We start from the raw sequence: 447258 nt of genomic DNA, 5'->3' as shown, positions 1-447258 counted from the left end.
CGCCGAGGGCAAGGACGTCACCTTCGTCTACGAGAGCGCCCAGGGCCAGGCCCCGACGGCGGTGCAGATCGCGCGCCAGTTCGTGGGCGACAAGGCCTCCGTCATCGTCGCCATCTCGACCCCGTCGGCCCAGGCCGTGGCGTCGGCGACGAAGTCGATCCCGGTGATCTTCAGCGCCGTCACGGATCCAGTGGGCGCGCAGCTCGTGAAATCCGCCGAGAAGCCGGGCGGCAACGTCACCGGCGTGTCGGACATGGCGCCGTTTGCCGACCAGCTCGCCCTCGTCAAGGAGATCACGCCGAACGTGAAGACCATTGGCGTGCTCTTCAATCCGGGTGAAGCCAATTCCGTCACCTCCCTCGCCATGATCAAGGCCGCCGCCGAGAAGCTCGGCCTTGCCGTCGTCGAGGGGCCGGCGACGAAATCGGCCGAGGTGCAGGCCGCGGCGCGCGGGCTCATCGGCAAGGCCGATGCCCTCTTCGTGCCGACCGACAACACCATCGTTTCGGCCTTCGAGGCGGCGGTGGGGGCTGCCCAGCAGGGCAAGATCCCGGTCTATGCCGCCGATACCGACAGCGTGGCCCGCGGGGCGCTCGCCTCCGTCGGCTTCAACTACAAGCAGATCGGCCTCGAGACGGCCGAACTCGTCGCGAAGGTGTTGAAGGGTGAGAACCCTGGCGACCTGCCGGTGGTCTTCGCGCAGGGCACCGACCTCTACCTGAACAAGGGGATGGCGGCCAAGCTCGGCATCACGCTGCCGGAGGCGCTCGTCGCCCGGGCCACCAAGGTCGTCGACTGACGAAGCGGACCGTCGGCCAATTTCACGGGGGCGCACGCCGCGGCTGTGGCGTGCGCCCCGATTTGCGAGAAAGCGTTGCGGGGCGGCGCCCGGCACGCCACAGTCAGGAGCCCTGCAGCGGGCGAGAGGCCGGGGGCGGTCCCGGCGCGCCGGTGCAGGTTGAACAGGTCATCGCATGAGTCAAATCGCCCTCGTGGGTGCCGTCGAGCTGGGGCTCGTCTATGCGCTTGTCGCCCTCGGCGTCTATCTCTCCTTCCGCGTGCTCGATTTTCCCGATCTGACGGTCGACGGTTCGTTCCCGCTCGGCGCGGCCGTGGCGGCGACGATGATCGTGTCCGGCTTCGATCCCTGGCTCGCGACCTTCGTCGCCATCATCGCCGGGGGGCTCGCGGGCTTTGCCACCGCCTTCGTCAGCGTGCGCTTCGGCGTGCTGCACCTCCTCGCCTCGATCCTCACCATGATCGCGCTGTTCTCGGTGAACCTGCGCATCATGGGCCGGCCGAACGTGGCGCTCCTGACGCAGGAGACGGTGCTGACGCCCTTCCTCGACCTCGGGCTCGACGACCTGTGGGTGCGACCGTTGTTCCTCGCCGTCATCGTTCTCGTCGCGCTCATCGGCCTTGCCTGGTTCCTGCGCAGCGAGACGGGTCTCGCCATGCGCGCCACCGGCGCCAATCCGCGCATGGCGCGGGCGCAGGGCGTGCGCGTCGGCGCGCAGGTCATCGCCGGCGTCATGCTGTCGAACGCGCTCGTCAGCCTCGCCGGGGCGCTCTTCGCGCAGACCAACGGCTTTGCCGACGTCACGTCCGGCGTCGGCACCATCGTCGTCGGCCTCGCCGCGGTCATCGTCGGCGAGACGGTGATGCCGTCGCGGCGCCTGTGGGTGGCGCTCGTCTCCTGCATCGCCGGCGCGGTCATCTATCGCCTTGCGGTGCAGCTTGCGCTCAGCGCCGATTTCCTCGGCCTGCAGGCTTCCGACCTCAACCTCGCGACCGCCCTCCTGGTGCTCGTCGCGCTGGTGCTGCCGAAGCTGCGCGGCCGCGCGCTTGGCCGGAGGGCCCGGGCATGATCGCCGTCGAGAATCTCTCCGTCGTCTTCAACGCAGGCACGCCGCTGGAGCGGCGGGCCTTGCGCGGCGTGTCGCTCGCCCTCGCCGATGGCGAGTTCGTCTGCGTCATCGGCTCCAACGGCGCCGGCAAGTCGACGCTCCTCGGCGCCATCGCCGGCGACGTGTCGGCGGCGTCCGGCCGCATCCTCGTCGCCGGCCAGGACGTGACGCGCCAGCCGGCGGAGGCGCGGGCGCAGCACGTCGCCCGCGTGTTCCAGGATCCGCTGGCCGGCAGCTGCGGCAATCTCTCGATCGCGGAGAACCTCGCCCTCGCCGCGGGCCGCGGCAGCCGGCGGGGTTTCGGCAACGCCCTGCGCCGCGAACGGGCCGAGATGCTGCACGCGCGCATCAAGGAGCTGGCGCTCGGCCTCGAGGACAGGCTCGACCAGCCGATGGGCTCGCTCTCGGGCGGGCAGCGGCAGGCATTGTCGCTCGTCATGGCGACGCTCGCTCCCTCGAGCGTGCTGCTGCTCGACGAGCACACGGCCGCGCTCGACCCGCGCAACGCCGATTTCGTGCTCGACCTCACGCGCACGCTCGCCGCGCGCTTCGGGCTCACCGTGCTCATGGTGACCCATTCCATGCGCCAGGCGCTCGACCTCGGCACGCGCACCATCATGCTGCACGAGGGCCAGATCCTGCTCGACGTCTCCGGCGAGCACCGCAGCAAGCTGACCGTGGAGGACCTCATCGACGCCTTCCGCAAGGCGCGCGGCGAGGAGCTGGCCGAGGACCGGCTGCTGACGAGCTGAGCGGGAAAAGACATCTCGTGGGACTGCGAGCGGGCTTGATCCTCCCCCGTATGGGGGAGGTGGCGCTGCGAAGCAGCGACGGAGGGGGCCATCGGCTGAAAACTCGCGCGTCGTTCCCAGCCTTGACCCCACCCGTCTCGCGCCTTCGGCGCGATCCACCCTCCCCTGAAGGGGAGGGATCAACGGCGCTTGTCTTCGTTGTGACTGTCCAGCGGCACGCCGCTTGAGCGGCGCTGCTCCACCGCTGCGGCGAGACAAGCCGGTCGCAAAATGCTAGCCAGCAGCGATTCATTCGCACTCAAACGGAGGCGTCATGAGACTGAACGGCAAGGCGGCGCTGGTGACGGGCGCCGCGTCGGGTTTCGGCAAGGGCATTGCGGCCACCTTCGCGCGTGAGGGCGCGCGCGTCGCCGTGCTCGACCTCAACCTGGCGGCGGCCGAGGCGACGGCGGCCGAGATCGGCGGCGGGGCCATCGCCGTCGCGGCCGACGTGGCGCGGTGGGACGAGGTCGAGGCCGCGGCAAAGACGGTTCTCGCCGCCTTCGGCCGGCTCGACATCCTCGTCAACAACGCCGGCGTCAGCCACCGCAATCAGCCGATGCTCGATGTGAGCGAGGCGGAGTTCGACAAGGTCTTCGCCGTCAACGTCAAGTCCATCTATCTGATGGCGAAGGCCTTCGTGCCGCAGTTCCGCGCCCAGGGCGGCGGCGCTATCCTCAACATCGGCTCGACGGCGGGCATCCGGCCGCGGCCGGGCCTTGCCTGGTACAACGCCTCCAAGGGCGCCGTGAACCTCCTGTCGAAGTCGATGGCCGTCGAGCTCGCGCCCGAGGGCATCCGCGTCAATGCGCTCGCGCCCGTCGCCGGCGAGACGCCGCTGCTCGCCACCTTCATGGGCGAGGACACGCCCGAGAAGCGGGCCGCTTTCCGCGCCTCGATCCCGCTCGGGCGGCTGTCGACGCCGCAGGACATCGCCAATGCGGCGCTGTTCCTGTGCTCGGACGAGGCGTCGATGATCACCGGCTCGGTGCTCGAGGTTGACGGCGGGCGCTGCGTCTGAGGATCAGGCGACCGTGATGGCCGTGGCGCCGGTCGCTTCGGCGAGGCGCCGCGGATCGACGGGGAAGACGGTCGTCGGCGTGCCGGCGGCCGCCCAGACGATGTCATGGGCGAGGAGATCCGCGTCGATGAAGGTCTGCAGCGTCTCGACATGGCCAAACGGCGGGATGCCGCCGATGGCGTAGCCCGTCAGGGCCCGCACCTTGCCGGCATCCGGCCGGCGCAGCGCCTCGCCGAGGGTCGCGGCCGCCTTCTTCTCGTCGACACGGTTGTTGCCGGCGACGAGAAGGAGATAGGGCCGGCCGCTGTCGGCGCCCTCGAAGACCAGCGACTTGATGATGCGCTCGACGCCTGTGCCGCAGGCCTCCGCCGCCTCTTCCGCCGTGCGGGTCGGCCGGTCGTGCACGGCGATGGTGATGGCGAGGCCGAGCCTGCGCGCCGCCTCGGCCACGCGCGCCGAGCTTGCCGGCAGTTCCTGTGTCGTCTCGCTCATTCCCTTCGTCTCCTTTGCCTCGTCCCGGCTTTCTGCCGCATTCGCAGCGAGCGGCCGATGGTCTACCATGGCCGCCGGGCGGCCGACGCCGCGCATGGAAGAGAGATGAACGAGCATCCTCCGTCAACGCAAGGGGAGAAGGGCGACCTCAGGGAGGCCGTGCGCCGGGCACGTCTCGAAGATGCCGAGCGCTCCGACGTGGTGGCTGAGTTGAGAAGCGGGGCGCTGGCACGCCTCGAACTCGTCGCGGCGGCGCTGGCGCCCGTCCTGGCTGAACTGCCCGAGGGCATCGACCTCTTCGACCACGGCCTCGTCGCGGGCGAGCAGCCGCGCTTCTATGTCGACGTGCTCGCCTTCGTCGAGGTCGACCGCGACCGGCGCACCTACCGCTTCCTCGTCGATACGCGCCATGGCCGCCGGGTGCTGGCCGCCAGCGAGGATGTCGACACCATCCGGCGGGCGGTGACGGATTATGTGGCGCGGCGGCTCGTCGAGCGCGAGAAGGCGCTGGCCGCCGACGGCGGCCTCGCGGCAACACCGCTGCCGCCGCCGGCCAACGGCCATGGCGGCGACCTCCTCTTCGCCTTCGTCATGGGGGCGATCGTCGGGGCGACGCTGTTCTATCTGGCGCTGTGGTGGAAGGTTCTGGGATAGGCGCCCGGGATGAAGCCGGATCAGGGTGAGTTCAGGGTTCTTGGCGGATGACGCCGTGCCAGCCGAGGCCGGCATAGGTCTCGTAGCCGGGTGTCTTGTGGAAGGCGACAGTGGCGCCGCCGGCTTCCGTGTAGAAGCCGGATTCGCGATCACTGGTGACGAGGTTGAAGCGCTCGCTCAGCACGCCCTTGCCGTCGCTTGCCGCGATCACCCTGTTGTGCGCGTCGAGAAGCAGGACGCGCGAGCGCTGGCGCTCCTCCGGGCGCAGGCGCACGCCCTCGACGATGGTGCGCGCCTGGGGTTCCCAGTCGAAATGGATGGCGAGGAGGCCGAGCGGCCGGCCGTTTGCCGTGCCGCCCTCGCGCACGCTCGCGGCATAGGTCGCGGTGCGGGCGCCGCCGAGCAGAGGCTCTAAGGCGATGTCGCCGGCGTAATAGTCGTCGCCGCTGGCGAGCGCCTTGCCGCGGACGAACCAGTCGCGGTCGCGCACCTCACGGCCGGCGACGGCGAAGCGGTCCGGCCGGCCGGAGGCGAGGATGCGCCCGTCGAGGTCGCAGAGCCACAGGTCGAGATAGACGGTGTAGGCCGAGAGGATCACGCCCATGCGCTTGCCGGCGTGGCGGCAGCCCGCATCGGTCGGCTGCCCGGCGGCATCGACGATGGCGGAATCGGTCGCCCACCAGCGCACGTCGCAGGTGCGCTCATAGAGATTGCGGTCGATGATCTCGATGGCGTTGAGGGCGAGATCGACGAGGCGCTGGCCCTGGGCCTCGCCCGCCATCAGCCGCGTCAGCTGCTCCAGGGCCGCGATCTCGCCGGCGAGTTCCCGTTCGAGCGAGCTGGCGATGCCTTCGACCTGCGAGGAGGTGCCGCGCACCTCCTGCGCCACCACGGAGAAGCCGCGCCCGGCATCACCCGCCCGGGCGCTCTCGACGAGCGCGTTGAGGGCGAGGATGCGCAGGCGCTGCGTCACGGAGCGGATCTGCCCCACCTTGGCATTGGTGAGGTCACGCGCCGTCGCCGTGCGCGCCGCGATGTCGCTGAGACGGATGGAGCTGTCGCCGTTGACTTCCGCCATGACGTGTTCCCGTTGAGCGCCCGGCCCGCCGGATGACCGGCTGGACAGCCGGAGGCGTGACGGCCGGTAAAACGGACGGAATCTAGGTTGCCGCGCTTGTGCAGGGCTGTCGGCGCGGGGTGGCGATCGTCAGGGGGCCGGCGTGAAGTCGAGCCTGCCGATTTCCTCGATGGCGCCTTCGCGCGTCAGGCCGCGGGTGAGGCCGGTGATGCGCGAGCGTGCTCCGTCCGGCTCGATGGTGAGGAGATGATAGCCGGCCCGGTGCGTCCACGTGCCCTTGATGGCCGAGCAGGACGGTACGCCGAGGATCGGCACCGGCCCGTGCTTGCCCTTGATATGGGTGAGGGAGGTGCGGTGATTGTGGCCGTGCAGCACCAGCTCCGCGCCGACGCGGGCGATGACCTTCTCGAAGGCGGCGGCGTCGGTGAGGCTGCGCCCCACGGCGGTGCCACCGCGCAGGGGCGGGTGGTGCAGCATGACGATCCGGCACAGGCCCTCGCGGTCGAGGTCGTCCATCATCGCCTCGAAGGCGGCGAGCTGCGGCTTGCCCAGCGTGCCGCTGGCGACGAAGGGCATGGTCGGCACGGCGGAGGACAGGCCGACGAAGGCGATGCCGTCGCGGCGGCGCAGATAGGGGAAGGCGCTGGAGGAGGCGCCGTCGCTCGCCATCCACGGCCACAGGGCATTGGCCAGCGGCTTCAGCGAGCCGCGCACATAGGCATCGTGGTTGCCGGGGACGAAGGAGACGAAATCCGGCGCGCCGAGACGTTCGAGGAAAGCGCGCGCGATGGGGAATTCCGAGGCGAGGCCGATGTTGGCGATGTCGCCGGTGAAGGCGATATGGTCCGGCCGATGCTCCCGCATGTCCTCGATCAGCCGCTCCAGCACCGTCATGTCGTGCGCGACCTTGCGGCCACGGCGCCAGTTGACGTACCCCGTCATGCGCTTGCCGACGAGCTCGCGCAGCCTGGGCTGTGGAATGGGGCCGATATGCGGATCGGAAAGGTGGGCGATGAGATACATTGGCATTCCAGGTGGACTGCCAAGGCATCGCCGCTCAGAGCCCGCGCGTCAAGCCGCAGGCGCTGACAAAGCGTGGTTGTGACGCGCAGTCAGTGCTGCGCGTCGGGAATGAGGGTCGAAATGAGCTGCGGATCGTCGAGCTGGACCGCAGGCTGCCACGCATAGCTGCGGAGCCGCGAGAGCCGCGAGAGAATGAAGGTGAGAAGCATTGGTCCTGTCCTTGCCGTATGGCTTCCCGTCTCATATGGCGATTCTCTTTCGTGTCTGCACGTCATATCGTCGGGCAAAGAGGCAATGGAGATATGCGCTGGACGCATGAGGACAGCGGGCGGCGTTAACGACTTGTTCAGGAGATCTTCCCGATGGGCGGCATCGCGCTTCCGCACCGGATGAACGGGCTGGAACCCGTGACCCGACGCATGATGCATACCTGGTGGCGCTTCTCGCGGCCGATGACGCTTGGCGTGCGCGCTGCCGTGATCGACGAGGACGAGCGCGTCTTCCTCGTGCGCCACAGCTACACGCCCGGCTGGCATCTGCCCGGCGGCGGGGTGGAAGCCGGCGAGAGCATGCTCGAGGCGCTCCATCGCGAGCTTGCGGAGGAGGGCAACATCGTGCCCAGCGGGGAAATCGCGCTGCACGGCATCTTCTTCAACCGCAAGGTGTCGCGGCGTGACCACGTCGCCATCTATGTCGTGCGCGACTTCGCGGCGGGGCCGCGCCCGCCCGACAAGGAGATCGTCGAGACGGGCTTCTTCCCCGTGACGGCGCTGCCCGAGGGCATCACGCCCGGCACGCGCGCCCGCATCGTCGAGATCATCGAGGAGCGGCCGCCGTCCTCCGACTGGTGAGGCTCAGCCGGCCGCGAGCCGCTCGCGCCCGTGCGGCGCGTCGAGGTCGAGCGCCGGGCCGCGCGGCACGATGCCGGTCGGGTTGATGGTCTTGTGGCTCTCGTAATAGTGCCGCTTGATGTGCTCCATGTTCACCGTCCCGGCGACGCTCGGCACCTGGTAGAGGTCGCGCAGGTAGGGGCCGAGGTTGGGATAGTCGGCGATGCGGCGCAGGTTGCACTTGAAATGGCCGACATAGACGGCATCGAAGCGCACCAGCGTCGTGAACAGCCGCCAGTCCGCCTCCGTGAGACGGTCGCCGAGGAGATAGCGGCTCCTCGCCAGCCGGGTGTCGAGCTCGTCGAGCGCGCCGAAGAGGGCGTCGAAGGCCTCTTCATAGGGGGCCTGCGTGGTGGCGAAGCCGGCCTTGTACACGCCGTTGTTGACGGCGTGGTAGACGCGCTCGTTGACGCGGTCGATCTCCTTCCGCAGCGGCTCGGGATAATAGTCGTCCGCAACGTCGGTGAAGGCGGCGAAGGCCGCGTTGAACATGCGGATGATCTCGCTCGATTCGTTGTTGACGATCGTTCCGCGCTGCTTGTCCCACAGCACCGGCACGGTGACGCGGCCGCTGTAGTGCGGGTCGGCCTTCAGATAGACCTCGTAGAGGCGCCTTGCGCCATTGACGGTGTCCGGCACCGTGCCCGGGCTGTCGCCGAAGACCCAGCCTTCCGAACCCATGTAGGGATCGACGACCGAGACGGAGATGACGTCCTCGAGCTTCTTCAGCTTGCGGAAGATGAGCGTGCGGTGCGCCCACGGGCAGGCGAGCGAGACATAGAGGTGGTAGCGCCCGGCCTCGGCCCTGAAGCCGCCTTCGCCGCTCGGCCCCGGCGCGCCGTCCGGCGTCACCCAGTTGCGGAAGGCCGAATCCTTGCGCACGAAGCGCCCGCCGGTGCTCTTCGTGTCGTACCATTCGTCGTGCCACACCCCATCGACGAGCAGACCCATGACGTCTTCCTTTCGCGTGTCCTTCGCTTCCACCATGACATAGGCGGCACCGGGCGGGAGGGGCAGGCGTGCAAGACCGGTCTTGCACGGATGGGAAGAAGCAGGGCGGCCCTACCAAGGCCATGGACGGTGCGGCGAGGTGTGTGGTAGAGCGGCAATCCTCACGAGAGCGGATGGCGACGTGCGCATCTTTGCTGCCCAGCGACGACGATAACGACACGGCCGCGCGAGCGGCCGCAGCATCATGCGCGCCGCCGCTCCCTTGGGAGCGGCATCGATGGAAACGTCCTTCCCGCAAGACCCCTCATGACCGATCTCAAGCTCACCATCCGGCGTGAGTTGCCCGCCGATGCCGAGGCCGTGGAAAAGCTGCACGAACGCGCCTTCGGGCCCGGGCGCTTCTCCCGCACCGCCTTCCGCCTGCGCGAGGGCGTGCCGCCGCTCGCGGAGCTCTCCTTCACGGCCCTCGTCGGCACGCTCATCGTCGGCTCCGTGCGCGTCTCGCCGGTGATGGCGGGCGAGGAGCCGGCGCTCGTGCTCGGCCCGCTCACGGTCGATCCCGCTTTCGAGAACCGCGGCATCGGCGCGGCGCTGATGAACGCCTCGCTCGACGCGGCCCGCAAGGCCGGCCACAGCCTCGTCCTCCTCGTCGGGGATGCGCCCTATTATGCGCGCTTCGGCTTCGCGCCCGTGCCGCCGGGCCAGTTCACGCTGCCGGGGCCGGTCGATCCGCGCCGTTTCCTCGCCTGCCCCTTGCAGGAGGGAGTGATGGAGCGGGCGCGGGGACCTGTCAGCGCACTGCGTCGGGATCGTTGAGGCCGCGGCGCCGGCCCTCGACGAGCCAGACGACGAGCACGGCGCCGAGCAGCAGCGCAAGGCCGAGGAAGCCGTAGCCGAGCGGCATCACCGAGACGCCGCGCACCACGGCGCTGCCGCTGGCCCGAAGGCCGATCCAGTCGCCGCCGGCAAAGCGCGAGCCGCTCGAGACCAGCGTCAGGCGCGGCAGGTCGACGGCGCCCGTCGTGCCGGACGCGATGCGGCGCACGGAGCCGCGCGTCGCCTCCGCCAGCGGGCGCAGGCGCTCGGTGTCGCTGAAGACGTCGGTGAGCTCGCGCGGGTTCTCGGGCCCCACATTGACGAAGGCCGCGAGGTCGCCGCTCGCGAGCCGGTAGAGCCCGAGCTGTTCGGCGGGGGCGACGGCGTTGAACAGGCCCGGCTCGCCGCCGGTGAGCGTGACCTCGCGCGTTGTGCCGTCCGGGCTCGTCACGACGACCGGGCCGGGCGCGTCCGACATGGTCTGGCGCTCGATGAGGATCTCGCCGCCGCGGGCGTTGGCCCTGAGCGCCTCCTCCTCGAGAGCAGGCTCCTTCATCAGCCAGTGGGCGAGGCGGCGCAGCAGGTCGAGATGCGGGCCGCCGTTGCGGTAGCCGCGCGCCCACAGCCAGGCGTGGTCCGACAGCAGCATGCCGACCCGGCCCTCGCCCTCGCGCAACAGCACGAGGAGGGGACGCTCCTCCGAGCCGGACATCAGCACCGAGCCCGTGTCGACATGGGCGCCGACGAGGCGCAGCCATTCGCCCCAGGTTGGCGGCGTGGTCTCGCTGCCCGGCAGGGCGCGCGTGACGGGGTGGCGGTTGCCCGTGTCCGTCACCTCGGCCTTGTAGGGCGCCTCCAGCACCCGCCCGTCCGGCGCCGCGGGCAGGACCGGGCCGAGCGCGGTGCGGGCGATGCTGCCGGCCGTGGCGAACTCGGGGCCCGCGGCAACGAGCAGCGCGCCGCCCTCGCGCACATAGCGGGCGATATTGTCGTAATAGATGTTCGGCAGGATGCTCTGATTGGCGTAGCGGTCGAAGATGATCAGGTCGAACTCGCTGATCTTCTGCTGGAAGAGTTCGCGCGTCGGGAAGGCGATGAGCGACAGTTCGTTGATCGGCGTGCCGTCCTGCTTCTCCGGCGGGCGCAGGATGGTGAAGTGGACGAGATCGACATTGGCGTCCGACTTCAGGAGGTTCCGCCAGGTGCGTTCGCCCGCGTGCGGCTCGCCCGAGATCAGCAGCACGCGCAGCTTCTCGCGGATGCCCTCGATGGTGAGGACGGCGCGGTTGTTGGCGCTCGTCAACTCGCCGTCGAGGCCGTCGACCTCGAGCTCGACGACGTTCGGCCCGCCGTGGTCGATGGTGATCGGCAAGGCGAAGGGGCGGCCGGTCGCGACGGTGAGCGTGCGCAGCAGCTGGCCGTCGCGGCGCACGGTGAGCGTCGCATTGCCGGTGCCGCCGCGCTCCTCCACCATCAGGCGGATGGTCTGGTCCTTGCCGACGAGGCCGAAGCGCGGCGCCTCCAATAGGGCGATGCGGCGGTCGCGCTCGCCCTCGTGGCCGGTGACGAGGGCGTGCAGCGGCGCATTGAAGCCGAGGAGGGCGGTCGAGCCCGGAATGTCGTGCACCACGCCGTCGGTGACGAGCAGGGCGCCGGCGATGCGCTCGCTCGGCACGTCGGCCAGCAGGTCGGAGAGGGCGGAGAAAAGACGGGTCCCGTCGCCGCCGCCGGCATTGTCGGTCACCGTCGCGAAGCGCGCCTCGATCTCCCGGTCCATCGCGCCGAGGCGGCTCTGCAGCTCCTCCACCGCCGCGCTCGTCTGGGCGGCGCGCGGCCCCAGCGTCTGCGAGGTGGAGCGGTCGACGACGACGGCGACGATGTCCTTCACCGGCTCGCGCTCCTCGCGCACGAGCGAGGGATTGGCGAGGGCGATGACGAGGCAGGCGAGCGCCAGGGCGCGCACGATGCCGGTGAGGCCGCGGGTCAGGACGGAGACGAGGGCCGCCACCGCCGCGAGCACGGCGACGGCCGCGAGCACGAGGGTCGGAACGAGCGGGGTGAAGGAGAGGCTCAGCATGCCGTGACCCTATTGCCCCAGCCGCTCGAGCAGCGCCGGGACATGCACCTGGTCGGCCTTGTAGTTGCCGGTCAGCGCATACATCGTGATGTTGATGCCGACGCGATAGGCGATCTCGCGCTGGCGCGGATCGGGGCCGACGACGGGAAACAGCGGCTCGCCCCGGCCGCCGACGGCCCAGGCCGCGGCCAGGTCGTTGCTGGTGATGATGAGCGGGCTCACGCCGTCGCCGGCGCGTGCCGGGCGGCGGCTCGCCTCGTCCTCCGGCGGCAGCGCCTCCACCCAGGTCTCGCCCGTGGCGTAGCGGCCCGGGAAATAGTCGAGGATGTAGAAAGCCCGGCTCAGCACATGGTCGCGCGGCACCGGCTCGAGCTCGGGAATGTCGAGCGTCGCGAGCATGCGGCGCAGCTGCTGCCCCTCCGGCGTCACCGCGCCGTCGAAGCGCAGCGCCATGGCGTCGCGGGTGTCGAAGATGACGGTGCCGCCGCCCTTCATGTAGGCGTCGAGCCGGCGCAGCGCCGCCGGCGAAGGCAGCGCATTGCCCGCCACCACCGGCCAGTAGAGCAGGGGATAGAAGGCGAGCTCGTCGCGCTCCACGTCGACGCCCACGGGCTCGCCCGGCTCCAGCGCGGTGCGCATGACGAGGGCGCGCGTCAGGCCGTCGAGCCCGGCGCGGCTCGTGCCGTCGATGTCGGCATTGCCGGTGACGACGTAGGCGAGGCGGGTGATCGCCGCGCGCTCCACCTCTTCGGCCGAGATCGGCGGCAGCTCGCGTGCGGTCTCCTGCGGCGCTTCTCCCGTCGCCCCCTGGGCGCGCACCTGTCCGGCCGGCAGGGCAATGGCGGCGAGGGTGGCGAGGGCAAGGATCGCCGCGGTGGCGCCGCGCGGCCTCGGGCGCCGGCGCAAGCCGCCGAGTCCCCCGAGATGCCCCCCAAGGAGGAGCGAGGCGATGGTGTCGGCGATGAGGAGGAGCGCCGCGATAAGGAGAAGAGACGGCCTCAGGTCGACGGTCGCGGCCCGCTCGATGGGAACGAGGCTGCTGGCGAGCGGCCCGTAGTCGAGCGCCGTCGGTCGGTCGTCGGGCAGGAGCGTGTTGAGCGCGATGCTCGCCTCGCTCGGCCCGTAGAAGCCGGGCGGGTGGTCGAGCGTGGCGCGGCCGGTGTGGTTGCGGGGGATGGGCTTGGCCGTCGCCGGCGGCGAGCGCCAGATGCCGAAGCCGTCGAGCGTGCGCTGGGGCGCTGCCATGTCGGCGCCGTTGTTCCCTTCGCCGGCGTTGGCCGCGACGCTCCGGCCGGCGAGCGCGATCGTGCGCCGCATCATGTCGACGAAGACGCCGGAGAGCGGCAGGCTCGACCAGCCCGGATCGGCGGTGACGTGGAAGAGCACGATCAATCCCTCGCCCCGCTCGGCGGCGGTGACGACCGGCGTGCCATCGGCCAGCGCCGCCCAGGTGCGGCGCGAGAGCTCGCCGTCCGGCTCGGCCAGGATCTGGCGCGAGACGGTGATCTCGTCGGGCACCGGCAGGCCGGCGAAGGGGCTCGCCTCCGGGAAGGGGGCGAAGGTCTTCGGCGCATCCCAGGAGAGGGAGCCGCCGAGGCTGCGCCCGCCGCGCCTGAGGCGCACGGGCACCAGCTCATCGTTGCCCGCGGCGAGGCGCGTGCCGGCGAAGCGGATGAGCAGGCCGCCCTCCTCGACGAAGCGGGCGAGCCTCGCCTCCGTCTCGCTGTCGAGCGAGCCGACATCCGCGAGCACGAGGACGTTGACGCCCTGGTCGACGAGGTCGCCGACGGGATCGGGGATGCCGCGCCGCGCCTCGCGCAGCTCGGCATAGGGGGCGAGGGCGCGCGAGACGTAATAGGTCGGCGCCAGGAGCGGCTGGGCCGTGTCGACCGTGCCGCCGGAGACGAGGCCGACCCGCCGGCGCTTGCCGCTCTCGTCGATGAGGCCGACGGCGCCGGCGGAAGTCTCGCCCGCGATCTCGAGCCGCGCCGCGGCATTGTTGAGCTCGACCGGCAGGTCGAAGCGCGCCGTCGTCTCGCTGGCGCCGGCAGGGAAGCTGAAGGGCATCTCGGCGAGGAGCAGGCCCTTGGTGTCGAGGGCGCGCAATGTGCCGGTGTCGCGGCCGTTCGGCCCCGCGCGCACCAGCCGCACCTCGATGCCGCTCGGGCCGTTGTGGGCGCCGGCGATCATCAGCGGCTCGGCCACGCGGTTGCGATAGATGGTGACGGCGCCCGTACGTCCGGCGAGCGCCTCGCCGAGGCCGGCCGCAAAGCCGTCCGCGCCGAAGGCGATGCCGTCGCTGATCCAGGCGATCTCGGCGTCACCATGCTGCGAGAGGAAGGCGCCGAGCGTGGCGAGATGGCTCGCGCGGTCGGGCACGTGCGGCTGGGGCGCGAGCGCGCGCAGCCGGTCCATGGCGGCGCCGGGGGCGAGCGCCTCGACGGTGTCCGGCCGCTCGGCGAGGCCGACGACGGCCACGGGCCGGTTCTGGCGCTCGGCCGACATGATGCGTTCTTCGGCGAGCGCCGTGCGCTCGTCCCAGTCCCGCGCGGCGGCGAAGCCGTTATCGATGGCGAGCACGAGCGGGCCCGAGGCGGGCACGCCGCCGGAGATCGGGTTCCACACGGGCCCGGCGACGGCGAGGATGAGGGCCGCGGCGAGCGCCAGGCGCAGGGCGAGCAGCCACCAGGGCGTGCGCGCCGGCGTTTCGCGCCGGGGCATCAGGTCGGCGATGACGCGCAGCGGCGGGAAGGGAATGCGGCGCGGCTGCGGCGGCGTGATGCGCAGGATGAGCCAGATCGCCGGCAGGGCGGCGAGGGCGATGAGGACGAGGGGGGCTCCGAAGCCGAGGCCGGCGAACATGTCAGCCTCCCCGTGCCGCGATGAGGCCGCTGCGGCCGCCGCGCGCGGCCGAGAGCTGGGTGAGCACCCGCAGCGCCGCTTCGCTCGCCGGGCGATCGGTGTGGTGGAGGGTCAGCGTCCAGCCGCGCCGCTTGAGCGCCGCGCCGATGGCGTCGCGGTGGATGGCGATGCGGCGGCGGTAGTCCTCCCCCCACAGGGCGGCATCGCCGATGCGCAGGCGCAGGCCCGCCTCAGGATCCTCCAGCTCCGCCTGGCCCGTGAACGGGAAGGTCTCCTCGACGGGATCGATGATCATGATCGCATGGCCCCGGGCGCCGCGAGCGGCAAGTTGACCCACAACGGCATCGAAGGCGGGCGGTTCCACGAGAAAGTCGCTGACGAGCACGGCTTCGCTCAGCGGCGGCAGCGCCTCGGCGGCCGGCAGGTCGGCGCCGTGCCCGGTGGTGTCCTTGGCCATGAGCTCGGCAAAGCGCTCGACGATGTTGCGGCTGGCGCGCGGCGGCACGAGGCCCATGAGGCCCACGCGCTCGCCGGCATCGACGAGGGTCTCGGACAAGGCGAGGGTGAGGACGAGCGCGCGCTCCACCTTCGACTGCGCGGCGAGCGAGGAGATAAAGCCCATGGAGGCCGAGCGGTCGGCCCACAGATAGATGCTGTGCGCCGCCTCCCATTCGCGCTCGCGCACGTAGAGCCGCCCGTCGCGCGCCGAGCGCCGCCAGTCGACCCGCGACGCCGATTCACCCGACATGAAAGGGCGGAACTGCCAGAAGCTCTCGCCGGGGCCGGCACGCCGGCGGCCGTGGATGCCGTGGCTGACGGAGGCGGCGACGCGCCTTGCCTCCAGCACGAGATGCGGCAGCCGGGCCGTCAGCTCGTGGGCCGCCAGGGCATGCGGAACACCGGGGGAGCGCTCGGCCTCGGAGAGGGTGTGGACGCGGGCCATGGACGCTCCTAGCCGAGCCGCTCCACGAGGCGGGCGATGACCTCGGGCATGGTGCGGCCGTCCGCGCGCGCCGTGAAGGTCAGCGCCATGCGGTGCTTCAGCACCGGCTCGGCGAGGGCCGCCACGTCGTCGAGCGAGGGTGCGAGGCGCCCCTCGATGAGGGCCCGGGCGCGCACGGCGAGCGCCAGCGCCTGGCTGGCGCGCGGGCCGGGGCCCCAGGACAGGTCCCGCGTCAGCTCGTCCGGCCCCTCGCCGGGGCGGCCCGAGCGCACGAGCGAGACGATGGCCTCGAGGACGCTCTCGCCCATCGGCAGGCGGCGCACGAGGCGCTGGATGCCCATGAGCGCCTCGGCGTTCATCGCCGCCGTCGGGCGATGCTCCTCGAGGCCCGTCGTCTCGAGGACGATGCGGCGCTCCGCGTCGCGGTCGGGATAGCCGATGTCGATCTCGAGGAGGAAGCGGTCGAGCTGCGCCTCGGGCAGCGGATAGGTGCCCTCCTGCTCGATGGGGTTCTGGGTCGCGAGCACATGGAAGGGGCGCGGCAGGTCGTAGCGCACGCCGGCCACCGTCACGTGATATTCCTGCATCGCCTGCAGGAGGGCAGACTGGGTGCGCGGGCTCGCGCGGTTGATCTCGTCCGCCATCAGCAGCTGGGCGAAGATCGGCCCCTTGATGAAGCGGAAGCTGCGCTGCCGGTCGGCGCTCTCGTCGAGGATCTCGGTGCCGAGAATGTCCGAGGGCATCAGGTCGGGCGTGAACTGGATGCGCTGGCCGTCGAGGCCGAGCACCGTGCCCATCGCCTCGACGAGCTTGGTCTTGGCGAGGCCCGGCACGCCCACGAGCAGGCCGTGCCCGCCGGCGAGCACCGTGACGAGGGCGAGCTCGACGACGTGCTCCTGGCCGAAGATGACGGAGCCGATGGCACTGCGCGCCTTGGCCACATGGTCGAGGGCCGCCTCGGCCGCCTGGATGACGGCATCGTCGATGGTCGTCGGCGTCTGGGCCACAGCGGTACGGTCGGTGCCGCTCGTCATCGGCAACTCTCCTTCTGTGCCCCCGTCGGAGCAGTCTGCATCGGTGATCATGTCTTATTCAAGCCGCTTTGAAGGGCGGACGCCTTCGGTTCCCTGGCGCGCCCATTCTTGCGATAGTAGTGCCGCGAACCAGATTACAAGCGGTGCGCGCCGAAATCGGCTGCCAAGGTTGCGAGGACACAAACACGTGAGCGGTGAGCGGGGCAAAACGGGCAGAAGGGCCGGCGTCGGGGCCCAGGCTGCGCCCGAGGGCCTGCCGTCCGGCCTCGCCGGGCTCTTCGCCTCCGCCGGCCCGGCGGCGAAGGCGCGGCCGGTGGAGAAGTGGAACCCGCCGCATTGCGGCATGATCGACATGCGAATCACGGCCGACGGCACCTGGCACTACCGCAGCTCGCCCATCGGCCGGCCGGCCCTCGTGAAGCTGTTCGCCTCCATCCTGCGGCGCGACCCGGAGGGCTACGTGCTGGTGACGCCGGTGGAGCGTGTCGGCATCACGGTCGAGGACGTGCCCTTTCTCGCCGTCGAGATGGCGGCGAGCGAGGCGGCGGGCGGGCGCGTGCTCACCTTCCGCACCAACGTCGACGACGTCGTGCAGGCGGGGCCGGACCATCCCCTGCGGTTCGAGACGGATGCGAAAGGCGGGATGAAGCCTTATGTCCATATACGCGGCGGCCTGTGGGCGCGGCTGACGCGCGCCCTGGCGCTCGACCTCGCCGATCTCGTCGAGGTGCGCCCGGATGCCGCGGGCGGAGAGATCATGGGCGTCGCCTCGGCCGGTGCCTTCTTCGCCATCGCGGCCGCAGACGATGGAGAGGACGGCGGGACGTGACGGCGACGATCGACGAGGCTCGCGTGGACCGAGAGACATTGGTGGATCAAGAGACATTCGTGGACGAAGAGACGTTTCTCGACCGGGCGCGCCGGCGCCTCTATCCGCAGCCGCACGGGGCCGTCGGGGCGGTGCGGCTGCGTGGCGACCACGACCTTGCCGGCGTCCGTCCTGACGTTGCCGCGGATGTCGCGCGCCCGGCGGCGGTGCTGGTGCCCATCGTCACCCGCTCCACGGGCGTCAACCTGCTCCTCACCCAGCGGGCGGCGCACCTGCGCCAGCATTCGGCGCAGATCGCCTTTCCCGGCGGCAAGATGGACCCGGAGGACGCGACGCCGCTGACGACGGCGCTGCGCGAGGCGCAGGAGGAGATCGGCCTCGACCGGGGCCACGTGCGCCCGCTCGGCTACCTCGACGAATATCTGTCCGCGACCGGCTATCGCATCGTGCCGGTGGTCGGGCAGGTGACGGCCGGCTTCACCCTCACCGTGAACCGGGAGGAGGTGGACGAGGCCTTCGAGGTGCCGCTCGACTTCCTCATGGATGCCGCCAACCATCAGCGTCATTCGCGGGAGTGGCGCGGCACGCTGCGCCACTATTACGCCATGCCCTTCGGCGAGCGCTACATCTGGGGCGTGACGGCCGGCATCATCCGCAACCTCTACGAGAGGCTCTACGGTCCATGACGCGGGCGATCCTCCAGCAACTGGTCCTCTTCTTCGTTCCCTTCCTCCTGTTCGGGGTCTATCTGCTGCTGCGCAGGCGCAATCCCTTCACCCGGCACGAGTGGGACGGGCATGTGCCGTGGCTCGTCATCGCCGGGCTGCTGCTGGCGATCGGTGCCTTCGTCTATCTCGGCATCACGGCCGAGCGGCACTCGGGCGCCTATGTGCCGACGCACCTGGAAGACGGGCGCCTGGTGCCGGGACAATTCCAATGACCATCGACCGGGCGGCCGTTGCCGCGCTCGTCGCGCGGCCCGCGCTGCAGCGGCTGCTCGCCGTGCTCGACGGCGATGGCGAGACGACCTGGATCGTCGGCGGGGCCGTGCGCGACGTGCTCATCGGCCGGCAGGTCAGCGACGTCGACTGCGCGACGACCGCGACCCCCGAGGAGACCATGCGGCGGGCGGGGGAGGCGGGGTTCCGCGTGGTGCCGACGGGCATCGACCACGGCACCGTGACCGTCATCGTCGAGGGCACGCCCTTCGAGGTGACGAGCCTGCGCGAGGACGTGGAGACGGACGGGCGGCGGGCGAAGGTCGCCTTCGGCCGCGACTTCGCGGCCGATGCGCGCCGGCGCGACTTCACGATGAACGCGCTCTATGCGGACCGCACGGGGCAGGTGCACGACTTCGTCGGCGGGCTCACGGACCTTGCGGCGCGGCACGTGCGCTTCATCGGCGATCCCGGCCAGCGCATCGCCGAGGACTACCTGCGCATCCTGCGCTTCTTCCGCTTCCATGCGGCCTACGGGTCGGGCGATATCGACGCGGCCGGCTTCACCGCCGCGGTCAGGGCGCGGTCCGGGCTCGACCTTCTGTCGCACGAACGGCTGCGGACGGAGATCGCCAAGCTGCTCGGCGCCGCCCGGGCGCTCGAGACCTGCCGCATCATGATCGATGCCGGCCTCCTGCAGCGCATCTTCGCCGGCGTGACGCACGATATTCGCCTCGCGCGGCTCGTCGCCTGGGAGGCCGCCTTCGGCCGCAGGCCGGACCCGGTGCTGCGGCTCGCGGCGCTCGGCACCGACATCCCGGAGGATGCGGCCCGCCTGCGCGACCGGCTGCGGCTGTCCAATGTCGAGACGCGGCGCATCCACGCCTTCGCGGCGCTTGTCGAACGCCTCAACGGCACCGCCGGCCCCTGGAGCCTGCGCGATCTGAGGGCGCTCGCCCTGTTCTTCGCGCCCGAGATCGTCGCCGCCGCCTTCGCGGCGGCCGCGCTGCAGGCGGATATCGACACTCGCGGTCGCGACTTCCTCGCTGCCGTGGCGCGCGGCGAGGCAATCGTGCCGGTCTTCCCCCTGTCGGGCGAGGAAGTCGTCGCCGCCGGCGTGCCGAAGGGTCCGCGGGTCGGCGCCGTCCTTGCGGCCGCGCGGGAGCGCTGGCTCGACGAGGACTGCCCGGCAGACGCCGCAGCGCTGGAGCGCATCCTGCAACAGGCGGTTGCCGCCGGGCGAGCCGGCTGACCGTTCCCTCGCCCGCCTTCCTGCTCTAGCATCGACCCGCTGGCATCACTTGCCGGCATCGCTTGCCGACGCTCTCTGAGAGGGATCGCGATGGCACGGGCAGGGCGGGGACCGGCGGATGTGGCCGAGCGCCTGGCGCAACGGCGCGACAAGGCGCAGTCAGGCCGCGCGGGCGACGACACCGGCGCCACCTGGCGGCGCGAGACCTTCGTGCTGGAACGCGAGGCCGCCCGGGCCAAGGCGCGCGAATGGTTCCGCCGCTTCCCGAAGGCGGCCTACATGACCGAGGTCGAGAGCTGGCGCGACCTCGGCGACGGCCGCATCGAATTTACGATGCGCAGGCTGCCGAGCGCGGATTGAGGGGGGCGGGGGGACGGTCGATCGGAGATGCGGGGTGATGTCTTTTTTGAATTCGGCATGGCCCGAAGGTGGCCTATGTGGGCCAAGGTATGGATGACCGCTTTGTGCCGCATCTTCGCCGTCCAACTTACCGCAGCACCGTTCCGAAACCGGCCATCTGATCTTCGTTCGAACTATAAACTAGACGGCCGCCGGCTTGCGATTCCCCAAATTAAGGCATATCGATAGATGACTGCTGTGGCGAAAGACAAGCCTCGAGCAAAACACGCAAATCTGCAGCGACTTCATGGTTGTTTGAGATGCGGTAGGCGTCAAGGAGCTTGTCATCGTGCCCGTCGGCCTTGATGATCCCCTTGAGCGCCGCGAGCAATTTCTTGCCTTTTACGGTGTTCGGGCCTGCTCCGCCAGCAGCATTCCATAGGATCTCCGAGTTTGGCGATCCGCCGTCCGGATACAATTCGCGGTTCACCAATTTACGCTTCGAGAAGAAGGTGTCCTTCGCTTGCCCGACCTTAGCCGCTGCGGCAGTCCTCCAGCCTTCGGCGACATCCAGCGTCACCCCGTAGAGTGCCGCAAGGTGTGACGCGGTACAGAAATATGCCTCCACGTCGCAACCGGATGTCACCCAAGGGAACGTACCTTCGGTCTTGAAGCGCTCAGACCACATCTGCGCTTCATCGGCATTCATAAAGTCACCGTCGCGGTGGATGACGGCCTTTATCTTGAGCTGCCCGTCGACGAGCAGTCCGCTCAGGAGCTTGTCCTTGGGAAGATTATCAATACCGAAGCAACGACAAACGGCCAGTTGCCTCGACAGCTCCGGCCACTGACGGAGGATCGCGCGAAGCGCCGTATCGTCCTGATCTTCAACAAAAAACAACGCGGACTTGTCGAGACCGCCCCAGCCTAGTAGACGGCGGATTGCCTCCCCGTCGTCGGTTTCGACCTTCCCTTCATTCATCCATACCAGCTTGGCGGACGGACTCGCCCCACGGGCAATATGGGGGCTATGGGTAGTCAGGATAATCTGAGTCTCGGTCTCCGCCGCCGCTAGTTCCAAGGTTTCGATCAACCGCTCCTGCTTGTCGGGATGCAGATGGGCATCAGGCTCGTCGATCAGCATAATCTTCGGCTCGAAGAGGATCAGGTATGCGAAGATCTGGATTACCTGCAGCAACCCAGTGGCCGCGGTTTCCAAAGGCCGATCCTGATTGCCAAGGCCGGGCGATGAGTAAGTTGCGGAGATGTGATAATCTTCACGTTCATCGAATGACACGTTCACGCTGATCCCAGGATGGACCGTGCCGACATACTCGTTGAGCCGCTTGAGGCGGGCTATGCCACCGAGTTCGTCGGTCTCGTTCACGCGACGGCTGCGAAGGTTCAGTAGGATGTTCCGCATAACGCCGCCGGCGTCTCCGCTTGCTGCCTGTCTGCGAAGAGACGGCTGGGCGAGGATGCTCTCTCGTTCGGAGAGGCCCGCAAGCCCCGGAATGTAGGCGGTGATGAACTGGAAGCGCTGTTTGTAGGGCGTGACTGCATTCCCGCCCTCCATGTACGCCGTGATGCCCCCGCGATTTCGCGCCGCGCGGATTTTGACTGTGGCATGGGCTCGTTCCTCCCCCACCGGAACGTGCGCGAACACGACCTCAACTGGCGTAGAAGTCGAATCCGTCTTTAGTTCGCTCTTGTGCGCCGTACGCAGCGGTTCGCTGGAAGGAACGTAGTCGAGGCGCTCGAAGGAGATCATCTCCTTCGTGTTCTTGGGCGCAACGTAGCTCGCTGCACGCGCGGCCCAGTGCACAGCCTGAAGAACCGAGGATTTACCCGAGCCATTGGGACCGACCAAGATCGTCACTTGGCCGAGCGGGATTACGGCCTCCTGTGTGGCCTTGAAGTTGCGGACCGTAATCGAGTCGAGTCGGGTCCAACGACGGGCACGGTTAGAGCGGGTATCGGTGAGGCCTAGCGCAGGCTGTCCATCACGGATCGCCGCCTCATCGTCTGCCTCAGGAATATCGCTGACGAACCCAACAGCGCTAGTAAGGTCACCCGCGTCCTTAAGTACTTGTACGTCGCTCGATGCCGGCTGTGGCGTGCCAGCCTCAAGGCTTTCAACCGCTATTTCCGTGACCGGACTAGCGATGGCGTCGCGTTCGGATTCTGTATCGCTCAAGCAGACGTCCCCCCAATGACTATGACATAAACCGAACTTGGCATGTCGCCAATGGGGCCAACGCTTCAGTCGCGCTCAATGGCAGCTTTTGCCCACGTGTTCCCAAAAGCAGCTGGACTGCCCCGGCGCGCCTCGGCAAAGGGGGCTTCCGGTGCATTGCCTTCATTCCATGCGTCCGCGTTTGGCTTCGCGCTTCCATCGAGGCCGAGATTCCAACCAAACCGCTACTCCACACCGCCAAAACCTTCCCCATCACCCCCATCCTCCTCATCCACCTCATGCGCGGTCGTGACGAGGCAGTCGGCTGGCAGGATGGCGGAGTGGAAGGTTTCCTCGGTGTCGGCGTACCAGGTGAGGGCGATGCCCTCCTCGGTGGCGGCGACGACGGTGAGCGGCACGCTGCCGGACTTGAGCATCACGACATCGCCGGGCGAGAACTTCATGGCAGGCTCCTTTGATAGGGGATCCTGCGAGGCTAGCCCCCGTGCGTGACAGGCGTGATGATTGCCGGCTCCGGATGTCGGGCAGGCAGGCCGTTTTACCGGCTCAGGGCCAGCGCACCGTCGGCGGCATGGAGGAGAGGATGGAGGCGACGTTGCCGCCGGTCTTCAGGCCGAAGATGGTGCCGCGGTCGTAGAGCAGGTTGAACTCGACATAGCGGCCGCGGCGCACCTGCTGCTCGTGCCGGTCCTCGTCGGTCCAGGGCGTCGTCCAGTTGTCGCGCACGATGCGGCCGTAGACCTCGCGAAACGCTTCGCCAACGGCGCGGGTGAAGGCGAGGTCCGCTGCCGGGTCTCCCGACCAGTGATAGTCGTAGAAGATGCCGCCGATGCCGCGCGGCTCGTTGCGGTGCTTGAGGAAGAAGTACTCGTCGCACCAGGCCTTGTATCTGTCGTAGGGCGCGACGGCGGCATGGGCCTCGCAGGCGCCGCGCATGGCGGCGTGGAAGGCCACGGCGTCCGTGTCCTCCTGGCCGCGCCGGCGCTCCAGCACCGGCGTCAGGTCCGCCCCGCCGCCGAACCACGGCTTCGTGGTGACGACGAAGCGCGTGTTCATGTGCACCGTCGGCACGTTCGGGTTCCAGGGATGGGCGATGAGCGAGATGCCGGTGGCGAAGAAGCGCGGGTCCTCGGCCGAGCCGGGGATCTGGCCGCGGAACTCGGGCGCGAATTCGCCGAAGACCGTCGAGACGTGCACGCCGACCTTCTCGAAGACGCGGCCGCGCATCATCGCCATGGTGCCGCCGCCGCCCGGCGCGCCGCTGTGGTCGGTGCGCTGCCAGGGCGTGCGCTCGAAGCGGCCCGGCCCGCCGGCCTCGGGGAAGAACGGGCCCGGCGCCTCGTCCTCGATCGCCTCGAAATCAGCGCAGATGGCGTCGCGCAGCGCCGCGAACCAGGTGCCGGCCTCGTCCTTGAGGCGCGCGATCAGGGCGGGATCGATGGGCGGGGCGTCGGTCATGGCTTGTCCTTCCTCGGCTCCTGGTGCGTGGTGCGGCATGCGGCTGGGGAGCGTTCAGCTGCCCGCCGGTGTAGAAGCCTCCCAGCCGCCGGGAAAGGCGTCCAACTGGCGCAGGGCCTCGCCGAGGATCATCGCGGCCGTGACGGCGACATTGAGCGAGCGCAGGCCGGGCCGCATGGGCACGAGGATGCGCACATCGGCGGCTTCGTGCACCTCCTCCGGCACGCCGGCCGATTCCCGCCCCATCAGGACGACGTCGCCGGGCGCGAAGGAGAAGGCGTGATAGGGCAAAGCCGAGCGCGTCGTCGCGAGCACGAGGCGGCGGCCCGAGGCGGCGCGATCGGCCGCGAAGGCGCGCCAGCTCGCGTGCCGGACGATCTCGACCGCATCGAGATAATCCATGCCCGCCCGGCGGAACGCCCTGTCGGACACGGGAAAGCCCGCCGGCTCGATGATGTCGACGGCGACGCCGAGGCAGGCCGAGAGCCGGACCATGGTGCCGGTGTTCTGCGGAATGTCGGGCTGGTAGAGGGCAAGGCGCAGCGGGGGCATGGAGGCGTCAGGTTCGAGGGCATGAGGCCGGATGGCCGGGCAATGCACGTAGCGCACGGCTTTGTCTGCCGAAAGTATGGACATGGTTCTGGAACCATGCCAAACAGCCGCCGCGCGGCGACTCCCGGTCGCATTGCGGGGCTGTCGCGTCCGTGCTTTGAAGTCGGCGCGCCGCCATGATCGACGGTTTTCGCTGGATCCTGCCTCGTGCGGGGGGCGGCGGGGACCATCGCGGCGGCGAAACGTCGAGCCAGGATTGTGAGACTGGGGAGCCAACGTGGCTGAGACCGCTACCGCCGAACCGACCCGGCGAGACTTTCTCTTCATCGCGACCGGCGCCGTGGGCGCCGTGGGTGTTGCCGCGGTGGCATGGCCCTTCATCGCGCAGATGAACCCGGATGCGGCGACCGTCGCCGCCGGCGCGCCGGTCGAGGTCGACCTCACGCCGATCGCCGAGGGGCAGATCGTCAAGCTCTTCTGGCGCGGCAAGCTCATCTTCGTCCGCCACCGGACGGCCGAGGAGATCAAGGAGGCGGAGGACGTCAACGTCGCTTCGCTGCCGGATCCGGAAGCCGATTCGGCCCGCGTCAAGGAAGGCCACGCCCAGTGGCTCGTGGTCTACGGCAACTGCACCCACCTCGGCTGCGTCCCGCTCGGCAATGCGGGCGCCTATGACGGCTGGCTGTGCCCGTGCCACGGCTCGGTGTTCGACACCTCCGGGCGTATCCGGCAGGGGCCGGCGCCGACCAATCTGCCGATCCCGCCCTATGCCTTCGTGGACGACACGAAGATCCAGATCGGCTGACGCGCCCACCAGCATCACGCCCGCGATACCGAGCAACATCAGGCGACCCAAGACCATGAGCGGACATTCCACCTACGTTCCGAAGAGCGCAGTGGCGAAATGGTTCGAGAGCCGGCTTCCCCTCGTCGGCCTCGTCCATTCGTCCTTCGTCGCCTACCCGACGCCGCGCAACCTGAACTACTTCTGGACGTTCGGGGCGATCCTGTCCTTCATGCTCGTGGCGCAGATCGTGACGGGCATCGTGCTCGTCATGCACTACACGCCGCATGCGACGCTGGCCTTCTCGTCCATCGAGCACATCATGCGCGATGTGAACTACGGCTGGCTGCTGCGCTACCTGCACGCCAACGGCGCCTCGATGTTCTTCATCGCGGTGTACATCCACATCTTCCGCGGCCTCTACTACGGCTCCTACAAGGCCCCGCGCGAGATCCTGTGGATCCTCGGCGTCATCATCTTCCTCCTGATGATGGCCACCGCCTTCATGGGCTACGTGCTGCCGTGGGGGCAGATGAGCTTCTGGGGCGCCACCGTCATCACGAACCTCTTCTCGGCGCTGCCCATCGTCGGCGAGCCGATCGTGACCTGGCTGTGGGGCGGCTACTCGGTCGACAACCCGACGCTGAACCGCTTCTTCTCGCTGCACTACCTGCTGCCCTTCATGATCGTCGGCGTCGTGGCGCTGCACATCTGGGCCCTGCACGTCGTGGGGCAGAACAACCCGGCCGGCCTCGACGTCAAGAACCTGAAGAAGGATACGGTGCCCTTCACGCCGTATGCGACGATCAAGGACTTCTTCGCCGTCATCTGCTTCTTCGTCTTCTTCGCCTGGTTCGTGTTCTACATCCCGAACTATCTCGGCCATGCGGACAACTACATCGAGGCGAACCCGGCGGTGACGCCCGCGCATATCGTGCCGGAGTGGTACTTCCTGCCGTTCTACGCGATCCTGCGCGCCATCCCGGACAAGCTCGCCGGCGTCATCGCCATGTTCGCGGCGATCGCGGTGCTCGCCTTCCTGCCGTGGCTCGACACCTCGCGGGTGCGCTCGGCGACCTACCGGCCGCTCTACAAGCAGCTGTTCTGGGTCTTCGTGCTGTGCTGCATCGGCCTCGGCTATCTCGGCGCCAAGCCGCCGGAGGGGGGCTATGTCATCGCCTCGCGCGTGCTGACCGCCTACTACTTCCTGCACTTCATCGTGATCCTGCCCATCCTCGGCCTCATCGAGAAGCCGCGTGCCATGCCGGGCAGCATCGCCGAGGACGTGCTGCGCAAGCACGGCGGTGCGCCGGTCGGCCTCGCCTCGGGCGCCAGTGCCGAGCCGAATTCCAAGGGCTGAGATTGGGGCTGATCGCGCCTTGCGGCGCGGGGGAAATGACGACATGAAAAAGACGACCCTTCTCATCGCCGGCTTCCTCGCAGCCGCCGTCGTTGCGGCGGTGCCGGCCTCCGCGGCCGAGCAGGTGAAGCCGCCGCGCGAGAGCTGGAGCTTCGCCGGTCCCTTCGGCACCTTCGACCGGGCGCAGCTGCAGCGCGGCTTCAAGGTCTATCGCGAGGTCTGCGCCAGCTGCCACGGCCTCAGCCGCGTCGCCTTCCGCAACCTTTCCGAGCCGGGCGGGCCCGAGTTCACCGAGGGCCAGGTCAAGGCGCTCGCCGCCGAGTACCAGATCCAGGACGGGCCGAACGACTCGGGCGACATGTTCGAGCGTCCCGGCCGTCCGGCCGACCATTTCCCGTCGCCGTTCCCGAACGAGAATGCGGCGCGCGCGGCCAACGGCGGCGCCTATCCGCCGGATTTCTCGCTGCTCGCCAAGGCGCGCACCTATGAGCGCGGCTTCCCGCTGTTCATCGTCGATGCCATCCCGTTCTTCGAATATGCCGAGCACGGCGTGGACTACATCCACGCGCTGCTGACCGGCTATCGCGAGGCGCCGGCGGGCACCAACCTGCAGCCGGGGCAGTACTGGAACGAGTACATGCCGGGCCATGCCATCGCCATGCCGCCGCCGCTCAGCGACGGGCAGGTGGAATACCCGAAGGACGAGGCCGGCAACCCGGTGGTGCCGGAGACGATCGACCAGTACTCGCGTGACGTCTCGGCCTTCATGATGTGGGCGGCCGAGCCGCATCTCGAGGCCCGCAAGGCCATGGGCTTCAAGGTCATCATCTTCCTCATCGTCTTCGCGGCGCTGCTCTATTTTACCAAGAAGAAGATCTGGGCCCGCGCCCATGCCGAGGAAGCGCACGGCTGATCTGCCGGCTTCCCGCACGGAAAGGCGCCTTCGGGCGCCTTTTTCATTGGCCGGTGGGCCCTGGCGCTGCTTGACGCGCGGGGCGGCCGGGTTGATGACTTGACCGAACCGGACGGTGGAACAGCGACATGGACGAGCGCAGCGATCTCAGGGCGGCGGTGCGGACGATCCCGGACTATCCAAGGCCCGGCATCCTCTTTCGCGACATCACGACCCTGCTCGGCGATGCGCGCGCCTTCCGGCGCGCCGTGGACGAGCTGGTGCAGCCGTGGCCCGGCTCCAAGATCGACAAGGTCGCGGGCATCGAGGCGCGTGGCTTCATCCTCGGCGGGGCGGTGGCGCACCAGCTCGCGTCCGGCTTCGTGCCCATCCGCAAGAAGGGCAAGCTGCCGCACGAGACGGTGACGATCGCCTATTCGCTCGAATACGGCATCGACGAGATGGAGATGCACCGCGACGCGATCGCGCCCGGCGAGCGTGTCATCCTCGTCGACGACCTCATCGCCACCGGCGGCACGGCGACCGCGGCCGTGGAGCTGCTGCGCAAGATGGGGGCGGAGGTGGTCGCGGCCGTCTTCGTCATCGACCTGCCGGATCTCGGCGGCGCCAAGCGCCTGCGCGACATGGGCGTCACCGTGCGCACGCTCATGTCCTTCGAGGGCCACTGAGCCTCACAGCCTGCCGGTATCGTCTCCATTGCCGGATGCCGGCATGTCCGGCCCGTACGGGAGCCGTTCGGGGCGGCGGCGGGCCGGTCTCGGCCGCCGCGGCTTCTTCGCCCGGGCTGCGGCCGTGTCCGTGCCGGCGGCCTCGTCGCGCGGCCCGTCGTTCACGAGGTGCAGGGGCGGGGCGTTGCCCTTCTTGTCGCGTCCCATGTAGACGGTGATGTGCGGGTAGGGGATCTCGATGTCCCGCTCGTCGAAGACGGCCTTGAGGATTTCGTTGTAGGCCCGGCCGACGTTCCACTGCTGGCCGGCGAGGGTACGGATGCGGGCCCGCACCTTCACGGCCGAATCATCGAAGCCCGTGACGCCCTGCATGTCGAGCGGCCCGATGATGGCGTTGCCGTGCTCGGTCTTGGCCAGCCTGTCGAAGGCCTCCTGCATCGCTTCCTTCACCTGCGGGATGTTCTCGCGGTAGGCGACGCCGATCTCGGCGACGTGGAAGGCGAAGCCGCGCATGAAGTTCGATACCGTGGTCACGGCGCTGAACGGCACGAGGTGGTAGATGCCGTCGAGGTCGCGGATGCCGACGGAGCGAATGGTGAGCTTCTCCACCACGCCCGAGACCGAGCCCAGATTGACCACGTCGCCCTCGTTCATGGCGTTTTCGATCTGGATGAAGGCGCCGGTGATGATGTCCTGCACCAGCTTCTGCGAGCCGAAGCTGACGGCGAGGCCGATGACGCCGGCGCCGGCGAGCAGGGGCCCGATGTTCACCCCGAGCTCCGACAGGGCGAGGAGGCCGACGAGCACGAGGAGCACGATGGTGAAGGCGTTGCGGAAGAGGGAGAGCAGGGTGCGCTCGCGCGCGCTCGGCACGCGGCCGAAGTCGTTCGACAGCCTGTATTCCACCCAGCTCGACACGGCGACGTAGACGAGCCAGCCGATGACGAGAACCAGCGAGGTGGAGATCAGGGCGCCCACGAGGTTGCGGCCCGTCTCGCTCGCGAGCCATGCACCGAGGTCGAGGACGGCCCAGGCATCGGCGATCGCCAGCAGCACGACGACGAGCACCACCGTCCGGGCAACGCGCAGCACCGAGGGAATGAAGGCGTTGAGCCTTGCCTCGAGCAGGGGCAGGCGCGCCTTCACGTCGTCCGGCAGGGACATGCCGCCCCGCAGGGCACGCGTGATGAAGGCCGTGACGAGGCTGCCCACGAGCACCGCGATGCCCGTCTCCACCGTCGCCTTGAGCATGAAGGGCAGGACGGTGAAGGGGTTCGACAGCCAGGCCGCGAAGAGGGCGGTGAGATAGACGATGGCGAGGACGTGCCAGATGCGGCTGAGGACGATGAGGACCTGCCGCGTCGCGTGGCCCCATTCACGGCCGGTCGTCGACAGGCGGGCACGCACGGCGTCGCGGTTCTGCAGGATGATGGCGATGCCGATGAAGAGTGCCGCCAAAAGCACGATGACGCGCACGGACCGGGCGGCGGCGAAGGTGGTGGTCGCCGCGACGAGCGGCGCGATGAACAGGAAGGTGTAGCCGATGAGGCTGACGAGGCGGCTCAGCCAGAAGTACCAGTAGTTGGCGTCGGTGTCGTCGAGCGGCAGCGGGCGCAGGGCCGGATGGCGGGGCGCCAGGAGAAAGCGCAGGCCGACCTTGCCGAGCTCGAGCACGATGAGCGCATTGAGGAACAGCGTCTCGCCGAAGCTGAGCGCCGCCTCGCTGCCGAGCTGGAGCGCGATGAGATAGCCGGCGCCCCAGGCGACGACGACGGCGAGCGCATCGATCAGCGCCGCGACGACCGCGAGGGCGAGGCGCGTCACGAGCGGGGCGCCCTCGGCCCGCAGCGCCGTCCTGTCGAGGAAGCGGTTGGTGATCAGCCGCGCGGCGAAGAGCAGCAGGAAGGCGACGAGCATCACGGAGCCGAGGCTCGCGATGACGTCCCACAGCCGGGGCAGGTCGAGCGAGGCCGTCCCCGCCAGCACCTCGCCGAGGCGCTCGGTGAAGGCCCAGGCGGAGGCGAGCGCCTCCTTGAGGGCGGTCGTCGCCTGGGTCGTGTGCTCGGCCAGCCAGCGGGCGAAGGTCGGCGCCTCGGCCGGCGGCGCGGGTTCCGCGGCTGCGCTCCGCAGCCGGTCGATCAGCGCTTGGCGGGCGGCATCGTCCTCCAGGATCTTGATGAGCGCATCGACGCTCGTGTTCGCCGGAGCCTCGCCCGTGCTTGCCGCCGGCGCGGGGGTCGTCTGGGCGGACGACGGGCCGGCTGCAGTGAGGAAGGACGCGAGGCAGAGACAGACGAGCGCGATGAAATGTTTCATGAATCCCGGAGAAGGTCCCCTGTTGAAAGGCTGATGCGCAGCCGGCTGCGCCGCCTTAAGGGGACCACATCGGGGGCTGGCTTTCAACGCCGGCCATGGCGATCAGCGTCAGGCGGCAGGCGCTCGCTGCCACATCACGGTGCCGGTGAAGGCGAAAACCGGCTCGCCGTGCTGGTTCACGGCCGTGCTGTGCTGGGTCACGAGGCCCCAGCCGGGGCGGGATGCGGAAGGCCGCGCCTCCACGATGCGCACCGCATAGGTCAGCGCGTCGCTGGCGAAGACCGGCTTCAGCCATTTGAGGTCGCGAAAGCCGGGGGAGGGGCCGAGGCTGGGGACGGGCAAGCGCAGGGAGAGGGCGGCCTGCCGCTGCCGCTCCCAGTGCGCCACCATCAGTTTCATCCACACGGCGGCCGTGTGCCAGCCCGAGGCGCACAGCCCGCCGAACAGGGAGCGCCGGGCCGCCTCCGCATCGACATGGAACGGCTGCGGGTCGTAAGCGCGCGCGAAGGTGACGATCTCCTCGGGGGTGAACCGATAGGTGCCGAGCGAAGCCGTCTCGCCGGGCACGAGATCGTCCAGGAAACGCGCATGGTCCGGGGAGGGGCGGGCTTCGGGCAGATCCGGCGTCGCGCCCTGGTGGCCCCGCGCGGCGGTCGAAGCAGGGACCTCGGCCTCCCGGCCGGGATCGCGGCGCCGGAACATGACCCAGTTGGTCTGCTGCAGCAGGTCCTCGCCCGCCCCGTTGGCAAGCACCATGCGGAAGCGGACCATGCCGATCTCCGGCCTGCTGCGCAGGGGCCGGCGCTCCAGCACCTCGACGGTGAGCGTGAGATCGTCGCCCGGCCGCACCGGCCGCAGCCAGCGCACTTCCTCGATGCCCGGCGCGCCCTGGCCCGTGGAGGCGAGGATGAAGCCGTCGGCGATCATGCGCATGACGATGCCGCAGCTGTGCCAGCCCGAGGCGATCAGCCCGCCGGCGAGGCTCTCCTTCGCCGCCTCGGGGTCCGTGTGCATCGGCTGCGGGTCGTATTGCCGCGCGAAGGCGACGATCTCGTCCATGGTGATGCGGCGGGGGCCGAGGGACAGGCGGATGCCGGGTTCGAAATCCTCGTAATGGGTGAGCGCCATGAACACCTCGCCGATCGTAAAGCCCGGCGGACGAGGTCGCGCCGGGCAGCGGGCCCCGACTTGGGCTATAGCGGAAAGGCCGCGCCTCGACGACGGGCGCCGGAGCAATTCTGCCCTTGGCCAAATGCACGCGCCCGCGCTAGCTCACAGCGTGCCGGCGGCGGCATGGGCGAGGCGGATCGGCTCAGGCAGCCGGAAGCGTGTCGTCGCGGCGAGCGTCACGGCGACGGCGCTCGCAAGGTCGATGCGGTGGCCCGGGGAGATGAAGACGGGGCTGACGCGCCCGCGCGTGCGCAGGGCGACGCCGATCGTCTCCCCCTTGTCGACGAGCGGTGCGGCGGCGCCCTTCTCCGGCCCGAGCGCCTCGAAGCGGCCGACGAGCAGCGTCTTGCCGCAGCCGATGGTCGGCTTCTCGAGCCACAGGCCCATGTGGCTGGCGATGCCGATGCGCCGCGGATGGGCGATGCCCATGCCGTCGAAGATGAAGACGTCCGGCTCGGTGCCGAGCTTGCCGAAGGCTTCTTCCAGCACCGGCCCCTCGCGGAAGCTGAGGAGGCCGGGCACATAGGGGAAGGGTGTCGGCCGCGTGGCGAGCACCGTCTCGACGACGGCGAAGTCCGGCAGGCGGGTGACGACGACGGCGGCGCGCGAGAGGCCGTTCTTGACGCTGACGTCGACACCAGCGACGAGCCGGACATCGGGCAGGGCGAGCGGGCGGCCGGTGTCGATCTCACCCTTGAGGTCCTGCTGCAGGGCAATCGCCTCGCGCGGCGTCACGGCCCAGGCATGGCGGGGATGGAGTTGCATGGCCCCTTCATGGCAGGCGGGGACGTGCGCTGCAACGGGGGCGGGACGAGCCGGCCATGCCCTCCCCGATGGACCTCGTGCCCCGGATGCACTGCAGCATGAAACGCTGCGGTGCTGATCCGGGGCTTATTCACCTTGGGTGATAGGTGCCTTCGGCCGATTCATGGGCTGGTTCCCGGCGCGTATTCCGCTTCGCTGCATGCGTCCGGGAAACGAGGTTGTGCCTGGCGGCGGCGGTCTGCAATTCCGCCGACTGCCGACTGCCTCAGTTCGCGAAGCGGAAGTGCAGGACGTCGCCATCGGCGACCTGGTAGTCCTTGCCTTCGAGGCGCAGCTTGCCGGCGTCGCGGGCGCCGGCCTCGCCCTTCAGCGTCACATAGTCGCCATAGGCGATGGTCTCGGCCCGGATGAAGCCCTTCTCGAAGTCGGTATGGATGACGCCGGCGGCCTGCGGCGCCCTGGTGCCGCGGGTAATGGTCCAGGCGCGCGCCTCCTTGGGGCCCACCGTGAAATAGGTGATGAGGCCGAGCAATTCATAGCCGGCGCGGATCACGCGGTTGAGGCCGGGCTCCTCGAGCTCGATGGCGGCGAGATATTCCGCCTGTTCCTCGGCCGGCAGAACCGCGATCTCGCTCTCGATCTTGGCCGAGACGACGACGGCCTTGGCCCCTTCCTCCGCGGCGCGGGCGAACACGCGGGCGGAGAACTCGTTGCCTTCGTGGGCCGAGCCCTCGTCGACGTTGCACACGTAGAGGACGGGCTTCGAGGTCAGGAGGCCGAGCATGTCGAAGGCGCGCTCCTCCTCCGGCTTGCGCTCGACGAGCCGGGCCGGCTTGCCGTCGCGCAGCAGGGTGAGGGCGCGCGCGACGAGGTCGAGCGCCTCCTTCGATTCCTTGTCGCCGCCGCGGGCCTTCTTCTCGAGGGCGGTGACGCGCTTCTCGAGGCTGTCGAGATCGGCGAGCATCAGCTCGGTCTCGATCGTCTCGATGTCGGCGATGGGGTCGACCTTGCCCTCGACATGGGTGACGTCACCGTCCTCGAAGCAGCGCACCACATGGGCGATGGCGTCGACCTCACGGATGTTGGCGAGGAACTGGTTGCCGAGGCCTTCGCCCTTGGAGGCGCCGCGCACCAGGCCGGCGATGTCGACGAAGGTGAGCCGCGTCGGGATGATCTGCGCCGAGCCGGCGATCCCGGCAAGGGCCGTAAGGCGCGGGTCGGGAACCGCCACCTCGCCGACGTTCGGCTCGATGGTGCAGAAGGGATAGTTGGCCGCCTGGGCCGCCGCCGTCTGCGTGAGCGCGTTGAAGAGCGTCGACTTGCCCACGTTCGGCAGGCCGACGATGCCGCATTTGAAACCCATCACCTATCCTCCGGCGCGTTCGCCCGGGCGCTTCACGTCGCCCCAACCCCGCGCATCCATGGCCAGATGCACCTTGTTCTGGAAACTGGCGTCCTCGCCCCTGGCAAGGAGCGTCGCGAATTCAGCCACCGCGCCCGTGAGATCCTCGACCCAAGGCTCCTCCGCCTTGGCGAAGTCGTTGAGCACATAGCTGTGCACGAGCGCCTTGTCGCCGGGGTGGCCGATGCCGAGGCGCACCCGGCGGTAGTCGTTGCCGACGTGGGCGGAGATCGACCGCAGGCCGTTGTGGCCGGCGATGCCGCCGCCCGTCTTGATGCGCAGCTTGGCCGGCGCGAGGTCGAGCTCGTCGTGGAACACGACGATGTCCGCGAGGGCGACCTTGAAGAAGCGCTGCGCCTCGCCGACCGCGCGGCCCGATTCGTTCATGTAGGTCTGGGGCTTCATGAGCAGGAGGCGCTCGCCGCCGACGACGGCCTCGGCCACCTCGCTCTGAAAGCGACGGCGCCACGGGCCGGCATTGTGCCGGCGGGCGATCTCGTCGACGGCCATGAAGCCGATGTTGTGGCGGTTGCGCGCATAGCGCGCGCCCGGATTGCCGAGCCCGACGAACAGCAGCATGGCGAAGCCCCGTGAGCGAAGGGAGCACATGATGCTCCCGGAACCCGGCGCGGCCGGCAAGGCGCGGCCGTCATGCGCCGGATTCGAACCCCGGGCCGCGGCGCGGGGAAAGGCAGCCGGGGCGGACGAACAGGCCCGCCCCCGCGTGGGAGAATTACTTCTCCTCGGCCTCGCCGGCGGCCGCTTCCTCGGCCGCCTCGGCGGCGAGCTTCGACGGCGCGACCAGGGTCGCGATGGTGAAGTCGCGGTCCTGGATGACGGGCGAAGCGCCGGCCGGCAGCTTGACGGCCGAGATGTGGATGGAATCGCCGATCTCACGGCCGGTGAGGTCGATGTCGATCGCATCCGGGATGGCATCGACCGGCACGACGAGCTCGACCGTGTGGCGCACGACGTTCAGCGTGCCGCCGCGCTTCAGGCCGGGCGAAGCTTCCTGGTTGAGGAAGTGCACCGGCACCTCGACGTTGACGGTGGCGTCGCGCGTCACGCGCAGGAAGTCGACGTGGAGGGGCGTGTCCTTCACCGGGTCGAGCTGGAAGTCGCGCGGGATGGCGCGGGTCTTGCTGCCGTCGACGTCGATCTCGAACAGGGTCGTGAGGAAACCGCCGGAGAAGATCAGGCGCTTCGTCTCGTTGAAGTCGAGCGCGATCGGCTGCGGCGCTTCGCCGAGACCGTAGATGACTGCGGGAACACGGCCTTCACGGCGAACGGCACGGGCGGCCCCCTTGCCGACCCGCTCGCGAGCCGAGGCCTTGAGCTGCTTGACAGCGGACATGGCTTCGATCCTTTGTGGTCACGGAACAGAAACGGCCGTGCTCGCGCACGGCCATTCACGTTCATCCGAACATGTGTGGCGCACCCGTGCCTCCAGGGGTGTCTGGCGGGCGCGCGTTGCCTTTAGCAGCAAGTCCTCGATTTTGCAACGCTGCGTGGCCGGGCCTCAGCCCTGCGCCTGTGCCCGTTCCTCGGCGAGATGGCGCGACAGGTCGGCCGCCGCGGCGGCGGAGGTGTCGCCCCGGCCGTCACCGCCCTGCACGACGACCGCATTGGAGGCGAAGCGGATGCCGGCGTCGGTGAAGCCCTTGAACAGGCGCTTGACGGCCTCGCGCTGGATGAGGGCCTGCCGGCCGGGCTTGACGGTGAACTTGAAGCGGCAGACGAGGGCGTTCTCCTGCACGTCGGCGACGCCCTGCATCTTCACGGGTCCGATGAAGTCCTTGCCGTATTCCTCGTGGGCCAGGAGGTCCTGGCCGATCTTCTTGGCGATCTTGCGCGCCTGCTCGACGTCGGCATCACGGGCGAGGCGCAGGTTGAACTTCACCGTCGCCCAGTCGCGGCTGAAGTTGGTGACGGCGCCGAGCTGGCCATAGGGAATGGTGTGGAACTGCCCGTTCTGGTGGCGGATGCGCAGCGAGCGTACGGAGATGCGCTCGACCATGCCCTTGTGGCTGCCGGCCTGGATGTATTCGCCGACGCGGAAGGCGTCGTCCGCGAGATAGAAGATGCCGGAGACGATGTCGCGCACCAGGGCCTGCGAGCCGAAGCTGAAGGCGAGGCCGAAGATGCCGGCGCCGGCGAGGATCGGGCCGATGTTGACGCCGAGATGCGACAAGGCGACGAGGATGGCGGTGGCGACGATGAGCGCGCCGACGAAGCCCTCGAGCAGCGGCAGGACCGAGGCGAGCCGCCCCGCCGGCCGCGGCAGGCCGGCGGCATCATGATCGTCCGCCGATCCGTGCGTCCGCGGGGCGAACTTGAGGCGTGCCCAGCCGCGCAGCAGCTCGAACAGGATGTAGCCGACGACGAGGATGCCGACCGCCGTCAGGAGCGCCTCGCGCCAGGCGTACCAGAGCTCCTGGCTGACGAGCGCGAGGATCTCGACCACCCAGAGCCGGACGAAAAAGGTCGCGAATACGGTGATGGTGACGGCGAGCACGATACGCCGCGCCGTGACCAGGATCTGCATGAGATGCGGCGAACCGGGATCGGGCACGGCGGCCTCCGCCTCGGCTGCATCCGCCGCCTCCGCATCCGCCACGAGGGCGAGTTCGGCCGAGGGCTCCTCGGCCGCGGCCGTCTGCGGAGCTTCCCGTGGGCGGCAGCAGGCGATGGCATAGGCGAGGAAGCGGTCGAGCGCCGCCACGACAAGGGCGAGCAGCGCCGAGAAGGCAGCGGCGTGATAGAGGTCGAAGTCGAGCGCGACGATGCCGTAGATCCACGCCACCCAGACGAGGACGACGATCGCATCGGTGCCGAGGACGACGGGACGCGGCACCTCGGCGGCGTGGGCGAAGAAACGGGCGAGCGTCGCGCCGGCGGCCGCGGCGGCAAGCGTGCCGACGAGCACGCCGAGGGCCTGTGCCGGCGGAGGGGCCATCCCGGCGCGGACGAAGACCGGCATGAGCGTGTAGAAGGCGAGCAGGATGGCGAGCGTCGCGCCGGCGCCGACGAGCACGGCGCGCACCCGCTCCTCTCCGACGGCCACGAGGCGCAGCTGCGGCTCCCGAGGGCGCAGGAGGATGAGCGGCAGCAGCATCGCCAGCCGCCAGCGAGCGGCCGTGCCGACAATGGCGACGGCAAGTGCATGCACCGGTGTGTCGCCACGCAGGAACAGCCGGGCGAGCAAGGCGGCGGCCGCGACCATGGCGACGAGGCCGGCGGCGTCGACGACGAGCCGGCGCACGGCCTTCTTCAGCCGCGCCCGCCCGTCGTCATCCGCATGAACCTCCACCCCTCCGGCGAGGCGCCACACCAGGGTGGGAACGAAGAGCACCGCGGCACCGATGAGGACGGCGAGAGCGAGGAGCGTGCCGGCGTCGGGGACGCCGGCCGCCATGGCGCGCCAGACGTCGGCAAAGGCGGAAGGGATCTGCGGCGTCGCAACGAGCACGTCCCACAGGGCGCGCCCCGCCTGGCCGATGTGCATGGCAAGTGCGTCGATGAAGCCTTCGCCGCCACCGGCAAGGGGGCCGGCATGCGCATCGGCGGTGTTGCCGGCGATCAACCCCGATCCGAGCCCTGCCGCTGCACGCATTCCCGTCCCCGAAACATCAGTTGCCACAGGATGATGCCTGTAGCGTGCAGAAGACAAGGAATTCTTACTGCTGAAAGCGCCATGCGGCCTCGACGGGGCGGGGCCGAAGCTGGCATTGATGAGTGGATCGCATCCGCCCGGTCCACCCCGCGAGGAACCCGTATGGCCCTGCATTTCTCGCCAGCCGAATTCGCCCGCCGCAAGGAGAGCCTGCTTGCCGCGATGGAACGGGAGAAGCTCGACGCGCTCCTCCTGTTCCAGCAGGAATCGATGTACTGGCTGACCGGCTACGACACCTTCGGCTTCTGCTTCTTCCAGAGCCTTCTCGTCACGGCCGGCGGCGACATCGTCCTCCTCACGCGTTCCGCCGACCTGCGGCAGGCGGAGCTGACCTCGAATATCGAGGACATCCGCATCTGGAAGGACGGCCGGGATGCCGACCCGGCGGGCGAGCTCAGCGCCATCGCGGCCGAGAAGGGCCTCGCCGGCAAGCGCATCGGCGTCGAGTACGAATCCTACGGCCTCGTCGCCGCCAACGGCCGCAGGCTCGACGCCGCCTTCGATGGCCTTGCGCAGCTCACGGATGCCTCGCTCGTCGTCACGCGCCTGAGGGCGGTGAAGTCGGAGGAGGAGCTCGCCTATGTACGCCGGGCGGCGGTGCTCGCGGATGAGGCCGACCGGGCGGCCATCGCCCTGACGCGGGCCGGGGCCGACGAGGGCGAGATCCTCGCCGCGCAGCACGCGGCGATCTTCCGCGGCGGCGGCGACTATCCCGCCAACGAATTCATCATCGGCTCCGGGCGCGAGGCCCTGCTGTGCCGCTACAAGAGCGGCCGCCGCGTGCTCGATGCGCGCGACCAGCTGACGCTCGAATTCGCCGGCGTCTACCGGCACTACCATGTCGCCGCCATGCGCACGCTCGTCATCGGCGACCCGCGGCCCGAGCATCTCACCTATCACCGGGCAGCGCAGGAGGCGCTGCTCGCCTGCGAGGCGGCCATGCGGCTGGGCAAGACGGCCGGGGACGTCTTCACAGCCCATGCCGAGGCGCTGGACGCGGCGGGGCTCACGCGCCACCGCCTCAACGCCTGCGGCTATTCGCTGGGCGCCAAGTTCACCCCGTCGTGGATGGACTGGCCGATGTTCTACGAGGACAACGACTGGCCGCTGGTGCCGGGCATGGTGATGTTCGTGCACATGATCCTGATGGATTCGCAAGGCGGCACCGCCATGTGCCTCGGCCGCACCTATCTCGTGACGGAGGGCGCGCCCGAGGCGCTGAACCTGGCCTCGCTCGACCTCGTCCTGCGCTGAGAGCGGGTGTCGCTCCATCTGCTGGAGCGACCGCGTATGACGCGAGCGGCGGTGATCCCTCCCCTTCGCAAGTCGGGTGTTCCCGACTTGCGCATACAAGTGCGGAACTCGGGCAAGCCCGAGTCCCGGCGGAGGGTGGATCGGTCCGAAGGACCAAGACGGGCGGGGTCAAGGACGGGAACGACGCGCACAATGCGGTTGCGTGTCTCCCTCCGTCGCTGCTTCGCAGCGCCACCTCCCCCTCGAGGGCGAGGATCACCGCAGCTCTCCTGCCTAACGTGGGCGCCTCCCGCACGCGGGGAGAGTAACGTGCTGTGGTCCATGTCCCGCCGGCCTTGCCATCCACGGATAGCCCCGCGCGTGCCGAGCATGGCCGCCATCCAGATGCCGCGCCGCAGCACAAGTGCTATTGTTCACCCGCGCCATCGCTGATAAGAGCCGCGCAGACCAATATGTCCGGGTTGTGACAGCGCGACCCGTGGCAGACGGCCAGGCTCTAGTTCCACAGCTCCGCTCAAACTACGGGAACGCGCTGGATGAAACCCTCGATCAAGCTCGTCGCGGGCAACTCGAACCGTCCGCTCGCCGAGTCCATCTCGAACTATCTCGAGGTGCCGCTCGCGACCTGCCAGGTCAAGCGCTTCGCCGACATGGAGGTGTTCGTCGAGATCCAGGAGAACGTGCGCGGCGAGGATGTCTTCGTCATCCAGTCGACCTCGTTCCCGGCCAACGACCACCTGATGGAGTTGCTCATCATCATCGATGCGCTGCGCCGCTCCTCCGCCCGCCGCATCACGGCGGTGCTGCCCTATTTCGGCTACGCCCGGCAGGACCGCAAGCCCGGCCCGCGCACGCCGATCTCGGCCAAGCTCGTCGCCAACCTCATCACCCGCGCCGGCGCCGACCGCGTGCTGACGCTCGACCTGCATGCCGGGCAGATCCAGGGCTTCTTCGACATCCCGACCGACAACCTCTACGGTGCGCCGGTGATGGTGCGCGACATCCGCGAGCACATGGACCTCGCCAATGTCATGGTGGTCTCGCCGGACGTTGGCGGCGTGGTGCGCGCCCGTGCGCTCGCCAAGCGCATCGACGCGCCGCTCGCCATCGTCGACAAGCGCCGCGAGCGGCCGGGCGAGTCGGAGGTGATGAACATCATCGGTAATGTCGAGGGCCGCTCCTGCATCCTCGTCGACGACATCATCGATTCCGGCGGCACGCTGTGCAACGCCGCCGATGCGCTGCTCGCCAAGGGCGCGCGCGAGGTCTACGCCTATTGCACGCACGGCGTGCTCTCCGGCGGCGCCGTGTCGCGCATCTCCTCCTCGCGCCTCAAGCAGCTCGTCATCACCGATTCCATCCAGCCGACCGAGGCCGTGAAGGTGGCGCCGAACATCCGCGTCATCACCATCGCCCCGCTCATCGGCGAGGCCATCGGCCGCACGGCGACGGAATCGAGCGTCTCCAGCCTGTTCGACTGATCGTTCGATGCCGGGGCTCGCCGACGACAAGGCCCTCGTCCTCTTTTCCGGCGGGCAGGATTCCACCGTCTGCCTCGGCTGGGCGCTTCAGCGCTTCGCCCATGTGGAAACGATCGGCTTCGACTACGGCCAGCGCCATGCGGTGGAGCTGACCTGTCGCGGGGTGATCCGCGAGCGCCTCGCCCGGCCGGGCGCGATGGGGGAGGGGCGGCTCGGCCCCGACCATCTCGTGCCGCTTGCGGCGCTCGGCGCCATCTCCGACACGGCGATGACGCGCGAGGTCGCGATCGCGACGGGCGAGAACGGCCTGCCGACGACCTTCGTCCCCGGCCGCAACCTCATCTTCCTCACTTTTGCCGCGGCGCTCGCCTATCGGCGCGGGACGCGCCATATCGTGCTCGGCGTGTGCGAGACGGATTATTCCGGCTATCCCGACTGCCGCGACGATACGATCAAGGCCATGCAGGTCGCCATCAATCTCGGCACCGACAGCCGTTTCGTGCTGCACACGCCGCTGATGTGGCGCGACAAGGCGGAGACCTTCGCGCTCGCCGAGAGGCTCGGCGGCGCGGACTTCCTCGACCTCGTCGTCGAGGAGACGCACACGTGCTACCTTGGCGAGCGCTCGCGCCGCCACGACTGGGGCTATGGCTGCGGCACCTGCCCGGCCTGCGAATTGCGCGCCGCCGGCTGGGCGAAATGGCGCGCCGGGCGCAACGCGGAAGACAACGACGGACCATGAACCCGACGACCGACAGGATCCGGCAGAAGCATTTCGAGGGCATCATCGCCCTCCTCCTCTTCGGCCTCACCATCCCCGCCGCCAACTGGCTCATCGGCAATGCCGGCACGGTCTGCGTGCCGGAGGGGCCGTGCCTCATCCCGGTCGCGCCGGGCATCATGGCGCCGAGCGGCGTGCTGATGATCGGCCTCGCGCTCGTCGCGCGCGACATCGTGCAGCGGCGCCTCGGCGCCAAGGCGGCGCTCGGGGCGATCGTCGTCGGCACGGCGCTCTCGGCGCTGCTCGCGCCGCAGGCCATCGTCATGGCCTCGGCCGCGGCCTTCCTCCTGTCGGAACTGGCCGATTTCGCCGTCTACACGCCGCTGCAGCGCAAGCGCTTCGTCACGGCGGTGGTGCTGTCGAGCGTCGTCGGCCTCGTCGTCGACAGTGCCGTCTTCCTGCAGCTCGCCTTCGGCAGCCTCGACTTCTTCGCCGGCCAGGTCATCGGCAAGGCGTGGATGGTGCTTCTCGCCGTACCCTTCATCCACTGGCTGCGCCAGCGCGACGCCCGCATCGGCCTCGCGCCGGCGTGATGCCGCATTCCCCGGCGGCCTCTTGACCTTCCGTCCGCGCGGCGTCACCTCATCGCTATGACGGCGGACGACTCGAAGAGTGGAAGGGGGCCCGCGCCGCAGGACGAGGCTGTCCTGGTGGAGGTGGGCGAGAACGGGGGCGAACTGCGCGAGATCGAGCATCTCGTCGCCGATGCGCCCGCCTCCGTGCGCGCCGGCGCCGAGGTCATCCGCGATTTCTGGAAGACATTGCCCAACAGCCCCGGCGTCTATCGCATGATCGACGCCGCCGGCGACGTGCTCTATGTCGGCAAGGCGCGCAGCCTCAAGAAGCGCGTCGCCAACTACATGCGCGGCATCGGCCACGGCGGCCACCGCACCATGCGGATGATCGCCGAGACGGCGGCCATGGAATTCGTCACCACGCAGACGGAGACCGAGGCGCTGCTGCTCGAGGCCAACCTCATCAAGCAGTTGCGGCCGCGCTACAACGTGCTGCTGCGCGACGACAAGTCCTTCCCCTATATCCTCATCACCGGCGACCACGCGGCGCCGCAGCTCGTCAAGCACCGGGGCGCACGCACGCGCAAGGGCAACTACTACGGCCCCTTCGCCAATGCCGGGGCCGTGACGCGCACCGTCAACGCCCTGCAGCGCGCCTTCCTCCTGCGCACCTGCACCGACAGCTATTACGAGAACCGCACGCGCCCCTGCCTGCTGTTCCAGATCAAGCGCTGTGCGGCGCCGTGCACCGGGGAGATATCGCTCGCGGATTACGGCCATCTCGTCGAGGAGGCGCGCGGCTTCCTCTCCGGCCGCTCCAGCGCGGTGAAGGAGATGCTGGCGGGCGAGATGCAGGCGGCCTCCGAGGCGCTCGAATTCGAGCGCGCGGCCCGCTACCGCGACCGTCTCGCGGCGCTGTCGGCCGTGCAGACGAGCCAGGACATCAACCCCCAGGGCGTCGAGGAGGCGGACGTCTTCGCGCTCGACGAGCAGGCCGGGCAGTTCTGCGTGCAGGTATTCTTCTTCCGCAATCACCAGAACTGGGGCAACCGCGCCTATTTCCCGAAAGCCGACAAGAGCCTGCCGCCGGAGGAGGTGCTGACCTCCTTCATCGCCCAGTTCTACGACGACAAGCCGTGCCCGCGGCTCGTGCTCGTCTCGCACGAGCCGGCCGAGCGCGACCTGCTCGTGGACGCCCTGTCGGCCCGCGCTGGCCAGCGCGTCGAGATCGCGGCGCCGAAGCGCGGCGAGAAGCGCGACCTTGTGGCGCATGCGGCGCAGAACGCACGCGAGGCCCTCGGCCGGCGCCTGGCCGACACGAGCTCGCAGCGCAAGCTGCTCGCCGCGGTGGGCGAGGCGCTCGGCCTTGCCGAGGCGCCGCGGCGCATCGAGGTCTACGACAACTCGCACATCTCCGGCACAAACGCCGTCGGCGCCATGATCGTCGCGGGCGCGGACGGGTTCATGAAGAGCCACTACCGCACCTTCAACATCCGCTCGCAGGACCTCACGCCCGGCGACGACTACGGCATGATGCGCGAGGTGATGCAGCGGCGGTTCGCGCGGTTGCTGAAGGAAGCGCCGCGGGGGGAGGCGGACGAGCCGGGCATTTTCGAGCAGACAGGTGCCGATCCCTCCCCTTCGCAAGTCGGGTATTCCCGACTTGCGCATACAAGTGCGGAACTCGGGCAAGCCCGAGTTCCGGCGGAGGGTGGATCGGTCCGAAGGACCGAGACGGGTGGGGTGCTCTCTGCGGCGCCCGCGCAGGCCCCCTCCGTCGGCCTGCGGCCGCCACCTCCCCCTGTGGGGGAGGATCAGGTCGCGCCCGGCCTTCCGGACCTCCCGCCGGAAACGGACAGGGATGAGGACGAAGCCTTTCCCGCCTGGCCGGACCTCGTGCTCATCGACGGCGGCAAGGGCCAGCTCGAGGCCGCGCGCCAGGTGCTCGCCGAGCTCCGCATCACGGACGTGCCGCTCGTCGGCGTCGCCAAGGGAGCGGATCGTGATGCCGGGCGCGAGACCTTCGTCATCCCCGGGCGCGAGCCCTTCCGCCTGCCGCCGCGCGATCCGGCGCTCTATTTCATCCAGCGCCTGCGCGACGAGGCGCACCGCTTCGCCATCGGCACCCACCGGGCCAAGCGCAAGCGCGACATCGGCCGCAATCCGCTCGACGAGATCGCCGGCGTCGGCCCTGCGCGCAAGCGGGCGCTGCTGCACCACTTCGGCACGGCGAAGGCCGTCTCGCGCGCCTCGCTCGACGACCTGCAGCGCGTGCCCGGGATCAATGCCGCCACCGCGCGACTCGTCTATGATTTCTTCCACGAGACGGACGGGCGATAAGCTGCCCGAGGTTGACGCACCGCAACAGAAAAGGTTTGCTCGCCCCCGATGAGTGAGACCACCACCACGCGCCGGAATGGCGCGCTGAGCCTGCCGAATCTCCTGACCTATGGCCGCATCGCGGCCGTGCCGGCGGTGGTCGTCTGCCTTTTCTGGCCGGAGGACGTGTGGACGCGGTGGATCGCCCTCGGCCTCTATATCGCAGCGGCGGTGACGGATTATCTCGACGGCTGGCTGGCGCGTGCCTGGTCGCAGCAATCGGCGCTCGGGCGCATGCTCGACCCCATCGCCGACAAGCTCCTCGTGGCGGCGTGCCTCCTCATGCTCGCCTCCGACGGGACCATCCGCGGCTGGAGCATGTGGGCGGCCATCATCATCCTGTGCCGCGAGATCCTCGTCTCGGGCCTGCGCGAATTCCTGGCCGAGCTGCGCGTCAGCGTGCCGGTGACGCGCGTCGCCAAGTGGAAAACGGCCTTCCAGCTCCTCGCCATCGGCTTTCTCGTCGCCGGCCCGGCCGGCGAGCGGGTGCTGCCCGGCACGGTCACGGTGGGCATCGTGCTCCTGTGGCTCGCCGCGATGCTGACGCTCTACACCGGGTGGGACTATATGAAGGCCGGGATCAAGCATCTCCTCGAGGAGGACGCGCGGCGGTCATGAAAATCGTCTATTTCGCCTGGGTGCGCGAGCGGGTCGGCAAGACCGAGGAAATCGTGACGCCGCCCGACGACGTGCGCACGGTGGCCGAGCTTGCCGGCTGGCTCAAGGGCAGGGGCGAGGAATATGCCCATGCCTTCGCCGAGCCGGATATCGTGCGCGCGGCCATCGACCGGCGCCACGTCAAGCCCGATGCGCCGATCGCGGGGGCGGGCGAGATCGCCTTCTTCCCGCCGATGACGGGCGGCTGACGCCATGGCCGATATCCGCGTCCAGTCGGCCGATTTCGATGTCGCGGCGGAAGTGGCGGCGGTGCAGGCCGGCGGGGATGCTGGTGCCCGGGAGACCGGCCCTCATGACATTGGCGCCATCGTCACCTTCACCGGCGTGTGCCGGAACGACGGCGGGCGCCTCGTGGCGCTCGAGCTCGAGCATTATCCCGGCATGGCGGAGGAGGAGATCGCGCGCGTGGCCGCGGAGGCGGAGCGGCGCTGGCCGCTGAAGGGCCTTTGCGTCATCCACCGCTACGGTCTCATCCGCCCCGGCGAGAACATCGTGCTCGTCGTCACCGCCTCGGCTCACCGGCAGGCGGCCTTCGAGGCGGCGTCGTTCCTGATGGACTACCTGAAGACCCGCGCGCCCTTCTGGAAGAAGGAGCATCTCGCCGACGGCACCAGCGGCGGCTGGGTGGCGCCACGGCAGGAGGACGACGAGGCGACGACGCGCTGGGATTGAGGGAACGGCGTAACCCGCTCGTCATGCCCCGCGCTCGTCGCGGGCATTCGCGTCTTCAACAGGCCGTGCCGGGTTAAAAAACGTGGATGGCCGGGACAAGCCCGGCCATGACGCTGGATATATCGTTCATCGCAGAGGCGGGCGGGCGTCCGGAGGCGCCCGCTGCAATTTCTTACGCCGCCTTGGCCTTCGGCTGCACCTCGGCCATGTAGTCCTCGAGCAGGGCCTTGGTGATGGCGCCGGGCACGAAGGTGTAAGGGCCGATCTCGGCGACCGGCGTCACCTCGGCGGCGGTGCCGGTGATGAAGCACTCCGAGAAGCCCTCGAGCTCGCCCGGCAGGATGGCGCGCTCGACGACCTCGAAGCCGCGGCGCTTGGCGAGCTCGATGACCGTGCGGCGGGTGATGCCGTCGAGGAAGCAGTCCGGCGTCGGCGTGTGCAGCGCGCCGTCCTTCACGAAGAAGACGTTGGCGCCCGTGCACTCGGCGACCTGGCCGCGCCAGTCGAGCATCAGGGCGTCGGCATAGCCCTTGCGCTCGGCCTTGTGCTTGGAGATCGTGCAGATCATGTACAGGCCGGCGGCCTTGGACTTGCACGGGATCGTCGCCGGATCCGGGCGGCGGAACTCGGCCATGTCGAGCCGGATGCCCTTGAGGCGCTGGGCCGGGTCGAAATAGCTCGGCCATTCCCAGGTGGCGATGGCGAGGTGGATCTTGTTGTGCTGGGCCGAGACGCCCATCATCTCCGAGCCGCGCCAGGCGACCGGGCGCACATAGGCGTCGACCTGGCCGTTCTTCTCCAGCACCAGGCGCTTGGCGGCGTCGATCTCCTCGACCGAGAACGGGATCTCGAAATCGAGGTATTCCGCCGACTTCTTCAGGCGCTGCGAGTGCTCGGTGGATTTGAAGATGGCGCCGCCGTAGGCGCGCTCGCCCTCGAACACGCAGGAGGCATAGTGCAGGCCGTGGGAGAGTACGTGCAGCGTCGCGTCCTGCCAGGGGACGAGCTTGCCATCGAACCAGATGACACCTTCACGCTGATCGAACGGAATGACTGACATTGGGAGATTCTCCTCACGACCTCGTCCGCTTTCAGTGCCGGAGGGTCAGAATGCTACCCAAAAAAGCCCGGCAAAGTTCATTCGTTTCGCGGATCGCGCTTGACGAGTAACAATCAGCTTGAGATATGTCAATAAGGCTGACGTAACGGAGTGACGCATTGTCTGGAGCCCTTGCCGAGGCGCCGCCCGCGGCTGCGACCGACCCCGCCGAGACGCAGTCGTGTTTCGACGTCATCGAGCTTCTGTTCTTCGCCTATCGCGACTTCGTCAGCGATCCCGACCGCATTCTGACGGACTACGGCTTCGGGCGGGCCCATCACCGGGTGCTGCATTTCGTCAACCGCCAGCCGGGCCTGACCATCGCCGAGCTGCTCGACATCCTGCGCATCACCAAGCAGAGCCTCAACCGCGTGCTCAAGGAGCTGGTCGAGAAGGGCTTCGTCGAGCAGCGCACCGGCGTGCAGGACCGGCGCCAGCGCCTCCTGTTCCCCACCGTCAAGGGCCGCGACCTGGCGCTCGCGCTCTCCCGGATGCAGGGCGAGCGCATCCGCCGGGCGATCGACCGGTGCGGCGAGGATGACAGGCAGGCGGCGCTGCGCTTTCTTTTCGCCATGATCGACGAAAACGATCGCGACCACGTGGCGCGCCTCGTGTACGGTGCGGGCGAACGGAAGGGGCAGTGACGGGCGGGTGCCGCCTGTCGGGGATTGACGGATGCGAAGGGCGATTTCGCTGGCGGACGATGCGCCGCACATTCTCGTGGTCGATGACGACAGGCGCCTGCGCGATCTCCTCACACGCTTCCTCAGCGAGAACGGCTACCGCGTGACGCCGGCCGCCAATGCGGCCGAGGCCGAGACGCGGCTCGGCCACATGGTGTTCGACCTGATGGTGCTCGACATCATGATGCCCGGCGAGAACGGCTTCGACTTCGCCAAGCGCCTGCGGCTGCTGTCGGGCATGCCGATCCTGATGCTGACGGCGCGGGCGGATGCGGGCGACCGGGTGAAGGGGCTCGAGATCGGGGCGGACGACTATCTGTCGAAGCCCTTCGAGCCGCGCGAGCTCCTGCTGCGCGTCGGCAACATCCTCAGGCGGGCGGGCAACGGCGAAGGCGCCCAGGCGCCGGCCGATGCCATCCGCTTCGGCGAGTTCACCTTCCGCCTCGACCGCGGCGAGCTGCGCCGCGGCGACGAGATCATCCGCATCACGGACCGGGAGCGGGAGATCCTGAGCATCCTCGGCTCGCGCCCCGGCCAGCAGGTGCCGCGCGAGGCGCTCGCCGGGCTCGGGGCCGGTGCCAGCGAGCGCACCGTGGACGTGCAGATCAACCGGCTGCGCCGCAAGATCGAGCGTGACCCGGCCAACCCGGTGCATCTGCAGACCGTCCGCGGCATAGGCTACCGGCTGCTCGTGGACGAATGACGTGACCTCATGAGCCTGATCAGTGCGATGGGTCGACCGTCGGCCTTCTTCCACCGGGCCTTGCGCTGGGTCGGCTCGATGATGCCGAAGGGCCTCTATGCCCGCTCGCTCATCATCATCATCGCGCCGGTCGTCATCCTGCAGTCGGTCGTCGCCTATGTCTTCATGGAGCGGCACTGGCAGCTCGTCACGCGGCGGCTGTCGTCCGCCGTGTCGGGCGACGTCGCGGCGCTCATCCACGTCTACGAGAGCTATCCGCAGGATGCGGAGGCGACGATCCTCACGCGCATCGCGGCCCAGGACCTCGGGCTCGACGTCGACATCCTGCCGGGCGAGGAGCTGCCGCCGCCGGGGCCGAAGCCCTTCTTCTCCATCCTCGACAGCGTGCTCTCCGACGAGATCCGCAAGCAGGTGGCGCGCCCGTTCTGGATCGACACCGTCGGGCGCTCCAACCTCATCGAGATCCGCATCAAGCTCGACAAGGTGGTGATGCGCATCATCGCACGGCGCAGCCTCGCCTATGCGTCGAACTCCCACATCTTCCTCGTGTGGATGGTGACGGCATCGCTCGTGCTGCTCGCCGTCGCCATCCTCTTCCTGCGCAACCAGATCAAGCCCATCCTGCGCCTCGCCGACGCCTCCGAGGCCTTCGGCAAGGGCCGCGAGGTCGAGTTCCACCCGCGCGGGGCGCGCGAGGTGCGCCGGGCCGGCCAGGCCTTCCTCGAGATGAAGCAGCGCGTCGAGCGGGCCATCGACCAGCGCACGACCATGCTGAACGGCGTCAGCCACGACCTGCGCACCATCCTGACGCGGTTCAAGCTGTCGCTCGCCATGCTGGAGGACACGCCCGACGTCGAGGCCCTGCGCAAGGACGTCGACGAGATGACGCGCATGCTCGAGGCCTATCTCGCCTTCGCGCGCGGCGATGCCGGCGAGCAGCCGGCGCCGACCGACATGCGGGACCTGCTCGAGGACCTGCAGGCCGATCTCGAGCGCCAGGGCCATGCGACGAGCGTGACCGTGGCCGACGACCTCGTCGTCACCGTACGGCCGGACGCCTTCCGGCGCCTCCTCGTCAACCTGGTCGCCAATGCGGCGCGACACGGCGAGAACATCGCCATCAATGCCCTGCGCGACCTGCGCTGGCTCATCATCACGGTGGACGACGACGGCCCCGGCGTGCCGAAGGAGCTGCGCGAGGAGGTGTTCAAGCCCTTCGTGCGCCTCGACGAGGCGCGCAACGTCGACGACGGCGGCACCGGCCTCGGCCTTGCCATCGCCCGCGACATCGCCCGCTCGCACGGCGGCGACGTGACGCTGATGGACAGCCCGCTGGGCGGCCTCCGGGCGATGGTGCGCATACCCGTCTAGCAGGCCTCAGTACAGCCGCCCGCCGTTCGGCACAGCGCGGTCCGGGCCGATGAGCATGACGTTGCCGGCCGCGTCCGGCACGCCGAGCGTCAGCACCTCGGACATGAAGGGGCCGATCTGGCGCGGCGGGAAGTTGACGACCGCCAGCACCTGCCGGCCGACGAGATCCTCGGGCCCGTGGTTCTGGGTGATCTGGGCCGACGACTTCCTGCGCCCGATGTCACCGCCGAAATCGATCACGAGCTTGAATGCCGGCTTGCGGGCCTCCGGGAAGGGGGCGACCTCGACGATGGTGCCGACGCGGATGTCGATCTTGAGGAAATCGTCGAAGGTGATGCGTTCGCTTGCGAGGGCAGTCGACATCGGCAGGAATTCTCCATCGGTTGCGGGCGTCGCCGCATGTGCCGCCGGCGACGCTCCAATGCAAGAGCATCGCGCAACGCATCCCAACGTCGGCGTGGAGAAACGGCCGATGGTGACAGAAGATGCCGCATCCGGGCCCGCCGCAGCAGATCCTGCGGCGGGCCCGAATGATGCGGGTCAGATGGCCGGGGCGAAGGATTCGTTGTCGTCGCCGTCGATGTCGCGGCGGCTGCGCGCCCGCTCGCGCCAATAGCGGCGATTGCGGGCGCGGCCCTCGCAGAAAACGCGTGCGGCGGCCCGGAACGGGGCGGCGAGACGGTAGGCATCCTCGGCGCAGCGCAGCATGCGCTCCCCGCGCGTCAGCTCCCGGTCGAGGCGCGCCATGGTCGCGGCGAGCGCCGGATCGTCGTCGTCGTACCAGGTGTCGAGCACGCGCGCGTAGACGAGGACGGCGCCCTGCAGGCGCACCTGCCCCATAGAGCCTTCCGTGTCGATGCCCGCAGCCTCCAGCATGAAGCGCTGGGAATTGAGCGTCAGCCGCGCCAGCTCCGGCAGGGCCGTCAGTTCGCGCCGGAGACTGCGGGACAGGCGCTTGAGGGCGGCCCGGTAGGGGGTCAGCGCATCGAGCCGGCGCATCATGACGTCGAAGACGCGCTCGCGGGCCGGCTGGTCCGCCATGCTGTCGGGCGCATCGGGCGCCGGCATGGCCTCAAGCACCGCCTTGTCGATGCGGCGGCTGAACTCGGCGAGGACGGCGCCCTTGGAGCCGAAGGCGCCGCGGAACTCGGCGAGCGTCACGCCCGCCTCGGCGGCGATGTCGGAGAGGCGGATCGCGTCCCAGTCCCGCTCGGCGGCGAGGCGCATGAGGGCCTCGACGATGTCACCGCGGATGTCGCGCGCCTTTTCGGTGGCCTTGGCTGCCATGTCGTCCTCCTCGATGCACGGTCTATCTTCAAGATAGGCATTGCTGCCGGCATCGGAAGGGGAATCGTGCCTGCAGGGCGCGATTGCGCGCCCCGACAGCCCGTCGACTGCCGGCGATGGCGGCCGGCAGCGTTCTCATATCTCTGTCAGCCGGACAGTTCGCCGGCGCGTTTCCTGGCTGCCGCGACGGCCTTCGTCAGCAGCGGCTGCAGCCCGTCCTTGGCCATCAGCACGTCGAGGGCGGCGGCCGTGGTGCCGCCGGGGGAGGTGACGTTCTGGCGCAGCTTGGCCGGGGCGAGCTCCGTCTGGCGCAGCATCTCGCCGGCGCCGACCACCGTGGCGCGGGCGAGCCGGGCGGCGAGGTCCGGCGGCAGGCCGGCGGCCGCTCCCGCCTCGGCGAGGCATTCGGCGAGATGGAAGACATAGGCCGGGCCGGAGCCGGACACGGCCGTGACCGCGTCGATCAGGCTCTCGTCGTCGAGCCATTCCACGGTGCCGACGCCCTTGAGCAGGCTGTCGGCAATGATGCGCCGCTCGCGGCTGGTCTCGCGGCCGGTGACGGCGGCGGTGACGCCGCGGCGCACGGCGGCCGGCAGGTTCGGCATGGCGCGCACGATGGCGCCGGCCGCGGGCAGGCGCGCGCGCAGGTTGGCGATGGTCTTGCCGGCGAGAATGGAGACGACGAGCGTCCCGGCGCCGGCGAGCCGCGCGATGGTGTCGGCGCTCGCATCGAGCGACTGCGGCTTGATGGCGAGGACGAGGGCGGCCGGTGGATCAACCTCGGCGAGCGGCGGGTTGAGCCTGAGGCCCTTCTCGCGCGCGAGCGCCGTCATCTCCGGCGCGGGGTGCGGGTCGAGAATGGTCACGGCCTCCGGCGCAAGGCCGTTGGCGAGCCAGCCGTCGAGCATGGCGCCGCCCATCTTGCCGGCGCCGACGAGAACCAGGGTTTCGGGAAATACGAGAGACATCGGGCCCCTATCCGAAGAAGATCGACCTGCGCCGAGGGCGCGGCCTGATGCCCGCTGTTGTAGGCCGCGGCGGCGCAACTTGCCACCGCGACCTGTCCGGCTGCGGCGTCAGGCCTCGCCTTCGGTTTCGAACAGGACGCTCTCCAGCGCCTCGCGGGCGCTCTTGCCGGCCCAGAGCACGAACTGGAAGGCCTGGTAGTGGCGCTCGCAGGCCTCGAGGGCGGTGCGCAGCATGCTCTCGCACTGGCTGCGTGTCGGCTCCGCACCGCCGCTCAAGAGCAGGGCGTGACGGAACATGACGACGTTCTGCGCGCTCCACAGGTCGAAATGGCCGACCCAGAGCTGCTCGTTGATGAGCGAGACGAGCTGCAGCAGTTCCGCCTTGCGCCGCTCGGGCACCTTGAGGTCGAAGGCGCAGGCGACATGCACCGCCTCGACGTCCTCGATCCAGGTGAAGGCGATATGATACTCGGCCCAGACGCCGGCCACCGAGATCGACATTTCGTCGTCCTCGGCCCGGTCGAAGGCCCAGTCGTTGATGAAGGCGAGCCGCTCGACGACATCGAGCGGGTGTTCGCTGCGTTCGTAATCAAACTCGACGTGGGTCATTGCCGATACCTCGGCTCGCTCGGACGGTTCGGGCAACCGGCCATGAGCCCGGCTGCCGTGAAGCAACGCAGTACACGGGCGACGCGACCACGCCGTTGCCGCTATATTTCGAAGAGATATCGCGCCAACGACGTATTCGTTACAGGCACTGATCCGAATAGACCGAACGCCTGCGACGAATCACCTTTCTCTTCGACTATAGCGCGCCGGAGTCCCGACGCACAGAACACGTTTGAACGCTCGGAGATTCGGGCCCGGGCCACAACCGGTGCCGCCGGCCTGTCCACAACGGATGAAGGGGGCGGCCGGGCGGCGGTATGCACGCGCTCGGCGATTGGTGGCAGTGCAGCGTAAATGCTGCAGCGCAAGGCGGGGCGCCGGCGTGTGCAGTCCGCCTTCACTCTGCGCTGGGGGCCGGTTCACGTTCCGCTCGCCTTGCGCAGGCCGGAAAGCGGAACCGCGACCTGCGACAGCTGGCGAAACCGTCAAGCCCGGACGTCAGGCCTGGCCTGCTTCCGGGACCTTGAGGATGACGGCTTCGTCCGGGCCGATCGGGCGCCCATCCTCGGTGCGGATGTCGAGCCGCACCGCCTGGCCGGTGGCGCGTTCGACGAGCTGCGAATGCTTTTCGCCCGGCGCGAAGAGGTGCCGCTCGCCGAACTGCCGCAAGGCGACCATGACGGGGAAGAGATCGCGCCCCCTCTCGGTCAGCCGATATTCCTGGCGGGCGCCCTCGGCGGCGGGCACGGTCTCGAGAATGCCTCGCTCCGTGAGGGCGCGCAGGCGGGTCGCCAGGATATTCCTGGCGATGCCGAGGCTCCTCTGGAATTCGCTGAAGCGTGTCAGCCCGTCGAAGGCATCACGGACGATCAGCAGCGACCACCAGTCGCCGATCACGTCGAGCGAGCGGGCGCTCGGACAATAATCGCCCTTGTGACTCTTGCGCTTGACCATGGCGCTCTGCGGGCTCCCGTGACTGCCGTCGTCATGACGGTTGCATAATAAAACCGATATTGCTATCGATCAATCGGTTTCATATTGAAACTCATCCCGCACGGAGCTCGACATGCAACCGGATCACACGGCTGCGCCCGCCGGCGCCGCCGGCGCCTGTGCGCGCCTCGATGGAACCGCAACAGGTGCGGCTGCCGGCGCGCCGCTCTCCCGCGCCCTCGCCCTGCTCTTTGCGACGGCGAGTGGGCTCGCCGTCGCCAATGCCTATTTTGCCCATCCGCTTCTCGACGTGATGGCTGACGACCTCGACCTGCCGCGCGCGACCGTCGGCCTCATCGTGGGTGCGACGCAGGTCGGTTACGGGCTTGGACTGATCCTCCTCGTGCCGGTCGGCGATCTCGTCGATCGCCGCAAGCTGGTGATCATCCAGTCCCTCCTGATGGTCCTCGCGCTTCTTTCGGTCGGCTTCGCCCCGACCGGAGCCGCGCTGCTCGCCGCGATGGCGGCCATGGGCTTCTTCGCCGTGATCACGCAGGCTTTCGTCGCCTATGCGGCGAGCCTCGCCCGGCCCGACGAGCGCGGCGCGGTTGTCGGCACGGTGACGAGCGGCATCGTCATCGGCATCCTGCTTGCCCGCACCGTCGCAGGCGCTCTTGCCGACGTCTCCGGATGGCGCACCGTCTATCTCCTGTCGGCGGCCCTTACGCTCGTCATCACCGCAATCCTCGTTCGCGTCCTCCCGGCACAGCCGAAGCAGGGCGCCCACGTCCCGTATCCGCGGCTCATCGCCTCGCTCGCCACGCTCTTCCGCGAGGAACCGGTACTGCGCGTCCGCGCTATTCTCGCCATGTTGATCTTTGCGGATATCACGACGCTGCTGACGCCCTTGGTTCTGCCGCTGAGCGCGCCACCCTATTCGCTCTCCCACACGATGATCGGCCTCTTCGGGCTCGCCGGGGTCGCGGGCGCGCTCGGCGCCGCGCGGGCCGGGCACTGGACGGACCGGGGGCTCGGACAGCGCGTCACCGGGATCGCGCTCGCGCTCATGCTCGTCTCGTGGCTGCCGATCGCGCTTCTCCCTTACTCCATCCTGTGGCTGGTCCTCGGCGTCATCGTCCTCGACTTCGGCCTGCAGGCGGTGCACGTGACCAACCAGGGCCTCATCTATCGTGTGCGGCCGGAGGCGCAGAGCCGGCTCACCGCCGCCTACATGGTCTTCTATTCGATCGGCAGCGCACTGGGCTCCTCGTCCTCGACGGCCATATATGCCTATGCGGGCTGGACCGGCGTCTGCCTGCTAGGAACCGGCATCGCGGCGGTGGCCCTCCTCTTCTGGGCCTTCACGCTGCAGCGGTGACGGAAGCGGCTGTGTCTCGCCCGTTCCTTGCCTGCTTGCCGCGCCCCTTGCCAGGGCGGGCCCCGCCGGCTCAAGCGGGACTGGCCAGAGCGCGTGGCCCGCCTTTACCTCCAGGCACGCGCTCGTTCCCCGGATGCACCGCGGCATGAAATGCTGCGGTGCATCCGGGCCCATCCTAAGGTGCCTTCGGCAGATTCTTGTGCTGGGTCCCGGGTCGCATTCCGCTTGCGCTGCATGCGCCCGGGACACGAGGTTGCTCTTGGAAGCGACGGCGTGCGATCGGCTCGACTGCCGACTGCCGCTTGCCTATTCCCGCTCCGCCGCGTCCTGCTCGTCGCGGGCGAGGCGCGCCTCGAGCTCGGCGATCCGGGCGGCGAGGCGGTCGTTCTCGTCGCGGGCGGCGGCGGCCATGTCGCGCACGGCGTCGAACTCCTCGCGGCTGACCACGTCCATGCTGCGGAGCATGCGCTCCATCTGGGCGCGGACGATGGTTTCCAGCTCGCGGCGGGCGCCCTCGGCCATGCCGGCGGCATCGGTGACGAGGCGGGCGATGTCGTCGAAAATCCGGCCGGTGGTCTGGGTCATGGCTGCCTCCTCGCGCAGTTTGGCTTGGCTATAGCACAAGTGCGGCGGTGCGAGCGGCCCCTTCCCACGAAAAGATTGTCGCACTCAGGCCCCGTTTCCCGTGCTATGGCCGGTGATGTCGTCGCGGGCCGCCGCGGCGGGGTTGACGCCGCGTCCCTGGTCGGGAAAGTCGCGCGAAGACCGCCCGGACGATCCGCTGACGAGATCGAGATGCCCACCTTCGCAATCGCCTTCCCCATGATCGATCCGGTGGCCATCAGCATCGGTCCGCTCGCCATCCGCTGGTATGCGCTCGCCTATATCGCCGGGCTCCTCGGTGGCTGGTGGTATGCGCGCGCCCTCGTGCGCAAGCCGGGCCTGTGGGGCGGGATGGACCGGCGGCCGACGCAGACCGACCTCGACGATCTGCTCGTCTATGCGGCGATCGGCGTCGTCGTCGGCGGGCGCCTCGGCTACGTCCTCTTCTACAACCTGCCGCACTATCTCGCGCAGCCGGCGGAGATCCTCGCGGTGTGGAAGGGGGGCATGTCCTTCCACGGCGGCCTTCTCGGGGCGGCGCTCGGCGTCGTCGTGCTGGCGCGCCGGCGCGGGCTTCCGGTCCTGACCATGTTCGACCTTGCCGCGACGGTGGCGCCCATCGGCCTCTTCTTCGGCCGCATCGCCAATTTCATCAATGCGGAGCTGTGGGGGCGGCCGGCACCAGACTTTCCCTATGCCGTCATCTTCCCGGGCGGCGGGCCCGTGCCGCGCCACCCGAGCCAGCTCTATGAGGCCTTTTCGGAGGGGCTCCTCCTGTTCGCGCTGCTGGCCCTCGTCGTGCGCCTCGCCGGCTTTCGTCGGCCCGGCCTCGTCGCCGGCGTCTTCGCCGCCGGCTATGCGGTGGCGCGCAGCGTCTGCGAGTTCTTCCGCGAGCCGGATCCGCAGCTCGGCTTCCTCTTCGGCCGCGAGGTCTCGGCGCTCGAGGGCGGGGTGACGATGGGCATGCTGCTCAGTCTGCCGCTGCTCGCCGCCGGGCTCTTCCTCATCTGGCGGGCCCTGCGGCGCGAGCCGCTGCCGGCCGGCGGAACGGGAGCAGCGGCATGAGCCAGCTCAAGAGCGAGATCGCTGCCATCATCGCCGCCGAGGGGCCGATCTCGGTCGAGCGCTTCATGGCGCTCGCCCTCGGCCACCCGCGCCACGGCTATTACATGACGCGCGACCCCTTCGGCCGAGCGGGGGATTTCATCACGGCGCCGGAAGTCTCGCAGATGTTCGGCGAGCTCATCGGCCTGTGGGCGGCGTCCGTCTGGCAGACGATGGGCGCCCCCGACAAGCTCCGCCTCGTCGAGCTCGGCCCCGGCCGGGGCACGCTGATGGCGGATCTCCTGCGCGCCGGCCGCGTGCTGCCCGGCTTCTCCGAAGCGGTCGACGTCCATCTCGTCGAGACGAGCCCGGTGCTGCGCGCCGCGCAGAAGGCCTCGCTCGCCGGGCGCGTCGCGGCGCTCCACTGGCACGACCGGGTCGAGGACCTGCCGCCGGGGCCTGCCGTCATCGTCGCCAATGAGTTCTTCGACGCCCTGCCGGTGCGCCAGTTCGTGCGCCAGGGCGGCGTCTGGCGCGAGCGGCTCGTGGGCCTCGATGGGGAGGGGCGCCTCGTCTTCGGTCTTGCGGCGGAATCGGAGCCGCGCCTCACGCAGCAGGCGGGGGAGGGGGCGGTGCTGGAGGTGCCGCTCGTCGGTCACGGCATCATGCGCGCCCTCGCCCAGCGGCTCGCGGCCGACGGCGGGGCGCTGCTCGCCATCGACTACGGCCATCTCGCGACGGCGCCGGGCGACACGCTGCAGGCGATGAAGAATCACAAGCCGGTCGATCCGCTGGCCGAGCCGGGCGAGGCGGACCTGACGGCGCATGTGGATTTCGCCGCCCTCGGGCGGGCGGCGCTCGCCGCCGGCGCCGTGCTGCAGGGACCCGTCACGCAGCGGGTGTTCCTCGAGGCGCTCGGCCTCGGCACGCGGGCGGAGCGGCTGCAGCGCTCGGGGAGCCCCGATCAGGCCCGGGCCATTGCCGGCCAGCATCAGCGGCTGGTGGAGGGCGGGCGCACCGGGATGGGCGAATTGTTCAAGGTGATGGCGGTGACGCATCCGGACCTGCCGATGCTGCCGGGCTTCGACCGCCTGACGACACCGGCCGAGGCAAGCGGGGAAGAACCATGAACGCACCGGACAGGGCCTTTGCGGACAGTGCGACGGCGGAGGCGATCGAGGCGGAGGCGCTCGCCGCGCTCGGCGGCATCCGCCACGCCTTCTTCACGCGCCGTGGTGGCGTCTCGGGCGGCATCTACGGCTCGCTCAACGGCGGCACCGGCTCGCGCGACGACGCGGCAGCCGTGCGCGAGAACCGCCGCCGCATGGCGGCCCGGCTCGGGCTGCCGGCCGAGAGCCTCCTCGGCCTCCACCAGGTCCATTCGCCGGACGTGGTGACCGTCGAGGCGCCATGGCCGGCGGATGCGCGGCCGAAGGCCGACGGCTGCGTGACCCGGGTGGCGGGCATCGGCCTCGGCATCTCCACGGCCGATTGCGGGCCGCTGCTCTTCGCCGATCCCGAGGCGCGCGTCATCGGCGCCGCCCATTCCGGCTGGCGCGGTGCCTTTTCCGGCATCGTCGAGGCGGTGGTCGTGGCGATGGAGGCGCTCGGCGCGGAGCGCGGGCGCATCACCGCCGTGCTCGGGCCGACGATCAGCGCATCAGCCTATGAGGTCGGGCCGGAATTCGTCGCCCAGTTCCACGCGGCCGACCCGGCCTATGAGCGCTTCTTCACGCCTGCGCAGCGGGCGGACCATGCCATGTTCGACCTGCCGGGCTTCATCGGTGCGCGCATGGCGTCGGCCGGCGTCGGCCGTTTCGTCGACCTCGGCCTGTGCACCTATGCCGATGAGGACCGTTTCTACAGCTACCGCCGCGGGACCCACCGGGGCGAGCCGGACTACGGCCGGCTGATCGCGGCGATCACGCTCACTTCGTGAGCCGACCCTTCGCGGCGGCCTCGGCGAGCAGGCGTCGCTCGATGTGCTTGGCGACGCGCAGGTAGCGGTAGAAGGCGAAGTTCATCGCCGTCATGAAGCCGTAGACCCCGCGCACGAAGTGCCGGCGGCCGAAATAGGCCTTGATGAAGGCTGCCGGAAATTCGAGGTAGAGCCGCAGCATCGAGACCCGCTCGCCACGCTCTTCGAGATTGTCCGCCTGGGCGTCGGTGTAGCTGTTGAGCTTGGCGAGCTGGTCGCCGAGCGAGCGCACCGAGAAGTGGTGAATGGTGCCCTTGAGCCGGCGCACGCGCGCGCCGGGGGCGAGCACGACCCGGTCGTGCACCGTCGAATCGGAATAGCGACCCATGCTGCGCCGGTAGAGCCGGACCGGCGCCAGGGCGTAGGCGAGGCGATGCGGCGCCGCCTCGCCCGGGAAGATCTCGGCGATCCGCGTCTCATAGGCATCGGCGGCGGGATCGCCGGCGGCGAACAAAGCCGCGATCTCGGCAGCGAGATCCGGCGGCACGACCTCGTCCGCATCGATGTTGAACAGCCAGGGATGGCGGCACTGGTCCTCCGCGAAGCGCTTCTGCGGGCCGTAGCCGGGCCACGGATTGAAGACGACGCGGGCCCCGTGCGCCTCGGCAACGGCGACGGTCGCGTCCGTCGAGCCCGAATCGACGACGACGAGATCATCCGTCAGGTGCCGCACCGCCTCGAGCGTTCGGCCGATGCGGTCCGCTTCATTATGCGCGATGACGAAGATGGAGAGAGGCAGGCTCACGTGTCACACCCTGAGTTCCAGCCTGCCTTTGGCACGCGGGTGCGCGCGCGGCAAGACTCCCGCGCCGTCCAAGGCCGCCCTGCGAGTCGCTTTTCAGCGCAACGCGAGCCTGCGAAGCGGCGGCCCGCCGGCAGCGGGGTTGGGGCTGGCGATGCCGGTGCGAGCGATCGCGCTTCCACCTCGCTTCGCGCGCCGGCATTTCCGGCGACAAGTGTCGCGCGGCGGCCTCTTAAGTGTTCGTTAGGCATAGCTGCAATGCAGCAACCGGGCAGGCATGCCGCGAAGGCTGCGCCATAACGTCCGGAATGGGGTCGAGAAGGGCATGATGAACGGTTGGTTAACACCGCCGTCCGGCTACGAAAATGAAATAAACACAATAGGTTGATGCGTTCGCGCGGAAGGTGCCAGCCGCCCTTGCGCCGCCTGCCTTAAGGTGGTCCCACATTTCTCCCGGCTTCCGTCACTTTTCAGCCATAGTCGCCGAAGGGGCCTGTGGCGGCGCAGCAACAGACAGCCGGGAGAGGTTCGGTTAGAAGGATGCAACTTCCGGGCGGGCCGCGGTCCGTGGGAAGCATTAAGGAGTTAAATGATGAAAAAGATTCTTCTCGCGGGTGTTGCTGCTGCCGGCCTCATCGCTTCCGGCGCCGCGGCGTTCGCTGCCGACCTTCCGAGCCGCAACGTCGCCCCCGTCGCTCCGGCTCCGGTCGTTCCGATCTTCACCTGGACCGGCTTCTACGTCGGTGTGAACGCCGGCTACGGCTGGGGTGAGTTCTCGAAGGCTCCGGGCTTCGATGATCCGGACGGCTTCGTCGGTGGTGGCCAGATCGGCTACAACTACCAGATCGGCCAGTTCGTCGTCGGTCTCGAGACGGACATCCAGTACGCCGACCTCAAGGGCAGCACCTCCGCCACGACGTTCGCCAACGGCAACATCGGCACCGGCCGCGGCGAGGTCGAGTACTTCGGTACCGTCCGTGCCCGCGTCGGCGCTGCCTTCGACCGCGCCCTCATCTACGTGACGGGTGGTCTTGCCTACGGCGAGACGAAGTTCTCGGGCATCGACGCCACGGCTGGCCTGTCGTTCTCGAAGTCGGAGACGAGCGTCGGCTGGACGCTCGGCGCCGGTCTCGAGTACGCCTTCACCAACAACATCACTGCCAAGGCCGAATACCTCTACGTCGACCTCGGCGACAACCGTTACTACGGTGCCAACAAGGCGGAGACCCAGTTCTCGGTCGTCCGCGCCGGCCTGAACTACAAGTTCTAGTCGGCTTCCGGTTCACACCGGTTCCTCACGACCCGGCGACTTCGGTCGCCGGGTTTTTTATTGGCCGGGGCGGCAGCGCACCCACAGCGTGAAACGCCCGGCCCCGGAGCGTCTAGGCCGGGCCGTGGCGTGCGTTACGCCGAAACCTTCGTCTTCTCGAAGGCGGGGACGCGCTCCGCGAAGTCGTCGAGCCAGGCGACGAGTGCCGGATGCTCGTTGCGCCAGGCGCCGCCGAAGCGCAGGTCGAGATAGCCGAGGGCACAGGCCAGCGCGACATGGCCGATGTCGAGGCCGGCGGCGAGGCTCGGCGGGGCGGCGGCAACCGAGGCGAGGGCGCGCGCGACCTTGCCGGCCTGGTGTTCCACCCACTTCGGCTCGTGCTTGTCCGGGCCGCGGAAGCGGCTCTCGTAGACCTGCAGGATGGCGGCATCCATGATGCCATCGGCGAGCGCCTGGCGGACAAGCGCATCGAAGCGCTTCTCACCCGCGGGATAGAGGCCGCCGCCGGCGAGGTGGTCGAGATATTCCGCGATGACGCGCGAATCATAGAGGACGCGTCCATCCTCGAGGACGAGGGCCGGGATCTTGCCGAGCGGGTTCTGCCGGCGCAGCGAATCGCCCGGGTCGGTCGTGTCGGCCGGCACGATCTCGATACGGTCGGAGAGGCCCAGAACGGCGGCGGCGATCTTGACCTTGCGGCCGAAGGGGGAGGCGGGGGACGAGCGCAGGACGAGCATGGGCTAAGCTTCTCCTCGGGCGGTCTGAAGGCGAATCGGCAGCGGCTGACGTGTCGGCAGCCGTGGCAAGCTTTGTGACGGGCCGGCCTTGTGCGGGCAAGCGCCCGCGGCGCATGGCTGCGGGGTGAGGCCGGCGGTGCGGGCCGTCACTCGCCGGCGATCCATTCGGCGCGGAAGCCGGCGCGGGCGCCTTGCGCCAGGCGCTCGGCGAGGGCCGGCAGCAGGATTTCGGCCTCCTCCTTGAGCGTCCACGGCGGGTTGACGACGACGAGGCCGGAGCCGTTGAGGCGAGCCGCATCGCGCCCGTCGGTCACCATCAGTTCGAGGCGCAGCACCTTGCGCGTGCCGCTTGCGGCGAGGCGCGCGGCGAAGGCGTCGATGGCGCGCACGTCCTTGATCGGGTACCAGCCGGCGAAGAGGCCGGTCGGCCACTTCTTCCAGGCGCGGGCGATCTCGTCCGCCAGCCGCTCGAGTTCTCCCGGCTCCTCGAAGGGCGGGTCGATGAGCACGAGGCCGCGCCGCTCGGGCGGCGGGATCATGGCGTTGAGCGCGGTCCAGCCGTCGAGCGCGATCGCCTTGATGCGCTGGTCGTAGGTCAGGATGCGGGTGAGCGTTTCGGCGTCCTTCGGGTGCTTCTCGATGGCGATGGCGCGGTCCTGCCGGCGCAGCATGGCCGAGACGAGCATCGGCGAGCCGGGATAGGTGTTTTCCCCGTGGCGGGCACGCACGGCTGCGATGGCGGCCCGGTAGGGAGCGATCAGCGCCTCGGCCTCCTCGGGCAGCGGCGCCTCTAGCCGGCCGATGCCGTTGCGCCATTCCGCGGTCTTCTCGGCCTCCTCGCCGGCAAGATCGTACAGCCCGATGCCGGCATGGGTGTCGATGACGCGGAACGGCGCGTCCTTCTTCAGAAGATGGACGAGGATGCGCGCGAGCAGCGCGTGCTTCATCACGTCGGCGAAATTGCCGGCGTGATAGGCGTGGCGGTAGTTCATGTCGGCAAGATCCTCACCGCGGCGCCTCGACCTTGAGATCGCCGAAGCGGCAGCCGCTGCGGTCGACCTCGGGACAGGTGCGGAAGCCGCGCAGGTCCTTCGTCAGGCAGATGCGCACCTCCTGCAGCACGCCGCGCCGGCAGACGATCGACATCATGTCGGTCCTGAGGCCCTTGTTAACGGCGACGAAGGCGCGTTCGAGGTCGATGGGCGTGAAGGCCTGGTCCCCGGCCGGGCTCTGCAGCTGCGGCGGGATCGTCACCATGTCGCGCGCGCGCTTCACGTCGGCGAAATAGTCGCTCGGGCTCCTGCCGGAGCAGGTGCCATGCTTGCGCCACTGATAGCGCACGAGGCCCTCGTCCGGATAGAGCCCCGCGGCTTCGGCGACGGCGGCGCGCGAGGGATTGCGTGGCACGTTGGCGCAGTCGGTCGGATAGCCCCGCTCATGCTGCGGCCACAGGCCGTGCACGACGAAGCCGAGGCCAGCCCCGTCACGGCACTGCTCGCGCTCGTCGGCCTTGTCGGACAGCGCGCAGAAGCCCGGCGACCAGGAGAGGGCAAGCACGTAGAAGTCGAATGCGCCGGGGCGGCCACCCCGCTCGGGCCCGGCGGCATCGGCACCGCCCGCGAGCAGAAGGGCGCTCAGGCTCGCGCAGATGGCCAGCCCCGCTCTGCGGCCGGTGAGGCGGGGCCGCCCGTTCGATCTCGGCATCGGCGCTCTTTCAGGGGCGGGCGGCGCGGCAGTGGCCGCCATAGGCATAGGAGCGGTCGAGCCCGCTGACGCACCATTCGACGTTCCAGCCCCAACCGGCAAGCCCGAGATCTTCGCGCACCGAATAATAGACCGTGCGCTTGCGCCCGTCGGACGTCCAGGAGCGGGCCGCGCAGAAGCGGCGTGGAATGTAGCTCGCGCCCCACGGGCGATAACCGAGGGAGCGGATGTGCTCGAAACTGGTGATGCTGAGCGAGGAGGCCCAGTAGCGCGCCTCGGTGGTGGCGAAGCGCTCCCGGATGTCGGAGAGCACGGCCGGATCGTCGCAGGCCGGCACGCGGCCCGTCCAGGGCACCTCCCGACGCTCGGCCGGGACCGTGTCGGAAAGATAGGCCGGGCCGGCGCGATAGGCGACGGTCCGGTCGTAGTCGGCGGCAAGGGCCATGGAGCTCATGGTAACGGCTGCGACTGACAAGGCGAACAAGGCGCGCATCGCTCTCCCCACACGCAATGAGTGAAGGTCGTGTGGCGGACGATGCGCGGCGCGACGGCGAAGGTCAAGCGGCGCGGCGCCGTCTCAGAGCGAAGCGGCCGAGCGGGCGGCCTGGTCGTAATGGCCGGACAGGGCCCGCATGTTGCTCGCGATCTGCGACAGGGCGCCCTCGTCGAGGCCGAGGCCGCGCACCGCGCGCACGAGCAGCTGCTCGCGGATGGCGCGATAGCGCAGGCAGGCGGCCTCGCCCTCGGGCGTGACGGCGACCGTCTTCTCCTTGCCCGTGCGGCCGCTCTTCACGAGCTTGAGGCGCTCGAGCTTCTTGACGGCGTAGGTCACGAGGTGGGTGTCCTCGACATTGAGGACGAGGCAGATGTCGGCGAGCTTCTTGCCCTTGCCGCGGTGGTTGACGGAGTGCAGCACGAGCACGTCGAGCGGCGACAGGTCCGGCACCCCCGCGGCGGCCATGCCGCGCACCATCCAGCGATGGAAGGCATGGCTGACGAGGATGAGGCCGAACTCGAACTCCGAGAGCGCGGGCAGGGCGCCGGAGGCGAGATGGGCCGAGGAGACGATGGGGCCGAGCACGGGCAGGTCCCGTGCCTCCGCCGGGGCGCTGTCGGTGCTGTTCTTCGTCATGGCGACCTCCGCAAGCCCTCAGCCCGCCTCGAGCATGGTGCGCGGCAGCCACAGCGCGAGATCGGGAAAGATCGCGAGCAGGGCCACCACGACGGCGAGGATGAGGAAGAAGGGCAGGGCATAGAGGCCGATGCGGAAGATGCTCCGCCCGGTCATGCCCTGCAGCACGTAGAGATTGAAGCCGACGGGCGGCGTGATCTGCGCCATCTCGACGACGATGACGATGTAGATGCCGAACCAGATGAGGTCGAAGCCCGCGGCCTGGACGAGCGGCATGATCACCGCCGTCGTCAGCACCACCATCGAGATGCCGTCGAGGAAGCAGCCGAGCACCATGTAGAACAGCGTCAGCGCCAGCAGCAGCTGCCACGGGCTGAGGTTCATGGCGCCGATCCATTCGGCGAGCGCCCGCGGGATACCGGTGAAGCCCATCGCCGTCGTCAGGAAGGCCGCGCCGGCGAGGATGAAGGCGATCATGCACGAGGTGCGCGTGGCGCCGAGGAGCCCGTCGCGGAAGCTCGCCCAGTCGAGCGTGCCCATGGCGCGCGACATGACGAGCGACAGCGCGACGCCGACGACCGCGGCCTCCGTCGCCGAGGCGAAGCCGCCGTAGATCGAGCCGATGACGCCGAGGATGAGGAGGATGACCGGGATGAGCCGCCAGCCTGCGACGAGGCGCTCGCGCAGCAGCATCTTCGGCTCGCGCTCGGGCATGCGACCGGGGTTGAGGAGCGCCCAGCCGCCCACATAGGCCATGAAGAGGCCGGCGACGATGATGCCGGGCACGACGCCGGCGATGAACAGGCGCGCGATCGACTGCTCCGTCGCCGCGCCGTAGACGATCATGATCAGCGACGGCGGGATGAGCAGCCCGAGCGTGCCGCCGCCGGCGAGCGTGCCGATGGCGAGGCGCTCGTCATAGCCGCGCTTCTTCAGCTCCGGCAGCGAGATGCGGCCGATGGTGGCGCAGGTTGCGGCGGAGGAGCCGGAGACGGCGGCGAAGATCGTGCAGCCGACGACGTTGACGTGGAGCAGCCGGCCCGGCAGGGCGCGCATCCACGGCGCGAGGCCGGAGAACATGTCCTGCGACAGGCGCGTGCGGTAGAGGATCTCGCCCATCCAGATGAACATCGGCAGGGCGGTGAGGTCCCACGACGTCGCCGCGCCCCAGACGGAGGTGGCGAGCACCTGGCCCGGCGGCGCCGAGACGGCGATGACCATGCCCGAATAGGCGACGATGCCGAGGGCCAGCGCGATCCAGGTGCCGGTGCCGAGGACAAGGAAGAGGACGACGATGAGCAGGCTCGCGAGCGTGACGGCGTCCATCGCTCAGGCCTCCTTGCCGACGGCGATGGCGTCTTCCGACGAGCGGAAGGACGGGCGTCCGCGCACCGCGGTCTCGTGCAATTCGTCGAGGATGGCGATGGTCAGGATGGCGAGGCCGATGGCGAGGCTCGCCTGCGGGATGACGAGCGGCACGGGCACGATGCCGTAGGATTTCTCGTTGAAGGCCCACGAATCGAGGGCGAGCTTGGCCGTGTACCAGGTGCCGTAGCCGCTCGCGAGGGCGGAGAGGCCGAGCGCGAACAGCTCCATCGGCCTGCGCAGCCGTTCCCCGACGAGGGACAGCAGCATGGTGACGCGGATATGGCTGCCGGCCTTGAGGCTGGCGCCGAGCGCGAGGAAGCTGCCCGCCGCAAGAAGGAACCCGCCGATCTCGGCGAGCGAGGGCACGATGAATCCGGTCTGCTCGAGCCCGACCGTGCGCAGGGCGCTGTCGAGCAGGCGGGCACCGACCTGCAGGCCGACGAGCACGGCGATGGCGACGAGGCAGAGGCCAGCGAGCCAGAGCGACAATGAATAGAGACGGTCGAGGGCCGCGCGCATGAGGCCTCCTCCTGCCGGCAGGATGATGAAAGGCGGGCGTCACCGCCGCCGGGGCGGTGCGGATCATTGCATCGAGGGCGCCGGGTCGTGCGGCGGTGAGATGCAAGCCGGTGGTGCTGTTCCCCTCTCCCCCGCTTGCGGTGGGGAGGGGCTAGGGATGGGGGGCGATGCACCGTCCCAACCCCTGCCACCGTCAGCCTGCGGCACCGCTCCCCACCCCGAGCCTCCCCACCACTGCGTGGGGGGAGGGGGAATGGCTCCCGGAGCCCTTGGAGCGATCTATCCGCGATCGGCTCCGATGCGGGACAGCCCTGTCCTCAATTGCGGTAGGCGTCGAGGATGGCCTTGCCGTCCTCGCCCGCGGCCTTCTCCCACTCGGCGGTCATCGTGGCGCCGATCTCGGCGAAGCCCTTCTTCATGTCCTCGGAGGGGGCGGTGACCTTGATGCCGTTCTTGGCGAGCAGGTCCGTCTTCTCCTTGGTCTCGACGGCGCTCATCTCCCAGCCGCGCTCCTCGGCCTTCTTGGCCGCCTCGAGCACCGCCTGCTTCTCGGCGTCGCTGAGCTTGTCGAAGGCGGCCTTGTTGACGATGACCATGTTGCGCGGCAGCCAGGCCTGGGTGTCGTAGTAGTGGCTGAGGAAGTCCCACACCTTGGAATCGGTGCCGGTGGAAGGCGAGGTGATCATCGCGCCGACGCGGCCGGTGGCGAAGGCGGTGGCGATGTCCGAGGCCTCGATCTGCACCGGGACCATGCCGGCGAGCTGGGCGACGCGCTCCGTCGACTTCGAATAGGCGCGGAACTTGACGCCCTTGAGGTCGGCGAGCGTGTCGAGCTCCTGCTTGGCGAAGATGCCCTGCGGCGGCCAGGCCACTGAGAACAGCAGCATCAGGCCCTGCTCGCCGAGCTTCTTCTCGAGGATGGGCTTCTGGGCCGCATAGAGCTTCTTCGAGGCGTCGTAGCTCGAGGCGAGGAAGGGAACCGAATCGACCTCGAAGATCGGGCTCTCGTTGGCGAGGCGCGAGACGAGCAGCTCACCGGCCGGCACCGTGCCGCTGCGCACGGCATTCTTGATGTCGGGGTGCTTGATCAGCGACTGGTTGGCGTGGACCGTGATCTGCAGCGAGCCGCCGGTCGCCGCCTTCACGTCCTCGGCGAACTGGACGATGTTCTTGGTGTGGAAGTTGCCGTCCGGATAAGGCGTCGGCAGGTCCCACTTGTTCTGCGCCACGGCCGGCGAGGCAAGAAGCGCCGCAAGGCCGAGGCCCGCGGCAGCGCGCGTCAAAACGTTCATGACAATCTCTCCCGTGCGGCGCGCGCCCCTTCGCGCGCCGATATTCGCATGCTAGCGGGGCCGGATTTCATGTCAACAAATTGTTGACGTTTTATCATCGTCCTGCTTCTCTCATCCCATGCGCTGCGGCCCGGGAGGGCCCGACGGCGCCGGCAGGAGCGCCTTGGCAGCGGCCGACGCGCCGCGAGGCCGGCACGAAGCCCAGCGTGATTTCGGACATCGGGAGAGCATGATGGCAGGTCGGTGGGATTTCTGGATCGATCGCGGCGGCACGTTCACGGACGTCATCGCGCGTGACCCGCAGGGCAGGCTGCATGCGCGCAAGCTCCTCTCCGAGAACCCGGAAGCCTACCGCGATGCCGCCGTTCAGGGCATCCGCGACCATCTCGGCCTCGCCAGGGGCGAGGCGATCCCCGCCGGCCTCATCGGCGACGTGCGCATGGGCACGACCGTGGCCACCAACGCGCTGCTCGAGCGCAAGGGCGACCGGGTCGCGCTCATCACCACGAAGGGCTTTCGTGATGCCCTGCGCATCGGCTACCAGGCGCGGCCGAAGATCTTCGCCCGCAACATCATCAAGCCCGAGGAGCTCTACGAGAGCGTCGTCGAGATCGAGGAGCGCGTGCTGGCCGACGGCACCGTCGAGGCGGCGCCCGACCTGATGCAGGTCGAGGTGCAGCTCGCCGGCATCCGGGCCAAGGGCATCGATGCGCTCGCCATCGCCTTCATGCATGCCTACCGCTATCCCGCCCACGAGCAGGCGGTGGCGGAGCTCGCCCGCCGCATGGGCTTCACGCAGGTCTCGGTCAGCCACGAGGTCTCGCCGCTCGTCAAGCTCGTCGGACGCGGCGACACCACGGTGGTCGACGCCTATCTCTCGCCGATCCTGCGGCGCTACGTGGCGCAGGTGTCGGAGGAACTCGACATCGCCCGCACCGGGGCGCGCCTCATGTTCATGATGTCCTCGGGCGGCCTCACCGCCGCCGAGCTGTTCCAGGGCAAGGACGCCATCCTCTCGGGCCCGGCCGGCGGCGTCGTCGGCATGGCCGAGACGGGCAAGTCCGCAGGCTTCGACCGCGTCATCGGCTTCGACATGGGCGGCACCTCGACGGACGTCGCCCATTTCGACGGCGAATACGAACGCGCCTTTGAGACCGAGGTGGCTGGCGTGCGCATGCGTGCGCCGATGATGCTCATCCACACCGTCGCCGCGGGCGGCGGCTCGATCCTGCATTTCGACGGCTCGCGCTTCCGCGTCGGGCCCGATTCGGCCGGCGCCAATCCGGGCCCCAAGTGCTACCGCCGCGGCGGCCCGCTCGCGGTGACCGACGCCAATGTCATGCTCGGCAAGCTGATGCCGGAGTTCTTCCCGAAGATCTTCGGCCCGGCGCAGGACGAGGCGCTCGACGCCGAGGCCGTGCGCGCGGCTTTTGCCGCCATGGCGGCGGAGGTCGGGGACGGGCGCAGCCCCGAGGAGGTGGCCGACGGCTTCATCCAGATCGCCGTCGCCAACATGGCCGAGGCCATCAAGAAGATCTCGGTGCAGCGCGGCTACGACATCACGGCCTATGCGCTCAACTCCTTCGGCGGGGCCGGCGGCCAGCACGCCTGCCTCGTGGCCGATGCGCTGGGCATGACGAAGGTGCTGATGCATCCGTTCTCGGGCCTGCTCTCGGCCTATGGCATGGGCCTCGCCGACGTGCGCGCCACACGCCAGAAGGCGCTCGACGTGCCGCTTGATGCCGCGGCCCCGGCCGCCGTCGCGGCGCTCGGAGATGGGCTCGCCGCCGAATGCCTTGCCGAACTCGAGGGCCAGGGCATCGCGCGCTCCGACATCGAGACCTTCGTGCGCGCCCATGTGCGCTATGCCGGCACCGACACGGCGCTCGCCGTGCCGGCGGGGGACGTTGCCGCCATGCAGGCGGCCTTCGAGGACGCGCATCGCCGCCGCTTCGGCTTCATCGACGACACCAAGGGGCTCGTCGTCGAGGCCGTCGAGGTGGAGACCGTCGGCGGCGGCGCCCGCTTCGCGGAGGAGGCGGCGGGCGACGAGCAGGCCGCCCCGGCCGAGCCGCACCGCACGACGCGCTTCTTCAGCCAGGGCCGCTGGCACGAGGCCGGGGTCTTCCTGCGACAGGAGATGAAGGCGGGCGCCCGCGTGCCGGGGCCGGCCGTCGTCATCGAGCCCAACCAGACGGTGGTCGTCGAAGACGGCTGGGAGGCGCTCTTGACCGGCAAGGACCACCTCGTGCTCGAGCGGGTGAAGGCGCTGCCCAAGCGCACCGCCATCGGCACCGAGGCCGACCCGGTGATGCTGGAGATCTTCAACAACCTCTTCATGTCCATCGCCGAGCAGATGGGCGTGACGCTGCAGAACACCGCCTATTCGGTGAACATCAAGGAGCGGCTCGACTTCTCCTGCGCCGTCTTCGACCGCGAGGGGCGGCTCGTCGCCAATGCGCCGCACATGCCGGTGCACCTCGGCTCGATGGACCGCTCGGTGGAGACGGTCATCCGCCAGAACCCGGTCATCCGCCCCGGCGACGTCTATGTGCTCAACGCGCCCTACAACGGCGGCACGCACCTGCCGGACATCACGGTGTGCACGCCCGTCTTCGACGAGAAGGGCGAGAACATCCTCTTCTGGGTGGCGAGCCGCGGGCATCACGCCGATGTGGGCGGCACGGCGCCGGGCTCCATGTCGCCGCGCGCCCGCACCATCGAGGAGGAGGGCGTCTATATCGACAACTTCAAGCTCGTCGATGAGGGCCGCTTCCGCGAGAAGGAGCTGATCGACCTCTTCCTCGGCGCCAGATACCCGGCCCGCAACGTCGTGCAGAACGTCAACGACCTCAAGGCGCAGATCGCCGCCAACGAGAAGGGCGTGGCCGAGCTCAGGAAGATGATCGGCCACTTCGGGCTCGACGTGGTCGAGGCCTACATGGGCCACGTACAGGACAATGCCGCCGAGAGCGTGCGCCGCGTGCTCGACCGGCTGCACGATTCATCCTTCGAATACGAGATGGACCAGGGCTGCTTCATCCGCGTGAAGATCACGGTCGACAAGGAGAAGCGCGAGGCGACCGTCGACTTCACCGGCACCTCGCCGCAGCGCGACGACAACTTCAACGCGCCCGCGCCGGTGACGCGCGCCGCCGTGCTCTATGTCTTCCGCGTCATGGTGGATGACGAGATCCCGATGAATGCCGGCTGCCTCAGGCCCATCAACGTGGTCGTGCCGGAGGGCTCCATGCTGTCGCCGCGCTACCCCGCGGCGGTGGTCGCGGGCAATGTCGAGGTGAGCCAGGCCGTGACGAACTGCCTGTTCGGTGCGCTCGGTGCGCTCGCCGCCGCCCAGGGCACCATGAACAACCTCACCTTCGGCAACGACCAGTACCAGTACTACGAGACCATCTGCTCGGGCGCGCCGGCCGGCGAGGGCTTCAGCGGAGCCGACGGCGTGCACACGCACATGACCAACTCGCGCCTGACGGATCCGGAAATCCTCGAGACGCGCTTCCCCGTCGTGCTGGAGGACTTCCACATCCGGCCGAACTCGGGCGGAAAGGGGCGCTGGCGGGCCGGCAACGGCACGAGCCGCACCATCCGCTTCCGCGAGGCGATGGATTGCGCCATCCTCTCCGGCCACCGCCGCGTGCGGCCCTTCGGGCTCGCGGGCGGCGAGCCGGGCCAGGCGGGCCGCAACCTCGTGCGCCGCAAGGACGGGCGCATCGAGGAACTCGGCGGCTGCGACCAGACGCTGATCGAGGCGGGCGAGGCCATCACCATCGTCACGCCGACCGGCGGCGGCTACGGCAAGGCCTGATCGGCCGTGCGGTGATGCCTGGCCGATGCGAATCGGCCAGGAGGAAGAGCCGGGCAGGCGCAGTGGGCGCCTGCCCCAGAAGGAGGAGCCGGAGCACATGATCAGGGTCATCATCGCCGGGGCGACCGGCTGGGTCGGCAAGGCGCTCGTCGCCGCCGTGCACGAGGCGCCGGATCTCGCGCTGGTCGCGGCGGTCGCGCGTTCGGCGGCCGGGCGCGATGCGGGCGAGGTGGCCGGCATCGGGCCGATCGGCGTCGAGATCCTGCCGGATGTCGACGCCGCGCTCGCGGCGCAGGCCGACGTGCTCGTGGACTATACCAAGCCGGGCGCCGTGAAGGCGCATGCGCTCAAGGCGATCGCCGCCGGCTGCCACGTGGTCGTCGGCACGTCGGGCCTCGGGGCGGAGGATTATGCCGAGATCGACGATGCCGCGGAGGAACGGGGCATCGGCGTGATCGCCGCCGGCAATTTCTCGATCACGGCCACGCTCATGAAGCGCTTCGCGCTCGAGGCGGCCAAATATGTCCCCGACGTCGAGATCATCGACTATGCGGCGGCGCAGAAGCCGGACGTGCCGTCGGGCACGGCGCGGGAACTCGCCGAGACGCTCTCCTTCGAGCGCCTGCATCCGACCTCGCGTCCGGTCGACGATCTCAGCGGCATCCGCGAGACGCGCGGCGGCGCCGTCGGCCTGTCGACGCCGGTGCAGGTGCATTCGGTGCGCATGCCGGGCTACCGCCTGTCCTGCGAGGTGCTGTTCGGCCTCGATGACGAGCGCCTGGCGCTGCGGCACGACGCCGGGTCCTCGGCCGCCCCTTACGTCGGCGGCACGCTGCTCGCCGTGCGGAAGGTGGCGGAGAAGCCGGGGCTCAGGCGCGGCCTCGACAGCATCATGGACTGATCAGGAGCCGCCGACGAGGCCCGGCGGCCGCAGCACGCCGAGCGTGCCGTCGGTCCGCGGGCGCGGAGGCGGGGCGGCATAGCTCTGCGTCGGATAGGCGGGCGGAGCCTGATAGGTGGCCGGCCGGTCCTGCTGTCCGTAGACCGGCGCGGCGTGGCTCGTCGCCATCGGCGGCGCGCTGGCCGGCGCCGGCCCGACCTGCCATCCCGGCGGCGTCCTGGTGGACGACATGCCGAGATATTCCTCATCGATGACGGCGCCGCCCTCGTCCTCTCCCTCGCCGAGCGGCTGGTCGTGGATGGTCATGGGGCTGCCACCGGGGCGGTCGTAGCCCTTGTAGACCGGGCCGGCCGGCCGGGGCGTGTAGGCCGGCTCGCCGCCATAGGGAGCGGCCTGCCGGGGCCTCGCGTCATACTGTCCGGGCACGAGGCGCGGCGTGAACTTGATGACCGGCTTGCAGATCGTCCGGCCCTTGGCATGCCGGGCGAGATCGAGATGGAAATGGTCGTAGTGGAATGCGTCCGAGCCCGGGCCGAGCACCGTCGAGAAATAGCGGCAGGAGCCCACGAAGACCTCGCGCAGGAATTCCTGCTCCACCGGATCGCCCTTCCACCCTTTGGCGACCGTGATCTTGCGTCCGTCCGACAGGTGGAAGGCCATGACGTCGACGGCGTTGCCGTAGGAGTGCTCCGACTTGCGCGCGCCCGCCTGGTTGTTCATCGAGCGGCACGAATAGGACCCGGCCCGCAGCTCGGTCACCGGCGCGCCGAAATAGAGCGAGGCGGCGGGCTGGACGACCTCGATCAGCCAGGTGTCGAAGGTGGAGATCGCGGGGCAGGCGAGCACCGCCTTGGACGTCAGGCCGATCTCGCCGCCGGCGAAAGCCTTGACGCGGAACGGATAATCCATGCCGCAGGCGCCGGGTCCGGAGATCGACTTCATCGGTTCGACATAGGCCGACGGCTGCACGAGCTTCTGCGCGAGGCAGGCCGATTCCGCCTCGCTGCGCCAGGCTTCGCGTTTCTCGAATGTCATCAGCCCGCAACCGGCGACGCCGGCACAGGCCAGTATCGCCGCGGCGAATGTCGCAAATCTGCGCGCCATTAACGCAACTCTCCGCGCGCCCCCTTATGCGGCGGAGGATGCAGGGATTGTCCTAACGTTTCTTCAACGTTGACAGAACCTTGGCGGAAATGGGCAACGTTTCGTATGACGGGTTTGCGAAGCAATATTGCTGCCTCTGCTCGAAGTGCTTTTCAGAAGTACTGGAATCGAGCTGATGGAGTGCCTCCGCCGGGTATCGTAATCCCCAGCCTGTAGCTGGCGAAAAGCGAAAGGGAATGAACCATTTAACGAACGATAAAGGATGTTGTACGGAGGCCATGCCGCGTTGCACAACATTTGGCGCTTCGCAAGGCCGCCCGTTGCTGCTAGATTCCGTCCCCTAGGTCAAACCCATGGAGGTCACCTATGGGCCTGACGCTGCTGTCACGTTTGAACATCGTGGCGATGAGTGCCGCCTTCCTGTTTGTCGGCGCCATCATCATCGGGGCTTTCTGACCGGCGGCTTCGCCGCCTTTGTCGATAGTGTTCCCGTTGCATAGCGTTCAAAACAAGCCATCGAGAACGGAGATCCAGGTGCGAGGGATCTTCCTTCTTCGAAAAGCCTCGTGACCGTTCCCTTTCGGGCGGTGCGTGCAATCAAGCCCCAACCAAGCCCAAGGGTCGCCGTCTCCCGACGGCGACCCTTTCAATGGGCGATCCGGTCGCCGTCTCCCGACGGCGTCCCTTTCCGGTTCACGATCCGGTCGCCGCCAGCGAGACGCGGTCCCTGCCATTTCGGCTGTTCGGCCGTTTCAGCTGTCGGGACAGGGCTCGCTCGTCACGTGCCAGGAGGTGTTGTTCAGCTCCATGCCGCAGGTGGCAAGGCGCGGGCCGGCGCTGGTGGGCAGGCAGACGACCTCGCCGAGTTCGTAGTCGCGCCCCTTGGCCCGGCAGGTGCAGGGGATGGTCATGGGGGCCGCCGCTCCAGGGGCGGCCGAATGGCCGGCGGCACGGTGCGCGGGCGGTCTCGACATGACCTGCGCCCCGGCGGTGGGCACCGGAAGCGCGGTACAGCCGAGGATCAGGCTGCAGGCAAAGAGGCGAGCGAGGCGGCACAGGCCCGCCCTTGATGGGCCTCCCATGCCGGATGCCTGTCCCGGCTTGCCGACGGAGCACAGAGCCATGGCGTTCTCTCGCCTTGCAGCCCGGCGTCGAGCGTCGCGCCGACCCGCCCCCGGGTCAAGATGTCCACTGCTCCCGCGCGCCGAAATAATACCGCCGGACCTGTTGGCCCCGGCGGGCCATGCCTATATTGCAGGCACCATCATGAACGGGAGGCCATGCTGACGATGCTTTCTTCTTTCGCGCGTTTTGCCCGCGTTGCCGCCATTGCAGTGGCGGCCGTTTTTGCGACGGCCGAGCTGGTCGAGGCCAGGGCGGGGCGGGGAGGCAGCTTCGGCAGCCGTGGCGTACGCACCTTCAGCGCCCCGCCGCCGACCAACACGGCGCCGCGCCCGACCCAGCCCATCGAGCGGTCGATGACCCAGCCCGGCCAGACGACGCCCGGCGTCGCCGCGCAGCGCCCCGGCGCCGCCCAGGCCGCGCCACAGCGGCGTTTCGGCGCGGGGTTCTTCGCCGGCCTCGTGGGCGCGGGTCTTCTCGGCGCGCTCTTCGGTGCGGGCTTCTTCGGCGGCCTCGGCGGTCTCGGCTCGATCCTCGGCATGCTGCTGCAGATCGCGCTCATCGGCGGCCTCGTCTGGCTTGCCCTGTCATTCTTCCGCCGCCGCCAGCAGCCGGCCTTCGCAGGCGCAGGCGCCGGTCCCGCGAACGGTGCCGCACGCTCGTCGCTGCCCGGCCTCGCCGGCCTTGGCGGTGGGCAGGCGGGCGGCATGACCGGCGGCAGCATGGCCGCCGGTGCGGGGGACGGCTCGCTCGCCCTCGGTGCGGAGGACTTCGACGCCTTCGAGCAGGCCCTGCAGGATGTCCAGAAGGCCTTTTCGGACGAGGACCTGGCGGCGCTCCGGCGCCTGACCACGCCGGAAATGGTCTCCTTCCTCGCCGAGGACCTGGCGGACAATGCCAAGGAGGGCGTCGTCAACCGCCTCGCCGATCCCAAGCTCCTGCAGGGGGACCTCGCGGAAGCCTGGCGCGAGGGGGCGGAGGACTACGCGACCGTCGCCATGCGCTTCTCGCTGATCGACTACAAGGCGGACCGCACGAGCGGCGCCGTCGTCGAGGGCAGCACGAGCGAGCCCGTGGAGGCGACGGAGCTGTGGACCTTCCGGCGCAGCCGCGGCGGTCCGTGGCTGCTGTCCGCCATTCAGCAGGCATGATCCGCCCCGCCGTGGGCTGAGCGGCGCCTTGGCGCCAGCCGCGTGAGGCCGTAGCATCGCTTCCGCCGAGAAGGAGGGGAGCGATGCCACAGGCATTCCGGGGTGTCTCGCGACAGGTGCAGGCGGCGGCCATCGCCGCCGTTTCGGTGTTTGGCCTCGCGCTGGCCGGTGCCGCGCCAGCGCAGGCGCAGAGCTGCGGGCGGGACGGCAGCGGCTTTTCCGCCTGGCTCGCCGCATTCCGCCAGCAGGCGGTGGCCCAGGGCATTCCGGCCGAGGTGGTGGCGGCCGGCCTCGACGATGTCTCCTACGACCGGGCGATCATCTCGCGCGATCGGGGCCAGGGCGTCTTCCAGCAGAGCTTCCTGCAGTTCGCCGGGCGCATGGTGGCCGATTACCGCCTGAAGACGGGCGCCAACCGCATCCGCCAGCAGGCCGGCCTGTTCTCCGCCATCGAGCGCCAGTACGGCGTGCCGGCGGAGCCGATCGTCGCCTTCTGGGGGCTGGAGACCGATTTCGGCGCCAACACGGGCAAGGATCCGACGCTGAAGGCGCTGGCGACGCTCGCCTATGACTGTCGGCGGCCCGAACTCTTCCGCGGCGAACTGATGGATGCGCTGCGCATCGTGGCGCGGGGCGATCTCCGGCCGTCGGAGATGCGCGGCGCCTGGGCCGGCGAGCTCGGCCAGATGCAGTTCATGCCGTCCTTCTACTACAAGTACGGCGTCGATGCGGATGGCGACGGGCGCGTGGACCTGCTGCGCTCGACCCCGGACGCGCTCGCCTCGGCCGCCAATTTCATGAGCAGCCTCGGCTGGCGGCGCGGCGAACCGTGGCTCGTCGAGGTGCGGGTGCCGGCGAGCCTGCCCTGGCATGAGGCGGATCTCGAGATCCGCCATTCGGCCTCGCAATGGGCGAGCTGGGGCGTGACGCCGCGGGCGGGCGCCCTGCCGCCGGGCAACGCCTCGCTGCTGCTGCCCATGGGCCGCAACGGCCCGGCCTTTCTCGCCTATGACAATTTCCGCGTCTTCCTGCGCTGGAACCAGTCCTTCGTCTACGCGACGACGGCGGCCTATTTCGCGGCGCGGCTCGCCGGCGCGCCGGCGGTCGCGCGCGGCAACGGCGAGGTGGCCATGCTCGGCGCCAAGGAGATCGCGCGGCTGCAGCGCCTGCTGGCGCAGCGCGGCTACGATCCGGGGCCGATCGACGGCAAGCTCGGTGCGGCGACGCGCGCGGCGGTGAAGAAGGCCCAGATGGAGTTTGGACTACCGGCCGATTCCTTCCCCACCGCCGAGCTTATCGCCCGCCTCGGCGGCGGCTGACGGTCAGCGGCAGCTGTAGCCGACGAAGCACTGGGCGGTGTCTCGGGTCGCCAGATATTCCGGCACGGGGAAGTCGCGCGCGGAGCAGTTGTTGACGTAGGTGCTGAACAGGTGGGGGCCGCGTGAGATCATGACGCGTCCCTGCCGCTGCACCATCTCCTGCAGCTCGGCGCAGCTGTGCGCCTGGGCGGGGACCGGGGTCTGCTGGGCAAGGGCGGGCGTCGCGGCGCCCGCGAGAAGGACCGAAGCAATCAATACGTTACGCAAGTTCATTGCGCCGTCTCCTTGGCGTTTCTCAGGTGCCTCGGTGCCCCGCCTCACATGGGGTGTCGCGGCTGCGACGTCACGAGCGCAAGCCATGCCCGCCCCGCATGGCGGGCTGCGCCGGTCGAATGCTTCTGAAGCTGCAGGTGGATGCGGGGGAGCCCGCGACGCTATTTGCTGAGGCAGCTGTAGCCGATCAGGCATTGGGGATTGTCGCGCGCCGGCACGTAGGCGGGGCTCGGGATGTCGCGGGGCGCGCAATTATTGGCGTAGGTGCCGAACATGTAGGGCGCGGTCGAGATCACGACGCGGCCCTGACGCTGCACCAGCGCCTGCAGCTCGGCGCAGGTGAGGCTACGGGAAGGAACGGGGCTCTGCTGGGCGAAGGCGGGAACGGCCGTGATCAGGACGAGCGCGGAAGCGGCGAGCAGGTTTCGCAGCGGCATCGGGATCTCCCTGGGGGCGCTGTTCCGTCCCCCCGCGGGAAGATGGGTTGCGTTCTCAACGGCGTCATCCGGCAACCATGCCGTGCGTGCCATCGTCGCGGCATTCCGGCCGTCTCCTCACGCAGATGTGACGGCATGCGCCGGCGACATTGACAAGCCGCGGATCTTGTCGCCTCATCTGCGCATGGGGGTTCTGCGATCCCCTCACGAGGCGACAGGCCGAAGCATCGCGTTCCGCTCCTCTTGATTGAGAAGGGACGCTGTCATGCCGTCGTTCAATGCCATTTCTCCGGACAAGCTCTTCCGTCTCATCGGCACGCCGAAGTGCCCGGTTCTCGTCGACGTGCGCACCGACGAGGATTTCGCCGCCGAACCGCGCCTCGTGCCGGGGGCGATACGCCGGCCGGGAACGGAGGCGGCCCGATGGGCGCAGGAGTTCATCGGCCGCCAGGTCGTCGTCATCTGCCAGAAGGGGCTGAAGCTCAGCCACGGCGCGGCAGCCTGGCTGCGCCAGGCCGGCATCGCCGCCGAGGTGCTGGAGGGGGGCACGCAGGCCTGGAGCACGGCGGGCCTGCCGATGGTGCCAGTCGAGAAGCTGCCGGCGCCGGACGCGCAGGGCCGCACGCTGTGGGTGACGCGCTCGCGGCCGAAGATCGACCGAATCGCCTGCCCCTGGCTCGTCCGCCGCTTCGTCGATCCCGCCGCCGTCTTCCTTTTCGTCCCGCCCTCCGAGGTGCTCGCCGTCGCCGACCGTTTCGGCGCCACGCCCTTCGACGTGGAGGAGGTGTTCTGGAGCCACCGCGGGCCCTTGTGCACCTTCGACGTCATGGTCGAGGAATTCGGCCTCACCGTCGGGCCGCTGTCACATCTGGCCGCCATCGTGCGCGGCGCCGACACGGCCCGCCTCGACCTCGCGCCGGAGGCGGCGGGGCTGTTGGCGGTTTCCCTCGGCCTGTCGCGCATGTATGCGGACGACAACGAACAGCTCGAGGCGGGCCTCGTTCTCTATGACGCGCTCTACCGCTGGTGCCGCGACGCAACGGACGAGACGCACAACTGGCCGACGAACAAGATGAAGGGCACGTCATGACCGAGACATTGCGGACCGCGCGGGACGAGGACGCGGCGCCCGCCGGCCGCTTTCCAAGCTTCTCGGAAGGCGTGCGCACCTGGGCGCGAATCGCGGCGCTCAGCTTCGGTGGCCCGGCGGGGCAGATCGCCGTCATGCACCGCATCCTCGTCGAGGAGAAGCGCTGGCTCGGCGAGAAGCGCTTTCTGCACGCGCTCAACTTCTGCATGCTGCTGCCGGGGCCGGAGGCGCAGCAGCTCGCCGTCTACATCGGCTGGCTGATGCACCGCACCGCCGGCGGCATCGTCGCCGGCGTGCTCTTCGTACTGCCGGGGCTCGTCGCCATCATGGCGCTGAGCGTGATCTACGCGCTCTACGGCAACGTGGGCTTCGTGCAGGGGTTGTTCTTCGGCCTCAAGGCGGCGGTGCTCGCCATCGTCTTCGAGGCGGTGCTGCGCATCGGCCGGCGGGCCCTGCGCAACGCCACGATGGTGTCGCTGGCCGCGGCGTCCTTCATCGCCATCTTCGTCTTCGCCGTGCCGTTCCCGCTCATCATCGCCGCGGCCGGCCTCATCGGCTACATCGGCGGCCTGAGGCGGCTGGCGGCCTTCTCCGGCGGCGGGCACGGCCCGGCCGCCAAGGCGGGCGTGGACGACGCGCGGACGGTGCTCGGCGAGACCATTCCCGCCCATGCCCGGCCCGGCGGCACGCGGGCGCTGACGGTCGCGGCCGTGCTGCTCGTGCTGTGGCTCGCCCCCACCGCAGCGCTTCTCGCTGCCTTCGGGACGGGCAACGTCTTTGCCGATATCGCGGTCTTCTTCAGCCAGATGGCCGTGGTGACCTTCGGCGGGGCCTATGCGGTGCTCGCCTATGTGGCGCAGGAGGCGGTCGGCACCTACGGCTGGCTTGCGCCCGGCGAGATGCTGGACGGGCTCGGCATGGCCGAGACGACGCCGGGGCCGCTGATCATGGTCACCCAGTTCGTGGGCTTCATGGGGGCCTTCCGCGATCCCGGCACCCTCTCGCCGCTCACGGCGGGCATCCTCGGCGGGCTGTTGACGACCTGGGTCACCTTCACGCCGTGCTTCCTGTGGATCTTCCTCGGCGCGCCCTATGTGGAGCGGCTGCGCGACAACCGCGGGCTCGCGGCGGCGCTGTCCGCGATCACGGCCGCCGTGGTGGGCGTCATTCTCAACCTCGCCGTATGGTTCGCCTTGCACGTCGTCTTCGGCGAGGTCGGCACGTTCGAGGGCTTCGGCATGAAGCTCGCGGTGCCGGAGCTCGAGAGCATCCGGCCGGTCGCGGCGGCCCTGTCGGTCCTCGCCGTCCTCGCCGTCTTCCGCCTGCGGTGGGGCATGATGACGGTGCTCGGCCTCAGCGCCGCCGCCGGCGTCGCCCTGCAGCTCGCCGGCCTCGGGGCGTAGCTCAGCCGCGCAGCGGCTTCAGCGCCTCGGCCCAGCGCTTCAGCTCGACGAGGAGCGCCTCGGCGCTCTTGATGTGCAGTTCGTTGGGCTGGAAAACGCCGTCCTTGACGTGCTGGGCGACCATCGGGACCGTGACGGCCTCGACGATGGGTACGAGGCGCATGGCGGACAAGGTCTGCTTCGTCATCTGCACCGCCCTGAGGCCGCCGGAGACGCCGCCGTAGCTGGCGAAGGCGCAGGGCTTGTAGCCCCATTCGTTGTAGACGTAGTTGAGCGCGTTGAGGAGCGCGGGCGTCGGGCCGTAGTTGTACTCCGGCGTGACGAAGACGAAGGCATCGGCGGCTTTGACGCTCTCGCTCCAGCGCTTCGTGTGCTCGTGCTCGTACTTGCCCAGGCGCGGATGGTGCGGCTCGTCGTAGATGGGCAGGTGGAAGTCGGCGAGATCGACGAGGTGGGTGTCGAACGTGCCCTGCTTGACGGCGAGCTCATGAAACCACTTGGCGACGGACGGGCCGACGCGGCCGGGGCGGGTGCTGGCAATGATGACGTTGAGACGCAGCATGAGGTCTCCCATGGCGAGAATCGGTGGGGTTCGACCGTGAAGACGGCTGCGGACAGGATTAAGCCCGCCCTGTGACTCGGGCAAGGCAGGGGCGGGGGGAGCCGGGTGGCCTGGGCGCTACTTCACCGGTTCGTGTCCGTCTCAGGCCGCGCGATGATTGGCGGCATGGGCAGCGAGCCAGAACAGGTCGTTGGGCAGCGTGCCTGCCTCGTCGGCGGAGAACTCCGGCCGGATCCGCCGCAGGTAGTGCATCGGCAGCGGGCCCTTGTTCTTCACCGCGACGGAACCGCGCGGCTCCGTCTCGAACAGGGCGGCGACATAGAGGCAGGTGCGGTCGGAGATGTTGATCTCGTCCGGCGGGCAGGCTGCTTCCATGCGCTCGGCGAGATTTACGGTATCGCCCCAGATGTCGAAGGTGAACTTGTGCCGGCCGACGACGCCGGCGATGAGGGGCCCCGTGTGAATGCCGATGCGCAGCGGCCAGGGGCGCATGTGCAGCTTGGCGCGTGCGCGATTGGCCCGGGCCGTCGCTGCCCGAATCTGCAAGGCGGCGAGGCAGGCATCGATCGGGTGAGAGCGGTTGGCGACAGGCACCCCGCCGACGCACAGGTAGGCATCGCCGATGGTCTTGAGCTTCTCGACACGATTGCGGGCGGCGATCTCGTCGAAGCAGCTGAAGACACGGTCGAGCTCACCGATGAGACCGGCAGGCTCGGTCTGCTCCGTCAGATGCGTGAAGTTCTCGAAGTCTGTGAAGATGACCGATGCGGATTCGTAATAGCGGGGCTCGACGCGGTGATCGCGCTTCAGTTCCTCGGCAATCGCCGCCGGCAGGATGTCGAGCAGCAGGCTGTCCGCCTTGTCCTTTTCCGCGATCAGCGCTGTGCGCGCCTCCTCGAGCGCGCGCAGCATCTCGTTGCGCTCGATGAGCTGCCGGCGCAGCTCCAGCTGCGCCACGGCCTGGCGGGCGAGCTGGCGGATGGCCTCCTGCTGGCCGGCGCTGATCTCGTGGGCCGTGAAGTCGATGACGCAGAGGGTGCCGAGGGCGTAGCCTTCCGAATTGATCAGGGGCATGCCGCAATAGAAGCGCACATGCGGTTCGCCGGCGACGGTGCCGAGGTTGCGGCAGCGCTCGTCCGCCATCGTATCGGGGATGTAGAGCAGGTCGTTGCGGGACAGCGTCTGCGAGCAGATGGTGATGTCGCGCGGGCATTCCGTCAGCTCCGGCGGCAGGCCGTATTTCGCCTTCAGGAATTCGCGCCGCTCGTCGATGAGGCCAATGAGGGCGGCAGGGCAGTCGCAGATCTGGGCCGCAAGCTCGGTCAGGGCGTCGAAGGGAAACTCGGGCGGCGTGTCGAGGACCGCGTAGCGGGCAAGGGCAGCAAGGCGTGCCTCCTCGCCGGGCTGGGCGGAGATGGCCATGGCTGTTCTCCTGTGCTGGTCTCGACCGGCAGGAGACATTTATACACCATCTCGTCCCGGGGCTGGGGCGCTCTTGGGGCGCCCGCGCGGAATTGGCCCGGCGCCCGTCAGCCCTTGCGGCGGCGCCCGCCCTTCTTGACCTTGGTCGAGCCGGCCCAGTCGTCGTCGAGGTGCGGGGCGGGGCCCGCCGCGCGGGGCAGGGTCTCGCGGCCGGGGCCCATCTCGTCGAGCGTCGGCTTGCGGGCGCGGGACCCGCTCTCCGGCGGCGGCAGGTTGGCCTTGGCGCCATACTTGCGCTGGCCGGCGTAGCTGCCGGCCTTGTCGGCCACCTCCTCCTGCCGCGCCAGTGGATCGTTGGCGATGGCGAGCTCGGTCGCCTGCAGGCGCTTCAACTCGTCGCGCAGGCGGGCCGCCTCCTCGAACTCGAGGTTGGCGGCGGCCTCGCGCATGCGTTTCTCGAGGTCGGCCATGACGGCCTTGAGGTTGTGGCCGACGGCCCCCTTCTCGGCGAGGCCGGTATCGACGCGCACGTGATCGCGCTCGTAGACCGAGTCGAGGATGTCGGCGATGTTCTTCTTCACCGACTGGGGCGTGATGCCGTGCTCGGCGTTGTAGGCGAGCTGCTTCTCGCGGCGCCGGCTGGTCTCGGCCATGGCCCGCTCCAGGCTGCCGGTCATGGCATCGGCATAGCAGATGACGCGGCCGTCGACGTTGCGCGCGGCGCGGCCGATGGTCTGGATGAGCGAGGTCTCCGAGCGCAGAAAGCCTTCCTTGTCGGCATCGAGGATGGCGACGAGGGCGCATTCGGGAATGTCGAGGCCCTCGCGCAGCAGGTTGATGCCGACGAGCACGTCGAAGGTGCCGAGGCGCAGGTCGCGGATGATCTCGATGCGCTCCAGCGTGTCGATGTCGGAATGCATGTAGCGCACGCGCACGCCGTGCTCGTGCAGGTATTCCGTCAGATCCTCGGCCATGCGCTTGGTCAGCACCGTGACGAGGGCGCGGTAGCCCTGGGCGGCCACCGCCTTCACCTCGCCGAGGAGGTCGTCCACCTGGCTGCGCGCCGGGCGGATCTCGACCGGCGGATCGACGAGGCCGGTCGGGCGGATGACCTGCTCGACGAAGACGCCGCCGGTACGCTCCATCTCCCAGTTGGCCGGCGTCGCCGAGACGTAGACCGACTGCGGCCGCATGGCGTCCCATTCCTCGAAGCGCAGCGGCCGGTTGTCCATGCACGAGGGCAGGCGGAAGCCGTATTCGGCGAGCGTCGCCTTGCGGCGGAAGTCGCCGCGGTACATGGCGCCGATCTGCGGCACGGTGACGTGGCTCTCGTCGACGAAGATGAGGGCGTTGTCGGGCAGGTATTCGAACAGCGTCGGCGGCGGCTCGCCCGGCTTGCGGCCGGTGAGATAGCGCGAATAATTCTCGATGCCGGCGCAGGAGCCGGTCGCCTCCATCATCTCGAGGTCGAAGGTGGTGCGCTGCTCGAGCCGCTGGGCCTCGAGCAGGCGGCCCATGCGGTTGAGCTCCTCAAGGCGCCATTTCAGCTCTTCCTTGATGCCCTTGATGGACTGGATGAGCGTCGGGCGCGGCGTCACGTAGTGCGAATTGGCGTAGACCTTGACGAAGGAGAGGTCGGCCGTCTTCTCGCCGGTGAGCGGATCGAACTCGACGATCGATTCCACCTCGTCGCCGAAGAGGCTGATGCGCCAGGCCCGGTCCTCGTAGTGGGCCGGGAAGAGCTCGATGACGTCGCCGCGCACGCGGAAGGTGCCGCGCGCGAAGTCGAGCTGCGTGCGCTTGTAGTGCAGGGCAACGAGGTCGGCGATGAGCTGGCGCTGCTCGATGGTCTCGCCCACCTTCACCGAGAAGGTCATGGCGGTGTAGGTCTCGACCGAGCCGATACCGTAGATGCACGAGACCGAGGCGACGATGATGACGTCGTCGCGCTCCAGCAACGCGCGCGTCGCCGAGTGGCGCATGCGGTCGATCTGCTCGTTGATCGAGGACTCCTTCTCGATATAGGTGTCCGAGCGCGGGACGTAGGCCTCCGGCTGGTAATAGTCGTAGTAGGAGACGAAGTACTCGACGGCGTTGTCCGGGAAGAAGGACTTGAACTCGCCGTAGAGCTGGGCCGCCAGGGTCTTGTTGTGGGCGAGGATGAGCGCCGGGCGCTGCGTCTCCTCGATGACCTTGGCCATGGTGAAGGTCTTGCCCGAGCCGGTGACGCCGAGCAGCACCTGGTCGCGCTCGGCGGCCTCGACGCCGCCCACCAGTTCCTTGATCGCCTGCGGCTGGTCGCCGGCGGGCTCGAAGTCCGACTTCATGCGGAAGCTGATGCCGCCTTCGGACTTCTCCGGCCGGGGCGGGCGATGCGGCGTCCACAGCTTGCCGTCCTTGAAGAGCGGATTGCCGCTTTCGAGCAGGGCCGACAGCGCCGCGACCGTCGCCGAGACACCGCCCGGCGCAGCCTCGGCATCCGCTGGCCTATCCGTCCGCTTGCCGGCGCGCCGCGACGGCGCGTCGCCGGCCTCGGGAACGAAGCGTGCCTGGGGCGCCTCGCCGAAGCCGGCGGCTCCGCCCGGCCCGGCGGTGCCCTTGTTGAGGGCCGGGTTGAGCAGATCCGCGAGAAACGGGTCGAGCGGTTTCAGCTCCGGCTTTGCGGCCTTGGAGCGGGGGGAAGACGACTTGCGGGCCATGAGAACGAATATGGTACGAGTCTGCGCGTGACGGAAGGGGGTCGTGCGGCGGGCGGAGCCAGGCGACTCGTAGGGAGCCTTCGGCGCGTTGCCGGCGCTGGTTCCCGGGCCGCATTCCGCTTCGCTGCATGTGCCCGGAAAACGAAGCTGCTCCTGAAGAAGGCGATGTGCGATCCGCCCGCTGCCGGCCTTCCCGTTGCCCCTGCGACAGGACCGGTGCACAAAGGCGCGGCCGTGGGGCAGGGAGATTGATGATCGATGCGTTGCAACATCTGCGGCGGCACCGCCTTCGAGGACATGCCGAAGCGCCCGTTGGCGCGCTGCACCACCTGCCGCTCGCTGGAGCGCACACGGGTCGCGGCTCTGAAGATCACGGCACAGGTGCGGCCGCAGCCGGGCGCGCACGTGCTGCATTTCGCGCCCGAGCAAGGGCTGTCGCAGCTCCTGCGCGGCATCGCCGGAGAGAACTACCGCGCCGTCGACATCGACCCGCCGCGCTATGCCCATCTCGGCCTCGACGTCGAGCCGTTCGACCTGTGCCGCGACGTGTTCACCCTGCCGCGCAGCCGCTACGATCTCATCGTGCACAACCATGTGCTCGAGCATATCGAGTGCAATTATTCGGTCGTGCTCATCCGTCTCGCCCAGTCGTTGAGCGAGAACGGCGCGATGCTGTTCAGCGTACCGATCGTCGGGGACGATTTCACCGATGCCATCGTCGATGCGAGCGACGAGGAGAAGGCCGCGCGCTTCGGGGCCTTCCGCCACTACCGCCATTTCGGCCGCAGGTTCATCGCCGAGACCCTCGGCATGATCTTCGACATGGCCCCGGACTATGACCTGACAAGGGATTTTCCGCCCGAGGTGCTGCGCGAGGCCAATATTCCCGAGCATCACTGGCGTGACTTCACCGGCACCAGCATCTTCGTCGTGCGGCGGCGCGACCTGCGCGTGTGACGGCTCAACCGTCCGACAGCTCGAAGTCGAGCACGAGGATGCCGTCGATGCCGCCTTCGCACAGGGCGACCAGGGCGGCACCCGCGACCTTGTGATCGGGATGGGCGAGATAGGCGTCGCGCGCCGCGGCGTCGGCGAAATCGACCACGAAGCCGTGCGTGTAGCCGCGCGCCAGCCCTTCCGGGCTGGCGTCGTGCCCGCCCTCGAAGCCGAGCATGCCAGGGACGACCGCCCGGAGGTTGGCGAGCGCGTCGAAGACGGCCTCGATCTCGCCCTGTTCCGTCCCGGTCGCGAACCTGACGAGGACGACGTGCCGCACCCGCGGTCCGCCCGCCGTGGCCGCTGCAGGCATGGCAAAGGCGCCAGCTGCCGCCGCGCCGATCGCCGGCAGCATCAGCGCGCGTGTCAGCGAACGTCTGGAGATCGGTTGTGTCGTCATCAGCGCGGCCTCGATCTGTTTGGGCGACCTTAGCCGCGGCGGCGGCCTCGCGACTTCGCGCCGACGGCGCACGGCTATGCGAAATCGGCGTCCCGTCATGCGTGGCGCGCCGTTGACTGGACGGGGCTGCACGGGCATGCCGAAGATCGGGCTGGCAGTATCAGAACAGTCTCTCCGAAAGCGCCGCAGCGATGGCCGACGGTCTCCTTTCCGTTTTCTCGATCGAAGCCGTCGGCGCCGTTGCCGCCGTGCTCACGACGCTGTGCTGGATCCCGCAGGCGGCCCGCGTCATCCGCACGCGCGAGACGCGGGCGATCTCGCTGACGACGCAGGTGGCGCTGACCTGCGGCGTCGTGCTGTGGCTCGTCTACGGCCTGTTCATCGGCAGCTGGCCGCTGATCGGCTCCAATGCCGTCACCCTCGTCCTGCTCGGCGTCATCCTGACGATGAAGCTGCGTTACGGGTGACGGCGCGCCCCGCAGGCGTTAAGATTTCGTTCATCACGACGCGTAACGGTTCGGGACCGTTCCGCTCCGCCCGACAGGCGAGACCGCCGGTCCCCGGACGGGGCTGGCGACGTGCTGCCAACGAGATGACCGGATATGACACGGCGAACCCGAAGCTGCGGACAAGGTCGCTTTGCGCGCATGCGTTCGGCATGCGCGCGGCGCCGGCTGCGCCTGCTTTCGGCCGCTGCCGTCGTCGTTGCCGCCGCCAGCGCGCCCGCCTCCGCATCCGAGGCGATGCCTGCCACCGCGCCGCTGCCTCCGGTGCGGCCCCCGCCCGAGGGCCAGGCCATGCCGCTCGAGGAATGGCAGGCATTCGACCAGTCGTTCTCCTTCAATGCCGAGATGTGGACCGACAGCCCGCAGGAGCCGATCTGGGCCGAGATGTCCGCGATCGCCGCGCAGTTGCTGAGGCGCGGCAACCGGCGCGCCATCGCGCCGATCCTGACGCTGGCGCCGGTGGCGAGAGGCATCAAGGAGACCGACGCGGGCCTCAGCGGCCCGTTGGCCGTGCGGCAGGAGAAGGCCTTCGGCCTGCGGCTGAGGACCGGGCAGGGTGTGTCGTTCGCCACCGAATTCAAGAGCGGTGAGGGCACCTGGCAACCCGTCGATACGCGCCTTGCCTGGCGCGTCGCCCGGCAGATGCCGGCGGACGAGGGCTGGGTGTGGTCGGCGGGCTTCGGCGGCGGCCTGCCGGTCGGCCACGCGCCATACTCGCAGACGCTCGATGTGGCGCTCGGGCGGCGTTTCCGCGGCGGGGAGGGCGCCTGGTCCGTGATGCCGGAGCTCGCCGTCAACACGGTCTACACCAGCCACGGGGCCGAGCGCTGGCAGACCACCTTGAGGCCGCAGGTCAAGGCCAAGGTGGACGTGCTCAAGTCGGCCGACGACCGGCTCAAGCTCTATCTGGAATCGTCCGTCGGCTATGCGCTGCCGGTCGGCGCGGACGCGGCCGGGCTGTCGGCGGGGACGCGGCTCAACCTCATCTTCCGGCCCGGCGGCTGAGGCCTATCGAATATCCTTGCCTGGAGGGCGCGGATGGAGCATGAGGGCGCGCTCCAACCACCTCGGTCCCGTTCATGCTGCCTGCCGTCTCAACTCCCCACGTCGCGCCGGTCGCGCTCCTCGTCCTCTCCAACGTGTTCATGACCTTCGCCTGGTACGGGCACCTGAAGTTCAAGACCTCGCCCCTGTGGATCGCGGTCTCGGCGAGCTGGGCCATCGCCTTCATCGAATACTGGTTCGCCGTGCCGGCCAACCGCATCGGCCACGAGGTCTATTCGGCGGCCGAGCTCAAGACGATGCAGGAGGTGATCACCCTCGTCGTCTTCGCGCTGTTCTCGGTGGTCTATCTCAAGGAAGCGCTGACGCTGAACCACCTCGTCGGCTTCGCGCTCATCGCCGCCGGGGCCTTCTTCATCTTCCGCGGGCCGCTCGGCTGATCAGCCCGCCGGGCGCAGCCTGAGCACCCGGCCATCGGAGGAATCCGTCAGGAGGTAGAGGAAGCCGTCCGGCCCCTGCCGCACGTCGCGGATGCGTTCGCCGAGGTCGCGCAGCATCCGCTCCTCGCCCAGGATGCGGTCCCCGTTGCGCTCGATGCGCACGAGCACGCGGCCGACGAGCGCGCCGGTGAACAGGCTGCCGCGCCATTGCGGGAAGGCGTCGCCGGTGTAGAAGGCCATGCCCGACGGCGCGATCGACGGATCCCAGTAGTAGAGCGGCTGCTCCATGCCTTCTTTCGCCGTGCCCTCGCCGATCTTGGCGCCGGAATAGTCGACGCCGTAGCTGATCACCGGCCAGCCGTAGTTGCGGCCCTTGCGGGTGATGTTGATCTCGTCGCCGCCGCGGGCGCCGTGCTCGATGGTCCACAATTCGCCGGTATCGGGATTGATCGCGGCGCTCTGCGCATTGCGGTGGCCGTAGGACCAGATCTCCGGTCGCGCATCCTGCCGGCCGACGAAGGGATTGTCCCCGGGCACGGAGCCGTCGGTCCCGATCCGCACCACCTTGCCGAGATGGGTCGTGAGATCCTGGGCCTTGTCGCGCAGGTTGAAGCGCTCGCCGAGCGTGACGAAGAGCGTGCCGTCCGGCGCGAAGGCGAGGCGCGAGCCGTAGTGGTTGGCGCCGGAATAGGATGGCTCCTGCCGGAAGATGACCGTGACGTCGCCGAGCGCGCTGGCGTCGTTGTTCAGCCGGGCGCGCGCGACGGCCGTGCCCGCGCCGCCGCCCCGGCGTGGCTCGGCATAGGTGAGGTAGAGCGTGCGGTTGCTGGCGAAGCCGGGATCGAGCGCGATATCGAGGAGGCCGCCCTGGCCCCGGGCGGCGACGTCGGGCGTGCCGGCAAGCGGGTTCGAGACCGTCCCGTCGGCGGAGATCCGGCGGATGTTGCCGGGCCGCTCGGTGACGAGCATGGCGCCGTCGGGCAGGAAGGCGAGGCCCCAGGGATGGGCGAGGCCCGACGCGACCGTCTCGACCACGATTTCGCCCTGGCGAGTCTTCGCGCGCAGAGGCTCGGCATTCTGAGCCGCCGCGTCGAAGGCAGGCAGGAGGATCAGCGCGGCTGCCGCCGAGAGCCGGCCGCACAAGCCGATGGACATGGTCGTCTCCGTGATCGCGCAGGCCCGTCGGGCCGGAAAGGCTGCCCGTCAGGCTAAGAAGCGGTCACGGACGGTCAATGGCTGCAAGGTCACGTTGCTGCGAGGCGGCGCCCGCAGCGGTCCATCGATCAGGGTGATTGCCGTCAGGAAACGGGATGCACGATGACGGCCGGCTCGCGGGCGACGGTCTGGCCCGTGCCGATGCCGGTGCCGATGGCCACGGCCGCGGTGCCGAGCGTCAGGATGACGAGAAGCGCGAGGGAGAACTTGAACTGGCGTTCCGCTTCGACGCGCGTGACGGAAGCCGCCACGGCGCGGGGCCGGCGGATGTCCGAGAGGCGGATCGGATCGTTGACGTTCATGGCTCTTACTCCATGTCCACGACTTGTGGACGAGTGAGATTTTGCTGCCGTATACACGGGGCCGCGGTGCGTTGGCGCACACGGGTTCAGCAATTCAGTCTTCCCCGCGGGAGCCGGGCGGCGTGATTGTCCAATGCCGCCCCGGCCGCATTTGTTCCCGCCGGCCGCTTCTCCGGCGCCGACCCATTCGGCCAATTCATCGATGCCATGAGCACGTTTGGCTTGCTCTCGGCGGCCGGCGGCACTACACGAACGGCGCCCGTGCGCGCGGGCTCGACACCAGTTCAATCCGGAGACGTTCCATGGCCTTCCTCGCCGACGCTTTGTCCCGCATCAAGCCGTCCGCGACCATCACGCTCACGCAGAAGGCGAGGGATCTCAAAGCCGAGGGGCGGGACGTGATCTCGCTGTCCGTCGGCGAGCCGGATTTCGACACGCCCGAGAACATCAAGCGGGCGGCCATCGCGGCCATCGAGCGCGGCGAGACGAAGTACACGCCCGTCTCGGGCATCCCGCAGCTGCGCGAGGCCATCGCCGCCAAGTTCAAGCGCGAGAACGGGCTCGACTACAAGCCCTCGCAGACCATCGTCGGCACCGGCGGCAAGCAGGTCATCTACAACGCCCTGCTCGCCACGCTGAACCCCGGCGACGAGGTCGTCATCCCGGCGCCCTACTGGGTGAGCTATCCGGAGATGGTGGCGCTCAACGGCGGCACGCCCGTCTTCGCCGAGGCCAAGCTCGAGGACAACTTCAAGCTCCGGCCGGAGGCGCTGGAGCGCGCCATCACGAAGAAGACGAAGTGGGTCATCCTCAACTCGCCGTCGAACCCCTCCGGCGCGGCCTACAGCTTCGCCGAGATGAAGGCGCTGACGGACGTGCTCGTCCGCCATCCGCACGTGTGGGTGCTGACCGACGACATGTACGAGCACCTCGTCTACGGCGACTTCACCTTCGTCACCCCGGCGCAGGTGGAGCCGGCGCTCTACGAGCGCACGCTGACCATGAACGGCGTCTCCAAGGCCTATGCCATGACCGGCTGGCGCATCGGCTACGCGGCCGGTCCGGAGCAGCTCATCAAGGCCATGGACCTCGTGCAGGGCCAGCAGACCTCGGGCGCCTGCTCGATCGCGCAATGGGCGGCGGTCGAGGCGCTCGCCGGCCCGCAGGACCACCTGCCGCGCTTCCGCAAGGCTTTCGAGGAGCGTCGCGACCTCGTCGTGTCCATGCTCAACCAGGCCAAGGGCCTCTCCTGCCCGACGCCGGAGGGCGCGTTCTACGTCTATCCCTCCTGCGCCGAGCTCATCGGCCGGACCGCGCCCTCGGGCAAGAAGATCGAGACGGACGAGGACTTCGTGCTCGAGCTGCTGGCGACGGAGGGCGTCGCGGCCGTGCACGGCTCGTCCTTCGGCCTCGGCCCGAACCTCAGGATCAGCTACGCCACCTCGAACGAGAAGCTCGAGGAGGCCTGCCATCGCGTCCAGCGCTTCTGCGCCAGCCTGCGCTGAACGCGGCTCGTCCTGCTGGAATGCGACGGGGCCTTCGGGCCCCGTTGTCGTTCCGGCCGGTGATCGGCTCCACACGTGCGGCAGGTGAGGGAACCGTCGGTCGGGCCGCGCGTTGTTGTCCCATCCTGTCCTCAGACAATGGGAGCCAAGCCGTGAGCAAGCGACCCACAGCGGCCACAACCCTGGCCGCCATCGCGATCGTCGGCATAGGGGGCATCGGCGCGCATCATGCCTTCGCACAATCGAGCCCCGTACGAGCATCGCCCAAAACCGAGGTGGGCCGCCTCGCCTGCAACGTCTCCGGCGGGGTCGGTTTCATCATCACCTCCCAGCGCGCTCTGAACTGCCGCTTCACGGACAACCGCGGCCGCACGGAGCAGTATGTCGGCACGATCCGCAAGTTCGGGCTCGACATCGGCGCAACGACGGGCGGCGTGCTTGTCTGGGCTGTCGCGGCCTCGACGAGCCGGCTCGGCCGCGGCGCCCTGCAGGGCGAATATGCCGGCGCGAGTGGTGAGGCGACGGTGGGCGCAGGTGTCGGCGCCAATGTCCTCGTCGGCGGCTCCAACCGTGCCGTCAGCCTCCAGCCGCTCTCCGTGCAGGGCCAGACCGGCCTCAACCTCGCGCTCGGCGTCGCCGACATGCGGCTCGAACTCGCCCGCTGAGGACCCGCGTCCACAACCGGAGCAAACCCCGGCACGAGCCGGGGTTTTCCTTGTTTACGGCAGCCGGCCGGCCCCGTATTGGTGTGCCCAACGCATCAGCGCCGAAGGCGCATCAAACGGGGGATGCTCAATGACAGGGGTTGCTTCTCGGCCGTCGGCGCGCTGGCGTCTGGCATCGATCGGGCGCAAGGCCGCGGTGGCGGCTTTCGTCGTCGCGGGCCTTGCAGGATCCGTGCTGCCGGCCGCGGCGCAGGAGAAGGTGACGGTCGGCGTGCTGCGCTTCGTCTCCTCGGGCGGGCTCTTCCTCGCCGTGGAGAAGGGCTATTTCAAGGACGAGGGGCTCGATGTCGAGCTGAAGTTCTTCGAGGCCGCGCAGCCCATCGCGCTCGCCGTCGTCTCCGGCGACACCGAGTTCGGCGTCACGGCCTTCACGGCCGGCTTCTACAATCTCGCTGGCAAGGGCGCGCTCAAGGTCATCGCCGCCCAGGCGCGTGAGAAGAAGGGCTACGAGGGCAACCTCGTGCTCGCCTCCAACGCCGCCTACGAGAAGGGCCTGACGAGCCTCGACAAGCTCTCCGGCAAGTCGGTCGGCATCACGCAGGTGGGCTCGTCCTTCCACTACCAGATGGGGCAGATCGCCGCCGCCAACGGCTTCGCGCTCAAGAGCGTCGAACTCAAGCCGCTGCAGTCGCTGCCCAACATGGTGGCGAGCATCAAGAGCGGGCAGGTCGACGCCATCATCATCGCGCCGCATCTTGCCAAGCCGCTCGCCGCCTCGGGCGAGGCCAAGCTCATCGGGCGCGTCTCCGACGTCACCGAGTACCAGTTCGGCGGACTGTTCACGAGCACCAAGATGACCACGGATAAGCGCGCCACGGTCGAGAAATTCGTGCGCGCCTACCAGAAGGGCGCCGAGGACTACGCCAAGGCGTTCCTCGCCAAGGATGCCTCGGGCAACATCGCCCATGCGCCCGACAGCGACGCCACGGCCGCGCTCGTCGCCAAGCACGTCTACCCGTCGGAGGAGCCGGCCCAGGCAGCAGCCAAGGTGAAGGGCGCGGCCTTCTTCGTCGACGAGAAGGCCCGGCTCGACGTCGCCGACATCCTGACCCAGGTGCAATGGCTGAAGGACGAGGGCCTCGTCGATGCGTCGGTGGACGCCAAGGCGATCCTCGACCTCAGCTTCATCGACGGGCACATCAACGCCAACTGAAAGCGGCCGCTCCCACCTCACAACCGTCATGCCCGCTCTTGTCGCGGGCATCCACGCCGCGACACTCGAGCAAGACCGAAAGGCATGGATGGCAATAGCAACGCGCTTGCGCGTTGCGTCTCGTCAAGATGGCGCAAATCGGGCTTGTCCGACTTGCGCGGACGAGCCCGGCCAGGACGTGGGAGAAATGTCGAGCGCCGCCCGTCTGAGGCGCCTTTTTCGGGTGTGATTACCTGCGGCGGCGCTCCCGCCGCAGCAATTGTTTGAAAGACCGGACATGCAGCTCATCGCCGACCATATCGCCCATGCCTACGGCCCCCTGCCGGTGCTGGACGACATCTCCTTCACCGTCGGGCCGGGCGAGGTCGTCGCCATCGTCGGCCCGTCGGGCTGCGGAAAGTCGACGCTGCTGCGCATCCTCGGCGGGCTCGAGAAGCCGCAGGCGGGGCGGGCGCTCGTCGCCGGCGCGCCGCCCGCTGCCTCGCTCAACCCGCTGACCTTCGTCTTCCAGGACTTCGCCCTGCTGCCCTGGCGTACCGTGGAAGGCAACGTGCGTCTGGTGCTGGAGGGGCACGGCCTGTCGCAGGCCGTCGTGGCGGAGACGATCCGCGACGTCCTCGCCCGCACAGGCCTCACCGATTTCGCCAGGGCCTATCCCAAGCAGCTCTCCGGCGGCATGCGCCAGCGCGTCGGCATCGCCCGCGCGCTCGCGGCGCGGCCGGCGGTGCTGCTGATGGACGAACCTCTGTCGGCGCTCGATGCGCAGACACGCGAACTGCTGATGGACGACCTCGTGGAACTCGTCTCGGGGGAGGGCAGCGCCGAGGCGCTCGGCATGGTCTATGTCACGCACAATCTCGACGAGGCGGTGCGGCTCGCCGACCGCATCCTCGTCCTGTCGCGCCGCCCCGGGCGCGTGCGCGAGACGGTCACCGTCGCCGGCGACCGGCGGGCGCGCCGCTCGGACGACCCGGAGCTGGTGCGCCGCGCCCGCGAGCTGTGGGAGCTGATCCGGGCCGATGCCGCCGAGGCGGACCGGGAACTCGCCGATGTGGAGACGATCAATGGCTGATGTGGCTCATGACCTGCGCCCGGCGGCCACGGCCGACAACCGTCCCGTCACCTTCCGCGGCGGGCTTTTCCTGCCGCGCACCCATCGGCTCGTCGGCTTCGCCGCCCTCGTCGCGCTCATCCTCCTGTGGCAGGCCGCCTCCAGCTTCGGCTGGATGAGCCCGGTCCTCGCCCCGAGCCCGGGCGAGGTGATTGACGCCCTCAAGCGCATGGCCCTCAGCGGCGAGCTCGCCACCCATCTCTCCGCCTCGCTCGTGCGGCTTGCGGGCGGCTTCGCCATCGGCGGCACGGCGGGCATCGCCTTCGGCATGGCCATCGGCCTGTCGAGCCTGGTGCGCTCGCCGGGAGCGACGCTGGTCGCGGCGCTCTTCCCCATCCCGAAGATCGCGCTCCTGCCGCTCTTCATCCTGTGGTTCGGCATCGGCGAAAGCTCGAAGGTGGCGACCATCGCCTTCGGCACCTTCTTCCCGATGGTGATCGCGACCTACGGGGCCGTGGACAATGTCGACCGCTCGCTCGTGCGCATGGGCCGCAGCTTCGGGCTGTCCTCCTTCGCCATCATCTCGAAGATCATCCTGCCGGGGGCCCTGCCGGGCATCCTGTCGGGCATGCGCATCGCCTCCTCCATCGGCATCGTCCTGCTCATCGCCGCCGAGATGATCGGCGCCAACGAGGGCGTCGGCGCCATGGTGCTGGCCGCCGGCAACCTCATGCAGTCGGACCGCCTGCTCGCCGGGGTCGTCGTGCTCTCGCTGCTCGGCCTCACCGTCGCGGGCGTCATCGGGGCCGTCGAAAAGCGCCTGCTCGCCTGGCGTTGAGCCGCGTCGCCCGCGCCGTTGCGGGCGCCGCCTCACCTCGACCCTTGATTCGCACGCTCGACGGCGTGACGATCACATGACGGCCCGAGCAGCCGTCATGTCAGGGAGAGGCGGCCATGGATGCCAACGGTAGAGAACGAGCGGGGCCCCGGTGCATCGCCATCGTCGGCCCCTACCAGAGTGGCAAGACCAGCCTGATGGAGGCCTGTCTCGCCCGCATGGGGGCGATCGACCGGCAGGGGAAGGTTGCGGACCGGAACACGACCGGCGATGCCTCGCCCGAGGCGCGGGCGCAGGGCATGAGCATCGAGCCCAACGTCGCGAGCGGCGATTTCCTCGGCGAGCGCTTCACCTTCGTGGATTGCCCGGGGTCCGTCGAGTTCCTGCACGACATGCGCACCGTCCTGCCGGCCTGCGATGCGGCCGTCGTCGTCTGCGAGGCGGACGACCGCAAGGTGCCGGCGCTCGAGCTCGTGATGCGCGAGCTCGAGGAGGCGGACGTGCCGCGCTTCCTGTTCCTCAACAAGATCGACGCGGCGAGCCGGCGCGTGCGCGAGACGCTCGCCAGCCTGCAGCGGGCGTCGCGCACGCCGCTCCTGCTGCGCCAGATCCCCATCTGGAAGGACGGCATCGCCATCGGCTTCATCGACCTCGCCCTGGAGCGGGCCTTCGTCTACCGCGAATATGCCGCGAGTGAGGTGATCGACCTGCCCGTCACCGAGGTCGGCCGCGAGAAGGAGGCGCGCTTCTCGATGCTCGAGCGGCTCGCCGACTACGACGACGAGCTCATGGAGGATCTCGTCGAGGAGATCGAGCCGCCACGCGACAGGGTGTTCGACGACCTCTCGCGCGAGGTGCGCGACATGCATGTCGTGCCGGTCCTGTTCGGCTCGGCCGAGCGCGGCAACGGTGTCACGCGCCTGCTCAAGGCGCTGCGCCACGAGGCGCCGCGGCTCGCCCAGACGCGGGTCCGCCTCGGCGTGCCGGAGGAGGGACCGCCGCTCGCCTTCGCCATGAAGACGATCCACAACGGCCAGGGCGGCAAGCTGACGCTGGCGCGCGTGCTGCGCGGCGCCATTTCCGAGGGCGACACGGTCGTGTCCTCGCGCGGGGGAGAGGCGCGCGTTGCCGGTATCGTCGACCTGAAGGGCCAGGGCCAGAGCCGCCGCGCCACGGCGGAGGAAGGTGAGACGGCGGCTTTCGCACGGCTCGACAATGTCGCGACGTCCGACGCCTTTGCCGCCGGCAAGGAGCGTCCGACGGCGATCGTCTCCGTCGCTCCGCCCGACCCCGTCTTCTCGCTCGCGCTCGTCGTGCGCGACCGCAAGGACGACGTGCGGCTGACGACGGCGCTCGCCAAGATCGTCGAGGAGGATCCCTCGCTCGTGCTCGAGCAGCGGCCCGACCTCGGCGAGATGCGCCTGTGCGGGCAGGGCGAGATGCACCTGCGCGTCGCCATGGCGCGGCTCGCCTCGCGCTTCGGCGTCACGGTCGACGTGCGCAAGCCGCAGATCGCCTATCGCGAGACCATCCGCCACGCGGCCCATGCCCGCGGTCGCCACAAGAAGCAGTCGGGCGGGCACGGCCAGTTCGGCGACGTCGTGCTGCATGTCGAGCCGCTGCCGCGCGGCGAGGGCATCGTCTTCACCGACACCATCGCTGGTGGCGTCGTGCCCAAGCAGTACATTCCCTCGGTGGAGATCGGCGTGCGCGAGGCGGCGGAGCGGGGACCGCTCGGCTTTCCCGTCGTCGACATGAAGGTGACGCTGACGGACGGCTCGTACCACACGGTCGATTCCTCCGACATGGCCTTCCGCGCCGCGGCAAGGCTCGCCATGGCCGAGATGCTGCCCAATGCCAAGCCGGTGCTGCTCGAGCCGATGCTGGCGGTGGAGATCGCCGTGCCGACGGAGGCGATGTCGAAGGCGACCGCGATCATCTCGGCGCGGCGGGGGCAGATCCTCGGCTACGACGGGCGGCCGGGCTGGCTCGGCTGGGACCTGGTGAGCGCCATGATCCCGGAGGCGGAGATGGACGACCTCATCGTCGAACTGCGCTCGGCCACCGCCGGTGTCGGCAGCTTCTCGGCGCGGTTCGACCATCTCGCCGAACTCAGTGGCAAGTCGGCCGATCAGGTCGTCACGGCCCGCGCCACGGCGGTCAGCGGCTGAGGGGCTGAGCGGACCAGACCATCTTCCCCCCTCTCCGTCCGCGAGGAGGGGGAAGATGATTCTCCTGCGCTTTTGCGCCGTTCTCGCGGGCCGTCGATGCGCCGAAGCGGCCGGGCCGCGGCTGCAGGCGCTTTCATGCGGTCATTTCGGCGCCGAATCCCGCGTCTATCGACAGTCTTTCCCGCCTGAATGAGAATGGGCGAAGAGCCGGCGCAACCGGCCGGGACAGGAGAGGGAGAACGTCATGGTGGAGGCGACCGAGGCGCGGCACGGGACCAACGAGCAACTGATGGCGAGGCGGCCGTGGCTGCGGTCCTATCCGCCGACGGTTGCCGCGGAGATCGATACGGACGATCTCGGCACGCTCGCCGACCTCTTCTACGATGCGACGCGCGACTTCGCCGACCGGCCGGCCTTCGAGAGCTTCGGCAAGGCGCTCTCCTACGCTGAACTGCGCGTCGCCGCCGAAGCGGTAGCCTCCTGGCTGCAGGCCCGCGGCATCAACAAGAGCGATCGCGTGGCGCTCATGATGCCGAACGTGCTCGCCTATCCGGCGGCGATGTTCGGCGCGCTCATCGGCGGCTGCACGGTGGTCAACGTCAACCCGCTCTATACGCCGCGCGAACTCGCGCACCAGGTGAACGACGCCGGGGCGCGCGTGCTCGTGGTGCTGGAGAACTTCGCCCATACGGTGGCCGAGGCGCTGCCGCAGATGAAGCTCGACCACGTCGTCATCGCCACGCCGGGCGACCTGATGGGCCTCAAGGGCACGATCGTCAATCTCGTGTCCCGGCACGTGAAGAAGGCGGTCAAGCCCTACAGCATTCCGGGCGCCGTGCGCTTCGCGGCGATCCTTGCCGAGGGCCGGCGCCGCGCGCCCGATCCGGTCGCCCTGACGCCGCAGGACGTCGCCTTCCTGCAATATACGGGCGGAACGACCGGTGTCGCGAAGGGCGCGGTGCTCACGCACGGCAACATCACCGCCAATGTCGCCCAGATGAAGGCCTGGCTCGGGGGCTGGGTGAAGACGGACGGGAGCCGCCACGTCATGGTGACGGCCCTGCCGCTCTATCACATCTTCTCCCTCACCGTATGCTGCATGATGATGATGCGCATCGGTGCCTGCGGCCTGCTCATCGCCAATCCGCGCGACATCCCCGGCTTCGTGAAGACGCTGAAATCGCGACCCTTCACCATGATCAGCGGCGTCAACACGCTCTACAACGCGCTTGCGCACAACCCGCAGATCGGGGACGTCGACTTCTCGCCCGTGCAATTGTGCATCTCGGGCGGCATGGCGACCCAGGCGGCGGTGGCCAAGCGCTGGAAGGACATTACCGGCAAGCCGATCATCGAGGGCTACGGCCTGTCCGAGACATCGCCGGTCGTCTCCGCCAACCGGCTCGACATCGAGGAATTCACCGGCACCATCGGCTTTCCCCTGCCGTCGACGGATGTCGCCATCCGCAGCCTCGACAACACCGACGCTCCCTTCGGCGAGGTCGGGGAATTGTGCGTGCGCGGCCCGCAGGTCATGGCGGGCTACTGGCAGCGCCCGGACGAGACGGCGAAGGTGATGACCGCCGACGGCTATTTCCGCACCGGCGACCTCGCCGTCGAGGACGAGGAGGGGTCCTTCCGCATTGTCGACCGCATGAAGGACATGGTGCTGGTCTCCGGCTTCAACGTCTATCCCAATGAGGTCGAGGATGTCCTCGTCCGGCATCCGAAAGTGCTGGAGGCGGCGGTCGTCGGCCAGCCGGACGAGCATTCGGGCGAGATGGTGCTGGCCTATATCGTCAAGCGGGACGAGAGCCTGACGGAGGAGGAACTGCGCGCCTTCGCGCGCGAGAACCTCACCTCCTACAAGGTGCCGCGCCGCGTCGTGTTCCGCGACAGCCTGCCCAAGACCAATGTGGGCAAGGTGCTGCGCCGGGCGCTCAGGGACGAGGCGCAGGCCGACGGGCAGCCGTGAGCCGACGAGCGCTCCCGAAGGCGTGAGTTGTCGCCGGCCGCGCGTGGCTCTACCCCTGTGCACGGAGGGCGGATCTGCCTCGGGAGCGCATCCATGCTGATCAGGACACCACCCGGCTGGCGCATGCCGGAAGCGGCCGCCACACCGGAGGCGATTTTCTTCAACCGCCGTGCCTTCCTGGCGGGCGCCGCCGGTCTTGCCCTCCTCGGAGCCGGCCGCACGGCGCGGGCCCAAGATGCGCCCGCCGGGCCTTATCCCGCGCCGCGCAACGAGCGTTTCGTGCTCGACCGGGGCGTGACCCCGGAGGAGATCAACACCTCCTTCAACAATTTCTACGAATTCGGCTCCCACAAGCGCGTCGCCGCCGGGGCCGAGGCGCTCGCGACCGATCCGTGGACCATCAAGGTCGACGGGCTCGTCGAGCAGCCCTTCGAGATCGGCTTCGACGAGCTCCTCAAGACCATGCCGCTGGAGGAGCGGCTCTATCGGCACCGCTGCGTCGAGGCCTGGGCCATGGCCGTGCCGTGGACCGGCTTTGCCCTCAGCGCCCTCGTGGAGCGCGCGCGCCCGCTCGGCTCGGCGAAATACGTCGTCATGCAGACCTTCCACGACCCGAAGATCGCCTCCGGTCAGCGACAGACGTGGTATCCGTGGCCCTACACCGAGGGCCTGACCATGGCCGAGGCGACGAACGAGCTCGCCTTCCTCGTCACCGGCGCCTACGGCAAGCCGCTGCCGAAGGTGATGGGGGCGCCGCTGCGCCTCGCCGTGCCGTGGAAATACGGCTTCAAGTCCATCAAGTCGATCAACCGCATTTCCTTTTCCGAAACGCGGCCGACGAGCTTCTGGGAGGCGCTGCAGCCCGCCGAGTACGGCTTCTGGGCGAATGTGAACCCTGAGGTGCCGCACCCGCGCTGGAGCCAGGCCGCGGAGGAGATGATCGGCACGGGCGAGATGTTCCCCACGCAGATCTACAACGGCTACGGCGAGTTCGTGGCCGGGCTCTACAGCGGCCTCGAGGGCGAGAAGCTCTTCCTCTAGGCGGAGCGCCACACTCATGCATCTCGTGCAGAAACTGCGAGCGCCCCCGCGCGCGGTCCATGGTGCACGTGCGCATTCTGCCGTTTAAGGTGCGCACGGCTCATGCAGCGGGGAAGCCATGCCGTCCGGTTCACAGACATTGACCGCCACCTTGCGGCGCCCGCGGAAGCAGTTCTGGCGGGATGTCCTCATCTTCGCACTGCTCGGCCCGGTCTTCGGGCTGGTCGCCGCCCTATGGGGCATTCCGCTGGCGTTCATTGCCACAGGGAGCCGCATTTTCCACGCTCCCGCGCCCGTCGATCTTGGCGTCCTCAAGTTCCTGCCGCTGGGCTATTATATCGGCCTTCTGCCGGCGCTGGTTGCGGGGTTCGTCCATGCGGGGCTCAGCAGGCGAGGGATCCTGCCCCCGCTTCGCCTGGCCATCGTCGTCGTCGGTGTCGGGGCTGTCGCAGGCTATGTCGGCGTCGCCTTGGCGATCGGCGGCATCCGCGGTTTCAACGACTGGCTGGCGTTGAGTGCGGCGGCCGGTGCGGTCGCCGCCACCCTCTGCTTCGCCCTTTGCGAGTTCCTCGACCTGAAGCGGTTGCGGCGGGCAAGGTCACTATAGCCGGCGCGCAAGAAAAAAGGCCGGGTTCCTGAGGGAACCCGGCCTGAAGTCATGTCCGACCGAAGCCGGAACACTTCCAGAGGGGAACGGCCGAAATGGGCTCTACGCCGGGAGGAGGTGCGGAGCCCATCGCCTTCAGCCACGAGTGATATGGGCCTTCGCCAGCGCTTCCGCAACGCAGCCGGGGACATGTCAGCCATGCATCCAGCGTCGGCATCGCGCAGCGGCGTGGCGCGCGAGGCGCCGGCCGCAAGTGCCAAGAAAAAAGGCCGGGTTCCTGAGGGAACCCGGCCTAAGTCATGTCCGACCGAAGTCGGAACACTTCCAGAGGGGAACGGCCGAAATGAGCTCTACGCCGGGAGGAGGTGCGGAGCCCATCGCCTTCAGCCACGATTGATATCGGCCTTTTCCTGCCTTTTTGCAATGCAACATGGGGCATGTCAGCTATGCAGGTGCCGCATGTTTATGCAGGTCATATGTCATAATTCCGCTTTAAAAAGCTGAATATATCCCGCACCGATTCAGCAGCTCAGTAGGTCCAGCGCTGGGCCTTGCTGATCAGGAAGTCGCGGAAGACCTGCACCCGCGCAACGTTCTTCATCTCTTCCGGATAGACGAGATAGCTCTCCAGCGAGGGCATTTCCACATCGGTCAGGATCTGCACCAGACCGAGCCCCGGCTCGACGATGTAATCGGGCAGCACCGCGATGCCCGCGCCGCGCTCGACGGCCTTCTTCAACGCCGTGATATTGTTGACGACGAGATGGTAGGGGCGCGGATCCTTGGGATCGCGGCCCGCCGTCGCAAGCCAGTGCACCGCCAACAGGTAATGCGGCATCGAGCCGCCGAAGGACAAGATGCGGTGGTTGTCCAGGTCCACCAGCTTCTCCGGCTGTCCGAAGCGCTTGAGATATTCGGTGGACGCATAGACGTGGAAGTGCACCGTGAACAGGCGGCGCTGGATGAGGTCGCCTTGCACCGGCTGGCGCAGGCGGATGGCGACGTCGGCCTGACGCATGGACAGGTCGAGCTCCTCGTCCGACAGGATGAGTTCCACCCGCACCTCGGGGTAATGGTCGAGGAACTCGCCGATGCGCGGCGTCAGCCAGTTGGTGCCGAGGCCGAGCGTCGTCGTCACGCGCAGGGTGCCCGACGGGCGCTCGCGCGACTCGGCGAGGCGCGCGCGCGTCGCGTCGAGCCGCATGGTCATGTCGCGCGCGGCGCGGAAGAGCAGCTCGCCCTGCTCGGTCAGGATGAGGCCCCGGGCATGGCGGTGGAAGAGCGGGGCCTTCAACTCGCGCTCGAGCGCGCTCACCTGCCGGCTGACGGCCGACTGGCTGAGTCCGAGATCATCGCCGGCACGCGTGAAGCTGCCTGCCTCGGCGACAGTGTAGAAAATCCTGATCTTGTCCCAATCCACGGCCGCCCCCGCTGGCCTTCCGCCTGTTGTGCCGGCAGCGCCCGGGGGGGCCACCGTCGCGTTTCCTCGTTGATTTATTCGGCCGCTTCGCGCGTGGCCTCGCGGACCGTCAGCCAGCGCTCGGCGTCGAGTGCGGCCATGCAGCCGAGGCCGGCGGCCGTGACCGCCTGCCGGTAGACATCGTCGGTGACGTCGCCTGCGGCGAAGACACCCTCGATGTTCGTGCGCGTCGTGCCCGGCTCGGTCCTGATGTAGCCGCTCGGGCTCATGTCGAGCTGGCCGACGAACAGCTCGCTCGCCGGCTTGTGGCCGATGGCGATGAAGACGCCGTCGGTCCGGCGCTCGCTGACGGCGCCGGTCTTGACGTTCTTCAGGCGCACGTGGGTCACCGAGGCGGGCGTTCCCTCGCCGCAGATCTCTTCGAGCGCCGTGTCCCATACCAGCTCGATCCTGGGATGCTGGAACAGGCGATCCTGCAGGATGCGCTCGGCGCGCAGCTCGTCGCGGCGGTGAACCAGCGTGACCTTGGCCGCGATGTTGGCGAGGTAGAGCGCCTCCTCCACGGCCGTGTTGCCGCCGCCGATGACCACGACCTCCTTGCCGCGGAAGAAGAAGCCGTCGCAGGTGGCACAGGCCGAGACGCCGAAGCCCTGGAAGGCCTCCTCCGACGGCAGGCCGAGCCACTTGGCCTGGGCGCCGGTGGCGATGATCAGCGCGTCGCAGCTGTAGGTGTCGCCGCCGTCGCCGGTGAGGCGGAAAGGCCGCTGCGACAGGTCGACGGCGCCGATGTAGTCGCTGACGATGCGCGTGCCGACGTGTTCGGCCTGCAGACGCATCTGCTCCATCAGCCAGGGGCCCTGGATGACATCGGCAAAGCCCGGGTAGTTCTCGACGTCGGTCGTGATGGTGAGCTGCCCGCCCTGCTGCAGGCCCGTGACGAGAACGGGCTCCAGCATGGCGCGGGCAGCATAGATGGCAGCGGTATAGCCGGCCGGGCCGGAGCCCAGGATGAGGACCTTAGCATGCGTGTGCGTCATGGCGGACCGATCGACTGTTCGCCCTTTCAGGCGTCTGCGACAGGAGCGTCGCGGGGTGAAGAGAGGAAGCGCCTGCGATGGGCCTCGTAGGCCCGGGCGACAGCCTCTGCAATGCTCGGGGTTGAATCTAAGGGTTGGTATGCGCTTCCTTCAAGTCTCCCCCGAAAGGCGTGCACAATTCCTGCGCGCCTGAGACCTTCCAGCAACGCTTTGAGGCGCGGATGGCCGCCGCTCGGCTCGAAGACGAGCACCGGGCGGCCCGTGACCGCCGCCTCCCCGGCCATGTTGGTCGAATCGGCCGTGACGACGACGGCCTCCGCGAGGGCGAGCATGGCGACATAGGGATTGTCGCCGCAGCCGTCCCACAGATAGACGTTCTCCTCCTCGGCGAGCTCGGCGAGCGCCGTGCGCAGCGCCGGCGGCGTGCGCCGCGAGGCCGTGATCATCAGCGAGACGCCGCTGGCCCGCAGCGACTTCAGCCCCGTGACGAAACCGGCGATGTCGGCGGGCGTGAAGGTGTGATGCCGGCTGTCGCCGCCGACGAGGACGGCCGCGCGCGGCAAGGGAAGGGCGGCGAGGCTTGCAGGCGGCGCGGCCCGCGCGGCGGTGATCCGCGCGGCCGAGATGCGGTGCGGCGGCGTCAGCGTCGCCATGACGTTCTCGCCGCGCAGCCTGTCGTGCTCGCCGACCCAGATGAAATCGGCGGCGGAGGCCCCCGTGCGGGGATCCTTCAGGAAGACGGTGAAGGTGCGTCCGCCCGAAGCGTGCTTGACGTGGCGCAGATAGGGCACGGCGCGGCGGCCGGAGGCGATGACAAGGTCGGGAAAGGGCGGTGCGATAGGGCTCGCGGGCTGCCCGGACGCCTCGCGCGGATCGATGGGGCCCCACGGCATCAGCCAGGACCAGGGCGCGCGGGGGGCGATGCGGCGCAGCTGCGGCTCGATGCCGAGCGCGGCCGCGAGGCCGAGGCACTGGGTCTCGTCGCCCGCCTTGCCGTCGGTGAGGATCCAGGCGCTGTCAGCGTGCAACATCGTGAGACTCTCTTGCGAACTCGGCGCCCGAATCATACTAAATCAGGCGACCACCGTGCCCGTGCCTCGTCGCATGACGCAATCGTCCGGCACCTGCGAGAAGGATAATCGCGCTTGCGCGTGGAACTCGACGCGACGGACTGGAAGATCCTGAAGGAACTCCAGGCAGACGGCCGCATCACCAATGTGGAGCTGGCGCGCCGCGCCGGACTTTCCGCGCCTCCCTGCCTGCGCCGCGTGCGGGCGCTCGAGGAAGCCGGCATCATCCGGGGCTACCGGGCGATCCTCGACCAGCGGCGCCTGGGCTATGATGTCACCTGCTTCGCCATGGTCAATCTCGCGAGCCAGGCCGAGGCGGACCTCGAGGCCTTCGCCGCGCGCATCCGCCAGATGCCGCTGGTGCGCGAATGCTGGACCCTGTCGGGCGAGACGGACTTCCTCCTCAAATGCGTGGCGCCGGACCTGCGCTCCTTCCAGTCCTTCGTGCTGGAGCTGACGGCGATGCCGAACGTGCGCAACGTGCGCACGGCGCTGACGCTCGACCTCGTCAAGGACGAGCCGATCGTGCCGATGGCGGACGGATCGGGAGCGGGGTAGGGGCGGACCGGCTGGCCGGGCGTTTGGGTTATCAGCCGGTCGCGTCGGGACCGCTGGCCCGATTCTCACCGCCGCCGTGCCCACGCTTGTCGCGGGCATTGACGGCCGAGAACGGCGTGCAGGCGTCATGGCCGGGCTTGTCTCGGCCATCCACGCTCTTCGACCTCGCGCCAGCATCACGGCGTGGATGCCCTCGACAAGCGCGGGCATGACGGCTGAGGGGGCTGGATGGTCTTGTCACGCCATGCATTCGGTCAATGTCCAGACCGCTCACGGCAACCGTTTCCCACGTTCAATCAATGTCTTGAAGCCAGGCGAGGACGTCGATCGGACAGCCGGGACAAGCCCGGCCAAGACGGCGGGGGATGTCGGACCGGCGCTGTGGGCGCCGTCTGATCGGCTCGACCGATGCGATGTCGTTGCGTAGGCCAAACAGGTGCGCGGGGCTACCGTCCGACGATCTTGCGCTTGACCCAGTCGGCATAGAGCTGGGCGATGGTGGCGGCGCGGCGCTGTTCGTTGTCGGCGAGATACCACGGGCCGGAATAGCTCGACGGCAGGGCGAAGAGGATCGGGTAGCGCGCCTCGATCTCGCCGCGGCGGCCGACGATGAGCGCCTCGCCGTCGAGATAGTCGCTGTCGGAGCCGCCCTCCGCGAAATCCGTGCCGTTGATGCGGATGGAGGTGCCGCCCGACCAGGCCGACAAGGTGAGGCTCTTGAGGCGCACGACGAGACGCGGCGCCGTGCGGTCGCGCGGAGCGAGCCGGCCGGCGAAGGCGCTCGCGAGCGCCTCCGACAGGCTGTCGCCGACGAGCGTCGCGAAGGGGCCCTGGCCTTGCGCGACGAGGGCCGAGATGTCGACCGAGATGGCCGAGAGGCGCAGCGCCTCGGCCTCGCCCGCCGGCAGCGGCGTCGTCCCCGGCGTGACGCAGGCGCCGAGCGCCAGCGTGCCGGCGAGCGCGGCCATGCCGAGGAGGTGACGACGCGACACCGTTGCCATGGAAGGCCTCCGAATCCGGATCAGCCGAAGCGGACGTTGATGATCTCGTATGACTTGCCGCCGCCGGGGGTCACCACCTCGACGCTGTCGCCGATGGACTTGCCGATGAGGGCGCGGGCAACCGGGGAGGTGACGGAGACGCGGCCGGAATGGACGTCCGCCTCGGGCTCGCCGACGATCTGGTAGACCTTCTCCTCCTCCGTGTCCTCGTCGACGAGGGTCACGGTGGCGCCGAACTTTACGGTGTGGCCATTGAGCTTGCTGAGGTCGATGACGTCGGCGCGCGACAGGAGGCTCTCGAGCTCCTGGATGCGGCCCTCGTTGAGGCTCTGCGCTTCCTTGGCGGCGTGATATTCCGCGTTCTCCGAGAGGTCGCCGAGCGCACGCGCCTCGGCGATCGCCTGGATGATGCGCGGACGCTCCTCCTGCTGGCGGCGCTTGAGCTCCGCTTCGAGGGCCGCATAGCCTGAGGCGGTCATCGGGATCTTTTCCATCGCGTACGTTCTCTCACAACAAAGATGCCGTCCGGGGCCGCAATCGTACCCCGTGACGCGTGATGAAACTCGACGTGTTGCGGCCTGCGTCTCGCCTAGGCGCTCTTCGAGCCGGCCGGCCAGTACTCCTGCAACGCTCGCACCTCGAGGTCGCCGGCGAGATAGGCCTTGATACCTTCGGCGGCGGCGGCCGCACCGGCAAGAGTGGTGTAATAGGGCACCTTATGCAAGAGGGCCGCGCGGCGCAGCTCGCGCGAGTCGTGCAGGGCCTGCGCGCCCTCCGTCGTGTTGAAGACGAGGTGGATCGAGCCGTTCTTGATGGCATCGACGACGTTCGGCCGGCCTTCCAGAACCTTGTTGATACGCTCGGCCGCCACGCCCTTCTCGGCGAGGAAGCGCTGGGTGCCGCTCGTCGCCACCACGGTAAAGCCGAGGTCGGCGAGCGTCTGCACCACGGGCAGGATCCGGTCCTTGTCGGCGTCGCGGACGGAGACGAAGACCGTGCCGTCCTTCGGCACCTTGGTGCCGCCGCCGAGCTGGCTCTTGGCGAAGGCGACCCCGAAGGAGCGGTCGAGGCCGATGACCTCGCCGGTGGAGCGCATCTCCGGACCAAGCAGCACGTCGACGCCGGGGAAGCGGGCGAAGGGGAACACGGCCTCCTTCACGCCGATATGCGCCAGCTCCTTGGGCCTCAAGCCGAAATCGGCCAGCTTCTCGCCGGCCATGATGCGGGCCGCGATCTTGGCGATGGGCTCGCCGATGACCTTGGCGACGAAAGGCACCGTGCGCGAGGCGCGCGGATTGACCTCGAGCACGTAGATGTCGCCGTTCTTGATGGCGTACTGCACGTTCATGAGGCCGCCGACGTCGAGCGCGAGCGCGAGCGCCTTCGTCTGGCGCTCCAGCTCCTCCAGCGTCTCGGGCGAGAGCGAGCGCGGCGGCAGCGAGCAGGCCGAGTCGCCGGAGTGGATGCCGGCTTCCTCGATGTGCTCCATGATGCCGGCGATGAAGACGTCCTTGCCGTCGCAGAGGCAGTCGACGTCCACCTCGATGGCGTCCGAGAGGTAGCGGTCGAAGAGCAGCGGGTTCTTGCCGAGCAGGGTGTTGATCTGGCCGGTCTTGTCGTTGGGATAGCGCGCCTTGATGTCGTGCGGCACCAAGGCCGGCAGCGTGCCGAGCAGGTAGTCGCCGAAGGTGTCCTCGTCGCGGATGATGGCCATGGCGCGGCCGCCGAGCACGTAGGACGGGCGCACGACGAGCGGCAGGCCGACCTCGGCGGCGACGAGCCGGGCCTGCTCGACGGAATAGGCGATGCCGTTCTTCGGCTGCTTGAGGCCGAGCCGGTCGAGCAGGCGCTTGAAGCGGTCGCGGTCCTCGGCAAGGTCGATGGCATCGGGCGAGGTGCCGAGGATCGGCACCTTGTGCTCCTCCAGCGCGCGGGCGAGCTTCAGGGGCGTCTGCCCGCCGAACTGCACGATGACGCCGTGCAGGGTGCCGTTCTGCCGCTCGGTGTCGATGATCTCGATGACGTCCTCCGCCGTCAGCGGCTCGAAATAGAGCCGGTCGGAGGTGTCGTAGTCGGTCGAGACCGTCTCCGGGTTGCAGTTGACCATGATGGTCTCGTAGCCCGCATCGTCGAGGGCGAAGCAGGCATGGCAGCAGCAATAGTCGAACTCGATGCCCTGGCCGATGCGGTTCGGCCCGCCGCCGAGGATGACGACCTTCTTGGCGTCCGAGGGCTGCGCCTCGTCCGCCGGGGAGCCGGCGAAGGGCGCCGCATAGGTCGAGTACATATAGGCGGTGGGGGAGGCGAATTCGGCCGCGCAGGTGTCGATGCGCTTGAAGACCGGGCGCACGCCGAGCGAACGGCGTAGGGCCTTGACCTCCTCCTCGCTCTTGCCGGCGAGGACGGCGAGGCGCGCATCCGAGAAGCCCATGGCCTTCAGCTGCCGGAAGGCGCCAGGCGTCGTCGGCAGGCCGTACTTGCGGACCTTCGCCTCCGTCTCCACGATCCCCTGCATCTGCGCGATGAACCAGGGATCGATCTTGCAGGTCTCGTGGATCTGCTCGGCATCGACGCCGAGCCGCAAGGCCTGGGCGACGTTGAGGAGGCGCTCCGGCGTCGGCGTGCCGAGGGCTGCCTTGATGGCGTTCTTGTCGTCGCCCTGGCCGAGGCCGGGAATCTCGATCTCGTCGAGGCCGGTGAGGCCCGTCTCCAGCGAGCGCAGCGCCTTTTGCAGGCTCTCCTGGAAGGTGCGGCCGATGGCCATCGCCTCGCCGACCGACTTCATGGCCGTCGTCAGCACCGGCGCGGCGCCGGGGAACTTCTCGAAGGCGAAGCGCGGGATCTTGGTGACGACGTAGTCGATCGTCGGCTCGAAGGAGGCGGGCGTCGCCCCGCCGGTGATGTCGTTGGCGATCTCGTCGAGCGTGTAGCCGACCGCGAGCTTGGCCGCCACCTTGGCGATTGGGAAGCCGGTGGCCTTCGACGCCAGGGCCGACGAACGCGAGACGCGCGGGTTCATCTCGATGACGATCATGCGCCCGTTCGCCGGATTGACGGCGAACTGGACGTTGGAGCCGCCGGTCTCGACGCCGATCTCGCGCAGCACGGCGAGCGAGGCGTCGCGCATGATCTGGTATTCCTTGTCCGTCAGCGTCAGCGCCGGCGCCACCGTGATGGAATCGCCCGTGTGCACGCCCATCGGGTCGATGTTCTCGATGGAGCAGACAATGATGCAGTTGTCCGCTTTGTCGCGGACGACCTCCATCTCGTACTCCTTCCAGCCGAGCACGCTCTCCTCGATCAGCACCTCGTTCGTCGGGGAGGCGTCGATGCCGCGCTCGACGATGTCGATGAACTCTTCCTTGTTGTAGGCGATGCCGCCGCCGGTGCCGCCGAGCGTGAAGGAGGGGCGGATGATGGCCGGCAGGCCGATGTCGTCGAGGGCCTTCAAGGCATCGGCGAGATTGTCGATGTGGTGCGATTTCGGCGTGTCGAGGCCGATCTTGGTCATGGCCTCGCGGAAGAGCTCGCGGTCCTCGGCCTTGTCGATCGCCTCGGCGGTGGCGCCGATCATCTCGACGCCGAATTTCTCGAGCACGCCCATCTTCTTGAGCGACAGGGCGCAGTTGAGCGCCGTCTGGCCGCCCATGGTCGGCAGCAGGGCGTCGGGGCGCTCCTTCTCGATGATCTTCGCCACGATCTCGGGCGTGATCGGCTCGACATAGGTCGCGTCGGCGAGATCGGGATCGGTCATGATCGTCGCCGGGTTCGAATTGACGAGGATGATGCGGTAGCCTTCCGCCTTCAGCGCCTTGCAGGCCTGGGTGCCCGAATAGTCGAACTCGCACGCCTGTCCGATGACGATCGGCCCGGCGCCGATGATGAGGATCGAGGCGATGTCGGTGCGTTTGGGCATGCGTGTCGCTCGCGTCTTCGTCGTGACCTGGGGCGCCCGGCAGGACCGGCCGGGCACATAAAAAAAGGCCGCGCCATCGGCCTTCCATGAGAGCCGGAGCGCGTCCCCGTGTGTGCGTGGCGGGGAGCTTGCTCCGTCCACGTTCCGGCCCTCTTAGACGAGAATCGTCGACGTGGAAAGGGTTGTGCGCCCTGCGCATGGGTGCGCCCGTGCCGCGCGCTCACATGGCCGGCGCAGCGGGCGTTGCCGCAGGCGCCGCGGGCCCCTGATCGCGACCGGGACTAGCCGGCGCGCAGGGTGTGCGGCCGACGAGGCTCCCGGATCGCAGCGGGTGCGGCAATAATCCGTTCGCCGGGGGCGCGCCGGGCGCCGGGGCCCTCAGGCCCGCTCGGTGCCGGGCTTGTGCCTGTCCATCATCTCGACGAAGCGGTCGAAGAGGTAATGGCTGTCCTGCGGGCCGGGGGAGGCTTCCGGGTGGTGCTGCACCGAGAAGGCGGGGCGGTCCTTCAGCGCGATGCCGCAATTGGAGCCGTCGAAGAGCGAGACATGCGTCTCCTCGGCGTTCTCCGGCAGGCTGTCGCGGTCGATGGCGAAGCCATGGTTCATGGACACGATCTCGACCTTGCCGGTCGTGTAGTCCTTGACCGGATGGTTCGCGCCGTGGTGGCCCTGGTGCATCTTGGCCGTCTTCGCACCCACGGCGAGGCCGAGCATCTGGTGGCCGAGGCAGATGCCGAAGGTCGGCACCTTCCGGTCGAGCAGCGAGCGGATCAGCGGCACGGCATATTCACCGGTGGCGGCGGGGTCGCCCGGGCCGTTGGAGAGGAAGACGCCGTCGGGAGAGAGGGCGAGGACGTCCTCGGCGGTCGCCGTCGCCGGCACCACGGTGACCTTGCAGCCGCGGGCGGCGAGGAGGCGCAGGATGTTGCGCTTGACGCCGTAGTCCACCGCGACGACGTGGTGCCTGGCCTCTCCTTCGCGCCGGCCATAGCCCTCGCCGAGCACCCAGGTCGTCTCGTCCCATTCGTAGCGCTGGGTGGTGCCGACGAGAGGCACGAGGTCGAGCCCGTCCATCGACGGCACCTCGGCGGCGAGCTTCTTCAGGCGCTCGATGTCGAAATTGCCGGCGGGATCATGCGCGATGACGGCATTGGGCATGCCCTTCTCGCGGATGAGGGCGGTGAGCGCACGGGTGTCGATGCCGGAGAGGCCGACGATGCCGCGGGCCTTGAGCCAGGCGTCGAGATGGCGCGTCGCGCGCCAGTTCGAGGGCTCCGTCACGTCGGCGTGGACGATGATGCCGCGCACCTCGGCCGAGGCGGCCATGTTGACCGTCTCGATGTCCTCGTCGTTGACGCCGACATTGCCGATGTGGGGAAAGGTGAAGGTGATGATCTGCCCGGCGTAGGAGGGGTCCGTGAGGATTTCCTCGTAGCCCGTCATCGCCGTGTTGAAGCAGACCTCGCCGGTCGATTCGCCGGTTGCGCCGAGGCCGAAGCCTTCGAGCACGGTGCCGTCCGCCAGGACGAGGACAGCGGTTGCGCGCGGCTCTTGCCAACCGCCCGCCATTGCGTCGTCTTGCAGCATCGCCATGATCAGTTTAAGCCCTCGGCCGACGCCATCACGTCCGGCCATGAAAAACCGGGCCGGCCGCTTGCGGCCGTCCGCGCCACTGGCGGCGGAACCTAAGAAGCGCGGGCGCCGGCGTCAATGTACTTGTCGTGATGGAAGCCATAACAACGAGAGGATCGTCATGCGCGCACGCTTCACAGAGGCCATGAAGGAAGCCATGCGGGCGGGCGACAAGCCGCGGCTCGCGACCGTGCGGCTCATCCAGGCCGCCCTCAAGGACAAGGACATCGAGGCCCGCGGCGCCGGCCGCGGCGAGGCGAGCGAGGAGGAGATCCTCGCCATGCTGCAGAAGATGATCAAGCAGCGCCAGGAATCGGCCGAGATCTACGAGAAGGGCGGCCGGCCGGAACTCGCCGAGCAGGAGCGGGGCGAGATCGCCGTCATCACCTCCTTCCTGCCCCAGCAGATGGACGAGGCCGAGGTCGGCGCGGCGATCGACGCGGCCATCGCCGAGACCGGGGCCGCCGGCATCAAGGACATGGGCAAGGTGATCGGCGCCCTGAAGGCGAAATATGCCGGGCGCATGGATTTCGCCAAGGCGAGCGCGATGGTGAAGGCCAAGCTCGCGGGGTGAGCCGTCAGACCTCGACGAGATCGAGCCTCTTCTCGATACGGTCGAGGCGGGCCTCGATACGGTCGATGCGGGATGACAACGAGGCGTATTGCTGCTCGAGCAGCCCGTATCGTTGCTCGAGAAGGCCGAGGCGCTGCTTGATCTCGCGATTGTCCTCGCGTAGCGCATCGACCTTCTCGTCGATGCGCCTCAGGTAGCGCAGGATGATGTTGTCCGGTTCCTCGGCCATGCCAAATTGTCGAGTGGTTGACGGGGCATGTCAATCGATCCCCGCCCGGGCGGGCGCCGCTGCGTGATACTCTGGCGAGCCGGTTGAACCCGGGCCCGGATTCGGAGAAGCCTGTGGATTGCGTTGATAAGCTCGTCCGCCAACTGCTTTGCGCCGGGGCGACACGCACGCAGTGCGCTTTCGGCTAGGATGCGTTAGAGCAAAGGCAGGACGATGCGTTTTCCGCCTTCCATCCTCGAGGAGATCAGGGCGCGGCTGCCGGTGACGGCGGTGGTGGGCAAGCGCGTGCGCCTTATCAAGGCGGGGCGCGAGTGGAAGGGCCTGTCGCCCTTCAACGCCGAGAAGACGCCGTCCTTCTACGTCAACGACCAGAAGGGCTTCTATCACTGCTTCTCCTCCGGCAAGCACGGCGACATCTTCACCTTTCTCATGGAGGTCGACGGGCTCTCCTTCCCCGAGGCGGTGGAGCGGCTCGCGGCCGAGGCGGGCGTGACGCTGCCGAAGGTCTCGCGCGAGGCGGCTGCCGAGGAGGAGAAGCGCAAGAGCCTGCACGACGTGCTCGAGCTCGCCGCGTCTTTCTTCGAGGCGACGCTCGCCGCGCGCGAGGGGGCGAAGGCGCGGGACTATCTCGCCGGCCGCGGCCTCGGCCCCGACATCCAGCGGCGCTTCCGCATCGGCTATGCGCCGGCCGACCGCTTCGCGCTGCGCGACCACCTCGCGGCCAAGGGCGTGCCGTCGGAGATGATGGTCGAGGCCGGGCTGCTCGTGACGGGCGAGGACGTCGCCGTCCCCTACGACCGCTTCCGCGACCGGGTGATGTTTCCCATCGCGGACGTGCGCGGGCGGGTGATCGCCTTCGGCGGGCGGGCGATGAGCGCCGACATGCCGGCGAAATACCTCAACTCGCCCGAGACCCCGCTCTTCCACAAGGGGCGGCTCCTCTACAACCACCACCACGCCCGCAAGGCGGCGCACGACAGGGGCGCGGTCATCGCCGTCGAGGGCTATGTCGACGTCATCGCCTTGAGCGCAGCGGGCATCCATCACGCCGTCGCGCCGCTCGGCACGGCGCTGACGGAGGAGCAGCTCGCCCTCCTGTGGCGCATGGCCGACGAGCCGATCCTGTGCTTCGACGGCGACAAGGCCGGCCAGCGCGCCGCCTTCCGCGCCATCGACGTGGCGCTGCCGGCCCTGCAGCCGGGCAAGTCGCTGCGCTTCGCCCTCCTGCCGGAGGGGCAGGATCCGGACGACCTCGTGCGCAGCCGCGGGCCGGCGGCGATGGAGGCGGTGCTGGCGCAGGCGCGGCCCCTGTCGGACATGCTGTGGGCGCGCGAACTGGAGGCCGGGCCGCTCGACACGCCGGAGCGGCGGGCCGCGCTGGAGCGGCGCATCGGCGAGGTGCTCGGGCAGGTTCGGGACGAGGTGCTGCGGCGACATTATCGCGCAGATTTGATGGCGCGGCTCGGCGAGATGGCGCCCGCCGGCGCGATGCCGGCAGCGGCAGGCGGCCGTGGCGGTACCTGGCGCGGTCGCGACGGCGGGGGGCAGCGCGGCTACGGCCGCGCGCCCGGCAACTGGCGCGGCGGGGCGGGCCAGCGTGCCGCCGCCGCCTCCGTGCCTAAGGCGAGCCCATTGCTCGCCCGTCATCCGCTGTTCGCCGCCAGCGCACCCGCGGTTTCGCCGCGCGAGGCCTTGATCCTCATGACGCTGCTCGTGCATCCGCGCCTGCTCGAGGAGCATTGCGAGGCCATTGCGACGCTCGACTTTTCCGACGCGCAGGCGGCGCGTCTCAGGGCTGCGCTCGTCGATGCGGCGGCCGAGGGCACGAGCGACGGCGCTGCCATTTCCGCGCGGTTGGAGCGGGCGGGGCTCGGTCCCGTCATCGAGCAGTTCCGCCGTGCGGTGCGGCCCGGTGACGCCTGGGTACTTGAATCCGGCGCCGATTTGTCGGATGTGGAGAATGCCCTGCGTCAGGCCATCATCTTGCAAAGGCGCCGCCGCTCGCTACATAGCGAGTTGAAGGCGGCCGAGCGCGCATTGGCGCAGGACGACAGCGAGGCCAACCTCGTGCTGTTGTGCGATCTGCAGGCGCAGATAACATCGCTCGACGGTGCCGAGGCGGAGGTGGAGGCGGTCCGGACGCAGGCGGGAAACCTCGTACCGGGACGTAGCTCATGATGCGGGCCGCAGGCAAGATGCACCGGCCACGAAAGTTGTGGTCGACAGGTGAAGCCGGGAGATGGTTAACGGTTAGGCAAACGATCTTTGGCTTGATCGGCAGATGAGTGATTTGGGTGGCCCGGCCCGTGCCGGCGCTGCCTTTTCGTCTGTTGCAGCCGGAGAGCCTGCCGGGCGCGATGGACCGGGGCGAGTGGAGCAGTCAAATATGGCGACGAAAACGACGGAACGGGACGAGACGCAGGAAACGGCGGAAACGCAAACCGACAGCCCGCTGCTCGACCTGACCGACGCCGCTGTCAAGCGGATGATCAAGCTCGCCAAGAAGCGCGGCTACGTCACCTATGACGAGTTGAACGAGGTCCTGCCCTCGGAGGAGTTCTCCTCCGAGCAGATCGAGGACGTGCTCGCCCAGCTCAACGAGATGGGCATCAACGTCATCGAGTCGGAAGAGGCGGACGACGCCAACGCCGAGGGCGGCGAGACCGAGGAAGAGGAAGTCGACGGCGGCGACCTCGTCGAGGCGACGCGCTCGGCCCTGCCGGCCAAGGTCGAGACGAAGAGCGAGCCCGCCGAGCGCACCGACGATCCCGTGCGCATGTATCTGCGCGAGATGGGCTCCGTCGAGCTTCTCTCGCGCGAGGGCGAGATCGCCATCGCCAAGCGCATCGAGGCCGGCCGCGAGGCCATGATCGCCGGCCTGTGCGAAAGCCCGCTCACCTTCCAGGCCATCATCATCTGGCGCGACGAGCTCGTCGAGGGCCGCGTCCTGCTGCGCGACATCATCGACCTCGAGGCGACCTATGCCGACCCCGAGGGCAAGGGCACCCCGCGCGTCGCGGAGGACGGCGAGGACAGCGAGGAAACGGCCAGCGAGGACGAGAGCGCCATCGCCGAGGCCGAAGGCGACATGGACGAGGACGACATGGAGAACAACGTCTCCCTGTCGGCCATGGAGGCGGAGCTGAAGCCCCGCGTCCTCGAGACCTTCGACAGCATCGCCGAGAACTACAAGAAGCTGCGCCGCCTGCAGGACCAGGACATCGAGAACCGCCTGCAGAACCTCAAGCTGTCGCCGTCCCAGGAGCGCAAGTACAAGAAGCTCAAGGACGACATCATCGTCGACGTGAAGTCGCTGTCGCTCAACCAGAACCGCATCGATGCGCTGGTTGAGCAGCTCTACGACATCAACAAGCGGCTGATCGGCCTCGAGGGCCGGCTGATGCGCCTTGCCGAAAGCTATGGCGTGGCGCGCGAGGACTTCCTGCGCCAGCACCAGGGCGCCGAGCTCGACCCCAAGTGGGTGCTGCGCGTCTCCAAGCTCGGCACGCGCGGCTGGCGCGACTTCGTCGCCAACGAGAAGGACCGCATCAAGGACCTGCGCCAGGAGATCCAGACGCTCGCCTCCGAGACGGGGCTCGAGATCCTCGAGTTCCGCAAGATCGTCGCCATGGTGCAGAAGGGCGAGCGCGAGGCGCGCCAGGCGAAGAAGGAGATGATCGAGGCGAACCTGAGGCTCGTCATCTCCATCGCCAAGAAGTACACGAACCGCGGCCTGCAGTTCCTGGACCTCATCCAGGAGGGCAACATCGGCCTCATGAAGGCGGTCGACAAGTTCGAGTACCGGCGCGGCTACAAGTTCTCGACCTACGCCACCTGGTGGATCCGCCAGGCCATCACGCGCTCCATCGCGGACCAGGCGCGCACCATCCGCATCCCGGTGCACATGATCGAGACGATCAACAAGATCGTCCGCACCAGCCGGCAGATGCTGCACGAGATCGGCCGCGAGCCGACGCCGGAGGAGCTGGCCGAGAAGCTCGCCATGCCGCTCGAGAAGGTGCGCAAGGTGCTGAAGATCGCCAAGGAGCCGGTGTCGCTCGAGACGCCCATCGGCGACGAGGAGGACAGCCACCTCGGCGACTTCATCGAGGACAAGAACGCCGTCCTGCCCATCGACGCGGCGATCCAGTCCAACCTGCGCGAGACGACGACGCGCGTGCTCGCCTCGCTCACGCCGCGCGAGGAGCGCGTGCTCCGGATGCGCTTCGGCATCGGCATGAACACCGACCACACCCTCGAGGAGGTCGGCCAGCAGTTCTCGGTGACGCGCGAGCGCATCCGCCAGATCGAGGCCAAGGCGCTGCGCAAGCTCAAGCACCCGAGCCGCTCGCGCAAGCTGCGCAGCTTCCTCGACAACTGATCGTCCCGGACGGGAAGACAAGGGCGGCCGAAAGGCCGCCCTTCTTTTTTGAGCTTTTTTGAGCTTTCCGGCACGGCTGCTGTCGTGCCGAAAGATGCGCGCGGACATGGGGCGCGAGATTTTTCAGCTGCCCGCCTCTTGGCGCGGCCTGCGCACAATCACAATATAGGCGGAATGACCACCGAAGAGATCGCTTCAGCGGCGGCGTTGTCGCCCGCGCTCACCGATGCCGGCGTTCGTGTTCCGGGCAGCGCCGAGAGGATCCTGCCCGGTGCCGACGGCCGTGGCGTCGACGGCGCAGTCGCCCCCGTTCCGCAGCGGCGGGACGGCGATGGGAAGGACGGCGCCGCCGGGCCGTTCGACTGCCCGCAGTGCGACAGCACCTACATGCTCGCCGGCCAATTGTCGCCCGACGGCCTGAGGGCGAGCATCGCGCTGCGTGACTGGCTCTTGAGCGAGGCGCGGCAGATGCGCGATTCCGTCGCCATCGTCGCCGGCATGTGCGAGCGCATGCTGGCCGCCGGCCTGCCGATCGACCGGGTGTCGCTCACCATCAAGACCCTGCACTCGCTGCATGCCGCCATTTCGCGCACCTGGATCAAGGGGGCGGGCGTCACCCTGCAGGCGTTCCCCTACCGGGTTGAATCGCACGACGGCTATCTGCGCAGCCCCTTCTATGCCGTGCACCAGGCGCGCCGGCCGTTGCAATTGTGGCTGCCGAAGACCGCGGAGGACTGCTACGGCATCGTGCCGGAGCTGAAGGAGGCCGGCTACACGCACTATCTGTGCTTCCCGGTGTTCTTCGCCAACGGCGATGCGAACGGCATCGCCTTCGCCACCAAGTCCCCCGAAGGCTTCTCGCCTGAGCACCAGGCGCTGATCGAGGCCGTCATGCCGGCCATCGGCGCGGTGATGGAGATCACCGCCGGCTACATCACGCTCGGCCATGTGCTGCGCACCTATATCGGCGACGAGCCGCAGAAGCGCGTGCTGTCGGGAGACGTGCGGCGCGGGGAGGTGACGCGCATCCGTTCGGCCATCCTCTTCGCCGACATGCGCGGCTATACGCGCTTGACCTCGAATCTCGCGCCGGAGGAGACGGTCGACCTGCTCAACGGTTATTTCGACTGCCTCGTGCCGCCCATCGAGAGCGAGGGCGGGGAGGTGCTGAAATACATGGGCGACGGCCTGCTCGCCATCTTCCGCGACCGGGGGGACGACACGGGCGCGGCCGCCCAGTCGGCGCTCGATGCCGCCCAGGCGGGCCTTGCGCGTCTTGCGTCCGCCAATGATGCGGGCGAGCTGCGCGTCCGGCTCGCCGCCGGCATCGCCCTTCACCATGGCGAGGCGGCCTATGGCAACGTCGGCTCTGGCGACCGGCTGGATTTCACGGTCGTGGGACGGGACGTCAACGTGACGAGCCGCGTCGCCAAGCTCAACCGCCAGCTCGGCGAGCCCCTGCTGATGACGCGCGCCTTCGTCGAGCACCTGTGGGCCGATCCGCACCGGCTCGGCCATTACGAGCTCGACGGCCTGAGCGACGCGGTCGAGGTCTACCGGCCCTAAAAGATCAGAGCGGCAGCGCCCGCAGCAGGGCGGCGCAGGCGACGCCGGCCAGCATGGCGCCGACGGCGCTGCGCGTCAGCACCATCACCAGCCCCGCCGTCGCCACCGCCAGCATCGCTGTCGGCCCACCCTTCACGGCCGCCGGCACCACCAGCGCCACGATGACCGACATGGCGAGATGGCGCAGGAAGGCCTCGATGCGCGGCGTGATCGGCACGAAGCTCATGATGACGACGCCGCCGATGCGGGTGAGGAGGGTGACCGCCGCCATGAGCGCGATGGCGAGGAGGGCGGTGGTCTCGTCAACCATGCCGGAGCGCCCCCGTGATGCCGCCGGCGAGCGCCCCTGCGACGACGTGCCAGCCGAAGGGCAGCACCCAGGCCCCGACGAGGGCGACGGCCGCCGCGACAATCCACGGCACGAGGTCGGGCAGGCCGCGCCACTGGCCGACGACGGCCGCCGTGAAGAACGAGATCATCAGGACGTCGAAGCCGAAACGGGTGAGGTCGCCGAGGTTGGCGCCGAGCACGGCACCGACCGCGGTGGCGAGGATCCAGGCGACCCACATGAGGAGCCCGCTGCCGAGAATGAGGCCGGCATCGGTCTCGCCGCGCTGCAGGGCGCGGGTGGCCTGGGCCCAGTTGGGGTCGCTCAGCACGCTGAGGACCGCATAGCGCTTCGCCACCGGCAGGTGGAGCAACCAGGGAGCGAGCGCCGCGCCGAGCAGGATGTGGCGGGCGTTCACCGCAAAGACCGTCAGCGCCAGCATCAGATAGGGCATGGGCGAGGCCCACAGGTCGAGCGCGGCGAACTGCGAGGCGCCCGCGAAGACGAGCGCGCTCATGAGGACGGAGAGGGTGGCCGGCAGCCCCTTCTCGATGGCTGCGGCGCCGAAGGCGATGCCGAACGGGATGACGAAGATGGCGACCGGCGCGATCTCACGCGCGCCGTCGACGACCCCGCGCAGGGTCAGTGTCGCTGTTCGGGCCGTCCTTGCGGGCGCGCCGTGCGCGTTCATGACAGGTCCTTCCTGGTGCCGACCGCGAGAAGCCGGCATGGCTCGCCTCCTGTCAACCGGCCCGGGCGCTCGGCAGCTGCGCATCCGCCGCAGGGCCGAGGGGCGCCAACATCGCTAGCGCCGGGTTAAGCCGCTCGGCGAAACACGCGGGTCGGGCGAAACCAGCACTTTACGGCTCTGTGGCATCGTCATCCCGTTGCCATCGAGGTCCGCGGATGACGCCCGACAAGTCCAACCCGCTGCCGCTCCGGTTCTCGGCCGATCAGGGCGGCAACATCGCCATCTGGTTCGCGCTCGCCCTGCTGCCGCTCGTCTTTTCCGTGGGCGTCGCGGTCGATTATTCCCGGGCCGCCACCCTGCGCACCAAGCTGCAGCGCGCGACGGACGCGACGATCGTGGCGATCGCCCCGCTCGCCTCGCAGAAATCGAAAGCGGAACTGCTCACGATCGCGCAGACCTATTTCGACGCCATGATGGGGCCGGACCTGTCCAAGATGGGCGGTTCGGCGGCGCATATCGACGACATCTGGATCAGCAACGCCCAGACGGAGATGAAGCTCTACACCTCGGCGGCCTATCCGCCGATCATCATGAACATCGGGCGGCTCAGCAAGGAGGCGATCCCGATCAGCGCCTATACGCGCACCGTCATCTCCAACGACACCTTCGAGATCGCGCTCGTCATGGACAACTCGGGCTCGATGGGCGCCACCGTGGGCGGGCGCACCAAGATGGCGGCGACGAAGGACGCGGCGAAGAAGCTGGTCGATACGATGTACGCCAGCCCCGCCGTCGCCGAGCGCACCAAGATGTCGGTCGTGCCGTTCACGCTGTCGGTCAAGGTCGGCGCGCAATACTACAACAAGACCAATCCGTCTGCCTCGGCCCCATGGCTGGATCTCGGAGCGAAGTCGTCGATCCATTGGGAGAACATCAAGCTCGATACGAGGTCGGGCGCCTGGAACCCGGCATCGCGCTTCGCGCTCTTCAAGGAGCTTGGCGTCGATTGGGCCGGATGTGTCGAAACGCGGCCCGGCGAGCACGGGGTCAAGGACACCCCCGTCAGCCAGAGCGACGGCAACAGCTATTTCGTGCCGCAGTTCGCGCCGGACGAGCCTGGGACGAAGGACCAAACCACCACGATCTACAGCGGCCGCTTCACCAACAGCTATATCGACGACAATGGAGGCGGCTGCAGCTCGTCGCCGAGCTCCGAAACCGACGCGCAACAGCGGGTGTGCAAGTACAAGATCGGTGGCGTTTCATCAAAGCGCAGCAACTCCCGCGGCCCCAACGCGAGCTGCGACGCGCGCGAGCTGACCCGCCTGACCGGCACCGCGCAGACGATCCGCAGCGCCATCGACCAGATGAACGCCTCGGGCAACACCAATCTGTTCGAGGGCTTCATGTGGGGCTGGCGCACCATCTCGCCCAACACGCCCTTCGCCGAAGGTCGCCCCTATGGCACGGAGAACAACCGCAAGATCATCATCCTGATGACGGACGGCGACAATGTGTGGAACTCGGCGAGCAACACCCTGAACAGGTCGATCTACTCGCCCTTTGGCTATTATACGAACAACCGGCTGGCGACCAACGTGACGACCTCCGCCAAAGCCACCACCGTGATGGACGGCAAGACGCTGGAGGCCTGCACCAACGCCAAGGAGAAGGGCGTCATCGTCTATACGGTGGCCTTTTCCACGCCCAACGACCCCATCAGCAATGCCGGCCTGACGCTCTTGACCAACTGCGCATCCATCGACCCGACCGATTCGAGCCACCGGCTCGCCTATATCGCGGCGACGCCCGACGAGATCATCGCGGTCTTCGAAGAGATCGCCCGCAACATCGGGGCGCTGCGCATCGCCGAGTGAGGACAGGCGGGCGATGACAACCAGCCGGCGGCGGGCGGTATTGTCAGCGCCCGTCGCCTATGCCATGGAAACCCGGCGCCGCGGGAACGTTTCTGTGCGATAGCTGTGCCATGAGACGCGTCGGCGGCGCCAAGTCCTTGATGGGCCAGTAGCTCAATGGTTAGAGCCGGCCGCTCATAACGGTCTGGTTGCAGGTTCGAGTCCTGCCTGGCCCACCATGTATTTCAAGTGCTTAGGTGCTGGGCCTGCGCCGCCAGCGAAATCTCCAACGAAACTCAATGCTCGTCCGCAGCCGGACCGCCTATCGTCGCAGGAATGCGGGCGATGACCTTGATTTCGAAGTCGAAGCCCGCGAGCCAGTTGACGCCGACTGCCGTCCAGTTCGGATAGGGCGGTGCGCCGATCTCCTCCGCCCGCACGGCCAGCACGGTCTCGATCTGTTCGTCCGGCCTCGTGTGGAAGGTGGTGACGTCGACGACGTCGTCGAAGCTGCATCCGGCCGCGGCGAGGACCGCGCGCAGATTGACGAAGGCGAGCCGGACCTGGTCCTCGAACACGGGTTCCGGCGAGCCGTCCTCACGGCTTCCGACCTGGCCCGAGACGAAGAGAAGATCGCCGGAGCGAATGGCCGCCGAATAGCGGTGAACGTCATACAACGCATGGCGGTTGGCCGGGAAAATGGCGTCACGTCGAGGCATCTTGTGTTCCTTTCTGTCTTGGCAAGAGGGGCGGCCGGAGCCGGTTGACGTTTGTTTGCAGAACTGCACGGGGCGGGTCACAGCCGCGCCAGCTCCTCTTCCGTGAAATCCGCTGTTTCCGCGATGTGCTTCTGCCGGTCGAGTTCGTCGATGCGTCCCGCGAGAGCCTTGCGGACGCCGGCATAGGCCTCGGCGCCGAGCACCAGCCGCTTCGGCAGGGGAGGGTCCTGATCGGCAAGGCGGATCATCGCGTCCGTCATTCGGTCGGGGTCGCCCTTGATCACCCAGGACCCGTGCAGCGCCTCGCGGATGCGGTCGGCGGGCGTCCCCTCATAGGCCGCGAGCGGCCGCGTGCGGGCGAGATTGTCGCCGAAGCTGGTTCGCGCCGGCCCCGGTTCGACGAGGGTGAAGGCGATCCCGAAGGGGGCGACCTCCTGCGCCACCGAGTCCACGAAGCCCTCGATGCCCCACTTGGTCGCGTGATAGAGGCTGAAGGCGGGGTAGGCGATCTGGCCGCCTTCGCTCGACACCTGCAGGATACGGCCGCCGCCCTGGCTGCGCAGGTGCGGCAGGGCCGCCTGGATGAGCGTGATCGAGCCGATGAGATTGGTGTCGATGATGTCCCGGACCTGCGCGTCGCTCGCCTCTTCCGCCGCGCCGAGCAGGCCATAGCCCGCGTTGCTGACGACGAGGTCGATGCGAGGGACCGTGCCGAAGGCGCGGTCGACCGCAGCGCGTACCGAGGCGGGATCCTTGAGATCCATTGCGACGATGCGAAGTGTTTCACGATGGCGGGCCCGCAGGTCGGCAAGCGCATCCTCGCTGCGGCTCGTGCCGATGACGCGGTCGCCCCTTGTCAGGGCCTTCTCGGCCAAGAGCCGACCGAGACCGGACGACACACCCGTTATGAGCCAGGTCTTCTGCATTTCTCACACCTCCTGATTGACAGAGGAGGAGATAGGGGGGCTGCATTGCGCGCATTAGCCGTTGAAATCGGCATGGGGTGATGCAAAATCCCCATCAATGCCCCGCCCGTCGCTCAATGATCTCACCGCCTTCGTGGCCGTTGCCACGCACCGCAGCTTCCGCCGCGCGGCGGACGAGATCGGGACGGCGCCTTCCACATTGAGCCATGCGATGCGGGCGCTCGAGGAGCGCATGGGCGTGCGCCTTCTGAACCGCACGACGCGCAGTGTCTCGCCGACGGAGGCCGGCTTCCAGCTGCTCGCCCGGCTTCGGCCGGCGCTCGCCTCGCTCGACGAGGCGCTCGACAGCGTGGCGGACTTCCGGGGCAATGTCGCCGGAACCGTCCGCATCAACGCGCCGCGGCTCGCGGCAGGGCTGCTCGTGCGCGAGGTTCTCCCTCGGGTGGCGGAGCGCCACCCGGATGTGACCGTGGACGTCGTCGTCGAGGGGCGGCTCATCGATATCGTGTCGAGCGGCTTCGATGCCGGCGTGCGCTTGATCGGCTCCGTCCCCAGGGACATGGTCGCCGTGCCGTTTGCCCGTGCGCTGACATTCGTTTGCGTCGCGTCGCCCGCCTATCTCGACCGCTTCGGCGAGCCGGGAACCCCCGAGGACCTGCAACGCCACCATTGCATCGGCCACCGCATGCCCAGCGGCAAGCTCTACCGATGGGAGTTCGAACGCGCCGGCCAGGAACTCGTGATCGACGCGAACGGCCCCGTCGTCCTCGATGACGAGGAGCTGATGGTCGAAGCCGCCATCGAGGGGCTCGGCATCGCCTATGTGGCGGACTGGGCCGCCGAGACGGCGCTGTTGGACGGCCGGCTGCGCAAGGTCCTCACCGCATGGATGCCCGGTCCGGAAGAGATCGCGGTCTACTATCCCGGGCATCGCGCGGTGCCGCCGGCCCTGCGCGCCTTTCTCGACGTCGTCAAGAACCTGCGGAAGACAGAGCCCTAGCCGGTCAGCGAAGCAGCCGGCTAGGCATGCAACGCGTGGCCGAGCGCCTTGAGGGCCGCTTCCTGGAAGGCTTCGCCCTGCGTCGGGTGGGCGTGGATCGTGGCGGCCACGTCCTCGAGCCGCGCCCCCATCTCGATGGCGAGGCCGAAGGCCGTCGCGAGTTCGGACACGCCCTGGCCGACCGCCTGGATGCCGAGCACCAGGTGGTTGTCGGCGCGCGCGACGATGCGCACGAAGCCGTCCTCGGCGAGGCGCGTCATGGCGCGCCCGTTGGCGCTGAAGGGGAACTGGCCGATCTTGATCTCCCGGCCGCCGGCGCGCGCCTCTTCCGGCGACTGCCCGACCGCAACAATCTCGGGATCGGTGAAGCAGATGGCGGGGATGGCCCGGACATCCCAGCTGCGGCGCCTGCCGGCGACGACCTCGGCGACCATCTCGCCCTGGGTCATGGCGCGATGCGCGAGCATGGGCTCACCGGTCACGTCGCCGATCGCGTAGATGCCGCGCATCGAGGTGCGGCATTGGTCGTCGATGCGCAGGAAGCGGCCGGCCATGTCGAGGTCGATCTCCTCGAGGCCCCAGCCGTCGGTGACCGGGCGGCGGCCGACCGCCACCAGCACCTTCTCGGCCGGGATGCGCTTCTCGCCGCTCGCGGTCTCGACGATGAGCGCATCCCCCTTGCCCGACAGGCCGCGCGCTTTGGTGCCGGTCAGCACCGAGACGCCGATCTCCTTCAGCCGCTTCACGACCGGCCGCGTCAGCTCGGCGTCGTAAAGCGGCAGGATCCGGGATTCGGCCTCCACCACGGTGACGGCGGTGCCGAGCTTGGCGAAGGCCATGCCCAGTTCGAGGCCGATATAGCCGCCGCCGATGACGACAAGCGTCCTGGGCAGCTTCGTCAGGGCCAGCGCTTCGGTGGACGAGATCACCGGTCCGCCGAAGGGCAGGTCCGGCAGCGCGACCGGCTCTGAGCCGGTGGCGATGACGATCGCCTGCGCGCGGATGACCTGCACCCCCGTCTCCGTCTCCACGGCGACGGTCTTGCCGTCCCGGAAACGGGCCCGGCCGTGGACAGACTTCACGCCGGCCTTCTTGAGGAGGTTCGCGACGCCGTTGTTGAGGCGGCCGACGATATGGTCCTTCCAGGCGATCGTCTTCCTGAGGTCGAGGGCCGGCGCGGAGACGGAGATGCCGAGCGGGGCCGAGGCGCTCGACCAATGAACGGCCTTCTCGAACTCCTCGGCCGCGTGGATCAGCGCCTTGGACGGGATGCAGCCGACATTGAGGCAGGTGCCGCCGAGCCTGCCGCTCTCGACGATCACCGTATCGATGCCGAGCTGGCCGGCGCGGATCGCACAGACATAGCCGCCGGGGCCGGCGCCGATCACGAGCAGCGAGCAAACGATCTCGTTCATCGTCTTCCTCAGCCTTCCACGAAGATCAGGGCGGGCGTCTCCAGGAGCGCCTTGATGCGCTGCACGAAGACGGCCGCGTTCCAGCCATCGATGATGCGGTGGTCGAACGAGGACGACAGGTTCATGACCTTGCGCGGAACGAATTCCTTGCCGTCCCAGAGCGGCCGCACCGCCATCCTGTTGACGCCGACGATGGCGACCTCCGGCCGGTTGATGACCGGCGTCGTGGCGATGCCGCCGAGCGCGCCGAGGGAGGTGATGGTGATCGTCGAGCCGGCAAGCTCCTCGCGTGTCGCCGTACCCTTGCGTGCTGCTTCCGCGAGGCGGTTCAGCGCGGCTGCGCAGTCCCAGATGTCGCAGGCTTCCACATGCCGGACGACGGGGACCAGCAGGCCGGCCTCGGTCTGCGTCGCGATGCCGATATGGATCCCGCCGAAGCGGCGGACGAGCCCGGCCTCGTCCTCATAGTGGGCGTTGATCATCGGCTGCTCGCGAATGGCCGTGACCATGGCGCGCATGAGGAAGGGCAGGAGCGTCAGGCGCGGACGGTCGGCGCGCTTCTCGGCGTTGAGCTTGGTCCGCAGCTCTTCGAGCGCGGTGACGTCGACCTCTTCCACATAGGTGATCGGCACGATGCGGGCATGCGCGAGCTCCATGCGCTCCGCGATGCGCCGGCGCAGGCCGATGACCTTGATCTCCTCGACCGTGTTGTCCGGCGCGAGCCTCGGCCGCGCGGTTCCGGCAGGCCCCTCGCGCAGGAAGGCGTCGATGTCCTCGTGCGTGATGCGGCCGGCGGGCCCCGTCCCCGGCACCTGGCGCAAGTCGATGCCGGCCTCCCGCGCACGGCCGCGCACCGCCGGCGAGGCGACCGGCTTCTCGCCCGAGGGCCTCGGGGCCGCCCCCATGGCGGGCGTGGCGCGCGCCGCGGGTGCCGGGGCTGGCTTCGGCTCTACCTCTTCCGCCACCGTCCCGGTCGCGGGCGGCCGGGACGGCTCCGGCTCAGCCGCTCGCACACCCGGGTCGGTCGATGCCGTTGCCGGCGCGTCGGTGTCGCCCTCACCCGGGGTCCTGAGCCGCACGAGCGGCGCGCCGACGGCCACCTTCTCGCCGATCTCCGCGCCGATCCAGGCGACTTCGCCCTCGACGGGCGAGGGAATCTCGACCGTCGCCTTGTCGGTCATCACGGCGGCGAGCACCGCGTCCTCGCGCACCAGATCACCGACCTTCACGTGCCATTCGACGAGTTCCGCCTCCGCGATCCCCTCGCCGACGTCGGGCAGCTTGACGGTGCGTTCGCCCATTCAGGCCTCCATCGCTCGCACCAGCGCCTCGCCGACGCGGGCGGGGCCGGGGAAATAGTCCCATTCCTGGGCGTGGGGGTAGGGCGTGTCCCAGCCGGTGACGCGGCCGACCGGCGCCTCGAGGTGATAGAAGCAATGTTCCTGCACGAGGGCGGCGAGCTCCGCGCCGAAGCCGGAGGTCAGCGTCGCCTCGTGCACGATCACGCAACGCCCCGTCTTACGGACCGACTCGACGATGCAATCGAGATCGAGCGGCAGCAGCGTCCGCAGGTCGATGATCTCGGCGTCGATGCCGGTCTCCTGCGCGGCGGCCTCCGCCACATAGACCATCGTGCCATAGGCGAGGACCGTGACGCTGCTGCCCTGCCGGCGCACCTCGGCCTTGCCGAGCGGGACGGTGAAATGGCCGGCGTCCACATCGCCGAGCGGATGCCTCGACCATGGCGTCACCGGCCGTTCGTGATGGCCGTCGAACGGGCCATTATAGAGCCGCTTCGGCTCCAGGAAGATGACCGGGTCGGGGTCCTCGATCGCGGCGATCAGCAGCCCCTTGGCGTCGCGCGGGTTCGACGGCACCACCACCTTCAGGCCGCAGACATGCGTGAAGAGCGCTTCGGGGCTCTGGCTGTGGGTCTGGCCGCCGAAGATGCCACCACCGGACGGCATGCGCACGACGATGGGACAGGTGAACTCGCCGTTCGAGCGGTAGCGGATGCGGGCCGCCTCCGAGACGATCTGGTCATAGGCCGGATAGACATAATCGGCGAACTGCACCTCGACGCATGGCCGGAGCCCGTAGGCCGCCATGCCGATGGCGGTGCCGACGATGCCGAGCTCGCTGATGGGCGTGTCGAAGCAGCGGGTCTTGCCGTATTTCTGCTGGAGGCCCGCCGTGCAGCGGAAGACGCCGCCGAAATAGCCGACATCCTCGCCGAAGACGACGACCTTGCCGTCCCGCTCCATGGATATGTCGATGGCCGAGCGGATGGCCTCGATCATGGTCATGCGCGGCATGGCTCAGACTCCGGCCTGATGGCGCTGGCGCCTCAGATGCGGCGGCATCTCGGCATAGACGCCCTCGAACATGTCGCGCACGGACGGCTTGCCGCCCGAATGCAGCGTGCCGTGCTTCTCGGCCTCCTTCTGCGCCACGATGACGCTGTCCATCACCTCGGCCTCCGCCTGCCTGTGCCGCTCCTCGCTCCAGGCGCCGCGCCGGACGAGGTGGTTCTTGAGCCGGATGACGGGATCGCCGAGCGGCCATGCCTCCGATTCGTCCTTGGGCCGGTAGGCCGACGGATCGTCCGAGGTGGAGTGAGCGCCGACGCGGTAGGTGACGTATTCGACGAGCGTCGGGCCGAGATTGCGCCGGGCCCGTTCGGCCGCCCATCTGGCGACGGCGTAGACGGCGAGATAGTCGTTGCCGTCGACCCGCAGCGCCGGGATGCCGAAGCCGAGGCCGCGCGCGGCGAATGTGCCGGCCCCGCCGCGCGCGATGCCCTGAAAGGTCGAGATCGCCCACTGGTTGTTGACGATGTTGAGCACGACCGGCGCCCGGTAGGTCGAGGCGAAGACGAGGGCGGCGTGGAAATCGCTCTCGGCGGTCGACCCGTCGCCGATCCAGCCCGCCGCGATCCGGGTGTCGTTACTGATCGCCGACGCCATCGCCCAGCCGACGGCCTGCACGAACTGCGTCCCCAGATTGCCGGAGATCGAGAAGAAGCCGTGCTCTTTCGAGGAGTACATGATGGGGAGCTGCCGGCCCTTCAACGGATCGGCCTCGTTGGAGAAGATCTGGTTCATCATGTCGACCATCGGGTAGCCGCCCGCAATCAGGAGGCCGGCCTGCCGATAGGTCGGGAAATTCATGTCACCGGGCTCGAGCGCCTTGCGGAAGGCACAGCTCACGGCCTCCTCGCCCATGTGCTGCATGTAGAAGGAGGTCTTGCCCTGGCGCTGCGCCATCAGCATCCGGGCGTCGAAGGCACGCAGCGTCATCATGTGGCGCAGGCCCTCGAGCAGGGCTTCGTCGGAGAGCAGGCCGCTCCAGGGGCCGACCGCCTCGCCCTCCCGGTTCAGGACGCGGATGATCGAGAAGGCGAGATCGCGAATGTCGCGCGGGTCGACGTCCACCGGCGGTCGCGGCACCGAGCCGGCCTTCGGGATCGGCACGTTGGAAAAGTCCGGCGTGCCGCCCGGCCGCACTTCCGGTTCGGGGACGTGCAGGCTGAGAGGGGGAAAGTCGTCCATCATGAAAGCCTATGTGCTTGCCGGGACTACCAGAACACGACCGTCGCGGACGCGATGCGCATGGCCGGGCCGCCCGGCCCGACCGAGGGATCGGCGGTGCCGCCCATGCGGGCCACGCAACTGCACGAGCGCCGCCCGCGCCGATCATCGGCCGGATCGGGCGCAATTTCCACTGTTGCGTGCATCGGAGAGGAGCGGCTGCGGACTGCGCAGACCCTGCGCCGTCAGTCGCAGACCGGCGTCGGCACGATATCGGGCGGAGGCGTCCGTTTCGATTCTGCGAGCGTCATCTGCCCGTCGTCACCGGCCAGCCATTTGAAGACGCGGTCGTTGTAGGTGCGCAGTTCCTCGCGCGACAGCTTGCCGTCGCCGTCGGCATCGATGCCCCTGAAGAAGCATCTGGCCACGGAGAGGGCGACGGGGGCCGGGAAGTCCTGGTCTGCGACCAGCCACGCGGCATATTCCTTCACCGTCAGCGTGCCGTTGCCGTCGGCATCGATCGCCCGGAGCTCCGCTTCGTCCGCGGCGGCGTGCTCTTCATAGGTGATCACGCCGTCGCCATTCCGGTCGATCTCGGCAAAGCGTTCGTCCTGCGTCTGTGCCAGGGCACCGGACGAGAATGCGAGCACGAGCAGGATGGCGCAGGATGGACGGATCACGGCAAACCTCCGGGCAGGCGGATATCCGTCGTCCAGTAGGCAACAATGGCGGCGGCGTCCAGCCTGCGGGTCAGCTAAGGCCTGTTCGGCTTCCACACTGTGCGTGCGGGTTCGCGGCCCCGGCGGCCGCGCCCTCCGGGGGGCTGACATCGTACCGTCGCTGGAAGGCCACTCGCGTGAAAGGTTGATATCAACAGATATAGGTTGATATCAATCATTCTTTTTCAACAGGATGCCGACCCCATGTCTTCCTATCGCTGGGTGCTCGTCGGGGCAGGGGCCCTGATGTCCTGCGTCGCCGTCGGGGCGATGTTCTCGCTCGCCATCTTTCTCGACCCGATGGCGACGGAGACCGGCTGGTCGCGGTCCGGCCTGTCGAGCGCGATGACGCTCAACTTCCTCGTCATGGGTGTCGGCGGCTTCGCCTGGGGCGCGGCGAGCGACCGTTTCGGCACGCGCATCGTGGTGCTCATCGGGGCCGTGGTGCTCGGGCTGGGGCTCGTGCTGGCGAGCCGGGCGACATCGCTCGTCGGCTTCCAGCTCACCTACGGGCTTCTCGTCGGCGTCGCGGCCAGCGCCTTCTTTGCGCCGATGATCGCGGCCGTCTCCGGCTGGTTCGACGAGAACCGGAGCCTTGCCGTCTCGCTCGTCTCGGCCGGCATGGGCGTTGCGCCGATGACCATTTCGCCGCTCGCGCGCTGGCTGATCACGGCCTATGACTGGCGCACGGCGATGCTGCTCATCGGGCTGCTGGCCTGGGCGCTCCTGCTGCCTGCAGCGCTCCTCGTGCGCCGGCCGGCGGCGGACGCCGGTTCCGCAGGAGCCGCCGCATCTGCCGCGGGCGGGGGCGGCCCCTCGGTCGGCGCCGCATTCCGCTCGCCGCAGTTCCTCGTCCTCGGCCTCACGTTCTTCGCCTGCTGCGCCGCCCATTCCGGGCCCATCTTCCACATGGTGAGCTATGCCATCGTCTGCGGCATCGCCCCGCTGGCGGCGGTGAGCATCTACAGCGTCGAAGGGCTGGCGGGGCTCGGCGGGCGTGTCCTGCTCGGCCTGCTCGGCGACCGCTACGGCGCCAAGCCCGTGCTCGTCGCGGGCCTCATGGTGCAGGCGCTCGCCATCGGCAGCTATACCTTCGTCAGTTCGCTCGGGGAGTTCTATGCGCTCGCCGTGATCTTCGGCACGGCCTATGGCGGGGTGATGCCGCTCTATGCGGTGCTGGCGCGGGATTATTTCGGCCAGCGCATCCTCGGCACCGTCTTCGGCGCCGCGACCATGCTGTCGAGCATCGGCATGGCCATCGGCCCGCTGTTCGGCGGCTGGGTGTTCGACACGTTCGGCAATTACGCCTGGCTGTTCATCGCCTCGAGCGGCCTCGGGCTGGCGGCCGTGGCGATCGCGCTCGCCTTCCCGTCGCCGCGCCGGGAGCGGCTGCAACTGGCCTGAGGTCGCTGGTGGGCGCTGCGGAGCGCCACCGCCCGGGGCAGGGTGGTGGCGCCTGTCGGGCTGCAAGAGTGTCCGTCAACGCGCCTGATGGTGCTGCGCGTACCAGTCGGCGATCTCGCTGCCGGTGGCGAGCCACACCTCCTGTCGCGAGGTGATGTGGGCGAGGGCCCTGTCGAAAGCGCGCATGCGGTGCGGATGGCCGATCAGGAACGGGTGCAGCGCGATGGCCATCACCCGGCCGGTCACGGCGCCATCCTCATAGAGCCCGTCGAACTGGTCGCGGATGGTCTGCGCGAAGTCCTCGCCCGTCTGGGCGCGCTCGATGAAGGCGGCGTAGTCGTTGATCTCGGCGGAGTAGGGCAGCGACAGCATGCTGCCGCTCCTGACGCGCATGGGATAGGGCTGCTCGTCGTTGACCCAGTTGGCGACGTAGCCGACCCCCGCCTCGGCGAGGAGGTCGAGCGTGCGGTGGGTTTCGCTCAGGCCCGGGCTCAGCCAGCCGCGTGGCCGCGTGCCCGTGGCCTCGGTGATGGCGTCGAGCACCGTCGTGACGAGGTGCCGCTCCTCCTCCTCGGACTGGGCGTTGATCATGGTGGAGTTGTTGGTGCCGTGCCCCATCCACTCCCAGCCGAGCGTCTTGCCGGCTTCCAGGATGCGCGGATAGTGGCGCACGACATCGGCGTTGAGGGCGGCCGTGCCGCGGATGCCGTGCCGCTCCATGACCTCCATCAGCCGCCAGATGCCGACGCGCACGCCGTAGTCGCGCCAGGAATAGTTGAGGACGTCGGGCACGAAGGCGGTCGTGGCCGGCACGATCGCCGCGCCCGGCCGATCGAACAGGAAGTGTTCGATGTTCGGGATGACCCAGACGGCGACGCGCGCGCCGTGCGGCCAGCGCAGGGGCGGGCGGTCGACGATGGCCGAATAGGGGAAGCGGCCGTGTTCCTGCGGGATCGCTGCAGCCTGTGACATGGATGGTCTCCTTGCTCGTCTCGACCGATGCCGCGCATCGGCCGGTCGCAAGGGAGATAGCGGCGCTCGTGGAGGAGAAGAATTGGGCTTCAGTGATGAAGACATCGGACTAGAATGTCCGAAATCGAGGATCGTCCATGGACAGCCTGCACGCCTTCAACGCCTTCGTTCGCGCCGCCGAGGCGCGCAGCTTCACGGTCGCCGGCCGGCAGCTCGGCGTGTCCTCGTCCGCCATCGGCAAGGCGATCGCGCGGCTCGAGGAGAAGGTTGGCGTGCGCCTGCTGCATCGCTCGACGCGCGCGGTCACGCTGACGGCGGAGGGGGCGCTCTTCCTGGAGCGTTGCCGCCGCATCTTCAGCGAGATCGAGGCGGCGGAGCTGGAGCTGGCGCAGACGCAGGGCGCGCCGCGCGGGAAGCTGCGCGTCAGCCTGCCCATCGTCGGCATGCTGATGATGCCGACGCTCACGGCCTTCATGCAGGCCTATCCGGACATCGAACTCGACCTCGACTTCACGGACCGGCTGGTCGACGTCGTGGAGGAGGGCTTCGACGTGGTGGTACGGGCCGGTGCGGTGAGCGATTCCCGCCTGATGATGCGCGTCCTGGGCGGCTTCCGGCTCGGGCTCGTTGCCTCGCCCGGCTATCTTGCGCAAAGGGGCACGCCGCGCACGCCCGCGGATCTCGCCGGCCATGCCTGCCTGCACCATCGCTATGCGACGAGCGGCAAGCTCGAGCCCTGGCCGCTGCGGCGCGGCGCAGGGGATCCGGAAATTCCGGTAGCGGCCGTCGCCAACACCATCGAGCCGCTGATCGCGATGGTGGAGGCCGGACTCGGCATTGCCTGCCTGCCGGATTTCGCCATTCGCCGGCAGCTCGCCGAAGGGCGGCTCTGCGCGGTGCTCGCCGAGCACACGGAGCACGAAGGCACCTTCCGGCTGCTTTGGCCGTCGAGCCGATACATGTCGCCCAAATTGCGCGTCTTCGTCGACTTCATGGCGCGACACCTCTTCGCGCAATGAGGTCGCCTATTCGGACAATTGCGCCGTCGAACGCTCGTAGCGGGTTTCGCCCGTCGCGGCATCGACGCCCGCGAGGCTGACGTCGTAGCCCCACAGCCGGCGCACGTGGCGCAGCGTGGCATCGCGCTTCTCCTCCTCGAGGAGGACGCCGTTCTTGATGTAATGGGCGAGCCGCAGGTGCCGGTTACCGAGCAGGTCGACGTCGACCACCTGGATGTCGGGCAGATTGGCGCCGGTCTCGTAATTGCGGGCGAGGGCGGTGCGCACGGCTTCATAGCCGCGCTCATTGTGGATGGACGTCACCTCGCAGAAATTGTCGCCCGCCCTGTCGGACAGCAGGAACAGCCGGAACTTCCGGATCAGCGCCGGGCTCAGATATTGCAGGATGAAGGATTCGTCCCGGTGGTTGGCCCAGGCGTCGATCAGCGTGGCGCGCCAGTCGCCGCTGCCGGCGAGATCGGGAAACCAGTCCCTGTCCTCCGCGGTCGGCTCCGTCGCGATGCGCTCGATGTCCTGCATCAGGGCAAAGCCCAAGGCATAGGGGTTGATGCCGGAAAAGCGCGGGTCGTCGAAATCGGGTTGGAAGACGACGTTGGAGTGGCTTTGCAAAACCTCCAGCATCGTGCCCTCGTTGATCTTCCCCTGATCATAGAGGCGGTTCATGATGAAGTAGTGGACGAAGGTGGCGCAGCCCTCGTTCATCACCTTCGTCTGGCGTTGTGGATAGAAATACTGGGCGATGACGCGCACGATGCGCAGGATCTCGCGTTGCCACGGCTCCAGGATGAGGCTGTTCTTCTCGAGGAAATAGAGAAGGTTTTCCTCCGGCAGGTTGAGGGCCTTCTTGCGCTCTGCCGCGTCGCGCTCGGCCTTGGAGGCGCCGTCCTCGTCGCTGGCATCGGTCGAGGAGGGGAGTGTCCGCCACAGGTCGTTGTAGGTCTGCTCCTCGTATTCCAGCCGCTCGCGGGCGCGCTCGCGCTCCTTCTCCGAGGAGAGGCGCGGCGGGCGGCGGTAGCGGAAGACGCCCTGATCCATGATGGCGTGGGCGGAATCGAGGATCTCCTCGACGGCGGCGGTGCCGTGGCGCTCCTCGCACTTCGTCACGTATTTCTTGGCGAATTCCATGTAGCCGAGGATGGCGTTGGCGTCGGTCCACTGCCGGAAGAGATAGTTGTTCTTGAAGAAGTGGTTGTGCCCAAAGGCGGCATGCGCCGTCACCAGGGCCTGGATGGCCATGGTGTTCTCCTCCATCAGGTAGCTGATGCAGGGATTGGAGTTGATGACGAGCTCGTAGGCGAGGCCGCGCAGCCCCTTGCGATAGAGATGGTCCTCGAAGACGAAGCGCTTGCCGAAGGACCAGTGCTGGTACATCAGCGGCATACCCACCGAAGAATAGGCGTCGAGCATCTGCTCGGAGGAGATGATCTCGATCTGGTTGGGGTAGACGTCGAGCTGGAGCTCCTCGAGAGCGATGGTCTCGATGGCTTCGTAGGTGCGCGAGAGGGTGGCGAAGTTCCAGTCGGAGCCGGAAAAGAGGAGCGGTGAGGCTGGCCGTTTCGTCATCCCGATCCCCGTTCACTTGCGCTGCTGCGTCGTGGGCTGGCGGGCGAAGAGCTTGCGGAAGACCGGGTAGATATCGGCCGGCCGGGCGATCCGCGTCATCTGGAAGTTCGGCCATGCCTCGTTCACCGTGCGGTAGGCCCGCCAGAGCGAGGTGCCGTTGTCGGTCGCGCCGAAGATCTCGGTCTCGCGCTCGTCGATGATCTCGACATAGGCGTAGTACTGGCAGAGGCGCATCAGCGGCCCATTGAGCAGGGACGAGCAGCGCTCGGAATCGCCGGCGATGTTGTCGCCGTCCGAGGCCTGGGCGGCGTAGATGTTCCAGTCCCGGGCCGGGTAGCGCTCCTCGATGATGCGCTGCATCTCCTCGAGGGCGGTCGAGACCACGGTGCCGCCGCTCTGGGTGGAATAGAAGAAGGTGTCCTCGTCGACCTCCCGCGCCTCGTCCGTGTGGCGGATGAAGACGATGTCGATGCGGTCGTAGCGGCGCTTGAGGAAGAGGTGCAGCAGCACGAAGAAGCGCTTGGCGAGGTCCTTCTCCCGCTCGCCCATGGAGCTCGACACGTCCATGAGGCAGAACATTACCGCATTGGCGTTCGGCAGCGGCTGCGGCTCGAAGCGGTTGTAGCGGATGTCGACGGGATCGACATAAGGGATGCGCCGGCGCCGGCGTTCCAGCCGCTCCAGCTCTCCGTGCAGCTCCTCGAGCCGCTGGCCGCTGCCCGGCGCGGGAGGCGTGGCCTCGAGCGTCGCGATCTCCTTAGCGAGGGCTTCGATATCCCCGCGGCGCGGCCGGTGCAGGGCGATGCGGCGGCCGTAGCTGTTGCGCATGGTGCGCCCGACATTGATGTTCGTCGGCGCGCCGCTCGTCGCGAAGCCCGCCCGGCGCGGCTTGTAGGACACGGTTTCCTTCAGGGAGAGCTTGATCATGTCGGGCAGCTCGAGGTCCTCGAAGAACAGGTCGAGCACCTCCTCGCGCGAGAGCACGAACTGGAAGTCGTCCTCCGCCTGGCCGCGGCCAGCGCGGGAGCCGGCACCGCCTGCTCCTCCGCCGGGCTTCGGAATCCGATCGCCCGGCGTGAACTCCTTGTTTCCCGGCAGGATATATTGCCGCTGCCCGCTGGTGCGGGCGGGCTGGAAGGTCGGTTCATCCGTGCCGCGCGCGGGCATTGGCACGCCCTGCTCGGCATCGACATCCGCGATCTTGCCCGCCCTGATCCGCTCCTTGACGACCCGCTTCAGCTCTTCGTGGGCACGCCGCAGGAAGCGCCGCCTGTTCCCGAGGCTCTTGTCCTTCGGGTTGAGGCGGCGATCGATGAAGTTCGGCATCCGCTGACCTCGCCCATTGGCGCCTCATCCCGCCTTGTTGACACGCATGTACCAGTCGACGAGGCGCCGGACCTGCCGCCTGGTATAGCCACGGTCGACCATGCGATGCACGAACTCGTCGTGCTGCTTCTCCGTGGCACTGTCCTTCTTGGAGCCGAAGCTGATCACCGGCAGCAGGTCCTCCACCTGGGCGAACATGCGCTTCTCGATGACCTCGCGCAGCTTCTCGTAGCTCGTCCACGCGGGATTGCGGCCGTGGTTCCTGGCCCGGGCGCGCAGCGTGAACTTGACCACCTCGTTGCGGAAGTCCTTCGGGTTGGCGATGCCTGCCGGTTTCTCGATCTGCGACAGCTCGCTGTCGAGGATCTCGCGGTTGAGGATCTGCCCCGTGTCGGGGTCCTTGAAGTCCTGGTTCTCCAGCCAGGCGTCGGCATAGGCGATATAGCGGTCGAACAGGTTCTGGCCGTATTCGCTGTAGGATTCGAGATAGGCCTTCTGGATCTCGTGGCCGATGAACTCGGCATAGCGCGAGGCGAGCTCGGATTTGATGAAGTCGAGATAGGCGGTCTCGGTCTCCTTCGGGAACTGCTCGCGCTTGATGGCCTGCTCGAGGATGTACATGAGATGGACGGGGTCGGCCGCGACCTCCTTGGTGTCGTAGTTGAAGGTCTCGGACAGGACCTTGAAGGCAAAGCGCGTGCTCACCCCGGTCATGCCCTCGTCGACGCCGGCGGCGTCGCGGTATTCCTGCACGGGCTTCGCCTTGGGGTCGATGTCCTTCAGGTTCTCGCCGTCATAGACCCGCATCTTGGTATAGAGCGGCGAGTTCTCGTGCTCCGCGAGCCGGGTCGAGACGGTGAAGCGGCTCAGGATCTCCAGAACCTCCGGTGCGCAGGGTGCCTTGGCAAGCGCGCTCTCGCGCAGCAGCTTGTCATAGATCTGCCGCTCCTCGGTCACGCGCAGGCAATAGGGCACCTTGACCACCAGGATGCGGTCGAGGAAGGCCTCGTTGTTCTTGTTGTTCTTGAACTGCAGCCATTCCGATTCGTTGGAATGGGCGAGGACGATGCCCTGGTAGGGGAAGGCCCCGAAGTTCTCCGTGCCGTTGTAGTTGCCCTCCTGGGTCGCCGTCAGCAGCGGATGCAGCACCTTGATGGGGGCCTTGAACATCTCGACGAACTCGAGCAGCCCCTGCGTCGTGCGGTTGAGGCCGCCGCTGTAGGAATAGGCGTCAGGATCCGACTGGCTGTAGTTCTCGAGCTGGCGGATGTCGACCTTGCCGACGAGCGAGGATACGTCCTGGTTGTTCTCGTCGCCGGGCTCGGTCTTGGCGATGGCGATCTGTCGCAGGCGCGAGGGCATCAGCCTGACGACACTGAACTTCGAGATGTCGCCCCCGACCTCGTCGAGGCGCTTCGCCGCCCAGGGCGAGATGAGGCCGGTCAGGCGCCTTCGGGCGATGCCGTACTTGTCCTCCAGAAGGTCTGCCATGCGCTCGGGATGAAACAGGCCGAGCGGCGATTCGAAGATCGGGCTGACGGTGCCGTTGATCGCCAGCGTGTAGATGGGGCGTTGCTCCATCAACTTCTTCAACTGCTCGGCGAGCGACGATTTGCCGCCGCCGACAGGACCGAGCAGGTAGAGGATCTGCTTGCGTTCCTCGAGCCCCTGCGCGGCATAGCGAAAGTAGCCCACGATCCGCTCGATCGTGTCTTCCATGCCGTAGAAATCGGCGAAAGTCGGATAAATCTTGATCGTTCTGTTGGAGAATATCCGGCCGAGGCGTTCGTCGGCACTCGTATCGACGAGCGTCGGTTCTCCGATGGCATCAACCATCCGCTCCTGAGCGGTGGCGTACATGCTTTTGTCATCACGGCACGCGAGAAGATAGTCTTGGAGACTCATCTCCTCCTGCGCCGTACTTTTATAAATCTCCGAAAACAGATCGAAGACGTCCGATTCTCTCCTTTGCATAGTGCTCTCCCGCGGCAGGCCCGGTCATTGCGACGGGATGGCCATCGGCTCCTGCTCTCGGAGTGAACCATTTTGCGCACCCACGGTTCCCTTGGGGCAGAACCCTTTGGGAATGGGCACGACAGGCGCCCCAGCAGTCACCTTCGGGCTGTCACATCACACCTCCGGAACGATCGATTGCCGACTCACCTGAGAATAATATAGGGCTCCGCCGCCCTTCTGAAATTGTTCTCTTCCAGAATGTGATCGGAAGCCCTGCCGCCGATCAGGGGATGAGCGCCGTGAGGGCGAGTGCCGCCGGGATGGCGAAGGCTGCGAGCACGGTCTGCGTGGCGGTGATCCCGGCCATCAGCGGCGCGTCGCCGCCGAGCTGCCGGGCGAGGATGTAGGAGGAGGAGGCGGTCGGCAGCGCCTGGAACATCAGCGCGATGGTCGCAGCCGGTGCGCCGAGGCCGGTGAGCCGCACGGCCAGCAGCGTCACCATTGGCATGACAAGGAATTTTGCCACGGAAGAGGCGGCGACCGGGCCGATCCAGGAGCGGGCCGCGCCGAAGTCGAGCGCCGCGCCGACGCACAGGAGGCCGAGCGGCATGGAGGCGGCGCCGAGGGCGCGCAGCGCCGGCTCGATCCCGGCCGGCGGGCGCACGCCGAGCCACTGCAGCAGAATGCCGCCGAGGCAGGCGACGACCAGCGGGTTCGTGACAATCAGCCGCAGGACGCCGAGGGCCGCGACCCGCGCCGTGCCGAACCGCGCGAAGACGAGGATGCACAGAAGATTGACCGTGGGCACGATGGCCGCATTGCACACGGCGGCCAGCGCGATGCCCGGCGCGCCGAAGATCCCGGCGGCGAGGCTCACCCCGATGTAGTTGTTGAAGCGGATGCTGCCCTGGAAGATCGAGGTGAAGGCGGCGCCGTCGGTGCGGAACAGGGGGCGGGCGAGGACGACGACGAGGGCCACCGTGACGGTGGCGCCGACGAGCACGAGCGCCAGTTCCCGCACGGGCAGGGCGTCAATGTCCGCCGTCGCGAGGCCGTTGAGGAACAGGGCCGGCAGGAGCACGAAATAGCAGAGCCGCTCGGCCTGCGGCCAGAAGGCCTCGGCGATGAAGCCGGAACGGCGCAGCCCGTAGCCGAGGGCGATCATGAGGGCCACGGGGATGAGGGCGAGTGCGACCGTGCCGGTCACGCGCGTCGCCCCCCGGGCAGCCGTTCACCGACCGGCGGGCGCGGCTGCCTCAGCGGAAAGACCGTCGGGGGCATCGTGATTCGTCCTCTACCCGTGCAATCGCGGATCACTGCGGATAGCGCCTGACGTGCCGGCCAGCAATTCCCTGCCGCGCATACGCCGGCGACCCTTCGCTCATGGCTGCGGCGGGGCTTGAGCGCCGTCGCCCATCGGCTACCGTTGCGGCCCATGCCCGCTGCCGTTGGAGCCCTCGATGCCGGATCTGTCCGCTTTCCCGATCACGAAACGTTGGCCCGCCGCTCACCCCGAGCGCCTGCAGCTCTATTCCGTGCCGACGCCGAACGGGGTGAAGGTATCCATCATGCTGGAGGAGACCGGGCTTCCCTACGAGGCGCACGCCATCGAGTTCGGCGCCGACGGGACGCGGACACCGGAGTTCCTGTCGCTCAATCCCAACGGCAAGATCCCGGCGATCATCGATCCGGACGGCCCCGGTGGGGCGCCGCTCGGCCTGTTCGAATCCGGTGCGATCCTGCTCTATCTCGCCGAGAAGACGGGGCAGTTCCTGCCGCAGGACCCGGCGCGGCGCTGGGAAACCATCGCGTGGGTCTTCTTCCAGATGGCCGCCATCGGGCCGATGTTCGGACAGGTCGGCTACTTCCACAAGTTCGCCGGCCGGGAGATCGCCGACAAGCGCCCGCTCGAGCGCTACGTCCATGAATCGAAGCGCCTGCTCGGTATCCTCGAGGCCCGGCTCGACGGCCGCTCGTGGATCATGGGCGAGGAGTACAGCATCGCCGACATTTCCATGCTCGGGTGGGTGCGCAACCTCATCGGCTTCTACGGCGCAGGCGACCTCGTCGGCTTCAGCGGGCTGAAACATGTGCCGGCCTGGCTCGAGCGGGGCCTCGCGCGTCCTGCCGTGCAGAGGGGCCTCGAGATTCCGCGACGATCCTGATCCCGGCCGGAGGGAACTCACGCCCGCCGTCTCCGTTCGTCGGTCATCGCATGAAGGAGTTGAACGATGGCCGATGACGACGTTGCACGCGTATGGGACCTCGTGGAGAAGATCGGCTTCTGCATGCTCGCCACGCATGACGGCGAGGACATCCGCTCGCGCCCCATGGCGGCCTATCCGGACCGGGACGGGCAGGTGATCTATTTCCTCACCGACGCGGCCAGCTGGAAGGACGAGGACATCGACCGCGATCCCAACGTCGGGCTCGCCTTTGCCGATACGGACGGGCAGAAATACGTCTCCCTGACCGGGCGGGCGACCATCTCCAACGACCGCCGCAAGATCCATCAGCTGTGGTCGACGCCGGCCAAGGCCCGGTGGGACAGCCCGGATGATCCCTCCATCCGCGTCCTGATGGTGCGGCCGAAGGATGCCCAGTACTGGGATAGCCCGGGCACCGTCGTGAGCTACATCAAGATGGTCGCCGCGGCCGTCACCGATACCAGGCCGGCGATGGGGGATAACGCCAAGGTCCGGCTGTAGCCGCGGCTTCCGCGCCGCTAGGCCGGCCGCAGCACCTGGCGCGCGACATCGATGAAGGCGCGCAGCTTCGGCTGTGCCCCGGCCCGGCGAGGGAAATAGAGGAAGAGGCCCGGACTGCGGGGCAGGAACGGCTGCAGCACCGGTACCAGCCGTCCGGTCCGGATCTCCGCCTCGGCGGCGATGTCGGCGACATAGGCGAGGCCGAGGCCGGCCGTGGCAAAGGCGACGAGCAGGGCGCCGTCGTTGACGAGGAGGCCGCCCGGCGGGTCGACCGTCACCGAGCGGCCCTCGCGCTCGAATTCCCAGCGGTAGACGGCACCCGATGTCGGAAACCGGTAGCGGATGGCCTCGTGCCGGGTCAGGTCTTCGGGCAGCTCCGGCGTGCCGCGGGCGGCGAGATAGGCAGGGCTCGCGACCACCGACCAGGCGATGTCGCGCGTGAGGCGCACCGCCACCATGTCGCGCTCCACGAATTCGCCGATGCGGATGCCGGCGTCATAGCCGCGGGCTGGCAGGTCGACCGTCGCGTCCTCGACGGAGATCTCGACGGACACCTTGGAATGGGTGCGCCGCAGGGCCGGGATCACCGGCTCGACGACGAGCGGCACGGCCATGCGGAGGACGGTGAGACGCAGCAGGCCGGCCGGTTCCTCGCCCATCTCCCCGACAGCCTCGATCGCCCGGGCGATCTCGGCCGCCGCCGGCCCGGCGCGGGCAAGCAGCGTGGCGCCGGCCTCGGTCAGGCCTACCCGCCGGGTGGTGCGCAGGAAGAGCGGCGTGCCGAGGCGCGCCTCGAACGCTTTCACAGCCTGGCTGACCGCTGCGGGCGACACGCCAAGCCGGGCGGCGGCAGCCGTGAAGCCGCCAGTCTCGGCGACGGCGAGGAAGGCGGCAAGGCCTGGGAAGGGATCGGACGAGGTCGCGGACATGGCGAAAATTATAAAGCACTGCTTAAAGGTGCACAAAGCGGAGCCGGATTTTTCATGATAATCCGCGGCGGTAGCCTTCTTCACGCCATAGCGAGGAGAGGGACATGGACAGTCGATCACAGGCGGGCAGGCTGCCACGGCGGCAAGTGCTCGGCGGCATGCTGGCGGCCGGCGCGGTCGGAGGCACCGGCATTGCCGCGAGCTCCACGGCAGCAGAGGTCGCAGGCGTGCTGACAGGCAAGGTGGCGATCGTCACGGGCGGCACCTCTGGCATCGGAGCGGTGACGGTCGCCGCCCTTGTGGCGGCCGGCGTCCGGGTGGCCTTCAATGGCCGGCGGGAGGACCTCGGCCGCGTGGTCGAGCAGCGCGTGCGTGAGAGCGGGGGCGAGGCCGTCTATCTCAGGTCGGACGTGCGCGACGCCGGCCAGATGGAGCGGTTCGTCGCCGACACGGTGGCGCGCTACGGTCGTCTCGACATTGCCTTCAACAACGCGGGCATCGACCTGCCGCCCGCCCCGATCGCCGACACCGACATCGCCGGCTTCGACGACCAGATCGCCACCAACCTGCGCGGCGTCTTCCTAGCGATGAAATACGAACTGCCCCATCTCGTGCGCGCGAAAGGGGCTATGATCAACATGGCCTCCATCGGCGGGCGGCATGCCTTTCCCAACATCCTTGCCTACGGCGCATCCAAGGCCGCCGTCATCCACATGACGCGCGCCGCTGCCCAGGAATATGGACGCGACATGCGCATCAACGCCATTGCGCCGGGACCGATCGAGAGCCCGATGCTGGAGCGGGTGCGGCGCGACTGGAAGGTAACGACCGAGCAACTGGTCGCTCCCTACCCCATGCGGCGCGTCGGCACGGCGGAGGAGGTGGCCGCCCTGGTGCTGTTCCTGGCCAGCGATGAGAGTTCCTATGTGAGCGGCCACGTCATCGGCATCGACGGCGGCGACCTGCCGTAACGCTCACACATCCGCCGCGAGGACCGGCCTGCCGGCCAGCGCCTTCCGGCACGCGGCGTCGAGTGCAGCCGGGTCGGCGGCGAGCCGCTCGACAGCGACCCAGCGGTTCCAGTCCGCCGCGACACTCCAGCCGGGCTCGCCGACACAGGCGAGCGGCAGGCGGTAGTGCAGCACCTCGCGCTTGCCGACCTTGTCGGTGAGGCGCGGGGCAATGCCCTCCGGATCGCGGTGCAGGAGGAGAGGCAGGAGATCGAGCGAGCGCCGGCGCGTCGGATTGTCGGCGAGATAGTCCTCGGCGAGCGCCTCCTCATCGGGCCAGTAGTCGGGCGACAGCACCTTCTCGACATAGGCCGGCGGATAGGCGGGCGGCGCGAAGAGGCGGGCGACGACGTCCGGGTGGGTATCGTCGCGCAATTGCGGTTCGAGAACGAGGAAGGCCTTGAGGAGACACGCCAGGGTGTGGGGGCCGAGATCCGGCAGGGCGATGTTGAAGTGCAAGCCGAGCGCGCCGAAGGGCGTGATGCCGCGCCCGCGGGCGCCGGCTTCCCGCAGGACGCCGACGGCATGATCGACGCGGTGCAACGCGTCGAGCCGCAGGGGAGCGGTGATCAGCTCGCGCGGCACGAAGGGCGAGAGGGCCGCACCGAGCCGCGCCGAAGCGGGCGGCGAAAGGCGGGGCAAGGGGTGCTGCTGCGCGCGGTGCGGATGGACGTGCTGGACGTCGAGCTCGACCGTGAGATCGCCGATGGCGCTCGCCTCGAGATGCCAGGCGTGGGCATCCTCCTCCCGCACCAGGCCGCCGAACGCGGCGGCGAGCGCATCGGCGGCGGCGCGGACCGGCAGCCCGATGAATTCCACTTCTACCCCGACCCTGCGCGGGCGGCCATCGGCCGTCAGCGGAACGGGCGGGGCATGGAAGCGGGGCTCGCGATCGTCCGAAGGGGCGAGGCTCTCCATTCTCCCGATGTGGGCATCGAAGCGGCCGCTCGCCAGAGGCCCTCGCGGTTGGTGGGTCTCTAGCGCCCGCCGAGGGCCCGGTAGATCCTGCTTCCGGCGCGGCCCGTCGGCGGCATGCCGAGGCGCCGTTCGGCGGCGGCGATCGCCTCGCGCGTCGCCGGGCCGATCTTCCCGTCCGCCTCGCCGATATCGTAGCCCTGCGCGATGAGGAGCTTCTGCAGCTGCAGGCGCTGCGCCCGCGACAGGCCCGGATCATCCGTCGGCCAGGGCGTGCGCAGCGGCGGGTAGCCGGCCATGCGATCGGCGAGGTGGGAAATGGCGAGGGCGTAGGATTCCGCCTGGTTGTAGGAATAGATGGCGTCGAAGTTGCGGAAGACGAGGAAGCCCGGGCCGTTGGGGCCCGCCGGCAGCAGCAAGCCGGCCTGCGCCCCGCCGGAGAGCGGCGAGCCGTCGGCGCGGGTAACGCCACGCTGCGCCCAGGTGGACAGCGGCGCCTTGTTGCGCCGGCCCGTGGGGCCGTTGTAGCCGGCCGGCACGCGCACCTCGAACATCCACGACTCGCCCTGGCGCCAGCCCGCCCGCTTGAGATAGTTGGCGGTGGAACCGAGCGCGTCGGCGACCGAACTGACGAGATCGCGGCGTCCGTCGCCGTCGAAGTCGACCGCGAGGCGCTGGTAGGTGGAGGGGATGAACTGCGTCTGGCCGAAGGCGCCGGCCCACGAGCCGTAGAGCTTGTCGAGCGAGAGGTCGCCGCGCTGGACGAGCTTGAGCGCCGCCATCAGCTCGCCCTTCCAGAAGCTCGTGCGCCGGTTGCTGGCACAGGTCAGCGTCGCGAGCGCATGCGGCAGGAAAGAGCTGCCCGCTTCCTGGCCGAAGTCGGTCTCGACCCCCCAGACGGCCGCGATGACGAAGCGGTCGACGCCGAACTGGCGCTCGGCGGCGCGCAGGATGTTGTCGTAGCGGCGCATCATGGCGCGCCCCTGGGTGACACGCTCCTCGTCGACGAGGAAGGCGAGATAGTCCCAGATCGGCGTCTTGAACTCGGGCTGGACCGTCGACAGACGCAGCACCTTCTCGTCCGGGGCGGAGATGTCGAGTGCGCGGTCGAGGATGGCGCGGCTGACGCCTTGCTGTGCCGCCTCCTGCTTCAGGCCGGCGACGCAGGACTGGAACGAGGCGGCCGCGGGGCTGGCCAGTGTCACGGCGAGTGCGGCCCCGAGCAGCATCGATCGCATGCGTCTTCCTCCTGTGCGTGTCCTGTCTCTTCGGCGGAGTCTAACCGATTCTTCGTCGGAGCCGACCCGCACGGTCAGCGGTGCCGCCGCATCAGCAGCATCAGGGCGCCGCCGGCGATGAGCGCCCAGAAGGCGGCGCCGATGCCGAGGAAGGCCGTGCCCGAGGCGGCGGTGACGAAGGTCACGATCGCCGGCAGGCGCTCGTTCTCGCCGGAGAGGGCGGCGACGAGCGCGCCGGCGAGGCTGGCGAGGAGGGCGAGGCCGGCCACCGCCTCGATGAGCAGCGGCGGCGAGGCGGCGATGAAGGCCGCGGCAAAGCCCGCGCCGAGGCCGAGCACGACATAGGTCGCACCGGCGACGGCCGCGGCGATGTAGCGCCGGCGTGGATCGGGATGGGCCTCGGGCCCGGCGCACAGGGCGGCCGTGATGGCGGCGAGGTTGACGAGATGGCCGCCGAAGAAGGCGATGACGCCGCTCGCGAGGCCGGTCGACACGAAGATCGGCTTCACGTCCGGCTGGTAGCCGTTGGTGCGCAGCACGGCGAGGCCGGGGATGTTCTGCGAGGCCATGGTGACGATGAAGAGCGGCAGGGCGATGCCGACGAGGGCGTCAAGCGTAAAGGCGGGCACGACAAAGACCGGCCGTGGCCAGATGTCGGCAAGCGCGCCGTCGGGGATCGGCGTCGCGAAGACGACGATGAGCGCGGTGACGACGACCGCGACCGGCACGGCATAGAGCCGGGCGACGCGCATCGTCACCGCCCAGGCGAGGATGATGGGCAGGGCGAGCAGCGGCATCGCGCCGACCGCGCGCACCGGCGCGAGGCACAGGTCCATGAGGACGCCGGCGAGCATGGCGCTCGCCAGCGACACGGGGATGGCGGCGACGGCGCGGCCGAAGGCGCGCCACAGGCCGGCGACCACGACGAGGCCCGCGGCGACGAGGAAGGCGCCCGTCGCGGCGGCATAGCCGCCGTGCATGGCTCCCGTGGCGACGAGGAGCGCCGCGCCGGGCGTCGACCAGGCGATGCTGATCGGCAGGCGCGTGCGCAGGGAGAGGAAGGCTCCGAGCAGCCCCTTGACGACGCAGAGCGCGAGGAGGCCAGAGGCGGCCTCGGCCGGCGATGCGCCGGCAGCGGCAAAACCCTGCAACACGATGGCGAAGGACGAGGCAAAGCCGACCACGGCGGCGAGGGCGCCGGCGAAGACCGGTTGGACCGCAGAACCGCTCGCCGGCGCTGATGCGGCAGCAACGGAATGGACGGGTTCGACGCCGTCGCCGGCGGTGGTGGCGGTTTCGGTGCGCATGGCGGAGCTTCTGCGGCGATGGACTTTGCGGTTGAAGCGCGGGCCGGAGTATTGCTAAATTGGATCCAATCGACAAGTGGATATTGGATGCGAATGACGATGGACGGTGGACGACGCGCCGTGGCGGCTGAAGGGAGCGAGGCGGTTGCGGCCCTCGTGGCCGATGTCGGCCCGCGCTATCGCACCGCGACGGAGTTCGTGGAGGCGACCCTGCGCCAGGGCATCCTGAGCGGTCGGCTGTCCGGCGGCACGCCACTCCGGCAGGAGGAGCTGGCGCGGCTCTTCAACGTCAGCCGCATGCCGGTGCGCGAGGCGCTGCGGCAGCTCGAAGCCCAGGCCCTCATCGATTTCGTGCCGCATAAGGGCGCCGTCGTCACCGACATCTCGGCCGAGGATGCCGCCGACAACTACGCCATCCGCCGGGCGCTCGAACCGGCGGCGCTCACCCTCTCCATCCCCCATCTCGACGCGCAGGACTTCGCGCGCGCCGAGGAGCTGATCACCGAGATGGATGCCGAGACGGAGCCCGGCCGCATGGGCGAGCTCAACCGGCGCTTCCACATGTCGCTCTATGCCCGCGCCGGGCGGCCGAGGCTGCTCGCGCTCACCGAGCAGCAGCTCGCCTCGGCCGACCGCTACGTGCGCTTCCACCTCGCCGCCAAGGGGCAGGAGCACATGGCCCAGGAGGACCACCTCGCCATGCTGGCGGCGGCGCGTCAGCGCGATGCGGCGCGGGCGGTTGCCGTCCTCCTCGGCCATCTCGACACGGCGGCGGTGACGATCGACGCCTTCTTCCGCGAGCGGGCCGGCTGACCGTCGCATTTGGCAGCGGCGCCCGGCTGCGCTAGATGGCGGGCGAACCATCCCGCGCCGAAAGCATTTGAGCACCATGGCCCCGCCGCTCCTGCAACTGACCGACATCCACCTGACCTTCGGCGGCACGCCGCTCCTGACGGGCGCCGAGCTCAGCGTCGGCGAGGGCGAGCGGCTCTGCCTCGTCGGCCGCAACGGCTCGGGCAAGTCGACGCTGCTCAAGATCGCCGCCGGGCTCGTGGAAGAGGACCGGGGCGAGCGCTTCGCCCAGCCCACGGCGACGATCCGCTACCTGCCGCAGGAGCCGGACCTGTCGGCCTTCGCGACGACGCACGCCTATGTGGAGGCGGGGCTGGCGCCGGGCGACGAGCCCTACCGCGCGCGCTACCTCCTCGAGCAGCTCGGCCTCACCGGCGATGAGGCGCCCGCTAACCTCTCGGGCGGGGAGGCGCGCCGGGCGGCGCTGGCGCGCGTGCTCGCGCCGGAGCCGGACATCCTCCTCCTCGACGAGCCGACCAACCACCTCGACCTGCCGGCCATCGAATGGCTGGAGAGCGAGCTCAAGGGCATGCGCTCGGCGCTGGTGCTCATCAGCCACGACCGGCGCTTCCTCGAAAGCCTGTCGCGCGCCACCGTCTGGCTCGACCGCGGCGTCACCCGGCGGCTCGACAAGGGCTTTGCCGCCTTCGAGGCCTGGCGTGACGAGGTGCTGGAGCAGGAGGAGCGCGAGCGCCACAAGCTCGACCGCAAGATCGCCATGGAGCTGGACTGGCTGCGCTACGGCGTCACGGCCCGGCGCAAGCGCAACCAGCGCCGTCTCGGCGAACTCGGTGCCATGCGCAGGGAGCGGCGCGAGCAGCGCCGCGTGCTCGGCAATGTCGACATGACGGTGAGCGAGGCGGAGCTGTCCGGCACCCTGGTCGTCGAGGCCAAGCACATCGCCAAGGCCTACGGCGAACGCCGCATCGTCGAGGACTTCTCCATCCGCATCTTCCGCGGCGAACGCGTCGCCATCGTCGGCGCGAATGGCGCCGGCAAGACGACCCTTGTCGAGATGCTGACGGGCCGGCTCGCGCCCGATGCCGGCACGGTGCGGCTCGGGGCGAACGTCGCCATGGCGCGGCTCGACCAGACGCGCTCGGCCCTCGACCCCGAGGCGAGCCTGACGGAGGTGCTGACCGACGGAGCGGGCGACAGCGTTGTCGTCAACGGGCAGTCGCGGCACGTCGTCAGCTACATGAAGGACTTCCTGTTCTCGCCGGAGCAGGCGCGCACGCCGGTCAAGGTGCTCTCCGGCGGCGAGCGGGCGCGGCTCTTGCTCGCCAAGGCCCTCGCCAGCCCCTCGAACCTCCTCGTGCTCGACGAGCCGACCAACGACCTCGACCTCGAAACCCTCGACCTGCTGCAGGAGATGCTGGCCGATTATGCCGGCACGGTCCTCCTCGTCAGCCACGATCGCGATTTCCTCGACCGGGCGGCGACATCCGTCCTGATGGCGGAGGGGCAGGGGCGCTTCGTCGAATATGCCGGCGGCTACAGCGACATGGTCGCCCAGCGCGGCAGCGGCGTCGGCGCGCGCGCGGTGGAGAAGGCGAAGGTCCAGAAGGCGCCGAAGCCGGCGGCCGAGAAAGCGGCGGCGCCGGCGCCCCGGAAGAAGCTGAGCTTCAAGGACAAGCACGCGCTGGAGACCCTGCCCGCCCGCATCACCGAACTGGAGAAGACGGTCGCCGAGCTGGCCGGAAGGCTCTCCGACGAGGCGCTCTATGCCCGCGATCCCGACGGCTTCGCGCGGGTGAGCGCGAAGCTCGCCGAGGTGCAGGGCGAGCTCTCGGCGGCGGAGGAGCGCTGGCTGGAGCTGGAGATGCTGCGCGAGGAGCTGGAGGGCTAGACGGGGCGCAGGCCGACGACCTGCAGGCGCGCTCAGCTGAGTTCCTGGGCGAGTCCGATGAGAAGCCCTTCAGGCCCGCGGATGTAGCAGAGCCGATATGCGTCTTTGTACTGGACGACTTCGCCGACGAGCTGCGCGCCGCGGTTGCGAAGCTTTTCAAGCGTCTCGTCGATATCGTCCACGGCGAACATGACGCGGAGATAGCCTAGAGCGTTGACCGGAGCGGTCCGGTGATCCGCGGCCACAGGCGGCGAGAGGAAGCGGGATAGCTCGAGCCGGTTGTGGCCGTCCGGCGTGCGCATCATGGCAATCTCGACACGCTGACCGGCGAGCCCAGTGACACGTCCGGCCCATTCTCCTTCGATCGTGGCCCGCCCTTCGAGCTCGAGACCGAGCTCGCGAAAGAAATCGATCGCTCCGCCGAGGTCTTCGACGACGATTCCTACGTTGTCCATCCGTTTGAGCGCCATATGTGCAATCTACAAGGTGTGATCTGGCCCGTAAACTCATCGATCTGCTTTCCAGGTGAGCAAGCGGTTGATAGAGGGGGCGGAAGGGAGCCCTGCGATGCGTGGCAGATCTTCGCGGCTCATCTCCCGATAGAAAGCTTGCGGTTCGGACGGTTTGCCGCGCTTGTCCTTGATGCATCGCGCTGCATAGTGGTGCTGCCGCGCCGTGCGGCGGTGCCGGGCCTTCGCCTTGTCCGAGAGCGTTGCCAGACTGCGTCCGTTCCTCGTGCTCCTCGCCGTGCTCGGGCTCGCCGGCGGGTTCGTGCTGCGCATGGCCGGCCATGGCGCGGCTGCGCCCTACGTCTGGGCGGCGGCGACGGCGCCGGTGCTCGCGGCGCTCGTCGTCGAGATCATCACCAGCCTGCGCCGCGGCGACGTCGGGCTCGATATCGTCGCCGCCTTGTCCATGTCGGGGGCGCTCGTTCTCGGCGAGACGCTCGCCGGCGCCGTCGTGGCGCTGATGTATGCAGGCGGGCAGTATCTCGAATTCTACGCGGAAGGCCGGGCCCGGCGGGAGATGCGGGCGCTGCTCTCGCGCGTGCCGCGCAGCGCCCTGCGCTACGACGGGGAGGGACGCATCGCCGAGGTGCCGCTCGCCGACATCCACCCCGGCGAGCGCCTCCTGATCCGCCAGGGCGACGTGCTGCCGGTGGACGGGCGCGTCGTCGACGAGCCGGCGATGGTCGACCAGTCCGCCATCACGGGTGAATCCGTGCCGGTGCGGCTGTTGCCGGGGCGGGAAGCGCTGAGCGGCACGACGAATATCGGCGCCGCCTTCGATCTCCTCGTGCTGAGGCCGGCGGCCGAGAGCACCTATGCCGGCATCGTCCGGCTCGTCGAGGAGGCGCAGAAGGCCAAGGCGCCGATGGCACGCCTCGCCGACCGCTATGCCATCGCCTTCCTCGCCGTCACCGTGCTGCTCGCCGGCGCCGCCTGGCTCGTCAGCGGCGATCCGGTGCGGGCGCTCGCGGTGCTCGTCGTGGCGACGCCATGCCCGCTCATTCTCGCCGTGCCCGTCGCGCTGGTCGCCGGGCTGTCGCAGGCGGCGCGGCATGGCGTGCTGATCAAGGGCGGCGGGGCGCTGGAAGCCCTGTCGCAGGCGCGCACCGCCGTGCTCGACAAGACGGGGACCCTGACCTTCGGTCGCGCCCGCCTCGTCGATGTCCGGGTCTTCGCCGGGGCGAACGGGGACGGAGATGTCGATGCCGACGAGGCACTGCGGCTCGCCGCCTCGCTCGACCAGGCCTCCGCGCATGTCGTCGCCGAGGCGCTGATCGAGGCGGCGGGGGAGCGCGGCCTCGCCCTGTCGGCGCCACATGAGGTGAGCGAGACGGCCGGGCGGGGGCTCGCTGGCCGGGTGGAGGGGCGGGCGGTCGCCGTCGGCAGCCTGTCCTATGTCGGCGAATATCTCGACGGGGCCGTGCCGCCGATCGAGGGCATGGACGGCAGCACGGCGGCGGTCGCGGTCGCGGTGGACGGGCGCCTCGCGGCGGTGCTGCTGCTCGCCGATCTCCTGCGGCCGGATGCGGCGGGCCTGCTCGCGCGCCTGGAGCAGGAGGGCGTCTCCCGGCTCGTCCTCGCCTCCGGCGACCGCAGCGACATCGTCGCCGAGATCGCCGCCGGCCTGCCGCTGGCGGAGGCCCGCGGCGACCTGTCCCCGCAGGACAAGCTCGGCATCGTGCGGCGGGAGCGCCGCAGGGCCACGGGTGCGGTCATGATGATCGGCGACGGCATCAACGATGCGCCGGCCCTCGCGGAGGCGGATGTCGGCATCGCTGTCGGCGCGCGCGGGGCGAGCGCCTCGGCGGAGGCGGCCAATGTCGTGCTGCTGGTGGAAGGGCTTGCGCCTGTGGCGGATGCGCTCGTCATCGCCCGGCGCTCGCGGCGCATCGCGCTTCAGAGCGTCTATGTCGGCATCGGCCTGTCGGGTCTCGGCATGCTCGCGGCCGCCGCCGGCTTCCTCGCGCCGGTGCAGGGGGCGCTGCTGCAGGAGGTGATCGACGTCGCCGCCATCATGAACGCGCTCAGGGCGCTCGCGCCGGCACCGGGCATGAGCGCGCCGGGGACGGCCAAGGGCTCATGAGCCGGTGGGCGCGGGCAGCACGCTTCCCGTCGCTTCCATCATGTCGGCGAGGTTGCGCACGGCGCTGACGAGACCGGCGCGTTCACCGGCGGGCAGGGCCGCGAGCATGGCCGCCGCCTCGTCGGGCAGGAGGGACGGGGCTGCCGCGAGCACGTCCCGCCCTGCCGGCGTCAGCCGGGTGTGGACGATGCGCCGGTCGACGACGTTGCGGTAGCGCTCGACGAGGCCGCGCCCCTCGAGCTTCTCCAGGGTCACGACGACGGTCGCCGGCGTCAAGTCGGCATAGCGGGAGAGGGCATTCGTCGTCACCTCGCCGAGGTCGGCGACGCCTTGCAGGATGACGATCTGCGACGTGGTGAGGCCCACCGAGCGCGAGATCGCCTTCGAGCGCGTCTCCATCACATGCACGATGCGGCGGATGGCCTTCGACAGGGCCTGCAGGTCGTCCTGCGCCGGCAGGATGCGCATGGAACCACCGGCGCTCGATCCGGCTTCCCCCAGCCCGGAACCCACCGGGACTGTCTGACGTTCATCAACTTTCATGGCTTGCTCCGCCATTGTTTTGACATCAAAACATTCGCCATGTAAAGATTAGATATCAAATTATCTATCGTGAGGCGCCGGCCTGAAGCGCCGGTCATCGGGGAGATCGACGGATCGATGTGCGGAATTTGTGGTGAGCTGAGGTTCGACGGACGCTCTGCGGACATCGCCATGCTGGAGCGGATGACGGGGGTGATGACACCGCGCGGCCCCGATTCCGGCGGCGTCGTGGCGCGCGGCCCGGTCGGCTTCGGCCACCGGCGCCTCAAGATCATCGATCTCACCAACAAGGCCGAACAGCCGATGGTCGACGCCGACCTCGGCCTGACGATTGCCTTCAACGGCTGCATCTACAACTACCCCGAACTGCGCGAGGAACTCGCCGGCCTCGGCTACCGCTTCTTCTCGCACGGCGACACCGAGGTGATCCTCAAGGCCTATCACGCCTGGGGCATCGATTGCGTCAAGCGCTTCAACGGCATGTTCGCCTTCGCCATCCACGAGCGCGACAGCGGCCGTGTCGTCCTGGCCCGCGATCGCTTCGGCATCAAGCCGCTCTATCTCGCCGAGGCGGACGGCGCGCTGATGTTCGCCTCCTCGCTGCCGGCGCTGGTGGCGACGGGCAAGGTGGACGTGACGATCGACCGGGTGGCGCTGCAGCATTACATGACCTTCCACGCCGTGGTGCCGGCGCCGCGCACGATGCTCAAGGGCGTGCGCAAGCTGCCGCCCGCGACCGTGCGGGTGATCGAGCCGGACGGCGCGCAGAAGGACACCCAGTTCTGGCGCCTCGATTTCACGCGCACGCCCGCGGACGTCGCGCGCTCGGCCGAGGAGTGGCGCGACATGGTGCTCGCCTCCGTGCGGCAGGCCGTGAGGCGGCGCATGGTGGCGGACGTGCCGGTAGGCGTGCTGCTCTCGGGCGGCGTCGATTCCAGCGTCATCGTCGGCCTCCTTGCCGAGGAGGGGCAGAAGGGGCTGATGACCTTCTCCATCGGCTTCGAGGAGGCGAACGGCGAGAAGGGCGACGAGTTCGTCTATTCCGATCTCATCGCCCGGCACTACGACACCGACCACCACAAGATCTTCATCCCCTCCGCGCGCATGCTGGAGGCGCTGCCGGCGACCATCGGCGCCATGTCCGAGCCGATGGTGTCCTATGACAATGTCGGCTTCTTCCTCCTGTCGCAGGAGGTGGCGAAGCACATCAAGGTGGTGCAGTCGGGGCAGGGGGCGGACGAGATCTTCGGCGGCTATCACTGGTATCCGCCGCTCGCCAGCTCCAACGCGCCGGTCGACGACTATGCCCGCCATTTCTTCGACCGGGACAACGGGCGGCTCGGCACGCATCTCAATCCCGAGTGGCACCTGATGCGGGACGAGGCGCGCGCCTTCGTCGAAGAGCACTTCGCCATGCCCGGCGCGGACGATCCCGTCGACAAGGCGCTGAGGCTCGATTCCACCGTGATGCTGGTCGACGATCCGGTGAAGCGCGTCGACAACATGACGATGGCCTGGGGCCTCGAGGCGCGGGTGCCCTTCCTCGACTACGAGCTGGCGGAACTCGCCGCGCGCATCCCGTCCGAGCACAAGCTCAGCCAGGGCGGCAAGGGCGTCCTCAAGGAGGCGGCGCGGCAGGTCATCCCGCACGAGGTCATCGACCGCAAGAAGGGCTATTTTCCGGTGCCGGCCCTCAAATACATCGAGGGGCCGACGCTCGAGATGGTCGAAGCCGCGCTCACGTCGCAGAAGGCGCGCGAGCGCGGCCTGTTCGACCAGCGCTATCTCGAACGGCTGTTCGCCGATCCCAAGAGCGCCATCACGCCCCTTCGGGGCTCCGAGCTGTGGCAGGTCGCCCTGCTCGAGATGTGGCTGCAGACGCACGGCCTTTGACCGGGGAGACAGGCATGACGGGTTCGACATCGCGGCGCGGGCGCGGCGCCTATGCCCACCGCCTCGAGCGCATGCGCAACCAGGCCATGGTGCCGCCCTTCGGCGAGGGGCGCGAGAGCGATACGCAACAGACGAAGACAGGGGCCGCGGTCGACTGCGGCTGGGGGCGCCTCCTGTTCGGCCAGACCTTCGAGAGTGCCGAGGCGCTGGTCGAGACGATGCGCGCCGAGGCGCCCGAGCGGCGCGACATCGCCGTCTACGTGCGCGACCCGCACGTGGTGCTGTCGCTCGCGCCGCAGGAGATGTTCCTCGATCCCTCGCACACCTACCGGCTCGACCTCGCGACCTACAAGACGGCGCGCCGGCGCCCGGCCGGCTTCTTCATACGGCGCCTCGCCTCGGCCGCCGATGCCGATGCGGTCAACCGCATCTATGCGACGCGCGGCATGGTGCCGGTGCGGCCCGATTTCTTCTGGTCGCAGCGCGACAGCCGCGCCGTGACCTGCTTCGTCGTCGAGGACGAGCTCACCGGCAACGTCATCGGCACGGTGATGGGCGTCGACCACGGCCGGGCCTTCGGCGATCCGGCCCGCGGCTCGTCGCTCTGGTGCCTCGCGGTCGATCCCCAGGCGACTCGGCCCGGCATCGGCGAGGCGCTGGTGCGCCACATCGTCGAATATTTCAAGGCGCGCGGCGCCGCCTTCACCGACCTGTCCGTGCTGCACGACAACGAGCAGGCCATCGCGCTCTACGAGAAGCTCGGCTTCTATCGCGTGCCGTTCTTCACCCTGAAGCGCAAGAACCAGATCAACGAGCGGCTGTTCGTCGGCCCCGGGCCCGAGGCGGAGCTCAACCCCTACGCCCGCATCATCGTCGACGAGGCGCGCCGCCGCGGCATCGACGTGCAGGTGACGGATGCGCCGGGCGGCTTCTTCCGCCTCTCCTACGGCGGGCGCACGGTGCATTGCCGCGAGAGCCTGTCCGAGCTGACGACCGGCGTCGCCATGTCCATCTGCGACGACAAGGCCGTTACCCGCCGGGTCGTCGAGCGGGCGGGGCTCACCGTTCCGGCGCAGATCGAGGCCGACGGCCGGGAGGCGCTGGAGGCCTTCCTCGCCGAGCATGGCTCGCTGGTCGTCAAGCCGGCGCGCGGCGAGCAGGGCCGGGGCATCGCCGTCGGCGTGGAGACGATGGAGCACCTCGAAGAGGCCATCGCGACGGCCAAGCTCTATTGCGACCGCGTGCTGGTGGAACAGCGCGTCGCCGGCGAGGACCTGCGCCTCGTCGTCATCGACTATCGTCTCGTCGCCGCCGCCGTACGGCGGCCGGCCCGGATCGTCGGGGACGGGCGCGCCACCATCCGCGAGCTGATCGAACGCCAGAGCCGCCGGCGCGCGGCGGCGACGGGCGGGGAATCCACCATCCCCCTCGATGCCGAGACGGAGCGCTGCGTGGCGGCGGCCGGCTACGGTCTCGACGATGTCGCTGACCAGGGCGAGGAGATCGCCGTGCGGCGCACCGCGAACCTGCACACCGGCGGCACCATCCACGACGTGACCGGCGAGGTGCACCCGCGCCTCGTCGCGGCGGCGGTGGCGGCGGCGCGGGCCATCGAGATCCCCGTCGTCGGCATCGACCTCATGGTGCGCTCGCCGCGCGAGCCCGACTATGCCTTCATCGAGGCGAACGAGCGGCCCGGCCTCGCCAACCACGAGCCGCAGCCCACGGCCGAGCGCTTCGTCGACCTGCTGTTCCCGCTCTCGGTGCCGGCGGCGGTGCGGCAGGCGGCGCTTCTCGACGGGCGGGACCGATGCAGCGCCTGACCATCGACACGGCCTATCTCGCCGCCGTGCTGGCACGGCTCCTGAACATCCCGAGCCCGACCGGCTACACCGATACGATCGTGCGCGAGGTCTGCCTGGAGATCGAGCGGCTCGGCCTGTCCTACGAGCTGACGCGCCGCGGCGCCATCCGCGCCGTCCTGCCGGGGCGTGAGAGCAAGCCGGCGCGGGCGCTCATCGCCCATGTCGACACGCTCGGTGCGCAGGTGAAGCGGCTGAAGGAGAACGGCCGGCTCGAGCTCGTGCCGATCGGCACCTGGTCGGCGCGTTTCGCCGAAGGCGCGCGCGCGACGATCTTTGCCGAGAAGGGCGCCTATCGCGGCACCATTCTGCCGCTCAAGGCCTCGGGCCACATCTTCAACGACGAGGTCGACAGCCAGCCCACCGGCTGGCCCTACGTGGAGCTGCGCGTCGACGCGCTGGCGCGCAACCCGCGCGACCTCGCCCATCTCGGCATCGACGTCGGCGACACGGTCGCCATCGACCCGCAGCCGGAGTTCCTGCACAACGGCTTCATCGTCTCGCGCCACCTCGACGACAAGGCCGGGGTCGCGATCCTTCTCGCCGCGCTCAAGGCCCTGAAGGCCGAAGGCGCCGAGCCGGAGGTGGACACCCACTGGGTCTTCACCATCGCGGAGGAGACGGGGGTCGGTGCCTCGGCGGCGCTCGCCAACGACGTCGCATCGATCGTCGCCATCGACAACGGGACGACGGGGCCGGGGCAGAATTCGGACGAGTTCGGCGTCACCATCGCCATGGCGGACCAGACCGGCCCGTTCGACTTCCACCTGACGCAGAAGCTGGTGCGCCTGTGCCGTGACAACGACATCCGCTACCAGAAGGACATCTTCCGCTTCTACAGGTCGGATTCCGCCTCGGCGGTGGTCGCGGGGCACGATGTGCGCGCGGCCCTCGTCACCTTCGGCATCGACGCCTCGCACGGCTACGAGCGCATCCACATGCACGCGCTGCGCTCCATCGCCGAGCTGCTGACGGCCTATGTGCTGAGCCCGGTCGAGATCCGTCGCGATGCCGAGGAGACGAGCCCGACGGTGCGCGGCTTCACCCGCCAGCCCATGGACGAGGCCGAGCAGGAGCCGGGGCTCGTCGATACCCCCGACCCGGGCGGAGAGTCGTGAGAGGGGAACGTCAGCGCATGAGCGGCTCGGCATGATCGGCATGGCTCGCGGCGCCGGTCTGCGCTAAATGGGGCGGCATGAAGCGGCAGATCCGCCGCCGGCCCCCGGGAGGAAGCGATGCGTCTCGTCGAAGCTCTGGCAACCCGCCCGCTCGTCGCCATTCTGCGCGGTGTGACGCCGGACGAGGCCGTCGCCGTCGGGCAGGTGCTGGTCGATGCGGGCTTTTCCATCGTCGAGGTTCCCCTCAACTCGCCCCAACCGCTCGACAGCATCGCGCGCCTCGCGCAGGCCTTCGGCGAGCGCGTGCTGATCGGCGCCGGTACGGTGACGACGACGGCGGAGGTGAAGGGTGTCGCCGACGCGGGCGGGCGCATCATCGTCAGCCCTCATTTCGACGAGGCGGTGGTGACGATGGCGCTCGGGCGCGGGCTCGATGTCCTGCCCGGCTGCATGACGCCGTCGGAGATCTTCGCGGCGCGCCGGGCCGGCGCCGAGGCGGTGAAGATATTCCCGGCGGAAGTCGTCGGCATGGCGGGGGTCAAGGCGCTGCGCTCGGTCCTGCCGCGGGATCTGAAGATCTTGCCCGTCGGGGGCATCTCGCCGGAGAACATGGCCGAATTCGCGCGGGCCGGCGCCGATGGCTTCGGCATCGGCTCGGCCCTTTACAAGCCGGGCATGACGCTTGAGCAGATCGCCCGCGCGGGCGAACGCTTCGTGGCCGCGGGCGCGGCGGCCTTCGGCGCGAAGTAGCGCCGGCGCGGCCTTAATTTTTCACGTCCGCTCGGATGCTTCTTCCTCGCGCGAGCGGGGCCGGCAGCGCATGGCTGCGCCGGGACCTTGAGCCGTTGCGCCGTTCCGGACCATCTTGGATTCTTCTCCCCTGCTAATCGAAACGCATTAGTTGATAGGCTTCTCCTCCTCTCCGGGAATGACATACTCGCAGGGTCAAGAAGAAGCGACATAATGGCTTGGTTGAATCCTGCGGGGTTCGACAACCATGGTGCCATTCGTCGACGCTCAATGATCGCACCTGTCTCGTTTCCATAGAGAAGTGTTCTGCGTTTCTATTCTGCGAGGGAGAGACGATATGCCCCTGAACGACAATGACACCTTTGAAGTCGACCAAAGTAACGGCTTGAACGATTCCGACTTCAACATGAACGTCGGCACGGCGAACCAGGTCGGCTTCTTCAATTTCGGCGGGGCCGCTCAGGGCATCAGCAGCGGCGGCAACGGGCAGAGCAACACGTCCTGGATCACCGACACCGGCGGCGCCGGCGGCTGGTTCAACGGAAACGACTATTATTCCGTCGACCAGGGCAACGAGATGCTCGACAGCGACGCCAATGCCAATGTCGGCACTCTCAACCAGGCCGGGCTGTTCAATTTCGGCGGCCTGTCGCAGACCACGACGAGCGGGGGCAACGGACAGTCCAACACGTCCGCCATTGAGGACGGTGGCTTCGCCGGCGGCTGGTTCAACAACAACGACGACTATCGCGTCGACCAGTTCAACGGCATGGCCGACACCGACGAGAACATGCAGGTCGGCAACATCGCCCAGATCGGCGGGCTGAACTTCGCCGGCGTCGGACAGAGCATCGACAGTGGTGGCAACGGCCAGAGCAACACCACCTGGATCGGCGACACCGGCTTCTCGTTCGGCCTCGGCAACGGCAACGACAGCTATTTGATCGGCCAGTCCAACAACATGTTCGACAACGATGCCAATGCCAACGGCGTGGGCATCTCCCAGTTCGGCGGCCTCAACATCGCCGGGGTGGGACAGAGCATCTCGAGCGGCGGCAACGGCCAGTCCAACACCTCCAATATCTCCGACTTCAGCCTCGGCTTCGGGGCCTTCAGCGACAACGACAGCTATGAGGTCAGCCAGTTCAACGGCCTCTACGACAACGACCAGAACATGAACCTGACCACCATCCAGCAGGCCGGGTTCGGGAATGTCGCAGGCGTGGGCCAGAGCATCGTCAGTGGCGGCAATGGGCAGTCGAACACGTCCGACATCAGCGACTTTGGCCTCGGCTTCGGCGCCGGCAGCAACAATGACGAGTTCAACGTCGGCCAGCAGAACATCATGTTCGACAACGACATCAACACGAATGTCGGCGTGGTGGCTCAGCTCGGCTTCGGCAATGTCGCCGCGATCGACCAGAGCATCGACAGTGGCGGCAACGGCCAGAGCAACACGTCCTGGATCGGTGACACCGGCTTCGGCGGCTTCGGCAACAACAACGACAGCTACAGTGTCACCCAGGCCAATTACCTCATGGACAACGACAGCAACACCAACGCTGCCAGTGTCTCGCAGTCGTTCGCCTTCAACTTCGCCGGCTTCGACCAGGATATCGTCAGCGGCGGCAACGGCCAGAGCAACACGAGCGCGATCGACGACGCGTAGTCCGACGAACCGACGGATGCGGACGGGGTGCGGACCCGGCAGGCCAGCCGGGCCCGCACTGCCGGCGCCAGCGGAAGGGACGGGACGATGCCGGTCGATCGCATTACCGAGTTGCTGTGGAACTATCTCAGGGTGCCTGTCGCGCACGAGGGGGAGCAGCCGAGCGTGTCCCTCGCCTATGTGCGCGCCGACGGCGAGGAGCCGGAGGTGGTGCAGCTCGGCCCCGATCCCGTCTTCGCCGCCCGCATCGGCGAGCTCGATGCCGCGAGGGTGAGCAGCCTTCCGGTCGAGCCGGCGTTCCTGGGCGGCCTCCATCTTCTTGCCGGGACGGTCGATCTGCCGCATTCGTGGCTCGATATCCATGTCGGCGCCGGGAGCCTCACCGCTCAGGCGGCGGTGCAGGGCGGCGATGCCGGCGACGTCGGCGTCGGTGGCGCGGTCGGCGGCAACCATGGCGCGGGTTCGCTGGCGCCGTCCCCAACGCCCGCCACACCTCACAAGGCGCTCGTGGCCCACGGCACCGCCGCGCCGGTGGATGCCGAAGAGGATGCTGATACGCTGAGCAGCCGGCCCGACCTGCCCGACCTCACGGACGCGGAGGCGCAGCAGGTGGTGAAGAGCGGCCAGAACGTCCAGATCAACGAAGTCGTCATCGACGTGCCCGGCACGGTCGACAATGCCGCGAGCGGCAACCTGTCGACGTTCGGGCCGATCGGCGAGCTGTTCGAGACGCTGAGCAGCCAGCAATTTCTGCAGGGGTTCTCCGTCGACAGCCATCTCGGCGGTGCGCTGTCGCAGACGGCCGTTCTGCAGTTCAACGGCCTCGTCGACCGCGACGCCAACGTGCAGGCGGCGCGCCTTTCCATGGCCGAAGCGGGGCCCGACAGCGTCGGGACAGTGACCCAGCAGACGACGAGCGGGGGCAACAGCCTGAGCAACGAGGCCGTGCTGGTGTCCGGCAGCGACGGCTACGACCTCATCGTCGTGAGCGGCAATTATTACGAATACAACATCATCCTGCAGTTCAACCTGATCATCGACCGCGATCTCAACCAGGCTTTCGTGCAGGCGGTGATCGGCGATGGCGAGGCCTCGCAGCAGGTGCTGTCGAGCGGCGGCAATCTGCAGGTCAACGAGGCCGCCATCGTCGACACCAACAGCGGCGGCGGGTTGCAACTGATCGGCGGCATCTACAGCGAGCATTTCATCGCGGTCCAGTCGTCGATCCTGTTCGACGGCGACGTCAATGCGCTTATCGCCCTGCTCGGACCCGAGGGGATTGCCGCGGCCGTCTCCGGCCAGTTCGTTTCCAGTGGCGGCAACGTCCAGATCAACATGGCGCGGTTCGGCTTCGAGGAGGGGGAGGGCGCCTGCGACGACGTGGCCGCGTGGCTCGACTTCCTGGCCAATCCCTTCGCCGGCGGCGCCTATGCCGTGCAACTCGTCGACGCCGACGGCAAGCCGATCAACGTGCTCTTCGTCGACGGCGACTACCACGACATCAATCTCATCGTGCAGGTGAACATCATCGACGACAGCGACAGCAACGTCGTCGATGCCACGGCGAGCGGCGCGCACAACCTGTCCGGCGACGGCTTCGGCGCCTTCGACTTCGACCAGTTCGCCGGATCCGGCAGCAACACGACCGTCAACCACGCCGTCATCATCGACGACAACGGCGGCTTCGGCGCCCAGGTCGTGGCCGGCAACTACACCGAGTTCAACGTCATCGTGCAGCAGAACGTGCTCTTCGACGGAGACGCCAATGTGGTGACCCAGGTCGCTGGCGCCGTCGAACAGATGGCTCACGACGAACTGACGGAGGCGCTCGCCCACGCACCAGCGGCGGCGAGCGGCGACGCGCTACACACGCTGACGGGCTGACCAGCAACGCGACACGGCATCAGACGAAGCCGGGAGGCGGCAGATGCGAGATCCGACGCGTGATGATACGACGGCCTCTGGCGCCGCTGCCGGGCGTCCACGGAATCTCGGCGACATGCCGCGACCATCCGGGGGAGAAGCCTTGCGGCTGCCGCGGGCCACCTGGCCGCCGGTCTTCACGACGGAGCGTCCGGGCGCTGCCGCCACGGCCCGCAAGGCCGCACCCGATGCCGGCGCCTCCCCGCAGAAGGCGCCGCCGCCGGTCGATCTTGCCGGCCGGCAACAGGCGCGCGACCAGATCATCGCGCCGACCCCCCCTGCCGGCGGCAAGGGAGGCGGCGCAGGCACGGGCAAGAGCACCAGCCGGCGTGCCTACCAGCCGCGGGCCGACGTCATCCGCAACGGCCTGCGCGCATGCAGCCGCGGCATCCTGCAGGTCGGCGCCTTCTCCGTCGTCATCAACATCCTGATGCTGACGGTGCCGCTCTATCTGTTCCAGCTGTCGGATCGTGTCCTGACGAGCCGCAGCATCGACACGCTCGCCATGCTGTCGATCATTGCCGTCGGCGCGCTGACCCTGCTCGTCCTGCTCGACGCCCTGCGCCGCTTCGTCCTGACGCGCATCGCCGTGCAGCTCGAGAGCCTGCTCGGCGCTCCCGTGATGTCCGCCGCGCTGCGCTCGGCCGATGTCGGGGCGACGCGCGACATCCAGGCCCTGCGTGATCTGCAGCAGGTGCGCTCCTTCATCAACGGGCCGGTGATGCTCGTGATGTTCGATGCGCCGATGGCGCCCCTCTACTTCCTCGCCGTCTTCCTCATCCATCCGGCGCTCGGCATCATCGCGACCGGCGCGGGCGTGGTGCTCTTCGGCATCGCCGTGCTCAACGAGCGCATGACGGCGAAGGAATATGGCGTTGCAGGCAATTTCGCCATGCGCGCCAACATCCAGGCCTCGGCCCAGGCGCGCAACGCCCAGGTCATCGGCGCGATGGGCATGCTGGAGGAGGCGATCCTGCTGTGGGGGCGGGAGAATGCGGCTTCCATGAAGGCGCAGGTCCACGCCAACGACCGCAACATCTATCTCGCCAGCGTGTCGCGCTACGTGCGGCTCGTGACGCAGATCGGCATCCTCGGCTGGGGCGCCTATCTCGCCGTGCAGGGCAGCGTCACCGGCGGCATGATGATCGCCGCCTCACTCATCGCCAGCCGCGCTCTGGCGCCGATCGAGGGCGCCATCGACGGCTGGCGCGGCTTCGTGCAGGCGAAGTCTGCCTACCGGCGCGTCCGCTCGCTCCTCGACATGCCGGCGAACGACACCGAGCGCATGCTGCTGCCGAAGCCGGAAGGGCGGGTGCAAGCGGACAAACTGCTCTACATCCCGCCCGGCACGCGGCGCACGGTGCTCAACGGCGTCTCCTTCACGCTCGAGGCGGGGGATTCGCTCGCCGTCATCGGCCCCTCGGGCGGCGGCAAGTCGACCCTGGCGCGCATGCTCGTCGGCTGCATCGCGCCCACGGCCGGCAGCGTGCGCCTCGATTTCATGGACCTGCGCAACTGGGACCGGCGCCAGCTCGGCGAGAGCATCGGCTACCTGCCGCAGGACATCGAGCTCTTCCCCGGCACGATCAAGGCCAATATCGCCCGCATGCGGGAAGACGCCACCGACGAGGAGATCGCCAAGGCGGCCGCCCTCGCCGGCGTGCACGAGATGATCTCCGGGTTCCAGGACGGCTACGAGACGGAGATCGCGGTGGACGGCAGCCCGCTCTCGGGTGGACAGAAGCAGCAGATCGCGCTGGCCCGGGCCTTCTTCGGCGAGCCGCGGCTCATCGTGCTCGACGAGCCCAACGCCAATCTCGACACCATGGGCGAGCGCGCACTCGCAGCGGCGCTCGCCCGCGCCAGGCGCCAGGGCATCACGGTCGTGCTCGTCACGCAGCGGCCTGCGGTCCTGCAGAGCGTCAGCAAGATCCTGATCCTGCGCGAGGGGCAGGTGGCGGCCTTCGGCGAGCGCGACCAGATCCTGCCGCGCCTCATGGCGCAGACGCAGGACGAGGCGCTCGCCGCCGCCCGGGCACCGGGCGTGCCGGCGCAGCCGCAGGCATAGGCCGGGGACATTCGGGAGGAAACGATGCCCCATGCGATCATCACCGGTGAGGAGTGGTGCGAGGACGTGCCGCGCGCCACGCGCTGGCCGCTGCTGCTCGGCTCGCTGGTCCTCGTCTTCGGGGTCTTCGGCTTCGGCGTCTGGGCGAGCGTCGCGCCCATCGACGGGGCGGTGGTCGCGTCCGGCACCTTCGTCGCCACGGGCCAGAACAAGATCATCCAGCACCTCGAGGGCGGCATCATCTCGAAGATCATGGTGCGGGAGGGCGACATCGTGGAAGCCGGGCAGCCGCTGGTGCTGCTCGACGACACCGACGCCAAGGCCAACCTGCGGCGCCTCACCCTCCGGCACGACCGCCTGCTCGCCATCCAGGCGCGGCTGGAGGCCGAGGTCGCCGGCGCGCAGGAGCTGCAGTTCGATCCCGATCTGCTCGCCCGCGCCGCCGATCCGGAGGTCGCGGCCATCCTCGAGGGCCAGAAGATCGAGTTCAAGGCACGGCGGGAGCGGGTGACGAGCGAGGTCGCCATCCTCGAACAGGGCATCGCCGCGTTGCGCGAGAACATCAACGGCGGGCGGGCGCAGCTTCGCGCGGTCCAGGTGCAGCTCGGCCTCGTGGCGCAGGAGCTGGAGGGCAAGCGCGAGCTCCTGAAGAAGGGCTACGTCCGCAAGCCGGACGTGCTGGCGCTCGAACGCGCGCAGGCGGGCCTCGAGGGCCAGATCGGCCAGCTCACGGCCGGCATCAGCGACGCGCGCGAGCGCATCAGCCGCGAGCAGCAGAAGATCTCGCACGTGCGCTCCCAGCTCATCCAGTCGGCGACCGAGCAGTTGCGGAACACCCAGAGCGAGCTCGACGACGTGCGCGAGCGGACGCGGATGGCCGAAGGGGTCAGCGAGCGCGTGACGATCGAGGCGCCGGTGAAGGGCATCGTCGTCAAGCTCATGTTCCATACCGCCGGCGGCGTCGTTGCGCCCGGCAAGGACATCCTCGAGCTCCTGCCGGCCAACGACGAGCTCATCATCGAGGCACGCGTGCGCCCGCAGGACATCGACAGCCTGCACAGCGGCCAGACGGCCCTGGTGCGGCTCACCGCGTTGAACCAGCGCATCACGCCGATGATCCCGGGCGAAGTCGTCTACGTCTCGGCCGATGCGCTGCCGGATGAGCAGCGCGGCACGACCCACAGCAGCGCCTATATCGCCCGGATCTCCCTCGACAAGGCGGCGGCGTCCGAGCTGCCGAAGTTCCGGCCGACGCCGGGCATGCCGGCGGAGGTCTTCATCAAGACCGGCGAGCGGACGTTCTTCGCCTATCTGCTGCGGCCGCTGACCGACAGTTTCGCAAGGGCCTTCCGGGAGCGCTAGGGGGCGGCGGTCGAAAAAGCACCGTTACACGCGCAGGTATTGGCGAGCACATGAACGTTTCGCATTTGGAGAATTTTAATCAAAAATATTGCGAAAATTTTCTATTTAATGTAATTTCCCTGATGCTCGTCGCCGTTCTCGGGTTGGGGCGGGGGTAATTTTGTCCTGTTGAAGGTGAACGTCAGTAAACACCAAAACGGGGGCGTCGATGCATTCAAGCCAGACTTCAAGAGGCGGCCGGGAGGCCGTGGAGCGAAGATCGGCCGGGACGCTGCCGGAGGGCATGGCGGCACTGCCGCAGCCGTCGGCCGCGCGCGGCATGAAGCGCGGGCGCGAGATCGTCACCAGCATGGTCGACGTGTTCTGTCGCCTCTCGGGTGCGCGGAGCAGCATCGCCGCGCAGCTCAACGCGGCGAGCCGCACGGCGGCCCCGTTGCACGTGGCAGGGCCCGAGGCGAGCGCGATCGCGAGCCACTGCCAGGCCCTGCTTCAGCCGGTGGCGAGCGATGTCGGCGTCAGGGAATCCTCCCTGCTGAGCACCCCGTCGGACGGGCCGCTGGTCATCCTGGAGCGGTTTCTCGACGGGCGCCTCCTGACCGGCACCATGCGGATCGCCCCCGATCCGACGGCTTTCGCCCTCGCCTCGGTGTTGCTGCCGGCGCGGCAGGACCTCATCGTCCTCGAGCAGGAGCGCCGCGCCTTCGGGGCACTGCTCCAGGGGATCGCCGACACCTTGCGGGAGCAGGCGCTGCCGCCGCGCCCGCCGGGCGCCTTCATGAGCGCCGCGGTCGTCGACCGGTGCGTGCCCTGGGGCTACGTGGTGGTCGACGAGGAGGGCTTCATCCTCTTCGCCAACCAACGGGCGCGGGCGGCGATCGTCGCCGGCTGCGGCATCGAGGGCCGCGGCGGCCGTCTGCGGGCCCTGCGCTCGGTCGTGGACCGCACGCTCGCGGCCACCGTCAGCGAGATGGCCAAGGCCGCCCTCGCGGGCGCCACGCCCCCTTCGCGGGTCATCGCCGTTCCCAACGCCGACGGAGAATGCCGCTTCGCGCTCAAGATCGCGCCGTGCGGGCGTGGCGAGGGCACCGGCATGGGCACCGCCTATGTCTTCATCATCGACCTGAAGAGCCGGCTGCGCGCCAATCACGAGGAACTCGCCTGCCTGTTCTCGCTGTCGGACAAGGAATCGCGCTTTGCCGAGCTCTTCTGCTCCGGCCTGCGGCTGAACGAGATCGCCGCGATGATGGGCATCACGGCGAATACGGCGCGCGTGCACCTGCACAACCTGTTCAAGAAGACCGGCACCTCGAGCCAGGTCGAACTGGCCTGGAAGCTGGCCCGCGTACTGTAGCCGGCCGTCCCCTCACGGGCGGGCGGCACGGACGACGCTGCGGATGGCGAAGGCCGACTGGATGCGCGCGACCCCGGGTAGCCGCGACAGGACGTCCGTATGGATGCGCTCGTAGTCGGCGGCATCCTTGGCCGAGACGCGCAGGTGGTAATCGGCGAGGCCGGTCATCAGGTAGCACTCCTGCACCTCGGGACACTTGCGCACCGCGGCCTCGAAACGGCGGAGGAACTCCTCGGTCTGACGCTCGAGCGATATCTGCACGATGACCACCGTCGCGTCGCTGCGCGGCCCCTCGTCGACGATGGCAGCATAGCCGCGGATGACGCCGCTTTCCTCGAGGTTGTGCAGGCGCCGCAGGCAGGCCGACTGCGACAGGCCCACCTCGGTGGCGAGCTTGGCATTGCTCATCCGGCCGTCCTGACGCAGGAGGCGCACCATGCGCAGGTCTGTCGCATCAAGCTCGCGCATGCAATTTTCCTCTAAAACATGAACATAATTTGCAATGATCCGGCTAATATTCGCATATAGTTCGATATCATGCAAGGAAATGAGGGGATCATTGCGTGTATCCTGCGCCTGAGGCATCGCCTGCCGATGATGCGGCGGGGCTGATCCGGTGAGCGGAGGAATGTCGTGAAGGTGCTCGTTCTCGGCAGCGGCGTGATCGGCGTCGCCAGCGCGTATTACCTCGCCAAGGCTGGGCATGAGGTCACGGTCGTCGACCGGCAGCCGGCGCCTGCGCTCGAGACGAGCTATGCCAATGCCGGCGAGGTCTCGCCCGGCTATTCCGCGCCGTGGGCCGGGCCCGGCGTGCCGGTCAAGGCGGTCAAGTGGCTCCTGATGAAGCATGGGCCGCTCGTCGTGCGGCCGCGGCTCGATCCCGCGATGTGGGTCTGGATGGCGCAGATGCTCGCCAACTGCACGAGCGCGCGCTACGCGGTCAACAAAGCCCGCATGGTGCGGCTCGCCGAATACAGCCGCGACCTGCTGCGGGCCCTGCGCGCCGAGACGGGCATCGCCTATGACGAGCGCAGCCGCGGCACCTTGCAGCTCTTCCGCGAGGCGGCGCAGCTGGAGGCGACGGCGAAGGATGCGGCCATCCTCGCCGAGTCAGGCGTGCCCTACGAGGTGCTGGACGTCGAGGGCTGCATCCGGGCCGAGCCGGCCCTTGCGAGGGTGCGCGAGAAGTTCGTCGGCGGGTTCCGCCTGCCCGACGACGAGACGGGCGATTGCCACCTGTTCACGCAGAAGCTCGCGGCGTTGTGCGCCGACATGGGCGTGGTCTTCCGCCAGGGCGTCAACATCAAGGCCCTGTCGGTGGAGGGCGGGCGGCTCGCCGGCGCGTCGACCGATGCGGGCTTCCTCACGGCCGATGCCTATGTCCTGGCGCTGGGCAGCTTTTCGCCGCTGCTGCTGCGCCCGCTCGGCCTGTCGATCCCGGTCTATCCGGTGAAGGGCTATTCGATCACCGCGCCGGTCGTCGACGAGGCGGCCGCACCGGTGTCGACGGTGATGGACGAGACCTACAAGGTGGCGATCACCCGCCTCGGCGACCGCATCCGCGTCGGCGGCACGGCGGAGGTCTGCGGCTATGACATGACGCTGCGGCCGGCCCGGCGCGCGACGCTCGATCATTCCGTCGGCGACCTGTTCCCGGACGGGGGCGATCTGACGAAGGCGAGCTTCTGGTGCGGCCTGAGGCCCATGACGCCGGACGGCACGCCGGTGATCGGGCCGACGCGCCTGTCCAACCTCTATCTCAACACGGGTCACGGTACGCTGGGCTGGACGATGGCCTGCGGCTCCGGCCGCGTCATCGCCGACATCGTCGGAGGGCGCAAGGCCGAGATCGAGACGGCGGACCTTGCCATGAGCCGCTACAGCTGAGCGAGCCGGCGTCAGCCGGGCTGGCCGGAGCCCAAGGTGTCGGGCAACTTCTCGATGATGCTGGCGAGATCTTCCTCGTCGACGAGCTGTGCCGCCTCGTCGGGAGAGAACCAGCGCCGTTCGCGCTCGTCCATCTCCGGCCAGCGGCGGCGCTCCTTCTCGACCGTCAGCGGGAAGAGCTCGACCTCGCAGTCGACGGTCGCGTTGCGCTTCAACCGCTTGGCATAGACATAGGAGCCGATGGGGTGGGCTGCGATGGAGCCGGCCACGCCCGCCTCCTCAAAGGCCTCGCGTGCCGCCGTGTCATGGCCGTCGAGGCCCTTCATCGGCCATCCCTTGGGCACGATCCAGCGGCGCGTCTGGCGCGAGGTGATCAGCATGATCTCGAGCTGGCCCTCCGGGGTGAAACGCACCGGGATGGCACCGAACTGCTTGCGGCGGGACTTGCCCATGGGCTCCTGATACATCGTTTTTTGTTGTGAACCTCGCTGGTCTTAACGGGCCTGCCCGGTTTCCGCCACTCCGCAAAACGAAAACGCCGCCCCTTCGCGAAGGGGCGCTGCTCAATCGAAGCGGCGGGAGCAAGCGGCGCTTATGGCAGCGCCATAACAGTCATACGCCCCTTTGTGCGGACTGTCATGTCGGCTACGGCTGCCACGCTCGCGCCTGCCGCAAGTTTGCTGCGGAAGCGAAACGAAAACCGAACGAATCGAATATACCATAACCGGCTAACAATTCGAGCGCCGACTTGTTCCGTAAAAAAGCTTCAGGAGAGCTTCAGAAGCCGCTCGCCCCGCCGGCCGTCAGGACGATCTGGGGGGCGGGCGACGGGACCAGCCGGGTGTGGGTCGCCGCCGCGACGTCCGGCGTGCGGGCGGCGTCCATGATCTCCCGGGCGAGGCTGCCGGCGAGGCAGGCATAGCCCCGGTCACTCATGTGGAAGCCGTCTGCCGCCAGCATCGGGCGCAGGCCGCCCGGCGCATGGAGGGCCCAGGTCTTCATGAGCCCGTAGCGGGAGAAGACGCAGGCCTTCATGCGCGTGCCGACGTCGTCGACGATGGACACGAAGCGTTCGTAGCGCGCCGGCCGCGAGATGGTGGGGTAGAACTGCTGGTCGATCAGGACAAGGTCGGCGCCGGTGGCGAGAACGCTCGTGACGCCGCGCTCGATCAGCTCCCGGAAGGCATCCTCGTGCACGTCGGCAAGGGCGTCATTGGTTCCGACCTGCCAGAGCACGAGGTCCGGCTGCACGATGGCGAGCTGCTGCTCGAGGCGAACGAGCGTCTGCGCCGCCGTCTCGCCGCCGACGCCCGACACGTGCATGCGCACCTCGATGCCCGGCAGGGCGGCTTCGACGAGCCGTTCGAGCTGCAGCGGGTAGCCGGCGCCCGGAGCGGATGCGCCGACGCCGGCCGTCGTCGAGGAGCCGATGGCGAGGATGGTGAGCGGAGCCCCGGTCGCGATGCGCTCGGCCGTCCGCTCCAGCGTGTCGTTGACCTTCAGCATCGGCTGATGGGCGGCGCAGCCCGGGCCGGCGTCCGCTGCCGCCGCAGGGGAGGGGATCCGGACATTCTCCTGCGCGCGTGGCGCGGCGGGCGACAGGAGAAGCCCGGCCGCGGCGAGAAGGATGCACCCCAGGCGGCCAGGCGCACGACGCACTGCTGCCGACGTCAGTCGCAACACATTGTGCAAGATGATACGCCCCCCTCGGCGCGACGCGCCGCTACAGATATGCTCTCAAATAGCACGGCGGCGAGGTCGGCAAAAGATGCCCGGTTTTGGCAAATGCGGCCGCCCGGCTGGACGAGTGGTTGCGCAAGCGCCACCTTGATCAGAGGGCCCGCTACGGGCCGAGACCGCGGGCCAAGGGAGACGGCGCGTGAACGTGATGAAGGCAGGCGGGTTCGAGCAGGTCGCGAGCGCGAGCGAAGCGGTCGATCGGCTCGCGGCACTGCATGGGGCGGCCTGCCAGTCCCTGCGCGGCGCGCTCGAGCGCTATCTGAAGGAGCACAAGCCGCCGACGCCGGCCGAGCGGGCCACCTTCCGCTATCCCGAAGTGCGCGTGACCTATCGCCCGGAGGGCGTCATGCCGGTCTCGGCGCGCGCCTATGCCAAGTTCCAGGGCCCGGGCGTCTATTCGACGACGGTGACGCAGCCCGAGGCCTTCCGGCCTTATCTCGTCGAGCAACTCGGCCTCCTGATGCAGGATTTCGACGCCCGCGTGGAGGTGGGCGTCAGCGGGCTCGACATTCCCTATCCCTATATCGTCGACCGGGGGGACGAACTCGCGGGGCAGGGCGTGAGCGCGGCCGAGCTCGCGCGCTTCTTCCCGACGCCCATGCTGGCCGCGGTCGGTGACGAGATCGCCGACGGACTGTGGGAGGTCGAGGAGGGCAGGGCGCGCCCGCTCGCCCTCTTCGATGCGGTCCGCGTCGATTTCTCGCTCAGGCGGCTCGTGCACTACACCGGGACCGACTGGCGCCTCATCCAGCCCTGGGTGCTGCTCACCAACTATCACCGCTACGTCGACCAGTTCGTGCGCTGGGCACTGGCGCGGCTCAACGACGACGACCGCTATGAGCGTCTGGTGCTGCCGGGCAATGTCGTCATCCCGCGCGGGCTCGCGGAGGACGAGGCCATCGCGCGCGTCACCGGCGTCGCCTGGCACCGCTTCCAGATGCCGGCCTATCACCTCGTGGCGCGCGACGGCCATGGCGTGACCCTCGTCAACATCGGCGTCGGACCGGCTAACGCCAAGAACATCACCGACCATCTCGCCGTGCTGCGCCCGCACTGCTGGCTGATGATCGGCCACTGCGGCGGCCTGCGCCAGTCGCAGATGATCGGCGACTACGTGCTCGCCCACGCCTATCTCAGGCAGGACCGCATCCTCGACGAGGCGGTGCCGACGCATGTGCCGATCCCGGCGCTCGCCGAGGTGCAGGTCGCCCTGCAGGAGGCGGCGGCCATCGTGACCGGCGACAAGGGCGAGGCGCTGAAGCGGCGCCTGCGCACCGGCACCGTCCTCACCAACGACGACCGCAACTGGGAGCTGCGCTGGTCGCAGGAGCGGCGGGTCATCAACCTCTCGCGCGCCATCGCGGTGGACATGGAGAGCGGCACCATCGCCGCCCAGGGCTATCGCCTGCGCGTGCCCTACGGCACCCTGCTCTGCGTCTCCGACAAGCCGCTGCACGGCGAGATCAAGCTGCCCGGCGCGGCCAACGCCTTCTACGAGCGGGCGGTGGGGGAGCATCTCGAGATCGGCCTCAAGGCGCTCGACCTCCTGCGCAGCCAGCGGGCGCAGCTGCATTCACGCAAGCTGCGCAGCTTCGACGAACCCCCCTTCCGCTGATCCCGCGCAGACCCGCGATGCGCCACCGGCATGGCATCGGCTGCGGCAATTGGTGCAGGCTCGCGGCCCCGACCAGCAGCGAGGCCTCCCATGCAACTGTCGATCGCCGACATCACAGCGGCTTTTCCGAAATTCCGCGTGGCGGTGGTGGCGGTCGACGATCTTGCGATCACCGGTGCGCGCCCGCCCGCCCTCGATGCGCTCATCGCCGAGCGCGAGGCCGAGTGCCGGCAGCGCTGGGGCCAGCGCGAACTGTCGCAGGTGCCGGGCATCGCCGCCTGGCGCGAGGCCTACAAGGGCTTCGGCATCAAGAAGACGAGCTACCGCTCCTCGGTCGAGCGGCTCGTCAAGCGCGTCACCGCCGGTGAACGGCTGCCCGTCGTCAACAGCTTCGTCGACCTCTACAACGTCGTGTCGCTGACCCACGTCTTCTGCTGCGGGGCGGACGACCGTGACAAGGTCGCCCCGCCGCTCGCCTTCCGCTACGCCCGCGAGGGCGACAGCTTTCGCGATATGGCGGCCGCCCCCGATGCGGATCCGGAGGACCCGCCGAAGCCCGGCGAGGTGGTCTATGCCGATGCCCGCCACGTGCTGTGCCGGCGCTGGAACTGGCGGCAGGATGCACGCACCGGCATCGATCCCAACACCACGCGCACCGTCACCACCATCCAGGCGAACGGCGTCGGCGACCTCGAGGCGGCGGTCGCCGATTTCGTCGCCCTCGTCGCCGCCCATTGCGGCGGCCATTGCCGCGTCGCCATCGCCGACCATGCGACGCCGGTGGTGACGCTCTGATCCCGTCAACGGCGCGCGCGAAAAGCCGCGGCGAGGGTGCGCAGGGCCGTGCGCGTGCGTGGATCGCTTGCCCGGCTGTGCAGCACGACGGGTGAGGAGGGAAAGGCCGGCAGGCCCCAGTCCGGCCCGATGTCGACGGCGCCGGGCGGCGCGATGCGACGGGCGAGCGGCGCGACGGCGAGGCCGGCCTCGACGGCCGCGGTGACGGCGGCGATGCCGCTGCCGACGAAGGCCTCGGTCCAGGCGATCCCGGCCGCATCGAGCAGGCGCAACGCATGCCCCCGCACGCCGCAGGGCGGCGCCAGCGAGGCGAGCGGCAGGGGCTCCACCGGCGCGCTGCCCGCGAGGCTTTCGGCGGCGAACCAGCCGAAATCATCGGTGAACAGCGCCTCGCCGTCGCGCCGGTCCGCCTCGCGCCGCACGATCGCGGCATCGACCTCGCCCGCGTCGAAGGCCTCGAGCAGCGGCCGCGAGAAGCCCGAGCGGATCTCGATGCGCAGAGCCGGGTCGCTCGCGCCGAGGCGGGCGAGGAGGCGGGGCAGGTCGGGCCCGGCGACATGGTCGCTGATGCCGAGCACGAGGCGCCGCTCCTGCGGTGCCTCGCAGGCGAGGGCGCGTTCGTGGGCGGCGAGCAGGTCGCGCGCCGGCTGCAGGAAGGCCGCACCCTCGGGCGAGAGGCGGACGAGACGGGGCGTGCGCTCCAGCAGGCGTCGGCCGAGGCGCTCCTCCAGCCGGCGCAGTTTCAGGCTCACGACCGATTGCGTGGTGCCCAGCACTTCGGCCGCGCGGGTGAAGCTGCGCAGATCGGCCGTGAGAACGAAGGCCTCAACGGCGTCGATGTCGAGAGCCGCCATGGTGATTCCGCGAGTCATTTCATTTCGCAATCATTGTTATCTCTGATGATGCGATTTTTCAATCTATGCCGCCGCGGTAGCCTGCTGCATCCGAAAATGCAGGAGACGAACCATGCCGATCATCGAGGTGAAGTTTGCCGCGGCGCCGGGGCGCCGCGTCGCCAGGCGCGAGATTGCAGGGACGGCGAGCGCCCTTGCGGCCGACATTCTGGGCAAGTCCCCCGCCGTCACCGCGGTGGTGGTGGAGGAGATCGCGGCGGAGGACTGGTTCTGCGGCGGCCATGCGCTCGCCGAGAGCGGGCTTGCGAGCTTCTGGCTGTCCATCCGCATCACGGAGGGCACGAACACGCGCGCGGAGACGGCGGAATTCATCGCCGCGACCTTCGCCGCCATGGGCCGCCTGCTCGGGCCGCTGCACGAGGAAAGCTACGTCCATGTGATGGAGGCGCGCGGCTTCGCCTACGGCTACGGCGGCCGCACGCAGGACGAGCGGGCGATGGCGGCGAGGATGAAGGCGCCGGTGCCGGCGTGAAGGGGCCGGGATGGCGCCGAGGGCAACCGGGCTGATGCCCGTATCCTGGAAGGGAAGGGCTATCGCACGTGAAAGAGCGCTATTGATCCCTCCCCTGCAGGGGAGGGTGGATCGGTCCGCAGGACCGAGACGGGTGGGGTGAGGGCCGGGAACGGTGTTCACAATCTCAGCCGTGCGGCCCCCTCCGTCACCGCTTCGCGGTGCCACCTCCCCCGGTGCGGGGGAGGATCGCGGCCGCCCTCATGCTTGCTGCCCGTATGCGTCTTGTCTGTGCCGAACCGTGTTCGGTCTTGCATCTCTCTCAGCTTCATATAAACATATGTTTATATCTGACGGACGAGAGCGATGCGCCAGCCGCTGTCACTGCCATTCACGACGTTGCTCGCCGGGCTCAAGGCCGCGGCGGAGGAGACGCGCCTGCGCATCCTGGCGCTGCTCGCGGATGGCGAGCTCAACGTTTCCGATCTCACCGACATCCTCGGCCAGTCGCAGCCGCGCATCTCGCGGCATCTGAAGCTGCTCACCGAGGCGGGGCTCGTCGAGCGCCATCGCGAGGGGGCCTGGGCCTTCTTTCGCCTCGATCACCGCAACGGGGCCGCGGCGGCGATCCGGGCGGTTCTGGAAAGCCTCGATCACGACGACCAGCAGCTCGCCGCCGACCGGGCGCGGCTCGCCGCGGTGCGCAAGGCGCGCGCCGAGAGCGCGCAGGCCTTCTTCGCGCGTCTTGCCGCGGACTGGGACCGCATCCGCTCGCTGCACGTCTCGGAAGAGGCGGTGGAGGAGGCGGTGCGCGAGGCCATCGGCGAGAAGCCGCTCAACGCTTTCCTCGACCTCGGCACCGGCACCGGGCGCATGCTGCAGCTCGTCGCGCCGCTCGCCCGCCGGGCGGTCGCCGTCGATGCCAATCATGCCATGCTGTCGGTGGCCCGGGCCAATATCGAGCGGGCCGGGCTCTCCGGCATCGAGCTGCGCCAGGGTGACATCTATGCCCTGCCGGTCGAGCGCAACGCCTTCGACCTCGTGCTCGTGCACCAGGTGCTGCACTACCTCGACGATCCCGCGCGGGCCATCCGCGAGGCGGCGGCGGTGCTGGCGCCGGGCGGGCGCCTGCTCGTGGTCGATTTCGCGCCGCACGAACTCGAGTTCCTGCGCGCCGAGCACGCCCACCGCCGCCTCGGCTTCGCCCATGAGCAGATCGCCCAGTGGTTCGCCGAAGCGGGACTCGATCTCATGGCGACGCGCGAATTGAAGCCGCCGCGCAGCGACGCCGACAAGCTCACCGTCTGCCTGTGGTTGGCGCGCGACAGGCGCGTCGTCACGGACTGGCCCTTGCAAGCACCCGAGAAAGAGGTCGCCTGATGTCGCACGCTCCCTTCCGCCCCAGTCGTCGCGGCGCGTGCCCGGTGCGCGTCTCCTTCGAATTCTTCCCGCCGAAGACGCCGGAGATGGAGGCGACGCTGTGGGCCTCCATCGAGCGGCTGGCGCCGCTCGGGCCCCATTTCGTCTCCGTCACCTACGGGGCCGGCGGCTCGACGCGCGAGCGCACGCACAGCACGGTGAAGCGCCTCGTCGAGGAGACGCCGCTCGCGCCGGCCGCGCATCTCACCTGCGTCTCGGCGACCCGCGCGGAGGTGGACGAGGTCGTCCGCGCCTATTGGGCGGCGGGCGTCCGCCACATCGTGGCCCTGCGCGGCGACCCGGCCGAGGGCATCGGCGCCGCCTATACGCCGCATCCCGGCGGCTATGACGGCTCGCCCGAGCTCGTCGCCGGCATCCGCGCCGTCGCCGATTTCGAGGTCTCCGTCTCGGCCTATCCGGAAAAGCACCCGGAGAGCGTCTCCATCGACGCCGACATCGAGCTTCTGAAGCGCAAGGTGGATGCAGGCGCGACGCGCGCCATCACCCAGTTCTTCTTCGATAACGACGTCTATTTCCGCTACCTCGACAAGGTCCGGGCGCGCGGCATCGACATTCCCATCGTGCCGGGCATCCTGCCGGTGCAGAACTTCAAGCAGGCGGCCAATTTCGCCGCGCGGGCGGGGGCGAGCATCCCGGCCTGGCTCGCGGGCCGCTTCGACGGCCTCGACCAGGACGTGGAGACGCGGCGCCTCATCGCGGCGGCGGTCGCGGCCGAGCAGGTCATCGACCTCGTCGACCGCGGCGTGACGGACCTGCACTTCTACACGATGAACCGCGCCGACCTCGTCTATGCCATCTGCCACCTGCTCGGCCTCAGGGCCGGAACGGCGGTGGCCGAGCCCGTGGCCGCCGCGGCGGTGGCGTAACCCATTCAAAGGTCGTTTTGACATGACAGACGTTCGCCCCGCCGACGGCGCCGAGGTGCGCAGGGCCCTCACCGAAGCCGCACGCCAGCGCATCCTCGTGCTCGACGGGGCCATGGGCACCGAGCTGCAGGCCTACAAGTTCTCGGAGGAGGACTTTCGCGGCGACCGCTTCCGCAGTCACAACCGGGAGCTGCGGGGCAACAACGACCTCCTCATCCTCACCCAGCCGGACGCGGTGCGCGACGTGCACCTCGCCTATTTCCGCGCCGGGGCCGACATCGTCGAGACGAACACCTTCTCCGGTACCTCGATCGCGCAGGCGGACTACGCGCTGGAGGCGATCGTCTATGAGCTCAACGTCGAGGGCGCGCGCCTCGCCCGCGCGGCGGCCCGCATCGCCGAGGCGGAGGACGGACGGCGCCGCTTCGTCGCCGGTGCCGTGGGGCCGACCAACCGCACGCTCTCCATCTCGCCCGACGTCAACAACCCGGGCTTCCGCGCCGTGACCTTCGACGAGGTGTGCGACGCCTATGCCGAGCAGGTGCGGGGCCTCGTCGACGGCGGCTCGGACATCATCCTCATCGAGACGATCTTCGACACGCTCAACGCCAAGGCGGCGATCGTCGCCGCCAAGCGTGTCTTCGCCGAGAAGGGCGTCGACCTGCCCGTCATGATCTCGGGCACGATCACGGACCTCTCGGGCCGCACGCTCTCGGGCCAGACGCCGGAGGCCTTCTGGTATTCGGTGCGCCATGCCGAGCCCTTCTCGGTCGGCCTCAACTGTGCCCTCGGCGCGCGCGAGATGCGCGCCCACATCCAGGAAATCGGCAAGGTCGCGGACACCTTCGTCTGCGCCTATCCGAACGCCGGCCTGCCCAACGAATTCGGCCTCTACGACGAGAGCCCGGAAGCGATGGCGGCGATGATCGCGGAATTCGCCGAGGCCGGCCTCGTCAACCTCGTCGGCGGCTGCTGCGGCTCGACGCCGGCGCATATCCGGGCGATTGCCGAGGCGGTCGACGGCAAGGCCCCGCGTGCCATCCCCGAGATCGCGCCGCGCATGCGTCTCGCCGGGCTCGAGCCCTTCGTGCTCACGCCCGACATTCCCTTCGTCAATGTCGGCGAGCGCACCAACGTCACCGGCTCGGCCCGGTTCCGCAAGCTGATCACGGCCGGCGACTACGCCGCGGCGCTGGACGTTGCGCGCGACCAGGTGGCGAACGGCGCGCAGGTCATCGACGTCAATATGGACGAGGGCCTGCTCGACAGCCAGAAGGCCATGGTCGAGTTCCTCAATCTCATCGCAGCCGAGCCCGACATCGCCCGCGTGCCGGTGATGATCGATTCCTCGAAGTTCGAGGTGATCGAGGCCGGGCTCAAATGCGTGCAGGGCAAGGCCATCGTCAATTCCATCTCGCTCAAGGAGGGCGAGGAGAAGTTCCTCGCCGAGGCACGCATCTGCCGCGCCTTCGGCGCCGCGGTCGTCGTCATGGCCTTCGACGAGACGGGGCAGGCCGATACGGAAGACCGCAAGGTCGCGATCTCGACGCGCGCCTACAAGCTGCTGACCGAGAAGGTCGGCTTCCGGCCCGAGGACATCATCTTCGATCCCAACGTCTTCGCCGTGGCGACGGGCATCGAGGAGCACGACAACTACGGCGTCGATTTCATCAACGCCACGCGCCGCATCCGCGAGAGCCTGCCGCACGCGCATGTCTCCGGAGGCGTCTCGAACCTCTCCTTCTCCTTCCGCGGCAACGAGCCGGTGCGCGAGGCGATGCACGCGGTCTTCCTCTACCACGCCATCGGGGTGGGGATGGACATGGGCATCGTCAACGCCGGCCAGCTCGCCGTCTATGACGAGATCGAGCCGGAGCTGCGCGAGGCCTGCGAGGACGTCGTCCTCAACCGCCGCAAGGACGCGACCGAGCGGCTGCTGGCGCTCGCCGAGAACTTCAAGGGCAAGGGCAAGCAAGCCAGGGAGCAGGACCTCACCTGGCGCACCTGGCCGGTCGACAAGCGGCTGGAGCACGCGCTCGTCAACGGCATCACGGACTATATCGAGGAGGACGTCGAGGAGGCGCGCCTTGCCGCCGCGCGGCCGCTGCACGTCATCGAAGGCCCGTTGATGGCCGGCATGAACGTCGTCGGCGACCTCTTCGGCGCGGGCAAGATGTTCCTGCCGCAGGTGGTGAAGTCCGCCCGCGTCATGAAGCAGGCGGTCGCCTATCTCATGCCCTACATGGAACAGGAGAAGGAGGCCGAGGGCATCACCGACCGGCCCGCCGCCGGCAAGGTGCTGATGGCGACGGTGAAGGGCGACGTGCACGACATCGGCAAGAACATCGTCGGCGTGGTCCTGCAGTGCAACAACTATGAGGTCATCGACCTCGGCGTCATGGTGCCGGCCCAGAAGATCCTCGACACCGCGCGCAAGGAGAAGGTCGACATCATCGGCCTCTCCGGCCTCATCACGCCGTCGCTCGACGAGATGTGCTTCGTCGCCTCGGAGATGGAGCGCGAGGGCTTCGACATCCCGCTCCTCATCGGCGGCGCGACGACCAGCCGCGTGCACACGGCGGTGAAGATCCACCCCAACTATGCCCGTGGGCAGGCGGTGCACGTCAATGACGCGAGCCGCGCCGTCGGCGTCGTCTCGGCCCTCCTGTCGTCGGAGCAACGCGGCCCCTATATCGAGACGGTGCGCGGCGAATATGCCAAGGTCGCCAGTGCCCATGCGCGCAGCGAGGCCGACAAGCAGCGCGTGCCGCTGGAGAAGGCCCGCGCCAATGCGGTCAAGATCGACTGGGCGGGCTACACGCCACCGAAGCCGACCTTCCTCGGCACGCGCGTGTTCCGCTCCTACGACGTCGGGGAACTCGTCCGCTGCATCGACTGGACGCCCTTCTTCCAGACCTGGGAGCTGAAGGGCCGCTTCCCGGCGATCCTCGAGGACGAGGAGCAGGGCGCGGCGGCGCGCCAGCTCTACGAGGATGCGCAGGCGATGCTGAAGCGCATCGTCGAGGAGCGCTGGTTCAACCCGAAGGCCGTCATCGGCTTCTGGCCGGCGAACGCGGTCGGCGACGACATCGCGCTTTATACGGGCGAGAGCCGGCAGGAGAAGCTCGCCACCTTCTTCACGTTGCGCCAGCAGCTCACGCGGCGTGACGGGCGGCCCAATGTGGCGCTCGCCGATTTCGTGGCACCCGAGGGGGTGAAGCCCGATTATGTCGGCGGCTTCGTGGTGACGGCGGGCATCGAGGAGGAGCGCATCGCCCGGCGCTTCGAGCGCGCCAACGACGACTATGCCTCCATCATGGTCAAGGCGCTCGCCGACCGCATCGCCGAGGCCTTCGCCGAGCGCATGCACCAGCGCGTGCGCAAGGAGTTCTGGGCCTATGCCCCGGACGAGGCGCTCGACAACGACGCGCTGATCCGGGAGGAATATGCCGGCATCCGCCCGGCGCCGGGCTATCCGGCCCAGCCGGACCATACGGAGAAGGACACGCTCTTCCGCCTGCTCGAGGCGGAGCGGCGCATCGGCGTGAAGCTCACCGAGAGCTTCGCCATGTGGCCGGGCTCGTCCGTCTCCGGGCTCTACATCGCCCATCCGGACGCCTTCTACTTCGGCGTCGCCAAGGTGGAGCGCGACCAGATGGAGGACTATGCCCTGCGCAAGGGCATGGAGATCGCCGAGGTGGAGCGCTGGCTCGCCCCCATCCTCAACTACGACCCGGCGACCTACGCGCGCCAGGCGGCGGAGTAATCAGCAGACCAGAAGCATCGCTCCTCGCCGTCATGCCCGCGCTTGTCGCGGGCATCCACGCCTTGACATGTCGAGCAACCTCAAAGGCGTGGATGGCCGGGACGAGCCCGGCCATGACGACGGAAAGGGGCAGCCTGGAAGCACCAACGCCGTTTGGGTCTCGTGCTAGCGGCAGCTATTTCGCATGCCCACTCACACGATCACGGTTGCCGCCGGCCGGCCGGCGATGAGGTCGCGCAGGGTGGTGATGGTCGATGCATCGGCGATGCCGTCGATGCGCTCGGGGCGGAAATGGCGCTGGAAGGCGGCGACGACGGCGGTGGTCGCCTCGTCGTAGCGGCCGGTGAGCGCGATGTCGTAGCCGTACATGGCGAGCATCGCCTGCAGCGCCTCGACCGGCTGGCCGCTCTCGCCGGGGCTGAGGAAGCGCCCGCCGCGCACCGGTGCCGGGCGCACGAAATGGCCGATGCCGGCGCGGTTGAGCTCCTCCCAGGGGAAAAGTTCACCAGGATCCAGCTTGCGCTCAGGCGCGACGTCGGAATGGCCGAGGACGCGGTCGGCCGGGATCGACCAACGGGAGACGATGTCACGGCTGAGCGCGATGACGGCGGCGATCTGCGCCGCGGGATAGGGCGGAAGGCCACCGTCATGGCCCGGGTTGGCGATCTCGATGCCGATCGAGGCCGAGTTGATGTCGCGCTCGCCGGCCCATGAGGCCTTGCCCGCATGCCAGGCGCGGCGCCCCTCCGGCACGAGCTGCAGCACGTGGCCGTTCTCGAAGACGAAATAATGCGCGGAGACCTCGGCCGCGGGGTTGCACAGGCGCTGCAGCGCCTCGCCCGCGTCCGGCATGCCGGTGTAGTGCAGCACCAGCATGTCGGGACGGCGCGGCATGCCGTCCGCGCCCAAGCGCTCGCCGTGGTTCGGGGAGGGGAAGACCTTGGCGGCGACGGGGCTGTCGGGTTTGGGCTGCTCGCTCATGACGTGACCTTTGCGGGCTCTTTCTCGTTCATCCGTCGCTGGCGCACGATCTCGTCCCAGGCGGCATTGAGGGCGGCAGTGCGGTCGGTGGCGATGCGCACGGCCTCGGGCGGCAGGCCGCGGGCGATCTCCCGGTCGGGATGGCTCTCGGCGATGCGCCGGCGGTAGAGACGGCGCAGCTCCGCGTCGCTCATGCCGCGGTCCGCGCCGAGGATGACATAGGGATCGTCCGTGCGGTGTACGTGACGGGCCTCGATGCGCGCGAAGTCCGCTTCGCTCAGGCCGAAGATGCGGGCGACGGTCGCGAGATAGGCGAGTTCGTGCTCGTGCAGGGCGCCGTCGGCCGCGGCGATGAGGAAGAGGCCGTCGAGCACGTCCTCGAGCAGCGCCGGCTCGTCGGCGAGGAGGGCGGCCAGCTGGCGGGCATAGGCCTCGAAGCCGGCCGTGGTCGCCTTGGCGACGTTGAACAGGCGTGCGATCTGGGCGAATTCCTCGGCCGGCGCTTCGATGATGGCATGGAAGGCGCGGATCTCGGAGCCCGTGACGACGCCGTCCGCCTTCGCCATCTTGGCGGCGAGCGCGACGAGCCCGGTCGTGAACACGACCTGCCGCGGTGGCGGCCGGAAGAGGGCGTTGGCGTCATCGATGAGGAGATGGCCGGCAAGTGCGCCGAGAAGAGCGCCGAGCGGGCCGCCGATGGCCAGTCCGATGCCGGCGCCGCCGAGCTTGCCCCAGCCGAATTTGCCCCACATGGGTCGAGACCGCTTCCCTGCCACCGCTGCCCCGATGCTGCGCCCGCGCGCTTGTTCCGCGCCGGGGCGGCGCGACGCCGGCCTCAACAGACAAGGCAGGAGAGAGCTAGCGGGGCAGGGGGTTCTTGGCAAGGCGGGAAAGGCGGCCGGGAGCGTGCGCGCGGCCGGTCCGGCCGCGCGCAGATCTTCAGTAGCACTCGCGATAGCGGCGGCCGCGATAGTAATAGTAGTCGCAGCGCGGAGCAGTGGCCGCGCCGACCACGGCACCTCCGGCGGCACCGATGGCGCCGCCGACGAGCGCTCCGCCGACGTCACCGGTCGCTACGCCGCCGATGGCGGCTCCGGCCGCACCGCCGATCAGCGCGCCGCCGACAGCCCGGTCCTGCGGGGTGTTGCAGGCGGCAAGGCCGAGCGCAACCAGTCCAAGTACGGCGCCCTGCCTGAGATGACGCTTCATGGTATTGCTCCTGTTCCACTGGGCCGGCCGGTATCCGGCGCGGCCGAGATTGCCATTCTACGCGCGGCTTGTTGCCACGACAATTTCTGCTCGCTACAAGGCGGTTTCTTTGTGTCGCTCCATGTGCGCGGACTTTCCTGTTGATAATTTCTTGTTATAGAAAATAATAGTATATCACATCCATGTATTTGGCAATTTTTCCTTCAGAAAAAGTGTATATCTTTTACTTTAACATTCAAATTCCCTGCCGCCGCCCGATATGTGCCTCATTCTTGGGTGAAGTCCTCCGTCTATTCAATGGCTGTTGCCTCGGGGATGGGGGCGATCATGGTAGGACGACTGGCGGTCTGTTGCGTCGCTCTGGCGGTGTCGGCCTCGGCCTGCGCCCAGACGGGAGACGGGGATAAGGTATCGGCCGCGGGCGAGACCGTTGCGGCGGCGGCGATGCCGGTTCCACGCCCCGCGGGCCTCGGCGAGCGCGCGGCCGGGCGGACCGTTCCGGCGCCGGACAACCGGTCCCGCGTGCGGATCCTCATCGCCCGCCACGCGGCCGAGCGGGGCGTCCCGGCCGATCTCGCCGACGCGGTCGTCCGGCTCGAGAGCAACTACAATCCGCAGGCGCGCAACGGCGGCAACCTGGGGCTGACGCAGATCAGCTTCGCCACGGCGCGGGCCTATGGCTACAGCGGCTCGCGCGAGGGTCTGTTCGATCCCGAGACCAATCTGACCTTCGGAATTCGCTATCTCGCCGAGGCCTATCGCCTCGCGGGCGGGGACACCTGCGGCACGATCCTCCGTTATCAGGCCGGCCATCGCGCCCGGTCGATGACGGCTGCCGCGCGGCGCTATTGCGCCAAGGTGAGGCCCCTGTTGGCGGCTCGATCTTGAGGAGAAACAGCAGGACGAGCCGGTAACGGACGTATCCCGAAACAGTGCCGAGCGAAGCATGGCCGGGGCGCCAGCCCCGGACGGGATGTCCTTTTGTGTGTGTAAGGGTCAAGGAGTACGCGTTTTGAAGAGTTTGCGTTCCGCCGCTTTCGGCATTTCTTCCATCCTCATCGTTTCCGCCACGCCGGCTCTGGCCGATCAGTCCGACCAGTACGAGGTATTGTTCCAGCCGCGCGCCGACATCACCAAGATCGACCAGACCGCGTCGGAGCCCTCCCGCGAGGCTGCCCGCAAGACCGTGAAGGCGCGTGCGCGCTCGCACGAGGCGGCGGTCGCCCGGACCGAAGCTGCGCGGGACAAGGTGGCTGCGCGGGACAAGGCGCCGGTCAAAGCCGAGCGCGGCAAGGTGGTCAAGAACGGCCGCGCGCTGGGCTATGTCCATTCGACCCGCGAGCGTTACCGCGACCTCATCGCCAAGCACGCCAAGGAGCATGGCCTGCCGTTCGCCCTCGTCGACGCGGTCGTGCGTGTCGAGAGCCGCTACAATCCGCGTGCCTACAACGGTGGCGCCTACGGCCTCATGCAGATCAAGCACCAGACCGCCCGCGGTCTCGGCTACGGCGGTTCGGCGGCCGGGCTCTACGATCCGGACACCAACCTGCGCTATGCCGTGAAGTACCTCGCCCAGGCCTACCAGATGTCGGGCGGCGACACCTGCACCACCGTGATGCGCTACCAGAGCGGCCACTACGCCAAGCGCATGAACGGCGCGAACCGCGCCTATTGCTCCAAGGTGCGCACGATCGTCGCGAGCCTCGGCTCGCAGGAATCCTGATCGATCTCCGCTCCTTCGATCTCCTGATGCACGCCGCCGGGTGTCTTGCGCGTGACGCTTGACCCCGGCGGGCGCAATCCCATATGCCGGGTGCGCCAGTCGGCCGGACGGCCGCCGCATGCGGGGCGACCCATGTGCGGAGGAAAGTCCGGGCTCCCAGGAAACACGGTGCCGGATAACGTCCGGCGGGGGCGACCCCAGGGACAGTGCCACAGAAAGCAAACCGCCCTTCGAAGCCCCGGCGGAGAAGGGCAAGGGTGAAAGGGTGCGGTAAGAGCGCACCGCGCCGGCGGCAACGTCGGCGGCACGGCAAACCCCACCGGGAGCAAAACCGAATAGGGACGACGGGGGCGCGCAAGCGTCCGGGCCGGTTTCCAGGCCTGTCGTCCGGGTTGGTTGCTCGAGGCGGTCGGCAACGACCGTCCCAGATGAATGGCCGTCACGTCCGGGGCGACCCGGGCCATACAGAACCCGGCTTACAGGCCGACTGGCATTTTCTTTCTCCTGATTCATGAACGGCATCGGACGGCGGGATGGGCCGCGTCCGATCTGCTGCCGCATGCTTGCATTGCCGTGCCTCGTCCGGCCGCACGCACGAGCACGGGCGCTGGAGCGCCGCCGCTCCCCCTCGTCATGCCCGCGCTTGTCGCGGGCATTTGCATGTCGGCTTTGCCGCCGCCTGTCGCCTGTCTGGCGGAAGCCGTTGCCTCAATTGCGAAAATTCGCGGTGTCAGGCGGTGCTTTCCGGGCTCCCGAAACCCTTCGTTAACCATGTCGCGCTGTCATCGTGGCTGCTTCGACGCTTGCCGCCGGGGTGTCCGATTCCGTTGACGACCATGATTTCCCATGCTATCCCAAATCATCCCGTCGCTGGACGTCTGTTTCGAGCTTCGCGGGGCCGGCGCCAAGGCGGTGCGGGGCTCGCGGCCGGCCGGATTCAACGGTGGCGGCGGGGTGGGGTGCGGCGGTGCGGCCGCGGCTCCGGTGGAAGCGAACGGTGCCGCAAGGGCAGGGGGCCATGGACCGCTTCGTGTCCAACTTCACGAACCGGGTGGACGCGAAGGGGCGTGTGTCGATCCCCGCGTCGTTCCGGGCCGTGCTGGCGCGGGACGGTTTCGAGGGGCTCTACGTTCATCCGGCGCTCGATGCGCCGGCGCTCGATGCGGGCGGCAACGCATTGCTGGCGGAGATCGACGGGCTTCTGTCGACGCTTTCGCCCTATTCGGAGGAGCGCGATCATCTCTCGACCGCACTCTTGGGCACCAGCGAGGTGCTCAAGGTCGATCCGGAGGGGCGCGTGATCCTCACCGACACGCTCAGGGAGCATGCGGGTCTGGCCGATACGGTCACCTTCGTGGGCCATGGGCACAAGTTTCAGCTTTGGGAGCCGGAGCGCTTCCGTGCGCATCTCGAGGAGGCGCGCGCCAAGGTCCGGGATCTCAAGAAGTCGCTCGGCGCGGCGAGGGGGTTGGCCACGCCTCTCGCATCGAGGCCGGGCGGCATGCCTCCCGGAGCACGGGAATGATGACGGGCCGCGGCGACGGCTCGGCCGACGCCGCTGGCGGACCGGCCCGTCACGTTCCCGTGCTCCTGGGGGAGGTGCTGGCGCATCTTTCGCCGCGCGGCGGCGGCGCCTATGTCGACGGCACCTTCGGGGCGGGCGGCTATACGCGCGCCATCCTTGCGGCGGCGCCCGATCTTCGCGTGCTCGGCATCGACCGTGATCCCGACGCCATTGCCGGCGGGGCCGATCTCGTGGCGGCGAGCGGCGGGCGGCTGGTGCTCGCCCATGGCCGCTTCGGCGATCTCGACGTGCTGGCGGAGGACGCGGGCTTTGCGCCGGCCGACGGCGTCGTCCTCGACATCGGCGTCTCCTCCATGCAGCTCGACGAGGCCGGGCGGGGCTTCTCCTTCCGCTTCGACGGCCCTCTCGACATGCGCATGGAGCAGAGCGGCGAGAGCGCGGCGGACCTCGTCAACACGGCGGACGAGCAGGTGCTCGCCGACATCATCTATCACTACGGCGAGGAGCGGCGCTCCCGCGCCGTGGCGCGCGCCATCGTCGCGGCGCGCAAAAGCGCCCCCATCGAGACGACGCGTCGGCTCGCGGAACTCGTCGCCGGCGTCGTCAGGGCGGATCCCCATGGCCCGCACCCGGCGACGCGGACGTTCCAGGCGCTCAGGATCGCCGTCAACGACGAGCTCGGCGAACTGGTGCGGGCGCTCGTCGCGGCCGAGCGCATCCTGAAGCCGGGCGGCCGGCTCGTCGTCGTCACCTTCCATTCGCTGGAAGACCGCATCGTCAAGCAGTTCCTGGCGCGGCGCAGCGGCCGCGCCGGCGGCGGCTCGCGGCACGTGCCGGGGCTCGCCGGGCCGGAGCCGTCCTTCACGCTCGTTGCGCGCGGCGCCGTCGCGCCCGGGGCGGCGGAGGTGGCGGCGAACCCGCGCGCCCGGTCGGCCAAGCTGCGCGCCGGCGAGCGGACGGAGGCGCCGCCGCAGGGCGAGGACGAGGCGCTCGCGCTGCTCGCGAGCCTGCCGGCGCCGAAACGGAGGGGCGGGCGATGATTGTCCGGTTTCTGCACATCGCCGCCATCGGCGCGCTCGTCGCCTCGGCGGGCTACGCCTATTCGATCAAGTACGACACGATCTACCTGTCGGAGCAGGTGGCCAAGCTCAAGGCCCAGGTGCAGCGCGAGAAGGACGCGATCGCCGTGATGCGGGCCGAGTGGCAGCTGCTCAGCCGGCCGGACCGCGTGCAGGCGCTCGCCGCCAGCCATCTCGACCTGCAGCCGCTCCAGGTGCAGCAGATCGTGCGCCTGCAGGATGTGCCGGAGCGCAAGGCGCAGGTCGACGCCATCGGGCGCAAGCTCGAAGACCTCGGCCTCTCGGCGCCGACCGCGACCCCCGGCGCCGGCGATGCCGACGCACGCACGCCCTCGACCTCCAGCCGGTGATGGATGCCATGCACGACACGGATCCGACCGCCCCGCAGCAGAAACCCAGTCAGAAGGCCGCCACCGAGACACGGGCGGCGCGCCTGCGCCGTTTCCTCGCGGGTGTCTTCAGCCTGAGGGTCGAGAAGTCGCAGGCGCGGGTCGGCGTCGTGACCCTCGCCTTCGCCGGCCTGTTCGTCGTCATCACCGGCCGCCTCGTCCTGCTGGCGGTGGCGCCCGATGCGCCGGGCGACCTGCGCCGCGCCTCGGCCGAGATTTCCATCGCCCGGCCGGACATCGTCGACCGCAACGGCATCCTGCTCGCGACCGACGTGAAGACCGTGTCGGTCTATGCCGAGCCGCGCAACATCATCGACAAGGACGAGGCGACCGAGCTGCTGACGGCGGTGCTGCCCGACCTCAACGCCCGCGAGCTGCGCGAGAAGCTCGGCACCCGGCGCGGCTTCGTCTGGGTCAAGCGCGAGATCACGCCGCGCCAGCAGGTCGAGGTGCACCGCCTCGGCATCCCCGGCGTCGGCTTCCTCACGGAGAACAAGCGCGTCTATCCGAACGGGCCCATCGCCTCGCACGTGCTCGGCTTCGCCAATGTCGACAACGAGGGCATCGCCGGCATCGAGAAATATATCGACGGCCTCGGCCTGCGGGCGCTGGCGGGGGCGGGTTTCGCGACCCAGGCGACCGACCTCGAGCCCATCAAGCTCTCGATCGACCTGCGCGCGACGCACGCGCTGCGCGACGAGCTCGTCAAGGGCATGGAGAAATTCAAGGCCAAGGCCACCGCCGGGCTCATCCTCGACGTGAAGACGGGCGAGGTCGTCGCGCTCGCCTCCCTGCCGGATTTCGACCCGAACAACCCCGTCGAGGCGCTCGATCCCGACCGGATCAACCGCATCAATGTCGGCGTCTACGAGATGGGCTCGACCTTCAAGGCCATCACCACGGCGATGGCGCTCGATTCCGGCAAGGTCAACATCAACTCCACCTTCGACGCCCGCGGCGTCATGCGCTACGGCCGCTTCACGATCCGCGACTATCACGGCCAGAACCGCATCCTCAGCGTGCCGGAGATCTTCATCCACTCGTCCAACATCGGCACGGCCAAGATGGCCCTGACGGTCGGCGTCGAGGGTCACAAGGCGACGCTCAGGAAGTTCGGCCAGCTCGACCGCCTGCGCACGGAGCTGCCGGAGAGCGCGGAGCCGATCCTTCCCCCGCGCTGGGGCGAGCTCAACACCATCACCATTTCCTACGGCCACGGCCTCGCGGTGGCGCCGATCCAGGCCGCGGCGGGCACGGCGGCGCTGATCAACGGCGGTCATTTCATCACCCCGACCTTCCTCAAGCGGGACGAGGAGGAGGCGCTTGCGGGCGCCCGCCAGGTGGTGAGCCCGAAGACGAGCGAGGCCATGCGCTACATCATGCGCCTCAACGCCGAGCGTGGCTCGGCCCGCAAGGCGGCGGTGCGCGGCTACTACATCGGCGGCAAGACCGGCACCGCCGAGAAGGTCATCAACGGCCGCTACGACCGCAACAAGAACTTCACCACCTTCATGGCCATCGCGCCGGCGGACGACCCGAAGTATCTTTTCGTGGTGCTGTACGACGAGCCGCAGGGCCTGCCGGAGACCTACGGCTATTCCACGGCCGCCTGGAATGCCGGCGTGACGACCGGCAAGGTGATCGAGCGCGTCGCGCCGCTGCTCGGCCTGCCGCCGCGGTTCGAGAAGCCGTACCGGCCATTCCCGGCCATGGCGCAGGCCGGCGCCTGGGGCATCCAATGACGGACGCTGCACGCACCGACGGTTTTGCACTGGGCGACATCCTGCCCGATGCCTTCGCCGGAACGCTCCATGCACCCGTGCGCGTGCGCGGCGTTGCCTTCGATTCGCGCAAGGTGCAGCCGGGCGACGTCTTCGTCGCGCTCGCGGGCGCGCGCGAGGACGGCCGGCGCTATATCGCGGATGCGCTGGCGCGCGGCGCCGCCGCCGTGGTGGCGGAGGGAGGCCGGCCCGAGGACTTTCCGCGGGAGGTGATCTTCGGCTCCGTCATCGACGCCCGCCGGGCGCTGGCGCTGGCCGCAGCGCGGGTCTTTCCCCGCCAGCCCGGCACGATCGTCGCCGTCACGGGCACGAGCGGCAAGAGCTCCGTCGCCGAATTCGCGCGCCAGCTCTTCGCGGCCTGCGGCCACGAGGCGGCGAGCCTCGGCACCATCGGCGTGGTCGCGCCGTCGGGTGCCCACTACGGCTCGCTGACCACGCCGGATCCGATCGCCCTGCACCAGACGCTTGACCGCCTCGCCGGCGAGGGCGTGACGCACCTTGCCATGGAGGCGTCCTCGCACGGGCTCGACCAGCGGCGGCTCGACGGCGTGCGCCTCGCGGCTGCCGCCTTCACCAATCTCGGCCGCGACCACCTCGACTATCACCCGACCGTCGAGGCCTATCTCACGGCCAAGCTCCGGCTCTTCGAGCGCCTCCTGCCCGAAGGCGCGATCGCCGTCGTCAATGCCGACGCGCCGGAGGCCGCGCGGATCGAGGCGATTGCCGAGGCGCGGGGGCTCGATGTCATCAGCGTCGGCCGGGCCGGCCGCGACATCGCCATCGCCGACGTTGCGCGCGAGGGCTTTTCGCAGCGCCTCAAGCTGGCGCATGAAGGCCATTTCCACGAGGTGCTGCTGCCGCTCGCCGGCGACTTCCAGGCGGCGAACGCCGTCGTCGCGGCCGGGCTCGCGCTCGCGGCCGGCTGCGTGATGGAGGACATCGTCCACGGGCTTGCCGGCATTGCCGGCGTCAAGGGGCGCCTCGAGCGGGTGGCCGAGGTCAACGGCGCGCTCGTCGTCGTCGACTATGCGCACAAGCCCGATGCGCTCGCCCATGTGCTCGATGCGCTGCGGCCCTATGCCACCGGGCGGCTCTTCGTCATCGTCGGCGCGGGCGGCGACCGCGATCCGGGCAAGCGGCCGATGATGGGCGCCATCGCCAGCGAGAAGGCCGACGTCGTCATCGTCACCGACGACAATCCACGCTCCGAGGACCCCGCGACGATCCGCGCCGCCATCCTTGCCGCGGCCCCCGATGCGCGCGAGATCGGCGACCGCGCCGAGGCGATCCGCACGGCGGTTGCCGAGCTCGGACCTGGGGATGTTCTCGTCGTCGCCGGAAAAGGTCATGAAACGGGCCAGATCGTCGGGTCAACGACCATACCGTTTTCCGATCACGAGGCCGTGCTCGCGGCCGTTGCGGACCTTGAACGATGAACGACGCCCTCTGGACAGGCCTCGAAATCCTCGGCGCGCTCGGCGCCCGGGCGCACGGCGGCCTGCCCGACACCATTACCGGCGTGTCGATCGACACGCGCACGCTCGCGCCGGGCGATCTCTTCTGCGCGCTCGCCGGCAGCCGCGACGGGCATGAATTCGTCGCCGATGCGCTCGCCAAGGGTGCGGCAGCGGCGCTCGTCGACGAGGCGCATTTCGATGCCCTGTCGCACCTCGGGCCGCTGCTGGTGGTGCCCGACGTGCTTGCGGCCATGGGCGCGGCTGCGCGCGCCGCGCGCGCACGCACGAAGGCGCAGGTCGTCGCCGTCACGGGATCGGTCGGCAAGACCGGCACCAAGGAGGCGCTGCGCCTCGCCCTCGGCAAGCAGGGCAGGACGCATGCGGCCGTCGCCTCCTACAACAACCACTGGGGCGTGCCGCTGACGCTGATGCGCATGCCGCGCGACAGCGCCTACGGCATCTTCGAGATCGGCATGAACGCGCCCGGCGAGATCGCCGCGCTCGTGGCGCAGGTGCGCCCGCACGTCGCCATCATCACCACCGTCGGGCCCGTGCATCTCGAATTCTTCCCCTCGGTCGAAGCGATCGCCGATGCCAAGGGCGAGATCTTCTCCGGCATCGAGCCGGGCGGCACGGCCATCATCAACCGCGACAATCCCCATTTCGAGCGGCTGAAGCTGCATGCGGCGGCCTCTCCCGCCGGCCGCATCGTCTCCTTCGGCGAGCAGGAGGGGGCGGACGTGCGGGCCGAGCGCATCCTTCTCAAGTCCGACATGACGATCGTCGAGGCCCGGGTCTTCGGCGAGGCCATCGCCTACCGGCTCGGCAGCCCCGGCCGGCACGTCGCGCTCAACAGCCTCGCCGTCATGGCGGCGGTCAAGGCGCTCGGGGCCGACATCGCCCTTGCCGGGCTCGGCCTCGGCGAGCTCCAGCCGATCATCGGGCGCGGCGAGCGCACGTCGATGAAGGGGCCGGGCGGCACGATCACGCTCGTCGACGAGAGCTTCAACGCCAATCCCGCCTCCATGCGGGCGGCGGTCGACACGCTCGCCGAGGCGGACGTGGGGCTGCGCGGCCGGCGCATCGCGGTTCTCGCCGACATGCTGGAGCTCGGGCCGGACGGGCCGGCGCTGCACCGCGCGCTCGGCGAGTTCGTGGCGCAAAGCGGCGTCAATCTGGTCTTCGCCTGCGGTCCGCTGATGAAAAACCTGTGGCAGGCCCTTCCGCAGGAGATGCGCGGGCGCTATGCGCAGACACCTGCGGAGCTCGAGCCGGAACTCGTCGGCGCGCTGCGCGGCGGCGACGTCGTCATGGTCAAGGGCTCCAAGAGCACGTACGTCTCGCGCATCGTCGCCACCCTCAAGGATCGCTACCCCCGTGAAGCGGCGCGTGCCGAAGCGGACATGTAAGCGGAGAAGACAAGAGCATGTTCGTCTGGCTCGCCGAATTCAGCGACATCATCCCGGGGCTCAACGTCTTCCGGTACATCACCTTCCGCACGGGCGCCGCGACGGCGACGGCGCTGTTCTTCGTCTTCATGTTCGGCCCGGCCATCATCGCGGCCCTGCGCATCAAGCAGGGCAAGGGCCAGCCGATCCGCGAGGACGGGCCGCAGTCGCACCTGCTGACGAAGAAGGGCACGCCCACCATGGGCGGGCTGATGATCCTGTCCGGGCTCGTCGTCTCGACCCTGCTGTGGGCCAATCTCGCCAATCCCTACGTGTGGGTCGTGCTTCTGGTGACGCTCGGCTTCGGGGCCATCGGCTTCTACGACGACTATCTCAAGGTCACCAAGCAGTCCCACAAGGGCTTTTCCGGCCGTTCGCGCCTCGCCATCGAGGCGCTGATCGCCGGCATCGCCTGCATCGCCATCGTCCTCGTGGCGCGGGCGGACCTGCCGCCGACGCGCGATCTCCTCGCCACCTCGGTCGCCATCCCCTTCTTCAAGGACCTGCTCCTCGACCTCGGCTGGTTCTTCATCGCCTTCGGCGTCTTCGTCATCGTCGCCGCGGGCAATGCGGTGAACCTGACCGACGGGCTCGACGGCCTCGCCATCGTGCCGGTGATGATCGCGGCCGCGACCTTCGGTTTCATCGCCTATCTCGTCGGCAACGCCATCTTCTCCAACTACCTGCAGATCAATTTCGTGCCGGGCACGGGCGAGCTCGCCGTCATCTGCGGCGCCGTCATGGGCGCGGGCATCGGTTTTCTGTGGTTCAACGCCCCGCCGGCGCAGATCTTCATGGGCGACACCGGCTCGCTCGCCCTCGGCGGCCTCATCGGCACCATCGCGGTCGCGACCAAGCACGAGATCGTGCTCGCCATCGTCGGCGGCCTCTTCGTCGTGGAGGCGCTGTCGGTCATCATCCAGGTCGCCTCCTTCAAGCTCACCGGCAAGCGCGTCTTCAAGATGGCGCCGATCCACCATCACTTCGAGCAGCTCGGCTGGACGGAGCCGCAGGTGGTGATCCGCTTCTGGATCATATCGGTGGTGCTCGCGCTCATCGGCCTGTCGACCCTGAAGCTGAGGTGAGACCATGATCCCCGTCACCTCCTTCGCCGGCAGGCGGGTCGCGCTCTTCGGGCTCGGCGGCTCGGGGCTCGCCACGGCCGAGGCGCTGGTGGCGGGCGGGGCTGATGTCGTCGCCTACGACGACGGGGAGATGGCGCGCGTCACCGCGGCCGCGAGGGGCATCGCCGTCGAGGACCTGCGCGACATCGCCTGGGACGGCGTCGCCGCGCTCGTGCTCTCGCCGGGCGTGCCGCTGACCCATCCCGAGCCGCACTGGACGGTGCCGCTCGCGCGGGCGGCCGGCGTCGAGATCATCGGCGACGTCGAGCTCTTCTGCCGTGAGCGGGCGAGGCTCATGCCCGAGGCGCCGTTCATCGCCGTCACCGGCACCAACGGCAAGTCGACGACGACGGCGCTCGTCGCCCATCTCCTCAAGGTCGGCGGGCTCGACGTGCAGACGGGCGGCAACATCGGCACGCCGGTGCTGGCGCTGGAGCCTTTCGCGGCCGGCCGCGCCTATGTCGTCGAGTGCTCGTCCTTCCAGATCGACCTTGCGCCCTCGCTCGCGCCGAGCGTCGGCATTCTCCTCAACATTACGCCCGACCATCTCGACCGGCACGGCACGATGGCGAACTACGCCGCCATCAAGGAGCGGCTCGTCGCCGGCTCCGGGCTCGCCGTGATCAGCGTGGACGACGACTTCTGCCGCGCCATCGCCGGCCGGCGCGTCGCGCTCGGGCGGCCGCTCGAGACCATCTCGGTGGAGCGCATGCTCGAGGAAGGCTGGTCCTGGGAGCCGCATCGCCTGACGCTGCGGGCGGCGGGCCCCGACGATGCCATCGCCGTCGCGGCGTGCATCGACCTTGCCGGCATCGGCTCCCTGCGCGGGGCGCACAATGCCCAGAACGCGGCGGCGGCGGCCGCCGCCGCGATGGCGACGGGGATCGACCTCGGCGTCATCCGCGCGGGCCTTGCGCGCTTCCCCGGCCTCGCCCACCGCATGGAGCAGGTCGGGCGGGCCGGCAAGGTGCTGTTCGTCAACGATTCCAAGGCGACCAATGCCGATGCGGCGGAGAAGGCGCTTTCCGCCTTCGACGGCGGCATCCACTGGATCGCCGGAGGCAAGGCGAAGGAGGGCGGCATCACGCCGCTCGCGCCGCTCTTCCCGCGCATCGCCAAGGGCTATCTGATCGGCGCGGCGAGCGATGATTTCGCCGCGACGCTCGACGGGCGGGTGCCTTATGAGCGCTGCGGCACGCTCGATGTCGCCGTGGCACGGGCGGCGGAAGATGCGGCCGCCTCGGCGGAGGCCGAGCCGGTGGTCCTGCTGTCGCCGGCCTGTGCGTCCTATGACCAGTTCCGCAATTTCGAGATACGCGGCGACCGGTTCCGCAATCTCGTCCTGGCCCTGCCCGGCCTCGTGCCTTTCGCGAAGGAGTGAGCCATGGTGTCGCGCGCAGAACGGACGGTGCTCGCCGACTGGTGGTGGACGGTCGACCGCTTCACCCTCGGTGCGCTCGGCGTGCTCATGGTGGCGGGCATCGTCTTCCTCATGGGCGGTGCACCGCCGGTTGCCGAGCGGCTCGGGCTGCCGACCTTCCATTTCATCAACCGGCAGGTCTTCTATCTGCTGCCGGCCATTCTCCTGCTCATCGGGACGTCGCTGCTGACGCCGCGCCAGGTGAGGCGCATGGCGCTCCTCGTCTTCATCGTCGGCATGGCGCTCATCGTCGCGGCGCTCTACGTCGGCCCGGAGGTCAAGGGCTCGCGCCGCTGGATCTCGCTCGCCGGCATCACCGTGCAACCGTCGGAATTCGTCAAGCCGACCTTCGTCGTCCTCATCGCCTGGCTCTTCGCGGAAGGCGGGCGCCGCCGCGACATGCCGGGAACGATCTTCGCCATCCTGCTCCTGCCCGCGACCATCGTGCCGCTCATCCTGCAGCCGGACATCGGCCAGACCATGCTCGTGACGCTGGTGTGGGCGGCGGTGTTCTTCGCGGCGGGGCTGCACATCTTCTGGGTGGCCGGCATCGGCGGCATGGGCCTTGCCGGGCTCGTCGCGGCCTATGAGTTCATCCCGCACGTGCGCGGCCGCATCGAGCGCTTCCTCAACGACGATGTCGGCGACACGTTCCAGGTGGACATGGCGATGGAATCCTTCGCGCAGGGCGGCTGGCTGGGCAAGGGACCGGGCGAGGGCACGGTCAAGCGCATCCTGCCCGACGCGCATACCGACTTCATCTTCGCCGCCACGGCGGAGGAATTCGGCATCGTCGTGTGCATCGCCATCGTGCTGCTGTTCGCCTTCATCGTCATCCGCAGCCTCATTCTCGCCCAGCGCAACGACGATCCTTTCTGCCGCCTCGCGGTGACGGGGCTTGCGACGCTCTTCGGCATCCAGGCCTCCATCAACATGATGGTGAACGTGCACCTCCTGCCGGCCAAGGGCATGACGCTGCCCTTCATCTCCTATGGCGGCTCCTCGCTCTTCTCGCTCGCCATCGGCATGGGCTTCCTCATCGCCCTGACGCGCCGCAGGCCGCGGGCCGAGATCTACGACGCCGGGCCACGGCGCTGGGGCGAGGCGCGATGAGCAAGGAGCGCTTCGTCCTCCTCGCCGCCGGCGGCACTGGCGGCCATCTCTTCCCGGCCGAGGCGCTGGCGGCGGCGCTCGGCCGGCGCGGCGTCGCGGTGGCGCTCGCGACCGACGAGCGTGCGGCCGCCTATGCCCATCATTTCCCGGCCAGCGAGCGTTTCGTCATCCCTTCGGCAACGCCGTCGCGGCGCTCGCCCTTCGCCGCCGTGCAGTCCTTCGTCACGCTGGCGCGGGGCGTCTGGCGGGCGCGCCGCCTGATGCGCGAGCGCCGGCCGGCCGTCGTCGTCGGCTTCGGCGGCTATCCGACGGTGCCGCCGGTGCTCGCTGCCACCATGGCGATGGTGCCGAGCGTCATCCACGAGCAGAACGCCGTCGTCGGCCGCGCCAACCGCTTCCTCATGGGCCGCGTCACGGCCATCGCCACCGGCTTCGCCGCTGTGAAGGGCCTGAGCGAGGCGGCGCGCGCCAAGACGACGCATACCGGCAACCCGGTGCGCCCCAGCGTCATCGAGGCCGCGGCCGTGCCCTTCCGGCCGCTTGCGGCCGGCGAGCGCCTGTCGCTCCTCGTCTTCGGCGGCAGCCAGGGCGCGCGGGTGATGAGCGACGTGGTGCCGGTTGCGGTCGAGCAACTCGGCGAAGCGGCGCGCGCGCGCCTCCACATCGTCCAGCAGGCCCGGCCGGAGGATCTGGAGCGGGTGCGCGGCATCTATGCGCGCCTCGGCGTCTCCTGCGAGATCGAGCCCTTCTTCAACGACCTGCCGCGCCGCATGGCCGCGGCGCATCTCGTGGTCTCGCGCGCCGGCGCCTCCACAGTGGCCGAGCTTTCCGTCATCGGCCGCCCGTCCATCCTCGTGCCGCTGCCGGGCGCGCTCGACCAGGACCAGGCGGCCAATGCCGCGAGCCTCGGGGCCATCGGCGCGGCCAGCGTCATTGCGCAGGGCGAATTCACGCCCGCCCGCCTCGCGGCGGAGATCGAAGCGCGCCTCGATGCACCCGAGGCATTGACGCAGGCGGCCGAAGCAGCCAAGAGCGCGGGCATCGTCGACGCGGCGGAGCGTCTCGCCGCGCTCGTCATACGCATCGGCAAACTCGCCCAAGAAGAAGCCTCGCAAACGGAGACGACGACATGAAGCTGCCGCGCGAGCTCGGCCCCATCCACTTCATCGGCATCGGCGGCATCGGCATGTCGGGCATCGCCGAGGTGCTCCTCAACCTCGGCTACACGGTGCAGGGCTCGGATGCGAGCGACAACGCCAATGTGAAGCGCCTGCGCGAGAAGGGGGCTTCCGTGTCCGTCGGCCATGCGGCCGAGAACCTCGGCGATGCCGAGGTCGTCGTCGTGTCCACCGCCATCAAGCGCGACAATCCGGAGCTCGCCGCCGCGCGCGAAAAGCGCCTGCCGGTGGTGCGCCGGGCCGAGATGCTGGCCGAGCTGATGCGGCTCAAGACCTGCGTCGCGATCGCCGGCACGCACGGCAAGACGACGACGACCTCGATCGTCGCGACGCTGCTCGATGCCGGCAGCTTCGACCCCACCGTCATCAACGGCGGCATCATCAACGCCTATGGCACCAACGCCCGCCTCGGGGCCGGCGACTGGATGGTGGTGGAGGCGGACGAATCCGACGGCACCTTCCTCAAGCTGCCGGCGGATGTAGCGATCGTCACCAACATCGACCCCGAGCACCTCGACCATTTCAAGACCTTCGACGCCATCAAGGCGGCCTTCCGCTCCTTCGTCGAGAACCTGCCGTTCTACGGCTTCGCGGTGATGTGTATCGACCATCCGACGGTGCAGGACCTCGTCGGCCAGATCGAGGACCGGCGCGTCATCACCTATGGCGAGAATCCGCAGGCGGACGTGCGCCTCATCGACATCGACCTCAACGGCGGCAAGAGCCGCTTCAAGGTGTTGATCCGCGACCGCAAGACGAGCGCCGAGACGGTGATTCCGGATCTCGTCATGCCCATGCCCGGCCACCACAACGCGCTCAACGCCACGGCGGCGATCGCCGTCGCGCACGAGCTCGGCATGAGCGCCGAGGCGATCCGCAAGGCGCTCGCCGGCTTCGGCGGCGTCAAGCGGCGCTTCACCCGCACTGGCGAGTGGAACGGCGTCACCATTTTCGACGATTACGGCCACCACCCGGTCGAGATCGCCGCCGTCCTGCGCGCCGCCCGCGCCTCGACGAAGGGGCAGGTGATCGCGGTGATGCAGCCGCATCGCTATACGCGGCTCAAGGCCCTGTTCAACGACTTCTGCACCTGCTTCAACGATGCCGACGCCGTCATCGTCGCCCCGGTCTATGCCGCGGGAGAGCAGCCGATCGCGGGCGCCGAGCGCGACGATCTCATCGCCGGCCTCAAGGCCCGCGGCCACCGCCAGGCGATCGCCCTCGACGGGCCGCAGGCGCTCGCCTCCATCGTGCGCCGCCTCGCCCGGCCCGGCGACTATGTCGTGTGCCTCGGCGCCGGGACCATCACCAACTGGGCCTATGCCCTGCCCGGCGAGCTCGAGGCGGGGGAGGGGTGATGCGGGAGCGCCCCGTCCACGACCCGCACGAGGCGAGGCCATGAGCTTTCCCGACATCACTGCCGAGCTTGCCGCCGCGATGCCGGGCCTGCGCGGTGCGTTCGTGGCCAATGCGCCGCTTGCGCCGCTCAGCTGGTTCCGCACCGGCGGGCCGGCGCAGGTGCTGTTCACGCCGGCGGACGAGGACGATCTGGCGCTCTTTCTCGCCAACCTGCCGGAGGGGGTGCCGCTCACCGTCATCGGCCTTGGCTCGAACCTCCTCGTGCGCGACGGCGGCGTGCCGGGCGTCGTCCTGCGCCTCGGCAAGGCCTTCGCCGAGGTGAGCGTGGAGGAGGGCAGCCGTGTGCGGGCAGGGGCCGGCGCACCGGACGTCAAGGTGGCGCGCGCCGCTGCCGAGGCCGGCATCGACGGGCTCGCTTTCCTGCGCGGCATCCCCGGCGCCGTCGGCGGGGCCCTGCGCATGAACGGCGGCGCCTATGGCGGAGAGGTCAAGGACGTGCTCGTCGCGGCGCGGGCGCTCGACCGCAGGGGCCGGCGCCACGTGCTCTCCTGCGCGGACATGCAGTTCTCCTATCGCCACGCCGGCGTGCCGGAGGACCTCGTCTTCGTCGAGGCGCTATTCGAGGGGCGGCCCGGCGATCCGGCGGCAATCCTCGCCCGGATGAACGAGATCACCGAGGCGCGGGCCGCGACCCAGCCGGTGAACACACGCACCGGCGGCTCCACCTTCAAGAACCCGGACGGGGCGAAGGCGTGGCAGCTGGTCGACGCCGCCGGCTGCCGCGGACTCAGGATCGGCCAGGCGCAGGTGTCGGAGATGCACTGCAACTTCCTCGTCAATCTCGGTGGCGCCACGGCAACAGAGATCGAGAACCTCGGCGAGGAAGTGCGCCGGCGTGTGCAGGCGCACTCCGGCGTGATGCTCGCGTGGGAGATCAAGCGGGTGGGCGTGGCCTGACGCTGCGCCGGCCCGCGGCCCGGCGCTCCGTTGGCGAGCCGGTGCCGCACCTCGTTGGATAAGGATGCGGGAACATGACCAAACACGTTGCGGTGCTGATGGGCGGCCTGTCCGCCGAGCGCGAAGTGTCCCTCAACTCGGGCAAGGCCTGCGCCGATGCGCTCGAGGGGGAGGGCTACCGCGTGACGCGCATCGACGTGGGCCGCGACATCGCCGCCGTGCTCGACCGGCTGAGGCCTGACGTCGTCTTCAACGCCCTGCACGGCAGCCCGGGGGAGGACGGCACCATCCAGGGCATCCTCGAGATCATGCGCCTGCCCTACACCCATTCCGGCGTGCTGGCCTCGGCGCTCGCCATGGACAAGGCCAAGGCGAAGCTCGTGATGGCGGCCGCCGGCGTGCCGGTGGCGCACGGCGTCGTGGTGCACCGGCGCGAGGCGGCCGAGCGCCATGTGCTGCCGCCGCCCTACGTGCTGAAGCCGGTCAACGAGGGCTCGTCGGTCGGCGTCATCATCGTGCGCGAGGAGCGCTCGCATCCGCCGCAAGAGTTAACGCGGCCCGACTGGCCGCACACCGACTGGCTGCTCGCCGAGGAATATGTCGCCGGGCGCGAACTCACCTGCGCCGTGATGGGCGGCAAAGCCTTGGGTGTCATAGACATCCGGCCGGCGGCCGGCGTCTTTTACGACTATGATGCAAAATATGCGAAAGGTGGCTCGATCCACATCCTCCCGGCAAAAATTAAACCAAAAATTTACCAACAGATCGAAGAGTTGGCGTTAACGGCGCATCAAGCACTCGGCTGTCGTGGCGTCTCCCGCGCCGACTTCCGGTACGACGACCGGCCAGAGGGATCTGGCAAGCTCGTCTGCCTCGAGGTCAACACGCAGCCCGGCATGACCGAGACCAGCTTGGTGCCCGAACTAGCCGCGCATGCGGGGTATTCATTCGGCGAGCTAATGCGATGGATGGTGGAGGACGCCTCCTGCGACCGGTAGGAACGAGAAGCCCCCGCGGGGCGATCTCGGCCGCTGCGGCCATGCCCGCCGGCGCGCTGTTCGCCGCGCCGGAATGGCCACGCCTGCGGCTGTTCCGGGCATTGCGCCGGCGCGGCTACGTGCGCGTCGGCGGCCGCCGTCGGCTGCCGCGCGGCCTCGGCAGCGCGCTCACCATCGCTCTTTTCGCGGGCATCGGTCTCTACGGCGCCTTCGCCGGCGGGCACGTCGACCGGTTCAGGGCCGAGAACGGCACCCTGAGCGACGCCGTCGCCCGCGCCTTCGGCTTCGGCATCAGGCAGGTCGTCATCTCCGGCCTCGCCGAGCTCAGGCCGGCGGAAATCCTCGCCGCGGGCGGCATTTCGCCGAACAGTTCGGTGCTGTTCATCGATCCCGCGGCGGTGCGGCAGAACCTCGAGGCTGTGCCGATGATCCGCGAGGCGTCGGTGCGCAAGCTCTATCCGAACGAACTCGCCATCACGATCACCGAGCGGGAGCCCTTCGCGCTCTGGCAGCGCAACGGCGAGGTCTTCGTCGTCGCCGCCGACGGGACGGTCATCGATTTCCTGAACGATGCGCGCTACACGCGCCTGCCGCTCGTCGTCGGCGACCGCGCCAACGTGCACTCGGCCGACTATCTCGAACTCCTGGACGCCGCAGGCTCCCTGCGCGAGCGAATCAGGGCGGGCTCGCTCATCGCCGGCCGGCGCTGGAACCTCATCCTCGACAACGGCCTCGAGGTGCGCCTGCCCGAGGCGAACCCGACGGCGGCGGTCGCCCGGCTGGCGGAGCTCGAGGAGAGCGACCGCATCCTGGAGCGGGACATTCTCGTCATCGACATGCGCCTGTCCGACAGGGTGGTGATGCGGCTCGGCGTCGAGGCCGCGGCCGCCCGCGCCGAGGCGGCGAAGAAGAAGCCCGCGAGCGGCAAGGAGGCGGACATATGAGCTCCTTGCGCAATGGCCTGACGCCGCGCCTGAAGCCGCTGTCCGCCCGCAAGAGCACCCTCCTGTCGGTGCTCGACGTCGGCACCAGCAAGGTGGTCTGCCTCATCGCCCAGCTGCTGCCGGCGAGCGACAGCGACGTGCTGCGCCGCCGCACGCACCAGGTGCGCGTGCTCGGCATCGGCCACCAGCGCTCGCTCGGCCTCAAGGGCGGCATCGTCGTCGATCTCGAGGCGGCCGAACAGGCGATCCGCCAGGCCGTCGATGCGGCCGAGCGGATGGCCAAGGTCGAGGTGCAGTCGGTCATCGTGAACCTGACCGGCGGGCGGCTCGCCGCCCAGAGCTTCGCCGCCAATGTCGCGACCCGCGGCACGGTGACGAGCGCGGACGTGCATCGCGTGCTCGATGCCGCGAGCGCCCACAGCCTGAAGCCGGGCCGCGTCGTGCTGCACGCCCTGCCAACGGGCTATGCGCTCGATGGGCAGAAGGGCGTGCTCGACCCGGTCGGCATGATCGGCGAGAACCTCGGCGTCGACCTCAGCGTCGTGACGAGCGAAGCTTCCGCCGCGCGCAACCTGATGCTGGCCGTCGAGCGCTGCCATCTCGACGTCGAGGCGATCGTAGCGAGCCCCTATGCGGCGGGCATCGCCACGCTCGTCGACGACGAGGCGGAGATGGGCGGGCTCGTCATCGACCTCGGCGGCGGCACGACGAGCTTCGGCGCCTTCTTCGCCGGCCATCTCGTCCATGCCGACGCGGTCGCCGTCGGCGGCCATCATGTCACCATGGACGTGGCGCGGGGCCTGTCGACGCACCTCGCCGCGGCCGAGCGCCTCAAGACGCTCTACGGCGGCGCGCTCCCCTCCGCGTCGGACGAGCGCGAGATCATCGCGGTGCCGCTCGTCGACGAGAGCGAGCGGGACGTGCCGAACCACATGCCGAAGTCGCATCTGGTGCGGATCATCCGCCCGCGTGTCGAAGAAATCCTGGAGCTGGTGCGCGACCGGCTGAAGGCCGCGGGCTTCGCCCCGGCCGACGGGCGGCGCGTCATCCTGACCGGCGGGGCCTCGCAGTTGACGGGCCTGCCGGAAGTCGCCAGGCGCATCCTGGCCGGTCCGAAAGGCTCGGCCCAGGTGCGCATCGGCCGGCCGCTCGGCATCAAGGGGCTGCCGGAAGCCGCGAAGGGACCCGCCTTTGCGGCGGCGGTCGGTCTGCTGGTCTACCCGCAGGTCGCCCATATCGAGCATTTCGAGCCCAAGGCGGCCCGGACCATGCTCGCGACAGGCACGGATGGTTACCTGTCCCGAATGGGACGATGGTTCAGGGAGAGCTTCTGAGATTGGAGCGGCGCGGCGGCCGCGACAGTCTGGAACCGGAGTGAGAGGGGCGCGCAGCCGGGCGCCGTTTGAGAAGAAGAGGCCACGACCATGGCGATCAATCTGCAAGCCCCGGACATCCGGGAACTGAAGCCCCACATCACGGTGTTCGGCGTCGGCGGCGCCGGCGGCAACGCCGTCAACAACATGATCGAGTCGGGGCTGATGGGCGTCGAGTTCGTCTGCGCGAACACCGATGCCCAGGCGCTCACCAGCGCCCGCGCCCAGCGCATCGTGCAGATGGGTCTGCAGGTGACGGAAGGCCTCGGCGCCGGCTCGCAGCCGGAGGTGGGCCGCGCGGCCGCCGAGGAGGTGATCGACGAGATCCGCGATCAGCTGTCGGGTGCGCACATGGTGTTCATCACCGCCGGCATGGGCGGCGGCACCGGCACCGGGGCGGCTCCCGTCATCGCCCGCGCCGCGCGCGACATGGGCATCCTGACCGTCGGCGTCGTGACCAAGCCCTTCCACTTCGAGGGCCAGCGCCGCATGCGGGTGGCGGAAGCCGGCATTGGCGAGTTGCAGCAGGCCGTCGACACGCTGATCGTCATCCCCAACCAGAACCTCTTCCGCGTCGCCAACGAGAAGACCACCTTCGCCGATGCCTTCGCCATGGCGGACCAGGTGCTCTACTCGGGTGTCGCCTGCATCACCGACCTCATGGTGAAGGAAGGCCTCATCAACCTCGATTTCGCCGACGTGCGTGCAATAATGCGGGGCATGGGCAAGGCGATGATGGGCACGGGCGAAGCCTCCGGCGACGGCCGCGCCATCACGGCGGCCGAGGCCGCCATCGCCAACCCGCTCCTCGACGACGTGTCGATGAAGGGGGCACGCGGCCTGCTCATCTCCATCACGGGCGGCCCGGACCTGACGCTCTACGAGGTGGACGAAGCCGCGACGCGCATCCGCGAGGAGGTCGATTCCGAGGCCAACATCATCCTCGGCGCCACCTTCGACGAGAGCCTCGAGGGCACGATCCGCGTCTCGGTCGTCGCCACCGGCATTGACCAGGAGCTGATTCACAACGCGCAGGACCTGTCGCTGACGGAGCAGCGCATCGCCGAGGTCGCCGAGCGTCTGCGCTCGGAGGCGCGCCAGCGGGCGACGCATCCGGCCGTGGCGCCGCGCCCCGTGGCCATCGAGACGGCGCCGCGCGTCGCCGCCGCGCCGGTCGCGCCCGAGCCGATGCCGGCTCCCGCGCCGGTCGCTGCCCCGGCTCCCGTGGCGGCGCCGGTGGAGCCGATGCCGGCTCCGCAGGCTCCGGCCGCCGAGTTCGTCCAGCCGGTCGCCGAGCCGGCGCCGGCGCCGGTCGCTGCCCCGGTTGCGGCTCCCGTCGCTGCGCCCGTTCGCCAGGAGATGCCGCGTGCGGAACACGTGCGGCACGACGTCATGATCGCGCCGGCCGCCGCGCCGCGCGCTGCCATGGCGGCGGCGATGGCCCCGGCTCCGGCCCCGGTCATGCACGAGCCGGCGCCGCATGAGATGCAGGAGCATTTCATCCCGCCGCAGCCCGAGCGGGCCGTGGTGCGCCCGACGCGCATGCCGCGCGTCGACGAGCTGCCGCTGCCGGTGCAGAACCAGATCCGCGCCGCGCGGCCGGAGCATCAGGACCACGGCGCCGACCACAAGCGCATGTCCCTGCTGCAGCGCATCGCCTCGGTCGGCCTCGGCCGCCGCGACGACCACCAGCCGGCCGCCCCGGCGCCCGCGCCGCAGCCGGTGCGCCAGCAGGCGCCGCAGCCGGCTCCCTCGCCGGTGCACGCCGAATATGCCAAGCGCCCGCAGGCGCAGGGCTACCGGCCGGCACAGGGCGCGCTCGACCCGCACGGCCGCGCCCCCGCGCCGAACCGGACGATCGACGACGACCAGCTCGAGATCCCGGCCTTCCTGCGCCGTCAGGCCAACTGAGCGCCGCCTTCTCGAGGCCATGATCCGACCCCGGGGGCGCGAGCTCCCGGGGTTTTCTTTCGTTAATATTTTTCAAAGGTTTACATGTATCGTGAGGGCCCGACGATCAGTGTAACAGACAGTAAGAAAGCGTGATTTGGTCGCTTTTGGCGGCGCGACTATGTTCCACGCAACTCGCGCGGGATTCGAAACGTCGATGTCGCGAATCACGTGCCTCGGCAAGAGTCGCAAGCCTTGCACTGTCTTGAGTACATCCGCCCGCTCCGGGCGACGGGACCGAAAAGAATGAAAGCCAACGGGCAGACGACGCTTCGTGATACCGTGACCCTGACGGGCAACGGCGTTCATTCCGGCAAGCCGGTGCGGCTCACCGTTCATCCTGCGGACGTCAACCACGGCATCGTCTTCCTGCGGACCGGGCTCACCAACGGCCGCGAGCGGCTGATCGAGGCGCGCCACATCGCCGTGAGCGCGACGGAGCTCTGCACCGTCATCGGCGAAAGCGACTCGGGCGCGGTCGCCACCATCGAGCATCTCATGTCGGCGCTCGCCGGCCTCGGCATCGACAATGCGCTGATCGAGGTCGATGGTCCGGAGATCCCGATTCTCGACGGCAGCGCCGCCCTCTTCGTCGAGGCCTTCGACCGCGTCGGCCTCGCCTCCCAGTCGGCGGCGCGCCGCTACGTGAAGGTACTGCGTTCGGTGCGCGTGCAGCAGGGCAAGGCCTTCGCCGAGCTCAAGCCGCGCGACAAGGGCTTCCGCCTCGATGTCGAGATCGATTTCGACACGCCGCTGATCGGCCGCCAGCGCAAGATCGTCGACCTGTCGGCGACGGTCTACCGGCGCGAGATCGCCAATGCCCGCACCTTCGGCTTCATGCGCGACGTGGAGCGGCTGTGGAAGGCGGGCTTTGCCCTCGGCGCCTCCCTCGACAACACGGTGGCGCTCGGCGAGGACCGCATCCTCAACGAGGAGGGCCTGCGCCATCCCGACGAGTTCGTGCGCCACAAGCTGCTCGACGCGATCGGCGACCTCGCCCTCTCCGGCCTGCCGCTGATCGGCAACTATCACTCCTATTGCGGCGGGCACCGGCTGAACTTCATGGTTCTCGACGCCCTGTTCTCGGACCGCGCGAACTACGCGATCGTCGAGGGCGAGCCCCGGCGCGAGCAGGGCCATGCGGAGATCGCGGGCGGCATCGCCGTGCCGGCCTACGCGCCCGACATCCACTGACGTCCGCTTGCGGCGCCATCGAAACGCCGTTTTCAGCCTCGCAGGTTGCCGCCGTCGAAATCGGCTCGCAATGCTTTTCCAGACCTTGGCGGAAGCGGTGGCTTTGGGTTAAACAGCCCAACCGTCGAGCGATGGTGAGCCGTGGCCGTGGGGCCGCAGTGGAGGAAGGTGAGGTAATGCGCTCTGCATTTTCGTCCAAGACCGCCCGGACCGGCGCGCTGATGCCGAATATCGGCAGGCTGCTCGCATGCGCGGCGCTGGGCCTTTCTCTGACGGCGTGCGACACGCTCTCCTCGCTCAATCCCTTCGAGAAGGACGACAAGTACAAGCCCGAGCTCGTCCCGGACGTGCCGGCCGCGAACCTCTACAACGAAGGCCTCGGCCTGCTCGCCAAGAGCGAGTATCCGGACGCCTCGAAGAAGTTCGACCAGATCGACAAGACCTATCCGCGCAGCGAATGGGCGCGCAAGGCGCTGATCATGAAGACCTACGCCTCCTACGAGGGCGGGGAGTTCAGCGAATCGGTCAACGACGCCCGGCGCTACCTGACGCTCTATCCCAATGGCGAGGATGCGGCCTACGCGCAGTATCTGCTCGCCATGTCCTACTACCGCGAAGTGCCGGACGTGACGCGCGACCAGGAGCGCACGGAAAAGGCGCTCGAGGCCTTCCAGGAGCTCGTCGAGCGCTATCCCCGCTCCGAATATGCCGAGGACGGCAAGTTCAAGCTGCAGGTGGTTCGCGACCAGCTGGCCGGCAAGGAGATGGAGGTCGGCCGCTATTACCTGCAGCGGCGCAACTACACCGGCGCCATCAATCGTTTCCGCGACGTCGTCAGCAAGTACCAGACGACGCGCCACGTGGAGGAGGCGCTGGAACGCCTGACGGAGGCCTATCTCGCCCTCGGCGTCGTCAGCGAGGCGCAGACCGCGGCGGCCGTGCTCGGCCACAACTTCCCCGACAGCCCCTGGTACAAGGACGCGTACAAGCTGCTGCAGAGCGGCGGGCATGAGCCGCGCGAGGACACGGGCTCGTGGATCAGCCGGGCTTTCCGCGGCTTCACGCGTTCCGTGGGGCTCGGCGGCTGATCGCGGCGCGGACGGCATGCTCGTCCAGCTCGCCATCCGCGACATCGTCCTGATCGACAGGCTCGATCTCGCCTTCGATCGCGGCCTCAGCGTCCTCACCGGCGAGACCGGTGCCGGCAAGTCCATCCTGCTCGACGCCTTCGCGCTCGCCCTTGGCGGGCGCGGCGACGGCGGCCTCGTGCGCCACGGCGAGGCGCAGGGGCAGGTCACCGCCGTCTTCGAGGTGCCGGGCGAGCATCCCGCCTGGCAGGCGGCACGCGGCTTCGACATCGCCGAGGACGGCGCGCTCATCCTGCGCCGGGTCCAGCATGCGGACGGGCGCACGCGCGCCTTCGTCAACGACCAGCCGGTCAGCGTCCAGGCGCTGAGGGCGATCGGCGCCGCGCTCGTCGAGATCCACGGCCAGCACGACGACCGGGCGCTTGTCGACGCGGCCACCCACCGCGCCATTCTCGATGTCTTCGGCGAATTGCAGCCCGAGGCTGCGGCGGTCGAAGCGGCCCATGCGCGCCTGCGCGAGGCGCGGGCGGCGCTCGTGCGCCACCGCGCCCGCGTCGAGACCGCGCGCAAGGAGGCCGATTTCCTGCGCCATGCGGCCGAGGAGCTCGAGGCGCTCAATCCGGAAGCCGGCGAGGAGGAGGCTCTCGCCGAGCGGCGCCAGCTCATGATGCAGGCGGAGAAGGTGGCGAGCGACCTCAACGAGGCCTTTGATGCCGTTGCCGGCAATGCCTCGCCCGTGCCGGTCCTCTCCGCCGCCGTGCGCCGGCTGGAGCGGCGCACGCAACAGGCGCCGAGCCTCGTCGAGCCGAGCGTCGCAGCCCTCGATGCGGCCCTCGTCGCGCTCGACGATGCGCGGGCCGCGCTGGAGGAGGCGCTGCGTGCGGCCGCCTTCGATCCGCGCGAGCTGGAGCGGGTGGAGGAGCGGCTGTTCGCCTTGCGGGCCGCGGCACGCAAATACGACGTGCCGGCGGACGACCTCGCGCCCCTGCGCCAGCGCTTCCTGGCCGATCTCGCCGCCATCGATGCCGGCGAGGCGGAGCTCGGCCGGCTCACTGCGGCGGTCGATGAGGCGAGCGCCGTCTATCGCGCGGCGGCGGCGCGCCTCAGCGCCGGGCGCGCGCAGGCGGCGGCCCTGCTCGAAGCGGCCGTCAATGCGGAATTGCCGCCGCTCAAGCTGGAGCGGGCGCGCTTCATCGCCCGCATCGACACCGACGACAGCATCGAGGCGGCGGAAGGCTTCGACCGGCTGGAGTTCTGGGTGCAGACCAATCCCGGCACGCGGCCGGGCCCGCTGATGAAGGTCGCGTCCGGCGGCGAGCTGTCGCGCTTCATGCTGGCGCTCAAGGTGGTGCTGGCGGACAAGGGCTCGGCGCCGACGCTGATCTTCGACGAGATCGACACAGGTGTCGGCGGCGCCGTGGCCGATGCCATCGGCCAGCGCCTGAAGCGCCTCGCGGCGCGGGTGCAGGTCGTCGCCGTCACCCACGCCCCGCAGGTCGCCGCGCGCGCCGCCAACCATCTCCTCATCGCCAAGGAAGCGGCGACCGCCGACAAGGTGGCGACGCGCGTGACGCCGCTCGCCGAGCGCATGCGCCAGGAGGAGATCGCCCGCATGCTCGCCGGGGCAACCATCACGGACGAGGCGCGCGCCGCCGCGGCGCGGCTGCTGGAGACGGAAAGCTGAGCGCCTGAAGGCCAGGCGCGCAGCCGCTCCAATCCCTCCCGCAAGGTTAAGGCAGCAGCACCGTGGCGCCGGTCGTCTGCCGGGATTCGAGCCGGCGATGGGCCTCTGCGGCCTCGCTCAGGGGCAGACGGGCGTGGACCGGGATCGTGACCACGCCGCTCGCCACCACCTCGAACAGCTCCCGGCTCATGGCGAGCACGTCCTCCCGCGTCGCGAGATGGTCCGGCAGCAGCGGCCAGGTGGTGAAGAGCGAACCCTTCCGCGCCAGGAGCATGATGTCGAAGGGCTCGATCGGCCCCGAGACGGCGCCGAAGCTGACGAAGGTGCCGAAGCGCCGCAGGCAGTCGAGCGACAGGGGAAAGGTCGCCTGGCCGATGCCGTCGTAGACGACGTCGCAACCGCGGCCGTCGGTGATCTCCCTGACGCGGGCCGCGAAATCCTCGCGGCGGTAGTCGATGACGTGGTCGCAGCCGTTGGCCCGCGCGAGTTCCGCCTTCTCCGGCGAGCCGGCGGTGCCGATGACCGTCGCGCCGAGATGCTTCGCCCATTGGCCGAGGATGAGCCCGACGCCGCCAGCCGCGGCATGGACGAGCACCGTATCGCCGGGCGCGACGCGGACGGTACGGCGCAGCAGATATTGCGCCGTCAGGCCCTTCAGCATCATCGCCGCGCCCGTCTCGTAGCCGATCGCCTCGGGCAGGTGCACGAGGAGGCGCGCCGGCACGATGCTCTCCTCGGCATAGGCGCGCGGCGTGTCGACGTAATAGGCGACGCGGTCGCCGGGGGTGAATTCGCCGACACCCTCGCCGACGGCGACCACCTCGCCGGCGCCCTCATTGCCCGGCGTGAACGGCAGCGCGGGCGGGGGATAGGCGCCGGAGCGGTAGTAGACGTCGGTGAAGTTGAGGCCGACGGCGCGGTTGCGCACGCGCACCTCGCCGGGGCCCGGCAGGCCGATATCGACTTCCTCACGGGTGAGCACCTCAGGCCCGCCGTGGCGGTGGACACGGATCGCTTGCATCGTTCTGTCTCGTCTGGTTGCGCTGAAGCTTCGCCCGGGCTCGACAGCGAGATAGCGTGACGCGAGCCATCATTGTAGAGTGATGACGATGAGATCAGAGTTCAGCCGGAATGATACCTGAGCAAATCGGCCTCGACCTGCTGCGCACCTATGTCGCCGTGTGCCGGCAGGGCAGCCTCAGCAAGGTCGCGGCGCAGACGGGGCGCGCCCAGTCGGCGCTCAGCATGCAGATGCGCCGGCTCGAGAGCCTCGTCGGACGGCAGCTGTTCCAGCGCACCGGCCGCGGCGTGGTGCCCACCGCCGAGGGCGAGGTCCTTCTCGGCTACGCCACCCGCATCCTCGCCCTGAGCGAGGAGGCCCTGTCGCGCCTGCGGCAGGCGGAGATCAGCGGCGTGGTGCGCATCGGCCTCGCCGAGGAGGTCGCGACCGCGACGCTGCCCGCGGCGCTCGGCCGGCTCAACCGGGCCTATCCCGACATACGCCTCGACGTGGTGGTCGAGCATGCGCTCGCGCTCGGCCGGCTCTGGGGGGAGGGGGAGCTCGACGTCGCCATCGCGCCGACCTCCGCCGTCGCCGGCGATGCCGTGGTCACGTGGAACGTCGCGCTCGAATGGATGTGCGCCGTGGATTGCACCCCGGATCCGTCGCGCCCGCTCGATCTCGTCGCCTTCGCGGCGCCGTGCCTGTGGCGCCAGCGCATGCTGGAGGCCCTGGTCGCCCTCGGCAGGGAGCATCGCATCACCTTCACCAGCCAGAGCATCACGGCCCTTGCGGCGGCGGTCGAGAACGGGCTCGGCATCGGCCTCCTGCCGCCGGAGAGCCTGCGCACGGGCGCGCTCAGGGTGCTGAAGCCCGCCGCCGGCGTGCCGGAGCCGCTGACGGTCCAGTACGGCCTCTATGCCCGCGACCGGCGCTCGGCGGTCGTGGACGCCGCGGTGGGCGTGCTTGTGGAGGGTCTGCCCGTGCTGCCGGTACGGACGAGCGGTGCGAATGGTCCTGCGGGCGGACTGAACGGCGAAGGGCGGGTGGCGATGACGAGGTAGGTGAAGACGGCCCGCTTTGTCATATAGTCTGCGCTCCCCGAATCCATGAGCGCGACGCCCATGTCCGAACGTTCTTCGTCCTCCACAGCGGGTGCTTCCCTGCGCGACGTCGCCGTCGAGGTATTGACGCCGCGGGAGGCGAAGCGCGAGCACGCGATGCTCGCTACCGAGCTCGCCGAGCACGACCGCCGCTATTTCGGCGAGGATGCACCTACCATCTCCGATGCCGACTACGACGCCCTGCGGCGCCGCTACGAGGCACTGGAGGCACGCTTTCCCGACCTCGCCACCGACGAGAGCCTGACGAAGAAGGTCGGCACCCGGCCGAGCGAGAAATTCGCCAAGGTGCGCCATCGCGTGCCCATGCTGTCGCTGTCGAATGCCTTCGCCGACGAGGACGTCGCGGAATTCGTCGTGCGCATCCGCCGCTTCCTGGGCCTCGCCCCCGACGCGCCGCTCGCCATCACGGCCGAGCCGAAGATCGACGGCCTGTCCATCAGCCTGCGCTACGAGAAGGGCCGCCTCGTCACGGCCGCGACGCGCGGCGACGGCGAGGAGGGCGAGGACGTGACGGCGAATGCCCGCGTCGTCGACGCCATCCCCAAGGAGATCGACGCCGCCGACATGCCCGAGGTGTTCGAGGTGCGCGGCGAGGTCTACATGCGCCATGCGGATTTCGCGGCGATCAACGAACGCCAGGCCGAGGCCGGCAAGCCGCTCTTCGCCAATCCGCGCAATGCCGCTGCCGGTTCGCTGCGCCAGCTCGACCCCGCCGTCACCATGCGGCGGCCGCTCGCCTTCTTCGCCTATGCCTGGGGCGACGTGTCGGCCCTGCCGGCCGACACGCAGATGGGGGTGGTCGAGGCGCTGGGGCGCTGGGGCTTTCCCGTCAACCCGCTGATGAAGCGCTGCGACGGCGTCGAGGATCTGCTCGCCCGTTATCACGCCATCGAGGCCGACCGGGCCAATCTCGGCTACGACATCGACGGCGTCGTCTACAAGGTCGACAGCCTCGCCCTGCAGCAGCGCCTCGGCTTCGTCTCGCGCTCGCCGCGCTGGGCCATCGCCCACAAGTTTCCGGCCGAGCGGGCGATGACGGAACTCATCGACATCGAGATCCAGGTGGGCCGCACCGGTGCCATGACGCCGGTGGCGAAGCTGAAGCCCGTCACGGTGGGCGGCGTCGTCGTCGCCAATGCGACGCTGCACAACGAGGACTACATCCGCGGCATCGGCGGCGACGGCCAGCCGATCCGCGGCGGCATCGACATCCGCATCGGCGACACGGTGGAGATCCAGCGCGCCGGCGACGTCATCCCGCAGGTGCTCAGCGTCGTCATGGACAAGCGCCCGCCCGGCTCCGAGCCCTACCGCTTCCCGACCACGTGCCCGGCCTGTGGCAGCCATGCGGTGCGCGAGATCAACCCCCGCACGGGGCGGGAGGACGCGGTGCGGCGCTGCACGGGCGGGCTCACCTGCCCGGCGCAGGCCATGGAGCGGCTGAAGCATTTCGTGTCGCGCAACGCGCTCGACATCGACGGCCTCGGCGACAAGCAGATCGAGCTCTTCTTCCGCGAGGGGCTGGTGCACGGCCCGCAGGACATCTTCACCCTGGCCGAGCGCGATGCGACGGGCCTGAAGAAGCTGAAGGACCGCGAGGGCTTCGGCGAGACGAGCGTGCGCAACCTCTTCGCCGCCATCGAGGCGCGCCGGCAGGTGCCGCTCAACCGCTTCGTCTTCGCGCTCGGCATCCGCCACGTGGGCGAGACGACGGCGAAGCTCCTCGCCCGCCACTACGGCACCTTCGAGGTGCTGCGCGCGGCCCTGATCGCCGCCCGCGACCAAGCCTCGGAAGCTTGGGCGGAACTCAACGCCATCGACGGTATCGGCGAGGTGGTGGCGGAGGCGCTGGTGCAGTTCTTCGCCGAACCGCACAACGAGACGACGCTCGATGCGCTGCTTGCGCAAGTGACGCCGCAGGAGATGGAGCGGACGGCGACCATCGAGAGCCCCGTCGCCGGCAAGACGGTGGTTTTCACCGGCACGCTCGTGCGCATGTCGCGCGACGAGGCCAAGGCCATGGCCGAGCGCTACGGCGCCAAGGTGGCGGGCTCCGTCTCGAAGAAGACCGACCTCGTGGTGGCTGGGCCGGGGGCCGGCTCCAAGCTCGCCAAGGCGCAGGAGTTCGGTGTCGAGGTCATCGACGAGGACGGCTGGTTCACGCTGGTGGGGGCGTGAATCGCGCCCTTTCGTCGCTCGGCATATGAACATCGAGGCCTTGATCCTCCCCCGCATGGGGGAGGTGGCGCTGCGTAGCAGCGACGGAGGGGGCGAGCGGCAGATATCAAGAGCGCCGTCCCCGGCCTCGCCCCCACCCGTCTCGCGCGGTCGAGCTCGGGCTTGTCCGAGTTCGACACCTGAGGAAGCCGAAGTCGGATAGATCCGACTTCGGACGGCGCGATCCACCCTCCCCTCAAGGGGAGGGATCAATTGCGCTCGTTCATATGTGAGTACCTTGGCGTGAAGCGCTCCCGCCCTTTCCTCCGGCGGCGACACGGTCTAAGACACGCGCATTCTCCATCTGAAAGCCTGCCCCATGCTCGAAGGCCTGCCGCCGCACAAGCCCACCCATTCCATGCGCCTTGCCGCGGACGAGGCGTCCGCGAAGGCCATGGTCGAGCTCCTCGGGGAGTTCTTCGATCCGGCCGAGACGGCGGTGGCGGCCTTCGAGGCGGCGGACGGACGCTGGCACCTGGAGGTCTATTTCTCCAGTGCGCCGGACGAGGCGGCGATCCTGAGCCTGCTGCGCCCCATCGTCGGCGATGCGGTGGACGCGGCGGTTTTCGCGCCGATCGAGGTGAAGGACTGGGTGAGGGCGAGCCTCGAGGGCCTGAAGCCCGTGCGGGCCGGGCGCTTCCTCGTCCACGGCAGCCATGACCGGGAGGTCGTGCGGGCGAACGACATCGCCATCGAGATCGACGCGGCGCTCGCCTTCGGCACCGGCCATCACGGCACGACGCTCGGCTGCCTCCTGGAGCTTGTTGCGGAGCTGAAGCGCGGGCGCCCGCGCCATGTTCTCGACGTCGGCACCGGCACCGGCATCCTTGCCATCGCCGCGGCGCGGGCGCTGCACGAGCCGGTGGTGGCGGGGGACATCGATCCGGTGGCCGTCGCGGTCGCGCGCGCCAACGCGAGACTGAACGGCGCGCGCGACCACGTGCGGCTTTACGCAGCGCCGGGCGTGCAGCACCGTCTTGCCGCCCGCGCGGGTCACTACGATCTCGTCTTTGCGAATATCCTTGCCCGGCCGCTCAGGCTTCTCGCGCCGTCCCTGCGCAAAGTGCTTGCCCCGCAGGGCACCTTGGTGCTCTCGGGGCTGCTCGTCCGCGATGTGCCGGGGGTCGTCAGCGCCTATGCCTCGCAGGGGCTGGCGCTCGTCAGGCGTGCCGAGCGTGAAGGCTGGGCGACGCTGGTTCTGAGGCGGGGAGGCGCTGCCCCCCGCCCGCGTCGATGAAAGGCCGCTGTCAGTAATCGATGGCCGGGTAGCGGCGACGCATCTCGCGGCGCATGGCCTGCGCCTCAGCGACGATCTCGGCCATCGTGACCGTAAAACGGCCGATTGCCCTCAGGATGGTCACGATGAACATGTCTGTTGCCTTTCGATCGATGTGAACCGGCTGCGCAGTCCCTCGCCTCAGCGGGCGAAGGGCAGGGCGCCGGACTTGCCGAGGCTGACCTTGTCGAGGTCCGCGTCCTTCAAGGTCAGCGGGCCGTAGATCGCCTCGAGGCGGCGGATTTCCCGGTCGGCAGCGCGCATGCGCGCCTCGACGAGGGCATTGAGGATGCGCTTGAAGACACCGGTCTTCTTGGGCGCTACATAAGCGATGTCGGTCGTAACGTAAGCCATGGGTCCATCTCCGCACGTTGGAGGACAGCCCGGGAACGCTTCCTCGCGTGTTTATGGTCGCAATATAGGGAATGCTGCATGTGCGAAGAAGATGGGTCAGCGCATATGACCTATGCATGCTGATCGGGCCTGTTCGCGGGATGCTTGCCAGAGCAGCGTGAGGTGCATGACAATTGTGCGACGCTGCCGCCGCATTGGGCGCGCGAAGCCCAAAAACCGGTTACATATGAAACATTTGCATGAGCGAGCCCGAAGCTGATGAGGCAGAGCCGCTTTCAGGCCTTCGACAACGATCGCGACCCGGCGGCCTGCGGGCCGCGTCTTGCTGCGCTGCGGCATGAATTGCGCCGCCGGGGCCTCGACGGCTTCGTCGTGCCGCGCGCCGACGAGCACCAGGGCGAATACGTGCCGCCCCATGCGGAGCGGCTCGCCTGGCTCACGGGCTTCGCCGGTTCGGCCGGCACGGCGGTGGTGCTCCTGGACAAGGCGGCGATCTTCGTCGACGGGCGCTATACGCTGCAGGTGCGCGAGCAGGTCGACACCGAACTCTTCGGGCCGGTCGCGAGCAACGAAACGCCGCCTTCGGCCTGGATCGGCGAGAACCTGCCGGAGGGGGCGAAACTCGGCTACGACCCATGGCTGCACACGCCGGCGGCGGTGGACAGGCTCGCCCGGGCGGCCGAGGAGGCGGGCGGCACGCTGGTGCCGGTGGCCGACAACCCCGTCGATGCCATCTGGAGCGACCGCCCCGCGCCGCCGCGCGCACCGGCGCGGCCCTATCCGCTCGTCTTCGCCGGCATCTCCGCGGCCGACAAGCTGTCGCAGCTCAACGAGAAGCTCGCCAAGGCGCGCAGCGATGCCCTCGTCGTCAGCGACCCGCATAATCTCGCCTGGCTCTTCAACCTGCGGGGGGCGGACGTCACCCATACGCCGCTGGCCCTCGGCTATGCGCTCGTGCCGCGCGAGGGCAGGGCGACGATCTTCATGGACGAGGGCAAGATCGGGGCGGAGTTGCGCGAGGCGCTGGCGCCGCTCGCCGATATCGCCCCTCCTGACACTTTTCCCGCCGCGCTCGCCACGGCGGCGGCCGGCGGACGGCGTGTGCGGCTCGACGCGGCGACGGCGGCGGCGGCCTTGCGCGAGACGGTGAACGCGGCCGGTGGCACGGCCGATGTCGGCGATGACCCGATCAGCCTCATGAAGGCGGTGAAGAACGAGGCGGAGAAGGCCGGGGCCCGTGCCGCGCAGCGCCGCGACGCCGTGGCCGTCGCCCGCTTCCTCGCCTGGTTCGCCCGCGAGGCGCCCGGCGGCGGCCTCACCGAGATCGACGCCGCGGTCGCGCTGGAGAATTTCCGCGCCGAGACGAATGCGCTCGTCGACATCTCCTTCGACACCATCGCCGGCGCCGGGCCGAATGCGGCCCTGCCGCATTACCATGTCACGATGGCGAGCAACCGCCGCATCGGCGAGGGCATCTTCCTCATCGATTCCGGCGCGCAATACGAGGACGGCACGACGGACATCACGCGCACGCTCGCCGTGGGCACGCCGAGCGCCGAGATGCGCGAGCGCTTCACCCGCGTGCTCAAGGGTCACATCGCCATCGCCACGGCGGTCTTCCCCAAGGGCACCAGCGGCGCGCAGCTCGACAGCTTCGCCCGCCGGCCGCTGTGGGAGGCGGGGCTCGACTTCGATCACGGCACGGGCCACGGCGTCGGCGCCTTCCTCTCGGTGCACGAGGGGCCGCACCGCATCTCCAAGCTCGGCACGACGCCGCTCGAGCCGGGCGTCATCCTCTCCAACGAGCCAGGTTACTACAAGGAAGGCGAATACGGCATCCGCATCGAGAACCTCGTCCTCGTCGAGGAGCGGGACATGCCCGGTGCCGACCGGCCGATGCTCGGCTTCGAGACGCTGACGCTGGCACCGATCGACCTCGCGCTTGTCGAGCCTTCGCTGCTCACCGACGAGGAGCGTTCCTGGCTCGACGCCTACCACGTCCGCGTGCGCGAGGCGCTGACGCCGGCGCTGGAAGGCGCGGACCGGGAGTGGCTGGAAGAGGCGACGCGGGCGATCGGGGGCTGACCCTGCCTTGAGCAGGGCTGCCCGGCTCCGAGCTTCCCCTCCCCCCGCGGGGGGGGGGGGGGGGGGGGGGGGGGGGGGGGGGGGGGGGGCGGGCCCCCCCCCCCCCCCCCCCCCGGGGGGGGGGGGGGGGGGGGGGGGGGGGGCGCGCCCCCCCCCCCCTCGCCGCCCATTGCCACGCCAGACGTTCGAGCCGGCGCGCCCAAGCTTCCGGGCCTCCTGCCTGCGGCACCGCCCCCCACCCCGACCCTCCCCGCCGCAAGCGGGGGGAGGGAGGAGCGGTGCTCTGCTGTCTCGGTACCGCCTGGTGCGAAGCCAGCCGATACTATCCCGCGACCATCCGCAGCAGGACCACGCTCGCGACACCCACGGCGATGGTGGCGAGGAGGGGCAGGCGCGTCGCGGCCACGGCGGTGACGAGGGCGGCGAGCGTCTCCGGCCAGCCGGTGGCGAGCGCGGTCGGTGCGATGACGGCGACGAGCACAGCCGGCGGGATGGCGTCGAAGGCCGCCTTGGCGCGGCCGGAGAGGGCGAGCCGTCCGACGAGGAAGATGCCGGCGATGCGCGTGAGGTAGGTGATCACCGCCATCGCGAGGATGGCGGCGAGCGTGGTCGGGTCGATGGTCATGCGGCCTCCGGCGCGTCCTCGCCGGCGGGGGCGGCGACATAGGCGGCGGCGATGCCGGTGAGTGCGCCGGCCGCCACGTGCCACGGCGGGCCGAAGGCGAAATAGGTGGCGGCCGAGGCGGCGGCGCTCGCGCCGATGGCGGCGGCGCTGACGCGGCCGTTCCAGAAGCCGGCGATGAGGCCGATGAAAAGCGCGGTGAAGGCGAAATCCGCGCCGATGCGCGCCGGATCGCCCAGGAACGAGCCGAGGACGGCCCCGGCGATGGTTGCGCCCACCCAGGAGAGGGGCAGCAGTCCCGCGACGGCGAACCAGTAGGCCGGGGTGAGCGGCCTGTCCTTCGCCCGCCGCTCGGCCAGCGCCCAGGATTCATCGGTGAGGACGTAGAAGCCGGCGAGCTTCTGGCCGAGGGAGAAGCCGCGCATCTTCGGCGCCAGCGAGGCGCCCATGAGGATGTGGCGGGCGTTGATGAGCAAGGTCGAGAAGGCGAGCGTGGCGATGGGCACCGGCCATGTCCACAGTTCGAGCGCCGCGAACTGGGCCCCGCCGGCGAAGACGAGGACGGACATGAGGCCGGCCTCGGCCGGGCTCAGGCCCTTGCCGGCGCACAGGGCGCCGAACAGGAGGCCGATGGGCGCGGCGGCGATCATCACGGGCATGATGTCGCGAATGCCGGCCGCGCGCTCGCGCGCCATGTCGACCGGCGCCGAGGGCGCAAAGGGCTTGTTCATCGGGCAAAGGCCATGCGGTAGGCGCCGGGCGTAACGCCGCGGCGCAGCTTGAAGGCGCGGGTGAGGTGGCTCTGGTCGGCAAAGCCCGTCGCCTGCGCCACCTCGGCCGGCGAGAGCCCGGCGCGCAGCAGGGTTTCGGCGGCATTGATGCGGCGATTGACGAGGAAGGCGTGCGGGGTCATTCCCGTCTCGCGCGCGAAGGCGCGGATGAGATGATGGCGCGACAGGCGCGCCTCCGCCGCCAGGTCTTCCAGCGTGAAGGGCTCGGCGAAACGCTCGCCGAGCAGCGCCTTGATGCGCGCGACGGGGCCGTGCTCACGCCCGGGCTCGCGCGCGGGCAGGCGGGCATGGCGCACGATGGCGAGGGACAGGAACCTGTAGAGGAGCTCGGCGCCCTTGAGGGCGTCCTCCTCCTCTTGCAGGGCCACGTGGGCCTCCACGAAGAGGGCGAAGCCGGCCGGATCGTGCACCACGGGCTGGGGGAAGAAGGGGATGCCCAAATCGGAGCGCCCGCTCACCTCGGCGGCGACGGCGCTCAGCGTCTCGATGGAGGGGTAGCTCATGCGGTAGGCATAGCCGCCGTCGTGCGGGGCGCCGTCGTGCACCTCGTGCGGGTTCATGAAGACGAGTTCGCCCGGTCCCGCATAGCCGCGCCCCCGGCGGCTGGAGAAGGTCTCGCAGCCGGCGAGGATGGCGCCGACGGCATAGGTCTCGTGCGCATGCGGAGCGTAGCGGTGCGAGCGGAAGGTGGCGGTCAGGCACTCCAGCCCGCCGAAGGGCGAGGCCGCGAAGAAACGCGCCCGCTCGTCATCCGCGAGCGGCGTCGCCGCAAAAGCCTCTTCCTGTGTCACCGTATCCATGCCGCCATCATACGCGAAAGCGCCCGAGGCCGGTCTTGAACAAAAGTGATGCGAGCGATCTCAATCCTTGAAGATACGCTCGCCCTGCTCGTCGACGATCTGCCGGCCCTTGGTGAGCGCGAAATTCTCCGCGTCGCTGCGGCTCGCGTGGGTCTCGGCGCGCACGAAGCGATATTCCTTGATCTCGCCGCCGATGTCCTTCTCGATGATGCCGGCGGTCTGGAACTGGCCGCCGGCGGGGTAGGGCGCGGGGCGGATGCGGAAGCCCTTGTATTCCACGGCCTCGCCCGCAGGCGCCTCCTCGGCCGAGGCCTCCCGCCCGCCGCCGAAGAGCCCGCCCAAAAGTCCCTTTAGAAAGCTCATTGGCTCATCTCCCCCTCAGCTGCCGCGCTCAACGAAACTGTCGAGCACCATCTTGCGGCCGGCCTTGTCGAAATCGACGGTGAGCTTGTTGCCGTCCACAGCCGTGACCGTGCCGGGGCCGAACTTGAGATGGAACACGCGGTCGCCCGTGCCGAAGGCCGATGCCGTGCCCGTCGACTTGGCGACGAGCTCGCCCTCGATCATCAGCGGTCCGCCGCGCCTCGCGCCGGCACCGCGCCCCGACGCGAAGCTGCCCGACTGGCCGCCGCGTCCGCCGGCCCAGCCGGCGCTGTTGGCCTGCGCGCGCTGCCAGCCCGGCGTCGCATAGGAGGAGCGGAAGGGCTCGGCCATGTCGAAGCGGCTCTGGCCGTAGCTGCCGTAGGTATAGGCAGCCGGCGCCTCGGTCACCTCGACGCTCGCCTCCGGCAATTCATCGATGAAGCGGCTCGGGATGGTCGAGTTCCACAGGCCGTGGATGCGGCGGTTGGAGGCGAAATAGAGCTTGGCCCGGCGCCGCGCCCGCGTGAGGCCGACATGGGCGAGGCGCCGCTCCTCCTCGAGGCCGGCACGGCCGCTCTCGTCGAGGGCGCGCTGGTTCGGGAACAGCCCTTCCTCCCAGCCGGGCAGGAAGACGGTGTCGAACTCGAGCCCCTTGGCGGCGTGCAGGGTCATGATGCTGACGCGGTCGTCGCTGTCGCTCTCGACCGCGTCCATGACGAGCGAGACATGTTCGAGGAAGCTCTGCAGGTCGGGGAACTCCTCGAGCGAACGGACGAGCTCCTTGAGGTTCTCCAGCCGGCCCGCGGCCTCGGCCGAACGGTCCTTCTGCCACATCTCGGTGTAGCCGGATTCCTCCAGCACCACCTCGGCGAGCTCGGTGTGGGGCGTCGCCTCGAGGCTCTGCGACCAGCGCGAGAAGCTGGCGAGGAGGTCGCGCAGCGTCCTGCGGGGCTTCGGCTTCAGCTCCTCGGTCTCGACGATGAAGCGCGCCGCCTCCATGAGCGGGATGCGCGCGGCGCGGGCATGGGCGTGCAGCACCTGCAGCGTGGCGTCGCCGAGGCCGCGCTTCGGCGTATTGACGATGCGCTCGAAGGCGAGGTCGTCGGCCGGCTGCACGACGCAGCGCAGATAGGCGAGGGCGTCGCGGATCTCCATGCGCTCGTAGAAGCGCGGGCCGCCGATGACGCGGTAGGGCAGGCCGAGCTGGACGAAGCGGTCCTCGATCTCGCGCATCTGCGCCGAGATGCGCACGAGCACGGCCATTTCGGAGAGCGGATGGCCCTTTCTCTGCAAGGCCTCGATCTCCTCGCCGATGAGGCGGGCCTCCTCTTCGGAATCCCAGGCACCGGTGACGGTGACCTTCTCGCCCGGCTCGTCCTCGGTGCGCAGGGTCTTGCCGAGACGACCCTCGTTATGGGCGATGAGATGCGAGGCGGCGGCGAGGATATGGCCGGTGGAGCGGTAGTTGCGCTCGAGCCGCACCACGGTGGCGCCGGGGAAGTCGTGCTCGAAGCGCAGGATGTTGTCCACCTCCGCGCCGCGCCAGCCGTAGATGGACTGGTCATCGTCGCCGACGCAGCACAGGTTGCGGTGCGCCTGGGCGACGAGGCGCAGCCACAGGTACTGGGCGACGTTGGTGTCCTGGTACTCGTCGACGAGGATGTAGCGGAAGCGGCGTTGGTAGTCGGCGAGGACGTCGGGATGCTCCTGGAAGAGCCGGATCGATTCCAGCAGCAGGTCGCCGAAGTCCGCCGCGTTGAGGATCTTCAGCCGCTCCTCATAGAGCGCATAGAGTTCCGCGCCGCGCCCGTGGGCGAAGGCGGCGGCCTCGCCGTGCGGCACCTTCGAGGGCTGCAGGGCGCGGTTCTTCCAGCCGTCGATGAGGCTGGCGAGCTGGCGGGCCGGCCAGCGCTTGTCGTCGATATTCTCGGCCTGCAGCACCTGTTTCAGCAGCCGGATCTGGTCGTCGACGTCGAGGATGGTGAAGTCGGATTTGAGGCCGACGAGCTCGGCGTGGCGGCGCAGGATCTTGGTGCCGATGGCGTGGAAGGTGCCGAGCCAGGGCATGCCCTCCGCCGCGGGGCCGACGAGGTGCGCGACGCGCTCCTTCATCTCGCGCGCGGCCTTGTTGGTGAAGGTCACGGCGAGGATGCCGGACGGCCAGGCGAGCCCGGTGGCGATGAGATGGGCGATGCGCGTCGTCAGGACGCGCGTCTTGCCCGTTCCGGCCCCGGCGAGCACGAGGACCGGGCCTTCGGTCGCCTCCACCGCCCGGCGCTGCTCGGCATTGAGACCGGAGAGATAGGGCGTCGGCGCGGCGGCCGCGCGCGCCCGTGCGGCGAGCGAGCCGGGGCGGGGCGTGTGGGCGAGATCGTCGGGGCCGGACGCAGGGCCCTGTGGGGGTACGCGAGTCATCGGTCGGACCATGGACCAAAAGGCGAACGGCGTCGAGTGTCGAGGACGCCTGCCGGCCTAGGATGGGAGGCACGCAGCCCCTATATAAGGGGCATGACGAGAGGAGTGGACAGAATGCCCCGCAGGATGGTGTTGCTCGCGCCGGCCCTTGCCGCGGGCGCGGCGCTGATGGTCGGCCTTGCCGGCCCGCTGCCGGCGCACGGCCAGGAAGGGGCGCTCAACCGCGTGGAGCGGCAATACCGCCAGTCCGATCGCGACGTGACACGCGAGTTGCAGCGCTCGCAGGACCGGCAGCAGCAGCAGTTCGAATTCAACCAGATGCGGCAGCAGCAGCAGATCGACCGCTTCCAGCAGCCCCTGCGCTCCCTGGAATGCCCGCGCTGCTGATCGCGGTCAGTGGCGGGTGCCGGAGGCGAGTTGCGGCTCGTGCTCTTCCTCGCCCCGGTCGGGCACGGCGATGGACCTGCCGGCGTCTTCCGGATGCGGAAGGCGGGCATGCGCCGCGCGCATGACGGCGAGGTTCGCCAGGATGTCCGGCGGGAAGGCCGCTACCTTGCGCGTGCGCATGTCGACGTGCAGCGACAGGTTCTCGCAGGAGGCCGCCAGCCAGCCCTCGGCGGCGTGATGCAGCTCCATGAAATAGTGGATGCGCTTCTCGTCGAAGGCGAGGAGCTGCAGCGTCACGCGGACCGGGTCGTTCTCGCGCAGTTCGCGCCGGTAGCGGATGTGGCTCTCGACCACGAAGAACGAGGCCTTGCGCTCCTCGACATAGCCGGGGCCGAGCCCGACGAGCCCGAAGGCCTCATCCACCGCCCGGTCGAAGAAGACGTTGTAATAGGCGGCGTTGAGGTGGCCGTTGTAGTCGATCCAGTGCGCCTCCGCCCGCATGGTCGAGGAGACGAAGGGGGCAAAGAACAGGGCCGGTGCGTCTGCCGGGTTGCGCAAGGAACCTCTCCGGATCGTGCTGGCTGTCGGGCGCCGGGCGAGGCACCCCAAGGTCAAAGTTTAAGCATTCCAACCTGAATGCAAACCTAATGAATCGTGTCGCCTTGCGACGAATGCGCACTTGTGCGCGGCGCAAGGGCATAGAAGATGCGCTCGAGCCCATGAGCAACAGCCCGAGGATTCGAGAATGACCACCGCCGCAGAACGGCCGGCAAGGCCCGACGAGACGACCGTGGCGGCCGTCGTCGCCGCGCTCGCCGAGCGCTTCGGCAACCGCCTCGTCACGAGCCAGGCCGTGCGCGAGCAGCACGGCCATACCCTCACATGGATCCCGAACCAGCCGCCGGACGCCGTGGTCTTCCCCGAGAGCACCGAGGAGGTTGCGGAGATCGTGCGGCTGTGCGCCGCGCACCGCATGCCGGTCATCCCCTTCGGCACGGGCACCTCGCTCGAAGGCCATGTCAACGCGCCCTACGGAGGCGTATCCATCGACATGAGCCGCATGAAGCGCATCGTCGCCGTCCATGCGGAGGACCTCGACTGCACGGTGGAGGCGGGCGTCACGCGCAAGGAGCTCAACGAGCACCTGCGCGACCAGGGGCTCTTCTTCCCCATCGATCCGGGGGCGGATGCTTCCCTCGGCGGCATGGCGGCGACGCGGGCCTCCGGCACCAATGCGGTCCGCTACGGCACGATGAAGGACAATGTGCTGGCGCTCACGGTGGTCACGCCGGCGGGCGAGATCGTCAAGACCTCGACGCGCGCCCGCAAGACCTCGGCGGGCTATGATCTCACGCGGCTCTACGTGGGCTCCGAGGGCACGCTCGGCGTCATCACCGAGGTCACGCTGAAGCTCTCCGGCATTCCCGAGGCGGTGTCGGCTGGCGTGTGCCCGTTCCCCTCCGTCAAGGCCGCGTGCGACACCGTCATCGCCACCATCCAGATGGGCCTGCCGGTCGCCCGCATCGAGCTGCTCGACGAGGTGATGATTCGCGGCGTCAACCTGCACGCCAAGCTCGGCCTCCAGGAGACGCCGATGCTCTTCGTCGAGTTCCACGGCACGGAAGCGGGCGTGAAGGAGCAGGCAGAGCGCTTCGGCGAGATCGCGGCGGAGTTCGAAGGCGGCGCCTTCGACTGGGCGACCCAGCCCGAGGATCGCTCCCGCCTCTGGCAGGCGCGGCACGACGCCTATTGGGCGGCGCTGGCGCTGCGGCCCGGCGCCCGCTCCGTCGCCACCGACGTGTGCGTGCCGATCTCCCGCCTTGCCGAATGCGTCGACGAGACCAAGCGCGACATCGAGGCGAGCGGCCTCATCTCGCCGATCGCGGGCCATGTGGGCGACGGCAATTTCCATTGCCAGCCTCTCCTCGACCTCGACAATGCGGACGAGGTCGAGCGGGTGAAGGGCTTCATCGACCGGCTCGTGCGCCGCGCCATCGCCATGGGCGGCACCTGCACCGGCGAGCATGGCGTCGGTCAGAAGAAGATGGTCTATCTCGTCGAGGAGCACGGCGCGCCGGCGCTTGAGGTGATGCACACGCTCAAGGCCGCGCTTGACCCCCTCAACATCATGAATCCCGGCAAGACGCTGCCGCCGCGGGCGTGAAGAACCGGGGTGGAGAGGCGGCTTGCTTCTCCGCCCCGCCCCGACGGCAATCACAAGGCCGGGAGCCGACATTCTGCTTCTTCTTTATGTGATCCGGTTGGGCTATAGAGGCGCGCATTGCGATCGCCTCCATATTTTCAAAGCAAGATCATTTTCAGATGAATGCAACCCGTTTCTGGGAGCAGCAGGCGCTCGGCGCCGCGGTTTCCCTGCTGCCGCGCTCGCCCCGGTATCGCGACATGCGCCTCGAGGATGTCGAGCAGCGCCTCGTGCCGGCCATCTCGCGCGGGCAGATCAAATTCTACCTTGCCGACGGGGAGCCGCAGGCCTTCGCCACCTGGGCCTATCTGACGCGAGAGGCGGCCGATGGGCTCCTGACCGGCGAGCGCGAGCTCCTCGATGCGGATTTCGATGCGGGTGAAGAGACCTGGCTGGTCGATCTCGTGGCAGCGCCGGGCAAGGCGCTGCCCGTCGTCCGCGACCTGCGTGGCACCGTCTTCTCCGGCCGCAGCCTGCGCCGCCTGCGTCGGGGGCCGGGCGGGGGCTGGCGTTGCGTGCACATGTGGAAGGTGCAGGAAGCCGGGAAGACGCAACCGGGACCCGGCGAAGCGCTCGCCGCGCTCGCTGCGCGCCACGCCCGCTTCATGGCGGGGGACGCCGCGAGGCGGTGGCTGCCGCCCGGCGGCGCTGGCGAAGCCATCGGCCGGCGCCCGGTCCATTGAGCTTGCCCGGCCGACGTGCCAGAGATGAAAGGGCCGAGCCGCGGTTGGCGACGCAAGGCTCGCCACAGCCGCGCCGTCAAATCCGCTAAAGTGAGGTGAAAACCTCGATCAGCCGAGCCCGACGAGCGTGCGCGACTTTCTGACGGTCATTGCCATCCTCCTCATCCTTGTGTTGAGCGCGGCTCTCGCGGTGCCCTATTTCATCGATTGGGAGGCGCGCCGCGGCGAGGTGGAGGGCGTGCTGGGCGAGGCCCTCGGGCTGCCGGTGCGCACCGGCGGGGTCATCGAGCTGCGCCTCCTGCCGACGCCGGAGATCGTGCTGAGCGACGTCAGCCTCGGCGAAGCCGGCGGGGCCATGCTTGCCGCCCGGCGGCTCTCGGTCGAGGTCGCGCCGATGCCCCTCATCAAGGGCGAGGTGCGGGTGATCGAGGCGGGCCTCGACGCGCCCGTTCTTGCCGTACGCGTCACCGACGACGGAACCCTTGTCCTGCCGCGCCCCGGTTCTGTCTCGGCCGCCAATGTCGCGATCGCCATCGAACGCCTCGGCATCACGCGCGGTGAGATCAGGGTGGAGGATGCCGCCGGCGCCGAGATCGCGCGAATCGGCGAGATCGAGGCCGAGATCGTGGCGGCGAGCCTCGCCGGGCCCTGGCGCATCGAGGGCGAGGCGAACGGCGTTCCGCTGCGCGTGTCGACGGGGGTGCGTGAAGCCGGCGGCGACATGCGGCTGAAGGCCGTGCTCGGCCGCGCCGCAGGTGGAGGCCTGCTCGACGTCGATGGCGTGCTGAAGCTCGCCGACGGGCCCGGCGGGAGATTGCTGCCCGGCCTTGCGGCCGCCGTGCGATACACCGAACCCTTGGCCGGCGCCGGCGAGCCTCGCCAGATCATTCTCTCCGGCGCCGTGGAAGGCGACATCCGCAGCCTTTCGGCGCGCGACCTCACGCTCGACCTCACGCACGGCGAGGGCAGCAAGGACCTTGCGCTGACGGGCACGGCGACGCTCGACCTCGGCGGCCGGCCGGCCCTCCGGGCGAGCCTCGGCGGCCGGCGCGTCGACCTCGACGTGCTGCGCGAGCGGATCGACGAAGGCGCGCTCGGGCTTCGCGCGGCCGGCTTGCTTGCGCGGCTGCCGCTCCGCCTCGACCTGTCGCTCGAGGCATTGGCGATCGCGGGCGAGGAGTTCGGCCCGCTCACGGCCGGATTGCATCGCGACGGGGACGTCCTCGCCCTGTCCCGGTTCGATCTCGGGCTGCCGGGGGAAACCCGCATCGCGGCACGCGGCGAGGGGCTCATCCCGCTCGGCGGGCCGAAGGACGACATCTCGGGAACGGGGTCCATTTCGCTCGACAGCGGCCAGCCGCTGGTGTTCGCGCGGGCGCTGGTGCGCATGGGGGCGTCGCAGTCGCTGGCCGAAGCGCTCGCGGGCCTGCCGCGATTGTCCGCCAGCGCCGAGCTCGCGCTCGATCACGGCAGCATCGGCGCGCGCAACATCGCCGTGAAGGCGGGTGAGGCGGAGGTCGGCGGCGCGATCCGTTTCATGCCAGCGGATGGCAGCGGCGGGCGCCCGCGCTACGAGGCCGAGGTGACGGCGAGCAGGGTCGACATCGCCGCCCTGCCGCAATTCGAAGGGCTGCTCGCCCTTGCTTCCGGCGCCGACATCGGCCTGTCGCTCGATGCGCGCGACCTCGGCCTCGGGGCGTCCGGCCGTGACGCGCTGGGGCGCCTCAGCGCCCTCGTGGAGGCCGGATCGCAGGGCGTCGTCGTCGAATATCTCAATGCGTCGGGCTTCGGCGGCGCGCAGATCGAGGCGCAAGGGCGCATCGATGCCGCTGGCGGGCGGCTGGGCGCGACCATCGACGCCGACCATCCGCAGGCGCTCGCCGCGCTCGCCTCCCGTTTCCTGCCGGCGCGCGCCGCGGCGGCGCTGACGCGGGCGGTCGCGGACGGCGGGGCGCTCCGCCTCACGCTCGAGGCGGGGCGCGTGGACGCCGGTGCGCCGCTCTTCGTCAAGGCCGACGGCAGGATCGGCGACACCGAGGTGGACATGGGGCTGTCGCTGCCGCCCGCTTCAGGGGTGGGGGCGGAGCTCGAGGTCAGCCTCGGGGCCGGCGACGGGGCGCAACTGCTCGGGCAGCTCGGCTTCGATGTCCTGCCGCTGCCGGACGGCGAGGGGGGCCGCCTGTCGATCTCGGCGCGGGGCGCTTCGCTCGACGACATGGCCGGGCGCTTCTCGCTCGCGGCCGCCGGAGCGAGCCTCGCCGGCGAGGGAACCTTCAGCTTTTTCGAAACGGCGCCGCTCTTCGCCGGGCGGGTAACGATGACGGCGGGCGACCTCGGCCGCCTCGCGGAGGTGCTGGCGCGGCCGTTGCCGGGCGCAGGGGCATTGCCGCTCGAACTGACCGCCGATGCGACGCTCGGCGGCAGGGGGCTGTCGCTCGTCAATCTTGCGGCGACGGCGGGCGGCGTTCCGCTGCACGGGCGCCTGACCGTGGGCGAGGGCGGCCGTGTCGAGGGGGCGGTCCATTTCGAGCGCCTGGCGCTCGCCAATGTCGCGGCGCTCGCACTGGGCCCGCTGCCCATGGCGCCCGAGGGGCGCGCATGGTCCGGCGAGCGCCTTGGTGCCGCCGCCCCGCCTGTCGACGGTGCCCTGACGCTGACCGCCGGCAGCCTGGCCCTGACGCCGACGCTCACTTTGCGCGATGCGGCGCTGCGGTTGTCGCTGCATCCGGCCGGGCTCGCCATCGACGATCTCAATGGCGAGCTCTCGGGCGGCCGCATCGAGACCAGTCTGACGATGCGCCGGGAAGGCTCCCTCGCCGCGATCTCGGCGCGCGGCAAGCTCACGACCATTCCGCTTTCGAGCATCGCCGGCAGCGGGCTTCCCGGCACCCTCAGCGGCGATTTCGAGATCGGCACGGCCGGGGAAAGCCCGGCGCGGCTCGTCGCCAACCTTGCCGGCGGCGCCACCCTGTCGGTGGCGGATGCGTCGATCCCGGGGCTCGATCCATCGGCCGTCACCCGCATGGTGGCGCAGGCACTCGCCGCCGATACGCTGCGGCCGGACCTGCCGATCGTGACGGCCGCGCTTGCCGAGGAGCTCGACGAGGGCACGTGGCCCTTGCCGCAGCTGTCCGGCCCCGTCAGCCTGTCCGGCGGCGTCCTGCGCTTCGGCCCGCTGACGATGCCGACGCAGGCCGGGGTGGCCGAGGGGTCGCTCTCGGGCACGCTCGACCTGCGCAGCCTCACCGTCGACCTGCGGGCGACCGTCATCGCGGCGACGTCGCCGAAAGGCTGGACAGGGCCGTCGCCCCAGGCGGTGGCCATCTGGTCCGGGCCGGTCGATGCGCCGAAGCGCAGCCTCGATGCGGGCAGCCTCGCCAATGGCCTCGCCGCCATCGGCATCGTGCGTGAACTCGAGCGCATCGAGGCGATGGAAGCCGACGCGCGCGAGCGCGCCTTCCACAACCGCCGTCTCAGGGCGGAGCGCGAGCAGCGCGCCCGCGAGGCCGAGCGCCGCGCGGCGGAGGAGGCGAGGCGACGCGAGGAGGAGGCGCAGCGGCAGCAGGACTTGCAGCGGCAGCAGGACTTGCAGCGCCAGGAGGATCAGAGGCGGCTGGAGGAGTTGCTGCGCGAGGAAAGCCAGCGGCAGGAGCAGGCGCCTGTCCCACCCGAGACCCCGTTCCGGCTGCAGCCGCAGTCGCAGGAGGGGCGCGGGCCGACGCAGCTGCAGCTTCCGGCCATCCACCGCCTGCCGGAGTTCGAGCCGGATGGGGCAGGGGAGCCGACGGTGTCGCCGACGGGCGGCAGCGGGGGCTCGCCCGAGGCTCCGACGGCGCCAAGCGGCCGTACGCCGCCTCCTCCGGGCGGACCGCTCGATATCCGGCCGACGGCCCGCTGACGCAGCTCAGCCGCGCGCCGCGGCGCGCACATAGGCGAGCACGGCAACGCGAATGGCGGAGGACAGGTTCTGCTCGCCACGCTCCTCGTCGATGGCGGCGACCGCCTGGGCGACGGAGATGCCGCGCGCCGCAGCCATCTCCTTGAGCGCTGCCCAGAACGGCTCTTCCAGCGACACGCTGGTGCTGTGGCCGGCGATGACCAGCGAGCGCTTGACGATGCCGGCGCGGCCGGGCGGCGTCATGTCTCCTCGTCGGGCGCGGCCAGCCGGTGGCCCTCATGCGCCCGCGCCGCCCGCTCCTCCTCGCGCTCCATCTTGAGGCGCTCGGCCTTCGGCCGGCCGAAGCGGGCCCGGTTGGCTTCGGCCTCGGCCTCCTTCCGGCTGCGGGCCTTGGCCTTGCGGGCCATGCGCAGGTTCACGATCTCGGCCATGGCGCCCTCCTCACCGCGGGCCGAGCATGCCCGACGGGTCGACCCAGCGGTCGAAATCCTCGGCGCCGACGAGGCCGGAGGCGAGCGCTTCCTCGCGCAGCGTCGTGCCGTTCCTGTGCGCCGTCTTGGCGATCTTCGCCGCATTGTCGTAGCCGATATGCGGGGCGAGCGCGGTGACGAGCATCAGCGAGCGGCCCATGAGCTCGCCGATGCGCGCCTCGTTGGCCGTGATGCCGGCGACGCAGTTGTCGGCGAAGCTCGTCGCCGCATCGCCGAGGAGACGGATCGACTGCAGCAGGGCATGGGCGATGACCGGCTTGAAGACGTTGAGCTCGAAATGGCCCTGGCTCGCCGCGAAGGCGACGGTGGTGTTGTTGCCCAGCACCTGGGCGCAGACCATGGTCATGGCCTCGGCCTGGGTGGGATTGACCTTGCCGGGCATGATCGACGAGCCGGGCTCGTTCTCGGGCAGCGACAGCTCGCCGAGGCCCGAGCGCGGCCCAGAGCCGAGCAGGCGGATGTCGTTGGCGATCTTGAACAGGGCGGTCGCGGTGCTCGCCAGGGCGCCGTGGGCGAAAACGGCGGCCTCATGGCCGGCGAGGGCGGCGAACTTGTTCGGTGCCGAGGTGAAGGCGAGCCCCGTGTGCTCGGCGACGCGGGCCGCGAAACGCGCGGCGAAGTCGCGATGGGCATTGAGCCCGGTGCCCACGGCGGTGCCGCCCTGGGCGAGGGAGAGGAGGCCCGGCTGGGCGGCGCGGATCTGGTCCATGGCGAGCGCGATCTGCGCCGCATAGCCGGAGAATTCCTGGCCGAGCGTGACCGGCGTCGCATCCTGCAGGTGCGTGCGGCCGATCTTGATGATGTCGACGAAGGCGCGGGCCTTGGCATCGATGACGCCGCCGAGATGGGCGAGGGCGGGCAGAAGGTGGCGCTCGATCTCGATGGCGGCCGCGATGTGGATCGCCGTCGGGAAGGTGTCGTTGGACGACTGGCCGAGATTGACGTGGTCGTTGGGATGGACCGGGCTCTTGCCGCCGCGGTCGGCGCCGAGAATCTCGTTGGCCCGGCCGGCGATCACCTCGTTGACGTTCATGTTCGTCTGGGTGCCCGAGCCGGTCTGCCAGATGACGAGGGGGAACTCCTCGTCATGCCGCCCCTCGAGGACCTCGTCCGCGGCGGTGGCGATGGCCTGCGCGAGGCGCGGCTCGAGAAGGCCCAATTCGCCGTTGGTCTCGGCCGCGATGCGCTTGATGAGGGCGAGGGCGCGGATGAGCGGCAGCGGCATGCGCTCGCCGCCGATGCGGAAGTTCTGGATCGACCGTTGGGTCTGGGCGCCCCAGTACCGGGCGGCGGAAACGGCGATGGGGCCGAAGCTGTCCTCTTCCTGCCGGACGGCACCGCCCTCGGCCTCAGTCTTCGTTCCGGATGCGTCGGACATGGCAGTCGCCTTTCATCTCAAAGGGCAACAGGCGCGGGTCGCGTCGCAGCGGCCGAAGGTACCGCGCAGCAGGAGCGGCCCGGCCCATCAGGTCTTCTTGCGGAAGGCATCGAGGCTGACCACCTGGGCGCCCTTGCCATCCGCATTGTCCTCGGGCTTGGGCTCCTCGGCCGGCATGTCGGTGGCGGCGGGAGCCTTGTCCTTGGGCTTGGGCGCCTCGGCAGGGGGCTCCGCCTTTGCCGCCGCGGGCATCGCCCCGGCCGGCTCGGGAAAGGCGTCGTGTGCGTCCCCCGCGAGCGGCGGCGGTCCACCGCCTTCGGCCTCGCCCGCCTCGCCGTCCTGGCCGAACTTCAGGCCGAACTGGACCGAGGGGTCGTAGAAGCCGACCACGGCCTCGAAGGGGATCATCAGCCGCTCGGGCACGCCCTGGAAGGACAGGCCCACCTCGAAGGCCTGGTCCGTGACGGCGAGGTCCCAGAACTGGTGCTGGAGCACGATCGTCATCTCGTGCGGGTAGCGCTCGCGCTGGCGGCTCGACAGCCGCACGCCCGGATGATCGGTGCGGAAGGAGATGTAGAAGTAGTGGTCGCCGGGCAGGCCGTCGCGCACGGCATCGGCCAGCAGCTTGCGCACGACGCCCCTGAGCGCCTCCTGGACGAGCAGGTCGTAGCGGATGAGATCCTTCGCCATGTGTTCCGGAGCGATGCCTTCTAGGCCAGCGATTGACAAGAAAGTGGAGGCTTCTGTTGCCAGGTGCCTCCGAACCCCGCCTGCCGGGGCTAACCGTCAGGACTTTGGATCGGTAACCTAAGCTGCGTTACGCAGCCGCGGCGACCGGAGCATAGTTGTCGTTGGCAACTATAAGTTCGGCCCGATAACGGCGGAACCATGCCGAGCGAAAGCGCACCCTTTACACCCTCGTCGATCCTATTTCGCCCCCGCCGAAACGCGAGGCCCGCTCGCGTTTGGGTGGAGGCGCCGGGTACCGCCCCCGGGTCCGATGGGTTTATTGCGATGGCCGTTTATCGCCATAGCCGCCTTGCGACGGCACCCAGAATATAGGGACCTTCTCGGCCCGATGGAAGGCCTTCACCGCCATTCTCGCGCAGTTGCCGACAGGCAAGGGAGGGCCGGCGGCATGCCATCCGAACGGCGGCTTGCCGCGCCCTCCCGGCAGCACTGTGGCCTGCAGCCATTGCGATGCGACATGTAGAAGATATGTTGCTGTCGTTCTATTTATAAATAAATTCCAATTATGAAAGTTTATGTCTGTTGACATGGCGTATGGAGGAAGCATTATTGGAGCGCCGTTTGGCACTCGGTGTGTATACTGCTTAAACAATAATAATCATGCGATTTGCGGTCGGGCCGGATCGCTGTCGTGGCGGCCATTCGTGCATTGCGGCGTCACGGCTTCATTGTGAAAGACAGTTGCCTCCGAGCGCAGACGGATGAACGTCTGCGCTCGTCCTTTCGTGGCCTGCGACGCGCCTTCGCCGGCGCCGGAGGCATTCACCGGCGCCGTTGCCGATGCTATGCCTCGACGGGACGGAATCACGTGAGGCGACGATGCGCGCTTATCTCGACCTGCTGCGCCGCGTGCTCGACGAGGGCGTGCGCAAGAGCGACCGGACCGGGACGGGCACCTTGTCCGTCTTCGGCCACCAGATGCGTTTCGACCTCGCCGAGGGCTTCCCGCTCGTCACGACGAAGAAGCTCCATCTGCGCTCCATCGTGCACGAGCTGCTGTGGTTCCTGAAGGGCGACACCAACGTGCGCTACCTTCAGGAGAACAAGGTCAGCATCTGGGACGAGTGGGCGGACGAGAACGGCGATCTCGGCCCCGTCTATGGCAAGCAGTGGCGCGCGTGGGAAGGCGCCGACGGGCGCACGGTGGACCAGATCGCCTGGGTGGTGGACGAAATCCGCCGCAACCCCGATTCGCGGCGCCTTGTCGTGTCGGCCTGGAACCCGGCCGAGATCGACAGGATGGCGCTGGCGCCCTGCCATTGCCTCTTCCAGTTCCATGTCGCCGACGGCCGCCTGTCCTGCCAGCTCTACCAGCGCTCGGCGGATGTCTTCCTCGGCGTGCCCTTCAACATCGCGAGCTATGCGCTGCTGACGCAGATGATGGCGCAGGTCACGGGCCTCGTGCCCGGCGACTTCGTCCATTCCTTCGGCGATGCGCATCTCTATCTCAACCATCTCGACCAGGCGCGCCAGCAGCTTTCGCGCGAACCGCGGCCGCTGCCGCGCCTCGTGCTCAACCCTGCGGTGCGCTCGATCTTCGATTTCACCTTCGAGGACATCGTGATCGAGGACTATGATCCCCATCCCGCCATCAAGGCGCCCGTCGCCGTTTGAGGGCTCCCGCCCCGGAAGGCTCACCGAAGAAGACCCGCGATGTCGCTCGTCATCCGTCCTGCACAACCGGCCGATCTCGGCCTCGTCGCCGCGCTCGTGCGCGAGCTTGCCGAATACGAGAAGCTGGCCCACGAGGTCGAAGCGACCGAGGGCGATCTCGAAACTGCGCTCTTCGGCGCCAATCCGCGCGTCTTCTGCGATATCGCCGAATGGCGGGGCGAGCCGGCGGGCTTTGCCCTGTGGTTCTACAATTTCTCCACCTTCCTCGGCCGCCACGGCCTCTATCTCGAGGACCTCTTCGTGCGTCCGGCCTTCCGTGGCGAGGGCATCGGCAAGGCGCTCCTCGCCCATCTCGCCCGGCGCTGCGTCGAGGAGGGGCTCGGGCGGCTCGAGTGGTGGGTGCTCGACTGGAACGAGCCCGCGATCGGCTTCTACAAGCGCCAGGGCGCGCGCATGATGGACGAATGGACCGTCTGCCGCGTCACGGGCGACGCGCTGACGAAACTGGCGGAGGCGGCGCCGTGAGCGGGGAGGGTTCGCCCGTTTCGCTCGCCATCATCGTTGCGGCGGCGGACAACGACGTCATCGGCCGGGACAACCGGCTGCTCTGGCGGCTGCGCACGGACATGCGGCGCTTCCGCAGCCTGACGATGGGCCATCCGGTGCTGATGGGGCGCAAGACCTTCGAATCGATCGGCAAGCCGCTCGCCGGCCGCGAGACGATCGTGCTGACGCGCGGGGGCGGCGAGCTGCCGCCGGGCATCGTGCGGGCGACGAGCCTCGACGAGGCACTGGCGCTCGGGCGGGAGGCGGCGCGCCGCCTCGGCGTCGGGCGGCTGATGGTCGCCGGGGGTGCGCAGGTCTATGCCGAGTGCCTGCCGCTCGCGGACGAGATCCTGCTCACCCGCGTCCATGCCGCTCCCGCCGGCGATGCCGTGTTCCCGGTGATCGACCCCGAATTCTTCGCGGAGACGGGCCGCGAGGCGCACCCGGCCGGCGCCGAGGACGAGCACGCGTTCACCTTCATCAACTACAAGCGCAAACGTGAACGGTCGCAAGGGGCTCCAACCGTCGAAAACCGTTGACGTTCAGCGATTCATTCCCCACTTCCGCCCTTGACAGGTCGGGGATGGACAACCCATCAACGCTGGCGGATCGTTGCAACGCTGCGGCTGCGGCCGCTCCGAAACAGGTGAGGAACGTCTCAGCATGCCTTGGAGCAACCAGAGCGGCGGACCGTGGGGCCAGAAGCCCGGCGGTCCGTGGGGTACAGGACCGCAGGGCGGGGGAGGCAACACGCCTCCGGACCTCGAGGAATTGCTCCGGCGCAGCCAGGACCGCCTGAAGACCATGCTGCCCGGCGGCGGCATGGGCGGCCGGGGCGTCGCCTTCATCGTGCTCGGCGCCGTCCTCCTCTGGCTCGCGACGGGCTTCTACACCGTCCGGCCCAACGAGGTCGGCCTCAACCTCATCTTCGGCAAGTACGTCGGCAAGACCAACGAGGGCCTGCGCTACAACCTGCCGTATCCGATCGGCACGGTGGTGAAGCCCGAGGTCACGACGGTCAACACCATCGAGGTCGGCATGCGCACGGGCGACACGACGCGCCGCGTCGTGGCCGGCCGCGAAGTGCCGGAAGAAAGCCTGATGCTGACCGGCGACGAGAACATCGTCGACATCAACTTCGCCGTGCAGTGGCAGATCGACCCGGCGAGGCCCGAGGACTACGTCTTCAACCTGCAGAACCCTGATGCCGCCATCAAGGCCGTGGCCGAGAGCGCCATGCGCGAGGTCGTGGGCCGGCGCAACATCCAGACCGTGCTGACGACGGACCGTGTCGCCATCGAGGGCGAGGTGCGGCAGCTCATGCAGGAGACCCTCGACAGCTACGGCGCCGGCGTGCAGATCCGGCTCGTGCAGCTGCAGAAGGTCGATCCGCCGCAGCAGGTCATCGACGCCTTCCGCGACGTGCAGGCGGCCCGGCAGGACCAGGACCGCATGCGCAACGAGGCCGAGACCTACGCGAGCCGCATCGTGCCCGAGGCCCGCGGCCAGGCGGCGCAGATCCTGCAGTCCGCCGAGGCCTATCGCGAGCGCGTGGTCGCCGAGGCGCAGGGTGCGGCGTCCCGCTTCACCCAGGTCTACGAGACCTATCGCGCCGCGCCCGAGCTGACGCGCGAGCGCATCTTCCTCGAGACCATGGAGCGCGTGCTCGGCGGCATGGAGAAGGTGATCATCGACCAGAAGGAAGGGGGCCAGGGCGTGTTGCCGTACCTGCCGCTGAACGAACTCACCAGGCCGCAGCAGCAGCCGCGCGGCAACGCACAGCAGGGAGCGGCCCGATGAACGGCAACGTCTGGAAGATGGGCGGCCTCATCCTCGTCGCCGCGGCCCTCATTCTCGCCTACGCCTCGACCTTTATCGTCTATCAGACGCAGTCGGCGCTGGTGCTGCGCTTCGGCGGCGTGCGCAAGGTCGTCATGGAGCCGGGCCTCTACTTCAAGGTGCCGATGGTCGAGAACGTCGTCTACGTCGACAAGCGCGTGCTCGACCTCGACCTGTCGGAGCAGGAGGTCATCGCCGCCGACCAGAAGCGTCTCGTCGTCGACGCCTTCACGCGCTACCGCATTACCGATCCCGTGCGCTTCTACCAGACGGTGAACAATGTCGCCGGCGCCAACCTGAGGCTGGGCAACATCGTCAACTCGACGGCCCGCGCCGTGCTGGCGGATGCGACCTTCACCGACATCGTGCGCGAGCAGCGCGCCAGGCTGATGCGCTCGATCCGCGACGACGTGAACACGCAGGCGCAGGGCTTCGGCATCACCGTCGTCGACGTGCGGCTGCGCCGGGTCGACCTGCCGCAGGCCAACAGCCAGGCGGTCTACCAGCGCATGCAGACGGAGCGCCAGCGCGAGGCGGCGGATATCCGCGCCAACGGCTCGCAGATCGCCCAGAGCATCCGGGCGCGTGCCGACCGCGATGTGACGGTGATCAAGGCCGATGCCGACCGCAGGGCACAGGAACTGCGCGGTGAGGGCGACGCCGAGAGCAACCGCGTCTTCGCCGACGCCTACGGGCGCGACCCCGACTTCTTCGCGTTCTATCGCTCCATGCAGGCTTACGAGACGAGCCTGCAGGCTTCGGACACGCGGCTCGTGCTGGCGCCGGAAACGGACTTCTTCCGGTACTTCGGCAACGCCTTCGGTCGCAACTCCAACTCGGCTCCGGCCGGGGGCGGCCGGCCGTCGGCGCCGCAGCAGCAGCCCGCTCCGGGGCCGCAGTCGGGCCTGGCGACGCCCTGACGGCGCGAGCGAGGGGGGCGCTGGCGTATGATGGATTTTCTCGCGGCGCTCGGCCTCGTCCTGGCCATTGAAGGGCTCATCTTCGCGGCCTTTCCGAGCGCGGCCAAGAGGGCGCTGGCGGAGGCCTCCGAGGCGCCCATCGAGCGCATGCGCATCGTCGGCGTCGTCTCGGCGGTGCTCGGCGTCATCATCATCTGGTACGTGCGGTGGGGCGGCGCCTGAGGCGGGGCTGTCCGACGCCGGCCGGGACCGTCCGTTCCGGCACCCCGCTCTGCGCCGGGCGCCTTGCGGCAGCGGGCACGATCACGCACAGTTGCGTGTGCAAGCCGCCGTTCCGCCGTATTTGAAGAATGAAACCTCGGAAGACCGGAAGGTTCGGCGGTGCGGGCCGCTGCCGGGGCAACCAGCGACACGGTGGCGCGAGCCTGCGCCCCAGGGAACGAGGATTACAATGACATTTCTTCCGCCCATTCCACGCGCTCTCGGCGGCACGGGGCTGCGGCGCGCGTTCTCGGCCTTTGCGGTGGCGGCCGTCATGGCCGTCCAGCTTCCGGCCGCTGCCTTGGCGCGCGGGCCGGAATCGCTGGCCGATGTCGCCCAGGATGTCATCGATGCCGTGGTGAACATCTCGGCCTCGACCACCGTGGAGGCGCGCAGCCCGTCCTTTCCGCAGCTGCCGCCCGGCACTCCGTTCGAAGACCTGTTCGAGGAATTCTTCAACCGCCGCGGTCAGGGCGACAACGCGCCACGCCAGCAGCGCCGCTCCAATTCGCTCGGCTCGGGCTTCGTCATCGATGCCGAGGGCATCATCGTCACCAACAACCACGTCATCGGCGAAGCCAACGACATCACGGTCGTCTTCACCGACGGCAGCAAGCTCAAGGCCGAGATCGTCGGCAAGGATTCGAAGCTCGACCTCGCCGTGCTCAGGGTGAAGCCGGACCGGCCGCTCAAGGCCGTGCGCTTCGGCGATTCCGAGGCGCTGCGCATCGGCGACTGGGTGCTCGCCATCGGCAATCCCTTCGGCCTCGGCGGCTCGGTGTCGGCCGGCATCGTCTCGGCCAACAAGCGCGACATCGATTCCTCGGCCTTCGGCAACTACATCCAGACCGACGCCGCCATCAACAAGGGCAATTCGGGCGGCCCGCTGTTCAACATGAACGGCGAGGTCATCGGCATCAACACCGCCATCCTGTCGCCCACCGGCGGCTCGGTCGGCATCGGCTTCGCCGTGCCGTCCTCGCTCGCCGAGCCGACGATCCGCCAGCTCATCGACTTCGGCGAGACGCGCCGCGGCTGGCTCGGCGTGCGCATCCAGAACGTCGACGACGCGACTGCCGAAGCGCTCGGCCTCGACAAGGCGCGCGGCGCGCTCGTCGCCGGCGTCGACGACAAGGGCCCCTCCAAGGCCGGCGGCATCGAGGTCGGCGACGTCATCGTCTCCTTCGACGGCAAGCCGGTGGCCCAATCGCGCGACCTGCCGCTGATGGTGGCCCAGACGCCGGTCGGCAAGGAGGTCGAGGTCGTCATCATCCGCAAGGGCAAGGAAGAGACGAAGCGCATCGCCCTCGGCCGCCTCGAGGAGGCGACGGACGAGACCACGCCCGGCCAGAGCGGCCAGAGCGACAAGCCGGCGGTCAGCCAGGCGCTCGGCCTCGAGATGTCGGCCCTCAACGGCATGCTGCGCCAGCGCTACAACATCAAGGAAGACATCAAGGGCGTCGTCGTCACCAGCGTCGATCCCAATTCGGCCGCAGCCGACAAGCGCATCCAGGCCGGCGACGTCATCGTCGAGGTCAACCAGGAGCAGGTGGCGAACCCGCAGGACGTGACCAAGCGCATCGACGCCGTGAAGAAGGAGGGAAAGAAGTCCGTGCTTCTGCTCGTCTCTTCCGCCCAGGGCGAAGTGCGTTTCGTGGCGCTCAGCCTGCAGTGAGCCCTGTCGCACGCAACGAAAAAGGGCGGCCCTCGGGCCGCCCTTTCTGTTTGGGGCGCGGCTCAGGCCACGAAGTCGTCGCGGCGATAGCCCTGGAGATAGAGCAGGGCGCTCAGGTCGCCATGGTCGATGCGGGCATGGGCGGCGGCCGCGACCGCCGGCTTGGCGTGATAGGCGACGCCGAGGCCCGCTTCGGCGAGCATGGCGAGGTCATTGGCGCCGTCGCCGACGGCGAGCGTGTCGCTGTCGGCGAGGTCGAGACGGGTCCGCAGCTCGCGCAGCGTCGCCAGCTTGGCCTCGCGCCCGAGAATGGGCTCCTCCACCCGCCCGGCGAGGGTGCCGTTCTCCTCGATGAGGAGATTGGAGCGGTGCTCGTGGAAGCCGATGCGGGCCGCGATGGGGCCGGTGAACAGGGTGAAGCCGCCGGACACGAGGCAGGTGTACGCGCCCTGCGCGCGCATGGTGCGCACGAGTTCGGTGCCGCCCGGCGTCAAGGTGATGCGCTCGGCGATGATGCGGTCGACCACCGAGACCGGCAGGCCGCCGAGGAGGGCGACGCGCTCGCGCAGCGCCGGCTCGAACGGCAGCTCGCCGCGCATGGCGCGCTCGGTGATGGCCGACACCTCGGCCTTCAGCCCGACCAGATCGGCGAGCTCGTCGATGCATTCCTGCCCGATCATGGTCGAATCCATGTCGGCGAGGAACAGGCGCTTGCGCCGGCCGGCGAGCGGCTGCACGACGATGTCGACGGGCGCATCGCCCAGCGCCTCGCGCAGCCTCTCGTGGGCAGACACGCCGTCGTGGGGCGAGAAGCGGATGTCGGCCGCCACGCCTTCGTCCAGCCAGGCCGGCACCGGGACCGCCTCGAGGCTTCTGGCCGCCGCCTCGACCAGATCTTGGCTGAGGACGGGCGCGGCCGGATTGGTTATGAGAGTAGCGACGTGGGTCAAGGTCTCAGTCATTGCCGGAGAAGATCGTGACGGAAAGGATGCGAGCCGTCCTCATCGCAGGGCCGACGGCTTCCGGCAAGTCCGCATTGGCGATCGCGCTCGCGCAGGAGCATGGCGGCATCGTCGTCAATGCCGATTCCATGCAGGTCTACCGCGACCTCCGCACCATCACCGCGCGGCCGAGCGAGGCCGAGGAGGCGACGGTGCCGCACCGGCTCTACGGGCATGTGGACGGCGCGGTGAACTATTCCGTCGGGCGCTATCTCGCCGATGCCGCCACGGTGCTCGCCGAGGCGCAGGCGAAGGGGAGGCTGCCCATCTTCGTCGGCGGCACGGGCCTCTATTTCAAGGCGCTGTGCGAGGGGCTGTCGGAGATTCCGCCGGTGCCGGAAGAGGTGCGGGCGGCCGTGCGCGCGGCCGCCGAGGGCCGGGGGACGCCGCTGCTCTATGCCGATCTCGCCGCGCGCGATCCCGTCACCGCGGCCCGGCTCAACCCGACCGACCGGCTGCGCATCCTGCGCGCCATGGAGGTCTTCGCGGCGACGGGCAAGCCGATCGCGAGCTTCCACGGCCGGCGCAGCCGGCCTCTCCTCGCCGGCTGGCGCCTCTACAAATATTTTCTCGCGCCGGAGCGGGCGGCGCTCTTCGCCCGCATCGACAGCCGCTTTGCGGCGATGATGGCGGCGGGCGCGCTCGAGGAGGTGAGGGCGCTCGCGGCGCGGGGGCTCGATCCCACGCTGCCGGTGATGCGGGCCCACGGCGTGCCCTGGCTCATCCGCCACATCCGCGGGGAGATCGACCTCGCCGAAGCGATCGAGAAGGCGCAGGCCGACACGCGCCACTATGCCAAGCGGCAGTTCACCTGGGTGCGCCATCAGCTGCCGGATTTCTCGTGGCTCGCCCCGGAAGCCGCTCATGAGGCGATGGGCGAGGCCCTGCGGGCGGCACCCCGCGACGTGCAGGAGCGATCTTCCGCTTGACCGCCCGGCGGGCCTCGGCTAGCGTGCCCGCCACAGACGTGGAAGGAACGTGCGGCTTATGCGCGCAATTCTTATTGTAACGGGGGCGCCATCGACGGAGCGGAGATGATCCGCAGGTCCGGCTGGTGGCGCATGCAGGGTCCTTCGGGGCCCTTTTTTGTTGCCCCTGTCCGACCCGTCCGGCCACGCCGACGAGGGAACGGAGAAGACGATGAGCGAGACGATGACCGGCGCCGAAATGGTGGTTCGCGCGCTGCAGGACCAGGGGGTCGAACATATCTTCGGCTATCCCGGCGGCGCCGTGCTGCCGATCTATGACGCATTGTTCCACCAGGACAAGGTCAAGCACGTGCTCGTGCGGCACGAGCAGGGCGCCGTGCATGCGGCCGAGGGCTATGCGCGCTCCTCGGGCAAGGTCGGCGTCGTGCTGGTGACGTCGGGCCCGGGCGCGACCAATGCGGTCACCGGCCTCACCGACGCGCTGATGGATTCGATCCCGCTCGTCTGCCTCACCGGGCAGGTGCCGACGCATCTCATCGGCTCGGACGCCTTCCAGGAGGCGGACACCGTCGGCATCACGCGGCACTGCACGAAGCACAATTATCTCGTCAAGCGCATCGAGGACCTGCCGCGCATCATGCACGAGGCCTTCTATGTCGCGGCGAACGGCCGGCCCGGCCCGGTCGTCATCGACCTGCCGAAGGACATCCAGTTCGCCAGCGGCACCTATGCGCGCCCGGCGAGCAACCAGCACAAGACCTATCGCCCGCAGGTGCAGGGCGACATGGAGAAGATCAAGGCCGCGATCGCCCTTATGGCTTCGGCCAAGCGGCCGGTGTTCTACACCGGCGGCGGCGTCGTCAACGCCGGGCCGCAGGCCGCGGCGCTGCTGCGCGAGCTCGTGCGCCTCACGGGCTTTCCCGTCACCTCGACGCTGATGGGCCTCGGCGCCTATCCGGCCTCCGACCCGCAGTTCCTGGGCATGCTCGGGATGCACGGCACCTACGAGGCCAACCTCGCGATGCACGGCTGCGACGTGATGATCAACATCGGCGCGCGCTTCGACGACCGCATCACGGGGCGGCTCGATGCCTTCTCGCCGCATTCGCGCAAGATCCACGTCGACATCGATCCCTCGTCGATCAACAAGAACGTCAAGGTCGACATCGGCATCGTCGGCGACTGCGCCCACGTGCTCGAGGACATGGTGCGCCTGTGGCGCTCCACGGCGCCGCAGGTGGACAAGGCCGCGCTCAAGGGCTGGTGGGACGACATCACCGGCTGGCGGAGCCGCAACTGCCTCGCCTATCGCAAGTCGAGCGACGTCATCAAGCCGCAGTACGCCATCGAGCGGCTGTACGAACTGAGCAAGGACCGGGAGGTCTACGTCACCACCGAGGTCGGCCAGCACCAGATGTGGGCCGCCCAGTTCTTCAAGTTCGAGGAGCCGAACCGGTGGATGACCTCCGGCGGGCTCGGCACCATGGGCTACGGCCTGCCGGCGGCCATCGGGGCGCAGCTCGCGCATCCGAACGCGCTCGTCGTCGACATCGCGGGCGAAGCCTCCATCCTCATGAACATGCAGGAGATGTCGACGGCGCTGCAGTACCGCCTGCCGGTCAAGGTCTTCATCCTCAACAACCAGTACATGGGGATGGTGCGGCAGTGGCAGGAGCTGCTGCACGGCGGGCGCTATTCGGAGAGCTACTCGCACTCGCTGCCGGATTTCGTGAAGCTGGCCGAGGCCTATGGCGGCGTCGGCATCCGCTGCGACAAGCCGGACGAGCTCGACGATGCCATCCGCGAGATGATCGACACGCCCCGTCCCGTCATCTTCGACTGCGTGGTCGACAAGAGCGAGAACTGCTTCCCCATGATCCCCTCGGGCAAGGCGCACAACGAGATGATCCTGGGCGACGCGGCCGAGGACATCGGCTCGGTCATCGACGCCAAGGGCAAGATGCTGGTGTGAGGTGAGGCACCGCACCCTCCCCCCCGGGGGGAGGGTGCGCCGCGTGCGCGTCAACCGTGATCGTTTCCCTCACATGCCTTGATTGGACGGGCGCCGGCTGCCGCGGCAGTCTCGGCGCCCCACAGTCGAAATCGGACGAAGGCCCATGAAGCTCGTCATCGCCAACAAGTGCTATTCCTCCTGGTCGCTGCGCCCGTGGCTCCTCATGCGCCACTTCGGCATCCCCTTCGAGGAGGTGAAGGTGCCCTTCGGCCCGACCTTCGACGATCCGGCGTGGAAGGCCGAGGTTGCCCGCTTTACGCCGGCCGGCAAGGTGCCGGCCCTCGTCGACGGCGACATCCCCGTCTGGGAATCGCTCGCCATCATCGACTATCTCGCCGACACGCACCCCGACCTCCCGATCTGGCCGCGCGAGCGGGCGGCGCGGGCCATGGCGCGCGCGATGGCGGCCGAGATGCATGCCGGTTTCTCGGCCCTGCGCTCGGCCTGCCCGATGAACCTCGGCAAGAAGTATGCGGCCATGGATCTCGGCCCGCAGGTCGCGCGCGACGTGGCGCGCGCCGCCTTCGCCTGGCGCGAGGCGCGGGAGCGCTTCGGCGCCGGCGGCCCGTTCCTCTTCGGCGCCTTCACGGCGGCTGACGCGATGTACGCGCCGGTCGTCACCCGTCTCGAGACCTATTCCTTCCCCGTCGATGCGGCGACACGCGCCTATATGGACGCGGTCCTCGACCTGCCGGCCTTCCGCGCGTGGCGCGAGGATGCGCTGGCCGAGCCCTGGATCGTCGCCGAAGACGAGGTGGACGCAGAGCCCATCGCGAATTATCGCAAGAGTGCGTGAGGACAATCATGCAGCATGTTCAGCCCCCCTTCGCAGGTCCGCCGATGAAGTCCCACTATTCAGATGCTCCCGCCGCCGAGCCCATCGCGCGCCATACGCTCGCGGTGATCGTCGACAACGAGCCGGGCGTGCTGGCGCGCATCGCCGGCCTGTTCTCCGGCCGGGGCTACAACATCGAGAGCCTCACGGTTTCCGAGACCGAGCACGAGAAGCACCTGTCGCGCATCACCATCGTGACGACGGGCACGGCGCATGTCATCGAGCAGATCAAGGCCCAGCTCTCGCGCCTCGTGCCGGTGCACCGGGTGGACGACCTGACGGTCAACGGCGATGCCATCGAGCGCGAGCTGGTGCTCGTCAAGGTGGTGGGCAAGGGCGAGGCTCGCGTGGAGGCGATGCGGCTCGCCCAGGCCTTCGGCGCCCGCACGGTCGATGCGACGCTCTCGTCCTTCATCTTCGAGCTGACGGGGACCAGCGACGAGACGGAGCGTTTCATCAGCCTGATGACGGCCTGCGGGCTGACGGAAGTGGCCCGCACCGGCATCGCGGCCATCGGCCGCGGCGCCGAGTCCATGTAAGAGCCATGTGAGAGCCATGTGAGACAGGCGCGGCGCGCGGGCCGGGGTTCATTCAGCCGTCGGGGACGGGCGCGTCTGGCACTGGCGGCCAGGCTCCTGGCCGCGTTCCTGGCCGGGCTTGTCACCGGACTTGCCGCCCTGCCGGCCGCGGCCGGCGAGCCGGGCGGCTTCTGGGGCGAGCAGCGGCGCGGCGCCAATTTCTTCAACAAGGTCGAGACGCGCGCCCGGCTCGACGCCGCGAGGGACTTCGGCGTCGATTTCGTGCGCCTGACCTTCGACAAGTGGCGGGGCGAGCGGCGCGATTTCCTCGCCGGCAGTCTCGATGCCTACGCGGGGCTCGTGCCGGCCGATCTGGCGCGGCTCAAGCGGGTGCTCGACGACGCTGCCACCGCCGGCGTCAAGGTGGTGCTGACGCCGCTCGGCCTGCCCGGCGCCCGCTGGGTGCAGCTCAACGGCCGTCGCCACGACGGCCGGCTCTGGCGCGACAAGGCCTATTGGGATGAGGCGGCCGCCTACTGGCGCGACATCGCGACAGCCTTCAAGGGCCACCCCGCCATCGCGGCCTACAACGTCGTCAACGAGCCGGTGCCGGAGAGGGGCCATCGCCTGCCCGAGGACGACCTTGCCGCACGCGACCGCTGGTGCGCGGCGGCAAGGGGCACGGCGCGGGACCTCGATGCCTTCTATCGCCACATGGTCGCGGCCATCCGCGCCGTCGACGCCACGGTGCCGATCGTCCTCGACACCGGCTCCTACGGCCAGCCGGCGGCGGTGCGCTGCCTTGTGCCGATCGCGGACGACAACGTCATCTATTCGGTGCATCTCTACGCGCCCTATGATTTCACCAGTCACGAGAACCGGGGGCGCTTCACCTACCCCGGCGTCGTGCGGGCCCATGGCAGGGCGGAGTACTGGGACAGGGCGCGCGTTGCGCGGCACCTGTCGCCGTTCCTGGAATGGGCCGAGGCGAGAAGGATCCCGCGCTCACGCCTGATGGTGGGCGAATTCGGCTGCGTGCGCTGGAACAGGGGCTGCAGCGCCTATCTCGCCGACGTCGTCTCGCTCGTCGAGGAGGCTGGCCTGCACTGGGCCTTCTATTCCTTCCGGGAGGATGCCTGGGACGGCTACGACTACGAGCTCGGGACCGGGAGGCCGAAGGCCGCCGTCCGCGCTGCGCTGCGGCGTGGGGAGCGGCCGCGCGGGGCGGAGCGTGACGAGCCGTTCATGGCCATCCTGCGCAGGGCGCTCGCGGGGCGTTCGTGAGTGTCATCCCGAGAAGCCGCCGTCGGCGAGGAAGGCGGCCTCCTCCTCCGTCGTGGCGCGTCCGAGGATGGGGTTGCGATGCGGAAAGCGGCCGAAGCGGGCGATGATGTCGCGGTGCTCGACGGCATAGGGCAGGCCCTTCTCGTCGCCCGCCGCCTCGTAAAGCGCGACGCAGCGCTCCTGGTCGACGAGGTTCTCAGAATGCATGAACGGCAGATAGAAGAAGCCCTTCAGCTCCGGCGGCACCTTCTGGTCGAAACCCTTCGTCAGTGCCCGGTCGGCGACGGTGCGGGCCAGCGCATCCGTGGCGAAGGCGCGCGGCGTGCCGCGGAAGAGGTTGCGGGGAAACTGGTCGAGCAGGATGAGCAGGGCGAGGACGCCTTCCGGCGTCTCCTCCCACCGGTTCAGCGCACCGGCGGCCGCTGCCTCGTGGGTGGCGAGAAAGCGCGTGCGGATCTCCTCGTCGAAGGCCTCGTCGCGCGTGAACCAGCGCTCGTAGCCGGCCTCGCGCCAGAAGGCGATGATCTCATCGGCATTCGCTGCAACCATGGTGCGACCTCCCTTTCAAATCGTTCCATATTACGGATCTATGGGACGCATACCGGAACTCTCTTGATCCTCCGCGCCGGATTTTACTTGACCCACAGCGCTTCTCGGGCTTTACCGCCGTCACAGAAACGTTCCACGACACGACCCGCACCGCGCATGATGGTGTGGGCCAGCGTGCCATCATAACCACCTTGCCAAGGAAAGGGCCCATCATGCGTGTGTATTACGATCGCGACGCCGATCTCAATCTGATCAAGGGCAAGAAGGTGGCCGTCGTCGGCTATGGCAGCCAGGGCCACGCCCATGCGCTCAACCTGCGTGACAGCGGCGTCAAGGACGTGGCGGTCGCCCTGCGCAAGGGCTCGGGTTCGGCGAAGAAGGCCGAGGCCGAGGGCTTCAAGGTGATGGAGGTGGCCGAGGCCGCCAAGTGGGCGGACGTCATCATGATGCTGACGCCGGACGAACTGCAGGCCGACATCTACCGCGAGCACCTCGCCGACAACATGAAGAACGGCGCTGCACTGCTCTTCGCGCACGGCCTCAACGTGCACTTCAACCTCATCGAGCCGCGCGCCGACCTCGACGTGCTCATGGTGGCACCGAAGGGCCCCGGCCACACGGTGCGTTCGGAGTACCAGCGCGGCGGCGGCGTGCCCTCGCTCATCGCCATCCACCAGGACGCCTCGGGCAATGCCCATGACCTCGGCCTGTCTTATGCCAGCGCCATCGGCGGCGGCCGCGCGGGCATCATCGAGACGACCTTCAAGGAAGAGTGCGAGACCGACCTCTTCGGCGAGCAGGTGGTGCTGTGCGGCGGCCTCGTCGAGCTGATCCGCGCCGGCTTCGAGACGCTGGTCGAGGCGGGCTACGCCCCCGAGATGGCCTATTTCGAGTGCCTGCACGAGGTGAAGCTGATCGTCGACCTCATCTACGAGGGCGGCATCGCCAACATGAACTACTCGATCTCGAACACGGCCGAGTACGGCGAGTACGTCACCGGCCCGCGCATCATCACGCCGGAGACGAAGGCGGAGATGAAGCGCGTGCTGACGGACATCCAGTCCGGCAAGTTCACGCGCGACTGGATGCTCGAGAACAAGGTCAACCAGACCTCGTTCAAGGCGACCCGCGCGCGCGTCAACGCCCACCAGATCGAGGAAGTTGGCGAGAAGCTGCGCGCCATGATGCCGTGGATCAAGGCCAAGGCGCTGGTCGACAAGTCGAAGAACTGAGGACCTGGGCCGCTGCGTCGTCATGGCCGGGCTTGTCCCGGCCATCCACGCCTCTCAGCCTGGCGCTGCTGGCGATACGTGGATGCCCGGGACGAGCCCGGGCATGACGGTGAAAGGGATCTCCTTGCGCTCCCAATCAAAGCCCCGGTGCATCGCGCCGGGGCTTTTTCACATGAACGCCGGCCAGAGCTTCTGCAACGCGAAGGCACCGGGGGCGAGCAGGACGAAGGCCCAGACCATGGCGGAGGAGATGTTGGCCATCTGGAACAGGAACTGCGGCATGGCGAAGATGCCCGCGATGAGCGGGACGACCGCCCGCAACGGCCCGAAGAAACGGCCGATGAAGATGCTCCAGGGACCCCAGCGCATGAAGAACAGGTGGCCGCGCGCCACCATCTGCGGATAGCGCGACAGGGGCCACACGCGCGTGGCCGCATCCTTGAAATAGAAGCCGATCAGGTAGGAGACCCAGTCGCCGAGGCTCGCGCCCGCGGCGGCGCCCAGCCAGATCGGCCAGAATTCGAGGCCGCTGACGCCGATGAGGGCGCCGATGCCGACGAGAATGCCCCAGGCCGGCACCAGGAGCGAGAGGAAGGCGAAGGATTCCGCGAAGGCGAGCCCGAAGACGATGGCCGGGGCCCATTCGCCGTGATCGCGGACGAAGGCCACGGTGCCGGAAACGAAACTGTCAAAGGTCATCAGGGGCCCGGGTGGAAGGAACGGCTCCATATGTCGGAAGCCAACAGGAGAGTGCAAGTGGCGGACCGGCAGGTGCTGCCGCGGGGTCCGCGGCGGTTGCGTCGCAGGCCGTATCGGGTAACGTCTCCTGCTTCAAACGAAGACAAGGAATCGGGGGACGCTCAATGATGGGACGGGCATGCACGCTCCGGCACAGGTGAGGGAGGCGGACAGCCCGGCGGTTAGGTTGTCGCAGGTGGCGATCACCTTCGCGCTCAAGGGCGGCGGCACCTACCAGGCCGTGCGCGACATCGACCTTGCCGTCGGCGCCAGCGAGTTCGTCGCCATCGTCGGGCCGACGGGCTGTGGCAAGTCGACCCTGCTCAACGCGGCGGCGGGGCTGCTCAAGCCCTCGACCGGCGGGGCGGACATCTTCGGCGAGCGGTTGTCCGGGCTCAATGCCCGCGCCGGCTACCTCTTCCAGCAGGACGCGCTCATGCCCTGGAAGACGGCCATCGACAATGTCGCCGTGGCGCTGGAGCCGAAGGGCGTGCCGCGGGCCGAGGCGCTGGCGAGGAGCCGTGAATGGCTTAGCCGTGTCGGCCTCGCGGCCTTTGCCGACCGCTATCCGCACATGCTGTCGGGCGGCCAGCGCAAGCGCGTCGCGCTGGCGCAGATGCTGATCCGCAACCCGCAGATCCTGCTGATGGACGAGCCGTTCGGGCCGCTCGACGCGCAGACGCGGCAGATCATGGGCAATCTCCTGCTCGACCTGTGGGCGCAGGACCGAAAGGCGGTGATGTTCGTCACGCACGACCTCGAGGAAGCGATCGCGCTCGCGGACCGGGTGGTCGTGATGTCGGCGGGACCGGCGGCGCGGATCGTCGGCGATTATCCCGTCTCCCTGCCGCGGCCGCGCGACATCGCGGAGATCCGCCTCGATCCGGCCTTCCACGCCATCCACAAGGCCATCTGGGGGACCCTGCGCGTCGAGGTGCAGAAGGCCTACGCACAGGGCGAAGGGGGTAACGCATGAGACGCGTGACGCTTCTTGCCATGCAGGTGGGCGTCGGGCTCGCCTTCCTTCTCGTCTGGCATCTCCTCACCGCCGTGCCCATGAGCGGCGGCAAGCCGCTGTTCGACCCCTTCTTCTTCTCGACGCCGCTCGATGTCCTCGCCCGCACGTGGAAGGATCTCGCCTCGGGCGAATTGTGGTACCACCTCGGCATCACCCTGACCGAGACGGTGCTCGCCTTCACCTTCGGCGCCATCGGCGGCATCGCCTTCGGCTTCCTCTTCGCGCGGCGCGAGATCCTCGCCAGCGTGTTCGACCCTTACATCAAGGCTGCGAACGCCCTGCCGCGCGTGGTGCTGGCGCCGATCTTCGCCCTGTGGTTCGGCCTCGGCATCTGGTCGAAGGTGGCGCTCGGCTTCACGCTCGTCTTCTTCATCGTGTTCTTCAACGTCTACCAGGGCGTGCGCGAGGTGAGCCCCGTAGTGCTCGCCAATGCCCGCATGCTGGGCATGAACGAGCGCCAGCTCTTGCGCCACGTCTACTGGCCGGCGGCGCTCACCTGGATGTTCTCCTCGCTGCACACTTCGGTCGGCTTCGCGCTCGTCGGGGCCGTGGTCGGCGAATATCTCGGCTCCTCGGCCGGGCTCGGCTACAAGATCCACGAGGCCGAGAGCGTCTTCGACGTCACCGGCGTGTTCTCGGGCATGCTGGTGCTCGCCATCTTCGTCATCGTCATCGACACCTTCGTCACGGCCATCGAGAAGCGGCTCACCGTCTGGCAGCCGGGCACCGGGGCGGCGACGGCGCAGGGGTGAGCGTAGAGGCGGACCAGAAGGCGGGCGAACGCCGAAGAACCCTCTCCCCGCAGGCGGGGCGAGGGAACACAAATGACAACAGGTGGGAGGAAACCGATGACATTCTGGAAGACGATCGCGGCAGCGGCCCTGATGGCGGTTGCCGGCAGCGCGGCCCATGCGGCGGATGTGGAGAAGCCGAAGCTGGCGCTCGGCGTCGGCGGCAAGCCGCTGCTCTACTACCTGCCCCTGACCATCGCGGAGCGGAAGGGCTTCTTCAAGGAGGAGGGGCTCGAGGTCGAGATCAACGATTTCGGCGGCGGCGCCAAGTCCCTGCAGGCGCTCGTCGGCGGGTCGGTGGACGTCGTGACCGGTGCCTATGAGCACACCATCCGCATGCAGGCCAAGGGCCAGGACATCCGGGCCGTCATCGAGCTCGGGCGCTTCCCGGGCATCGTGCTGGCCGTGAAGAAGGAGAAGGCCGACGCCATCAAGTCGCCGGCGGACCTCAAGGGCGCCAAGGTCGGCGTCACGGCGCCGGGCTCGTCCACCAACTTCTTCGTCAACTATCTCATCGCCAAGGCCGGCGGCAATCCGAAGGATGCGGCCTATATCGGCGTCGGCGGCGGCGCGGGCGCCGTGGCGGCCATGAAGAAGGGCGAGATCGAGGCCATCTCGAACCTCGACCCGGTCATCTCCAAGCTCGAGGCGGACGGCGACGTCGCCGTCATCGCGGATTCGCGCACGGAGCAGGGGACCAAGGAGATCTTCGGCGGCTCCAACCCGGCGGCGGTCGTCTATCTGAAGCAGGACTTCATCGAGAAGAACCCCAACACGGTGCAGGCCATCGTCAACGCCTTCCATAAGTCCCTGAAGTGGCTGGAGACGGCGAGCGCCGACGACATCGTCGCGACCGTTCCCGAGGCCTATTACCTCGGTGACCGCTCGCTCTACGAGCGCGCCGTCGAGGCCTCGCGCGAGACCTATTCGCGTACCGGCATCATCCCTGAGGACGGCATGAAGAGCGCGCTCGACATGCTGGTGCAGTTCGACGAGGAGCTCGCCAAGGCCAATGTCGACCTGTCGAAGACCTTCACCGACACCTTCGTGAAGAAGGCCGCCGGCGGCAGCTGAGCCGGGGCGTAGGAGAGGAGGCAGCCATGGACGAAGAGAAGTTCAACATGGCCTTGCGCAAGTTCCTGAAGCAGGTGGGCGTCACGTCGCAGCGCGAGATCGAGCGCGTGGTGCGCGAGGGGGCGGTGCCCGGCGGCCGGCTGAAGCTGCGCATGCAGCTCACGGCCGAGGGCGTGCCGCTCGACCACGTCATCGAGGAGACGATCGAGCTGAAGTGACGGGGCCGCGGCGTGCTTCAACCTGTTGCAAGTCGGGCAAGCCCGACTTGCAATGACAGGCCCGGACAAGGAGCAACCGCTCGATCCATCTCGTGGGCGTGGGGCACTCCTCACGCCTTTTCATTTCTCCTTCGCGTCCTGCGCCGCTAAACCGAGGCTCTGCGCTCGGGAGGGCTTGGGATGAACGTTCTTTCCATTCAGTCGCACGTCGCCTTCGGCCATGTCGGCAATGCCTCGGCCGTGTTCCCCATGCAGCGCCTGGGCGTCGAGGTATGGCCGATCCATACGGTGCAGTTCTCCAACCACACCGGCTACGGCGCCTGGAAAGGGCGCGTGTTCGACGCGCCGATGATCGAGGAACTCGTCGACGGCATTGCCGAGCGCGGCGTGCTGCCGGTCTGTGATGGCGTCCTGTCCGGCTACATGGGCTCGGCCGACATCGGCAACGGCATCCTCTCGGCCGTCGGGCGGGTGAAGGAGGCCAATGCGGCCGCGCTTTACTGCTGCGATCCGGTCATCGGCGATGTGGGGCGCGGCGTCTTCGTGCGTCCGGGCATTCCCGAGTTCATGCGCGAGCACGCCGTGCCGGCGGCCGACATCATCACGCCGAATCAATTCGAACTCGACTTCCTGTCCGGCCGCAGCTCGGCGACGCTTGCCGAGGCGAAGGCGGCGGTTGCGGCGGTGCGCGCCACCGGGCCGCGCGTGGTGCTGGTCACCTCCCTCCATACCGAGGAGACGCCGGCAGACGCCATCGACCTCCTGGCGGCCGACGGGGAGGGCACCTGGCGCGTGCGCACGCCGCGCCTGTCCCTCGGCATCAACGGGGCGGGGGACGCGATCGCGGCGCTCTTCTTCGTCCATTTCCTGCGCAGCCGCTCGGCGGCCAAGGCGCTCGGCGCGGCGGCGGCCTCCGTCTACGGCCTGCTCAAGCGCACGCAGGAGGCGGGCTCGCGCGAGATCCTCACCGTCGCGGCGCAGGACGAGTTCGTGACGCCGAGCCACAGTTTTCCGGTGGAAGCCGTCTAGAGCCCGTTTAGATCAGCTTGCCCCGCAAGCAGATCGGTGAATCCGTCTCCAGGGGCTTCACACCGCGGGCGGCCGGGCGCCTAATAGGGCGTTGCGGCAGCTTCGTCGCGCGGGGCCAAGCGGGCGAGGCCGGAAGGGGCGAGGGTTGGGGCGGATGCGGCTGCGCGTGGCGACGTTCAATGTCGAGAACCTCATTGCGCGCCACCGCTTCGGCACGGCGGCGCGCATCGAGACGGCGGCCGCCATGTCGCTGTTCGAGTTCGCCTCCAAGGAGCATCGCGAGGCGGTGGAGCGCTCGGTCGCGGTGGCGCTCGAGGACGACAAGCGGCAGATGACGGCGCTCGCCATCGCCGAGACCCATGCCGACATCCTGTGCCTGCAGGAGGTGGACAGCCTGTCGGTGCTGGAAGCCTTCTTCGCCAATTACGTGCACCGCCTCGCCGACAAGCGCTACGGCCATTTCCGCCTCAAGCACGGCAACGACGTGCGCGGCATCGACGTCGCCTGCGCCATGCGGCGGGATCTCGTCGCCGGGCCCGGCGCGGTGCGCGCCACCTCGCACGCCGAGCTGACCTTCCGCGACCTCGACGTGTTCGACGACGACCTCGCCGCGATGGGGCGCCTCGAGACGGACCGGCTCTTCCAGCGCGACTGCCTCATGGTCGACGTCGATCTCGGCGAGGCGACGCTCACGCTTTTCGTTTGCCACTTCAAGTCCATGAGCAACGGCCGCGACGACGGGCGCATCGCCACGCGCCCCCTGCGGCGGGCAGAGGCGCGGGCCGTGCGCCGCCTCGTCGAGGCGCGTTTCGGCCCCGCCGTCGCCGAGGCGAACTGGCTCGTCATCGGCGATCTCAACGGCTGCGAGGAGACGATCGGTCCCGGCGCCCGCGTGATTGCGGAAGGGGAAAGCGGGCTCGAGCCGCTGACGCACGGCTTTGCCGTCAACCCGCTCTCGGCCCTGCCGGCGCACGAGCGGTGGACGCATTTCCGCCGCGCCTGGTCGGAGAGCGAGGAGCGCATCGTCGAGCGGCACATGGAGCTCGATTACATCCTCCTCTCGCCGGCGCTCGCCGCGGCCAATCCCGCACCCGAGGTCGAGATCGTGCGCCGCGGGCTGCCCTATCGCGTGCCGCTCGATCCGCGGCAGGAAAATCGCTCGCTGGCGGCACTTGCAACGTCCTGCGATCGTTATCCCCGTGTCGGCTGGGACCGGCCGAAGGCGAGCGATCATTGTCCGCTCGTCGTCGGGCTCGACCTGCCGGCCCGACGCAACCCGCCGCAAGCATAGGAACTGAGACGATGGGACGCCGTTTCTTCACGCTCGACGTCTTCACCGACACCGCGCTCGGTGGCAACCCGCTCGCTGTGGTGCTCGACGGGCAGGGGCTCGGCGATGCCGGCATGCAGGCCATCGCCAAGGAGTTCAACCTGTCCGAGACGGTCTTCGTGCTGCCGCCCGAGGATGCGCACCATCGTGCCAGCCTGCGCATCTTCACGCCGACGGCGGAACTGCCTTTCGCCGGCCATCCCACCGTCGGCACGGCGGTGCTGCTCGGGCTCATCGACCACGGGCCAAGCCCCGGCGCCCTTGCCTTCACGCTTGAAGAAAAGGTGGGCCTCGTCCCCTGCGCCGTCGAGATCGCCGGCAAGGGCAACGGGCGGGCGACCTTCACCTTGCCGCGCCTGCCGGGGCGGCTGAGCGAGCTTGCCTCGCCCGCAGCCCTTGCCGCGGCGCTCGACCTCGCCGTCGAGGACATCGGCTTCGGCATGCATCAGCCGGCCAAATACTCCGCCGGCGTGCCCTATGCCATCGTGCCGGTGGCGGGGCGGGCGGCGGTCGACCGGGCGCGGCGGCGCGTCTCCGCCTGGGATGCCGCCTTCGGCGACGGGCCGCGCGCCAATGCCTTCATCTATTGCCGCGAGCCGGTGGACGCCGGCCATGCCTATTATGCGCGCATGTTCGCGCCGGACCTCGGCATCGGCGAGGATCCGGCGACGGGCTCGGCGGTGGCAGCCTTCGCCGGCGCGATCATGGACTACGACACGCCGGCGGACGGGGAACACATCCTCGTCATCGAGCAGGGCTATGCCATGGGGCGCCCCTCCCAGATCGAGCTGACGCTGACGGTCGAGGGCGGGGCGCTCGTCAAGGCCGCCATCGGCGGCACGGCCGTCGTCGTCAGCGAGGGAGCGCTGTTCCTGTGATCGAAGAGCCCATGATCCTGCCGCTCGCCGGCGTCGAGGCCTGGTGCGAAGAGGGGGCCTGGCCCTGGGCGCAGGAGCACAGGGCGGCGATCGACGCGCACTGGGCGCGCCGGACGGCCGAGAGCCCGGCGCTCTACAACGGGCGCGTGCTGATCTGCTGCGAACGGCGGGTGGAGGACGGCATCCTCAAGGTGCGCTACCGGGAAAGCGACTATGCGAGCTTCCTCGCCATGCGCGACCTCGACTTTCCTCCCGGCAGCGCGGGCAACTGCTTCGCCATGGCGGCGCTGCAGGCGGCCGACGGGCCCTATCTCCTCGGCATCATGGGCGACCATACGGCGAACCCCGGGCGCATCTATTTCCCCGCCGGGACGCCGGATCCGGGCGATGTCCTGCCCGACGGGCGCGTGGACCTTGCCGGCAGCGTCAGCCGGGAACTCCTCGAGGAGACGGGGCTCGGCGAGGGCGAGGTCACGATCGAGGAAACCTGGACCGCCGTCATCCACGGTGCCCGCATCGCGCTCATGCGCCCGGTGCGCTCGCCCCTGCCGGCGGAGGTGCTTCACGCGCAGATCAATGCGTGGCTGGCGCGGCAGGAGCAGCCGGAACTGGCGGGAATGCACGTCGTGCGTGCACCGGCCGACATCGACACGGTGCGGATGCCCTATTTCACGCAGGTCTTCCTGCGGCACCTGCTGCAGCGCTGAGCCTGCCCGTTTCCGGGAAGCATGCTCTTCAAGGCCGACATACTGGGGAAGATCGCGCAGGGAGACGTGACGCTCGCGTTCCGGCGCTGGACGCGCCCGAGCGTCAAGGTCGGAACGCGGCTGCATACGCCGTGCGGCGTGGTGGAGATCCTGTCGCTCACCTCATGCACGGAGGAGGCGCTGACCACCGACGATGCCGTTCGCGCCGGATACCGCGACCTTGCCGCGCTCAGGAAGGACCTTGTGCGCCGCAGCACGGGTGAACTGGTGCGCATCGCATTTCGCTATGCCGGAGCCGATCCGCGCAGGGCCCTCGCGCAGGAGAGCGCCTTGTCCGAAGGGGATGCGGAGGCGATCGCGAAGTGGCTCGATGCGCTCGACAGCCGGAGCCGGCGCGGTCCCTGGACGCGCCGGACGCTGGCGCTCGTTGCGCAGTCGCCGGGCGTGCCGGCGCGCCGGCTCGCCGAGGAGACCGGCTGCGCCATGCCCTTGTTCAAGACGGATATGCGCAAGCTCGGCGCCCTCGGCCTCACGACCAGCCTCGCCGTCGGCTACCGGTTGTCGGCGCGCGGCGAGGCCTTTCTCGCGCGCGATCAGCGGTAGCCGTAGCGCGACTTGGTGGCTGCCAGCATGGCGACCGCGTCGCGGTCGGCGCCGCTCGTGCAGGTGCTCGCGGCCTTGTCCACTTCCGGCGTCATCTTGGCGTAGACGGTGGGGCTGAGATAGCCGGTGTCCACGTCGCGGCGGGTGATCTCGCGGAAGGTGTTGATCTCGCGGGCGCAGGCGCTGTCGCCCGGCAACTGCGGCACGGCCGGGGTGGCGGCGGCCTGCTGCTGCGTCGGGCTTCCGCCCGTCGTGTTGCAGGCGGCGAGGGAAAGTGCCAGCACGGTTGCGCCGAAAAGCGTCGGCAGCGCGCGGATCGTCATGTCTCAACCTCTCCATTCTGGTGTGGAATCGCGACACGGCAGCCTTGGCGGGCAATTGGGACGCGTCAATGGCAAGAGCCGGATCGACCGGCCCTGCCGTGCATTCGCCGATAAAGTGTTGCTTGTCAGCACGGGGTGTCGTCGTTTAGAAGCAATCTGGACATGTCGCCAGCGCATCGGGTGCGCTGGGCGAGCGCGAGGGGAACGGGCCGTGGTCATTTCCGGCTCCAGCATGACGATGGCAGACGCGGCATCCGCCGCCGCATCGTCGCGCGCGCTCGGCGTTCTTCGTCTTTCCGGTCTGCTTCTTCTCCTTAGCCGCCCCTGAGCGCCGGCTGGGCACGCGTGCCTGGGCACTCAGGGGACGACACGAAGACCGCGTCACCGACGAATATCGACGACACGCCGGCCGCAGCGCCGTGCCGCCCGAAAGGACAGTTCACCATGACCCATCCCACGACCGACGCCGCGAAGAAGGCGAGCGACCGCGTCATCATCTTCGACACGACGCTGCGCGACGGCGAGCAGTGCCCCGGTGCCTCCATGACCTTCGAGGAGAAGCTGGAGGTCGCGGAGCTCCTCGACACGATGGGGGTGGACGTCATCGAGGCGGGCTTCCCCATCGCCTCGGTCGGCGACTTCGAATCCGTCTCTGAGATCGCGCGGCGCACCAAGCGCGCCGTGATCGCCGGCCTCGCCCGCGCCATCCCCGGCGACATCGCCCGGGCGGGGGAGGCGGTGCGCCATGCGCAGCGCGGCCGCATCCACACCTTCGTATCGACCTCGCCGATCCATCTCGCCCACCAGATGCGCAAATCCGAGGAGGAGGTGCTGGAGATCATCACCACGACGGTGGCCCAGGCGCGCAACCTCGTCGAGGACGTCGAGTGGTCGGCCATGGACGCGACGCGCACGCCGATCGAGTACCTGTGCCGCTGCGTGGAGGCTGCGATCAAGGCCGGCGCCACCACCATCAACCTGCCGGACACGGTGGGCTACGCGACGCCCGACGAATACCGCACTATGTTCCGGACCATCCGCGAGCGGGTGCCGAATGCCGACAAGGCCATCTTTTCGGTGCATTGCCACGACGACCTCGGCCTCGCGGTCGCTAATTCGCTGGCCGGCGTCGAGGGCGGCGCGCGCCAGGTTGAGTGCACCATCAACGGCCTCGGCGAGCGCGCCGGCAATGCGGCGCTGGAAGAGATCGTCATGGCCATCCGGACGCGCCGCGACATCCTGCCCTACGAGACCGGCATCGACGCGACGATGCTGACGCGGGCCTCCAAGCTCGTCTCGGCGGTGACGTCCTTCCCGGTGCAGTACAACAAGGCCATCGTCGGGCGGAACGCCTTCGCGCACGAGAGCGGCATCCACCAGGACGGCATGCTGAAGAACGCCTCGACCTACGAGATCATGACGCCTGAATCCGTCGGCGTGAACAAGACCTCGCTGGTGATGGGCAAGCATTCGGGCCGCCACGCCTTCCGCGAGAAGCTGAAGGCGCTGGGCTACGACCTCGGCGAGAACGCGCTGGAGGACGCCTTCCGCCGCTTCAAGGACCTCGCCGACCGCAAGAAGAACGTCTACGACGAGGACATCGAGGCGCTCGTCGACGAGGAGATCCTGACGGCGCACGACCGCGTCAAGCTGGTGTCGCTGTCGATCATCGCCGGCACGCGCGGCCCGCAGCGGGCGACCATGAAGCTCGACGTCGGCGGCGAGATCCGCACCGAGGAGGCGGAAGGCAACGGCCCGGTCGACGCCACCTTCAACGCCATCAAGGCGCTGGTGCCGCACGAGGCCGTGCTCGACCTCTATCAGGTGCACGCGGTGACCGAGGGCACCGATGCCCAGGCCGAGGTTTCGGTGCGGCTCTCGGCGCAGGGCTCGTCCGTGACCGGCCGGGGCGCCGATCCCGACACGCTGGTCGCCTCGGCGCGCGCCTATCTCGCGGCGCTCAACAAGCTGCTGATGCGCGGCGAGCGGCTGCACGCCCACGCCGCCGAATGAGGAAAGGCGGCCCGGCACTGCCGCGCCGCACCTGTCCCGGCCCGCGGCTATCCACAGCCGCGAGGTCCGTGACGGAAAAATGAACAGGACCTGCTGGACAAGCCCCGCGGTCTTTGCTACTTCCCCGCTCGTTCCGCTGGCGATGACCGGCGCGACATGTTGATGGGCGCATAGCTCAGTTGGTAGAGCAGCTGACTCTTAATCAGCGGGTCCTAGGTTCGAGCCCTAGTGCGCCCACCATCAACTCCCTGAAGATAATCGGCATTTCGAGCGGCGTGCGAAACGGGAAGCTGTCCGGTTTCGCCTCTTGGGCCGTTGGTGGCCAACGTCCGTTCCGCTCGCTGCTGCGGCAATGCTGCGGGCTTCTAAGCCTCCCTAACACCGCCGGCGTGCGGCCTTTCCGGCGTCGTTGACGGCTGGGGAACAGGGCCCAGTCCCGTGCCGAGGGGCCGGTGTTCCGGGAACAATGGGCAGCAAAAGGCCGTTGGCTGTTCCTCGGCTGGGGTGGCTGAGGAGAGCCACCATGAAACGAATGCTCATTGGCATCGCCGCCCTTGCGCTCAGCGCCGGTGCGGTCCTCGCCCAGGACCTCGTCTGCTACGACATGCGCGCGGGTGGCGCACCCTATCCACCGGGCAGGGCCGTGGCTACGAGCGCGACCTTCTATGACGGCGGCGCGGTCGCAGTCGCGCCCGGTCCCGTCGTGGTCGCGGAGCCTGCTGTTGCTCCCGTGCGCAGGAGCTGGGCCTGGGAAAGCTGCGCGAGGCTGTACCCCTCCTTCGATCCGGCAACGGGCACCTTCGTCGGTGAGGACGGGCTCGTCCATCTTTGCCAGTGAGGAAGGGCAATCCGCCGGACGTTCGACAAGCGCCCGGCAACAGCCCGGTCGAGGCAAGGCGGGCCCGCGCTGAACGGGCCCGCCTCGAGACGTCACATTACTGGCAGATCACCCGGCCGTACGCGTCCTCGAAGCAAGCCGTTGCCGGCTCTCGGTAGACGCGGCGGCGTTCCACATAGGTGGTCGTGCTTGGAGCCGGTTCCACATAGACCCTCCGCGGCGGCGGGGTCGACACGGCGCCGGTCGTCGCACCGCTGGCGACGCCGATCCCGGCGCCCACCGCCGCGCCGACGGGCCCGCCGACGATGAAGCCGACACCAGCCCCGGTCAGGCCACCGGCGACGGCACCGCCCGCGGTGGCATTGGCCTGGGCGTTCTGCGCCGAGGCGGCCACCGGCAGGCCGATCAAGGTGACTGCGGTCGCAATCGCGAAAATCGTCTTGCGCATGCTCTCCTCCTTTCGCGAACGATGGTAAACAAACCGTAAGAAGAGCCGCTTGTTCCGGGCTGGCGCGCCGTTTCGGTCACAAACTGTTTCAAAGGATTGCATGGTATGTAGATGAAGGTGGAGAGGTGGGCGTTCATCTGTTGCTTATGCGTTATGAATTTCTTCCAATATTCTGTGGGCGAGGCGCCGAATAACAAGGACAGACGATACGATCGTTCTCGCCGGCCTGGCCGAGCCGTGTCGCGGCGTCGGGCGGCGGGGCCGGGCCGTTTGGCCGTCAGCGAGCCCGGCCCTGGCTCTGCCGAGGTGCGGTCCTTGCCCGCAAGAGATGTTGCGGAGTGGCGCGTCTCACATCCACTGCCGGCCGTCCGCGACGGCGCAGCCGTGCGGGGGCAGGACATTGCCGAAGGTGGCGTGCAGCCTGTCGCAGCCCCACTTGCGCAACGGCGGCGGCATCAGCGTGTTGAGGGTGATGCCTACTTCGTCATAAGGGCTCGTGGTGTTGCTGACGTAGCGATACCAGCGGCTGCCGGCAACGCCGACCATGGCGAGGACGACGATCAGCATCACCTGGGCAAGTTTCTGCATATGCTCCGAATCCCGATCGGCCAGGGGAGGTGGCCCTCTATCAGCCAGATTGCGGCGCGCCAATGGCGCAATGGCCGATCGGCTCAGTCGCCGAGCGCGATCTCACGCAGGGGATCGCCGCCGTCGATGAACAGCCGCCCCTGCGGGGACAGGGCTGCGACAAGGCGGCGCCTCACCCTGCGGCCGGTCTCGGGATGGCGGCCGTCCAGCGCGCCGACGCGGATGGCGACGGCGATGTCGTAGGGCGCTTCGCCGGGTGCGAGTTCGAATTCCTCGGCCGCCATCTGGCGCAGGCTCAGGCGTCCCGAGGCGATCGCCTCCCGCGACAGCGCCCGCGCCCGTGCGATGGCCTGCGCCGAGCGGTCGATCGCCAGCACATGTCCGTCGCCGATGCGTTGCGCGATGGCGCGGGCCATCGCGCCGGGCCCGCAGCCGATTTCCAGTACGCGAAGGCCATTGGACAGTGGAAGGGCATCCACAATGGCGCGCAGGCGCGGCGAGAGTTCCGTCCCCATGCGATTTCCCGGTCGATAGCCCCGTCGGCGGAAGCCGGCCGGTGGGCGTCATGGAATTCTGGCAAGCGCCCGAGACAGTCGCAAGCCAAGCGCGCGGAGCGCGGCAACGGGCGAGCTGCCGCGCCAGCACAACCCGCGCCTGCATCCCGCGAATGGCGTTCGGCGCCGACATGGTCGATGTTAGGGCCAAGGGCTGCGAGCCCGCGCAACAATCGGCCCAAAGAGGCCTCCGCGCCGGCGGCGCGGCATGGAGGAAACATGACGGCAACGACACCGGGCTCGGGCCCGGCGATCACTCAGGCTTTCGCGGCCGATCTCTTCGCCGGCCGGTCCGTGCTGGTCACGGGTGGCACGAGCGGCATCGGCCTCGGCTGCGCCAGGGCCTTTGCGGCTCTCGGCGCGCGCGTCGTCGCGACGGGCGCGACGGCCGCCGAATGCGAGCGTGCAGTGGAGACGGGCGGGGAGCGGCTCACCTTCGTGCCGCTCGACGTGCGCGACAATGAAGCTATCAGTGGCCTCCTTGCGGGCTTCGAGCGCCTCGACGTGCTGGTGAATGCGGCCGGCGTCATTCGCCGCGATGTCGAGTTCGAGCCCGAGGCCTTCGCCGACGTGGTCGACATCAATCTCAACGGCACGATGCGCATGTGCGCCGGTGCGAAGGCGAAGCTCGCGCAGAGCGGCGGCGCCATCGTGAACGTCGCCTCCATGCTGTCCTTCTTCGGCGGCCCGCGCGTGCCGGCCTACAGCGCCTCCAAGGGCGGCATCGCCCAGCTCACGAAGAGCCTCGCCGCCGCCTGGGCCGCCGAGGGCATCCGCGTCAACGCGGTCGCGCCCGGCTGGATCGCGACGCCGCTGACCGAGACGCTGCAGAAGGATAAGGAGCGCAGCGGCGCCATCCTTTCCCGCACGCCGATGGGGCGCTGGGGCACGCCGGAGGAGGTGGCGGGCGGCGCCGTCTTCCTCGCGTCGCCCGCGGCGCGCTTCATCACCGGCGCCATTCTCGCCATCGATGGCGGCTATCTCACGGTCTGATTTCGGGAGGACAAGACATGAACGGGCAAGATCCCGCCGCCGGCGGCATCGACGAGAAGTGGCTGCCCTATCGCCATCCGCAGCCCAGGGAATCGCCGCCGGAGCTCGTCATCCCCAATGCCATTCCCAACGACGAGCGCATCTGGGTGCCGGTGGAGGAGAACGTCTGGTTCCGGCCGCTGCTGATGGCCGCCTCGCGCGGCTACTGGATGAACCTGCTCAAGGTACGCAAGTCGGGCGTGCTCTCGCGCCACCGCCATCCGCAGCCGGTGCACGCCTTCGTGCTGAAGGGCGAGTGGCGCTATCTGGAGCACGACTGGGTGGCGCGCGAGGGCTCCTATGCCTACGAGGCGCCGGGCGAGACGCACACGCTCGTCGTCGACCCGCATGTGGAGGAGATGATCACCCTGTTCCAGGTCAACGGGGCGATGATCTACGTCGATCCGGACGGCAAGACCGTGGGTTACGACGACGTCTTCACGCGCATCGACAAGTGCCGGGCCCATTATGCCAAGAACGGCCTCGGCGTCGACTACATCGACCAGTTCATCCGCTGAGCGGACCGACCACGAGGGAAAAGAGCAATGGATTTCGGCATCGCAGGGCGCAACGCCCTCGTCTGTGCGGCGAGCAAGGGTCTCGGCAAGGGCTGCGCCCTTGCCCTGGCGCGTGAAGGCGTCAATGTCACCATCACGGCGCGCACCGCCGCGGACCTGGAGAGAACGGCGGACGAGATCCGCCGTGCGGCGCCGGGCGTGAGCGTGCAGACGGTCGCAGGCGACATCGCGACGCCGGAAGGGCGTGCGGCCGCGCTCGCCGCCTGCCCGGCACCCGACATCCTCGTCAACAATGCCGGGGGTCCGCCGCCCGGCGACTTCCGCGACTGGTCGCGCGAGGACTGGATCAAGGCGCTCGACGCCAACATGCTGACGCCGATCGCGCTCATCCAGGCGACGGTCGACGGCATGATGGAGCGCGGCTTCGGCCGCGTGGTGAACATCACGTCGAGCGCGGTGAAGGCGCCGATCGATATCCTCGGCCTCTCCAACGGCGCGCGCTCCGGCCTCACCGGCTTCATCGCCGGCCTGTCGCGCAAGACCGTGCGGCGCGGCGTCACCATCAACAACCTGCTGCCGGGGCCGTTCGAGACGGACAGGCTGCGCGGCACGGCGGCGGCGCGCGCCGCCCAGAGCGGACGGGCACCGGAGGAGGAGATCGCGGCCATGGCGGCGGCCAACCCGGCCGGGCGCCTCGGCACGGCCGACGAATTCGGCGCCGCCTGCGCATTCCTCTGCAGCGTCCACGCCGGCTACATCACCGGCCAGAACTGGCTGATGGACGGCGGCGCCTATCCGGGCACCTTCTGAGCGCCTGCGCCGCGCGCCGGCCGGTCTTTTTACGGGAAGACCGCCGGCGCGCGGTGCGACAAGAGGGCGTCGAAATAATCGATGGTGCGGCCGAGGCCGATCTTCACCGGCACCGTGGGGCGCCAGTCGAGCACCTCGTCGGCCAGCGAGATGTCGGGACGGCGCTGGCGGGGATCGTCCGCCGCCGGCGGGCGGCGGACGATGTGCGAGCGCGAGCCGGTGAGGGAAAGGACGAGCTCCGCCAATTCGATCATCGACACTTCCTCGGGGTTGCCGAGGTTGACCGGCCCGGTGACGCCGCCGTCGGCCTCCATCAGGCTGACAAGGCCGCGGATGAGATCGTCGACGTAGCACAGCGAGCGCGTCTGGCTGCCGTCGCCGAAAATCGTCAGGTCCTGTCCGGTCAGCGCCTGCACGATGAAGGTCGAGACCACGCGCCCGTCGTTGGGATGCATGCGCGGCCCGTAGGTGTTGAAGATGCGGGCCACCTTGATCGGCACGCCGTGGGCGCGGTGATAGTCGAAGAACAGCGTTTCCGCGCAGCGCTTGCCCTCATCGTAGCAGGCGCGCGACCCGATGGGGTTGACGTTGCCCCAGTAGCTCTCCCGCTGGGGGTGCTCGGCCGGGTCGCCGTAGACCTCCGAGGTCGAGGCCTGGAGAATCCTGACACCGAGGCGGCGGGCGAGGTCCAGCATGTTGATGGCGCCGAGCACGCTCGTCTTCGTCGTTTCCACCGGCGAGGCCTGGTAGTGCAGGGGCGAGGCCGGGCAGGCGAGATTGTAGATCTCGTTCGCCTCGATCTGGATCGGTACCGTCACGTCGTGGCGCACGATCTCGAACTTGCCGCCGTGCAGCAGGCCCTCGACGTTGCTGCGATCGCCGGTGAAGAAGTTGTCGAGACAGATGACGTTGTACTTCTTCTTCAGCAGCGCCTCGCACAGGTGCGAGCCGAGAAAGCCGGCACCGCCCGTGACGAGGGCGGTGCGCGATGCGCGAGAGGGCAAACGATCTGCGATATCGATGTGACGCATGGGACGCCTCGTCCGGCCGTGGCCGTCGTGCCCAAATTGGGCCCGACGGGAAAGAAGATATCAAGTCAAATTGATTCTGAAGGTGAACGCGGGTGGAGGAGGAGCCTTGGAATTCCGTCGAGAAGAACGCTACTCTTCTCAACGTGAACGCAGCTTCCCCGGTGGGAGGCAACGGCTCGCCCTGTGCTTGGCGGTAAACCGGCCGCTGCAGTTATGCTGCGTCATTCTTCCATTCAAGTTAACGATATTCGTTGGTGGATCAGGTTTCTGCGACGGCAAGAACTTTCCGTAGTTTCCCCTTTTGAGATAGTCTAGGGTGATCTTTGGGTGAGCAAAGGCCCGTCCCGTGGGGGAGGGCGTCGCTTCGAATGGCACATGAGTCCTGTTCATGCGGTTGTCGACGTGGACCGGCGCCCAGAGGGCGACGTTGGGGCAGGGAGCGTCGGGGGAGGGCGTGAAGGCGCCGTCCTGGCTGGATCAGTTTCTGACCGCGCGGTGTGGCGGGCACGAGCCGGCTGACCTCGCGGCGCTGGCCGAGGACCTTTCGGAGCAGGGCGCGCGCTGGCCAAGGACGGCCCGGGCCTGCAAGCGCGGCATCGACATCGCCGGCGCGCTCGGCGGCCTTCTTCTGCTGCTACCCATCCTCCTCGTCATCGCCTTCCTCATCAAGGCGACGAGCCGGGGGCCCGTCTTCTTCGGCTCGCCGCGCGTCGGCCGCGGCGGCAAGCCGTTCTTCATGTTGAAGTTCCGGACGATGTATGCCGACCGCGGCGATCCGACCGGGGTGAGGCATACCGTCGCCAACGATCCACGCGTGACGCCTCTGGGGGCCGTGCTGCGCCAGCGCAGCCTCGACGAGCTTCCCCAGCTTCTCAACGTGCTGCGGGGAGACATGTCGCTCGTGGGACCGCGCGCCCATCCCGTCGGCATGCTGGTCAACGGCGAGCTCTACGAGAAGGCGGTGCCCGCCTATCCGCTGCGTCATCTTGTGCGGCCCGGCATGACGGGCCTTGCGCAGCTGGCGGGCTGGCGGGGCGCGGTGACGGACCAGACCCACGCCACACGGCGCGTCGTCTGCGATCTCGCCTACATTCGCCACTTCTCCCTCTCGCTCGACATCGTCATCCTCGTCGTGACGGCCGCGCGGGAGTTCTGGGCCGGCTCGGGGACGTGACGACATGCGGCCATCATGCATCGCGGCGGACAGGGCGGAACGAAACGCTTTCTTTGCAGTTCGGCGCGAGACTGGAGCCGCATGCAAGTCAATGGTAGGATTTCGTCCGCTGAATCAGATGCCTGAATGCGCTCCGGCAGAGATGTCCTGCCCGAGTGTTCCGTTCCCAGAACCGTGGAACGTATCGCCATGCTGATCATCATCGCTCTCGGGGCACTGGTTCTCGGTCTCTTCGCCGGCCGACGCGGCAAGGCCGTGGCCTGGGCCGGCGGATCCCTTCTCGCCGCGGTCGCGGGTGGCATTGCGGGCGGCGCGTCCGGCGGATGGTCCGGCCTTGCGGCCGGCGCCGGAACGGCCGTCCTTGCCTTCAACATGGGCCTCATGCTCGTCCTGCTGCTGGAGCTGGCACGTGCGCAGCGGGGGGCCTCACCACGCGGCATGCAGCGGCCGGCGGACCGGACGACGTCGCCGAGCGCCTCGGCGAGGTGGATATCGCCGCCTCGGCCCTCGCGCGCACGGCGGCCATGATGAAGGAGCGCGACGGCCGGCAGGGCGGTGAGGCGGCTCGCAAGCCGTCGGACAAGGCAGAGAGCCAAGGTGCCCACAGGCCCGTCCGCAAGTCCCGCTGAGGTGGCGCGCGAGCCGCTCGCCGCACCGCGGGTCACCTTTCTTGGTGCTCCCTTCGATCTCCTGCCCAAGGATGCGGTGCTCGACCGGTTGAAGGATTGCAGCTCGGCGGAGCCCTTCGCCTATGTGGCGACGCCGAATGTCGACCATGTGGTGCGCCTGTCGCGCCAGCCGGACCTTCTGAGCGTCTATGAAGCGGCCTGGATGAGCTGGTGCGACAGCCACCAGATCGAGCGTCTCGGCAAGCTCGTGGGGCTCGACCTGCCCCATCTCAACGGGACCGACGTGATGGAGCGGCTGTTCGCCGAGGTGCTCGCACCGGGCGACACGCTCGCCGTGGTCGGCGCGGATGCGGCGCTGGGCGAGGCGTTGCGGCAGCGTTTTCCCCAGTACCGCTGGCACTTCCATGCGCCGCCCATGGGGCTGGCCCACAATCCGCAGGCGTGGCGGGCCGCGCTCGACTTCGTGGCGGCGCATCCGGCGCGCTTCGTCTTCCTCGCCGTCGGCTCGCCGCAATCGGAGCGCCTCGCCCTTGCGATCGTGGAGGAGGGGCGCAGTTGCGGCACGGCCTTCTGCATCGGCGCGGCGCTCGAGTTCCTCACCGGCCGTAAGCAGCGGGCGCCAGTTCTGATGCAGACGCTCGGGCTCGAATGGCTGCACCGCCTCCTGCAGGAGCCGCGTCGCCTCTGGCGCCGCTATGCCGGCTCGCTCCTTCCCTTGATGCTTCTCTTTCTGCGCGAGGTCCGGGAAAACGGCCTGCGCCGTGCGCAGAAAGTGATTCCGGAACGGCAGGCAAGGGGCTGATTTCTATCGGCTTTAGCGTGGTCGTGCTGGTCCGCTCGCCGGCTTGGCCGCACCGGCGATCCCCATGGCGAGGGCGGCGGCGGCGGTCAAGGTGATCGCCTGGTACTGGAGCGCGAAATCGACGAGACCCTGGACCGCGAGCAGGAGCCAGCTCGTCAGGGCGAAGAGCGCGACGTGCCAGCCGCCCTCGGAGCGGCGCAGCGCGCGGGCGCACATCAGCATGAGCAGCATGACGAGCAGGAGCATGGCCGCCGCGGCCGGCAGGCCGAGCTCGACGGCGAGTTCCAGGTAGATGTTATGGGCCTGCGCCCAGATGAGGAACATCTCCTGCCCCGGCTCGCGCCAGGCCGGGAAGACGAGCTGGAAGGTGCCGGCGCCGGTGCCGGTGAGCGGCCGGGCCGCGATCATCTCGGCGACCGTGCGGTAGAGCCACAGGCGCGACTGGCCCGATCCACCGTCGGCCTCGATGCGCGCCATGAGATGGGCGCCGCTGACGTGCAGGGTCGCCAGCGCAAGGCCGATGAGCATGACGGCGAGGAGCGGGACGATCAGGATAGGAGCGCGTCGGACGCTGACGAGGAGCAGCAGGCCGACGCCCGCCGCAAGGGCCGTTGCGGCCGCGCCGGAGCGCGAGCCGGTGAGGACGATGGCATTGGCCAGGATGGCGAGCGGCACGAGGAGCAGCAGCAGATAGGCGAGCGAAGCGGCCGACCGCCGCCGGATGGCGGAGATCGCTTCCGCGAGCGCGGCGAGAAGGCCGATGCCGAAATAGGCTGCGGCGGCATTCCGGTTGACGAAGGTGGCGGTCAGCGAATCGCGATAGGCCCATTTCTCGAACCAGAGGATGGTGCTGGATCCCATGAGGTCGAGCACCAGGCCGTAGAGGGCATAGCCGGCGCTCGCCCACATGAGCCAGCGCAGGAGGGCTGCGGCGCCGCCCGGGTGCGTGGCGAGCCGCAAGGTCACCCAGAAGACGGCGGCGGCCGTGGCGAAGCGCAGCGCCGCGAGCAGCGTCTGCCAGGGCGCCGCGGTGATGCGGGCCGTCAGCGGTTCGCCAAGGGCCTCCGCAGCCGCCGCCCAGATCGGGTCGGCCAGGGGGGAGCCGGGCGCGAGGGGCATGAGCGCCTGTACCAGCATCCAGCCGAGAAGGGCGGCAGCGAGCATGGCGCACAGGGCAAGTCCGGTGCGAATCAGGCCATCGAAGCGCAGGGGCACGGGGCGCAGCAGGGCGACGGCCGCGACGAAGCAGCCCGCGACGACGGCGTTGATGCACCAGAACAGCGGGCGGTTCGACGCGAGCGGCAGAGGCAGCAGGCCGAGAAACACGCCCCAAGCGCCGGTGAGGAGGCGCGCCGGGACGGAGAGCGCGGCGTGCGACGCCGTGATCGTGCGGTCGCCTCCCGCATGGCCGGCAACGCTTGCTGTCATGGCTGTTTCGTCACCCGCCCGTGGTCTTCCCGCGCCGCGATCCTAGTCCAGCCCTCCCGCTCCGGTCCATGGTGCTGCCGCAATCGTCCCCCTTGCCGCCGGGCAAGGCCGGCCCGACAATGATGCAGGCGTACAGGGGGCAGGGGCGTCCGTCCCACGCCGGAGGAGACGCGTTGGGGCAGGCGGGGCCGAGGATCCTCATCGTCATGCGGCGGGTGCCGACCCATGCGCGTGTCGGCAACACGGCCGTTCTCGTCGCGTTGGCCGAAGCGCTGCGGGGCAAGGGGGCGCGTGTCGACCTCCTCGTCGTCTCCGCGCGCGCCTTCGGGCGCCGGCCGGTGGAGCGCATCGACCTGCCCGCCGGCAGCTTCGACCGCCTCCATTGCGCGGAGGCCTTGCGGCTGGGCCGCTGGGTCGTGGCGGCGCGGCCCGGCCCGTGGATCGGCGCCCTCGGGGCGTTCGCCGGGCGGATCCTGCGCGGCGGGCGGGGCTCGCCCGGCGTCTGGCCGGCCACCCTGCCGGTGACGGCGGGGGAGATCGCAACGGTCGAGGCCGAGCTTGCGCGCGAGCCGTGCCGTGCCGTCATCGCGGACTATGTCTTCCTTGCGCCGCTCGCCCGCCTTGCCATGGCTCATGGCGCGCGCGGCATCGTCTATCTTCACGACCTCATGTCGCAGCGCCACCGCCGCTTCGTGGAGCAGGGGCGCGCGCCCGACGTGCCGGCGATGACGCTCGACGAAGAGGTGGGTCTCATCGGCGGTCTCGATGCCGCCGTGGCGATCCAGGAGGAGGAAGCGCGGCAGCTCGCCGCCCATCCCGCTGCCCCGCCCGTGCTCGTCGCGTCGATGCCGCGCAGGGCGGTGCGTGTTGCGCAGGCGGTCGCCGATCCCGACCGGCTCGTCTTCGTCGGTTCGGACAATCCGGCCAATGTCGATGCCCTCGAATGGTTTTTGGGCGACGTCTGGCCGCGCCTGCAGGCGCTGCGGCCGAATGTTCGCCTCGATGTCGTCGGCGCCATCGGCACGGCTTTCCCCGATCTGCCGCGGGGCGTGGAGCGGCATGGCGCCGTGGCCGATCTTGCGCCGTACCTGTCGCGCGCGGCGCTCGCCATCGCGCCGCAGCGCATCGGCAGCGGGCTCAACGTCAAGCTCCTCGACTATCTGGCGCACGGACTGCCGGTGGTGGCGAGCCCGCTTGCACGCGCCGGCCTGAAGGAGGAGGCCGCGGCCTGCGTGCTCGAGGCCGCCGACGGCGAGGCCTTCGCCGCCGGCATCGAGGGGCTTCTGGCCGATGACGGAAAGAGGGCCGCGTGCCGGGCGGCGGCCTTCGCCTATATCGAACGCCATCATTCGCCCGAGGCGGTGTATCAAGGCCTCTTCCGCGTCATCGGCCTCGACCGTCGGCCGGTGCCGTCGGCCGTCGCGGGGGACTGATCCGTGCATGCGCCCGTGAGCCTCGGCAGCAGCCTCCTCGTCTTCGCCAGCGGGCGCCTCGCCGCCGTCGCGCTCGGCTTTGCCTTCCAGCTCCTCGTCGTGCGCGTGCTGCCGCTCGCCGATTATGCCGGCTATGCGGTGGGGATGGCGGCGGCGCTCCTGGCGCAGTCGCTCCTGCTCTTCGGCGTGCCGACGGTGCTCGCCTACGAGGCGAGCGCGCGTCATCACGCGGGCGACGGTCCCGGCCTGCGGCGCCTGCTGGGCCGCGTCGCGGCGGTGCGGCTCGGCGTGCTCGCCCTGTTCGCCCTCGCCGCCTTCCTGGCGTCGGTCGGCGGCCTCCTGCCGGCATCGGCCGACGGCGTGCTGGTCACCGCCGCGGTGGTCTGGGCGGCGGGGCTCCTCCTCGCGAGCGACGCCGAAAGCATCTGCCAGATCCTCGGGCAACAGCGGCTGAGCCGCGCCGTCGCCGCCGGGGAGCCCCTCGTACGGCTTGCCGTCCTCGTGACGTGGCTCGGGCTCGGCCGGCACATGGATGCAGCGACCGTCGTCACGCTTTGCGCCGCAACGGCAGCCCTTGCCGGGCTCGCCCTCGTCGGCGCGGCAGCGGTGGGTGTTGCCCGGCTCGGCGCGACGGCCGGGGACGGGCAGGCGCCGCGGCAGAACCTCGCGGCGCTTGCCGGCGCAAGCTATCTCAGCACGGCCGGGGCCATGGTCATGAGCCCGCCCGCCGTGCGCCTCGCGGTATCGGGGGTGATGCCGGTCGAGCTCCTCGCGGCCTTCTCCTTCATGCAGGGACTGATGCTGAGCTTCCTGCGCCTGACATCGGGCATCGTGCTGTCGCCCTTCATCGAGCCGGCGGTGATGGGCCATGCGGCGCGCGCCGGCTCGCAGGCCCGAATGGCGGCGGCGCTGTCGCTCGTGTTCAAGCTCGACCTCGTCGTCTTCTCCACGGCTGTCGTCGGCCTGCTTGCCGGCGGGCCGGCGGTGCTGGCGCTGCTCGCCGGCGGGCGTTTTGCGGGTCTCGACTGGCTGCTGCCGGTGCTCTTCGTCCTGCCGCCGCTCTATGGCTTCTATCGCAGCCTGGAGACGGCGGCTGCCGTGATGGCGCGCCGGAGGGCGCTCGCCACCATCCTGCCCATCGGTCTCTTCTGGCTCGGGATGCTCATCCTCACCGGTCTGGTGGCGCCGCTCGCCGCCGCCCTCGTCGTCCCGATTCTCGACATCGGCGCGCGTCTCCTCCTGCTCGGGGCGAGCCTCAGGAGGAGCGGCGTGCGCGGCATCTGCGATCTGCCCTTCCTCCTCGTCGTCGTCGCGAGCGCGCTCATTGTCGGCATGGGCGCGCGTCTGATGGCGGCGGATGTGATGCCGGCCATGCAGATCCTCGTCGCGGGGCTGGCGGCGCTCGTGCACCTTGCCGTGGTGCTCGGCCGGGCGCGGCGGCTGCCAGCGGCGGAGCATGACATCGTGGCCGCGTCGATGCCGCGGTTGCTGCGCTTCCTCCCCGCGTCCGTGAAGCGCGAGGCCGTGCCATGACCGCCACCGCCGCCGGACCGGCCCTCACCGTCGTCGTCACCCGCCTCGGCATCGACGGGGGCATGGATCGGGTCGTCGAGGCGATGGCCGCCGCGCTCGCCGACCGGGGCGAGGACGATGTGCAACTCGTCTGCGTGACGACGCGCGGGCGCCTGGGCAAGCTGTTGTCGCCCCTCGTCTTCGCCGGCGCGCTGGCGCGCTGCCTCGTCCTCGGCCTCAGCGGCCGGGCGGATGTCGCGCATCTCAACCTCGCCACCCGCGGCAGCGTGCTGCGCAAGGCGCTGATGGAGCGCGTCCTGTCGCTTGCGGGCGTGCCCGTGGTCGTGCATCTGCACGGGGCCAATTTCGACGATTATTACGCGGCCTGCGGCCCCCTGATGCAGGCGGCCATCCGTGGGCTCTTCCGCCGCGCGGCCTGTGTCGTGGTGCTCGGCAGCCACTGGCAGGATTTCGTCACGCGCATCGCCGGTCCCGAGGTGATGACCGCGATCGTCTACAATGCCGTGCCGCGCGTGGCGGCTGCGACGGAGCGCGAGGACGGCAATGTGCATCTTGTCGTGCTCGGCGAGGTGGGAGAGCGCAAGGGCACCGACGTGCTGCTCGACGCGCTGTCCCTGCTGCGCGGGCGCGGCATCGGCGGCTGGCGCTGCACGATCGCCGGCAACGGGGCGGTGGAGCGTTTTCGCGCCCGGGCGGAAAGCCTCGGCCTGTCGGGGCTCGTCACCTTTCCCGGCTGGCTCGATGCGGGCGCGGCGAAGATGCTCGCCGGGCGGGCCGATGTCGTCGTCCTGCCGTCCCGGGCCGAGAACCTGCCGATGAGCATCGTGGAGGCCATGGCGGCGGGCAAGCCGGTGGTGGCGACGCCCGTCGGCGCCGTCGCCGAGATCCTCCACGACGGGGTCGAAGGCCGGCTCGTGCCCGTGGGCGATGCAGCAGCCCTGGCCGATGCACTTGCCGGGCTCATCGGCGACCGGGAGGCGCGCCGGCGCATGGGAGAAGCCGCGGCAGCCCGCCATGCGGCCGACCTCGACAGCGGCGTCTTCATCGAGCGGCTGGTGGCCGTCTGGCGCAAAGCGGCGGGGAGGGCGGCATGATCGCGGCGCTGCGCAACCGCTGGCCTGGGCTGTTTTCAGGGCGTGGCCGGCCGCGCACCATCAGCCTCGGTCATGCGGCGATGCCGGAGGGCCTGCGCGTCTATTGCATCGGCGACATCCACGGGCGGGCGGATCTGCTTGCCCGTGTGCTCGCCGCCGTTGCTGAGGACCTGCGCGGCCATGACGGCGAGGTGGCGCTGGTAACGCTCGGGGACTATGTCGACCGCGGCCCGGATACGGCGCAGGTGCTCGACATGCTGGCGGCCGGCCCGCTGCCGGGCATCACCTTCCATCCGCTCATCGGCAACCACGAGGTCATGCTCCTTTCCGCGCGGATGGGCAGTGGCGATGCCATGGCCTGGCTGACGAACGGCGGGGACGCGACGCTCGCGTCCTACGGCATCGACTGGCGCAGCCTCGCGCCGGAGCGCGGCTTTCCCGAGCTCGCGGACGTCCTTCGGCGTCGCATGCCGCAGGGCCATGTGGACTTCCTGAGGCGTTGCGCGCTGACCCATGCCGCCGGCGATTATCTCTTCGTGCATGCCGGCATCCGGCCGGGCGTGCCGCTGGCGCAGCAGCGGCCGGAGGATCTCGTCGGCATCCGCCGGCCGTTCCTCGATGCGGCTCAATTGCACGAGAAGGTCGTGGTCCACGGCCATACCATCGTCGAGACGCCCGAGGTCTGCCGCAACCGCATCGGCATCGACACGGGGGCCTATGCGTCGGACGTGCTGACCTGCCTGTGCCTCGAGGGGCGGGGTTATCGTTTCCTCGCCTCGTAGGCGGTTCGGGCGGCTTTCGTGCGCGTTGTCGCCTACCCCTTCAGCGTGCTAGCTTTTTTCCGATCAGTGTGTCCCGTTCGGGATGAGGAGACTTCATGGCGTTCGTGCGTCTTCCGCATTCGCGTCGCAACGCCATCTCCGCTGCGGTCTTCCGGAAGCTGCCACCTTGGTCGATGGGTCCCGTGCCGCTGCCCGATGGGCCGGCGGGCCGGGGGGAGGGGCATCTTTGAACGAGTTCGATCTTCAGTCGCTTATGGGCCTGCTGCGCCGCCAGCGCCTCGCCATCGCCGTCACCGTCGCCGCCATTCTTGGCCTCGTCGTCCTCGCGCTGTCGCAGGTCCCCTCGCGCTATTCCGCGACGACGCTGGTCATGATCGACCCGCGCGAGCAGAGGCTGGTCAGCCTTGACAATGCGGCGCCCGCTCCGCCCAACATCGGCGCCGTCGACGGCGAGGTGGAGATCATGGCGTCGCCGGTGATCGCGCGGCGCGTCATCGCCAGGCTCAACCTGCAGGACGACGAGGAATTCAACCGGCCGGATCTCCTGGCCCAGATTGCCGCGGGCCTCTGGCCGGCCGCCGTCGACGGGGCCGAGGGGCAGTTGCAGCCGGGCCAGCCGCTCTCACCGCGCGTCGAGCGGCGAATCATCGACCGGCTGGCGCGGCGCGTCGACATCTCCCGCCGCGGCGTCACCTCGATCATCGCCGTCGAAGCCTCCTCGCGCGATCCGGACAAGGCGGCCCGCATCGCCAATGCCTATGCCCAGGCCTATATCGACGACCAGATCGCGAGCCGGCTGCGGCTCGTGGCCAATGCCGAACGTGTCCTCGCCAGCCGGGTGACGGATCTCGGCGAGGAACTGCGCCGGGCTGAAGCCGAGCTCGACCGCTACACGCTGGAGCAGATGATGGAGCGGGCCGGGGAGGACGGCCGCAACCGGCTGCTCTCCCTGCGCACGACACTCGAGGAGGACATCGCCGCGCGGACCGACGCGCTCACCCGGTTGCGGGCGCTCGAGGCGCTGGTGCAGGCGGGGGATGCGGCCGGCATCGCCAGGGTGCTGGCGGGGGGCGAGAGCGAGCAGCTCACCGAGGAGCGCCGGGAGATCGAGCGCCAGCTGTCGGCCAGGCTGCCGGCGGCGCGGGCGGCGGCGCTGCGCACGCGGCTCACCGCCATCGATGCGCGCATCGTGGCGCTCGGCAGTGCCCGCGCCGAGGAGCTGCAGCGGACGGCGGACGTGTCCGAGCAGCGGGCGCAGCAGGTTCGCCGCGACCTCGACATGCTCGTCAATGCATCCGACCTGCCGGCCGATGCGTCGGTCCAGCTCTACAAGCTCCGCGAGGAAGTGGCGGCGACCCGTGCGCTCTACCAGAACTACCTCGGCCGCCTCAGGCAGGTGAGCCAGCAGCGCGGCCTCGTGCTGGCCGACAGCCGCGTCGTCGCAGAGGCGATGGCCGCGGTGCGGCCGAGCTTCCCGCCGACGGTGCCGATCCTGTTCGCCTCGCTGTTCCTCGCCTTCGGAGCGGGGTTCGGCATCGCCTGGGTCCGCGACACCTACGGCCGCGGCTTCCTCAGGGCGGACGAGGTGGAGGAGGCGACGGGGCTCGACGTCGTCGCGAGCATGCCGCAGGTCGAGGCAGCCAAGGGCGGTGTGCCGGTGCAGGACAAGGTGGTGCGCGAGCCCGGCTCGGCCTATGCCGAAGCGATTCGCCGTCTGCGCCTGGGGCTCGACATCCTGATGAGCGCCGGCGAGGGCGAGGCGGCGGGGAAGGTCGTGCTCGTCACCTCGACGAAGCCGGGGGAGGGCAAGTCCGTCACGGCCGTCGCGCTCGGGCGGGCGGCGGCCCTCGCCGGCCGCAGGACGCTCGTCATCGACTGCGACCTGCGCAAGCCGAGCGTGCATCGCCTGCTCAAGGCCAAGGTCAAGACGAGCCTCGTCGACATCCTCGCCGACCGGGCGACAACCGCCCATGTCAACGACATGCGGGTGGTCGACGCGCTCAGCGACATGTCGGCCTTCGTCAGCGGCGATGCGCAGTATTTCCCGGCCGAGAGCATCCTCGATTCGGCGCGCTTCCGGGCGTTGCTGGAGGGTTGCCGCAAGGCCTTCGACGTCATCATCCTCGATGCGCCGCCGCTGGCCGTCGTCTCCGACCCGCTGCTGCTCGCCGTCTATGCCGACGTTGTGCTCTATGTCGTGCACTGGAAGACGACGACGCAGCGCGAGGTGCTGCAGAGCCTCAAGGAACTGCGCCGGGTCAAGGGCGAGACAGTCTATGTCGCGCTGAACGGCGTCGATGCCTCGTCGGGAGAAGAGAGCTACTATCCCTATACGACCAACGGACGAAAGCCGGGCGAGGCCTCGTAAGGTTCGCCCGGGTCCTCGTCAGACGCTGTGCCAGACCCACATCTGGGTGGGGGACTGGACCTTTTCCCACCAGTAGGGGGTGCTGCGCCAGGGCCTGACGGCCTCGGACAGATTGTCGAGGACGTAGTCGCCCCTGTCCGTCCGCACCACGAGAACGGCGTGCTGCTCGCCGCCCGGGATGCGCACGATAGCCATCAGCAGGGCGCTGGAAGGCCAGCCCTGGGCGATGAGGCGCTGGCGCTTCGTCAGGGCGTAGTCCTTGCAGTTGCCCGCGGCCGGAGCCACGCGCCACCTGTCGAGCACGCCCATCCGGTTGAGGCCGGCCACGGGGCGAATGGAGCTGTTGACGGCAGTATTGACGGCGAGCATCTGCTGCAGCCGCTTGGACGAGAGCCTGATCTGCCCGTCACCCGTCACATCTCCTGCGCCCGCGCGCGGCCGGCATACGGCGGGCTGATTGATGCAAAGGTCGTAATAGCCCTCGGGGATCGGCACGGATGTGCCGAGACTGATATGCGTCGACCGGCGGAGCCCGAACGCCTCGAGCGGGTCGACGGAGGGGGCTGTCATGGCAGGCGCCGCAGAAACGCACAGCATTGCGGCGACGGCGATAGCAAGCTCTCTCGTTTTCATGATGGGACGCCTCTTATTGTCTTGAATAAGGCAATTCTGCGTCCCTTCTTATAAATATCTCCTGCCGATAAAAGTGCAATTGTACGTATTCATGACCGTGGACTATCGTCCTAAGCGCATTTCAACTTATGGTAAAATTTATTAAAACTTTTAACTATAAGGTTTTATGGGTTTTGTTGGCTATTTGGAACGGGTAGGGTGGTGTTCCTTTCCGCAACGCTGGCGCCTTTGCGCGTCGCCGGGTCTTCTCTGCGGCTCAAGGGCGCCGCTATGCGTGCGAAATGCCTGCGGCGCCGTCGAAGGACGGCGTCCGCGGCCCATGCGCAGGCCGAGGGCTAGATTCCTGTCTCGGGCAGGAAAGTCCTGATCGGATTTTTTTCGCGCGGCCGGGATGCGGCAGGCGGTTGGGGCCCTGCCGCCGGCGCCCTCAAGCTGGGCGCCGTCGCGAAATCCGGGAACGCGTTACCCGAACATTCCGGCCGGAGCGCGTGGCAGTCGGGCGGGGGAAGTCGCCTTCCTGCGAGCGGCCTGAGGCGGGATGCAAAAAACAAAACCCGCAGAAGACCTGCGGGTTTCCAGAGGATATCAATGAACGCTGTCTCGTCCGCGTTTCTTCTTCTGCCGCTCAGCCGCTGCTGCCGGAATTGTCGGAGAGCGCGGCGGGCGTGTCGACTGCGGCAGGCCGGTCAGCCACGACAGCGACGAAGCCGATGGGGCACAGGCCGCCACGTTCCAAGATGAAAGCCGGGGCCGTGTTCGGCGGAACAGGCTGGCACACGATGGCCTGGAATGGGCCGTTATTGATCGTCGGGGCCTGCTGGGCACCCGCCGGGACGAAAGACAAAGCAAAGGCACCTGCGGCGGCCAGCGCCGCCAAACCATAACGAGACCGAATGAGCGGCAACATAGCCCGCGCCCTCCACAAGAGATCGATAAAAATTTATCAGTTTTTTAGTAAAAGCGGAAGCGGTCTTATCGAACCAAGTTTTGCAAAGTCGAGAAGGGCTGTTTCAGGCGTTGGCCGCCGCCTGGCAGGCCATGAGGATAGCGCCTTCGGTGGCGTCCGCCGCGGCCGGAACGACCCTGTCCGTCACGTAGGGAGGCAGCCACGGCTGCAGTGCGCCGGCCACGCCGCCCATCAGGCAGAGCCGCGGAGCACCGGCGCCAAGGAGGCGCTCGGCGATGCGCGCGACATCGCGGGCGGCCGCCTCGACGAGACTCACGGCCAGGGCGTCGCGCTGGCTCGCATAGTCGAAGACGAGCGGTGCCAGGCGCGCAAAATCGGCCGGGCGGGCAGAGCGCGCCCAGTCGATGATCATCTCGGGATTGCGGCCGAAGCCGTCGAGCAGCGTCTCCGCCAGCGCGGTCATCGCCGCCCGCCCGTCATAGGCCCAGAGTGCCCGCCGGATCGCCTCACGGCCGATGGCGAGGCCGCTGCCCTCGTCGGAGATCTCGGCGCCCCAGCCGCCTACGTAAGTACGCTCGCCGTTGACGATCGACAGCCCGCAGGAGCCGGTGCCCACGATGAGGATGGCCCCGTTCTCGCCGCCGAAGGCGCCGAGCCAGGCGGCATAGGCGTCCGTGTCGAGCGAGATCGAGCGGAAGGGCATCCGGCTCGCCAAGAACTGCTCGCGGGCGGAGGTCTGGGCCGCCCCGGCGAGGCCGAAGCCGGCGTGGATGAGCGACGTCGTCTCGCGCGGAAGACCGGCGCGGTCGAGGATCGCGTAGCAGCCGGCGAGGATGGAGCGGGCCACCGTCTCGGGATCGAAGCGGATGTTGGAGGGCCCGCCGCTCGCCTCGCCGACGAGGGTGCCGTCGCCGGAGCGCAGGCGCAGGCGGCACTGGGTGCCGCCGCCGTCGACGCCGAGAAGGAAGGTGTCTGCCGCGCCCGATACGAACATCACGCGAGTATAGACGGATTCGGGCGCGGCGCAGGAAGCGGCGTTGCGGCGCAGGCTGCAATCGGGCCGTCAGGCGCCCTTCTTGCTGGCGTTGGGGAAGAAGAGCTGCTCGCCCTCGATCCTGTAGCTGGCGATGGCGGCCTGGCCTTCGGGCGAGATGACCCAGTCGATGAAGGCGCGGGCCTCCTTCTCCTTCACATGCGCATGGCGCGCCGGATTGACGAGGATGATGCCGTATTGGTTGAAGAGCCGGTCGTCGCCCTCGACGAGGATGGCGAGATCGCCGCGGTTCTTGAAGCTCAGCCACGTGCCGCGGTCGGCGAGGATGTAGGCATCCATGCCCGCCGCGGTGTTGAGGGCGGGCCCCATGCCCGAGCCCGTCTCGCGATACCAGTTGCCGCCGGCCTTCGGGTCGAGCGCCGCGAGCTTCCACAGGTCGAGCTCGGCCTTGTGGGTGCCGCTGTCGTCGCCGCGCGAGACGAAGGGCGCCTTCTTCCCGGCGATGGCCTGCAGCGCCTTGACGGCATCGCGGCTGCCCTTGACGCCGGCCGGGTCGCTCTTCGGCCCGACGAGGACGAAGTCGTTGTACATCACGTCGGAGCGGCCGACGCCGAAGCCCTTGGCGACGAAATCCTCCTCCGCGCTCCTGGCGTGGACGAAAACGACGTCGGCATCGCCGCGCTCGCCGATCTTCAGCGCCTGGCCGGTGCCCACCGCGACGACGCGCACCTCGATGCCGGTCTTCTCGGTGAATTGCGGCAGGAGATGCTTGAAGAGGCCGGACTGCTCGGTGGAGGTCGTGGAGGCGACGGTGATGAAGGGCTTTTCCGTCGTCTGCGCCCCGGCCGGGGCGGCAAATCCCCAAATCGCTGCGCCCATGGCTGCGGCCATGACGGCGCGGCGGGTCGTTTCGAACAGCCTCATGATCATCTCCCGTCCAATCGTTCAGCCCACGATGTCGCCGCGCAGGAAGGCGGCCGCCTGCGGCGTGCGCGGGCGCTCGAAGAATTCCCCGGCCGGCGTGTGCTCCATGAGCCGGCCGCGGCAGAGGAACAGCACCTCGTCGGCGAGGCGCCGGGCCTGGCCGAGATCGTGCGTCGTCATGATGATCTTGGTGCCGGCGGCATCGATGGCGCGGATGGCGTCCTCGATCGCGCGGCAGGCGCCGGGGTCGAGGCTGGCCGTCGGCTCGTCGAGAAAGAGCACGTCCGGCTTCAGGGCCGCCGCGCGGGCAATGGCGAGGCGCTGCTGCTCGCCGCCGGAGAGCACGCGCGCCGGCCGCTCGGCGACATGGGCGAGGCCGACGCTCGCGAGCGCGTCGCGGGCACGCGCCGGGCGTTCGCTGCGTCCGAGGCGGCCCTGCAGCGACAGGGCATAGGTGATGTTGGCGAGGGCGGAGCGGCGCAGCAGCACCGGCCGCTGGAACACCATCGCCTGCCGCCGGGCGACGTCCTGGCGCCCGAAGGCGTCGGCGCCGGCCCAGCGCACGGCGCCGTTCGTCGGCGCGATGAGGCCGTGGCACAGGCGCAGCAGCAGGCTCTTGCCGGCGCCGTTGGGGCCGAGGACGACGGTGCGGCTCGACGGGCCAATGGTGGCCGAGATGCCGTCGATGAGCGTCTCGCCGCCGCGCGCATAGGTCAGCCGGTCGAGGGTGAGGGGAAGGATGGTGGCCCGGGCATGCATCGGCGGCCTCATCCCGCTGCGCGGCGGGCCGTGGCGCCGAACAGGTGGGCAGCGGCGTTGATGACGAGCACGATGACGAGCAGCACGATGCCGAGGCCGAGCGCCAGCGGCAGGTCGCCCTTGCTCGTCTCGAGCGCGATGGCCGTCGTCATGGTGCGCGTGACGCCGTCGATGTTGCCGCCGACGACGAGGATGGCGCCGACCTCCGCCATGGCGCGGCCGAGCCCGGCGAGGATCGCCGTGACGAGGCTGAAGCGCGCGTCCCACAGAAGCGTCGGCACGGCCCGCAGCCGGCCGGCGCCGAGGGAGGTGAGCTGCTCGCTGTATTCCGTCCACAGGTCGGCGACCACCTGACGGGTCAGCGCCGCGATGATCGGCGTCACCAGCAGCGTCTGGGCGATGACCATGGCCGTCGGGGTGAACAGGAGGCCATAGGGGCCGAGCGGGCCGGCCCGCGAGAGGAGGAGATAAACGAGCAGCCCCGCGACCACCGGCGGCAGGCCCATCAGGGCATTGATGACGACGATGACGGCGCCGCGACCGGGAAAGCGGGCGAGCGCCAGCGCAGCGCCAAGCGGCAGGCCGATCAGGGCGGCGCAGAAGACGGCGGTGAGGCTGACCTTCAGCGAGAGGGCGGCAATCTCGACGAGGGCCGTATCGCCCGTGACGATCAGCCGCCACGCCGCCGCCAATGCTTCGTCGAACCCCTGCAATCTCGCCTCTCATCCGGCCACGACCGTTCCCGCACGACCGTGCCTCATGCCCATGATGCACGGCTGCGCCGTGAAACCGATATGATATCTGAAGCATATCGGGGATAGGCGGGGCCTATCCCCGTTCCGCCATTGTCGCGCCGCGAGGGAGGTGAAGCTCCGGCGCGCCTGCGTCGACATGAGCCGAGCCAGCGCCTTTGCCGGACGAATCACTCCTCCGGCGCGTCGCGCATCATGGCGCGCAGCCCGGCGGCTTCGCCGGCAATGGACTGCAGCGCCTTGCGTTCCATTTCCTCGTAGAGGGTGAGGACGCGCAGGCCCGCGTCGGTGAGGCGCGCGCCGCCGCCGCCGGAGCCGCCCTTGGCCGCATCGACGAGCGGCTCGCGAAAGCAGGTGTTCATGGTGCGCACCAGGAGCCAGCTGCGCCGGTAGCTCATGTTCATGCGCCGGCCCGCGGCCGCGATGGAGCCGGTGTCGCGAATGCCGCGCAGCAGCTCGGCCTTGCCGGGGCCGATGGCGATGGACGAGCCCAGCAGGAGGCGCAGGCGTACCTCGACGTGCTCCTCCATGGCGGTGCGGCTGCCTCCTCCTCGCTGCGGGATCGAGGAGATTATACGGCGACGAGCGGCGCTTTCACCTGCGGGCCGCGATCGAGCCAGGCCGGCACCGGCAGGCCCTTCTCGCGCAGGAACGCGGGGTTGAACAGCTTCGACTGGTAGCGCGTGCCGTAGTCGGCGAGCACCGTCACGATGGTGTGGCCGGGGCCGAGATGCCGGGCGAGGCGAATGGCGCCGGCGACGTTGATGCCGGACGAGCCGCCGAGGCACAGGCCCTCGTGCTCCAGAAGCTCGAAGACGAGGGGAATGGCCTCCTCGTCCGGGATCTGGAAGGCGACGTCGACCGGCGCCCCTTCGATGTTCTTGGTGATGCGGCCCTGGCCGATGCCCTCGGTGATGGACGAGCCCTCGGCCTTGAGGCTGCCGTGGGCGTAGTAGTGGTAGAGGGCGGCGCCCATGGGATCGGCGAGGCCGACGGTGATCTTCGGGTTGCGCTCCTTCAGCGCCATGGCGACGCCGGCGAGCGTGCCGCCGGTGCCGACGGCGCAGATGAAGCCGTCGACCTTGCCGCCCGTCTCGTCCCAGATCTCGGGGCCGGTGGTCTCGATATGCGCCTGCCGGTTGGCGACATTGTCGAACTGGTTGGCCCAGACCGCGCCCCTGGGGTCGCTCGCCGCGATCTCCTCAGCGAGGCGGCCGGAGACCTTCACGTAGTTGTTGGGATTGGCATAGGGGACGGCCGGCACCTCGACGAGTTCGGCCCCCAGAAGACGAAGGGTGTCCTTCTTCTCCTGCGACTGGGTGTCGGGAATGACGATGACGGTGCGGAAGCCCATCGCATTGCCGACGAGCGCGAGGCCGATGCCCGTATTGCCGGCCGTGCCCTCGACGATGGTGCCGCCGGGCTTCAGGGTGCCTTTCGCCAGCGCGTCCTTGATGATGAACAGCGCCGCCCGGTCCTTGACGGACTGGCCGGGGTTCATGAACTCGGCCTTGCCGAGAATCTCGCAGCCCGTCATCTCGGAGGCCCGCTCGAGGCGGATGAGGGGGGTGTTGCCGATGGCTTCGACGACACTTGGCTTGATGCTCATGGGCGGGCTCCGTTGCAGCTCATGACCGGCTGCCGCAGGCATTAAGGCATGGCGGATGAATTGTCCAACGATCCCGCGGCGCCCGCGTCAAAGCACGTTTTCCGGCGGGTTTTACGTGGCCGCGGGCACGGTTGACGCGGTCCGCCCCTTGCCCGAAAAATGCGGCCGGCAGGAGGGGCTGATGGGCCGGCTGACCACACATGTGCTCGACACCGCCGCCGGCCGACCGGCCGAGGGCATTCGCATCATGCTCTTCCGGCTCGAGGCGGACGGGAAACGGACTCTGGTCGCCGAGGCCGTGACGAATGCCGACGGGCGGACCGATGCGCCGCTCCTCGCCGGGGCCGACTACCGGCCCGGGCGCTACGAACTCGTCTTCCACGTGGGCGCCTATTTCCGGCGCGACGGGCGCGGCGGGACGGTCCTGCCTTTCCTCGACGAGGTGCCGGTGCGGTGTGGCCTCGCCGAGGCCGACGGCCACTACCACGTGCCGCTGCTCGTTTCTCCCTGGAGCTATGCGACCTACCGCGGCAGTTGATGCCGCCGATCCGCGCGGATCGGGTGGCCCCAAGTTTTTTCGAAGAGGAGTTGATGTCATGGGATTGTTCAGCTTCATCAAGGAAGCCGGAGAGAAGCTCTTCGGCGCGAGCGAGGCGAAGGCGGCGACGCCGGAGGAACTGAAGAAGGAAGTCGCCAAGCACGGCCTCAAGGTCGACGGGCTCGACATCGCCGTGTCCGGCGACACCGTGAAGGTGTCCGGCAAGGCGCTGTCGACGGAGGAGGCCGAGAAGGTCATCCTCGCGCTCGGCAACACCGTCGGCGTCGCAGCGGTGGACGATGCGCTTATCGTGGAGCAGGAAGCGCCCAAGGCGACGATGTACACCGTGGTGAAGGGCGACACGCTGTGGAAGATCGCCGAAAGCCACTACGGCAAGGGCAACGGCGCCAAGCACACCGTGATCTTCGAGGCCAACAGGCCGATGCTGACGCATCCCGACAAGATCTATCCGGGCCAGGTGCTGCGCATTCCGCCCGTCTCCTGAAGCCTTGGCCGAACCCCTGTCTCCCGGCGGGCCGGGAGACAGGTTGCTCCAGTGTCACCGCTCTTGTCTTGTCCGCCGGGAGGCGACAATCTCCGCGTCCGCCTCCGAATCGCCGGAGGCGGAAGAGCGGTGACGGCGAGGACAGGACATGACGACGGTGATCGACCTCGATCGCGAGACCGTGGCGGCGGGTCTTGCCGACGGCTCAGTCGTGCTCGTCGATGTGCGCGAGCCGCATGAATTTGCCGCCGGGCACATTCCCGGGAGCGTTTCCCTGCCGCTTTCCAGCTTCGATCCCGGCGCTCTCGCCGCCTATGCGGGACGGCGAATCGTATTTTCCTGCGCAGCAGGAGTGCGCTCCCAGCAGGCGCTGATGCTGAGCCAGGCAGCAGGCCTCGATCTGTCGGAGCACTATCGCGGCGGCTTTAAGGACTGGATCCTGAGCGGCGGCCCTGTCGAGGTCTAGGCCCTTGCGCCTCGACGGACGCCGGTCCGGCGCAGAGGCAAATATCCTCGCCGGCGGAAATGCACTATCATCAGAACGATAGGCGCCTTTCCGCCTGAATTGAATCAAACGCCGCCAAAGTCGTCTTGCTGCGCGAATGGGGCTGCCGCGCGGCGGAAAGACGGCCTTCATGCCACGGTGTCAGTGTTGCATTGCGGCAACCATGGCAATTCGGTGGCGAATGTTGCACCTGCTGCCCTTGTTATCCCGGGGCACGCACTCGATATAGGCCCCTGCCAAACGTCCTCGAACGGTAGCGTCTCCTTCTCCCTTGCTGAACTGGTGGATTTCATGCGCGCGATGCGACCCCTATTCCTTTCGCTCATCGTCGCTGGGCTGGCGGCATGTTCCGACACCGGCGAGCAGCAGGCCGGGCAGGGCGCGCCGCCGCCTTCGCCGGTGACGGTGGCCAAGCCCCTCGTCAAGGAAGTGGTCGAGCGCGACGACTTCACGGGCCGCTTCGCCGCTGTCGACGCAGTCGAGGTGCGCTCACGCGTCTCGGGCTATCTCGAGCGCGTGGACTTCGAGGACGGCGCCAACGTCAAGGCTGGCGACGTGCTGTTCGTCATCGACCGACGGCAGTACAAGGCCGCTCTCGACCAGGCCCAGGCGACGCTGGTCTCCGCCCAGGCACGGCTGAACTTCGCCGAGAGCGACCTCGACCGCGCCGAGTCGCTGCGCCGCACCGGCAACATCTCCGACCAGCTGCTCGACCAGCGGCGCCAGAACTTCCTCACCGCCAAGGCCGAGCTCGACCGGGCGCAGGCGGCGATGCAGGAGGCGAGCCTCAACTACGAGTTCAGTGAGGTGAAGGCGCCGATTTCCGGCCGCATCAGCCGCCGCTTCATCAGCACCGGCAACCTCGTCAACGCCAACGACACGCTGCTGACCACCATCGTCAGCCTCGACCCGATCTACTTCTATTTCGACGTCGATGAGCGTTCGTTCCTCGCCTACAACCGCGTCTTCAACCTCGATGCCCCCAACGGCTCGGGCGAGCCGGTCGCGGTCCAGATCGCGCTGACGGACGAGACGAAGCCCGCCCGCGAGGGCAAGCTCGACTTCGTCGACAACCGGCTCGACGAGGCGAGCGGCACCATGCGCCTGCGCGCCATCGTGCCGAATGCGGAGCTGTTCATCACGCCGGGTCTCTTCGGCCGCGTCTCGGTGCCCGGCTCGCCTCCCTATCAGGGCGTGCTCGTGCCCGACGAGGCGATCGCCACCGACCAGGAGCGCCGGCTCGTCTGGGTCGTCGGCGAGGACAACACGGTCAAGGCGCAGCTCGTGCGCCCCGGTCCGCGCATCGATGGCTACCGCCTGTTCCGCGAGGGTCTGAAGGGCGACGAGACCATCGTCGTCAACGGCCTGCAGCGCGTGCGTCCCGGCGCGGCGGTGGCGCCCGAGATGACGACGCTGCCGCCGACGCGCTGACGTTCCCTTCTTTACGCTGCGGCCGCCGGCACGGCCGCCCGCACTGCCGCTGGAGTTCTCCGCGATGAAGTTCCCGCATTTCTTCGTCGACCGGCCGATTTTCGCCTCCGTGCTGTCGATCGTGACGCTGCTCGTCGGCTTCATCGCCTACGTCAACCTGCCGGTCGCGCAATATCCCGACATCGCCCCGCCGACCATCGTCGTCAGCGCGCAATATCCGGGCGCCGACGCCAAGACGGTGGCCGAGACGGTGGCGACGCCGATCGAGCAGGAGGTCAACGGCGTCGAGGGCATGCTCTACATGTCCTCGTACTCGACGGCCGACGGGACGATGCAGCTCACGATCACCTTCAACATCGGCACCGATCTCGACCAGGCGAACGTGCTCGTGCAGAACCGCGTGTCCGTCGCCTTGCCGCGGCTGCCGGAAGAGGTGCGCCAGCTCGGCGTGACGACGCGCAAGAGCTCGCCGAACTTCCTCATGGTGGTCCACCTCCTGTCGCCGGACAACACCTTCGACGAGCTCTACCTCTCGAACTACGCCCTCATCCGGGTGCGTGACCAGCTTCTGCGCGTCGAAGGTGTCGGCGACATTACCGTCTTCGGCGTGCGCGAATATTCGCTGCGCGTCTGGCTCGATCCCAACCGCCTGTCGTCCTACGGCCTGTCGGCGGGCGACATCGTGCAGGCGCTGCGCGAGCAGAACGTGCAGGTCTCGGGCGGCGCGCTCGGCCAGCAGCCGGCGCCGGCGGACCAGGCTTTCCAGATCACCGTGCAGACACAGGGGCGCTTCAGCGACGTACGCCAGTTCCGCGACATCATCGTCAAGGCGGGCGAGGGCGGGCGGCTGGTGCGCCTGCAGGACGTGGCACGGGTGGAGTTCGGCGCGCGCGATTACGTGACGAACTCCTATCTCGACAACAAGCAGGCCGTGGCCATCGGCATCTTCCAGCGCCCGGGCACCAATGCCTTGCAGGCGTCGGAAGACATCATCGCCAAGATGGAGGAGATCAAGAAGGATTTCCCGCCCGGCATCGACTACACCATCGTCTACAACCCGACGGAATATATCGCGGCATCGGTCAACGAGGTCTACAAGACCCTCTTTGAAGCCGTCCTGCTCGTCATCATCGTGGTCGTCGTCTTCCTGCAGTCGTGGCGCACGGCGATCATCCCCATCGTTGCCATTCCGGTGTCGCTCGTCGGCACCTTCGCGGTGATGGCGCTGATGGGCTTCTCGCTCAACACGCTGACGCTGTTCGGCCTCGTTCTCGCCATCGGCATCGTGGTCGACGACGCCATCGTCGTGGTCGAGAACGTCGAGCGCAACATCGCCCTCGGCATGTCGCCGCGCGATGCCGCGCACGAGACGATGGACGAGGTGGGCACGGCGCTCGTCTCGATCGCCCTGGTGCTGTCGGCGGTGTTCATCCCGACGGCGTTCATCCCGGGCATTTCCGGGCGCTTCTATCAGCAGTTCGCGCTGACCATCGCCGTCTCGACGATCATCTCGGCCTTCAATTCGTTGACGCTGTCGCCGGCCCTGTGCGCGCTCCTCTTGAAGCCGCACGACCCGCACCACCAGCCGCGCTCGCTCCTCGCGCGCATCGGCAACCGGCTCGCGGGCGGCTTCAACCGGGGCTTCGACAAGGCTTCCACCGGCTATGCGCGCTCGGTGCGCGGGCTGGTCGGGCGCAAGTCGGTGCTCGCCCTGGCGCTCGTCGTCTATGGCGGCCTCGTCGCGGCGACTGTCGGTATCACCCAGCGCGTGCCGACGGGCTTCATTCCGGCGCAGGACCAGGGCTACCTCATCGTCGTGCTGCAGCTGCCGGACGGCGCGTCCCTGTCGCGCACGGATGCGGTCGCCAAGCGCGCCAGCGACATCGCCATGCAGGTGCCGGGCGTCGCGCATGCGGTCGGCATCGTCGGCCTCAACGGCGCCACCTTCACGACCAACTCGAACTCGGCCGTGATCTTCGCGACGCTGACCCCCTTCGAGGAGCGCCTGCCTCAGGGGCTCAACGCCAATGCCATCGCCGGCCAGCTCATGGGCCAGCTGCAGCAGATCCAGGAGGCGTTCACCATCGCCATCCCGCCGCCGCCCGTGCAGGGCCTCGGCAATGCCGGCGGCTTCAAGCTGCAGCTGCAGGACCGCATCGGGCTCGGGATCGAGCAGCTGCTCGCGGTGACGCAGGAGGTGATGATCGCGGCCAACCAGAACCCGAACGTGACCCGCGTGTTCACGACCTTCGGGGCCAATACGCCGCAGATCTACCTCGACATCGACCGCACCAAGGCGCGCATGCTCGACGTGCCGCTGGCGAACGTGTTCGAGGCGCTGCAGATCAACCTCGGCTCCGCCTATGCGAACGACTTCAATGCCTTCGGCCGCATCTACCAGGTGCGCGTGCAGGCGGACGAGCGTTTCCGCATCGAGCGGTCGGACATCGAGCGCCTGAAGGTGCGCAGCGCCAACGGGGCGCTCGTGCCGCTCGGCTCGCTGGTGCGGATCCGCGACGTCGCGGGACCGGTGCTGATCCAGCGCTACAACATGTTCACCAGCGTGCCGCTGCAGGGTGACGCGGCGCCGGGCGTGTCGACGGGTGCGGCGCTCGATGCCATGGAGCAGGTGACGAACACCACCGTGCCGCCGGGCGTCGGCTTCGAGTGGACGGACCTTGCCTTCCAGGAGAAGGCGACGGGCAACACGGCGATCTTCATCTTCGCGCTCGCCGTCGTCTTCGTGTTCCTGGTGCTGGCCGCCCAGTACGAGAGCTGGGCCCTGCCGCTCGCCATCGTGCTCATCGTGCCGATGAGCGTGCTGGCCGCCATGATCGGCGTGACGCTGCGGGGGATGGACAACAACATCCTGACGCAGATCGGCCTCGTGGTGCTCATCGGCCTTGCGGCGAAGAACGCGATTCTCATCGTCGAGTTCGCCAAACAGGCGGAGGAGCAGGGCAAGAAGCCCGTGGAGGCGGTGGTGGAGGCGGCGCGCCTGCGTCTGCGGCCCATCCTGATGACGGCCTTCGCCTTCATTCTCGGCGTCGTGCCGCTCGTCATCGCCAGCGGCCCCGGCGCCGAGATGCGCCAGGCACTGGGCACGGCCGTCTTCTCGGGTATGCTGGGGGTGACGTTCTTCGGCCTCTTCCTGACTCCGGTCTTCTACATCGTGCTGCGCTATCTCGTGATCGCGCTGCGCGGCGGCCGCCGGGGCCTCAGGGAAGCCTCGCAGCCGGCGGGGGGCGAGGCCAGCTGACCGAAACGACCGACGAAAGGACCATGCGATGCGTGCGATGAAGTTCGGTGTGGGGCAGGCAGTGCGGCGCGTCGAGGACGCGCGTTTCGTGACGGGGACCGGACGCTACACGTCCGACATCGCTGCCGAAGGCATGGCCCACGCCGTCGTCGTGCGCAGCCCGCACGCCCACGCGCGCTTCGCGATCGAGAACGTGGCCGAGGTGCGCGCCATGCCCGGCGTGCTCGCGGTCTACACGGCGCAGGACGTCGCCCATCTCGGCGACATCCCCTGCCTCGGCCCGGTCAAGAACAGCGACGGCAAGCGCATGGTGCTGCCGCCGAACCCGGTGCTGCCGAAGGATACGGTGCGCCACATCGGCGAGGCCGTGGCCTTCATCGTGGCCGAGACGGAAGCGGCCGGGCGGGATGCGGCGGAAGCGCTCGCCATCGACTGGGAGCCGCTGCCGGTCGCCGTCGGCATGGAGGCCGCGCTCGCCGAGGGCGCGCCGCTGGTCTGGCCCGAGGTGCCGGGCAACGTCGCCTTCGACACGCACCACGGCGACAAGGCGAAGACCGACAAGGCCTTTGCCAAGGCCGACCGCGTCGTCTCGCTGACGCTCGTCAACAACCGCCTCGTCGCCAATTATCTCGAAACGCGCGCCTGCCTCGCCGAGTATGATGCGGGCAAGAGCCGCTGGACCCTGACGCTCGGCAGCCAGGGCAGCCATGACATCCGCGACATTCTCGCGAGGCACATCTTCAAGGTCGAGCCCGGCAATATCCGCGTCGTCACGCCGGACGTCGGCGGCGGCTTCGGCACCAAGATCTTCATGTATCGCGAATATCCGCTGACGATGTTCGCGGCCGAGCAGCTCGGGCGGCCCGTGCGCTGGGTGGCCGAGCGCTCCGAGCATTTCCTGGGCGACACGCAGGGGCGCGACAACGTCACGACGCTCGAGATGGCGCTCGACCGCCGTGGCCGTTTCCTTGCCATGCGCGTCGACCTCAAGGCCGATCTCGGCGCCTATGCCTCGCAGTTCGGGCCCTATGTGCCTGCCGCGGGCGCGACCATGTCGCCGGGCTGCTATGACATCCCGGCGATCGACGTGCGCGTGCGCGGCATCTACACCAACACGGTGCCGGTGGACGCCTATCGCGGGGCCGGCCGGCCCGAGGCCGCCTATGCCATCGAGCGCTTCGTCGACTACATCGCCCACACCATCGGCAAGGCGCCGGAGGCGCTGAGGGCGCTCAACTTCATCAAGCCCGAGAAGATGCCCTACAGGACCTCGACCGGCCGGGTCTACGACAGCGGCGAGTTCGAGGGGCATCTGCGCCGGGCGCTCGAGGTGGCCGACGCCGCCGGCTTCAAGGAGCGGCTCCGCGCCTCGCGCAAGAAGGGGCTGCTGCGCGGCATCGGCATGGCCTCCTATATCGAGGCCTGCGCCGGCGGCGGGCCCGAGGCCGCCGAGGTGCGGATCGAGGAGGACGGGTCGGCGACGGTGCTGATCGGCACCCAGTCGACGGGGCAGGGGCACCTGACGGCCTATGCCCAGCTCGCCTCGCAGCAGCTCGACCTGCCGATGGACAGGATCCGCGTCCTCCAGGGTGATACGGACGCCATCGCGACCGGCAGCGGCACGGGCGGCTCGCGCTCCATCCCCGTCGGCGGCGCCGCGGTGCGGAAGGCCTCGGTCAGCCTCGTCGAGAAGCTCAAGCAGCTCGCCTCCGAAGCGCTGGAGGCGGGGCCGGCGGATCTCGAGATCGCCGCCGGTGGCGTGCGCATCGCCGGCACCGACCGCAGCCTCTCCTTCGCCGAGGTCGCGAAGCTGCCCGGTGCGAGCGCGGACATGCTCAAGGCGCGCGAGGACTGGACGCCTCCGGCCGACACCTATCCCAACGGCACCCATGTCGCCGAGGTGGAGGTCGACCCCGATACGGGCACGGTCACCATCGCGCGCTACACGGTCGTCGACGATTTCGGCGTCACGCTGAACCCGCTGCTGCTCGCCGGGCAGGTGCATGGCGGCGCCGTTCAGGGCATCGGTCAGGCGCTGCACGAGCGCGTCGTCTATGACGAGGGCGGCCAGCTCGTCACCGCCTCGCTCATGGACTATCGCCTGCCGCGGGCCGACGACCTGCCGTCCTTCACCTTCGAGACGCGCAACGTGCCGTCGACGACGAATGTGATGGGCATGAAGGGCGCAGGCGAGGCCGGCGCCATCGGCGCGACGCCCGCGACGATGAATGCGGTGGTCGACGCGCTCCACCGGGCCCACGGCATCGCGCATATCGACATGCCGGCAACGCCCGACCGCATCTTCGCGGCCATCCGCGAGGCCGAGGCGAAGCGGGCGGCGTGAGGTTTCCGGCCTCGGAGCCATCGGCCCGATCGACGACAGGGGCGGCCTCGCCGCCGTGCGCTTCCAGGCGAACCTGATCGTCACGGCGCGCCGGGGCGGGCTGCCCGCTCGTCGGCACCGCCCAGCTGCGCCAGGGATCCGGCGGCAGGCATGGCGACGGGCGTGGTACGGCTCCCGTAATCTTTCCGCCGTACGGGATGCGCTTGCGTCGCCCAATCTCCCAAAGGCATCATCATGTACCCAGTCCACATTCGCGAGCTTGCGCCGGTCAGGGTCGTATCCATCCGCCACGTCGGCCCTTACGAAGCTGCCGGTTCCGCCTTCGACCAGCTCTGGGCGTGGGCCCACGCACGTGGCCCTATCCCGGCCAACCTTCGCGTTTTCAGCATCTATCACGACGATCCCGCATGCGTGCCGGCGGATCGTCTGCGCTGCGATGCCGCGATGTATGTCGGCCCGGATGCGGAGGGCGACGGCGTCGTCACGGTCCGCGAGATCCCTGGCGGACGCCATGCCGTGCTGGCGGTGAAGGGACCTTATTCCCTCGTTCCGCAAGCCTCGCGATGGCTGCTTGAAACATGGCTGCCGCAGCACGGCGAACGTCCGGCAAGGGCCCCGTTCGACGAATATCTCAACAACCCGGCCACCGTACCGCCGGAAGAACTGCGGACCGATATCTGCCTGCCCCTGGCTGGCTGAGCGCCGCCCGCGCCACGCCAGCGCCGGCAACCGTCACGTTTCCGAGATGGCTCTGGCAGAAACCGCCTCGCCGCTGACCGCCTCGATGAGGCGCTTTGAGATTGCGACCACCGCCTCGGACGAGATGCTCGACACCGGGATTTGGGAAAGCCATCAGCTGAAACGGGCGGGGAGAACGCCGCCCGTTCACGACCTCGTCATTGGAACGAGTCCAGAGCATGCGCTTTCTATCCGCCGAGTCTGGCGGGCTGACTGCTGGCGAATCGTTTGGACGAGGGAGACAGGACGCATGAAGCTGATCGCTACGGCTGTCGCCGTTGCCATGATCGGGGCCACGGCCGCGCTGGCGCAGGAAAACGTCATCGGGCAGCGCCAGCAGCTGATGAAGGATGCGGGGGCCGCAACGCGGACGGGCGCTGCCATCGCCAAGGGCGAGGCGCCGTTCGAGCTCGAGAAGGCGCGACAGGTGCTGACGACCTACGTCACGGTCGCGGAAAAGGCGGTGACGCTGTTCCCCGCCGGCAGCGACGTGGGCGAGACGACGGCCGCGCCGGCGGTGTGGCAGGACAATGCGGGCTTCAAGGCGGCCTTCGCCAAGTTCGAGGCGGATGCGCAGCAAGGCCTGTCGTCGACCAGCGACCTCGACAGCTTCAAGGTCGCGTTCGGCACCGTCACCAAGAACTGCGGCGGCTGCCACGAGACCTTCCGCATCAAGAAGAACTGAGGCTGGCATGCGGCGGGCGCTCTCGGCCGTTGTCGGGCTCGCGATCATCGGCGCCGGGGCCTTCTGGGTCGCGACGAGCCCGGCGCTGACCGCCTCCGGGGCCGACGAGGCGCCCGGCGGGGCGCCCGATCTCGCCAATGGCGAGGCGATGTTCTACGCCGGCGGCTGCACCTCCTGCCATGCGACGCCGGGGCAGGACGACAAGCTGCGCCTCGGCGGCGGCCATGCGCTCGAGACGACGTTCGGCACCTTCCATGTGCCGAACATCTCGCCGCATCCCCGCGACGGCATCGGGGCCTGGAGCGAGGCGGACTTCATCCGCGCCATGCGCCAGGGTGTCTCGCCCGACGGCGAGCACTATTATCCGGCCTTCCCCTACACCTCCTATCAGCGCATGACGGCCGCGGACCTGCGCGACATGTTCGCCTTCATCCGCACGCTGGCGCCCGTGGAGGGCGAGGCGCCGGCGCACGACCTTGCCTTCCCCTACAACATCCGCCGCGGCATCGGGCTGTGGAAGCTCGCCTTCCTCGATGGGGAGGCCTTCCAGCCGGATACGTCCAGGAGTGAGGCGTGGAACCGGGGGGCCTATCTCGTCGAGGGGCCGGGGCACTGCGCCGAATGCCACAGCCCGCGCAATTTCCTGGGCGGCATCGTCGCAGAGGCGCGCTTCGCCGGCGGTCCGTCGCCGGAGGGCAAGGGCACCGTGCCCAACATCACGCCGTCGCCCGACGGCATCGGCAGCTGGTCGAAGGGCGAGGTGGTCGAGCTCCTGACGAGCGGCTTCACGCCGGAGTTCGACTCCGTCGGCTCCACCATGGCGCCGGTCGTCGGCAACACGGCGAAGCTGCCGCAGGCCGACCGCGAGGCGATGGCGGAATATCTTCTGTCGTTGCCGCCGCGGCCCAAGGCGACGCAGTAAATCCCGACCGGCGCGATCGAGCAGCCGTCATGCCCGCGCTTGTCGCGGGCATCCACGCCGCGGCGACGGCACGAGGTCGAAGGCCTTGATGGCAACGGCAGCGCGCGGGCGGGGTGCGCCCGCCCTCAGTCCATCACCGCGGCCTTGAGGATACAGACCATCACCGCACGGCCGGGGGCGTTGCCGATGCAGCGCACGGTATGCGGCCGGTCGCAGCGGTAGCGCAGGCTCTCTCCGGTCCTCGCCTGCTGCACCACGCCGCCAACCTCGACCTCGAACTCGCCCTCGAGCACGGACAGGCACTCGACGGAGCCGCGCTGGTGGCTGTCCGAGTCGAGAACGGCGCCAGGCTCCGCCTGCACGTCGTACCACTGCAGCCATTCCACCGTCTTGATCCAGCCGATGATGGCGAGCCGCATCTTGCCGTCATCGGAGACGAGGATGGGCGTGTCGGCGCGGGAGGACTTCTGGATGAAGGGTTCGTCGTCGGCGCTCGACAGCACGCGGTCGATGGAGATGTCGAGCGCCTGGCTCAAACGCCAGATGGTGGCGAGCGTCGGGTTGGTCTCGTTGCGCTCGATCTGGCTGATGATCGACTTGGCGACGCCGGACTGCTCGGCGAGCTCCGACAGCGACAAGTTGTAGGCCTTGCGCAGGCGCTGCACCGTCTTGCCGAGCTGGCCCGAGAGTATCTGGGCGCCAGCCTCCAGAGCCTTGCTGCGATCCTTGCCTTCGACGGCCATGCGACAGGTCCTTGCGTTCCGCTAAAGCGGACGGATGTTTGAAAGGTCGGACGCAATGTGGCCGACCGGAGGCGGCGGATCAAGCGCCGACTGCATCCGGGCCGTCAACGTGTGGGTGATCAGTGCGTCGCGAGTGCTGCTGCCATGCCGGCGGCAAGGCCGGCCCAGGCGCGGCCGCCTTCCTGCGCGGCGGCGTAGCTCTGGGCGATCCTGCCGGCGAGCGGGCTCGTCGCAGCGATGCTGGCGAGGATGTCGCCGGCCGCATCGCGCGCCGCATCGAGCACCGGCTTGGGGAACAGCGGCGTGCGCACGCCGTGCCGCTCGACGAGCACCTTGAGCGCCTCGCCGTTGAGGCGCGCGGCGTCGGCCAGGGCCTCGGCATGTTCGGCGCGGCAGGCATCGCGGACGATGGCGCGGAGATCGTCGGGCAGGTCGTTCCACGCCTTCAGGGAGATGAGGCACTCGCCGGCGCCGTTCGGCTTGTTGAAGCCCGGCGCGTAATAGAGCTGCGTGGCCCGGTGCAGCCCGAGGGCAAGGTCGCTCGACGGGGCGAGGAATTCCACCGCATCGATGGCCCCGGTCGACAGGCTGGTCGCGATCTCGCCGGGCGGCAGCGTCACGGGCGTCGCGCCGAGGCGGCGGAAGACCTCGCCGCCGAGGCCCTGGACGCGGATGCGCAGGCCGTTGAGGTCGTCGGGGCTGTCGATCGCCCTGCGGAACCAGCCGCCCATCGAGGGGCCGGTGTTGCCCGCGAGGAAGGCGCGCACGCCGGAGGGGGCATAGAGCTCGTCCCACAGCGCCTGGCCGCCGCCGATCTCGATCCAGGCCAGATGCTCGATCGGCCCGAGGCCGAAGGGCACGCTGGTGAAGAAGACGGCAGCCGGCATCTTGCCCTGCCAGTAGAAGGCGGCCGTGTGGGCCATCTCCACCACGCCGCCCGCCACGGCGTCGAAGACCTCGAAGGCGGGCACGATCTCGCCGGCGGCGAAGACATCGATCACGAGGCGCCCGCCGCTGGCGGCGCCGATGCGGTCGGCGAGGCGCTGGGCCGAGATGCCGGGGCCGGGCAGGTTGCGCGGCCAGGAGGTGGCCATGCGCCAGCGCCGGCGTGTCTCGGCCCGCACGACGGCTGGGGCCGACAGGATGCCGACGGCCATAAGGCCGCTGCCGGCGAGGAGCCGGCGGCGGTCGCTCCGCATGGCGTTGCCCTTGTCCTTGCTCATGTTCAGTCGCCCCACCACTGGTGGAAGTGGTGGACAGGGCCGTGGCCGGCGCCGATGGCGAGCCGCTCGCTCGCCGCGATCGCCGCGCTGACATAGGCCTTGCCGCCGGCCACCGCTTCTTCGAGCGTCGCGCCGCGGGCGAGCTGGGCGGCGATGGCGGAGGAGAGGGTGCAGCCGGTGCCGTGCGTGTTCTTGGTCGCCACGCGCGGTGCCGAGAAGCGGTGCACACCATCGGGCGTGACGAGAAGGTCGGTGCTGTCGGCGCCGTAGCCGTGGCCGCCCTTGACGAGCACGGCCTTCGGGCCGAGCGCCAGGATGCGCTCGCCCACGGCCTGCATCGCCGCCTCGTCGTGCGGCACCGGCATGTCGACGAGCGCGGCCGCCTCGGGCAGGTTGGGCGTGACGAGGAGGGCACGGGGCAGCAGCAGGCTGCGCAGGTTGTCCACGGCGGCCGGCGCCAGCAGCCTATCGCCGCTCGTCGCCACCATGACCGGATCGACGACGATGCGCGTCGCGCCGTGGCGGTCGAGCCCCTCGGCGACGGCGGCGATGACGTCGGGCTGCGACAGCATGCCGATCTTCACCGCGCGCACGAAAAGGTCGGAGAAGACCGAATCGATCTGCTGCGCCACGAAGGCGGCGGGCACGTCGTGGATCGCCTGCACGCCGAGCGTGTTCTGCGCCGTCAGCGCCGTGATCACGCTGGCGCCATAGACCCCGAGCGCCGAGAAGGTCTTGAGATCGGCCTGAATGCCGGCGCCGCCGCTCGAATCGGAGCCGGCGATGGTCACAGCGATCGCTGCCATGGTTCCGTGTTTCCTTCCCTCAACGTCCGGCGTCGGTCGCGCCGCGAGCCGCAAGCGCCCCGTCGACGATGCCGCGCAGGTTGTGCGCCGCCGCCTCCACGTCCTCCGCCATGAAGACGGCCGAGATCACGGCGATGCCGTCGGCGCCCGCGCCGATGACGGCGGCGGCGTTGGTCGCATCGATGCCGGCGATCGCGCCGACGGGCAGGCCGGGCCGTGTTCCGCGGGCACTGTCGACGAGCCGCGCGAGACCGGCGAGGCCGACCGGCGGATCGGGATTGTCCTTGCTCTCGGTGGCGAAGACCCCGCCGATGCAGCCGTAGTCGACCGGCAGGGTGGCGAGCTCCGCGACATGAGCCAGCGTCTTCAGCGTGACGCCGATGATGGCCTGCGGACCGAGCAGGCGGCGGGCATCGCCGGCCTGCATGTCGTCCTGGCCGACATGGACGCCGTCCGCGCCGGCGGCGAGCGCGACGTCGACCCGGTCGTTGACGAGGAGCGGCACGCCGGTGCCCGCGAGGGCCGCCCCGATCGCGCGGGTGCGGGCGACGAGGTCGCGCGTGCCGGCGTGCTTGTCGCGGTACTGGACGAGGGTTGCGCCGCCCGCGGCCGCCGCACGGGCGAGGTCGGCCAGGTCCCGGCCGCGCGTGCGCTCCGGATCGAGGATGGCATAGAGCCTGAGGTCGACCTTCATTGCTCGCACCTCAGCCGGGCGGCGATGGCTGCGTCGTCCAGCGTGTCGAGCGCGTCGAGCAACAGGGGCGGGAAGGTGCCGGGCCCGCCGGCCTTCTCGCCGGCGATCTCGCCGGCGATGCCCATGATGGCGAGTCCCGAGGTCGTGGCGAGAAGCGCATCGTCGCTCACGGCGAGGCAGGCGGCGACCACGGCGGTGGCCGCGCAGCCCATGGCCGTCACCCGGGCCATGAGCCGATGTCCGTTGGCGATGGTGATCGAGCGCCGGCCGTCGGTCACGATGTCCGTCGGCCCGGTCAGGGCGACGATGCAGCCGCGCTCGCGGGCAAGATCCATGGCGCCCTTGCGGTCCGCGGGCCGACGCGCCAGGGCCTCGAACTCGGAGGCGTTCGCGCGCAGCACCTTCGGCTTGCGGGCGAGAAGCTGCTGGGCGATGGCGAGGCGGCGGGGCGAGGCGTCGACGAACACCGGGTCGAGCAACCAGGGCAGGGCCGCGTCCTCGGCCGCCGCGATGGCGAGCGGGATGGCGGCGCGGCGCTCCGTATCGAGGGTGCCGAGGTTGACGAGCAGCGCATCGGCACGGCGCGTGAAGTCGGCGACCTCGTCGGCGACGACGGTCATCGACGGGACGGCACCGGCTGCGAGCAGCATGTTGGCGGTGAAGTTCTTTGCCACCGCGTTGGTGATGGCGTGGACGCGGGGCTGCCGCTCGCGCAGCCGCACGAGGATCTCGTGGGCGACGTGGGCGGAGAAATCGCCGGATCGCATGGTCCTGTCCGTCCGCCCGGGCGGCGGCCCGTCGTTTCGCATCTCGCATTCCTCCGCCGGCACGACCCGGTTCAGGTTCGGTGGGTTGACGCGTTGCGCCTCTCAGCCCGGCCTTATGGGCACCCCATGGAGATCAGTGTGGCTTTAAGGCGGCTCACCGCGCAATGCAAGCGCGGCTCAGGTGGCGCGCGGCGGGGCCGCGGCGTTGGCGCGGCGGCGCTCGAGGCCGAGGCGATGCTCGCGCCAGATGACGAAGAGGCCGGAGCCCATGACGATGGACGAGCCGGCGATGACGGCCGGCACCGGCAGTTCGCCGAAGACGAACCAGCCGATGAGGATGGCCCAGATCATCGTCGTGTATTCGAACGGAGCAACCAGCGAGGCGTCGGCATAGCGGTAGCTCTGCGTCAGCAGGATCTGCCCGAGGCCGCCGAGGATGCCGATGCCGACGAGGATGCAGAACTCGGTGAAGGTCGGGGCATTCCAGCCGAGCACGATGGTGGACAGGCCGAGCAGCGTCGTCAGCATGGAGAAGTAGAAGACGACCGCGCCGGTCTTCTCCGTGCTGATGAGCCGGCGCACCTCCACCGTCGCCCCCGCCGCGCAGCAGGCGCCGACCAGCGCGAAGACGGCACCGATGGCCGCGCCATCGCCGAAGCCGTTGACGAGCACGCTCGACTGGAAATGCGGGGCGAGCATGATGAGGACGCCGACGAAGCCGACGGCGACCGCCGTCCAGCGGTAGACCCGCACCGTTTCCTTCAGCACGAGTGCCGCGAGGATGACGACGATGAGCGGGGCCGTGTAGCCGATCGAGATGGCATCGGGCAGGGGCAGGAACGACAGGGCGAAGAAGCCGCAGAACATGCCCGTGGAGCCGATGACGCCGCGGCGGGCATGGCCGAGGATGTTCTTCGTGCGCACCGCGTCGATCAGCTCGCCGCGCCAGCCGAGCCACAGGAGGAGCGGCACCAGCGCGAAGGCGGAGCGGAAGAAGACGAGCTCCCCGGTCGGAAACTCTGTGCTGACGATCTTGATGCCAGCGGACATCAGGGTGAACGAAAGCGCCGAGAGGACCTTGAGGCCGATACCTAGGAGGGGATTCACGACTGTCTGCCGCCTTGGATGCAGGTGTAACCAAACCACGAAACGGGGGCTTGCCCAAGGCCGTCCGGGGCAAGCCTGTCATGCGCAGGGGGCACGGGAACAGGGCGCGTCATCAAAGTGAGATGTGAATCGGCTCTTTAGGGCCAGCGCGATCAGACGGACGGATCTGCCCCGTGTCCCAAGAAAGCGACGCTGTCCGCGTCCGGACCTTGTTCATCTCGGACGTCCACCTCGGCACCAAGGGCTGCCAGGCGGAGCTGCTGATCGATTTCCTGCGCCACTATGATGCCGACACGGTCTTCCTCGTCGGCGACATCATCGACGGCTGGCGGCTGAAGTCGGGCTGGTACTGGCCGCAGGCGCACAACGACGTGGTGCAGAAGCTGCTGCGCAAGGTGCGCAAGGGCGCGCGCCTCATCTATGTGCCGGGCAACCACGACGAATTCCTGCGCGACTATGTGGGCAGCAATTTCGGCGGCATCGACATCGTCGAGCACGCCATCCACGAGACCGCGGACGGCAAGCGCTACCTCGTCATCCACGGCGATCACTTCGACCTCGTGGTGCGCCACGCCAAGTGGCTCGCGCTTCTCGGCGACTGGGCCTACGGGGCGGCGCTGACGATCAACACGTATCTCAACGTCGTCAGGCGGCGGCTCGGCCTGACCTACTGGTCGCTATCGGCCTGGGCCAAGCTCAAGGTCAAGAACGCCGTGAACTACATCGGCCGCTTCGAGGAGTTGCTTGCTTCCGAAGCGCGGCGGCACGAGGTGGACGGGGTCATCTGCGGCCACATCCACCACGCCGCGATGCACGACGATTTCGGCGTGCGCTACGTGAATACCGGCGATTGGGTGGAATCCTGCACCGCGCTCGTCGAGCATTACGACGGAAGCCTCGAGATCCTCAACTGGTCCGGACGGATGCCGCAGCGCGCCGCCATGGCGGGCGAACCGGTTACCGAGCAGCCCCCGCGCACCGCGAAGGCGGCGAGGGTGGCGGCATGATGCGCGTCGTCATCGCCAGCGACGCCTGGCGCCCGCAGGTCAACGGCGTGGTGCGCTCCCTGGAGAACGTGGCGGCCCATGCCTGCTCGCTCGGGGCGGACGTGCATTTCGTCACGCCCGACGCCTTCACGACCGTGCCCCTGCCGTCCTACGGCGAAATCCGCCTCGCGCTCGCCGGCACCCGCCGGCTGCGCCGCATGCTCGCCGAGCTGAAGCCGGACTTCGTCCATATCGCGACGGAGGGGCCGATCGGGCTCGCCATGCGGCGCGTCTGCCTCGCCGAGGGGCGCGGCTTCACGACGAGCTACCATACGCGTTTTCCGGAATATCTGGCGGCGCGCCTGCCGGTCCCCGAGCGCTGGAGCTATGCCGCCCTGCGCCGCTTCCACAATGCCGGCGCGGGCGTCATGGTGAGCACGCCGACGCTCGAGCGGGAGCTCGGCGCGCGCGGCTTCGCCAATATCATGCGCTGGTCGCGCGGTGTCGATGCCGACCTCTTCCGCCCGCGCGCGGACATGCGCGGCGCGCTCGGCGTGCCCGGGCCCGTCTTCCTCTATGTCGGCCGCGTCGCGGTGGAGAAGAACATCGAGGCCTTCCTCAAGCTCGACCTGCCGGGCACGAAGGTGGTGGTGGGCGACGGGCCGGCGCGCGCGCGCCTGCAGCAGAGCTTCCCGCAGGCGCGCTTCCTCGGCACGCTGACGGGCGAGAAGCTGGCCGAGGTCTATGCGGCGAGCGACGTCTTCGTCTTCCCGAGCCTGACGGATACCTTCGGCATCGTGCTTCTGGAGGCGCTCGCGAGCGGGCTGCCCGTCGCGGCCTTCCCCGTCACCGGCCCGCTCGACGTCGTGGGCGGCACCGGCTGCGGCGTCCTTGACATGGACCTGCGCAACGCGGCGCTGGCGGCGCTCGACATCGACCGCGGCCTCTGCCGCGATCTGGCGCTCACCTACAGCTGGCAGGCGAGCGCGGGCCAGTTCTTCGACAACATCGTGCGGGCGAACGCCTCGGCGGGCGGCGTGCCGCTCGCTGCCTGATTACACGCTCAGGTGAAGCGACGCAGCTTCTCCTGCCAGCTCAGGGCGTCGAAGGCGGCGAGCACCGACGGCTCGAAGCGCGGCTCGTCGCTCTTCTGGGCGGCGTCCTGCCGCTGCGGAACAGGCCGTGGCGCCTCGTCCCGGGCAAGCGCCGCGCTGCCGCGGCGCGTGTTGCCGGGATCGACGAAGACGACATTGCCGGCATAGCGCCGCACCCGTGCGGGCTGCACCTCTCCGGGGCCCGGCGCGGCCCGCGCGACGGGCGGCTCGTCCGACGGCGACGCCTCCTGCGCCGGTTGAGCCGGATGGCTCGCTGCATCGTTCGGGCGTGTGTCCGAGGTCCTCTCCGGCGTGGCGGCGGGGGCGGGCGCGTCGGTGCGCCGGCGACGCAGGCCGTTGTCGCTTCCACCGGGAAGGCTCACGACGACGTCGGGCTTGTCGCGTCCGGCGCGGGGCGCTTCCTCGCGCGGGGCGAGGCCGCGCAGGCGCTGCTCGACACTGGCGAGGAGCGCGAGCGCCTGGCCGAGGCGGCGCACGGTGATGTCCTGCATCAGGCCGAGGGTGTGCAGGTCGCCGGCATGCTTCTCCAGCGCGGTGCACAGCGCCTCCTCGGCGCCACGCTCGCGCAGCGCCCAGGCGAGGTCCTGGATCTGCTCGGTGGCGTTCGCCATGCCGTCGGCGGCGGCGCGGGCCGTGCGCAGCACGGGATCGGTGCTCTCGTCCGCCTCAGGCAGGGGATCGTCCCGCCGGGTGGCCGCGATCGCGGCCTGCCCGGCCGCGACGAGCGCGGCGACATCCGCGATCTCGGATTCGAGATAGACGAGCCGGGGCGAGCGCCCGGGGATGGCGCCCTGCATCTTCTCGATCGCCCGCAGTACGGACAGCGTGTCGCTGTTGCGGTTGCGGCGCGCGAACTCGTTGAGGAACCAGCGCCCGCGCTCGCTCTCCATCACCGCGGCCTCGATGGCCTCGTAGCTCGCATCGTCGAGCGGCTTGTCGCTTTCGGTCATGCGGCCCGTCCGTACTCGTTTCACTCACGCAGCGCCGCCGCTCAGCGCAGCGACGACGGGCGACAGGCTAGTGCAAGCATCTGAACGATCCCTTACGGCTCGATTGCGGCCGATGCCGCGATTCGCCGTTCGACGCGCCGGGTGCCGGCGCGGGGAGCCTTCCGATGGATGGCCTCGTTCGCCTGTGCCTGCTCAATGCCGTCATCTTCGTCGGCACCGGCCTCTATCTGCCGTTCTTCCCCGTCTGGCTCGAAAGCCGCGGGCTCGATGCGGCAGCCATCGGTCTCGTCCTCGCCATCCCGATGGTGGTGCGCATCCTCGCGACGCCCTTCATCACCGGGCTGGCCGACCGGCACCTGCCGGCCGGCGTGCTGCTCGCCATTGTAAACGCCGGCCTCCTCGCTGCCTACGCCTTGCTGGCTGAGACCGGCGGGCCTGCCGGCATCATGGCCGTGATGGTCTTCGTCGGCTTGTGCATGGCGCCGCTCATCCCGCTGACCGACGTCACCACTACGGCCTACCTGCACGGGCGGCCGCGGCTGAGCTACGGCGGCATCCGGCTCTGGGGCTCGGTCGCCTTCCTCGTCACCAATCTCGTCGGCGGGGGCCTGCTCACGGTCCTCAAGGCGGATGCCTTCGTCTGGCTGCTGGCGGCGGTGGCGGGCCTCGGGGCCGTGGCGGCGCTCGCCGCGCCGAGGGGCGAGCGGGAGTTGCCGGTCGACGCCGCGCTCGCCGTCGCCCATGCGGCGCGCCGGCAGCGGAAGGCGCTCTTGGCGCTCGTCATGGCCGCGGCCAGTGTGCAGGCGAGCCACGCCATGATCTACGCCTTCGGCACCCTGCACTGGCGCGGGCAGGGGCTTTCGGGCAACGCCATCGGCCTGTTGTGGTCGCTCGGCGTCCTCGCCGAGATCGTTCTCTTCGCGCGCCTCGGGCCGTTCGTCGGCACGGTGCGGCGGGGTCTCGCCTGCGTCGCCCTCGGCGGCGGGGCGGCGCTCGTCCGCTTCGCGCTGATGGGGCTCGATCCCGGCTTCGCCGGGACGCTGGCGCTGCAGCTTCTGCACGGCCTCAGCTTCGGCGCCACGCATCTCGGCACCATCGCCGCCATCACCGGGCTCGCGCCGCGCGGCGCGCGGGCGCGCTGGCAGGGCATCCTGACGGCCTGCAACGCCGGCGCCATGGCCGCGGCGACCATGGCGAGCGGTCCGCTCTACGGCGCTTTCGGCGCCGGCGGCTACTTTGCCATGGCGGGGCTCGGCGCGCTCGGCATGCTGCTCGCCCTCCTCGCCGCGCGGCGGATTTCTCAGCCCCAGAGCAGGGAGGAGGGCGGCGAGACCGTGCTGCCGTCGTAGGCGAGGCCGTGCGGCCGGTCGCGCGCCAGCAGCAGCGGACCGTCGAGATCGACGAAGCGGGCGCGCGGCGTCAGCAGCATCGCCGGAGCCATGGCGAGCGACGTGCCCACCATGCAGCCGACCATGATGGCGAAGCCCTGCGCCTCGGCCTCGGCGGCGAGCCTGAGGGCCTCGGTCAATCCGCCCGTCTTGTCGAGCTTGATGTTGACCGCATCGTAGAGCGGCCTGAGCCTCGGCAGGTCCGCCCGGGTGTGCAGGCTCTCGTCGGCGCAGACCGGCACGGGGCGGGCGATATCTGCGAGCACGGCGTCTTCGCCTGCCGGCAACGGTTGCTCGACGAGGGCGACGCCGTTGTCGGCTGAGGCCTGCATCAGGTCCGCCAGCAGGTCGGGCCGCCAGCCCTCGTTGGCGTCCACGATGAGCGTCGCATCGGGCGCGGCGGCGCGCACGGCCTCGAGACGCCGGATGTCGTCCTCCGGCTTGCCGAGCTTGATCTTGAGGATGGCGCGCTCCCGTGCCGCACGCGCGGCCTCGGCCATCGCCGCCGGCTCGGCGAGGCTGATGGTATAGGCCGTCGTCGCCTTGCCGAGGCGGTCGATGCCGGCGAGGACGTGGGCGGGCACGCCGGCACGCTTGGCCTCGAGGTCCCACAGGGCGCAGTCGAGCGCGTTGCGGGCGGCGCCCGCCGGCATCGCCTCCTGCAGGCCGTCGCGGTCGAGACCGGCGGCGATCGCCGGGGCGAGCGCCTCGATGGCGGCGGCGACGCCCTCGACGGTCTCGCCATAGCGGGCATAGGGCACGCATTCGCCGCGCCCGGTGAGACCCGCCTCGGTGATGGCGGCGGTGACGACGACCGCCTCCGTGCGGCTGCCGCGGGCGATCGAGAAGACGCCGGCGATGGGAAAACGCTCGATCGTGACGGAGAGCCTGCGGTCGGTCGTGGACATTTCTTCTTCCCGGCGAGGACACGGCAGGGTTGCGATAAAGCCACAACCGCCGGCGCAAGGCACGCGCAATGGCCGCCGGGCAGGAATTCCGCGGCGCTTTTGTCGACAGTCACGGTTCCGGCGCGTTATCACGGTGCCTGGATTCGACGGGGAGCGCACCCTGGGCGAGGCATGGCAGGCATCGAGGCGATGAATTCCGGACCGGCGATCGCCGTCGACGAGCGCGGCGGCGATATGCGCTTCGTCGTGTCCGGACGCTGGACGGCGCCGCATGCCGCCGAGGTGGAGCGGCTCGCCGCGACGCTTCTGGAGGAGGCCCGCGGCGGCGGCAGCGTGCGCATCGACATTTCGGGGATCGAGCGGCTCGACACGCTGGGCGCCTGGGTGCTCGACCGGACGCGGCACGAGCTGGGCGACCGGGGCCAGCGGGCCGATTTCGTGGGCGCCCGCCCGGAGCATCAGACGCTGCTCGACGAGATCGCCTACCGCGGCTTCCAGGAGCCGACCCGCAGGAAGAGCTCGCGCATCGTCGACTTCCTGGTCGACGTCGGCCGCACGGTCGTCGAGGTGGGCAAGGACTTCATGCGCGGCGTCAGCTTCCTCGGCGAGGTGGTGGCGGCGCTCGTCGGGGTGCTGCTCAACCCCCGCCGCTTCCGCTTTCCGGCCCTCGTGCACCAACTCGAGCACATCGCCTTCCGCGGCGTGCCCATCATCGCGCTCATCTCGTTCCTCGTCGGCGCCATCGTAGCGCAGCAGGGCATCTTCCAGCTGCAGCGCTTCGGCGCGACGCCTTTCGTGGTCGACCTCGTCGGCATCCTCATCCTGCGCGAACTCGCGGTGCTCCTCACCTCGATCATGATCGCCGGCCGCTCGGGCAGCGCGTTCACGGCCGAGATCGGCTCGATGAAGATGCGCGAGGAGGTGGACGCGCTGCGCGTGATGGGGCTCGACCCCGTGCAGGTGCTGATCGTGCCGCGCGTGCTGGCACTCATCATCGGGCTGCCGCTGCTGACCTTCCTGTCGATGATGTCGGCGCTGCTCGGCGGCGGGCTCGTCGCCTGGGTCTATGGCGGCATCAGCCCGGAGATCTTCCTCGCCCGCCTGCAGGGGGCGATCGCGCTCTCCACCTTCCTCGTCGGCCTGATCAAGGCGCCGTTCATGGCCCTCGTCATCGGCCTCATCGCCTCGCTCGAAGGGCTTGCCGTGCAGGGCTCGGCGGAGTCGCTCGGCCGGCAGGTGACTTCATCGGTGGTGAAGGCCATCTTCATGGTGATCGTGGTCGACGGTCTCTTCGCCATGTTCTTCGCGGCCATCGATTACTGACATGGACGACACGCCCCAAGCCCCCGCCAGAACCGCCGACGAGCGCGAGCGCGAGGTCGTCATCCGCGTCCGCGGGCTCGAGGTCGGCTTCGGCGAGAAGACGATCATGAAGGGGCTCGATCTCGACGTCTATCGCGGCGAGATCCTCGGCTTCGTCGGCGCTTCGGGCACCGGCAAGTCGGTGCTGACGCGCGCGATCCTCGGCCTCGTGCCGAAGCGGGCCGGCACCATCGAGGTCTTCGGCGAGGATCTCGACGGCCTCAATCCGGCTTCGCGCAGGGCCATCGAGCGGCGCTGGGGCGTGCTGTTCCAGCACGGGGCGCTGTTCTCCTCGCTGACGGTGAAGCAGAACGTGCAGGTGCCGATGCGCGAGTACCTCGACATGTCGGACCGGCTGCTCGAGGAACTCGCCATGCTCAAGATCGAGATGGTGGGCCTCAGCCCCGACGCGGCGGACAAATATCCCTCCGATCTGTCGGGCGGCATGATCAAGCGCGCCGCGCTCGCCCGCGCGCTCGCCCTCGATCCCGAAATTGTGTTCCTCGACGAACCGACGTCAGGCCTCGACCCTATCGGGGCGGGCGACTTCGACGACCTCATCGCCACCCTGCAGAAGACTTTGGGGCTCACGGTTTTCATGGTAACCCACGACCTCGACAGCCTCCATTCGGTCTGCGACCGTATCGCGGCGCTCGGGGAGGGGCGAATCATCGCATCGGGAACGATCGAGGATATGCTGGCCTCGGATCACCCCTGGGTGAAGGCCTATTTCCACGGCAAGAGAGCCCGGGCCGTGATGGCCGAGTGAGAAAGAGACGACAGGCGGTATGGAGACACGGGCCAATTACGCTCTGATCGGATTGTTCACGCTGGTGGTCATCGCCGGCGCCTTCCTGTTCGTCTACTGGTTCGCCGGGGCGGACGTGCGCGCCAACCGCGTGGGCTACCGCATCGTCTTCTCGGGCTCCGTCTCCGGCCTGTCGCGCGGCTCCCTCGTGCTGTTCAACGGCCTCAGGGTCGGCGAGGTGTCGACCATCGAACTACTGCCAGAGGACCCGCGCCGCGTGGTCGCGCGCGTCGACGTCGACCGGACGACGCCGATCAATACCGATACGAAGGCGAGGCTCGAATACCAGGGCCTGACCGGCGTCGCCAACATCCAGCTCACCGGCGGCGATCCCGCCGCACCGCCGCTGGAGGCGGGTCCCGGCCAGCCGCTGCCGACCATCTTCGCCGACCGCTCGGATTTCCAGGACCTCTTGGAGACGGCGCAGCGGCTCGCGGGCAAGGCGGACGATGTGCTGACCAAGTTCGACCGCATCGTCGGCCAGGCCGAGGATCCGATCACCCGCACGGTGCAGAACGTCGAGCGGTTCTCCAGCGCCCTCGCCGACAACGCTCCCGGCCTCGAGCGGCTCCTCAGCAACGCCGCCGACCTGTCGAAGCGGCTGGACACGCTCGCGGCAAATCTCGACGAGGTGGTGAAGGCGGTGCCGCCGGACCGCGTCACGCGCATCGTCGACAACGTCGACCGCTTCACCGCGGCGCTCGGCGATTCGAGCGGCGACATCGAGTCGACGCTGAAGGACATCGCCTCGATCTCGAAGAAGCTCGACGTCGCGGCGGACCGTGTCGACGGCGTCCTGAAGGCGGCGGAAGGCTTCCTCTCCTCGCCGGAGGGCAAGGGCGCCTTCGAGGAGGTGGCGGAGGCCGCCCGTTCCATCCGCGTGCTGGCCGACAACCTCGACAAGCGCACGGCCGAGATCACGACCGGCATCAACCGCTTCACCGGCCCCGGCCTGCGCGATTACGAGGCGCTGGCGAGCGAAGGGCGCCGGACCCTCAACGAGATCAACCGCGTCCTGCGCAGCGTCGAGCGCAACCCCCAGCAGTTCATCTTCGGCAGCAAGCCGGGATTGCCAGCCTACAGTGGTCGCTGACATGAACCGCAGATCGTCTGCCGCTTCTTCCGGCGGCTCCGTTCGCCCCGACGCTTGCGCGCTGTTCGCGGCGGCGCTCGTCCTCGCCGGCTGCGCCGGCCCGGCGCCCGCGACCTTCGATCTCTCGGCGCCGCGCGAGGTGACGGGGGCGGCCCGCATCGGCGGCGACCAGCTCATCGTGACGGAGCCCGTGGCGCTGCAGACGCTCGACGGCAGCGCCATCATCGTCAAGAGTGAGGGCGGCGCCGTCTCGCAGCTCGACGGGGTGCAATGGGCCGACCGGCTGCCCAAGCTGGTGCAGACGCGTCTGATTCAGACCTTCGAGAACGGCAGCCGCCTCGGCCGCGTGGCGCGCCCGGGCGAGGGCGTCGTCGCCAATTACGCGCTCGGCAGCGAAATCCGCCGCTTCGAGGTGTCGAGCACCTCGTCCGAGGCGGTGGTCGAGATCTCGGCGCGCCTCATCGAGACGGTCAGCGGCCGCGTGGTCTCGGCCAAGATCTTCTCGGCGCGCGTGCCGGTCGCCGGCATCACCGGGCCGGGAGCAGCGCGCGCGCTCGACGAAGCGCTGTCGTCCGTGCTGCTGCAGATCGTGCGCTGGTCGCCGGCACGGGTGTGACCGGTGTGCTACTCGGCTAGGAAGAGAGGAGCCGCAAGGTGCGGCTCCTGCAACCGCCGTCAGATCCCGCCATACGGCGGCACGCCGTAATAATCGTCGATGCTGCGGGTGTAGCCGCGATCCTGCCAATTCGGCTCATCGTTGACGCCGTAGCTGGGCGCCCCTTCGAGCCGGCTCTTGTCGAGATCGACGACGTAGCCGCCCATGCCGGTGTCGTAGGTCAGGACGCGCCACGGCAGGGGATGGTAGCTTTCGCCCATGCCGAGAAAGCCGCCGAACGACATGATCGCATAGGCGACCTGGCCGGAGCGCTTGTCGATCATGACGTCATAGATCGAGCCGAGATGCTCGCTCTGACGGTTGTAGACGTCCGTGCCTTCGACCTTGCTCGCCGCGATGAGGCTGCTGGTTTCCTCGGTGGCGACGCCGGAGCTGGAGCTGGAGCTGTAGTCGGTCATGCTGGCCTCCCTCGCAGGTTGGGGCAGAACAACCAACAATTCGGCGTTCTGTTCCAGCGCCGGGGCACGATGGCGCGGACCGGGCTGGGCGATCGACGCTGCATCGCCATCCGCGGGGCGCGAGGGGCGCGCCGGTCAGCGCCTGAGCATGTTCAAGAGTTCGGTATCTCGCAGCTCGCGCCAGCCGTCTTTCCGCGGCACAGCCCGAGCCCGGCTGTTACCGCTCCCGCCGATACCAGAAGGCATCGGCGATGCGCGCCATGCCGGCGCGTTCATAGAAGCCGACCGCATCAGGTACCGAGGCGAGCATCAGGCTGACCTGCGGGCCGATCAGGCGGCGGGTTTCGTCGAGAAGCCCCTTGCCGATGCCGAGGCCCTGGGCCGAACGCGACACGGCGAGCTCGGACAGGTAGCAGCACCAGCTGAAATCGGTGACGCAGCGCGCGACGCCGAGAAGCGGCCGGCCAGGCTCGTCGCGGCGCGCCGTGACGATGAGATCGGCGCCGGAGAGCATCGCCTCCAGTCGCGCTTCATCGTCGACGGGGCGGATCGCGCCGAGGCCGGATTCGATCAGCACCCGCCGGAACTCGGCGCGGTCGAGGCTGTCTTCCCGGCCATAGAGGATGGGGCGAGAGGCGGTCATGGCGGGCGAGCAGGGTCCTTCGATCTGTCGTCGCGACGCGGGCCGGCCGACGCCACTGGCGCAGCGGATCCCGGCGCGGGAAAATTGCTCCCTCTCGCGTGCAAATGCAAAGGGTGAACTCCCATGAGCGGAGCAGCTGCTCGACCGCTGCAAAAGGCCGGCCCCTGCCGGACGCGGGGCGCTTCCCACTGCGGCCGCTACTCAATAGCGATCCCAGAAGCCCGGCTGGGTCTGGCTGTACTTGGTGAAGGCTCCGTACAGCGTGTTGGGATCATAGAGCCGCTTCTTCAGATCCTTGAGGAACGGGGCGAGGCTGCGGAAGCGCCTTTCAGGCGAGCCGGTGATCGAGCCGGGGCGTGGATCCAGGGACTGGGCCGGCCCGCTCTTGGCGAGCGTCCTGTAGATGTCGTCGATCTGGCTGAAGATGTCCCGCTCCGCCTGCGCCAGCTGGTTGGCGACATGGGCGTAGCAGTCGTCGACGCTGGTTTTCGTCTTGCATTCGGCCATGGCCATCCGGAAGGGATAGACGCGCCAATCCATCCCCCGGTAATGGCCGTCGAAGGGCGGGTCGCGGTGTCCCGTCATCTCCCCGCGCTCGTTCTCGAACTGGACCTGGACATAGAGCGCGACGAGGCCACGGTCATAGTACCAGAGGTCGAGGAAGCCTGGAAAACCGATCTTCCTGGCGAGGTCCACCCAGTCTCCGAGGCGCTTCTTGCGGTCTCCGGCCCAGCTCGGCTCGTTCGCAGCCTGGGCCGCGAAGTCGAGGATGCGCTCCGCCAGGTTGCGCTCCGACTGGAGCGTGACCTGCGGCGAGGCGGTGATCGCCATCGCTTCGTCCTCGGTGATGCTCACCCGGGCGAACTTGATGCTCATCATCCACCGGCTCGTCGGCTCGCGATGCGAGCGCCGGTAGAGGGCGGCGGCGATGGTGATCTTCTGGCCAGGGGGATAGCCCTCGCCCTTGAGTTCGGCATGAAGACCCTGCAGCTCCTGCGTGGCGCGGACGAGGCCGCGGGCAAAGTAGCCGCCATCGGATCTGTAGACGATGTAGTGGCGCAGCTCGTAGGCGACGTTGGCTGCGAACCTGTCGAAGTCCAGGTCGAAGGTCGGAGTCAGGAGGACGACGGGCTTCGGCAGGATCGGCGTCCACCCGCCGAGCTCATGCTCGTTGGCGCGCCTGCGGAACTCTTCGATGGGCATGTAGTCCGTGCGCTGAGATGCCATGGCCGGCCTCGCACGAAAGAATGGCGGGCTGTGCGGCTGACCGCCTTCGCTCCGCATCCACGCAGCTGCGTGACTGCTTCTGATAATATCACCGGCACGCCCCCCACGGAACGACGGCGCTCCGCGCCGCGAGGAACAAAGAAAAAGGCGCGGAGGGAGCCGCGCCTTTTTTCTTCCGAGCCGGGCCGCGATCAGTCGAAGCGGCCGGTGGCGTGCGCCAGCATGGTGTAGACCTTGCCGGTCTCCGACGTGAGGTAGGTCTTGGCCATCATCGAGTCGCGGTCCTGGCGCGAGACCTCGGCGAGCAGGCGCTCGAACTCGTCGATGTAGCGGTCCACCGTCTCACGGAACTCCGCGTCCTGACGGTACTTGCGGCGGATCTCCTCGAAGGTCTGCTGGCCCTGCAGCGTATAGAGCCGCCGGGTGAAGACGTTGCGCTCGCCGCGCTTGTAGCGGTCCCACAGCTCCACCGCCGCATCGTGATCGATCATCCGGGCGATATCGACCGAGATGGAATCGAGCAGCTCGATGGTGCGGCGCTGGTTGGCGGGCGCGCCGGCCGCGGCCTGCGCGGCGGGGGCTGCGGGCTTCGCCGGCTCGCCCTCGTCGCGCGAGGCGCGCACGAGGAGATCCGAGAGCCAGCCGCGGCCGCCGGCCTGCTGCGGCGCGGCCTCGCGCTGCGGGGCAGGGGCGGGCGCACGCGGCGCCGGTTGCGGGGCGGGAGCCGCAGCCGGCTGGGCAGCCTGCGGTGCCGGCTGGGGCCGCGGCGCCGGCGCGACCGGGCGCTCGGCAACCGGACGCTCGGCAGTCGAACGCTCGGCCTGGGCCGGACGACGCGGCTGGGCCGCTTCCACCACGTCGACGGCGCGGCCCGACCGGGTGACGATCTCGGTCAGCTCGTTGAGCGCCTTGATCTGGTCGGCGACGACGCGGCGCATGGCGGCGGTCGTCTCCTGCGTCTCGCGCGGCATCTCGATCACGCCGCGCTTCAGCTCGCCGCGCGTCGCCTCCAGCTCCTCGTGGATGCGGGCCGTCATGCCGCGCATGTCGTTGGCGACGGAGTGGAAGCGCTCGGTGGCCTGGCTGAGCCCCTGGCTCATCTCGGCGATGACCTGCTCGTAGGCCTGGCGCAGGGCAGCCGCCGTGCGCTCGCGCTCCTTGCCGGTCGTCGTGCGGATGAGGTCGAACTGCTCGCCGATGGCCTGGGTGGCCGACTGGGCGTTCTCGGCCAGCACGGAGCCGATCTGGCGCGCCTTGCGCTCCGCCTCCTGCAGCGTCTCCGAGAGGAGGGCGCTGAAGGACCGGGTGATCGATTCCATGTCGTCGGCCCGCTCGCCGACAACCGAGACGAGGTTCTCCAGCGTCTGGCGGCGCTCGTCGAGGGCGACGCCCACGCGGGATTCGACGCCTTCGAGCAGGCGCGTCGCCTCGGCGATGGCCTTGATGTGCTCGTTCGTGACCTCGGCGACGGCCCGGCCCTGCTGGCCGAGCTTCTCGGCGAGACCGGCGGCCTGGGTCAGCGTCTGGCCGGAGATGGCGCGCAGCGCCTCGACCTGGGCGGCGACATCGCCCGCCGCGCGGCCGGTCTCCTCCTTCACCGCGCCGAGCACCTCCTGCAGTTCGCCGACGCGGCTCGTCAGCCCGTCCTCGACCTGGGCGAGGTTGGCGCTGGCGCTCGCCGTCATCTGCTGCAGCAGGCGGTTGGCCTCGGACAGGCGGTCGAGCACGCCCGACAGCTCGCCCTTCAGGCGGTCGTTGGTGGACATCAGCGTCTCGATGGAGCGGCTGGTGCCGTCCTCGATGACCCGGCGCAGCGATTCGCTCGACGAGCCGAACAGGTCGGTGAGCTCCTGCGAGCGCTCCTGCACCGCATCGACGATGGAGCGGCCGCGCGTCTCCAGCGTGCGCACCACCGCCTCGCCGACCGAGGCGACCTCGCGGGCGATGCTCTCGCCGCGGTCGGCGATGGCGCCGACGAGGCCGAGGCCCTTGTCGTCGAAGAGGCGCTCCAGCTCCTGGGCGCGGTTGCCGAGGGTGGCGTTGATCGCCTCGGCGCGGGCGGCGAGGTTCTCGGAGATCGCCTGGCCGCGCTCGTCGAGCGTGGCGCTGACGGTGTCGAGCCGGTCGACGACCCGCTCCTCGAAGCGGGCGACGCGCTGGTCGAGCGTCGCCGCGATGTCGAGGGCGCGGCCGCCCAGCGTCTCGTTGATCTCCTGCGCCTTGCCCGAGAGCACCTCGGTGAGCTGCGCGCTCTTCGTCGAGATGACGCCGCTGATCTCGTCGACCTTGGAGGCGAGCGCCTGGGTGACGTCGCGGCCGCCCTCGGCCATGACGCGGGCGATCTCCTTGGTGCGCTCGACGAGGGCGTCGTTGAGGGCACTGGCGCGGGAGCCGAGATTGTCGTCGATGCGCACGATGAGCCCGTCGAGCGACTTCGCGATCTCCTGGCTCTTGGTGGCCGAACGTTCCTCGAAGCGCGCGATGTGCGCTTCCATGACGTCGCCGGCCTCCTTGGTGCGCTCGGCGAGCGCGTCGGCAAGCTGGGTGCCGTGGGTCGTCAGCAGGTTCTCGACATCAGCGAGGCGGGCCGTGACGGTCGTCGTGAAGCCCGACGTGTCGTTGGCGATGCGCTCGGCGAGCGCCTGGCCCTTGGTGACGATGACATCCTCGAAGCCGGCGAGGCGCATGGACAGCGCCGCGTCGAGCCGGTGGCCGCGCTGCTCGATGGTCTCCTCGAGCGCCGCGAGGCGCGCGCCGAGGGTGGCATCGAGCGTGCGGGCGCCGCTCTCCACGAGCTGCTGGAAGGAGCCGAGGCGGGCCGACAGCGTCTCGTCGAGCGAGCCGGCGCGCGCATCCACCGTGCGCTCGAAGCTGGAGAGCTTCTCCGACAGGCTCGCGTCGAGGGTCGACGTGCGGCTCTCGATGGCATTCTCGAAGGCGGAGAGGCGCGTGTCGAGCGTGCTGTCGAGGCTGACCGCGCGGCTCTCGATGGCGTTCTCGAAGGCCGAGAGGCGCGCGTTGAGCGTGTTGTCCAGGCTGAGGGCCCGGTTCTCGATGGTCTCCTCGAAGGCCGACAGGCGGGCGTAGAGCGTCATCTCCAGCTTGTCGCCGCCGGTCTCCATCGTCTTCTCGAAGGCGGCGAGGCGCTCGCCCAGCTTCTCGTCGACGAGGCGGCCGCGGGTGTCGATGGTCTCGGCGAGGGCCTCGGCGTTGCGCGCCAGGGCCTCGTTGACGCGCGAGGCCTGCGTCGCAATGGCGAGCACGACGTCCTTGCCGGTGCCGGCCATGAGGGCGCGGGTCTCGTCCGTCTGGCTGGCGAGCATGTCGCGCAGCTCGGAGGTGCGGCCGGCGAATTCCTCGGCGAGCGTCCGCGCGCTCTCCTCGAAGGTGACGCGGGCGCTCGCGGTGCGCTCCTCGAGCAGGGAGGCCATGTGCGTGCCGGTGGTCGAGAGCGTGGTCTCGAGCGAGCGGGCGCTGTCCTCGAAGGCGGTGCGCACGAGGTTGGTGCGGTCCTCGACCAGCGAGGCGAGGCGGTCGCCGACCGTCCCGAGGCTCTCCTCGATGCCGCGGGTGCCGTTCTCGAAGACGGCGCGGACGTTCTCGGCGCGGGTCTCGAGGAGGTCGGCGAGGCGCTCGCCGGTGCTGGAGAGGCTGTCATCGAGCGCGCGCGTGCCGTTCTCGAAGGCAAGGCGGATGCTCTCGGAGCGGCTGTCGAGCAGGCTCGACAGGTGCCCGCTCGTGCTCGACAGGCTTTCGTCGAGGGTGCGGGTGCCGTTCTCGAAGGCGAGGCGGATGGCTTCCGAGCGGCTCTCAAGCAGGCCGGACAGCTGCTCGCCGGTGTTGGCGAGGCTGCGGTCGAGGGCCTGCGTGCCGGTCTCGAAGGCGCGGCGCACGTCGTCCGAGCGGCTCTCGAGCAGCGCCGCGAGGCGCTCGCCGGTGGTCGACAGGCTCTCGTCGAGCGTGCGGGTGCTGTTCTCGAACAGCTCGCGGGCGACGCTGGTGCGATCCTCGACGAGGCCGGCGATCCGCTCGCCCGCCGTGTTGAGGGTCATCTCCAGCGCCTGGGCGCCGTCCTCGAAGAAGCTGCAGGCGGCGTTGGCGCGCTCGGAGATGAGGGCGGCCATGCGCTCGCTGGTGCTGGTGAGGGTCGTCTCCAGCTCCGTCGCGCTCTGCGAGAAGACGGTGCGGGCGGTGTTGGTGCGTTCCTCGATGAGGCCGGCGAGGCGGTCGCCCGTTTCGGCGAGCGTCTGCTCGAGGGAACGGCCGTTGACGTTGATGACCTCGTGGATGCGCTCGCCCGTCTCGGCGAGGCGCACGGCGAGGCCCTCGCCGCGCGAGGCGATGGTGTCGGCGATCTCGCGGCCGGTGATCTCGATGCGCTGCGTCACCTCCTCGCCGCGGGCGCCGATGGCGACGCTGAGCGTCTCGCCCGTGGAGCGCAGGGTGTCGTTGACCTCCATGGCGCGCTGGGCGATCTGCTCGGCGACGCTCGTGCCGGTCTCGGCGAGGGTGCGGGTGAGATCGGCGGCGCCTTCGTTGAGGCCTGTGGTGAGCACCTGGCCGGTGCGCTCGATGGCTTCGGTGATCTCGCGTGCCTTGCCGTCGAGCGTCGAGGTGACGTCGGCGCTGGCGCTGGCGAGGCGGGCGCCGACGGCGTCGCTGGTGGAGCCGAGGCGCTCGACGAGGTCGCCGCCGCGCGAGGTGATCTCGTCGATCATCCGGTCGCCGGCGCGGCCGAGGGCGAGCGTGATCTGCTCGCCCTTCGAGCCGAGCTGCTCGGTCACGCGCGTGCCGGCGGAGGCGACGGCCTCGGCGATGACGCGGCTCGCACCCTCGAGCTCCTGGGCGAAATGCTCGTGCGCGCCGGAGATGGCGGTCTTCACCCGCTCGCCATTGCTGATGATGGCCTCGCGCTGGGCGACGAGCTCGTCGAGCAGCGAGCGGATGCGGATCTCGTTGTCGCCGTAGGCGCGCTCCAGCGTGGAAATCTCGGTGCGCACCAGCGTCTCGAGCTCGCCGGCACGGGCGAGCGCCCGCTCGAGGCCGTCGCCCATCGCGGCCACCTCGCGGCGCACGGCCTGGGAGAGGTTCACGACGGAATCGGCGGCCAGGTTCTCGGGCTGGGCGAGGCGCACGGCAACGCCCGTCATGGCGCGGGCGACGAGGCGCATCTCCTGCGCGCGGGTGTGCAGCGTCGCGAGGACGAAGAACAGCACGACGGGGCCGAAGACCGTCAGGGCGAGCAGGGCGCCCTCGACGGCGCCGATGGCCCCGATGGCGCCATCGATGCCGACGGCGCCGAGGTTGTAGCGCTGCCAGATGCCGGCCCCGGTGAGGCCGAGCCACACGAGCGAGGCGAGGAGGGCGAGCCAGTAGGCGCGGGAGGAGGGCCGGGCCTGCAGGGCCTGCAGAAGGGCCCCCACCGTCTCCTTGTCGTCGTTGGCGACGCGGGAGGGATCGGGCGCGACGACACCGGCCGGCTTCTGGCCGGCCGGGCGGGCGGCTGAATCAGGGGCGGCTTTTTCGGCGGGGCGGGCGCTCATCGGCTTCCCATCGTCCGTGGCAGGCGCGGTGTCCCGGGTGCCGGGCTTCGGTGCCGGCATCTTGAGGGACGGCTTGGCAGGCGAGAGCTGGCTCGCCTTGGGCATCTCGGGGGTGCCTTCGGCCGGCTTCTCGGCCGGGGCACCCGTAACGGAGGCGAAAAAGGCCTGTTCGTCGATCTCGGGCAGGCGCGGCTCCTCCGCCGGATCGGGCAGCTTGCGCGCCGTCGCCGCCCGACTGTCGAGCGCCGTCAGGTTCAACGCCTGCTCGATAGCCGACAGGGCTGCTTCCGTCGGGTCTTTTGCCTGATTGTCCTTGGCCATGATCGCCGCCTCACTCACGCCACACCACGGGTCCGCCGCCGCTGCCTGTTCCGGCAACGGCGGCCTGCGTCCGGACGGGGCCTCCTCGCTTGCGCAAGACCGCCCGGCCGCAAGGACCGCCATTTACCAAAACAGTCTATCGTTCGGTTCCGGTGAAAGAAACCCGACCGGACGGCCACTTGAATGTTTCGTTAACGCCTTGTTTACCATTTGAAACGTCAAAGACTTATGGCGGGAGAGTGGCATGGTTGACGGACGGCGCATGAAGCGGCTCTCTTCCATGTGGACAAGCCCGATCGCCGGCCCTGCCGGCTCGCCGCCGGGACGAGGATCATGATGGCTGCCCGCGAGACGGATGATGCCGCTTCGCCTTTGGACGAGGAATTCCTGCTGCGCCAGGCCGCCGGTGACGCGGCCCTGATGCGCGAGGTGGCCCAGCTCTTCCGCGAGCAGCTCAAGGGCCAGATGGCCGTCATCGCCGGCAATGGCGCGGCCGCGCTGCGCTACGAAGCCGCCCACACGCTCAAGGGGGCTTCGCTCGCCATCGGCGCCCGCCCCCTCGCCGAGGCTGCAAGACGGATCGAGGCCGAGCTGCGGCGCGCCACCGAAGGCGGTGAGCAGGCCGGGCTCGAGCATCTGCTCCCGCCCCTCGAGGCGGCTGCTGCCGATTGCGATGCGGCCCTCGCCGAACTCCTGACACGCGGCTGATCCGGGGCGGGTGGCGGCTGCGACGCACCGCCGGTGTTCACATCGCCTGCAAATGTTCTAAAGAGGGCGGGAATCGCCACGGAGCAGGGCATGCCCAAGATCACTTTCATCGATGCCGACGATACCGCCCGCACGGTGGAGGCCGAGGTCGGCGCCACCGTGATGGAGACGGCCATCCGCAACGGCGTGCCGGGCATCGAGGCCGAGTGCGGCGGGGCCTGCGCCTGCGCCACCTGCCACGTCTATGTGGACGAGGCCTGGCGCGAGGCGGTGGGCGAGCCCGAGCCGATGGAGGAGGACATGCTCGACTTCGCCTTCGACGTCAGGCCCAGCTCGCGCCTGTCCTGCCAGATCCGCGTGCGGCCGGAGCTCGACGGCCTCGTGGTGCGCACGCCCGAGCGGCAGGGCTGAGCCGGCTTTCGCTCACCCCTCGGCGAGCGGCAGGCAGATGTCCGTGACGAGATCCTGCGCCGGCACCTCGCGCGGGTCGTTGCGATAGATCTCGTAGGGCGGGCGGTCCGCCGGTTCGTGCCCGCTCGCGGGCAGCCAGGCGCGGTAGAGCCAGTCGTAGGCGCGCTCCAGCTCGGCATAGGGCCCTCGGTGGCGCAGCACGGCGTGCGTGCCGGCAGCGATGGGGACGATGTGGACGGTGGCGTCGTCCTCGACCTCGGGGCCGACGGTGATGCCGGCGTCGGAGCGCAGGTCCTTGGCTGCGACGCTGCCCGGGTCGTCGTAATAGACGCCGACGGTGACGGCGCCCGGGCCGAGGAGGCCGCGCGCCGCTGCCCAGGGCATCAGCCGGTCGAAGGCACGGCCGATCTCCATGTAGGGTCCCACATGGCGGATGGCGGCGAGGCGCAGCGCCGACATGGGCTGCAGGGTGACGGTCCAGGGACTGGTCATGGGTCCATCCTCTTCGTGGGGACGCCCGGCGCCGGGCAGCAGGCGGCCGCGGCGCCGGTAGGCTGCGGGGGCATGGCCGTAGGAGGCCGCGAAGGCGCGCGTGAAGGCGGCGACGCTGCCGTAGCCCGCCCGGGCGGCGATGCGCGCGATGGGCGATTGCGAGGCGACGAGGCCATGGGCGGCGCGGTGCAGCCTGAGGCGCCGCGCCGTCTCCGCCGCCGTCTCGCCCGTCATCGCCCGGTAGATGCGGTGAAAGTGGTAGGGCGAGAGACAGGCGATGCCGGCGAGACGCTCGAGCGACAGGTCGCCGTCGAGGTGGCCGGCGATATGCGTGGCGACCCGGGCGATCCGCTCGGCGTAGTCGAGGCGTGTCTGCGACTTCAGGCCGATCATGTCTCCGTTCCGCTCCCTCGCGCGTCGCGCCGGTCCTTCCGGCGCCGGTGGAGAGTACCGATAGCGGCTTGATCGGCGTTGCGCATTTTCCGTGCCGGACGGCGTGCGCTCCATGCCGCTGAAGCCGCGCTCGCCCGCGCCGGGGGCGGTTGACCTCGATCAACGCCGCGGCGAGGCTGGGTGACTAGGTTTCATCGTCTCGATGACAAGGGGGTTTCGATGTTCAAGTCCATCCTGGTGCCGGTCGATCTCGCCGAGGTCGAGGTCTCGCGCGCGGCCATCGACAAGGCGGTGGCCTTCGCCAATGCCTCCGGCGGTCAGGTGCGCCTCATCTATGTGCGCTCGATCCTTCCCGTGACCTTCATGGAGTTCGTGCCGCCGGATTTCGACGCCGAGCAGCAGACCGACAGCGAGGCCAAGCTCAAGGAAGTCGCCGAATCCGTGCCGCTGCCGAGGGAGCGCGTCTCCACGGCGGTCCATATGGGCGCCGTCTACAACGAGGTGCTCGAGGAGGCGGCGAAGATGAACGCCGACCTCATCGTCGTCGGCTCCCACCGCCCCGCCATGGCGACCTATCTCCTCGGCTCCAACGCCTCCACCATCGTCCGGCATGCGCCGTGCTCGGTGCTCGTGGTGCGCGAGAATCACACCGGCGAGGGCTAAAGCGGCAGGGGCTTCAGCTTCGCGGCAGGAGGTCGGCCGGCAGATCGTCCGCGGTCGCCGGCCGCGGACGGTTGCGCAAGACGAGCGGGGCGAGCTGCCAATAGGCGAGGGCGAGCACGGCAAGGCCGATGAGAGCCGTCGTGCCTGCGCCCTGGCTGACGGCCTGGTATGCGAAGCCGGCCAAGCCGAAGATCGTGACGAGGCCGATGGCCGCCAGCAGCAGCCAGGCGGCGTGGGAGCGGCCGCAGCGGATGGCGACGCCCGGATTGGCCGCCGCCACCGCGGCGACGAGAGCCCGCACGAAGGCGGAATAATCGCCGTTCTGCGTCTGCGCGCCGGAGAGGCCCCAGTTGACATTGGTGAGCGACAGGCTGCGGCCGTCCGCCATGCGCAGGGTCGTGCGGTAGACCTCGCGCACCGCCGTCTTCGATTCGAACGTCAGGCGAATCTCCCTGATCGCTGACAGCGCGACGGTGTCGACGCGTCGCCCGGCATCGGCCACCAGCCGGTCGCCCTCGAGCCGGTAGGTGACCTCGAAGCCGACGGGCCGGGGCTTCTGGCGATAGACGTGGCCGGGCGGGTTCCCGGCGTCCTCTGCGATGTCGTCCTGATCCTGCATGGCCGTCTTGTCGGCGAAGGCGGGCGCGGAGGCAAGGGGGCGGAGGCGAGAGGGCCGGGCGAGGAGGTGGAGGCGAGCGGTGCGCGTAAAGGCGCGCTCGTGCCCCGGACGCACCGCAGCACGTGAGTGATGCGGTGCAGATCCGGGGCCCATTCGCCGCGGGGTATATGGCGCCTTCGGCAGGTTCTTGCGCTGGATCCCGGCCCGCATTCCGCTTCGCTGCATGCGTCCAGGATACGAGCTTGCGCCGGGGTGCGGCGGTCTGCAATTCCCCCGACTGCCGACTGCCGACTGCCGACTGCCGACTGCCGACTGCCGACTGCCGACTGCCGACTGCCGACTGGCGCCGCCGCCTCACCGCATCAGCGCGCGCATCGCCCGGTCGAGGCCGTCGAGCGTCAGCGGGAACATGCGGTCGCCGATCAGCTGGCGCACCATGGCGATGGAGCGGGTGTAGCCCCAGCGCTCCTCGGGCACCGGGTTGAGCCACACGCTCTTCGGGAATTGCGTGAACAGCCGCTGCAGCCAGACCTCGCCCGCCTCCTCGTTCCAGTGCTCCACGGAGCCGCCGGGCATGGCGATCTCGTAGGGGCTCATCGAGGCATCGCCGACGAAGACGGCGCGATAGTCCGACGGGAAGGTGCGGATGACGTCGAGGGTGGGGATCGTCTCCTCGAAGCGGCGGCGGTTCTCCTTCCACAGCTGCTCGTAGGGGCAATTGTGGAAATAGAAGTGGTCGAAGTGCTTGAACTCGGAGCGCGCGGCGGAAAAGAGCTCCTCCGCCTTCTCGACGTGCCAGTCCATGGAGCCGCCGACGTCGAGGAAGAGCAGCACCTTCACCGCATTGTGCCGCTCCGGCACCAGCCTCACGTCGAGATAGCCCTTGTGGGCCGTGGCGCGGATGGTGTCGTCGAGGTCGAGCACCTCGGCGGCGCCCGTGCGGGCGAAGCGGCGCAGGCGCCGGAGCGCCACCTTGATGTTGCGCGTGCCGAGCTCGACCGTGTCGTCGAGGTCCCTGAACTCGCGCTTGTCCCACACCTTGACGGCGCGGAAGTTGCGGTTGCCGTCCTGGCCGATGCGGATGCCTTCGGGATTGTAGCCGTAGGCGCCGTAGGGCGAGGTGCCGGCGGTGCCGATCCACTTGCTGCCGCCCTGATGCCGCTCCTTCTGCTCGGCGAGGCGCTGGCGGAGCGTCTCGAACAGCTTGTCCCAGCCCATGGCCTCGACTTGCCGCTTCTCCTCCTCGGTCAGATAGCGCTCGGCGAGCCTGCGCAGCCATTCCTCGGGAATGGCGGCCTTTTCGACAACCGGACCGAGGGTCTCCAGCCCGTTGAAGACAGTGGCGAAGACGCGGTCGAACTTGTCAAGGTTGCGCTCGTCCTTCACGAGGCAGGTGCGGGCGAGATAGTAGAAGTCCTCCACCTTCTTGTCGGCGAGGTCCGCCTCCAGCGCGCCGAGCAGGGTGAGATATTCCCGCAAGGTGACGGGGATCGTCGCGGCGCGCAAAGCGGTGAAGAAGTCGAGGAACATGCCGGCAATCTAGAGCATTTTCCACCGAAGTGGATGCCGGTCCGGCGAAGAAAATGCTCTATTCTCTGAAAGATAGACGCTCTTTCCGATTCAACCGCATCGCAAAGCGCTAATGCAGCCCTCGCAGCGCCGCGCGACGGCATCAAAAAAAGGGCCGCCGGGCATGCCGGCGGCCAAGGTGCTGGGTTGACGGGTCTCGAAACGACCGACCGAGGGCCGGGCGCTTACTGCTGCTGAGCCGGCGGGGCCGGCGGAGCGCCACGGTGGTGGAAACCGGCGTGACGCATGCGATGGCCGTGACCGCGCTGCATGCCAGCGCGCATCAGCACGTCGAAGCGGCCCTTCTGCGCCTCGTCGAGGCTTTCGTAGAGCGGCTTGGCGGCTTCGGCCAACTTCTTCATCTCGGTAGCGCGCTTCTCCATGAAGTCGGCGCGCATCTCGAGACGCTCGATGGCGCCCCGGCGTTCCGTGCGCTCGGTCCGGCTCTCGCGCCGCTCCTGCATGGCGTCGGCACGGGCCTTGGCCATGTCGCGCAGGGCGGTCTCGAGGGCAGGCCAGTTCTTCTCCTGGTCGGCGGTGAGCTTGAGGCCAGCCTTGAGGCCGGCGATGCGCGCGTCGAGGAACGCCGCCCGGTCGGCTTCGCTGAAGCGGGGGCCGCGCTTCTCCGCCTGCTCGGCACGCGGGCCGGCGCCGGGCTGCGCGCCATTCTGGGCCATGGCCATGAGGGGAGTGACGGCAACGCCCGCCGCAAGGGCCGCTGCAACGATCGCTTTCTTCATCGTGGTCCTCCATTCGATGTGGACCAAGGATGGGCTCCCCGATGCCCGATTTCAAATTAAACTTCCGCAATGTTCATGTTATCAGAATATTTACAAAAATGAATACCTGTTCATGTTTCCGTGTATTGCGTAGTTCAACGTCAATCCACCCGTTTATATAATAATCGATGCATGGGCCGGCGCGGGGTTTTGTCTGGCTTCCGGTATCCGATGCTTGTGCCGCGCCGGCAGTCTCCATGTTATGTCAGTACCATCCGGGGCCCCAGACGCCCCAGTCCCAGTTCATCGCGGCCTGCTGGTTCATCATCGCCGTCATCTGCTGCTCGTCGGCGAGGTTCTGCTGGAAGACCATCTGCCGGTAGTTGCCGTAGGCCGTCTGGTCGCCATAGTACAGGCAGCGGCAGATGCTGGGGTCGGCGTAGAGATAGAGGACATTGCCGTTCTGCGCCTGCTGGACGAACTTGTGCGCCGGCAGCGCCTTGAGCGAGGCGAGCTTGTCGGGCGTATCCGCCGGCTTGATCTTGAAGCCGGCCGCCGACAGCATGTCTTCCTTGTTCTGGATCGACGAGACGCACCCTGCAACGGCAAGTGAAGCCGCAACGGCAGAGACGATAATGGCTGTCCTTCTCATGCCACTCCCCCCTATATGAACGGTCGATCTTCCCCGTTTTCGTGTGGGGAGCACGCTGGCCGACAGGCCAATAATTCCAAACAGCTTTAAAATTCAACGGGGATTACTGTCGGTACGTCGGTGGAATAAGTCAACCGGCGCGAAGCACTTTTCCGGCTTGGCGCTGTCGCGGTGGTCACTGCCCCCCGCTTTCGCGCATGGCGCGCAGTTCGTTGCGGAAGAGGTCGCGCCGGTCGTGCACCGCGGCGATGGCCAGTCCCATGGGCACGCCGAGATGGACGAGGGAGGCTTCCGAGAGCTGGAGGCTCGCCTCGATGGTCTCGGGGACCGCATGCGTCACGCCGAGGCCGTAGAGATGCCGCGCGTGGCGTGCGTCGCGGGCGCGCGCGATGATCTTGATGCCGGGCTTCAGGGCCTTCGCCTGAAGGACGATCTCGTCGACGGCCGTCGAGGCATCGACGGTGATGATCAGGCCGGCGGCATCGGCGATGCCGCACAGGCGCAGGTATTCGCGCCGGGTCGCGTCGCCGTAGAAGACGTTGCGGCCCTGGCGGCGCTCCGCGGTGACGGTCGCGACGTCCCGGTCGACCACGAGATGGTCGATCGCCTGGGCCGCCAGCATGTCGGAGACGAGGCGGCCGACGCGGCCGCAGCCGATGATGATGGCGTGCCCGTGCTCGCCCGGCTCCGGCTGCACCTGCGCCTCCGGAGGCAGGGCTCCGGGACGGTCGAAACGCCCGGCGGCGATGGCGCCGAGGCGCGCGAGCAGGGGAATGAACACCATCGTCACGGCCGTGGCCGCGATGGCGATGTCGCTCACCGGGCGGGGGATGACGGCGAGGGCGGCGGCATGGGTGAGCAGGACGAACGCGAACTCGCCGCCGGGGCCGAGCAGCAGGGCGCTCTCGGCCGCCGCCGCGTGGCCGCCGGAGAAGAGACGCACGAGGCCGTAGACGATGAGCGTCTTCACGAGGACCGCCGCGGCGGCTGCGCCGAGGATGATGCCGGGCTGGCGCGCGATGCCGCCGATGTCCACCATCATGCCGACACTGATGAAGAAGACGCCGAGGAGCAGCCCCTTGAAGGGCGCGATCATCACCTCGATCTCCCGGCGATATTCCGTCTCGGCCAGAAGCAGCCCGGCGATGAAGGCGCCGAGCGGCATGGATAGGCCGGCCGCGCCGGTCGCGAGCGCGGTGCCGACGACGACGAGGAGGGCCGCCGCCATGAACAATTCGGGGCTGTCGGCGGCCGCGACGAGGCGGAAGAAGGGGCGCAGTGCCCGCCGGCCGATCAGCACGATGACCGCGATGGCGAAGACCGCCTGGCCGATGGCGATGACGAAGCCCGTCGCCACGGAGCCTTCCTCGCGCGCGCCGAGCACGCCGACGAGGAAGAGGAGCGGCACCACCGCAAGGTCCTGGAACAGGAGGACGGCGAAGCTCGTACGTCCGGCGGAGGTGCCGAGGCGTCGGCGCTCGGCGAGCGATTCAAGCACGATCGCGGTGGAGGACAGGGCTAGGGCGCTGCCGATGACGAGCGCCTCCGCCGCCGCGCCGCCCGCGAGCGCGACGCCGAGGCCGAGCGCGGTGGCGCAGGCCACGACCTGGGCGAAGCCGAGCCCGAAGACGAGGCGCCGCAACGTCCACAGGCGGGCCCAGGACAATTCGATGCCGATCACGAAGAGCAGGAACACGACGCCGAATTCCGCGATGCGCGCCATCAGCTCCTGGTCGGAGATGGTGAGGTAGCGCAGCACCGGTACCTCGCCGACGAGGTCGCCGAGCCCGTGCGGCCCGAGCACGGCTCCCACGCCGAGGAAGCCGAGAACCGGGCTGATGCGGAGGAGCTTGATCATGGGCACGGCCGCGCCGGCCGCGGCGAGAACGAGGAGGGCGTCCTTGTAGGTCTCGACTGGTACTGTCGCTGTCATCGCCCGTCCGTGCGCGCCGCGGCGCAGAATCCGCATCCGCTCGCGGCATCATGGGCGAGCGGCAGCCGCCGAGGCAATCGCGGATATGGGCGCTCCGCGGCGAGTGACCGGCTGTCGCGGCGCAGGCTCGTCACCGGGAGGGGCCGCAGCATGAAACGGTGCGGTGCAGGGCCAGGGCCAGACGGTGCAGGCCGTGCGGCGCCTGCGGCGAGTCGCCAGCGCTGGTTCCCGGGTCGCATTCCGCTCACGCTGCATGCGCCCGGGAGACGATGTCGTACGCGGGGAGGGGGCGATCCCTCCGGCGCAGGCGCGTTCCCCGGACGCGCCGCAGCACGCAGTGATGCGGTGCAGATCCGGGGTCCATGCCTCTCAGGTGGTTCGGGGCCTTCGGCGAGTCTTGTGCTGGTGCCCGGGTCGCATTCCGCTTCGCTGCATGCGCCCGGGAAACGAGGTTGCTCCCCGTATGGGACGGCTGCCTTTTCCCCGACTGCCGACTGCCGACTGCCGACCGCCGACTGCCGACGCCTGGCTAAGCCACCGACAGCGCCTGCGTCAGGTCGGCGATGAGGTCGTCCGAGTGCTCGATGCCGATGGACATGCGGATGGTGGCGTCGCTGATGCCGATGCGCTCGCGCGTTTCCTTCGGCACGCCGGAATGGACGGTCGTCGCCGGATGGCAGACGAGCGATTCCGTGCCGCCGAGGCTCACCGCCAGCTTGAAGATGCGCAGCGCGTTGAGGAAGCGGAAGGCCGCCGCCTCGCCACCGCGGATGTCGAAGGAGAAGGTGGTGCCCGCCGCGTCGCACTGGCGCGCGAAGGTGCGCCGGGCCGGGCTCTCGGCGGGCAGCAGCGTCGGGTAATAGACGCGCGCCACCTTCTCGTGGCCGGCGAGGAAGGCGGTGACCGCCTCGGCGTTACGGCAGGCGGCGCTCATGCGCAGGCTGAGCGTCTCCAGCGAGCGGGCGATCATCCAGGCCGAATGCGGGTCGAGCTGGGTGCCGATGGCGCCGCGCAGCAGCTTGATCGGCTTCACCAGCTCGCGCCGGCCGAGCACCGCCCCTGCCACGAGGTCGGAGTGGCCGCCGACGTACTTCGTCAGCGAATAGACCGACAGGTCCATGCCGTGGGCGAGCGGCTTCTGGAACAGCGGTCCGAGCAGCGTGTTGTCGCAGGCGACGATCGGGCGGTGGCCCTGCCTGTCGCCGATCTCGTCGGCGACACGGCGCACGAGCGCGAGGTCGACGAGGCTGTTGAGGGGGTTCGACGGCGTCTCGACGAAGACGACGCTGACGCGGCCCTTCGCCATCGCCGCCTCGGCCGCGGCGCGCACGGCCGCCTCGTCGACGCCGTCGATGAAGCCGACCGCATCGATGCCGAAGGGCTTCATCGTCCTGGCGATCAGCGTTTCGGTGCCGCCGTAGAGCGGCTGCGAATGCAGGATGACGTCACCCGGCCGGGCGAAGGCGAGCAGCGTCGTGGCGATGGCCGACATGCCGCTCGAGAAGATGGCGCCCATCTCGGCGCCCTCGAAGATGGCGAGGCGATCCTCGACGATCTCGCTGTTGGGGTGGTTGAAGCGCGAATAGACGAGGCCTGGCTCGGTGCCCGGCTCCGGCTCGCGCCGGCCCGCGGTGAAATCGAAGAAGTCGCGCCCTTCCTCCGCCGAGCGAAAGACGAAGGTGGAGGTCAGGAAGACCGGCTGCTTCACCGCTCCTTCCGAGAGGGCGGGGTCGTAGCCGTAGCCCAGCATCAGCGTCTCGGGATGGAGCTTGTGATTGCCGATCTTGTCCTTGTGGTAGTCAGACGATGCCATGACAAGCGTTCCCTCGATTGGCGGTTTGCCCGTCCCGCCGGCCGCGAGGCCATGCGGAGCTGTCTCAACGCTAGTGTGCGCCCTTTGGCATTGCTCGGCCAATCGGATCGCGCAAATGTGCTCGCAAGGGCAGGAACTGCCAGAATGGAGGGGGAATGGGGCAGATATCGCTCGACTCGACCGACCGCCGCATGTTGCGCCTGCTGCAGGGCAACGGGCGCATGACCAACCAGGAGCTGTCGGAGCGCATCGGCCTGTCGCCATCGCCGTGCCTCAGGCGCCTGCGCCGGCTGGAGGAGGCGGGCGTCATCCGCGGCTATGCGGCCAAGGTCGACCAGAAGGCCTACGGCCTGCCCGTCACCGTCTTCGTCTCGGTGCGGCTGACACGCCAGAACGAGGAGGAGATCGCCGCCTTCGAGCAGGCGGTCGCCGGCTGGGACGAGGTGAGCGCCTGCTATCTGATGACCGGCACGCAGGACTATCTCCTACACGTGGTCGGCGAGGGCATCGAGGACTACGAGCGCTTCGTCAAGACGCGGCTGACGCGCCTCAGGTGCATCGCCGCCATCGAATCGAACTTCGTGATGGGCGTCGTGAAGGAGGGGGCCGTCTTTCCGGAGGTGGCGGGGTAGGGACCCGTCATGGCCCGGCTTGTCCCGACGGCTGCCCGATCGACGCCCTCCACCTGGCCTCAAGCCATTGATCGAACGTGGAAGACCGTTGCTGCGAGCGGCCCGGCCTGACGCCTGCACGCCGTTTCTTCGCCGTCATGCCCGCGCCCGTCGCGGGCATTCCCGCCACGACGTGGGCGCGGGGTCGGAGGGCGTGGATGGCCGGGACGAGCCCGGCCATGACGAACGGGGGAGGTCGTGCCACTCTTCCCGTTCCATTCGCATAACTGTCTCCGCCGTCATGCCCGCGCCCGTCGCGGGCATCCACGCCGCGACGCTCGTGCGAGGTCGAAGGACGTGGATGGCCGGGACGAGCCCGGCCATGACGAACGGGGAGGTTGTGCCACTTCTCCTGTTCCATTCGCATAACTGTCTCCGCCGTCATGCCCGCGCCCGTCGCGGGCATCCACGCCGCGACGCTGGTGCGAGGTCGAAGGGCGTGGATGGCCGGGACGAGCCCGGCCATGACGGGTGGGGGAGGTCATGCCACTCCTCCTGTTCCATTTGCGTACCTGTCTTCGCCGTCATGCCCGCGCCTGTCGCGGGCATCCACGCCGCGACGCTGGCGCGGGGTCGGAGGGCGTGGATGGCCGGGACGAGCCCGGCCATGACGAACGGGGGAGGTTGTGCCACTCCTCCTGTTCCATTTGCGTAACTGTCTCAGTCGTCATGCCCGCACCCGTCGCGGGCATCCACGCCGCGACGCTGGTGCGAGGTCCAAGGGCGTGGATGGCCGGGACGAGCCCGGCCATGACGGTTGCACGCCGTTTCTCCGCCGTCATGCCCGCGCTCGTCGCGGGCATCCACGTCGCGACGTTGGCGCGGGGGCGAAGGGCGGGGTCGGCCGGGACGAGCCCGGCCATGACGGGTGTGCGCCGTTTTCTGCCGTCACGCCCGCGACAGTCGCGGGCATGACGGCGGGGCGGGCTTTCGTCGAGAGGCGTGCCCCGCTTGCCCCGTCCCCGTCCGCTCCCTACTGTCGCCGGCGAGGCTGCGCCCCCCGGTTTCAGGAGACGACATGCGGTTTGACGGCACCGATACCTATGTGGCCACGGAGGATCTCAAGGTCGCGGTCAATGCGGCCATCGTGCTGGAGCGTCCGCTCCTCGTGAAGGGCGAGCCCGGCACCGGCAAGACCGTGCTCGCCGAGGAGATCGCGCGGGCCGTCGGCGCGCCGCTCATCACCTGGCACGTCAAGTCCACCACCAAGGCGCAGCAGGGGCTCTACGAATACGACGCCGTCTCGCGCCTGCGCGACAGCCAGCTGGGCGACCCGCGCGTCTCCGACATCGCCAACTACATCAAGCGCGGCAAGCTGTGGGAGGCCTTCGTGTCCGAGCGGCGCCCGGTGCTGCTCATCGACGAGATCGACAAGGCCGATATCGAGTTCCCCAACGACCTCCTGCTCGAGATCGACCGCATGGAGTTCCACGTCTACGAGACGGGCGCGACCGTGCGGGCACGCCAGCGGCCCATCGTCGTCATCACCTCCAACAACGAGAAGGAGCTGCCGGACGCCTTCCTGCGCCGCTGCTTCTTCCACTACATCCGCTTTCCCGACCACGAGACCATGGCCCGGATCGTCGAGGTGCACTATCCCGGCATCAAGAAGCGCCTCGTCGCGGAGGCCCTGCGCCTCTTCTTCGACATCCGCGACGTCCCGGGCCTCAAGAAGAAGCCCTCGACCTCGGAGCTGATCGACTGGCTCAAGCTCCTCATGGCCGAGGACATCGACGCCGACACCCTGCGCGAGCGCGACACGCGCAAGCTCATCCCGCCGCTCCACGGCGCGCTCCTCAAGAACGAGCAGGACGTCGGGCTTTTCGAGAAGCTGGCCTTCATGAGCCGGCGCGAGGGGCGGTAGGCGCACCGAGATGCCCGCGCCAGCAGATTAGTATGATGACTTGAAATTGGTGTGCACGTCGATCCTCCCCCGCATGGGGGAGGTGGCGCCGCGAAGCGGCGACGGAGGGGCCTGCGGGTGGCATTTACGCGCGCCGTGCCCGGACTTGACCCCACCCGTCTCGCGCCTTTGGCGCGATCCACCCTCCCCTTGAGGGGAGGGATCAAGGCAAGTGACTTGCGCCGACTTGAATGCATAATGCTGTGGGCTCGCTGGCAATCCCTGGGATCTCAAGCGATCTGAGCGGGGCGTCCGGAAGGCGGAGCCGCCCCCACCTCTAACCCCTCCCCGCCGCAAGCGGGGGGAGGGGAATTGCATTCAGCGCTCCTCCAAAAACCGCCGCAGCGCGCGGCCGACGTTCTCGATGTGGGCGCGCAGCAGTTCGCAGGCGTCGTCGATGCGCCCCGCGCGGCAGAGGTGGACGAGCTCGGCGTGCTCGGCCTCGGCTCGCTCCATGCCGCCGGTCAGGGACAGCTGCAGGCGCGTGTGGCGGTCGCAGTCCTGCAGGAGGTTGGCGACGATGCCGGCGGTGCGCGGCTTCTCGGCACGGCTGTAGAGCAAGAGGTGGAACGCGCGGTTGAGCTCGCCCCAGCGGCTGACGTGCCGGGCGCGCAATTCGTCGCTGTATTCCTCCAGGATGCGGTCGAGGCGGGTGTAGTCGTCGTCCGACAGCTGCGGGGCAGAGGCGGCGAGGAGGCGCGGCTCGAGGAGGAGGCGCAGTTCGAACAGCTCCTCGATCTCGGCCAGCGACAGTTCCGGCACCACGGCGCCGCGGTGCGGATGGATCTTCACCAGCCCCTCGGCTTCGAGCTGCATCAGCGCCTCGCGCACGGGAATGCGGCTGACGGCGAACTCGGCGGCGAGCGCATCCTGCCTGAGCTGGCTGCCGGCCGGGATCTCCCCATCGAGGATGCGCCGGCGCAGCTCGGCGGCCACGGCCGCCGAGATGGTGCGGTGCTGGACCGTCTTGCGGAGCGGAGAGGTGAGGGCGGTGCCGTCCATCGTGATCCCGGTGTGCGCTTGACAGCATGGATTTTATACAATCTACAATTCATGGCAATCTCGCATCCGGAGAACGGCCATGGCAGCGCGCATCGGCTGGGAAGGCGTCTTCCCCGCAGTCACCACGCAGTTCCGCGCGGATTTCAGCCTCGACATCGAGGCGACGCGCAAGGTGATGGCCGGGCTGATCGACGACGGGGTGTCCGGCCTCATCGTGTGCGGCACGGTGGGCGAGAACACCTCGCTGTCGCGGCCCGAGAAGGTGGCGGTGATGGAGGCGGCGAAGGATGTCGCCCAAGGGCGCGTGCCGGTCATCGCCGGCATCGCCGAGTTCACCACCGCCTTCGCCGCCGAGACGGCGCGGGAGGCGGCGCGCGTCGGGCTCGACGGCATCATGGTGATGCCGGCGCTCGTCTATTCGGCCAAGCCCCACGAAACGGCGGCGCATTTCCGCGGCGTCGCCGGGGCCACCGACCTGCCGGTGATGGTCTACAACAATCCGCCGATCTACAAGAACGACGTCACGCCCGACATCCTCGCTTCGCTCGCCGATTGCGACACCATCGTCTGCATCAAGGATTCCTCCGGCGACACGCGCCGCTTCACCGACATGCGCAACATGGTGGGCGAGCGCTTCGTGCTCTTCGCCGGGCTCGACGACGTGGTGGTGGAGAGCGTGATGCTGGGAGCCGCCGGCTGGGTGTCGGGCATGTCGAACGCCTTCCCGCGCGAGGGCGAGACCCTGTTCCGCCTGGCGCGCGCCGGGCGTTTCGAGGAGCTGCGGCCGCTGTACGACTGGTTCATGCCGCTGCTCCATCTCGATGCGCGGCCCGACCTCGTCCAGTGCATCAAGCTGTGCGAGGAGATCATGGGCCGTGGCTCGGCCCTGACGCGCCCGCCGCGGCTGCCGCTCACGGGCGAGGAGCGCCGGGCGGTCGAGGACGTCATGCAAAAGGCGCTCGCCACGCGCCCGGCGCTGCCGGACGTCGGGCTGAAGAGCGCGGCCTGACAGACGGAGGCGGACCATGGCGCGCCACACGTTCTTCTGCATCGACGGGCACACCTGCGGCAACCCGGTCCGCGTCGTCGCCGGCGGCAGCATTCCGCGGCTCGACGGCGAGACCATGTTCGCCCGCCGGCAGCATTTCCTCGCCGAATACGACTTCATCCGCACCGGCCTGATGTTCGAGCCGCGCGGGCACGACATGATGTCGGGGTCCATCCTCTATCCGCCGACGCGGGAGGATTGCGACGTCGGCATCCTCTTCATCGAGACCTCCGGCTGCCTGCCCATGTGCGGCCACGGCACCATCGGCACGGTGACGATCGCGCTCGAGAACGGGCTCGTCCGCCCGAGGACGCCGGGCGTGCTGAGGCTCGACACGCCGGCCGGGCTCGTCGAGGCGCGCTATGTCGAGAACGGGCCGTTCATCGAGCGCGTGCGCATCACCAACGTGCCGTCCTTCCTCCTCGGCACGGGCTATGACGTTGCGGTGGAGGGGCTCGGGCCGCTCAAGGTGGACGTCGCCTACGGCGGCAATTTCTACGCCATCGTCGAGCCGCAGGACGGGTACGGCGACCTTGCCGAGGTGAACCCGTCCGACATCCTGCGCTGGAGCCCGAAGCTCAGGCAGGACTTCAACGCCCGCCACCGCATCACCCATCCCGAGAACCCGGCCATCGACCGGCTGACCCATGTCATGTGGACGGGCCGGCCGAAGACGGAGGAGGGAACAGCGCGCAACGCCGTGTTCTACGGCGACAAGGCCATCGACCGCTCGCCCTGCGGCACCGGCACGTCGGCGCGCATGGCGCAGCTCGCGGCGCGCGGGTCCTTGCGCGAAGGGGATGTCTTCGTCCACGAGAGCATCATCGGCTCGACCTTCTCCGGCCGCATCGAGGCAAGGGCGAAGGTCGGCGGGCATGACGCGATCGTCCCCTCCATCGAGGGCTGGGCGCGCGTCACCGGTTTCAACACCATCGTCATCGACGACCGTGATCCCTTCGCCCACGGCTTCCAGGTGGTCGACGGCATCGGCTGAGGCGGGGGGCATCCCGGCGGGCTGCCCTTGCGTGGCCGGGGCGGGATGCCTAGCTTGGCGCCCATGCTTCGCCTCATGCTCCTTCGTCACGCCAAATCCGCCTGGCCCGCCGGCGCCGCCGATCACGAACGGCCGCTCGCGCCGCGCGGGCGCGAGGCCGCGCCGCTCATGGGGCGCTACCTCGCCGGCGAGCATCTGGTGCCCGACCTCGCCGTGGTCTCGACGGCGAAGCGCACGCAGGAGACATGGGCTCTCGTCGCGCCCGCCTTCGCCGAGGAGGTGCCGAAACGCGACGAGCGGCGCATCTACGAGGCGAAGACGGACGCCATCCTCGCCGCCATCCGCTCGACCGGGCCGGACGTGCGCACGCTGCTCGTCATCGGCCACAACCCGGGCTTTGCCGATCTCGCGACGCGGCTCGCCGGCCACGGCGACCGCTATGCCTTTGCCCGCCTGCGCCAGAAATATCCGACGGCGGGGCTCGCCGTGATCGATTTCGACGTCGCGTCCTGGGCTGACGTGGCCGAGCACGGCGGGCGGCTCGACCGCTTCGTCACGCCGAAAATGATCGGGGGCGAGGATGAGGACTGAGGCCGGCACGGACGCGGAGCGCGCCTGATGCCGCCGTCCTTCCTCGACGGCACGGTCGATGCGCTGAAGAGCCTCGCCGAATATGCGGCCGGCGCGGTGCGGCCGACGCTGCGCCTCGGCGTCACCGGCCTCGCACGCTCGGGCAAGACCGTCTTCACCACGGCGCTGGTGCATCACCTCACGGGCGTGACGCCCATGCCTGTGTTCCGTGCCTCGTCCGAGGGCCGCATCCGCCGCGCGCGGCTGGCGCCGCAGCCTGACGACACGGTGCCGCGCTTCACCTACGAGGACCATCTCGCGGCGCTCACCGGCCCCGGCCGGCAATGGCCGCAGTCGACCAATCGCATCGCCGAGCTGCGCGTCGAGATCGACTACGAGCGTCCGCCCGGCTGGCGGTCCGGCCCGGCGACGCTGGCGCTCGACATCGTCGACTATCCCGGCGAGTGGCTGCTCGACCTCGGCCTGCTCGACCTTTCCTATGCCGAGTGGTCGCGCGCGACGCTGGAGGCGAGCCGGCGGCCGGAGCGGGCGCCGCTTGCGGCCGCCTGGCACGCGCATCTGGCGACGCTCGCGCCCGACAAGCCGGCCGTCGAGGCGGAGATGGTGGCCGCGAGCGACCTCTTCAAACAGTACCTCTCGGCGCTCCGCGCCGGCCCCGAGGCGGTGGCGACGACCCCGCCGGGCCGCTTCCTGATGCCCGGCGACCTTGCCGGCTCGCCGGCGCTGACCTTCGCGCCGCTCGACGTCAGGCCCGGCGCACCGCATGCGCCGGCGAGCCTCGCGAGCCAGATGGAGCGGCGCTTCGAGGCCTACAAGAACCATGTGGCGCGGCCGTTCTTCCGCGAGCATTTCTCGCGGCTCGACCGGCAGATCGTGCTCGTCGACGTGCTGGCGGCGCTCGATGCCGGCGCGCGGGCGGTCGGCGAGCTCGAAGGGGCGCTCGACCAGGTGCTCGGCGCCTTCCGGGCCGGGCGCAACACGCTCGTCAGCAGCCTCTTCGCCCCGCGCATCGACAAGGTGCTCTTCGCCGCCACGAAGGCCGACCATCTGCACCGCAGCGACCATGCGCGCCTCGACGCCATCTTGCGGCTTCTCGTCGAGCGCGCCATCCGCCGCTCGGAAGGGGCGGGGGCGCGCGTCGACACGCTGGCACTCGCCTCGGTGCGGGCGACGCGCGAGGCAAGCGTGCGCGAGGGCGGCGAGCGGCTGCCGGCCATCGTCGGCGTGCCGTGCGCGGGCGAACGCGTGGGCAACGAGGTCTTCGACGGCGAGGGCGAGGCGGCCATCTTCCCCGGCGAACTGCCGGATGACCCGAAGGCGATCTTCTCCGGCGCCGTCGTTCCCGGCAGCCTGCGCTTCCCGCGCTTCCGCCCGCCGCTCAGGGTGCCGGATGCCGCCGGCCGCATGCCGCCGCTGCCGCACATCCGCCTCGACCGGGCGCTCGAATTCCTCATCGGCGATCGATTGGCCTGACGACATGAGCAAGGGACCGCGCGCCTTCCGCCTCGACGAAATGCCGCCCGACCGGGAGCGGCAGACGATCGAGCTTTCGCCCGGCATCGTCGTCGAGCACGAGCCGGAGGAGGCCATCGCCGATGAGGAGGCGGTGACGGCACGCCCGCCGCGGCGCCGGCGCCTGCCGTGGCTCGGCATGCTGCTCTCCGCGCTCGGCGGGCTGCTGCTGCTCGCGCTGGGGCTCGGCGTCGAGCGGCTCGTGCGCGATCTCATGGCGAGCTACCCGGCCCTCGGCTGGTTGGCCCTCGCGCTGGCAGCGCTGGCGCTCGCCGGCCTCCTCGGCATCGTCGTGCGCGAAATGCTCGGCATGCTGCGCGAACGGCGCATCGAGGGCCTGCAGAAGGAGGCCGCGCGCATCCTCGCCGACAAGGACGAGGTGGGAGCGCGCAAGCTCGTCGCCGATGTCGCCGCCCTCTATGCCGGGCGGCCGGAGACGGCGCGCGCCCGCGGGCGCCTCGCCGATCTCGGCGATGCGGTGATCGACGCGCCGGAGCTTATCGGCCTTGCCGAGCGGGAGCTGCTCGCGTCGCTCGACAGGCGGGCGCGGCGGCTGGTGGCGGAGGCGGCGCAGCAGGTTTCGGTCGTCACCGCGCTCAGCCCGCGCGCCATCGTCGATGTCGCCTTCGTGCTCTATTCCGTCATGCGGCTGATGCGGCGCATCGCGGCCCTCTATGGCGGGCGGCCGGGCACGCTCGGATTCCTGCGCCTTGCCGGCAACGTGCTGTCGCATCTCACCCTGACGAGCGGCATCGCCATGGGCGACAGCCTGCTGCAGCAGGTGATGGGGCTCGGGCTCGCCGCGCGCGTCTCGGCCAAACTCGGCGAGGGGGTCGTCAACGGCCTCCTGACGGCGCGCGTCGGCCTCTCGGCCATCGCCGTCTGCCGCCCCCTGCCGTTCACGGTGCTCGAGCCGCCGGTCCTCGGGGACGTGGCCTCGAGCCTCTTCGACCGCTCGGCAGCGAAGCCTCCGGAAGGGCAGTAAGGGTCGCCGTCCGAAGGCCGCCGGCGCAAGGCGCATTGACGTTGCGGAAACGATTTCCCACAACGGGCGCGGTTCGCAACGCCGATCGTGCAGCCTCCCCGCTGCGCCGGCGCGTGGCGGGGGCTGTGGACACCGATCTATGCTGTTCAATTCCTTTGCGTTTCTTCTGGCGTTCCTGCCGCTGGCGCTCGCCCTGCACTGGCTCGCCGAGCGATTCGCGCCGGCCGCCCGGCTGCCGCTGCTGCTCGTCCTGTCCTTCATCTTCTACGGCTACTGGGATGTGCGCTTCATCCCGCTGCTCGGGCTGTCGATCCTCATCAACTGGGTGATGGCGCAGCTCTTCGTCAGGACCCGCCTCGCCACGCTCATCGTCGCGGCCATCGCCGCCAACCTGACCGTGCTCGGCATCTTCAAATATGCGGCCTTCTTCGCCGACCTGGCCAATGCGGCGGCGGACCTCGGCCTGCCGCGCTACGAGTTCGCGCTGCCGCTCGGCATCTCCTTCTTCACCTTTCATCACGTGATGTACCTGGTCGACCTGAGGGCCGGGCGGGCGCCGCGGTTCGACCTCATCCGCTACGGGCTCTACATCGGCTTCTTCCCGCAGGTGCTGGCCGGGCCGCTGGTGCGCTGGACCGAGCTGATGCACCAGCTCGACGAGCGGCCCTATCTGCGCAGCGATGCCGCCCAGCGTTTCGCGCAGGGGCTGATGCTGCTCACCGTCGGCCTCGCGAAGAAGGTGCTGATCGGCGATCCGCTCGCGGGCTACGCCAATCCCGTCTTCGAGGCCGCCGCGAACGGCGGCGCGCTCACGACGCTGCAGGCCTGGCAGGGCACGCTCGCCTTCACCTTCCAGATCTATTTCGACTTCTCCGGCTACACCGACATGGCGCTCGGCATCGCGCTGATGTTCGGCGTCGTGCTGCCCCAGAACTTCGAGGTGCCCTACCGCGCCGTCTCGCTGCAGGATTTCTGGCGGCGCTGGCACATGACGCTGTCGCGCTTCCTGCGCGACTATCTCTACATCCCGCTCGGCGGCAACCGGCATGGCCTGTCCATCCAGCTGTTCGCGCTGTTCGCCACCATGACGCTCGGCGGCCTGTGGCACGGGGCCGGCCTCACCTTCGTCTTCTGGGGCATCGCCCACGGCCTCGGCCTTTGCGCGGGCATTCTCTGGCGGCGCACGGGCGTCGTCATGCCGGCCGTGCTCGGCTGGGCGCTGACCTTCCTGTTCGTGGCGCTGACGTGGGTGCTGTTCCGCGCCACCAGTTTCGACGCGGCGATGCGGCTCTATGAGGCGATGTTCGGCTTCGCCCCCTTCGGCTCGGGCTTCAAATGGCGTGCGCTGGTGATCGCGGCGCTCGTCGCCATGATCGGGCCCACCGCCTGGGCGGCCGTTCACCGCCTGCCGCCCAACCGCTGGCTCGCGGTGGCCTTCGCCCTCCTTTTCGTGGTCATCCTTCTCAAGATCGGCGACGATGCCAACTACGAGTTCATCTACTTCCAGTTCTGAGGCGGGCGACGCGGCGCCGTGGCGCCGCTTCGCCGCGACCTTCGTCGGGGCCGCGGTCCTGACCGTCGGCATCGTGCTCGGCGCGGTCGTCGTGCTCGATCCGTATGACACGGGGCGCGGCTCGGTCGACTGGGGCGTCGGCGTCTCTCCCCAGGGGCCGCGCACGGCCAATGCGAGCCGGGGCCGCGACCCGTCCTTCAATGCCGCCGTCATCGGCAATTCGCACGTCCAGCTTCTCTCGCCCGAGCGGCTGTCGGCCGGGACGGGACTGTCCTTCGTCTCGCTGATCGTGCCGGGCACCGGCGCGCGCGAGCAGGTCGCCATGCTCGACTGGTTCGTCAGGCATCACGAGGGAACGGCGCGGGCGGTCGTGCTCGGCATCGACGAGTTCTGGTGCGAGGGCGATCCCGCGCTGCCGCTGCGCCATCCCTTTCCGTTCTGGCTCTACGACGCGGACGTCCTGTCCCACCTCAAGGGGCTGCTGCGCTTCGACGTCGTGGAACGCCTCGGCGAACGCGTGGCCTTCCTCGCCGGCTACGGCGAGCGGGCGCGGCCGGACGGCTACTGGGACTACGCGCCGGAATATCTCGGCATGGGCTATGACGGGCCCGACAAGGTGAAGGACCTGTCCGTGCCGCGGCCGACCATGCAGGCAGACCCCACGGGACGGTTCCCGGCGGCCGTGCTGTTGCGGGAGGTTCTTGCAGGGCTGCCGCCCGATCTCGTCGTCGTCCTCATCTCGCCGCCGGTCTTCATCGCCGGGCTGCCGGCCGCCGGCAGCGAGGAGGCGGCCAACGAGGGCCGCTGCATGGCGGCCTTCGCGGCCCTCGCGGCCGGGCGCCCGCGGACCGCGTGGCTCGACTGGCGCAGCGACAGGCCGGAGAATCGCGACCCGGCCAACTTCTTCGACAAGACCCACTATCGGGCGTCGCTGGCGCACGAAGTCGAGCGGGCTGTCGCGCAGGAGGTGAGCAAAATGACAGCGGCCGAGTGAGAAGGCAGGCCTTCGGCACGATGTCATCTCGAAAAGCGGGCCAAGTCGCAAAACTTCGACAAAAGGAGAGTGTCAAACCGCGTTGTCGGGACTTGTCCGGCCCGCTATATAGGCGCCACTCCGGGGGGAATGCCTCGGGCTGGTCATGGGATGAGAGCAGAAGCCACGCATGCCTGAAATCGAACTCGAGGAAGGCTACCGGCCATCTGAAGACGAGCCTTTCATGAACGAGCGACAGCGGGACTATTTCCGCCGGAAGCTCAACGCCTGGAAGGACGAAATTCTACGAGAGAGCCGCGAGACGCTGGCGGCCTTGCAGAACGAGAGTGAGAACCACCCCGACATTGCCGACCGCGCCTCGTCCGAGACGGATCGCGCCATCGAGCTTCGGGCGCGCGACCGGCAGCGCAAGCTGATCGCCAAGATCGATGCGGCGCTGCAGCGCATCGAGGACGGCACCTACGGCTATTGCGAGGAGACGGGCGAGCCCATCTCCCTGCGTCGTCTGGAGGCGCGGCCGATCGCCACTTTGTCGCTCGAGGCGCAGGAGCGGCACGAGCGCAACGAGCGCGTCTACCGCGACGACTGACGGTCATTGCAGCGTTGTTATCGCGACGGCGGCGCGGGCTCCTGCGGGTCCGCGCCGTCTGCGTTCTTGCGCGCCATGAACTGCGCCTGGTTGTCGGCGACGACGTTGCCGTAGGTCGCCGCCCAGCGGGCGAGCGCATCGAGCACCGGATCGAGCGACCAGCCGAGTTCGGTCAGCGTATATTCCACCTTCGGCGGCACGACCGGATAGACCTTGCGCCGGACGAGGCCGGCAGCCTCCATCTCGCGCAGTTGCTTGGTCAGCTCCTTCTGCGTGATGCCGGGAATGGCGCGGGCGAGCCGCGTGAAGCGCAGCGGCTCACCCTCTGCGCGCACGAGCTCGATGAGGACCGGCACGGCCCATTTGTTGGCGATGACGTCGAGCGTGCTGCGAATGCGACGCTGGCAGGCGCAAGGGCCGAGGTCCTCACGCAGGAAAGCGGCTTTGGCGCTGCGGGTTACAGTATCCATTTGGCATGTATAGCACAAAAATCTGCCTTCTTGCACAAGGATACCGTTCAGGCGATACGGGCCTCCCCAACTGGAGGAACCTGATGATCACCCTTCACTATGCGCCCGGCGCCTGTTCCATCGCGGCCCATATCATCCTCGAGGAAATCGGCCGGCCCTTCGAGGCGCGGCCGGTCTCGCTGCGCAAGGGCCAGCAGTACGAGCCGGGCTATCTCGCCATCAATCCGCGCGGCAAGGTGCCGGCGCTGACGACGGCCGACGGCATCGTGACGGAGAATGTCGCGATCCTCACCTATCTCGCCGATCTCGCACCGGAGAAGGGCCTCCTGCCGCGCGACGGCTTCGCCCGCGCGCAGGCCCTGTCCTGGCTCGGCTTCCTGACCAGCGAGCTGCACGGCAGCTACGGGCCGCTCTTCGCGCCGCAGCGGTTCATCGACGGGGACGAGGTGCAGGCCGCCCTCAAGGAGAAGGCACGCACCCGCCTTGCCGGCAATCTTGCCGATGTCGACGGCCGGCTGGCGGGGCGTGACTGGGCGCTCGGCGAGTTCTCGGTGGTGGACGCCTATCTCTATCCCTTCTTCCACTGGGCGAAGACCTACATGGGCTTCGACATGGCGCCCTACGCGAACTACTCCGCCCATCATGCCCGCATGCAGGCGCGGGCCTCCGTGCAGCGGGTTCTCGCCCGCGAAGAGGCGGGCCAGGCGCTGCTCGATGCCGCCTGACGGCGGCGGGAACGGCAAAAAAGAAACGGCCCGGGTCAGCCCGGGCCGTTTCGCATTCCGCCCAGGCGGCGCTGTCTACTTGTCCTTCGCGGGCTCGCCGCGTCCGAGCAGGCGGGCGAACTCGGCCTCGATGCTCTCCACGGAGAACGGATCGGGCTTGTCGCTGTCCGGCTTCGGCGCAGGCCGCTCCGCGGGCTTCACCTCGAGCGGCGCGGCGCTCTTGGCCGGCGCCTGGGGTGCAGGCTCGGCGGGGGCCGGTGCAGGAGGAGCCGCCGCTTCGGGTCGTGCCTCGGGGGCCTTGGGGGGCTCCCGGCGGACGGGCTGGGGCGGCGGCGATACAGGGCGAGGCGGGGCGGGCGCAGGCTCGACGGCCGGCCCTTGCGAAGAAACCTGCGGCGCGGCGGGGGCCGATGGCGGTGTGCTGCTGGCGGGCCTGTCCTCGCGACGCATCGACCAGGCGTTGGCCGGCCTGGCGGGAGGCGTCAGGCCGCCTCCGACTGGCGCGCCGGTCGAAGCCGGGGCCGGGGTGGCGCGCGGGGCCACCGGCGGGGGGGCGCCGGGCGTTGCCGGGCGTGGAGCGAAGGTGCTCGCGGGTGGCGCGGCCGGGGTCTCCGGACGGGCCGGCGGCGCCGCCTTGGTCAGTTCCCGCGCCAGCTCTTCGGCCAGCTGGGCGGAAAGATCCGGGGCGGGCGCCTGCAGAGGCGCCGCGGAGGGGGCCTGCGGCTGGGGCGGCACGGCGGTCTCCCGCGGCGCCGGACGCGGGGCCGCGGGGGGCGGTGTCGGCGTTGCGGGCTGGGTCGTCGCGGCGGTCGACGGCCGGGCGGCCGAGAAGGGGCGCTTCAGGGCCTCCTCGAGCTGTCGCGCCATCGAGGACAGGGCCTTGTCCTCGGCGGGCTTGGCCGGCGCGGGAGGAACCTCCACGCCCGGCGCGGCGGGCGTCTCGCCGCGCGAGGCGGAGAAAGCGCCGGCGCTGGCAGCGGCCGGTTGAGCAGGGGGTGGAACAGGCCTCGACGGCTGCGCGGCGGGGGCCGGCGGAAAAGCCGGGGGCGCAGGCATCACGGGAGCCGCGGGCGCGGCCGGCGCAGGTGCCGGGGCCTGGACGGGCGGGGCAGGAACCGGCTGGCGAGGCTCGTCGAATTCATCGCCGTCGAAATCGTCGCGCGGCTCGACCACGGCCGGGCGCAGGGGCGCCTGCGCCTCGAGGCCGGGGATGACCGGGGCGAGGGCCGCCTCGAAGCCCGGCAGCGGCGCACCGGCGCGCGCCGCGCCGCGGACGATGCTGCCCTCGATCAGCACGTCCGTCGGCCCGCCGATCATGACGAGATGTTCGACATTGTCGCGCCTGACGAGGACGAGCTGGCGCTGGCGGTCGAGATCGAAGACATCGACGATGCCGAGCCGCGGCTGGCGGGCGCGCGGAGAGGAGGAGCCGGCGACGCGGCTGCGCCCGGACGTCGCCCGCCGGACGGCGAGCGCCACCAGTGCCACGACGCCGAAGATGATCGCGAATGCGATGAGATATTGGCCTGCGTTCGAGATTTCCATGCCGAACAACATGCGCGTGGCATGTTTCCCAAGTCATTCCACCACCGGACCCCTCCGGCAGTATCCCACATGGCGCGCAGCGTAAAGCGCTTTGCCGCAAAGGTTAATGCCGGAATGGCGCCAATGGCCTCAGAAATACGCCATTTCAGCGGCATTTACGGTCCGTTTACCATAAAGGCGGCAATTTTTTCCGCCCTCCTGCGGGCCGCCAGGAGCGCGAGGGTGGCGCGCGTCTTGTCGCGACGCGCCAAAAGGGAGGCGCCTGCGGCGTGGATCATCTATGTCTTGCGGCAATTGGGCCTCGGGACAGACGCGAGAATCTGGCAATAGTCATGCACCAATCGCCGCAGGAGAGGCCGCAAGGCATGAGCGAGACGACCGCCGCGACCACGCTCGACCGCTCGGAACGGTCCGGCCACGCCGGACTGCTGCTGCTGCTCGCCGGGCTCCTCGTCGCCGCCGTGCTGTCGCTGAGCCTCCTGTCGGACGAGAAGGCGCAGGTCTTCATCGTCGCCTTCCTGGCGATCCTCGCGGTCGCCGGCATCTTCTGCCTCTTCGGCCTCGCCGTCGGCGTGCTGCAGTTCGCCGGCCGCGTCGCCCGCAACGACCTCACCAAGCTGATGGCCGACACCGCGGCCGAGGGTCTCATCGTCGTCGAGAGCGACGGGCGCGTGATCTATGCCAACGGCGCCTTCCTTACTTTGAGCGGCTGCCGCACGGCGGCCGAGGTGCGCACGGTCGAGCGGCTGTTCACCGGCGCGCCGGAGGTGTCGGAGGCGATCTACCGCCTGTCGCAGGCTGTGCGCGAGGGAAGGGCGGCCGGCGAGGAGATCCGCCTCGCGCCGGCGCTGAACGGGGCGGAGGCCGCCTGGTACCGTGTGCGCGTGCGCCCGCTCGCCCGCCCCGGCGGGCGCAATGCCGCGCTCTGGACCATCGCCGACGTGACGCGGGATCGCGAGCGCCAGGAAAACGTCTTCCAGGAGCTGCAGCACGCCATCGACTATCTCGACCATGCGCCGGCCGGGTTCCTGTCCATCGATCCGGCGGGCGAGATCGTCTACATGAACGCGACGCTCGCCGGCTGGCTCGACCACGACCTCGCGCAGGTGGGCTCGGGCGGCCTCAGCGTGGCCGACGTCGTGCCGCCGAACGCGGCGGCCCTGATCGGCGCCGTCACCGGCGGCCCCGGCGAGGTGCGCACCGAGATCATCGACATCGACCTGCGCCGGCGCGGCGGCCAGTCGCTGCCCGTGCGTCTCTTCCACCGCGTCGCCTTCGGCGCCGACGGGCGGCCCGGCGCCTCGCGCACGCTCGTGCTCAACCGCTCGCCCGGCGAGGACGTGGCCGAGGGCCAGCGCGCCGCCGAGGTGCGCTTCGCCCGTTTCTTCAACGACACGCCCGTGGCGATCGCCGCCGTCGGCCGGCGCGGCGAGATCCTGCGCAGCAACGCCGCCTTCGCCCGTCTGTTCGGCGCGCCGGGCGAGCGCACCATCACCGGCGTCGTCGCCGAGCGGGACGAGGATGCGCTGGGCAATGCCCTCGCCGCGGCGGGGGAGGGGCGCGGCGACATCGTGCCGCTCGACGTCGCCATCCGCGGCGCGGAGGACCGCTCGGCCCGCATCTACGTCAGCGGCGTGGCGGATGCGGAGGGCGACGGCGAGGCCGCCATCGTCTACGCGCTCGAGACGACCGAGCAGCGGGCGCTCGAGGCGCAGTTCGCCCAGGCCCAGAAGATGCAGGCGGTGGGCCAGCTCGCCGGCGGCGTGGCGCACGACTTCAACAACGTGCTGCAGGCCATCATCGGCTATTCGGACCTGCTGCTCGCCAACCACCGGCCGACGGACCCGTCCTTCCAGGACATCATGCAGATCAAGCAGAATGCCAACCGGGCGGCGAGCCTGGTGCGGCAGCTGCTCGCCTTCTCGCGCCGGCAGACATTGCGGCCGCAGGTCATCCAGCTCTCCGACAGCCTGTCCGACCTGTCGCTGCTCCTCAAGCGCCTCATCGGCGAGCGCATCGAGCTCGAGCTGCGCCACGGGCGCGACATGTGGCTGACCAAGGCCGACGTCAACCAGTTCGAGCAGGTCATCGTCAACCTCGCGGTCAATGCGCGCGATGCCATGCCGGACGGCGGCAAGCTGTCGATCCGCACGCAGAACGTGCCGGCGCAGGAGGTGGCGGCCTACGGCTACAAGGCGGTGCCCGAGGCCGATTTCGTGCTCGTCGAGGTGTCGGATACCGGCACGGGCATTCCGCCGCACGTGCTCGACAAGATCTTCGAGCCCTTCTTCACGACGAAGGATGTCGGAAAGGGCACGGGCCTCGGCCTCTCCACCGTCTATGGAATCGTCAAGCAGACCGGCGGCTTCATCTTCTGCGACAGTTCCGTGGGCGAAGGCACCACCTTTCGCATCTTCCTGCCGCGGCACGTGCCGCTGGAGCAGGAGGCCGCGCCCAAGCCCGGGGCGGCGAAGACGCTCGCGGCCGACCTCACGGGTCGCGGCACGATCCTGCTCGTCGAGGACGAGGAGGCGGTGCGCGCCTTCGGCGCCCGGGCGCTCACCTCGCGCGGCTATACCGTGCTCGAGGCGAGCTCCGGCACGGAGGCCATGGCCATCGTCGACGGGCTCGACCAGCCGGTCGACCTCGTGGTGTCGGACGTGGTGATGCCCGAGATGGACGGGCCGACCCTGCTGCGCGCCCTGCGCGAGCGCTTCCCCAGCCTCAAGATCATCTTCGTCTCCGGCTATGCCGAGGACGCCTTCAAGAAGAACCTGCCCGAGGGCGAGCAGTTCACCTTCCTCCCCAAGCCCTTCAGCCTCAAGCAGCTCGTCGAGGCGGTGAAGACGCAGCTGAAGTGACGGCCCCGCCGGGCCTGGGACCCGGCGGATGCGGCGCGAACAAAAAAAGAACTTGTGAACGGGAACAAAACGGGTACATTGACTGCGGCGCGCATTGAGAATCCTTCGCTTCCCGTGCATAAGGACGAGCATTCATGTCTCAGCCCACATTGCGACTCGTAGAAGGTAGTTCCATGGACAAGGCGAAAGCCCTCGATGCCGCGCTGTCACAGATCGAGCGCGCCTTCGGCAAAGGCTCGATCATGCGTCTCGGGCAGAACGACAAGGCGATCGAGATCGAGACGATCTCGACCGGCTCGCTCGGGCTCGACATTGCCCTCGGCGTCGGCGGCCTGCCGCGCGGCCGTGTGATCGAGATCTACGGGCCGGAATCGTCGGGCAAGACGACGCTCGCCCTGCACACCGTCGCCGAGGCGCAGAAGAAGGGCGGCGTCTGCGGCTTCATCGACGCCGAACATGCGCTTGACCCCGTCTATGCCCGCAAGCTGGGCGTCAAGCTCGACGACCTGCTCATCTCCCAGCCCGACACGGGCGAGCAGGCGCTCGAGATCGCCGACACGCTGGTGCGCTCCGGCGCCATCGACGTGCTGGTGGTCGATTCGGTGGCCGCGCTCACGCCGCGGGCCGAGATCGAGGGCGAGATGGGCGATGTGCAGCCCGGCATGCAGGCGCGCCTCATGAGCCAGGCGCTGCGCAAGCTCACGGCATCGATCTCGCGCTCGAACTGCATGGTGATCTTCATCAACCAGATCCGCATGAAGATCGGCGTGATGTACGGCAGCCCGGAGACGACGACGGGCGGCAACGCCCTCAAGTTCTACGCCTCGGTGCGCCTCGACATCCGCCGCGTCGGCTCCATCAAGGACCGCGACGAGGTGATCGGCAACACGACGCGCGTGAAGGTGGTGAAGAACAAGGTCGCGCCGCCGTTCAAGCAGGTCGAGTTCGACATCATGTACGGCGAAGGCGTGTCGAAGATGGGCGAGCTCATCGACCTCGGCGTCAAGGCCGGCATCGTGGAGAAGTCCGGTTCCTGGTTCTCCCACGACAGCCAGCGCCTCGGTCAGGGACGCGAGAACGCCAAGCAGTTCCTGCGCGACAATCCCGACGTGTCGGCGCGCATCGAGGCGGCCATCCGGCAGAACGCCGGCCTCCTCGCCGAACGCATCCTCGACAATATCGACCCGACCGCCGAGGACCTCGACGAGGGTGAGGCGTGATCAGGGACGTGTCATAGGATTTTATCGTGACGGGGCCCTTGGGGCCCCGTTTCCATGTCCGGGGTCGCCGGCCGGGAAGCGGCCGCGTTTTTATCGGCTCGTGCCCGGCCCGGTCCGGCGCCGGACGGACTTCCTCCGCCGCAACGGATTCATCCTCTCGACAAGAGCTTGGCCCCTCTCTAGAAAACAGCGCTGAATTCCCATTTTCCGGCTGCGGCTCCTGTTCCCGCGTCCGGCTGAACGGGTGAGGGAGGGGCGAGGCCGGATCTCCGCAATTGCGGAGGGCGGGCAAGCCGGAACCGGCGGCCATGCGCCGCATATCGAACGAAGTGTGGGCTCTATGAGCGGCGTCAACGAGATCAGAACAACGTTTCTCGACTATTTCGCGAAGAACGGCCACGAGATCGTGCCGTCGAGCCCGCTGGTGCCGCGCAACGACCCGACGTTGATGTTCACCAACGCCGGCATGGTGCAGTTCAAGAACGTCTTCACCGGCTCGGAGAAGCGGCCCTATGCGCGTGCCACGACCTCGCAGAAATGCGTGCGCGCCGGCGGCAAGCACAACGACCTCGACAATGTCGGCTACACGGCGCGGCACCACACCTTCTTCGAGATGCTCGGCAACTTCTCGTTCGGCGACTATTTCAAGGACCGCGCCATCGAGCTCGCCTGGAACCTCGTGACGAAGGAATTCGGCCTGCCGGTCGACAAGCTGCTCGTCACGGTCTTCGCCGAGGATGACGAGGCCTTCGGCCTGTGGCGGAAGATCGCCGGCCTGAGCGAATCCAAGATCATCCGCATCCCGACCTCGGACAATTTCTGGCAGATGGGCGACACGGGCCCGTGCGGCCCGTGCTCGGAGATCTTCTACGACCACGGCGACCACATCCCCGGCGGCCCGCCCGGCAGCCCGGACGAGGACGGCGACCGCTTCATCGAGATCTGGAATCTCGTCTTCATGCAGTACGAGCAGCTCTCGCCCGGCGAGCGCATCGCGCTGCCGCGCCCGTCGATCGATACGGGCATGGGGCTGGAGCGCGTCTCTGCCGTGCTGCAGGGCACGCACGACAACTACGCCACCGACCTGATGCGCGCGCTTATCATGGCCGTGGCGAACGCGACCGGCGTCGATCCCGACGGAGCGCAGAAGGCGAGCCACCGCGTCATCGCCGACCACCTGCGCGCTTCGGCCTTCCTCGTCGCCGACGGCGTGCTGCCCTCCAACGAAGGGCGCGGCTACGTCCTGCGCCGCATCATGCGGCGCGCCATGCGCCATGCCCAGCTGCTCGGTGCGCGCGATCCGCTGATGTGGCGGCTCGTGCCGGCCCTGGTGCGCGAGATGGGGCAGGCCTATCCCGAGCTCACGCGGGCGGAGGCGCTCGTCACCGAGACGCTGAAGCTCGAGGAGACGCGCTTCCGCAAGACCCTGGCGCGCGGCCTCGCCATCCTCGACGAGGAGACGCGCGAGCTCACCGCCGGTGCGAAGCTGCCCGGCGAGACGGCCTTCACGCTTTACGACACCTACGGCTTCCCGCTCGACCTGACGCAGGACGCGCTGCGCGCGCGCGGCATCGGCGTCGATACGGACGCCTTCGCCAAGGCGATGGAGCGCCAGCGCGAACTCGCGCGCGCCTCCTGGGCCGGCTCCGGCGAGGCGGCCACGGAGACGGTGTGGTTCGGCCTGCGCGAGAAGGTCGGCGCCACCGAGTTCCTCGGCTACGACACCGAGACGGCGGAGGGCGTGGTCGCCGCCATCGTGCGCGACGGCGCCGAGGTCGCGAAGCTCGAGGCGGGCGAGGAAGGCTTCGTCATCCTCAACCAGACCCCGTTCTATGGCGAATCCGGCGGCCAGGTGGGCGACAGCGGCGTCATCCGCGCCCCCGGCACCTCCGTCACCGTGCGCGACACGCAGAAGAAGCTCGGCGATCTCTTCGTCCATGCGGCGAAGGTCGAGGCTGGCACGCTCACGGTGGGGCAGGCGGTCGAGCTCGCCGTCGACCATGGCCGGCGCAGCGCCATCCGCGCCAACCATTCCGCGACCCACCTCCTGCACGAGGCCCTGCGCGAGGTGCTGGGCGATCACGTGGCGCAGAAGGGTTCGCTCGTCGCCCCCGATCGCCTCAGGTTCGACTTCAGCCATCCGAAGCCCATCGCCGAGGAGGAACTGGAGACGATCGAGGCCATTGCCAACCGCGTCGTGCTGCAGAACGAGCCGGTGGTGACGCATCTGATGGCGGTCGACGAGGCGATCGCCTCGGGCGCCCGGGCGCTCTTCGGCGAGAAATACGGCGATGAGGTGCGGGTCGTCTCCATGGGCACGCGGCCGGAGGAGGGCGGCAAGACCTTCTCCATCGAGCTGTGCGGCGGCACGCATGCGGCGCGCACCGGCGACATCGGCCTCGTCACCGTCGTCTCGGAGGGCGCGGTCGCTGCCGGCGTGCGCCGCATCGAGGCGATGACCGGCGAGGCGGCCCGCCGCCACCTCGCGGCGGAGAGCCGGCGCCTGCGCGATCTTGCGGCCATCCTCAAGGTGCCTTCGGCGGAGGCCGCGGCGCGGCTCGAGGCGCTCGTCGAGGAGCGCCGCAAGCTCGAGCGGGATCTTGCCGATACGCGCCGCAAGCTGGCCATGGGCGGCGGCTCGGGCGACGGGGATGCGGCGGCCGTCAAGGAGGTGGCCGGCGTCAAGCTCTTCGCGCGGTCGGTCTCCGGCGTCGCCATGAAGGATCTCAAGGCGCTCGCGGACGAGGGCAAGAAGCGCGTCGGCTCCGGCGTCGTCGCCATCGTCAGCGTCGATGAGGAGGGCAAGGCCGGCGTCGTCGTCGGCGTGACCGACGACCTCACGGAGCGCTTCGATTCGGTCGCCCTCGTGCGCGCCGCTTCCGAGCGGCTCGGCGGCAAGGGCGGCGGCGGCCGGCGCGATCTCGCCCAGGCCGGCGGGCCGGACGGCGCCAAGGCGGCCGACGCGCTCGCGGCGATCGAGACGATGGTGGCCGGAGCCTGAACGCGCTCTACGGCCAGCGCTTGGTGTCGTGGTCCGGGTGCTGGCGCGAGGCGAAGGCCTCAGGGTCGTTCTGCCAGGAACTCGTCGGCACCTCTTCCAGCCGCACCAGCTCGGCAGCGAAGGCGGGGCGGTTCTCGGGCACCAGCTGCCGCTCGGGCGGCCAGCGCGTCGGCTCGTCGAAGCTGCCGGCGGTCATCGCATAGCGATGGCCGCTACGGTAGTGGTAGAAGAGGGGCGTGCCGCAGGCGGAGCAGAAGCCGCGCTCGGCCGCCTCAGAGGACCGGAAGCGCGACGGCTCGCCGCGCGTCCAGACGAGGTCGTCGTCCTTGACGTCGACGAAGGCGCCGAAGAGGCCGCCGGTCGCCTTCTGGCACATGCGGCACCAGCAGATGCTGGGCTCGAAGGGCTCGCCATAGACGGCATAGCGCACGGCGCCGCACTGGCAGCCACCGCTCGTGACATATCTGCGTTCGTCGGCCATCGCTTCGTCCTTTCGTCGCGTGAGTGTGCCATCGCTGCGCCGAAACGGAAAACCGGCCATTATGATCCCGCCCATCGTATGCTCGATGGCGGCGATGCCGGCTGCAGCGTCGCCATCCGCTCGGACCATCGTGACGCCCAGTCTGCCTGTCCGTCAGAGCCAGGTCTGACCCGCATGCCCGCCTTTCGACCGGGCGCAGGTGTCGCGGCGTGGATGCCCGCGGCAAGCGCGGGCATGACGGCGGAAAGGGACAGCTGTCGGAGAAGGGCCTGGGCGCGCTCTCGAAGCTTCGGCGCAAGTCCAAAGCAAAACGCCCGGGCGGTGAGCCCGGGCGTCGTTGCATGCGACAAAGGCGGGCGCCGTCAGGCGGCCATCGCCTTCTTCAGGTTCTCGTCGATCTTGTCGAGGAAGCCGGTGGTGGACAGCCACTTCTGGTCGGCGCCGACGAGGAGGGCGAGATCCTTCGTCATGAAGCCGGCTTCGACCGTGTCGATGCAGACCTTCTCGAGCGTGTCGGCGAAGCGCTTGAGCTCGGCGTTGTCGTCGAGCTTGGCCCGGTGGGCGAGGCCGCGCGTCCAGGCGAAGATGGAGGCGATCGAGTTGGTCGAGGTCTCCTTGCCCTTCTGGTGCTCGCGGTAGTGGCGCGTCACCGTGCCGTGGGCGGCCTCGGCCTCGACGGTCTGGCCGTCCGGCGTCATCAGCACCGAGGTCATCAGGCCGAGCGAGCCGAAGCCTTGGGCCACGGTGTCGGACTGCACGTCGCCGTCATAGTTCTTGCAGGCCCAGACATAGCCGCCCGACCACTTGAGCGCCGAGGCGACCATGTCGTCGATGAGGCGGTGCTCGTAGTGGATGCCGGCGGCGTCGAACTTGGCCTTGAACTCGTTGTCGTAGACCTCCTGGAACAGGTCCTTGAAGCGCCCGTCATAGGCCTTGAGGATCGTGTTCTTGGTGGAGAGGTACACCGGGAACTTGCGGGCGAGGCCGTAGTTCAGCGAGGCGCGGGCGAAGTCGCGGATCGAATCGTCGAGGTTGTACATCGCCATGGCGACGCCGGCGCCGGGGAACTTGAACACCTCCTTCTCGATGACCGAGCCGTCCTCGCCCTCGAACTTGATGGTGAGGCGGCCCTTGCCGGGCACCTTGAAGTCGGTGGCGCGGTACTGGTCGCCGAAGGCATGGCGGCCGACGATGATCGGCTGGGTCCAGCCCGGCACGAGGCGCGGCACGTTCTTGCAGATGATGGGCTCGCGGAAGATGACGCCGCCGAGGATGTTGCGGATGGTGCCGTTGGGCGACTTCCACATCTCCTTGAGGCCGAATTCCTTCACGCGCGCCTCGTCCGGCGTGATCGTGGCGCATTTGACGCCGACGCCGTACTTCTTGATGGCCTCGGCCGCCTCGATCGTCACCTGGTCGTTGGTCGCGTCGCGGTGCTCGACGCCGAGGTCGTAGTATTTCAGGTCGATGTCGAGATAGGGGTGGATCAGCTTGTCCTTGATGTACTGCCAGATGATCCGGGTCATCTCGTCGCCGTCGAGCTCGACGACCGGATTGGCAACCTTGATCTTGCCCATGTGTCTCACCTCGCACGGGTTGAAGCGTAGTGGGGCCTCGGCGCGCGTCCGTGCGATGCACGCGCCGGCGCCTGCGTGATACATCGCAACGGCTGCAGTTTGAAGGCCGGCTTTCGCATCAGTGGCGCCCCTCCCGTCCCGCGGCCCCCTTGCGGCAGGCGCCGCGGCGGCTAAAACCCGGATCCAAGGAGAACCTGTTCATGTCCGAGAGTGCAGCCGCGCGTGGCCCCGTCATCATCCTGGTCGAGCCGCAGATGGGCGAGAACATCGGCATGGCCGCGCGGGCGATGGCCAATTTCGGGCTCGCCGAGATGCGCATCGTCAACCCGCGCGACGGCTGGCCGAACGAGAAGGCGGAGGCGGCCTCGGCGGGGGCGCTGCACATGCTGTCCGGCGCCCGGGTGTTCGGCACCGTCGAGGAGGCGGTCGCCGACCTCAATGTCGTCTTCGCCACCACGGCGCGCGAGCGGGGGCAGCAGAAGCGCGTCTTCGGCGCCGACGGGGCCATGGCCGAGACGGTTGCGCAGGCCGCCGCCGGGGCCGGCGTCGGCGTGCTCTTCGGCCGCGAGCGCACCGGGCTCGACAATGACGCCGTCGCGCTCGCCGATGCGATCATCACCTTTCCGGTCAACCCGGCCCATGCCTCGCTCAACCTCGCCCAGGCGGTGCTGCTCGTCGGCTACGAGTGGTTCAAGGCGAGCGGCGGGGGCCTGCCCTTTTCCGCCGGCGAGCGGCCGGTGCCGGCGACGCGCGAGGCCGTGCTGTCGTTCTTCGACTATCTCGAAGGCGAGCTCGATGCGGTCGGGTTCTTCATGCCGCCGGAGAAGCGCTCGATCATGGTGCGCAACCTGCGCAACATCTTCCACCGGCTCACGATGACCGACCAGGACGTGCGCACCCTGCGCGGCGCCGTCGTCGCCCTGGTGCAGGGCCGGCGCGGCGGACGCAACCTGCCGCGCAAGGGACGGGCGGGGGAGGATGGGGAGTGATCCGACGGATAGTCGGGCAGTGAAGATCAACCGTTCCGTGTCATGGCCGGGCTCGTCATCGCAAGTCGGCTCGCCCGACTTGCGACATGTCAAAGAAACGCAGCACGCATGCGCGTTGCTGCAGCCATCCACGCTTTGAGCTTATACCGCCTTCCAGAGGCGTGGATGCCCGCGACAAGCGCGGGCATGACGGCGGAACGGGCGTCCTCAACCCTTCGTTAACCCGCCCGGCCGCTTCATTGCCGTTCGGATCAAGCGAGCCGCAGTGCCATGCGTATCGACCTTCTCGCCGGAACGGTCTATCACCCCGCCGTCATGCCGCCGCACGTGCCGACCATCCTCGTCTTCGATTCGGGCCTCGGCGGCCTGACGGTTTATGCCGAACTCATCAAGGCGCGGCCGGACGCGCGCTTCGTCTATGCCGCGGATGATGCGGCCTTTCCCTATGGCCGGCTGTCGGAGGCGGCGCTCGTTACGCGCGTCCTTGCCGTGATGGAGGCGCTCGTCGCCGCCCATGCGCCGGAGATCGTGGTCATCGCCTGCAACACGGCCTCGACGCTCGTGCTGCCGCATCTGAGGGCGCGCTTTTCCATTCCCTTCGTCGGTACGGTGCCCGCCATCAAGCCGGCGGCGGCGCGGTCGGCGAGCCGCATGGTGAGCGTGCTCGCGACGCCGGGCACCGTGGCGCGGGACTATACGCAGGACCTGGTGCGGGCCTATGCCGGGGACTGCGCAGTAGAACTCGTCGGCTCGACGCGGCTCGCGGCCATCGCGGAGGCGGAGCTGGCCGGCGCGCCCGCGAGCGACGCCGAGATCGTGGCGGAGATCACCCCCTGCTTCCGCGAGGCGGCGGACGGGCGGCGGACGGACACCGTCGTCCTCGCCTGCACGCATTATCCGCTGCTGCTGCCGCGCCTCGAAAGGCTGGCGCCGTGGCCGGTCACCTTTCTCGACCCCGCGCCGGCGATCGCGCGGCGCATGGTCGAGCTCATCGGCGCGCCGCTTCTCGGCCATGAGGGGGAGGAGGAGGCGCGCGCCGTCTTCACCGGCACGGGCGCGGGTGACACGCTGAAGGCGGCGCTCGCCGCGCGCGGCTTCACGCGCATCGACACCGGGGCGCTCGCCTTTGCCATGGCCTGACCGCCGCTGCGCGATGCTGAGCCGATTGACAAACCGCCTCCTTGTCGCGTAAGGACCCCCATCGCTCGCGGGCTCGCAAGGCCCGCGTTCGTATTTCGTGCGCACCCGCGGGCCGGCAATGTCCGGCCCTGTCGCCCGCAAGGGAGAGGAGGGCGCGTTCCTCACTGTTGTTCCGTTCTAGAGGACACGCGATGTCAAAGAGAATTTCGGCGAAGTACAAGATCGATCGCCGTATGGGCCAGAACATCTGGGGCCGCCCGAAGAGCCCCGTGAACCGCCGCGAATATGGCCCCGGCCAGCACGGCCAGCGCCGCAAGGGCAAGCTGTCGGACTTCGGCACCCAGCTGCGCGCCAAGCAGAAGCTCAAGGGCTACTACGGCAACATTTCCGAGAAGCAGTTCCGCCGCTACTACCAGGAGGCCATCCGCCTGCGTGGTGACTCGGGCGAGAACCTCATCGGCCTTCTCGAGCGTCGCCTGGACGCCGTCGTCTACCGCGCCAAGTTCGTGCCGACGGTCTTCGCCGCCCGCCAGTTCGTCAACCACGGCCACGTGCGCGTGAACGGCCGCCGCGTCAATATCGCGAGCTACCTCGTCAAGCCGGGCGACGTCATCGAGGTCAAGGACGCCTCGAAGCAGCTCGCCATCGTGCTCGAGGCGGTTGCCCTCGGCGAGCGTGACGTGCCGGACTACATCGACGCCGACCACGCCAAGATGAAGGCCACCTACGTGCGCGTGCCGACCCTGTCGGACGTGCCCTATGCGGTCCAGATGGAGCCGAACCTGGTCGTCGAGTTCTACTCGCGCTGACCGGTTCCGGAACCGATCGAGACGAAAAGGCCGCAGCGATGCGGCCTTTTTTGTTTAAAAGGTTATGCTTTCAAAGCTCTCTTTATTCTGCCATTGTGTCTTCATCTGTATGATCGTGCGAGATGCTGGACAATGATCCATCAACAAGTGAGGGTCTTCGGTCAGGCAGCAACTGGGTTGGCGAGGAATCCACTGGGGATTATTGCTCTGTTCATCGTTTTGGTTTATGGGTTTGCTTGTCTTGTGACTGTTTTATCGGGGTCTTTTTCCGAAAGAGAAAGAATAATTTTAGTATATTTTTTAGTTTTATTTCCGGTTATTGTTTTGGGGGTGTTCGGCTGGTTGGTTAGTGGTCATAGCGGAAAGCTGTTTGCGCCTAGTGATTTCAAGAATGAGGATAATTATGTGAAGATGCAGCTATCGGCGGTGGCTTCTTTGGCGATCGCCGCTTCTAAGAAGGATATTCCGTTTTCTCGAAAAGAAGTTGAAGGAATAGTGGATATTGTTCATTCGTCTGCGCCTTCCGAGGATCTTGGAGAGGATACTTGGCGCAATCACGTTCTTTGGGTAGATGATCGTCAAGAGAACAATGTATTTGAGCGACAGGCATTTGAAGCCTATGGCATCAGGTTTACGCTCGTGGAATCCACAAGCGAAGCTCTTTCTAAGTTGAAGATACAGCGATTCGCGGCTGTGATCTCAGATATGGGTCGTCGAGAAGGGCCTAGAGAGGGATATAAGCTTTTGGACGAATTGCGCAGTAATGGAAATAAGATTCCGCTTTTTTTCTATGCCTCTTCAAGGGCGCCTGAGCATATACAGGAAACTTTGAATCATGGCGGGCAGGGGTGCACTAACGACGCTCAAGAGCTGTTCCAGATGGTTACAAGAGCAGTTATAAGCACCCGTCGATGAGCTGTTCCCCAGAGGACTATCAAGCTTCTACGCGGCTCAGAGCCGCTTCAGCATCCCCGCAAAGCGCATCAGCCCCTCCGGCCAGGGCCCGTGGCCGCTGGCCGAATTGAGGTGGCCGGCATCGCCGGCGTCGACCAGCGCCGAGCCCCAGGCGAGGGCGAGATCGGCCGCTTCGTCATAGGGGCAATATTGATCCGTGCGGCTGGCGACGAGCACGGATGGGAAGGGCAGGGGCTCGCGCGGGAAGGGCGTGAAGGCGGCGTCCGTGCCAGGAATGGCGCGGATGGCGCGCTCGCTCGGCGTCGCCACGAGGAAGGCCGCGCGCACCTTTCCCCCCGGCAGGTTCGGTGCCGCATGGGCGATCAGCGGCACGCCGGCACTGTGCGCGACGAGGACGACCGGGCGCTGCGCGGCATCAACCTCCGCGACGAGGCGGGCTTCCCACTCCGGCCGGTCGATGCGGTACCAGTCGTCCTGCACCACCCGGCGGGCCGTGGAGAGCTTCTCCTCCCAGCGGGTCTGCCAGTGGTCCGGCCCGGAGCCGGACCAGCCGGGCACGATGAGGATGTCGCAGTCGGACGTGCGCATGGCGGTCCCGTTACTGTCCCATATTCGCCCGGCGCCATGCCCCGCGCCTGTCGCGGGCATCCACGCCTTGGAGCCTTAGGCAAGGCCGGCCATGGCCGGCGTGGAGAGGTCACGCCTCTCCGAACACCCGGCGGAAGATGGTGTCGACGTGCTTGAGATGGTAGCCGAGGTCGAACTTTTCCTCGAGCTCGGCGTCGGAGAGGTGCTTGTTCACCTCAGGGTCGGCCTTGAGCAGGGAGAGGAAGTCGCCCTCGCCGCGCCAGACGGGCATGGCGTTGCGCTGCACGAGGCGGTAGGCGTCCTCGCGGCTGACACCCTTCTGGGTAAGCGCCAGCAGCACGCGCTGGGAATGGACGAGGCCGCCGAGCCGGTCGAGGTTCTTCTGCATGTTCTCGGGATAGATGAGCAGCTTGTCGACGACGCCGGTGAGGCGCGCGAGGGCGAAGTCCAGCGTCACCGTGGCGTCGGGGCCGATCATGCGCTCGACGGAGGAGTGGGAGATGTCGCGCTCGTGCCACAGCGCCACGTTTTCCATGGCGGGCATGGCATAGGCGCGCACCATGCGGGCGAGGCCGGTGAGGTTCTCGGTGAGCACCGGGTTGCGCTTGTGCGGCATGGCCGAGGAGCCCTTCTGCCCCTCGGAGAAGAATTCCTCCGCCTCGTAGACCTCGCTGCGCTGCAGATGGCGGACCTCGGTCGCCAGGCGCTCGATGGAAGAGGCGACGACGCCGAGGGTGGCGAAATACATGGCGTGCCGGTCACGCGGGATGACCTGGGTCGACACGGGCTCGACGGCGAGGCCGAGCTTTTCGGCGACGTATTCTTCCACGCGCGGGTCGATGTTGGCGAAGGTGCCGACGGCGCCGGAGATGGCGCAGGTCGCGATCTCCCTGCGCGCATTGACGAGACGCTCGCGGCAGCGGTCGAATTCGGCATAGGCCTGGGCGAGCTTGAGGCCGAAGGTCACCGGCTCGGCATGGATGCCGTGCGAGCGGCCGATGGTCGGCGTCATCTTGTGCTCGAAGGCGCGGCGCCGGATGGCGGCGAGGAGCGCATCCATGTCGGCGAGGAGGAGGTCGGTCGCGCGCACCAGCTGCACGTTGAAGCAGGTGTCGAGCACGTCGGACGAGGTCATGCCCTGGTGCACGAAGCGCGCCTCGGGGCCGACGATCTCGGCAAGATGCGTCAGGAAGGCGATGACGTCGTGCTTCACCTCGCGCTCGATCTCGTCGATGCGCGCCACGTCGAAGACGGCCTTGGAGCCCTTGTCCCAGACGATCGCGGCGGCCTCCTTCGGGACGACGCCGAGCTCGGCGAGGGCACTCGTCGCGTGGGCCTCGATCTCGAACCAGATGCGGAATTTCGCCTCAGGCGACCAGATGGCGGTCATCTCGGGGCGGCTGTAGCGCGGGATCATCCTCGCCTCCTGGCTGAACGGTTGAAAATCAGACGAGTTCGCCGCGCGCCCGCTCGGCGGCGCTGCGGATGGCGGCGATGTTGCCGGCATAGGCGCTCTCGCCGCCCTTGAAGACGGCCGAGCCGGCCACGAGGGCGTTCGCCCCGGCCTTTGCCAGCGCGCCGGCGTTGTCGGCGGTGACGCCGCCATCGACTTCGAGGTCGATGGGCCGGTCGCCGATCATCGCCTTGATCCGCGCCACCTTGTCCAGCGCCGAGGGGATGAAGGCCTGCCCGCCGAAGCCGGGGTTGACGCTCATGACGAGCACGAGGTCGACGAGGTCGAGCACATAGTCGATGGCGCTCTCGGGTGTGCCGGGATTGAGCGACACGCCGGCTTTCTTGCCGAGCGCGCGGATGGCCTGCAGCGACCGGTGCAGATGCGGCCCCGCCTCGGCGTGGACGGTGATGATGTCGGCGCCCGCGGCCGCGAATTCGGCGAGATAGGGGTCGGCCGGCGCGATCATCAGGTGCACGTCGAGCACCTTCTTCGTGTGCGGGCGGATGGCGCGCACCACCTGGGGACCGAAGGAGATGTTGGGCACGAAATGCCCGTCCATCACGTCCACATGCACCCAGTCGGCCCCGCCGGCGTCGATGGCGCGCACCTCCTCGCCGAAACGGGCGAAATCGGCCGCGAGGATGGAGGGGGCGATGGCGAGGGCGCGCTGCATGGGAACCGTCCGCTTGAACATGCTGCAGGGGCGAAGGGCCCCGCGCGTGCCGCCTAGCACGGAGGGCGGGGCGGGGCAACGGGTGGGCGCACGGGGAAGCCGCGCCCGGGCTGCCCGACTGTATGCACGCCGTGCAACCGGCTGCCGGTGGGCGGCAGGCGCCATGATCTGAAATATTGAACGTTCATTGTCGCCGAACTGGGTCGTTCGATAAGCAGATCGGATGTTTTCTGGATGAGATTATTATTTTTGCACAATAATTTCCCGGGGCAATACGCGCGCATCATCAAGCATCTCAATGGCCGGAAGGGCATCGACATCCTCGCCGTGTCGCGGGCCGGCAACCGCCAGCCGTCGCCCGTGCGGCGCATCGACTACGAGCCGCATCGGAGCGTCAGCGAGCAGGTGCATCCCGCCCTGCGCTACACCGAAGAGGCCGTCATCCGCGGTCAGGCGGTCTACAAGGCGCTCGCGCCCGCGCGGGCGAAGGGCTGGCGGCCGGACGTGATGCTGGCCCACAGCGGCTTCGGCGACGGGCTCTTCCTGAAGGACCTGTGGCCCGATGCGCGCTACATGCCGTATCTCGAGTGGTACTACCGCGCCTACGGCTCCGATGCCTCCTTCTTCGATGAAAGGGCCAAGGATCCGAATGTCGAGCTGCGCATCCGGATGAAGAACACCGTCATCCTGCAGGATCTTGCGGCGATGGACTGGGGCCAGTCGCCGACGCAGTACCAGAAGTCCCAGTTTCCCGGCGTCTTCCATGGGCGGATGTCGGTTCTCCACGACGGGGTCGACACCGACTATTTCGCGCCCGACCCGCGCGAGACCCTCACCATCGGCAGCCACGTCTTCCGGCGCGGCGATCCGCTCGTCACCTATATCGCGCGCGGCATGGAGCCCTATCGCGGCTTTCCCCAGTTCATCGAGGCGGTGTCGCTGCTCCAGAGGATGCACGCCGGCGTCCATGCGGTCGTCATCGGCGAGGACCGCATCGCCTACGGTCCGAAGGACAAGGCCTCCTACAAGCAATGGGCGCTGGAGACCTTCAGGCCCGACCTCGGGCGCCTCCACTTCCTCGGCCGTCAGCCGCTCTCCGTGCTGCGGCAGGTGCTGCGCGTATCGGCGGCGCATGTCTATCTCACCGCGCCCTTCGTGCTCTCCTGGTCGATGATGGAGGCGATGGCGACGGGCGCGCTCATCGTCGGCTCGGATACGGAGCCGGTGCGGGAGGTCGTCGACGACGGCCGGACCGGGGTGCTCGTGCCCTTCTTCGAGCCGCCGCGCCTGGCGCAGCGCCTGCTGGAGGTCCTCGCGGCGCCGCAGCGTTACGAAGATATCCGTCGCAGGGCGCGCGCGCTGATGCTGCAGCGCTATGACGAGCGTGAGCTGTGCGCGCGCTATGTCCGGTTGATCGAGACCGTCGCTGCCGGAGGACGGCCGGGACCGGCCGGCCATGGCCCGGTCAGGGAGAGCGTGCGGATGCCGGAGGCGGCCGTCATCTGAGCGCTTCAGCGCCGGGCGGGCAGGGGCGTGCGCAGCATGCGGCGGGCGAGCGGCTCCAGCACGAGCGGCATGAGGTAGATGGGAAACTGGGCCATGGCGAAATAGAGCCAGGTGCCGTCCGGCACCGCGCCGGCCATGGCGGCGACGAGGAGCCCCATGTTGCGGTGGCCGGTGGCATAGCCGATGACGAAGGCCTCGCGGGCGCCGAAGCGCGCGGCCAGCACGAAGAGGCTGGCGGCGATGCCGGCGAAGGCCACTACGAAGACGATCAGCGCATCGGTGGCGACGGCGAGCGGGTTGGCGATCATCGCCTCCGCTACCCCGTCCATCGCCCCGACCGCGAAGATGAAGAAGAAGACCACGTTGAGGCCGTCGAGGGCGGCGCGCCGGCGCGCGATCCGCGCCAGGCCGACGAGCCGGCGCAGCACCAGGGCGAGCACCGCCGCCCCGCCGAGGAGGAGGGCGAGGCGCAGGGCGAGGACCGAGGTTTCGATCGGCACGGCGGCCCCGGCGATCACCTCGGCCACGAGCGGCGCGGTCAGCGGCGTCGTCACCATGCTGGCGACGAGCACGGTGACGAGGAAGGAGGCATCGAAGCCGAGCAGCGTCGCCACGGCGGGTGCCGAGAGGATCGGCGGGGCGGCCGCCATCAGGGCAAGGCCAAGGGCGAGCTCCGGGCCGACGAGATCGTGTCCGAGGGCGAGGACGATGCCGCCGAGGGCGATCGGCAGGGAGGCGACGATCCAGAACCAGGCAAGCAGGATACGCCCCGGCTGCCGCAGGAGGGCGCGTATGGCGCCGAAATCGGCGCGCAGGAAGGTGAAGACGAGGAAGAAGAAGACGCAGGTGCCGATCAGCGGCCGGGCGAGACTCGCGAACTGCGGCAGCGCCAGGCCGATGAAGATGGAAGCGGCGAGGGCCTTGGTGCCCTGGCGGCCGAGCAGGGCCAGGGGCTTGAGGAGAATGGTCTGCAACACGTCCCTGGCCTTCCTTCCGTATTTCCCCGGCCGTTCTTCATGTGGTCCGGGTCCGCATCCCTCATCGAGAAAGAAGCGTCCGGCCCCCTTGCGCCGATGGCAGGCGTCGTGCTTTCGCCATGCGGGTGCCGGCGTTGTCCGCGACGGGCCGCCATCCCAGAATGCGCCGCCGGGTTCGGCATCAGCAAGAAGGTCAAATGCATGCAAACGGACGTCGTCGTGCTCGGAGCGGGTATCATCGGGGTGTCGGCGGCGTTGCATCTGCAGGCGCGCGGGCGGTCTGTCGTGCTTCTCGACAGGCGCGGTGCGGGGGAGGAGACGAGCCACGGCAACGCCGGGCTCATCGAGCGCGCCAGCGTCGTGCCCTACGGCTTTCCGCGCGATCTCGCCTCGCTCTTCCGTTACGGCCTCAACCGCTCGGCGGAGGCGCACTACCATCTCGCCTTCCTGCCCAAGGTGGCGCCCTGGCTGGCGCAATACTGGTGGCACTCCTCGCCCCGGCGCCATGCCGTCGCGGCCAGGGCGATGCTGCCGCTGATCGAGCGCTGCGTCACCGAGCACGAGGCACTAATGCGCGAGGCCGACATCCTGCCCATGCTGCGGCGGATCGGCTGGATCAAGGGTTTCCGCGACAAGGCCGAGTTCCAGCTGGCGGAGGAGGAGGCCCGGGCGAGCGCCGCGCTCTACGGCCTCAAGCTCGAGGTGCTCAGCGGCGCGGACCTGCGTGCCAAGGAGCCGCACCTCACCGGCGACTTCGCGGGCGGGCTGCACTGGCTCGATCCCGCCAGCGTGCCGGACCCGGGCGCCGTCACGCGGGCCTATGCCGAGCTCTTCGAAAAGCGCGGCGGGCGCTTCCTGCGCGGCGACGCCCGTTCTCTCGTCGCCTCCGGCAGCGGCTGGACCGTGGCGGCGGAAGAGGGGCCTGTCACAGCGCGCGAGGTGGTCGTGGCGCTCGGCCCGTGGTCGGGCGAGATCTTCCGCCCCCTGGGGTACCGCATCCCGCTCGCGGTCAAGCGCGGCTACCACATGCACTACCGGCCCGCGGGCAATGCGGTGCTCAACCACCCGCTCTACGATGTCTCGGGCGGCTACCTCATCGTGCCGATGACGCGCGGCATCCGCCTCACCACGGGGGCCGAGTTCGCCGACCGCGACGCGGCGCCGAGCCCGGTGCAGCTCGCCCAGGTGGAGCCCGAGGCGCGTCGCGTCTTCCCCCTCGGTGAGCGGGTGGATCCGGAGCCGTGGATCGGCGCGCGGCCGTGCCTGCCGGACATGCGGCCCGTCATCGGCGAGGCGCCGCGCCACAAGGGGCTGTGGTTCGCCTTCGGCCACAATCACCACGGCTTCACGCTCGGCCCCGTCACCGGCCATCTCCTGGCGCAGATGATGACCGGGGAGGCGCCGCTGACCGATCCCGCGCCCTATGCCGTCGGGCGCTTCGGCCGATAGAGGTCGCGCCAGGCCGGCAGGGCGCCGGGCAGGGGGAGCGCCGTCGCCTCGTAGACGCCGCGGGCGATGGCGCGGGCAAGGCAATCGGCCGCGACGGCGCCGAGATCGGCGAAGGCGTAGATGTCGTCTTCCGGCAGCGGCTTGAGGCCGGTCGCCGCAGCGAAGACGAGATCCCCGTCGAGCGGCGCATGGGCCGGGCGCAGGGCGCGGCCCATGCCGTCGTGGGCGACCATGGCGAGGCGCTTGGCCATGGCCTTATCGAGGACGGCGTCGGTGGCGACGAGGGCGATCGTCGTGTTCTGGCCGGGGCCGCCCTTGTAGCGCGGCAGGAGGGCCTGACGGTCGAAGTCCACCGGCAGGCCGCAGTTGCCGAATTCGCCGCCTTCCTCGTAGGGCGCGGCCCAGAAATGCGGCCCATCACCGACAGTCGCCGAGCCGACGGCATTGACGGCGACGAGGGCGCCGACGGTGTGGCCGGTGCGGGTGACGGCGCTCGCCGAGCCGAGCCCGCCTTTCAGGTTGACCGTCGTCGCGCCATAGCCGGCGCCGACCGAGCCGAGCGGAAAATCCTTTCCGGCCGCCGCGACGGCCGCCATGGCGAGGGCGCGGTGGGGCGGTTCGCCCTCGCCGCGCGCCCAGGGCTTGTCGCCGCCATTGAGGAGATCGAAGAGAATCGCCTGCGGCACGATGGGCACGCGCACGTCGCGGATGGCGAAGCCGCGGCCCTGTGCCGCAAGCGCCTGCATGACGCCGCCGGCCGCATCGAGCCCGTAGGCCGAGCCGCCGGACAGGACGATGGCGTCCACCGCCGCCACCGTCGTCTCCGGTTCGAGCAGCGCGCTCTCGCGCGTGCCCGGCGCACCGCCCATGACGGCGAGGCTCGCCGTTGCCGGCCTGTCGAAGACGGCGACCGTGAGGCCGGTTGCGGCGGTTGCATCGTGGGCATTGCCGATGCGGATGCCCGAAACGTCGGTGATGAGGTTGAGCATTGTGGTCATGGTGCGATGGTTGCCGTGAAGGGCGGCGCTTCACAAGGGGGCGAGGCGGCATTTCACCGCCTTTCGCCGGGCCGGCGCTGCGGCTAAGAGCAGCCCCATGACCGACGTCTCCACCTCCGCCGCGGTTCTTGCCGGGCTCGTCAGCTTCCTCAGCCCCTGCGTGCTGCCGCTGGTGCCGCCCTACCTGTGCTATCTCGCCGGCACGACGCTGGACCAGCTGACGGAGCGGCGCGAGCCGCGCGTCAGCCGCAAGGCGCTGTTCGCCGCCTTCTTCTTCGTGCTCGGCTTCGCGACGGTCTTCGTCATGCTGGGCGCGACGGCCTCGGTCTTCGGCCAACTGCTGCGCCGCTATGTCGACGTGCTCGGCACCGTAGCCGGCATCGCCATCATCGTCATGGGGCTGCATTTCCTCGGCGTCTTCCGCCTGTCCTTCCTCTACCGGGAGGCGCGGCTCGACGTCGCCAAGCCGGCCGGCATCGGCGGCGCCTATGTCATGGGTCTCGCCTTCGCCTTCGGCTGGACGCCGTGCATCGGCCCCATCCTCGCCGCCATCCTCGCCGTCGCCGGCACGGAGGAGAGCGTCGGGCGCGGCGCCTTCCTGCTCGCCGCCTATTCGGCGGGCCTCGGCATCCCCTTCCTCCTCGCGGCCCTCGCCATGAAGCCGTTCGTCGCGCTCCTGCGCGGCATGCGCTCGAAGTTCCACCTCGTCGAGAAGGTGATGGGCGGTCTCCTCGTGCTGACGGGTATCGCCTTCCTCACCGGCGCGCTGACGGACATGTCCTTCTGGCTGCTCGAGACCTTCCCGGCGCTCGGGGCGCTCGGCTGAGCAACGGCGGCCCCGCAGGAAACGGGTGGGCAAAACGGGTCGCCGGGCGCGATCCAAGGGCGAAGATGGATGCTCCTCGACTGGGAGCATTTCCATGGCCTATCGCATCCGCGGCCTCGATCCGCGTCTCTTCGACGATTTGTTCCGGCTGGATGAAGCCTCGCTCGCGCGCCGCGGCATCGTCCGGCGGCGCGTCACGGCATCCGGCACCAGCCCGTGCCGCGTCAGCCTGCAGGATGCGCAGCCGGGCGAGGAGGTGCTGCTGCTCGCCTTCGCCCACCACACTGAGGAGACGTCGCCCTACCGCGCGTCGGGGCCCATCTTCGTGCGCCGCGCGGCCGAGGAGGCTTACGATGCCGTGGACGAGGTGCCGCCGATCCTGCCGGCGCGGCTGATCTCGCTGCGCGCCTATGACGCCGCGGGCATGATCGTCGATGCCGGGGTCGTGCCGGGCGTCGAGATCGAGAGCCACATCTACCACTTCCTGGCCCGGCCGGATATCGCCCACGTCGACGCGCATTTTGCGGCCCGCGGCTGCTTCGCCTGCCGCATCGAGCGCAGCTGAGGCCAAAAGGAAAGGCCCGCCTCGGGGGAGGCGGGCCCGTTGTCTTCCAGTGCTGCGAGATCAGTTGATCTCGTTGCCGGCGTAGTCGATCTTGCCGTCGGAGCCCTTCTTCCAGACGTACATGACGTAGTCCGGACGGGTGATGTCACCCTTCTTGTCGAAGGAGAGGTCGCCCAGCACCGTCTTGAAGACCTTGCCGGAGTGGATCACCTCGGCCACCTTCTTGGGCTCGAGGGACTTCGCCTCTTCCGCCGCCTGCTTGACGATCTCGACCGCCGCATAGCTGTAGAGCGTGTAGGCCTCGGGATCGTAGTTCTTCTTCAGGAAGCGCTCGACGACCTCCTTGGCCGCCGGGTTCTTGCGCGGGTCGGGCGCGAAGGTCATGAGCGTGCCCTCGGCGCCGGGGCCGGCGATGGAGACGAACTCGCTCGAGACGATGCCGTCACCCGACATCAGCGGCGCCTGCAGGCCCTGGTCGCGCATCTGGCGGATGATGAGGCCGGCCTCCGTGTGCAGGCCGCCGAAATAGACGACGTCGACATTCGCGGCCTTGAGCTTGGAGACGAGGGCCGAATAGTCCTTCTCGCCCGGGTTGACGCCCTCGTAGAGGACTTCCTTGAGGCCCTTGGCGTTCATCGACTTCATGGTCTCGTCGGCGAGGCCTTTGCCGTACGGCGTCTTGTCGTGGATGATGGCGACCTTCTTGTCCGCGAAATTCTTGGACAGGTAGTCGCCCGCCACCTGGCCCTGCTGGTCGTCGCGGCCGCAGATGCGGATGGTGTTCCACAGCCCGCGCTCGGTGAACTGCGGATTGGTGGAGGCCGGCGTCAGCTGCAGGATGCCGGATTCCTCGTAGACCTCCGAGGCCGGGATCGACACGCCCGAGTTGAAGTGACCGACCACGTACTGCACGCCGTCGCTGGCGAGCTTGTTGGCGACGGATACGCCCTGCTTGGGGTCGGAGACGTCGTCGCCCACGCTGACCACGATCTTCTGGCCGAGGATGCCGCCGGCGGCGTTGATGTCCTCCGCCGCCTGCTCGGCGCCGTTCTTCATCTGGGTGCCGAAGCTTGCGTTCGGTCCCGTGATGGGGGCGCCGACCGCGATCTTCACCTGGGCGTTGGCAGCGCTGGTGAAGGCGAGGCCAAGACCGAGCGCAATCCCGGTCAACAGCACTTTCTTCATCTGGTACTCCCCTGGTTTTTGTCGGGCCCCGCTCCGGGGCTCCGGTCGGCGAGCCTCTCGCCTTGGGCGCAATCTTGCGCCATTTGCGGCGAGAGTCACTCGCAAACGGTGGTGTCTCAGCCGCTGCCCTTCTCGCGCCAGGTCAGGGGACCCGTCCGCTCGTAGAGCCAGCGATACTGCGTCGTCATCTGCCGCGTGCGCGTGTAGCGGAAGCCGGTGAGGCCGATGACGAGGAGCACGATCGCGTCCACGATGTAATAGTGGAGCGACAGCAGCGTGCCGTGAAAGAGAGCGAAGTGGATGAAGCGTACCCCCCCGGCGAGCACGAGCAGATAGAACACCGCCTGCCACACCGGCGCCCAGATGAGCGCCACCGCCCGCCCCGTCATCCAGGCGGCCCAGCCACCCATGATGCAGGTGACGAGGAGGAAGAGGAGGAACGAGCTTTCTTCGTAGAGGATGCCCTGCATCGTGTGTTCCTCAGTGGGCCCCGCCTTCGAGATAGGCGGCGCGGACCTGCGGGTTCTCGAGCAATTCCTTGCCGGTACCCTGCAGGGTGATCGATCCCGTCACCATCACGTAGCCGCGGTGGGCGAGCTTGAGCGCGTGATAGGCGTTCTGCTCGACGAGGAAGACGGTCATGCCGTCGCGCTCGTTGAGCTCGCGGATGACGTTGAAGATCTGCTTGACGACGAGCGGGGCAAGGCCGAGCGAGGGCTCGTCGAGCAGCAGGAGCCGCGGCCGGCTCATCAGCGCGCGGGCGATGGCCAGCATCTGCTGCTCGCCGCCGGAGAGGGTGCCGCCGCGCTGGTTGAGCCGCTCCTTGAGGCGCGGGAACATGGTGCAGACCCGCTCGAGATCCTCCTCGAAATGGGCGAAATCCTTGATGGACGCACCCATCTGCAGGTTCTCGAACACCGTCATGCGCGGGAAGATGCGCCGGCCTTCGGGGGATTGCGCGATGCCGAGATGGGCGATCTCGTGCGTCGGCATCTGGGTGATGTCCCGCCCGCCGTAGGTGATCGAGCCTTCGCGGCAGCGCGGGTTGCCGAAGATCGTCATCATCAGCGTGGACTTGCCGGCACCGTTGGCGCCGATCATCGTCACGATCTCGCCCTCGTGCACGTCGAGGTCGACGCCCTTGAGGGCGATGATGTTGCCGTAATAGGTCTTGACCCCGCGCACCGAGAGAAGGGGCGCCCGCCCGGCCGCGGCCTGAGCCGGCGCGGGCATCATTGCTGCGTCGCTCATAGGCCGACCTCCGCTTCCACGTGCTCCACTTCTTCGTCCTCGACGCCGAGATAGGCGGCGATGACGCTCTGGTCGTTGCGCACCTCCTCGGGCGTCCCGTCCGCGATCTTGGTGCCGTAGTCGAGCACCACGACATGGTCGGAGATGCCCATCACCACCGACATGTCGTGCTCGATGAGCAGGATGGAGGTGCCGTGATCCTGCCGGATGGACAGGAGCAATTCGTTGAGCTCATGGCTCTCGCGCGGGTTGAGGCCGGCGGCCGGCTCGTCGAGGCACAGGAGGATCGGGTCCGTGCACATGGCGCGGGCGATCTCCAGGCGGCGCTGGGCGCCGTAGGGCAGGTCGCCGGCGGGATCGTCGGCCCGGTCGATGAGGTTGATCTTCTCCAGCCAGAACTTCGCCTGCTCGACCGCCTGGCGCTCCGCATCCCGGAAGCCGGGCAGGCCGAGGAGGCCGAAGACGGTGAAGCCGGAGGCGAGCATCAGCGGATTGTGGCGGGCGACGAGGAGGTTCTCCAGCACCGTCATGCCGGTGAACAGGCGGATGTTCTGGAAGGTGCGGGCGACCTTGGCCTTCCAGGAGATGGAATGGCCCGGCAACCGCTCGAGCAGGAGGGTGGAGCCGTCGCCATGGCGCAGCGACAGCATGCCCTCGCTCGGCCGGTAGAAGCCGGTGATGCAGTTGAACACCGTCGTCTTGCCGGCGCCGTTGGGGCCGATGAGGGCGGTGATGTCGCCGCGGCCGACGCTGAAGGAGAGATCGTTGACGGCGACGAGGCCGCCGAAGCGCATCTTCAGATGCTCGACCTCGAGTACGGGATCGTCTTGCCAGCGCATCAGCCGTGCCCCTCCTTGACGAGCGAGCCCGAGATGGCCTTGCGCTCGGTGAGTACGATCGACGGCTCGCGGTGACCGACGAGCCCGCGCGGACGCCAGACCATCATCGCCACCATCGCGAGGCCGAAGATGAGCAGGCGATATTCGTTGGGATCGAAGCCCGCGCCGAAGACCTGCTTGAGGAAGTCGAGATTGCGCAGGAGCTCGGGCGCGCCGACCATGAGCACGGCCGCGATGGCGACGCCCACCTGCGAGCCCATGCCGCCGAGGACGACGATCGACAGGATGATCGCCGATTCGAGGAAGTTGAAGCTTTCGGGCGACACGAAGCCCTGGCGCACGGCGAAGAACGACCCCGCGAAGCCGCCGAACATGGCGCCGATGGCGAAGGCCGTGAGCTTGGTGTTGCGGGTGTTGATGCCGAGCGAGCGGCAGGCGATCTCGTCCTCGCGCAGCGCCTCCCAGGCCCGGCCCACGGGCAGGCGGCGCAGGCGGATGGTGACGAGATTGGTGATCAGCGCCAGCATCAGGATGAGGTAGTAGAGGAAGATCATCCGGTGCATGGGGCTGAAGGGGATGCCGAACAGCGACGCGAAGCCGCCCTCGCTCGAATCGAACGGGACGCCGAAGAAGGTGACGCGCGGGATGGAGGAGATGCCCGCCCCGCCGTTGGTCAGGTCCACCCAGTTGATGAGCACGAGGCGGATGATCTCGCCGAAGGCGAGGGTGACGATGGCGAGATAGTCGCCGCGCAGGCGCAGCACCGGAAAGCCGAGGATGATGCCCCAGAAGGCGGCGAGGATGCCGGCAAGCGGCAGGCACAGCCAGAAGGACCAGCCGAACGTCGTCGACAGCAGCGCATAGGAATAGGCGCCGACCGCATAGAAGGCGACGTAGCCGAGATCGAGCAGCCCGGCGAGGCCGACGACGATGTTGAGGCCCCAGCCGAGCATCACATAGGTGAGGATGAGGATGCCGAGGTCGACCCAGTAGCGCGCGCCGCCGAGCCCGCCCGAGGCGAGGGTGGCGAGCACCGGATAGGCGACGGCGACGCCGAGGAAGAGCGGCACGGCGATGCCGAACAGCTTCTGCAGGGCGGGGCTCGCCGGCGCCTTGAGCCGCGGCGGGGCGGCCGCGCGGCGCGCGGCGCGCAGGCAGAGCACGAAGCGCAGCGCGAAGATCAGCGCGCAGGCGACCGCCACGACGCCCCAGCGGGGCTGCAGGTAAAGCGCGTTCGCCTGGTTCTGCTCGGTCTTGAAGGCGAGGATCGGGATGGACAGCCCGAGCGTCAGCAGCGCGGCGATGCCGGCCTCGCGCAGCGCGGCGGCAATCTGCGCGCCCGTTGCGGAGGAGGTGGCTTCGGCGGTGGCGATGGCGGGGGCGTGCGGTGTGTTCAGGGCCATGGTCCGCGCCTCCCTCAGACCTTCTCGACCTCAGGCCGTCCGAGAATGCCGGACGGCATGAAGACGAGGACGATGGCGAGCAGCGAGAAGGCCGCGACATCCTTGTATTCGATGGAGAAATAGGCCGACCACAGGGTCTCCACCAGGCCGATGATGAGGCCGCCGAGCACGGCGCCCGGCAGCGAGCCGATGCCGCCGAGGACGGCCGCGGTGAAGGCCTTCACCCCCGGCACGAAGCCGTCGGCGAAGCTCACGACGCCATAATAGAGGAGGTACATGGTGCCGGCGACGGCCGCGAGCGCGGCGCCCATCACGAAAGTGAGCGAGATCGTCCGGTCGACGTTGATGCCGATGAGGGCGGCCATGCGCCGGTCCTGCTCGCAGGCGCGCTGGGCGCGCCCGAGCGACGTCTTCTGCACCACGTACCAGAAGACGGCGAGGAGGATCGCGGTCGTGACCATGATGATGATCTGCTTGTAGGACAGCGCCACGGCATAGCCGTCACGCTCGAAGAGCACGATCACGTCACGCACCATGGGCGGGATCGGCTTGTTGCGCGCGCCCTGCGAGACCTGGACGAAGTTGGACAGGAAGATCGACACGCCGATGGCCGAGATCAGCGGCGCGAGGCGGAAGGAGCCGCGCAGCGGCCTGTAGGCCATGCGCTCCAGCGTCCAGCCCCACAGGGACGTCAGCAGCATGGCACCGATCATGACGATGATCAGCGCAATCATGATCGAGCCGATGCCGAGCCAGGCCGTAACGAAGAGGAAGAGCATGAGCGCGATGAACGCGCTGAGCATGAAGACGTCGCCGTGGGCGAAATTGATCATGCCGATGATGCCGAAAACCATCGTGTAGCCGATGGCAATGAGGCCATAGATCGACCCCAGCGTCAGCCCGTTGATGAGCTGCTGTACGAAAACTTCCATAATCTACCGTTCCCCTGATGGGCGGGCCCTTATTGTTTTTGTCGTCCGCAGCGTGTCGGCGAAAACACGGCGCGGAAAGAGTCCACCGGAACAACACTGTGCTTAGCAACGGGGATCGGTCAAGACAATTGCCGAGGCCGGGGCGACCGGCAAAAAAGCAACGGATGCACCGTCGGCGCCCGGGCATGCGACCAAAAATTGCGCGCCGCGGGCTTCGCTCCGCCGCAGTCGGCGTGGCTTCGATGCCGGCCGCCCAGCGCCCGGGCGGATCGTCCCGGTGCCGGTGCCTGCGAACTCCAATGATGATTCGATGAGGCTGGCCGGTATTGTATATTATCGATATAGTATAAAATATTTATTGCTTCCCGGTTAATAAATATATTGTACGCAAGAAATCTATTGTGGCGGTGGTGTTGCCTGCTTCTTCTCCCTGCGAGGGGGCGGCGCCAACGTAGGTTTCTGACGATGAGTTCTGTGGACAATGATATAGGTGCATCCTGCGGTGCCGAGGCCCAGTCGCTTGCCGAGCAGGCCTATCGTGCCATCGAGGACATGGTCGTGCGGCTCGATCTGCCTCCAGGCTCCCGCCTGACCGAGAACGACCTGTCGCAGCGCGTCGGCTTCGGCCGCACGCCGGTGCGAGAGGCGCTGCAGCGGCTGCATTACGACGGGCTCGTGCGTGTCTTTCCCCGCAAGGGCATTGCCGTGTCCGAGATCAATCCGCTCGACGTGCTCGTGGCGCTCGATGTCTGTGTCGGCATCGAGCGGCTGGTGGCCGTGAGTGCCGCCCGCCGCGTCGCCGGGGGCGCGTGGGCGGTGACGGAGCGGCTGGCCGGCGTGCAGGCCGGGGCGGCCAGCGCCGCCGGCGGACCGGCCGTGGCGGAGCAGTTGGCGGCCGCGATGGCGGAGGCGGCCGGGACGGGCGACATCGTCGGATTCGTCGAGGCGGACAAGGCGATCGACAGGATGCTCGCGGAGCTGTCGGGAAATCCCTATGCCGCTCGGGCGCTGATGCCGCTGCAGGCGATGGCGCGGCGGGCATGGCTGTTCTTCCGGCGCGCGTCCGACCTCCTGCCCGCGGCGCAGCGGCACGAGGACCTGCTGCGTGCCGTCTGCGCGGCCGAGGTCGCCGCCGCCGATGCGGCTGCGGAGGCTCTCATCGCCCACGTGCGCGAGAGCATCAAGGAGGCCGTCAGCCGCCTCTAGCGTGGCCCGTCCCGGTCTCCGCCCCTGCTTCCGGTTGCTTCGCAGATCACGCCGGGCCATATGAAAAGGCCGCAGGAGGCCTTGATGCACCGGGTTTTCATCGACGACGCATTCGGCGATACGCATGACGACCATGCCGCGACGCCGACCGAGCAGGCGTTTCGCGAGGCCATGAGCCGCGTGCCCGGCGCCGTGCACGTCGTCACGACGGCCGGTCCCGCCGGGCGCATGGGCTTCACGGCAACATCCGTGGCGCCGGTGTCCGATGCGCCGCCGACGGTGCTGGTGTGCCTCAACCGGGCCAGCCAGGTCCTGCCGGTCCTCGAGGCCAACGGGGTCTTCTGCGTCAATACGCTGGCCGGCGGCGAGGGGCCGCTCGCCGATGTCTTCGCCGGCCGCACCGGCCTGTTCGGCGCCGAGCGCTTCCGGTCCGGCGGCTGGACGAGGCTGGAAACGGGCGCGCCGGCCCTCGTCACCGCGAGGGCGGCCATGGATTGCCGCCTGACCGAGACGATCGATGCCGCGACCCATCGCATCCTCATCGGCGAGGTGCGGGCGCTCGCCATCGGCGCCGAGGGGGACAGCCTCGTCTACAAGGGGCGTCGCTACCACGCCCTGTGACGGCCTCAGCCGCGCAGAAAGTCGCCCGCCAGCCTGCTGAACTCGGCCTCCGCCTCGACATTGGAGATATGCGCCGCATCGAGGGCCACCAGCGACGAGCCGGCGATGGCCTCGTGGATCTGGCGGCCGGCGGCGGGCGGCGTGGCCGGATCATGCGCGCCGACGACGACCAGCACGGGGTTTTCCGCCGCGCGGATCGTCCAGCGCTGGTCCATGTCGCGGATGGCGGCGCAGCACCCGGCATAGCCGTGGGCGGGCGTCGTCAGGATCATCTCGCGCATGGCGGCGGTCGTTTCCGGGGCTCGCCCGCGGAAGCCGGCCGTGAACCAGCGCTCGACGGTCGCATCCGCGAGGGCGGCCATGCCGCCGTGCCGCGCGGTGCGGATGCGGCCGTTCCAAAGGTCAGGCGGCCCCATGTGCGCGGCCGTATTGGCGAGGACGACCCGCCCGAGCCGCTCCGGCGCGTGGGTCATGAGCCACATGCCGACCATGCCGCCTTTCGAGACGCCGCACCAATGGGCCTTGGCGATGCCGAAATGGTCGAGAATCGCCAGGGCATCGCGGCCGAGCTCTTCGATGGAATAGGGCCTGTCCGGCGCGACCGAGGCGCCGTGCCCGCGCGAATCATAGCGCAGGATGCGGAAGTGCGATTGCCAGGCGCGGACCTGCGCGTCCCACATCGACATGTTGGACGACAGCGAGTTGGACAGCATGAGAACCGGGGCGTTTTCCGGTCCGTCCATGCGCACGTTGAACGGCTCGCCGGCGATGTCGATGATCGTCATGTATCCCGCTCCTCCTCCTTGGATCCCCTGCATCTCGCGCAGGTTGCGCCACCGGCGCAAGGGGGCAGAGGGGACAACGGCGGCCCGTCATGCTTCTGAGGGGCTGGCCGCGCGTGCGTTCTTGCGTAGATTGGAGGGCATCGAACCGGCCCGCTCGCACCAGGCGGCGATGACGACGAGGGAGGCAACCCATGGCCATGACGATGACGGGCGAGAACATCCTGCCGGCGGACCGGGCCACGGTCTGGGAGAAGCTCAACGATCCGGAGGTGCTCAAGGCCTGCATCCCGGGCTGCGAGGAGCTGGAGCGGACGGAGGACAACGGCTTCCGCGCGGTGGCGAAGGTGAAGGTCGGGCCGGTGAAGGCGACCTTCAAGGGCAAGGTCGTGCTCTCGGACATCGACGCGCCGAACGGCTATACCATCACCGGCGAAGGCGAGGGGGGCGTCGCCGGCTTCGCCAAGGGCGGGGCCAAGGTGCAGCTCGCCGACGTGCCGGAGGGCACGAAGCTGACCTATGACGTCGAGGCGCAGATCGGCGGCAAGCTCGCCCAGCTCGGTGGCCGGCTGATCAACGGCGTCGCCAAGAAATACGCCGACGAGTTCTTCGCCAATTTCGCCAAGGTGGTGGGAGCGGAGGAGGCGGCCTGACAGGCCGTGCGAGCGACGCGCGGCGGGAGGCGAGCTCCGCCCGCCGCATCCAGCGACATCTCACGATTTCCTGCGGCACCGCGACGTGATCCCGCCCCGGGCCGTCGCCATCCGGGCGCATCGGGACCGGCAAACCCATCGGAACTGTGAATTGACCGTCTGCCTGCTGGCACCGCGAAACCGGATGCCGGACAAGGGCGGATTATTTTTTAAGTCATTCATTCATTCGAGGGTTTTCAGATGGGCCGAGTCTCATCGTTTCGCCCGCCCGTCGCCGGCAAGACACGGGCGGAGGATTTCGACCAGCAGCGGCGCGCCGTCGGGACGAGCGCGCAATGGGTGGCCGAGCACGGGCGACCCCAGCGGCACGGCAGGCCGCCGCTGCCCGGTTCGCCCGGCGCGCCGGGCCTGGCTCTTGTCGCCGCGATCCTGCTGGCCGTCGAGTACGGGGCCAATGCGGAGCAGGTTCTCCGCACGCGGGGCGAGCGGATGCCCCATGGCGGTCCCCGGCCGAACCTGCAGCCGCAGCGGGATGGCCGCGGCAGCGGGGCGACACAGGCGGCCAGGAACGCCACCGCCCTTTCGCCGGCGCCGGCACGACCTGCGGGCGTGCCTCCATCCGGTCCTGCCCCTGCCGGCGGCGGGCCGCCGCACCCCGTCGTTCCCGGTCTGCGGCCGAGCCCGGCATCCCGCCATCCGAGGGCTGCCGGGCCGGCGCGCACGGCCGCGACGGCCTCGGTGAAATGCAAGGACGGCCACAGCAAGCAGATCCACGACGCCATACAGGCTCCGCCCAGCCGACGCGGCGTCGGCGAGGAGGTGATCCGGCGGGAGGGGCACGACCCGCACGAGGAGGTGAGCGTCACCGACCATATGCCGCTCGGCGTCGGCGGCGCGAGCATCCCCGCCAAGATGAGCCGGATCGATGTCTACCTCGACGACCAGATATCGGTGTTTCCGTTCTTCCATCGGGACGTGCCCGACGAGATCAAGAAGCTTCCGGATCTGAACAAGCTCTTCGATCAGCGGTTTTCCGAGTACGTCGGCGAGGTCGCGGCCTCCTTCTCCGAGGCGGTGTCCGACAAGCTGTCGCAGATGGGCATCGCAGCAGGCGACGACGCGTCCATCCTCACCGTGCACGGCCGGGTGATGGCCAGCAAGGGCGGGCATTTCGAGATGCTCTATCCCCAGGGCCAGCAGGGCTATCTTCTGAAGATCACCCAAGGCGGCGAGCCGCGTTATTTCGCGCTGTCGAACAAGCTGTGCGGCCTCGTCGCCCCGGTTCCCGCGGATGAGGCCGGCCGTAACGCCTGGCTCGCTCAACATGCCGATCTGTTCTTCGAGGCAGGTGTGCAGAACACGATGCTGCCGGCCGCTTCGTATTCCGCACGCCCTCACAAGGAGGGGCTCGATGCCAACAGTGCCGTGCAGGAAAGCGCCCTCGACATCGTCTCACATGCCATCCTGCCCCTGAAGGACGAGGCGTTCGGCGAGACCGATCTCGAAGCCGCCATTCATCTGGCACGCAGCGCCATCCTGCCCTACTACGAAGCGGGCCGGGAGCTGAGCGACGGCGAGATCAAGGAGGCGCTGAAGTCCGCCGGGCTCGAGACCCTGGTCCTCGCCGGAGGGCGCGTCATCAAGGGGGGAGCGCAAACCCTCACCAAGGGCGTGCGAAAGGCCTTCGGCAAGGGCAAGTCGGCGCTGAAAGGGGCCGCCGACGCCGTCGGGGATGCTCTTGGCAGGCGGGCGGGACCGGGCGGCCGCAGCGGGAAGGCGTCGGGCCTGTCGACCGGCCTGGGGTCGGTCCGGTCGGGCCGGTTGAAGCACGCCTCGAGCGAAGTCGTCAGGACCTTCCGTGCCGGGGCGCAGGAGCTGCGCTCGCCGTCCGTCACGAAGGACCTGAAGGAGATCGGGGCTCTGGTGAAGGGCGACCGGCAGATCCAGAAATTCCTGTCCTGCCCGAAGGAGGGCTGCGAAGCGGCGCTCGAACCCGTCATCGCCGCGCTGAAGGGAGCAGGCTACGAAACGCGCGTCCGCGGCATGTATCTGTGGAGCAACGCGAATATCGACGCCCCCAAGAACCACTTCCTTGTCCTCGCGAAGAAGGACGGCGTCGAATACGCGGTCGACGTGACCGCGGGGCAGTTCAGCGAGTTCGGCTTCTCGGGCGCCCTCATCGACACGGAGGAGGCCTGGGCGCGGACGCTCCATGACGCAGCCAGGCGCACGCTGATCAAGTACAGGGATTTCAACACGCCGCAGGCCGCCCGGTCGGCCTTCCACCCGCTCAAGGCCGTCGGGCCGACCGATGCGTTCGAGGGGTCGATCATCCTGTCCAGCCCGCGCTGGTACGGTGTCGCCAAGAAGACCGTGGAGATCTACAAGGTCATCGACAGGAAGAGCGGCATCTACAGGAAGGCGAGGGTGACGCGATACCACGTCACGCGGCAGCGCAAGGGCTGACGCTTGGGTCGCTCCCTGCGCGGGTACCGAAGGGCGCGACGCGGCACCGCCGCGTCCGCCGACGTACTTCGCACCAGACGCCGCTATCGCGAAAATTTTGCGGCGCAAAGCGCGAAAAACGACGATCCGCCGGTTCTCATTCAGCGCTTGACCCCCGATTCCGGCCGGTTCAGACTGGATTTCGACCAGTTCCAGGGTAGGGGTCTCGATCCTGGTATCCCGTGTCCGATGTCGCCGTAAGCGACCATCGCAACGAGCCGCACGCCCGTGCGCGCCTAAGGGGAGGGTTCCGAATGACCACCGTGACGATGACGGTGAACGGCAAGACCGTGAGCGCGGACGTCGAGCCGCGCACGCTGCTCGTACAGTTCCTGCGCGAAAACCTGAAGCTCACCGGCACGCATGTGGGCTGCGACACCAGCCAGTGCGGCGCCTGCGTCGTCCATCTCGACGGCGTCGCGGTCAAGAGCTGCACCACGCTCGCGGTCAGCTGCGAGGGCGCATCGGTCACGACGATCGAGGGCCTCGCCGCCGGCGGCAAGCTGCACCCCATGCAGGAGGCCTTCCGCGACAACCACGGCCTGCAGTGCGGCTTCTGCACGCCGGGCATGATCATGGCCGCCATCGACATCGTGAACAGGTGCGGGCACGACCTTGCCGAGCACACCATCCGCGAGGAGCTCGAGGGCAACATCTGCCGCTGCACCGGCTATCACAACATCGTCAAGGCCGTCGCCGCCGGCGCGGCGGCGATGGGAACGACATCGCTGCAGCAGGCCGCCGAATAGCGTGCCCAACGGCCCGGCGGAGCGAGGCTCCGTCCGCGGCCGGACCAACGGATCGCGCGTCGAGCCGGCCGTCCGAGAGCCTGTGCCGCGCGCTGCAGTTTCTGGGAGGAAACGATGTCCGTGACGCATATTGGCGCTGCCGTGCGCCGCAAGGAAGACCAGCGTTTCATCACCGGCCGCGGCCAATATACCGACGACCTGTCGCGCCCGGGCCAGACCTACGCCTATTTCCTGCGCTCTCCCCACGCCCACGCGAAGATCCGCTCGATCGACACCGCGAAAGCGGCGGCGATGCCGGGCGTCGTCGCCGTGCTGACGGGCGAGGATCTCGCCAAGGACAACGTCGGCGGGCTGATCTGCGGCTGGATGATCCATTCCAAGGACGGCACGCCGATGAAGGCGGGGCCGCATCCGGCGCTGGCGCAGGGCAAGGTGCGCTATGTCGGCGACCATGTGGCCGTCGTGATCGCCGAGAGCCTCGCCGAGGCGAAGGATGCGGCCGAGGCCGTCGAGGTCGACTACGAGGTGCTCCCCGCCGTCGTCGATCCCGCGGCGGCGCAGAAGGCGATGAAGGGCGCCGAGCCGGTGCACGAGGTGGCGCCGGACAACACGGTCTTCGCCTGGCATCTCGGCGACAAGGCCGCCACCGATGCGGCCTTCAAGGGGGCCAGGCACGTCACGACGATCGACCTCGTCAACAACCGGCTCGTCCCCAACGCGCTCGAGCCGCGGGCGGCGATCGGCGACTACGATCCGGGCACGGACGGCTATACGCTCTACACCACGAGCCAGAACCCGCATGTGGCGCGGCTCGTGCTCTCGGCCTTCGTCGGCATCGCGCCCGAGCACAAGCTGCGCGTCATCGCGCCGGATGTCGGCGGCGGCTTCGGCTCCAAGATCTTCATCTATGCCGAGGAGACGGTCTGCATCTGGGCGGCGAAGAAGGTCGGGCGGCCGGTGAAGTGGACGGCCGAGCGCACCGAGGCCTTCCTCGCCGACGCGCATGGACGCGACCACGTCTCCCATGCCGAGCTCGCCACGGACGACAAGGGCAGGATCCTCGGCCTTCGGGTGAAGACCACCGCCAATCTCGGTGCCTATCTCTCCACCTTCGCCTCTTCGGTGCCGACCTATCTCTATGCCCCGCTGCTGTCCGGGCAGTACGACATCCCGGCGATCTACTGCGAGGTGGATGGTGTCTACACCAACACTGCGCCGGTCGATGCCTATCGCGGTGCAGGCCGGCCGGAAGCGACCTTCGTCATCGAGCGCCTCATGGAGGTGGCGGCGCGGGAGCTCGGCATAGACCCGGCGCAGTTCCGCAAGCGCAACTACATCAAGAAGTTCCCGCACCAGACGCCGGTCATCATGAACTATGACGTCGGCGATTATCACGCCTCGCTGCAGAAGGCGCTGGAGCTCGCCGACTACAAGAACTTCGGCAGGCGCAAGCGCGAGAGCGCGCGGCGCGGCAAGCTGCGCGGCATCGGCTTCTCGTCCTACATCGAGGCCTGCGGCATCGCCCCCTCGCAGGCGGTGGGCTCGCTCGGCGCGGGCGTCGGCCTGTGGGAATCGGCCGAGGTGCGCGTCAACCCGACCGGCTCCGTCGAGGTGCTGACCGGCTCGCACAGCCACGGCCAGGGCCACGAGACGACCTTCGCCCAGCTGGTATCGGACAGGCTCGGCATCTCCATCGACCAGGTGACGGTGGTGCACGGCGATACCGACAAGGTGCAGTTCGGCATGGGCACCTATGGCTCGCGCTCCGGCGCGGTGGGCATGTCGGCCATCGTCAAGGCGCTCGACAAGGTCGTCGCCAAGGGCAAGAAGGTGGCCGCCCACGTGCTCGAGGCCGCGGAAGGCGACATCGAGTTCAAGGACGGCAAGTTCTCCGTCGCCGGCACGGACAAGGCGCTCGGCTTCGGCGACGTGGCGCTGCAGGCCTATATCGCCCACAAGTTCTCGGGCCAGGAGCTGGAGCCGGGGCTGAAGGAGGGGGCGTTCTACGACCCGACCAACTTCACCTTCCCGGCGGGCGTGCACATCTGCGAGGTCGAGGTCGACCCGCAGACGGGCATCACGCGCATCGAGCGCTGGACGGCGGTGGACGATTTCGGCGTCGTCATCAACCCGATGATCGTCGAGGGCCAGGTGCACGGCGGCATCGCCCAGGGCGTCGGCCAGGCGCTGCTCGAGGGTGCGCGCTACGACAAGGACGGCCAGCTCGTGACGGCGAGCTTCATGGACTACTGCATGCCGCGCGCTGACGACCTGCCGTCGTTCAACGTGGGCATGACGTCGACGCCGTGCCCGTCGAACCCGCTCGGCATCAAGGGTTGCGGCGAGGCGGGCGCCATCGCCGCCCCGGCCGCCGTCGTCAATGCCATCACGGATGCGGTCGGCCATGAGGACATCGCCATGCCGGCGACGCCGCAGGCCGTCTGGCGCGCCTGCCGCAAGGCGCCGATGCGCATGGCGGCGGAATAGGCCTCAGGATCGGGACAGGCCCCGCCGCCCGGCGGCGGGGATATCGGAACGGGGAGAAACCCATGTACGCCTTCGACTACCACCGGCCGACGAGCCTGAGGCAGGCGGCCAACATGCTGGCGAAGAACGAGGACGCCAAGCTGCTCGCCGGCGGCCACACGCTGCTGCCGACCATGAAGCAGCGGCTCGCTGCGCCTTCGGCCATCATCGATCTCAACGCCGTCGCGGAGCTGTCGGGCATCGAGCTCAAGGGCCGCTCGCTCGTCATCGGCGCCATGACGCGGCACGCGGCCGTCGCCGCCTCGCCCGTGGTGCGGGAGGCGCTGCCGGCGCTCTGCGAGCTCGCCGAGGGCATCGGCGACCCGCATGTGCGCAACCGCGGCACCATCGGCGGCTCCATCGCCAACAACGACCCGGCGGCGGATTACCCGGCGGCGTGCCTTGCGCTCGGGGCGACCATCGTCACCAACAAGCGCAAAATCCCGGCCGAGGAGTTCTTCACGGGGCTGTTCGAGACGGCGCTGGAGGAGGGGGAGATCGTGACGAAGATCTCGTTCCCCCTCGTCGGCAAGGCGGCCTATGAGAAGTTCCCCAACCCCGCCTCGCGCTACGCGCTCGTCGGCGTCTTCGTCGCCAAGCGCGGCAGCGACATCCGCGTCGCGGTGACGGGAGCGGGCGCCGACGGCGTCTTCCGCGTGCCGACGATGGAGGAGGCGCTGAAGAAGCGCTTCTCGCCGAAGTCCCTCGAAGGCGTGACAGTGCCGGCCGACGGGCTCAACAGCGACATCCATGCGGATGCGGAATACCGCGCCCACCTCATCGGCGTCATGGCCCGCCGGGCGGTGGCGAAGGCGACGAACCGGGGGTGACGGCGGGGCAGAGCTGTCGCGCTTTCTGAAAGGACGCGCCCTCCTCTTGTCATGCCCGGCCTTCTCGGCCGTCATGCCCGCGCTCGTCGCGGGCATCCACGCGGTGCCGCCGGGCACCCGGTTGCAGGACGTGGATGGCCGGGACAAGCCCGGCCATGACGAGCGGGGAGGGTCTGCGCCATGCCGGCCATGACAAGCGGGGAGGGGCTGCGCTACGCCGGGCCATGACGGGTGGAGAGGCCGTGCGCCACGCCCGGCGATGACACCGGCACGCCGCTCCCCGGCCGTCATGCCCGCGCTCGTCGCGGGCATCCACGCGGTGCAGCCGGCACCCGGTTGCAGGACGTGGATGGCCGGGACAAGCCCGGCCATGACGGTGGAGAGGTTGTGCGCTACGCCCGGCGATGACGGACGGGGAGGGTCTGCGCCATGCCGGCCATGACAAGCGGGGAGGGTATGCGCTACGCCGGGCCATGACGGGTGGAGAGGCCGTGCGCCACGCCCGGCCATGACACCGGCACGCCGCTCCCCAGCCGTCATGCCCGCGCTCGTCGCGGGCATCCACGCCGCGCCGCGGGCACCCGGTTGCAGGACGTGGATGGCCGGGACAAGCCCGGCCATGACGGGCGGGGAGGTTGTGCGCTACGCGCTGGCCATGACGGGCGGAGAGGCCGTGCGCCATGTCCGGCCATGTCCGGCCACGTCCGGCCATGGCCGCGGGAAGCCGCGTGGGCGATTACGGGCGGCTTCCGGCTTTCTTCTCTCTGCGGCTGTGCGTAACCTGCGCTCCGATCACCCATTCACGAAGGACCGCATGACCCAGCCCCTTCAGCTCCCCACCTCCATCGACGAGACGGTCAAGCTCCTCAAATCGGCCGGCTATGTCAGCGACAGGCCGCTTGCGACGGTGCTGTTCCTGGCGCTGAAGATGGAGCGGCCGCTCTTCCTCGAGGGTGAGGCGGGCGTGGGCAAGACCGAAATCGCCAAGGTGCTCGCGGCCTCGCTCGGCCGCCGGCTGGTGCGGCTGCAGTGCTACGAGGGGCTCGACGTCGCCTCCGCCGTCTACGAATGGAGCTATGCGGCGCAGATGATGGCGATCCGCCTCGCCGAGGCGGCGGGCACCGTCGACCGCGAGCAGCTCGAGCACGACATCTTCTCCGAGCGCTACCTGCTGCGCCGGCCGCTGCTGCAGGCGCTCGAGGGCGACACCGCGGGCCCGCCGGTGCTCCTCATCGACGAGCTCGACCGGGCGGACGAGGCCTTCGAGGCCTTTCTCCTCGAGGTGCTGGCGGATTCCCAGGTCACGGTGCCGGAGCTCGGCACCATCCGGGCGGAGCGCCCGCCCATCGTCGTCATCACCTCCAACCGCACGCGCGAGATCCACGACGCCCTGAAGCGGCGCTGCCTCTACCACTGGGTCGACTATCCGACGGCGGTGCGCGAGCTCGCCATCCTCAAGGCCAAGGTGCCGCAGGCGCCGGCCCGCCTGTCGAAGGAGGTGGTGGCCTTCGTGCAGGCGCTCCGGCGCGAGGAGGTGTTCAAGGTGCCAGGCGTCGCCGAGACGCTCGACTGGGCGACGGCGCTCGTCGAGCTCGACGCCGTGGCGCTCGATCCGGCCATCGTCTCCGACACCCTCGGCGTGCTTCTGAAATACCAGGACGACATCCAGAAGCTGCAGGGCTCGAAGGTCAAGGAGATGCTCGATGCCGTGCACGCCGACCTGAGGGCGGCGGAGTAGCGGGCGCTGCGGCAAGGAAGCGCCGATCACCTTCCCTTGAGTCGAGGGGCGGGCAGCCGGCGGCGGCTCGTGCATCGCAGCACGAGAGCCTATATGGTACCGGGATGCAGGGGATCGATGCCGCCATGGACGGCAAGCTCACCGAGAACATTGCCTATTTCGCCCGGGCACTGCGCGCCGCCGGCCTGCCGGTCGGGCCGGGCAGCGTCGTCGATGCCGTCCATGCCGTGGCCGCCGCCGGCATCGGCGGACGCGAGGACTTCTACTGGATCCTGCATGCCGTCTTCGTGAAGAAGCACGAGCACAGCGCGCTCTTCGACCAGGCCTTCCGCCTCTTCTGGCGCCGGCGGGCCCTCGTCGAGAAGCTCATCGCCATGATGAGCCCCATCGCGCCGGGAAGCTCGGCCGAGGACAAGCCGCCGCCGGGCGCGGCGCGTATCGCCGATGCCATGGCCCCGCCGGTCCGCCCGCCCGAAGAGGTGCGCGAGGAGGTCGAGTTCTCCGCCCGTCTCACCGTCTCCGATCGTGAGGTGCTGCGGGCCAAGGACTTCGCCCAGATGAGCGCGGCCGAGATCGCCCGCGCCCGCCAACTCATCGCCAGGCTGCGCCTGCCGGCCGACCGGGTGAAGACGCGCCGCTATATCGCCGATCCGCACGGCAGTCGCATCGACGCGCGCCGGAGCCTGCGCCGCACCTTGCGGGCCGGCGGCGGCCTCATCGAGCTCGCCATGCGCGAGCGGGCCGAGAAGCACCCGCCGGTGGTGGCGCTGGTCGACATCTCGGGCTCGATGGCCGAGTACAGCCGCATCTTCCTGCATTTCCTGCATGCGCTCACCGAGAGCCGCCGGCGGGTGACGAGCTTCGTCTTCGGCACGCGGCTCACCAACATCACGCGCGAGCTCAAGGCGCGCGACCCGGACGAGGCGCTGGCGCGGGCCGGCGCGCTGGTGCGCGACTGGGAGGGCGGCACGCGCATCGCCACCTCGCTCGCGGCCTTCAACCGGCACTGGTCGCGGCGCGTGCTGGGGCAGGGCGCGGTCGTTCTCCTGTTCACCGACGGGCTGGAACGTGACGTGGCCGACGATCTCCCCTTCGAGATGGACCGGCTGCACCGCTCCTGCCGCCGGCTGGTGTGGCTCAATCCGCTCCTGCGCTTCGACGGGTTCGAGGCGCGGGCGCGCGGCATCAGGGCCATGCTGCCGCATGTGGACGATTTCAGGACGCTGCATAATCTTGCCGCCATGGAAGAGCTCTGCGCGGCGCTCGCCGGGCCGGCGCGCCGGGCGGAGGATCCGCGGCGCTGGCTGGCGGCGGCCTGAGGCCGCCGGAAAGGGACGAACCGATGTTCGCGAACGAGGAAGACATCCTGAAACAGGCGGAGAAGTGGAAGCACGAGGGCCGCGAGGTCGCCATCGCCACGGTGGTCGAGACCTGGGGCTCGGCGCCGCGGCCGGTCGGCAGCCATCTCGTCATCGACGGGGAGGGCAATTTCCTCGGCTCCGTCTCCGGCGGCTGCGTCGAGGGCGCGGTGGTGACCGAGGCGCTCGAGGTCATCGACGAGGGCAGCCCGCGCATGCTGGAATTCGGCGTCGCCGACGAGACGGCCTGGAAAGTGGGCCTGTCCTGCGGCGGGCGCATCAGGGTGTATCTCGAACCGCTCGATTGACGGGCTGGCAGCAGGGGAAGGGAACATGCCGCCGATCGAAACACTCATCGCCTTTGCCGCAGCGACCGCGGTCTTCGCCTATATGCCGGGGCCGGCGATGCTCTATGCCGCGGCGCAGACCTTCGCGCGCGGCCGGCGCGCCGGCTTCATGGCGGCGCTCGGCATCCATCTCGGCTGCTATGCGCATGTGCTGGCGACGGCCTTCGGCCTGTCGGCGCTGCTCGCGCTCGTGCCCGTCGCCTTCACGGTCATCAAGGTGCTCGGCGCCGCCTATCTCGTCTGGCTCGGCCTCAGGATGATCCTGCAGAAGGCAGACGCCGGGGCGTCGGAGGCGGCGGCACCGAAATCGGCCCGCCGGGCCTTTGCCGAAAGCGTCATGGTGGAGGTGCTCAACCCCAAGGCGGCGCTGTTCTTCCTCGCCTTCCTGCCGCAGTTCGTCGATGCCGGGGCGGGGCTGCCGGTCTGGCAGCAGCTGCTCATCCTCGGCACGATCGTCAATTTCGCCTTCTCCTCGGCGGATATCGCGGTCGTGCTGACGGCCTCGGCGGTGATGCGGCGCCTCGGGCGGGGCGGCTGGGGCGAAAGACTGACGCGGATCGCGGGCGGCTCGCTGCTGGTCGGGCTCGGCGTCAAGCTGGCGACGGACAAGAGTTGAGGGGCTGAAGGGCGGACGGCATGAAGCTCGACATACTGGCGGCGATGAACGCGGAACGCGCCGCGCGGCGCGCCTGCGTGCTGGTGAGCGACCTCGACAGCGGCGAGCAGCGGCTGGTGGTCGAGGCGGCGCTCGGCGAGGATCCGCTGGCGCCGCTCCTCCTCGCGCAGCTGCGCTCGGGCAAGAGCGGCATGGTGGAGAGCGGAGGGCGCCGTCTGTTCCTGACGGTGCAGGCGCCGCCCATTCGCCTCGTCATCACCGGCGCCGTGCACATCAGCCAGGCGATGGTGCCGATGGCGCGCCAGCTCGGGCTCGACGCGGTGATCATCGATCCGCGCACCGCCTTCGCGACGCCGGAACGCTTCCCCAATGTCCGTCTCGTGCCGGAATGGCCTGACGAAGCCCTGCCCCGGATCGGGCTCGACCGCTACACGGCCTTCGTCGCCCTGACGCATGATCCGAAGATCGACGACCCGGCGCTGTCGGCGGCGCTGCGCAGCGACTGCTTCTACATCGGCGCGCTCGGCTCGCGGAAGACGCATGCCCGGCGTGTCGAGCGGCTGACAGAGGCCGGGTTCACCCCCGCCGACATCGGGCGCATCCACGCCCCCATCGGCCTGTCCATCGGCGCTGTCAGCCCGGCGGAGATCGCGCTCGCCATCCTCGCCGAGGTGGTGGCGAGCCTCAGGCAGGGGGACGGGGCATGAGGTTCGGCCCGCTTCCCGTCGCCGAGGCGGTCGGTGCCGTCGCCGCCCACAGCGTGCGTGCCGGCGATGTCGTGATCCGCAAGGGGCATCGCCTGACGCGGGAGGACGCGCAGCGCCTCGCGGCCGCCGGCGTTTCGTCCCTGACGGTCGCGATGATGGAGCCCGGTGACGTCGGCGAGGACGAGGCGGCCCACAGGCTCGCCTGCGTGGTCGCCGGGGAGGGGGTGCGTGTCGAGCATCCCTTCACCGGCCGGTCCAACCTCTTCGCCGAATGGCCGGGCGTCTTCGTCGTCGAGGCCGAGGGGGTCGATGCCATCAATGCGGTCAGCGAGGAGGTGACGCTGGCGACGCTGCCCGCCTTGAAGCCCGTGGTGGCGGGCGAGATGCTGGCGACGGTCAAGATCATTCCCTATGCGATTTCCGGCAACCTCCTGGAGCGGGCCGAGGCCGCCGCGCGCCACATCGCGCCGATCCTCAAGGTGCTGCCCTATCGGCTGACCGCCGTCGGCGTCATCTCCACGCGCCTGCCGGGGCTCAAGGAGAGCGTCATCGACAAGACGCTGCGCGTCCTCGCCGGGCGGCTGGCGCCCACCGGGGCCGTCGTCGCATCGGACGAGCGCGTGGCGCATGACGAGGCGGCGCTGCGCGAGACCGTGACCGCCGTCGCCGAGCGGCCGGACATCGACATGGTCATCGTCTTCGGCGCATCGGCCGTCGCCGACCGGCGCGACGTGGTGCCGGCAGCGATCACCGGCGCCGGCGGGATGGTCGACCATCTCGGCATGCCGGTCGACCCCGGCAACCTGCTGCTCGTCGGCCGGCTTGCCGGCAAGCCCGTCCTCGGCGCACCGGGCTGCGCCCGCTCGCCGAAGGAGAACGGCTTCGACTGGGTGCTGCACCGCCTGCTCGCCGGCCTCTCCGTCACCTCCGCCGACATCATGCGGCTCGGCGTCGGCGGCCTGCTGATGGAGATCGTCTCGCGGCCGCAGCCGCGCGAGGGCGGCGAGCCGCAGCCCGAGGACAACGGCGCATGAGCCCTGTGGCGGCCATCGTGCTCGCGGCCGGCCGCTCCACCCGCATGGGCGCGGCGAACAAGCTGCTGTGCCCGGTCGATGGCGAGCCCATGGTGGCGCATGCCGTCGCCGCCGCGCTCGCCTCGCGCGCCCGTCCGGTCATCGTCGTGACGGGGCACGAGGCCGACGAGGTCGAGGCCGTGCTGCCGCAGGGCGTCACGGTCGTGCGCAACGCGGACCATGCGAGCGGCATCGCCTCTTCGCTGCGCTGCGGCCTCGCGGCGGTGCCGGATGAAGCGGAGGCGGCCGTCGTGCTCCTCGGCGACATGCCGCGCGTCGGCGCCGCCGCCATCGACAGGCTGATCGCCCTCTTCGCGGAGGCGCCGCAGGTCGCCGCCGTGGCGCCGAGCTGGCAGGGGCAGCCGGGCAATCCGGTGCTGCTCGCGCGCCGGCTCTTCGCCGACGTGATGCAGCTCAAGGGCGATGAGGGTGCGCGCCGGCTGTTCGCCGGCCGCAGCGATGTCATGAGTGTGGCGATGGATGATCCCGCCGTCGCCATCGACATCGACACGCCCGAGGCGCTGGCCGGATTGGCGGCCGCCGAAGGCAGGTAACGGGACCTGTCACGCGAGTGTCATCGAAAAGAAGTGCATTGCGGTGCCTTACACCCGAGCGCTTCAATCGAGGACAACATGCGCCGACAGATGTTTCTCACGGCTCTCGCCGCCGCCCTGATGGCCGGCACGAGCGCGGCTGCCCTGGCCGAGCAGAGCTTCAACCGCATCGCCACCTTCCCGGTCGTCGCCAACCTGCCGGCGGATCGCGATGCGCAGAAGGAGACGGTGGCCGAGATCATCGCCGCCTCCGAGGACGGCAACCTGCTCGTCTATACCGACTCGCCGCAGAACGCCGTCGGCTTCGTCGACATCACCGATCCGCGCCAGCCCAAGGCGGCCGGCTTCCTGCCCGTGGGCGGCGAGCCCACCTCGGTGACGGTCATCGGCGGCAAGGCCTTCGTCGCCGTCAACACGTCGAAGTCCTACAAGGAGCCGGACGGTGTCCTCGCCGTCGTCGACATCGCCGCGAAGAGCATTGAGGCGACCTGCGCCCTCGGCGGCCAGCCGGATTCGATCGCGGCGAGCCCGGACAAGGCCTTCCTCGCCATCGCCATCGAGAATGAGCGCGACGAGGAGGAGAACAAGGGCAAGCTGCCCCAACTGCCGGCCGGCAACCTCGCCATTCTCCCGGTGAAGGACGGAGCGGCCGATTGCGCGGGCAAGAAGACCGTCGACCTCACCGGCCTTGCCACGGTGGCGCCGGAAGATCCGGAGCCCGAGTTCGTCGCCGTCAACGGCCGCAACGAAGTGGTCGTCACCCTGCAGGAGAACAACCACATCGCCGTCGTCGATCTCGCCACGGCGAAGGTCGTCGGGCATTTCCCGGCCGGCACCGTGACGCTCGACGCGATCGACGCCAAGCGCGACAAGATCATCGCCGCCACCGGCCGCATCGAGAACGTGAAGCGCGAGCCCGACGCGGTGAAGTGGATCGACGACGAGCGCTTCGTCACCGCCAACGAGGGCGACTACGAAGGCGGCTCGCGCGGCTTCACCATCTTCCGCAAGGACGGCACGGTGGAATACGACAGCGGCAACGCGCTCGAGCATCTCGCCATGCGCATCGGCCACTTCCCCGAGAAGCGCGCCGACAAGAAGGGCGTCGAGCCCGAGGGCATCGAGGTCGCGCGCTACGGCGACGAGACGCTGATCTTCGTCGGCACCGAGCGGTCGTCCTTCGTCGCGGTCTATCGCGACGCCGGGCCTGGGCAGGCGCCGCAGTTCCTGCAGGTGCTGCCGTCGGGCATCGGCCCCGAGGGGCTGCTCGCCATCCCGCAGCGCAACCTCTTCGTCACGGCGAACGAGACCGACCTCGTCGAGGACGGCGGTCCGCGGGCGACGGTCATGATCTACGAGCGTGGCGAGGGGGCGCCGGTCTATCCGATGATCGCCTCCGCCGACGATGCGAAGGGCCTGCCGATCGCCTGGGGCGCGCTGTCGGGCCTCGCGGCGGACGGCGCGCAGCCGGGCAAGCTCTTTGCCGTGACGGACAGCGCCTATGCCGAGGCGCGCATCCTCGAGATCGACGCTGCGAAGAAGCCGGCGGTGATCACGCGCGCCATCACGGTGACGCGCGACGGGGCGCCGGCCAAGGGGCTCGACCTCGAGGGCATCGCCTGGCGTCCGGCCGGCGGCTTCTGGCTCGCGTCCGAGGGCAACCCTGAGAAGAAGGACGCTCCCACGCACAGCAGCCTCGTGCGCGTCGATGCCGAGGGCGCGGTCGTCGAGGAGGTGGCGCTGCCCGAGACGCTCGCCGCGGCCGCCACGCGGTTCGGCTTCGAGGGTGTCGCGGTCGTCGGCGAAGGCGCCGAGGAGACGGTCTATGTCGCCGTGCAGCGCGAGTGGAAGGATGATCCCAAGGGCTTCGTGAAGATCCTCACCTACAAGCCGGCGACGAAGGCGTGGGGCGTCATGCGCTACCCGCTCGATGCCGCGCCGAAGGGCTGGATGGGCCTGTCGGAGCTCACTTATGTCGGCAACGACACTTTCGTAGTCATCGAACGCGACAACCAGTTCGGCGACAAGGCCGTCAAGACGCTGCAGGCCTTCTCCGTCAAGGGGCTGACGCCGGCGGCGGTCGGCGAGAAGGATGCGCCCGTGGTCGAGAAGCGCAAGCTGCGCGATCTCGTGCCGGATCTTGCGTCGGCCAGGGGCTATGTGCTCGACAAGATCGAGAGCTTCGCGGTCGATGCGGCGGGCGACGCCTTCATCATCACCGACAACGACGGCGTGGACGGCGCCTCGGGCGAGACGGTGTTCCTCAACCTCGGCCGCTTCACGGTCAACTGACCAGGCATGCCCGAAACGGAAAAGGCGCGGGACATGTCCCGCGCCTTCCTCGCATGCACGTATAGCAGTCAGGCGGCGCGGCCGTCGACCGAGATGCGGCCGGCGCCGGCCGAGGCGATGGCCAGCAGGCCGCCGGTGATCGCGACGTTCTTCCAGAAGTTGATCATCTGGGCGGGATCGACCCAGAACTGGTGGAAGAGAAGCGCGGAGAGCGCCGTGAAGCCGGCCAGCGCGAGCGCGACGAGACGCGTCTGCCAGCCGATGAGCAGCAGAAGGCCGCCGCCGAGTTCGATGAGGATGACGAGCGGGAGAAGAATCCCCGGCACGCCGGCCGATTCCATGTATCCCGCGGTGCCGGCGTAACCGGTGATCTTGTTGAACCCCGCCGGTATGAAGAGGACTGCCAGCAGCACGCGTGCCAAAAGCAGCCCGAGCGCGTTCAACGATCCCATATGTGGTTCCTTTCTGTTCGTCCGATTCTGTCGGAAAACGCGACGCCGACGGGTGTGACAATAGCTCACCTAGCCGGCGCTGAGCAGGTGGCCGGTGCAAGCCGCGGCTTGCGGCGATGCAAAAGTGAACGCAGGCGTGCGGGCAAAGAAAAGGCGCGGAAGCCGAAGCCCCGCGCCTTCCCGAAGCACGTTTCGCAACTTGGGCGGATGGACTTCCTCAGAAGTCCATGCCGCCACTTCGGCCGATCCAGTCGGCCGAAGCACTTGCCTTAGCTTGGGCGGATGGACTTCCTCAGAAGTCCATGCCGCCCATGCCGCCGCCGCCGGGCATGGCGGGAGCGGCCGCTTCCTTCTTCGGCTTCTCGGCGACCATGGCCTCGGTCGTGATCAGCAGGGCGGCGATGGAGGCCGCGTCCTGCAGTGCCGTGCGCACGACCTTGGCGGGGTCGATGATGCCCTTCTTGAACATGTCGCCGTATTCGCCGCCCTGGGCGTCGAAGCCGAAGGCGTAGTCGTTCTTCTCCAGCACCTTGCCGACGATGAGCGAGCCGTCCTCGCCGGCGTTGACGGCGATCTGGCGGGCAGGGGCCTGGATGGCGCGGCGGACGATCTCGATGCCGGTGCGCTGATCGTCATTGGCCGGCGTCAGACCATCGAGCGCCTTGACCGAGCGCAGCAGCGCCACGCCGCCGCCGGGCAGGACGCCTTCCTCGACCGCAGCCTTGGTGGCGTGCATGGCGTCGTCGACGCGGTCCTTCTTCTCCTTCACTTCGACCTCGGTGGCGCCGCCGACGCGGATGACGGCCACGCCGCCGGCGAGCTTGGCGAGACGCTCCTGCAGCTTCTCACGGTCGTAGTCCGAGGTGGTCTCCTCGATCTGCGCCTTGATCTGCTGCACGCGGGCCTCGATGTCGGCCCTGGAGCCGGCGCCGTCGACGATGGTGGTGTTCTCCTTCTCGATCACCACCTTCTTGGCCCGGCCGAGCATGTTGAGGGTGACGTTCTCGAGCTTGATGCCGAGATCCTCGGAGATGGCGGTGCCGCCCGTCAGGATGGCGATGTCCTGCAGCATGGCCTTGCGGCGGTCGCCGAAGCCCGGCGCCTTCACCGCCGCGACCTTGAGGCCGCCGCGCAGCTTGTTGACGACGAGCGTGGCGAGCGCCTCGCCCTCGACGTCCTCGGCGACGATCAAGAGCGGCTTGGTGGACTGGACGACGGCTTCGAGGACCGGGAGCAGCTCGTTGAGCGAGGAGAGCTTCTTCTCGTGGATGAGGATGTAGGGATCCTCCAGCTCCGCGCGCATCTTCTCGGCGTTGGTCACGAAATAGGGCGAGAGATAGCCGCGGTCGAACTGCATGCCCTCGACGACGTCGAGCTCGGTGGCGAGGCTCTTGGCCTCCTCGACCGTGATGACGCCCTCGTTGCCGACCTTCTGCATCGCCTCGGCGAGGAAGCGGCCGATCTCCGTGTCGCCGTTCGCCGAGATGGTGCCGACCTGGGCGATCTCGTCGTTGCTCGAGATCTTGCGGGCGTTCTTCCTGAGGTCGGCGACGATAGCCTCCACGGCCATGTCGATGCCGCGCTTGAGGTCCATCGGGTTCATGCCGGCGGCGACCGACTTGGCGCCTTCCTTCACGATCGCCTGGGCGAGGACGGTGGCCGTCGTGGTGCCGTCGCCGGCGATGTCGCTCGTCTTCGAGGCAACCTCGCGCACCATCTGCGCGCCCATGTTCTCGAACTTGTCCTCGAGCTCGATTTCCTTGGCGACCGTCACGCCGTCCTTCGTAATGCGCGGCGCGCCGAACGACTTCTCGATCACGACGTTGCGGCCCTTCGGGCCGAGCGTCACCTTCACCGCATTGGCGAGAATGTCCACGCCGCGCAGCATCTTCTCGCGCGCGTCAGCCGAAAATTTTACGTCCTTGGCAGCCATAATCGTCACTCCCTGATAGACATGACTTCAGGCATCAGATGGGTTCTTGCCGGAAGGGCCCCGTTCAGGCGGCCTTCCTGCTCTGCGCGGTGCTCTCGATCACGCCCATGATGTCGCTCTCCTTCATGATGAGGAGATCCTGGCCGTCGATCTTTACCTCGGTGCCCGACCATTTGCCGAACAGCACGCGATCGCCGACCTTGACGTCCGGGGCGACGATCTTGCCGTTGTCGTCGCGCGCGCCGGGACCGACGGCTACGACCTCCCCCTCCTGCGGCTTTTCCTTGGCCGTGTCGGGAATGATGATGCCGCCCTTGGTTTTCTCCTCGCTGTCGAGGCGACGAACGACCACGCGGTCGTGCAGCGGACGGAACTTCATCGCGAACCTCCTGAAATGGCTGATTCATTTATCGATGTCGCCCGACGGCCCCGGATGGCAGCCGCCCGGCGCATCGGCGAGATAGGTGCGTGGATGCGGGCCCGCAAGGGCCCGGGCGCAAAATTTTGGCAATCTCCTCATGAGAGTGCCAATACATCGGCGCCAGGCTGTCAGCAGTCCGTCATGATTGCTGCTAACGCATTGGAACTAAACGTATAATTCACGAATTATGCTTTAAAGTGGATGCTGCCATCGTCCACCATTCAGGTCCTTTGCGACGAAGGAGGAGCCATGGTTTCGAGCGACTTCGTGAAGCAGGTGGCCGGTTATGGCCTGACCACCGCGACCATCCTTTACCGCATGCCCGATCACCCGCGCCTGCTGCAGACCTACATCTGGCAGGAATACGACATGGCGCCGCGCTTTCCGGAGCTGCACCGGTTCCTGGAGTTCTGGCAGAAGAAGCTGGAGGGGCCGCTCCATTCGGTGACCGTCGCCCACAGCCGACTCATCAAGCCGGCCGAGCTGAAGCTCGTGGACGGTATGGTGAGCCTGCACTGAGGAGGAGGGCGGCTGCGCGGACCGCATGCCTGCGGGCCGCGCCCCCTTCTCGGGCCCCCTTGGCCGGGGGGCGGCAGTGAGATAGGAATGCGGCCTCACAAACTGAGGCCCGGTCCTACCTCGTGTCGACGCTGCCCCGTACCTCCGCCGTCCTCAATGCACTCACGGTCGGCGAGGGCGAATACCTGACCGTCGACGAGATCCTGCAGACATTGCGCCAGCAGGCCTTCGCGCTGCTCGTCGTGGTGCTCGGCCTGCCGAACTGCCTGCCGATGCCGCCGCCGATCCCGCTCATCTGCGGCTTCGTACTCGCCTTCGTGGCGCTGCAGATGGCACTCGGCCGGCAGGCGCCGTGGCTGCCGCGCCGGCTGCTGCGCAAGTCCGTCGCGCGGGCCGACGTTTCTCGAGCGGTCGAGCGGGCCATGCCCGTCCTGCGCCGGCTGGAGCGCATGTCGCGGCCGCGCCTGCAGTTCTTCGCCACGCAGCCCGGCATGCGGGCGATGGGGCTCATCCTGCTCGTCGTGGCGCTCGGGCTGCTCGTTTCGGCGCCCTTCATCGGCCAGATACCGCTCGGCCTCGCGGCCTGCCTCATCGGGCTCGGTCTCGTCGAGCGCGACGGCCTCGTCATCATTCTCGGCATGACCGCAGGCGTCTTCGGCATCGGCCTCAGCCTCGGCTTCATCGTCGCGATCGTCAGCGGCATCGCCGCACTCGTCGGCTACGCCTGACGTCCGGCAGGCGAGGGCGGCCGCGCCCTCAGGCGACGGCGCCGGTGCGGCCCTTGTCGGGCTCGATGCCGAGCAGCCGGTCGATCGCATCGGCCGGGACGGGCCTCGAGAACAGGTAGCCCTGCAGCTCGTGGCAGCCGAGCGCCTGCAGGAAGCGGTGCTGCTCGCTCGTCTCCACCCCTTCCGCCGTCACGGTGAGGCCGAGCGCGCGGCCGAGATGGACGACGGAGTGCACGAGGATGGCCGATTCCCCCGTCGTCTCCATGCTCTCGAGGAACGAGCGGTCGATCTTGATCTTGTCGAAGGCGAAGCGGCGCAGATAGATCAAGCTCGAATAGCCGGTGCCGAAATCGTCGAGGGCCAGGCGCACGCCGCGCGCCCTCAGCTCCATCATCGCGTCCTCGGCCGCGTCCGCATCGTCCATGACGACGCCTTCGGTGACCTCCAGCTCGACGCGCGTCGGGTCGATGTCCGCCGTCTCGATGATGTTCATGACGCTGGAGACGAAGTCGCGCTGGCGGAACTGGATGGGCGAGACATTGACGGCGATGCGCAGGCCCGGCCAGCGCTTGGCGTCCTCGCAGGCCTTGCGCAGCACCCATTCGCCGAGCGGGATGATGAGGCCGCGCTCCTCCGCGATGGCGATGAACTGCTGCGGCGGGATCATGCCGTGCTGGGGATGCGGCCAGCGCACCAGGGCCTCGACCCCGACGATCTCCTCGCCGTTCGCCTTGTACTGGGGCTGGTAGTGCAGCTCGAGCTCGTCGGCGAGGATGGCCGCGCGCAGGTCGTCCTCCACCACCTTGCGCAGGCGCAGCGCCTCGTCCATCTGGCGCTCGAAGAAGCTGTAACGGTTGCGGCCGCCGTTCTTGGCCTGGTAGAGCGCCGTGTCGGCGAGCCGCATCAGCGTCTCGCGCTCGGTCCCGTTGCGGGGGCTCAGCGCCACACCGATCGAGACGCCGATGGTGACGGAGCCGCCGGGCACCTCGCAGGGCATGGTCAGGGCGTCGAGAATGCGCCGCGCCAGCGCTTCCGCATCGCGCGGGTCCTTGACGTCCGTCTGGATGATGGCGAATTCGTCGCCGCCGAAGCGGGCGAGCGTGTCGGCGCCGCGCAGGAGGTTGGACAGGCGCCGCGCCACGATGCGGATGAGCATGTCCCCTGCCTCGTGGCCGTAGGCGTCGTTGACGTCCTTGAACCGGTCGAGGTCGAGGAACATCACGGCGAGGCCCTCGTCGGAGCGCTTGATGCGTGCGAGCTCCTGGTCGAGCCGCATGCCGAAGAGCAGGCGGTTGGGCAGGCCGGAGAGGGAATCGTGGCCGGCGAGCCGCTGCACCTGCTCCTGGCGCCGGCTGAGCTCGATCAGCTGGCCGCGGACGTGCAGCAGGATGCCGGCGGCAAAGGCCAGCGTCAGCAGCGCGATGGCGCCGATCGCCGTCAGCGCCTGGCTGTTGATGAGGGCGCTCGGTAGGGACGATTGCCAGACGAGGAAGGCGGGACCTCGGTCCGTGGCGTCGTCGACGGCGATGGCGCCGTCGTGGTGCTGCCCGTCGTTCGCCGCCAGGCGCAGCTCCTGAAGGCCGAGCGGGCCGGCGATCTCCGACAGGGCGCGCGCGTCGAGCTCGCTGGCGCCGACGACGATGTGCGGGCTTTCGTTGCTGATCGTCGTCGCGGCCACCACATAGGCGCCCCAGCCGTCGTGGACGATGCGGGTCGCGCCGCTCGTCACGGCCGTGCCGGCGTGGAGCGGCAGCTCGCTGATCTCCTTCTGGCGCACGTCACGGGCGACGGCGTCGAAGATCACGCGCCGCGCATCGAACGCCTGCTGGCCGGCCACCCGCCCGCCGACGCTGCCGAAGAGCACGGAATTGTCCGTGTCGAGCAGGAAGATGGCCCATTGCCGGGTGAGGCCCTTGCTCTCGGAGGTGAGGATGGCCGCCGTGCCGACCGGATCGACCGGGCGATGGCTCACCTTGTCCTCGCCCACCGTCGTCGCGAAGGTGCGCACATGTTCGAGGGTGTGCTGGCGCAGATCGTTCAGCGCGAGGGTCACGCGGGCGCGCTCGTCCTGCATGGCCGCCTGGTCGAGCGTGCGGCTCATCCACCAGAACACGCTGCCCGAGAGCAGCAGGATCAAGAGGATCAGCGCCGCCATCGGCCACACGAGGCGCGTGGCGACGGTCGTGGGGGAGGGGAAGCCTTTCACGGGCAAGCGTGCAGATCCTCGCGCTCGAAGCGGGTGCCCCACCCTGCCGCACGTTCCTTTAAATGAAGTTTCCTTTTCTGTCGCCCGCGCGGCTTTCTCACTCCATCAGCCCCAGCCCGCGAAAGCTCGCGTGGCCGTCGCGGCCGACGATGATGTGGTCGTGCACCAGGACGCCGAGCGGCTCGGCGATCTCGCCGATGGTCCGCGTCATCTTGATGTCGGCGGAGGAGGGCGTCGGATCGCCGGACGGATGGTTGTGGACGAGGATGATGGCGGTCGCCGAGAGTTCGAGCGCCCGCTTGACGACCTCGCGCGGGTAGACGGGCGTGTGGTCGACGGTGCCGGTCTGCTGCAATTCGTCGGCGATCAGCCCGTTGCGCTTGTCGAGGAAGAGGACGCGGAAATGCTCCTTGTCCGCGAAGGCCATGGCGGTGCGGCAATAATCGATGACGGCGTTCCAGGACGAGAGCACGGGGCGCTTGGCGACGGCGCCGCGCGTGATGCGCCGGGCGGCCGCCTCGACGATCTTGAGGTCGGTGACGACGCTGTCGCCGATGCCTTCGACCTCGGCGAGGCGCGAGGGCGGCGCCGCGAGCACCTCGGCGAAGGATCCGAAGCGCCGGATCAGCTCCTTCGCCAGTGCCTTCACATCCCGCCGCGGGATCGAGCGGAACAGCACGAGCTCGAGCAGTTCGTAGTCGGCGAGCGCGGCCTCGCCGGCCTCCCGGAAGCGGCTGCGCAGCCGCTCGCGGTGGCCGTGGTAGTGGGGCGTGTCCTCGGCGTCGCCGACGTTGGTCATGCAGGCGTCTTGTAGGGGGGCTGATGATAGCCCTTGGGGGAGAGCGTGAAGATCTCGACGCCGGTTTCGGTGACGCCGACGGTATGTTCGAACTGCGCCGAGAGCGAACGGTCGCGCGTGACCGCGGTCCATCCGTCGGACAGGACCTTCACGTGCGGACGGCCGAGATTGATCATCGGCTCGATGGTGAAGATCATGCCCGGCTTCAGCGGCACGCCTTCGCCGCGCCGGCCGAAGTGCAGGATGCTCGGCTGCTCGTGGAAGGAGCGGCCGACGCCATGCCCGCAGAAGTCGCGCACCACGGAGCAGCGCTCGCCCTCGGCATATTCCTGGATGACGGCGCCGATGTCGCCCGTCGTCGCCCCGGGGCGCACGACGGCGATGCCGCGCATCATGGCCTCGTAGGTCACCTCCATGAGGCGCTGGGCCCGGCGCGGCACCTCGCCGACCGGGTACATGCGGCTCGAATCGCCGTACCAGCCGTCGACGATGAAGGTCACGTCGATGTTGACGATGTCGCCCTCGCGCAGCGGCTTCTCGTCCGGCTGGCCGTGGCACACCACGTGGTTGATCGAGGTGCAGCACGAATAGCGGTAGCCGCGATACATCAGCGTCGCCGACAGGGCGCCGTGGTCCATGGCGAACTGGAAGACCATGCGGTCGATCTCGGCGGTCGTGACGCCGGGGGCCACGTGGTCGGCCAGCATGTCGAGGCACTCGGCGACGAGGCGGCCGGCCTTGCGCATGCCCTCGAAACCCTCGGGGCCGTAGTAGACGATGTTGTTGGCGCGGCGCGGCGCAAGTTCGCTGTCGAGATCTATCATGTCGCTTGTCCGGGGCGCCCCCGCGCCCGATCACTGCCCCAATCTATTGATCAAAGCCGCCGACGCAAGGGATGGCGCGAAAGGCGCGGGTGATCTCGGCGCTGGCGCCGGCGGGCGGTGACGTGTATGGCAAGAGCAAGACGAAACGGGCGGCGCCCTTCGCGGATGCGTCGTGACCCCAGGACGATGACGATCAGCTCCTTCAACGATACTGAACCCTTCGGCCGCTTCGCGCCCAGGTCGCTGGCCCGGACGGTGATCGAGATGACGCGCAGCCTGCCGGACAGCTGGCTCGGCAAGCGCACCGCCTATGGCCTCAGGCGGCTCGTGATCAACCATCTCGACGGCGCGCCGGTCGATGTCGAGACGCTCGGGGCGCGCATGCGCCTCTATCCCTACGACAACGTCTGCGAAAAGAAGATCCTGTTCACGCCGCAGTTCTTCGACCGGCAGGAGCGCGCGCTGCTCGCCGAGCGCATCGGTGACGGCTTCGTCTTCATGGACGTGGGGGCGAATGTCGGCGCCTATTCGCTCTTCGTGGCGGCGCTCGCGGGGCGGCGCGCGCGCATCCTCGCCGTCGAGCCGCAGCCCGACGTCTTCGAGCGTCTCGTCTTCAACATCAGCCTCAATCCCTTCGGCACCATCAAGGCGGTGGCCTGCGCCGTCGCCGACCGGGCGGGGGAGCTGACCCTCTTCCTCGACCACGAGAACCGCGGCGAGTCGAGCGTCAAGATCGTCGGCTCCGGCACCGCCAAGTCGGTGCGCGTGCCGGCGACGACGCTGGCCGACCTCGCGCGCGAGGAGGGCTTCGAGCGCATCGATGCCATCAAGCTCGACGTCGAGGGGGCGGAGGATCTGATCCTCGAGCCGTTCCTACAGCATGCGCCGGCGTCGCTCTTCCCGCGCCTCGTCATCCTGGAGGATGGCAGCGGGCGCTGGCAGATCGACCTGCCGGCGCTCCTGCGCGAGAAGGGCTACAAGCTTCTCGCCAAGACGCGGATGAACTTCGTCTTCGAGCGGGCGTGAGCCCTCACTTCTTCCCGCGCGTCTCCTGGTCGAGCTGCAGGCATTCGTAGAGCTCGACATAGCTCGGCAGGCCGGCGCCGCGCGTCTCCGAGAGGCACTCGTCGCGCTGGGCCGCGGGGAAGGCCGCCCATTCCTTCTCCAGGGTGGCACGGGTGCCGTTTTCCTGCGCCATGCAGCCGTCGAAGGCGGCCTTGTCGAACTGCCGGCTCTGGCCGAGCGCATCGGTGGTGGCGGCGTCGCGACAGCTGCGCTCGACGTCGAGTGCCGGCGGCCCCTCCGCCGCGAGGCCCTGCTGCAGACCGGCGACGAGGAGTGGAACAGCAAGGATTGCGAGACGGGCGAGCGGCATCGTTGACCCCCAGCAAGACGGCCGTCGGCGCAAGGGCGACGACCCGGACGCCGCAGCATAGCGCAACAGGGGGGAGGGCCGTTAGTCCGGCTGATCAGACGACGACGGGCAGCGGCGTCTCGGCGACGATGCCGGCCGGCGTCACGCGGCAGGCGAGGGCATAGGCCTCGACGCCGCGCGCGCGGGCCCGCTCGAAGGCACGGGCATAGGCGGGGTCGAGATCAGCGGCGAGCGTGAAGGCCTCCGCCTCCATCTGCACGATGAACAGCATCGCGGCGCGCGCGCCCGCTTCCACCATGTCGCCGAGCTCCTCGAGATGCTTGGCGCCGCGGGCCGTGACGCAATCCGGGAATTCGGCGAGGCCGGGCCGGCGCATCAGGTGGACGTTCTTGACCTCGACGTAGCAGGGCGGGCGCCCGTCCGCCTCGAGCAGGATGTCGACGCGGCTCGCCCGGCCGTACTTCACCTCGCGCCGCAGCCGCTCGTAGCCCGCGAGCTGCGGAATGAGCCCGGCCGTGATCGCCTCGGCGGCGATGAGGTTGGGATGGCCCGTGTTGATGCCGACGAGCTGCGGCCCGCGCCAGCCGAAATCGACCTCGACCAGCTCCCAGGACAGCGGCAGCTTGCGCGCCGGATTGGCCGAGCGCGAGAGGAAGACGCGGCTCGCCGGCGCGACGAGGCCGAGCATGGCGCCGGGATTGGCGCAATGGACGGTGACGACGTCCCCCTCCGCGGTCTCGATATCGGCGAGAAAGCGCTTGTAGCGGCGCAGGAGGCGCCCTTCGGCGAGGGGGCTGGGAAACTGCATCGGCTCCTCCGGCTGGACGGCCGGCAGGTAGCAGTGCCATGCCGCGGCGGCAAGCCGGGGCGGCAGCTTTGCTCTTGATCTTGCCCGGCCATGCCGCGAAAACCCCTTCCCACGGCGGCGGGTGATGCCATAAAGCCGGGCGAGGGAGAGGTGCATGACAGCAGCAGCGCAGGGCCCGGTGACCGCGGCGGTCCTCGTCATCGGTGACGAGATCCTGTCCGGGCGGACCAAGGACAAGAACATCGGCTATATCGCCGACTATCTCACCGCCATCGGCATCGACCTGCGCGAGGTGCGCGTCGTGCCCGACGTGGAGGAGGAGATCGTCGCCGCGGTCAACGCGCTCAGGGCCCGCTACGACTATCTCTTCACCACCGGCGGCATCGGTCCGACGCATGACGACATCACGGCGGACAGCGTCGCCAAGGCTTTCGGCGTCGGCATCGGCGAGGACCCGCGGGCCATAAGCATGCTGCTCGAGCGCATCAGGCCGGAGGACCTCAACGAGGCGCGCCGGCGCATGGCGCGCATCCCGCACGGGGCCGAGCTCATCGCCAATCCCGTCTCCAAGGCGCCGGGCTTCCGCATCGGCAACGTCATCGTCATGGCGGGCGTGCCCGCCATCATGCAGGCGATGCTCGACGAGGTGGCGCCGACGCTGAGCACCGGGCGGCGCATGCTCTCGGCCACCATCCGTGCCGACGCGAAGGAGGGCGACATCGCCGCGCCGCTGAAGGCGATCGCCGACGCGCATCCCGACGTCTCCATCGGCAGCTATCCCTTTTCCGAGGATGGCCGCTTCAACACCAACATCGTCGTGCGCAGCCGCGATGCGGAGCGCCTCGAGGCCGTCCGCGCCGCCGTGGCCGAGATGGTCGCGCGGCTCCACGCGGCGCCCTGACGTTCGACACCAGAGGCAAGACCCATGTCGCCCACCTCCGAAAAAGCCTTTCCCGTCTCCTGGGACCAGTTCCACCGCGATGCGCGCGCGCTCGCCTGGCGCCTGCACGGCGCGGGGCCCTTCGAGGCCATCGTCTGCATCACGCGCGGCGGCCTCGTGCCCGCGGCGGTCGTGGCGCGCGAGCTCGAGATCCGCCTCATCGAGACGGTCTGCATCGCGAGCTACCACGACTATCAGAACCAGGGCGAGCTGATGGTCCTCAAGGAGATCGACCCGAAGATCCGCGCGCTCGGCGACGGCAGCGGCGCGGGCGTGCTCGTGGTGGACGACCTTGTCGACACGGGCAAGACGGCGCGCATGGTGCGGCAGATGCTGCCGAAGGCGCATTTCGCCACCGTCTATGCCAAGCCGCAGGGCCGGCCGGTGGTCGACACCTTCGTCACCGAGGTGTCGCAGGACACCTGGATCTACTTCCCCTGGGACATGGGCCTCACCTTCCAGCCGCCGATCCGCAACGGCGCGTCCGGCTGAGAATGCCTTTCGAGGCGTGTGAAGCGTGCGACGAAACCCTCTCCCCGCTAGCGGGGAGAGGGAGGTGCCGTCTCGCGCGTTTCACCGTTCCCGATGGACGTTGAGCCTCAGGCGAGCACCAGCGCCGCAAGGGCGGCGAGGACGAGCCACTGCAGCAGCGAGGCGCGCCGGAAGAGCGCGAGCGCGCGGCGAATGTCGGCGGCCGTCGCCTCGGCGCGGCCGTTCCCCATGAAGGCGTCCTCGACGCGCGTCGAGCCGTAGATGCGCGGGCCGGCGAGCCTGAGGCCGAGCGCGCCGGCCATGGCCGCTTCCGGCCAGCCGGCATTGGGCGAGCGATGGCGATGGGCGTCGCGGCGCACGGCGGCGATCGCAGCGCGCGCATCGGCGCCGCGCGTCAGCGCGGCCGCGAGCACGAGGAGCAGGGCCGTTAGCCGTGAGGCCGGCAGGTTGACGAGGTCGTCGAGGCGGGCCGCGGCCCAGCCGAAGGCGGCATGTCTCTCGGTCTTGTGGCCGATCATGCTGTCGGCCGTGTTGATGGCCTTGTAGGCCGCGGCCCCGGGCAGCCCCGCCACGGCCAGCCAGAAGACCGGCGCGACGATGCCGTCCGAAAAGTTCTCGGCGAGGCTTTCGATGGCGGCGCGGGCGACGCCCGCCTCGTCGAGCGTCTCGGGGTTGCGGCCGACGATCATGGCCACCGCCCGGCGCCCGCCATGGAGCCCTTCCGTCTCCAGCCCGGTGGCGACGGCCGCGACATGGTCGTGAAGGCTGCGCTGCGCAACGAGGCTCGACGCGAGGACCGCGATCGCGACGAGCGCGAGCGGACCCAGGAGGCTCAGCAGCCCCTCCTGCAGGAGGAGGGCGGGGATGGCCGCCGCCGCGACGATGACGAGAAGGGCGATAACGCCCCCGGACCGCCGCGTGGTAAATGATTCGTTCTGCCTGTTGAGATGCCGGTCGAGCCATGCGATGAGCAGTCCCAGCCAGGTCACGGGATGGCCGGCGACACGGAAGAGGGCGCGCGGATAACCGGCAATCGCCTCAAGAGCGACGGTCAGCGCGGCGAGGGGAAGGGCAAACGTGAGATCCATGACGGAGCATGCCGATAGCATGGCTCAGCCCGGCAGCCGAGACGGCATTGTGCACGGCGGGGACCTCGGTGCGGCGCGCCGGCTGTTTCCGGCCGCGCCGCAGCCGTGGCTCGACCTGTCGACGGGCATCAATCCGCACGCCTTTCCGCTGCCGGCGCTGGCGCCCGGCTGCTGGACGCGCCTGCCGGAGGAGGGGGAGCGGCGGCGCGTCGAAATGCAGGCGGCTGCGGCCTATGGCGCCGTGCCGCAGGCCCGTTGCGTCGCGGCGCCGGGTACGCAGGCGCTCATCCAGCTGCTGCCGCGCCTGCGCCCGCGCGGCCGCGTCGCCGTTCTCGGCCCGACCTATGGCGAGCATGTCACCGCCTGGCAGGCGGCGGGGCACGACGTGCGCGTCACCGCGAGCGTGGACGATCTCGCCGCCTCGGACGTGGCGGTGATCGTCAATCCCAACAACCCGGACGGGCGCACGCTGCCGGCGGCCGAGATCCTCGCCCTTGCCGGGCGCATGCGCCACTGGGACGGCCTCGTCATCGTCGACGAGGCCTTTGCCGACGTGATGCCGCAGGTGAGCTGTGCCGGGCTGCTCGACGCCGTCGCGCCGATCCTGCTGTTGCGCTCCTTCGGCAAGGCCTATGGCCTCGCCGGCGTGCGCCTCGGCTTTGCCATCACCGCCGACGAGGCGCTGGCCGGGCAGATCCGGCAGGAGCTCGGCCCCTGGGCCGTTCCCGGCCCGACGCTCGCCGTGGGGCTCGCCGCACTCGGCGACCGCGTCTGGATCGAGGCCATGCGGCACCGGCTCGCGAGCGATGCGGCCCGGCTCGACACGCTGCTGGCCGGCCCGGAGCTTGCCGTCGTCGGCGGCACGCCGCTCTTCCGGCTGGTCGAGACGAGCCGCGCCGAGGCGCTGTTCGAGCATCTGGGCGCACGCGGCATCTACGTCCGCCGCTTCGACCACGCGCCGAACCGCCTGCGCTTCGGCCTGCCGGGGGACGAAGCGGCCTGGACGCGCCTTGCCACCGCCCTTGCACAATTTCCGCAGCGAAGGGCCTCCAAGCGGGCCTGACCCGGGTTGCGCCCGCTCCCGGCGGGCGGTAACCCTCGCCGCATGCGGACGTGGCGAAACTGGTAGACGCAAGGGACTTAAAATCCCTCGGGCTTGCCCGTGCGGGTTCGATCCCCGCCGTCCGCACCAAGCCGGCCCGCCCTCACACGGGCGTGACATCGCGCCTTCGTGACAGCCGGTCCGTCCCCGCCGGCCTATCCTTGCGCCGCACGATCCGACAGCGGCCGTGTCCCGCCTCGTGGGGCCGGCCGGAACCTGGGTGGGACGATGATGAGCCGCAGGAACATTCTGGGGGGCGGCGCGCTGGCCGCGGGAGCGGCTGCGGTCGGACGCCTGTTCGGCGCCCGCGAGGAAGCGAAGGCCGCGGGGCGCTTTCCCGTCGAGAAGAGTGATGCGGAGTGGCGGGCGGCGCTGACGCCGGCGCAGTACAACGTCCTGCGCAAGCATGGTACGGAGCGGGCCGGAACGAGCCCGCTCAACGGCGAGAAGCGGGCCGGCATCTATCATTGCGCCGGTTGCGAGCAGGCCGTGTTCTCCTCCTCGACCAAGTTCGAGAGCGGCACGGGCTGGCCGAGCTTCTACGCACCGCTTGCGGGGGCCGTCGGCACGTCCGAGGACAGCAGCTTCTTCATGACGCGCACCGAGGTGCATTGCAGCCGTTGCGGCGGCCATCTCGGCCATGTCTTCGACGACGGGCCGCCGCCGACGGGCCTGCGCTATTGCATGAACGGTGTCGCCATGACGTTCACGCCGTCGTAGGCTTCGTCATTCTGACCGGCGGACCCGACATGCGCGCCTTTGCTCTCGGCTCTCTTCTCCTCGGCCTCGCCCTGATCCTCGGCGGCCCGGCACCGGCTGCCGCTCAAGAGGGGGAGGGCGGCGCGAGCGCCATCTTCGCCGGCGGCTGCTTCTGGTGCATGGAGCCGCCCTTCGATGCCGTGCCGGGCGTGACGGCGACGATCTCCGGCTATACCGGCGGGCGAACGCAGAACCCGACCTACAACGAAGTCTCCTCGGGCCGGACCGGCCACAAGGAGGTGGTGAAGGTCGTCTACGATCCCTCGCGCGTCACCTACGAGCAGTTGCTCGCCATCTTCTGGCGCAACATCGATCCCCATGACGCGCGGGGCCAGTTCTGCGACAAGGGCGACCAGTACACCTCGGCGATCTTCGTCGCCTCGCCCGAGCAGCGCCAGGCGGCCGAGGCCTCGCTCAAGGCGGTGAGCGGGCAGCTCAAGGGGCGCGTCGTCACCGAGATCCTGCCGGCCGCGACCTTCTATCCGGCCGAGGAATACCACCAGAACTATTACCGCAAGAGCGCGGCGAAATATAAGTACTACCGCTTCGCCTGCGGCCGCGACCGGCGGCTCGAGGAGGTGTGGGGCCCGGCCTCCTGATAGATCAGGCCGCGCTCAGCCGGGCGTCGCGCCGCTGCGGCGGCTCCCATCCGTAGAGCCAGGCGTAACGCGCCAGCATCGCCTCGCCGCTCAGGCGCGACATGACGAGGTTGCGCATGAGCGAGAGCGGGGCCGCCATGTGGTAGACCCGGCCGTTCTCGCGCGCCGCCTGCTGCACGTGCACGGCGCGCGGCTGCCGGGCCGCCTCGTAGGCGCGCAGGGCCGCGGGTACGTCGTTTGGCTCACCGGCGAGCGTATCGGCGAGGACCGCCGCATCCTCGATGGCGAGCGCACCGCCCTGGGCAAGGAAGGGCAGCACGGGATGGGCGGCATCTCCGAGGAGCGTGACCGGCCCAAGCCCCCAGGGGCGCGGCGGCGGCAGGTCGAAGAGGGACCAGACGCGCCAGTCGAGCGACCGGTCGGCGAGGGCGCTGAGCGCAGGCACGGCGCGGGCGAGGTGCCGCGCGACATCAGCCTCATGGGCCTTGCTGTTCCACTCGCTCACCGAGCCTTCCGCCCGCGCGACGAGGACGATGTTGATCAGCCGGCCGCGGCTGACCGGGTAGTGCACGAGGTGCATGCCGCGGCCGAGCCACAGGCCCGTGATGTTGCCGGCCATCTCCTCCGGCGCCTCGCCGGCCGGGATGGTGGCGCGCCAGGCGGCATAGCCGCGGTAGACGGGCTTGCGGGCATCCCCGAGCGCCGGGCGCACCGACGACCAGATGCCGTCGGCGCCGACGACGAGGCCGGCCTCGCGCTCCTCGCTGGCACCGCCGGCGGTTTCGACGGCGAGGCGCGCCTTGTCCCCATCGACCGTAACCCCGGTGACCTTGCGGCCGACGGCCATGCGGATGTTCGGCTCGCCGCGCGCGGCGTCGAGCAGCAAGGTGTGCAGGTCGGCCCGGTGGATCACCCAGTAGGGCGCGCCGAAGCGCGCGCGCATCGTCTCGCCGAGGGGCATCGTCGCCAGCCGGCGGCCGGATGACAGCGAGCGGACGACGAGCTCGTCGGGCGTCACCGCCTGACGCGTGAGCGCCGGGGCGAGGCCAAGGGCGACGAGCACGCGGCTGGCGTTGGGCGAGAGCTGGATGCCGGCGCCGGCCTCCTCGAGCGTGGTGCGCCGCTCGAGCAGCGTGACGGCCCGGCCCTGGCGGGCGAGGAGAAGTGCCGTGGTCAGGCCGCCGATGCCGGCGCCGACGACGACGGCCGGTGGCGTGCTCTGAGGCATGATCGGGCTCCGCCGGCCTCAGGCGGCCGTGGCGGCTTCCGCGTGCCACAGGCAGTCGGCCGGCTCGCTCTCCTCGGCCCTGAGCGTCGCCTTGTAGCGGTAGAGCGTCGAGCAATAGGGGCAGACGATCTCGTTGTCGTCGCCCATGTCGAGGAAGACGTGGGGATGGTCGAAGGGCGGCTTGGCCCCGATGCACATGAACTCGTGCACGCCGACGTGGATGACGGCGACGCCCGCATCGTTGTGGAAGTGGGGGACGGATTTCGCGGCCATTGCCATTGACCTCATCTTGGCGGATCAGCGATTTGCGGCGCACCATAGAGCATGGTGCGAAAAAGTGGAGACCGGTTTTTCGCCTGCGGCTGCGACAAATGAATAACCTCACGCTTGCCCGGCGCTGGCCGGCCTCAGCCCCGGGCATGTGTTCACCCGATGGAAACCCGCAGCCCCTAGCGTCGGGCTGCACGAGCGAGAGAGACATGCATTTCTTCAGTTCCGACGGCGTCCGCCTCGCCTATGTCGACGTTCCCGCGCACGAGGGTGAGGGGCGCCCCGTCATCCTGGTGCACGGCTTCGCCTCGAACCACGCGGTCAACTGGGCGAACACGCTGTGGACGACGACGCTGGCGCGCGCCGGGCGGCGCGTCATCGCGCTCGACAACCGCGGCCACGGGCAGAGCGAGAAGCTCTACGAGCCCTCGGCCTATCATTCCGACGTGATGGCCGAGGACGTGCGGCGGCTGATGGACCATCTCGACCTCGCCGAGGCGGATGTCGTCGGCTATTCCATGGGCGCGCGCATCACGGCGCATCTCGCCCTGCGTCACCCGGGCCGCGTGCGCTCGGCCGTGCTCGGCGGGCTCGGCATTCATCTCATCCACGGCGTCGGCCTGCCGCTCGGCATCGCCGATGCGATGGAGGCGCCGTCGCTCGATGGGCTGACGGATCCGATGCAGCGCATGTTCCGCGCCTTCGCCGAGCAGACGAAGAGCGACCTTGAGGCGCTCGCCGCCTGCATCCGCGGCTCGCGCCAGACGCTGACGCGCGAGGAGGTGGGGACGATCGCCGTGCCGGTGCTCGTCGCCGTCGGCACCAACGACCCCATCGCCGGCTCGCCGCACGAGCTCGCCGCTCTCCTGCCCAACGGGCGGGCGCTCGACATTCCCGGCCGGGACCACAACCTCGCCGTGGGCGACAAGGTGCACAAACAGGGCGTCATCGCCTTCCTCGCCGAGCAGGACGAGGCGTGAGGGCGAAAAGCGGAATCGCCTGAATCGCTTGCTGGTGAAAGCTCGAGCGATGATTCCGGCGCTTGAGAAACAGATTCAGCGACTTCGCGTGCCGAATCCGCCAGTTGAGAAACTGATTCAACGGATACCCGTGCGTTTCGCGAACTGATTCAGCGCGCGCTGCCAAGCTCCTGAGCGGGAATCGCTTTTGCAAGCAGCGGCAGGACCGTGTCACGGATCAGGCTGGCGAGGCGCCAGCGATCGGCCTCGTGCAAGGGGAGCCATGCCAGTTCCGCGATCTCGGCAGCGGCATGCGGCGTGCCGGCAAGGCGCGCGGCAAAGAGATGGGCGAGGACATCGGTATCCGGCTCGTTGGCGGCGGGCGCCGTGAAGACGCCGAGCGGGCGGAGCGTGCCGGGCTGCGGCGCGACGCCGAGCTCCTCGGCGAGTTCGCGCGCGAGGGCGGCCTCGGGCGCTTCTCCCTCCTCGATCTTGCCACCGGGCTGGATGAAGACGTCGCTGCCGTGCTTGCGCACGACGAGGAGGCGCCCCTTTTCGTCGCGCACGGCCGCGACGGCGATCCTGAGACGCTTGCGTTCCATCACCGTCCTCACCTCATCGCCCGGTGAAGCGGGGCGTGCGTTTGCCGAGGAAGGCGGCGCAGCCTTCCGCATAATCGGCGCTGGCGAAGCAGGCATCGGCCAGGGCCTGGAGGTCGTCCGGCGTGCCAGCGCCGGGCAGGCCCGCGGCCGTGGCGATGGCCGCCTTGGCGGCGCGGATGGTCAGCGGCGCATTCGCGGCGATGGTCGTGGCAAGGCTGGCGGCTGCGCGCTCGATATCGTCGGCGGGCACCACCTTCTGGACGAGGCCGAGGGCGAGCGCCTCCGCCGCCTCGATGCGGCGGGCGGTGAAGATGAGGTCCTTGGCGGCGGCCGCGCCGATGGCGGCGACGATCATGCCCATGCCGGCCGGCGGATAACCGACGCCGAGCCGCGCGGCGGGAATAGCGAAGACGGCATCGTCGGCGGCGATGCGCAGGTCGCAGGCCAGCGCGATGCCGAGCCCTCCGCCGAGGCAGAAGCCCCGGATCAGGGCGAGCACCGGCTTCGGACAGGCGGCGACGGCCTCGAAGGCGGCGAGATTCGCCGCCTCGTAGGCGCGCCCGCCCTCCGGGCTCGCCCTGAGCGAGCCGAACTCGCCGATGTCAGCGCCGGCCGTGAAGGCGACCTCGCCCGCGCCGCGGATGACGACGACGCGTACGTCTTCGTTTGCGCCCAGGGTTGCCATGACCTGCGGAAAGGCGCGCCAGGTGGCGAAATCGATGGCGTTGCGGCGTGCCTCGTTGTCGATGGTCAGCGTCGCCACGCCGGAGGCGACGGACAGGCGCAGGCTGTGGGAGGCGGCGGGGGCGGGCATCGGCAGGTCTCGCTCACTGATCCTGGCTCATTGAATCCTGGCTTGCTGATCGCGCCGACTCGGCACGACCGGTCGATCATATACGGCGACAAGTGCATGGTGCGACCCGGCCGCCGGCGCGTGAGGGCCGCGGGATGGCCGCCACAAGCGGGTCGTGCGGCGAACGGGCGATCTGCCGCTCAGGGGTCGGCGACGGCACGATCTGCCGCAAGACCGTCCCGGGTGCCCCCTTGGCGCGCCGGCCACGGCGCCCTAACTTAGGCGGACCTTGCGGTGGGGCCGAACCGTCCGGCCGTGGGCGCGCAATGACGAGGAGACGAGCATGGCCCCCGGTCAGACGAAGGCGAGCGAGCACAGGCGCCACGGCCTCGAGGCGGTCGATCCGGTGTGGACGCGACTGCGTGAGGAAGCCGAGGCGGTGGTGACGCGTGAGCCGGAGCTCGCCGGCTTCGTCATCGCCACCATCCTCAACCACGACACGCTGGAATCGGCCATCATCCACCGCGTCGCCTCGCGGCTCGACCACGATGTCGTCTCCAGCGAGCTGGTCAGCCAGGCGTTCAGCGCCGCGGTCGCCCATTCGCCCGAGATCGGCGAGGCCTTCCGGGCGGACATCGTCGCCGTCGCCGACCGTGACCCGGCCTGCACGCGGCTCATCGAGCCGGTGCTCTACTTCAAGGGCTTCCACGCCATCCAGACCTACCGGCTGGCGCACTGGCTGTGGCAGCAGGGGCGGCGCGACTTCGCGCTCTACCTGCAGAGCCGCTCGTCCGAGGTGTTCCAGACGGACATCAACCCCGCGGCCCGCATCGGCAAGGGCATCTTCCTCGACCATGCCACGGGGCTCGTCGTCGGCCAGACCGCCGTCGTCGAGGACAATGTCTCGATCCTGCAGGGCGTCACCCTCGGGGGCACGGGCAAGGAGCGGGGCGACCGCCATCCCAAGATCCGCCAGGGCGTGCTGATCGGAGCCGGCGCCAAGATCCTCGGCAATATCGAGGTGGGGCAGTGCGCCCGCGTCGCCGCCGGCTCGGTCGTGCTGCACGCGGTGCCGCGCAACACGACGGTCGCGGGCGTGCCGGCGCGGGTCGTCGGCACGGCCGGCTGCGCCGAGCCGGCGCGCAGCATGGACCAGATCCTCGCCGAGAAGTTGGGGGATTGAGGACCTTCGCTCTTGCCCGTGGGCCTCGTTCCGTGGCAAGCGGGGGCCCTTCCGAAGACCCGAACACGAGAGGCGGCGCCATGGACAAGAACGAACTTGCCAAAGTCGAGCGGTTTCTGCGCCGCACCTTCGCCAATGCCGGCATCCGCGTCGTTGCGCGTCCGCGCAAGACCGACTCGGCGGAGGTCTATATCGGGGAAGAGTTCATTGGTGTGCTCTTCCTCGACGACGAGGACGGCGACAAGTCCTACAGCTTCCAGATGGCGATCCTCGACGCCGATCTCGAGGACTGAGCCGACAAGGCATCCATCGAAAAGGGGCGCGCCCGGCGACGGGCGCGCCCCTTTTTCGTTGCCGGCCGTCATTGCGGCTCGGGCGGCGCCATGATCGCGATGAGCCGTTCGGCGCCCGCGCCGAGGCGGGCCCAGTCGGCGAGCCGTTCCGGGCCGAAGCGCAGCATGACGTCGATGCCGGCAAGGCGCATCACCGTGGTGCAGAGCGGCGCGATGACAGCCGTCGCGGCCTGGCGCGTGCAGCGGGCGAAGAAGCGCCGCCCGTCGGGCGGGGCGAGATAAAGCTCCTCGCCCTCGTAGGGCGTGCCGGGGCGGAAACGGCGCAGCACGAGGCCGCCGGGCGTGGACCAGGTCTCGGGCGTGAGGAAGCGCATATAGAGCTTCGCCGGCCGCTCGGCCGGATCGAGCGCCGCGTCCGCCGGGACGAGGGTGACGGCGACGATCTCGGCCTCGCCGTCGGCCGCGGCGCCCGGCCAGGGAATGGCGAGATCGAGCCGGGGCACCGTGCCGCCCGAGCGATCCATCGTCTCGCGCAGCCAGGATGCGGGCACGCTCAGCGGGTGGCCGGCGAGTTCGTAGTCGATGCGGGCGGGGGCAGGCTTCTGCGGCGCTGCGGGACGCAGGAAGGCGATGCCCGCCAGGGCGGCGGCGCCGGCGGCCGCCGCGGCGAGCGACAGCCGCAGCAGGACCGAAGGCCGCCGGGCAACGACAGAGAAGAGCCTTTCCGCTGCGAGGACCATGGTTGACGTGATCTCCAGACCGCCGGACGGCGGCTGCGGCCAAATTGCGCCATCTTGCCTAAAGCCGCGTTAACCAAGCGGGGTGGCGCGGGGCTTCCTGAAGAGGAAAGGTGCACTTGACGCGAGCCCGCCGGCGGGCCCTCCTTGCGCAATCGACTGTGGAGACCGTGATGCCCGTCTATGCCCTTGGCGATCTCAGCCCCGAATTGCCCGCCGCCGACCGCTTCTGGATCGCGCCCGATGCGCATGTGATCGGCCGTGTCCGGCTCGGCGACGAGGTCGGGGTCTGGTTCGGCGCCGTGCTGCGCGGCGACAACGAGCTGATCGACATCGGCGACCGCTCCAACATTCAGGAAGGCGCCATGCTGCACACGGACATGGGCTTTCCGCTCACCGTGGGGCCGGATTGCACCATCGGCCACCATGCGGTCCTGCACGGCTGCCGCATCGGCGCCTCCACGCTCATTGGCATGGGCGCCACGGTGCTCAACGGCGCGCGCATCGGCAACAACTGCCTCGTCGGCGCCAATGCGCTCGTCACCGAGGGCAAGGAGTTTCCCGACGGCTCGCTCATCGTCGGGGCGCCGGCCCGGGCGGTGCGCGCCCTCGACGAGAAGGCCCTCGCCGGGCTCAGGCTGTCGGCCATGGGCTATGTCGGCAACTGGCGCCGGTTCGCGGCGGGGCTGAAGCGGCTCGACTGAGCGTGTTCAGCGTGCGTCGTCCGCATGCGTCGTGATGACCGCGAGAAAGGCCTCGGCATAGCGGGTGAGCTTCGACTCGCCGACGCCGGAGATGGCCGCGAGGTCGGAGCGGGTGCGCGGCGTGCGCGCCGCCATTTCCTGCAGCGTGCGGTCGTGGAAGATGACGTAGGGCGGCACGTTCTGCTCCTTCGCCAGTTCGAGGCGCCGCGCGCGCAGCTTCTCGAAGAGCTCGCGGTCGCCCTCCGGCAGCGCCTCGACCGCCTGCCGGCGCGCCGCCTTCCGGCCGCCGGGCTTCGGCTTCTTCAGCGCCCGCAGCATGATCGAGGACCGCTCGCGCAGGAAGCTCGCCCCCTTGGCGGAGATGGAGAGGCTGCCGTGCCCGGCGACGTCGACGATCACCAGACCGTGGGCGACGAGCTGCCGGATGATGGAGCGCCACTGGCTGCGGTCGAACTCCCGGCCGATGCCGTAGGTGGAGAGCTTGTCGTGCCCGAGCCGCTCGATGCGCTCGTCCTCCTCGCCCAGGAGCACGGCGACGACATGGCCCTGGCCGAAGCGCTCGCCCGTGCGGTGGATGCATGACAGCAGCTTCTGGGCGGCGATGGTGCCGTCGAAGGTCTCCGGCGGGTCGAGGCAGACGTCGCAATTGCCGCAGGGCGGGCCATCGTCGCCGAAATAGCGCAGCAGCACCTGACGGCGGCACTGGCAGGATTCGGCGAAGCCGAGCAGCGCATCGAGCTTGCGGTGCTCCATGCGCTTGCGCTCGGTAGGAGCGTCCGATTCGTCGATGAAGCGGCGGCGCAGCGCCATGTCCTCGGCGCCGTAGAGCATCAGCGTCTCGGCGGGCAGCCCGTCACGGCCGGCGCGGCCGGTCTCCTGGTAGTAGGCCTCGATGCTGGCCGGCAGGTCGACATGCAGCACGAAGCGCACGTCCGGCTTGTCGATGCCCATGCCGAAGGCGATCGTGGCCACCATGACGAGGCCCTCGCCGTGCTGGAAGCGGCGCTGGTTGGCCTCCCGCGCTGCCATGTCCATGCCGGCGTGATAGGCGAGGGCGGTGAAACCGTGGGCGTTGAGCGTCGCCGCCACTTCCTCGGTCTTGCGCTTCGACAGGCAGTAGACGATGCCGCTCTCGCCCTTGCGGGTGCTGAGAAAGCGCAGCAGCTGCTGGGTCGTGCCCTGCTTCTCGGCGACGCCGTAGCGGATGTTGGGCCGGTCGAAGCCGGCGACGAAGCTGTTTTCCGTGCCGATGGCGAGATGGGCGACGATCTCCTCGCGCGTCGGGGCGTCGGCCGTGGCCGTCAGCGCCATGCGCGGCACGTCGGGAAAGAGGTCGACCAGCACGTCGAGCGCGCGGTACTCGGGCCGGAAGTCGTGCCCCCATTGCGAGAGGCAATGGGCCTCGTCGATGGCGATGAGGGACAGGGGAACGGACTTCAGCCGCTCGAGCGTCTCGGGCCTGAGCAGGGTCTCCGGCGCCATGTAGAGGAGATCGATCTCGCCACGTCCCACCTCGCGCCAGAGCTCGTCCTTCTCCGCGCCCCAGATGCGCGAGTTGAGCGCCGCCGCGCGCACGCCCGCCTGGCGCAGCGTCGCGACCTGGTCCTCCATCAGGGCGATGAGGGGCGAGACGACGAGCCCGGTGCCGCGGCGCACCAGCGCCGGGATCTGGTAGCACAACGACTTGCCGCCGCCGGTGGGCATCAGCACGAAGGCGTGCCGGCCGGCGATCACGTGGTCGATGATCTCCGCCTGACGTCCGCGGAAGGCGCCATAGCCATAGACGGTCTTGAGGATATCGAGGGGCTGGGCTGACAAGGCTCGAGTCGCTGGAGGCGAGAGGGAGGTGCCTTGCTAGCCGATTTTCACCGGCGGCGCACGTGGCGCGACAAGAGGCAGCAGCTTGGTTGAGGACGGTTACGGCGCCTTATCTGTCGCGAGATTCTCGAAGAGAAACTAACATTTCTCGGCAGCGCGTAGGCGGTTGGTCACGTCGACGACACCCGGATCATTCCATATCGCGTCCCGCAGGAGGAACTTATGGCTGTTGGTGCGCTCGATGTAGGTTGAGCGACCGTGGACGATCTCGGCGGGGATCAGCGCTGCTCGCACCACCTGGTAGTCTTCATCGAAGAGGACGGCGGCGAGAACATCGAACCCGTCGAAGGAGCGGATTGCCGACAGCTGTCGGGATTTGTTGCGGTGGTGGATGCGCCTTGCTTTGATCTGATACCGCGTTCCGTCATCGCCGGTAGCATCAAACGCCTTTGCCGAATTAGCTTCCTGCACCCATCCAAAAGCGGCGCAGAAGAGATATTCTGCGAGATCGCCAGTCGGATTATTCGCTGTCCGCAGCACGTTCCGAGCCCGCAATTCCTCCATGATAGTGGCATGGAGGACGAGTAACTCGGGAGTCGGCTTATCGCGCAGGCTGTCCATGACCTCGGCATGCCTAACCGAAGCTCGGATTGAGCCGCCCGAGCTCACTTCAGCGCGCCGCGGCGGTGGCCGTGCCGGCGTCGGGCTGGCCGAGGGCGACCCACTGCATCGTGTCCTGCTGCGACTGGCGCTTGATGAAGCGGTAGCCGGTCGCCGTCCACGAGAGGATCGAATCGCGCTTGTTGTCGAGGATGAAGTCGCCGCGGGTGGTGCGCACGGTCAGCACCGCATGGCCGTCGCCGACCTCGTCCCGCACCACGGTGATCAGCAGGGCGCGGGCGGGGAAGCCCCGCTCGATGAGGAGCTTGCGCTTCATGAGGACGTAGTCCTCGCAGTCGCCCTTGCCGTCGACCGGCAGGTCCCACGATTCCTCGACGCCCCAGTGCTCCAGGTCGGTCACGGGCGTGATCGAGTGGTTCACGTCGAGGTTGACGCGGACGATGTCGTGCCAGTCCGACCGGTCGAGGTCGATGACGCTGGGGCCGTCCGCGTCGTCGGTGCATTCGCTCCAGTTCGTGCGGCAGAAGGCAAGCCAGCCGACCGGCGGGCGGGCCATCGTGCGCTCGATGGCAGAAGAAGCGTCGGGGAGATTGACTTCGAGCTGGTGAGCCTGGGAAACGGAAGCCGTCTTGCGCGTATCCGCCTCGGCCGTTGCGGCCAGCGAAACGAGGCACAAGCCTGCAAGCGCCAGAATGACGGAGGTACGCGAACCCATTTACCGCCCCAACCCCTTTAAGATTTCATTTACCTTTTCATAGGCGCGGGTGATGCCGCAAGGCGGCGCGGGCGTCAACGTCTCATCAAGGTTAACATTTGTTCATAGATGTGGTTTTCGAGGCACGCCCTGCCTAGTCCGCGGGCGGTTCAGCGCGGGCTTGCCGTCATCTCGCCGCCCTGGTGGCCGAGAGAGGCCCAGCCGGCGAAATCCTGGCTCTCGCGCTTCACGAAGACATAGCCGGTGGCGAGCCAGGGCAGGACGGCGTCGCGCTTGTTGTCGAGGATCAGGTCGCCCCGGTCGGTGCGCACCATCAGCACGGCATGGCCCTCGCCGTTCTCGTCGATGACGACGGCAAGGCGCAGCGCCCGCCGGGGCAGGCCGGCCTCGGCGAGCAGCCGGCGCTTCAGCAGCGCGTAGTCCTCGCAATCGCCCTTGCCGCTGTCGGGGTAGTTCCAGCTCTCGACGACGCCCCACTGCTCCTCGTCGGTCTGCGGCGCGATGGCGCCGTTGACCTTGCGGTTGATGGCCGTCAGCAGCCGCCAGCGGCGGGCATCGAGGCTGACCAGCGCATCTTCCTGCGGATCGACGGCGCAATCGGCCGGATGCTCACTGCAGAACTGCAGCCAGCCGATCGGCGCGCGGGCGAGGCCGTGCTCGGCCGCCGCCGGCGTCGGCTCCGGCCGCTGCCCGTATGCCAGGGCACCGTCCGCCGCGACGGCGCCGGTGAGGATGAAGACCAATGCGACGATCGGATTTTTCATTGTCGCCTCCCAATTCGTCGGGAGACATCATAGGGCGGCAAAATCCATCGACGTTGAATAAAACAAGCGTAATTTGACAGATATACGGGCCGTTAATGCATGATTTGTTAAGTAAATTAAAGATGAACTTAGATGCGGCGCATTTTAGCGAGGCCGTCCACCCGACGGTGACGATGGGAGAGCGCCCTTTTCCAGCGTCCTGGCCGGGTTTATCCCGGCCATCCACGTCTCCCGGCGTGTGCGCGATTTCATGGCGTGGATGCCCGCGACGAGCGCGGGCATGACGGCGGGGAAGGTTGCGCCAGGTCGTGACCTGTGCCGCCGCGTGTCTGGTTGTCGCGCTGGCTGATCGCCTCCGCTTTCGCCGGGCTGACCCGGGCGACCAGGCGGTTTCAGAGCGCGATCGTCTCGTCGAAGTCCTGTTCGGGCAGCGGTGCCAGGAATTCGACGGCGAAGCCGCCCTCGAAATGGCGCGTCACGCGGCCCTCGGTGCGGCCGAGGGTGACCATCGTCCCGGACGCCGGGGCGGAGGCGGACGAGACGGCGGCGCCGGACAGCGAAATGTCGATGATGCGCACCGTCTGGCGCTCGCCGCCGGCGATTTCCATCGTCGTCAGCTGCCGGTTCGGCACGATGCGGTCGTGGCGGCGGTCTTCGGGCAGCCCGAGGGTGTCGCGGTGCACCAGCCACATCAGCTGGGTGGCGATCTTCTCGCGCTTGCGCGGCGTCGCTGTGAAGCGCACGGCAAAGCCGTTGTCGATATGGCGGGTGATCTCGCCCTCGAGGCGGCCGATCTGCTCGAGATAGATGATGACCCGGTCACCGATGGCGCCGGGCGTCGGAGCAACGAGGCTGACGCCGCCGGGCGACATGTCGAGCGTCTGGCACGGATATTCCTGCTTGTCCGGCAGCATGTAGCGGCCGACGAGCGTCACCGGCACCCGCTGATGGCGTCGGCGGTCCGGCTTGCTGGCACGCAAGGCAATATTTGTCGGTGAAATCGGCCGCGCCATCGTGTCGAAATACCAAGCTGCAGAGAATCAGCCATTGGACAAGTACAATAGATACTTGATCCCCGACGATCCATGAAGCGCTGAAAGCGCATGGACAGTCATGCGCTCTTGCCTTGCGTGGGGCTTTTCCTTCGGGAGGACGCCGGCGCGGCCCGGCTTCGGCAGGGCGATCAGCCCCGGCCGCCGCGAAACACCATGAGATGGCCGCGGCGGTCCTGCAGGGCGCCTGCCGTGGCTGGCCGGTCGGCCCCTTCAGGCCAGAGGACCCGCGCGGAGGTGAAGGTGAGAGGAGACAGCGGAGCGAGGCCGAGCCAGTCGGGCGGGGCCGCGGGCGAGAGCGCGCCGAGCATGCGGGCGTGGGTCTTGCCGCGGCAGCGCAGCGGCAGCAGCATGAGCTCGAGGTCGATCTGCTCCGCTGCAGGCGCAGTCGCTGCAAGGATTTCCGGGCGAGCCTCGGCGCCGGCGACCACGCCCGCCTGGTTGTCGAGCACGAGGGCGACGGCACGGGCGCTCTCGCGCCGGCTGGCCTCCTGCCACAACGAGGCGAAGGCGCGGCCCTTCAAGTCTCCCCCGACGAGGGTACACAGTCGCGTGCCGGCCAGGCGGAAGCGGGGCTCGCCGCCGTCGATGTCCAGGATGAAGGTGTCGCCGAGGATGTGGCGGATCTCGCCGGGCGCGATCTCTCCCCGCTCGGGCGCCGCCCGCTCCCCGCGCAGGCGGTTCCAGTAGTCGTAGAGTGCGCGGCTCGTCACATGTTTCATTTTGATCCGCTGTCGTCCCGGCTCCATGCGCAACCGTGCGGCGCGCCGGTGGGAGAGGGCGGCACGCGGCGCGTGATTGTGCCGTTTCCTCCCAGCCCGGCACGGTTGCCGACATTATGTTCTTGAGAATGCAGCACCCGTGCCAGGGATGGGGAGGGGTAACGGGCGTTTACCTTTCATTAGGGTTAATATTTTCTTGCCGTTGCCCCTTGCGGGCGGCCGCGCCATGCTCCTGAACATTCGGCAAGGGGCCTTTCGGCCCTGCCGGCAGGGAACGTCGAACAAGATGGCCGGGCCGTGGCGCCACGGCCAGGAACAGGATGCCGTGGGGGGAGGGGCGACATGCCTCTCCCCCTTCGCGTTCGCGTGAGCGGTCCCGCGCGCGCGTGACGAGCGGATTGACGCGGCGGGGAAACTGTTGCCTGTTGCCGCGGCGGCGGCCGAGGCGGGCGTCGTGGCCACCTTCGACGCTTGCCTTTCGGAGCCCATGTCGCAGCAGCCTTCCTCCGGCCCCTCGCGTGAGCCGATGTTCAACGCCCCGGCGGTCGTCGTCGGGTCGATCGCCGTCATCGTCGCCATCCATATCCTGCGTTCCGTCATCGGTGAGGAGACGGATTTCCGCATTCTCGTGGACTTCGGCTTCATCCCGGCGCGGCTCGTCGTCGGCCTCGGCTTCGAGAGCCTCGATGCCATCGTGGCCCGGGCGGCGGCGATGCCCGACGGCGGCTACTGGCAGATGTTCGCCCGCCTCGTCCTCGGCGATGGCGCCGCGCCGTGGGCCCTCGTCACCTATGCGCTGCTCCATGGCTCGTGGGCGCATCTCGGGGCCAATTCCCTGTGGCTGCTCGCCTTCGGCAGCGCCGTCGCGCGGCGCTTCGGCGCGGTGCGCTTCCTCGTCCTGTGCCTTGTCTGCGCCATTGCAGGGGCGCTGGCGCATCTGGCGAGCCGGCCCTTCGACGTCGTGCCGATGATCGGCGCCTCGGGCGCCATCTCGGGCGTGATGGCGGCGGCCGCGCGCTTCGTCTTCCGGCCGGACTGGGGCCACATGTTCGGCATCGACCTCAGCGCCCACCGCATGCCGGCCGAGAGCCTCGGCCAGCTCATGCGCAACCGCCGTGCCCTTGCCTTCATCGGCATCTGGTTCGTCGTCAATCTCGCCTTCGGCGTCGCCGCCCTGCCGCTCGGCCTGGCCGAGGGCGGCATCGCCTGGGAGGCGCATATCGGCGGCTTCGTCGCGGGCCTGCTGCTGTTTCCGCTCTTCGACCGGGCTCATTCGCGCGAGCGCGCGGACTGAGCCGCGGCATCTCTCCCGCCGCCTTGCGCTTGCCGGCGAGTGCAACCACTATGGGCCGAGTGGGTGAATCGCAGGCGTCCGGTGCCGTTGCGATCGCACGGGACCGGCGCCTCGATCTGGCATGGAGGAGCTGATGACCGTTGCCCAGATCCTGGCGGCCAAGGGCCGCAGCGTCGTGACCATTCCTCCGAACAAGACGCTCATGGAGGCAGCCCAGCTTCTCGCCGAGCGGCGCATCGGCGCCGTCGTCGTGGTCGACGAGGGCGGCAAGGTCCTCGGCATCCTCTCGGAGCGCGACATCGTCCGCGAGATCGCCAAGGCCGGGCTCGACGCCCTGAAGGAAGGCGTGAGCCGGCACATGACCGAGAAGGTCGTGACCTGCACGAGCGCCTCGGCGATTACCGACATCATGGGCATCATGACCGAGGGCAAGTTCCGCCACCTGCCGGTGGTGGAGGACGGCAAGCTGACGGGCCTCGTTTCCATCGGCGACGTGGTCAAGTACCGGGTGGCGGAGATCGAGGCCGAGCACAAGGCCATGCGCGAATATATCGCCATGGCCTAGAAGGGAGGCGGCAGGCTCAGCCCTGCTCGGCGAGCGGGACCTCCAGCATCTCGCGCAGCTCGTCCAGCGCGCGCTCGGCAGCTTCCATGCCGAGCGCGATGGCCTCGTCGGCCCGGTGGAAGTCGAACAGGCCCATGCGGCCGAGGCGTGGCGACACCATCACGTCCGGCGGGTCTCCGGCGAGGCGCGAGCGGGCGATGCGGTCCTGCGTGATGTTGAAGGCATCGACCATCACGGCGCCGATGCCCGGAGCCCCGTCCGAGCGCCGGCCGAACTGGCGCATGCGCATCGCCGCTCCGCGCACGGGGGCGAAGAGGCCGCGGGCGGCCTGGGCCTCCTCCTCGATGAGGTCTTCGTCCGTGCCGTGCGCGGGAATGACGGCGCCGCGGCCGCGCGTGTCGCTGCCGTTGAGGTTGACGCAGAGCACGATCTCGGCCCCGAGCGCGCGTGCCGCCGTCACCGGGATCGGGTTGACGAGGGCGCCGTCCATCAGCCAGCGGCCGCCGAGCCGCACGGCGTCGAAGATGCCGGGCAGGGCATAGGAGGCGCGCAGGGCCTCGGTGATGGAGCCGCGCGTCAGCCAGATCTCGTGGCCGCTGCCGAGCTCGGTGGCGATAGCGACGAAGCGGGGCGCAAGCGCCTCGATGCGGATGTCGCCGAGGTGGTGCGAGAGCATGCGCCGGAGGCGCTGGCCGGCGATGAGGCCGGAGCCGTTGAGGTGAAAATCCATCAGCCCCATCACGCGCCGCTTGGTCAGCGAGCGCGCGAAATCCTCGAGCTCGTCCAGCTTGTCGCAGGCGAAGCAGCCGCCGACCACGGCGCCGATGGAGGTGCCGGCGATGACGTGCGGGACGAGGCCCTCGCGCGCGAGGACGCGCATGATGCCGATATGCGCCCAGCCGCGCGCCGCCCCGCCCCCGAGCGCGATGCCGAACGGGCGCCGCTTCAGCGGCAGGGTGGGGTCGGGCTCAACGGCCATGGTCGCCGCCAGCGATGCGATGTCTTCGAACATCCGGTCGCCCTCTGCAGGAACAACGCAGCCTGGCAGGATGAAGTTGCAGCGGAATGAATGAAAGAGGCTTGTGTCGCCTTTTTGGCCCGGCGGTCGTCTGTGTCACTCCGTGGCGTCGAAGGCGAGGCGTCCGCGCCCGTCAGGCTCGGTGATGACGCGCCGGTAGAAGCAGGAGCGACGCCCGGTGTGGCAGCAGCCGCCGTCGCCGCCGACCTCGACCTTGAGGACGATGGCATCCTGGTCGCAGTCGATGCGCATCTCGACGACGCTCTGGATCTGGCCCGAGGTATCGCCCTTGTGCCAGAGGCTGGCACGCGAGCGGGACCAGTACCAGGCTTCGCCCGTCTCGACGGTGCGGGCGAGGGCCTCGGCGTTCATGTGGGCGACCATGAGCACCTCGCCGGTCGCCGCGTCGGTCGTCACGCAGGTCAGGAGTCCGTTCGCGTCGAAGGCCGGCATCAGCCGGTCGCCCTCCTCGACGTCCGCCTTGCTGCCGCGCGCGGCAATGAAGTCACAGCGTTCGCACATGTCCTGTCTCTTGGTTCGAAGTCCCGCCCCGAGGCATCATCCTGCCCTCCGGTCGCGCCCGCAGCGCAGCAGCGTGAAGAAGCGCACCTGCTCGGCCGGATCGTCGCGGAAGACGCCGCCGAAGCGGGTCGTCACCGTGAGCGAGCCCTGTTTCTGCACGCCGCGCATGGACATGCACATGTGCTCGGCCTCGATCATCACCGCCGTGCCGCGCGGGGAAAGGTGCGTCTCGATGGCGTCGGCGATCTGGGCCGTCAGCGCCTCCTGCGTCTGGAGGCGCTTGGCATAGGCATCGACCAGGCGGGCGAACTTCGACAGGCCGACGACGCCGCCCGCGGGGTAATAGGCGATGTGCGCGCGGCCGACGAAGGGCACCATGTGGTGCTCGCAGTGGGAATGGAAGGAGATGTCCCGCACCAGGACCATGTCGTCGTAGCCGCCGACATCCGTGAAGATGCTGTCGAGCAGCTCGCCCGGGTTCTCGCGATAGCCGGCGTAGACCTCCTCGAAGGTGCGCACGACGCGCTCGGGCGTCTCGACGAGGCCTTCACGATCCGGATCGTCGCCGGCCCAGCGGATGAGCGTGCGCACGGCGGCTTCCGCCTCGGCGCGGCTCGGCCGGACGGCGGCGGCGTCCTTGCCGCAGCCGTTCCGGACGGTACCCGTGTTCGAAGATCTTGCGGCGGTCTTCATCCGGCCTCTCCCGATCGGCCATGGTGCCGCCGGCCGAAACGCATCCCCGCCGCGCGTCGGCCGCATGTCGCGGGCACCTGCCGCATCTTCCGCAGGCCGTCATCTCGGGCGGGCCTGCTTTTGCATCCATGCATCGGGCCTTATATAGGGGACCGGCACGGATGGAACCAAATCCGTCAGGTTGGAGCGGATATGCTCTCGGATATCTACAACAGGCGCATTCTGGAACTGGCGGCGGACATTCCGCGGCTCGGGCGGCTTGCCGCGCCGCATGGCAGCGCCACCGCCCATTCCAAGCTCTGCGGGTCGACGGTCACCGTCGACGTGTTGCTCGACGACGGGCGCGTCAGCGACTTCGCCCATGATGTGAAGGCCTGCGCCCTCGGCCAGGCGTCGTCGTCCATCATGGCGCGCAACGTCATCGGGGCGGATGCGGCGGAACTGCGCGAATTGCGCGAGACGATGCGGCGCATGCTCAAGGACAACGGCCCGCCGCCAGGCGGGCGCTGGGCGGAGCTCGCTGTGCTCGAGCCGGTGCGCGACTACAAGGCCCGGCACGCCTCGACGCTGCTGACCTTCGATGCCGTCGTCGAGGCCGTCGACAAGGCTCTGGCGGCGAAAGCCGAAGCGCCGGCCGCCGGGGCCTGATATCCCCGGCGCCGTTGCGCCCTTCTCACCAGGTGGTCTTGAACGAATAGGCGGCGGTGACGCCGACGCTGAACTGGTTGCGTGAGCCAAAGGCGCGCACGATCGGGCTCTTGCCCGCATCGCCGGTCAGGTAGTCGTAGCGGCCGAAGACGGTGGCGTTCCACTCGTCGCTCCAGTCGTAGGACACGGCGGCCGCCGCGCCGACGGAGCGCACGCCGCCGTCGGCCTTGAAGGGCCAGACCCGGCCGTTGATCGCGGCCTCGTAGGGCGTCACGCCGTAGTATTTGTCCATGTAGCCGCTGTCGGCGAGGACGACGCGCGGGCCACCGGAGATGGTGAAGCGATCGATCTTCTGCACCCAGTCGAGGCCGACGCTGCCGACGAAGCCGCTGCCGTTGAGGCCGTGGCGGATCTCGAAGCGGGCGCGCAGCTGCTCGGTCGGCCACAGCTCGACGAAGACGCCGGGCTCGATCGTCCAGTTGATCTTCGACAGGCCGTAGAGGCGCCGGTCGTCCTGGTAGTAGCGGCCGCCCTGATAGGCGGCGACGACGCCGAAGCTGACGAGCGGGTTGCCGTAGAAGGTGAGGCTCACTCCGTCGTCCGGCGCCGCGAAGCGCTTGGGCTCGGTAGCGCGGCGGATGGTGAAGGAGGGAAAGGCGACGAAGCTCGACTTGTCGGATCCCTGGTATTGGGGCGTGACCTGGGCATTGCCCTTGATCGTGAGGATCCAGTCGTTGGGTCCCACCGGTTCGCCGGCGAAGGTCGTCTCATAGGGGCGGGACGACTGGGCGAGGGCGGAGGTGGACGACAATGCGAAAACGCCGAGGGCCGAAGCGGCCAGGGTGGCGGCAAAAGCGACGCGGCTGCCAGACAATGTGCTACTCCTGAACGAATGCCGGCACTCTCGCGCAGCGCAGTTAACGTTTCGTGGCGAAAACGACGCGAAACGTGGCGCCTGCTCCGAGCGTAACCATATGGAAGGCGATTCCCCAGCGGCGAGAGACATGAATCCCGGTCAGTGGATAGCGCATCTTATCATCCGTGGCTACCAGCTCACGCTGTCGGCTTTCGTCGGGCGCCAGTGCCGGCACTGGCCGAGCTGCTCGGCCTATACGGACGAGGCGATCCAGGCGCACGGCCTGTGGGCCGGCGGGTGGATGGGTTTCGCCCGGATCTGCCGCTGCACGCCGCTCGGCACGAGCGGCATCGATCTGGTGCCGGAGGCGTTGCCGCCGGCAAGCGCCTGGTATAAGCCGTGGACCTATGGGCGCTGGCGCGGCGTCAATGCGCCGCCGGCCTTCGCCTGCGAGGCCGTCGAACCGGACGGCGACGGTGCCTCGCCGCCGCAAGGAACCCCGTCCGGACAACCTTGAGACGAGAAGCGCTTACCTGCCGTCGTTTGCAGGAGTGAGCGGGAGACTGTTGATGATTACGCTGACCTTTCCCGATGGCGCCGCGCGCCAGTTCCCCCAAGGCATTTCCGGGCGCGAAGTCGCCGAAGGCATCGCCAAGTCGCTCGCCAAGCGCACGGTGGCCATGGCGCTCGACGGCAACCTCGCCGACCTTGCCGACCCGATCACGCGCGACGCCAGGATCGAGTTCGTCTCGCGTGACGATCCGCGCGCGCTCGAGCTCATCCGGCACGACTGCGCCCACGTGCTCGCCGAGGCGGTGCAGACGCTCTTTCCCGGCACGCAGGTGACCATCGGCCCCGTCATCGAGAACGGCTTCTACTACGACTTCTATCGCGAGAAGCCCTTCACGCCGGAGGACTTCCCGGTGATCGAGGCGAAGATGCGCGAGATCATCGCGCGCGATGCCGCCTTCACCAAGGAGGAATGGTCACGCGAGCAGGCGCGGTCGCATTTCGAGACGAAGGGCGAGGCCTTCAAGGTCGAGCTGGTCGATGCCATCCCGCCCGGCGAGACGCTGAAGATCTACCGGCAGGGCGAATGGCTGGATCTCTGCCGCGGGCCGCACATGACGAGCGTGGGCAAGGTCGGGTCCGCCTTCAAGCTGATGAAGGTGGCCGGCGCCTATTGGCGCGGCGATTCGAACAATCCGATGCTGACCCGCATCTACGGCACCGCCTGGGCCAGCCAGGAGGACCTCGACGCCTATCTCAGGCAGCTCGAAGAAGCCGAGAAGCGCGACCATCGCCGCCTCGGGCGGGAGATGGACCTGTTCCACTTCCAGGAGGAGGGGCCGGGCACCGTCTTCTGGCATCCCAAGGGCTGGACGCTGTTCCAGAGCCTCATCAGCTACATGCGCCGGCGCCTCGCCGCCGACTATGAGGAGGTGAACGCGCCGCAGCTCCTCGACAAGTCGCTGTGGGAGATCTCGGGCCATTGGGGCTGGTATCGCGAGAACATGTTCGCGGCGACCTCGGCCGGCGACGAGACGGAGGACGAGCGCGTCTTCGCCATCAAGCCCATGAACTGCCCGGGCCACGTGCAGATCTTCAAGCACGGGCTCAAGTCCTACCGCGACCTGCCGCTCCGGCTCGCCGAATTCGGCGCCGTGCACCGCTACGAGCCGTCGGGCGCGCTGCACGGGCTGATGCGCGTGCGCGCCTTCACGCAGGACGATGCGCATGTCTTCTGCACGGAGGACCAGCTCGCCGAGGAGTGCCTGAAGATCAACGATCTCATCTTGTCGACCTATGCCGACTTCGGCTTCGACGAGATCGTGGTCAAGCTCTCCACGCGGCCGGAGAAGCGCGTCGGCTCCGACGCCCTGTGGGACCACGCCGAGGAGGTGATGGGCAAGGTGCTCGAGCAGATCGCCGCCCAGTCGGGCAACCGCATCAGGACGAGCATCAACCCGGGCGAGGGCGCCTTCTACGGGCCGAAGTTCGAATATGTGCTGCGTGACGCCATCGGCCGCGACTGGCAGTGCGGCACGACGCAGGTGGACTTCAACCTGCCGGAGCGCTTCGGCGCCTTCTATGTCGACCAGGACGGGCAGAAGAAGACGCCGGTGATGGTGCACCGGGCCATCTGCGGCTCGATGGAGCGCTTCGCCGGCATCCTCATCGAGCATTTCGCCGGGCATTTCCCGCTGTGGCTGGCGCCGCAGCAGCTGATGGTGTGCACCATCACCTCGGAGGCGGACGACTATGCGCTCGAGGTGCTGAAGGCGGCGAAGAAGGCCGGCCTGCGCGGTGACGTCGATCTGCGCAACGAGAAGATCACCTACAAGGTGCGCGAGCACTCGCTCGCCAAGGTGCCGGTGCTCGTCGTCGTCGGCAAGAAGGAGGCGGCCGAGCGCACGGTTTCCATCCGCCGGCTCGGCTCGCAGCAGCAGGTGTCGATGACGCTCGACGAGGCGCTCGCCTCGCTGGTCGAGGAATCCGTGCCGCCCGACATCCGCCGCGAGCGTGCCGAGACGCCGGCGCTCAAGCAGGCCGTGGCCTGATCGGCTGGCTCCCTCTCCTTGCAGAAGGAGAGGGAGCTTGCACCCGCCTGCTGCATCAAGGGGGCGGCAAAAGTCCACCCTGCCAAGCCAGCTCCAGTCGCTCGGCAACGCGGGCAAGCCGCTTGTCGCGGCTCCAGAGGGTCGATCCGGCGGTCAGCCGGGTGGACGCCAGCAAGTGGGCATCGACATAGCCGATGCCGAGTCCAGCCAGCGCGTGCTCGTCGATGAACGCCAGCACTTCGGCATCGGTGGCGAGACTTGCGTGCGGTAGCCCTTGAAGCGCCGGGAGGATTGCCTGGCGCTGGCGCAGGAAGCCGAGTGCCAGCTCCCCGATGACAAACGGATGCGTCAACACGCGGCCATGATCGAGCAAGGCGGCAAGCGTTTCCTCGCCGGTGCGCAGGTGATCGACCCAAACCGACGTATCGACGAGGATCATCGGGGCGTCATACGCCGCCGCGGTGCAATCTCAAGATCAGGTTCGGTGCCGCCGAGACGGGCGAGACGGCGTGCGCTTTCCCGCTCGATCAGCGCCTTGAGCGCCTCTCGCATGAGGGCGGACGTTTCCTTGAGGCCGGTGAAGGCCTGAGCCTTCGCCAGAAGATCATCATCAAGGGCCACGGTCATGCGCATGGTGCTGTCATCCTCAGGAGAGGCCGACGATAGCATCATTCGACGGGCCTAACCATGCGCGGCCCGTTTCTTCCCGGCATGTTGCCGAGCCGATCCCTTACCGTGCCACCACCTCGATGTCGCGGTCCTGGCCGCTCTCGACGGTGAATTCGCGCGTGTAGACCTGCCCCTCGTGGCGGGCGATGACGACGTATTCGCCTTCGGCCAGGATGAAGGACGGGAAGGCGCCGATCTCCTCGCGGATGACGTCGCCGCCCGGCGTCAGCACGCTGAAGGCCGTGCCGGCGAAGGCTTCGCCGCCCGCGGCACGGACGAGCTTCAGCGTCACCGTGGCGGCGCGGTGGTTGAGCGTGGCGTCGGTGAGCTTGCCGTTCTCGACCTTGAGGTCGGCCCGCATGAGGGCATTGGAATCGCCGTAGCTGGAGACGACGTGGTAGGTCCCCTCCGGCAGGCGCACGACCGAGCCGGAGCGCGCCTTCTCGACGACGAGGCGTCCTTCGTCATTGTTGCCGACGGGCACGAAGACCGAAAAGGTCATCTTCTCGGGTGGGATGGGGTTCGCGCCGATGGCGCCGTGGATGCGCAGGCCGCCGGCCGAGATGGTCAGCCGTTCGACGGTGTCGCGCGTCAGGGAGACGCGGCGCGTGGCGCTGGCGAAGCCGTAGGCCGCGTGGATGCGGTAGTCGCCCTTGGGCAGGGTGACGGAGGGCGAAGCGTCCTGCGACTTGATCACGATCTTGAAGTCCTCGCCGTCCGGCGCATCGGCATAGACGCGCCAGACGAGCCCTTCCCCGATCGGCTTGGTCTCGCCGGAGAAGACGGCGCTCAGATAGAGGGTCGCGGTGCCTTGCGTGTCCTGGAGCTGCGGCGGCGGCGCGTTCTGCAGCCGCGGGGGCACCTGCGCAAGGGCGCCGGCCGCGAGGAAAGGCAGCCCGAACGCCATCAGGGCAAGTGCGCTCCAGCGATTGAAGACCTTGATCACGTTGCTGGTTTTCCGTTCGTGCCGGGAGCCGGAGAGATCTTTCCATAAGCGCCCCGGCGAGCAGTTGCCACCCAATTGTGAATGGAAGGTGGCATCGCGCCTTGGCACGGCCTCGCGCCGGAGGCATCGCCGCGCAGGCGGCCATGCGCGCGACGGCGTTGACGCAGGGCGGCGGAGCCGCGATGACAACGGCGGGCACGAGGCGCCGAAACAACGCTTTTTCAAACAGTTCCAGCCTGGAGCGAAGAGCCGATGTCGAATGCAACGATCGAACTCCTCAGCGCGCGCCGGTCCGTGGCCGCCCGCCAGATGCAGGCCCCGGCGCCGAGCGAGGACGAACTCAACACGCTCCTGACCCTCGCCGCGCGGGTGCCCGACCACGGCAAGCTCGTCCCCTGGCGCTTCATCGTCTTTTCGGGCGAGGCCCGTGTGAAGGCCGGGGAGATCATCGCGGCCGCCTTCGCCGCGGACAATCCGGAGGCGGACGAGAAGCGGCTCGCCGCCGAGCGCGAGCGCCTGACGGGCGCGCCGCTCGTCGTCGCGGTCGTCTCGCGCGCCGCGCCGCATGCGAAGATCCCCGAGTGGGAACAGGTGCTGTCGTCCGGCGCGGTGTGCATGAACCTCGTCGTCGCGGCCAATGCGATGGGCTTCGCCACGAGCTGGATCACCGAGTGGTACGCCTATGACCGGCGCGTGCTCGAGGCGCTCGGCCTTGCCGCCAGCGAGCGCATCGCCGGCTTCGTCCACATCGGCACGGCCAGCGAGACGCCGGCGGACCGGCCGCGCCCGGAGCTTGCCTCCATCGTCACCCGTTTCGGCGAGTAGGGCCCATGATCTACGACGCCGTCGCCCGCGACCACGGGCTGCCGCACGACCCCTTCAAGGCGCTCGTGGCGCCGCGGCCGATCGGCTGGATCTCGTCGCTCAACGAGCGGGGAGAGGCCAATCTCGCGCCCTACAGCTTCTTCAACGCCTTCTCGACCTATCCGGCCATCGTCGGCTTCTCCAGCGAGGGGCAAAAGGATTCCGTCGCCTTCATCGCCGAGACGGGCGAGTTCGTCTGCAACATCGCGACCTATCCGCTGCGCGACGCCATGAACGCGACCTCGGCGCCGCTGCCGCGCGGCGTCAGCGAATTCGAGGCGGCGGGGCTCGCGCCGGAGCCGTCGCGCTTCGTCAAGCCGCCGCGCGTGCGCGGCATCGCGGCGGCGCTCGAGTGCAAGCGCCTGCAGATCATCCGGCTGGAAGACATGGACGGGCGCGCCCTCGACCGCTGGCTGGTGCTGGGCCAGGTCGTCGGCATCTATATCGACGACCGCTACCTCAGGGACGGGCTCGTCGACACCGCCGCCATGCAGCCCATCGCCCGGCTCGGCTACCACGACTACAGCGTCGTCGACGAGGTGTTCTCCCTCGTGCGGCCGAAGGGCGGGAACTAGGGACGGCCGGTTCCGCAGTGCGACTGCTCCCCCTCCCCGTTAACGGGGAGAGGGGACACGCCGCGCTGTCGGACCCGCCGTCTGCAGGGTTTGAGCTTCACCCCTCCTTCGGCGCACGCGCCAGCACGCGCTCGGCGCGCTTCAGGTGCGGACGGTCGACCATCTCGCCGTCGACGGCAAGGACGCCGGCCTGCGGATTGGCCGCGAAGGCCTCCACGATGGCGCGGGCCTCGGCCATGGCCTCGGGCGTCGGCGTGAAGGCGGCATTGATGACCGGCACCTGGGCGGGGTGGATGGCCATCTTGGCGACGAAGCCGTCGCGTCGCGCCGCCTCGCATTCGGCGGCGAGCCCGTCGAGATCGCGGAAATTGGTGAAGACGGCGTCGACCGCATCGACGCCAGCCGCCGCGGCGCCCATGAGGGTCAGCGAACGGGCGAGGCGATAGGGCTCGGCGTAGCGGCCGTCGGGCAGGCGGTTCGTCTCGGCCCCAAGGTCGGCGGAGAGATCCTCGCCGCCCCAGGCAAGGCCCGTGAGGCGGTGGCTCGCGCCGGCATAGGTGCCGAGGGCGAAGACGCCGCGGGCCGTCTCCGTGCCGATGGCGAGAATGCGGGTCTTGCCGTCGGCGAGGCCGAATTCGGCCTCGCGCACGGCGATCTTGGCGCCGAGATGCGACACGTCGGTGCCGCCGGCGGCCTTCGGCAGCACGATGCCGTCTGGCCCCGCCGCCATGACGGCGTCGAGATCCCCTTCGCTCAGGCCGCTGTCGAGGGCGTTGATGCGCACGTAGAGCAGCGGCCGCGCCGGCTGGTTGCCGACATCGCGCAGGAAGTCGGCGGTGACGCGCCGGGCGGTTTCCTTCTCCGACAGCGCGACGGAATCCTCGAGGTCGAGGATCAGGGCGTCCGCCCCGGCCGTCAGCCCCTTGTCGAGCTTCCTGCGGCTGTCGCCGGGGACGAAGAGCAGCGAGCGCATGGCCGTCACACCGCCGGGCGCTTGCGCATGAAGGCCTGCCGCCGGCATTCGGCGACGAGCGTGCCGTCCTGCTTGTAGGCGCGGTGCAGGAAGTCGACGATGCCGGCGTCGGGACGCGACTGCGAGGAGCGCACGGCGACGACCTCCGTCGTCACGTTGATGGTGTCGCCCTCGAAGAGGGGCGCGGGGAAGCGCACGTCCGTCATGCCGAGATTGGCGATGGTGGTGCCGACCGTGGTGTCGTTGACCGAAATGCCGATCATCAGGCCGAGGGTGAACAGCGAGTTCATCAGCGGGCGGCCCCATTCGGTCTCGGTGGCGCAGAAATGCGCATCGATGTGCAGGGGCTGGGGATTGAGCGTCATGTTGGAGAACAGCATGTTGTCCATCTGCGTCACGGTTCGCGTGAGGCGATGGCGGATGAGCTGGCCGACGCTGAAGTCTTCGAAGTAGAGCCCGCCGCGCGGATGCGGACTGCCGTTTGCCTGCGCCGTCATGGAGTAGAGGTCCCTCCGGTTGCCGTGTTCAGACTTCGTTTACCATAACCGCCCCATGCTGCGAGGCGAGCCATATCGCACTCTTCCCCGTTCCCGTGCCTGGGGGAAAACCGCGATATGCACATATGGCTTTGGTGGATGTGCGGACCGGCGGGGCTCCGGCCGCACCCGCCGCTTGGGATTGGGGCAATGATCATCCGCCGCTTTCTGCTCTGGGTTCGCTCCGCCGCGGCGAGCGAACGGGCGCGAGGGGCGGGGGCGCTCGCCCGTGCCTATGTCTCGGCCCGGCTCTCGCCCGAGGAGCGGCGGGAGGCGGAGGCGGCGCTGCTCAGCCTCCTCGACGACACCTCCTCGGCCGTGCGGCGCGCCCTTGCGCGCGAACTCGGATCCGAGCTCGACATTCCGCGCCATCTCCTGCTGGCGCTCGCGCGCGACCAGAGCGACGTCGCGGCGCTCGTCCTCGCCCGCTCGCCGCTGCTCATGGCCTCCGACCTCGTCGATTGCGTGGAGGCGGGCGATGCCCTCGCCCAGACGGCCGTTGCGGTCCGCCCCGGGCTGCCGCTCGCCGTCGCCACGGCGCTCGTCGCGGTCGGCGCGCCGGATGCGCTCGTCGCGCTGGCCGAGAACCACAGCGCGGTCCTGCCCGAGTTCCTGATGCACCGCATGCTCGAGCGCCATGCGAAGCTGCCGGTGCTGCGCGAGGCGTTGCTGGCGCGCCCGGACCTGCCGGCCGCCGTGCGCCAGCGGATCGCGGTGGCCGTCGCCGAGCAGCTGACGGCCTTCGTTACCGGGCGCCGCTGGCTCGGCATGGAACGCGCGGAAGGCGCCGCACGCGAAGCGGGCGAACGGACGGTGCTGACCATCGCCGCGACGGCGCCGGACGAGCCCTCTCTCGCGGCGCTCGTGCGGCAGCTGCGGCAGGAGGGCCGGCTGACGCCGCGACTGCTGCTGCGCGGGCTCCTCAGCGGCGAGGAGCGGCTGTTCGCCTGTGCGCTGGCGGAACTCGCCGAGGTGCCGCCGGGACGGGTGGCGGCGCTCGCCGGAGACGAGCGCGGACGGGGGCGCGAGGCCCTGCTGGAACGGGCCGGTATCCCCGGTGCCCTGCGGCCGGCCTTTCTCGCCGCCTGGTCCGCCTGCCGGGCGTGCTCCGGCCACCGGTGGGAGGAAGGTGGTTCCGTCGGCCTGTCCCGTCCGATCCTGGAGCGCGTGATCGCCGCCTGCACGTCGCGCGGCGATGCAGACGGGGATGCATTGACGGCGCTGCTGCGGCGCTTCGAGGCCGAGGTCGCGCGGGAGGAGGCGCGGGGCACGGCGGCGCGCCTTGTGGAGAATGCGGCGCTCGGCGCCCTGATCGAGGCGGACCGCGCCGTCATCGACGGGCAGCGGCCGGCATCGCGGCTCATCGCCGCCTGAGGCGGTCAGTAGCCGAACTGCTCGCGCAGGATGCGCTCGTCCAGGCTGTGGCCGGGGTCGTGCAGCATGACGAGGTCGACGCTGCGGTCCATGGCGATGTCGACCCGCGTCACGGAGCGGAACTCCGTGTGGTCGGCCACGGCGCTGACCGGGCGCTTGTCGGCTTCGAGCACGTCGACGCGCACGCGCGCATGGTCCGGCAGCAGGGCGCCGCGCCAGCGCCGCGGGCGGAAGGCGGAAATCGGCGTCAGCGCGAGGAGCGTGGCGTTGAGCGGCAGGATCGGGCCGTTGGCCGACAGGTTGTAGGCCGTCGAGCCGGCCGGCGTGGCGACCAGCAGGCCGTCCGCCGTCAGCTCCTCGAGCCGCACGAGGCCGTCGACATAGACGCGCAGCTTCGCCGCCTGGAAGGTCTGGCGCAGCATGGAGACCTCGTTGATGGCGCGCGCCTGGTGCGGCATGCCGGCCGCATCGTGCGCGATCATCAGCAGGGGGTGCACCACGCTGCGCTCGGCCTCCTCCAGCCGGTCCACGAGGTCGTTCTCGTGGAACTCGTTCATCAGGAAGCCGACCGAGCCGCGGTTCATGCCGTAGATCGGCTTGCCGGTGCCCATAAAGCGGTGCAGCGTCTGCAGCATCAGCCCGTCGCCGCCGAGGGCGACGATCGCGTCGGCTTCGTCCGGCGGGTGGGTGCCGTAGCGGGAGACGAGATTGGCCGCGGCCTTCTGCGCCTCGGGCGCGTCGCTCGCGACGATGGCGATCTTACCGAATCGGCGGGCCATGGGCGCCCCTGTCCTGGCAGGCCGAAACAGCGCGGGCGGGCGCCCGACGCATCCATCGGCGGGGAGGAGACCCATAGCCGCAATGGGGGCGTCCCGTCCAGCAAGGATGCCGGAGGGGACGCGGCGCGGAGGATGCCGCGCCGGTCCGCATGTTCAGATGATGGGGCTCCAGGCCACCGGCACGAAGGCGAAGCCGTCGCCGTCGCGGGCGATATGGCCGGTCGCCGGGAAGGGAGCGTGGTAGAAGGCCACCTGCATCTTCTCGCTCGCCGCCATGTCGAGCAGGCGCTTGCGCGTCTCGCGCGCCATGTCCCCGTCCATGTCGAAGATGGCCTGCCACTCGGGATTGCGGACGAAGAGGGCGGGGTGGTTGGTGGTGTCGCTCATCACCATGAGCCGCCCCTCGCCGGCGGTGACGGCGAAGACCGTATGGCCCGGCGTGTGGCCGTAGGCGGCGACGGCCGTCACGTTGGGCACCACTTCGCTGTCGGCCTTGAACTGCTTCACGTCGCCCGCGATGGGGCCGAAGACGCGGCGCACGTTCTGGAAGGCGCCCTTCATGCCGTCGGGTGCCGCGGCCATCTTGGCGTCGTCCATCCAGAAGGCCCATTCGGCTTCGGGCACCAGCACCTCGGCGCTCGGGAAGACGGCCGTGCCGTCCTTGAGCCTCAGCCCGTTGATGTGATCGCCATGGAAATGGCTGATGACGACGGTCTCGACGGCCGCGGGGTCGAAGCCGGCGGCGCGGAAGTTCGCCATCCAGAGGCCGCTCGTCGGCGCGCCCGAATCGCCGTTGCCGGTGTCGATCAGCGTCAGCTTGCCGCCTCGGTCGATGACGAGGGTGGTAAAGGGGATGGTGATGTTGTCGCGCGGCAGGAAGGCGGCGTCGAGCGCGCCCTGGACATCATCGAGCTCCGCATTGCGGATGAAGCCGTCGATCGGGCGGCGGCCCACGCCGTCGTTAACCGCGGTGATCAGCAGGTCGCCGACCTTGTAGCGGTAGAAGCCGGGCGCCTGGCGGTCGGGCTCGACCGGCGAGGTGGCGGGAAGCGTCTGGGCGGAGGCAGAGGCAGGAATGGTCATGGCGCTGCCGGCCGCGGCGGCCGAAACGAGTAGACTGCGACGATCTAGCATGGCTGCCTGTTCCTCCTCGTGTCGATGACATTCTTGCCGGCGATTTCCGGCCCGGAGGGCACTTGCAAGCCCGTCGGACCTGGCCAGCGCGGCACGTCGATAAGGGCCACAGGCCGCGCCGGGGGTCGATCCGCATCCGCGTCACAAGTGTGTGACCCTGGGTTGTGTCGGGGGAAAATGCCGCGCCACTGGCACGGGCGGCATCGCGACATCATATTCTCGCCCGGTGGGCGTGATGTGTTCGCGGCCAGAGATGGAGAAGGATCAGATCATGCAGGGGTACGACCCCCGTTTCGGCCCGCAGATGCGCATCGTGCGCCTGTCCCGCTGGCAGCTTTGGCTCGCCGCGGCGGTGGGGCTGGCGCTCGTCGTCACGCTCGCCATCGTTGCAGCCGGCGTTTTTCTCGTCGTGCTGCCGGTCGTCGTCGTCGCCGGGCTCGGCTATCACCTGTGGATGAAGTGGCGCGGGCAGCGCCCCGGGGGGCGCGCCGACGACATGGTGATCGATGCCGAATACTCGATCGTGCGCCGCGAGGACGAGCGGCACATCGAAGGGCGCGGCGTGCCCAGGGACCACAGATAACAGAAGCCACGCCGTGAGCGGCGCGACGCCGGCCCTCGGGTCGGGATGAAGCCGATCGCGCCCGCTCAGCGCCGCCGCGGCGGAGGGCCGCGCCGTGCCGCACCGGGGCCGGGTCCACCGCCGTCGGTCTTGTGACGGAAGGTGATGCGGCCCTTGTCCATGTCGTAGGGCGTCATCTCGACGGTCACACGATCACCGGCGAGGGTGCGGATGCGGTGACGCTTCATGCGGCCCGCGATATAGGCCAGAATTTCGTGGTCGTTCTCGAGGACGACGCGAAACTTGCCGTCGGGCAGCACGTCGACAACAGTGCCTTCAAACTCGATGGTATCTTCTTTCGACAACAGCTCTTCCTTTCAGAACGCGGACGATCCGCTTCATTACCGCACGGCCGTGCGCTCCGACGGGGCGGGACACACGTCCCGGAGGACGCCCGTCGGGCTCACGGGATGAGCCGGCCAACGATCGCCCGCCGTTCGGCGCGCCTTTAACAGGCCTTTGGACTGTGCGGCATGCCATGGCGGCGCCACCGGTACGGTCGGGGAACACGGCCGAGGCGTCCGGGGTGCCTTTGCGGGCACGAGGCCGGCCGGAACGGCGCCACCGGCGGGGCTCATAGCACACTTTGTGCCCTCAATGCCAACAAAAGCAGTCCGGCCGGTGCGGGCAGGCCATCACGTCCGCGCTACAGGAAGAGCCATGCGAGCACCGCCAGGGCGAGGCTCGAGAGCAGGATGATCAGGACCGGCAATCCGAGCCGACCCTGCCGGGCTTCGCGGGGGGTGAGTTCCGGTTCATCGGCCATCTCTCGCCTCCGTTGTTCTGATGGGATGGCCTCCCTGCGGAAGCCATCGGTCGCCGAGGGCTACGCGATCCCCCGTGCTCCTTCAGTGTCCTGCCTCAAAGCGACGTCGCCCGCAGCGGCTCGTGCGTGCGGGCGACGGTCGCGGGGCCCGTCACCGGGCCGGGCTGGCTCAGTAGCACTCGCGGTAACGGCGGCCGCGGTAGTAATAATATTCGCACTGCTGGCCCGTGGCGGCCCCGACCATGGCGCCGCCGGCCGCGCCGATCGCGCCGCCCACGACCGCACCTCCGGTCGTTCCCGTCGTCGCTCCGCCGACGGCCGCACCGGCCGCACCGCCGATCAGCGCGCCGCCAACAGCCCTTTCCTCCGGGGTGTTGCACGCAGCAAGGGTGAGGGCCACAGCGGCGCAGACAATATATTTCGTCATGTGGTCATCCTTTCGGATTTTCGTCTTCCTGGTGCTTCTGGAAGGGCATCTCGTCGCGCAGTCGCCAGGAGTGCTTCCGCCATGAGTGCTTCCGCAAAGCAAAACGCACCATCTGCGCGTTGGTTCCAAGGCGCGACGCTTTCTCTCCATCGCCTCAACTCGGGTGCACGCTACCTGAACGTGCAAAGCGCCGGCTGTTCATCTTCGATCGTCGCGGTGGAGACGGATCAGCTTCTTGCCCCTGTCGCTGATCACGATGCGCGACGGCCGCTCGACCGCCAGGCCGAGTTCAAGGAGGAGGTGCCGCATGAGCGGAGGGATGAGGTCTGCCTCCGGCGCGCCGCGGTTGAGGCGCTGCAGGGCTTCCCATTCCTCCTCCGACAGGTCCGACCGATCGACGCCCATGGCTTTCCCGAATTTCGTCCTCTTTGATGCGGCGTTGCTCCCGCCGGGTTCCCCGCAGCCATTGCCTCTTGCGGCCGCGGGCGAAGCCTGTTAGCCGAAATGCGTGGACCGGCGCCGGTTTAGCTCAGTTGGTAGAGCAACCGCCTTGTAAGCGGTAGGTCGTCAGTTCGAGTCTGACAACCGGCACCATCTTGCTCATCCGGCCGGCCCGCTTCTTTTCCACGTCAACTGCATCGTCGATCGCCCGGACCCGCTGCAAACGGGTCGTGTGGCGGCGCACGGCGTCATGCCGGGTGCGGGAGCACAGTTCCATCACATCCGACATCCGCAGTCCCCGGGCGGGATGCGGCGGGTGCAACCGGAGGATGGAACGATGAGCCGCATGAGCCTGAAGATCCTTGCTATCCCGCTCGCCTGCGCCACGATCGGCGCGAGCTTCGTCGCCACGACCGGCGAGGCCGAGGCCCGGTGGCGCGGCCGTTACTACGGCGGCGGCGCCGTCGCCGCCGGCGTCATCGGCGGCCTTGCCATCGGCGCGCTCGCCGCCTCGGCGGCGCGGCCGGCCTACGGCTACCCGGGTCCGGTCTATGTGGCCGACCCGTACTGCTACAAGGTCCGCGAACGCGTGTTCGTGCCCGGCTACGGCTGGACCACACGGCGTACCACCGTTTGCGACTGAAGCCGCGTCCCCACCGTCCCGATCTGGCAGCACGAAGGCCGGCGAGAATCCCCCGCCGGCCTTCGCGTTTGTCCGCAAATTGCCGCAGTGCGGGTGACGAATAGGGAACAGGGATGGTTCATCCGGCGTTCAGCCACAGGAGAATAGCATCCCCACGATGACGCTGAAGGGGGAGTGCGGGGCGCTCCCCGGTTTGGGAGAAGAACCATGATGTTCCCGCTCAAGGCTAGAAAGGTCGCCGCGCTCGGCCTTGCCGGCTTGACCCTGGCCGGGGCCTTTGCCGCGACCACCGGAGAGGCCGAGGCGCGCTACCGCCGCGGCGGCAACGCCGGGGCGGCCGTGGCCGCCGGCATCATCGGCGGCCTCGCCGTCGGCGCGCTGGCCGCCTCCGCTGCGCGGCCCGCCTACGGCTATCCCGCGCCCGCCTACGACTACGGCCCGCCGCCTTACGCCTACGGCCCCGGCCCGGCCTACTACGACTATGGGCCGGAGTGCTTCGTGCAGACCCGCCGGGTGTGGGTGGACGGCTGGGGCTGGCGCGTTCGCCGGTTCACGGTCTGCGACTGACCTTCGCCTGCCGCCAATAGCGAAAAGGCCCCGCCGGGAGACCGGCGGGGCCTTTCGTTTGGGGAGCCGTCAGGCCCTGGTTGTGTCAGCCTTCGTACTTGAAGATGTCGCGGTCCTTCGTCTCGGGCACGAAGAGCAGGCCGACGACGAAGGTCATGAGGGCGACCACGATCGGGTACCAGAGGCCGTAGTAGATATCGCCGGTCGCAGCCACCATGGCGAAGGCCGTCGTGGGCAGGAAGCCGCCGAACCAGCCGTTGCCGATGTGGTAGGGCAGCGACATGCCCGAGTAGCGGATGCGCGTCGGGAAGAGCTCGACGAGCTGGGCGGCGATCGGGCCGTACACCATCGTCACGAAGAGGACGAGCAGCGTCAGGATGGCGACGATGGCGACCGTGTTCATCTTCGCCGGGTCGGCCTTGGCCGGATAGCCGGCGGCGCGGATGACCTCGGTCAGCTTCGTATTGAAGGCCGCGCTCTGCTCCTTGAAGGCGCCGGCGTCGAGCGCCAGGCCGTCGAAGGAGGCGATGACCTGGTCGCCGACCTTGACCTGCGCCACCGTGCCGGCGGGAGCCGCCTCGTTCGAATAGTTCACCGAGTTGCGGGCGAGGAAGCTCTTGGCGATGTCGCACGAGGAGCGGAACTGCGCCGTGCCGACCGGGTTGAACTGGAACGAGCATTCCGACGGGTCGGCGACGACCGTCACCGGGGCGCTCGCCTGCGCCGCCGCGAGGTCGGGATTGGCGAACTTCGTCAGGCCGTTGAACAGCGGGAAATAGGCGATCGCCGCGATCAGGCAGCCGCCGAGGATGATCGGCTTGCGGCCCACCTTGTCCGACAGCCAGCCGAAGAAGATGAAGAACGGCGTGCCGATGGCGAGCGAGATGGCGATGAGGATGTTCGCCGTGGCGGCATCGACCTTCAGCGTCTGGGTGAGGAAGAAGAGGGCGTAGAACTGGCCCGTGTACCAGACGACGGCCTGGCCCGACGTGCTGCCGAAGAGGGCGAGCAGGCCGACCTTGGCGTTCTTCCAGGTGCCGAAGGCCTCCGTCAGCGGCGCCTTGGACTGGGTGCCGTCCTCCTTCATCTGCTTGAAGGCGGGCGATTCCTGCAGCTGCAGCCGGATCCAGATCGAGATGCCGAGCAGCACGATGGAGATCAGGAACGGAATGCGCCAGCCCCAGGCCGCGAAGGCTTCCTCGCCGAGATAGGTGCGGGTGCCGAGGATGACGATGAGCGACAGGAAGAGGCCGAGCGTCGCCGTCGTCTGGATGAAGCTGGTGTAATAGCCGCGCCGGCCCTGGGGCGCGTGTTCGGCGACATAGGTCGCCGCGCCGCCATATTCGCCGCCGAGCGCCAGACCCTGCACGAGGCGCAGGATGATGAGGATGACGGGCGCAAGAATGCCCCACGTCGCATAGGTGGGCAGGACACCGACGATGAAGGTCGACAGGCCCATCAGCACGATGGTGACGAGGAAGGTATACTTGCGGCCGACGAGGTCGCCGAGGCGGCCGAAGACGAGCGCGCCGAAGGGCCGCACCGCAAAGCCGGCGGCGAAGGCCATCAGCGCGAAGATGAAGCCTGCGGTCGGATTGACGCCGGAGAAGAACTGCGCGGCGATGATCGCCGACAGCGAGCCGTAGAGATAGAAATCATACCACTCGAATACGGTGCCGAGCGAGGAGGCGAAGATGACCTTCTTCTCCTCCCGGGTCATCGGCCGGGCCTTGACACCCGTCGCCGTTGCGTTTGCCATGCTCATGGCCGAGGCTCCTTGGAATGTTCCATGACCTGCAGCCGGCCGAGGCGACGAGCGAACGCCGCACGGCAGCCGGACCTCCGGCCCTCTGCCGCGCGGTCTTGCGATCGACGAGACGATCGGTGGATCTGGCGCCCACGGCCGCCCGACAACGGGCTGTTTCCCTCATTCGGCACGGGGAGTGCCCCGCGCCGCTTTCGCGACTGATCACAGCCGGGAAGGTGAGTGAAAGCTTAAGAGCGGCCTTCTAATCTGTCGCTCGACAATTGGTCGTCATTCCAAAGTCTTAAGTGCGCCGCAATAGTGCGGCGCAGCATGTTCAGCCGCCCAGGTCAGCCGGCGGCGCGGCTCGCCGCATAGAGGGCGATGGCGGCGGCGTTGGAGACATTGAGGCTCTTGATGGCGCCGGGCATGTCGAGGCGGGCGAGATCGCTGCAGCGCTCGCGGGTCAGCTGGCGCAGCCCCTTGCCCTCGGCGCCGAGGACGAGGCCGAGCGGGCGTGCGAGGGGGATGTCGCCGAGCGGCGCCGGCCCAGCCGAATCGAGGCCGACGAGCTGGAAGCCACGCTCGCGCAGGGCGAGCATGGCCTCGGCGAGATTGCGCACCACGATGAAGGGCACGTGCTCGAGCCCGCCCGAGGCCGACTTGGCGAGCACGCCCGTCGCCGCCGGGCTGTGGCGGGCCGTGGTGACGATGGCCGCGACGGAGAAGGCGGCCGCCGTGCGGACGATGGCGCCGACGTTGTGCGGATCCGTGATCTGGTCGAGCACGAGGACGAGCGCATCCGCCGGCAGCGAATCGATGGCCGGGGAGGGAAGCGGATCGACCTCGAGCAGCAGGCCCTGGTGGACGGCATCGGGCTCGAGCAGCCGGTCGATCTCGCCGGGCCGGACGATCTCGGGCGCGATCGGCAGGTGCTCGAATCGCTCCAGCAGCCGCTTGTGGGCGTTCTCGGTGGCCATCAGGCGGCGCGGGCGGCGCTGTGGATTGCCGAGGGCCTCCACGACGGGATGCCAGCCGTAGAGGATCGCGACATCGATGGCGCCCGGCGGCCCGGCGCGGCGCGGCGCGCCCCGGCCGCCCCCCGGCTTGCCGGCCTTGCCGAAGCGCGGGCCGCGGCCGCCCGTCGTGGGCGGCTTTCCCTTGCGGGCTGGTTTCCTGGTCGTCTGTCCGGCCGGCGGGGCCTTGTCGCTGGTCATCGATCTTGGTCCGGGGATTGGCTGAGCCTCCTGTGGCACGAGAGAGCCGTGGATGCCAGTTGGTTTTGTGTTGACACCGGGGATCGGCCTCACCATAAGAGGCCCCGCGCTGTCGGCGTCGTCGCGTTCCGAAGGTTTTCGTGAAGCATGCGGCGGCTCGGCGCGCCGCCCGGCGGTGCTTCCGAGGATTGAGTCGGAGGGGTGCCCGAGTGGTTAAAGGGGACGGACTGTAAATCCGTTGGCTACGCCTACGTTGGTTCGAATCCAACCCCCTCCACCATTCCCGAAGCAGCCAGTGCGCGGGTGTAGCTCAATGGTAGAGCAGCAGCCTTCCAAGCTGATGACGAGGGTTCGATTCCCTTCACCCGCTCCACCGCCTTCCGCATCGTTTCGATCAGAGCTCTCCTGCGGTCGAAGCCGGCAGATGGCGCGCGGGCGGACGGGGACTCGACAATCTCGACCGGCTCGGGCTAAAGGCTCGCCCACCTGTTCCTCGGGGCCCGATGGGGAAAATTCTCGGGCCCGAGGCAAATTCGCTCTTGAAGTATGGGGCGAAGGGTCTTAATCGACCGCAACCCAAAAGCCACACGTGCAGAGGCGTCTAGGATCCTACGATGGCGAAGGAAAAGTTTGAGCGCACGAAGCCGCACTGCAACATCGGGACGATTGGTCACGTTGACCATGGCAAGACGTCTCTGACGGCGGCGATCACGAAGGTTCTTGCGGAGAAGGGCGGGGCGTCGTTCACGGCGTACGACCAGATCGACAAGGCGCCGGAGGAGAAGGCGCGCGGCATCACGATCTCGACGTCGCACGTCGAGTACGAGACGGACAAGCGCCACTACGCGCACGTGGACTGCCCCGGCCACGCGGACTACGTGAAGAACATGATCACGGGCGCGGCGCAGATGGACGGCGCGATCCTGGTGGTGTCTTCGGCGGACGGCCCGATGCCGCAGACGCGCGAGCACATCCTGCTTGCGCGCCAGGTGGGCGTGCCGGCGCTCGTCGTGTTCATGAACAAGGTCGACATGGTGGACGACCCCGAGCTTCTCGACCTTGTCGAGCTCGAGGTGCGCGAGCTTCTGTCGAAGTACGACTTCCCCGGCGACGACATTCCGATCGTCAAGGGCTCGGCGCTGTGCGCGCTCGAGGACCGCAGCCCGGAGATCGGGCGCGACGCGGTGCTGCAGCTGATGGACGCGGTTGACGCGTACATTCCGCAGCCGGAGCGTCCGAAGGACCAGCCGTTCCTGATGCCGGTCGAGGACGTGTTCTCGATCTCGGGCCGCGGCACGGTGGTGACGGGTCGCGTCGAGCGCGGCGTGGTCAAGGTCGGCGAGGAAGTCGAGATCGTTGGTCTGCGTCCGACGCAGAAGACGACGGTGACGGGCGTCGAGATGTTCCGCAAGCTGCTCGACCAGGGCGAGGCGGGCGACAACATCGGCGCGCTGCTGCGCGGCACGAAGCGCGAGGACGTCGAGCGCGGCCAGGTGCTGTGCAAGCCGGGCTCGGTGAAGCCGCACACGAAGTTCAAGGCCGAGGCGTACATCCTGACGAAGGAAGAGGGTGGCCGCCACACGCCGTTCTTCAACAACTACCGTCCGCAGTTCTACTTCCGCACGACGGACGTGACGGGGATGGTGAAGCTGCCCGAGGGCACCGAGATGGTGATGCCGGGCGACAACGTGGCGATGGAGGTCGAGCTGATCGTCCCGATCGCCATGGAGGAGAAGCTGCGCTTCGCCATCCGCGAGGGTGGCCGCACGGTCGGCGCCGGCGTCGTCGCCTCCATCATCGAGTAAGCAAGGCACAAGGCCGCGCGCCGCACCAGGCGGCGCCGGTCTCTTCGGGGACCTTCCCGAAGTGATTTCCACCGCCTCGCGAAGCGGCTTTGCTGAGCGGCGGCGATGGGATATAGGAGGCGGCGGTCGCGTCGCCTCTACCGCAGCGGGTGGTTTCCACCCGATGCGGCATAGCCGGTGGGCGACGTCGATCCGCCGGTTCCGCTAGGAGTGTAGCTCAACTGGTTAGAGCACCGGTCTCCAAAACCGGGGGTTGGGGGTTCGAGTCCCTCCACTCCTGCCAGCGGATCTTTCGAGTGGCTCTTGTCCCAGTGTCAAGAAGGCTGCTTGTGCCGGGACCGATTGACGGCGTGTGACCGCAACGGCACGCGCCGCGTTGTGATTCGAGGCGGTCGCGCGCGCTGTTGCGACGAGAGGCGGGGGCGAAGCCCGCGGACGTGAGGACGATGGCAAAGACGAACCCGTTCGAATTCCTGCAGCAGGTCCGCAACGAGGCGGCCAAGGTCACCTGGCCGACGCGCAAGGAGACCATGGTCACGACCGCCATGGTCTTTGTCATGGTGATCATTGCAGCGCTGTTCTTCCTCGCTGCCGACCAGATCATCCGCTTCGGCGTCGGCCTGATCCTCGGTGTCGGACGCTGAGGGGAGAAAGTCATGAGCTATCGCTGGTACATTGTCCACGCCTATTCCAACTTTGAGAACAAGGTGGCGCAGTCGCTGCGCGACCAGGCGCAGCAGCGTGGGCTCGAAGACAAGTTCGAGGAGATCCTCGTCCCGACCGAGAAGGTCGTCGAGGTGCGCCGCGGCCGCAAGATCGACACCGAGCGCAAGTTCTTCCCCGGCTACGTGCTGGTGAAGTGCGACCTCACGGACGAGGTCTATCACCTCATCAAGAACACGCCGAAGGTCACGGGCTTCCTCGGCGCCGACAAGTCGAAGCCGCTGCCGATCCCGGACCACGAGGCCGAGCGCATCAAGGGCCAGGTGGCCGAGGGCGTCGAGCGGCCGAAGTCGTCGCTTCACTTCGAGGTGGGCGAGCAGGTGCGCGTCGCCGACGGCCCCTTCGCCTCGTTCAGCGGCGTGGTTGAAGAGGTGGACGAGGGCCGTGCCCGGCTCAAGGTGGCGGTGTCCATCTTCGGCCGCGCGACGCCGGTCGAGCTCGAATACGGGCAGGTCGAGAAGGTCTGACCGAAGGCTCGCGTTCTGTCAGCGTCATGGCCGGGCTCGTCCCGGCCATCTGCGTTTTTGATGTTACCCGACTTTCCCGGGCATGGATGCCCGCGACAAGCGCGGGCATGACGGCTTGTGGAGCCGGGCCGCCCAGCTCTTTGCCGCCCAGCCCTTTGCTACCCAGCCCTTTGCCACCTCGCGCTTCGCCGCCTTGCCACCCTCACGGGCCGCGCGTCGCCGTTCTTTTCGTGTTATCGGGATAACACCCTCGCATCGCCTCGCGCCTGTAGCCTTCCTGCTTGCGACAGCAAGGGAGGAAACAATGGCAGGCAAGCGCATCCTGATGATCGTCGGCGATTTCGGCGAGGATTACGAGATCATGGTGCCGTTCCAGGCGCTGCTCGCCGTCGGCCACACCGTGCATGCCGTCTGCCCGGGCAAGAAGGCGGGCGAGGCGGTCGCCACGGCCATCCATGATTTCGAGGGCCAGCAGACCTATTCGGAAAAGCGCGGCCACAATTTCGCGCTCAACGCCACCTTCGCCGAGGTCGAGCCCGCGTCCTACGACGCCCTCGTCATCCCCGGCGGCCGCGCACCCGAATATCTGCGCCTCAACGACACGGTCGTGTCCTGCGTGCGGCACTTCTTCGAGGCGGGCAAGCCGGTGGCGGCCATCTGCCACGGTGCGCAGCTCCTCGCGGGGGCCGGCGTGCTGAAGGGGCGTACCTGCTCCGCCTATCCGGCCTGCAGGGCGGAGGTCGAGCTTGCGGGCGGCACCTATGCCGATATCGCCATCGACGCGGCCGTGACGGACGGCAACCTCGTCTCCGCGCCGGCCTGGCCGGCCCATCCGGCCTTCATCGCGCAGTTCCTCGCCGTGCTGGGCACCGAGATCCGCCACGGCTGAGGTGCGGAATCGGCCGCGGCCCCGCGCTGCCGTCTTGCGTTCCGCCCCGCCGGTCGCGCTAGACTGCCGGCGCCGACAGGAGGGGAGGGAAGGCCATGTGCAAGCTCTTCGTGAGCGCCGATCCGCAGCTGTGGGAGACGCGGCTGCGGTCGATCAGGCTCAACGGCTTCTCGACCAGTGTGCGCCTGGAAAATCTCTACTGGCGCGTGCTCGAGGAGATCGCCGGGCGAGACGGCATGAGCGTGGCGCAGCTGCTCGGCCGCCTCTATGAGGAATTGCTGGAGGCGCGGGGCGAAGTCGAGAACTTCGCCTCGTTTCTCAGGGTCTGCTGCGGTCGCTATCTCATGCTGCAGCTCGCGGGCGAGGTGCCGCGCGATCCGGGGCAGCCGATCGCCGGGCTCGATGCCGACGCCATCCTCACGCGCGAGGCACGTAGACTTGGCGGCGAGCCACGCCGCTTCATGCCGGCCGCCTGAAGGCGGCATCCGTCCGCTGCGCCGCGTTTCGATGGCGGGGCTGAAGCCTAGCTGCAGCTGTCCGGCGGCGTCGGGGTCTGGCTGATGCCCGCGGGTTTGGGCGGCGGCATGGCGGCACCGCGTGCGCCTGCCGAACCCATCGGCCCGGCGTGAGCCGCTTCAGCGGTCGCCAAACCTTCCCTGACGTGTTCCAGATCATCCTCGCGCGCATAGTGCAGTGTGGCGAGGAAAGCCTCGGCCGTCAGGTCCGGTGCGAGCTTCGCCATCCGGGCGTAATGGGCGGCTGCCGCGGTGTGATCCCCCAACCAGGCGTAGGTTGCGGCCACAAAAGCGTGCTGGCCGGCATCCATCTTGGACAGGTGCATGAAGGCTTCGATCGCGTCGGTGTAGTCCCGGGCGGTGAAGTGCGCCTTGCCGAGGTGGCTCCAGAAGCGCTCGGGGTGATGCGGGTTCAGCCGCATCGCCCGCCCGATCCAGTCGGCTCCTTCCTTCGGGCGGCCGAGCCAGGTCAGGAACTCGCCTTGCTGGACCACCACGAGATCGTAGTTCGGATTGAGCGCCAGGGCCCGTTCCTGGTGGTAGCGCGCCTTGTCGAGGTCGTTGCGGCTGATGTCGATGGCCGCCAGTATCCGGTGCACGTCCGCATCGTTGTCATCCAGCGTCTGAGCCGTCTCCAGCTCGCGGACGACCTCCTCGAAGGTGGCCTCCTTGTCGGCGCACCAGCCGTAGACCCAGGCCTGGCCCAGGATGCAGCCCCGCCAGGCGTGGGCATGGGCATAGTCGGGGTCTAGCTCCACCGCCCGGGTCACGAGCTTCAGCGCCTCCTCGTTTTCGGCGCGATCGCTCTTGTGGTGGCGAACCTTGGCGGCAAGCACGCACTCGTAGGCGGCGAGGCTCGCCGGCGTCTTGCGCGCGAGCAGATCCTGCTGGGCGGCTTCGACGCGACCCGGCAGCGTGGCGACGATGGCAGCGGTCAGCTCGTCCTGGATGGCAAAGACGTCGTCGAGCTTGCGGTCGTACCGCTCGGCCCAGATGTGCGTGTCGCTCGATGTGTCGATCAGCTGGGCGGTGACGCGCAGGTGCTCGCCCGCTTTGCGGACGCTGCCCTCCACCAGATATTGGGCTCCCAGCTTCTGCGCGACCTCGCGCAGGTTCACCGGCTGGCTCTTGTAGACGAAGGTGGAGTTGCGCGAGATGACGAACAGTTCGTGCCGGCGCGACAGCTCGGTGATGATGTCCTCGGTCAGGCCGTCGACGAAATATTCCTGCTCGGGATCATCGCTCATGTTGGAGAAGGGCATGACCGCGATCGACGGCTTGACGACGCTCCGGCGCGCCGGTTCCATCCCGGCCCCGAGGCTCGCCGTCCCCTCGTCGAGCATGGCGCGCCAGACCCGGACCGGGCGTGAAATATTCTTGAGCGATTTCTCGCCCAGGTCCTCGAACCTGATCTCGACCCGATCGGAAACCTGTTCGTAGACGGCCTGCGTAACGTAGATCCCGCCTACCTCGGCCAGTTGCTCGAGCCGGGCGGCAACGTTCACGCCGTCGCCATAGATGTCGTCTTCGTCGAAGATGATGTCGCCGAGATTGATGCCGATGCGGAATTCGATGCGCCGGCTTTCCGGCACGTCGGTGTTGCGGCGGCGCATGCGGAGCTGCACCTCGGCGGCGCAGCGCACGGCGTCGGCCACGCTGCGGAATTCAACCAGCATGCCGTCGCCGGTGGTCTTGATGATGCGGCCCTTGTTCTTGGCGATTGCGGGGTCGATGAGCTCGATCCGGTGTGTGCGAAGCCGCGCGAGCGTTCCCGCCTCATCGGCCTCCATGAGCCGAGAATATCCGGCCATATCGGCTGCCAGCACCGCCGCGAGCCTGTGTTCCATGCTCAACCTCTTGGGCTCAGTGCCATATTAGCACGGACACCGGGCAAGCAAAGGCGATTGCGTCCGCCCTGTCGGGGGGCGTCTGTCGCGTCCTGCGGCGTCTAGGCCCTTTTCTTTCTGGCCCGGATGGTGTAGGCGACCGCTCGTTCCCTTGCTGGAACAGCCATCCGCGGGAGGCCCGTCCGGTTCGCCAGCCGGAGCAAACGGGCCGCAACCGCGATCACCAACCATCCGCCGCCTGCGGTCTTTCGTGGCGCGGCGGACTTTGCGTTGCACGCCATGGCAGGCGGGCGACGCCGAGTGAGCATCCCATGGCGAAGAAAATCACGGGTTACGTGAAGCTTCAGGTGCCGGCGGGCGCGGCCAATCCGTCGCCGCCGATCGGCCCGGCGCTCGGCCAGCGCGGCCTCAACATTATGGAATTCTGCAAGGCCTTCAACGCGAAGACCGCGCAGATGGAGAAGGGCATGCCGATCCCGGTGGTCATCACCGTGTATCAGGACCGCTCCTTCACCTTCGACATGAAGCAGCCGCCGGTCTCCTACTTCCTGAAGAAGGCCGCCAAGCTGGACAAGGGTTCCAAGACCCCCGGCCGCGGCACCGTCGGCAAGGTCACGCGCGAGGCGCTGCGCGACATCGCCGAGAAGAAGATGGCGGACCTCAACTGCGACACCGTCGATTCCGCGGTGGCGATGATCGAAGGCTCGGCCCGTTCGATGGGCCTCGAGGTCGTGGGCTGAGGAGAGCGATCATGGCTAAGATTGCAAAGCGCGTGGCCGCAAGCCGCACCGGCGTCGACCGCATCAAGCTCTACGGGCTCGAGGAGGCCGTGAAGCTCGTCAAGGAGCGGGCTACGGCCAAGTTCGACGAGACGATCGAGGTGGCGATGAACCTCGGCGTCGATCCGCGTCACGCCGACCAGATGGTGCGCGGCGTGTGCAACCTGCCGAACGGCTCGGGCCGCACGGTGCGCGTCGCCGTGTTCGCCCGCGGCCCGAAGGCCGACGAGGCCAAGGCCGCCGGTGCCGACATCGTCGGCGCGGAGGACCTGCTCGAGCGCATCCAGGGCGGCACGATCGACTTCGACCGCTGCATCGCGACGCCGGACCTGATGCCGCTCGTCGGCCGCCTCGGCAAGGTGCTCGGCCCGCGCGGCCTGATGCCGAACCCGAAGGTCGGCACGGTGACCATGGACGTCGCCGGCGCGGTGAAGGCCGCCAAGGGCGGCGCGGTCGAGTTCCGCGTCGAGAAGGCGGGCATCGTCCACGCCGGCATCGGCAAGGCCTCGTTCGACGCGGACAAGCTCGTCGAGAACATCAAGGCCTTCGCCGACGCGGTCGCCAAGGCGAAGCCCTCGGGCGCCAAGGGCACCTACATCCAGCGCATCGCCATCTCCTCGACGATGGGCCCGGGCGTGAAGGTGGAGCCGTCGACGGTCGTCGGCGCCTGAGATTGCGGGCCGCGGTGCTTCGCCGCGGTCCGAGCCCTGCCGCGGGGCGGGTCCGTTGCGGGCCGGCCGCGCGTCGGGGTGGTGCCGGGCACGGCCCTTTCGCGCGTCTCCTTGCGGCATGCCCCTTGGCAAACCGCCTGCGAGGCGTTAAATACCGGTTCGTGTCTGGTGAGACCGGTGCGGGGGAACAGGGTTCTGCCCGTATTCATCATCGAATTCCGTCTGGGTCACCAGGCGGTGGAAGGCCGGCAGGCCAAGGGGTAACCCTTTGCCTGCGCGGCCTTATGTCCTGTCCGAGACTGCAGGTGCCGAACGGATTTTCCGGGCGGCGTAATTTCGCTCCGATGCCTGCATAGACGGGGGAAGACTGGTTCGTATTGCCGCCGGCACGTCCGGCGGCGGTGTGGTCGGTTCGAACCTACTCGCCGGTTGCGTTTCTGGCGCATCCGGTTGGACAGGGCTCACGAGCGCCGTCCGGCGATCGTGGCCTTTGGCCGGGGTCGCATTCGGGCGGCATGTGCAGCCGGCGGCGGGCGAGTGCTCGCCGTCAACCGGAGAGAGCAAGGTGGACAGAGCGGCAAAAGCTGATCTCGTCGCGACGCTCAACGATGTGTTCAAGAGCACGGGCGTTGTCGTCGTGGCCCACTATGCGGGCCTCACGGTTGCCGACATGCAGAAGCTTCGTCGCGAGATGAAGCAGGTCGGCGCCACCGTGAAGGTTGCGAAGAACCGCCTCGCGAAGATCGCTCTCGAAGGCACGGATGTCGCTTCCATCGGTCCCCTTCTCAAGGGGCCGACGTTGCTGGCCTTTTCCAGCGACCCGGTAGCGGCGCCGAAGGTCGCGGTGGATTTCGCCAAGGCGAACGACAAGTTCGTCATCCTCGGCGGGGCCATGGGCGCGACTGCCCTGAATACGGACGGTGTGAAGGCGCTTGCCTCGCTGCCGTCCCTCGACGAACTGCGCGCCAAGCTGGTCGGCCTCATCCAGGCTCCGGCCACGAAGATCGCTCAGGTCGTCAACGCGCCTGCCGCTAAGGTGGCGCGCGTTTTCGGGGCCTATGCCAAGCGAGACGAAGCGGCGTGAGGCCGCGTGAAAACCGAACCCAAATCGAACCGATCCAGGAATTGAACAATGGCTGATCTTGCGAAACTCGTCGACGAGCTGTCGAACCTCACGGTCCTCGAGGCGGCCGAGCTCGCCAAGCTGCTCGAAGAGAAGTGGGGCGTCTCCGCGGCTGCCGCCGTGGCCGTCGCCGCTGCTCCGGGCGCTGGTGGCGCCGCTGCCCCGGCCGCCGAGGAGAAGACCGAATTCGACGTCATTCTTGCCGCCGCCGGCGACAAGAAGATCGAGGTCATCAAGGAAGTGCGCGCCATCACGGGCCTCGGCCTGAAGGAGGCGAAGGACCTCGTCGAGGGCGCCCCGAAGCCGCTGAAGGAAGGCGCGCCGAAGGACGAGGCCGAGAAGATCAAGGCTGCCCTCGAGAAGGTCGGCGCCAAGGTCGAGCTCAAGTGATGTCCCGGGGCCGCGTCCTGCGGCTCCGCATCGCAGATTGCGGCGGTCCCGGGGGAGTTTTCCCCGGGGCCGTCGCGTCGTCGCTGGCAGGGCATCCGGCCTGACGGCGACGGTGGGCCGGAAGGTCCACGAGAAGCGGCGGGAACCCGCCGTCAACCGCGCGACGGCTAGCGCGGTCTACATGAAGTTCCGCCGAGGGGCGGAGCGGCTGACCCGGCGGCCAGGTGGCCGCACGACCGGACCGCCCGGTCAGCCGTGCGTGAGGAGCGAGAACCGAACATGGCCCAGACGATCACCGGCCGGAAACGCGTCCGCAAGTTCTTCGGCAAGATCCGGGAAGTGGCGGAGATGCCCAACCTCATCGAGGTTCAGAAGGCGTCCTACGACCAGTTCCTGATGGTCGACGAGCCGAAGGGCGGGCGCCCCGAGGAGGGGCTTCAGGCGGTCTTCAAGTCCGTTTTCCCGATCTCGGACTTTTCCAACACCTCCCTGCTGGAATTCGTCAAATACACGTTCGAGCCGCCGAAATATGACGTCGACGAGTGCCGCCAGCGCGGCATGACCTTTGCTGCGCCGCTCAAGGTGACGCTGCGCCTCATCGTGTTCGATGTCGACCAGGATACCGGCGCCAAGTCCGTCAAGGATATCAAGGAGCAGGACGTCTACATGGGCGACATGCCGCTCATGACGGACAACGGCACCTTCATCGTCAATGGTACCGAGCGCGTCATCGTCTCGCAGATGCACCGTTCGCCGGGCGTGTTCTTCGACCACGACAAGGGCAAGACGCATTCGAGCGGCAAGCTGCTCTTCGCCGCCCGCATCATTCCCTATCGCGGCTCGTGGCTCGACATCGAGTTCGACGCCAAGGACATCGTCTATGCGCGCATCGACCGGCGCCGGAAGATTCCGGTGACGTCGCTGCTCTATGCGCTCGGCCTCGACGGCGAGGAAATCCTCGACACGTTCTACGGCAAGGTCCCCTACGCGAAGGACAAGGACGGCTGGCGCATGCCGTTCGACGCCGGCCGCATGAAGGGCTTCAAGGCGGTCAGCGACCTCATCGACGCCGACAGCGGCGAAGTCGTCCTCGAGGCCGGCAAGAAGCTGACGGCCCGCGCCGCCCGCCTCATCGAGGAGAAGGGCGTCAAGGCCCTGCGCGCCAGCGATGAGGACCTCTACGGCCAGTACATCGCCGAGGACCTGGTCGACCCGTCGACCGGCGAGATCTACGCCGAGGCTGGCGAGGAGATCACGGCCAAGCTGCTCACGGCGCTCGTCGAGCAGGGCTTCACCGAGATCCCGGTGCTCGACATCGACCACGTCAACATCGGCCCGTACATCCGCAACACGCTCGCCGTCGACAAGAACTCCTCGCGCGAGGAGGCCCTGTTCGACATCTACCGCGTGATGCGCCCGGGCGAGCCGCCGACGCTGGAGACGGCGGAGGCGATGTTCCACTCGCTGTTCTTCGACGCCGAGCGCTACGACCTCTCCGCGGTCGGCCGCGTGAAGATGAACATGCGCCTCGACCTCGACTGCCCGGACACGGTCCGGACGCTGCGCCGCGAGGACATGCTCGCGGTGGTGAAGGCGCTCGTCGACCTGCGCGACGGCCGCGGCGAGATCGACGACATCGACCATCTCGGCAACCGCCGCGTGCGCTCGGTGGGCGAGCTCATGGAGAACCAGTACCGCCTGGGTCTCCTCAGGATGGAGCGCGCCATCAAGGAGCGCATGTCCTCGGTCGACATCGACACGGTGATGCCGCAGGACCTCATCAACGCCAAGCCGGCGGCGGCGGCGGTGCGCGAGTTCTTCGGCTCCTCGCAGCTGTCGCAGTTCATGGACCAGACCAACCCGCTGTCGGAAGTGACGCACAAGCGTCGCCTCTCGGCGCTGGGCCCGGGTGGTCTCACCCGCGAGCGCGCCGGCTTCGAGGTGCGCGACGTGCACCCGACGCACTACGGCCGCATCTGCCCGATCGAGACGCCGGAAGGCCCGAACATCGGCCTCATCAACTCGCTCGCCACCTTCGCGCGCGTCAACAAGTACGGCTTCATCGAGGCACCGTACCGCAAGGTGAAGGACGGGCGCGTCACCGAGGAGGTGGTCTACCTCTCGGCGATGGAGGAGCAGAAGTACAACGTCGCCCAGGCGAATGCGGCCATCGACGGCGAAGGCCGCCTGACGGAGGACCTCGTGGTCTGCCGCCGCGCCGGCGACGTCGTGGTCATGCCGCCGGACCGCGTCGACTACATGGACGTGTCGCCGAAGCAGCTCGTCTCGGTCGCCGCGGCGCTCATCCCGTTCCTCGAGAACGACGACGCCAACCGCGCCCTCATGGGCTCGAACATGCAGCGCCAGGCCGTGCCGCTGGTGAAGGCGGATGCGCCCTTCGTCGGCACCGGCATGGAGGCGGTCGTCGCCCGTGACTCCGGCGCCGCGATCGCGGCCCGCCGTACCGGCATCGTCGACCAGGTGGACGCGACGCGTATCGTCATCCGCGCCACGCAGGATCTCGACCCGACCAAGTCGGGCGTCGACATCTACCGGCTGCAGAAGTTCCAGCGCTCCAACCAGTCGACCTGCATCAACCAGCGTCCGCTGGTGAAGGTGGGCGACATGGTCAAGCGGGGCGACATCATCGCCGACGGTCCCTCGACCGATCTCGGCGAGCTGGCGCTCGGCCGCAACGTGCTCGTCGCGTTCATGCCGTGGAACGGCTACAACTTCGAGGACTCCATCCTCCTCTCCGAGCGCATCGTGAAGGACGACGTGTTCACGTCGATCCACATCGAGGAGTTCGAGGTCAGCGCCCGTGACACCAAGCTCGGGCCGGAGGAGATCACGCGCGACATTCCGAACGTGTCGGAAGAGGCGCTGAAGAACCTCGACGAGGCCGGCATCGTCTATATCGGCGCCGAGGTCCACGCCGGCGACATCCTCGTCGGCAAGATCACGCCGAAGGGCGAGAGCCCGATGACGCCGGAGGAGAAGCTCCTGCGCGCCATCTTCGGCGAGAAGGCCTCGGACGTGCGCGACACCTCGCTGCGCGTGCCGCCGGGCGTCACCGGCACCATCGTCGAGGTGCGCGTCTTCAACCGCCACGGTGTCGACAAGGACGAGCGCGCCCAGGCCATCGAGCGCGAGGAGATCGAGCGCCTGGCCAAGGACCGCGACGACGAGCAGGCGATCCTCGACCGCAACGTCTACGCCCGCCTCGCCGAGGTGTTGACGGGCCAGACGGCGATCGCGGGTCCCAAGGGCTTCAAGCGCGACGCCGAGCTGACCCGCGAGGCGCTCAACGAATATCCGCGTTCGCAGTGGTGGCAGTTCGCCGTCGCCGACGACGCGGTGATGAGCGAGCTCGAGGCGATGCGCAAGCAGTACGACGAGTCGAAGAAGCGCCTCGAGCAGCGCTTCCTCGACAAGGTCGAGAAGCTGCAGCGCGGCGACGAGCTGCCGCCCGGCGTCATGAAGCAGGTCAAGGTCTTCATCGCGGTCAAGCGCAAGATCCAGCCGGGCGACAAGATGGCCGGCCGGCACGGCAACAAGGGTGTCGTGTCGAAGATCGTGCCCATCGAGGACATGCCGTTCCTCGACGACGGCACGCATGTCGACATCGTCCTCAATCCGCTCGGCGTGCCGAGCCGCATGAACGTCGGCCAGATCCTGGAGACGCACCTCGGCTGGGCCTGCGCGGGTCTCGGCCGGCAGGTGGGCGAGGCCTACGACGCCTACATGAAGACGCAGAGCATCGAACAGCTGCGTCAGAAGCTCGGCGAGGTCTACGGCGACAACGGCGAAGTGGCGTCGATGTCGGGCGACGAGCTCGTCGAGATGAGCGCCAACCTCAGGCGCGGCGTGCCGATCGCGACGCCGGTCTTCGACGGCGCCAAGGAGGCCGACATCGAGCAGATGCTGGAGCAGGCGGGTCTTCACCGCTCGGCCCAGTCGACGCTGTTCGACGGCCGCACGGGCGAGGCGTTCGACCGCAAGGTGACCGTGGGCTACATCTACATGCTGAAGCTCCACCACCTCGTCGACGACAAGATCCACGCCCGCTCGATCGGCCCCTATTCGCTCGTCACGCAGCAGCCGCTGGGCGGCAAGGCCCAGTTCGGCGGCCAGCGTTTCGGCGAGATGGAGGTCTGGGCGCTCGAGGCCTACGGCGCGGCCTACACGCTGCAGGAGATGCTGACGGTCAAGTCGGACGACGTCGCCGGCCGCACCAAGGTCTACGAGGCCATCGTGCGCGGGGACGACACCTTCGAGGCCGGCATCCCGGAGAGCTTCAACGTGCTCGTCAAGGAGATGCGCTCGCTCGGCCTCAACGTCGAGCTCATCTCGACGAAGAAGCCGTCCGCGGAGCTGCCGCCGTCGGAGGCTGCGGAGTGACCGGCGCCTCTGGCGCCGCGTTGCCCGCGCGAGGGTGAGGGACAAGGGGCCGCGGACGGCATGAGCCCGCGGCCCATCGTAACAAGCGTCGATGTCGGGGGACGCCCCGATGTCCGCATGAAATGCCGGCGGAGACGGGTCGCCCAGGCGGCGCCTCCGCAACCGAGGAGACGGCGATGAATCAAGAGGTCATGAATCTCTTCAATACCCAGGCTCCGGCGCAGACCTTCGATCAGATCAAGATCTCGCTCGCCAGCCCGGAGAAGATTCTGTCCTGGTCCTACGGCGAGATCAAGAAGCCGGAGACGATCAACTACCGCACGTTCAAGCCCGAGCGTGACGGCCTGTTCTGCGCGCGGATCTTCGGCCCGATCAAGGACTACGAGTGCTTGTGCGGCAAGTACAAGCGCATGAAGTACAAGGGCGTCATCTGCGAGAAGTGCGGCGTCGAGGTGACGCTGGCGCGCGTCCGGCGCGAGCGCATGGGCCATATCGAGCTCGCGGCGCCCGTCGCGCACATCTGGTTCCTGAAGTCGCTGCCGTCGCGCATCGGCCTGCTGCTCGACATGACGCTCAAGGATCTCGAGCGGATCCTCTATTTCGAGTACTATGTCGTCATCGAGCCGGGCATCACCCCTCTCAAGGAGCGTCAGCTCCTGTCGGAGGAGGAGTGCCTGCGCGCGCAGGACGAGTACGGCGAGGACAGCTTCACGGCGATGATCGGCGCCGAGGCGATCCGGGAGATCCTCCGGAGCCTCGACCTCGAGAAGATCGCGGCGGACCTGCGCCAGGAGATCGCCACGACGACCTCCGAGCTGAAGCCGAAGAAGCTGATGAAGCGCCTCAAGATCATCGAGGCCTTCATCCAGTCCGGCAACAAGCCCGAGTGGATGATCCTGACGGTCGTGCCGGTGATCCCGCCGGACCTGCGCCCGCTCGTCCCGCTCGACGGCGGCCGCTTCGCGACGTCGGATCTCAACGACCTCTACCGCCGCGTCATCAACCGCAACAACCGCCTGAAGCGGCTGATCGAGCTCCGGGCGCCCGACATCATCATCCGCAACGAGAAGCGGATGCTGCAGGAGGCCGTCGACGCGCTGTTCGACAACGGCCGGCGCGGCCGCGTCAT

420 protein-coding genes, 7 tRNA genes, 2 other RNA genes and 1 riboswitch (2 of these 430 cut by a window edge) are annotated in these 447258 nt (G+C 69.0%); of the genes, 245 read left to right on the top strand and 184 right to left on the bottom strand.

What is annotated here, in order from left to right; genetic code table 11:
* From GGR16_RS15520 to GGR16_RS15505, 4 genes are all read left to right on the top strand, one after another.
* On the top strand, positions 1 to 799 hold the 3' portion of the coding sequence (locus GGR16_RS15520) for an ABC transporter substrate-binding protein (RefSeq protein WP_183317143.1). It extends 161 nt beyond the left edge of the window; the window shows 799 of its 960 coding nt (coding positions 162-960); its start codon lies beyond the left edge, outside the window; the stop codon is at positions 797 to 799.
* Positions 800 to 974: 175 nt separating this feature from the next.
* Positions 975 to 1868, top strand: coding sequence for an ABC transporter permease (locus GGR16_RS15515; RefSeq protein WP_183317142.1), 894 nt, complete (start codon positions 975 to 977; stop codon positions 1866 to 1868).
* Positions 1865 to 2659 carry an ABC transporter ATP-binding protein gene (locus tag GGR16_RS15510; protein ID WP_019403967.1) on the top strand — a complete coding sequence of 265 codons (795 nt, stop codon included), beginning with the start codon at positions 1865 to 1867 and terminating at the stop codon, positions 2657 to 2659. The genes GGR16_RS15515 and GGR16_RS15510 overlap by 4 nt, the downstream gene beginning before the upstream one ends.
* 313 nt (positions 2660 to 2972) lie before the next feature.
* Complete coding sequence (locus GGR16_RS15505) at positions 2973 to 3719, top strand: SDR family oxidoreductase (protein ID WP_183317141.1); 747 nt, start codon at positions 2973 to 2975, stop codon at positions 3717 to 3719.
* Positions 3720 to 3722: 3 nt separating this feature from the next.
* Here GGR16_RS15505 and GGR16_RS15500 read toward each other — a convergent pair whose 3' ends face one another.
* Complete coding sequence (locus tag GGR16_RS15500) at positions 3723 to 4211, bottom strand: YbaK/EbsC family protein (protein WP_183317140.1); 489 nt, start codon at positions 4209 to 4211, stop codon at positions 3723 to 3725.
* A 105-nt stretch (positions 4212 to 4316) separates the two neighbouring features.
* Here GGR16_RS15500 and GGR16_RS15495 point away from each other — a divergent pair, with 105 nt between their 5' ends.
* Positions 4317 to 4865, top strand: coding sequence for a hypothetical protein (locus GGR16_RS15495; RefSeq protein WP_183317139.1), 549 nt, complete (start codon positions 4317 to 4319; stop codon positions 4863 to 4865).
* Between the two features lie 31 nt (positions 4866 to 4896).
* Here the strand turns inward: GGR16_RS15495 and GGR16_RS15490 are convergent, their stop codons facing one another.
* Together GGR16_RS15490 and GGR16_RS15485 are read right to left on the bottom strand one after the other, a co-directional pair.
* Positions 4897 to 5943 (bottom strand): methyl-accepting chemotaxis protein, encoded by a 1047-nt coding sequence (locus GGR16_RS15490; protein ID WP_183317138.1) that lies wholly within the window; start codon positions 5941 to 5943, stop codon positions 4897 to 4899.
* Positions 5944 to 6072: 129 nt separating this feature from the next.
* Positions 6073 to 6966: a metallophosphoesterase family protein gene (locus tag GGR16_RS15485; RefSeq protein ID WP_019400310.1), complete on the bottom strand. Its 894-nt coding sequence runs from the start codon at positions 6964 to 6966 to the stop codon at positions 6073 to 6075.
* Between the two features lie 362 nt (positions 6967 to 7328).
* Between GGR16_RS15485 and GGR16_RS15480 the strand changes: the two genes are divergently transcribed.
* Positions 7329 to 7817 carry an NUDIX domain-containing protein gene (locus tag GGR16_RS15480; RefSeq protein WP_183317137.1) on the top strand — a complete coding sequence of 163 codons (489 nt, stop codon included), beginning with the start codon at positions 7329 to 7331 and terminating at the stop codon, positions 7815 to 7817.
* Positions 7818 to 7820: 3 nt separating this feature from the next.
* On the opposite strand, the gene GGR16_RS15475 is transcribed toward GGR16_RS15480, so the two are convergent.
* Positions 7821 to 8807 (bottom strand): glutathione S-transferase family protein, encoded by a 987-nt coding sequence (locus GGR16_RS15475; protein WP_183317136.1) that lies wholly within the window; start codon positions 8805 to 8807, stop codon positions 7821 to 7823.
* Between the two features lie 306 nt (positions 8808 to 9113).
* On the opposite strand from GGR16_RS15475, the gene GGR16_RS15470 reads away from it, so the two are divergent.
* Entirely contained in the window at positions 9114 to 9623 is a 510-nt protein-coding gene (locus GGR16_RS15470; RefSeq protein ID WP_053193225.1) for a GNAT family N-acetyltransferase, read from the top strand.
* On the opposite strand, the gene GGR16_RS15465 is transcribed toward GGR16_RS15470, so the two are convergent.
* From GGR16_RS15465 to GGR16_RS15450, 4 genes are read right to left on the bottom strand one after another with little or no spacing between them, the layout of a single operon-like run.
* Complete coding sequence (locus GGR16_RS15465; RefSeq protein ID WP_183317135.1) at positions 9598 to 11700, bottom strand: hypothetical protein; 2103 nt, start codon at positions 11698 to 11700, stop codon at positions 9598 to 9600. The two genes, GGR16_RS15470 and GGR16_RS15465, sit on opposite strands and share 26 nt — an antisense overlap.
* 9 nt (positions 11701 to 11709) lie before the next feature.
* Positions 11710 to 14562, bottom strand: a complete 2853-nt coding sequence (locus GGR16_RS15460; protein WP_183317134.1) for a DUF4159 domain-containing protein — start codon at positions 14560 to 14562, stop codon at positions 11710 to 11712.
* A 1-nt stretch (position 14563) separates the two neighbouring features.
* The gene (locus GGR16_RS15455; RefSeq protein WP_019400317.1) at positions 14564 to 15505 is read right to left on the bottom strand and encodes a DUF58 domain-containing protein; all 942 of its coding nucleotides are present in this window, start codon (positions 15503 to 15505) and stop codon (positions 14564 to 14566) included.
* Positions 15506 to 15513: 8 nt separating this feature from the next.
* Positions 15514 to 16539, bottom strand: a complete 1026-nt coding sequence (locus GGR16_RS15450; RefSeq protein WP_019400318.1) for an AAA family ATPase — start codon at positions 16537 to 16539, stop codon at positions 15514 to 15516.
* 187 nt (positions 16540 to 16726) lie between these two features.
* Here GGR16_RS15450 and GGR16_RS15445 point away from each other — a divergent pair, with 187 nt between their 5' ends.
* From GGR16_RS15445 to GGR16_RS15425, 5 genes are all read left to right on the top strand, one after another.
* On the top strand, positions 16727 to 17368 hold the full coding sequence (locus GGR16_RS15445; RefSeq protein WP_183317133.1) for a DUF1285 domain-containing protein: 642 nt from the start codon (positions 16727 to 16729) through the stop codon (positions 17366 to 17368).
* A gap of 59 nt (positions 17369 to 17427) precedes the next feature.
* The gene (locus tag GGR16_RS15440) at positions 17428 to 18054 is read left to right on the top strand and encodes a CoA pyrophosphatase (RefSeq protein ID WP_183317132.1); all 627 of its coding nucleotides are present in this window, start codon (positions 17428 to 17430) and stop codon (positions 18052 to 18054) included.
* Positions 18051 to 18308, top strand: coding sequence for a DUF6111 family protein (locus GGR16_RS15435; RefSeq protein WP_019400321.1), 258 nt, complete (start codon positions 18051 to 18053; stop codon positions 18306 to 18308). Before GGR16_RS15440 ends, GGR16_RS15435 begins: the two co-directional genes overlap by 4 nt.
* The gene (locus GGR16_RS15430; protein WP_183317131.1) at positions 18305 to 19558 is read left to right on the top strand and encodes a CCA tRNA nucleotidyltransferase; all 1254 of its coding nucleotides are present in this window, start codon (positions 18305 to 18307) and stop codon (positions 19556 to 19558) included. Before GGR16_RS15435 ends, GGR16_RS15430 begins: the two co-directional genes overlap by 4 nt.
* Before the next feature lie 90 nt (positions 19559 to 19648).
* Positions 19649 to 19918, top strand: a complete 270-nt coding sequence (locus tag GGR16_RS15425) for a hypothetical protein (RefSeq protein WP_055457564.1) — start codon at positions 19649 to 19651, stop codon at positions 19916 to 19918.
* Positions 19919 to 20129: 211 nt separating this feature from the next.
* Here the strand turns inward: GGR16_RS15425 and GGR16_RS15420 are convergent, their stop codons facing one another.
* The 4 genes from GGR16_RS15420 to GGR16_RS15405 form a co-directional block, all read right to left on the bottom strand.
* Entirely contained in the window at positions 20130 to 22094 is a 1965-nt protein-coding gene (locus tag GGR16_RS15420) for an ATP-dependent nuclease (RefSeq protein WP_210289575.1), read from the bottom strand.
* A 224-nt stretch (positions 22095 to 22318) separates the two neighbouring features.
* A complete protein-coding gene (locus GGR16_RS15415; RefSeq protein WP_183317130.1) occupies positions 22319 to 22537 on the bottom strand; it encodes a YodC family protein in 219 nt (72 codons plus the stop codon).
* 103 nt (positions 22538 to 22640) lie between these two features.
* Positions 22641 to 23552, bottom strand: coding sequence for an oxygen-dependent coproporphyrinogen oxidase (hemF, locus tag GGR16_RS15410; protein WP_183317129.1), 912 nt, complete (start codon positions 23550 to 23552; stop codon positions 22641 to 22643).
* A gap of 54 nt (positions 23553 to 23606) precedes the next feature.
* Entirely contained in the window at positions 23607 to 24104 is a 498-nt protein-coding gene (locus tag GGR16_RS15405; RefSeq protein WP_183317128.1) for a tRNA (cytidine(34)-2'-O)-methyltransferase, read from the bottom strand.
* A gap of 277 nt (positions 24105 to 24381) precedes the next feature.
* On the opposite strand from GGR16_RS15405, the gene petA reads away from it, so the two are divergent.
* The 4 genes from petA (at position 24382) to GGR16_RS15385 (ending at position 27829) form a co-directional block, all read left to right on the top strand.
* Complete coding sequence (gene petA / locus GGR16_RS15400; RefSeq protein ID WP_019400330.1) at positions 24382 to 24909, top strand: ubiquinol-cytochrome c reductase iron-sulfur subunit; 528 nt, start codon at positions 24382 to 24384, stop codon at positions 24907 to 24909.
* A gap of 55 nt (positions 24910 to 24964) precedes the next feature.
* Positions 24965 to 26248: a cytochrome b gene (locus tag GGR16_RS15395; RefSeq protein WP_026014797.1), complete on the top strand. Its 1284-nt coding sequence runs from the start codon at positions 24965 to 24967 to the stop codon at positions 26246 to 26248.
* A gap of 43 nt (positions 26249 to 26291) precedes the next feature.
* Positions 26292 to 27161 (top strand): cytochrome c1, encoded by an 870-nt coding sequence (locus tag GGR16_RS15390; RefSeq protein ID WP_019400332.1) that lies wholly within the window; start codon positions 26292 to 26294, stop codon positions 27159 to 27161.
* Between the two features lie 128 nt (positions 27162 to 27289).
* Positions 27290 to 27829 (top strand): adenine phosphoribosyltransferase, encoded by a 540-nt coding sequence (locus GGR16_RS15385; RefSeq protein ID WP_019400333.1) that lies wholly within the window; start codon positions 27290 to 27292, stop codon positions 27827 to 27829.
* A 3-nt stretch (positions 27830 to 27832) separates the two neighbouring features.
* Here the strand turns inward: GGR16_RS15385 and GGR16_RS15380 are convergent, their stop codons facing one another.
* From GGR16_RS15380 to GGR16_RS15350, 7 genes are all read right to left on the bottom strand, one after another.
* Entirely contained in the window at positions 27833 to 30145 is a 2313-nt protein-coding gene (locus tag GGR16_RS15380) for a mechanosensitive ion channel domain-containing protein (protein ID WP_183317127.1), read from the bottom strand.
* 108 nt (positions 30146 to 30253) lie between these two features.
* Positions 30254 to 31273 (bottom strand): MaoC family dehydratase, encoded by a 1020-nt coding sequence (locus GGR16_RS15375; protein WP_183317126.1) that lies wholly within the window; start codon positions 31271 to 31273, stop codon positions 30254 to 30256.
* Between the two features lie 144 nt (positions 31274 to 31417).
* On the bottom strand, positions 31418 to 32080 hold the full coding sequence (gene nfi / locus GGR16_RS15370) for a deoxyribonuclease V (protein ID WP_183317125.1): 663 nt from the start codon (positions 32078 to 32080) through the stop codon (positions 31418 to 31420).
* A 265-nt stretch (positions 32081 to 32345) separates the two neighbouring features.
* Complete coding sequence (gene ychF, locus GGR16_RS15365) at positions 32346 to 33443, bottom strand: redox-regulated ATPase YchF (protein WP_019400337.1); 1098 nt, start codon at positions 33441 to 33443, stop codon at positions 32346 to 32348.
* Between the two features lie 3 nt (positions 33444 to 33446).
* Positions 33447 to 34061: an aminoacyl-tRNA hydrolase gene (pth, locus tag GGR16_RS15360; RefSeq protein WP_183317254.1), complete on the bottom strand. Its 615-nt coding sequence runs from the start codon at positions 34059 to 34061 to the stop codon at positions 33447 to 33449.
* 154 nt (positions 34062 to 34215) lie between these two features.
* Entirely contained in the window at positions 34216 to 34836 is a 621-nt protein-coding gene (locus GGR16_RS15355) for a 50S ribosomal protein L25/general stress protein Ctc (protein ID WP_019400338.1), read from the bottom strand.
* Between the two features lie 165 nt (positions 34837 to 35001).
* Positions 35002 to 37095, bottom strand: coding sequence for a mechanosensitive ion channel family protein (locus GGR16_RS15350; protein WP_183317124.1), 2094 nt, complete (start codon positions 37093 to 37095; stop codon positions 35002 to 35004).
* Positions 37096 to 37257: 162 nt separating this feature from the next.
* On the opposite strand from GGR16_RS15350, the gene GGR16_RS15345 reads away from it, so the two are divergent.
* From GGR16_RS15345 to GGR16_RS15310, 8 genes are all read left to right on the top strand, one after another.
* Complete coding sequence (locus tag GGR16_RS15345; RefSeq protein WP_183317123.1) at positions 37258 to 38409, top strand: M24 family metallopeptidase; 1152 nt, start codon at positions 37258 to 37260, stop codon at positions 38407 to 38409.
* A 536-nt stretch (positions 38410 to 38945) separates the two neighbouring features.
* Complete coding sequence (locus GGR16_RS15340) at positions 38946 to 39890, top strand: ribose-phosphate pyrophosphokinase (protein ID WP_019400341.1); 945 nt, start codon at positions 38946 to 38948, stop codon at positions 39888 to 39890.
* 7 nt (positions 39891 to 39897) lie between these two features.
* A complete protein-coding gene (gene queC / locus GGR16_RS15335) occupies positions 39898 to 40632 on the top strand; it encodes a 7-cyano-7-deazaguanine synthase QueC (protein ID WP_183317122.1) in 735 nt (244 codons plus the stop codon).
* Positions 40629 to 41204 (top strand): VUT family protein, encoded by a 576-nt coding sequence (locus GGR16_RS15330; RefSeq protein ID WP_019400343.1) that lies wholly within the window; start codon positions 40629 to 40631, stop codon positions 41202 to 41204. The genes queC and GGR16_RS15330 overlap by 4 nt, the downstream gene beginning before the upstream one ends.
* A gap of 57 nt (positions 41205 to 41261) precedes the next feature.
* Complete coding sequence (gene uvrC, locus GGR16_RS15325; protein WP_246373089.1) at positions 41262 to 43526, top strand: excinuclease ABC subunit UvrC; 2265 nt, start codon at positions 41262 to 41264, stop codon at positions 43524 to 43526.
* A 48-nt stretch (positions 43527 to 43574) separates the two neighbouring features.
* The gene (gene pgsA, locus GGR16_RS15320; protein WP_019400345.1) at positions 43575 to 44183 is read left to right on the top strand and encodes a CDP-diacylglycerol--glycerol-3-phosphate 3-phosphatidyltransferase; all 609 of its coding nucleotides are present in this window, start codon (positions 43575 to 43577) and stop codon (positions 44181 to 44183) included.
* Complete coding sequence (gene moaD / locus GGR16_RS15315) at positions 44180 to 44431, top strand: molybdopterin converting factor subunit 1 (protein WP_019400346.1); 252 nt, start codon at positions 44180 to 44182, stop codon at positions 44429 to 44431. The genes pgsA and moaD overlap by 4 nt, the downstream gene beginning before the upstream one ends.
* Positions 44432 to 44435: 4 nt before the next feature.
* Complete coding sequence (locus tag GGR16_RS15310; protein ID WP_183317121.1) at positions 44436 to 44915, top strand: molybdenum cofactor biosynthesis protein MoaE; 480 nt, start codon at positions 44436 to 44438, stop codon at positions 44913 to 44915.
* Between the two features lie 172 nt (positions 44916 to 45087).
* On the opposite strand, the gene GGR16_RS15305 is transcribed toward GGR16_RS15310, so the two are convergent.
* Positions 45088 to 45975: a branched-chain amino acid aminotransferase gene (locus GGR16_RS15305; protein ID WP_183317120.1), complete on the bottom strand. Its 888-nt coding sequence runs from the start codon at positions 45973 to 45975 to the stop codon at positions 45088 to 45090.
* A 158-nt stretch (positions 45976 to 46133) separates the two neighbouring features.
* Between GGR16_RS15305 and GGR16_RS15300 the strand changes: the two genes are divergently transcribed.
* The 3 genes from GGR16_RS15300 to GGR16_RS15290 are packed head-to-tail and all read left to right on the top strand — an operon-like array spanning position 46134 to position 48771.
* A complete protein-coding gene (locus GGR16_RS15300; RefSeq protein WP_019400349.1) occupies positions 46134 to 46658 on the top strand; it encodes a MarR family winged helix-turn-helix transcriptional regulator in 525 nt (174 codons plus the stop codon).
* 31 nt (positions 46659 to 46689) lie between these two features.
* A complete protein-coding gene (locus GGR16_RS15295) occupies positions 46690 to 47400 on the top strand; it encodes a response regulator (protein ID WP_019400350.1) in 711 nt (236 codons plus the stop codon).
* A gap of 27 nt (positions 47401 to 47427) precedes the next feature.
* Complete coding sequence (locus tag GGR16_RS15290; protein WP_245258831.1) at positions 47428 to 48771, top strand: ATP-binding protein; 1344 nt, start codon at positions 47428 to 47430, stop codon at positions 48769 to 48771.
* 6 nt (positions 48772 to 48777) lie between these two features.
* On the opposite strand, the gene GGR16_RS15285 is transcribed toward GGR16_RS15290, so the two are convergent.
* The 5 genes from GGR16_RS15285 to GGR16_RS15265 form a co-directional block, all read right to left on the bottom strand.
* Positions 48778 to 49134 carry a tRNA-binding protein gene (locus GGR16_RS15285; protein WP_019400352.1) on the bottom strand — a complete coding sequence of 119 codons (357 nt, stop codon included), beginning with the start codon at positions 49132 to 49134 and terminating at the stop codon, positions 48778 to 48780.
* A 177-nt stretch (positions 49135 to 49311) separates the two neighbouring features.
* Positions 49312 to 50058 carry a TetR family transcriptional regulator gene (locus GGR16_RS15280; RefSeq protein WP_019400353.1) on the bottom strand — a complete coding sequence of 249 codons (747 nt, stop codon included), beginning with the start codon at positions 50056 to 50058 and terminating at the stop codon, positions 49312 to 49314.
* 146 nt (positions 50059 to 50204) lie between these two features.
* The gene (gene proC / locus GGR16_RS15275) at positions 50205 to 51026 is read right to left on the bottom strand and encodes a pyrroline-5-carboxylate reductase (RefSeq protein WP_183317119.1); all 822 of its coding nucleotides are present in this window, start codon (positions 51024 to 51026) and stop codon (positions 50205 to 50207) included.
* 108 nt (positions 51027 to 51134) lie between these two features.
* Positions 51135 to 51635 carry a type III secretion system chaperone family protein gene (locus GGR16_RS15270; RefSeq protein WP_183317118.1) on the bottom strand — a complete coding sequence of 167 codons (501 nt, stop codon included), beginning with the start codon at positions 51633 to 51635 and terminating at the stop codon, positions 51135 to 51137.
* A 498-nt stretch (positions 51636 to 52133) separates the two neighbouring features.
* Entirely contained in the window at positions 52134 to 52589 is a 456-nt protein-coding gene (locus tag GGR16_RS15265) for a winged helix-turn-helix transcriptional regulator (RefSeq protein WP_183317117.1), read from the bottom strand.
* 112 nt (positions 52590 to 52701) lie between these two features.
* On the opposite strand from GGR16_RS15265, the gene GGR16_RS15260 reads away from it, so the two are divergent.
* Entirely contained in the window at positions 52702 to 53946 is a 1245-nt protein-coding gene (locus GGR16_RS15260; RefSeq protein ID WP_183317116.1) for an MFS transporter, read from the top strand.
* Positions 53947 to 54252: 306 nt separating this feature from the next.
* Here the strand turns inward: GGR16_RS15260 and GGR16_RS15255 are convergent, their stop codons facing one another.
* Positions 54253 to 54531, bottom strand: a complete 279-nt coding sequence (locus tag GGR16_RS15255) for an accessory factor UbiK family protein (RefSeq protein WP_019400358.1) — start codon at positions 54529 to 54531, stop codon at positions 54253 to 54255.
* A 210-nt stretch (positions 54532 to 54741) separates the two neighbouring features.
* Between GGR16_RS15255 and lgt the strand changes: the two genes are divergently transcribed.
* Genes lgt through pgeF form a run of 3 tightly spaced genes read left to right on the top strand, consistent with a single transcriptional unit; the run spans position 54742 to position 57532 of the window.
* Entirely contained in the window at positions 54742 to 55614 is an 873-nt protein-coding gene (gene lgt / locus GGR16_RS15250; RefSeq protein WP_183317115.1) for a prolipoprotein diacylglyceryl transferase, read from the top strand.
* Entirely contained in the window at positions 55611 to 56723 is a 1113-nt protein-coding gene (locus tag GGR16_RS15245) for a class I SAM-dependent methyltransferase (RefSeq protein WP_019400360.1), read from the top strand. The genes lgt and GGR16_RS15245 overlap by 4 nt, the downstream gene beginning before the upstream one ends.
* A complete protein-coding gene (gene pgeF, locus GGR16_RS15240; RefSeq protein WP_183317114.1) occupies positions 56720 to 57532 on the top strand; it encodes a peptidoglycan editing factor PgeF in 813 nt (270 codons plus the stop codon). The genes GGR16_RS15245 and pgeF overlap by 4 nt, the downstream gene beginning before the upstream one ends.
* Here the strand turns inward: pgeF and GGR16_RS15235 are convergent.
* Positions 57522 to 58316 carry a glycosyltransferase family 2 protein gene (locus tag GGR16_RS15235; RefSeq protein WP_053193217.1) on the bottom strand — a complete coding sequence of 265 codons (795 nt, stop codon included), beginning with the start codon at positions 58314 to 58316 and terminating at the stop codon, positions 57522 to 57524. The two genes, pgeF and GGR16_RS15235, sit on opposite strands and share 11 nt — an antisense overlap.
* A gap of 589 nt (positions 58317 to 58905) precedes the next feature.
* On the opposite strand from GGR16_RS15235, the gene GGR16_RS15230 reads away from it, so the two are divergent.
* The gene (locus tag GGR16_RS15230) at positions 58906 to 59583 is read left to right on the top strand and encodes an outer membrane protein (protein WP_026014801.1); all 678 of its coding nucleotides are present in this window, start codon (positions 58906 to 58908) and stop codon (positions 59581 to 59583) included.
* Between the two features lie 134 nt (positions 59584 to 59717).
* Here GGR16_RS15230 and GGR16_RS15225 read toward each other — a convergent pair whose 3' ends face one another.
* The 8 genes from GGR16_RS15225 to GGR16_RS15190 form a co-directional block, all read right to left on the bottom strand.
* The gene (locus GGR16_RS15225) at positions 59718 to 60320 is read right to left on the bottom strand and encodes a glutathione S-transferase (RefSeq protein WP_019400364.1); all 603 of its coding nucleotides are present in this window, start codon (positions 60318 to 60320) and stop codon (positions 59718 to 59720) included.
* 146 nt (positions 60321 to 60466) lie between these two features.
* Entirely contained in the window at positions 60467 to 61312 is an 846-nt protein-coding gene (locus tag GGR16_RS15220; protein ID WP_183317113.1) for a 23S rRNA (adenine(2030)-N(6))-methyltransferase RlmJ, read from the bottom strand.
* A gap of 13 nt (positions 61313 to 61325) precedes the next feature.
* Entirely contained in the window at positions 61326 to 62024 is a 699-nt protein-coding gene (locus GGR16_RS15215; RefSeq protein ID WP_183317112.1) for a ribonuclease T2 family protein, read from the bottom strand.
* 10 nt (positions 62025 to 62034) lie between these two features.
* On the bottom strand, positions 62035 to 62517 hold the full coding sequence (locus GGR16_RS15210; RefSeq protein ID WP_026014803.1) for a hypothetical protein: 483 nt from the start codon (positions 62515 to 62517) through the stop codon (positions 62035 to 62037).
* Between the two features lie 84 nt (positions 62518 to 62601).
* A complete protein-coding gene (locus GGR16_RS15205; RefSeq protein WP_019400368.1) occupies positions 62602 to 63156 on the bottom strand; it encodes a winged helix DNA-binding protein in 555 nt (184 codons plus the stop codon).
* 18 nt (positions 63157 to 63174) lie between these two features.
* Positions 63175 to 64482, bottom strand: a complete 1308-nt coding sequence (locus GGR16_RS15200; RefSeq protein ID WP_183317111.1) for a TRAP transporter large permease — start codon at positions 64480 to 64482, stop codon at positions 63175 to 63177.
* Between the two features lie 3 nt (positions 64483 to 64485).
* A complete protein-coding gene (locus GGR16_RS15195) occupies positions 64486 to 65043 on the bottom strand; it encodes a TRAP transporter small permease (RefSeq protein ID WP_019400370.1) in 558 nt (185 codons plus the stop codon).
* 317 nt (positions 65044 to 65360) lie between these two features.
* Positions 65361 to 66335: a TRAP transporter substrate-binding protein gene (locus tag GGR16_RS15190; protein ID WP_019400371.1), complete on the bottom strand. Its 975-nt coding sequence runs from the start codon at positions 66333 to 66335 to the stop codon at positions 65361 to 65363.
* 229 nt (positions 66336 to 66564) lie between these two features.
* Here GGR16_RS15190 and GGR16_RS15185 point away from each other — a divergent pair, with 229 nt between their 5' ends.
* Positions 66565 to 70161 (top strand): hydantoinase B/oxoprolinase family protein, encoded by a 3597-nt coding sequence (locus GGR16_RS15185; RefSeq protein WP_183317110.1) that lies wholly within the window; start codon positions 66565 to 66567, stop codon positions 70159 to 70161.
* A gap of 97 nt (positions 70162 to 70258) precedes the next feature.
* Complete coding sequence (gene dapB / locus GGR16_RS15180; protein ID WP_026014804.1) at positions 70259 to 71062, top strand: 4-hydroxy-tetrahydrodipicolinate reductase; 804 nt, start codon at positions 70259 to 70261, stop codon at positions 71060 to 71062.
* Here dapB and GGR16_RS15175 read toward each other — a convergent pair whose 3' ends face one another.
* Together GGR16_RS15175 and GGR16_RS15170 are read right to left on the bottom strand one after the other, a co-directional pair.
* Complete coding sequence (locus GGR16_RS15175; protein ID WP_063190092.1) at positions 71063 to 72097, bottom strand: extensin-like domain-containing protein; 1035 nt, start codon at positions 72095 to 72097, stop codon at positions 71063 to 71065. It lies immediately after the preceding gene.
* An 821-nt stretch (positions 72098 to 72918) separates the two neighbouring features.
* A complete protein-coding gene (locus tag GGR16_RS15170; protein ID WP_019400376.1) occupies positions 72919 to 73077 on the bottom strand; it encodes a hypothetical protein in 159 nt (52 codons plus the stop codon).
* Positions 73078 to 73455: 378 nt separating this feature from the next.
* Between GGR16_RS15170 and GGR16_RS15165 the strand changes: the two genes are divergently transcribed.
* The gene (locus GGR16_RS15165; protein ID WP_183317109.1) at positions 73456 to 74439 is read left to right on the top strand and encodes a Tim44 domain-containing protein; all 984 of its coding nucleotides are present in this window, start codon (positions 73456 to 73458) and stop codon (positions 74437 to 74439) included.
* 83 nt (positions 74440 to 74522) lie between these two features.
* A complete protein-coding gene (locus tag GGR16_RS15160) occupies positions 74523 to 75758 on the top strand; it encodes a lytic murein transglycosylase (RefSeq protein WP_019400378.1) in 1236 nt (411 codons plus the stop codon).
* Between the two features lie 3 nt (positions 75759 to 75761).
* On the opposite strand, the gene GGR16_RS15155 is transcribed toward GGR16_RS15160, so the two are convergent.
* The gene (locus GGR16_RS15155) at positions 75762 to 76031 is read right to left on the bottom strand and encodes a hypothetical protein (RefSeq protein ID WP_019400379.1); all 270 of its coding nucleotides are present in this window, start codon (positions 76029 to 76031) and stop codon (positions 75762 to 75764) included.
* Positions 76032 to 76192: 161 nt separating this feature from the next.
* The gene (locus GGR16_RS15150; RefSeq protein WP_019400380.1) at positions 76193 to 76468 is read right to left on the bottom strand and encodes a hypothetical protein; all 276 of its coding nucleotides are present in this window, start codon (positions 76466 to 76468) and stop codon (positions 76193 to 76195) included.
* A 265-nt stretch (positions 76469 to 76733) separates the two neighbouring features.
* On the opposite strand from GGR16_RS15150, the gene GGR16_RS15145 reads away from it, so the two are divergent.
* Together GGR16_RS15145 and chrA are read left to right on the top strand one after the other, a co-directional pair.
* Positions 76734 to 77558 (top strand): chromate resistance protein ChrB domain-containing protein, encoded by an 825-nt coding sequence (locus tag GGR16_RS15145; protein ID WP_183317108.1) that lies wholly within the window; start codon positions 76734 to 76736, stop codon positions 77556 to 77558.
* Complete coding sequence (chrA, locus tag GGR16_RS15140) at positions 77555 to 78961, top strand: chromate efflux transporter (RefSeq protein ID WP_183317107.1); 1407 nt, start codon at positions 77555 to 77557, stop codon at positions 78959 to 78961. Before GGR16_RS15145 ends, chrA begins: the two co-directional genes overlap by 4 nt.
* Position 78962: 1 nt before the next feature.
* Here the strand turns inward: chrA and GGR16_RS15135 are convergent, their stop codons facing one another.
* The 3 genes from GGR16_RS15135 to uvrB form a co-directional block, all read right to left on the bottom strand.
* Positions 78963 to 79523 (bottom strand): NADPH-dependent FMN reductase, encoded by a 561-nt coding sequence (locus tag GGR16_RS15135; protein WP_026014807.1) that lies wholly within the window; start codon positions 79521 to 79523, stop codon positions 78963 to 78965.
* Positions 79524 to 79664: 141 nt separating this feature from the next.
* Positions 79665 to 80945: an adenylate/guanylate cyclase domain-containing protein gene (locus GGR16_RS15130; protein WP_183317106.1), complete on the bottom strand. Its 1281-nt coding sequence runs from the start codon at positions 80943 to 80945 to the stop codon at positions 79665 to 79667.
* Positions 80946 to 81052: 107 nt separating this feature from the next.
* Entirely contained in the window at positions 81053 to 83644 is a 2592-nt protein-coding gene (gene uvrB, locus GGR16_RS15125; RefSeq protein ID WP_019400385.1) for an excinuclease ABC subunit UvrB, read from the bottom strand.
* A gap of 258 nt (positions 83645 to 83902) precedes the next feature.
* On the opposite strand from uvrB, the gene GGR16_RS15120 reads away from it, so the two are divergent.
* Complete coding sequence (locus tag GGR16_RS15120; RefSeq protein WP_183317105.1) at positions 83903 to 84601, top strand: class I SAM-dependent methyltransferase; 699 nt, start codon at positions 83903 to 83905, stop codon at positions 84599 to 84601.
* Between the two features lie 4 nt (positions 84602 to 84605).
* Here the strand turns inward: GGR16_RS15120 and GGR16_RS15115 are convergent, their stop codons facing one another.
* Positions 84606 to 85040: a Dabb family protein gene (locus GGR16_RS15115; RefSeq protein ID WP_246373087.1), complete on the bottom strand. Its 435-nt coding sequence runs from the start codon at positions 85038 to 85040 to the stop codon at positions 84606 to 84608.
* Between the two features lie 191 nt (positions 85041 to 85231).
* On the opposite strand from GGR16_RS15115, the gene GGR16_RS15110 reads away from it, so the two are divergent.
* The 3 genes from GGR16_RS15110 (at position 85232) to GGR16_RS15100 (ending at position 86988) form a co-directional block, all read left to right on the top strand.
* A complete protein-coding gene (locus GGR16_RS15110; RefSeq protein ID WP_019400388.1) occupies positions 85232 to 85507 on the top strand; it encodes a SemiSWEET family sugar transporter in 276 nt (91 codons plus the stop codon).
* Positions 85508 to 85687: 180 nt separating this feature from the next.
* Positions 85688 to 86551 (top strand): hypothetical protein, encoded by an 864-nt coding sequence (locus GGR16_RS15105; RefSeq protein WP_019400389.1) that lies wholly within the window; start codon positions 85688 to 85690, stop codon positions 86549 to 86551.
* 74 nt (positions 86552 to 86625) lie between these two features.
* A complete protein-coding gene (locus tag GGR16_RS15100) occupies positions 86626 to 86988 on the top strand; it encodes a DMT family protein (RefSeq protein ID WP_019400390.1) in 363 nt (120 codons plus the stop codon).
* Here the strand turns inward: GGR16_RS15100 and GGR16_RS15095 are convergent, their stop codons facing one another.
* Both GGR16_RS15095 and GGR16_RS15090 read right to left on the bottom strand, forming a co-directional pair.
* Positions 86989 to 88143 carry a PQQ-dependent sugar dehydrogenase gene (locus GGR16_RS15095; protein ID WP_183317104.1) on the bottom strand — a complete coding sequence of 385 codons (1155 nt, stop codon included), beginning with the start codon at positions 88141 to 88143 and terminating at the stop codon, positions 86989 to 86991.
* Between the two features lie 143 nt (positions 88144 to 88286).
* Entirely contained in the window at positions 88287 to 88505 is a 219-nt protein-coding gene (locus GGR16_RS15090) for a hypothetical protein (RefSeq protein ID WP_019400392.1), read from the bottom strand.
* Between the two features lie 302 nt (positions 88506 to 88807).
* Between GGR16_RS15090 and GGR16_RS15085 the strand changes: the two genes are divergently transcribed.
* The 10 genes from GGR16_RS15085 (at position 88808) to GGR16_RS15040 (ending at position 99571) form a co-directional block, all read left to right on the top strand.
* Entirely contained in the window at positions 88808 to 90010 is a 1203-nt protein-coding gene (locus tag GGR16_RS15085; RefSeq protein ID WP_019400393.1) for a pyridoxal phosphate-dependent aminotransferase, read from the top strand.
* Between the two features lie 152 nt (positions 90011 to 90162).
* Positions 90163 to 90675 (top strand): DUF992 domain-containing protein, encoded by a 513-nt coding sequence (locus tag GGR16_RS15080; protein WP_026014809.1) that lies wholly within the window; start codon positions 90163 to 90165, stop codon positions 90673 to 90675.
* A 130-nt stretch (positions 90676 to 90805) separates the two neighbouring features.
* Positions 90806 to 91888 (top strand): ABC transporter substrate-binding protein, encoded by a 1083-nt coding sequence (locus GGR16_RS15075; RefSeq protein WP_246373086.1) that lies wholly within the window; start codon positions 90806 to 90808, stop codon positions 91886 to 91888.
* A 277-nt stretch (positions 91889 to 92165) separates the two neighbouring features.
* Positions 92166 to 92960 carry an ABC transporter ATP-binding protein gene (locus tag GGR16_RS15070; RefSeq protein WP_019400396.1) on the top strand — a complete coding sequence of 265 codons (795 nt, stop codon included), beginning with the start codon at positions 92166 to 92168 and terminating at the stop codon, positions 92958 to 92960.
* Positions 92953 to 93777 carry an ABC transporter permease gene (locus GGR16_RS15065; protein WP_019400397.1) on the top strand — a complete coding sequence of 275 codons (825 nt, stop codon included), beginning with the start codon at positions 92953 to 92955 and terminating at the stop codon, positions 93775 to 93777. The genes GGR16_RS15070 and GGR16_RS15065 overlap by 8 nt, the downstream gene beginning before the upstream one ends.
* A 116-nt stretch (positions 93778 to 93893) precedes the next feature.
* Positions 93894 to 95948: an elongation factor G gene (locus GGR16_RS15060; RefSeq protein ID WP_183317103.1), complete on the top strand. Its 2055-nt coding sequence runs from the start codon at positions 93894 to 93896 to the stop codon at positions 95946 to 95948.
* A 55-nt stretch (positions 95949 to 96003) separates the two neighbouring features.
* Positions 96004 to 96141, top strand: a complete 138-nt coding sequence (locus GGR16_RS15055) for a hypothetical protein (RefSeq protein WP_157672205.1) — start codon at positions 96004 to 96006, stop codon at positions 96139 to 96141.
* 51 nt (positions 96142 to 96192) lie between these two features.
* Positions 96193 to 97923 carry an AMP-binding protein gene (locus tag GGR16_RS15050; protein ID WP_183317102.1) on the top strand — a complete coding sequence of 577 codons (1731 nt, stop codon included), beginning with the start codon at positions 96193 to 96195 and terminating at the stop codon, positions 97921 to 97923.
* 93 nt (positions 97924 to 98016) lie between these two features.
* Positions 98017 to 98964: a protein-methionine-sulfoxide reductase catalytic subunit MsrP gene (gene msrP, locus GGR16_RS15045; RefSeq protein WP_183317101.1), complete on the top strand. Its 948-nt coding sequence runs from the start codon at positions 98017 to 98019 to the stop codon at positions 98962 to 98964.
* A 118-nt stretch (positions 98965 to 99082) separates the two neighbouring features.
* A complete protein-coding gene (locus GGR16_RS15040) occupies positions 99083 to 99571 on the top strand; it encodes a hypothetical protein (protein WP_183317100.1) in 489 nt (162 codons plus the stop codon).
* 529 nt (positions 99572 to 100100) lie between these two features.
* Here the strand turns inward: GGR16_RS15040 and GGR16_RS15035 are convergent.
* The 3 genes from GGR16_RS15035 to GGR16_RS15025 form a co-directional block, all read right to left on the bottom strand.
* Complete coding sequence (locus tag GGR16_RS15035; protein ID WP_019400402.1) at positions 100101 to 100991, bottom strand: LysR family transcriptional regulator; 891 nt, start codon at positions 100989 to 100991, stop codon at positions 100101 to 100103.
* 74 nt (positions 100992 to 101065) lie between these two features.
* Positions 101066 to 102028 (bottom strand): thioredoxin-disulfide reductase, encoded by a 963-nt coding sequence (trxB, locus tag GGR16_RS15030; protein ID WP_019400403.1) that lies wholly within the window; start codon positions 102026 to 102028, stop codon positions 101066 to 101068.
* 26 nt (positions 102029 to 102054) lie between these two features.
* On the bottom strand, positions 102055 to 103059 hold the full coding sequence (locus tag GGR16_RS15025; protein ID WP_183317099.1) for a mitochondrial fission ELM1 family protein: 1005 nt from the start codon (positions 103057 to 103059) through the stop codon (positions 102055 to 102057).
* A 114-nt stretch (positions 103060 to 103173) separates the two neighbouring features.
* On the opposite strand from GGR16_RS15025, the gene GGR16_RS15020 reads away from it, so the two are divergent.
* Entirely contained in the window at positions 103174 to 103656 is a 483-nt protein-coding gene (locus GGR16_RS15020; RefSeq protein ID WP_019400405.1) for an Lrp/AsnC family transcriptional regulator, read from the top strand.
* 446 nt (positions 103657 to 104102) lie between these two features.
* Here GGR16_RS15020 and GGR16_RS15015 read toward each other — a convergent pair whose 3' ends face one another.
* From GGR16_RS15015 to carA, 4 genes are all read right to left on the bottom strand, one after another.
* On the bottom strand, positions 104103 to 104657 hold the full coding sequence (locus tag GGR16_RS15015; protein ID WP_246373085.1) for a hypothetical protein: 555 nt from the start codon (positions 104655 to 104657) through the stop codon (positions 104103 to 104105).
* Between the two features lie 20 nt (positions 104658 to 104677).
* Entirely contained in the window at positions 104678 to 105151 is a 474-nt protein-coding gene (gene greA / locus GGR16_RS15010) for a transcription elongation factor GreA (protein WP_019400407.1), read from the bottom strand.
* 95 nt (positions 105152 to 105246) lie between these two features.
* Positions 105247 to 108573 carry a carbamoyl-phosphate synthase large subunit gene (gene carB, locus GGR16_RS15005; protein WP_019400408.1) on the bottom strand — a complete coding sequence of 1109 codons (3327 nt, stop codon included), beginning with the start codon at positions 108571 to 108573 and terminating at the stop codon, positions 105247 to 105249.
* Positions 108574 to 108951: 378 nt separating this feature from the next.
* Positions 108952 to 110160, bottom strand: a complete 1209-nt coding sequence (gene carA, locus GGR16_RS15000; RefSeq protein ID WP_183317249.1) for a glutamine-hydrolyzing carbamoyl-phosphate synthase small subunit — start codon at positions 110158 to 110160, stop codon at positions 108952 to 108954.
* Between the two features lie 166 nt (positions 110161 to 110326).
* Here carA and GGR16_RS14995 point away from each other — a divergent pair, with 166 nt between their 5' ends.
* Entirely contained in the window at positions 110327 to 110779 is a 453-nt protein-coding gene (locus GGR16_RS14995; RefSeq protein WP_055457516.1) for a GatB/YqeY domain-containing protein, read from the top strand.
* Positions 110780 to 110783: 4 nt separating this feature from the next.
* On the opposite strand, the gene GGR16_RS14990 is transcribed toward GGR16_RS14995, so the two are convergent.
* Complete coding sequence (locus tag GGR16_RS14990) at positions 110784 to 111008, bottom strand: hypothetical protein (RefSeq protein ID WP_183317098.1); 225 nt, start codon at positions 111006 to 111008, stop codon at positions 110784 to 110786.
* Between the two features lie 213 nt (positions 111009 to 111221).
* On the opposite strand from GGR16_RS14990, the gene dnaG reads away from it, so the two are divergent.
* The 3 genes from dnaG (at position 111222) to GGR16_RS14975 (ending at position 116955) form a co-directional block, all read left to right on the top strand.
* A complete protein-coding gene (dnaG, locus tag GGR16_RS14985) occupies positions 111222 to 113186 on the top strand; it encodes a DNA primase (RefSeq protein ID WP_183317097.1) in 1965 nt (654 codons plus the stop codon).
* A gap of 208 nt (positions 113187 to 113394) precedes the next feature.
* The gene (gene rpoD, locus GGR16_RS14980; protein WP_019401671.1) at positions 113395 to 115389 is read left to right on the top strand and encodes an RNA polymerase sigma factor RpoD; all 1995 of its coding nucleotides are present in this window, start codon (positions 113395 to 113397) and stop codon (positions 115387 to 115389) included.
* A 174-nt stretch (positions 115390 to 115563) separates the two neighbouring features.
* Complete coding sequence (locus GGR16_RS14975; protein ID WP_019401670.1) at positions 115564 to 116955, top strand: adenylate/guanylate cyclase domain-containing protein; 1392 nt, start codon at positions 115564 to 115566, stop codon at positions 116953 to 116955.
* A gap of 4 nt (positions 116956 to 116959) precedes the next feature.
* On the opposite strand, the gene GGR16_RS14970 is transcribed toward GGR16_RS14975, so the two are convergent.
* A complete protein-coding gene (locus GGR16_RS14970) occupies positions 116960 to 117265 on the bottom strand; it encodes an AzlD family protein (protein ID WP_019401669.1) in 306 nt (101 codons plus the stop codon).
* Entirely contained in the window at positions 117258 to 117974 is a 717-nt protein-coding gene (locus tag GGR16_RS14965) for an AzlC family ABC transporter permease (RefSeq protein WP_019401668.1), read from the bottom strand. The genes GGR16_RS14970 and GGR16_RS14965 overlap by 8 nt, the downstream gene beginning before the upstream one ends.
* A gap of 215 nt (positions 117975 to 118189) precedes the next feature.
* Here GGR16_RS14965 and GGR16_RS14960 point away from each other — a divergent pair, with 215 nt between their 5' ends.
* Positions 118190 to 119851, top strand: coding sequence for a TadE/TadG family type IV pilus assembly protein (locus tag GGR16_RS14960; protein ID WP_183317096.1), 1662 nt, complete (start codon positions 118190 to 118192; stop codon positions 119849 to 119851).
* Between the two features lie 142 nt (positions 119852 to 119993).
* Positions 119994 to 120069, top strand: a tRNA-Ile gene (locus GGR16_RS14955).
* Positions 120070 to 120126: 57 nt separating this feature from the next.
* Here GGR16_RS14955 and GGR16_RS14950 read toward each other — a convergent pair.
* A complete protein-coding gene (locus GGR16_RS14950; RefSeq protein ID WP_183317095.1) occupies positions 120127 to 120549 on the bottom strand; it encodes a RidA family protein in 423 nt (140 codons plus the stop codon).
* Between the two features lie 77 nt (positions 120550 to 120626).
* Complete coding sequence (locus GGR16_RS14945; RefSeq protein ID WP_183317094.1) at positions 120627 to 121475, bottom strand: SDR family oxidoreductase; 849 nt, start codon at positions 121473 to 121475, stop codon at positions 120627 to 120629.
* 97 nt (positions 121476 to 121572) lie between these two features.
* Here GGR16_RS14945 and GGR16_RS14940 point away from each other — a divergent pair, with 97 nt between their 5' ends.
* Entirely contained in the window at positions 121573 to 122475 is a 903-nt protein-coding gene (locus GGR16_RS14940; protein WP_183317093.1) for a LysR family transcriptional regulator, read from the top strand.
* Positions 122476 to 122495: 20 nt separating this feature from the next.
* On the opposite strand, the gene lpdA is transcribed toward GGR16_RS14940, so the two are convergent.
* The 5 genes from lpdA to GGR16_RS14915 form a co-directional block, all read right to left on the bottom strand.
* Positions 122496 to 123890 carry a dihydrolipoyl dehydrogenase gene (gene lpdA / locus GGR16_RS14935; RefSeq protein ID WP_183317092.1) on the bottom strand — a complete coding sequence of 465 codons (1395 nt, stop codon included), beginning with the start codon at positions 123888 to 123890 and terminating at the stop codon, positions 122496 to 122498.
* Between the two features lie 8 nt (positions 123891 to 123898).
* Positions 123899 to 125191, bottom strand: a complete 1293-nt coding sequence (locus GGR16_RS14930; RefSeq protein WP_183317091.1) for a dihydrolipoamide acetyltransferase family protein — start codon at positions 125189 to 125191, stop codon at positions 123899 to 123901.
* Entirely contained in the window at positions 125192 to 126205 is a 1014-nt protein-coding gene (locus tag GGR16_RS14925; RefSeq protein ID WP_019404513.1) for an alpha-ketoacid dehydrogenase subunit beta, read from the bottom strand.
* 3 nt (positions 126206 to 126208) lie between these two features.
* Positions 126209 to 127441, bottom strand: a complete 1233-nt coding sequence (locus GGR16_RS14920) for a 3-methyl-2-oxobutanoate dehydrogenase (2-methylpropanoyl-transferring) subunit alpha (protein ID WP_026015544.1) — start codon at positions 127439 to 127441, stop codon at positions 126209 to 126211.
* A gap of 224 nt (positions 127442 to 127665) precedes the next feature.
* On the bottom strand, positions 127666 to 128100 hold the full coding sequence (locus GGR16_RS14915) for an EF-hand domain-containing protein (RefSeq protein ID WP_183317090.1): 435 nt from the start codon (positions 128098 to 128100) through the stop codon (positions 127666 to 127668).
* Positions 128101 to 128343: 243 nt separating this feature from the next.
* On the opposite strand from GGR16_RS14915, the gene GGR16_RS14910 reads away from it, so the two are divergent.
* The gene (locus GGR16_RS14910) at positions 128344 to 129543 is read left to right on the top strand and encodes an MFS transporter (RefSeq protein WP_183317089.1); all 1200 of its coding nucleotides are present in this window, start codon (positions 128344 to 128346) and stop codon (positions 129541 to 129543) included.
* A 75-nt stretch (positions 129544 to 129618) separates the two neighbouring features.
* On the opposite strand, the gene GGR16_RS14905 is transcribed toward GGR16_RS14910, so the two are convergent.
* Positions 129619 to 130515, bottom strand: coding sequence for a polysaccharide deacetylase family protein (locus tag GGR16_RS14905; protein ID WP_183317088.1), 897 nt, complete (start codon positions 130513 to 130515; stop codon positions 129619 to 129621).
* A 137-nt stretch (positions 130516 to 130652) separates the two neighbouring features.
* Between GGR16_RS14905 and GGR16_RS14900 the strand changes: the two genes are divergently transcribed.
* Entirely contained in the window at positions 130653 to 131534 is an 882-nt protein-coding gene (locus tag GGR16_RS14900; protein WP_183317087.1) for a LysR family transcriptional regulator, read from the top strand.
* Between the two features lie 6 nt (positions 131535 to 131540).
* Here GGR16_RS14900 and GGR16_RS14895 read toward each other — a convergent pair whose 3' ends face one another.
* The 4 genes from GGR16_RS14895 to GGR16_RS14880 all read right to left on the bottom strand — a co-directional run bounded on the left by GGR16_RS14895 (position 131541) and on the right by GGR16_RS14880 (position 137586).
* Positions 131541 to 133097 (bottom strand): SpoVR family protein, encoded by a 1557-nt coding sequence (locus tag GGR16_RS14895; protein ID WP_183317086.1) that lies wholly within the window; start codon positions 133095 to 133097, stop codon positions 131541 to 131543.
* Between the two features lie 12 nt (positions 133098 to 133109).
* Entirely contained in the window at positions 133110 to 134423 is a 1314-nt protein-coding gene (locus tag GGR16_RS14890) for a YeaH/YhbH family protein (protein ID WP_183317085.1), read from the bottom strand.
* Between the two features lie 24 nt (positions 134424 to 134447).
* A complete protein-coding gene (locus GGR16_RS14885; RefSeq protein ID WP_026015543.1) occupies positions 134448 to 136397 on the bottom strand; it encodes a PrkA family serine protein kinase in 1950 nt (649 codons plus the stop codon).
* A 265-nt stretch (positions 136398 to 136662) separates the two neighbouring features.
* Positions 136663 to 137586, bottom strand: a complete 924-nt coding sequence (locus GGR16_RS14880; protein WP_183317084.1) for an AEC family transporter — start codon at positions 137584 to 137586, stop codon at positions 136663 to 136665.
* 253 nt (positions 137587 to 137839) lie between these two features.
* Between GGR16_RS14880 and GGR16_RS14875 the strand changes: the two genes are divergently transcribed.
* Together GGR16_RS14875 and GGR16_RS14870 are read left to right on the top strand one after the other, a co-directional pair.
* Positions 137840 to 138544 (top strand): glutathione S-transferase N-terminal domain-containing protein, encoded by a 705-nt coding sequence (locus GGR16_RS14875; protein ID WP_183317083.1) that lies wholly within the window; start codon positions 137840 to 137842, stop codon positions 138542 to 138544.
* A 66-nt stretch (positions 138545 to 138610) separates the two neighbouring features.
* On the top strand, positions 138611 to 139087 hold the full coding sequence (locus tag GGR16_RS14870; protein WP_183317082.1) for a pyridoxamine 5'-phosphate oxidase family protein: 477 nt from the start codon (positions 138611 to 138613) through the stop codon (positions 139085 to 139087).
* A gap of 17 nt (positions 139088 to 139104) precedes the next feature.
* On the opposite strand, the gene GGR16_RS14865 is transcribed toward GGR16_RS14870, so the two are convergent.
* Entirely contained in the window at positions 139105 to 140016 is a 912-nt protein-coding gene (locus tag GGR16_RS14865) for a LysR family transcriptional regulator (protein ID WP_183317081.1), read from the bottom strand.
* A 104-nt stretch (positions 140017 to 140120) separates the two neighbouring features.
* On the opposite strand from GGR16_RS14865, the gene GGR16_RS14860 reads away from it, so the two are divergent.
* Positions 140121 to 140987 (top strand): SDR family NAD(P)-dependent oxidoreductase, encoded by an 867-nt coding sequence (locus tag GGR16_RS14860; protein WP_183317080.1) that lies wholly within the window; start codon positions 140121 to 140123, stop codon positions 140985 to 140987.
* Positions 140988 to 140990: 3 nt separating this feature from the next.
* Here GGR16_RS14860 and GGR16_RS14855 read toward each other — a convergent pair whose 3' ends face one another.
* The 3 genes from GGR16_RS14855 to GGR16_RS14845 all read right to left on the bottom strand — a co-directional run bounded on the left by GGR16_RS14855 (position 140991) and on the right by GGR16_RS14845 (position 144486).
* Positions 140991 to 141944 carry an amidoligase family protein gene (locus tag GGR16_RS14855; protein WP_183317079.1) on the bottom strand — a complete coding sequence of 318 codons (954 nt, stop codon included), beginning with the start codon at positions 141942 to 141944 and terminating at the stop codon, positions 140991 to 140993.
* Positions 141945 to 142003: 59 nt separating this feature from the next.
* Positions 142004 to 143179, bottom strand: a complete 1176-nt coding sequence (locus tag GGR16_RS14850; protein WP_019404498.1) for a lytic murein transglycosylase — start codon at positions 143177 to 143179, stop codon at positions 142004 to 142006.
* Positions 143180 to 143253: 74 nt separating this feature from the next.
* Positions 143254 to 144486, bottom strand: coding sequence for a benzoate/H(+) symporter BenE family transporter (locus tag GGR16_RS14845; RefSeq protein ID WP_183317078.1), 1233 nt, complete (start codon positions 144484 to 144486; stop codon positions 143254 to 143256).
* 93 nt (positions 144487 to 144579) lie between these two features.
* Between GGR16_RS14845 and GGR16_RS14840 the strand changes: the two genes are divergently transcribed.
* Together GGR16_RS14840 and GGR16_RS14835 are read left to right on the top strand one after the other, a co-directional pair.
* The gene (locus tag GGR16_RS14840; RefSeq protein ID WP_246373083.1) at positions 144580 to 145299 is read left to right on the top strand and encodes a GntR family transcriptional regulator; all 720 of its coding nucleotides are present in this window, start codon (positions 144580 to 144582) and stop codon (positions 145297 to 145299) included.
* Positions 145300 to 145375: 76 nt separating this feature from the next.
* Positions 145376 to 147187, top strand: coding sequence for an ABC-F family ATP-binding cassette domain-containing protein (locus GGR16_RS14835; RefSeq protein WP_183317247.1), 1812 nt, complete (start codon positions 145376 to 145378; stop codon positions 147185 to 147187).
* Between the two features lie 32 nt (positions 147188 to 147219).
* Here GGR16_RS14835 and GGR16_RS14830 read toward each other — a convergent pair whose 3' ends face one another.
* A complete protein-coding gene (locus GGR16_RS14830) occupies positions 147220 to 147657 on the bottom strand; it encodes a VOC family protein (protein ID WP_183317077.1) in 438 nt (145 codons plus the stop codon).
* A 229-nt stretch (positions 147658 to 147886) separates the two neighbouring features.
* Here GGR16_RS14830 and GGR16_RS14825 point away from each other — a divergent pair, with 229 nt between their 5' ends.
* A complete protein-coding gene (locus tag GGR16_RS14825; RefSeq protein WP_343059790.1) occupies positions 147887 to 149779 on the top strand; it encodes a heavy metal translocating P-type ATPase in 1893 nt (630 codons plus the stop codon).
* Here the strand turns inward: GGR16_RS14825 and GGR16_RS14820 are convergent.
* Positions 149774 to 150322, bottom strand: coding sequence for a MarR family winged helix-turn-helix transcriptional regulator (locus GGR16_RS14820; protein WP_245258928.1), 549 nt, complete (start codon positions 150320 to 150322; stop codon positions 149774 to 149776). The two genes, GGR16_RS14825 and GGR16_RS14820, sit on opposite strands and share 6 nt — an antisense overlap.
* Positions 150323 to 150439: 117 nt before the next feature.
* Between GGR16_RS14820 and GGR16_RS14815 the strand changes: the two genes are divergently transcribed.
* From GGR16_RS14815 to GGR16_RS26530, 9 genes are all read left to right on the top strand, one after another.
* Complete coding sequence (locus tag GGR16_RS14815) at positions 150440 to 152215, top strand: N-acetylglutaminylglutamine amidotransferase (RefSeq protein ID WP_183317076.1); 1776 nt, start codon at positions 150440 to 150442, stop codon at positions 152213 to 152215.
* 14 nt (positions 152216 to 152229) lie between these two features.
* Complete coding sequence (gene ngg / locus GGR16_RS14810; protein WP_156332659.1) at positions 152230 to 154038, top strand: N-acetylglutaminylglutamine synthetase; 1809 nt, start codon at positions 152230 to 152232, stop codon at positions 154036 to 154038.
* Positions 154026 to 155195, top strand: coding sequence for an osmoprotectant NAGGN system M42 family peptidase (locus GGR16_RS14805; protein ID WP_183317075.1), 1170 nt, complete (start codon positions 154026 to 154028; stop codon positions 155193 to 155195). The genes ngg and GGR16_RS14805 overlap by 13 nt, the downstream gene beginning before the upstream one ends.
* 117 nt (positions 155196 to 155312) lie before the next feature.
* A complete protein-coding gene (locus GGR16_RS14800; RefSeq protein WP_183317074.1) occupies positions 155313 to 155945 on the top strand; it encodes a 2-dehydro-3-deoxy-6-phosphogalactonate aldolase in 633 nt (210 codons plus the stop codon).
* A gap of 385 nt (positions 155946 to 156330) precedes the next feature.
* Complete coding sequence (locus tag GGR16_RS14795) at positions 156331 to 157614, top strand: hypothetical protein (RefSeq protein ID WP_183317073.1); 1284 nt, start codon at positions 156331 to 156333, stop codon at positions 157612 to 157614.
* Between the two features lie 87 nt (positions 157615 to 157701).
* Complete coding sequence (locus GGR16_RS14790; RefSeq protein ID WP_183317072.1) at positions 157702 to 159498, top strand: hypothetical protein; 1797 nt, start codon at positions 157702 to 157704, stop codon at positions 159496 to 159498.
* Between the two features lie 142 nt (positions 159499 to 159640).
* On the top strand, positions 159641 to 161605 hold the full coding sequence (locus GGR16_RS14785; RefSeq protein ID WP_183317071.1) for a type I secretion system permease/ATPase: 1965 nt from the start codon (positions 159641 to 159643) through the stop codon (positions 161603 to 161605).
* Between the two features lie 24 nt (positions 161606 to 161629).
* On the top strand, positions 161630 to 162967 hold the full coding sequence (locus GGR16_RS14780; protein ID WP_183317070.1) for an HlyD family type I secretion periplasmic adaptor subunit: 1338 nt from the start codon (positions 161630 to 161632) through the stop codon (positions 162965 to 162967).
* Positions 162968 to 163214: 247 nt separating this feature from the next.
* Positions 163215 to 164318 (top strand): helix-turn-helix transcriptional regulator, encoded by a 1104-nt coding sequence (locus GGR16_RS26530; protein ID WP_183317069.1) that lies wholly within the window; start codon positions 163215 to 163217, stop codon positions 164316 to 164318.
* Between the two features lie 12 nt (positions 164319 to 164330).
* Here GGR16_RS26530 and GGR16_RS14770 read toward each other — a convergent pair whose 3' ends face one another.
* Complete coding sequence (locus GGR16_RS14770) at positions 164331 to 164786, bottom strand: Lrp/AsnC family transcriptional regulator (RefSeq protein ID WP_019403431.1); 456 nt, start codon at positions 164784 to 164786, stop codon at positions 164331 to 164333.
* Between the two features lie 165 nt (positions 164787 to 164951).
* On the opposite strand from GGR16_RS14770, the gene GGR16_RS14765 reads away from it, so the two are divergent.
* On the top strand, positions 164952 to 166205 hold the full coding sequence (locus GGR16_RS14765; protein WP_183317068.1) for a D-amino acid dehydrogenase: 1254 nt from the start codon (positions 164952 to 164954) through the stop codon (positions 166203 to 166205).
* 11 nt (positions 166206 to 166216) lie between these two features.
* Here GGR16_RS14765 and GGR16_RS14760 read toward each other — a convergent pair whose 3' ends face one another.
* Entirely contained in the window at positions 166217 to 166672 is a 456-nt protein-coding gene (locus GGR16_RS14760; protein WP_040405065.1) for an NUDIX hydrolase, read from the bottom strand.
* Between the two features lie 310 nt (positions 166673 to 166982).
* Positions 166983 to 167864 (bottom strand): GDSL-type esterase/lipase family protein, encoded by an 882-nt coding sequence (locus tag GGR16_RS14755; RefSeq protein ID WP_183317067.1) that lies wholly within the window; start codon positions 167862 to 167864, stop codon positions 166983 to 166985.
* Positions 167865 to 168093: 229 nt separating this feature from the next.
* On the opposite strand from GGR16_RS14755, the gene GGR16_RS14750 reads away from it, so the two are divergent.
* Both GGR16_RS14750 and GGR16_RS14745 read left to right on the top strand, forming a co-directional pair.
* Positions 168094 to 169560: an AMP nucleosidase gene (locus GGR16_RS14750; RefSeq protein ID WP_026015347.1), complete on the top strand. Its 1467-nt coding sequence runs from the start codon at positions 168094 to 168096 to the stop codon at positions 169558 to 169560.
* Between the two features lie 90 nt (positions 169561 to 169650).
* Entirely contained in the window at positions 169651 to 170355 is a 705-nt protein-coding gene (locus GGR16_RS14745; protein WP_183317066.1) for a B3/B4 domain-containing protein, read from the top strand.
* 5 nt (positions 170356 to 170360) lie between these two features.
* Here the strand turns inward: GGR16_RS14745 and GGR16_RS14740 are convergent, their stop codons facing one another.
* A complete protein-coding gene (locus GGR16_RS14740) occupies positions 170361 to 171209 on the bottom strand; it encodes a LysR substrate-binding domain-containing protein (RefSeq protein ID WP_183317065.1) in 849 nt (282 codons plus the stop codon).
* 112 nt (positions 171210 to 171321) lie between these two features.
* Here GGR16_RS14740 and GGR16_RS14735 point away from each other — a divergent pair, with 112 nt between their 5' ends.
* The 4 genes from GGR16_RS14735 to metH all read left to right on the top strand — a co-directional run bounded on the left by GGR16_RS14735 (position 171322) and on the right by metH (position 177792).
* Positions 171322 to 171741, top strand: a complete 420-nt coding sequence (locus GGR16_RS14735) for a tautomerase family protein (protein ID WP_183317064.1) — start codon at positions 171322 to 171324, stop codon at positions 171739 to 171741.
* Between the two features lie 345 nt (positions 171742 to 172086).
* Positions 172087 to 173100, top strand: a complete 1014-nt coding sequence (locus GGR16_RS14730; protein ID WP_183317063.1) for an ArsR/SmtB family transcription factor — start codon at positions 172087 to 172089, stop codon at positions 173098 to 173100.
* The gene (gene metF / locus GGR16_RS14725) at positions 173100 to 174026 is read left to right on the top strand and encodes a methylenetetrahydrofolate reductase [NAD(P)H] (protein ID WP_183317062.1); all 927 of its coding nucleotides are present in this window, start codon (positions 173100 to 173102) and stop codon (positions 174024 to 174026) included. The genes GGR16_RS14730 and metF overlap by 1 nt, the downstream gene beginning before the upstream one ends.
* Positions 174027 to 174048: 22 nt before the next feature.
* On the top strand, positions 174049 to 177792 hold the full coding sequence (metH, locus tag GGR16_RS14720) for a methionine synthase (RefSeq protein WP_183317061.1): 3744 nt from the start codon (positions 174049 to 174051) through the stop codon (positions 177790 to 177792).
* Between the two features lie 192 nt (positions 177793 to 177984).
* On the opposite strand, the gene GGR16_RS14715 is transcribed toward metH, so the two are convergent.
* From GGR16_RS14715 to GGR16_RS14705, 3 genes are all read right to left on the bottom strand, one after another.
* The gene (locus tag GGR16_RS14715) at positions 177985 to 178773 is read right to left on the bottom strand and encodes an N-acetylmuramoyl-L-alanine amidase (RefSeq protein ID WP_019403420.1); all 789 of its coding nucleotides are present in this window, start codon (positions 178771 to 178773) and stop codon (positions 177985 to 177987) included.
* Complete coding sequence (locus tag GGR16_RS14710) at positions 178770 to 179525, bottom strand: molecular chaperone DjiA (RefSeq protein ID WP_183317060.1); 756 nt, start codon at positions 179523 to 179525, stop codon at positions 178770 to 178772. Before GGR16_RS14710 ends, GGR16_RS14715 begins: the two co-directional genes overlap by 4 nt.
* A gap of 187 nt (positions 179526 to 179712) precedes the next feature.
* Positions 179713 to 179982 carry a hypothetical protein gene (locus GGR16_RS14705; RefSeq protein WP_019403418.1) on the bottom strand — a complete coding sequence of 90 codons (270 nt, stop codon included), beginning with the start codon at positions 179980 to 179982 and terminating at the stop codon, positions 179713 to 179715.
* A gap of 327 nt (positions 179983 to 180309) precedes the next feature.
* Between GGR16_RS14705 and GGR16_RS14700 the strand changes: the two genes are divergently transcribed.
* The 22 genes from GGR16_RS14700 to recN all read left to right on the top strand — a co-directional run bounded on the left by GGR16_RS14700 (position 180310) and on the right by recN (position 205766).
* Positions 180310 to 180870 carry a lytic transglycosylase domain-containing protein gene (locus GGR16_RS14700; RefSeq protein ID WP_082312593.1) on the top strand — a complete coding sequence of 187 codons (561 nt, stop codon included), beginning with the start codon at positions 180310 to 180312 and terminating at the stop codon, positions 180868 to 180870.
* Between the two features lie 124 nt (positions 180871 to 180994).
* Positions 180995 to 181705 carry a lytic transglycosylase domain-containing protein gene (locus GGR16_RS14695; RefSeq protein WP_245258927.1) on the top strand — a complete coding sequence of 237 codons (711 nt, stop codon included), beginning with the start codon at positions 180995 to 180997 and terminating at the stop codon, positions 181703 to 181705.
* 95 nt (positions 181706 to 181800) lie between these two features.
* Positions 181801 to 182200, top strand: an RNA gene (gene rnpB, locus GGR16_RS14690) — RNase P RNA component class A.
* Between the two features lie 523 nt (positions 182201 to 182723).
* Complete coding sequence (gene mraZ / locus GGR16_RS14685; protein ID WP_019403415.1) at positions 182724 to 183230, top strand: division/cell wall cluster transcriptional repressor MraZ; 507 nt, start codon at positions 182724 to 182726, stop codon at positions 183228 to 183230.
* Positions 183230 to 184270 (top strand): 16S rRNA (cytosine(1402)-N(4))-methyltransferase RsmH, encoded by a 1041-nt coding sequence (gene rsmH, locus GGR16_RS14680; protein WP_425486576.1) that lies wholly within the window; start codon positions 183230 to 183232, stop codon positions 184268 to 184270. Before mraZ ends, rsmH begins: the two co-directional genes overlap by 1 nt.
* Complete coding sequence (gene ftsL / locus GGR16_RS14675; protein WP_019403413.1) at positions 184267 to 184659, top strand: cell division protein FtsL; 393 nt, start codon at positions 184267 to 184269, stop codon at positions 184657 to 184659. The genes rsmH and ftsL overlap by 4 nt, the downstream gene beginning before the upstream one ends.
* Positions 184659 to 186440 (top strand): peptidoglycan D,D-transpeptidase FtsI family protein, encoded by a 1782-nt coding sequence (locus GGR16_RS14670; protein ID WP_183317058.1) that lies wholly within the window; start codon positions 184659 to 184661, stop codon positions 186438 to 186440. The genes ftsL and GGR16_RS14670 overlap by 1 nt, the downstream gene beginning before the upstream one ends.
* Entirely contained in the window at positions 186437 to 187915 is a 1479-nt protein-coding gene (locus tag GGR16_RS14665; protein ID WP_183317057.1) for a UDP-N-acetylmuramoyl-L-alanyl-D-glutamate--2,6-diaminopimelate ligase, read from the top strand. Before GGR16_RS14670 ends, GGR16_RS14665 begins: the two co-directional genes overlap by 4 nt.
* Positions 187912 to 189345: a UDP-N-acetylmuramoylalanyl-D-glutamyl-2,6-diaminopimelate--D-alanyl-D-alanine ligase gene (locus GGR16_RS14660; RefSeq protein WP_183317056.1), complete on the top strand. Its 1434-nt coding sequence runs from the start codon at positions 187912 to 187914 to the stop codon at positions 189343 to 189345. Before GGR16_RS14665 ends, GGR16_RS14660 begins: the two co-directional genes overlap by 4 nt.
* Positions 189346 to 189362: 17 nt before the next feature.
* Entirely contained in the window at positions 189363 to 190469 is a 1107-nt protein-coding gene (gene mraY, locus GGR16_RS14655; RefSeq protein ID WP_019403409.1) for a phospho-N-acetylmuramoyl-pentapeptide-transferase, read from the top strand.
* Between the two features lie 4 nt (positions 190470 to 190473).
* Positions 190474 to 191889, top strand: a complete 1416-nt coding sequence (gene murD / locus GGR16_RS14650) for a UDP-N-acetylmuramoyl-L-alanine--D-glutamate ligase (RefSeq protein WP_183317055.1) — start codon at positions 190474 to 190476, stop codon at positions 191887 to 191889.
* A 3-nt stretch (positions 191890 to 191892) separates the two neighbouring features.
* Positions 191893 to 193041: an FtsW/RodA/SpoVE family cell cycle protein gene (locus tag GGR16_RS14645; RefSeq protein ID WP_183317054.1), complete on the top strand. Its 1149-nt coding sequence runs from the start codon at positions 191893 to 191895 to the stop codon at positions 193039 to 193041.
* Positions 193038 to 194174 carry an undecaprenyldiphospho-muramoylpentapeptide beta-N-acetylglucosaminyltransferase gene (gene murG / locus GGR16_RS14640; protein WP_019403406.1) on the top strand — a complete coding sequence of 379 codons (1137 nt, stop codon included), beginning with the start codon at positions 193038 to 193040 and terminating at the stop codon, positions 194172 to 194174. The genes GGR16_RS14645 and murG overlap by 4 nt, the downstream gene beginning before the upstream one ends.
* Positions 194171 to 195577: a UDP-N-acetylmuramate--L-alanine ligase gene (gene murC / locus GGR16_RS14635; RefSeq protein WP_183317053.1), complete on the top strand. Its 1407-nt coding sequence runs from the start codon at positions 194171 to 194173 to the stop codon at positions 195575 to 195577. The genes murG and murC overlap by 4 nt, the downstream gene beginning before the upstream one ends.
* A 40-nt stretch (positions 195578 to 195617) precedes the next feature.
* The gene (murB, locus tag GGR16_RS14630; RefSeq protein ID WP_183317052.1) at positions 195618 to 196535 is read left to right on the top strand and encodes a UDP-N-acetylmuramate dehydrogenase; all 918 of its coding nucleotides are present in this window, start codon (positions 195618 to 195620) and stop codon (positions 196533 to 196535) included.
* A gap of 74 nt (positions 196536 to 196609) precedes the next feature.
* Positions 196610 to 197533, top strand: a complete 924-nt coding sequence (locus GGR16_RS14625) for a D-alanine--D-alanine ligase (protein WP_019403403.1) — start codon at positions 196610 to 196612, stop codon at positions 197531 to 197533.
* A gap of 41 nt (positions 197534 to 197574) precedes the next feature.
* Positions 197575 to 198477 (top strand): cell division protein FtsQ/DivIB, encoded by a 903-nt coding sequence (locus tag GGR16_RS14620; protein ID WP_019403402.1) that lies wholly within the window; start codon positions 197575 to 197577, stop codon positions 198475 to 198477.
* Positions 198474 to 199811, top strand: coding sequence for a cell division protein FtsA (gene ftsA / locus GGR16_RS14615; protein WP_019403401.1), 1338 nt, complete (start codon positions 198474 to 198476; stop codon positions 199809 to 199811). Before GGR16_RS14620 ends, ftsA begins: the two co-directional genes overlap by 4 nt.
* A gap of 90 nt (positions 199812 to 199901) precedes the next feature.
* On the top strand, positions 199902 to 201761 hold the full coding sequence (gene ftsZ, locus GGR16_RS14610) for a cell division protein FtsZ (RefSeq protein WP_183317051.1): 1860 nt from the start codon (positions 199902 to 199904) through the stop codon (positions 201759 to 201761).
* A gap of 285 nt (positions 201762 to 202046) precedes the next feature.
* Positions 202047 to 202994, top strand: a complete 948-nt coding sequence (gene lpxC / locus GGR16_RS14605; protein ID WP_183317050.1) for a UDP-3-O-acyl-N-acetylglucosamine deacetylase — start codon at positions 202047 to 202049, stop codon at positions 202992 to 202994.
* 221 nt (positions 202995 to 203215) lie between these two features.
* Positions 203216 to 204082: an outer membrane protein assembly factor BamD gene (locus GGR16_RS14600; RefSeq protein ID WP_050996525.1), complete on the top strand. Its 867-nt coding sequence runs from the start codon at positions 203216 to 203218 to the stop codon at positions 204080 to 204082.
* 16 nt (positions 204083 to 204098) lie between these two features.
* The gene (recN, locus tag GGR16_RS14595; RefSeq protein WP_183317049.1) at positions 204099 to 205766 is read left to right on the top strand and encodes a DNA repair protein RecN; all 1668 of its coding nucleotides are present in this window, start codon (positions 204099 to 204101) and stop codon (positions 205764 to 205766) included.
* Positions 205767 to 205812: 46 nt separating this feature from the next.
* On the opposite strand, the gene GGR16_RS14590 is transcribed toward recN, so the two are convergent.
* A complete protein-coding gene (locus GGR16_RS14590) occupies positions 205813 to 206787 on the bottom strand; it encodes a quinone oxidoreductase family protein (RefSeq protein ID WP_183317048.1) in 975 nt (324 codons plus the stop codon).
* 110 nt (positions 206788 to 206897) lie between these two features.
* Here GGR16_RS14590 and GGR16_RS14585 point away from each other — a divergent pair, with 110 nt between their 5' ends.
* From GGR16_RS14585 to GGR16_RS14575, 3 genes are all read left to right on the top strand, one after another.
* Positions 206898 to 207830: a LysR substrate-binding domain-containing protein gene (locus tag GGR16_RS14585; RefSeq protein ID WP_183317047.1), complete on the top strand. Its 933-nt coding sequence runs from the start codon at positions 206898 to 206900 to the stop codon at positions 207828 to 207830.
* Between the two features lie 60 nt (positions 207831 to 207890).
* The gene (gene ligA, locus GGR16_RS14580; protein ID WP_183317046.1) at positions 207891 to 210068 is read left to right on the top strand and encodes an NAD-dependent DNA ligase LigA; all 2178 of its coding nucleotides are present in this window, start codon (positions 207891 to 207893) and stop codon (positions 210066 to 210068) included.
* A 358-nt stretch (positions 210069 to 210426) separates the two neighbouring features.
* A complete protein-coding gene (locus tag GGR16_RS14575; RefSeq protein ID WP_183317045.1) occupies positions 210427 to 211344 on the top strand; it encodes a 50S ribosomal protein L11 methyltransferase in 918 nt (305 codons plus the stop codon).
* Positions 211345 to 211354: 10 nt separating this feature from the next.
* Here the strand turns inward: GGR16_RS14575 and GGR16_RS26430 are convergent, their stop codons facing one another.
* Entirely contained in the window at positions 211355 to 211477 is a 123-nt protein-coding gene (locus GGR16_RS26430; protein ID WP_019402720.1) for a hypothetical protein, read from the bottom strand.
* 47 nt (positions 211478 to 211524) lie between these two features.
* Positions 211525 to 211737: a hypothetical protein gene (locus GGR16_RS14570; RefSeq protein ID WP_019402719.1), complete on the bottom strand. Its 213-nt coding sequence runs from the start codon at positions 211735 to 211737 to the stop codon at positions 211525 to 211527.
* Between the two features lie 258 nt (positions 211738 to 211995).
* Between GGR16_RS14570 and GGR16_RS14565 the strand changes: the two genes are divergently transcribed.
* The gene (locus GGR16_RS14565) at positions 211996 to 213822 is read left to right on the top strand and encodes an aminopeptidase P family protein (RefSeq protein WP_183317044.1); all 1827 of its coding nucleotides are present in this window, start codon (positions 211996 to 211998) and stop codon (positions 213820 to 213822) included.
* 322 nt (positions 213823 to 214144) lie between these two features.
* Here the strand turns inward: GGR16_RS14565 and GGR16_RS14560 are convergent, their stop codons facing one another.
* Genes GGR16_RS14560 through GGR16_RS14540 form a run of 5 tightly spaced genes read right to left on the bottom strand, consistent with a single transcriptional unit; the run spans position 214145 to position 218813 of the window.
* Complete coding sequence (locus GGR16_RS14560; RefSeq protein WP_019404387.1) at positions 214145 to 214447, bottom strand: AzlD family protein; 303 nt, start codon at positions 214445 to 214447, stop codon at positions 214145 to 214147.
* Complete coding sequence (locus tag GGR16_RS14555; RefSeq protein ID WP_019404388.1) at positions 214444 to 215175, bottom strand: AzlC family ABC transporter permease; 732 nt, start codon at positions 215173 to 215175, stop codon at positions 214444 to 214446. Before GGR16_RS14555 ends, GGR16_RS14560 begins: the two co-directional genes overlap by 4 nt.
* A complete protein-coding gene (locus GGR16_RS14550) occupies positions 215172 to 216035 on the bottom strand; it encodes an AraC family transcriptional regulator (RefSeq protein WP_019404389.1) in 864 nt (287 codons plus the stop codon). The genes GGR16_RS14555 and GGR16_RS14550 overlap by 4 nt, the downstream gene beginning before the upstream one ends.
* A gap of 60 nt (positions 216036 to 216095) precedes the next feature.
* The gene (locus GGR16_RS14545; RefSeq protein ID WP_026015517.1) at positions 216096 to 216398 is read right to left on the bottom strand and encodes an HlyU family transcriptional regulator; all 303 of its coding nucleotides are present in this window, start codon (positions 216396 to 216398) and stop codon (positions 216096 to 216098) included.
* Between the two features lie 15 nt (positions 216399 to 216413).
* Entirely contained in the window at positions 216414 to 218813 is a 2400-nt protein-coding gene (locus GGR16_RS14540) for an ATP-dependent helicase (RefSeq protein ID WP_053193176.1), read from the bottom strand.
* Between the two features lie 114 nt (positions 218814 to 218927).
* Between GGR16_RS14540 and GGR16_RS14535 the strand changes: the two genes are divergently transcribed.
* Complete coding sequence (locus GGR16_RS14535; RefSeq protein WP_019404392.1) at positions 218928 to 219200, top strand: hypothetical protein; 273 nt, start codon at positions 218928 to 218930, stop codon at positions 219198 to 219200.
* A 6-nt stretch (positions 219201 to 219206) separates the two neighbouring features.
* Here GGR16_RS14535 and GGR16_RS14530 read toward each other — a convergent pair whose 3' ends face one another.
* Positions 219207 to 219758, bottom strand: coding sequence for a thioesterase family protein (locus tag GGR16_RS14530; protein WP_019404393.1), 552 nt, complete (start codon positions 219756 to 219758; stop codon positions 219207 to 219209).
* A gap of 187 nt (positions 219759 to 219945) precedes the next feature.
* Here GGR16_RS14530 and GGR16_RS14525 point away from each other — a divergent pair, with 187 nt between their 5' ends.
* The 3 genes from GGR16_RS14525 (at position 219946) to GGR16_RS14515 (ending at position 225984) form a co-directional block, all read left to right on the top strand.
* The gene (locus GGR16_RS14525; RefSeq protein WP_183317043.1) at positions 219946 to 221364 is read left to right on the top strand and encodes an FAD-binding oxidoreductase; all 1419 of its coding nucleotides are present in this window, start codon (positions 219946 to 219948) and stop codon (positions 221362 to 221364) included.
* A 158-nt stretch (positions 221365 to 221522) separates the two neighbouring features.
* Complete coding sequence (locus tag GGR16_RS14520) at positions 221523 to 222086, top strand: toxin-activating lysine-acyltransferase (protein ID WP_183317042.1); 564 nt, start codon at positions 221523 to 221525, stop codon at positions 222084 to 222086.
* Positions 222087 to 222213: 127 nt separating this feature from the next.
* On the top strand, positions 222214 to 225984 hold the full coding sequence (locus tag GGR16_RS14515) for an AsmA family protein (protein ID WP_183317041.1): 3771 nt from the start codon (positions 222214 to 222216) through the stop codon (positions 225982 to 225984).
* 6 nt (positions 225985 to 225990) lie between these two features.
* Here GGR16_RS14515 and GGR16_RS14510 read toward each other — a convergent pair whose 3' ends face one another.
* The 5 genes from GGR16_RS14510 to ssrA all read right to left on the bottom strand — a co-directional run bounded on the left by GGR16_RS14510 (position 225991) and on the right by ssrA (position 228941).
* Positions 225991 to 226227 (bottom strand): ribbon-helix-helix domain-containing protein, encoded by a 237-nt coding sequence (locus GGR16_RS14510; RefSeq protein WP_019404397.1) that lies wholly within the window; start codon positions 226225 to 226227, stop codon positions 225991 to 225993.
* Complete coding sequence (locus GGR16_RS14505) at positions 226224 to 226415, bottom strand: DUF4169 family protein (protein ID WP_183317040.1); 192 nt, start codon at positions 226413 to 226415, stop codon at positions 226224 to 226226. Before GGR16_RS14505 ends, GGR16_RS14510 begins: the two co-directional genes overlap by 4 nt.
* Positions 226416 to 226425: 10 nt before the next feature.
* Positions 226426 to 227853: a class II fumarate hydratase gene (gene fumC / locus GGR16_RS14500; RefSeq protein WP_183317039.1), complete on the bottom strand. Its 1428-nt coding sequence runs from the start codon at positions 227851 to 227853 to the stop codon at positions 226426 to 226428.
* Positions 227854 to 227940: 87 nt separating this feature from the next.
* Positions 227941 to 228543: an SspB family protein gene (locus GGR16_RS14495; RefSeq protein WP_183317038.1), complete on the bottom strand. Its 603-nt coding sequence runs from the start codon at positions 228541 to 228543 to the stop codon at positions 227941 to 227943.
* A 42-nt stretch (positions 228544 to 228585) separates the two neighbouring features.
* Positions 228586 to 228941, bottom strand: a transfer-messenger RNA (tmRNA) gene (gene ssrA, locus GGR16_RS14490).
* A 481-nt stretch (positions 228942 to 229422) separates the two neighbouring features.
* Between ssrA and GGR16_RS14485 the strand changes: the two genes are divergently transcribed.
* From GGR16_RS14485 to GGR16_RS14455, 7 genes are all read left to right on the top strand, one after another.
* Positions 229423 to 230217: a thymidylate synthase gene (locus GGR16_RS14485; RefSeq protein WP_019404401.1), complete on the top strand. Its 795-nt coding sequence runs from the start codon at positions 229423 to 229425 to the stop codon at positions 230215 to 230217.
* A 39-nt stretch (positions 230218 to 230256) separates the two neighbouring features.
* A complete protein-coding gene (locus GGR16_RS14480; protein ID WP_019404402.1) occupies positions 230257 to 230742 on the top strand; it encodes a GNAT family N-acetyltransferase in 486 nt (161 codons plus the stop codon).
* Entirely contained in the window at positions 230739 to 231302 is a 564-nt protein-coding gene (locus GGR16_RS14475) for a dihydrofolate reductase (RefSeq protein ID WP_019404403.1), read from the top strand. The genes GGR16_RS14480 and GGR16_RS14475 overlap by 4 nt, the downstream gene beginning before the upstream one ends.
* Positions 231303 to 231426: 124 nt before the next feature.
* Positions 231427 to 232563: an FtsH protease activity modulator HflK gene (hflK, locus tag GGR16_RS14470; RefSeq protein WP_026015521.1), complete on the top strand. Its 1137-nt coding sequence runs from the start codon at positions 231427 to 231429 to the stop codon at positions 232561 to 232563.
* Positions 232560 to 233522 (top strand): protease modulator HflC, encoded by a 963-nt coding sequence (gene hflC, locus GGR16_RS14465; RefSeq protein ID WP_019404405.1) that lies wholly within the window; start codon positions 232560 to 232562, stop codon positions 233520 to 233522. Before hflK ends, hflC begins: the two co-directional genes overlap by 4 nt.
* Before the next feature lie 27 nt (positions 233523 to 233549).
* Positions 233550 to 233744, top strand: a complete 195-nt coding sequence (locus GGR16_RS14460) for a DUF2065 domain-containing protein (protein ID WP_019404406.1) — start codon at positions 233550 to 233552, stop codon at positions 233742 to 233744.
* Between the two features lie 229 nt (positions 233745 to 233973).
* Positions 233974 to 235458: a DegQ family serine endoprotease gene (locus tag GGR16_RS14455; RefSeq protein ID WP_183317037.1), complete on the top strand. Its 1485-nt coding sequence runs from the start codon at positions 233974 to 233976 to the stop codon at positions 235456 to 235458.
* Positions 235459 to 235520: 62 nt separating this feature from the next.
* Here the strand turns inward: GGR16_RS14455 and serB are convergent, their stop codons facing one another.
* Positions 235521 to 236420 carry a phosphoserine phosphatase SerB gene (gene serB / locus GGR16_RS14450; protein ID WP_183317036.1) on the bottom strand — a complete coding sequence of 300 codons (900 nt, stop codon included), beginning with the start codon at positions 236418 to 236420 and terminating at the stop codon, positions 235521 to 235523.
* A 26-nt stretch (positions 236421 to 236446) separates the two neighbouring features.
* Between serB and miaA the strand changes: the two genes are divergently transcribed.
* From miaA to GGR16_RS14425, 5 genes are all read left to right on the top strand, one after another.
* Complete coding sequence (gene miaA / locus GGR16_RS14445) at positions 236447 to 237388, top strand: tRNA (adenosine(37)-N6)-dimethylallyltransferase MiaA (protein WP_183317245.1); 942 nt, start codon at positions 236447 to 236449, stop codon at positions 237386 to 237388.
* 211 nt (positions 237389 to 237599) lie between these two features.
* On the top strand, positions 237600 to 239360 hold the full coding sequence (locus GGR16_RS14440; protein WP_019404410.1) for an acetolactate synthase 3 large subunit: 1761 nt from the start codon (positions 237600 to 237602) through the stop codon (positions 239358 to 239360).
* Positions 239361 to 239505: 145 nt separating this feature from the next.
* Entirely contained in the window at positions 239506 to 240198 is a 693-nt protein-coding gene (locus GGR16_RS14435) for a glutathione S-transferase family protein (RefSeq protein WP_183317035.1), read from the top strand.
* 44 nt (positions 240199 to 240242) lie between these two features.
* Positions 240243 to 240776 carry an acetolactate synthase small subunit gene (gene ilvN, locus GGR16_RS14430; protein WP_019404412.1) on the top strand — a complete coding sequence of 178 codons (534 nt, stop codon included), beginning with the start codon at positions 240243 to 240245 and terminating at the stop codon, positions 240774 to 240776.
* Positions 240777 to 240794: 18 nt separating this feature from the next.
* Positions 240795 to 242039 carry a cellulase family glycosylhydrolase gene (locus GGR16_RS14425; protein ID WP_183317034.1) on the top strand — a complete coding sequence of 415 codons (1245 nt, stop codon included), beginning with the start codon at positions 240795 to 240797 and terminating at the stop codon, positions 242037 to 242039.
* Positions 242040 to 242042: 3 nt separating this feature from the next.
* Here the strand turns inward: GGR16_RS14425 and GGR16_RS14420 are convergent, their stop codons facing one another.
* On the bottom strand, positions 242043 to 242588 hold the full coding sequence (locus GGR16_RS14420) for a DUF924 family protein (RefSeq protein ID WP_183317033.1): 546 nt from the start codon (positions 242586 to 242588) through the stop codon (positions 242043 to 242045).
* Positions 242589 to 242800: 212 nt separating this feature from the next.
* Here GGR16_RS14420 and ilvC point away from each other — a divergent pair, with 212 nt between their 5' ends.
* The gene (gene ilvC / locus GGR16_RS14415; RefSeq protein WP_019404415.1) at positions 242801 to 243820 is read left to right on the top strand and encodes a ketol-acid reductoisomerase; all 1020 of its coding nucleotides are present in this window, start codon (positions 242801 to 242803) and stop codon (positions 243818 to 243820) included.
* Between the two features lie 168 nt (positions 243821 to 243988).
* Here the strand turns inward: ilvC and GGR16_RS14410 are convergent, their stop codons facing one another.
* Positions 243989 to 244519 carry a DedA family protein gene (locus GGR16_RS14410; protein ID WP_019404416.1) on the bottom strand — a complete coding sequence of 177 codons (531 nt, stop codon included), beginning with the start codon at positions 244517 to 244519 and terminating at the stop codon, positions 243989 to 243991.
* Between the two features lie 178 nt (positions 244520 to 244697).
* Here GGR16_RS14410 and GGR16_RS14405 point away from each other — a divergent pair, with 178 nt between their 5' ends.
* The 9 genes from GGR16_RS14405 to GGR16_RS14365 all read left to right on the top strand — a co-directional run bounded on the left by GGR16_RS14405 (position 244698) and on the right by GGR16_RS14365 (position 252206).
* Positions 244698 to 245534, top strand: coding sequence for an ABC transporter ATP-binding protein (locus GGR16_RS14405; protein ID WP_183317032.1), 837 nt, complete (start codon positions 244698 to 244700; stop codon positions 245532 to 245534).
* A complete protein-coding gene (locus GGR16_RS14400; RefSeq protein ID WP_019404418.1) occupies positions 245531 to 246328 on the top strand; it encodes an ABC transporter permease in 798 nt (265 codons plus the stop codon). The genes GGR16_RS14405 and GGR16_RS14400 overlap by 4 nt, the downstream gene beginning before the upstream one ends.
* A gap of 96 nt (positions 246329 to 246424) precedes the next feature.
* Positions 246425 to 247441 carry an ABC transporter substrate-binding protein gene (locus GGR16_RS14395; RefSeq protein ID WP_183317031.1) on the top strand — a complete coding sequence of 339 codons (1017 nt, stop codon included), beginning with the start codon at positions 246425 to 246427 and terminating at the stop codon, positions 247439 to 247441.
* A 26-nt stretch (positions 247442 to 247467) separates the two neighbouring features.
* Positions 247468 to 247659 carry a DUF6494 family protein gene (locus GGR16_RS14390; protein ID WP_019404420.1) on the top strand — a complete coding sequence of 64 codons (192 nt, stop codon included), beginning with the start codon at positions 247468 to 247470 and terminating at the stop codon, positions 247657 to 247659.
* A 180-nt stretch (positions 247660 to 247839) separates the two neighbouring features.
* Positions 247840 to 248688: a pyridoxal kinase PdxY gene (gene pdxY, locus GGR16_RS14385; RefSeq protein ID WP_183317030.1), complete on the top strand. Its 849-nt coding sequence runs from the start codon at positions 247840 to 247842 to the stop codon at positions 248686 to 248688.
* Between the two features lie 166 nt (positions 248689 to 248854).
* Positions 248855 to 249979, top strand: coding sequence for an endonuclease/exonuclease/phosphatase family protein (locus GGR16_RS14380; protein WP_343059776.1), 1125 nt, complete (start codon positions 248855 to 248857; stop codon positions 249977 to 249979).
* A gap of 11 nt (positions 249980 to 249990) precedes the next feature.
* On the top strand, positions 249991 to 250896 hold the full coding sequence (locus GGR16_RS14375; RefSeq protein WP_183317028.1) for a PhzF family phenazine biosynthesis protein: 906 nt from the start codon (positions 249991 to 249993) through the stop codon (positions 250894 to 250896).
* Positions 250893 to 251603: an NUDIX hydrolase gene (locus GGR16_RS14370; protein WP_343059775.1), complete on the top strand. Its 711-nt coding sequence runs from the start codon at positions 250893 to 250895 to the stop codon at positions 251601 to 251603. The genes GGR16_RS14375 and GGR16_RS14370 overlap by 4 nt, the downstream gene beginning before the upstream one ends.
* A gap of 21 nt (positions 251604 to 251624) precedes the next feature.
* Positions 251625 to 252206 carry an ASCH domain-containing protein gene (locus GGR16_RS14365; RefSeq protein WP_183317027.1) on the top strand — a complete coding sequence of 194 codons (582 nt, stop codon included), beginning with the start codon at positions 251625 to 251627 and terminating at the stop codon, positions 252204 to 252206.
* Here GGR16_RS14365 and GGR16_RS14360 read toward each other — a convergent pair.
* The gene (locus tag GGR16_RS14360) at positions 252197 to 252529 is read right to left on the bottom strand and encodes a hypothetical protein (RefSeq protein ID WP_055457416.1); all 333 of its coding nucleotides are present in this window, start codon (positions 252527 to 252529) and stop codon (positions 252197 to 252199) included. The two genes, GGR16_RS14365 and GGR16_RS14360, sit on opposite strands and share 10 nt — an antisense overlap.
* Positions 252530 to 252973: 444 nt before the next feature.
* On the opposite strand from GGR16_RS14360, the gene GGR16_RS14355 reads away from it, so the two are divergent.
* The 3 genes from GGR16_RS14355 (at position 252974) to GGR16_RS14345 (ending at position 255380) form a co-directional block, all read left to right on the top strand.
* The gene (locus GGR16_RS14355) at positions 252974 to 254542 is read left to right on the top strand and encodes a 2-isopropylmalate synthase (RefSeq protein WP_019404427.1); all 1569 of its coding nucleotides are present in this window, start codon (positions 252974 to 252976) and stop codon (positions 254540 to 254542) included.
* A gap of 164 nt (positions 254543 to 254706) precedes the next feature.
* A tRNA-Lys gene (locus GGR16_RS14350) sits at positions 254707 to 254782 on the top strand.
* A 283-nt stretch (positions 254783 to 255065) separates the two neighbouring features.
* A complete protein-coding gene (locus tag GGR16_RS14345; RefSeq protein WP_183317026.1) occupies positions 255066 to 255380 on the top strand; it encodes a BA14K family protein in 315 nt (104 codons plus the stop codon).
* Positions 255381 to 255477: 97 nt separating this feature from the next.
* Here the strand turns inward: GGR16_RS14345 and GGR16_RS14340 are convergent, their stop codons facing one another.
* The 3 genes from GGR16_RS14340 to GGR16_RS14330 all read right to left on the bottom strand — a co-directional run bounded on the left by GGR16_RS14340 (position 255478) and on the right by GGR16_RS14330 (position 256931).
* The gene (locus GGR16_RS14340; protein ID WP_019404429.1) at positions 255478 to 255828 is read right to left on the bottom strand and encodes a hypothetical protein; all 351 of its coding nucleotides are present in this window, start codon (positions 255826 to 255828) and stop codon (positions 255478 to 255480) included.
* Positions 255829 to 256176: 348 nt separating this feature from the next.
* A complete protein-coding gene (locus GGR16_RS14335; protein WP_019404430.1) occupies positions 256177 to 256416 on the bottom strand; it encodes a hypothetical protein in 240 nt (79 codons plus the stop codon).
* Positions 256417 to 256499: 83 nt separating this feature from the next.
* Positions 256500 to 256931, bottom strand: a complete 432-nt coding sequence (locus tag GGR16_RS14330) for an SAM-dependent methyltransferase (protein WP_019404431.1) — start codon at positions 256929 to 256931, stop codon at positions 256500 to 256502.
* A 258-nt stretch (positions 256932 to 257189) separates the two neighbouring features.
* Here GGR16_RS14330 and GGR16_RS14325 point away from each other — a divergent pair, with 258 nt between their 5' ends.
* The 3 genes from GGR16_RS14325 to GGR16_RS14315 are packed head-to-tail and all read left to right on the top strand — an operon-like array spanning position 257190 to position 259330.
* On the top strand, positions 257190 to 257963 hold the full coding sequence (locus GGR16_RS14325) for an SDR family NAD(P)-dependent oxidoreductase (RefSeq protein ID WP_019404432.1): 774 nt from the start codon (positions 257190 to 257192) through the stop codon (positions 257961 to 257963).
* A 17-nt stretch (positions 257964 to 257980) separates the two neighbouring features.
* Entirely contained in the window at positions 257981 to 258520 is a 540-nt protein-coding gene (locus GGR16_RS14320; protein ID WP_183317025.1) for a 2,4'-dihydroxyacetophenone dioxygenase family protein, read from the top strand.
* A gap of 27 nt (positions 258521 to 258547) precedes the next feature.
* Positions 258548 to 259330 carry an SDR family oxidoreductase gene (locus tag GGR16_RS14315; RefSeq protein ID WP_019404434.1) on the top strand — a complete coding sequence of 261 codons (783 nt, stop codon included), beginning with the start codon at positions 258548 to 258550 and terminating at the stop codon, positions 259328 to 259330.
* 29 nt (positions 259331 to 259359) lie between these two features.
* On the opposite strand, the gene GGR16_RS14310 is transcribed toward GGR16_RS14315, so the two are convergent.
* Entirely contained in the window at positions 259360 to 260361 is a 1002-nt protein-coding gene (locus tag GGR16_RS14310) for a UDP-glucuronic acid decarboxylase family protein (protein WP_183317024.1), read from the bottom strand.
* Between the two features lie 388 nt (positions 260362 to 260749).
* Here GGR16_RS14310 and GGR16_RS14305 point away from each other — a divergent pair, with 388 nt between their 5' ends.
* The 3 genes from GGR16_RS14305 (at position 260750) to GGR16_RS14295 (ending at position 262966) form a co-directional block, all read left to right on the top strand.
* Positions 260750 to 261535 carry a sugar transferase gene (locus tag GGR16_RS14305; protein ID WP_197286591.1) on the top strand — a complete coding sequence of 262 codons (786 nt, stop codon included), beginning with the start codon at positions 260750 to 260752 and terminating at the stop codon, positions 261533 to 261535.
* A 189-nt stretch (positions 261536 to 261724) separates the two neighbouring features.
* Positions 261725 to 262063, top strand: a complete 339-nt coding sequence (locus GGR16_RS14300; protein ID WP_183317023.1) for a hypothetical protein — start codon at positions 261725 to 261727, stop codon at positions 262061 to 262063.
* Between the two features lie 69 nt (positions 262064 to 262132).
* Positions 262133 to 262966: a WecB/TagA/CpsF family glycosyltransferase gene (locus GGR16_RS14295; protein ID WP_197286590.1), complete on the top strand. Its 834-nt coding sequence runs from the start codon at positions 262133 to 262135 to the stop codon at positions 262964 to 262966.
* 12 nt (positions 262967 to 262978) lie between these two features.
* On the opposite strand, the gene GGR16_RS14290 is transcribed toward GGR16_RS14295, so the two are convergent.
* Entirely contained in the window at positions 262979 to 264394 is a 1416-nt protein-coding gene (locus GGR16_RS14290; protein WP_019401019.1) for an O-antigen ligase family protein, read from the bottom strand.
* A 173-nt stretch (positions 264395 to 264567) separates the two neighbouring features.
* Here GGR16_RS14290 and GGR16_RS14285 point away from each other — a divergent pair, with 173 nt between their 5' ends.
* The 5 genes from GGR16_RS14285 to GGR16_RS14265 all read left to right on the top strand — a co-directional run bounded on the left by GGR16_RS14285 (position 264568) and on the right by GGR16_RS14265 (position 271604).
* Entirely contained in the window at positions 264568 to 265827 is a 1260-nt protein-coding gene (locus tag GGR16_RS14285; protein WP_019401018.1) for a glycosyltransferase, read from the top strand.
* 3 nt (positions 265828 to 265830) lie between these two features.
* On the top strand, positions 265831 to 267360 hold the full coding sequence (locus GGR16_RS14280; RefSeq protein ID WP_019401017.1) for a hypothetical protein: 1530 nt from the start codon (positions 265831 to 265833) through the stop codon (positions 267358 to 267360).
* Entirely contained in the window at positions 267357 to 268454 is a 1098-nt protein-coding gene (locus GGR16_RS14275) for a glycosyltransferase family 4 protein (protein WP_019401016.1), read from the top strand. The genes GGR16_RS14280 and GGR16_RS14275 overlap by 4 nt, the downstream gene beginning before the upstream one ends.
* Positions 268451 to 269236, top strand: coding sequence for a metallophosphoesterase (locus tag GGR16_RS14270; RefSeq protein ID WP_019401015.1), 786 nt, complete (start codon positions 268451 to 268453; stop codon positions 269234 to 269236). Before GGR16_RS14275 ends, GGR16_RS14270 begins: the two co-directional genes overlap by 4 nt.
* Positions 269237 to 269462: 226 nt before the next feature.
* Positions 269463 to 271604 (top strand): GumC family protein, encoded by a 2142-nt coding sequence (locus tag GGR16_RS14265; RefSeq protein ID WP_183317022.1) that lies wholly within the window; start codon positions 269463 to 269465, stop codon positions 271602 to 271604.
* 18 nt (positions 271605 to 271622) lie between these two features.
* Here GGR16_RS14265 and GGR16_RS14260 read toward each other — a convergent pair whose 3' ends face one another.
* The 8 genes from GGR16_RS14260 to GGR16_RS14225 form a co-directional block, all read right to left on the bottom strand.
* On the bottom strand, positions 271623 to 272174 hold the full coding sequence (locus GGR16_RS14260) for a transglutaminase-like cysteine peptidase (RefSeq protein WP_157672215.1): 552 nt from the start codon (positions 272172 to 272174) through the stop codon (positions 271623 to 271625).
* 688 nt (positions 272175 to 272862) lie between these two features.
* The gene (locus GGR16_RS14255; protein ID WP_019401012.1) at positions 272863 to 273144 is read right to left on the bottom strand and encodes a hypothetical protein; all 282 of its coding nucleotides are present in this window, start codon (positions 273142 to 273144) and stop codon (positions 272863 to 272865) included.
* 103 nt (positions 273145 to 273247) lie between these two features.
* Complete coding sequence (locus GGR16_RS14250) at positions 273248 to 274138, bottom strand: glucosamine kinase nucleotide-binding domain-containing protein (RefSeq protein WP_183317243.1); 891 nt, start codon at positions 274136 to 274138, stop codon at positions 273248 to 273250.
* A 69-nt stretch (positions 274139 to 274207) separates the two neighbouring features.
* Entirely contained in the window at positions 274208 to 275068 is an 861-nt protein-coding gene (locus tag GGR16_RS14245; RefSeq protein WP_183317021.1) for an ABC transporter substrate-binding protein, read from the bottom strand.
* A gap of 15 nt (positions 275069 to 275083) precedes the next feature.
* Positions 275084 to 275821 carry an ATP-binding cassette domain-containing protein gene (locus GGR16_RS14240; RefSeq protein ID WP_183317020.1) on the bottom strand — a complete coding sequence of 246 codons (738 nt, stop codon included), beginning with the start codon at positions 275819 to 275821 and terminating at the stop codon, positions 275084 to 275086.
* 8 nt (positions 275822 to 275829) lie between these two features.
* On the bottom strand, positions 275830 to 276534 hold the full coding sequence (locus tag GGR16_RS14235) for an ABC transporter permease (RefSeq protein WP_040403673.1): 705 nt from the start codon (positions 276532 to 276534) through the stop codon (positions 275830 to 275832).
* A 209-nt stretch (positions 276535 to 276743) separates the two neighbouring features.
* Positions 276744 to 277103 (bottom strand): winged helix-turn-helix domain-containing protein, encoded by a 360-nt coding sequence (locus GGR16_RS14230; protein ID WP_019401007.1) that lies wholly within the window; start codon positions 277101 to 277103, stop codon positions 276744 to 276746.
* A gap of 41 nt (positions 277104 to 277144) precedes the next feature.
* Positions 277145 to 278182 carry a cysteine synthase A gene (locus GGR16_RS14225; protein ID WP_019401006.1) on the bottom strand — a complete coding sequence of 346 codons (1038 nt, stop codon included), beginning with the start codon at positions 278180 to 278182 and terminating at the stop codon, positions 277145 to 277147.
* A 181-nt stretch (positions 278183 to 278363) separates the two neighbouring features.
* Here GGR16_RS14225 and uraH point away from each other — a divergent pair, with 181 nt between their 5' ends.
* From uraH to GGR16_RS14180, 9 genes are all read left to right on the top strand, one after another.
* A complete protein-coding gene (gene uraH, locus GGR16_RS14220; protein ID WP_019401005.1) occupies positions 278364 to 278720 on the top strand; it encodes a hydroxyisourate hydrolase in 357 nt (118 codons plus the stop codon).
* A 58-nt stretch (positions 278721 to 278778) separates the two neighbouring features.
* Positions 278779 to 279225 (top strand): peptidoglycan-binding protein LysM, encoded by a 447-nt coding sequence (gene lysM, locus GGR16_RS14215; RefSeq protein WP_019401004.1) that lies wholly within the window; start codon positions 278779 to 278781, stop codon positions 279223 to 279225.
* Between the two features lie 148 nt (positions 279226 to 279373).
* Positions 279374 to 279691 (top strand): rhodanese-like domain-containing protein, encoded by a 318-nt coding sequence (locus GGR16_RS14210; protein WP_019401003.1) that lies wholly within the window; start codon positions 279374 to 279376, stop codon positions 279689 to 279691.
* Positions 279692 to 280021: 330 nt separating this feature from the next.
* On the top strand, positions 280022 to 281161 hold the full coding sequence (locus tag GGR16_RS14205; RefSeq protein ID WP_183317019.1) for an efflux RND transporter periplasmic adaptor subunit: 1140 nt from the start codon (positions 280022 to 280024) through the stop codon (positions 281159 to 281161).
* 64 nt (positions 281162 to 281225) lie between these two features.
* The gene (locus GGR16_RS14200) at positions 281226 to 284420 is read left to right on the top strand and encodes an efflux RND transporter permease subunit (RefSeq protein ID WP_053193168.1); all 3195 of its coding nucleotides are present in this window, start codon (positions 281226 to 281228) and stop codon (positions 284418 to 284420) included.
* A 28-nt stretch (positions 284421 to 284448) separates the two neighbouring features.
* Positions 284449 to 286764: a xanthine dehydrogenase family protein molybdopterin-binding subunit gene (locus GGR16_RS14195; RefSeq protein WP_183317018.1), complete on the top strand. Its 2316-nt coding sequence runs from the start codon at positions 284449 to 284451 to the stop codon at positions 286762 to 286764.
* A gap of 234 nt (positions 286765 to 286998) precedes the next feature.
* Positions 286999 to 287463: an AraC family transcriptional regulator gene (locus GGR16_RS14190; RefSeq protein ID WP_183317017.1), complete on the top strand. Its 465-nt coding sequence runs from the start codon at positions 286999 to 287001 to the stop codon at positions 287461 to 287463.
* A 289-nt stretch (positions 287464 to 287752) separates the two neighbouring features.
* Positions 287753 to 288187 carry a c-type cytochrome gene (locus tag GGR16_RS14185; RefSeq protein WP_019400998.1) on the top strand — a complete coding sequence of 145 codons (435 nt, stop codon included), beginning with the start codon at positions 287753 to 287755 and terminating at the stop codon, positions 288185 to 288187.
* Positions 288188 to 288194: 7 nt separating this feature from the next.
* A complete protein-coding gene (locus GGR16_RS14180; protein ID WP_183317016.1) occupies positions 288195 to 289109 on the top strand; it encodes a c-type cytochrome in 915 nt (304 codons plus the stop codon).
* Between the two features lie 125 nt (positions 289110 to 289234).
* On the opposite strand, the gene GGR16_RS14175 is transcribed toward GGR16_RS14180, so the two are convergent.
* From GGR16_RS14175 to GGR16_RS14150, 6 genes are all read right to left on the bottom strand, one after another.
* Positions 289235 to 289852, bottom strand: a complete 618-nt coding sequence (locus GGR16_RS14175) for a helix-turn-helix domain-containing protein (protein WP_053193160.1) — start codon at positions 289850 to 289852, stop codon at positions 289235 to 289237.
* Positions 289853 to 289971: 119 nt separating this feature from the next.
* Entirely contained in the window at positions 289972 to 291075 is a 1104-nt protein-coding gene (locus GGR16_RS14170) for a TRAP transporter substrate-binding protein (RefSeq protein WP_183317015.1), read from the bottom strand.
* Positions 291076 to 291077: 2 nt separating this feature from the next.
* Entirely contained in the window at positions 291078 to 291881 is an 804-nt protein-coding gene (gene thiD, locus GGR16_RS14165; protein WP_183317014.1) for a bifunctional hydroxymethylpyrimidine kinase/phosphomethylpyrimidine kinase, read from the bottom strand.
* Between the two features lie 19 nt (positions 291882 to 291900).
* Positions 291901 to 292575 (bottom strand): thiamine phosphate synthase, encoded by a 675-nt coding sequence (thiE, locus tag GGR16_RS14160; protein WP_183317013.1) that lies wholly within the window; start codon positions 292573 to 292575, stop codon positions 291901 to 291903.
* Complete coding sequence (gene thiM / locus GGR16_RS14155; protein ID WP_246373082.1) at positions 292572 to 293342, bottom strand: hydroxyethylthiazole kinase; 771 nt, start codon at positions 293340 to 293342, stop codon at positions 292572 to 292574. The genes thiE and thiM overlap by 4 nt, the downstream gene beginning before the upstream one ends.
* Positions 293343 to 293373: 31 nt before the next feature.
* Positions 293374 to 293479, bottom strand: a riboswitch (TPP riboswitch).
* A 40-nt stretch (positions 293480 to 293519) separates the two neighbouring features.
* On the bottom strand, positions 293520 to 294449 hold the full coding sequence (locus GGR16_RS14150) for a DMT family transporter (protein WP_019400991.1): 930 nt from the start codon (positions 294447 to 294449) through the stop codon (positions 293520 to 293522).
* Positions 294450 to 294622: 173 nt separating this feature from the next.
* On the opposite strand from GGR16_RS14150, the gene GGR16_RS14145 reads away from it, so the two are divergent.
* Positions 294623 to 295456, top strand: coding sequence for a UDP-2,3-diacylglucosamine diphosphatase (locus tag GGR16_RS14145; protein ID WP_050996488.1), 834 nt, complete (start codon positions 294623 to 294625; stop codon positions 295454 to 295456).
* The gene (locus GGR16_RS14140; RefSeq protein WP_183317242.1) at positions 295456 to 296490 is read left to right on the top strand and encodes a glycosyltransferase family 4 protein; all 1035 of its coding nucleotides are present in this window, start codon (positions 295456 to 295458) and stop codon (positions 296488 to 296490) included. Before GGR16_RS14145 ends, GGR16_RS14140 begins: the two co-directional genes overlap by 1 nt.
* An 8-nt stretch (positions 296491 to 296498) precedes the next feature.
* Here GGR16_RS14140 and GGR16_RS14135 read toward each other — a convergent pair whose 3' ends face one another.
* The gene (locus GGR16_RS14135; RefSeq protein ID WP_183317011.1) at positions 296499 to 297500 is read right to left on the bottom strand and encodes a hypothetical protein; all 1002 of its coding nucleotides are present in this window, start codon (positions 297498 to 297500) and stop codon (positions 296499 to 296501) included.
* Between the two features lie 164 nt (positions 297501 to 297664).
* On the opposite strand from GGR16_RS14135, the gene GGR16_RS14130 reads away from it, so the two are divergent.
* Positions 297665 to 298849, top strand: a complete 1185-nt coding sequence (locus GGR16_RS14130) for an MFS transporter (protein WP_183317010.1) — start codon at positions 297665 to 297667, stop codon at positions 298847 to 298849.
* On the opposite strand, the gene dgcA is transcribed toward GGR16_RS14130, so the two are convergent.
* Positions 298801 to 299796, bottom strand: coding sequence for an N-acetyl-D-Glu racemase DgcA (gene dgcA / locus GGR16_RS14125; protein WP_183317009.1), 996 nt, complete (start codon positions 299794 to 299796; stop codon positions 298801 to 298803). The genes GGR16_RS14130 and dgcA overlap by 49 nt on opposite strands.
* 171 nt (positions 299797 to 299967) lie before the next feature.
* Here dgcA and GGR16_RS14120 point away from each other — a divergent pair, with 171 nt between their 5' ends.
* From GGR16_RS14120 to GGR16_RS14105, 4 genes are read left to right on the top strand one after another with little or no spacing between them, the layout of a single operon-like run.
* Positions 299968 to 301119, top strand: coding sequence for an ABC transporter permease (locus GGR16_RS14120; protein ID WP_183317008.1), 1152 nt, complete (start codon positions 299968 to 299970; stop codon positions 301117 to 301119).
* Between the two features lies 1 nt (position 301120).
* A complete protein-coding gene (locus GGR16_RS14115; RefSeq protein WP_019403567.1) occupies positions 301121 to 301927 on the top strand; it encodes an ABC transporter ATP-binding protein in 807 nt (268 codons plus the stop codon).
* Between the two features lie 19 nt (positions 301928 to 301946).
* Entirely contained in the window at positions 301947 to 303059 is a 1113-nt protein-coding gene (locus tag GGR16_RS14110) for an MlaD family protein (protein WP_019403568.1), read from the top strand.
* A 1-nt stretch (position 303060) separates the two neighbouring features.
* The gene (locus GGR16_RS14105) at positions 303061 to 303675 is read left to right on the top strand and encodes an ABC-type transport auxiliary lipoprotein family protein (RefSeq protein ID WP_183317007.1); all 615 of its coding nucleotides are present in this window, start codon (positions 303061 to 303063) and stop codon (positions 303673 to 303675) included.
* Between the two features lie 59 nt (positions 303676 to 303734).
* Here the strand turns inward: GGR16_RS14105 and GGR16_RS14100 are convergent, their stop codons facing one another.
* From GGR16_RS14100 to GGR16_RS14085, 4 genes are all read right to left on the bottom strand, one after another.
* Positions 303735 to 304133 carry a PRC-barrel domain-containing protein gene (locus tag GGR16_RS14100; protein ID WP_019403570.1) on the bottom strand — a complete coding sequence of 133 codons (399 nt, stop codon included), beginning with the start codon at positions 304131 to 304133 and terminating at the stop codon, positions 303735 to 303737.
* Positions 304134 to 304350: 217 nt separating this feature from the next.
* Positions 304351 to 304776, bottom strand: a complete 426-nt coding sequence (locus GGR16_RS14095; protein ID WP_183317006.1) for a GNAT family N-acetyltransferase — start codon at positions 304774 to 304776, stop codon at positions 304351 to 304353.
* A gap of 201 nt (positions 304777 to 304977) precedes the next feature.
* Positions 304978 to 306003 carry a hypothetical protein gene (locus GGR16_RS14090; protein ID WP_183317005.1) on the bottom strand — a complete coding sequence of 342 codons (1026 nt, stop codon included), beginning with the start codon at positions 306001 to 306003 and terminating at the stop codon, positions 304978 to 304980.
* 191 nt (positions 306004 to 306194) lie between these two features.
* Complete coding sequence (locus tag GGR16_RS14085) at positions 306195 to 311867, bottom strand: apolipoprotein A-IV repeat region-like domain-containing protein (protein ID WP_183317004.1); 5673 nt, start codon at positions 311865 to 311867, stop codon at positions 306195 to 306197.
* A gap of 333 nt (positions 311868 to 312200) precedes the next feature.
* Here GGR16_RS14085 and GGR16_RS14080 point away from each other — a divergent pair, with 333 nt between their 5' ends.
* Both GGR16_RS14080 and GGR16_RS14075 read left to right on the top strand, forming a co-directional pair.
* Complete coding sequence (locus GGR16_RS14080; protein WP_183317003.1) at positions 312201 to 312575, top strand: Hpt domain-containing protein; 375 nt, start codon at positions 312201 to 312203, stop codon at positions 312573 to 312575.
* A 90-nt stretch (positions 312576 to 312665) separates the two neighbouring features.
* Complete coding sequence (locus GGR16_RS14075) at positions 312666 to 312986, top strand: 2Fe-2S iron-sulfur cluster-binding protein (protein WP_019403575.1); 321 nt, start codon at positions 312666 to 312668, stop codon at positions 312984 to 312986.
* 12 nt (positions 312987 to 312998) lie between these two features.
* Here the strand turns inward: GGR16_RS14075 and GGR16_RS14070 are convergent, their stop codons facing one another.
* Positions 312999 to 313871 carry an AraC family transcriptional regulator gene (locus tag GGR16_RS14070; RefSeq protein ID WP_183317002.1) on the bottom strand — a complete coding sequence of 291 codons (873 nt, stop codon included), beginning with the start codon at positions 313869 to 313871 and terminating at the stop codon, positions 312999 to 313001.
* 219 nt (positions 313872 to 314090) lie between these two features.
* On the opposite strand from GGR16_RS14070, the gene GGR16_RS14065 reads away from it, so the two are divergent.
* A complete protein-coding gene (locus GGR16_RS14065; RefSeq protein ID WP_019403577.1) occupies positions 314091 to 314534 on the top strand; it encodes a universal stress protein in 444 nt (147 codons plus the stop codon).
* A 13-nt stretch (positions 314535 to 314547) separates the two neighbouring features.
* Here the strand turns inward: GGR16_RS14065 and GGR16_RS14060 are convergent, their stop codons facing one another.
* The 6 genes from GGR16_RS14060 to GGR16_RS14035 form a co-directional block, all read right to left on the bottom strand.
* On the bottom strand, positions 314548 to 315153 hold the full coding sequence (locus GGR16_RS14060; RefSeq protein WP_183317001.1) for a hypothetical protein: 606 nt from the start codon (positions 315151 to 315153) through the stop codon (positions 314548 to 314550).
* Positions 315154 to 315507: 354 nt separating this feature from the next.
* Complete coding sequence (locus GGR16_RS14055; protein WP_183317000.1) at positions 315508 to 316683, bottom strand: vWA domain-containing protein; 1176 nt, start codon at positions 316681 to 316683, stop codon at positions 315508 to 315510.
* A 224-nt stretch (positions 316684 to 316907) separates the two neighbouring features.
* On the bottom strand, positions 316908 to 317462 hold the full coding sequence (locus GGR16_RS14050) for a Spy/CpxP family protein refolding chaperone (RefSeq protein ID WP_019403580.1): 555 nt from the start codon (positions 317460 to 317462) through the stop codon (positions 316908 to 316910).
* A 244-nt stretch (positions 317463 to 317706) separates the two neighbouring features.
* The gene (locus GGR16_RS14045) at positions 317707 to 318093 is read right to left on the bottom strand and encodes a hypothetical protein (protein WP_210289572.1); all 387 of its coding nucleotides are present in this window, start codon (positions 318091 to 318093) and stop codon (positions 317707 to 317709) included.
* A gap of 175 nt (positions 318094 to 318268) precedes the next feature.
* Positions 318269 to 320026, bottom strand: coding sequence for a cation:proton antiporter domain-containing protein (locus GGR16_RS14040; RefSeq protein ID WP_246373081.1), 1758 nt, complete (start codon positions 320024 to 320026; stop codon positions 318269 to 318271).
* Positions 320027 to 320555: 529 nt separating this feature from the next.
* Complete coding sequence (locus tag GGR16_RS14035) at positions 320556 to 321839, bottom strand: cystathionine gamma-synthase family protein (protein ID WP_019403583.1); 1284 nt, start codon at positions 321837 to 321839, stop codon at positions 320556 to 320558.
* 155 nt (positions 321840 to 321994) lie between these two features.
* Here GGR16_RS14035 and GGR16_RS14030 point away from each other — a divergent pair, with 155 nt between their 5' ends.
* Both GGR16_RS14030 and GGR16_RS14025 read left to right on the top strand, forming a co-directional pair.
* A complete protein-coding gene (locus tag GGR16_RS14030; protein WP_019403584.1) occupies positions 321995 to 322471 on the top strand; it encodes an Lrp/AsnC family transcriptional regulator in 477 nt (158 codons plus the stop codon).
* Positions 322472 to 323528: 1057 nt separating this feature from the next.
* Positions 323529 to 324374 (top strand): AAA family ATPase, encoded by an 846-nt coding sequence (locus tag GGR16_RS14025; RefSeq protein WP_019401746.1) that lies wholly within the window; start codon positions 323529 to 323531, stop codon positions 324372 to 324374.
* Positions 324375 to 324731: 357 nt separating this feature from the next.
* Here the strand turns inward: GGR16_RS14025 and GGR16_RS14020 are convergent, their stop codons facing one another.
* The gene (locus GGR16_RS14020; protein ID WP_183316998.1) at positions 324732 to 325415 is read right to left on the bottom strand and encodes a GntR family transcriptional regulator; all 684 of its coding nucleotides are present in this window, start codon (positions 325413 to 325415) and stop codon (positions 324732 to 324734) included.
* 79 nt (positions 325416 to 325494) lie between these two features.
* On the opposite strand from GGR16_RS14020, the gene GGR16_RS14015 reads away from it, so the two are divergent.
* The 8 genes from GGR16_RS14015 to dksA all read left to right on the top strand — a co-directional run bounded on the left by GGR16_RS14015 (position 325495) and on the right by dksA (position 333641).
* Positions 325495 to 326424: a dihydrodipicolinate synthase family protein gene (locus GGR16_RS14015; protein WP_183316997.1), complete on the top strand. Its 930-nt coding sequence runs from the start codon at positions 325495 to 325497 to the stop codon at positions 326422 to 326424.
* Between the two features lie 16 nt (positions 326425 to 326440).
* Positions 326441 to 327457 carry a 4-hydroxyproline epimerase gene (locus GGR16_RS14010; protein WP_183316996.1) on the top strand — a complete coding sequence of 339 codons (1017 nt, stop codon included), beginning with the start codon at positions 326441 to 326443 and terminating at the stop codon, positions 327455 to 327457.
* Between the two features lie 63 nt (positions 327458 to 327520).
* Positions 327521 to 328048 (top strand): SixA phosphatase family protein, encoded by a 528-nt coding sequence (locus tag GGR16_RS14005; RefSeq protein ID WP_183317241.1) that lies wholly within the window; start codon positions 327521 to 327523, stop codon positions 328046 to 328048.
* Positions 328049 to 328075: 27 nt separating this feature from the next.
* Positions 328076 to 329521: a YcjX family GTP-binding protein gene (locus GGR16_RS14000; RefSeq protein ID WP_183316995.1), complete on the top strand. Its 1446-nt coding sequence runs from the start codon at positions 328076 to 328078 to the stop codon at positions 329519 to 329521.
* A 4-nt stretch (positions 329522 to 329525) separates the two neighbouring features.
* Entirely contained in the window at positions 329526 to 330545 is a 1020-nt protein-coding gene (locus GGR16_RS13995) for a YcjF family protein (RefSeq protein WP_183316994.1), read from the top strand.
* Positions 330546 to 330684: 139 nt separating this feature from the next.
* The gene (locus GGR16_RS13990) at positions 330685 to 332058 is read left to right on the top strand and encodes an MBOAT family O-acyltransferase (protein WP_183316993.1); all 1374 of its coding nucleotides are present in this window, start codon (positions 330685 to 330687) and stop codon (positions 332056 to 332058) included.
* Positions 332024 to 333052, top strand: a complete 1029-nt coding sequence (locus GGR16_RS13985; RefSeq protein ID WP_183316992.1) for a hypothetical protein — start codon at positions 332024 to 332026, stop codon at positions 333050 to 333052. The genes GGR16_RS13990 and GGR16_RS13985 overlap by 35 nt, the downstream gene beginning before the upstream one ends.
* A gap of 169 nt (positions 333053 to 333221) precedes the next feature.
* A complete protein-coding gene (gene dksA, locus GGR16_RS13980) occupies positions 333222 to 333641 on the top strand; it encodes an RNA polymerase-binding protein DksA (RefSeq protein WP_026015273.1) in 420 nt (139 codons plus the stop codon).
* Positions 333642 to 333658: 17 nt separating this feature from the next.
* On the opposite strand, the gene GGR16_RS13975 is transcribed toward dksA, so the two are convergent.
* Complete coding sequence (locus GGR16_RS13975) at positions 333659 to 334111, bottom strand: winged helix-turn-helix transcriptional regulator (RefSeq protein ID WP_019402964.1); 453 nt, start codon at positions 334109 to 334111, stop codon at positions 333659 to 333661.
* 83 nt (positions 334112 to 334194) lie between these two features.
* On the opposite strand from GGR16_RS13975, the gene GGR16_RS13970 reads away from it, so the two are divergent.
* Positions 334195 to 334836 carry a glutathione S-transferase family protein gene (locus GGR16_RS13970; RefSeq protein ID WP_019402963.1) on the top strand — a complete coding sequence of 214 codons (642 nt, stop codon included), beginning with the start codon at positions 334195 to 334197 and terminating at the stop codon, positions 334834 to 334836.
* A gap of 75 nt (positions 334837 to 334911) precedes the next feature.
* Here GGR16_RS13970 and GGR16_RS13965 read toward each other — a convergent pair whose 3' ends face one another.
* Positions 334912 to 336381 (bottom strand): flagellar biosynthetic protein FliO, encoded by a 1470-nt coding sequence (locus tag GGR16_RS13965; protein ID WP_183316991.1) that lies wholly within the window; start codon positions 336379 to 336381, stop codon positions 334912 to 334914.
* 365 nt (positions 336382 to 336746) lie between these two features.
* Here GGR16_RS13965 and cckA point away from each other — a divergent pair, with 365 nt between their 5' ends.
* From cckA to alaS, 3 genes are all read left to right on the top strand, one after another.
* Positions 336747 to 339242, top strand: a complete 2496-nt coding sequence (cckA, locus tag GGR16_RS13960) for a cell cycle histidine kinase CckA (protein ID WP_183316990.1) — start codon at positions 336747 to 336749, stop codon at positions 339240 to 339242.
* A gap of 134 nt (positions 339243 to 339376) precedes the next feature.
* A complete protein-coding gene (gene recA / locus GGR16_RS13955; protein WP_026015050.1) occupies positions 339377 to 340462 on the top strand; it encodes a recombinase RecA in 1086 nt (361 codons plus the stop codon).
* Positions 340463 to 340802: 340 nt separating this feature from the next.
* On the top strand, positions 340803 to 343463 hold the full coding sequence (gene alaS / locus GGR16_RS13950; RefSeq protein WP_183316989.1) for an alanine--tRNA ligase: 2661 nt from the start codon (positions 340803 to 340805) through the stop codon (positions 343461 to 343463).
* A gap of 7 nt (positions 343464 to 343470) precedes the next feature.
* Here the strand turns inward: alaS and GGR16_RS13945 are convergent, their stop codons facing one another.
* Positions 343471 to 343944 (bottom strand): GFA family protein, encoded by a 474-nt coding sequence (locus tag GGR16_RS13945; RefSeq protein ID WP_183316988.1) that lies wholly within the window; start codon positions 343942 to 343944, stop codon positions 343471 to 343473.
* A 362-nt stretch (positions 343945 to 344306) separates the two neighbouring features.
* A complete protein-coding gene (locus GGR16_RS13940) occupies positions 344307 to 345521 on the bottom strand; it encodes an NADP-dependent isocitrate dehydrogenase (protein WP_183316987.1) in 1215 nt (404 codons plus the stop codon).
* Between the two features lie 200 nt (positions 345522 to 345721).
* Between GGR16_RS13940 and GGR16_RS13935 the strand changes: the two genes are divergently transcribed.
* The 4 genes from GGR16_RS13935 (at position 345722) to GGR16_RS13920 (ending at position 349374) form a co-directional block, all read left to right on the top strand.
* Positions 345722 to 346510, top strand: coding sequence for an RNA methyltransferase (locus tag GGR16_RS13935; protein ID WP_183316986.1), 789 nt, complete (start codon positions 345722 to 345724; stop codon positions 346508 to 346510).
* Positions 346511 to 346780: 270 nt separating this feature from the next.
* On the top strand, positions 346781 to 347650 hold the full coding sequence (gene murI, locus GGR16_RS13930; RefSeq protein ID WP_183316985.1) for a glutamate racemase: 870 nt from the start codon (positions 346781 to 346783) through the stop codon (positions 347648 to 347650).
* A 191-nt stretch (positions 347651 to 347841) separates the two neighbouring features.
* On the top strand, positions 347842 to 348459 hold the full coding sequence (rpsD, locus tag GGR16_RS13925) for a 30S ribosomal protein S4 (RefSeq protein ID WP_026015051.1): 618 nt from the start codon (positions 347842 to 347844) through the stop codon (positions 348457 to 348459).
* Positions 348460 to 348591: 132 nt separating this feature from the next.
* Positions 348592 to 349374, top strand: coding sequence for a response regulator (locus GGR16_RS13920; RefSeq protein WP_183316984.1), 783 nt, complete (start codon positions 348592 to 348594; stop codon positions 349372 to 349374).
* A 36-nt stretch (positions 349375 to 349410) separates the two neighbouring features.
* Here GGR16_RS13920 and GGR16_RS13915 read toward each other — a convergent pair whose 3' ends face one another.
* The 3 genes from GGR16_RS13915 to rpe form a co-directional block, all read right to left on the bottom strand.
* On the bottom strand, positions 349411 to 349962 hold the full coding sequence (locus GGR16_RS13915) for an RBBP9/YdeN family alpha/beta hydrolase (RefSeq protein ID WP_019401694.1): 552 nt from the start codon (positions 349960 to 349962) through the stop codon (positions 349411 to 349413).
* A gap of 109 nt (positions 349963 to 350071) precedes the next feature.
* Positions 350072 to 351379: an adenylosuccinate lyase gene (gene purB, locus GGR16_RS13910; protein ID WP_019401695.1), complete on the bottom strand. Its 1308-nt coding sequence runs from the start codon at positions 351377 to 351379 to the stop codon at positions 350072 to 350074.
* Positions 351380 to 351407: 28 nt separating this feature from the next.
* Positions 351408 to 352091, bottom strand: a complete 684-nt coding sequence (gene rpe / locus GGR16_RS13905) for a ribulose-phosphate 3-epimerase (protein ID WP_055457342.1) — start codon at positions 352089 to 352091, stop codon at positions 351408 to 351410.
* Between the two features lie 249 nt (positions 352092 to 352340).
* Here rpe and GGR16_RS13900 point away from each other — a divergent pair, with 249 nt between their 5' ends.
* Positions 352341 to 353597 (top strand): glycosyltransferase, encoded by a 1257-nt coding sequence (locus tag GGR16_RS13900; RefSeq protein WP_019401697.1) that lies wholly within the window; start codon positions 352341 to 352343, stop codon positions 353595 to 353597.
* Positions 353598 to 353602: 5 nt separating this feature from the next.
* On the opposite strand, the gene GGR16_RS26425 is transcribed toward GGR16_RS13900, so the two are convergent.
* Positions 353603 to 354574, bottom strand: coding sequence for a sodium:proton symporter (locus tag GGR16_RS26425; protein ID WP_156332652.1), 972 nt, complete (start codon positions 354572 to 354574; stop codon positions 353603 to 353605).
* 201 nt (positions 354575 to 354775) lie between these two features.
* Here GGR16_RS26425 and GGR16_RS13890 point away from each other — a divergent pair, with 201 nt between their 5' ends.
* Positions 354776 to 356023 (top strand): FAD-dependent oxidoreductase, encoded by a 1248-nt coding sequence (locus GGR16_RS13890; RefSeq protein WP_183316983.1) that lies wholly within the window; start codon positions 354776 to 354778, stop codon positions 356021 to 356023.
* Here the strand turns inward: GGR16_RS13890 and GGR16_RS13885 are convergent.
* Entirely contained in the window at positions 355996 to 357012 is a 1017-nt protein-coding gene (locus tag GGR16_RS13885; RefSeq protein WP_183317240.1) for a P1 family peptidase, read from the bottom strand. The genes GGR16_RS13890 and GGR16_RS13885 overlap by 28 nt on opposite strands.
* Positions 357013 to 357118: 106 nt before the next feature.
* Here GGR16_RS13885 and GGR16_RS13880 point away from each other — a divergent pair, with 106 nt between their 5' ends.
* Positions 357119 to 357847: a cytochrome c biogenesis CcdA family protein gene (locus GGR16_RS13880; protein WP_019401701.1), complete on the top strand. Its 729-nt coding sequence runs from the start codon at positions 357119 to 357121 to the stop codon at positions 357845 to 357847.
* A 94-nt stretch (positions 357848 to 357941) separates the two neighbouring features.
* Positions 357942 to 358412, top strand: a complete 471-nt coding sequence (locus tag GGR16_RS13875) for a DUF1203 domain-containing protein (protein ID WP_183316982.1) — start codon at positions 357942 to 357944, stop codon at positions 358410 to 358412.
* A gap of 60 nt (positions 358413 to 358472) precedes the next feature.
* On the opposite strand, the gene GGR16_RS13870 is transcribed toward GGR16_RS13875, so the two are convergent.
* From GGR16_RS13870 to GGR16_RS13845, 6 genes are all read right to left on the bottom strand, one after another.
* Positions 358473 to 359597 carry a branched-chain amino acid ABC transporter substrate-binding protein gene (locus GGR16_RS13870; protein WP_019401703.1) on the bottom strand — a complete coding sequence of 375 codons (1125 nt, stop codon included), beginning with the start codon at positions 359595 to 359597 and terminating at the stop codon, positions 358473 to 358475.
* Between the two features lie 116 nt (positions 359598 to 359713).
* Complete coding sequence (locus tag GGR16_RS13865; protein ID WP_019401704.1) at positions 359714 to 360067, bottom strand: DUF6867 family protein; 354 nt, start codon at positions 360065 to 360067, stop codon at positions 359714 to 359716.
* A 10-nt stretch (positions 360068 to 360077) separates the two neighbouring features.
* Positions 360078 to 360848, bottom strand: coding sequence for an ABC transporter ATP-binding protein (locus tag GGR16_RS13860; protein ID WP_246373079.1), 771 nt, complete (start codon positions 360846 to 360848; stop codon positions 360078 to 360080).
* Complete coding sequence (locus tag GGR16_RS13855; RefSeq protein ID WP_019401706.1) at positions 360845 to 361687, bottom strand: ABC transporter ATP-binding protein; 843 nt, start codon at positions 361685 to 361687, stop codon at positions 360845 to 360847. Before GGR16_RS13855 ends, GGR16_RS13860 begins: the two co-directional genes overlap by 4 nt.
* A complete protein-coding gene (gene livM, locus GGR16_RS13850; RefSeq protein ID WP_019401707.1) occupies positions 361687 to 363090 on the bottom strand; it encodes a high-affinity branched-chain amino acid ABC transporter permease LivM in 1404 nt (467 codons plus the stop codon). Before livM ends, GGR16_RS13855 begins: the two co-directional genes overlap by 1 nt.
* Before the next feature lie 14 nt (positions 363091 to 363104).
* The gene (locus tag GGR16_RS13845; RefSeq protein ID WP_019401708.1) at positions 363105 to 364022 is read right to left on the bottom strand and encodes an ABC transporter permease subunit; all 918 of its coding nucleotides are present in this window, start codon (positions 364020 to 364022) and stop codon (positions 363105 to 363107) included.
* Positions 364023 to 364496: 474 nt separating this feature from the next.
* Here GGR16_RS13845 and GGR16_RS13840 point away from each other — a divergent pair, with 474 nt between their 5' ends.
* Complete coding sequence (locus GGR16_RS13840; RefSeq protein ID WP_183316981.1) at positions 364497 to 365228, top strand: GntR family transcriptional regulator; 732 nt, start codon at positions 364497 to 364499, stop codon at positions 365226 to 365228.
* Positions 365229 to 365312: 84 nt separating this feature from the next.
* Positions 365313 to 365849: a flavin reductase gene (locus GGR16_RS13835; RefSeq protein ID WP_019401710.1), complete on the top strand. Its 537-nt coding sequence runs from the start codon at positions 365313 to 365315 to the stop codon at positions 365847 to 365849.
* Positions 365850 to 365854: 5 nt separating this feature from the next.
* On the opposite strand, the gene pcaD is transcribed toward GGR16_RS13835, so the two are convergent.
* Positions 365855 to 366634, bottom strand: a complete 780-nt coding sequence (gene pcaD / locus GGR16_RS13830) for a 3-oxoadipate enol-lactonase (protein ID WP_183316980.1) — start codon at positions 366632 to 366634, stop codon at positions 365855 to 365857.
* A 191-nt stretch (positions 366635 to 366825) separates the two neighbouring features.
* On the opposite strand from pcaD, the gene GGR16_RS13825 reads away from it, so the two are divergent.
* The 13 genes from GGR16_RS13825 to GGR16_RS13770 all read left to right on the top strand — a co-directional run bounded on the left by GGR16_RS13825 (position 366826) and on the right by GGR16_RS13770 (position 382579).
* Positions 366826 to 367284: an SRPBCC family protein gene (locus GGR16_RS13825; protein ID WP_055457327.1), complete on the top strand. Its 459-nt coding sequence runs from the start codon at positions 366826 to 366828 to the stop codon at positions 367282 to 367284.
* A 240-nt stretch (positions 367285 to 367524) separates the two neighbouring features.
* On the top strand, positions 367525 to 369750 hold the full coding sequence (locus GGR16_RS13820) for a hypothetical protein (RefSeq protein WP_183316979.1): 2226 nt from the start codon (positions 367525 to 367527) through the stop codon (positions 369748 to 369750).
* A 293-nt stretch (positions 369751 to 370043) separates the two neighbouring features.
* Positions 370044 to 370538 carry a (2Fe-2S)-binding protein gene (locus GGR16_RS13815; protein WP_019401926.1) on the top strand — a complete coding sequence of 165 codons (495 nt, stop codon included), beginning with the start codon at positions 370044 to 370046 and terminating at the stop codon, positions 370536 to 370538.
* Between the two features lie 114 nt (positions 370539 to 370652).
* Entirely contained in the window at positions 370653 to 373025 is a 2373-nt protein-coding gene (locus tag GGR16_RS13810; RefSeq protein WP_183316978.1) for a xanthine dehydrogenase family protein molybdopterin-binding subunit, read from the top strand.
* Between the two features lie 62 nt (positions 373026 to 373087).
* The gene (locus GGR16_RS13805) at positions 373088 to 373894 is read left to right on the top strand and encodes an FAD binding domain-containing protein (protein ID WP_183316977.1); all 807 of its coding nucleotides are present in this window, start codon (positions 373088 to 373090) and stop codon (positions 373892 to 373894) included.
* Between the two features lie 814 nt (positions 373895 to 374708).
* Complete coding sequence (locus GGR16_RS13800) at positions 374709 to 375632, top strand: AAA family ATPase (protein WP_053193132.1); 924 nt, start codon at positions 374709 to 374711, stop codon at positions 375630 to 375632.
* A 104-nt stretch (positions 375633 to 375736) separates the two neighbouring features.
* Positions 375737 to 376951, top strand: coding sequence for a vWA domain-containing protein (locus GGR16_RS13795; protein WP_246373078.1), 1215 nt, complete (start codon positions 375737 to 375739; stop codon positions 376949 to 376951).
* Between the two features lie 23 nt (positions 376952 to 376974).
* On the top strand, positions 376975 to 377298 hold the full coding sequence (locus tag GGR16_RS13790; protein WP_019400496.1) for an XdhC family protein: 324 nt from the start codon (positions 376975 to 376977) through the stop codon (positions 377296 to 377298).
* A gap of 25 nt (positions 377299 to 377323) precedes the next feature.
* The gene (locus GGR16_RS13785) at positions 377324 to 377953 is read left to right on the top strand and encodes a LysE family translocator (RefSeq protein WP_055457322.1); all 630 of its coding nucleotides are present in this window, start codon (positions 377324 to 377326) and stop codon (positions 377951 to 377953) included.
* 20 nt (positions 377954 to 377973) lie between these two features.
* A complete protein-coding gene (locus GGR16_RS13780; protein WP_183316976.1) occupies positions 377974 to 378660 on the top strand; it encodes an XdhC family protein in 687 nt (228 codons plus the stop codon).
* Complete coding sequence (locus GGR16_RS26255; protein ID WP_246373077.1) at positions 378657 to 379694, top strand: molybdopterin-binding protein; 1038 nt, start codon at positions 378657 to 378659, stop codon at positions 379692 to 379694. Before GGR16_RS13780 ends, GGR16_RS26255 begins: the two co-directional genes overlap by 4 nt.
* Positions 379691 to 380287 carry a nucleotidyltransferase family protein gene (locus GGR16_RS26250; protein ID WP_246373075.1) on the top strand — a complete coding sequence of 199 codons (597 nt, stop codon included), beginning with the start codon at positions 379691 to 379693 and terminating at the stop codon, positions 380285 to 380287. The genes GGR16_RS26255 and GGR16_RS26250 overlap by 4 nt, the downstream gene beginning before the upstream one ends.
* Positions 380288 to 380365: 78 nt before the next feature.
* Positions 380366 to 382579, top strand: coding sequence for an esterase-like activity of phytase family protein (locus GGR16_RS13770; RefSeq protein ID WP_246373073.1), 2214 nt, complete (start codon positions 380366 to 380368; stop codon positions 382577 to 382579).
* Between the two features lie 68 nt (positions 382580 to 382647).
* Here the strand turns inward: GGR16_RS13770 and GGR16_RS13765 are convergent, their stop codons facing one another.
* From GGR16_RS13765 to groES, 3 genes are all read right to left on the bottom strand, one after another.
* Positions 382648 to 383031, bottom strand: a complete 384-nt coding sequence (locus GGR16_RS13765) for a DoxX family protein (protein ID WP_183316975.1) — start codon at positions 383029 to 383031, stop codon at positions 382648 to 382650.
* Between the two features lie 292 nt (positions 383032 to 383323).
* Positions 383324 to 384964: a chaperonin GroEL gene (gene groL, locus GGR16_RS13760; protein WP_183316974.1), complete on the bottom strand. Its 1641-nt coding sequence runs from the start codon at positions 384962 to 384964 to the stop codon at positions 383324 to 383326.
* A 64-nt stretch (positions 384965 to 385028) separates the two neighbouring features.
* A complete protein-coding gene (gene groES / locus GGR16_RS13755) occupies positions 385029 to 385343 on the bottom strand; it encodes a co-chaperone GroES (protein ID WP_019401251.1) in 315 nt (104 codons plus the stop codon).
* 291 nt (positions 385344 to 385634) lie between these two features.
* Between groES and GGR16_RS13750 the strand changes: the two genes are divergently transcribed.
* Together GGR16_RS13750 and GGR16_RS13745 are read left to right on the top strand one after the other, a co-directional pair.
* Complete coding sequence (locus GGR16_RS13750; RefSeq protein WP_019401249.1) at positions 385635 to 385904, top strand: usg protein; 270 nt, start codon at positions 385635 to 385637, stop codon at positions 385902 to 385904.
* A 122-nt stretch (positions 385905 to 386026) separates the two neighbouring features.
* The gene (locus tag GGR16_RS13745; protein WP_019401248.1) at positions 386027 to 386632 is read left to right on the top strand and encodes an exopolysaccharide biosynthesis protein; all 606 of its coding nucleotides are present in this window, start codon (positions 386027 to 386029) and stop codon (positions 386630 to 386632) included.
* 28 nt (positions 386633 to 386660) lie between these two features.
* Here the strand turns inward: GGR16_RS13745 and GGR16_RS13740 are convergent, their stop codons facing one another.
* The 3 genes from GGR16_RS13740 to map all read right to left on the bottom strand — a co-directional run bounded on the left by GGR16_RS13740 (position 386661) and on the right by map (position 390461).
* A complete protein-coding gene (locus GGR16_RS13740; RefSeq protein WP_343059811.1) occupies positions 386661 to 388838 on the bottom strand; it encodes a putative bifunctional diguanylate cyclase/phosphodiesterase in 2178 nt (725 codons plus the stop codon).
* Positions 388839 to 388935: 97 nt separating this feature from the next.
* Positions 388936 to 389637 (bottom strand): RadC family protein, encoded by a 702-nt coding sequence (gene radC, locus GGR16_RS13735; protein ID WP_019401246.1) that lies wholly within the window; start codon positions 389635 to 389637, stop codon positions 388936 to 388938.
* Complete coding sequence (gene map, locus GGR16_RS13730; RefSeq protein ID WP_019401245.1) at positions 389634 to 390461, bottom strand: type I methionyl aminopeptidase; 828 nt, start codon at positions 390459 to 390461, stop codon at positions 389634 to 389636. Before map ends, radC begins: the two co-directional genes overlap by 4 nt.
* 186 nt (positions 390462 to 390647) lie before the next feature.
* On the opposite strand from map, the gene GGR16_RS13725 reads away from it, so the two are divergent.
* Positions 390648 to 391487 carry an FkbM family methyltransferase gene (locus tag GGR16_RS13725; RefSeq protein WP_183316972.1) on the top strand — a complete coding sequence of 280 codons (840 nt, stop codon included), beginning with the start codon at positions 390648 to 390650 and terminating at the stop codon, positions 391485 to 391487.
* 4 nt (positions 391488 to 391491) lie between these two features.
* Here GGR16_RS13725 and GGR16_RS13720 read toward each other — a convergent pair whose 3' ends face one another.
* Positions 391492 to 391836, bottom strand: coding sequence for a hypothetical protein (locus GGR16_RS13720; protein ID WP_183316971.1), 345 nt, complete (start codon positions 391834 to 391836; stop codon positions 391492 to 391494).
* Between the two features lie 94 nt (positions 391837 to 391930).
* Positions 391931 to 392644, bottom strand: a complete 714-nt coding sequence (sfsA, locus tag GGR16_RS13715; protein WP_183316970.1) for a DNA/RNA nuclease SfsA — start codon at positions 392642 to 392644, stop codon at positions 391931 to 391933.
* A gap of 154 nt (positions 392645 to 392798) precedes the next feature.
* Here sfsA and GGR16_RS13710 point away from each other — a divergent pair, with 154 nt between their 5' ends.
* On the top strand, positions 392799 to 393545 hold the full coding sequence (locus GGR16_RS13710; protein WP_183316969.1) for a competence/damage-inducible protein A: 747 nt from the start codon (positions 392799 to 392801) through the stop codon (positions 393543 to 393545).
* A gap of 24 nt (positions 393546 to 393569) precedes the next feature.
* Positions 393570 to 394076 (top strand): xanthine phosphoribosyltransferase, encoded by a 507-nt coding sequence (gpt, locus tag GGR16_RS13705; protein ID WP_019401239.1) that lies wholly within the window; start codon positions 393570 to 393572, stop codon positions 394074 to 394076.
* Between the two features lie 107 nt (positions 394077 to 394183).
* Here the strand turns inward: gpt and cbiB are convergent, their stop codons facing one another.
* Positions 394184 to 395164 carry an adenosylcobinamide-phosphate synthase CbiB gene (gene cbiB / locus GGR16_RS13700; RefSeq protein WP_183316968.1) on the bottom strand — a complete coding sequence of 327 codons (981 nt, stop codon included), beginning with the start codon at positions 395162 to 395164 and terminating at the stop codon, positions 394184 to 394186.
* 19 nt (positions 395165 to 395183) lie between these two features.
* Here cbiB and cobD point away from each other — a divergent pair, with 19 nt between their 5' ends.
* From cobD to msrA, 4 genes are all read left to right on the top strand, one after another.
* Positions 395184 to 396227, top strand: a complete 1044-nt coding sequence (gene cobD / locus GGR16_RS13695; RefSeq protein WP_245258855.1) for a threonine-phosphate decarboxylase CobD — start codon at positions 395184 to 395186, stop codon at positions 396225 to 396227.
* Positions 396228 to 396271: 44 nt separating this feature from the next.
* Positions 396272 to 396356, top strand: a tRNA-Leu gene (locus tag GGR16_RS13690).
* A 141-nt stretch (positions 396357 to 396497) separates the two neighbouring features.
* Positions 396498 to 396986, top strand: a complete 489-nt coding sequence (gene msrB, locus GGR16_RS13685) for a peptide-methionine (R)-S-oxide reductase MsrB (RefSeq protein ID WP_026014974.1) — start codon at positions 396498 to 396500, stop codon at positions 396984 to 396986.
* Between the two features lie 29 nt (positions 396987 to 397015).
* Positions 397016 to 397624, top strand: a complete 609-nt coding sequence (msrA, locus tag GGR16_RS13680; RefSeq protein WP_019401235.1) for a peptide-methionine (S)-S-oxide reductase MsrA — start codon at positions 397016 to 397018, stop codon at positions 397622 to 397624.
* 4 nt (positions 397625 to 397628) lie between these two features.
* Here msrA and GGR16_RS13675 read toward each other — a convergent pair whose 3' ends face one another.
* Positions 397629 to 398852, bottom strand: a complete 1224-nt coding sequence (locus GGR16_RS13675; protein WP_183316967.1) for an FAD-dependent monooxygenase — start codon at positions 398850 to 398852, stop codon at positions 397629 to 397631.
* An 18-nt stretch (positions 398853 to 398870) separates the two neighbouring features.
* A complete protein-coding gene (locus tag GGR16_RS13670) occupies positions 398871 to 399125 on the bottom strand; it encodes a zinc-finger domain-containing protein (protein ID WP_019401233.1) in 255 nt (84 codons plus the stop codon).
* Positions 399126 to 399331: 206 nt separating this feature from the next.
* Here GGR16_RS13670 and GGR16_RS13665 point away from each other — a divergent pair, with 206 nt between their 5' ends.
* On the top strand, positions 399332 to 400102 hold the full coding sequence (locus GGR16_RS13665; protein ID WP_183316966.1) for an alpha/beta fold hydrolase: 771 nt from the start codon (positions 399332 to 399334) through the stop codon (positions 400100 to 400102).
* A 149-nt stretch (positions 400103 to 400251) separates the two neighbouring features.
* Here GGR16_RS13665 and GGR16_RS13660 read toward each other — a convergent pair whose 3' ends face one another.
* Together GGR16_RS13660 and GGR16_RS13655 are read right to left on the bottom strand one after the other, a co-directional pair.
* On the bottom strand, positions 400252 to 400683 hold the full coding sequence (locus GGR16_RS13660; RefSeq protein WP_019401231.1) for an NUDIX hydrolase: 432 nt from the start codon (positions 400681 to 400683) through the stop codon (positions 400252 to 400254).
* 13 nt (positions 400684 to 400696) lie between these two features.
* Positions 400697 to 401497 (bottom strand): enoyl-CoA hydratase, encoded by an 801-nt coding sequence (locus GGR16_RS13655; RefSeq protein WP_019401230.1) that lies wholly within the window; start codon positions 401495 to 401497, stop codon positions 400697 to 400699.
* Positions 401498 to 401819: 322 nt separating this feature from the next.
* Here GGR16_RS13655 and cysE point away from each other — a divergent pair, with 322 nt between their 5' ends.
* Together cysE and GGR16_RS13645 are read left to right on the top strand one after the other, a co-directional pair.
* Positions 401820 to 402659 carry a serine O-acetyltransferase gene (gene cysE / locus GGR16_RS13650; protein WP_019401229.1) on the top strand — a complete coding sequence of 280 codons (840 nt, stop codon included), beginning with the start codon at positions 401820 to 401822 and terminating at the stop codon, positions 402657 to 402659.
* Positions 402660 to 402739: 80 nt separating this feature from the next.
* A complete protein-coding gene (locus tag GGR16_RS13645) occupies positions 402740 to 402952 on the top strand; it encodes a DUF3126 family protein (protein ID WP_019401228.1) in 213 nt (70 codons plus the stop codon).
* A 68-nt stretch (positions 402953 to 403020) separates the two neighbouring features.
* Here the strand turns inward: GGR16_RS13645 and GGR16_RS13640 are convergent, their stop codons facing one another.
* Positions 403021 to 403692, bottom strand: a complete 672-nt coding sequence (locus GGR16_RS13640; protein WP_183316965.1) for a hypothetical protein — start codon at positions 403690 to 403692, stop codon at positions 403021 to 403023.
* 170 nt (positions 403693 to 403862) lie between these two features.
* Between GGR16_RS13640 and GGR16_RS13635 the strand changes: the two genes are divergently transcribed.
* Positions 403863 to 404393 carry a gamma carbonic anhydrase family protein gene (locus tag GGR16_RS13635; protein ID WP_183316964.1) on the top strand — a complete coding sequence of 177 codons (531 nt, stop codon included), beginning with the start codon at positions 403863 to 403865 and terminating at the stop codon, positions 404391 to 404393.
* A gap of 6 nt (positions 404394 to 404399) precedes the next feature.
* Here GGR16_RS13635 and recQ read toward each other — a convergent pair whose 3' ends face one another.
* The 6 genes from recQ to GGR16_RS13605 all read right to left on the bottom strand — a co-directional run bounded on the left by recQ (position 404400) and on the right by GGR16_RS13605 (position 410085).
* A complete protein-coding gene (gene recQ / locus GGR16_RS13630; RefSeq protein WP_183316963.1) occupies positions 404400 to 406211 on the bottom strand; it encodes a DNA helicase RecQ in 1812 nt (603 codons plus the stop codon).
* 138 nt (positions 406212 to 406349) lie between these two features.
* Complete coding sequence (locus GGR16_RS13625; protein ID WP_183316962.1) at positions 406350 to 406832, bottom strand: hypothetical protein; 483 nt, start codon at positions 406830 to 406832, stop codon at positions 406350 to 406352.
* Positions 406833 to 406881: 49 nt separating this feature from the next.
* Positions 406882 to 407547, bottom strand: coding sequence for a transglutaminase-like cysteine peptidase (locus tag GGR16_RS13620; protein ID WP_019403256.1), 666 nt, complete (start codon positions 407545 to 407547; stop codon positions 406882 to 406884).
* Between the two features lie 149 nt (positions 407548 to 407696).
* Entirely contained in the window at positions 407697 to 408311 is a 615-nt protein-coding gene (locus GGR16_RS13615; RefSeq protein ID WP_183316961.1) for a transglutaminase-like cysteine peptidase, read from the bottom strand.
* 392 nt (positions 408312 to 408703) lie between these two features.
* Positions 408704 to 409324 (bottom strand): PilZ domain-containing protein, encoded by a 621-nt coding sequence (locus tag GGR16_RS13610; protein ID WP_183316960.1) that lies wholly within the window; start codon positions 409322 to 409324, stop codon positions 408704 to 408706.
* Positions 409325 to 409494: 170 nt separating this feature from the next.
* On the bottom strand, positions 409495 to 410085 hold the full coding sequence (locus GGR16_RS13605) for a PAS domain-containing protein (protein WP_026015320.1): 591 nt from the start codon (positions 410083 to 410085) through the stop codon (positions 409495 to 409497).
* Positions 410086 to 410503: 418 nt separating this feature from the next.
* On the opposite strand from GGR16_RS13605, the gene GGR16_RS13600 reads away from it, so the two are divergent.
* Positions 410504 to 411379 (top strand): rhomboid family intramembrane serine protease, encoded by an 876-nt coding sequence (locus GGR16_RS13600; protein ID WP_246373071.1) that lies wholly within the window; start codon positions 410504 to 410506, stop codon positions 411377 to 411379.
* 133 nt (positions 411380 to 411512) lie between these two features.
* Positions 411513 to 411944, top strand: a complete 432-nt coding sequence (locus tag GGR16_RS13595; protein ID WP_026015319.1) for a CBS domain-containing protein — start codon at positions 411513 to 411515, stop codon at positions 411942 to 411944.
* A gap of 16 nt (positions 411945 to 411960) precedes the next feature.
* Here GGR16_RS13595 and GGR16_RS13590 read toward each other — a convergent pair whose 3' ends face one another.
* The 3 genes from GGR16_RS13590 to folE form a co-directional block, all read right to left on the bottom strand.
* Complete coding sequence (locus tag GGR16_RS13590) at positions 411961 to 412956, bottom strand: patatin-like phospholipase family protein (RefSeq protein WP_183316959.1); 996 nt, start codon at positions 412954 to 412956, stop codon at positions 411961 to 411963.
* A gap of 102 nt (positions 412957 to 413058) precedes the next feature.
* Entirely contained in the window at positions 413059 to 413484 is a 426-nt protein-coding gene (hisI, locus tag GGR16_RS13585) for a phosphoribosyl-AMP cyclohydrolase (protein WP_019403249.1), read from the bottom strand.
* Positions 413485 to 413520: 36 nt separating this feature from the next.
* Positions 413521 to 414177 carry a GTP cyclohydrolase I FolE gene (gene folE, locus GGR16_RS13580; RefSeq protein ID WP_183316958.1) on the bottom strand — a complete coding sequence of 219 codons (657 nt, stop codon included), beginning with the start codon at positions 414175 to 414177 and terminating at the stop codon, positions 413521 to 413523.
* 192 nt (positions 414178 to 414369) lie between these two features.
* On the opposite strand from folE, the gene GGR16_RS13575 reads away from it, so the two are divergent.
* Entirely contained in the window at positions 414370 to 414825 is a 456-nt protein-coding gene (locus GGR16_RS13575) for an iron-sulfur cluster assembly scaffold protein (protein ID WP_019403247.1), read from the top strand.
* A gap of 25 nt (positions 414826 to 414850) precedes the next feature.
* On the opposite strand, the gene GGR16_RS13570 is transcribed toward GGR16_RS13575, so the two are convergent.
* Positions 414851 to 415699, bottom strand: coding sequence for a MipA/OmpV family protein (locus GGR16_RS13570; RefSeq protein WP_019403246.1), 849 nt, complete (start codon positions 415697 to 415699; stop codon positions 414851 to 414853).
* A 130-nt stretch (positions 415700 to 415829) separates the two neighbouring features.
* On the opposite strand from GGR16_RS13570, the gene yidD reads away from it, so the two are divergent.
* Positions 415830 to 416198: a membrane protein insertion efficiency factor YidD gene (gene yidD / locus GGR16_RS13565; RefSeq protein WP_019403245.1), complete on the top strand. Its 369-nt coding sequence runs from the start codon at positions 415830 to 415832 to the stop codon at positions 416196 to 416198.
* Positions 416199 to 416250: 52 nt separating this feature from the next.
* Positions 416251 to 418242 carry a threonine--tRNA ligase gene (gene thrS, locus GGR16_RS13560; protein ID WP_183316957.1) on the top strand — a complete coding sequence of 664 codons (1992 nt, stop codon included), beginning with the start codon at positions 416251 to 416253 and terminating at the stop codon, positions 418240 to 418242.
* A gap of 55 nt (positions 418243 to 418297) precedes the next feature.
* Here thrS and GGR16_RS13555 read toward each other — a convergent pair whose 3' ends face one another.
* The 3 genes from GGR16_RS13555 to GGR16_RS13545 form a co-directional block, all read right to left on the bottom strand.
* Positions 418298 to 418681, bottom strand: coding sequence for a type II toxin-antitoxin system VapC family toxin (locus GGR16_RS13555; RefSeq protein WP_019403243.1), 384 nt, complete (start codon positions 418679 to 418681; stop codon positions 418298 to 418300).
* Positions 418678 to 418875, bottom strand: coding sequence for a type II toxin-antitoxin system VapB family antitoxin (locus GGR16_RS13550; RefSeq protein WP_019403242.1), 198 nt, complete (start codon positions 418873 to 418875; stop codon positions 418678 to 418680). Before GGR16_RS13550 ends, GGR16_RS13555 begins: the two co-directional genes overlap by 4 nt.
* A gap of 97 nt (positions 418876 to 418972) precedes the next feature.
* Positions 418973 to 419857, bottom strand: coding sequence for a hypothetical protein (locus GGR16_RS13545; RefSeq protein WP_183316956.1), 885 nt, complete (start codon positions 419855 to 419857; stop codon positions 418973 to 418975).
* Positions 419858 to 420109: 252 nt separating this feature from the next.
* Here GGR16_RS13545 and GGR16_RS13540 point away from each other — a divergent pair, with 252 nt between their 5' ends.
* The gene (locus tag GGR16_RS13540; protein ID WP_183316955.1) at positions 420110 to 420682 is read left to right on the top strand and encodes a nitroreductase family protein; all 573 of its coding nucleotides are present in this window, start codon (positions 420110 to 420112) and stop codon (positions 420680 to 420682) included.
* 5 nt (positions 420683 to 420687) lie between these two features.
* Positions 420688 to 421296 carry a flavin reductase family protein gene (locus tag GGR16_RS13535; RefSeq protein WP_019403239.1) on the top strand — a complete coding sequence of 203 codons (609 nt, stop codon included), beginning with the start codon at positions 420688 to 420690 and terminating at the stop codon, positions 421294 to 421296.
* A 97-nt stretch (positions 421297 to 421393) separates the two neighbouring features.
* Here the strand turns inward: GGR16_RS13535 and GGR16_RS13530 are convergent, their stop codons facing one another.
* Together GGR16_RS13530 and GGR16_RS13525 are read right to left on the bottom strand one after the other, a co-directional pair.
* On the bottom strand, positions 421394 to 422269 hold the full coding sequence (locus GGR16_RS13530; RefSeq protein WP_183316954.1) for an HpcH/HpaI aldolase/citrate lyase family protein: 876 nt from the start codon (positions 422267 to 422269) through the stop codon (positions 421394 to 421396).
* A gap of 5 nt (positions 422270 to 422274) precedes the next feature.
* Positions 422275 to 422766, bottom strand: a complete 492-nt coding sequence (locus tag GGR16_RS13525; protein WP_019403237.1) for a MaoC family dehydratase — start codon at positions 422764 to 422766, stop codon at positions 422275 to 422277.
* Positions 422767 to 422955: 189 nt separating this feature from the next.
* Here GGR16_RS13525 and GGR16_RS13520 point away from each other — a divergent pair, with 189 nt between their 5' ends.
* Positions 422956 to 424179: a DUF2336 domain-containing protein gene (locus GGR16_RS13520; RefSeq protein WP_183316953.1), complete on the top strand. Its 1224-nt coding sequence runs from the start codon at positions 422956 to 422958 to the stop codon at positions 424177 to 424179.
* 5 nt (positions 424180 to 424184) lie between these two features.
* On the opposite strand, the gene GGR16_RS13515 is transcribed toward GGR16_RS13520, so the two are convergent.
* Together GGR16_RS13515 and GGR16_RS13510 are read right to left on the bottom strand one after the other, a co-directional pair.
* Positions 424185 to 424958 carry an NAD kinase gene (locus tag GGR16_RS13515; RefSeq protein ID WP_019403235.1) on the bottom strand — a complete coding sequence of 258 codons (774 nt, stop codon included), beginning with the start codon at positions 424956 to 424958 and terminating at the stop codon, positions 424185 to 424187.
* A gap of 153 nt (positions 424959 to 425111) precedes the next feature.
* Positions 425112 to 426041 carry an MBL fold metallo-hydrolase gene (locus GGR16_RS13510; protein ID WP_183316952.1) on the bottom strand — a complete coding sequence of 310 codons (930 nt, stop codon included), beginning with the start codon at positions 426039 to 426041 and terminating at the stop codon, positions 425112 to 425114.
* A 322-nt stretch (positions 426042 to 426363) separates the two neighbouring features.
* Here GGR16_RS13510 and GGR16_RS13505 point away from each other — a divergent pair, with 322 nt between their 5' ends.
* Entirely contained in the window at positions 426364 to 426675 is a 312-nt protein-coding gene (locus GGR16_RS13505) for a hypothetical protein (protein WP_019403233.1), read from the top strand.
* 65 nt (positions 426676 to 426740) lie between these two features.
* On the opposite strand, the gene infA is transcribed toward GGR16_RS13505, so the two are convergent.
* The 3 genes from infA to GGR16_RS13490 form a co-directional block, all read right to left on the bottom strand.
* Positions 426741 to 427019: a translation initiation factor IF-1 gene (gene infA, locus GGR16_RS13500; RefSeq protein WP_019403232.1), complete on the bottom strand. Its 279-nt coding sequence runs from the start codon at positions 427017 to 427019 to the stop codon at positions 426741 to 426743.
* A gap of 630 nt (positions 427020 to 427649) precedes the next feature.
* Positions 427650 to 427907, bottom strand: a complete 258-nt coding sequence (locus GGR16_RS13495) for a glycine zipper domain-containing protein (RefSeq protein ID WP_019403230.1) — start codon at positions 427905 to 427907, stop codon at positions 427650 to 427652.
* A gap of 198 nt (positions 427908 to 428105) precedes the next feature.
* Positions 428106 to 428312 (bottom strand): hypothetical protein, encoded by a 207-nt coding sequence (locus tag GGR16_RS13490; protein ID WP_183316951.1) that lies wholly within the window; start codon positions 428310 to 428312, stop codon positions 428106 to 428108.
* A gap of 113 nt (positions 428313 to 428425) precedes the next feature.
* Here GGR16_RS13490 and GGR16_RS13485 point away from each other — a divergent pair.
* The 3 genes from GGR16_RS13485 (at position 428426) to GGR16_RS13475 (ending at position 429558) form a co-directional block, all read left to right on the top strand.
* A tRNA-Thr gene (locus GGR16_RS13485) sits at positions 428426 to 428501 on the top strand.
* A gap of 184 nt (positions 428502 to 428685) precedes the next feature.
* Positions 428686 to 428991, top strand: coding sequence for a hypothetical protein (locus GGR16_RS13480; RefSeq protein WP_183316950.1), 306 nt, complete (start codon positions 428686 to 428688; stop codon positions 428989 to 428991).
* Positions 428992 to 429198: 207 nt separating this feature from the next.
* The gene (locus GGR16_RS13475; protein ID WP_183316949.1) at positions 429199 to 429558 is read left to right on the top strand and encodes a hypothetical protein; all 360 of its coding nucleotides are present in this window, start codon (positions 429199 to 429201) and stop codon (positions 429556 to 429558) included.
* 85 nt (positions 429559 to 429643) lie between these two features.
* On the opposite strand, the gene GGR16_RS13470 is transcribed toward GGR16_RS13475, so the two are convergent.
* Positions 429644 to 431317 carry an MFS transporter gene (locus GGR16_RS13470; RefSeq protein WP_183317235.1) on the bottom strand — a complete coding sequence of 558 codons (1674 nt, stop codon included), beginning with the start codon at positions 431315 to 431317 and terminating at the stop codon, positions 429644 to 429646.
* A gap of 335 nt (positions 431318 to 431652) precedes the next feature.
* Positions 431653 to 432519: a TrmH family RNA methyltransferase gene (locus GGR16_RS13465; protein WP_019403225.1), complete on the bottom strand. Its 867-nt coding sequence runs from the start codon at positions 432517 to 432519 to the stop codon at positions 431653 to 431655.
* Between the two features lie 195 nt (positions 432520 to 432714).
* Here GGR16_RS13465 and GGR16_RS13460 point away from each other — a divergent pair.
* The 8 genes from GGR16_RS13460 (at position 432715) to GGR16_RS13425 (ending at position 436879) form a co-directional block, all read left to right on the top strand.
* Positions 432715 to 432799, top strand: a tRNA-Tyr gene (locus GGR16_RS13460).
* 19 nt (positions 432800 to 432818) lie between these two features.
* Positions 432819 to 432892 (top strand) — tRNA-Gly (locus tag GGR16_RS13455).
* 241 nt (positions 432893 to 433133) lie between these two features.
* Positions 433134 to 434324, top strand: coding sequence for an elongation factor Tu (gene tuf, locus GGR16_RS13450; protein WP_053193117.1), 1191 nt, complete (start codon positions 433134 to 433136; stop codon positions 434322 to 434324).
* A 206-nt stretch (positions 434325 to 434530) separates the two neighbouring features.
* A tRNA-Trp gene (locus tag GGR16_RS13445) sits at positions 434531 to 434607 on the top strand.
* Positions 434608 to 434770: 163 nt separating this feature from the next.
* Entirely contained in the window at positions 434771 to 434968 is a 198-nt protein-coding gene (gene secE / locus GGR16_RS13440; protein WP_019400034.1) for a preprotein translocase subunit SecE, read from the top strand.
* 12 nt (positions 434969 to 434980) lie between these two features.
* Positions 434981 to 435514: a transcription termination/antitermination protein NusG gene (gene nusG, locus GGR16_RS13435; RefSeq protein WP_019400033.1), complete on the top strand. Its 534-nt coding sequence runs from the start codon at positions 434981 to 434983 to the stop codon at positions 435512 to 435514.
* A gap of 304 nt (positions 435515 to 435818) precedes the next feature.
* Positions 435819 to 436403 (top strand): DJ-1/PfpI family protein, encoded by a 585-nt coding sequence (locus tag GGR16_RS13430; RefSeq protein ID WP_019400032.1) that lies wholly within the window; start codon positions 435819 to 435821, stop codon positions 436401 to 436403.
* 95 nt (positions 436404 to 436498) lie between these two features.
* Positions 436499 to 436879 (top strand): ribbon-helix-helix domain-containing protein, encoded by a 381-nt coding sequence (locus tag GGR16_RS13425; RefSeq protein ID WP_019400031.1) that lies wholly within the window; start codon positions 436499 to 436501, stop codon positions 436877 to 436879.
* A gap of 47 nt (positions 436880 to 436926) precedes the next feature.
* On the opposite strand, the gene GGR16_RS13420 is transcribed toward GGR16_RS13425, so the two are convergent.
* Complete coding sequence (locus GGR16_RS13420; RefSeq protein WP_183316948.1) at positions 436927 to 438765, bottom strand: adenylate/guanylate cyclase domain-containing protein; 1839 nt, start codon at positions 438763 to 438765, stop codon at positions 436927 to 436929.
* A gap of 311 nt (positions 438766 to 439076) precedes the next feature.
* Between GGR16_RS13420 and rplK the strand changes: the two genes are divergently transcribed.
* The 6 genes from rplK to rpoC all read left to right on the top strand — a co-directional run.
* Positions 439077 to 439505: a 50S ribosomal protein L11 gene (gene rplK / locus GGR16_RS13415; RefSeq protein WP_019400029.1), complete on the top strand. Its 429-nt coding sequence runs from the start codon at positions 439077 to 439079 to the stop codon at positions 439503 to 439505.
* An 11-nt stretch (positions 439506 to 439516) separates the two neighbouring features.
* Entirely contained in the window at positions 439517 to 440215 is a 699-nt protein-coding gene (rplA, locus tag GGR16_RS13410) for a 50S ribosomal protein L1 (RefSeq protein ID WP_183316947.1), read from the top strand.
* 565 nt (positions 440216 to 440780) lie between these two features.
* Positions 440781 to 441299 (top strand): 50S ribosomal protein L10, encoded by a 519-nt coding sequence (rplJ, locus tag GGR16_RS13405; RefSeq protein ID WP_026014754.1) that lies wholly within the window; start codon positions 440781 to 440783, stop codon positions 441297 to 441299.
* A 48-nt stretch (positions 441300 to 441347) separates the two neighbouring features.
* Entirely contained in the window at positions 441348 to 441728 is a 381-nt protein-coding gene (gene rplL / locus GGR16_RS13400) for a 50S ribosomal protein L7/L12 (RefSeq protein WP_019400026.1), read from the top strand.
* A 279-nt stretch (positions 441729 to 442007) separates the two neighbouring features.
* Complete coding sequence (rpoB, locus tag GGR16_RS13395) at positions 442008 to 446129, top strand: DNA-directed RNA polymerase subunit beta (RefSeq protein WP_019400025.1); 4122 nt, start codon at positions 442008 to 442010, stop codon at positions 446127 to 446129.
* 176 nt (positions 446130 to 446305) lie between these two features.
* A protein-coding gene (gene rpoC / locus GGR16_RS13390; RefSeq protein WP_183316946.1) for a DNA-directed RNA polymerase subunit beta' crosses the window boundary here: on the top strand, positions 446306 to 447258 show its 5' end (the start). The gene runs 3241 nt beyond the window's last position; only the first 953 of its 4194 coding nucleotides appear in the window; its start codon is at positions 446306 to 446308; the stop codon falls past the right edge of the window.

Origin of the sequence: Chelatococcus caeni (assembly GCF_014196925.1) — a bacterium.
Taxonomy (GTDB): domain Bacteria; phylum Pseudomonadota; class Alphaproteobacteria; order Rhizobiales; family Beijerinckiaceae; genus Chelatococcus_A; species Chelatococcus_A caeni.
The sequence above is the reverse complement of the archived record's forward strand: the minus strand, read 5'-3'. Positions and strand labels throughout refer to the sequence as shown.

Excerpts from the sequence above, each read along its gene's own strand:
- GGR16_RS15515 (WP_183317142.1), top strand. The coding sequence starts at position 975 with ATGAGTCAAATCGCCCTCGTGGGTGCCGTCGAGCTGGGGCTCGTCTAT.
- GGR16_RS15510 (WP_019403967.1), top strand. The coding sequence starts at position 1,865 with ATGATCGCCGTCGAGAATCTCTCCGTCGTCTTCAACGCAGGCACGCCG.
- GGR16_RS15505 (WP_183317141.1), top strand. The coding sequence starts at position 2,973 with ATGAGACTGAACGGCAAGGCGGCGCTGGTGACGGGCGCCGCGTCGGGT.
- GGR16_RS15500 (WP_183317140.1), bottom strand. The coding sequence starts at position 4,211 with ATGAGCGAGACGACACAGGAACTGCCGGCAAGCTCGGCGCGCGTGGCC.
- GGR16_RS15495 (WP_183317139.1), top strand. The coding sequence starts at position 4,317 with ATGAACGAGCATCCTCCGTCAACGCAAGGGGAGAAGGGCGACCTCAGG.
- GGR16_RS15490 (WP_183317138.1), bottom strand. The coding sequence starts at position 5,943 with ATGGCGGAAGTCAACGGCGACAGCTCCATCCGTCTCAGCGACATCGCG.
- GGR16_RS15485 (WP_019400310.1), bottom strand. The coding sequence starts at position 6,966 with ATGTATCTCATCGCCCACCTTTCCGATCCGCATATCGGCCCCATTCCA.
- GGR16_RS15480 (WP_183317137.1), top strand. The coding sequence starts at position 7,329 with ATGGGCGGCATCGCGCTTCCGCACCGGATGAACGGGCTGGAACCCGTG.
- GGR16_RS15475 (WP_183317136.1), bottom strand. The coding sequence starts at position 8,807 with ATGGGTCTGCTCGTCGATGGGGTGTGGCACGACGAATGGTACGACACG.
- GGR16_RS15470 (WP_053193225.1), top strand. The coding sequence starts at position 9,114 with ATGACCGATCTCAAGCTCACCATCCGGCGTGAGTTGCCCGCCGATGCC.
- GGR16_RS15465 (WP_183317135.1), bottom strand. The coding sequence starts at position 11,700 with ATGCTGAGCCTCTCCTTCACCCCGCTCGTTCCGACCCTCGTGCTCGCG.
- GGR16_RS15460 (WP_183317134.1), bottom strand. The coding sequence starts at position 14,562 with ATGTTCGCCGGCCTCGGCTTCGGAGCCCCCCTCGTCCTCATCGCCCTC.
- GGR16_RS15455 (WP_019400317.1), bottom strand. The coding sequence starts at position 15,505 with ATGGCCCGCGTCCACACCCTCTCCGAGGCCGAGCGCTCCCCCGGTGTT.
- GGR16_RS15450 (WP_019400318.1), bottom strand. The coding sequence starts at position 16,539 with ATGACGAGCGGCACCGACCGTACCGCTGTGGCCCAGACGCCGACGACC.
- GGR16_RS15435 (WP_019400321.1), top strand. The coding sequence starts at position 18,051 with ATGACGCGGGCGATCCTCCAGCAACTGGTCCTCTTCTTCGTTCCCTTC.
- GGR16_RS15430 (WP_183317131.1), top strand. The coding sequence starts at position 18,305 with ATGACCATCGACCGGGCGGCCGTTGCCGCGCTCGTCGCGCGGCCCGCG.
- GGR16_RS15425 (WP_055457564.1), top strand. The coding sequence starts at position 19,649 with ATGGCACGGGCAGGGCGGGGACCGGCGGATGTGGCCGAGCGCCTGGCG.
- GGR16_RS15415 (WP_183317130.1), bottom strand. The coding sequence starts at position 22,537 with ATGAAGTTCTCGCCCGGCGATGTCGTGATGCTCAAGTCCGGCAGCGTG.
- hemF (WP_183317129.1), bottom strand. The coding sequence starts at position 23,552 with ATGACCGACGCCCCGCCCATCGATCCCGCCCTGATCGCGCGCCTCAAG.
- GGR16_RS15405 (WP_183317128.1), bottom strand. The coding sequence starts at position 24,104 with ATGCCCCCGCTGCGCCTTGCCCTCTACCAGCCCGACATTCCGCAGAAC.
- GGR16_RS15395 (WP_026014797.1), top strand. The coding sequence starts at position 24,965 with ATGAGCGGACATTCCACCTACGTTCCGAAGAGCGCAGTGGCGAAATGG.
- GGR16_RS15390 (WP_019400332.1), top strand. The coding sequence starts at position 26,292 with ATGAAAAAGACGACCCTTCTCATCGCCGGCTTCCTCGCAGCCGCCGTC.
- GGR16_RS15385 (WP_019400333.1), top strand. The coding sequence starts at position 27,290 with ATGGACGAGCGCAGCGATCTCAGGGCGGCGGTGCGGACGATCCCGGAC.
- GGR16_RS15380 (WP_183317127.1), bottom strand. The coding sequence starts at position 30,145 with ATGAAACATTTCATCGCGCTCGTCTGTCTCTGCCTCGCGTCCTTCCTC.
- GGR16_RS15375 (WP_183317126.1), bottom strand. The coding sequence starts at position 31,273 with ATGGCGCTCACCCATTACGAGGATTTCGAACCCGGCATCCGCCTGTCC.
- nfi (WP_183317125.1), bottom strand. The coding sequence starts at position 32,080 with ATGCAACTCCATCCCCGCCATGCCTGGGCCGTGACGCCGCGCGAGGCG.
- ychF (WP_019400337.1), bottom strand. The coding sequence starts at position 33,443 with ATGGGTTTCAAATGCGGCATCGTCGGCCTGCCGAACGTGGGCAAGTCG.
- pth (WP_183317254.1), bottom strand. The coding sequence starts at position 34,061 with ATGCTGCTGTTCGTCGGGCTCGGCAATCCGGGCGCGCGCTATGCGCGC.
- GGR16_RS15355 (WP_019400338.1), bottom strand. The coding sequence starts at position 34,836 with ATGTCCGCTGTCAAGCAGCTCAAGGCCTCGGCTCGCGAGCGGGTCGGC.
- GGR16_RS15350 (WP_183317124.1), bottom strand. The coding sequence starts at position 37,095 with ATGCGTGCAGCGGCAGGGCTCGGATCGGGGTTGATCGCCGGCAACACC.
- GGR16_RS15345 (WP_183317123.1), top strand. The coding sequence starts at position 37,258 with ATGGCCCTGCATTTCTCGCCAGCCGAATTCGCCCGCCGCAAGGAGAGC.
- GGR16_RS15340 (WP_019400341.1), top strand. The coding sequence starts at position 38,946 with ATGAAACCCTCGATCAAGCTCGTCGCGGGCAACTCGAACCGTCCGCTC.
- queC (WP_183317122.1), top strand. The coding sequence starts at position 39,898 with ATGCCGGGGCTCGCCGACGACAAGGCCCTCGTCCTCTTTTCCGGCGGG.
- GGR16_RS15330 (WP_019400343.1), top strand. The coding sequence starts at position 40,629 with ATGAACCCGACGACCGACAGGATCCGGCAGAAGCATTTCGAGGGCATC.
- uvrC (WP_246373089.1), top strand. The coding sequence starts at position 41,262 with ATGACGGCGGACGACTCGAAGAGTGGAAGGGGGCCCGCGCCGCAGGAC.
- pgsA (WP_019400345.1), top strand. The coding sequence starts at position 43,575 with ATGAGTGAGACCACCACCACGCGCCGGAATGGCGCGCTGAGCCTGCCG.
- moaD (WP_019400346.1), top strand. The coding sequence starts at position 44,180 with ATGAAAATCGTCTATTTCGCCTGGGTGCGCGAGCGGGTCGGCAAGACC.
- GGR16_RS15310 (WP_183317121.1), top strand. The coding sequence starts at position 44,436 with ATGGCCGATATCCGCGTCCAGTCGGCCGATTTCGATGTCGCGGCGGAA.
- GGR16_RS15305 (WP_183317120.1), bottom strand. The coding sequence starts at position 45,975 with ATGTCAGTCATTCCGTTCGATCAGCGTGAAGGTGTCATCTGGTTCGAT.
- GGR16_RS15295 (WP_019400350.1), top strand. The coding sequence starts at position 46,690 with ATGCGAAGGGCGATTTCGCTGGCGGACGATGCGCCGCACATTCTCGTG.
- GGR16_RS15290 (WP_245258831.1), top strand. The coding sequence starts at position 47,428 with ATGGGTCGACCGTCGGCCTTCTTCCACCGGGCCTTGCGCTGGGTCGGC.
- GGR16_RS15285 (WP_019400352.1), bottom strand. The coding sequence starts at position 49,134 with ATGTCGACTGCCCTCGCAAGCGAACGCATCACCTTCGACGATTTCCTC.
- GGR16_RS15280 (WP_019400353.1), bottom strand. The coding sequence starts at position 50,058 with ATGGCAGCCAAGGCCACCGAAAAGGCGCGCGACATCCGCGGTGACATC.
- proC (WP_183317119.1), bottom strand. The coding sequence starts at position 51,026 with ATGTCTCTCGTATTTCCCGAAACCCTGGTTCTCGTCGGCGCCGGCAAG.
- GGR16_RS15270 (WP_183317118.1), bottom strand. The coding sequence starts at position 51,635 with ATGACCCACGTCGAGTTTGATTACGAACGCAGCGAACACCCGCTCGAT.
- GGR16_RS15265 (WP_183317117.1), bottom strand. The coding sequence starts at position 52,589 with ATGGTCAAGCGCAAGAGTCACAAGGGCGATTATTGTCCGAGCGCCCGC.
- GGR16_RS15260 (WP_183317116.1), top strand. The coding sequence starts at position 52,702 with ATGCAACCGGATCACACGGCTGCGCCCGCCGGCGCCGCCGGCGCCTGT.
- GGR16_RS15255 (WP_019400358.1), bottom strand. The coding sequence starts at position 54,531 with ATGACCCAGACCACCGGCCGGATTTTCGACGACATCGCCCGCCTCGTC.
- lgt (WP_183317115.1), top strand. The coding sequence starts at position 54,742 with ATGCCCACCTTCGCAATCGCCTTCCCCATGATCGATCCGGTGGCCATC.
- GGR16_RS15245 (WP_019400360.1), top strand. The coding sequence starts at position 55,611 with ATGAGCCAGCTCAAGAGCGAGATCGCTGCCATCATCGCCGCCGAGGGG.
- pgeF (WP_183317114.1), top strand. The coding sequence starts at position 56,720 with ATGAACGCACCGGACAGGGCCTTTGCGGACAGTGCGACGGCGGAGGCG.
- GGR16_RS15230 (WP_026014801.1), top strand. The coding sequence starts at position 58,906 with ATGAAAAAGATTCTTCTCGCGGGTGTTGCTGCTGCCGGCCTCATCGCT.
- GGR16_RS15225 (WP_019400364.1), bottom strand. The coding sequence starts at position 60,320 with ATGCTCGTCCTGCGCTCGTCCCCCGCCTCCCCCTTCGGCCGCAAGGTC.
- GGR16_RS15220 (WP_183317113.1), bottom strand. The coding sequence starts at position 61,312 with ATGAACTACCGCCACGCCTATCACGCCGGCAATTTCGCCGACGTGATG.
- GGR16_RS15215 (WP_183317112.1), bottom strand. The coding sequence starts at position 62,024 with ATGCCGAGATCGAACGGGCGGCCCCGCCTCACCGGCCGCAGAGCGGGG.
- GGR16_RS15210 (WP_026014803.1), bottom strand. The coding sequence starts at position 62,517 with ATGCGCGCCTTGTTCGCCTTGTCAGTCGCAGCCGTTACCATGAGCTCC.
- GGR16_RS15205 (WP_019400368.1), bottom strand. The coding sequence starts at position 63,156 with ATGACGAAGAACAGCACCGACAGCGCCCCGGCGGAGGCACGGGACCTG.
- GGR16_RS15200 (WP_183317111.1), bottom strand. The coding sequence starts at position 64,482 with ATGGACGCCGTCACGCTCGCGAGCCTGCTCATCGTCGTCCTCTTCCTT.
- GGR16_RS15195 (WP_019400370.1), bottom strand. The coding sequence starts at position 65,043 with ATGCGCGCGGCCCTCGACCGTCTCTATTCATTGTCGCTCTGGCTCGCT.
- GGR16_RS15190 (WP_019400371.1), bottom strand. The coding sequence starts at position 66,335 with ATGAACGTTTTGACGCGCGCTGCCGCGGGCCTCGGCCTTGCGGCGCTT.
- GGR16_RS15185 (WP_183317110.1), top strand. The coding sequence starts at position 66,565 with ATGATGGCAGGTCGGTGGGATTTCTGGATCGATCGCGGCGGCACGTTC.
- dapB (WP_026014804.1), top strand. The coding sequence starts at position 70,259 with ATGATCAGGGTCATCATCGCCGGGGCGACCGGCTGGGTCGGCAAGGCG.
- GGR16_RS15175 (WP_063190092.1), bottom strand. The coding sequence starts at position 72,097 with ATGACATTCGAGAAACGCGAAGCCTGGCGCAGCGAGGCGGAATCGGCC.
- GGR16_RS15170 (WP_019400376.1), bottom strand. The coding sequence starts at position 73,077 with ATGACCATCCCCTGCACCTGCCGGGCCAAGGGGCGCGACTACGAACTC.
- GGR16_RS15165 (WP_183317109.1), top strand. The coding sequence starts at position 73,456 with ATGCTTTCTTCTTTCGCGCGTTTTGCCCGCGTTGCCGCCATTGCAGTG.
- GGR16_RS15160 (WP_019400378.1), top strand. The coding sequence starts at position 74,523 with ATGCCACAGGCATTCCGGGGTGTCTCGCGACAGGTGCAGGCGGCGGCC.
- GGR16_RS15155 (WP_019400379.1), bottom strand. The coding sequence starts at position 76,031 with ATGAACTTGCGTAACGTATTGATTGCTTCGGTCCTTCTCGCGGGCGCC.
- GGR16_RS15150 (WP_019400380.1), bottom strand. The coding sequence starts at position 76,468 with ATGCCGCTGCGAAACCTGCTCGCCGCTTCCGCGCTCGTCCTGATCACG.
- GGR16_RS15145 (WP_183317108.1), top strand. The coding sequence starts at position 76,734 with ATGCCGTCGTTCAATGCCATTTCTCCGGACAAGCTCTTCCGTCTCATC.
- chrA (WP_183317107.1), top strand. The coding sequence starts at position 77,555 with ATGACCGAGACATTGCGGACCGCGCGGGACGAGGACGCGGCGCCCGCC.
- GGR16_RS15135 (WP_026014807.1), bottom strand. The coding sequence starts at position 79,523 with ATGCTGCGTCTCAACGTCATCATTGCCAGCACCCGCCCCGGCCGCGTC.
- GGR16_RS15130 (WP_183317106.1), bottom strand. The coding sequence starts at position 80,945 with ATGGCCATCTCCGCCCAGCCCGGCGAGGAGGCACGCCTTGCTGCCCTT.
- uvrB (WP_019400385.1), bottom strand. The coding sequence starts at position 83,644 with ATGGCCCGCAAGTCGTCTTCCCCCCGCTCCAAGGCCGCAAAGCCGGAG.
- GGR16_RS15120 (WP_183317105.1), top strand. The coding sequence starts at position 83,903 with ATGCGTTGCAACATCTGCGGCGGCACCGCCTTCGAGGACATGCCGAAG.
- GGR16_RS15115 (WP_246373087.1), bottom strand. The coding sequence starts at position 85,040 with ATGACGACACAACCGATCTCCAGACGTTCGCTGACACGCGCGCTGATG.
- GGR16_RS15110 (WP_019400388.1), top strand. The coding sequence starts at position 85,232 with ATGGCCGACGGTCTCCTTTCCGTTTTCTCGATCGAAGCCGTCGGCGCC.
- GGR16_RS15105 (WP_019400389.1), top strand. The coding sequence starts at position 85,688 with ATGCGTTCGGCATGCGCGCGGCGCCGGCTGCGCCTGCTTTCGGCCGCT.
- GGR16_RS15100 (WP_019400390.1), top strand. The coding sequence starts at position 86,626 with ATGCTGCCTGCCGTCTCAACTCCCCACGTCGCGCCGGTCGCGCTCCTC.
- GGR16_RS15095 (WP_183317104.1), bottom strand. The coding sequence starts at position 88,143 with ATGTCCATCGGCTTGTGCGGCCGGCTCTCGGCGGCAGCCGCGCTGATC.
- GGR16_RS15090 (WP_019400392.1), bottom strand. The coding sequence starts at position 88,505 with ATGAACGTCAACGATCCGATCCGCCTCTCGGACATCCGCCGGCCCCGC.
- GGR16_RS15085 (WP_019400393.1), top strand. The coding sequence starts at position 88,808 with ATGGCCTTCCTCGCCGACGCTTTGTCCCGCATCAAGCCGTCCGCGACC.
- GGR16_RS15075 (WP_246373086.1), top strand. The coding sequence starts at position 90,806 with ATGACAGGGGTTGCTTCTCGGCCGTCGGCGCGCTGGCGTCTGGCATCG.
- GGR16_RS15070 (WP_019400396.1), top strand. The coding sequence starts at position 92,166 with ATGCAGCTCATCGCCGACCATATCGCCCATGCCTACGGCCCCCTGCCG.
- GGR16_RS15065 (WP_019400397.1), top strand. The coding sequence starts at position 92,953 with ATGGCTGATGTGGCTCATGACCTGCGCCCGGCGGCCACGGCCGACAAC.
- GGR16_RS15060 (WP_183317103.1), top strand. The coding sequence starts at position 93,894 with ATGGATGCCAACGGTAGAGAACGAGCGGGGCCCCGGTGCATCGCCATC.
- GGR16_RS15055 (WP_157672205.1), top strand. The coding sequence starts at position 96,004 with ATGATTCTCCTGCGCTTTTGCGCCGTTCTCGCGGGCCGTCGATGCGCC.
- GGR16_RS15050 (WP_183317102.1), top strand. The coding sequence starts at position 96,193 with ATGGTGGAGGCGACCGAGGCGCGGCACGGGACCAACGAGCAACTGATG.
- msrP (WP_183317101.1), top strand. The coding sequence starts at position 98,017 with ATGCTGATCAGGACACCACCCGGCTGGCGCATGCCGGAAGCGGCCGCC.
- GGR16_RS15040 (WP_183317100.1), top strand. The coding sequence starts at position 99,083 with ATGCCGTCCGGTTCACAGACATTGACCGCCACCTTGCGGCGCCCGCGG.
- trxB (WP_019400403.1), bottom strand. The coding sequence starts at position 102,028 with ATGACGCACACGCATGCTAAGGTCCTCATCCTGGGCTCCGGCCCGGCC.
- GGR16_RS15025 (WP_183317099.1), bottom strand. The coding sequence starts at position 103,059 with ATGTTGCACGCTGACAGCGCCTGGATCCTCACCGACGGCAAGGCGGGC.
- GGR16_RS15015 (WP_246373085.1), bottom strand. The coding sequence starts at position 104,657 with ATGGCAACGGTGTCGCGTCGTCACCTCCTCGGCATGGCCGCGCTCGCC.
- greA (WP_019400407.1), bottom strand. The coding sequence starts at position 105,151 with ATGGAAAAGATCCCGATGACCGCCTCAGGCTATGCGGCCCTCGAAGCG.
- carB (WP_019400408.1), bottom strand. The coding sequence starts at position 108,573 with ATGCCCAAACGCACCGACATCGCCTCGATCCTCATCATCGGCGCCGGG.
- carA (WP_183317249.1), bottom strand. The coding sequence starts at position 110,160 with ATGCTGCAAGACGACGCAATGGCGGGCGGTTGGCAAGAGCCGCGCGCA.
- GGR16_RS14995 (WP_055457516.1), top strand. The coding sequence starts at position 110,327 with ATGCGCGCACGCTTCACAGAGGCCATGAAGGAAGCCATGCGGGCGGGC.
- GGR16_RS14990 (WP_183317098.1), bottom strand. The coding sequence starts at position 111,008 with ATGGCCGAGGAACCGGACAACATCATCCTGCGCTACCTGAGGCGCATC.
- dnaG (WP_183317097.1), top strand. The coding sequence starts at position 111,222 with ATGCGTTTTCCGCCTTCCATCCTCGAGGAGATCAGGGCGCGGCTGCCG.
- rpoD (WP_019401671.1), top strand. The coding sequence starts at position 113,395 with ATGGCGACGAAAACGACGGAACGGGACGAGACGCAGGAAACGGCGGAA.
- GGR16_RS14975 (WP_019401670.1), top strand. The coding sequence starts at position 115,564 with ATGACCACCGAAGAGATCGCTTCAGCGGCGGCGTTGTCGCCCGCGCTC.
- GGR16_RS14970 (WP_019401669.1), bottom strand. The coding sequence starts at position 117,265 with ATGGTTGACGAGACCACCGCCCTCCTCGCCATCGCGCTCATGGCGGCG.
- GGR16_RS14965 (WP_019401668.1), bottom strand. The coding sequence starts at position 117,974 with ATGAACGCGCACGGCGCGCCCGCAAGGACGGCCCGAACAGCGACACTG.
- GGR16_RS14960 (WP_183317096.1), top strand. The coding sequence starts at position 118,190 with ATGACGCCCGACAAGTCCAACCCGCTGCCGCTCCGGTTCTCGGCCGAT.
- GGR16_RS14950 (WP_183317095.1), bottom strand. The coding sequence starts at position 120,549 with ATGCCTCGACGTGACGCCATTTTCCCGGCCAACCGCCATGCGTTGTAT.
- GGR16_RS14945 (WP_183317094.1), bottom strand. The coding sequence starts at position 121,475 with ATGCAGAAGACCTGGCTCATAACGGGTGTGTCGTCCGGTCTCGGTCGG.
- GGR16_RS14940 (WP_183317093.1), top strand. The coding sequence starts at position 121,573 with ATGCCCCGCCCGTCGCTCAATGATCTCACCGCCTTCGTGGCCGTTGCC.
- lpdA (WP_183317092.1), bottom strand. The coding sequence starts at position 123,890 with ATGAACGAGATCGTTTGCTCGCTGCTCGTGATCGGCGCCGGCCCCGGC.
- GGR16_RS14930 (WP_183317091.1), bottom strand. The coding sequence starts at position 125,191 with ATGGGCGAACGCACCGTCAAGCTGCCCGACGTCGGCGAGGGGATCGCG.
- GGR16_RS14925 (WP_019404513.1), bottom strand. The coding sequence starts at position 126,205 with ATGCCGCGCATGACCATGATCGAGGCCATCCGCTCGGCCATCGACATA.
- GGR16_RS14920 (WP_026015544.1), bottom strand. The coding sequence starts at position 127,441 with ATGGACGACTTTCCCCCTCTCAGCCTGCACGTCCCCGAACCGGAAGTG.
- GGR16_RS14910 (WP_183317089.1), top strand. The coding sequence starts at position 128,344 with ATGTCTTCCTATCGCTGGGTGCTCGTCGGGGCAGGGGCCCTGATGTCC.
- GGR16_RS14905 (WP_183317088.1), bottom strand. The coding sequence starts at position 130,515 with ATGTCACAGGCTGCAGCGATCCCGCAGGAACACGGCCGCTTCCCCTAT.
- GGR16_RS14900 (WP_183317087.1), top strand. The coding sequence starts at position 130,653 with ATGGACAGCCTGCACGCCTTCAACGCCTTCGTTCGCGCCGCCGAGGCG.
- GGR16_RS14895 (WP_183317086.1), bottom strand. The coding sequence starts at position 133,097 with ATGACGAAACGGCCAGCCTCACCGCTCCTCTTTTCCGGCTCCGACTGG.
- GGR16_RS14890 (WP_183317085.1), bottom strand. The coding sequence starts at position 134,423 with ATGCCGAACTTCATCGATCGCCGCCTCAACCCGAAGGACAAGAGCCTC.
- GGR16_RS14885 (WP_026015543.1), bottom strand. The coding sequence starts at position 136,397 with ATGCAAAGGAGAGAATCGGACGTCTTCGATCTGTTTTCGGAGATTTAT.
- GGR16_RS14875 (WP_183317083.1), top strand. The coding sequence starts at position 137,840 with ATGCCGGATCTGTCCGCTTTCCCGATCACGAAACGTTGGCCCGCCGCT.
- GGR16_RS14870 (WP_183317082.1), top strand. The coding sequence starts at position 138,611 with ATGGCCGATGACGACGTTGCACGCGTATGGGACCTCGTGGAGAAGATC.
- GGR16_RS14865 (WP_183317081.1), bottom strand. The coding sequence starts at position 140,016 with ATGTCCGCGACCTCGTCCGATCCCTTCCCAGGCCTTGCCGCCTTCCTC.
- GGR16_RS14860 (WP_183317080.1), top strand. The coding sequence starts at position 140,121 with ATGGACAGTCGATCACAGGCGGGCAGGCTGCCACGGCGGCAAGTGCTC.
- GGR16_RS14855 (WP_183317079.1), bottom strand. The coding sequence starts at position 141,944 with ATGGAGAGCCTCGCCCCTTCGGACGATCGCGAGCCCCGCTTCCATGCC.
- GGR16_RS14850 (WP_019404498.1), bottom strand. The coding sequence starts at position 143,179 with ATGCGATCGATGCTGCTCGGGGCCGCACTCGCCGTGACACTGGCCAGC.
- GGR16_RS14845 (WP_183317078.1), bottom strand. The coding sequence starts at position 144,486 with ATGCGCACCGAAACCGCCACCACCGCCGGCGACGGCGTCGAACCCGTC.
- GGR16_RS14840 (WP_246373083.1), top strand. The coding sequence starts at position 144,580 with ATGACGATGGACGGTGGACGACGCGCCGTGGCGGCTGAAGGGAGCGAG.
- GGR16_RS14835 (WP_183317247.1), top strand. The coding sequence starts at position 145,376 with ATGGCCCCGCCGCTCCTGCAACTGACCGACATCCACCTGACCTTCGGC.
- GGR16_RS14830 (WP_183317077.1), bottom strand. The coding sequence starts at position 147,657 with ATGGCGCTCAAACGGATGGACAACGTAGGAATCGTCGTCGAAGACCTC.
- GGR16_RS14820 (WP_245258928.1), bottom strand. The coding sequence starts at position 150,322 with ATGAAAGTTGATGAACGTCAGACAGTCCCGGTGGGTTCCGGGCTGGGG.
- GGR16_RS14815 (WP_183317076.1), top strand. The coding sequence starts at position 150,440 with ATGTGCGGAATTTGTGGTGAGCTGAGGTTCGACGGACGCTCTGCGGAC.
- ngg (WP_156332659.1), top strand. The coding sequence starts at position 152,230 with ATGACGGGTTCGACATCGCGGCGCGGGCGCGGCGCCTATGCCCACCGC.
- GGR16_RS14805 (WP_183317075.1), top strand. The coding sequence starts at position 154,026 with ATGCAGCGCCTGACCATCGACACGGCCTATCTCGCCGCCGTGCTGGCA.
- GGR16_RS14800 (WP_183317074.1), top strand. The coding sequence starts at position 155,313 with ATGCGTCTCGTCGAAGCTCTGGCAACCCGCCCGCTCGTCGCCATTCTG.
- GGR16_RS14790 (WP_183317072.1), top strand. The coding sequence starts at position 157,702 with ATGCCGGTCGATCGCATTACCGAGTTGCTGTGGAACTATCTCAGGGTG.
- GGR16_RS14780 (WP_183317070.1), top strand. The coding sequence starts at position 161,630 with ATGCCCCATGCGATCATCACCGGTGAGGAGTGGTGCGAGGACGTGCCG.
- GGR16_RS14770 (WP_019403431.1), bottom strand. The coding sequence starts at position 164,786 with ATGCGCGAGCTTGATGCGACAGACCTGCGCATGGTGCGCCTCCTGCGT.
- GGR16_RS14760 (WP_040405065.1), bottom strand. The coding sequence starts at position 166,672 with ATGTATCAGGAGCCCATGGGCAAGTCCCGCCGCAAGCAGTTCGGTGCC.
- GGR16_RS14750 (WP_026015347.1), top strand. The coding sequence starts at position 168,094 with ATGAAGGCAGGCGGGTTCGAGCAGGTCGCGAGCGCGAGCGAAGCGGTC.
- GGR16_RS14745 (WP_183317066.1), top strand. The coding sequence starts at position 169,651 with ATGCAACTGTCGATCGCCGACATCACAGCGGCTTTTCCGAAATTCCGC.
- GGR16_RS14740 (WP_183317065.1), bottom strand. The coding sequence starts at position 171,209 with ATGGCGGCTCTCGACATCGACGCCGTTGAGGCCTTCGTTCTCACGGCC.
- GGR16_RS14735 (WP_183317064.1), top strand. The coding sequence starts at position 171,322 with ATGCCGATCATCGAGGTGAAGTTTGCCGCGGCGCCGGGGCGCCGCGTC.
- GGR16_RS14730 (WP_183317063.1), top strand. The coding sequence starts at position 172,087 with ATGCGCCAGCCGCTGTCACTGCCATTCACGACGTTGCTCGCCGGGCTC.
- metF (WP_183317062.1), top strand. The coding sequence starts at position 173,100 with ATGTCGCACGCTCCCTTCCGCCCCAGTCGTCGCGGCGCGTGCCCGGTG.
- metH (WP_183317061.1), top strand. The coding sequence starts at position 174,049 with ATGACAGACGTTCGCCCCGCCGACGGCGCCGAGGTGCGCAGGGCCCTC.
- GGR16_RS14715 (WP_019403420.1), bottom strand. The coding sequence starts at position 178,773 with ATGAGCGAGCAGCCCAAACCCGACAGCCCCGTCGCCGCCAAGGTCTTC.
- GGR16_RS14710 (WP_183317060.1), bottom strand. The coding sequence starts at position 179,525 with ATGTGGGGCAAATTCGGCTGGGGCAAGCTCGGCGGCGCCGGCATCGGA.
- GGR16_RS14705 (WP_019403418.1), bottom strand. The coding sequence starts at position 179,982 with ATGAAGCGTCATCTCAGGCAGGGCGCCGTACTTGGACTGGTTGCGCTC.
- GGR16_RS14700 (WP_082312593.1), top strand. The coding sequence starts at position 180,310 with ATGGTAGGACGACTGGCGGTCTGTTGCGTCGCTCTGGCGGTGTCGGCC.
- mraZ (WP_019403415.1), top strand. The coding sequence starts at position 182,724 with ATGGACCGCTTCGTGTCCAACTTCACGAACCGGGTGGACGCGAAGGGG.
- rsmH (WP_425486576.1), top strand. The coding sequence starts at position 183,230 with ATGACGGGCCGCGGCGACGGCTCGGCCGACGCCGCTGGCGGACCGGCC.
- ftsL (WP_019403413.1), top strand. The coding sequence starts at position 184,267 with ATGATTGTCCGGTTTCTGCACATCGCCGCCATCGGCGCGCTCGTCGCC.
- GGR16_RS14670 (WP_183317058.1), top strand. The coding sequence starts at position 184,659 with ATGGATGCCATGCACGACACGGATCCGACCGCCCCGCAGCAGAAACCC.
- GGR16_RS14665 (WP_183317057.1), top strand. The coding sequence starts at position 186,437 with ATGACGGACGCTGCACGCACCGACGGTTTTGCACTGGGCGACATCCTG.
- GGR16_RS14660 (WP_183317056.1), top strand. The coding sequence starts at position 187,912 with ATGAACGACGCCCTCTGGACAGGCCTCGAAATCCTCGGCGCGCTCGGC.
- mraY (WP_019403409.1), top strand. The coding sequence starts at position 189,363 with ATGTTCGTCTGGCTCGCCGAATTCAGCGACATCATCCCGGGGCTCAAC.
- murD (WP_183317055.1), top strand. The coding sequence starts at position 190,474 with ATGATCCCCGTCACCTCCTTCGCCGGCAGGCGGGTCGCGCTCTTCGGG.
- GGR16_RS14645 (WP_183317054.1), top strand. The coding sequence starts at position 191,893 with ATGGTGTCGCGCGCAGAACGGACGGTGCTCGCCGACTGGTGGTGGACG.
- murG (WP_019403406.1), top strand. The coding sequence starts at position 193,038 with ATGAGCAAGGAGCGCTTCGTCCTCCTCGCCGCCGGCGGCACTGGCGGC.
- murC (WP_183317053.1), top strand. The coding sequence starts at position 194,171 with ATGAAGCTGCCGCGCGAGCTCGGCCCCATCCACTTCATCGGCATCGGC.
- murB (WP_183317052.1), top strand. The coding sequence starts at position 195,618 with ATGAGCTTTCCCGACATCACTGCCGAGCTTGCCGCCGCGATGCCGGGC.
- GGR16_RS14625 (WP_019403403.1), top strand. The coding sequence starts at position 196,610 with ATGACCAAACACGTTGCGGTGCTGATGGGCGGCCTGTCCGCCGAGCGC.
- GGR16_RS14620 (WP_019403402.1), top strand. The coding sequence starts at position 197,575 with ATGCCCGCCGGCGCGCTGTTCGCCGCGCCGGAATGGCCACGCCTGCGG.
- ftsA (WP_019403401.1), top strand. The coding sequence starts at position 198,474 with ATGAGCTCCTTGCGCAATGGCCTGACGCCGCGCCTGAAGCCGCTGTCC.
- ftsZ (WP_183317051.1), top strand. The coding sequence starts at position 199,902 with ATGGCGATCAATCTGCAAGCCCCGGACATCCGGGAACTGAAGCCCCAC.
- lpxC (WP_183317050.1), top strand. The coding sequence starts at position 202,047 with ATGAAAGCCAACGGGCAGACGACGCTTCGTGATACCGTGACCCTGACG.
- GGR16_RS14600 (WP_050996525.1), top strand. The coding sequence starts at position 203,216 with ATGCCGAATATCGGCAGGCTGCTCGCATGCGCGGCGCTGGGCCTTTCT.
- recN (WP_183317049.1), top strand. The coding sequence starts at position 204,099 with ATGCTCGTCCAGCTCGCCATCCGCGACATCGTCCTGATCGACAGGCTC.
- GGR16_RS14590 (WP_183317048.1), bottom strand. The coding sequence starts at position 206,787 with ATGCAAGCGATCCGTGTCCACCGCCACGGCGGGCCTGAGGTGCTCACC.
- GGR16_RS14585 (WP_183317047.1), top strand. The coding sequence starts at position 206,898 with ATGATACCTGAGCAAATCGGCCTCGACCTGCTGCGCACCTATGTCGCC.
- ligA (WP_183317046.1), top strand. The coding sequence starts at position 207,891 with ATGTCCGAACGTTCTTCGTCCTCCACAGCGGGTGCTTCCCTGCGCGAC.
- GGR16_RS14575 (WP_183317045.1), top strand. The coding sequence starts at position 210,427 with ATGCTCGAAGGCCTGCCGCCGCACAAGCCCACCCATTCCATGCGCCTT.
- GGR16_RS26430 (WP_019402720.1), bottom strand. The coding sequence starts at position 211,477 with ATGTTCATCGTGACCATCCTGAGGGCAATCGGCCGTTTTACGGTCACG.
- GGR16_RS14570 (WP_019402719.1), bottom strand. The coding sequence starts at position 211,737 with ATGGCTTACGTTACGACCGACATCGCTTATGTAGCGCCCAAGAAGACC.
- GGR16_RS14565 (WP_183317044.1), top strand. The coding sequence starts at position 211,996 with ATGAGGCAGAGCCGCTTTCAGGCCTTCGACAACGATCGCGACCCGGCG.
- GGR16_RS14560 (WP_019404387.1), bottom strand. The coding sequence starts at position 214,447 with ATGACCATCGACCCGACCACGCTCGCCGCCATCCTCGCGATGGCGGTG.
- GGR16_RS14555 (WP_019404388.1), bottom strand. The coding sequence starts at position 215,175 with ATGAACAAGCCCTTTGCGCCCTCGGCGCCGGTCGACATGGCGCGCGAG.
- GGR16_RS14550 (WP_019404389.1), bottom strand. The coding sequence starts at position 216,035 with ATGGATACGGTGACACAGGAAGAGGCTTTTGCGGCGACGCCGCTCGCG.
- GGR16_RS14545 (WP_026015517.1), bottom strand. The coding sequence starts at position 216,398 with ATGAGCTTTCTAAAGGGACTTTTGGGCGGGCTCTTCGGCGGCGGGCGG.
- GGR16_RS14540 (WP_053193176.1), bottom strand. The coding sequence starts at position 218,813 with ATGACTCGCGTACCCCCACAGGGCCCTGCGTCCGGCCCCGACGATCTC.
- GGR16_RS14535 (WP_019404392.1), top strand. The coding sequence starts at position 218,928 with ATGCCCCGCAGGATGGTGTTGCTCGCGCCGGCCCTTGCCGCGGGCGCG.
- GGR16_RS14525 (WP_183317043.1), top strand. The coding sequence starts at position 219,946 with ATGACCACCGCCGCAGAACGGCCGGCAAGGCCCGACGAGACGACCGTG.
- GGR16_RS14520 (WP_183317042.1), top strand. The coding sequence starts at position 221,523 with ATGAATGCAACCCGTTTCTGGGAGCAGCAGGCGCTCGGCGCCGCGGTT.
- GGR16_RS14510 (WP_019404397.1), bottom strand. The coding sequence starts at position 226,227 with ATGACGCCGCCCGGCCGCGCCGGCATCGTCAAGCGCTCGCTGGTCATC.
- GGR16_RS14505 (WP_183317040.1), bottom strand. The coding sequence starts at position 226,415 with ATGGCCGAGATCGTGAACCTGCGCATGGCCCGCAAGGCCAAGGCCCGC.
- fumC (WP_183317039.1), bottom strand. The coding sequence starts at position 227,853 with ATGTCCGACGCATCCGGAACGAAGACTGAGGCCGAGGGCGGTGCCGTC.
- GGR16_RS14495 (WP_183317038.1), bottom strand. The coding sequence starts at position 228,543 with ATGGCGAAGGATCTCATCCGCTACGACCTGCTCGTCCAGGAGGCGCTC.
- GGR16_RS14485 (WP_019404401.1), top strand. The coding sequence starts at position 229,423 with ATGCGCGCTTATCTCGACCTGCTGCGCCGCGTGCTCGACGAGGGCGTG.
- GGR16_RS14480 (WP_019404402.1), top strand. The coding sequence starts at position 230,257 with ATGTCGCTCGTCATCCGTCCTGCACAACCGGCCGATCTCGGCCTCGTC.
- hflK (WP_026015521.1), top strand. The coding sequence starts at position 231,427 with ATGCCTTGGAGCAACCAGAGCGGCGGACCGTGGGGCCAGAAGCCCGGC.
- hflC (WP_019404405.1), top strand. The coding sequence starts at position 232,560 with ATGAACGGCAACGTCTGGAAGATGGGCGGCCTCATCCTCGTCGCCGCG.
- GGR16_RS14460 (WP_019404406.1), top strand. The coding sequence starts at position 233,550 with ATGATGGATTTTCTCGCGGCGCTCGGCCTCGTCCTGGCCATTGAAGGG.
- GGR16_RS14455 (WP_183317037.1), top strand. The coding sequence starts at position 233,974 with ATGACATTTCTTCCGCCCATTCCACGCGCTCTCGGCGGCACGGGGCTG.
- serB (WP_183317036.1), bottom strand. The coding sequence starts at position 236,420 with ATGACTGAGACCTTGACCCACGTCGCTACTCTCATAACCAATCCGGCC.
- miaA (WP_183317245.1), top strand. The coding sequence starts at position 236,447 with ATGCGAGCCGTCCTCATCGCAGGGCCGACGGCTTCCGGCAAGTCCGCA.
- GGR16_RS14440 (WP_019404410.1), top strand. The coding sequence starts at position 237,600 with ATGAGCGAGACGATGACCGGCGCCGAAATGGTGGTTCGCGCGCTGCAG.
- GGR16_RS14435 (WP_183317035.1), top strand. The coding sequence starts at position 239,506 with ATGAAGCTCGTCATCGCCAACAAGTGCTATTCCTCCTGGTCGCTGCGC.
- ilvN (WP_019404412.1), top strand. The coding sequence starts at position 240,243 with ATGAAGTCCCACTATTCAGATGCTCCCGCCGCCGAGCCCATCGCGCGC.
- GGR16_RS14420 (WP_183317033.1), bottom strand. The coding sequence starts at position 242,588 with ATGGTTGCAGCGAATGCCGATGAGATCATCGCCTTCTGGCGCGAGGCC.
- ilvC (WP_019404415.1), top strand. The coding sequence starts at position 242,801 with ATGCGTGTGTATTACGATCGCGACGCCGATCTCAATCTGATCAAGGGC.
- GGR16_RS14410 (WP_019404416.1), bottom strand. The coding sequence starts at position 244,519 with ATGACCTTTGACAGTTTCGTTTCCGGCACCGTGGCCTTCGTCCGCGAT.
- GGR16_RS14405 (WP_183317032.1), top strand. The coding sequence starts at position 244,698 with ATGCACGCTCCGGCACAGGTGAGGGAGGCGGACAGCCCGGCGGTTAGG.
- GGR16_RS14400 (WP_019404418.1), top strand. The coding sequence starts at position 245,531 with ATGAGACGCGTGACGCTTCTTGCCATGCAGGTGGGCGTCGGGCTCGCC.
- GGR16_RS14395 (WP_183317031.1), top strand. The coding sequence starts at position 246,425 with ATGACATTCTGGAAGACGATCGCGGCAGCGGCCCTGATGGCGGTTGCC.
- GGR16_RS14390 (WP_019404420.1), top strand. The coding sequence starts at position 247,468 with ATGGACGAAGAGAAGTTCAACATGGCCTTGCGCAAGTTCCTGAAGCAG.
- pdxY (WP_183317030.1), top strand. The coding sequence starts at position 247,840 with ATGAACGTTCTTTCCATTCAGTCGCACGTCGCCTTCGGCCATGTCGGC.
- GGR16_RS14375 (WP_183317028.1), top strand. The coding sequence starts at position 249,991 with ATGGGACGCCGTTTCTTCACGCTCGACGTCTTCACCGACACCGCGCTC.
- GGR16_RS14365 (WP_183317027.1), top strand. The coding sequence starts at position 251,625 with ATGCTCTTCAAGGCCGACATACTGGGGAAGATCGCGCAGGGAGACGTG.
- GGR16_RS14360 (WP_055457416.1), bottom strand. The coding sequence starts at position 252,529 with ATGACGATCCGCGCGCTGCCGACGCTTTTCGGCGCAACCGTGCTGGCA.
- GGR16_RS14355 (WP_019404427.1), top strand. The coding sequence starts at position 252,974 with ATGACCCATCCCACGACCGACGCCGCGAAGAAGGCGAGCGACCGCGTC.
- GGR16_RS14345 (WP_183317026.1), top strand. The coding sequence starts at position 255,066 with ATGAAACGAATGCTCATTGGCATCGCCGCCCTTGCGCTCAGCGCCGGT.
- GGR16_RS14340 (WP_019404429.1), bottom strand. The coding sequence starts at position 255,828 with ATGCGCAAGACGATTTTCGCGATTGCGACCGCAGTCACCTTGATCGGC.
- GGR16_RS14335 (WP_019404430.1), bottom strand. The coding sequence starts at position 256,416 with ATGCAGAAACTTGCCCAGGTGATGCTGATCGTCGTCCTCGCCATGGTC.
- GGR16_RS14330 (WP_019404431.1), bottom strand. The coding sequence starts at position 256,931 with ATGGGGACGGAACTCTCGCCGCGCCTGCGCGCCATTGTGGATGCCCTT.
- GGR16_RS14325 (WP_019404432.1), top strand. The coding sequence starts at position 257,190 with ATGACGGCAACGACACCGGGCTCGGGCCCGGCGATCACTCAGGCTTTC.
- GGR16_RS14320 (WP_183317025.1), top strand. The coding sequence starts at position 257,981 with ATGAACGGGCAAGATCCCGCCGCCGGCGGCATCGACGAGAAGTGGCTG.
- GGR16_RS14315 (WP_019404434.1), top strand. The coding sequence starts at position 258,548 with ATGGATTTCGGCATCGCAGGGCGCAACGCCCTCGTCTGTGCGGCGAGC.
- GGR16_RS14310 (WP_183317024.1), bottom strand. The coding sequence starts at position 260,361 with ATGCGTCACATCGATATCGCAGATCGTTTGCCCTCTCGCGCATCGCGC.
- GGR16_RS14305 (WP_197286591.1), top strand. The coding sequence starts at position 260,750 with ATGCGGTTGTCGACGTGGACCGGCGCCCAGAGGGCGACGTTGGGGCAG.
- GGR16_RS14300 (WP_183317023.1), top strand. The coding sequence starts at position 261,725 with ATGCTGATCATCATCGCTCTCGGGGCACTGGTTCTCGGTCTCTTCGCC.
- GGR16_RS14290 (WP_019401019.1), bottom strand. The coding sequence starts at position 264,394 with ATGACAGCAAGCGTTGCCGGCCATGCGGGAGGCGACCGCACGATCACG.
- GGR16_RS14275 (WP_019401016.1), top strand. The coding sequence starts at position 267,357 with ATGACCGCCACCGCCGCCGGACCGGCCCTCACCGTCGTCGTCACCCGC.
- GGR16_RS14270 (WP_019401015.1), top strand. The coding sequence starts at position 268,451 with ATGATCGCGGCGCTGCGCAACCGCTGGCCTGGGCTGTTTTCAGGGCGT.
- GGR16_RS14260 (WP_157672215.1), bottom strand. The coding sequence starts at position 272,174 with ATGACAGCCCCCTCCGTCGACCCGCTCGAGGCGTTCGGGCTCCGCCGG.
- GGR16_RS14255 (WP_019401012.1), bottom strand. The coding sequence starts at position 273,144 with ATGTTGCCGCTCATTCGGTCTCGTTATGGTTTGGCGGCGCTGGCCGCC.
- GGR16_RS14250 (WP_183317243.1), bottom strand. The coding sequence starts at position 274,138 with ATGTTCGTATCGGGCGCGGCAGACACCTTCCTTCTCGGCGTCGACGGC.
- GGR16_RS14245 (WP_183317021.1), bottom strand. The coding sequence starts at position 275,068 with ATGATCATGAGGCTGTTCGAAACGACCCGCCGCGCCGTCATGGCCGCA.
- GGR16_RS14240 (WP_183317020.1), bottom strand. The coding sequence starts at position 275,821 with ATGCATGCCCGGGCCACCATCCTTCCCCTCACCCTCGACCGGCTGACC.
- GGR16_RS14230 (WP_019401007.1), bottom strand. The coding sequence starts at position 277,103 with ATGGAGGAGCACGTCGAGGTACGCCTGCGCCTCCTGCTGGGCTCGTCC.
- GGR16_RS14225 (WP_019401006.1), bottom strand. The coding sequence starts at position 278,182 with ATGAGCATCAAGCCAAGTGTCGTCGAAGCCATCGGCAACACCCCCCTC.
- uraH (WP_019401005.1), top strand. The coding sequence starts at position 278,364 with ATGGGCCGGCTGACCACACATGTGCTCGACACCGCCGCCGGCCGACCG.
- lysM (WP_019401004.1), top strand. The coding sequence starts at position 278,779 with ATGGGATTGTTCAGCTTCATCAAGGAAGCCGGAGAGAAGCTCTTCGGC.
- GGR16_RS14210 (WP_019401003.1), top strand. The coding sequence starts at position 279,374 with ATGACGACGGTGATCGACCTCGATCGCGAGACCGTGGCGGCGGGTCTT.
- GGR16_RS14205 (WP_183317019.1), top strand. The coding sequence starts at position 280,022 with ATGCGCGCGATGCGACCCCTATTCCTTTCGCTCATCGTCGCTGGGCTG.
- GGR16_RS14200 (WP_053193168.1), top strand. The coding sequence starts at position 281,226 with ATGAAGTTCCCGCATTTCTTCGTCGACCGGCCGATTTTCGCCTCCGTG.
- GGR16_RS14195 (WP_183317018.1), top strand. The coding sequence starts at position 284,449 with ATGCGTGCGATGAAGTTCGGTGTGGGGCAGGCAGTGCGGCGCGTCGAG.
- GGR16_RS14190 (WP_183317017.1), top strand. The coding sequence starts at position 286,999 with ATGTACCCAGTCCACATTCGCGAGCTTGCGCCGGTCAGGGTCGTATCC.
- GGR16_RS14185 (WP_019400998.1), top strand. The coding sequence starts at position 287,753 with ATGAAGCTGATCGCTACGGCTGTCGCCGTTGCCATGATCGGGGCCACG.
- GGR16_RS14180 (WP_183317016.1), top strand. The coding sequence starts at position 288,195 with ATGCGGCGGGCGCTCTCGGCCGTTGTCGGGCTCGCGATCATCGGCGCC.
- GGR16_RS14175 (WP_053193160.1), bottom strand. The coding sequence starts at position 289,852 with ATGGCCGTCGAAGGCAAGGATCGCAGCAAGGCTCTGGAGGCTGGCGCC.
- GGR16_RS14170 (WP_183317015.1), bottom strand. The coding sequence starts at position 291,075 with ATGAGCAAGGACAAGGGCAACGCCATGCGGAGCGACCGCCGCCGGCTC.
- thiD (WP_183317014.1), bottom strand. The coding sequence starts at position 291,881 with ATGGCAGCGATCGCTGTGACCATCGCCGGCTCCGATTCGAGCGGCGGC.
- thiE (WP_183317013.1), bottom strand. The coding sequence starts at position 292,575 with ATGAAGGTCGACCTCAGGCTCTATGCCATCCTCGATCCGGAGCGCACG.
- thiM (WP_246373082.1), bottom strand. The coding sequence starts at position 293,342 with ATGCGATCCGGCGATTTCTCCGCCCACGTCGCCCACGAGATCCTCGTG.
- GGR16_RS14140 (WP_183317242.1), top strand. The coding sequence starts at position 295,456 with ATGCGCGTCGTCATCGCCAGCGACGCCTGGCGCCCGCAGGTCAACGGC.
- GGR16_RS14135 (WP_183317011.1), bottom strand. The coding sequence starts at position 297,500 with ATGACCGAAAGCGACAAGCCGCTCGACGATGCGAGCTACGAGGCCATC.
- GGR16_RS14130 (WP_183317010.1), top strand. The coding sequence starts at position 297,665 with ATGGATGGCCTCGTTCGCCTGTGCCTGCTCAATGCCGTCATCTTCGTC.
- dgcA (WP_183317009.1), bottom strand. The coding sequence starts at position 299,796 with ATGTCCACGACCGACCGCAGGCTCTCCGTCACGATCGAGCGTTTTCCC.
- GGR16_RS14120 (WP_183317008.1), top strand. The coding sequence starts at position 299,968 with ATGGCAGGCATCGAGGCGATGAATTCCGGACCGGCGATCGCCGTCGAC.
- GGR16_RS14115 (WP_019403567.1), top strand. The coding sequence starts at position 301,121 with ATGGACGACACGCCCCAAGCCCCCGCCAGAACCGCCGACGAGCGCGAG.
- GGR16_RS14110 (WP_019403568.1), top strand. The coding sequence starts at position 301,947 with ATGGAGACACGGGCCAATTACGCTCTGATCGGATTGTTCACGCTGGTG.
- GGR16_RS14105 (WP_183317007.1), top strand. The coding sequence starts at position 303,061 with ATGAACCGCAGATCGTCTGCCGCTTCTTCCGGCGGCTCCGTTCGCCCC.
- GGR16_RS14100 (WP_019403570.1), bottom strand. The coding sequence starts at position 304,133 with ATGACCGACTACAGCTCCAGCTCCAGCTCCGGCGTCGCCACCGAGGAA.
- GGR16_RS14095 (WP_183317006.1), bottom strand. The coding sequence starts at position 304,776 with ATGACCGCCTCTCGCCCCATCCTCTATGGCCGGGAAGACAGCCTCGAC.
- GGR16_RS14090 (WP_183317005.1), bottom strand. The coding sequence starts at position 306,003 with ATGGCATCTCAGCGCACGGACTACATGCCCATCGAAGAGTTCCGCAGG.
- GGR16_RS14085 (WP_183317004.1), bottom strand. The coding sequence starts at position 311,867 with ATGGCCAAGGACAATCAGGCAAAAGACCCGACGGAAGCAGCCCTGTCG.
- GGR16_RS14080 (WP_183317003.1), top strand. The coding sequence starts at position 312,201 with ATGATGGCTGCCCGCGAGACGGATGATGCCGCTTCGCCTTTGGACGAG.
- GGR16_RS14075 (WP_019403575.1), top strand. The coding sequence starts at position 312,666 with ATGCCCAAGATCACTTTCATCGATGCCGACGATACCGCCCGCACGGTG.
- GGR16_RS14070 (WP_183317002.1), bottom strand. The coding sequence starts at position 313,871 with ATGATCGGCCTGAAGTCGCAGACACGCCTCGACTACGCCGAGCGGATC.
- GGR16_RS14065 (WP_019403577.1), top strand. The coding sequence starts at position 314,091 with ATGTTCAAGTCCATCCTGGTGCCGGTCGATCTCGCCGAGGTCGAGGTC.
- GGR16_RS14060 (WP_183317001.1), bottom strand. The coding sequence starts at position 315,153 with ATGCAGGATCAGGACGACATCGCAGAGGACGCCGGGAACCCGCCCGGC.
- GGR16_RS14055 (WP_183317000.1), bottom strand. The coding sequence starts at position 316,683 with ATGTTCCTCGACTTCTTCACCGCTTTGCGCGCCGCGACGATCCCCGTC.
- GGR16_RS14050 (WP_019403580.1), bottom strand. The coding sequence starts at position 317,462 with ATGAAGAAAGCGATCGTTGCAGCGGCCCTTGCGGCGGGCGTTGCCGTC.
- GGR16_RS14045 (WP_210289572.1), bottom strand. The coding sequence starts at position 318,093 with ATGAGAAGGACAGCCATTATCGTCTCTGCCGTTGCGGCTTCACTTGCC.
- GGR16_RS14040 (WP_246373081.1), bottom strand. The coding sequence starts at position 320,026 with ATGACAGCGACAGTACCAGTCGAGACCTACAAGGACGCCCTCCTCGTT.
- GGR16_RS14035 (WP_019403583.1), bottom strand. The coding sequence starts at position 321,839 with ATGGCATCGTCTGACTACCACAAGGACAAGATCGGCAATCACAAGCTC.
- GGR16_RS14030 (WP_019403584.1), top strand. The coding sequence starts at position 321,995 with ATGGGGCAGATATCGCTCGACTCGACCGACCGCCGCATGTTGCGCCTG.
- GGR16_RS14025 (WP_019401746.1), top strand. The coding sequence starts at position 323,529 with ATGCGGTTTGACGGCACCGATACCTATGTGGCCACGGAGGATCTCAAG.
- GGR16_RS14020 (WP_183316998.1), bottom strand. The coding sequence starts at position 325,415 with ATGGACGGCACCGCCCTCACCTCTCCGCTCCGCAAGACGGTCCAGCAC.
- GGR16_RS14015 (WP_183316997.1), top strand. The coding sequence starts at position 325,495 with ATGGCAGCGCGCATCGGCTGGGAAGGCGTCTTCCCCGCAGTCACCACG.
- GGR16_RS14010 (WP_183316996.1), top strand. The coding sequence starts at position 326,441 with ATGGCGCGCCACACGTTCTTCTGCATCGACGGGCACACCTGCGGCAAC.
- GGR16_RS14005 (WP_183317241.1), top strand. The coding sequence starts at position 327,521 with ATGCTTCGCCTCATGCTCCTTCGTCACGCCAAATCCGCCTGGCCCGCC.
- GGR16_RS14000 (WP_183316995.1), top strand. The coding sequence starts at position 328,076 with ATGCCGCCGTCCTTCCTCGACGGCACGGTCGATGCGCTGAAGAGCCTC.
- GGR16_RS13995 (WP_183316994.1), top strand. The coding sequence starts at position 329,526 with ATGAGCAAGGGACCGCGCGCCTTCCGCCTCGACGAAATGCCGCCCGAC.
- GGR16_RS13990 (WP_183316993.1), top strand. The coding sequence starts at position 330,685 with ATGCTGTTCAATTCCTTTGCGTTTCTTCTGGCGTTCCTGCCGCTGGCG.
- GGR16_RS13985 (WP_183316992.1), top strand. The coding sequence starts at position 332,024 with ATGCCAACTACGAGTTCATCTACTTCCAGTTCTGAGGCGGGCGACGCG.
- dksA (WP_026015273.1), top strand. The coding sequence starts at position 333,222 with ATGCCTGAAATCGAACTCGAGGAAGGCTACCGGCCATCTGAAGACGAG.
- GGR16_RS13975 (WP_019402964.1), bottom strand. The coding sequence starts at position 334,111 with ATGGATACTGTAACCCGCAGCGCCAAAGCCGCTTTCCTGCGTGAGGAC.
- GGR16_RS13970 (WP_019402963.1), top strand. The coding sequence starts at position 334,195 with ATGATCACCCTTCACTATGCGCCCGGCGCCTGTTCCATCGCGGCCCAT.
- GGR16_RS13965 (WP_183316991.1), bottom strand. The coding sequence starts at position 336,381 with ATGGAAATCTCGAACGCAGGCCAATATCTCATCGCATTCGCGATCATC.
- cckA (WP_183316990.1), top strand. The coding sequence starts at position 336,747 with ATGAGCGAGACGACCGCCGCGACCACGCTCGACCGCTCGGAACGGTCC.
- recA (WP_026015050.1), top strand. The coding sequence starts at position 339,377 with ATGTCTCAGCCCACATTGCGACTCGTAGAAGGTAGTTCCATGGACAAG.
- alaS (WP_183316989.1), top strand. The coding sequence starts at position 340,803 with ATGAGCGGCGTCAACGAGATCAGAACAACGTTTCTCGACTATTTCGCG.
- GGR16_RS13945 (WP_183316988.1), bottom strand. The coding sequence starts at position 343,944 with ATGGCCGACGAACGCAGATATGTCACGAGCGGTGGCTGCCAGTGCGGC.
- GGR16_RS13940 (WP_183316987.1), bottom strand. The coding sequence starts at position 345,521 with ATGGGCAAGATCAAGGTTGCCAATCCGGTCGTCGAGCTCGACGGCGAC.
- GGR16_RS13935 (WP_183316986.1), top strand. The coding sequence starts at position 345,722 with ATGTCCGAGAGTGCAGCCGCGCGTGGCCCCGTCATCATCCTGGTCGAG.
- murI (WP_183316985.1), top strand. The coding sequence starts at position 346,781 with ATGCGTATCGACCTTCTCGCCGGAACGGTCTATCACCCCGCCGTCATG.
- rpsD (WP_026015051.1), top strand. The coding sequence starts at position 347,842 with ATGTCAAAGAGAATTTCGGCGAAGTACAAGATCGATCGCCGTATGGGC.
- GGR16_RS13920 (WP_183316984.1), top strand. The coding sequence starts at position 348,592 with ATGATCCATCAACAAGTGAGGGTCTTCGGTCAGGCAGCAACTGGGTTG.
- GGR16_RS13915 (WP_019401694.1), bottom strand. The coding sequence starts at position 349,962 with ATGCGCACGTCCGACTGCGACATCCTCATCGTGCCCGGCTGGTCCGGC.
- purB (WP_019401695.1), bottom strand. The coding sequence starts at position 351,379 with ATGATCCCGCGCTACAGCCGCCCCGAGATGACCGCCATCTGGTCGCCT.
- rpe (WP_055457342.1), bottom strand. The coding sequence starts at position 352,091 with ATGCAGCGCGCCCTCGCCATCGCCCCCTCCATCCTCGCGGCCGATTTC.
- GGR16_RS13890 (WP_183316983.1), top strand. The coding sequence starts at position 354,776 with ATGCAAACGGACGTCGTCGTGCTCGGAGCGGGTATCATCGGGGTGTCG.
- GGR16_RS13885 (WP_183317240.1), bottom strand. The coding sequence starts at position 357,012 with ATGCTCAACCTCATCACCGACGTTTCGGGCATCCGCATCGGCAATGCC.
- GGR16_RS13880 (WP_019401701.1), top strand. The coding sequence starts at position 357,119 with ATGACCGACGTCTCCACCTCCGCCGCGGTTCTTGCCGGGCTCGTCAGC.
- GGR16_RS13875 (WP_183316982.1), top strand. The coding sequence starts at position 357,942 with ATGGCCTATCGCATCCGCGGCCTCGATCCGCGTCTCTTCGACGATTTG.
- GGR16_RS13870 (WP_019401703.1), bottom strand. The coding sequence starts at position 359,597 with ATGAAGAAAGTGCTGTTGACCGGGATTGCGCTCGGTCTTGGCCTCGCC.
- GGR16_RS13865 (WP_019401704.1), bottom strand. The coding sequence starts at position 360,067 with ATGCAGGGCATCCTCTACGAAGAAAGCTCGTTCCTCCTCTTCCTCCTC.
- GGR16_RS13860 (WP_246373079.1), bottom strand. The coding sequence starts at position 360,848 with ATGAGCGACGCAGCAATGATGCCCGCGCCGGCTCAGGCCGCGGCCGGG.
- GGR16_RS13855 (WP_019401706.1), bottom strand. The coding sequence starts at position 361,687 with ATGCGCTGGCAAGACGATCCCGTACTCGAGGTCGAGCATCTGAAGATG.
- livM (WP_019401707.1), bottom strand. The coding sequence starts at position 363,090 with ATGGCCCTGAACACACCGCACGCCCCCGCCATCGCCACCGCCGAAGCC.
- GGR16_RS13845 (WP_019401708.1), bottom strand. The coding sequence starts at position 364,022 with ATGGAAGTTTTCGTACAGCAGCTCATCAACGGGCTGACGCTGGGGTCG.
- GGR16_RS13835 (WP_019401710.1), top strand. The coding sequence starts at position 365,313 with ATGCACCGGGTTTTCATCGACGACGCATTCGGCGATACGCATGACGAC.
- pcaD (WP_183316980.1), bottom strand. The coding sequence starts at position 366,634 with ATGACGATCATCGACATCGCCGGCGAGCCGTTCAACGTGCGCATGGAC.
- GGR16_RS13825 (WP_055457327.1), top strand. The coding sequence starts at position 366,826 with ATGGCCATGACGATGACGGGCGAGAACATCCTGCCGGCGGACCGGGCC.
- GGR16_RS13820 (WP_183316979.1), top strand. The coding sequence starts at position 367,525 with ATGGGCCGAGTCTCATCGTTTCGCCCGCCCGTCGCCGGCAAGACACGG.
- GGR16_RS13815 (WP_019401926.1), top strand. The coding sequence starts at position 370,044 with ATGACCACCGTGACGATGACGGTGAACGGCAAGACCGTGAGCGCGGAC.
- GGR16_RS13810 (WP_183316978.1), top strand. The coding sequence starts at position 370,653 with ATGTCCGTGACGCATATTGGCGCTGCCGTGCGCCGCAAGGAAGACCAG.
- GGR16_RS13805 (WP_183316977.1), top strand. The coding sequence starts at position 373,088 with ATGTACGCCTTCGACTACCACCGGCCGACGAGCCTGAGGCAGGCGGCC.
- GGR16_RS13800 (WP_053193132.1), top strand. The coding sequence starts at position 374,709 with ATGACCCAGCCCCTTCAGCTCCCCACCTCCATCGACGAGACGGTCAAG.
- GGR16_RS13795 (WP_246373078.1), top strand. The coding sequence starts at position 375,737 with ATGCAGGGGATCGATGCCGCCATGGACGGCAAGCTCACCGAGAACATT.
- GGR16_RS13790 (WP_019400496.1), top strand. The coding sequence starts at position 376,975 with ATGTTCGCGAACGAGGAAGACATCCTGAAACAGGCGGAGAAGTGGAAG.
- GGR16_RS13785 (WP_055457322.1), top strand. The coding sequence starts at position 377,324 with ATGCCGCCGATCGAAACACTCATCGCCTTTGCCGCAGCGACCGCGGTC.
- GGR16_RS13780 (WP_183316976.1), top strand. The coding sequence starts at position 377,974 with ATGAAGCTCGACATACTGGCGGCGATGAACGCGGAACGCGCCGCGCGG.
- GGR16_RS26255 (WP_246373077.1), top strand. The coding sequence starts at position 378,657 with ATGAGGTTCGGCCCGCTTCCCGTCGCCGAGGCGGTCGGTGCCGTCGCC.
- GGR16_RS26250 (WP_246373075.1), top strand. The coding sequence starts at position 379,691 with ATGAGCCCTGTGGCGGCCATCGTGCTCGCGGCCGGCCGCTCCACCCGC.
- GGR16_RS13770 (WP_246373073.1), top strand. The coding sequence starts at position 380,366 with ATGCGCCGACAGATGTTTCTCACGGCTCTCGCCGCCGCCCTGATGGCC.
- GGR16_RS13765 (WP_183316975.1), bottom strand. The coding sequence starts at position 383,031 with ATGGGATCGTTGAACGCGCTCGGGCTGCTTTTGGCACGCGTGCTGCTG.
- groL (WP_183316974.1), bottom strand. The coding sequence starts at position 384,964 with ATGGCTGCCAAGGACGTAAAATTTTCGGCTGACGCGCGCGAGAAGATG.
- groES (WP_019401251.1), bottom strand. The coding sequence starts at position 385,343 with ATGAAGTTCCGTCCGCTGCACGACCGCGTGGTCGTTCGTCGCCTCGAC.
- GGR16_RS13750 (WP_019401249.1), top strand. The coding sequence starts at position 385,635 with ATGGTTTCGAGCGACTTCGTGAAGCAGGTGGCCGGTTATGGCCTGACC.
- radC (WP_019401246.1), bottom strand. The coding sequence starts at position 389,637 with ATGACCAACGTCGGCGACGCCGAGGACACGCCCCACTACCACGGCCAC.
- map (WP_019401245.1), bottom strand. The coding sequence starts at position 390,461 with ATGATAGATCTCGACAGCGAACTTGCGCCGCGCCGCGCCAACAACATC.
- GGR16_RS13725 (WP_183316972.1), top strand. The coding sequence starts at position 390,648 with ATGACGATCAGCTCCTTCAACGATACTGAACCCTTCGGCCGCTTCGCG.
- GGR16_RS13720 (WP_183316971.1), bottom strand. The coding sequence starts at position 391,836 with ATGCCGCTCGCCCGTCTCGCAATCCTTGCTGTTCCACTCCTCGTCGCC.
- sfsA (WP_183316970.1), bottom strand. The coding sequence starts at position 392,644 with ATGCAGTTTCCCAGCCCCCTCGCCGAAGGGCGCCTCCTGCGCCGCTAC.
- GGR16_RS13710 (WP_183316969.1), top strand. The coding sequence starts at position 392,799 with ATGACAGCAGCAGCGCAGGGCCCGGTGACCGCGGCGGTCCTCGTCATC.
- gpt (WP_019401239.1), top strand. The coding sequence starts at position 393,570 with ATGTCGCCCACCTCCGAAAAAGCCTTTCCCGTCTCCTGGGACCAGTTC.
- cbiB (WP_183316968.1), bottom strand. The coding sequence starts at position 395,164 with ATGGATCTCACGTTTGCCCTTCCCCTCGCCGCGCTGACCGTCGCTCTT.
- cobD (WP_245258855.1), top strand. The coding sequence starts at position 395,184 with ATGGCTCAGCCCGGCAGCCGAGACGGCATTGTGCACGGCGGGGACCTC.
- msrB (WP_026014974.1), top strand. The coding sequence starts at position 396,498 with ATGAGCCGCAGGAACATTCTGGGGGGCGGCGCGCTGGCCGCGGGAGCG.
- msrA (WP_019401235.1), top strand. The coding sequence starts at position 397,016 with ATGCGCGCCTTTGCTCTCGGCTCTCTTCTCCTCGGCCTCGCCCTGATC.
- GGR16_RS13675 (WP_183316967.1), bottom strand. The coding sequence starts at position 398,852 with ATGCCTCAGAGCACGCCACCGGCCGTCGTCGTCGGCGCCGGCATCGGC.
- GGR16_RS13670 (WP_019401233.1), bottom strand. The coding sequence starts at position 399,125 with ATGGCCGCGAAATCCGTCCCCCACTTCCACAACGATGCGGGCGTCGCC.
- GGR16_RS13665 (WP_183316966.1), top strand. The coding sequence starts at position 399,332 with ATGCATTTCTTCAGTTCCGACGGCGTCCGCCTCGCCTATGTCGACGTT.
- GGR16_RS13660 (WP_019401231.1), bottom strand. The coding sequence starts at position 400,683 with ATGGAACGCAAGCGTCTCAGGATCGCCGTCGCGGCCGTGCGCGACGAA.
- GGR16_RS13655 (WP_019401230.1), bottom strand. The coding sequence starts at position 401,497 with ATGCCCGCCCCCGCCGCCTCCCACAGCCTGCGCCTGTCCGTCGCCTCC.
- cysE (WP_019401229.1), top strand. The coding sequence starts at position 401,820 with ATGGCCCCCGGTCAGACGAAGGCGAGCGAGCACAGGCGCCACGGCCTC.
- GGR16_RS13645 (WP_019401228.1), top strand. The coding sequence starts at position 402,740 with ATGGACAAGAACGAACTTGCCAAAGTCGAGCGGTTTCTGCGCCGCACC.
- GGR16_RS13640 (WP_183316965.1), bottom strand. The coding sequence starts at position 403,692 with ATGGTCCTCGCAGCGGAAAGGCTCTTCTCTGTCGTTGCCCGGCGGCCT.
- GGR16_RS13635 (WP_183316964.1), top strand. The coding sequence starts at position 403,863 with ATGCCCGTCTATGCCCTTGGCGATCTCAGCCCCGAATTGCCCGCCGCC.
- GGR16_RS13625 (WP_183316962.1), bottom strand. The coding sequence starts at position 406,832 with ATGGACAGCCTGCGCGATAAGCCGACTCCCGAGTTACTCGTCCTCCAT.
- GGR16_RS13620 (WP_019403256.1), bottom strand. The coding sequence starts at position 407,547 with ATGGGTTCGCGTACCTCCGTCATTCTGGCGCTTGCAGGCTTGTGCCTC.
- GGR16_RS13615 (WP_183316961.1), bottom strand. The coding sequence starts at position 408,311 with ATGAAAAATCCGATCGTCGCATTGGTCTTCATCCTCACCGGCGCCGTC.
- GGR16_RS13610 (WP_183316960.1), bottom strand. The coding sequence starts at position 409,324 with ATGGCGCGGCCGATTTCACCGACAAATATTGCCTTGCGTGCCAGCAAG.
- GGR16_RS13605 (WP_026015320.1), bottom strand. The coding sequence starts at position 410,085 with ATGAAACATGTGACGAGCCGCGCACTCTACGACTACTGGAACCGCCTG.
- GGR16_RS13595 (WP_026015319.1), top strand. The coding sequence starts at position 411,513 with ATGACCGTTGCCCAGATCCTGGCGGCCAAGGGCCGCAGCGTCGTGACC.
- GGR16_RS13590 (WP_183316959.1), bottom strand. The coding sequence starts at position 412,956 with ATGTTCGAAGACATCGCATCGCTGGCGGCGACCATGGCCGTTGAGCCC.
- hisI (WP_019403249.1), bottom strand. The coding sequence starts at position 413,484 with ATGTGCGAACGCTGTGACTTCATTGCCGCGCGCGGCAGCAAGGCGGAC.
- folE (WP_183316958.1), bottom strand. The coding sequence starts at position 414,177 with ATGAAGACCGCCGCAAGATCTTCGAACACGGGTACCGTCCGGAACGGC.
- GGR16_RS13575 (WP_019403247.1), top strand. The coding sequence starts at position 414,370 with ATGCTCTCGGATATCTACAACAGGCGCATTCTGGAACTGGCGGCGGAC.
- yidD (WP_019403245.1), top strand. The coding sequence starts at position 415,830 with ATGAATCCCGGTCAGTGGATAGCGCATCTTATCATCCGTGGCTACCAG.
- thrS (WP_183316957.1), top strand. The coding sequence starts at position 416,251 with ATGATTACGCTGACCTTTCCCGATGGCGCCGCGCGCCAGTTCCCCCAA.
- GGR16_RS13555 (WP_019403243.1), bottom strand. The coding sequence starts at position 418,681 with ATGATCCTCGTCGATACGTCGGTTTGGGTCGATCACCTGCGCACCGGC.
- GGR16_RS13550 (WP_019403242.1), bottom strand. The coding sequence starts at position 418,875 with ATGCGCATGACCGTGGCCCTTGATGATGATCTTCTGGCGAAGGCTCAG.
- GGR16_RS13540 (WP_183316955.1), top strand. The coding sequence starts at position 420,110 with ATGTCGAATGCAACGATCGAACTCCTCAGCGCGCGCCGGTCCGTGGCC.
- GGR16_RS13535 (WP_019403239.1), top strand. The coding sequence starts at position 420,688 with ATGATCTACGACGCCGTCGCCCGCGACCACGGGCTGCCGCACGACCCC.
- GGR16_RS13530 (WP_183316954.1), bottom strand. The coding sequence starts at position 422,269 with ATGCGCTCGCTGCTCTTCGTCCCCGGCGACAGCCGCAGGAAGCTCGAC.
- GGR16_RS13525 (WP_019403237.1), bottom strand. The coding sequence starts at position 422,766 with ATGACGGCGCAGGCAAACGGCAGTCCGCATCCGCGCGGCGGGCTCTAC.
- GGR16_RS13520 (WP_183316953.1), top strand. The coding sequence starts at position 422,956 with ATGATCATCCGCCGCTTTCTGCTCTGGGTTCGCTCCGCCGCGGCGAGC.
- GGR16_RS13515 (WP_019403235.1), bottom strand. The coding sequence starts at position 424,958 with ATGGCCCGCCGATTCGGTAAGATCGCCATCGTCGCGAGCGACGCGCCC.
- GGR16_RS13510 (WP_183316952.1), bottom strand. The coding sequence starts at position 426,041 with ATGACCATTCCTGCCTCTGCCTCCGCCCAGACGCTTCCCGCCACCTCG.
- GGR16_RS13505 (WP_019403233.1), top strand. The coding sequence starts at position 426,364 with ATGCAGGGGTACGACCCCCGTTTCGGCCCGCAGATGCGCATCGTGCGC.
- GGR16_RS13495 (WP_019403230.1), bottom strand. The coding sequence starts at position 427,907 with ATGACGAAATATATTGTCTGCGCCGCTGTGGCCCTCACCCTTGCTGCG.
- GGR16_RS13490 (WP_183316951.1), bottom strand. The coding sequence starts at position 428,312 with ATGGGCGTCGATCGGTCGGACCTGTCGGAGGAGGAATGGGAAGCCCTG.
- GGR16_RS13480 (WP_183316950.1), top strand. The coding sequence starts at position 428,686 with ATGAGCCGCATGAGCCTGAAGATCCTTGCTATCCCGCTCGCCTGCGCC.
- GGR16_RS13475 (WP_183316949.1), top strand. The coding sequence starts at position 429,199 with ATGATGTTCCCGCTCAAGGCTAGAAAGGTCGCCGCGCTCGGCCTTGCC.
- GGR16_RS13470 (WP_183317235.1), bottom strand. The coding sequence starts at position 431,317 with ATGGCAAACGCAACGGCGACGGGTGTCAAGGCCCGGCCGATGACCCGG.
- GGR16_RS13465 (WP_019403225.1), bottom strand. The coding sequence starts at position 432,519 with ATGACCAGCGACAAGGCCCCGCCGGCCGGACAGACGACCAGGAAACCA.
- tuf (WP_053193117.1), top strand. The coding sequence starts at position 433,134 with ATGGCGAAGGAAAAGTTTGAGCGCACGAAGCCGCACTGCAACATCGGG.
- secE (WP_019400034.1), top strand. The coding sequence starts at position 434,771 with ATGGCAAAGACGAACCCGTTCGAATTCCTGCAGCAGGTCCGCAACGAG.
- nusG (WP_019400033.1), top strand. The coding sequence starts at position 434,981 with ATGAGCTATCGCTGGTACATTGTCCACGCCTATTCCAACTTTGAGAAC.
- GGR16_RS13430 (WP_019400032.1), top strand. The coding sequence starts at position 435,819 with ATGGCAGGCAAGCGCATCCTGATGATCGTCGGCGATTTCGGCGAGGAT.
- GGR16_RS13425 (WP_019400031.1), top strand. The coding sequence starts at position 436,499 with ATGTGCAAGCTCTTCGTGAGCGCCGATCCGCAGCTGTGGGAGACGCGG.
- GGR16_RS13420 (WP_183316948.1), bottom strand. The coding sequence starts at position 438,765 with ATGGAACACAGGCTCGCGGCGGTGCTGGCAGCCGATATGGCCGGATAT.
- rplK (WP_019400029.1), top strand. The coding sequence starts at position 439,077 with ATGGCGAAGAAAATCACGGGTTACGTGAAGCTTCAGGTGCCGGCGGGC.
- rplA (WP_183316947.1), top strand. The coding sequence starts at position 439,517 with ATGGCTAAGATTGCAAAGCGCGTGGCCGCAAGCCGCACCGGCGTCGAC.
- rplL (WP_019400026.1), top strand. The coding sequence starts at position 441,348 with ATGGCTGATCTTGCGAAACTCGTCGACGAGCTGTCGAACCTCACGGTC.
- rpoB (WP_019400025.1), top strand. The coding sequence starts at position 442,008 with ATGGCCCAGACGATCACCGGCCGGAAACGCGTCCGCAAGTTCTTCGGC.